The sequence below is a fragment of the Georgenia daeguensis genome, from assembly GCF_039537705.1.
Classification (GTDB): domain Bacteria; phylum Actinomycetota; class Actinomycetes; order Actinomycetales; family Actinomycetaceae; genus Georgenia; species Georgenia daeguensis.
In genome coordinates this window covers 1-375,493 of sequence record NZ_BAABBA010000002.1, presented here as the reverse complement: position 1 = coordinate 375,493, position 375,493 = coordinate 1, and the positions used below count along the sequence as shown (strand labels likewise).

The 375,493-nt window shown below is 73.6% G+C and carries 308 protein-coding genes, 7 tRNA genes, 1 other RNA gene and 2 riboswitches; of the genes, 205 read left to right on the top strand and 111 right to left on the bottom strand.

Annotated features, from left to right (window positions below):
* Positions 1–114: 114 nt before the first annotated feature.
* The 3 genes from ABD774_RS03360 to ABD774_RS03350 all read left to right on the top strand — a co-directional run bounded on the left by ABD774_RS03360 (position 115) and on the right by ABD774_RS03350 (position 2,183).
* Positions 115–1,341 carry a hypothetical protein gene (locus ABD774_RS03360; RefSeq protein ID WP_345037624.1) on the top strand — a complete coding sequence of 409 codons (1,227 nt, stop codon included), beginning with the start codon at positions 115–117 and terminating at the stop codon, positions 1,339–1,341.
* Positions 1,338–1,565, top strand: a complete 228-nt coding sequence (locus tag ABD774_RS03355) for a hypothetical protein (protein WP_345037621.1) — start codon at positions 1,338–1,340, stop codon at positions 1,563–1,565. The genes ABD774_RS03360 and ABD774_RS03355 overlap by 4 nt, the downstream gene beginning before the upstream one ends.
* A gap of 87 nt (positions 1,566–1,652) precedes the next feature.
* Positions 1,653–2,183: a hypothetical protein gene (locus ABD774_RS03350; RefSeq protein ID WP_345037619.1), complete on the top strand. Its 531-nt coding sequence runs from the start codon at positions 1,653–1,655 to the stop codon at positions 2,181–2,183.
* Positions 2,184–2,901: 718 nt separating this feature from the next.
* Here the strand turns inward: ABD774_RS03350 and ABD774_RS03345 are convergent.
* Positions 2,902–3,342, bottom strand: a complete 441-nt coding sequence (locus tag ABD774_RS03345) for a MarR family winged helix-turn-helix transcriptional regulator (RefSeq protein WP_345037617.1) — start codon at positions 3,340–3,342, stop codon at positions 2,902–2,904.
* A 462-nt stretch (positions 3,343–3,804) separates the two neighbouring features.
* Between ABD774_RS03345 and ABD774_RS03340 the strand changes: the two genes are divergently transcribed.
* On the top strand, positions 3,805–5,481 hold the full coding sequence (locus ABD774_RS03340; protein WP_345037615.1) for an FAD-binding protein: 1,677 nt from the start codon (positions 3,805–3,807) through the stop codon (positions 5,479–5,481).
* Positions 5,482–5,585: 104 nt separating this feature from the next.
* On the opposite strand, the gene ABD774_RS03335 is transcribed toward ABD774_RS03340, so the two are convergent.
* The gene (locus tag ABD774_RS03335) at positions 5,586–6,200 is read right to left on the bottom strand and encodes a dihydrofolate reductase family protein (protein WP_345037613.1); all 615 of its coding nucleotides are present in this window, start codon (positions 6,198–6,200) and stop codon (positions 5,586–5,588) included.
* Between the two features lie 239 nt (positions 6,201–6,439).
* Here ABD774_RS03335 and ABD774_RS03330 point away from each other — a divergent pair, with 239 nt between their 5' ends.
* Both ABD774_RS03330 and ABD774_RS03325 read left to right on the top strand, forming a co-directional pair.
* The gene (locus tag ABD774_RS03330) at positions 6,440–7,054 is read left to right on the top strand and encodes a recombinase family protein (protein WP_345037610.1); all 615 of its coding nucleotides are present in this window, start codon (positions 6,440–6,442) and stop codon (positions 7,052–7,054) included.
* A 354-nt stretch (positions 7,055–7,408) separates the two neighbouring features.
* On the top strand, positions 7,409–7,975 hold the full coding sequence (locus ABD774_RS03325; protein ID WP_345037608.1) for a dihydrofolate reductase family protein: 567 nt from the start codon (positions 7,409–7,411) through the stop codon (positions 7,973–7,975).
* Positions 7,976–8,022: 47 nt separating this feature from the next.
* On the opposite strand, the gene larC is transcribed toward ABD774_RS03325, so the two are convergent.
* The 3 genes from larC to ABD774_RS03310 all read right to left on the bottom strand — a co-directional run bounded on the left by larC (position 8,023) and on the right by ABD774_RS03310 (position 12,113).
* Positions 8,023–9,423: a nickel pincer cofactor biosynthesis protein LarC gene (gene larC / locus ABD774_RS03320; protein ID WP_486327253.1), complete on the bottom strand. Its 1,401-nt coding sequence runs from the start codon at positions 9,421–9,423 to the stop codon at positions 8,023–8,025.
* Between the two features lie 50 nt (positions 9,424–9,473).
* A complete protein-coding gene (locus tag ABD774_RS03315) occupies positions 9,474–10,778 on the bottom strand; it encodes a lactate racemase domain-containing protein (protein WP_345037606.1) in 1,305 nt (434 codons plus the stop codon).
* A gap of 99 nt (positions 10,779–10,877) precedes the next feature.
* Positions 10,878–12,113 carry an amidohydrolase gene (locus ABD774_RS03310; protein WP_345037603.1) on the bottom strand — a complete coding sequence of 412 codons (1,236 nt, stop codon included), beginning with the start codon at positions 12,111–12,113 and terminating at the stop codon, positions 10,878–10,880.
* A gap of 126 nt (positions 12,114–12,239) precedes the next feature.
* Between ABD774_RS03310 and ABD774_RS03305 the strand changes: the two genes are divergently transcribed.
* Positions 12,240–12,716, top strand: coding sequence for a hypothetical protein (locus ABD774_RS03305; protein ID WP_345037601.1), 477 nt, complete (start codon positions 12,240–12,242; stop codon positions 12,714–12,716).
* A gap of 48 nt (positions 12,717–12,764) precedes the next feature.
* Here the strand turns inward: ABD774_RS03305 and ABD774_RS03300 are convergent, their stop codons facing one another.
* Positions 12,765–14,240 carry a glutamate-cysteine ligase family protein gene (locus ABD774_RS03300; protein WP_345037599.1) on the bottom strand — a complete coding sequence of 492 codons (1,476 nt, stop codon included), beginning with the start codon at positions 14,238–14,240 and terminating at the stop codon, positions 12,765–12,767.
* Positions 14,241–14,437: 197 nt separating this feature from the next.
* Between ABD774_RS03300 and ABD774_RS03295 the strand changes: the two genes are divergently transcribed.
* Together ABD774_RS03295 and ABD774_RS03290 are read left to right on the top strand one after the other, a co-directional pair.
* Complete coding sequence (locus tag ABD774_RS03295; protein WP_345037597.1) at positions 14,438–16,336, top strand: metallophosphoesterase family protein; 1,899 nt, start codon at positions 14,438–14,440, stop codon at positions 16,334–16,336.
* A 56-nt stretch (positions 16,337–16,392) separates the two neighbouring features.
* Positions 16,393–17,109 (top strand): vitamin K epoxide reductase family protein, encoded by a 717-nt coding sequence (locus ABD774_RS03290; RefSeq protein WP_345037595.1) that lies wholly within the window; start codon positions 16,393–16,395, stop codon positions 17,107–17,109.
* A 20-nt stretch (positions 17,110–17,129) separates the two neighbouring features.
* Here the strand turns inward: ABD774_RS03290 and ABD774_RS03285 are convergent, their stop codons facing one another.
* From ABD774_RS03285 to ABD774_RS03265, 5 genes are all read right to left on the bottom strand, one after another.
* Positions 17,130–17,579, bottom strand: a complete 450-nt coding sequence (locus tag ABD774_RS03285; RefSeq protein ID WP_345037593.1) for an HIT family protein — start codon at positions 17,577–17,579, stop codon at positions 17,130–17,132.
* Positions 17,580–17,669: 90 nt separating this feature from the next.
* Positions 17,670–18,386 carry a nickel pincer cofactor biosynthesis protein LarB gene (gene larB, locus ABD774_RS03280; protein WP_486327260.1) on the bottom strand — a complete coding sequence of 239 codons (717 nt, stop codon included), beginning with the start codon at positions 18,384–18,386 and terminating at the stop codon, positions 17,670–17,672.
* Positions 18,387–18,408: 22 nt separating this feature from the next.
* Complete coding sequence (gene larE, locus ABD774_RS03275) at positions 18,409–19,260, bottom strand: ATP-dependent sacrificial sulfur transferase LarE (RefSeq protein WP_345037661.1); 852 nt, start codon at positions 19,258–19,260, stop codon at positions 18,409–18,411.
* Positions 19,261–19,343: 83 nt separating this feature from the next.
* Positions 19,344–21,134, bottom strand: coding sequence for a beta-glucuronidase (gene uidA / locus ABD774_RS03270; RefSeq protein WP_345037589.1), 1,791 nt, complete (start codon positions 21,132–21,134; stop codon positions 19,344–19,346).
* Positions 21,135–21,242: 108 nt separating this feature from the next.
* Positions 21,243–22,718 (bottom strand): glycoside-pentoside-hexuronide (GPH):cation symporter, encoded by a 1,476-nt coding sequence (locus ABD774_RS03265; protein ID WP_345037586.1) that lies wholly within the window; start codon positions 22,716–22,718, stop codon positions 21,243–21,245.
* A 306-nt stretch (positions 22,719–23,024) separates the two neighbouring features.
* On the opposite strand from ABD774_RS03265, the gene ABD774_RS03260 reads away from it, so the two are divergent.
* From ABD774_RS03260 to ABD774_RS03230, 7 genes are all read left to right on the top strand, one after another.
* Positions 23,025–24,140, top strand: coding sequence for a LacI family DNA-binding transcriptional regulator (locus ABD774_RS03260; RefSeq protein ID WP_345037584.1), 1,116 nt, complete (start codon positions 23,025–23,027; stop codon positions 24,138–24,140).
* An 89-nt stretch (positions 24,141–24,229) separates the two neighbouring features.
* Positions 24,230–25,654 (top strand): glucuronate isomerase, encoded by a 1,425-nt coding sequence (gene uxaC / locus ABD774_RS03255; RefSeq protein WP_345037582.1) that lies wholly within the window; start codon positions 24,230–24,232, stop codon positions 25,652–25,654.
* Positions 25,651–27,054 carry a mannitol dehydrogenase family protein gene (locus ABD774_RS03250; RefSeq protein WP_345037580.1) on the top strand — a complete coding sequence of 468 codons (1,404 nt, stop codon included), beginning with the start codon at positions 25,651–25,653 and terminating at the stop codon, positions 27,052–27,054. Before uxaC ends, ABD774_RS03250 begins: the two co-directional genes overlap by 4 nt.
* 320 nt (positions 27,055–27,374) lie before the next feature.
* Entirely contained in the window at positions 27,375–28,412 is a 1,038-nt protein-coding gene (locus ABD774_RS03245; RefSeq protein ID WP_345037578.1) for a TRAP transporter substrate-binding protein, read from the top strand.
* A 136-nt stretch (positions 28,413–28,548) separates the two neighbouring features.
* Entirely contained in the window at positions 28,549–29,163 is a 615-nt protein-coding gene (locus ABD774_RS03240; RefSeq protein WP_345037575.1) for a TRAP transporter small permease, read from the top strand.
* A gap of 7 nt (positions 29,164–29,170) precedes the next feature.
* The gene (locus ABD774_RS03235) at positions 29,171–30,481 is read left to right on the top strand and encodes a TRAP transporter large permease (protein WP_345037573.1); all 1,311 of its coding nucleotides are present in this window, start codon (positions 29,171–29,173) and stop codon (positions 30,479–30,481) included.
* Between the two features lie 125 nt (positions 30,482–30,606).
* Complete coding sequence (locus ABD774_RS03230; protein ID WP_345037570.1) at positions 30,607–31,065, top strand: MarR family winged helix-turn-helix transcriptional regulator; 459 nt, start codon at positions 30,607–30,609, stop codon at positions 31,063–31,065.
* A gap of 125 nt (positions 31,066–31,190) precedes the next feature.
* Here ABD774_RS03230 and ABD774_RS03225 read toward each other — a convergent pair whose 3' ends face one another.
* Positions 31,191–31,694, bottom strand: coding sequence for a Dps family protein (locus ABD774_RS03225; protein ID WP_345037568.1), 504 nt, complete (start codon positions 31,692–31,694; stop codon positions 31,191–31,193).
* 267 nt (positions 31,695–31,961) lie between these two features.
* On the opposite strand from ABD774_RS03225, the gene leuS reads away from it, so the two are divergent.
* The 8 genes from leuS to ABD774_RS03185 all read left to right on the top strand — a co-directional run bounded on the left by leuS (position 31,962) and on the right by ABD774_RS03185 (position 44,619).
* A complete protein-coding gene (gene leuS, locus ABD774_RS03220) occupies positions 31,962–34,919 on the top strand; it encodes a leucine--tRNA ligase (RefSeq protein WP_345037566.1) in 2,958 nt (985 codons plus the stop codon).
* A 135-nt stretch (positions 34,920–35,054) separates the two neighbouring features.
* Positions 35,055–36,068, top strand: a complete 1,014-nt coding sequence (locus tag ABD774_RS03215) for an aldose 1-epimerase (protein ID WP_345037563.1) — start codon at positions 35,055–35,057, stop codon at positions 36,066–36,068.
* Between the two features lie 104 nt (positions 36,069–36,172).
* Positions 36,173–37,069, top strand: a complete 897-nt coding sequence (locus ABD774_RS03210) for a DegV family protein (RefSeq protein ID WP_345037561.1) — start codon at positions 36,173–36,175, stop codon at positions 37,067–37,069.
* A gap of 198 nt (positions 37,070–37,267) precedes the next feature.
* Positions 37,268–38,146, top strand: a complete 879-nt coding sequence (locus ABD774_RS03205) for a ComEA family DNA-binding protein (RefSeq protein ID WP_345037559.1) — start codon at positions 37,268–37,270, stop codon at positions 38,144–38,146.
* Positions 38,143–40,695 carry a ComEC/Rec2 family competence protein gene (locus tag ABD774_RS03200; RefSeq protein WP_345037556.1) on the top strand — a complete coding sequence of 851 codons (2,553 nt, stop codon included), beginning with the start codon at positions 38,143–38,145 and terminating at the stop codon, positions 40,693–40,695. The genes ABD774_RS03205 and ABD774_RS03200 overlap by 4 nt, the downstream gene beginning before the upstream one ends.
* Before the next feature lie 110 nt (positions 40,696–40,805).
* Positions 40,806–41,810, top strand: coding sequence for a DNA polymerase III subunit delta (holA, locus tag ABD774_RS03195; protein WP_345037554.1), 1,005 nt, complete (start codon positions 40,806–40,808; stop codon positions 41,808–41,810).
* Positions 41,811–41,900: 90 nt separating this feature from the next.
* Positions 41,901–43,340 carry an MFS transporter gene (locus tag ABD774_RS03190; RefSeq protein ID WP_345037551.1) on the top strand — a complete coding sequence of 480 codons (1,440 nt, stop codon included), beginning with the start codon at positions 41,901–41,903 and terminating at the stop codon, positions 43,338–43,340.
* Positions 43,341–43,437: 97 nt separating this feature from the next.
* Positions 43,438–44,619, top strand: a complete 1,182-nt coding sequence (locus tag ABD774_RS03185) for a glycosyltransferase family 4 protein (protein ID WP_345037549.1) — start codon at positions 43,438–43,440, stop codon at positions 44,617–44,619.
* An 87-nt stretch (positions 44,620–44,706) separates the two neighbouring features.
* Here ABD774_RS03185 and rpsT read toward each other — a convergent pair whose 3' ends face one another.
* The 3 genes from rpsT to ABD774_RS03170 form a co-directional block, all read right to left on the bottom strand.
* The gene (gene rpsT / locus ABD774_RS03180) at positions 44,707–44,967 is read right to left on the bottom strand and encodes a 30S ribosomal protein S20 (RefSeq protein ID WP_248256153.1); all 261 of its coding nucleotides are present in this window, start codon (positions 44,965–44,967) and stop codon (positions 44,707–44,709) included.
* Positions 44,968–45,179: 212 nt separating this feature from the next.
* Entirely contained in the window at positions 45,180–45,788 is a 609-nt protein-coding gene (locus ABD774_RS03175) for a type II toxin-antitoxin system PemK/MazF family toxin (RefSeq protein WP_345037544.1), read from the bottom strand.
* 121 nt (positions 45,789–45,909) lie between these two features.
* On the bottom strand, positions 45,910–46,488 hold the full coding sequence (locus ABD774_RS03170; protein ID WP_345037542.1) for a hypothetical protein: 579 nt from the start codon (positions 46,486–46,488) through the stop codon (positions 45,910–45,912).
* Between the two features lie 220 nt (positions 46,489–46,708).
* On the opposite strand from ABD774_RS03170, the gene lepA reads away from it, so the two are divergent.
* The 4 genes from lepA (at position 46,709) to ABD774_RS03150 (ending at position 51,664) form a co-directional block, all read left to right on the top strand.
* Positions 46,709–48,568: a translation elongation factor 4 gene (lepA, locus tag ABD774_RS03165; RefSeq protein WP_345037539.1), complete on the top strand. Its 1,860-nt coding sequence runs from the start codon at positions 46,709–46,711 to the stop codon at positions 48,566–48,568.
* On the top strand, positions 48,568–49,227 hold the full coding sequence (locus tag ABD774_RS03160; protein ID WP_345037537.1) for an MOSC domain-containing protein: 660 nt from the start codon (positions 48,568–48,570) through the stop codon (positions 49,225–49,227). The genes lepA and ABD774_RS03160 overlap by 1 nt, the downstream gene beginning before the upstream one ends.
* 58 nt (positions 49,228–49,285) lie before the next feature.
* Complete coding sequence (gene hemW / locus ABD774_RS03155; RefSeq protein ID WP_345037534.1) at positions 49,286–50,566, top strand: radical SAM family heme chaperone HemW; 1,281 nt, start codon at positions 49,286–49,288, stop codon at positions 50,564–50,566.
* Between the two features lie 141 nt (positions 50,567–50,707).
* Positions 50,708–51,664, top strand: a complete 957-nt coding sequence (locus ABD774_RS03150) for a DUF2189 domain-containing protein (RefSeq protein ID WP_345037532.1) — start codon at positions 50,708–50,710, stop codon at positions 51,662–51,664.
* A gap of 15 nt (positions 51,665–51,679) precedes the next feature.
* On the opposite strand, the gene ABD774_RS03145 is transcribed toward ABD774_RS03150, so the two are convergent.
* Positions 51,680–52,573, bottom strand: coding sequence for a DUF3097 domain-containing protein (locus ABD774_RS03145; protein ID WP_345037530.1), 894 nt, complete (start codon positions 52,571–52,573; stop codon positions 51,680–51,682).
* A gap of 105 nt (positions 52,574–52,678) precedes the next feature.
* Between ABD774_RS03145 and hrcA the strand changes: the two genes are divergently transcribed.
* From hrcA to ABD774_RS03000, 29 genes are all read left to right on the top strand, one after another.
* Positions 52,679–53,698 (top strand): heat-inducible transcriptional repressor HrcA, encoded by a 1,020-nt coding sequence (gene hrcA / locus ABD774_RS03140; protein WP_345037528.1) that lies wholly within the window; start codon positions 52,679–52,681, stop codon positions 53,696–53,698.
* A 59-nt stretch (positions 53,699–53,757) separates the two neighbouring features.
* Positions 53,758–54,885, top strand: a complete 1,128-nt coding sequence (gene dnaJ, locus ABD774_RS03135) for a molecular chaperone DnaJ (RefSeq protein ID WP_345037526.1) — start codon at positions 53,758–53,760, stop codon at positions 54,883–54,885.
* 4 nt (positions 54,886–54,889) lie between these two features.
* A complete protein-coding gene (locus tag ABD774_RS03130) occupies positions 54,890–55,690 on the top strand; it encodes a 16S rRNA (uracil(1498)-N(3))-methyltransferase (protein ID WP_345037524.1) in 801 nt (266 codons plus the stop codon).
* A 99-nt stretch (positions 55,691–55,789) separates the two neighbouring features.
* Positions 55,790–56,854: a PhoH family protein gene (locus ABD774_RS03125; protein ID WP_345037522.1), complete on the top strand. Its 1,065-nt coding sequence runs from the start codon at positions 55,790–55,792 to the stop codon at positions 56,852–56,854.
* Positions 56,851–57,303 carry an rRNA maturation RNase YbeY gene (gene ybeY / locus ABD774_RS03120; RefSeq protein WP_098485052.1) on the top strand — a complete coding sequence of 151 codons (453 nt, stop codon included), beginning with the start codon at positions 56,851–56,853 and terminating at the stop codon, positions 57,301–57,303. The genes ABD774_RS03125 and ybeY overlap by 4 nt, the downstream gene beginning before the upstream one ends.
* Positions 57,304–57,323: 20 nt before the next feature.
* Positions 57,324–58,610: a hemolysin family protein gene (locus tag ABD774_RS03115; RefSeq protein WP_486327259.1), complete on the top strand. Its 1,287-nt coding sequence runs from the start codon at positions 57,324–57,326 to the stop codon at positions 58,608–58,610.
* Positions 58,607–59,587 (top strand): GTPase Era, encoded by a 981-nt coding sequence (era, locus tag ABD774_RS03110; protein WP_345037515.1) that lies wholly within the window; start codon positions 58,607–58,609, stop codon positions 59,585–59,587. Before ABD774_RS03115 ends, era begins: the two co-directional genes overlap by 4 nt.
* Before the next feature lie 93 nt (positions 59,588–59,680).
* Positions 59,681–61,195, top strand: coding sequence for an alpha/beta hydrolase family protein (locus ABD774_RS03105; RefSeq protein WP_345037513.1), 1,515 nt, complete (start codon positions 59,681–59,683; stop codon positions 61,193–61,195).
* An 88-nt stretch (positions 61,196–61,283) separates the two neighbouring features.
* Positions 61,284–62,129, top strand: coding sequence for a PP2C family protein-serine/threonine phosphatase (locus ABD774_RS03100; RefSeq protein ID WP_345037510.1), 846 nt, complete (start codon positions 61,284–61,286; stop codon positions 62,127–62,129).
* On the top strand, positions 62,126–63,796 hold the full coding sequence (locus ABD774_RS03095; RefSeq protein WP_345037508.1) for an FHA domain-containing protein: 1,671 nt from the start codon (positions 62,126–62,128) through the stop codon (positions 63,794–63,796). The genes ABD774_RS03100 and ABD774_RS03095 overlap by 4 nt, the downstream gene beginning before the upstream one ends.
* Positions 63,793–65,337: a serine/threonine-protein kinase gene (locus tag ABD774_RS03090; RefSeq protein ID WP_345037506.1), complete on the top strand. Its 1,545-nt coding sequence runs from the start codon at positions 63,793–63,795 to the stop codon at positions 65,335–65,337. Before ABD774_RS03095 ends, ABD774_RS03090 begins: the two co-directional genes overlap by 4 nt.
* Positions 65,338–65,385: 48 nt before the next feature.
* The gene (locus ABD774_RS03085) at positions 65,386–66,090 is read left to right on the top strand and encodes an FHA domain-containing protein (RefSeq protein WP_345037504.1); all 705 of its coding nucleotides are present in this window, start codon (positions 65,386–65,388) and stop codon (positions 66,088–66,090) included.
* A gap of 234 nt (positions 66,091–66,324) precedes the next feature.
* Positions 66,325–72,540: an Ig-like domain-containing protein gene (locus ABD774_RS03080; RefSeq protein ID WP_345037502.1), complete on the top strand. Its 6,216-nt coding sequence runs from the start codon at positions 66,325–66,327 to the stop codon at positions 72,538–72,540.
* Between the two features lie 106 nt (positions 72,541–72,646).
* Entirely contained in the window at positions 72,647–73,633 is a 987-nt protein-coding gene (locus ABD774_RS03075) for an AAA family ATPase (protein WP_345037658.1), read from the top strand.
* On the top strand, positions 73,630–74,937 hold the full coding sequence (locus tag ABD774_RS03070; protein WP_345037500.1) for a DUF58 domain-containing protein: 1,308 nt from the start codon (positions 73,630–73,632) through the stop codon (positions 74,935–74,937). Before ABD774_RS03075 ends, ABD774_RS03070 begins: the two co-directional genes overlap by 4 nt.
* Positions 74,934–77,258, top strand: coding sequence for a transglutaminase-like domain-containing protein (locus tag ABD774_RS03065; protein WP_345037498.1), 2,325 nt, complete (start codon positions 74,934–74,936; stop codon positions 77,256–77,258). Before ABD774_RS03070 ends, ABD774_RS03065 begins: the two co-directional genes overlap by 4 nt.
* Positions 77,259–77,260: 2 nt before the next feature.
* Positions 77,261–81,685, top strand: coding sequence for a type VII secretion EssC family protein (locus ABD774_RS03060; protein ID WP_345037496.1), 4,425 nt, complete (start codon positions 77,261–77,263; stop codon positions 81,683–81,685).
* Complete coding sequence (locus tag ABD774_RS03055) at positions 81,682–82,563, top strand: hypothetical protein (RefSeq protein WP_345037494.1); 882 nt, start codon at positions 81,682–81,684, stop codon at positions 82,561–82,563. The genes ABD774_RS03060 and ABD774_RS03055 overlap by 4 nt, the downstream gene beginning before the upstream one ends.
* A 172-nt stretch (positions 82,564–82,735) precedes the next feature.
* Complete coding sequence (locus ABD774_RS03050) at positions 82,736–83,026, top strand: WXG100 family type VII secretion target (protein ID WP_345037492.1); 291 nt, start codon at positions 82,736–82,738, stop codon at positions 83,024–83,026.
* A gap of 314 nt (positions 83,027–83,340) precedes the next feature.
* The gene (locus tag ABD774_RS03045; RefSeq protein WP_345037492.1) at positions 83,341–83,631 is read left to right on the top strand and encodes a WXG100 family type VII secretion target; all 291 of its coding nucleotides are present in this window, start codon (positions 83,341–83,343) and stop codon (positions 83,629–83,631) included.
* A 117-nt stretch (positions 83,632–83,748) separates the two neighbouring features.
* Positions 83,749–85,827, top strand: coding sequence for an FHA domain-containing protein (locus tag ABD774_RS03040; protein WP_345037490.1), 2,079 nt, complete (start codon positions 83,749–83,751; stop codon positions 85,825–85,827).
* Positions 85,824–86,132, top strand: coding sequence for a hypothetical protein (locus tag ABD774_RS03035; protein WP_345037488.1), 309 nt, complete (start codon positions 85,824–85,826; stop codon positions 86,130–86,132). The genes ABD774_RS03040 and ABD774_RS03035 overlap by 4 nt, the downstream gene beginning before the upstream one ends.
* On the top strand, positions 86,125–87,303 hold the full coding sequence (locus tag ABD774_RS03030; RefSeq protein WP_345037485.1) for a hypothetical protein: 1,179 nt from the start codon (positions 86,125–86,127) through the stop codon (positions 87,301–87,303). The genes ABD774_RS03035 and ABD774_RS03030 overlap by 8 nt, the downstream gene beginning before the upstream one ends.
* Before the next feature lie 5 nt (positions 87,304–87,308).
* Complete coding sequence (locus tag ABD774_RS03025; RefSeq protein WP_345037483.1) at positions 87,309–87,713, top strand: hypothetical protein; 405 nt, start codon at positions 87,309–87,311, stop codon at positions 87,711–87,713.
* The gene (locus tag ABD774_RS03020; protein ID WP_345037481.1) at positions 87,706–88,800 is read left to right on the top strand and encodes an FHA domain-containing protein; all 1,095 of its coding nucleotides are present in this window, start codon (positions 87,706–87,708) and stop codon (positions 88,798–88,800) included. The genes ABD774_RS03025 and ABD774_RS03020 overlap by 8 nt, the downstream gene beginning before the upstream one ends.
* Positions 88,801–88,958: 158 nt before the next feature.
* Positions 88,959–90,716, top strand: a complete 1,758-nt coding sequence (leuA, locus tag ABD774_RS03015) for a 2-isopropylmalate synthase (RefSeq protein WP_345037479.1) — start codon at positions 88,959–88,961, stop codon at positions 90,714–90,716.
* A 17-nt stretch (positions 90,717–90,733) separates the two neighbouring features.
* Positions 90,734–91,945: a hypothetical protein gene (locus ABD774_RS03010; protein ID WP_345037477.1), complete on the top strand. Its 1,212-nt coding sequence runs from the start codon at positions 90,734–90,736 to the stop codon at positions 91,943–91,945.
* A gap of 7 nt (positions 91,946–91,952) precedes the next feature.
* A complete protein-coding gene (gene recO / locus ABD774_RS03005) occupies positions 91,953–92,684 on the top strand; it encodes a DNA repair protein RecO (RefSeq protein ID WP_345037475.1) in 732 nt (243 codons plus the stop codon).
* Positions 92,681–93,469 carry an isoprenyl transferase gene (locus tag ABD774_RS03000; RefSeq protein ID WP_345037473.1) on the top strand — a complete coding sequence of 263 codons (789 nt, stop codon included), beginning with the start codon at positions 92,681–92,683 and terminating at the stop codon, positions 93,467–93,469. The genes recO and ABD774_RS03000 overlap by 4 nt, the downstream gene beginning before the upstream one ends.
* 57 nt (positions 93,470–93,526) lie before the next feature.
* Here the strand turns inward: ABD774_RS03000 and ABD774_RS02995 are convergent, their stop codons facing one another.
* Genes ABD774_RS02995 through ABD774_RS02975 form a run of 5 tightly spaced genes read right to left on the bottom strand, consistent with a single transcriptional unit; the run spans position 93,527 to position 97,207 of the window.
* Positions 93,527–94,114 (bottom strand): DedA family protein, encoded by a 588-nt coding sequence (locus ABD774_RS02995; RefSeq protein WP_345037471.1) that lies wholly within the window; start codon positions 94,112–94,114, stop codon positions 93,527–93,529.
* Complete coding sequence (locus ABD774_RS02990; protein ID WP_345037468.1) at positions 94,107–94,517, bottom strand: Fur family transcriptional regulator; 411 nt, start codon at positions 94,515–94,517, stop codon at positions 94,107–94,109. Before ABD774_RS02990 ends, ABD774_RS02995 begins: the two co-directional genes overlap by 8 nt.
* Position 94,518: 1 nt before the next feature.
* Positions 94,519–95,433: a metal ABC transporter permease gene (locus ABD774_RS02985; RefSeq protein ID WP_345037466.1), complete on the bottom strand. Its 915-nt coding sequence runs from the start codon at positions 95,431–95,433 to the stop codon at positions 94,519–94,521.
* Positions 95,433–96,236, bottom strand: a complete 804-nt coding sequence (locus ABD774_RS02980; RefSeq protein WP_345037464.1) for a metal ABC transporter ATP-binding protein — start codon at positions 96,234–96,236, stop codon at positions 95,433–95,435. Before ABD774_RS02980 ends, ABD774_RS02985 begins: the two co-directional genes overlap by 1 nt.
* The gene (locus ABD774_RS02975; RefSeq protein ID WP_345037462.1) at positions 96,233–97,207 is read right to left on the bottom strand and encodes a metal ABC transporter substrate-binding protein; all 975 of its coding nucleotides are present in this window, start codon (positions 97,205–97,207) and stop codon (positions 96,233–96,235) included. The genes ABD774_RS02980 and ABD774_RS02975 overlap by 4 nt, the downstream gene beginning before the upstream one ends.
* A 252-nt stretch (positions 97,208–97,459) precedes the next feature.
* Between ABD774_RS02975 and ABD774_RS02970 the strand changes: the two genes are divergently transcribed.
* From ABD774_RS02970 to dusB, 3 genes are all read left to right on the top strand, one after another.
* A complete protein-coding gene (locus tag ABD774_RS02970; RefSeq protein ID WP_248256119.1) occupies positions 97,460–98,845 on the top strand; it encodes a glycine--tRNA ligase in 1,386 nt (461 codons plus the stop codon).
* Between the two features lie 533 nt (positions 98,846–99,378).
* Entirely contained in the window at positions 99,379–100,632 is a 1,254-nt protein-coding gene (locus ABD774_RS02965) for a YibE/F family protein (RefSeq protein ID WP_345037460.1), read from the top strand.
* 122 nt (positions 100,633–100,754) lie between these two features.
* A complete protein-coding gene (gene dusB, locus ABD774_RS02960) occupies positions 100,755–101,909 on the top strand; it encodes a tRNA dihydrouridine synthase DusB (protein WP_425554446.1) in 1,155 nt (384 codons plus the stop codon).
* Positions 101,910–101,919: 10 nt separating this feature from the next.
* Here the strand turns inward: dusB and ABD774_RS02955 are convergent, their stop codons facing one another.
* Together ABD774_RS02955 and ABD774_RS02950 are read right to left on the bottom strand one after the other, a co-directional pair.
* The gene (locus ABD774_RS02955; protein WP_425554440.1) at positions 101,920–103,671 is read right to left on the bottom strand and encodes a glycoside hydrolase family 13 protein; all 1,752 of its coding nucleotides are present in this window, start codon (positions 103,669–103,671) and stop codon (positions 101,920–101,922) included.
* A gap of 399 nt (positions 103,672–104,070) precedes the next feature.
* Positions 104,071–105,087 carry a LacI family DNA-binding transcriptional regulator gene (locus tag ABD774_RS02950; RefSeq protein ID WP_345037455.1) on the bottom strand — a complete coding sequence of 339 codons (1,017 nt, stop codon included), beginning with the start codon at positions 105,085–105,087 and terminating at the stop codon, positions 104,071–104,073.
* 188 nt (positions 105,088–105,275) lie between these two features.
* On the opposite strand from ABD774_RS02950, the gene ABD774_RS02945 reads away from it, so the two are divergent.
* The 3 genes from ABD774_RS02945 (at position 105,276) to ABD774_RS02935 (ending at position 109,144) form a co-directional block, all read left to right on the top strand.
* Positions 105,276–106,520 carry a sugar ABC transporter substrate-binding protein gene (locus ABD774_RS02945; protein ID WP_345037453.1) on the top strand — a complete coding sequence of 415 codons (1,245 nt, stop codon included), beginning with the start codon at positions 105,276–105,278 and terminating at the stop codon, positions 106,518–106,520.
* Positions 106,521–106,638: 118 nt separating this feature from the next.
* On the top strand, positions 106,639–108,252 hold the full coding sequence (locus ABD774_RS02940; RefSeq protein WP_345037451.1) for an ABC transporter permease subunit: 1,614 nt from the start codon (positions 106,639–106,641) through the stop codon (positions 108,250–108,252).
* A 1-nt stretch (position 108,253) separates the two neighbouring features.
* Positions 108,254–109,144: a sugar ABC transporter permease gene (locus ABD774_RS02935; RefSeq protein WP_345037449.1), complete on the top strand. Its 891-nt coding sequence runs from the start codon at positions 108,254–108,256 to the stop codon at positions 109,142–109,144.
* Between the two features lie 13 nt (positions 109,145–109,157).
* On the opposite strand, the gene ABD774_RS02930 is transcribed toward ABD774_RS02935, so the two are convergent.
* Positions 109,158–110,366, bottom strand: a complete 1,209-nt coding sequence (locus tag ABD774_RS02930; protein ID WP_345037447.1) for an alpha-amylase family protein — start codon at positions 110,364–110,366, stop codon at positions 109,158–109,160.
* A gap of 56 nt (positions 110,367–110,422) precedes the next feature.
* On the opposite strand from ABD774_RS02930, the gene ABD774_RS02925 reads away from it, so the two are divergent.
* The 5 genes from ABD774_RS02925 to ABD774_RS02905 all read left to right on the top strand — a co-directional run bounded on the left by ABD774_RS02925 (position 110,423) and on the right by ABD774_RS02905 (position 118,612).
* Positions 110,423–111,751 carry a deoxyguanosinetriphosphate triphosphohydrolase gene (locus ABD774_RS02925; protein WP_345037444.1) on the top strand — a complete coding sequence of 443 codons (1,329 nt, stop codon included), beginning with the start codon at positions 110,423–110,425 and terminating at the stop codon, positions 111,749–111,751.
* A gap of 87 nt (positions 111,752–111,838) precedes the next feature.
* Positions 111,839–113,920: a DNA primase gene (gene dnaG / locus ABD774_RS02920; RefSeq protein ID WP_345037442.1), complete on the top strand. Its 2,082-nt coding sequence runs from the start codon at positions 111,839–111,841 to the stop codon at positions 113,918–113,920.
* A 108-nt stretch (positions 113,921–114,028) separates the two neighbouring features.
* A complete protein-coding gene (locus ABD774_RS02915) occupies positions 114,029–115,291 on the top strand; it encodes a hypothetical protein (RefSeq protein WP_345037440.1) in 1,263 nt (420 codons plus the stop codon).
* A gap of 10 nt (positions 115,292–115,301) precedes the next feature.
* Complete coding sequence (locus tag ABD774_RS02910) at positions 115,302–116,810, top strand: oligosaccharide flippase family protein (protein WP_345037437.1); 1,509 nt, start codon at positions 115,302–115,304, stop codon at positions 116,808–116,810.
* Positions 116,807–118,612 carry an aminoglycoside phosphotransferase family protein gene (locus ABD774_RS02905; protein ID WP_345037435.1) on the top strand — a complete coding sequence of 602 codons (1,806 nt, stop codon included), beginning with the start codon at positions 116,807–116,809 and terminating at the stop codon, positions 118,610–118,612. The genes ABD774_RS02910 and ABD774_RS02905 overlap by 4 nt, the downstream gene beginning before the upstream one ends.
* Here the strand turns inward: ABD774_RS02905 and ABD774_RS02900 are convergent.
* The gene (locus tag ABD774_RS02900) at positions 118,605–118,997 is read right to left on the bottom strand and encodes a hypothetical protein (protein WP_345037433.1); all 393 of its coding nucleotides are present in this window, start codon (positions 118,995–118,997) and stop codon (positions 118,605–118,607) included. The genes ABD774_RS02905 and ABD774_RS02900 overlap by 8 nt on opposite strands.
* Positions 118,994–120,919, bottom strand: coding sequence for a hypothetical protein (locus ABD774_RS02895; RefSeq protein WP_345037431.1), 1,926 nt, complete (start codon positions 120,917–120,919; stop codon positions 118,994–118,996). Before ABD774_RS02895 ends, ABD774_RS02900 begins: the two co-directional genes overlap by 4 nt.
* 280 nt (positions 120,920–121,199) lie before the next feature.
* Here ABD774_RS02895 and ABD774_RS02890 point away from each other — a divergent pair, with 280 nt between their 5' ends.
* Together ABD774_RS02890 and ABD774_RS02885 are read left to right on the top strand one after the other, a co-directional pair.
* Complete coding sequence (locus ABD774_RS02890; RefSeq protein WP_345037429.1) at positions 121,200–122,471, top strand: glycosyltransferase family 2 protein; 1,272 nt, start codon at positions 121,200–121,202, stop codon at positions 122,469–122,471.
* On the top strand, positions 122,468–123,280 hold the full coding sequence (locus ABD774_RS02885) for a polysaccharide deacetylase family protein (protein ID WP_345037426.1): 813 nt from the start codon (positions 122,468–122,470) through the stop codon (positions 123,278–123,280). Before ABD774_RS02890 ends, ABD774_RS02885 begins: the two co-directional genes overlap by 4 nt.
* Positions 123,281–123,283: 3 nt before the next feature.
* On the opposite strand, the gene ABD774_RS02880 is transcribed toward ABD774_RS02885, so the two are convergent.
* Entirely contained in the window at positions 123,284–124,558 is a 1,275-nt protein-coding gene (locus tag ABD774_RS02880; protein ID WP_345037424.1) for a pectate lyase family protein, read from the bottom strand.
* Complete coding sequence (locus ABD774_RS02875; RefSeq protein WP_345037422.1) at positions 124,555–125,988, bottom strand: glycosyltransferase family 2 protein; 1,434 nt, start codon at positions 125,986–125,988, stop codon at positions 124,555–124,557. Before ABD774_RS02875 ends, ABD774_RS02880 begins: the two co-directional genes overlap by 4 nt.
* Positions 125,989–126,260: 272 nt before the next feature.
* Between ABD774_RS02875 and ABD774_RS02870 the strand changes: the two genes are divergently transcribed.
* Positions 126,261–127,373 carry a GNAT family N-acetyltransferase gene (locus ABD774_RS02870; RefSeq protein WP_345037420.1) on the top strand — a complete coding sequence of 371 codons (1,113 nt, stop codon included), beginning with the start codon at positions 126,261–126,263 and terminating at the stop codon, positions 127,371–127,373.
* An 8-nt stretch (positions 127,374–127,381) separates the two neighbouring features.
* On the opposite strand, the gene ABD774_RS02865 is transcribed toward ABD774_RS02870, so the two are convergent.
* From ABD774_RS02865 to ABD774_RS02845, 5 genes are all read right to left on the bottom strand, one after another.
* Positions 127,382–129,598, bottom strand: coding sequence for a PKD domain-containing protein (locus tag ABD774_RS02865; RefSeq protein ID WP_345037417.1), 2,217 nt, complete (start codon positions 129,596–129,598; stop codon positions 127,382–127,384).
* Positions 129,595–130,590 carry a glycosyltransferase family 2 protein gene (locus tag ABD774_RS02860; RefSeq protein WP_345037415.1) on the bottom strand — a complete coding sequence of 332 codons (996 nt, stop codon included), beginning with the start codon at positions 130,588–130,590 and terminating at the stop codon, positions 129,595–129,597. The genes ABD774_RS02865 and ABD774_RS02860 overlap by 4 nt, the downstream gene beginning before the upstream one ends.
* Positions 130,587–131,597 (bottom strand): glycosyltransferase family 2 protein, encoded by a 1,011-nt coding sequence (locus ABD774_RS02855; RefSeq protein WP_345037413.1) that lies wholly within the window; start codon positions 131,595–131,597, stop codon positions 130,587–130,589. The genes ABD774_RS02860 and ABD774_RS02855 overlap by 4 nt, the downstream gene beginning before the upstream one ends.
* A 454-nt stretch (positions 131,598–132,051) precedes the next feature.
* A tRNA-Asn gene (locus ABD774_RS02850) sits at positions 132,052–132,124 on the bottom strand.
* A gap of 59 nt (positions 132,125–132,183) precedes the next feature.
* A complete protein-coding gene (locus ABD774_RS02845) occupies positions 132,184–132,693 on the bottom strand; it encodes a hypothetical protein (protein ID WP_345037411.1) in 510 nt (169 codons plus the stop codon).
* 67 nt (positions 132,694–132,760) lie between these two features.
* Between ABD774_RS02845 and ABD774_RS02840 the strand changes: the two genes are divergently transcribed.
* Positions 132,761–132,834: transfer RNA gene (locus tag ABD774_RS02840), tRNA-Ile, on the top strand.
* A gap of 347 nt (positions 132,835–133,181) precedes the next feature.
* Here the strand turns inward: ABD774_RS02840 and ABD774_RS02835 are convergent.
* From ABD774_RS02835 to ABD774_RS02805, 7 genes are all read right to left on the bottom strand, one after another.
* A complete protein-coding gene (locus ABD774_RS02835; RefSeq protein WP_345037408.1) occupies positions 133,182–133,670 on the bottom strand; it encodes a hypothetical protein in 489 nt (162 codons plus the stop codon).
* A gap of 44 nt (positions 133,671–133,714) precedes the next feature.
* Positions 133,715–134,374 (bottom strand): hypothetical protein, encoded by a 660-nt coding sequence (locus tag ABD774_RS02830; protein ID WP_345037407.1) that lies wholly within the window; start codon positions 134,372–134,374, stop codon positions 133,715–133,717.
* Entirely contained in the window at positions 134,371–134,568 is a 198-nt protein-coding gene (locus tag ABD774_RS02825; protein WP_345037404.1) for a hypothetical protein, read from the bottom strand. Before ABD774_RS02825 ends, ABD774_RS02830 begins: the two co-directional genes overlap by 4 nt.
* A complete protein-coding gene (locus tag ABD774_RS02820) occupies positions 134,565–134,951 on the bottom strand; it encodes a helix-turn-helix domain-containing protein (RefSeq protein ID WP_345037402.1) in 387 nt (128 codons plus the stop codon). Before ABD774_RS02820 ends, ABD774_RS02825 begins: the two co-directional genes overlap by 4 nt.
* A complete protein-coding gene (locus ABD774_RS02815; RefSeq protein ID WP_345037400.1) occupies positions 134,938–135,171 on the bottom strand; it encodes a hypothetical protein in 234 nt (77 codons plus the stop codon). The genes ABD774_RS02820 and ABD774_RS02815 overlap by 14 nt, the downstream gene beginning before the upstream one ends.
* A gap of 157 nt (positions 135,172–135,328) precedes the next feature.
* Complete coding sequence (locus ABD774_RS02810) at positions 135,329–136,246, bottom strand: hypothetical protein (protein WP_345037397.1); 918 nt, start codon at positions 136,244–136,246, stop codon at positions 135,329–135,331.
* 58 nt (positions 136,247–136,304) lie between these two features.
* Complete coding sequence (locus ABD774_RS02805; protein WP_345037395.1) at positions 136,305–136,604, bottom strand: helix-turn-helix transcriptional regulator; 300 nt, start codon at positions 136,602–136,604, stop codon at positions 136,305–136,307.
* Positions 136,605–136,806: 202 nt separating this feature from the next.
* Here ABD774_RS02805 and ABD774_RS02800 point away from each other — a divergent pair, with 202 nt between their 5' ends.
* The 5 genes from ABD774_RS02800 to ABD774_RS02780 all read left to right on the top strand — a co-directional run bounded on the left by ABD774_RS02800 (position 136,807) and on the right by ABD774_RS02780 (position 140,509).
* Complete coding sequence (locus tag ABD774_RS02800) at positions 136,807–137,388, top strand: helix-turn-helix domain-containing protein (RefSeq protein ID WP_345037393.1); 582 nt, start codon at positions 136,807–136,809, stop codon at positions 137,386–137,388.
* Entirely contained in the window at positions 137,375–138,550 is a 1,176-nt protein-coding gene (locus tag ABD774_RS02795) for a tyrosine-type recombinase/integrase (RefSeq protein ID WP_345037391.1), read from the top strand. The genes ABD774_RS02800 and ABD774_RS02795 overlap by 14 nt, the downstream gene beginning before the upstream one ends.
* 134 nt (positions 138,551–138,684) lie before the next feature.
* On the top strand, positions 138,685–139,338 hold the full coding sequence (locus tag ABD774_RS02790; protein ID WP_345037389.1) for an SGNH/GDSL hydrolase family protein: 654 nt from the start codon (positions 138,685–138,687) through the stop codon (positions 139,336–139,338).
* Positions 139,339–139,389: 51 nt separating this feature from the next.
* Positions 139,390–139,878 (top strand): peptide deformylase, encoded by a 489-nt coding sequence (def, locus tag ABD774_RS02785; protein WP_345037386.1) that lies wholly within the window; start codon positions 139,390–139,392, stop codon positions 139,876–139,878.
* Between the two features lie 130 nt (positions 139,879–140,008).
* On the top strand, positions 140,009–140,509 hold the full coding sequence (locus tag ABD774_RS02780) for a DUF3145 domain-containing protein (RefSeq protein WP_345037384.1): 501 nt from the start codon (positions 140,009–140,011) through the stop codon (positions 140,507–140,509).
* A gap of 68 nt (positions 140,510–140,577) precedes the next feature.
* Here the strand turns inward: ABD774_RS02780 and ABD774_RS02775 are convergent, their stop codons facing one another.
* From ABD774_RS02775 to ABD774_RS02745, 7 genes are all read right to left on the bottom strand, one after another.
* Entirely contained in the window at positions 140,578–143,193 is a 2,616-nt protein-coding gene (locus ABD774_RS02775; protein WP_345037382.1) for a DUF4153 domain-containing protein, read from the bottom strand.
* Positions 143,190–143,879, bottom strand: a complete 690-nt coding sequence (locus tag ABD774_RS02770; protein ID WP_345037380.1) for a response regulator — start codon at positions 143,877–143,879, stop codon at positions 143,190–143,192. The genes ABD774_RS02775 and ABD774_RS02770 overlap by 4 nt, the downstream gene beginning before the upstream one ends.
* Before the next feature lie 133 nt (positions 143,880–144,012).
* Positions 144,013–145,245 (bottom strand): beta-ketoacyl-[acyl-carrier-protein] synthase family protein, encoded by a 1,233-nt coding sequence (locus tag ABD774_RS02765; protein ID WP_345037377.1) that lies wholly within the window; start codon positions 145,243–145,245, stop codon positions 144,013–144,015.
* A 111-nt stretch (positions 145,246–145,356) separates the two neighbouring features.
* On the bottom strand, positions 145,357–145,608 hold the full coding sequence (locus ABD774_RS02760) for an acyl carrier protein (RefSeq protein ID WP_345037375.1): 252 nt from the start codon (positions 145,606–145,608) through the stop codon (positions 145,357–145,359).
* A gap of 90 nt (positions 145,609–145,698) precedes the next feature.
* Positions 145,699–146,715, bottom strand: coding sequence for a beta-ketoacyl-ACP synthase III (locus tag ABD774_RS02755; RefSeq protein ID WP_345037373.1), 1,017 nt, complete (start codon positions 146,713–146,715; stop codon positions 145,699–145,701).
* The gene (locus tag ABD774_RS02750; protein WP_345037370.1) at positions 146,712–147,638 is read right to left on the bottom strand and encodes an ACP S-malonyltransferase; all 927 of its coding nucleotides are present in this window, start codon (positions 147,636–147,638) and stop codon (positions 146,712–146,714) included. The genes ABD774_RS02755 and ABD774_RS02750 overlap by 4 nt, the downstream gene beginning before the upstream one ends.
* Positions 147,639–147,774: 136 nt before the next feature.
* Entirely contained in the window at positions 147,775–148,971 is a 1,197-nt protein-coding gene (locus ABD774_RS02745; RefSeq protein WP_345037368.1) for a PucR family transcriptional regulator, read from the bottom strand.
* Between the two features lie 207 nt (positions 148,972–149,178).
* On the opposite strand from ABD774_RS02745, the gene ABD774_RS02740 reads away from it, so the two are divergent.
* Together ABD774_RS02740 and ABD774_RS02735 are read left to right on the top strand one after the other, a co-directional pair.
* On the top strand, positions 149,179–149,859 hold the full coding sequence (locus ABD774_RS02740; protein ID WP_345037364.1) for a hypothetical protein: 681 nt from the start codon (positions 149,179–149,181) through the stop codon (positions 149,857–149,859).
* Positions 149,860–150,028: 169 nt separating this feature from the next.
* Entirely contained in the window at positions 150,029–150,427 is a 399-nt protein-coding gene (locus ABD774_RS02735) for a VOC family protein (protein ID WP_345037362.1), read from the top strand.
* 180 nt (positions 150,428–150,607) lie between these two features.
* Here ABD774_RS02735 and aceE read toward each other — a convergent pair whose 3' ends face one another.
* On the bottom strand, positions 150,608–153,352 hold the full coding sequence (aceE, locus tag ABD774_RS02730) for a pyruvate dehydrogenase (acetyl-transferring), homodimeric type (RefSeq protein WP_345037360.1): 2,745 nt from the start codon (positions 153,350–153,352) through the stop codon (positions 150,608–150,610).
* A 290-nt stretch (positions 153,353–153,642) separates the two neighbouring features.
* On the opposite strand from aceE, the gene ABD774_RS02725 reads away from it, so the two are divergent.
* The 6 genes from ABD774_RS02725 to ABD774_RS02700 all read left to right on the top strand — a co-directional run bounded on the left by ABD774_RS02725 (position 153,643) and on the right by ABD774_RS02700 (position 157,328).
* A complete protein-coding gene (locus tag ABD774_RS02725; RefSeq protein WP_345037358.1) occupies positions 153,643–154,065 on the top strand; it encodes a DUF3052 domain-containing protein in 423 nt (140 codons plus the stop codon).
* Complete coding sequence (locus ABD774_RS02720) at positions 154,066–154,530, top strand: redoxin domain-containing protein (RefSeq protein WP_345037356.1); 465 nt, start codon at positions 154,066–154,068, stop codon at positions 154,528–154,530.
* A gap of 125 nt (positions 154,531–154,655) precedes the next feature.
* Positions 154,656–154,732: transfer RNA gene (locus ABD774_RS02715), tRNA-Val, on the top strand.
* A 123-nt stretch (positions 154,733–154,855) separates the two neighbouring features.
* Positions 154,856–156,040 (top strand): Nif3-like dinuclear metal center hexameric protein, encoded by a 1,185-nt coding sequence (locus ABD774_RS02710; RefSeq protein ID WP_345037354.1) that lies wholly within the window; start codon positions 154,856–154,858, stop codon positions 156,038–156,040.
* On the top strand, positions 156,037–156,792 hold the full coding sequence (locus ABD774_RS02705) for a zinc ribbon domain-containing protein (protein WP_345037352.1): 756 nt from the start codon (positions 156,037–156,039) through the stop codon (positions 156,790–156,792). Before ABD774_RS02710 ends, ABD774_RS02705 begins: the two co-directional genes overlap by 4 nt.
* Complete coding sequence (locus ABD774_RS02700) at positions 156,789–157,328, top strand: GNAT family N-acetyltransferase (RefSeq protein WP_345037350.1); 540 nt, start codon at positions 156,789–156,791, stop codon at positions 157,326–157,328. Before ABD774_RS02705 ends, ABD774_RS02700 begins: the two co-directional genes overlap by 4 nt.
* 4 nt (positions 157,329–157,332) lie before the next feature.
* On the opposite strand, the gene ABD774_RS02695 is transcribed toward ABD774_RS02700, so the two are convergent.
* Positions 157,333–158,115, bottom strand: coding sequence for a YaaA family protein (locus ABD774_RS02695; RefSeq protein WP_345037349.1), 783 nt, complete (start codon positions 158,113–158,115; stop codon positions 157,333–157,335).
* Positions 158,116–158,316: 201 nt separating this feature from the next.
* Here ABD774_RS02695 and rnpB point away from each other — a divergent pair.
* Positions 158,317–158,701, top strand: an RNA gene (gene rnpB, locus ABD774_RS02690) — RNase P RNA component class A.
* 120 nt (positions 158,702–158,821) lie between these two features.
* Here rnpB and ABD774_RS02685 read toward each other — a convergent pair.
* The 5 genes from ABD774_RS02685 to map all read right to left on the bottom strand — a co-directional run bounded on the left by ABD774_RS02685 (position 158,822) and on the right by map (position 162,219).
* The gene (locus tag ABD774_RS02685; protein WP_345037347.1) at positions 158,822–159,253 is read right to left on the bottom strand and encodes a hypothetical protein; all 432 of its coding nucleotides are present in this window, start codon (positions 159,251–159,253) and stop codon (positions 158,822–158,824) included.
* An 89-nt stretch (positions 159,254–159,342) separates the two neighbouring features.
* A complete protein-coding gene (locus ABD774_RS02680; protein WP_345037345.1) occupies positions 159,343–159,555 on the bottom strand; it encodes a PspC domain-containing protein in 213 nt (70 codons plus the stop codon).
* Positions 159,556–159,716: 161 nt separating this feature from the next.
* Positions 159,717–160,508: an MBL fold metallo-hydrolase gene (locus ABD774_RS02675; protein ID WP_345037342.1), complete on the bottom strand. Its 792-nt coding sequence runs from the start codon at positions 160,506–160,508 to the stop codon at positions 159,717–159,719.
* 5 nt (positions 160,509–160,513) lie between these two features.
* Entirely contained in the window at positions 160,514–161,281 is a 768-nt protein-coding gene (ppgK, locus tag ABD774_RS02670) for a polyphosphate--glucose phosphotransferase (protein WP_345037339.1), read from the bottom strand.
* 65 nt (positions 161,282–161,346) lie between these two features.
* Complete coding sequence (map, locus tag ABD774_RS02665; RefSeq protein WP_345037337.1) at positions 161,347–162,219, bottom strand: type I methionyl aminopeptidase; 873 nt, start codon at positions 162,217–162,219, stop codon at positions 161,347–161,349.
* A gap of 43 nt (positions 162,220–162,262) precedes the next feature.
* Here map and ABD774_RS02660 point away from each other — a divergent pair, with 43 nt between their 5' ends.
* The gene (locus ABD774_RS02660) at positions 162,263–162,454 is read left to right on the top strand and encodes an SPOR domain-containing protein (protein WP_345037335.1); all 192 of its coding nucleotides are present in this window, start codon (positions 162,263–162,265) and stop codon (positions 162,452–162,454) included.
* 34 nt (positions 162,455–162,488) lie between these two features.
* Here ABD774_RS02660 and panB read toward each other — a convergent pair whose 3' ends face one another.
* Positions 162,489–163,382, bottom strand: coding sequence for a 3-methyl-2-oxobutanoate hydroxymethyltransferase (gene panB / locus ABD774_RS02655; protein WP_345037333.1), 894 nt, complete (start codon positions 163,380–163,382; stop codon positions 162,489–162,491).
* Positions 163,383–163,718: 336 nt separating this feature from the next.
* Here panB and glnA (ABD774_RS02650) point away from each other — a divergent pair, with 336 nt between their 5' ends.
* Positions 163,719–165,056, top strand: coding sequence for a type I glutamate--ammonia ligase (glnA, locus tag ABD774_RS02650; RefSeq protein ID WP_345037331.1), 1,338 nt, complete (start codon positions 163,719–163,721; stop codon positions 165,054–165,056).
* Between the two features lie 10 nt (positions 165,057–165,066).
* The gene (locus ABD774_RS02645; protein ID WP_345037329.1) at positions 165,067–168,114 is read left to right on the top strand and encodes a bifunctional [glutamine synthetase] adenylyltransferase/[glutamine synthetase]-adenylyl-L-tyrosine phosphorylase; all 3,048 of its coding nucleotides are present in this window, start codon (positions 165,067–165,069) and stop codon (positions 168,112–168,114) included.
* 187 nt (positions 168,115–168,301) lie between these two features.
* Here ABD774_RS02645 and ABD774_RS02640 read toward each other — a convergent pair whose 3' ends face one another.
* The 5 genes from ABD774_RS02640 to glnA (ABD774_RS02620) form a co-directional block, all read right to left on the bottom strand.
* Positions 168,302–170,353, bottom strand: a complete 2,052-nt coding sequence (locus ABD774_RS02640) for a PhoX family protein (RefSeq protein ID WP_345037327.1) — start codon at positions 170,351–170,353, stop codon at positions 168,302–168,304.
* A gap of 112 nt (positions 170,354–170,465) precedes the next feature.
* Positions 170,466–171,230, bottom strand: a complete 765-nt coding sequence (locus tag ABD774_RS02635) for an amino acid ABC transporter ATP-binding protein (protein ID WP_345037654.1) — start codon at positions 171,228–171,230, stop codon at positions 170,466–170,468.
* Positions 171,231–171,292: 62 nt separating this feature from the next.
* Complete coding sequence (locus ABD774_RS02630) at positions 171,293–172,279, bottom strand: amino acid ABC transporter permease (protein WP_345037325.1); 987 nt, start codon at positions 172,277–172,279, stop codon at positions 171,293–171,295.
* 2 nt (positions 172,280–172,281) lie between these two features.
* A complete protein-coding gene (locus ABD774_RS02625) occupies positions 172,282–173,199 on the bottom strand; it encodes an ABC transporter substrate-binding protein (RefSeq protein ID WP_345037323.1) in 918 nt (305 codons plus the stop codon).
* A 165-nt stretch (positions 173,200–173,364) separates the two neighbouring features.
* The gene (gene glnA / locus ABD774_RS02620) at positions 173,365–174,789 is read right to left on the bottom strand and encodes a type I glutamate--ammonia ligase (RefSeq protein WP_345037320.1); all 1,425 of its coding nucleotides are present in this window, start codon (positions 174,787–174,789) and stop codon (positions 173,365–173,367) included.
* Positions 174,790–174,998: 209 nt separating this feature from the next.
* Here glnA (ABD774_RS02620) and ABD774_RS02615 point away from each other — a divergent pair, with 209 nt between their 5' ends.
* Positions 174,999–175,355, top strand: coding sequence for an RDD family protein (locus ABD774_RS02615; protein ID WP_345037318.1), 357 nt, complete (start codon positions 174,999–175,001; stop codon positions 175,353–175,355).
* A gap of 160 nt (positions 175,356–175,515) precedes the next feature.
* On the opposite strand, the gene ABD774_RS02610 is transcribed toward ABD774_RS02615, so the two are convergent.
* From ABD774_RS02610 to lipB, 3 genes are all read right to left on the bottom strand, one after another.
* Positions 175,516–176,238, bottom strand: a complete 723-nt coding sequence (locus tag ABD774_RS02610; protein ID WP_345037316.1) for a DUF4191 domain-containing protein — start codon at positions 176,236–176,238, stop codon at positions 175,516–175,518.
* A 121-nt stretch (positions 176,239–176,359) separates the two neighbouring features.
* Entirely contained in the window at positions 176,360–177,358 is a 999-nt protein-coding gene (lipA, locus tag ABD774_RS02605; RefSeq protein ID WP_345037314.1) for a lipoyl synthase, read from the bottom strand.
* Between the two features lie 117 nt (positions 177,359–177,475).
* Positions 177,476–178,144 (bottom strand): lipoyl(octanoyl) transferase LipB, encoded by a 669-nt coding sequence (gene lipB, locus ABD774_RS02600; protein ID WP_345037313.1) that lies wholly within the window; start codon positions 178,142–178,144, stop codon positions 177,476–177,478.
* Between the two features lie 99 nt (positions 178,145–178,243).
* Between lipB and ABD774_RS02595 the strand changes: the two genes are divergently transcribed.
* Entirely contained in the window at positions 178,244–179,596 is a 1,353-nt protein-coding gene (locus ABD774_RS02595) for a protein kinase domain-containing protein (protein WP_345037311.1), read from the top strand.
* A 114-nt stretch (positions 179,597–179,710) separates the two neighbouring features.
* Here ABD774_RS02595 and ABD774_RS02590 read toward each other — a convergent pair whose 3' ends face one another.
* From ABD774_RS02590 to ABD774_RS02575, 4 genes are all read right to left on the bottom strand, one after another.
* Positions 179,711–180,682 carry a TIGR01777 family oxidoreductase gene (locus ABD774_RS02590; protein ID WP_345037309.1) on the bottom strand — a complete coding sequence of 324 codons (972 nt, stop codon included), beginning with the start codon at positions 180,680–180,682 and terminating at the stop codon, positions 179,711–179,713.
* A gap of 90 nt (positions 180,683–180,772) precedes the next feature.
* Complete coding sequence (gene sucB, locus ABD774_RS02585; RefSeq protein ID WP_345037307.1) at positions 180,773–182,605, bottom strand: 2-oxoglutarate dehydrogenase, E2 component, dihydrolipoamide succinyltransferase; 1,833 nt, start codon at positions 182,603–182,605, stop codon at positions 180,773–180,775.
* 24 nt (positions 182,606–182,629) lie between these two features.
* Positions 182,630–184,009, bottom strand: a complete 1,380-nt coding sequence (gene lpdA, locus ABD774_RS02580) for a dihydrolipoyl dehydrogenase (RefSeq protein WP_345037305.1) — start codon at positions 184,007–184,009, stop codon at positions 182,630–182,632.
* A gap of 177 nt (positions 184,010–184,186) precedes the next feature.
* On the bottom strand, positions 184,187–185,662 hold the full coding sequence (locus tag ABD774_RS02575) for a leucyl aminopeptidase (RefSeq protein ID WP_345037303.1): 1,476 nt from the start codon (positions 185,660–185,662) through the stop codon (positions 184,187–184,189).
* Between the two features lie 44 nt (positions 185,663–185,706).
* On the opposite strand from ABD774_RS02575, the gene ABD774_RS02570 reads away from it, so the two are divergent.
* From ABD774_RS02570 to ABD774_RS02560, 3 genes are read left to right on the top strand one after another with little or no spacing between them, the layout of a single operon-like run.
* Positions 185,707–186,060 (top strand): hypothetical protein, encoded by a 354-nt coding sequence (locus ABD774_RS02570; RefSeq protein ID WP_345037300.1) that lies wholly within the window; start codon positions 185,707–185,709, stop codon positions 186,058–186,060.
* 11 nt (positions 186,061–186,071) lie between these two features.
* The gene (locus ABD774_RS02565; RefSeq protein ID WP_345037297.1) at positions 186,072–186,563 is read left to right on the top strand and encodes a hypothetical protein; all 492 of its coding nucleotides are present in this window, start codon (positions 186,072–186,074) and stop codon (positions 186,561–186,563) included.
* 43 nt (positions 186,564–186,606) lie between these two features.
* Positions 186,607–187,638, top strand: a complete 1,032-nt coding sequence (locus tag ABD774_RS02560) for a quinone-dependent dihydroorotate dehydrogenase (protein WP_345037295.1) — start codon at positions 186,607–186,609, stop codon at positions 187,636–187,638.
* A gap of 49 nt (positions 187,639–187,687) precedes the next feature.
* Here the strand turns inward: ABD774_RS02560 and ABD774_RS02555 are convergent, their stop codons facing one another.
* Positions 187,688–188,698, bottom strand: a complete 1,011-nt coding sequence (locus ABD774_RS02555) for an aldo/keto reductase family protein (protein ID WP_345037292.1) — start codon at positions 188,696–188,698, stop codon at positions 187,688–187,690.
* Between the two features lie 105 nt (positions 188,699–188,803).
* Positions 188,804–189,382 carry a DUF3043 domain-containing protein gene (locus ABD774_RS02550; protein ID WP_345037290.1) on the bottom strand — a complete coding sequence of 193 codons (579 nt, stop codon included), beginning with the start codon at positions 189,380–189,382 and terminating at the stop codon, positions 188,804–188,806.
* Positions 189,383–189,461: 79 nt separating this feature from the next.
* Here ABD774_RS02550 and ABD774_RS02545 point away from each other — a divergent pair, with 79 nt between their 5' ends.
* The gene (locus ABD774_RS02545; RefSeq protein ID WP_345037287.1) at positions 189,462–190,814 is read left to right on the top strand and encodes a dipeptidase; all 1,353 of its coding nucleotides are present in this window, start codon (positions 189,462–189,464) and stop codon (positions 190,812–190,814) included.
* A 70-nt stretch (positions 190,815–190,884) separates the two neighbouring features.
* Here the strand turns inward: ABD774_RS02545 and ABD774_RS02540 are convergent, their stop codons facing one another.
* Positions 190,885–191,265, bottom strand: coding sequence for a DUF4333 domain-containing protein (locus ABD774_RS02540; RefSeq protein WP_345037285.1), 381 nt, complete (start codon positions 191,263–191,265; stop codon positions 190,885–190,887).
* A 211-nt stretch (positions 191,266–191,476) separates the two neighbouring features.
* Here ABD774_RS02540 and ABD774_RS02535 point away from each other — a divergent pair, with 211 nt between their 5' ends.
* The 6 genes from ABD774_RS02535 (at position 191,477) to ABD774_RS02510 (ending at position 197,788) form a co-directional block, all read left to right on the top strand.
* Complete coding sequence (locus ABD774_RS02535) at positions 191,477–192,727, top strand: glycerate kinase (RefSeq protein WP_345037283.1); 1,251 nt, start codon at positions 191,477–191,479, stop codon at positions 192,725–192,727.
* 145 nt (positions 192,728–192,872) lie between these two features.
* Complete coding sequence (erpA, locus tag ABD774_RS02530; protein ID WP_345037281.1) at positions 192,873–193,226, top strand: iron-sulfur cluster insertion protein ErpA; 354 nt, start codon at positions 192,873–192,875, stop codon at positions 193,224–193,226.
* A 147-nt stretch (positions 193,227–193,373) separates the two neighbouring features.
* A complete protein-coding gene (locus tag ABD774_RS02525) occupies positions 193,374–194,336 on the top strand; it encodes an FKBP-type peptidyl-prolyl cis-trans isomerase (protein ID WP_345037279.1) in 963 nt (320 codons plus the stop codon).
* A 328-nt stretch (positions 194,337–194,664) separates the two neighbouring features.
* Positions 194,665–195,573 carry a cytochrome c oxidase subunit II gene (gene coxB / locus ABD774_RS02520; RefSeq protein WP_345037276.1) on the top strand — a complete coding sequence of 303 codons (909 nt, stop codon included), beginning with the start codon at positions 194,665–194,667 and terminating at the stop codon, positions 195,571–195,573.
* Positions 195,573–197,348, top strand: coding sequence for an aa3-type cytochrome oxidase subunit I (gene ctaD, locus ABD774_RS02515; RefSeq protein WP_345037274.1), 1,776 nt, complete (start codon positions 195,573–195,575; stop codon positions 197,346–197,348). Before coxB ends, ctaD begins: the two co-directional genes overlap by 1 nt.
* Positions 197,345–197,788 carry a cytochrome c oxidase subunit 4 gene (locus ABD774_RS02510; RefSeq protein ID WP_425554436.1) on the top strand — a complete coding sequence of 148 codons (444 nt, stop codon included), beginning with the start codon at positions 197,345–197,347 and terminating at the stop codon, positions 197,786–197,788. The genes ctaD and ABD774_RS02510 overlap by 4 nt, the downstream gene beginning before the upstream one ends.
* 362 nt (positions 197,789–198,150) lie before the next feature.
* Here the strand turns inward: ABD774_RS02510 and ABD774_RS02505 are convergent, their stop codons facing one another.
* The 5 genes from ABD774_RS02505 to ctaE all read right to left on the bottom strand — a co-directional run bounded on the left by ABD774_RS02505 (position 198,151) and on the right by ctaE (position 203,454).
* Entirely contained in the window at positions 198,151–198,777 is a 627-nt protein-coding gene (locus ABD774_RS02505) for a superoxide dismutase (RefSeq protein WP_345037271.1), read from the bottom strand.
* Positions 198,778–199,156: 379 nt separating this feature from the next.
* Entirely contained in the window at positions 199,157–200,884 is a 1,728-nt protein-coding gene (gene qcrB / locus ABD774_RS02500) for a cytochrome bc1 complex cytochrome b subunit (protein WP_345037650.1), read from the bottom strand.
* 59 nt (positions 200,885–200,943) lie between these two features.
* Complete coding sequence (gene qcrA / locus ABD774_RS02495; RefSeq protein WP_345037269.1) at positions 200,944–201,999, bottom strand: cytochrome bc1 complex Rieske iron-sulfur subunit; 1,056 nt, start codon at positions 201,997–201,999, stop codon at positions 200,944–200,946.
* Positions 201,996–202,775, bottom strand: coding sequence for a cytochrome bc1 complex diheme cytochrome c subunit (gene qcrC / locus ABD774_RS02490; protein ID WP_345037266.1), 780 nt, complete (start codon positions 202,773–202,775; stop codon positions 201,996–201,998). The genes qcrA and qcrC overlap by 4 nt, the downstream gene beginning before the upstream one ends.
* 61 nt (positions 202,776–202,836) lie before the next feature.
* On the bottom strand, positions 202,837–203,454 hold the full coding sequence (gene ctaE, locus ABD774_RS02485) for an aa3-type cytochrome oxidase subunit III (RefSeq protein WP_248256044.1): 618 nt from the start codon (positions 203,452–203,454) through the stop codon (positions 202,837–202,839).
* Between the two features lie 435 nt (positions 203,455–203,889).
* Between ctaE and ABD774_RS02480 the strand changes: the two genes are divergently transcribed.
* Positions 203,890–204,327, top strand: coding sequence for a response regulator transcription factor (locus ABD774_RS02480; protein WP_345037262.1), 438 nt, complete (start codon positions 203,890–203,892; stop codon positions 204,325–204,327).
* Positions 204,324–205,406 carry an anthranilate phosphoribosyltransferase gene (gene trpD / locus ABD774_RS02475; protein WP_345037260.1) on the top strand — a complete coding sequence of 361 codons (1,083 nt, stop codon included), beginning with the start codon at positions 204,324–204,326 and terminating at the stop codon, positions 205,404–205,406. Before ABD774_RS02480 ends, trpD begins: the two co-directional genes overlap by 4 nt.
* A 124-nt stretch (positions 205,407–205,530) precedes the next feature.
* Here trpD and ABD774_RS02470 read toward each other — a convergent pair whose 3' ends face one another.
* The 3 genes from ABD774_RS02470 to ABD774_RS02460 form a co-directional block, all read right to left on the bottom strand.
* Positions 205,531–205,809, bottom strand: coding sequence for an Lrp/AsnC family transcriptional regulator (locus ABD774_RS02470; protein WP_345037257.1), 279 nt, complete (start codon positions 205,807–205,809; stop codon positions 205,531–205,533).
* A gap of 71 nt (positions 205,810–205,880) precedes the next feature.
* Complete coding sequence (locus ABD774_RS02465; protein ID WP_345037255.1) at positions 205,881–207,659, bottom strand: DEDD exonuclease domain-containing protein; 1,779 nt, start codon at positions 207,657–207,659, stop codon at positions 205,881–205,883.
* 151 nt (positions 207,660–207,810) lie between these two features.
* Entirely contained in the window at positions 207,811–209,649 is a 1,839-nt protein-coding gene (locus tag ABD774_RS02460) for an AMP-dependent synthetase/ligase (protein ID WP_345037252.1), read from the bottom strand.
* 128 nt (positions 209,650–209,777) lie between these two features.
* Between ABD774_RS02460 and ABD774_RS02455 the strand changes: the two genes are divergently transcribed.
* Positions 209,778–210,716, top strand: coding sequence for an ROK family glucokinase (locus ABD774_RS02455; RefSeq protein ID WP_345037250.1), 939 nt, complete (start codon positions 209,778–209,780; stop codon positions 210,714–210,716).
* A gap of 39 nt (positions 210,717–210,755) precedes the next feature.
* On the opposite strand, the gene ABD774_RS02450 is transcribed toward ABD774_RS02455, so the two are convergent.
* A complete protein-coding gene (locus ABD774_RS02450) occupies positions 210,756–211,250 on the bottom strand; it encodes a hypothetical protein (RefSeq protein WP_345037247.1) in 495 nt (164 codons plus the stop codon).
* Between the two features lie 23 nt (positions 211,251–211,273).
* On the opposite strand from ABD774_RS02450, the gene ABD774_RS02445 reads away from it, so the two are divergent.
* The 4 genes from ABD774_RS02445 (at position 211,274) to ABD774_RS02430 (ending at position 215,762) form a co-directional block, all read left to right on the top strand.
* Entirely contained in the window at positions 211,274–212,191 is a 918-nt protein-coding gene (locus tag ABD774_RS02445; RefSeq protein ID WP_345037245.1) for a 1-acyl-sn-glycerol-3-phosphate acyltransferase, read from the top strand.
* An 88-nt stretch (positions 212,192–212,279) separates the two neighbouring features.
* Positions 212,280–213,506: a pyrophosphate--fructose-6-phosphate 1-phosphotransferase gene (locus ABD774_RS02440; RefSeq protein ID WP_345037243.1), complete on the top strand. Its 1,227-nt coding sequence runs from the start codon at positions 212,280–212,282 to the stop codon at positions 213,504–213,506.
* A 230-nt stretch (positions 213,507–213,736) separates the two neighbouring features.
* Complete coding sequence (locus ABD774_RS02435) at positions 213,737–215,089, top strand: class II 3-deoxy-7-phosphoheptulonate synthase (protein ID WP_345037241.1); 1,353 nt, start codon at positions 213,737–213,739, stop codon at positions 215,087–215,089.
* 76 nt (positions 215,090–215,165) lie between these two features.
* Complete coding sequence (locus tag ABD774_RS02430; protein WP_486327258.1) at positions 215,166–215,762, top strand: molybdopterin-dependent oxidoreductase; 597 nt, start codon at positions 215,166–215,168, stop codon at positions 215,760–215,762.
* A gap of 59 nt (positions 215,763–215,821) precedes the next feature.
* Here ABD774_RS02430 and pknB read toward each other — a convergent pair whose 3' ends face one another.
* Both pknB and ABD774_RS02420 read right to left on the bottom strand, forming a co-directional pair.
* The gene (gene pknB / locus ABD774_RS02425) at positions 215,822–217,774 is read right to left on the bottom strand and encodes a Stk1 family PASTA domain-containing Ser/Thr kinase (RefSeq protein WP_345037236.1); all 1,953 of its coding nucleotides are present in this window, start codon (positions 217,772–217,774) and stop codon (positions 215,822–215,824) included.
* Positions 217,775–217,950: 176 nt separating this feature from the next.
* Positions 217,951–219,438 carry a LysM peptidoglycan-binding domain-containing protein gene (locus ABD774_RS02420; RefSeq protein ID WP_345037234.1) on the bottom strand — a complete coding sequence of 496 codons (1,488 nt, stop codon included), beginning with the start codon at positions 219,436–219,438 and terminating at the stop codon, positions 217,951–217,953.
* 176 nt (positions 219,439–219,614) lie between these two features.
* On the opposite strand from ABD774_RS02420, the gene ABD774_RS02415 reads away from it, so the two are divergent.
* On the top strand, positions 219,615–219,986 hold the full coding sequence (locus tag ABD774_RS02415) for an Rv2175c family DNA-binding protein (RefSeq protein ID WP_345037232.1): 372 nt from the start codon (positions 219,615–219,617) through the stop codon (positions 219,984–219,986).
* A gap of 67 nt (positions 219,987–220,053) precedes the next feature.
* On the opposite strand, the gene ABD774_RS02410 is transcribed toward ABD774_RS02415, so the two are convergent.
* A complete protein-coding gene (locus ABD774_RS02410; protein ID WP_345037230.1) occupies positions 220,054–221,142 on the bottom strand; it encodes a polyprenyl synthetase family protein in 1,089 nt (362 codons plus the stop codon).
* A gap of 171 nt (positions 221,143–221,313) precedes the next feature.
* On the opposite strand from ABD774_RS02410, the gene ABD774_RS02405 reads away from it, so the two are divergent.
* From ABD774_RS02405 to ABD774_RS02375, 7 genes are all read left to right on the top strand, one after another.
* The gene (locus tag ABD774_RS02405; RefSeq protein WP_345037227.1) at positions 221,314–222,468 is read left to right on the top strand and encodes a DUF4192 domain-containing protein; all 1,155 of its coding nucleotides are present in this window, start codon (positions 221,314–221,316) and stop codon (positions 222,466–222,468) included.
* 114 nt (positions 222,469–222,582) lie between these two features.
* On the top strand, positions 222,583–222,981 hold the full coding sequence (locus ABD774_RS02400) for a universal stress protein (protein WP_345037225.1): 399 nt from the start codon (positions 222,583–222,585) through the stop codon (positions 222,979–222,981).
* Positions 222,982–223,086: 105 nt separating this feature from the next.
* A riboswitch (glycine riboswitch) is annotated at positions 223,087–223,177 on the top strand.
* Positions 223,178–223,278, top strand: a riboswitch (glycine riboswitch). It abuts the riboswitch before it with no gap.
* A gap of 52 nt (positions 223,279–223,330) precedes the next feature.
* A complete protein-coding gene (gene gcvT, locus ABD774_RS02395) occupies positions 223,331–224,425 on the top strand; it encodes a glycine cleavage system aminomethyltransferase GcvT (protein ID WP_345037223.1) in 1,095 nt (364 codons plus the stop codon).
* 83 nt (positions 224,426–224,508) lie between these two features.
* Positions 224,509–224,892, top strand: coding sequence for a glycine cleavage system protein GcvH (gcvH, locus tag ABD774_RS02390; protein ID WP_345037221.1), 384 nt, complete (start codon positions 224,509–224,511; stop codon positions 224,890–224,892).
* Positions 224,889–227,795, top strand: coding sequence for an aminomethyl-transferring glycine dehydrogenase (gene gcvP, locus ABD774_RS02385; RefSeq protein ID WP_345037219.1), 2,907 nt, complete (start codon positions 224,889–224,891; stop codon positions 227,793–227,795). The genes gcvH and gcvP overlap by 4 nt, the downstream gene beginning before the upstream one ends.
* Positions 227,796–228,189: 394 nt before the next feature.
* Positions 228,190–229,467 (top strand): RNA polymerase sigma factor, encoded by a 1,278-nt coding sequence (locus ABD774_RS02380; protein ID WP_345037217.1) that lies wholly within the window; start codon positions 228,190–228,192, stop codon positions 229,465–229,467.
* A gap of 158 nt (positions 229,468–229,625) precedes the next feature.
* The gene (locus ABD774_RS02375) at positions 229,626–230,630 is read left to right on the top strand and encodes a GNAT family N-acetyltransferase (protein ID WP_345037214.1); all 1,005 of its coding nucleotides are present in this window, start codon (positions 229,626–229,628) and stop codon (positions 230,628–230,630) included.
* 236 nt (positions 230,631–230,866) lie between these two features.
* Here ABD774_RS02375 and ABD774_RS02370 read toward each other — a convergent pair whose 3' ends face one another.
* Entirely contained in the window at positions 230,867–231,115 is a 249-nt protein-coding gene (locus tag ABD774_RS02370; RefSeq protein WP_345037648.1) for a DUF7455 domain-containing protein, read from the bottom strand.
* Positions 231,116–231,245: 130 nt separating this feature from the next.
* Here ABD774_RS02370 and ABD774_RS02365 point away from each other — a divergent pair, with 130 nt between their 5' ends.
* The 3 genes from ABD774_RS02365 (at position 231,246) to ABD774_RS02355 (ending at position 235,665) form a co-directional block, all read left to right on the top strand.
* On the top strand, positions 231,246–233,378 hold the full coding sequence (locus ABD774_RS02365; RefSeq protein WP_345037212.1) for a DNA gyrase/topoisomerase IV subunit B: 2,133 nt from the start codon (positions 231,246–231,248) through the stop codon (positions 233,376–233,378).
* A 125-nt stretch (positions 233,379–233,503) separates the two neighbouring features.
* Positions 233,504–234,736, top strand: a complete 1,233-nt coding sequence (locus ABD774_RS02360; protein ID WP_345037209.1) for a GNAT family N-acetyltransferase — start codon at positions 233,504–233,506, stop codon at positions 234,734–234,736.
* Positions 234,733–235,665 carry a GNAT family N-acetyltransferase gene (locus ABD774_RS02355; RefSeq protein ID WP_345037207.1) on the top strand — a complete coding sequence of 311 codons (933 nt, stop codon included), beginning with the start codon at positions 234,733–234,735 and terminating at the stop codon, positions 235,663–235,665. The genes ABD774_RS02360 and ABD774_RS02355 overlap by 4 nt, the downstream gene beginning before the upstream one ends.
* Positions 235,666–235,824: 159 nt before the next feature.
* Here the strand turns inward: ABD774_RS02355 and ABD774_RS02350 are convergent, their stop codons facing one another.
* Positions 235,825–238,299 (bottom strand): DNA gyrase/topoisomerase IV subunit A, encoded by a 2,475-nt coding sequence (locus ABD774_RS02350; RefSeq protein ID WP_345037205.1) that lies wholly within the window; start codon positions 238,297–238,299, stop codon positions 235,825–235,827.
* A gap of 66 nt (positions 238,300–238,365) precedes the next feature.
* On the opposite strand from ABD774_RS02350, the gene ABD774_RS02345 reads away from it, so the two are divergent.
* The 4 genes from ABD774_RS02345 to ABD774_RS02330 are packed head-to-tail and all read left to right on the top strand — an operon-like array spanning position 238,366 to position 243,494.
* Entirely contained in the window at positions 238,366–241,119 is a 2,754-nt protein-coding gene (locus tag ABD774_RS02345; protein WP_345037203.1) for a GNAT family N-acetyltransferase, read from the top strand.
* Between the two features lie 4 nt (positions 241,120–241,123).
* Positions 241,124–241,699, top strand: coding sequence for a DUF5998 family protein (locus tag ABD774_RS02340; protein ID WP_345037200.1), 576 nt, complete (start codon positions 241,124–241,126; stop codon positions 241,697–241,699).
* Complete coding sequence (locus tag ABD774_RS02335) at positions 241,696–242,850, top strand: alkaline phosphatase family protein (RefSeq protein WP_345037198.1); 1,155 nt, start codon at positions 241,696–241,698, stop codon at positions 242,848–242,850. The genes ABD774_RS02340 and ABD774_RS02335 overlap by 4 nt, the downstream gene beginning before the upstream one ends.
* On the top strand, positions 242,850–243,494 hold the full coding sequence (locus tag ABD774_RS02330; protein WP_345037196.1) for a thymidine kinase: 645 nt from the start codon (positions 242,850–242,852) through the stop codon (positions 243,492–243,494). Before ABD774_RS02335 ends, ABD774_RS02330 begins: the two co-directional genes overlap by 1 nt.
* Positions 243,495–243,507: 13 nt before the next feature.
* On the opposite strand, the gene sepH is transcribed toward ABD774_RS02330, so the two are convergent.
* The gene (gene sepH, locus ABD774_RS02325; protein ID WP_345037194.1) at positions 243,508–244,671 is read right to left on the bottom strand and encodes a septation protein SepH; all 1,164 of its coding nucleotides are present in this window, start codon (positions 244,669–244,671) and stop codon (positions 243,508–243,510) included.
* Between the two features lie 151 nt (positions 244,672–244,822).
* On the opposite strand from sepH, the gene ABD774_RS02320 reads away from it, so the two are divergent.
* Positions 244,823–245,641 (top strand): inositol monophosphatase family protein, encoded by an 819-nt coding sequence (locus ABD774_RS02320; RefSeq protein ID WP_425554433.1) that lies wholly within the window; start codon positions 244,823–244,825, stop codon positions 245,639–245,641.
* Positions 245,642–245,857: 216 nt separating this feature from the next.
* Positions 245,858–246,157: a DUF4193 domain-containing protein gene (locus ABD774_RS02315; RefSeq protein WP_098482274.1), complete on the top strand. Its 300-nt coding sequence runs from the start codon at positions 245,858–245,860 to the stop codon at positions 246,155–246,157.
* Between the two features lie 13 nt (positions 246,158–246,170).
* Here the strand turns inward: ABD774_RS02315 and ABD774_RS02310 are convergent, their stop codons facing one another.
* Positions 246,171–246,665: a DUF3093 domain-containing protein gene (locus ABD774_RS02310; RefSeq protein WP_345037189.1), complete on the bottom strand. Its 495-nt coding sequence runs from the start codon at positions 246,663–246,665 to the stop codon at positions 246,171–246,173.
* Positions 246,666–246,852: 187 nt separating this feature from the next.
* On the opposite strand from ABD774_RS02310, the gene ABD774_RS02305 reads away from it, so the two are divergent.
* Genes ABD774_RS02305 through ABD774_RS02295 form a run of 3 tightly spaced genes read left to right on the top strand, consistent with a single transcriptional unit; the run spans position 246,853 to position 248,632 of the window.
* Positions 246,853–247,554, top strand: a complete 702-nt coding sequence (locus ABD774_RS02305) for a DUF3710 domain-containing protein (RefSeq protein WP_345037186.1) — start codon at positions 246,853–246,855, stop codon at positions 247,552–247,554.
* Positions 247,551–247,925, top strand: a complete 375-nt coding sequence (locus ABD774_RS02300) for an OB-fold nucleic acid binding domain-containing protein (RefSeq protein WP_345037184.1) — start codon at positions 247,551–247,553, stop codon at positions 247,923–247,925. The genes ABD774_RS02305 and ABD774_RS02300 overlap by 4 nt, the downstream gene beginning before the upstream one ends.
* Positions 247,922–248,632 (top strand): DUF3159 domain-containing protein, encoded by a 711-nt coding sequence (locus ABD774_RS02295; protein WP_345037182.1) that lies wholly within the window; start codon positions 247,922–247,924, stop codon positions 248,630–248,632. Before ABD774_RS02300 ends, ABD774_RS02295 begins: the two co-directional genes overlap by 4 nt.
* Here the strand turns inward: ABD774_RS02295 and ABD774_RS02290 are convergent.
* Both ABD774_RS02290 and ABD774_RS02285 read right to left on the bottom strand, forming a co-directional pair.
* Positions 248,550–249,266, bottom strand: a complete 717-nt coding sequence (locus ABD774_RS02290; protein ID WP_345037179.1) for a potassium channel family protein — start codon at positions 249,264–249,266, stop codon at positions 248,550–248,552. The two genes, ABD774_RS02295 and ABD774_RS02290, sit on opposite strands and share 83 nt — an antisense overlap.
* Positions 249,266–249,919, bottom strand: a complete 654-nt coding sequence (locus ABD774_RS02285; protein ID WP_345037643.1) for a potassium channel family protein — start codon at positions 249,917–249,919, stop codon at positions 249,266–249,268. The genes ABD774_RS02290 and ABD774_RS02285 overlap by 1 nt, the downstream gene beginning before the upstream one ends.
* Positions 249,920–249,992: 73 nt before the next feature.
* On the opposite strand from ABD774_RS02285, the gene ABD774_RS02280 reads away from it, so the two are divergent.
* The 4 genes from ABD774_RS02280 to ABD774_RS02265 all read left to right on the top strand — a co-directional run bounded on the left by ABD774_RS02280 (position 249,993) and on the right by ABD774_RS02265 (position 257,818).
* Complete coding sequence (locus ABD774_RS02280) at positions 249,993–251,972, top strand: APC family permease (RefSeq protein WP_345037177.1); 1,980 nt, start codon at positions 249,993–249,995, stop codon at positions 251,970–251,972.
* Positions 251,969–253,285 (top strand): class I SAM-dependent RNA methyltransferase, encoded by a 1,317-nt coding sequence (locus tag ABD774_RS02275; RefSeq protein WP_345037174.1) that lies wholly within the window; start codon positions 251,969–251,971, stop codon positions 253,283–253,285. Before ABD774_RS02280 ends, ABD774_RS02275 begins: the two co-directional genes overlap by 4 nt.
* Positions 253,286–253,441: 156 nt before the next feature.
* On the top strand, positions 253,442–256,252 hold the full coding sequence (locus ABD774_RS02270) for an aconitate hydratase (protein ID WP_345037172.1): 2,811 nt from the start codon (positions 253,442–253,444) through the stop codon (positions 256,250–256,252).
* Between the two features lie 243 nt (positions 256,253–256,495).
* Positions 256,496–257,818 carry a serpin family protein gene (locus ABD774_RS02265; protein WP_345037170.1) on the top strand — a complete coding sequence of 441 codons (1,323 nt, stop codon included), beginning with the start codon at positions 256,496–256,498 and terminating at the stop codon, positions 257,816–257,818.
* Positions 257,819–257,826: 8 nt separating this feature from the next.
* On the opposite strand, the gene ABD774_RS02260 is transcribed toward ABD774_RS02265, so the two are convergent.
* Entirely contained in the window at positions 257,827–259,875 is a 2,049-nt protein-coding gene (locus tag ABD774_RS02260) for a S9 family peptidase (protein WP_345037168.1), read from the bottom strand.
* Positions 259,876–260,005: 130 nt separating this feature from the next.
* Here ABD774_RS02260 and dxs point away from each other — a divergent pair, with 130 nt between their 5' ends.
* The 3 genes from dxs (at position 260,006) to pflA (ending at position 265,461) form a co-directional block, all read left to right on the top strand.
* The gene (dxs, locus tag ABD774_RS02255) at positions 260,006–261,919 is read left to right on the top strand and encodes a 1-deoxy-D-xylulose-5-phosphate synthase (RefSeq protein WP_345037166.1); all 1,914 of its coding nucleotides are present in this window, start codon (positions 260,006–260,008) and stop codon (positions 261,917–261,919) included.
* Positions 261,920–262,155: 236 nt separating this feature from the next.
* A complete protein-coding gene (gene pflB / locus ABD774_RS02250; protein ID WP_345037164.1) occupies positions 262,156–264,438 on the top strand; it encodes a formate C-acetyltransferase in 2,283 nt (760 codons plus the stop codon).
* A gap of 117 nt (positions 264,439–264,555) precedes the next feature.
* The gene (pflA, locus tag ABD774_RS02245; RefSeq protein WP_486327252.1) at positions 264,556–265,461 is read left to right on the top strand and encodes a pyruvate formate-lyase-activating protein; all 906 of its coding nucleotides are present in this window, start codon (positions 264,556–264,558) and stop codon (positions 265,459–265,461) included.
* Between the two features lie 25 nt (positions 265,462–265,486).
* Here pflA and ABD774_RS02240 read toward each other — a convergent pair whose 3' ends face one another.
* The 3 genes from ABD774_RS02240 to ABD774_RS02230 all read right to left on the bottom strand — a co-directional run bounded on the left by ABD774_RS02240 (position 265,487) and on the right by ABD774_RS02230 (position 269,659).
* Positions 265,487–267,619 (bottom strand): 3-hydroxyacyl-CoA dehydrogenase NAD-binding domain-containing protein, encoded by a 2,133-nt coding sequence (locus ABD774_RS02240; protein WP_345037162.1) that lies wholly within the window; start codon positions 267,617–267,619, stop codon positions 265,487–265,489.
* A gap of 89 nt (positions 267,620–267,708) precedes the next feature.
* On the bottom strand, positions 267,709–268,992 hold the full coding sequence (locus tag ABD774_RS02235) for an HRDC domain-containing protein (protein ID WP_345037159.1): 1,284 nt from the start codon (positions 268,990–268,992) through the stop codon (positions 267,709–267,711).
* Positions 268,993–269,074: 82 nt separating this feature from the next.
* The gene (locus ABD774_RS02230) at positions 269,075–269,659 is read right to left on the bottom strand and encodes a DUF3000 domain-containing protein (protein ID WP_345037157.1); all 585 of its coding nucleotides are present in this window, start codon (positions 269,657–269,659) and stop codon (positions 269,075–269,077) included.
* A gap of 101 nt (positions 269,660–269,760) precedes the next feature.
* Here ABD774_RS02230 and ABD774_RS02225 point away from each other — a divergent pair, with 101 nt between their 5' ends.
* From ABD774_RS02225 to ABD774_RS02185, 9 genes are all read left to right on the top strand, one after another.
* Positions 269,761–270,969 (top strand): carboxylate--amine ligase, encoded by a 1,209-nt coding sequence (locus tag ABD774_RS02225; RefSeq protein WP_345037155.1) that lies wholly within the window; start codon positions 269,761–269,763, stop codon positions 270,967–270,969.
* A gap of 192 nt (positions 270,970–271,161) precedes the next feature.
* A complete protein-coding gene (locus ABD774_RS02220; protein ID WP_345037153.1) occupies positions 271,162–272,127 on the top strand; it encodes a siderophore ABC transporter substrate-binding protein in 966 nt (321 codons plus the stop codon).
* Positions 272,128–272,273: 146 nt separating this feature from the next.
* Entirely contained in the window at positions 272,274–273,227 is a 954-nt protein-coding gene (locus tag ABD774_RS02215) for an ABC transporter permease (protein WP_486327257.1), read from the top strand.
* Complete coding sequence (locus tag ABD774_RS02210; RefSeq protein ID WP_345037148.1) at positions 273,217–274,212, top strand: iron chelate uptake ABC transporter family permease subunit; 996 nt, start codon at positions 273,217–273,219, stop codon at positions 274,210–274,212. The genes ABD774_RS02215 and ABD774_RS02210 overlap by 11 nt, the downstream gene beginning before the upstream one ends.
* Positions 274,209–274,967, top strand: coding sequence for an iron ABC transporter ATP-binding protein (locus ABD774_RS02205; RefSeq protein WP_345037146.1), 759 nt, complete (start codon positions 274,209–274,211; stop codon positions 274,965–274,967). The genes ABD774_RS02210 and ABD774_RS02205 overlap by 4 nt, the downstream gene beginning before the upstream one ends.
* A 145-nt stretch (positions 274,968–275,112) precedes the next feature.
* A complete protein-coding gene (locus ABD774_RS02200) occupies positions 275,113–276,735 on the top strand; it encodes a TIGR02677 family protein (RefSeq protein WP_345037145.1) in 1,623 nt (540 codons plus the stop codon).
* Positions 276,732–278,003: a TIGR02678 family protein gene (locus tag ABD774_RS02195; protein ID WP_345037143.1), complete on the top strand. Its 1,272-nt coding sequence runs from the start codon at positions 276,732–276,734 to the stop codon at positions 278,001–278,003. Before ABD774_RS02200 ends, ABD774_RS02195 begins: the two co-directional genes overlap by 4 nt.
* Positions 278,000–282,217: a TIGR02680 family protein gene (locus tag ABD774_RS02190; RefSeq protein WP_345037141.1), complete on the top strand. Its 4,218-nt coding sequence runs from the start codon at positions 278,000–278,002 to the stop codon at positions 282,215–282,217. Before ABD774_RS02195 ends, ABD774_RS02190 begins: the two co-directional genes overlap by 4 nt.
* A 79-nt stretch (positions 282,218–282,296) precedes the next feature.
* The gene (locus ABD774_RS02185; RefSeq protein WP_345037139.1) at positions 282,297–282,686 is read left to right on the top strand and encodes a DUF2399 domain-containing protein; all 390 of its coding nucleotides are present in this window, start codon (positions 282,297–282,299) and stop codon (positions 282,684–282,686) included.
* Positions 282,687–282,690: 4 nt separating this feature from the next.
* Here the strand turns inward: ABD774_RS02185 and treZ are convergent, their stop codons facing one another.
* The 3 genes from treZ to glgX are packed head-to-tail and all read right to left on the bottom strand — an operon-like array spanning position 282,691 to position 289,120.
* Positions 282,691–284,469, bottom strand: coding sequence for a malto-oligosyltrehalose trehalohydrolase (gene treZ / locus ABD774_RS02180; protein WP_345037136.1), 1,779 nt, complete (start codon positions 284,467–284,469; stop codon positions 282,691–282,693).
* Positions 284,466–287,003 carry a malto-oligosyltrehalose synthase gene (gene treY / locus ABD774_RS02175; protein ID WP_345037134.1) on the bottom strand — a complete coding sequence of 846 codons (2,538 nt, stop codon included), beginning with the start codon at positions 287,001–287,003 and terminating at the stop codon, positions 284,466–284,468. Before treY ends, treZ begins: the two co-directional genes overlap by 4 nt.
* A complete protein-coding gene (glgX, locus tag ABD774_RS02170) occupies positions 287,000–289,120 on the bottom strand; it encodes a glycogen debranching protein GlgX (protein ID WP_345037132.1) in 2,121 nt (706 codons plus the stop codon). The genes treY and glgX overlap by 4 nt, the downstream gene beginning before the upstream one ends.
* 233 nt (positions 289,121–289,353) lie before the next feature.
* Here glgX and ABD774_RS02165 point away from each other — a divergent pair, with 233 nt between their 5' ends.
* Positions 289,354–289,974 carry a hypothetical protein gene (locus ABD774_RS02165; protein ID WP_345037130.1) on the top strand — a complete coding sequence of 207 codons (621 nt, stop codon included), beginning with the start codon at positions 289,354–289,356 and terminating at the stop codon, positions 289,972–289,974.
* Positions 289,975–289,976: 2 nt separating this feature from the next.
* Here the strand turns inward: ABD774_RS02165 and ABD774_RS02160 are convergent, their stop codons facing one another.
* Positions 289,977–291,668: a SulP family inorganic anion transporter gene (locus tag ABD774_RS02160; RefSeq protein ID WP_486327256.1), complete on the bottom strand. Its 1,692-nt coding sequence runs from the start codon at positions 291,666–291,668 to the stop codon at positions 289,977–289,979.
* Positions 291,669–291,827: 159 nt separating this feature from the next.
* Here ABD774_RS02160 and ABD774_RS02155 point away from each other — a divergent pair, with 159 nt between their 5' ends.
* The 3 genes from ABD774_RS02155 (at position 291,828) to ABD774_RS02145 (ending at position 294,124) form a co-directional block, all read left to right on the top strand.
* Positions 291,828–292,514: a phosphatase PAP2 family protein gene (locus ABD774_RS02155; protein WP_345037125.1), complete on the top strand. Its 687-nt coding sequence runs from the start codon at positions 291,828–291,830 to the stop codon at positions 292,512–292,514.
* A 2-nt stretch (positions 292,515–292,516) separates the two neighbouring features.
* Positions 292,517–293,242 carry a phosphatase PAP2 family protein gene (locus tag ABD774_RS02150; protein WP_345037123.1) on the top strand — a complete coding sequence of 242 codons (726 nt, stop codon included), beginning with the start codon at positions 292,517–292,519 and terminating at the stop codon, positions 293,240–293,242.
* Positions 293,243–293,347: 105 nt separating this feature from the next.
* Complete coding sequence (locus tag ABD774_RS02145) at positions 293,348–294,124, top strand: DUF1206 domain-containing protein (protein WP_345037120.1); 777 nt, start codon at positions 293,348–293,350, stop codon at positions 294,122–294,124.
* A 68-nt stretch (positions 294,125–294,192) separates the two neighbouring features.
* Here ABD774_RS02145 and ABD774_RS02140 read toward each other — a convergent pair.
* From ABD774_RS02140 to ABD774_RS02130, 3 genes are all read right to left on the bottom strand, one after another.
* Positions 294,193–294,267 (bottom strand) — tRNA-Val (locus ABD774_RS02140).
* A gap of 18 nt (positions 294,268–294,285) precedes the next feature.
* Positions 294,286–294,356, bottom strand: a tRNA-Cys gene (locus ABD774_RS02135).
* Between the two features lie 33 nt (positions 294,357–294,389).
* A tRNA-Gly gene (locus ABD774_RS02130) sits at positions 294,390–294,462 on the bottom strand.
* 117 nt (positions 294,463–294,579) lie between these two features.
* Between ABD774_RS02130 and ABD774_RS02125 the strand changes: the two genes are divergently transcribed.
* Both ABD774_RS02125 and ABD774_RS02120 read left to right on the top strand, forming a co-directional pair.
* Entirely contained in the window at positions 294,580–295,425 is an 846-nt protein-coding gene (locus ABD774_RS02125; protein ID WP_345037118.1) for an aminotransferase class IV, read from the top strand.
* Positions 295,426–295,668: 243 nt separating this feature from the next.
* Positions 295,669–295,740, top strand: a tRNA-Val gene (locus tag ABD774_RS02120).
* Between the two features lie 135 nt (positions 295,741–295,875).
* Here ABD774_RS02120 and ABD774_RS02115 read toward each other — a convergent pair.
* The 3 genes from ABD774_RS02115 to ABD774_RS02105 are packed head-to-tail and all read right to left on the bottom strand — an operon-like array spanning position 295,876 to position 299,156.
* The gene (locus tag ABD774_RS02115) at positions 295,876–296,808 is read right to left on the bottom strand and encodes a carbohydrate ABC transporter permease (protein WP_345037116.1); all 933 of its coding nucleotides are present in this window, start codon (positions 296,806–296,808) and stop codon (positions 295,876–295,878) included.
* Positions 296,805–297,779 (bottom strand): carbohydrate ABC transporter permease, encoded by a 975-nt coding sequence (locus tag ABD774_RS02110; RefSeq protein ID WP_345037113.1) that lies wholly within the window; start codon positions 297,777–297,779, stop codon positions 296,805–296,807. The genes ABD774_RS02115 and ABD774_RS02110 overlap by 4 nt, the downstream gene beginning before the upstream one ends.
* A 60-nt stretch (positions 297,780–297,839) precedes the next feature.
* Positions 297,840–299,156, bottom strand: coding sequence for an ABC transporter substrate-binding protein (locus tag ABD774_RS02105; protein ID WP_345037111.1), 1,317 nt, complete (start codon positions 299,154–299,156; stop codon positions 297,840–297,842).
* A 424-nt stretch (positions 299,157–299,580) separates the two neighbouring features.
* Here ABD774_RS02105 and thrS point away from each other — a divergent pair, with 424 nt between their 5' ends.
* The 19 genes from thrS to ABD774_RS02010 all read left to right on the top strand — a co-directional run bounded on the left by thrS (position 299,581) and on the right by ABD774_RS02010 (position 319,809).
* On the top strand, positions 299,581–301,605 hold the full coding sequence (gene thrS, locus ABD774_RS02100; protein WP_345037109.1) for a threonine--tRNA ligase: 2,025 nt from the start codon (positions 299,581–299,583) through the stop codon (positions 301,603–301,605).
* Complete coding sequence (locus ABD774_RS02095; protein ID WP_345037106.1) at positions 301,602–302,186, top strand: HIT family protein; 585 nt, start codon at positions 301,602–301,604, stop codon at positions 302,184–302,186. Before thrS ends, ABD774_RS02095 begins: the two co-directional genes overlap by 4 nt.
* Entirely contained in the window at positions 302,187–302,837 is a 651-nt protein-coding gene (gene pgsA, locus ABD774_RS02090) for a phosphatidylinositol phosphate synthase (RefSeq protein ID WP_345037104.1), read from the top strand.
* On the top strand, positions 302,834–303,811 hold the full coding sequence (locus ABD774_RS02085) for a phosphatidylinositol mannoside acyltransferase (RefSeq protein ID WP_345037101.1): 978 nt from the start codon (positions 302,834–302,836) through the stop codon (positions 303,809–303,811). Before pgsA ends, ABD774_RS02085 begins: the two co-directional genes overlap by 4 nt.
* On the top strand, positions 303,811–305,001 hold the full coding sequence (locus tag ABD774_RS02080; protein ID WP_345037098.1) for a glycosyltransferase family 4 protein: 1,191 nt from the start codon (positions 303,811–303,813) through the stop codon (positions 304,999–305,001). The genes ABD774_RS02085 and ABD774_RS02080 overlap by 1 nt, the downstream gene beginning before the upstream one ends.
* The gene (locus tag ABD774_RS02075; RefSeq protein WP_345037096.1) at positions 304,992–305,603 is read left to right on the top strand and encodes a hypothetical protein; all 612 of its coding nucleotides are present in this window, start codon (positions 304,992–304,994) and stop codon (positions 305,601–305,603) included. Before ABD774_RS02080 ends, ABD774_RS02075 begins: the two co-directional genes overlap by 10 nt.
* Before the next feature lie 293 nt (positions 305,604–305,896).
* Positions 305,897–307,117 (top strand): PrsW family intramembrane metalloprotease, encoded by a 1,221-nt coding sequence (locus ABD774_RS02070; RefSeq protein ID WP_345037094.1) that lies wholly within the window; start codon positions 305,897–305,899, stop codon positions 307,115–307,117.
* A gap of 269 nt (positions 307,118–307,386) precedes the next feature.
* Positions 307,387–308,304, top strand: a complete 918-nt coding sequence (gene pdxS, locus ABD774_RS02065) for a pyridoxal 5'-phosphate synthase lyase subunit PdxS (protein WP_345037091.1) — start codon at positions 307,387–307,389, stop codon at positions 308,302–308,304.
* On the top strand, positions 308,301–308,855 hold the full coding sequence (locus tag ABD774_RS02060; protein ID WP_345037089.1) for an NUDIX hydrolase: 555 nt from the start codon (positions 308,301–308,303) through the stop codon (positions 308,853–308,855). Before pdxS ends, ABD774_RS02060 begins: the two co-directional genes overlap by 4 nt.
* 55 nt (positions 308,856–308,910) lie before the next feature.
* The gene (gene pdxT / locus ABD774_RS02055) at positions 308,911–309,603 is read left to right on the top strand and encodes a pyridoxal 5'-phosphate synthase glutaminase subunit PdxT (RefSeq protein ID WP_486327251.1); all 693 of its coding nucleotides are present in this window, start codon (positions 308,911–308,913) and stop codon (positions 309,601–309,603) included.
* A gap of 9 nt (positions 309,604–309,612) precedes the next feature.
* On the top strand, positions 309,613–310,374 hold the full coding sequence (locus ABD774_RS02050) for a YebC/PmpR family DNA-binding transcriptional regulator (RefSeq protein ID WP_248255972.1): 762 nt from the start codon (positions 309,613–309,615) through the stop codon (positions 310,372–310,374).
* A 105-nt stretch (positions 310,375–310,479) separates the two neighbouring features.
* The gene (gene ruvC / locus ABD774_RS02045; RefSeq protein WP_345037083.1) at positions 310,480–311,100 is read left to right on the top strand and encodes a crossover junction endodeoxyribonuclease RuvC; all 621 of its coding nucleotides are present in this window, start codon (positions 310,480–310,482) and stop codon (positions 311,098–311,100) included.
* An 80-nt stretch (positions 311,101–311,180) separates the two neighbouring features.
* On the top strand, positions 311,181–311,795 hold the full coding sequence (gene ruvA / locus ABD774_RS02040) for a Holliday junction branch migration protein RuvA (protein ID WP_345037081.1): 615 nt from the start codon (positions 311,181–311,183) through the stop codon (positions 311,793–311,795).
* Between the two features lie 13 nt (positions 311,796–311,808).
* Positions 311,809–312,810, top strand: coding sequence for a Holliday junction branch migration DNA helicase RuvB (gene ruvB / locus ABD774_RS02035; RefSeq protein ID WP_345037639.1), 1,002 nt, complete (start codon positions 311,809–311,811; stop codon positions 312,808–312,810).
* A gap of 215 nt (positions 312,811–313,025) precedes the next feature.
* Positions 313,026–313,505 (top strand): preprotein translocase subunit YajC, encoded by a 480-nt coding sequence (gene yajC, locus ABD774_RS02030; RefSeq protein WP_345037079.1) that lies wholly within the window; start codon positions 313,026–313,028, stop codon positions 313,503–313,505.
* A gap of 52 nt (positions 313,506–313,557) precedes the next feature.
* Positions 313,558–315,684: a protein translocase subunit SecD gene (gene secD / locus ABD774_RS02025; protein ID WP_345037076.1), complete on the top strand. Its 2,127-nt coding sequence runs from the start codon at positions 313,558–313,560 to the stop codon at positions 315,682–315,684.
* The gene (gene secF, locus ABD774_RS02020) at positions 315,684–316,799 is read left to right on the top strand and encodes a protein translocase subunit SecF (RefSeq protein WP_345037074.1); all 1,116 of its coding nucleotides are present in this window, start codon (positions 315,684–315,686) and stop codon (positions 316,797–316,799) included. Before secD ends, secF begins: the two co-directional genes overlap by 1 nt.
* Entirely contained in the window at positions 316,799–317,347 is a 549-nt protein-coding gene (locus tag ABD774_RS02015) for an adenine phosphoribosyltransferase (RefSeq protein ID WP_486327255.1), read from the top strand. The genes secF and ABD774_RS02015 overlap by 1 nt, the downstream gene beginning before the upstream one ends.
* 134 nt (positions 317,348–317,481) lie before the next feature.
* Positions 317,482–319,809: a RelA/SpoT family protein gene (locus tag ABD774_RS02010; protein WP_345037069.1), complete on the top strand. Its 2,328-nt coding sequence runs from the start codon at positions 317,482–317,484 to the stop codon at positions 319,807–319,809.
* Positions 319,810–320,030: 221 nt separating this feature from the next.
* On the opposite strand, the gene ABD774_RS02005 is transcribed toward ABD774_RS02010, so the two are convergent.
* The gene (locus tag ABD774_RS02005; protein ID WP_486327254.1) at positions 320,031–321,668 is read right to left on the bottom strand and encodes a DUF349 domain-containing protein; all 1,638 of its coding nucleotides are present in this window, start codon (positions 321,666–321,668) and stop codon (positions 320,031–320,033) included.
* A 701-nt stretch (positions 321,669–322,369) separates the two neighbouring features.
* On the opposite strand from ABD774_RS02005, the gene ABD774_RS02000 reads away from it, so the two are divergent.
* The 4 genes from ABD774_RS02000 (at position 322,370) to ABD774_RS01985 (ending at position 327,927) form a co-directional block, all read left to right on the top strand.
* Complete coding sequence (locus tag ABD774_RS02000) at positions 322,370–323,113, top strand: MBL fold metallo-hydrolase (protein ID WP_345037065.1); 744 nt, start codon at positions 322,370–322,372, stop codon at positions 323,111–323,113.
* Between the two features lie 79 nt (positions 323,114–323,192).
* Complete coding sequence (gene hisS, locus ABD774_RS01995) at positions 323,193–324,545, top strand: histidine--tRNA ligase (protein ID WP_345037063.1); 1,353 nt, start codon at positions 323,193–323,195, stop codon at positions 324,543–324,545.
* Positions 324,542–326,311, top strand: coding sequence for a dynamin family protein (locus tag ABD774_RS01990; RefSeq protein WP_345037061.1), 1,770 nt, complete (start codon positions 324,542–324,544; stop codon positions 326,309–326,311). The genes hisS and ABD774_RS01990 overlap by 4 nt, the downstream gene beginning before the upstream one ends.
* The gene (locus ABD774_RS01985; protein WP_345037059.1) at positions 326,308–327,927 is read left to right on the top strand and encodes a GTPase; all 1,620 of its coding nucleotides are present in this window, start codon (positions 326,308–326,310) and stop codon (positions 327,925–327,927) included. Before ABD774_RS01990 ends, ABD774_RS01985 begins: the two co-directional genes overlap by 4 nt.
* A gap of 171 nt (positions 327,928–328,098) precedes the next feature.
* On the opposite strand, the gene ABD774_RS01980 is transcribed toward ABD774_RS01985, so the two are convergent.
* From ABD774_RS01980 to ABD774_RS01960, 5 genes are all read right to left on the bottom strand, one after another.
* Positions 328,099–330,099 (bottom strand): DEAD/DEAH box helicase, encoded by a 2,001-nt coding sequence (locus tag ABD774_RS01980; RefSeq protein ID WP_345037057.1) that lies wholly within the window; start codon positions 330,097–330,099, stop codon positions 328,099–328,101.
* A 250-nt stretch (positions 330,100–330,349) separates the two neighbouring features.
* On the bottom strand, positions 330,350–332,314 hold the full coding sequence (locus ABD774_RS01975; protein ID WP_345037054.1) for a glycosyl hydrolase: 1,965 nt from the start codon (positions 332,312–332,314) through the stop codon (positions 330,350–330,352).
* A gap of 101 nt (positions 332,315–332,415) precedes the next feature.
* Positions 332,416–333,147 (bottom strand): HlyD family efflux transporter periplasmic adaptor subunit, encoded by a 732-nt coding sequence (locus tag ABD774_RS01970; RefSeq protein WP_345037052.1) that lies wholly within the window; start codon positions 333,145–333,147, stop codon positions 332,416–332,418.
* An 11-nt stretch (positions 333,148–333,158) separates the two neighbouring features.
* Positions 333,159–334,979: a glycosyltransferase family 2 protein gene (locus tag ABD774_RS01965; RefSeq protein WP_345037050.1), complete on the bottom strand. Its 1,821-nt coding sequence runs from the start codon at positions 334,977–334,979 to the stop codon at positions 333,159–333,161.
* Positions 334,980–335,391: 412 nt separating this feature from the next.
* The gene (locus ABD774_RS01960) at positions 335,392–336,822 is read right to left on the bottom strand and encodes an MFS transporter (RefSeq protein WP_345037048.1); all 1,431 of its coding nucleotides are present in this window, start codon (positions 336,820–336,822) and stop codon (positions 335,392–335,394) included.
* 223 nt (positions 336,823–337,045) lie between these two features.
* Here ABD774_RS01960 and aspS point away from each other — a divergent pair, with 223 nt between their 5' ends.
* The 4 genes from aspS to ABD774_RS01940 all read left to right on the top strand — a co-directional run bounded on the left by aspS (position 337,046) and on the right by ABD774_RS01940 (position 341,925).
* A complete protein-coding gene (gene aspS / locus ABD774_RS01955; protein ID WP_345037046.1) occupies positions 337,046–338,854 on the top strand; it encodes an aspartate--tRNA ligase in 1,809 nt (602 codons plus the stop codon).
* A gap of 53 nt (positions 338,855–338,907) precedes the next feature.
* Positions 338,908–339,765, top strand: a complete 858-nt coding sequence (locus ABD774_RS01950; protein ID WP_345037043.1) for a GNAT family N-acetyltransferase — start codon at positions 338,908–338,910, stop codon at positions 339,763–339,765.
* On the top strand, positions 339,762–341,216 hold the full coding sequence (locus ABD774_RS01945) for a glycoside hydrolase family 3 N-terminal domain-containing protein (protein WP_345037041.1): 1,455 nt from the start codon (positions 339,762–339,764) through the stop codon (positions 341,214–341,216). Before ABD774_RS01950 ends, ABD774_RS01945 begins: the two co-directional genes overlap by 4 nt.
* A gap of 88 nt (positions 341,217–341,304) precedes the next feature.
* On the top strand, positions 341,305–341,925 hold the full coding sequence (locus ABD774_RS01940; protein ID WP_345037637.1) for an L-threonylcarbamoyladenylate synthase: 621 nt from the start codon (positions 341,305–341,307) through the stop codon (positions 341,923–341,925).
* Positions 341,926–341,940: 15 nt separating this feature from the next.
* Here the strand turns inward: ABD774_RS01940 and ABD774_RS01935 are convergent, their stop codons facing one another.
* From ABD774_RS01935 to ABD774_RS01925, 3 genes are all read right to left on the bottom strand, one after another.
* Entirely contained in the window at positions 341,941–342,204 is a 264-nt protein-coding gene (locus tag ABD774_RS01935; RefSeq protein ID WP_345037039.1) for a hypothetical protein, read from the bottom strand.
* Positions 342,205–342,295: 91 nt separating this feature from the next.
* Positions 342,296–344,233, bottom strand: coding sequence for an FAD/NAD(P)-binding protein (locus ABD774_RS01930; protein ID WP_345037036.1), 1,938 nt, complete (start codon positions 344,231–344,233; stop codon positions 342,296–342,298).
* Between the two features lie 272 nt (positions 344,234–344,505).
* Positions 344,506–346,776 carry an MMPL family transporter gene (locus tag ABD774_RS01925; RefSeq protein ID WP_345037034.1) on the bottom strand — a complete coding sequence of 757 codons (2,271 nt, stop codon included), beginning with the start codon at positions 346,774–346,776 and terminating at the stop codon, positions 344,506–344,508.
* 229 nt (positions 346,777–347,005) lie between these two features.
* Here ABD774_RS01925 and ABD774_RS01920 point away from each other — a divergent pair, with 229 nt between their 5' ends.
* The 28 genes from ABD774_RS01920 to ABD774_RS01780 all read left to right on the top strand — a co-directional run.
* Positions 347,006–348,358: a replication-associated recombination protein A gene (locus ABD774_RS01920; RefSeq protein WP_345037031.1), complete on the top strand. Its 1,353-nt coding sequence runs from the start codon at positions 347,006–347,008 to the stop codon at positions 348,356–348,358.
* 133 nt (positions 348,359–348,491) lie between these two features.
* Positions 348,492–349,115 (top strand): 30S ribosomal protein S4, encoded by a 624-nt coding sequence (gene rpsD / locus ABD774_RS01915; protein WP_345037029.1) that lies wholly within the window; start codon positions 348,492–348,494, stop codon positions 349,113–349,115.
* A 149-nt stretch (positions 349,116–349,264) separates the two neighbouring features.
* Positions 349,265–349,621, top strand: a complete 357-nt coding sequence (locus ABD774_RS01910; protein ID WP_248255947.1) for a DUF948 domain-containing protein — start codon at positions 349,265–349,267, stop codon at positions 349,619–349,621.
* The gene (locus ABD774_RS01905) at positions 349,618–350,010 is read left to right on the top strand and encodes a hypothetical protein (protein WP_345037025.1); all 393 of its coding nucleotides are present in this window, start codon (positions 349,618–349,620) and stop codon (positions 350,008–350,010) included. The genes ABD774_RS01910 and ABD774_RS01905 overlap by 4 nt, the downstream gene beginning before the upstream one ends.
* Positions 350,011–350,122: 112 nt before the next feature.
* The gene (gene alaS / locus ABD774_RS01900) at positions 350,123–352,825 is read left to right on the top strand and encodes an alanine--tRNA ligase (RefSeq protein WP_345037023.1); all 2,703 of its coding nucleotides are present in this window, start codon (positions 350,123–350,125) and stop codon (positions 352,823–352,825) included.
* Complete coding sequence (gene ruvX / locus ABD774_RS01895) at positions 352,822–353,430, top strand: Holliday junction resolvase RuvX (RefSeq protein ID WP_345037021.1); 609 nt, start codon at positions 352,822–352,824, stop codon at positions 353,428–353,430. The genes alaS and ruvX overlap by 4 nt, the downstream gene beginning before the upstream one ends.
* Positions 353,427–354,590 (top strand): endolytic transglycosylase MltG, encoded by a 1,164-nt coding sequence (gene mltG, locus ABD774_RS01890; RefSeq protein ID WP_345037019.1) that lies wholly within the window; start codon positions 353,427–353,429, stop codon positions 354,588–354,590. The genes ruvX and mltG overlap by 4 nt, the downstream gene beginning before the upstream one ends.
* Before the next feature lie 237 nt (positions 354,591–354,827).
* A complete protein-coding gene (locus ABD774_RS01885; protein ID WP_345037016.1) occupies positions 354,828–355,799 on the top strand; it encodes a shikimate dehydrogenase in 972 nt (323 codons plus the stop codon).
* Positions 355,800–355,812: 13 nt separating this feature from the next.
* On the top strand, positions 355,813–356,625 hold the full coding sequence (locus ABD774_RS01880) for a prepilin peptidase (RefSeq protein ID WP_345037014.1): 813 nt from the start codon (positions 355,813–355,815) through the stop codon (positions 356,623–356,625).
* Positions 356,626–356,814: 189 nt separating this feature from the next.
* Positions 356,815–358,032 (top strand): chorismate synthase, encoded by a 1,218-nt coding sequence (gene aroC / locus ABD774_RS01875; protein ID WP_345037012.1) that lies wholly within the window; start codon positions 356,815–356,817, stop codon positions 358,030–358,032.
* Between the two features lie 184 nt (positions 358,033–358,216).
* On the top strand, positions 358,217–359,875 hold the full coding sequence (gene aroB, locus ABD774_RS01865; protein WP_486327250.1) for a 3-dehydroquinate synthase: 1,659 nt from the start codon (positions 358,217–358,219) through the stop codon (positions 359,873–359,875).
* Positions 359,876–360,059: 184 nt separating this feature from the next.
* A complete protein-coding gene (locus ABD774_RS01860) occupies positions 360,060–360,680 on the top strand; it encodes a shikimate kinase (RefSeq protein ID WP_345037010.1) in 621 nt (206 codons plus the stop codon).
* A gap of 282 nt (positions 360,681–360,962) precedes the next feature.
* Complete coding sequence (locus tag ABD774_RS01855; RefSeq protein ID WP_345037008.1) at positions 360,963–361,583, top strand: hypothetical protein; 621 nt, start codon at positions 360,963–360,965, stop codon at positions 361,581–361,583.
* Positions 361,580–361,957 carry a hypothetical protein gene (locus tag ABD774_RS01850; protein WP_345037006.1) on the top strand — a complete coding sequence of 126 codons (378 nt, stop codon included), beginning with the start codon at positions 361,580–361,582 and terminating at the stop codon, positions 361,955–361,957. The genes ABD774_RS01855 and ABD774_RS01850 overlap by 4 nt, the downstream gene beginning before the upstream one ends.
* Positions 361,958–362,038: 81 nt before the next feature.
* Positions 362,039–362,602: an elongation factor P gene (gene efp / locus ABD774_RS01845; protein WP_248255936.1), complete on the top strand. Its 564-nt coding sequence runs from the start codon at positions 362,039–362,041 to the stop codon at positions 362,600–362,602.
* Between the two features lie 94 nt (positions 362,603–362,696).
* The gene (gene nusB, locus ABD774_RS01840; protein ID WP_345037001.1) at positions 362,697–363,119 is read left to right on the top strand and encodes a transcription antitermination factor NusB; all 423 of its coding nucleotides are present in this window, start codon (positions 362,697–362,699) and stop codon (positions 363,117–363,119) included.
* A 230-nt stretch (positions 363,120–363,349) separates the two neighbouring features.
* Positions 363,350–363,832 (top strand): CinA family protein, encoded by a 483-nt coding sequence (locus tag ABD774_RS01835; RefSeq protein WP_345036999.1) that lies wholly within the window; start codon positions 363,350–363,352, stop codon positions 363,830–363,832.
* Between the two features lie 222 nt (positions 363,833–364,054).
* On the top strand, positions 364,055–364,624 hold the full coding sequence (gene pyrR, locus ABD774_RS01830; RefSeq protein WP_345037633.1) for a bifunctional pyr operon transcriptional regulator/uracil phosphoribosyltransferase PyrR: 570 nt from the start codon (positions 364,055–364,057) through the stop codon (positions 364,622–364,624).
* Positions 364,621–365,607, top strand: coding sequence for an aspartate carbamoyltransferase catalytic subunit (locus ABD774_RS01825; RefSeq protein WP_345036997.1), 987 nt, complete (start codon positions 364,621–364,623; stop codon positions 365,605–365,607). The genes pyrR and ABD774_RS01825 overlap by 4 nt, the downstream gene beginning before the upstream one ends.
* The gene (locus ABD774_RS01820) at positions 365,604–366,920 is read left to right on the top strand and encodes a dihydroorotase (protein WP_345036994.1); all 1,317 of its coding nucleotides are present in this window, start codon (positions 365,604–365,606) and stop codon (positions 366,918–366,920) included. The genes ABD774_RS01825 and ABD774_RS01820 overlap by 4 nt, the downstream gene beginning before the upstream one ends.
* Positions 366,917–368,215, top strand: coding sequence for a glutamine-hydrolyzing carbamoyl-phosphate synthase small subunit (gene carA, locus ABD774_RS01815; protein ID WP_345036992.1), 1,299 nt, complete (start codon positions 366,917–366,919; stop codon positions 368,213–368,215). The genes ABD774_RS01820 and carA overlap by 4 nt, the downstream gene beginning before the upstream one ends.
* Entirely contained in the window at positions 368,215–371,577 is a 3,363-nt protein-coding gene (carB, locus tag ABD774_RS01810; RefSeq protein ID WP_345036990.1) for a carbamoyl-phosphate synthase large subunit, read from the top strand. Before carA ends, carB begins: the two co-directional genes overlap by 1 nt.
* Positions 371,574–372,437, top strand: a complete 864-nt coding sequence (pyrF, locus tag ABD774_RS01805; RefSeq protein ID WP_345036987.1) for an orotidine-5'-phosphate decarboxylase — start codon at positions 371,574–371,576, stop codon at positions 372,435–372,437. Before carB ends, pyrF begins: the two co-directional genes overlap by 4 nt.
* Positions 372,438–372,655: 218 nt before the next feature.
* Complete coding sequence (mihF, locus tag ABD774_RS01800) at positions 372,656–372,967, top strand: integration host factor, actinobacterial type (protein ID WP_345036985.1); 312 nt, start codon at positions 372,656–372,658, stop codon at positions 372,965–372,967.
* Between the two features lie 129 nt (positions 372,968–373,096).
* Entirely contained in the window at positions 373,097–373,693 is a 597-nt protein-coding gene (gene gmk, locus ABD774_RS01795) for a guanylate kinase (protein ID WP_425554429.1), read from the top strand.
* An 85-nt stretch (positions 373,694–373,778) separates the two neighbouring features.
* Positions 373,779–374,042, top strand: a complete 264-nt coding sequence (gene rpoZ / locus ABD774_RS01790; RefSeq protein WP_345036983.1) for a DNA-directed RNA polymerase subunit omega — start codon at positions 373,779–373,781, stop codon at positions 374,040–374,042.
* 83 nt (positions 374,043–374,125) lie between these two features.
* Positions 374,126–375,352: a bifunctional phosphopantothenoylcysteine decarboxylase/phosphopantothenate--cysteine ligase CoaBC gene (gene coaBC / locus ABD774_RS01785; protein ID WP_345037628.1), complete on the top strand. Its 1,227-nt coding sequence runs from the start codon at positions 374,126–374,128 to the stop codon at positions 375,350–375,352.
* Positions 375,349–375,493: S-adenosylmethionine synthetase N-terminal domain-containing protein (locus ABD774_RS01780; RefSeq protein ID WP_345037626.1), on the top strand; the 145-nt coding region annotated here is incomplete at its 3' end. The genes coaBC and ABD774_RS01780, both read left to right, overlap by 4 nt.

Here is a 375,493-nt window from a genome sequence, read left to right as displayed (position 1 = left end):
GATTCCGCGCGACCCGCACGACGTCGTCGCGGAACTCCTTGGGGTATGGCTTAGGCACGGTGCACATCCTTCCAGTGGCACCCTGCGGCACCACAGATCAGATGTCACCTATCCGTGCAGCAGACCCTCGGCATCCCGGACAGGGAGGTGTGGGGTGTGGATGAGAACACCTTCGACCTCGACGAGGACCTCGCAGTCTCGGCACCGCACGACGTGTACGCGCTGATGGGGTACTGCGACAACAGGGACGACTCGCTGCAGGGCACATGGATCACCAAGTGGGACGTCGACCGGCTACGCGAGGGGCGACTCGACCCGGCCACCGGTGGGGGTGCCCCGGGCGGCACCGTCTTTGAAACCGACGGAATCTACGTCGCCGGAGGGTGGGACCCGGCCAGCGACCGCAGCGTCCTAACCCAGGTTCTCCCGACGAACCAGACCCAGCCGGGTGAGCCGGACTCCGGTATCCAGGTGAAGGCGTACGCCGCCGACGGGTCCGTTCTCGGAACCGCGTGGGCGCTGCGTCCGGACAGTGGCGCATCCGCGCACGGGGAAGGCGCTGACGTCCAGTCCGGCATCAAGTTCGCTGCCACGCTGGCTGTCGACCCGACCCAGGTCGCGAAGCTCGGCCTAGTCGTCCGCGGAAGCGAGGTGGACGCGTGGAGCGCCTCGGCGAACACCCCGGTCGTCGCGCAGCCGCGCGCCACGGTGAACCCGGACGGGTCAGTCAAGGTCTCCTGGGCCGCAACCGACGCCGACGCCGGCACGAATCTGCGGCACACGGTGTTCGTCTCCACCGATGGTGGAGCGCACTTTATCCCTGCCGCGATCGGGATCAAGACCCCCGACACGGTACTGCATGCCGGTGCACTGCCAGGCGGTGACCTGGTTATCCGCGTGGTGTCCTCCGACGGGATGCGATTCGCGGTGGCCGAAACCACCACTCGCACCCCGAACGCAACGCCCCACGTTGCGATCACCGCACCCGGGAACGAGCAGCGGTTCTCCGCAGCGCAGCGGATCACATTCAAGGCTGTGGCCAACGATCTGGAGGACGGCAACCTCGACGGCTCACGGGTGCTTTGGGCCAGCGATCGGCACGGGAACCTGGGCACCGGTGACGAGGTCGCCGCTCGCGCCGACCAACTTGCGGAAGGCTGGCACACCGTGACAGCTCGCGTGACCGACAGCGGAGGAGCAGAGGCAACCGCGACAGTTCGGATCTTCATCGCGCGCGTCCCGGGAGTCGATCCGCCGCCGGTGGAGAAGTACGGCTGGGCGGCTTCACCAGCCCGCTTCCTACCGATGGCGCAGTGCAGGCGGGTCGTACCATCCCGGTGAAGTTCGAGGTAACCGGTGAGGTGCCGTCAGAAAACTCTGTCGTGTCGGCGTCGTTCGTCCGGGATGGGGCAACGTACGCCATCACCCGCGACGCGGTGAAGGACGGCATCGGCAGCTACCACATCAACGTGGCCACGCCGAAGGCATGGGCCGGGTCCACGGGCACCTTCGAGGTGAGACTGACCGACGGGCAGGTGTTCACCACCACGGTGGCGTTCAGGTAGCAGGGACGGACCCGATGGTCCGGTCGACGCGCTGACCGGCGAACCGGACCATCGGGTCCATCAGCACGAACCGCAGTAGAGGGAGGCGTGATGCAGACGAAAATTCCGGGCACTCCTGCACGTGCGCGGGGCAGGAGTCCGCGCGTCGCTCGCAAAGCCCTCCTGGTAGCCGCGGCGACCCTGGTGTTGCTCGCCTGCAGTCCCTCGCCCGATGAGCCAGAGGCCGGTGAGCTCAGCGCCGTGGTCGTCTCGCGCAGTGACCATCCCATGCCGTTCGACGGCGGCACCGTCGACTCGTGGTCGCGCGTCATCGTCCTCACCCGCGACGAACTCCTAGCGGCGTTCGAGGCCACCTGGCCAGGGCGCGACGCACCGGACGATCACGACATCCCAAGAGTGGGCATAGAACTGAACGTTGATGACCTCCCGGCCGGCAGACTCGCCGAGGTCAACGAAGGCCGCTTCCGGGTCCCTTGGCCGGAGCCAGACCGCTACCTCTGCCTCGGCGACGAGTACCAGGGCGTCGTGACAACCGCTGGCTGCGTCCTGGTGGATGCGGAGGCTCCGGTGAAGGTGACGCTCGAAATCTCGATCGGCGGCTTCCGTCTTCGGACCTGACACGTCTAACTGGCCGGCGCACCCCTCTGAGTAGTGCACGCATCCACCCCGGAGTAGACAGTGTGTATCAACAAGACTCCGATCGGACGGTCGTGCGTTGCGTATGGGTGGCCCAGTTCTAGCTGGTCATCCAAGGCCCACGGCGCACCCTTGCCGCGTAGGTCAAAGGCCGCGTTCAGCCCGGGGCTATTCATTCTCCCGGCTGTCCCGATAACCGATCCCCTTGCGGGACAGCGGTCAGTTGGGCAACGGGCAGTCCTCCGGCCCGCCGGCCGTGACGCAGCCCGACCAGGGCCCTCACCGGCGATGGTGCGGCAGATCGTCGCGCTGCGGTGGCGTCACCGCCCGGGTGTCGTCGAGGTCGCCGGCCGCCGCACCGGCGGGTTTCGGATGTTGAGCAGCCGGCGGACCGAAGCCACTTGGACGTAGCGAGGAACTGACCTCGCTGGTTCTGGTTTCGTGGAGCCGCTATGAATTAGTGGGCGACGGGGACAGGCCGCGCCCTCGGCAACCGGCACGCCGCGGTAAACCACGAGTTCGGCCGCCCGCAAGCGGCACGAAAATTCAAGGCGGGGCACTCGCGTCACCGAACCGGACCAGCGAATCGCGCCGCTCAACCAAACTCCCCGGTCAGTACAATGAGCGAGCGCATGACGCACCGAACTACGGAACGAACTACCCCGGGCGCGTGGTCCTGGCGAGCGTCTCCGCGCCCGTCTCAGTGGGCGTTAATGATCTTCTGCGCATACTCAGCGGCAGCGTTGGCCAGGCGATGGGAGAGTCGTGTCCAGTCGCGCAGCTCCTCGCGGCTCCACCCCCTGGTCATTTCTCTCATCATCTCGTCTCCCGAGTGCAGGATCTGCGCGGCCAGGACGTCGCCGGCCGGGCTGAGGTCGACGAGGATCGAACGACCGTCACGGTCGACGGGTTCACGGGTCACCAGCCCGTGCGCCTCGGCCCGGCGCACGATCTTGCTCACGTTCGATCGCGTCATGCCGAGAGCGACGCCCAAGTGACTGGGGAGCTGTGCTCCGAACATCCCCAGATGACGAACGAGTGTCTGCACCCCCAGGTCCACGTCGGGAGCGACGTGGGCCGCGAGTGCGCGCTGGAACTGTGGAAGCGACCAGATGTACATCAACGCGCTGGTCGCGGCCAACGCCTCCACCCGGTACGGAAGAGATGTTGGCAGCCCCTGTGGCGCCGGCTTCGAGGTCGTTCGCGCTCTCCCCATCGGCCCAGTTTATCGAGCGCACCCCTCCGCTGATAGTGTCGGTGCGACACCGTAGTCCCGCCGTGTTGGTCGTGCTCGGTCCAGTCTGTACCAACCGAACGACACAAGAGAGGCACACAGATGGCACTGATGAATGGTCGAGTTGACTTCGCCACGGGAGCCGGTGCGGGCATCTAGCGAGCGCGCAACATCGCCACCCTGAAGGCAGGGCCAGGCCAGGGACCACACCGCCACGCTCGCGAGCCCCGCGGAACGCCATCAGAGCACCTCCGGGGAGGAGCGCACTCGGCAACCACCACGGCTCGGCCCCTGCTCTTCCCGCCGTCAAGCAATATCAACGCGTGGCATGACATGTCACGCATTCTTCAAAGGAGTGAGAGATACGCAATGGCGGACAATTCTTGGGACCACACCTACGACGTCGTCGTCGTAGGGAGCGGAACGGGTCTCTTTTCGTCGCTTCTATCCGCTAAGCAGGGACTGTCCACGGTCGTCGTCGAAAAGGACAAGCTCTACGGCGGATCGACGGCCCTCTCCGGCGGCGGAATGTGGATGCCGGGCAACCGCATCGTCGCCAAGTCCGGTGCTAAGGACACCCGCGGCCGGGCGGAGACCTACCTGCGCACCGTGGTCGGCGATGAGGCCCCCGAGGCGCGCTGGCAGACCCACCTGGACTACGCGGCGAAGACCGTCGACGCACTCCTCGCCAACACCGACCTCAACCTCATCCACATGAAGGAGTACGCCGACTACTTCTCCGACGAGCCAGGAGGCTCGTCCACCGGCCGCTCCGTCGAACCGGCACCCTTCAACCTCAACAAGCTCGGGGACGACCGGAAGCTGCTCCAGGCCAGCGGTATCGCCGCCCCCATCCCCATGCCCATCACCGGCGCCGACTTCAAGTGGATGAACCTCATGATGAAGCGGCCGGACAAGGCGAGCTGGCGCATCGCCCGCCGCGTCATCCAGGGCATCGGCGGCCTGGCCCTCCGCAAGGACTACGCAGCCGGCGGCCAGGCCCTCGCCGCCGCGCTCCTCGCCGGCGCCCGCAAGGCCGGAGTCCACCTCTGGAACTCCACCCCTCTGATCGACCTCATCCTCGACGGCGACAAGGTCATCGGCGTCGTCGTCGAGCGCAACGGCAAGCAGGAGAGGATCAGGGCGAACCGCGCCGTCATCCTCGCCGCCGGCGGCTTCGACCGCGATATCGACAAGCGCCACGAGTACCAGTCCCCGGCCATCGAGGCAGGCTGGCAGTTCGGCGTCAAGGGCAACGTCGGAGACACGATCGACCTGGCCAAGAAGCACGGACTCGATCTCACCCTGCTCGACAAGACCTGGTGGTTCCCGGGACTGCAGAGCCCCGACCCCGAGGGCCCCCCGATGATGGCGCTCGCCGAGCGCTCCCTCCCCGGCACCCTCATCGTCGACGGATCCGGCCACCGGTTCTTCAACGAGTCGACGGACTACATGCGGGCCGGCGAGGCGATCCTCGGTCTGGACGACGGCGAAGCTCCCCACCTACCGGCATGGCTCATCTTCGACGACAAGTTCGTCAAGTCGTACGTCATGGGCGGGGTCAAGATGCCGATGATGGGGATTCCGAAGGCGTGGTTCGACACTGGGATCGCGTTCAAGGCCGACACCATCGAGGAGCTCGGCAGGACGATCGGCGTCGGCGATCTCCCCGGCGGCGTGGCGAGGTTCAACGTGCTCGCCGCCCAGGGCCAGGACGACGACTTCGATCGCGGCAAGACTGCATACGACCGCTACTACGGCGACCCGACCAACACGCCCAACCCGAACCTGCGCCCACTGGCGAAGAAGGGCCCGTACTACGCGATGAAGGTCGTCCCCGGCGACCTGGGCACGTGCGGCGGGCTGCGCGCGGACGAGAAGGCCCGGGTCTACAAGACCGACGGCGGGAAGATGGCGAACCTCTACGCGATCGGCAATGCCGCAGGCAACGTCTTCGGCGGCGTCTACCCGGGACCGGGCGCCACGATCGGCCAGGGGATGACACTGGGCCACGCCGCGGTCGACGACATCCTCGCCAAGCAGTGATCAACTGAACGACCGCGTAGTTCACGAGGCGCGACCCACATCATCGCGGGTCGCGCCTCGTGGCCACCGCATGCGGATCCTCCATTGAGACGCCCGAAGGGCAATTACAGCTCAGCGCTACGCCTGCGGTAACGGATATGGGTAGCTAGCGGTGAGTGGAGCACCTCGACGGGCTCGAACCCGAAGGTCTCGACGCCGTCGAAGATGCCTTCGCCGCTGCCGAGTAGGACGGGTGCGATGTCGAGGGTGAGTTCGTCGATCATCCCGGCGTTGAGCGCTTGTCGAACTGTCGAAGCACCGCCAGCGATATCCACGCCGTTGCCGTCGGCCGTTTCCAGCGCCTGAGCGTAGGCGGCGTCAAAGCCCTCGGTGACGAAGTGGAAGGTGGTCCCGCCTTCCATCTCGATCGGTTCGCGGGCGTGATGAGTGAGCACGAAGACCGGTGCGTGGTAGGGCGGCTCGGATCCCCACCATCCCTCCCACGCCTCGTGCCACCCGCCGCGGATTGGCCCGAACATGTTTCGGCCCATGACGTAGGCGCCACGAGGGCGCATGAGCCATCCGTTGGCCTTTTTGTCGGCCTCGGTTGCACGTGGGTTGCCCATGTGCCAGCCGTGCAACTCGCCGCCGCGCTTGCCCAGCGGATTTTGCCGGCTCTGCTCGGGTCCGGCGACGAAGCCGTCGAGCGAGATCGACATGTGGCAGGTGGTGTCGGACATCAGCATCCCTCAGAAGCGGTTGGTGTCGCGCCGCGACTATTCGTACCACCACATCAGGACATCGGGGGGTGACGTCCCTATGAGTCTGCAGATAGCAACGCCGCATGCGGCTCGGCACCGGGTTCGTCGGCGCCTTGTGCTCACAGCACCGGAGGCGCTTGCTGAGACGTCGGGCGCTGCCCGATGCCCGAGCCGACCACAGCGTGTGGCTCGACCGGGTCCACCCTAGGAGATGCGCCATGAGCGCCCTGCTTGTCGGGTACGCCCGATGCTCCACCGATCAGCAAGACCTGACCGCCCAACGCGACGGGCTCCTGGCCCTCGGCGTGGAGGCGGAGCGGATCTACGTCGATCATGGTCTGACCGGCACCGACCGCGAACGGCCCGGACTTCGCGAGGCACTGGCCGCGTGCCGGGCTGGAGACACCTTGGTAGTCACCAAGCTCGAGCGACTGGCGCGGTCCCTTCCGGATGCGCGAGCAATTGCTGACGAGCTCACCGCCCGGCAGGTCAGCCTCAGCCTGGGCGGGTCGGTCTACGACCCTACCGACGCGGTCGGTCGACTGCTGTTCAACGTCCTCGCGATGGTGGCCGAGTTCGAGTCCGACCTGATCCGTCTCCGAACGCGCGAGGGCATGAAGGTCGCGAGGGCGAAGGGCCGGCTGCGCGGAAAGCAGCCCAAGCTCAACAGGAAGCAGGAGGCACACCTGGTGTCGCTGGTCCACAGCGGCGAGTACAGCACCCTTGAAGTCGCTGAACTCTTCGGCGTCGGCCGCTCCACCGTCTACCGCGCCATCGAACGGCAACGAATCGCGGCCGAGGCAAGGATCGCTGAGACGACATCGAGGCCCTGATCTGGGCACGGCGCCAGCAGTCCCGCCTTCAACCCCTCGACGCTGGCGCTCCCACTTTGTCAGTTCAGGACCGAGGGCGCGAATAGAACCCGACTCCCTCCAGCGAGGTCTGCCGAATTTCGACCGTCGCTGGCACGCGTCCAGAGCTGTCGCGGAGCGCGCGCCCGTTTCCCGCAGGGATCCTTCTTGGAGGACGTCGGCTGCTTCGCGGCAGGACCGCTCGCCGGGCGCGCCAGGATTGGTGTCGGTACAGAGCTGTTCTGCTGCTGGCAAGCTCGATGATCTCTCCGTCGAGCTCTTGCCGGTATCGCCGTGACAGTGCACCCTTTAGACCCCGTCCGGCCGGAGGCACCCATGGGCAAGTTGATCTACGCAGCCAACACCTCGCTGGACGGTTACCTCGAGGATGAGACCGGCTCCTTCGACTGGTCCGTGCCTGACGAGGAGGTGCACGCGTTCTGGAACGAGCACGAGCGACACATCGGCACCTCGCTCTACGGCCGCCGCATGTACGAGACGATGCGCGTCTGGGAGAGCGACGACTGGTTGACGACCGAACCGGCCGTCGTCCGCGAATACGCGGGGATCTGGCGCGACGCCGACAAAGTCGTCTACTCCTCGACGCTCGAAGAGGTGTCGACGGCGCGAACCAGGATCGAGCGGCACTTCGAGCCCGAGGCGGTACGCCAGCTCAAGGAAACCTCCGACTCCGACCTGAGCATTGGCGGCGCGGCCATCGCGGCCGAGGCGTTCCGCCACGGGCTTGTGGACGAGTGCGTGCTGCTCCTTGGCCCCGTGGTCGTGGGCGGCGGCAAGCCGGCGCTGCCCCGGGGCGTCCGACTGGACCTCGAGCTGCTGGACCACCGACGGTTCCGCAACGGTGTGATCTACCTACGCCACACCGTCCGAAGCGCTTCCTGAGACGGGTGACCGTCGCGCCGGGGCGACGGCGGTGCTCCTGTTTGCGGTCAGCGCGCCGGGGCCCCCGGCTCGAGGCCGGACTCCTGCGCGGCCCGGCGAGCACGGTCCAGCACGACCCGCTCGGGGAGGCCGAGGGCCGCTGCCGCGGCGGCGACGTCGTCGAACTCCGGGGTGGCCTGGCGGACGGTCGTCCCGTCGTGGGCGATCTTGATGCGCACACCCTGACCGTCCACGTCGACCTCGTGCCAGGTGCGCTCGAGCACCCGGCGGTGCAGGGGAGCGTGCTGACGCACCCCCAGCGTGGTGGTGTGGGCGAGGATGGCCGTGCTGACGGCGTCGGTGACCGCCCCGATCGGGCAGAGCGCGTGCAGCGTGTGGGCGGGGCGGCCCTTCTTCATCAGGATGGGGGAGAGCCAGGCATCCAGAGCCCCCGCCTCCAGCACCCGCGCGAGCACGCCTGGCCATAGGCGCGGATCGAGATCGTCGACGTTCGCCTCCAGCTGCACCACCTCCGCCGGCGTGCCGGGAACGCCCGCAGCGCCCGCGCCCGGGAGAGGGACGCTCGCCGCCTCGCCGACCAGCACGCGCACCACGTTCGGCCGACCCGGCAGGTCCTTGGTGCCCGCACCGACGCCGACGGCCGCCAGCGTCATGGCGGGCATCGGCCCGGCCGCTGACGCGAGAGCCCGGACGAGCGCGACGCCGGTCGGGGTGGCGAGCTCGCCGATCTGGCCCGCCGGCGCGGAGGTAGCCGCGTCAAGGTGTTCGTGCGAGTGTGCCGTGCCCTCGTGCTCGTGCTCGTGCGCGTGGGTGTGCTCATGCTGATGCGTCGGCGCACCGTGGTCGTGGTCGTGGTCGTGGTCGTGGTCGTGGTCGTGGTCGTGGTCGTGCGCGTGGCCGGGGCCGTGCGCGTGGGAGTGGCCATGGCCGGCTGCCGTGGAGGCCCCCGACACCACCGGCCAGCCGAGGGCGAGCTGCGCGACCGCGGGGACGGGCACGGGGATGTCACCGTGCGCGGCGCGGATCCGGCCCTCGCCCAGCGCGATCGCCGTCGCGGTGATCTCGCCGGCGTCCAGCAGCCGCAGCCCCTCGCACACGCCGACGACGTCGGCGATGGAGTCCAGGGCGCCGACCTCGTGGAAGTGCACGTCCTCGGGGCTCGTGCCGTGCACGTGGCCCTCGGCCTCGGCGAGGCGGGCGAACGCGGCGAGGGCTCGCTCGCGGGTGACGTCGTCGAGGGCCGCCTGCTCGAGCATCGTGCGGATCGTGGTCCACCGGCGGTGCGGCGGGTCGTCGACGAGCGGCTCGACGTCGACCTTGGTGGCGCGCTGCCCGCCCCGCGCCACCTCGGTCCGGGTCAGCCGGACCGAGCCGGGCACCACGGCGTCGACGGCGGCCTGGATCCGCCCCAGGTCCGCGCCGGCGTCGACGAGCGCGCCGAGGAGCATGTCCCCGGCGACGCCCGCGCTGACGTCCAGCCAGACCGGACGCCCGGCGCTCAGGACCTGTCCCGCAGACGGAAGAGGACCTCGCCGGCGTTGTGCACGACCATCACCTCGGGGTCGGCCTCCATGGCGTCGACGTCCACGTCGGCCGGGTCCATCCACCGCAGGCTGACCGCCTCGACCTCCTCGCGCGGGATGGAGGTCGCCAGCGTCACGGTGACGCGGTTGTGCTCCTCGCCCGTCTCGGCGTCGTAGGTGCCCTGCCCGCGCAGGTGGGTGGAGTGGGCGAGGTCGCCCCACGGGTGGTCCTTGAACCGGTCCCACTGCTTCACGTAGTAGTCGCGGTTGTGGTAGCCGATCTTCATCAGGCTCGGGTGCATCGCGGAGATCTGCGTGATGTGGGGGGCGTAGATGATCACCTCGCCGCCGTCGGCGACGATCGGCTCGATCTTGTACATGCCCTTGGCGCCGGTCCAGATGTCGTCGTACATCGTCGGCAGGATGGACAGCACCCGCTTGACGGGCTGCTCGAGGTAGGTGATGTGGCTGTCCGCCGCGATGTCGGCGGCAGCCTCCCACGCGGACTCGGTGGTCCCGACGCTGACGGAGTGCAGCCGGTCCGTCCCGGCCTCCGTGACGACGGCGACGCACAGCTTCTCGGACGGGATCCGGTCCGCCGCGGCGTTGATCAGGGCACGGACGGGCGTGATGCCGCGCGTGCCGATGATCTCGTAGGAGGAGATGAGGGCGCCGACCCAGTGCGACATGTCGATGACGTCGTGCCCGGACAGGCCGGGGAAGAAGTACTTGTTGCCGCCGGACATGCCGACCACCTCGTGCGGCAGCACGGGCCCGACCACCAGGGCCACGTCGTGCTCCACGACGGCGCGGTTGACGACCACGTGCATGGGCCGGTCGGTCAGCCGGCCGCCGGAGTACCGCGCGACCTCCTCGGCGGGGATGGTGCCGAGGTCGGCGAAGGTCTCCGGCTTCCACCACTCGTGGTTGACCGCCCGCCAGCCCGGGTAGGTCTCCTCGATGCGGCCCGGCTCGAAGCCGAGGTGCGCCGCGATCGCCTCCTCGCTCATGGCCGCGTGCGTGCCGAGGGCGATGACGACGGTGACCGTCGTGGCCCGGCCCGCGAGCGCCTCGTGGACGGAGCGCATCAGCAGCGGCATCGAGACGGCCCGGGTGCCGTCGGGGACGACCAGCGCGACGCTGCGCCCGTCGAGGTCCATCCGCGCGAGCGAGGCCAGGATGTGCTCGCGGACCTGCTCGTCCGTCAGGACCACGTCGGACCCGCCGATCGTGCTCGCCTGCTCCACCAGCTCCTGGGGTACCACCGTCGTCGAGGTCATGGGTAGACCTTCCTCCACCAGCGGGCCCCGCGGCAATCGCGACGCCCCCGCGACGGCAACAGGCGGCAACCGGTGGACGCCGGCCCGCCCGGCACCGACTCAGGCGAAGCGCTCGCCGCGCTCCCGCACGCCGTCCTGGTACGAGTACACCTCGGTTCCCTCGATGAAGACCCGTTCGGCCCGGGAGTAGACGTCCAGCGGGTCGCCGGACCAGACGACGACGTCGCCGTCGAGCCCCTCCCGCAGCGCCCCGACCCGGTCGTCCAGCCCGAGCATCGCGGCCGGGTTGAGGGTCAGGGCGCTGATGGCGACGTCGCGGTCGAGGCCGTCCTTGACGGCCAGGGAGGCCTGGTGGACCAGGTAGTGGATGGGCACCACGGGATGGTCGGTGGTGATCGCGACGCGCACGCCCGCCTCGGCGAGCCGGACCAGGTTGGCGATCGCCCGCTCGCGCAGCTCCACCTTGGAGCGCGAGGTGAGCATCGGCCCGAAGATGACCGGGACGTCCTTCTCCGCGAGCACGTCGGCGATCTTGGCGCCCTCGGTGCCGTGGTTGATCACGAGCCGGTACCCGAACTCCTCGGCCAGGCGCAGGGCGGTGGCGATGTCGTCGTGCCGGTGGGTGTGCTGGTCCCAGACGAGCTCGCCGTCGAGGACCCGCACCAGGGCCTCCATCCCGAGGTCCCGCTGATGAGGCTTGCGCTCGGCGACGGCATGGGCGCGCGCGGCCGCGTAGTCCTGCGCGGCCACGAACGCCTCCCGGATCACCTTGGCCACGCCGAGCCGGGTGGAGGGCATCTGCTTCTTCTCGGAGTACACCCGCTTCGGGTTCTCCCCGAGCGCGGACTTCACCGAGACCGCGGCCCTGATGATCTGCTCGTCGACCGTGCGGCCGCCCCAGGTCTTGATGGCCACGCTCTGCCCGCCGATCGGGTTGCCCGATCCCGGCTTGACGACGGCGGAGGTCACCCCGCCGACCAGCGCGTCGCGGAAGCCCTCGTCCTCGATGTCGATCGCGTCCAGGGCCCGCACCGCGGCCATGTTCGGTCCGGTCATCTCGTTCGTGTCGTCGCCGGCCCAGCCGACCCCCTCCTCGGCGACGCCCAGGTGCGCGTGCGCCTCGACGAAGCCGGGCAGCACCCAGCGCCCCGCGGCGTCGACGACGGGCACGCCGTCCGGGACGGCGACGTCCGTGCCGACGGCCGCGATGACGCCGTCGACCACGAGCACGGTGCCCCTCTCGAGCGGCTCGCCGTCCACGGGCACGACGTGCCCGCCGACGACGGCGACGCTTCCGCGAGGGCGGCGGGCGGGGGCAGGGCCGGTGCTGGTCATGGGCCCATCCTGGCCGACGCCCGCACCCGCGGCGACGTGGCGGATGCCGACAGGCGCGGCGCCGGGTGCCGGACGCAGGAACCTGGCAGGCTGATCACGTCAGTGGCGGCGCACCGAGGAGGAACCATGACTGAGCCCACCGGCCCGGAGATCCCCTCCCGCCGACCCGAGGAGCCTGCCCTCCCTGCGGACGACGCCACCCGCCCCGGGCGGGGGCTGCGCCGTCGCCGGGGCCGCGACGAGGCCGACCTCGCTCCCGGGGCCGGCGACACCGACCTGCCGGGCGAGGGACGGCGGGAGCCGGGGCGCGGCAACCCCGTGGCGTGGACCTCGCTGCTCGTCGCTGTCGTCCTGACGGTCTGGCAGGCGGTTTACGCGCTGAGCCTCGACCGGGTCTCCGCGACCGACCAGGACCTGTACACCTCGGTCTCGCTCTTCGTCACGCTCATCCTCGGCCTCGCCGCGGCGGTGCTGGGCCTGGTCGGCATCTCCCAGCGCCGCAGGCCGCGCTGGCCCGCGCTCGCGGGCCTCGCCGTGGGCCTGAACGCCTTCATCGTCGCCGCCTTCTCCTGGATCGGCGGACTCATGAACACCGGCGCCTGAGCGCGCCCGCTCAGGACTGGTGGACGTCCGGCGCCGGCGGGCGGCCGGTCAGGGGACCGGCCAGGTGTGGACCGGCTCGTTGCTGTGCATGTGCAGGACGTACTCCTTGAGCATGGCCTTCAGCGCGTCGGGGCGGTCCAGGCCGCGGGCCTCGAAGGCCTGCGTGGCGGCGACCTGCCAGGAGGCGCCGTTGGTGCGCAGCTTGGCGCGGCCCTCGATCACCCCGAGGTAGCGGTCCACGGCCTCGGTGGCCACCCCCAGGCGCTCCAGCCCCCGCTGCGCGGCGGGGAGCAGCGCGCGCAGCACCAGCTCGTCCCAGTCCACGGACCCGACGCCGGGCCAGTACAGCCGGGAATCGGCCCCGTGGCGGGCGGCTGTGTGGAAGTTCTCCCGCGCGGCCTCGAAGCTCATGCGAGACCAGATCGGGCGTTCGTCCAGGACCATGTCCACCGAGGCGCCGTAGAAGAACGCCGCGTTGGCCAGGACGTCCAGCACCGTGGGGCCCGAGGGGAGGATCCGGTTCTCCACCCGCAGGTGCGGCCGGCCGTCGGAGACGTCGTAGATCGGCCGGTTCCAGCGGTAGATCGTGCCGTTGTGCAGCCTCAGCTCCGAGAGCTGGGGCGTGCCGCCCGCCCGCAGCACCTCGAGCGGGTCCTCGTCCGACGTCTCTGGGATCAGCGCCGGGTAGTAGCGGACGTTCTCCTCGAACAGGTCGAAGATCGAGTTGATCCACCGGTCCCCGAACGGCACCAGCGGGCGCACCCCCTGGTTGCGCAGCTCCGGCGGCCGGGTGTCGGTGGCCTGCAGGAACAGCTCGATGCGCGACTCGGCCTGGAGCTGGTGGCCGAACACGTACGGCGAGTTGGCCCCGAGCGCGAGCTGCGGGCCCGCCAGCACCTGGGCGGCGTTCCAGTAGCGCGCGAAGGTGTTCGGGCGCACCTGCAGGTGGAACTGCGTGGACGTGCAGGCGGCCTCGACGGCGATCGTGTCGGCGGTCATCTGGAGGCGCTCGGCCCCGCGGATGTCGATGACCACATCCTCCCTGCGGGAGGTCAGCACCGCCTCGTCGAGCATCTGGTAGCGGGCGTTGGAGGAGAACCACGAGTGGCCGGGCTCGGGGGGCGGCAGCGTGGGCAGGATCCCGATCATGACGATGCCCGCGCCGAGGTCGCCGGCACGGTCCCGGGCGCGGTTGAGGTTCTTGCGCAGGGCGGACTCGAGCTGGAGCAGCGACTGTCCGTCGATGCGCCGCGGCTCCACGTTCAGCTCGATGTTGAAACGGCCGAGCTCGGTCTGGTAGCGCCAGTCGTCGATGTGCTGGAGCACCTCGGCGTTCTTCATGGACGGCATGAAGTCGGCGTCGACCAGGTTGAGCTCGATCTCCAGGCCCGTGCGCCACTCGTCCTGCGCGAAGGAGCCGCGGTCGAGCATCTCCTCGAGCGCGTCGAGGCAGCGCTGGACGGCGTGGCGGTACCTGGTGTGGTCGGCGCGGGTGTAGGCCTTCGCGCTGACGTCCTTGCCCATCGAGCCTCCTGCTCCCTGGTCTTTCCCCGGGCACGCCGGGCGTCTCGGGCCCGACCGGGCGTCTCGCGGACGCGCCGGGCACGGTCCCAGCATGCTGGGGGCGTGGAGACCGCGCACCCCGGGTCAACGCTGCCACCTCCGGGCCCGCCGGTGGTCCACTTGTGCGGGGGAGAGCGGGCGAGGACACAATGGCCGTGATGAGATCCGCAGGCGGCACCCGGCGTCGCTGGGAGTGGTGGCACCGCCAGACCCCCGCGACCCGCCAGACGATCCGCGGCCTGCTCGCGTTCCTCGTGACCGGTCTGCTCGCCGCGGCCCTGGGGGTGACGACCGCCAGCACGCACTCCTCGCTCGGCCCGCACGAGGCCGACTACCACGTCACGCTCGACCGGCAGGTCTCCCTCCAGATGGGCCCGTTGGGGGCGGTCATCATCGACTCCCCGCTGCCGTGGCCGCTCGGCGCGGAGGTGGTGGTCCGGGAGATCCCGACCGACCTGCAGACCTCCGGCTCGCCGCTGCCCGGCCTGCTCGCCGACCTCGAGGCGTACGGCCAGCTCTTCGGCCAGCCCGAGGCGGCCGTCGCCGACGCCGTGCGGGGGCTGGTCACCGACGCCCTCGGGCGCACCGCGGTCGCGTGGTCGCTGATGCTCGCGCTGCTCGCCGCCGGCCGGCTCGCCTCCCGCGGGCGGCTGCGCGACGAGCTCCGGGCCGCCCTGACCCGCCCTGGGGTCGCGGTGCTCAGCGGCGCCGTCGTCCTCGGCGGCGCGACCGCCGTCGTCCTCCCGCAGACGCGCCAGGAGACCCCCGCCGGCTACAGCCCCGCCGTGCTCGCGGGCACGCCGCTCGAGGGGGCGCGGATCACCGGGCGTCTGGCCGACGTCGTCGCGGTCTACGGCCAGACGGTGCGGTCCGCCTTCGAGGAGAACGAGGCGTTCTACGCCCTCGCGTCGGAGAACCTGGTCGCCGCGTACGAGGCCGAGGGCGAGGCTCCCCGCGGCCGGAGCCGCCAGTCCCCGGAGGGTGCGGAGGCGGCCGCAGGGGCGTCGCCGTCGGAGGGGACGACGGCGGCCGGCCCGTCGTCGGACTCCACGACGGCGGACCCCTCGACGGGGGACCGCGCGACGGGGGACCCCTCGACGGGGAACCGCGCGACGGCGGACGGCCCGACGTCGGGCGGGGAGCCGTCCGCCTCGGCCGCCACCGAGGAGCCCGAGCCGGACCCCGTCACGTTCCTGATGGTCTCGGACCTGCACTGCAACGTCGGCATGGCCTCGGTGATCGCGACGGCGATCGAGCAGACGGGGGCGGAGGTGCTCCTCGACGCCGGCGACACGGTGATGAGCGGGACCTCGGTCGAGTCCTACTGCGTGAACGCGTTCGCCCGCGCCGTGCCGGACGGGGTGCCGGTGGTCGTCTCGACCGGCAACCACGACTCCGTCACCACGGCGCAGCAGGAGCGTCAGGCGGGCTGGACCGTGCTCGGCGGCGAGGTGGTGGAGGTTGCCGGCGTGCGCATCCTCGGGGACACCGACCCGACACTGACGGCGGTGGGGTCGGGCACGCGGCAGGAACGCGACGAGACCGTGCCGGAGATGGAGCAGCGCCTCGCCGAGGTGGCCTGCGCCGCCGCCGAGAGCGGTGACCCCGTCGACATCCTGCTCGTCCACAACCCGCGTGCCGGGACGGCCACCCTCGACGCCGGCTGCGCGCCGCTGCAGCTCTCCGGGCACTGGCACCGCACGGTGGGGCCGGAGGTCGCCGGTGCCGGCACGCGCTACATCAGCACCTCGAGCGGCGGGGGAGCGGGCGGCGGCGCGACGGTGGGGCCGCTCACCGGGGAGGCCGAGCTGACGGTGCTGCGCGTCGACCGGGCCACCGGCGAGCCGATGGACTACCGGCGGATCCAGGTCGGCACCGACGCGGGCGTCCGGCTGGGTGCCTGGTACGAGTTCCCTCGCCCGGCGTCCGACGGCGGTGCCCCCGACGGCGGCGTGCCGGACGGCAGAGCTCCGGACGGCCGCGTCCCTGACGGTGGAGCACCGGACGGCGGCGGCAGCGGCGAGTCCGACGGCGGCACCGGCGAGCCCGGCGAGTGACGGCCCCTGGCAGCGTGCCGGGACCGCATACTGCTAGGGGAGAACAAGGAGGGCGCGTGAGCACCAGGAGCACGTCATCCCACGTGGAGGGCGCACGGTCGCCCGAGGACTACGACGATCTGAGCGACGAGGAGCTTCAGGCCGAGCTCGCGGTCCTCGACCGGGCACGGCCCAGCGCGCACCAGGCCGCCGGCGGGGCGCCGCGCGAGCTCGGCTGGGTGCTGACCGTGGGTGGGCTGCTCGGGCTCTGGGCCGCCGTCGAGCTGGTGCTCTCCGAGCTCAAGGTGGCGGCGGACCCCGATGCCGCGCTCGCCTGCGACTTCAACCCGTTGATCGGCTGCGGCAGCTTCATCACCACGTGGCAGGCGCACGCGCTCGGCATCCCCAACGCCGTCGTCGGCACGGTGGCGTTCGCGGCCTGCCTGACCGTCGGCGTGATGTTCCTGGCGGGGGTGCGGCCGGCCCGCTGGTTCTGGGGGGCGCTCGTGGCCGGCGCGACCGGTGCGATCGGCGCGGTCTTCTGGTTCCAGTACCAGGCCTTCTTCAGCATCCGGATGCTGTGCCCGTACTGCCTCGTGGTGTGGGTGGTGACGATCCCGATCTTCGTCAACGTCCTGGCCCGGGCGGCCCAGGCGGGGCACGTCCGGCTGCCCGACCGCCTGCGCCGCACCCTCGTGCAGGACCGCTGGGTGATCGTGGCCGTCTGGTACGTGCTCGTCGTGGCCGCGGCCGTCGCGATCTTCTGGGACCAGTGGGTGCTGGTGCTCGCTTGAGCCGGTAGTGGTGCCCGCCCTCAGGCCAGCGCGGCCGACCCGAGCCGGGCGGGGACGCGACCGCCGTGCCCGGCCTGACGGAGGGCTTCGCGCACCCGCTCGGCGGCGGCGTCGAGCTCCTCGGCGGGGACGTCGTGGCGGGCGTTGTCGAAGCGCAGCGACTGCTCGTCCCAGGCGGGCAGCACGTGCAGGTGCAGGTGCTCCACCTCGAAACCCGCGACGAGCACGGCGGCCCGCGGCGAGCCGAACGCCGCCTGCTGCGCCCGCCCGACCTCCTTGGCGACCACGGCGAGGTGGGCGACCAGCGCGTCGTCGGCGTCCGTGTACTGGCTGACCTCCGCGCGCGGGACCACGAGCATGTGCCCGTCGGTGATCGGGGCGATCGTCGAGAAGACGACGCTCACGTCGTCCGCCCACACGAAGCGTCCGGGGATCTGACCCTCGATGATCTGCGTGAACACGGTGCTCATGGGCTCATCCTGGCACGGCGACCGAGGGCCCGACCGGCGGGCGTGGCCCGGGGGCGACGAGCCCGGGCGCGGCCGTCGCGGCGGGGTGGATCAGTCGCGGCGCGGTGCGGCGATCTGCGCGGCCAGGTGGCCGCCGCCGTAGCCGTTGTCGATGTTCACCACGCCGACGCCGGGCGCGCACGCGTTGAGCATCGTCAGCAGCGGGGCGAGCCCCTCGAACGCGGCGCCGTAGCCGACCGAGGTGGGCACGGCCACCACCGGCGCGCTCACCAGGCCCGCGACGACCCCGGGCAGCGCGCCGTCCATGCCGGCCACCACGATCACGGCCGCAGCGGCGCGCAGGGTCTCGGTCCGGGCGAGGATCCGGTGCAGGCCGGCGACCCCGACGTCCACCACCAGCTCGGTGCGCCGGCCGAGGAACCGCGCGGTGAGCTCGGCCTCCCGGGCGACGGGCAGGTCCGAGGTGCCGGCGCAGGCCACGACGACGAGGCCGCCCGTCGGCTCGGGCGGGGTGGGCGGCCAGGCCAGCAGGCGCGCCTCGGGCTCGTGGAGCGCGTCCGGCAGGACGTCCAGGACGGCCTGGGCGCGCTCGGCGTCGGCGCGGGTGAACAGCGTGCGCGGGACGTCCGGGGCCGGGTCGCCGCCGTGGCGCTCGAGCAGCGCGGTGGCGATCGCGCGCAGGTGAGCCGGGGACTTCCCCTCGCAGAAGACGGCCTCGGGGTAGCCGCGCCGGCGGGCGCGGTCGTGGTCCAGCTCCGCGACGCCGTCGACGGCGAGGTCCCGTGCGGCGGCGGCGCCGTCGGCCACGCCGGTCAGCGGACCGGGAGCGTCAGCCACGATGACCCACCGCCAGCAGCGGCAGCGTGAACGCGCCCGACTGTATGCCGCGCAGGTCCACGACGACGTACCGGAAGCCGGCCGCGCGCACGCCCGCGTCCAGCGCGGTGCGGATCTCCTCCTCGCCGGCGCGGGCGATCTCCGCCGTCGGCAGCTCGATCCGCGCGATGTCGCCGTGGTGGCGCACCCGGCCGTCGGAGAAGCCCAGCTCGCGGAGCACCTCCTCGGCCCGCTCGACCTGGCGCAGCTTCTCGGGCGTGACCTCCTCGCCGTGCGGGATGCGCGAGGCGAGGCAGGGCGCGGCGGGCTTGTCGGCCACCGGCAGGCCGAGGGCCCGGGCCACGAGCCGGACCTGCGCCTTGGTCATCCCCACCACGGACAGCGGCCGCAGCACGCGGTGGTTCGTCGCCGCCCGGGACCCGGGGCGGTCGGGCCGCCGGGCGTCGTCGGCGTTCTCGCCGTAGGCGACCGCGGCCAGGCCGTGGGCGGCGACCACCTCGTCCGAGATGCGGGTGAAGAGCTCGTCCTTGCAGAAGAAGCAGCGGTCGACGCCGTTGCGGACGTAGTCCGGGTTCTCGCCCTCGTGGGTCTCGATCTCGACCACGCGGGCGCCGATGAACGCCGCGGTCTCGTGGGCCCGCGCCCGCTCCGAGCGCGCCAGCGACGGCGAGACGCCGAGGAGGGCGACGACGTTCCCGGCGCCCAGCGTGCGCACCGCGAGGGCGAGCAGCAGGGCGGAGTCCACCCCGCCGGAGTAGGCCACCCCGAGCGGGGCGGCGCCGCGCAGCTCCTCGCCGACGGCGTCGGCCAGGGCCAGCGGCTCGCCGCCCAGGACGGTCGTCATCCCCGCCACGTCGTTCTCCTTCTCCTCGGCTCCCGTCACTGTACGCACGGCCCGGGCGGCGCGCGTCGCCGCCCGGACCCGGCTCAGGACCGGCCGGTCCACCGCCGGCGGAGCAGGTGCGCGGCGGCCTTGGGACGGCGGTCACGGGTGAACGCGCCCTTCTTGTTCCCGTCCACCCGGACGATGCCGCGCGAAGTCTGGAAGTCGGCGAAGTTCCACACGTGCTCCCCGGCCATCGCCTCGACGCGGTCGAAGACCCGGTGGTACATGTCGAGCAGCTCCTCCTGGTACTCCTCGGACCACATGGACCCGGAGAGGTCGTGCAGGCCGGCGACCGTGTCGGCGCCGTACTCGGTCATGATGATCGGCTTGCCGTGCTCCTCCCACTGCCGCAGCTCGGCCTCGAGGTTGGCCTCGGCGGCGGCGAGGTCGGCGCTGTCGCTGTACCAGCCGTAGTAGCGGTTGATCATCACGACGTCGGAGTACTTCATGAGCCGGTCGACGTCGGCGGGGGAGTACATGACGTTGACGAACCCGATCGGCCGGTGCTGCTCGAGCTCGCGGGCCAGCTCGAAGAGCGGGCGGAAGTACTCCTCCGACTCCGGCGTGTGGGACTCCGGCTCGTTGGAGATGGACCACAGCACCACGCTCGGGTGGTTCTTGTCCCGGGCGAAGAGCTCGCGGATCGCCTGGGCGTGCACCTCGCGAGTGCGCTCGGAGACGGTGTCGGGGGAGAAGACCTGGTCGACCGTCATGCCGATCACCGCGCCCACCGCCGCGTTCATCCCGACGGCGGCGGTCTCGTCGATGACGACGATGCCGTGGGCGTCGGCGTAGTCGAGCACCTCCTCGGCGTACGGGTAGTGCGAGGTGCGGAAGGAGTTGGCGCCGATCCAGTCCAGCAGCTCGAAGTCGTGGACCATCTCGGCGTCGTCGTGGCCCTTGCCGCGGGTGTTGTGGTCCTCGTGCATGCCGAAGCCGCGGAAGTAGAACGGGCGCCCGTTGATCAGGAAGTCGGTGCCGCGCACCTCGACGGTGCGGATGCCTACCTTCTGGGTGTAGGTGTCCAGCAGCGCACCGTCAGCGCCCAGGACGTCGACGACGAGGTCGTACTGGTACCCGTCGCCCGGTGCCCACAGGTGGGCGTCCGGCACGGTCAGCGTGCCGGCGGGACCCTGCGCCGCCGTGACCTCGGCGCCGTCGGCGTCGAGCAGGCGGACCCGGACCGAGCCCTCGCCCTCCACGACCACGTCGTAGGTGACGGTGCCGGTCGGCCGCTCCGCCGTCGGCTCGCCCTCGATGCCCGGGACCACGGTGACGTCGGAGACGTAGGTGGTCGGCGTGGAGTAGAGCCACACCGGCCGGTGCAGGCCCGCGTAGTTGAAGAAGTCGTGCATGTACTTCTGGCGGGGGCCGTGCGCCGTCTCGACGACGACCCCGGGCGGGATGGACTCCCAGCTCAGCCGGTTGTCGACGACGGCGGTCACGCGCACGGTCTCGCCGGGGGTGACGTGCGCGGTGACGTCCGCCTCGAACGGGGTGTAGCCGCCCTCGTGGCTCATCACCTCGGTCTCGCCCACCCACACGGTGGCGCGGTGGGTGGCGGCGTCGAAGCGCAGGACGACCCGCTGGTCCGCCCAGCCGCGCGGCACGCGGACATCCGTCTGGTACCAGACGTCGCCGACATGGTCGTGCAGGTCCCGGCCGGGGACGATGTCGTTGTAGCTGGCCGGCACCGGCATGTCCCGTGCCCCGGCGAGCGGCGCCGCGAACCAGCGCTCCTCGCGGCCCACGCCCTCGGCGTCGGCGCGGAACCGCCACAGGCCGGTGAGCGAGCGACGGTCACGGGTGGCGGTGTCCTGGGGCCGGAGCATGGGGTGGTCCTTTCGGTGGAGCGGTCGGTCGTCTCGAGCTGGTGGTAAGGGTGGTGCGGCGGGTGCGCGAACGCCCCGCCCGGCGTGACCGGGCGGGGCGAGGCGGCACTAGCGGGTGCCGGCGGGCGGCAGCCCGTCGTCGTCGGTCCAGCCGGCGGCGGGAGCCGTGCCGGCGGTCCCGGCGAGCGCGGCGTGCCGCTCGGCGCGCCTCGCCTGGATCTGCGTCATGATCTCGGCGAAGCGGGCCTCGGTGAGGGGGTACCGGGACATGATCAGCAGGGCGATGAGGAAGAAGGTGGCGGGCAGGATCGCGACCGCGGCGGTCATGCCGTCGAGGACGGACTGCGGCTGGACGTCGAGGGCGCCGTCGTAGCCGATGAAGGCCAGGGCGTAGGAGGCGATGGCCGCGCCGACCGCCTGGCCGACCTTGCGGGTGAAGGAGAAGGCGGCGTAGGTCGCGCCCTCGGTGCGGATCCCGGTCTGCAGCTCGCCGTACTCGACGGTGTCCGCCTCGAGCGCCCAGGTCATCGTGTTGAGCAGCGCCATGCCGAAACCGATGAGGAACAGCGCGAAGAGGCTCAGCAGCAGGTTCGAGCTCAGGCCGAAGATCACGCCGCCGGTGATGGCGATGCCGCACGCTCCCATGAAGCCGGTCTTCTTGCCGAGCTTGCGGGTCACGCCGGGGCCGATCGGGCCGACGTAGAGGACCGCTCCGGTGGTGATGATGGTGACGACGGACGCCAGCCAGTTGCCGGCGCCGGCGTACTGCGCGAGGGCGTGGTTGGCGATGTAGATACCCATGGCGGAGACCACGTTCTGCCCGGTGAGGTAGAAGAACGAGGAGGCGCACAGGCGCAGCAGGGGCTTGTTCTGCCGGACGGTGCGCAGCGTGTCGCGCAGCGAGACCCTCTCGACCTCGCGGTAGACGGTCTCCTTCGAGGTCAGGAAGGTCGTCATGAACAGGGCCGTGCCGACCACCAGGAAGGCGATGGCCGTGATGAGGAAGGTGGTGGCGAGGTCCTCGGCGGCCTTGATCTGGGGAGCCAGGACGAGGGAGAGCAGCAGGATGGTGGCGCCGGAGCCGACCATGCGGGTGGAGGCCAGGCGGGAGCGGTCGACGGGGTTCTGGCTCATGGCGCCGGCCAGGGAGCCGAACGGGATGTTGACCATGGAGTACAGCAGGCCCATGAGGGCGTAGGAGACGACCGCCCAGACGAGCTTCATGTTGTAGCTGTCGACGGGGATCCAGAAGCACAGCAGGTTCGCGGCGAGCAGCGGCACGGAGTACCAGAGCAGGAACGGGCGGAACTTGCCCCACCGGGTCATCGTCCGGTCCACCATGCGGCCGGCGAAGATGTCCGCGAACGCGTCCCAGATCTTGACGAAGAGGAAGATGCTGCCCGCGTGCACCGGCGAGATGCCGACCACGTCGGTGTAGAAGATGAGCAGGAACAGGCCGGTCATCTGGAACGCGATGTTGCAGCCCGCGTCGCCGGCGCCGTAGCCGACGATCGTCCTGAACGACAGGTGCGGGGCCGCGGCGTCGCGGATGCTCTGTTGCTGAGCCGTCGCCGTGCTGGACATGTGGACTCCCTGGAGAGAGACGGTGCGTGACGCACGTTGTGTCACTCTCCCGCACGTGCCGGAGGTGGCGCACGGGAGGTGGCTTGTCGGGACTCATTCACGCACCACCCCGGACGTCGGCCAAAGTGGTTGCCGCTGGTTGCAGCGCGGATGCCGAAAGTTGCCACGTCGCCCGTCCTGCCTCCCCGTCATGTCAGCGGGCGCGTCGCGCGCCCGCAGGTATCCCGGTGTGACGCGCCGGGCAACGTTTTGCCACCAGTTGCCACATTTCCGTACGGTGGGCCCCTGCGACCCGGGAGGACGTCGGTGGACTCGAACGACACGGCTGGCCAGGGCGTGCCCGCGGACGCGGGCGACGCCGGCGACGGACCCTCCGTCGTCGACGCCGGGGACGCTTCTCCCGCCCCCGCCCCGGGCGCCTCCCGACGGCGCAGCTCGCCGACGATCTACGACGTGGCGCAGGCGGCCGGCGTCGCCCCGTTGACGGTCTCGCGGACCTTCTCGCGCCCGGGCCGGGTCAACGCGGAGACGGCGGACCGCATCCGCAAGGTGGCCGCCGAGCTCGGCTACCGCACCAACCCCATGGCGCGAGCGCTGGCCACGACCCACACGAACCTGCTCGCGCTGGTGGTCCCGGACATCACCAACCCGGTGTACTTCGAGATCATCAACGGCGTGCAGGACGAGGCCGCCGAGGCGGGCTACACGGTGCTGCTCGTGGACTCGCGGGAGTCGGACAAGCGCGAGCGCGAGGCGCTCGAGCGGGCCCTGCCGATCGTCGACGGCATCGTGCTGGGCACCTCGCGGATGTCCGACGCCTCCATCCGCATGATCGCCAAGCAGAAGCCGATGGTGGCCCTGAACCGGGCCGTGCGCGAGATCCCCTCCGTGGTGCCGGACAACGCCCGCGGCGTGCGCCGCGCGCTCGAGCACCTGGGCGAGCTGGGCCACGACCTCGTCACCTACCTCGCCGGGCCGGAGGCCTCCTGGGCCGACGGCATGCGGTGGCGCGGGCTGCGGGAGGCGTCGCTCGAGCTGTCGATGCACGTCCGCCGCATCGGCCCGCTGGCCCCGACGGTCGCCGGTGGCGTCGCCGGTGCCAAGGCCTGGTTGCAGGCGCCGACGACGGGCGTGATCGCCTACAACGACCTCGTCGCCATCGGTTTCATCCGCGCGGTCCAGGGCAGGGGCAAGCGGGTGCCGGAGGACGTCTCCGTGGTCGGTTATGACAACATCTTCGCCGCGGACCTGGTCTCGCCGGCGCTGACCACCGTGGCGACGCCGCGCCGGGCGCTGGGCGCGGCCGCGGTGCGCAACCTGGTCGCCCAGATCAAGGGAGCGCACCCCCGCGGGGGACCGCCCGTCGTCGTCCCCGTGAAGCTCGTCGAGCGCGAGAGCACGGGGCCGAACGCCCGCGCGTGACGGGCCGGGACGGTTTGCCGGACCGCACCGGTCCGGCAACTGGCGGCAACACGTTGCCGCCCGTGGCGTGGCGCCAGCACGATGGCGGCATGACCTCCACAGACGACGACGTCCTCCACGTCCATCCCGACCGTCTCCTTCCCGCGGACCCGGGCCTGCGCCCGATCGCCCGGGAGCTCTACGACGCGGTCAAGGACCTGCCGATCATCTCCCCGCACGGGCACGTGCCGCCGCAGTGGCTGGCCGACGACGTGCCCTTCGCGGACCCGACGTCGCTCCTCATCACGCCGGACCACTACATCAACCGGCTCCTGCACGCCAGCGGCGTCTCCCTGGCGGACCTCGGCGTGGGGCAGGAGAACTTCTCGGCCGAGCAGTCCCGCGCCGCCTTCCGCACCCTGTGCGAGAACTGGAAGATCTACCGCGGCACCCCGATGAAGTTCTGGTTCGAGTCCGAGCTGGCGGACGTCTTCGGCATCGAGCTGGCGCCGTCGGCGGCCACCGCCGACCGGATCTACGACCGGATCGCCGAGGCCATCGCCACGCCGGAGTTCCGGCCGCGCGCGCTGTACAAGACGTTCAACATCGAGTTCATCGCCACGACCGACGACCCGGCCGACGACCTGCGCCACCACCAGAAGCTGGCCGCGGACCCCACCTGGGACGGCAAGGTGGCTCCGACGTTCCGCCCGGACAAGTACCTCGAGCCCGCCACCCCGGCCTGGAACGGGCTGATCGACACGCTGGGCGAGGTCTCCGGCGTCGACACCGGCACGTACGCCGGCTGGGTCGCGGCCATGGAGAACCGGCGCGCCTTCTTCAAGGACAACGGCGCCGTGTCCTCGGACCACTCGCACAAGGACGCCCGCGCCGAGAAGCTCGACGACGCCGAGGCGGAGCGCCTGTACGCCAGGGCCCGCGTCGGGCAGATCACGCCGGAGGAGGGCGACGCGCTGCGCCGCGACTTCGTCTTCCAGCAGGCCCGCATGGCCTCCGAGGACGGGCTCGTGATGACGCTGCACCCCGCCGTGGTGCGCAACCACCACACCCCGACGCAGGAGACGTTCGGTGCCGACGTCGGCGCCGACATCCCGATGTCCGTGGAGTTCGCCCGCGCCCTCCAGCCGATGCTCTCGGCCTTCGGGACGGCCCCGAACTTCCAGCTCGTGCTGTTCACCATCGACGAGACCGTCTACTCCCGGGAGGTCGCCCCGCTCGCCGGCTTCTACCCGTCGGTGTACGTCGGCGCCCCGTGGTGGTTCATCGATGAGGCGGAGGCGATCAGGCGCTACCGCCGCGCCGTCACCGGCTCCGCCGGGTTCACCCGAACCTCCGGGTTCATCGACGACACCCGTGCGTTCCTGTCCATCCCGGCGCGCCACGACATGAACCGGCGGCTCGACTCGGGCTTCCTCGCCGAGCTCGTCGCGGACCACCGCCTGACCATGGACGAGGCGCTCGACACCGCCCACGACCTCGTCGTCACCCAGCCCCGGAAGGCCTTCAAGCTATGACCACCACGACCGTCCCCCGCCTCTCCCGCGAGCTGCACGGGCGCCCCGTGGCGCCGGTCCGCATCGTGCACCTGGGCCTGGGGAACTTCACCCGCGCGCACCAGGCCTGGTACACCGAGCACGCCCCCGACGCGGGGGAGTGGGGCATCGCCGCGTTCACCGGCCGCCGGCCCGACGCGGCCGAGGCGCTCGCGCCGCAGGACGGGCTGTACACGCTCATCACCCGCCAGGCCGACGGCGACACCTTCGAGGTCATCAGCTCCCTCTCCGCGGTGCACCCCGCGTCGGACACCGAGGCGTTCCTCGGCTACCTCCGCAGCCCGCAGACGGCCATCATCACCTCCACCGTCACCGAGGCCGGCTACATGCGAGGCGCCGACGGGCACCTCGCCGTCGGGGACCCCGCGGTCGCCGGCGACATCGAGGCGCTTCGCGCCGACGCCGAGGCGGCCGCCCGCACCACTCCCGGCAAGCTCGTCGGGGGGTTCCTCGCCCGCCGCGCGGCCGGCGCCGGCGCCATCACGGTCCTGCCGTGCGACAACCTCCCGGACAACGGCCCGACCTTCCGTGCCGTCGTCGAGGAGCTCGCCGAGCGCGTCGACCCCACCCTGCTGGACTGGATGCGGCAGAACGTCTCCTGGGCCACGTCGATGGTCGACCGGATCACCCCGGCCACCACGGAGGGCGAGCGGGCCGCCGTCGCCGAGTCCCAGGGCTACGACGACGCCTCGCCCGTGCCCACCGAGCCGTTCAGCGAGTGGGTCATCGCCGGCGACTTCCCCGCCGGCCGGCCGGCGTGGGAGAAGGCCGGCGCGGGGATCGTCGACGATGTCTACCCCTTCGAGCAGCGCAAGCTGTGGATGCTCAACGGCTCCCACTCGCTGATGGCCTACGCCGCCACGATCGTGGGGCACGAGACCGTCGCCGACGCGATCGCCGACCCCACGGTGCGCGGCTGGGTCGAGGACTGGTGGGACGTCGCGGGGAAGCACCTGCAGGTCGACGCCGAGGACGTGGCGCGCTACCGAGCGGCCCTTCTCGACCGCTACAACAACCCCCGGGTGCGGCACCTGCTGGCGCAGATCGCCGCCGACGGCTCGCAGAAGATCCCGGTGCGCATCCTCCCCGCCCTGCGCCTGGAGCGCGCCGCCGGGCGCCTGCCGGACGGGCCCGTTCGCGCCCTGGCCGCCTGGGTCCTGCACCTGCAGGGCCATGGCGCGCCCGTGAAGGACGCCCGCGAGTCCGACGTCGTCGCCGCCGCCCAGGGCACGGTCGCCGAGGCGACCAACGCTCTGCTGGGCCTGCTCGCCTCGGACATGGTGCCGGACGAGGACCTCGTGGCGGCCGTCGTCGCGAAGGCGGAGGAGATCCTGGCCCAGGTGGGCACCGCCAAGGGCTGACCCGGTCCCGACTGACCCGTCGGGCGGGCCGCGAGGCCGGGGTGCGCCGCTGCTGCGCGCACCCCGGCCTTTTCGCGCGTCCGCAGCTGGCGGGACGGCGCCGTTACCGCGCCGTGACGTCAGGATGCAAGGTTTGGCAACTCGTTGCCGCGTCGTTGCGGTATGTGACTGAATCAGCACGCAAATCCCCCCGTGCCCACGGCGGACTTCCCCCGACCCGGACCTCACCGACCGCGCAGAGGCGGACCGAGGACCGACGCGGTGAGCGATCACCGCACGCATGACCGACCGCTCATCGATGAGCAGATAGGAACGACACGATGCGTAAGAAGACTCTCTCCCTGGTGACGCTCACCGGCGTGACCGCGCTCGCCCTCGCCGCCTGCGGCGGCGGCGACGCGACCGAGGACGCCACGGCTGGCGGCGGCGGTGCGGCCGAGGGCGGCGCCACCATGCGCCTTGCCCTGAACCAGACCGAGGAGCACCCCTCCTACATCGCCCTGGACAACTTCGGTGAGCGCCTCTCCGAGGCCACCGACGGCCGCTGGGACGTCGACGTCTTCCCGAACGAGACCCTCGGCGCCCAGCAGGAGGCCCTGCAGCTCGTGTCCGACGGCAGCGTCGACATGGCGATCGTCTCCGGCACCCAGCTCGAGAACCTCAACGAGGACTTCCTCGTCTTCAACCTCCCCAAGGTCTTCGACGACGTCGAGCACCAGATGAGCGTCATCCACGACCCGGAGGTCACCGGCGACCTGTACACATCGCTCGAGGAGTCCAACAAGCTCACCGTGCTCGGCGGCTTCACGCAGGGCGCCCGCAGCATCTACACGACCTACGGCCCCGTCGAGACCCCGGCGGACCTGGCCGGCAAGAAGCTCCGCGTGCAGGAGTCCGACCTCCACATCGCCATGGCCGAGGCCATGGGCGCCTCCGCCACCCCGATGGCGTTCGGTGAGCTCTACACCGGTCTGCAGTCCGGCGTCGTCGACGCGGCGGAGAACAACGAGGTCTCGTACTGGACCCAGAAGCACTACGAGGTCGCCCCGAACTGGTCCTACACCAACCACCTGGTCGGCCTGGACTACCTGATCATCAACTCCGACCTGCTCGCCGGCATGTCCGAGGACGACCGCGCCATCTTCGACGAGGAGTGGAAGGCCACGTACGAGGAGCACACCGAGCTGTGGGCGACGGCGACGGAGGAGGCCATCACCAGCGCGAAGGACGGTGGCGCGACCTTCACCGAGGTCGACGAGGAGGCCTTCACGGCCGTCCTCGAGCCCCTCGCGGCCGAGTTCATTAAGACCGACACCCAGCAGGCGCTCTACGACGCGGCGCGCGCTGCGGCCAAGTGACCACGGGCGGCGGGGAGGCGCACCACGCAGCGGTGCGGCGCGCCTCCCCGTCGCTTCTCGCTGCCACTGCGAACGCAGGAGCGCGGCAGATGACAGCAGGTAGCAGCTCACGCTGCGCCGGACAGCGGAGGAACACATGAGTAGCAAGAGCGCGGTAGAACCCGGGGACGGCGAGGCCGTCGACCCCGGGCAGGGGGTGGCCGCCAGGCGGCGACCCACCGGGGGGCCGATCGTCGCGGGCCTCGAGGCAGTCAGGAAGTTGATCGACCGGATTCTCATCGTCGTCTGCGTCGTCATCTTCGCCGTGCTGGTGTTCGTGGTCTCGTGGCAGGTCTTCTCCCGGCAGGTCCTGAGCTCGCCGGCGTCCTGGACGGAGGAGTCGGCCCGTTACCTGTTCGTCGTCCTGGCCCTGCTCGGCGCGGCGCTGGTGTTCTCCGAGCGGGGGCACATCGCCGTCGAGGTCCTCGTCGCCAGGTTCAGCGAGCCGCTCCAGCGGGTCGTCGCCGTCTTCGTCGAGGCGATGATCATCTTCTTCGCCGTGTACGTCATGATCTTCGGCGGCTACGAAGTCGCGCTCAACGCGTGGAACCAGAACATCTCGACGATGCCCGTGACAGTCGGCCAGATCTACCTGGTCCTGCCGATCGCGGGCGCGTTGATCACCCTGTTCTCCGTCTCACACATCGTGGGCATGTTCGCCGGCACGGAAGAGCCGCTGCCGGACGTCGACGAGAACAACCAAGGAATCTGAGGCCGCCATGGAACCCGTGATTCTCGCAACCATCATCCTGCTCGGCGGCATGGTCCTCGGCATCGCGCTCAGCGTCCCGGTGGCGATCTCGATGGGGCTGCCGTCCGCCCTGGCCATCGTCGTCCTGCTCGGCTGGGACGGCGCAGCCCTCACCTCGGCCCAGCGCCTCTTCACCGGCAGCAACTCCTTCGCGCTCCTGGCGATCCCGTTCTTCATCCTCGCCGGCGGTCTGATGAACAACGGCGGGATCGCCACCCGACTGATCGATCTGGCCCTGGTCGTCGCCGGCCGCCTGCCGGCGTCGCTGGCCCAGACCACGGTCGTGGCCAACGCGATGTTCGGCGCCGTCTCCGGCGCCTCGGTCGCCTCTGCCGCCGCCGTCGGCTCCGTGCTCTCGCCGACGATGCGCAAGGCCGGCTACGACCCGCACTTCTCGTCCGCGGTCAACGCCGTCGCCTCGCCCGCGGGCATGCTGATCCCGCCGAGCAACACGTTCATCGTCTACTCGCTGGTGTCGAGCACCTCGATCGCCGCCCTGTTCATGGCGGGCGTCGGCCCGGGTCTGCTCTGGGCGCTGGTCTGCGTCGTCATGGTCGCGATCTACGCGCGCAAGCACCCGGAGCTGAAGGCCGCCACGCGCCCGACCGCCAAGCAGGCGGGGATCGTGTTCCTGCGTGCGATCCCGTCGCTGCTGATGATCGTGATCGTCATCGGCGGCATCCTCGCCGGCTACTTCACGGCGACGGAGTCCGCCGTCATCGCGGTGCTCTACTCGCTCGTCCTTGGGCTCCTCCAGCGGACCCTGCCGGTGCGTGAACTGCCCTCGATCGTCCTCGAGGCGGCCAAGACCACGGCGATCGTGATGCTGCTCATCGGGGTCTCAAGCATCCTCGCCTGGGTCCTGTCCTTCGCCCGGCTGCCGGAGCTCGTCGCGGACTCGCTCCTCGGCCTGACCGACAACAAGTTCCTCATCGTGGTCATCATCATGATCATCCTGCTGCTGGCGGGCACGGTGATGGACCCGACGCCGGCCATCCTGATCTTCACGCCGATCTTCCTGCCGGTTGTCACGGAGCTCGGGATCAGCCCGATCCACTTCGGCGCGATGATGGTCTTCAACATGTGCCTCGGAAACATCTCGCCGCCCGTGGGAAACAACCTCTTCGTGGCCGCGAGAGTGGCGAAGGTCCGGATCGAGCCCATGATCAACAAGGTCATGCCGTTCTTCTGGGCGCTCACCGCCGCGCTCTTCATCGTCGCGTTCGTCCCGCAGCTGTCCATGTGGCTGCCGACCGTGACAGGGCTCGTCAACCCGTAGGCGACCCGCAGAACAGCACCGGCGCCGGGCCGGCGGACGCTCCAGCAGCGTTCGCCGGCCCGGCGTTCGCCGTGGTGGGTGCCCTCCGGTCCTAGGATGACGAAAACGCATGGGGGAGGGGCGACGTGACGCGGGAGACCACGCACGGACCGGGTACGCGCGCGGCGGCCGAGGCATGGGAGTCGCTGTTCCGTGCCCAGTCCAACCTCATGCGCAGGTTCGAGTCGAACGGCGACTTCGCGCCGCTGCGGGCGCGGGAGTACGACGTGCTCTTCACCCTCAGCCGGGCCGACGGCAGCCGGCTGCGGCTCCGTGAGCTCAACGACGCGGTCTTCATCAGCCAGCCAAGCCTGAGCCGGATGGTGGAGCGCCTCGAGGCGCGTGGTCTCGTCGCGCGGGAGCCCGCGCCCGACGACGCCCGCGGGACCGTCGTCGTCCTCACCGAGGAGGGGCGGGCGATGCAGCGGCAGATCGGACGGCGGCACGTCCGCAGCATCGAGCGCCACGTCGGCGGGGCGCTCACGCCCGACGAGCTCGCCACGCTCACCGACCTGACGGCCAGACTGCGCCAGTACCGACCCTGACAGCCGCAGATCGACGAGCGGAGCCGGTCCGCCCGAGCTGGACGGTGCGCGCCACCGGCCCGGCTCGGGGACGGACGGCGTGACGGTGCCCGGCCACCCGCCGGGCACCGTCAGGCAGCGACGGCTCAGGCGCTCTTGCGAGCCTTCGTGCCGCTCGTGGCGGCGCCGGTGCTGCGCGCGTCCTCCGCGCTGGCGCGGAGCATCCAGGCCTGCTTCTCGAGCTTGGTCGCCACCCCGATGAGGAGGTCGGCGCTCAGGTGGTCCTTCTCCTCGAGGTCGTCCAGGTGGCCCTTGATGCGCTCGGAGGCGGCCATCAGGCGCTCCTCGAACAGGCGGACCACCTCGTCGGCAGGGAGCGGGCCGGCCTCGAGCTCGTCGAGGCCCGAGCTCTTCGCCACGGTGGCCGCCCGGGCGTCCGGGGTGCCGCCGACCGTGGCGAGCCGCTCGGCCACCTCGTCGGCCGCGAGGCGGGCCTCGGCGATGATCTCGTCCAGGTGCAGGTGCACCGAGCGGAAGTGGCGTCCGTGGATGTTCCAGTGGGCCTGCTTGCCCTGCAGCGAGAGGTCGACGAGGTCGACGAGAGCCTCCTGGAGGCTGGTCTCCTGGATCTTGAGCGGCTTGGGCGCCATGGTCGCGCTCCTTCCCGGCCTGCTCGGCCGACTGGTTTCGGGTGTTGCCGTCACCCTAGGGAGGCCCGCCCGCCCCCGCCCGTCGAGGGCGGGCACCCGGCCTGCGATAGCCTGTACCGCATGACGGCCGTGGTGCTCCTTACCCAGCCGCGCTGACACCAGCGGGTGCCCGCTCCGCCGGGCGCCGCACCAGCGCGGCTCACCTCCCTGCACGGGAGGTTTTCTTGTGTCAGGAGCCACCGCCACACCCGGGACGAGGAACGAACCATGAGCAAGCACGACGACGCCGCCACAGCGGCGGTCGAGGAGAAGACGTACGAGGCGCAGGACGCGACCGGCCACCGGTACACCGCCGAGCTCGCGAACGAGATCGAGCGGGCCTGGCAGGACCGCTGGGCCGAGCGCGGCACGTTCCACGCCGCGAACCCCTCGGGCGACCTGGCGGGCGAGAACGTCCCGGCCGAGAAGTTCTACCTCCTCGACATGTTCCCCTACCCCTCGGGCAAGGGCCTGCACGTCGGGCACCCGCTCGGCTACATCGCCACCGACGTCGTCGGCCGCTACCACCGCATGAAGGGCCGCAACGTCCTGCACGCCCTGGGCTACGACGCCTTCGGCCTGCCGGCCGAGCAGTACGCCGTCCAGACCGGCCAGCACCCTCGGGTCACCACCGAGGAGAACATCGCCAACATGCGGGTCCAGCTGCGCCGGCTGGGCCTCGCCCACGACGACCGCCGCACGTTCGCCACCACGGACCCCGAGTTCGTGCGGTGGACCCAGTGGATCTTCCTGCAGATCTTCAACTCCTTCTACGACGCCGACGCCCCGCGCCCCGACGGCGGCACCGGCCGGGCCCGCCCGATCGCAGAGCTGGAGGCCGAGCTGGCGGCCGGCACACGGCCCACCCCGGACGGGCGGCCGTGGGCGGACCTGTCCGCCGACGAGCGGCGCCGCGTCGTCGACGACCAGCGCCTGGCCTACATCTCCGAGGCGCCGGTGAACTGGTGCCCCGGCCTGGGCACCGTCCTGGCCAACGAGGAGGTCACCGCGGAGGGCCGCTCGGAGCGGGGCAACTACCCGGTGTTCAAGCGGAACCTGCGCCAGTGGATGCTGCGCATCACCGCCTACGCCGACCGGCTGGTCGACGACCTCGACACGATCGACTGGCCCGAGAAGGTGCGCTCGATGCAGCGCAACTGGATCGGCCGCTCGACCGGCGCGCACGTGGACTTCCGCGTCCCGGGCGTGGAGGAGCCACTCACCGTCTTCACCACCCGGCCCGACACGCTGTTCGGTGCGACGTTCATGGTGGTCTCCCCGGAGCACCCGCTGCTGGCGGACGGTGCGATCCCCGCGGCCTGGCCCGCAGGCACCAGGGACGCCTGGACCGGCGGCGCGGACACCCCGGCCGAGGCGGTGCGCGGGTACCAGCACGCCGCCGCCGCCAAGACCGACGCCGAGCGGCAGGACGCCGAGCGCACCAAGACCGGCGTCTTCACCGGCATCTACGCCACCAACCCGGTCAACGGCGCCCAGGTCCCGCTGTTCGTCGCCGACTACGTCCTGATGGGCTACGGCACCGGCGCGATCATGGCCGTCCCCGGCGGCGACGAGCGCGACTTCGAGTTCGCCCAGGCCTACGACCTGCCGGTGATCCACACCGTCCTGCCGCCCGAGGGGCACGAGGGCGCCTGGACCGGCGACGGCACGGTGGTGAACTCCGCGAGCGAGGAGCTCACCCTCGACGGCCTGGACGTGACGGACGCGAAGGCCGCGATGATCTCCTGGCTCGAGGCGAAGGGGGTCGGCCGCGGCGCCACCACGTACCGCCTGCGCGACTGGCTGTTCTCCCGCCAGCGCTACTGGGGCGAGCCGTTCCCGGTCGTCTACGACGCGGAGGGCCGCGTCCACGCCCTGCCCGAGTCCATGCTGCCGGTCGAGCTGCCCGAGGTCCCGGACTACTCCCCGCGCACCTTCGACCCCGACGACGCCACGTCCAGCCCCGAGCCGCCCCTGGGCCGCGTGCCAGAGTGGGTCGAGGTCGAGCTGGACCTCGGCGAGGGGCGCCGGACCTACTACCGCGACACCAACACCATGCCCAACTGGGCGGGGTCCTCGTGGTACGAGCTGCGCTACCTGGACCCGCGCAACAGCGAGGCCCTCGTCGACCCCGAGGTCGAGCGGTACTGGATGGGCCCGCGCCCGGCGACCACGGCGCCGGACGGCACCGCGGTGCCGGCGAACGTCTCCGGCGGGGCGGACCTGTACGTCGGCGGCGTCGAGCACGCCGTCCTGCACCTGCTCTACGCCCGGTTCTGGCACAAGGTGCTCCACGACCTGGGGCACATCTCCAGCTCCGAGCCCTTCCACAAGCTGTTCAACCAGGGCTACATCCAGGCCTACGCCTACGCCGACAACCGCGGCCAGTACGTCCCGGCCGAGGAGGTCGTGGAGGTCCCTGCCGCGGACGGCAGTGTTTCGTCGGAGCCCACCTACACGTGGAACGGCCAGGAGGTCTTCCGCGAGTACGGGAAGATGGGCAAGTCGCTGAAGAACATCGTCACCCCGGACGACATGTACGCCACCTACGGCGCCGACACGTTCCGGGTCTACGAGATGTCGATGGGGCCGCTGGCGGACTCCCGGCCCTGGGACACCCGGGCGGTCGTCGGCTCCCAGCGCTTCCTGCAGCGGCTGTGGCGCAACGTCGTCGACGAGCGCACGGGGGAGACCACGGTCGTGGACGACCCGGCCGACGAGGAGACGCGCCGCCTGGTGGCGCGCACCGCCCACGAGGTGGAGACCGAGATGTCGGCGATGCGGGTCAACACCGCCATCGCCCGCATGATCGTGCTGAACAACCACCTCACCTCGCTGGACCGCGTGCCGCGCGAGGCCGTCGAGCCCCTGGTGCTCATGCTGGCCCCGGTGGCCCCGCACATCGCCGAGGAGCTGTGGTCGCGCCTGGGCCACCCCGAGTCGCTGACCTACGAGCCGTTCCCGACGGCGGACCCGGCCCTGCTGGTGGAGGACACCGTCACGTGCGTGGTCCAGGTCGCGGGCAAGGTCCGCGACCGTCTCGAGGTGCCGGCGTCGATCGGCGAGGACGAGCTGCGCGAGCAGGCCCTCGCGTCCCCGGCGGTGCGACGCACCCTCGGCGACCGTGGCGTGCGCAAGGTGATCGTCCGCGCGCCGGGGCTGGTCAACATCGTCCCCGGCGCCTGACGCTCCGCCGCTCCGAGGCGCCACGCCCGGCCGGGCCGTCCGGCAGGTGAGCCGTTCGTGGACACCTCCGCGGACGGGGCGCCTCTTCCGTCACCCTGGACGCAGACGCAGCAGCCTCGACGATCAGGAGTGACGATGGAGATCACGACCGCCCGTGCGCGCATCGAGCGCGGCACCTTCGACGGGACAAGCACCTGGGTGCTCAACCACCCCGACGGCGCCCGTCTCGTGGTGGCGGAGACCGGGGCCACCGTGCTCTCGTGGCAGGCGCCGCGGGCCGACGGCGAGCTGGTCGAGCTGCTCGACGGCTACGCCTCCGCCGCCGAGCTCGCCGAGCAGGACGGCTACCGCAACGCCGTCCTGGTCCCGTGGTCGAACCGGCTGCGCGGCGGGCGGTACACGGTCGACGGCGTCGAGCACGCCGTCGCCACCGACGAGAACGGCGAGGCCCTCCACGGCCTGCTCACCGCCGCGCGCTTCGCCCGCGCGCAGGTCAGCGTGCGTGACTCGGACCTGGCGGTGCGGCTGGTGACCACCGTCGGCCCGGAGGACTACCCGGGCTACCCGTTCTCCCTCGACGTCGCCGTCTCCTACGCCCTGGGGATCGGGTCGGAGGGGGAGGCGCGGCTCGGCGTCGAGCTGACCGCGACCAACACGGGGCAGGCCCCGGCGCCCGTCGCCCTGGGCTGGCACCCGTACCTGCGCCTGCCCGGGCACACCACCATCGACGACCTGGAGATCGAGGTCCCCGCCCGCTCCCGCGTCCTGACCGACGACGCGAAGCTCCCGCTGGCAGGCGAGGCCGCGCTGGCCGGTGTCGCCTCTCCCGTGCGGCTGGCGCTGGCGGGCACCTCCCTCGACCAGGCGTTCACCGACCTCGTCCCCGACGACGACGGCGTGGTCGCCACCGTGCTCCGCTCGCCGCGCACGGGTGAGAGCCTCACTGTGGAGCAGGACCCGTTCGAGGCCCGGGTGGTGCACCTGTTCACCGGCGACACCCTGCACCGGGGCCCGCGTGCCTCGCTCGCCGTCGAGCCGTGCGGGTTCATGGCAGACGCGTTCAACCGCCCGGACGTCGCCGAGGCGCTGCTGCTCGCGCCCGGGGCGCAGCGTCAGCTCGTCAGCGACATCGTCTACCGCCGGAGCTGACCGCCTCGCGGGCGCGGCCGACGAGCGCTCCGGCCGGCCCCGGCCGGCACCGCCGCAGGCGCGGTGCGCGGCCCGCCGATCCGGACGGGCCTAGGGTGGACGGCATGGGGACGGGCGTCGCGGTGGTCACGGACTCGACGGCCAGCCTGCCACCGGAGGTCGCCGCTGAGCTCGGCATCACCGTGGTGCCCCTGCACGTCGTCGTCGACGGGCAGGACCGCCTCGACGACGCGCTGGGCTCCGCCGCCCTGGCCGCACAGCTGGCCCAGGGGGTGCGCGCCACCACCTCCCAGCCCTCGACGGCGGAGCTGGAGCGGACCTACCGGGCGGCGGCCGACGGCGGCGCGCGGGACGTCGTCGCGATCCACCTCTCGGCCGACCTCTCCGGGACGGTCGCCGGAGCGCGGCGGGCCGCCGCGTCGCTCGCGGGTGAGGGGGTCCGCGTGCACGTCGTCGACTCCCGCACCGTGGCGGCCGGGACCGGGCTCGCCGCGGTGGCCGCCGCCGAGGTTGCCCGTGACGGCGGGGGAGCGGCGCAGGTCGTGGCCGTCGCCCGGGAGACAGCGGCCAAGTCCACCGTGCTGTTCATGGTGGCCGACCTCGCCTTCCTCCAGCACGGCGGCCGGATGAGCCCCGGCGCGGCCCTCATGGGGACGGCGCTCGGCATCCGGCCGGTCCTGGGGGTCTCGGACGGGCGGATCGTCGTCGTCGAGACGGTCCGGGGCCGGGCCCGCGCCCGGCGGCGGGTGCTCGAGCGGGCCGTGCAGGCCGCCGGCGGCCCCGGGGCGCGCGTGCCTCACCCCCCGGCGCAACGGGTCCGCGTGGCGGTCCACCACTTCGGCGCCGCCGACGAGGCTATCGCCCTCGAGGAGGACCTCGCGGACGCCCTGGCCGGCACCGGTGCGCTCGTCGCCGGCGTGCTGCGCAGCGAGGTGACGGCCGTGGTCGGCGTCCACGCGGGGCCGGGGGTGCTCGGCGTCGTCGTCGCGCCGGCACTCTGAGCGATCACCCCCGGACTGCCGGGCGGGCGCTGAGCACGGCGTCCCGGCGCCAGGTCGGCGTCCCGAGGCCGACGGGTCACCGGAAGAAGGCCCGTCCCCCGCGCAGCGGTAGTGCACAGCCGCGCCGGACGCCGGAGGGTCCACAGCGGGCGGTGGCCGGCGGGCCGCCGGACCGGCGCCGGCTCGTACGGTCCTGGCGTGGAGGTTCGGCGGCGGGACCGTAACGCGCGGCTGCGCGCGCTGACGTCGGCGGCGTACACCGCCGCCGCGGGTCACCTCGAGGTCACCCCCGAGGACGACGTCGTCCCCGCCCGGCGCCGTTGGGCGCCCTCGGCCCGTTCCGCCGTCGTCGCCGGCGCCGTGGTGCTGGCGTGCGCCCTCGCGGTCGTGGTCGGTGCGTGGCTGGGCCGGCCGGGCGACGCGGTGCCACTCCCCCCGCCCTCCGGGGGCGCCGCGGGCGGCGGCGTAGAGCCCGGGGTGGTCGAGCCCGGCCACGGCGTGGAGCCCTCGGGCGACGGCGAGGCGACGCCGGCGGGCGGGGCGTCGGCACCGCCCGGGACCGGTGACCCGGCCGTGCCGACGGGCGCGGCGAGCCCGCCTGTGGTCGTCGTCCACGTCGCGGGCTCTGTCGCGGACCCCGGTGTGGTGGAGCTGCCGACGGGCGCGCGCGTCCGCGAGGCCGTCGACGCGGCCGGCGGCGCGACGGTTGAGGCCGACCTGGGGGCGGTGAACCTCGCGCGCGTCCTGGTCGACGGGGAGCAGGTCTACGTCCCGGTCGAGGGCGAGCGGCCGCCCGGGGCAGACGCCGGCGGGGGAGCCGCTGCGGCCGGCGCGGGTGCGGGGGTCTCGGGCACCGACGGCGCCGGGGCCGGTGCGCCGGCCGGTGCGCCCGTCAACCTCAACACCGCGACCGCCGCCGAGCTCGACTCGCTGCCCGGGGTCGGGCCGGCCATCGCCCAGCGCATCCTCGAGTGGCGCGACCTCAACGGCTCCTTCACCTCGGTCGACGACCTCGACGAGGTCTCCGGGATCGGCCCCGCCACCCTGGAGCGGCTCCGCCCCCTGGTGACGGTGTGACCGCCACCGTGACGGAGAGGTCCGCCGCCGCCGGGCTGAGACGGCCCGGCGTGCCCGCGCGTCGCCGGACACGGGCCCCGGAGAGCGAGGCGTCGCGACCGCCGGCGCCCCTGGACGCCCGGCTGGTGCCGGCGGCGGCCGGGGCCTGGGCCGCCGCGCACCTCGGAGTCACGCTTCCCGCGGCGACGTCCGGCCTCGTCGCCGGCGCGGTGCTGCTCGCCTGCGCCGTTCCCGCCGGCTACCTCGTGCGCGAGCGCCGTCGGCACCCCGCCGGGGCACGGCGGCGGCTCCACCGCGGCGTCGCCGCGGCCCCGCCGTCGGGCGCCGCGCTGCTGGCGCTGCTCGTCGTGGCCGCCGTGCTGGCGGCCACGGGCGCCCACGTCCACGCCCGCGGCGGCGGGCTGCTGGCGGACCTCGCCGGGCGAGGCGCGAGCGCGGTGGTGACCGCCCGGGTCGCCGCCGAGCCGCGGCCCATGGAGACCCGCGAGTGGGAGGCGGAGGGCAGGTTCCGGGTGGTCGCGGACGTGGTGGAGGTGTCCGGGCGTGGCGCCCGGTCCCTGGCACGGGCACCGGTGGTCGTGCTGGGACCGGCCCCCTGGGGCGACCTGACCCTCGGCGAGCAGGTGCGCGTCCGCGGGACGCTGGTCGCCACCGAGCCCGGTGACGACGCGGCCGCGCTGCTGATCACCTCCCGCGAGCCGGAGCGGCGTGGGCGGCCGCCGTGGCACCTGCGCGTCGTGAACCTCTTCCGAGAGGCCCTGCGCGCGGTGACGGCGGACCTCTCGCCGCAGGCGCGCGGGCTGGTGCCGGGCATCGCGGTGGGTGACGACCGCGAGCTTCCCGCGGATCTGCGCGCCGACATGCAGGCCGTCTCGCTCACCCACCTCACCGCGGTCTCCGGCGCCCACGTGGCGATCCTGCTGGGAGCGGTGCTGGGGGCGCTCGTGTGGCTCGCGCCGCCCTGGCGCACGGGGGCCGGCGCGCTCGCCCTCGTGGCGTTCGTGGCGCTGGTGCGCCCGGAGGCCAGCGTGCTGCGCTCCGCCGTCATGGGCGCGGTGGTCCTCGTCGCCCTCCTGCTGGGTCGCCCGGCGCGCGCCCTGCCCGCGCTGTGCGGCGCCGTCGTCGCCCTGGTGCTGGCCGATCCCTGGCTCGCGCGGTCCTACGGGTTCGTCCTCTCGGTGCTCGCCACCGCCGGGCTGGTGCTGCTCGCCCGCCCCTGGGCGCGATGGCTCACACACGTCCTCCCGCGCTGGCTCGCGACCGCGGTCGCGGTCCCGGCCGCGGCGCAGGCGGCGTGCGGTCCGGTGGTGGTGCTGCTGACCCCGGCCGTCTCGCCCTACGCGGTGCCCGCGAACATCCTCGCGGCGCCCGCTGTCCCGCCCGCCACGGTCCTGGGCGTGGGCGCCACCGTGCTTGCGCCCTGGTGGCCGGTCGGGGCCGAGGCGCTGGCGGTCGCCGCGTCCTGGTGCACGGCATGGATCGCCCAGGTCGCCCGCGCCCTGGCCGCCCTGCCCGGAGCCCAGGTGGCCTGGCCGGGCGGCACGGGCGGGGCGCTCGCCCTCGCGGGGGCCACGGCGGCGGGCGTCGCGGTCCTCGCGCGCGCCGGGCCGCGCCGAACGCGTCCCGCCGTGCCCGCCCTGGCGGTGCTGCTCGTGCTGCTGGTGCTGCCCGGCCCCCGCCAGGTGGTCGGCGCATGGCTTCCCGGCGGCCGCCCCCCGCCGGACTGGGTGGCCGTCCAGTGCGACGTCGGCCAGGGGGCCGCGTTCGTCGTCCGTTCGGGCCCTGGCGCGGCGGTGATGGTCGACGTCGGGCCCGCCGGCGGCGCGGCGGCGGACTGCCTCCGCGCCGCGGGCGTCCGGCGTCTCGACCTCCTCGTCCTCACCCACGCCCATGCCGACCACGTCGGCGGGCTCCCGGAGGTCCTGGCGGCGGTCGACGTGCAACGGGCGGTCCTCGGCCCCGGGTCGGACCCGGCAAACGCGGTCGGGGCGGTGCAGCGCCAGCTCGCCGCCGCCGGCATCCCGGTGGACCGTCCGGTCGCCGGCGGGCCGGGCGCCCGGGGCCGAGCCGGCGAGGTCGGCTGGGAGGTCCTCGGGCCCGCGCCCGACGCCGTCGCCGCGGGGACCGGCGAGGCGGCGGTCAACGACCTGTCGCTCGTGGTGCGCCTGGACGCCCCCGGCCTGCGGGTGCTGGCCCTCGGTGACGCCGAGCTGGACGGGCAGGCCCGCCTCGTGCGCCTCCTGCGGCGGTCGCCGGTCACGGTCCACGACGTCGTGGTGATGGCTCACCACGGCTCCCCGCGCCAGGACGAACGGCTGGCGGCGCTGCTCGCGCCGCGGCTGACCCTGGTGAGCGTCGGGGCGGACAACGACTACGGGCACCCGGCGCCGAGCGCCCTCGAGCTCTACGGGCGGTCCGGCCCGGTGCTGCGCACCGACGTGTGCGGAGCGGTGACGGTGGTCCGCACGGGCACTCCGGCGGGGCTGGGCACGCTCTCGTCCTGCCGGGCGGGCGGCGAGGGCAGCGGCGGTGAGGGCGGCGGACGGTAAGTGCGGCGCTCGTGCTGTCTGCAACAGTGCCATGCGCCGTCCCGCACGCGCGGTGCCGTGGCGGTGGATGGCGGACCGGGCGTGCGGGTGGGGCGTGGCAGGCTAGGGGAGTGCCACCCGCCCGCCGCAAGAGCGCCGCCCCCGCCCTCACCTGGGACCAGGTCGAGCTCGCGCCCGTCGTCCTGGTCCGCGGCACCGAAGGGCTCCTGGCCGACCGTGCCGTGGACCGCCTGCTCGAGCAGGCCCGGCAGGCGGACCCCGAGGTCGAGGTCACCCACCTCGAGGCGGCCGCGTACGAGCCCGGTCAGCTCGAGATGGTGGCCAGCCCGTCGCTGTTCGGCGAGCGCCGCTGCCTGGTGGTCGAGGGGGCGGAGGCGATGACGGACGCGTTCCTCGACGACGCCCTCGTCTACCTGCGCGCCGTGCCCGACGACGTCTGGCTCGTCGTGCGTCACAACGGCGGCGCCCGGGGCAAGAAGCTGCTGGACGCCATCGCCGCCGGCGGCCACCCCGTGGTGACCTGCGACCAGGTCAAACGGGACGGCGACAAGGCCGACTTCGTCCGGGCCGACTTCCGCCGTGCGCGCCGGCGCATCGAGCCCGACGCCGTCCAGGCGCTCGTCGAGGCCACCGGCGCCGATCTGCGCGAGCTCGGCGCCGCGACCAGTCAGCTTATCGCCGACACCACGGGCACCGTGACGACCGACGTGGTCCAGCGCTACTACGGCGGACGGGTGGAGGCGACCGGGTTCAAGGTCGCCGACGCTGCCGTGGCCGGGCAGGCCGGGGAGGCGGTCGCGCTCCTGCGCCACGCCGTCGCGACCGGCACGGGGCCGGTGCCGATCGTCGCCGCCCTGGCCGTCAAGCTGCGCACGCTCGCGAAGGTCGCCGCCACCCGGGGCCGTGCCGGCGTGTCCGTCGGGGAGCTCGGGCTCGCGCCCTGGCAGGTGGACCGGGCACGGCGCGAGCTGGGGGACTGGACCCCGGAGGGGCTGGCCACGGCCATCACGGCGGTCGCCGCCGCCGACGCCGAGGTCAAGGGACTCGGCCGCGACCCGGTGTTCGCCGTCGAGCGGGCCGTGCTCAAGGTCGCGGCCGCGCGCGGACGCCGCTGAGACGCCGCCGCCGAGACCAACGGCCGGCGCCCGAACGGCGCCGCTGAGACGCCCCTGAGGGGTACGTCGCCCGGCAACTACCGTTGGTGCGTGACCGCTCAGACGACCCGCACCCAGCGCCTCGACCGGCTGCCGTTCACGCGTCAGCACGGGCGACTGATCGTCGGCTCGGGCGTGGGCTGGGCGCTGGACGCCATGGACGTCGGCCTCATCTCCTTCGTCATGGCCGCTCTCGCCGTGCAGTGGGAGCTCGAGGACACCCAGCTGAGCCTGATCGGGTCGATCGGCTTCGTCGGCATGGCGCTCGGCGCATCGCTCGGCGGCCTGCTCGCCGACCGCATCGGGCGCCGGAACGTCTTCGCCCTGACGCTCCTGGTGTACGGGCTGGCCACCGGCGCGTCGGCTCTCGCCACCTCGGTGGCGGCCCTCGTGGTGCTGCGCCTCGTCGTCGGGCTCGGGCTCGGCGCGGAGCTCCCGGTCGCGTCCACGCTGGTGAGCGAGTACGCGCCCAGCCGCATCCGCGGCCGGCTCGTCGTCGTCCTGGAGGCCTTCTGGGCCGTGGGCTGGCTCGCGGCGGCCCTGATCGGCTACTTCGTGGTCTCCGACACCCAGGACGGCTGGCGGTGGGCCCTGGCCCTGGGCGCCGTGCCCGCGCTCTACGCGATCTACGTCCGCCGCAGCCTGCCCGAGTCCGTCCGGTTCCTGGAGGCCCGCGGACGTCACGCGGAGGCCGAGCAGGCCGTGCGCCGGTTCGAGGACTCGGACCCGCTGTTCGCCCGCACGACGGCGGAGCCCGCCGCGGTGCCGGACGCGGGAGCCTCGTCGGCGGCGGTCGCCGGCGCTGCCGTCGCGGCACCGGGGGGCGCGGCACCCCGGGTCGCGGGACCGGAGGCAGCACTGCCGGAGGCAGCGGCGCCGGAGGCCTCGCCGTCGCCCCGCGGGCTGTCCGTCATCTGGGGCCGGGCGCTGCGCACGCGCACCACCGGGCTGTGGCTGGTCTGGTTCTTCCTGAACTTCGCCTACTACGGGGCGTTCGTCTGGCTGCCGACGTTGCTCGTCGCCTCGGGGTTCGACCTCGTGAAGTCGTTCGAGTACACCGTCATCATCACGGCGGCCCAGCTCCCCGGGTACGCGGCCGCGGCGTACCTGATCGAGCGGTGGGGCCGCCGGCCGACCCTGGCCAGCTTCCTGGTCGGCGCCGCGGCGGCCTCCTACCTCTTCGCCGTCGCCTCCACGCCCGCCGGTGTGATCACCGCCGGTTGCCTCCTCTCGTTCTTCGCCCTCGGCGCCTGGGGCGCGCTCTACGCCGTCACGCCGGAGATGTACCCGACCCCTGTGCGCGGCAGCGGGGCCGGGTGGGCCGCCGGGTTCGGCCGGATCGCCTCGATCCTGGCTCCGCTCGCCGTGCCGGTCCTCAACCGCGGCGGCGAGATCTGGCTGGTGTTCACCGCGTTCGCGGTCGCGTTCCTCGTCGCGGCCGGCGGCGCGCTCCTCCTGGCCGAACGGCGGGGCCTCGCCCTCGAGGAGTGACGTCGCGGCGGTCGCGACCCCGAGCGTTCACCGGCCCGCCACCCGACACTCCACCGGCCGTCGCCAGGACGCCACCTGGGCGCGGGACCGTGTGGACGTGCGAGTTGCGATCGTCACCGAATCGTTCCTGCCCGCAGCCAACGGGGTGACCACCTCCGTGCTCCGGGTCCTCGACCACCTCGCCGCCCGCGGGCACGACGCCGTCGTCGTCTGCCCCGGGCCCGCTCCCCGCCGGTACGCCGGCTTCCCCGTGGTCCAGGCATCCTCGTTCAGCTACCGCGGCTTCCGGGCCGCCGTGCCGAGCCTCCAGCTCGTGAAGACGCTGGACTCCTTCGCCCCCGACGTCCTGCACGCCGCGTCGCCGTTCGGGCTCGGAGCGCAGGCCCTCGTCCTGGCGCGACGCCGGGGGGTGCCCACCGTCGCCGTGTTCCAGACCGACGTGGCCGGCTTCGCCCGCAAGCACGGGCTCAGCGCCACGGCCCCCGGCATCTGGCGATGGCTCCGCTACGTCCACGCCTGCGCGGACCTGACCCTGGCCCCGTCGAGCGCCTCGCTCGCCGACCTCGCAGCAGCGGGTGTCGAGCGGACCGAGTGGTGGGGCAGGGGCGTCGACGCCGAGACCTACCACCCGCGCCACCGCACCACGCCGGAGGGGGCGGCCCTGCGCCGGCGCCTCCTGGCCGGGGCGCCGGAGGGGGCCGTGCTCGTCGGCTACGTCGGGCGCCTGGCGCCGGAGAAGCGGGTCGAACGCCTGGCCGTCCTGAACGACGACCCTCGCGTGCGCCTGGTCGTCGTGGGGGACGGGCCGTCCCGTCCCGCTCTCGAACGACAGCTGCCCGGCGCCGCGTTCCTCGGACGCCTCGACGGCGCCGAGCTGGCCCGGGCCTACGCGGCCCTGGACGTCTTCGTCCACACCGGCACGCACGAGACGTTCGGCCAGACGCTCCAGGAGGCCATGGCCAGCGGCGTCACCGTCGTGGCCCCGGCGGCCGGGGGCCCGTTGGACGTGGTGGCCGAGGGGGACACCGGCTACCTCTACGCCCCCGAGGATGACCGGGCGCTGGCGGGCGCCGTGCGCGTGCTCGCCGCCGATCCCGCCATGCGCGCCCGGATGGGCGAGGCCGGCCGGCGGCGGGTGCTCCCGCGCTCCTGGGCCGCCCTGGGCGAGGCGCTCCTCGGGCACTACGCCACGGTGATCGACCGGGCCGAGGCCCGCGTCGCGCGCCAGGTCGCCGGCTTCGAGCGCCACCAGTACAGCGAGCGCCACCAGTACAGCTGACAGCGGGACGACGACGGCGCCGCCCCCCGAGGGGAGCGGCGCCGTCGTGGCTCAGCGAGCCGTGCGCTCAGAGCGCGGAGACCTGGCTCAGAGCGCGGAGATCTGCTTGGCCAGCTTCGCCTTGCGGTTGGCGGCCTGGTTGGCGTGGATGACGCCCTTGCTGGCGGCCTTGTCGAGCTTGCGGCCCGCCGTCTTCAGCGCGGTGGCCGCGGCGTCCTTGTCGCCGGCGGCGAGGGCCTCGCGGACCCGGCGCACGTGCGTCTTGAGCTCGGACTTCACGGCCTTGTTGCGCAGCCGCGCCTTCTCGTTGGTGAGGATGCGCTTCTTCTGGGACTTGATGTTCGCCACGTTAAGGGACTCTCTTCTGCGTTCGCCGGAGCGATCTGTCAACGGTCGTGAGGGATTCGCCGCGACCGGGACTGGGGCGTGGGGGTACCTCGTGGTTGGTCGTTGGCCGGGTCGCAGCCGACCGGGCGGCGACCCAAGCGAAAAGACTACCAGCCGGGCGCCCGGACGGGCGAGGCCACGCCGACGTGACCGAGGTCTCGCGCCGGCGGCCCTCAGCCGTGGTGCGCGCGGAGGGCGGCGGCGACCTGCTCGAAGCGGGCCCTGTCGAGGGAGCCGCCGTTGCGGCGCACCGCCATCGGCTCGACGAGCAGCAGCCGGTCCAGCCGGACCTCGCTCTCGCGCCCGCGGGAGTCCCAGTCGCCGGAGCCGACGTCGATCCAGCGCCGCCCGTACCAGGCCTCGTCGGCGGCGTCTCGGTCGTGGTCCTTGGAGGTCATCTGCGCGACGACGAGGCCGGCCCCCTCCCGTGCCAGGACGAGCACCGGCCGGTCCTTGCCGCGGCCCGGGTCGTCGTCGTAGGGCACCCACGTCCACACGACCTCGCCGGGGTCGGGCTGGTCGTCGTGCCGGGGGTCGTAGTCCAGCTCGGGCAGACCGAGCCGGGCGACGTCGTACACCACTGTCTCGCGTGAGGCCGCCTCGACCTGCTGCTCACCGGCGGACGCCCGCGGCGACGACGTCCCCCGTGGTCCGGCGTCACGGCGGGGACGGCGCGGCTGGCCGCGCGAGGGGTCGTCGGTGCGGCGGGATAGGTACTGCCGGGCCGCGTCGCCGGCCGCGCGGCCGGCGATCCGGATCGCCCTGCGGAGGATCGAGCTCATGGCGGCCCAGGCTACCGAGCGGCGGTGACGGCGCATCCCTGGGCCGTCCGGCCAAGCAGCGGCACCGGGGGACCGGCGGTGGCACCGGGGACCGGCGGTCGTCGGGAGGTGAGCAGCTGAGTCAGGAGGCGAGCAGCAGAACGGCCGTGACGACCGCCCCGAGCGTGCCCAGCGGGACCGCCGCCAGCGTGCCGAGCAGCGCGAGGATCGTCACGCGCAGGTCGTCGGCGAGGTAGGGCGCCCGGACCGTCCCCCCGGCCGCCACGAGGGCTGCCCGTTGGGCGGCCTCGACGCGCGGGAGGAAGCGGGCGGTGCGCACGGCTCCCTCGGCCATCGCTGCGTTGAGCGTCTCGACCTCGTCCTGGAGCGCGTAGCGGGAGGGGTCCCGGCCGTTCGAGTCGACCACGACCACTTCTCTGCTGCCCCCGACGAGCGTCTGACGGAGGTCGAGATCGTGCGTCTGAGCCTGCAGCCGGGCCCGGCGCACGGTGAGGACCAGTACGGGGAGCGCGAGGACGGCGGCGAGCCCGAACGGTATCCAGGCCGTCCAGCCCGATCCGTCGGTGCCGAGGAGGAGGCCGAGGAGTGCGAAGATCCCGACCGCCGTGGCCGCGGCGCTGAGCAGCAGGGCGCCGGGACGGCGCGCCACGCGCACGAGCGTCGGTACCACCTGGTTGAGCATGTCGCCGGCCGCCGTCATACGGCAAGCCTCGCACGACGGCGCAGCGCGGGGCCGCACGCTCACCCGTGGGCGAACACCGGGAACTTCTGGGTCGGTCCCGTCGTGGCGGACGGCTTCGTCGTGCCGGAGGGCTTCGTCGTGCCGGACCTTTTCGCCGTTCGGCCGGGCGCCGTGGGACCATATGGTCTGGTCCAGTCCCGCGCGCCCGCGCGCTCCGTCCGTCTCCCGAGGTAGCTGCGTGTCACCCATCCCCAGCCCGGCACAAGCCGCGCAGATCCGCCCGGCGGCGACCCCGCCCGAGCTGCTGCGGAACTTCTGCATCATCGCCCACATCGACCACGGCAAGTCGACGCTGGCGGACCGCATGCTGCAGCTGACCGGGGTGGTCGACGACCGCGCCATGCGGGCGCAGTACCTCGACCGGATGGACATCGAGCGCGAGCGCGGCATCACCATCAAGTCCCAGGCCGTGCGCATGCCGTGGGAGGTCGACGGCCAGCCGTACGCGCTGAACATGATCGACACGCCCGGCCACGTGGACTTCTCCTACGAGGTCAACCGGTCGCTGGCCGCCTGCGAGGGCGCGATCCTCCTCGTGGACGCAGCGCAGGGCATCGAGGCGCAGACCCTGGCGAACCTCTACATGGCCATGGAGAACGACCTCACGATCATCCCGGTCCTGAACAAGATCGACCTGCCCGCGGCGCAGCCCGAGAGGTACGCGGAGGAGCTCGCGAACCTCATCGGCGGCGACCCTGAGGACTGCCTGCGCGTCTCCGGCAAGACCGGGGCCGGCGTGCTGGACCTCCTCGACCGCATCGTGCAGGAGATCCCCGCGCCCGTCGGTAACGCCGACGCGCCGTCGCGCGCGATGATCTTCGACTCCGTCTACGACACCTACCGCGGCGTCGTGACCTACGTCCGCGTCATCGACGGTCAGCTCAGCCCCCGCGAGCGGATCCAGATGATGTCCACGCGGGCCACGCACGAGCTGCTCGAGATCGGTGTCATCTCGCCCGAGCCGACCCCGTCCGAGGGGCTCGGCGTCGGCGAGGTGGGGTACCTCATCACCGGCGTGAAGGACGTGCGCCAGTCCAAGGTCGGCGACACCGTCACCAACCTGTCCAAGCCGGCGGCCGAGGCCCTGGGCGGCTACCGCGAGCCCAAGCCCATGGTGTTCTCCGGGCTCTACCCCGTGGACGGCTCCGACTACCCGGTGCTGCGCGACGCCCTCGACAAGCTCAAGCTCAACGACGCCGCGCTGGTCTACGAGCCGGAGACCTCCGTCGCGCTCGGCTTCGGGTTCCGCTGCGGCTTCCTCGGGCTGCTGCACCTTGAGATCGTCCGGGAGCGCCTCGAGCGCGAGTTCGACCTCTCGCTCATCTCGACGGCGCCCAACGTCTCCTACGACGTCGTCACCGAGGACGGGACCGAGGTCCGCGTCACCAACCCCAGCGAGTTCCCCGAGGGCAAGATCACCTCGATCCGCGAGCCCGTCGTGCGCTCGACCATCCTCGCCCCCAGCGAGTTCGTCGGCGCGATCATGGAGCTGTGCCAGGCGCGGCGCGGCACGCTGCTCGGCATGGACTACCTGTCCGAGACCCGCGTCGAGCTGCGCTACACCCTGCCGCTGCAGGAGATCGTCGGGGACTTCTTCGACCAGCTGAAGTCCAAGACCCGCGGCTACGCCTCCCTGGACTACGAGCCCTCCGGCGACCAGGAGGCCGACCTCGTCAAGGTCGACATCCTCCTCAACCACGAGCACGTCGACGCGTTCTCCGCGATCGTCCACCGCGACAAGGCCTACTCCTACGGCGTGACCATGGCCGGCAAGCTCAAGGAGCTGATCCCGCGCCAGCAGTTCGAGGTCCCGATCCAGGCGGCCATCGGCGCGCGCGTGATCGCCCGCGAGACGATCCGGGCCCTGCGCAAGGACATGCTCGCCAAGTGCTACGGCGGTGACATCAGCCGTAAGCGCAAGCTGCTCGAGAAGCAGAAGGAGGGCAAGAAGCGCATGAAGAACATCGGCCGGGTGGAGGTCCCCCAGGAGGCGTTCATCGCCGCGCTGACCTCCGACGCGCCCACCGGCAAGAAGTAGTGGCCGGCGTCGTCAGCCACGTGTGCCGCGTGGCGGAGCTGCACCTGGACGGCGGGAGCGTCGGCGTCACGGCGATCGACAAGCGGCCCGCCGAGGGCCCGGTCCGGGTGGGGCGCTACGGCCTTCGCGGCGACGTGCAGGCCGACCGCAAGGACCACGGTGGCCTCGAGAAGGCGGTGTACGCCTACGACCAGGCCGAGGCCGACTGGTGGGCGGGCGAGCTCGGCGAGGACGTACCCGCCGGCCGGTTCGGCGAGAACCTGCGCGTGTCCGGCCTGCCGGTGGACGACGCCGAGATCGGGGAGCGGTGGCGCATCGGCGACACCCTCGAGGTCGAGGTGACCGGCCCCCGCACGCCGTGCGCGACGTTCGGGCGCTGGCTCGGCCAGGACGGCTGGGTCCGCCGGTTCACGCAGCGCGGGCGACCGGGCGCCTATCTCAGGGTGCTCGTCCCCGGTGAGGTCCGCGCGGGGGACACCGTCACGGTGACGCACCGACCCGGCCACGGCGTCACCGTCGCCGGCTGGTTCCCCGCGCAGGGGGTCGACGACGCCCGCACCCTTCTCTCCGCCGAGGGCGACGGCCAGATCGCCATGGCCGCCTACCTGCGCGAGCACGTCGCCCGGGTGGCTGCGCGCGCCGCCGTGCCCGCCGGCTGACGGCCGACCGCGGGAGCCGCGCACACGCGCGCTCCCCGAAGAGCGATGATTGGACCCCATGCCCCCCGCCCTGCCCGACGGCGAGACGCCGCCCGACGACGGCGCCCTGCCGGTCTCCAGCGCCCACGGCGCCGCCGCGCGCGACCTCGGCGTCTACCTGCACGTGCCGTTCTGCCGCGTGCGCTGCGGCTACTGCGACTTCAACACCTACACCAACGCCGAGCTCGGCGGCGGTGCGAGCGCGGCCAGCTACGCCACCACCGCCCTGCGGGAGATCGAGCTGGCGGCACGGGTGCTGTCCGACCCCACGCTCGCCGACGCCGGGCTCCCGGCGCGCGAGGTGTCGACGGTCTTCGTCGGCGGCGGGACCCCCACCATGCTTCCCGTCGCGGACCTCGCCAGGATGCTCGGCGCCGTGCGCGACACCTGGGGGCTCGCCCCGGGCGCGGAGGTGACGACGGAGGCGAACCCCGACTCGGTGGACGCCGCCTCCCTCGCCGCCCTCGCCGCGGCCGGCTTCACCCGGGTCTCCTTCGGGATGCAGTCGGCGGTGCGCTCGGTGCTCGAGACCCTCGACCGCACGCACGATCCCGCACGGCTGCCCGACGTCGTCCGGTGGGCTCGGGACGCCGGCCTCGAGGTGTCCGTGGACCTCATCTACGGCACCCCTGGCGAGTCCGTGGACAACTGGCGCACCAGCCTCGACACCGCCGTCGCCCTCGAGCCGGACCACGTCTCCGCCTACGCCCTGGTGGTCGAGCCGGGCACCAAGATGGGGGCCCAGGTCCGGCGCGGTGAGCTGCCGCTCCCGGACGACGACGACGCCGCGACCAAGTACGAGCTCGCCGACCGGGTTCTCTCGGAGGCGGGCTTCCGGTGGTACGAGGTCAGCAACTTCGCCCGGACCGACCCCGCCGACGTGCCGGGACGGCCGCCCCGCCACGCGAGCCGGCACAACCTCTCCTACTGGCGCGACCAGGACTGGTGGGGCGTCGGCCCCGGCGCGCACAGCCACGTGGGCAACGTGCGCTGGTGGAACGTCAAGCATCCGCGCACCTACGCGTTCCGCCTGGAGCAAAGCCTGAGCCCGGCCGCTGGCAGGGAGGTCCTCGACGACGCGACCCGCGAGCTCGAGAGGATCATGCTGGGCGTGCGCCTGGCCGACGGGCTCGAGCTCGAGCCGGGGACCGGACGGGTCCCGGAGCGCCTGCGCGGCACGGTTGCCGACCTGCTCCGCGAGGGGCTCGTCGACTTCGCCGCCGCGCGACGCGGCAGGGTGCAGCTCACGCTCCGGGGACGCCTGCTCGCCGACGCCGTGGTCCGTGCGCTGACCGACTGAGACACCCTGTCCGGCCGCCGGGTGAGGCGGGGCGTTCATCCGGCCGATCGGCCCTGGGGCCGTTGACGTGGCGCGCACGGGGCGGTTTGGTAGGGGGTGCCGGTCCATGGCAGCTTGCCCAGACCGAGAAGGAGCGCTCCCATGACGCAGACCCCACCTCCGGAGCGACCCGAGGACCCCCTGGTCCCGAGCCCGTCGGGGGAGCAGCCCCCCGCCTACGGTCAGCAGCCGTACGGCCAGCAGCCCCCGGCCTACGGTCAGCAGCCCCCCGCCTACGGTCAGCAGCCGTACGGTCAGCAGCCTGCGGCCTACGGTCAGCAGCCGTACGGCGAGCGACCCCCGTACGGTCAGCAGCCGCCCGCCTACGGGCAGCCCGCGTACGGCGGACCACCGGCGGCGCCCCAGGCCCAGGAGGCCTACGGGCAGCGGACGGCGTCGGTGGGCGAGGCGTTCCGCTACGCCTGGCAGGGCTTCAAGGCGAACGCCGGGCCGTGGATCGTCGCGGCCCTCGTCCTGCTCGTCGTCGGCGGCATCGGCTCGAGCATCGAGCAGACGATCCGCAACCAGAACCTCGGCACCAACCGCCTCGACCCGACGGCGACCTTCGCGTTCGACCCGGCGGCGTCGGCCGTCAACCTGCTCTTCACGATCATCAACTTCGCGATCACCGCGGGCCTGGTCTCCGCCGCGCTCCGGACGGTCGACGGCAGGCGGCTGGAGCTCGGGGACTTCTTCCGGGTGCCGAACTTCCTCCAGGCGTTGCTGGCCGCCGTCCTCATGGCGATCCTCACCGCGGTGGGGTTCGTCCTGCTGATCATCCCGGGCCTTATCGTGCTCGTCCTCGGGATGTTCTACCTCCAGTTCGCCATCGACCGCCGGTTCTCGGCCGTCGACGCGATCCGGTCGAGCTTCCGTCTGGTCAAGGACAACCTGGGCACCGCGCTCCTGCTGATCCTCGCGAGCATGGGGGTGGCCATCCTGGGCGCGATCGCGCTCGGCGTGGGCCTGCTCGTGGCGATCCCGATGATCACGATCGCCACGGTGTTCGTCTACCGCAGGCTCACGGGCGGGCCGGTCATGGTCCCGGGCAGCGCCTGAGCCGTGCCGGGCCGCTCAGGCGCCCTCGGGCACCGCGGTGACGAAGTCGATCAGCTCCTCCATCCGCCCCAGGAGGGCGGGGGAGAGGTCCTTGTAGTCGCGCACCCGGCCCAGGATGCGCTTCCAGCCGCGGGCGATGTCCGCCTGGTCGGCGTGCGGCCACCCCAGGGCCCGGAGCGTACCGACCTTGATGTCGGTCCCGCGTGGGACGTCGGGCCACGCACTGAGCCCCACCCGTTCCGGCCGGACGGCCTGCCACACGTCGACGTAGGGATGCCCGAGCACCAGGACGTGCTGCCCCGCCGGCCCGCCGGTCACCCTGGCGGCGATGCGCGACTCCTTCGAGCCCGGCACGAGGTGGTCCACCAGCACGCCGGCGCGGCGGGTGGGGCCCGGCCGGAAGTCACGCAGCACGGCCTCGAGGTTGTCGACGCCGTCGAGCATCTCGACGACGACGCCCTCGACCCGCAGGTCGTCGCCCCAGACCCGCTCCACCAGCTCGGCGTCGTGACGGCCCTCCACCCAGATCCGCGAGGCGCGGGCCACCCGGGCACGCTGGTTCTCGACGGCGAGCGAGCCGGACGCCGTCAGGCGGCGGCCGCCGGCCGTGGTGGGGCCCTGGCGCCGCGGTCCGGCGGCAGGCGGGGTGAGGGTGACGGGCCGGCCCTCCACCCAGAAGCCAGGTCCGAGCGGGAAGGCGCGCCGCCCGCCGTGCCGGTCCTCGAGCACCACGACGTGCATCCCGCCGGACTTCTCCACCCGGACCACCGCGCCCACGAAACCGGAGGTCACCTCCTCGACCACGAGGCCGGACTCGGCCGCCTGGTCCCGGCTGGTCGGCCGGTGCGCGAAGGATCCGCTGCGGTGCGGGTCGGCGGAGAGGACGTCGGAGCCGTAGCGGTCGTTCACCCCGGCAGGTTACGCAGTGTGGGCACCGCCACCGGTGCACCCCGGGGCGTGGCGCGTAGGATTAGCACTCAACGGTTGAGAGTGCTGAAGCGTGAGGAGGACGCAGTGAGCGAGGAGCGCCGCCTCGACGTGCTCCGGGCGATCGTCCAGGACTACGTCTCCACGAGGGAGCCGGTCGGTTCGCGCGTGCTGGTGGAGCGCCACGCGCTCGGGGTCTCGCCGGCCACGATCCGCAACGACATGGCCGCCCTGGAGGAGCACGGGCTCATCGTCCAGCCGCACACCTCGGCCGGCCGGGTGCCCACGGACAAGGGCTACCGCGTCTTCGTCGACCAGATCGGCGCCATCAAGCCCCTGTCCGCCGCCGAGAAGCGCGCGATCCAGGTGCTGCTCGACGACGCCGTCGACCTCGACGACGTCGTGGAGCGGACCGTCCGCCTGCTCGCCCAGCTCACCCACCAGGTGGCTGTGGTCCAGTACCCGTCCCTGCGGCGCTCCACCCTGCGCCACCTCGAGCTGGTGCCGCTCAGCCCCCAGCGCCTGCTCGTCGTGATCATCACCGACACCGGGCGCGTGGAGCAGCGGACCATCGAGACCGCCGCGGAGATCGACGCCGGCGTCACCGCGGAGCTCCGCGCCCGGCTGAACGTCATCTGCGCCGGCCGGCGGCTGCAGACCATCTCCCAGGAGCTCGCGGCGCTGCCCGCGCAGTTCGCCCCGGCCCACCGGCCGCTGGTCGAGGCCGTCAGCGCCCAGCTCACCGACACCCTGCGCCTCGACGCGGAGGAGCGCATCGTCATGGCCGGCACGGCGAACCTCGCGCGGGCGGATCTTGACTTCAGCCACACGATCAGCCCGGTGCTCGAGGCGCTCGAGGAGCAGGTGGTGCTGCTCAAGCTCTTCTCCGAGATGGAGGAGGACGCCGTCGCGGTCCGCATCGGTGCCGAGAACCACCACGAGGCGCTGGCCGAGGCGTCGATCGTGGCCAGCGTCTACGGTGGTGAGGAAGCGTCCGACGGCGTGGCGCGCCTCGGGGTGCTCGGCCCCACCCGCATGGACTACCCGGGGACCATGGCGGCCGTGCGCGCCGTGGCCCGCTACCTCTCCCGAATCCTCGCCGGGTAGCACCTCGCGGCCCCCGCCGCCCGCACGCAGACCGACATTCCCCAGCAGAGAGTGACGTGGTGAACGACTACTACGAGATCCTCGGTGTCTCCCGCCAGGCGAGCGGCGAGGAGATCAAGAAGGCCTACCGGAAGCTGGCCCGCAAGCTCCACCCCGACGTCGCGGGCCCCGAGGCGGCCGACGGGTTCAAGGACGTCACGCGTGCCTACGAGGTTCTCTCGAACCCCGAGAAGCGCCAGCTGTACGACATGGGCGGGGAGTCCGCCCTCGGCGGCGGCGGCGGGGCCGGCGCGGCCGGGTTCGGCGGCTTCCAGGACATCTTCGAGACCTTCTTCGGCGCCGCCGCCGGCGGCGCGCCGCGCGGCCCGGTGCCGCGCGGGCGCCGCGGCCAGGACGCCCTGGTCCGCCTCGACATCGAGCTCTCCGAGGCCGTCTTCGGCGCCACCCGCGAGCTGCAGGTGGACACCGCCGTCGTGTGCCCCACCTGCCACGGCTCGTGCTGCCGCCCCGGCACCTCCCCGCGCACCTGCGAGGTGTGCCACGGCCGCGGCTCCGTCCAGCGCGTCACCCGCTCCTTCCTCGGGCAGGTCATGGCCACGACGGCGTGCTCCGCGTGCCAGGGCCACGGCACCGTCATCCCGGACCCGTGCCAGGACTGCTCCGGCGAGGGCCGGGTGCGCACCCGCCAGACCATCCGCGTCGAGGTGCCGGCCGGCGTCGACTCCGGCACCCGGATCCGCATGACCGGACAGGGCGAGGTCGGCCCCGGCGGCGGCCCCGCCGGCGACCTCTACGTCGAGATCCGCGAGAAGGCCCACCCGCTGTTCGTGCGCCGCGGCGACGACCTCCACTGCACCCTCGCGCTGCCGATGACCGCCGCCGCCCTCGGCACGGTCACCACGCTCGACACCCTCGACGGCCCGCGCGAGATCGACATCGAGCCCGGCACCCAGCCGGAGCAGGTCTACACGCTGCGCGACCTTGGCGTCGGCCACCTCCACCGCGGCGGACGGGGCGACCTGCACGTGCACGTCGACGTCCAGGTCCCCACCCGGCTGGACGAGCGCCAGCGCGAGCTCCTCGCGGAGCTGGCCGCGCTGCGGGGCGAGGAGCAGCCCGAGTCGCGGCTCGCCGCCTCCGGCACAGGCGTCTTCTCCAAGCTGCGCGACAAGCTCGCCGGCCGCTGAGGCGATGACCACCGCGGTCTTCCACGCCGACGCCGACACGCTGGCGACGGCGGTGACGGGTGCCGTCGTCACGCTCCGCGGCGAGGAGGCCCGGCACGCCGCCACCGTCCGGCGCATGCGCGCCGGCGAGGCGGTCGAGCTCGTCGACGGCGCCGGACTGCGCGTCTCCGGGACGGTGGCGGCGGCCGCCAGGGACGAGCTCTCGGTAGCCGTCACAGCCGTGACCCGCGAGCCCGCGCCGGCCGTCCGCCTCGTGCTCGTCCAGGCCCTGGCCAAGGGCGGCCGGGACGAGCAGGCGGTCGAGACCGCCACCGAGCTCGGCGCCGACGGGCTCGTCCCCTGGCAGGCGTCCCGCTCCGTCTCAGTCTGGTCCGGACCGAAGGTGGAGAAGGGCCGACGGCGGTGGGAGGCCGTCGCCCTCGCCGCCGCCAAGCAGTCCCGGCGGTCCTGGGTGCCGTGGGTGCACGACCTCGTCGCCACCCGTGAGCTGGTGGCCGCCGTCGCCTCCGCCGTCGCCGCGGGCGGGGCGGTGCTCGTGCTGCACGAGCAGGCGGCCGTGCCGCTGTCGGCGGCCGTGCTGCCCGACCCGGGCCGGGTCAGCGCGGGCGGCGAGGCGGGACTGGCGCGCCCCACGGACGTCGCGGTCGTCGTCGGGCCCGAGGGCGGCATCACCGACGAGGAGGTGGCGGCCCTGGCCGCCGCCGGTGCGCAGCCCGTCCTCCTCGGCCCCCACGTGCTGCGCACGTCGACCGCCGGCCCGGCGGCCCTGGCGGTCCTGTCCCAGCGCCTCGGGCGCTGGGGCTGAGCGGCGGGCGGCCCGGACGATATCCTGCAACCGGCGAGGCACGACCGTGCGGCGCCGCGACCGATCCTCGAGGAGAGCCAGGGCCCAGCGCCCGTCACCATGTCGCAGAACCCCGAACCGGACGACACCGACGTTCCCGTCGGCCACGTCCAGCGCCAGGTCACCGTCCCCGAGTCCGTGCCGATGGTGGTCCTGCTCGGCCAGCGTGACGAGGTGCTCCGCGCCGTCGAGGGCGGATTTCCCGCCGTGGACGTGCACGCGCGCGGCAACGTGGTCACCCTGACCGGCCCGACCGGCGAGGTCTCCCTCGCGGAGCGGCTGGTCGAGGAGCTCGCGACCGTCGCCGCCGTCGGCCAGCCGCTCAGCGCCGACGCCGTCGGTCGCGCCATCACCATGCTGCGCGGCTCCGCCCTCGAGCGGCCCGCCGACGTGATGACCACCAACATCCTGTCCTCGCGGGGCCGGACCATCCGGCCCAAGACGATCGGCCAGAAGCGGTACGTCGACGCCATCGACAGCTCGACCATCGTCTTCGGCATCGGCCCGGCGGGCACCGGCAAGACCTACCTGGCCATGGCGAAGGCGGTCAACGCGCTGCAGTCCAAGCAGGTCAACCGGATCGTGCTGACCCGCCCCGCGGTCGAGGCGGGCGAGCGGCTCGGCTACCTCCCGGGCACGCTCAACGACAAGATCGACCCCTACCTGCGTCCGCTCTACGACGCCCTGCACGACATGCTGGACCCGGAGTCGATCCCGAAGCTCATGGCCGCCGGCACCATCGAGGTGGCCCCGCTGGCGTACATGCGCGGGCGCACGCTCAACGACGCGTTCATCATCCTCGACGAGGCCCAGAACACCTCGCCCGAGCAGATGAAGATGTTCCTCACCCGGCTCGGGTTCAACTCCCACGTGGTGGTCACCGGCGACGTCACGCAGGTCGACCTCCCGACGGGCACCCGCTCCGGCCTGCGCGTGGTCCAGGAGATCCTCGCCGACATCGAGGACGTGACGTTCTGCCGGCTGACCAGCGCCGACGTCGTCCGGCACCGCCTGGTCGGGGAGATCATCGACGCCTACGAGCGGTGGGACGCGACCGCACGGCCGCACGACGGCAAGGGCCGGCATCCCGGCGGCCGCCGCGAGAGTCACGGGGAGAGCCGATGAGCACCGAGGTCGCCAACGAGTCCGGCTACGAGGTCGACGGCGAGGAGTTCGCCGCGCTCGCCCGGTACGTGCTCGAGGAGATGCGCGTCCACCCCCAGGCGGAGCTGTCCATCATGTTCGTCACCACGGACGTGATGTCCGAGCTCCACGAGCGCTGGATGGACGAGCCGGGGCCCACCGACGTGCTGTCCTTCCCCATGGACGAGCTGCGTCCCGGACGGGCCGGCGAGGAGCCCGTGGAGGGCACGCTCGGCGACATCGTCCTGTGCCCCGAGGTCGCGGCCGAGCAGGCCCGCGCGGCCGGGCACTCCACGGTCGAGGAGCTCCTGCTCCTGACCACCCACGGCATCCTGCACCTGCTCGGCTACGACCACGCCGAGCCCGAGGAGGAGAAGGAGATGTTCGACCTCCAGCGCCGGCTCCTCCTCACCTTCCTCGCCGGACGCTAGGGGAGCGCGTGCAGGGCATGATCGAGCCGGTCCCCGAGGGGTGGCTGGTGGCGCTGGCCGTGGTGAGCCTCGCCGTCGCGGCGACGCTCAGCGCCGGGGAGGCCGCGCTCCAGCGCGTCACCCGCGCCGCCGTGTCGGACATGGCCGCCGACGGGCGGGGCCGGGCCGACGCCGTGGCGCGGCTCGTCGACCGCCGCCACGTCGCGCTGAGCGCCGTCGCCTTCGTGCGCGTCCTGGCGGACATGACGGCGGCGGTCTGCCTGACCCTCGCCGTCGCCGACCTGCTCGGCGTGTGGTGGCAGGTGCTCGTCGTCGCCGTCGGCGTCACCGCCTTCCTGCTCGCCATCGTCGTCGGTCTCAGCCCGCGCCGGCTGGGCCAGCGCAACCCGACCGGCGTGCTGTCCGCCCTCGCCCCGGTGATGAACCTCCTCGCCACCGTCGGCGGCCCGATCGCCCGCGTGGGCGGGGCCCTGTGGCCCGGGCCCGCGCGGACCGCGGGGGAGACCCGCGAGGAGCGCGAGGAGGACCTGCGCGACATGGTCGACCGGGTCAGCGAGTCCGAGCAGATCGAGGACGAGGAGCGCGAGCTGCTCCACTCGGTCTTCGAGCTCGGCCGCACCCTCACCAGGGAGGTGATGGTGCCCCGCACGGACATGGTCACCATCGACGCCGACGAGCCGCTCGGGCGGGCGATCACCCTGTTCACCCGCTCCGGGTACTCCCGGATCCCGGTGACCGGCGACTCCACCGACGACCTCCGCGGCATCCTCTACCTCAAGGACGTCATGCGGCGGGTCCACCGCCGCAACGACACCGAGGGCCTGACGGTCGCGGACGTCATGCGCGAGCCGACCTTCGTGCCCGAGACCAAGCTCGTCGACGACCTCATGCGCGAGATGCAGGCGGAGAGCGTGCACATCGCGATGGTGGTGGACGAGTACGGCGGCATCGCCGGCCTGGTGACGATCGAGGACCTCCTCGAGGAGCTGGTGGGCGAGATGGTCGACGAGCACGACCGCGCCGAGCCCGAGGTCGAGCACATCGGCGACGGGACCGTTCGGGTCCCGGCCCGCCTCCCCATCGACGAGCTCGGGGACCTCTTCGGCCTGGAGATCGACGACGACGACGTCGACTCCGCCGGGGGGCTGCTCGCCAAGGCCCTGGGCAAGGTGCCCCTCCCGGGGGCCGCCGTCGACGTCCTGGGCATCCACCTGGTGGCCGAGCGGGCGGAGGGACGACGACGCAGGGTCTCGACCCTGCTCGCCTCCCGGGCCGCCGAGGACCACGAGACACAGGAGCAGTCATGACCTTCCCCTCCGACGACGAGCTGACCGCGGGCCCCAACGCCCTCGAGGGCCTCATCCCCGCGGGCGGGTGGCCCGAGGACTTCCGCGCGGGCTTCGCGTGCATGGTGGGCAGGCCGAACGCCGGCAAGTCCACCCTCACCAACGCCCTGGTCGGGGAGAAGGTCGCGATCACGTCCGGCCGGCCGCAGACCACCCGGCACGTGGTCCGCGGTGTGGTGCACCGGGCGGACGGCCAGCTCGTGCTCGTCGACACCCCGGGGCTGCACCGGCCGCGCACGCTCCTCGGCCAGCGCCTCAACGACCTCGTGCGCGAGACGCTCTCCGAGGTCGACGCCATCGTCTTCTGCCTGCCCGCCGACGAGAAGATCGGGCCGGGCGACACCTTCATCGCCCGCGAGCTGAGCCAGCAGCGCACGCCGGTGGTCGCCGTCGCGACCAAGGCGGACAAGGTCTCCCGCGAGCGGCTCGCCGAGCACCTCCTCGCGATCGACAAGCTCGGCGAGTGGTCCACGATCGTGCCCGTCTCCGCGGTGCGGGACGAGCAGATCGACGTCCTCACCGACGTCCTGCTCCAGCACATGCCGGTCGGCCCGCCCCTGTACCCGGAGGGCGAGCTGACCGACGAGCCCGAGAACGTCATGATCGCCGAGCTCGTGCGCGAGGCCGCCCTGGAGGGCGTGCGCGACGAGCTGCCCCACTCCCTCGCCGTGCTCGTGGAGGAGATCACCGAGCGGCCGCGGGAGAAGAACGACCACCGGCCGCCGATGCTGGACGTCCACGTCAACCTCTACGTCGAGCGCTCCTCCCAGAAGGCGATCATCATCGGCAAGGGCGGGGCGCGGCTGCGGGAGGTCGGGACCCGGGCCCGCAAGGGCATCGAGGCGCTCCTGGGTGCCCGCGTCTACCTCGACCTGCACGTGCGCGTGGCCAAGGACTGGCAGCGCGACCCCAAGCTGCTCCAGCGGCTCGGCTTCTAGACGGGCGGGCCTCCGGACGGCCGGCGGCCGGTGTGGGCGGTGCCACCGCCGGGCCTCGCCGGTGGTCCGAGGAGGACGAACTACCCTGAGCCGGTGAGATACCGCAGGCTGGCCGCCAGCATCGTGCTGGTGCTCCTCCTCGGTCTGATCGGCTCCGTGGCCGGGCCGGGGTGGAACCCCCAGCCCCTCGAGCACACCCTCGTCCCGCAGACGGCGGACACCTCCATCGGCTCCGACGCCGTGACGGCCCCCATCGGGACCTACGAGGTCACCCGGCAGGTCGTCGAGGTGGTCGTGGACGACGGCGTGAGCGTGCAGGCCACGATCGCCGCGCCGGCGGGGGCGGACGGGCAGCGCCCCGGCATGGTGTTCATGCACGGCGCGGGCACCGCCACCCACGAGAACTTCGAGGAGATCACCACGGCCCTGGCCAGCGCCGGCGTGGTGACGATGGTGCCGGACAAGCGCGCCGACACCTACTCCACCCGCTCGCGCGACTACGTGGGGATGGCGGAGGACTACCTCGACTCCGTCGAGGTGCTGCGCGGGTGGCCCGGCGTGGACCCGGACATGGTCGGCGTCTACGGCGAGAGCGAGGGCGCGATGTCCGCCCCCATCGCGGCGGCCGCCGATCCGCGTGTCGCCTTCGTCGTCCTGGTCTCCGCCCCCGTCCTGCCCATCCGCGAGCAGGGCGCCTTCGCCGCGGACTCCTACCTGCGTGAGGGCGGCGTGCCCGACCGGCTGCTACGTGCCATCCCGCGACTGGTGGGAGGCACGTTCCCCGGCGGCGGGTTCGAGTACTTCGACTTCGACGTCTCGCCCTACCAGCAGCGCATGACCCAGCCCGTCCTCATGGTCTACGGCACCGGGGACGCCTCCATGCCGATCGTGCAGGGCGCGCAGATCGTCATGCAGGACCTGGAGACGGCGGGGAACGAGGACCTCACCCTCCGCTACTACGAGGGCGCCAACCACGGCATCAAGGTCGACGGCACGCTCGTGCCCGCCTTCCTCGACGATCTCGCCCGGTGGACCCTCGGGCTGCCCGAGACGGCCGGGGCGCCGCCCCGCATCGCCGGCGACGAGCCGGTCCAGGCCTTCCGGGCGGACGACGTCGACCGGCCGCGCTGGTACGCGACGGGCGACATGATCGTGGTCGTCTTCGTCGTCGGCCTGGGGCTCCTCGCCCTCGGCGGCCTGCTCGCCCTCGTCGGGCAGGTGCCGCGGCTGGCCGGGCGCCGGCCCAGCGCCACCGTGGCCCCGCTGGGCCGCTACACCGCAGGCCTGGCCATGGCGACCCTCGCCACGTGGGTGCTCTACGTCTCCTACCTCATGGGGGTGGCGAACCTGGCGCTGAACTACCAGCACGACGCCTTCCTCGTCCAGGCCGGCTGGCTCGCCGTGCAGCTGGTCGGCATCCTCGCCGCGGTCATGGTCGTGCTCACCGTCGCGGCCGCCCTCCGCTCGGCCCGCGGCCGCACGGTGCGGACCCACGGGGCGGGTCGGACCGGCGTCCTGGGGTGGGCCTGCGTGGCCTGCGTGCTCGCCGGCAGCCTCGTGCTGCTGGTCTCGGCGGCCTACTGGGGCGTCTACCCGGCGGTGCTGTGATCCTCGGCCGGCGCGGACGGTTTCGGGCACGGGCCGTCGGGCATGGCACCCTATGCGGTGGCAGACCGCACGCACGAGGGAGCGCACGTTGACGCAGTGGGGGGTGGCCACCGACGCCGGTGGCCGGCGGAGCGTCAACGAGGACGCCGCGTTCGCTCAGGAGCCGGTCTTCGTCGTCGCGGACGGGATGGGCGGTCACGCGCGCGGGGAGATGGCGAGCCAGGCCGTGGCCGACGCGTTCCGCGCCCTCGCCGCCCGTGGGTCGCGCCACATCAGCGCGGACGAGGTCGACGCCGTCGTCCGCCAGGCCGCCGCGGCGATCCGGCGCACCATGGAGGAGGAGACCGCCTCCGGGTGGGCGGAGACCGACGGGCGCGAGGCCGTCGCCGGCACCACCGTCGCCGGGGTCGTCCTGACCGAGCAGGACGGCGAGCCGTACTGGCTCGTCCTCAACGTCGGTGACTCGCGCGTGTACCGCTTCTCCGCGGGGCAGCTCCAGCAGGTCAGCGTGGACCACTCGCTCGTCCAGGAGATGGTCGACGCCGGCACGATCGACGCCGCCGACGCGCGCACCCACCCGCGCCGCAACGTCATCACGCGGGCGATCGGCACCGGGCCCGACGCCGAGGTGGACTTCTGGATGCTCCGCGTCCAGCCGGGCGAGCGGATCCTGCTGTGCACGGACGGGCTCGTCGGCGAGCTCGACGACGCGCAGATCGCCGAGATCCTCGCCACCGTCGCCAACCCCGCGCAGGCCGCACAGACCCTGGTGTGCCACGCGGTCACCGGAGGCGCCAGCGACAACGTGACGGTCGTCGTCGTCGACGCGCCCGACGAGGCGAGCGCGGCCGGGACCACGGCCCGCACGCCGGGCGCGGCCGACGAGGACGAGGACGAGGCCGGCACCACGCTGCCCGGGGAGAGCGGACGATGAGCGTGCACGAGTACCGCGCCGGCAGCTGGATCGCCATCGTGGGGGAGGGGGCCGTCGCGCTTCTGCACCCCGACATCGGGGCGCCCGCCGCGCGCGACCTGTGGCGCCTGACCCGTTCGGGCTCGCGACTGGGGACCTGGGTGGAGCACCTCGCCGGCCGCGGCATCCGCACCCTGCCCTCCTTCGCCATGGTCGAGGCCCACCCGTCCGGGCTCAGCGTCCTCGTGCGCGGCGAGCTCAGCGTGCAGGTGGGGGAGGAGCAGGTCAGCGGCGCCGGCTACACCACCTGGCGCGAGGCCGTCCTCCCCGGCGCAGCGGGCTTCACGATCACCGCCGCGGGCGCGGGCGCGGCCGGGGGCGAGGGCGCGGGCGCCGCGACGCCGCCCGACTGGCTGCCCGTCGGCGGCGGCATCGTGCTGGCCTCCGCGCTGCGCAGCCCGGTCGAGCGGGTCGACGCGCCGCAGGACAACCATGCCGGGCTCCAGCTGGCGCAGGAGCGCGACGAGGAGGAGGACCTCGAGGTCACCCTTATGCAGGCACCGGCGCTCGCCGCGGCCATCGGCCGCCCGGCGGACCCGGCGGCAGCCGGAGGAGTGGCGCCCGTCCCGCCCGCGCCAGCAGCTGCGCCCGTCCCGCCCGAGCCGCCGGCAGCACCCGTCTCGCCCGCGCCGGCAGCCGCGCCCGTCCCGCCCGCGCCAGCAGCTGCGCCCGCCGCGGTCTCGCCGCCGCCGGTGCCCGCAGCGCCCGTCCCGGCGGCGCCGCAGGCCGCGCAGGCCGACGGTGACCCCGCTGACGACGCCGAGTACGACCATCTGTTCTGGTCCACCGAGCAGCTCGCCGCCGAGGACGCGGAGCGTCAGGTCGCGGAGCTCGACGCGGCGCACGTCGTGGCACCCGAGGTGCCGGCAGACGGGTCCGCCGGTCAGGACGTCGAGGGGCGCGACGCCACGCGTCAGGACTCGAGGCCTCCTGACGCCGACGGTCCCGCGGACGGCGGCCGTTCCGCCAGACCCGCCACACCCACCCACGGGCTCGAGGCCACGCAGGTCCCGGAGGACGAGGACGAGCCGTTCGGCCCGCCCGTGACCGACCAGGTCCCCGGTGCCCCCGTCCACCCGGTGCAGTGGGAGCCGTCGGCCCCCGTGCCCGGGCCCGGGCTGATCTCGGAGGTGCCGTGGGCGCGGCCGGTGGACGACGGCGACCACGACGGCCACACGATCCTTCCCTCGCAGCTGACGAGCGTCCCGCGCCCGGACGTGCCGGCGCTGGGCACCGGCGGCGGGCACAACGGGGACGTGGCGCCCGAGGACGAGCCGGCCCTCGAGCTCCTGCTCTCCACCGGCCTGCGTGTCGAGGTCACCCGCCCGGTGCTCCTGGGCCGCGCCCCGGAGTCGGCTCGGTTCCGCGGCAGCGAGGTGCCGCGGCTGGTGACCGTCGCCAACCCCCAGCGGGACATCTCCGGCACCCACGTCGAGATCCGGCCGGCGGGCGACCACGTCGTCGTCACGGACATGAACTCGACCAACGGCACGGTCCTGGTGCTGCCGGGACAGCCCGCGTTCCGCCTGCACCCGGGTACGGGCGTGCCGGTGCCGCCCGGCGGGCAGATCGAGCTCGGGACCGGCGTGAGCATCACGGTCGTCCGGCACGGCGAGGAGGGCGAGTGAGCCGGCGCGCCCCCGCACAGCACCCCGACCTGCCCGGGTACACCTTCGAGAAGCTGCTCGGCTCGGGCGGTTTCGCCGACGTCTACCTCTACACGCAGCACATGCCGCACCGGAAGGTCGCGGTCAAGGTCCTCACCCGTGAGGCCACCGAGGGCCAGCCGCGGGAGCAGTTCATCGCCGAGGCGAACCTCATGGCCCGGCTCTCCGGGCACTCGTCGATCGTGGCCATCTACCACGCGGGCGAGGCCGCGGACGGCCGCCCGTACCTGGTCATGCAGTACTGCCCGCTGCCCAACCTCGCCGAGCGGCTCAAGGTCCGTCCGCTGGGCGTGGCCGAGGCCGTCGGAATCGGCGTCCGGCTCGCGGGCGCCGTGGAGACCGCCCACCGGGCCGGCATCGTGCACCGCGACATCAAGCCCGCGAACGTGCTCACCACCGAGTACGGCCGCCCCGCCCTGACCGACTTCGGCATCGCCGGGATGACGACGGCGACGGCGGACGAGTCCGCCGGGGTCTCCGTCCCCTGGGCGCCGCCGGAGTCCGTCGAGGGCCACGCCGCCGTCGGCGTCACGGGCGACGTGTACTCGCTGGCGGCGACGATCTACACCCTGCTCGCCGGCCATTCTCCCTTCACCAGGCCCGGCGGTCCGAACACCCGGCTCGACTACACCATGCGCATCCGCCGCGACCCGGTTCCGCCCATCGGGCGCGGCGACGTCCCGGCGACGCTGGAGAAGGTCCTGGCCAGGGGCATGGCCAAGCTGCCCGCGCACCGCTACGCCTCGGCGCTCGACCTCGGCCGCGCGCTGCAGGTCGTCGAGCAGGAGCTGCGCCTGCCGATGACCGACATCGAGGTGCCGGACACCTCCTGGCTCGGCGGTGGCCCGGGCGCCGCGCCCGCGCCCGACGGCGGGGACAACCGGACCGTGGTGCGCCAGGTCGTCGAGATCGACCCGCACCGTGCCGGCGGCGCCGCGGCCACCGGCCTTCCGCACCGGGACGCGGTCACCGGTCTGCGCGGCACCACCACCGGGGCGGACGACGGCTGGGACGAGGGCACCGAGGGCGCCACGCAGCTGCGGGGCGCGCGGCCCGCGGAGCCGGAGCCGGCCGAGGCGGAGCCGACGGCCCCCCGACGGAAGCTAGCCCTGGTCGGGGGCGGTGTGGCCCTGGCGCTCGTCGTGGTCGGCGGCATCCTCGGAGCCGGCGCGCTGCGCGGCGAACCCGAGGACGAGCCGACGACGCCCTCCGCGACCGCCATCCCCATCCCGGCCCAGGTGCCGTCGCCCACGGACCTCGCGGGCACGCGCGAGGGCGAGACGGTGACGTTCACGTGGGGGGTGCCCGCCGAGCTCGACGCGGAGGAGGGCGTCACCTTCACCTGGCAGCGCACCGAGCCGGGGGCCGACCCGCAGGTCCACCCGGCGCAGGAGCCGCAGGCCGTGGTCGAGGGGGCGCCCGGGCAGGTCTGCCTCTCGGTCAAGATCCGCCTCCCCAACGGCACGACGTCAACCCAGCCGGCACAGACGTGCGTGCAGTGACCGGCCGTACGAGCGGCGGGCTGGACCTGCGCGCAGTGAGGAGATGACATGGCGATGCAGCTGGAGTTCTGCGGGGAGTGGTTCCCGCTGGACCCGGACGACCCGTTCGTGATCGGGCGCGAGGGACCGCTCGAGATCGACGACAACCCCTACCTCCACCGCCGCTTCCTCGAGGTCACCCACCACGAGGGGCTGTGGTGGCTCGACAACGTGGGCTCGCGCCTGTCCGCCACGATCGCCGACCCCGAGGGCAACACCCAGGCCTGGCTCGCCCCCGGCGCCCGCCTGCCGGTGGTCTACGCCCGCACCGTCGTGCTCTTCACGGCCGGCCCGACGACGTACGAGCTCACCCTGGAGAACGACGACCCGACGTTCCTACCGACCCGGCCCGCGGAGGAGATGGAGATCGGCGAGACGACGATCGGCCCGGTCACCCTCACCGAGAGTCAGCACCTCCTGGTCCTCGCGCTGGCCGAACCCGTGCTCAACGGGCGGGGGTCGACGGCGAACATCCCCACCTCGGCCGAGGCGGCCGCGCGGCTGGGCTGGGCGCTGACCCGGTTCAACCGCAAGCTCGACAACGTCTGCGAGAAGCTGCACCGGCACGGCGTGCGCGGCCTGCGCGGCGGGCCCGGGAAGCTGGCGGTCAACCGCCGGGCACGGCTGGTCGAGCACGCGGTCGCCTCGCGCCTCGTCGTGCCGGAGCAGCTGTCGCTGCTGGACTCGGCGAAGGACATGGCCGAGGTCGACTGACCGAGTCCTCCGCACCGGTCCGGCGGCTTCTGCGGACCCGGTCCGACGGCGGTCGACGCGAGCAGGCGGCGAGCCAGACGGACGCGGGGTCCGGGGCCTCCCCAGGGCGGGGGACTGGGGAGTTCTCCCCGGACCCGGGCGCCCAGAATTCGGACGTTCCTGGGATAACATCGGCGCCGGGCCCAGTTCTGGGTCGTCCGTCCTAGGTTGGCCGTTTCCAGGGGGAAGACCGCGTTGCGAGGAAAGAAGGCGTCGCGCAGCGGTGAGACGACGGCGGGCACCACCGGGACCACCGCCGGCCGGAGCACCCGCGCCGTCGAGCGCAAGCGCCGCAACCGCCGCCGGATCGCCTCGGGGACCGTCCTGAGCCTGGTCGCCGGCACCGTGGTGGCGGCCAGCCTCCTCCACGACGGCGTCGCGACGGCGGACGTCGAGCTCAACGACGGCGGCGTGTGGGTCACCAACGGCTCCGAGCTCCTCGTCGGCCGCGTGAACTACCCGGTCCAGCAGCTCGACGGGTCCGTCACCTCGGCCAGCAACGAGATCGACGTGCTGCAGGAGGGCTCGACGGTCCTCGTCGCCGACTCCGGCGTCGACCTGCTCTCCTCCGTCGACCCCGCCACGGTCTCCACCGACGCCGGCGGCGTCACCCTCCCCGCCGACCACCAGGTGGGCCTGGGCGGCGGAGTGGTCGGCGTGCTCGACCTCGGGTCGGGGAACCTGCGCACCGCGCCCGCACACGCGACGGGAACCCTCGCCGACGAGGAGGCGCCTCCGCAGGCGTCGCTGGGGGCCAACGCCGAGCTTGCCGTGGGCAAGGACGGCACCGCCTACGGGCTGTCCACCACCGACTCCGTCGTCGTCACCGTCCCCCGGGGCACCGAGAAGCTCCAGGCCGAGGCGGCCGCCGCCACGGAGGCGGGGGAGACCGCCGAGCCGGTCGAGCTGGACGAGACCGGGATCGGGATCGACCCGGCCGACTTCTCCGACGCCGATACCCAGCTGACCGTCGTCGGCGAGACGCCCGTCGTCCTGACGCGCACCGCCGACGAGCGGCTCCTGCTCGGGCGCCCGGGCGCCGACCCCACGGACCTCACCGACCTGGGCCTCGACCTCAGCCAGGTCCGGCTCCAGCACCCGGGCGAGGACAGCGACGACGTCGTCCTCGCGAGCGCCGACGCCCTCGTCCGCGTCCCGCTGGACGGCGGCGACCCCGTCACGCTGCGTGCGCCCGCGGCCGGACGGCCCGCGGCGCCGGTGGTCGTGGCCGGCTGCGTCCACGCCGCGTGGGCCGGCGCCGAGAGCCACTACCTCCAGCAGTGCGGCCGCGCCGAGGCCGTCGAGGCGCCGGTGCCGACCACCGCCGGCCAGCCGCAGCTCGAGTTCCGCACCAACCGCGACCTCGTCGTGCTCAACGACACCCTCGCCGGCACGGTCTATCTCGTCAACGAGTCGATGACGATCGTGGAGAACTGGGACGACGTCACCCCTCCCGACGCCACGGACGAGCTTGAGGAGGAGTCCCAGCAGGACATCACCGACGAGATCCCGCTGGACCGCGAGGCCGAGAACCGCCCGCCGGTCGCCGAGGACGACAGGTTCGGCGTGCGCGCCGGCTCCACCACGATCATCGAGGTCCTCGCCAACGACACCGACCCCGACGGCGACCTGCTCGCGATCGGCGGGGTCGAGGGCTTCCCGGCCGGGCTGGGCGAGATCCGTGAGGTGCTCGGCGGTCGGGCGCTGCAGGTCTCGGCCCCGCCGGGAGCCACCGGGAGCGGCAGCTTCAGCTACACCGTCGACGACGGCCGCGGGGGAGAGGCGACCGCCTCCGTCGCCCTGCGGGTGGTCCCGGAGGCGGAGAACACCGCGCCCGAGCAGCTGCGCCCGATCCGCCTGACCGTGACCTCCGGCGCCACGGGCAGCGTCAACGTGCTGACCCACATGCGCGACGCAGACGGCGACGAGATGCTCGTGACCGGGGCGACCGCGCCGGCCGACGACGTCGTGCGGTTCACCCCGGACGGGGCCGTCGAGTTCGTCGACTCCGGCGTGACCACGGGCGCCAAGGCCGTGCCCGTGACGGTCTCCGACGGGCGCGAGAGCACAGAGGTCACCGTCGAGGTCGACGTCCGCGAGGAGGGCAACCTCCCGCCCGTGCCGGTCTTCGACTACTTCCGCGCCACCGCGGGCGAGGAGGTGGAGATCGAGCCGATCGTCAACGACACCGACCCCGACGGCGAGCCCCTTCGCCTCGCCGACGTGCGCACCCAGGGCGACGCGACGGTCGTGCCCGACTACGACGCCGGGTCCTTCCGCTTCACCGCCGAGACGGCCGGCTCCTACTACCTGACCTACGTCGTCGTCGACGACTCCGGCAAGGACGCCACGGGTCTGGTGCGGGTCGAGGTCACCGACCCCGCCGACGGCGCACCGGTGGCCGTGCAGGACACCGCCCTGCTCCCCGCGGGCGGCGCCGTGCTCGTGGACGTCCTCGCCAACGACGAGGACCCCTCGGGCCGGCTCCTCGCAGTCCAGCAGGTCACCGTCCCGCCGGAGTCCGGGCTCGTCGTCTCCGTCCTCGAGCACCGCATCCTCAAGATCAGCGCCCGCCAGGTGCCCTCGGAGCCGCTGCGCTTCGGCTACACCGTCTCCAACGGCGACTCCTCCGCCGAGGGGGAGGTCGTCGTCATGCCCGTCGCGACCGACTCCGCGCTCCAGCCGCCCGTGGCCGAGGCCGACACCGCGACCGTGCGCGCCGGGGACTTCGTGACGATCCCCGTGCTGCAGAACGACTCGCACCCCGCGGGCCTGGAGTTCGAGCTCGACGCCGAGCTCGCCGAGGCGCCCGACGCCGCCAAGGGTCACTTCTTCGTCTCGGGCGAGACCGTGCGCTTCCGCGCTCCCGCCCAGCCGCAGACCGTCAACGCCGTGTACCGCGTGGTCGACTCCGCCGGCAACGAGGCCTCCGCGCAGGTGACCGTCCACGTCCAGGCGGACGCCGAGCGCAACTCGGCCCCGCTGCCGCACCCCATCGAGACCCGCGCCTTCAGCGGCGAGCGCATCCGCATCCAGGTGCCCCTGTTCGGCATCGACCCCGACGGCGACTCCGTCCAGCTCCTCGGCACCGGCGAGGCGCCGCAGCTAGGCCGGATCGTCGAGGTCGGCCCCGGGTACCTCGACTACGAGGCCTACGGCCACCTGGACGGCACGGACCAGTTCACGTACACGGTGCGCGACCGGCTGGGCATGGTGGCCAGCGCCCCCGTGCGCATCGGCGTCGTCCCGCCCCCGCAGTCCAACCGCGCCCCCGACGCCCAGGACGACGCCGTCGAGGTCCGGCCCGGCCGCGAGGTCTCCGTCGACGTCCTGACGAACGACACCGACCCCGACGGCGACCCGCTCTACCTGCCCACCGGCGAGCTCGGCGTGCCGTTCGACCCGGTCGAGGGCGTCGACATCAGCGTCGAGAACGGCATGCTGAAGATCCTGAGCCCGGAGGAGCCGACGGTCTTCACCGTGGCCTACCGCGCCACGGACAACCGCGGCGGCCAGGACACCGGCCTGCTCGAGGTCAAGGTGTCCCCGGACGCCCCGCTGCTGCCGCCGCTGGCCCGGGACGACCTCGTGCAGGCCGCCGACATCATCGACCACGACTCCGTCACCGTCCCGGTCCTGGAGAACGACGAGGACCCGGACGGCACCGCGGAGGCCCTCCGGGTCACCGTCCCCGACGCGCCCGAGGGCGTGAGCGTCGTCGACAACCAGGTCCAGGCACCGGTCCGGCCCGACCGGCAGGTGATCACGTACCAGGTCCAGGACGTTGACGGGAACGTCGGTTTCGCGTTCGTCGACATCCCCGGCGTCGAGGACACCGGGCCGGTGCTGCGCACCGACGCCGAGCCCATCGAGGTCCTCACGGGCCAGACCGTCGAGATCCCGATCGCCGACTACGTCGTCTCCCCGAGCGGGAAGGACGTGCGGCTGACCGACGGCGCGTCCGTGACGGCGACGAACTCCAACGGCGCCTCGCCCGTGGTCGACGCCACCACGCTGAGCTACACCTCCGCGCCGGGCTACGCCGGTCCCGCGGCCCTCACCTTCGAGGTCACCGACGGCGCCAGCGCCGAGGACGGCCTGCGGTCCGTGCTCACGCTGCCGATCACCGTCCTGCCCGACGGCGGCAACACGCCGCCGACCTTCGCCGGCGGCTCCGTGGAGGTCTCGCCCGCCGAGGAGCCGGTGACCCTCAACCTGCGGAACCTCGTGCAGGACCCGGACACGGCCGACTTCAACCAGCTCGACTACCGGGTGGTCGACGCGGGGCCGGGCGTCGAGGCGAGCATCGACGGCACCTTCCTGTCCGTCTCCGCCCCCGCAGACACGCCCGCGGGCAGTCAGCACGAGATCGTCATCTCCGTGGCCGACCCGGTCAACGAGCCGGTCACCGGCACCGTCACGGCGACCGTCGTGCCCTCCACCCGGCCCCCGGCCGGCGTGCAGGACCGTGACCTGGGCACCGTCGACCAGGGCGAGACCCAGACCGTCGACGTCCTGGCCGGGGCGTACAACCCGTTCCCCGGCGAGCCGCTGACCGTCGTCGACGCCTACGCCGAGTCCGGGACCGCCGACGTCAGCTTCCGCGGCGGCCAGGTCACCGTCACCCCCGGCGCCGAGTTCGTCGGTCGAGCCGTCGTGCTGTTCGTCGTCGAGGACGCCACCGGCGACGCCCGGCGCCACGTCGAGGGACGCCTGACGATGAACGTCGTCGGGGTCCCCGAGCGCCCGACCCCGCCGCGCGTGGAGGACGTGCGCGACCGCACGGTCGTGCTCGCCTGGACGGCACCGGCCAACAACGGCTCACCCATCTCCGGCTACACGGTGGAGACCTCCGGCTCCACCACGCAGTGCGCGACCACGACCTGCACGATCTCGGGCCTGACCAACAACGTCGAGTACACCTTCACGGTGACGGCGACCAACGCCGTCGGCGACTCCGAGCCTTCGGGGGCCTCCGCCGTCGCCCGGCCCGACGTCAAGCCGGAGCGCCCGGCGCCCCCGGTGCTGGCCTTCGGCGACGGCGAGCTGGTCATCGAGTGGACGGCGCCGCCGACCTCCGGCTCGCCGGTGGAGTCCTACGACCTCATGATCTCCCCGGCCGTGGGCAGCGGACAGATTAACGTCACCGGCACGAGCCACACCTGGTCCGGACTGAAGAACGGCACGGCGTACCGGGTCCAGGTCCGGGCGCGGAACCAGGCGCCCGACCCCTCCGAGTGGTCCGGCTGGTCCGCCGCGGAGACGCCCGCGGGCGTCCCCGCCGTCCCCGCCGCCCCGCGCGTGCAGCGCGTCGACGACCCGGTCGCCCAGCAGATCACCGCGGCCTGGGAGGCCCCGGACGCCAACGGCGCCGCCGTCTCGGAGTACCGGGTCCAGATCTTCCGCGACGGCTCGCCGTTCCGGGACTTCACGACGGCGGGCACCTCCTTCCAGGAGGACGCCCCCGCCGGCTCCGACTACACCGTGACCGTGGCGGCCAAGAACAAGGCGGGCTGGTCGGAGACCTCCGCGACGTCCCAGCCGGTGCGCTCGTTCGCGCGACCCTCCGCGCCGGGCACGCCGACGGCCACCGCGACCGGCTCCGACGGCGTGGTGCAGCTGGAGTTCACGAACGCCCAGCCCAACGGCGACCCGGTCACCGGGTACCAGGTGTCCGTCAACGGCGGCGGCTGGCAGAGCCTGCCGGCAGATCGCAAGGTGACCGGCCTCAACGACGGGAGCAGCTACTCGTTCCGGGTCAGGGCGATGAACTCCTACGCCGGCGAGACCTCGGGCACGTCGAACACCGTCGTCCCCTACGGCCCCATGGGCAACCCGACCATGACCGCGTCGAACACCGGCGAGCGCGAGATCACCTTCCGGTGGAGCAGCCCGGACGGCAACGGTCGGGAGATCACGTCGACGCAGATCCGCTACCGCGTCAACCGTGGCGCCTGGTCGGGCTGGCAAAACGTCCCCGCCACCGGCTCCTCCACCCAGGGCGGCCAGTGGTCGACGGAGTACGAGGCCCAGTTCCAGGTGGTCCGGTCGGACGGTGTGACTCGCAGCGTCAACGCAACCGGACTGACGTACGACGAACCCAGGCCGGACCCGACGGTGCGCGTCGCCAAGGGCGCCCCCGTCAGTGCCTCCGACTGCTCGGCCAGCGCCTGCCGGTACGTCGCCGTGGACTACACCGACCTGCCGGGCGGCAGCTACAACGTCACCTTCCAGGTCGACGACGGTGGCTGGCGGAACATGGAGGCCAGCACCAACGGTCGGGCCTACACGTTCAAGGCCGGCAGCGGCAGGCTGCAGACCACCATGTACTACGGCTGGCCCGGCTACCGCACCCGGGTCATCGTCCAGGGCAACGGCTATGACCTCATGAGCCCCGTGTACACCTGGTAGGCCGCCCGCACCGGCGCCCCCCGACCCACGCCCACAGTCCAGCCCCTCCCCACGCCCCCACCCCGAAGGAACCCCTGTGACCGCCACGAGCACCTCCGCCCCCGTGATGACCCTGGAGCAGGCCACCTGGTTCGCCGGAACGTTCGACCGCATCGTCGAGAACGTGTCCCGGGCCGTGATCGGCAAGCAGAACGTCGTGCGCCTGGTGGTCACCACCCTGCTCTCCGGCGGCCACCTGCTGCTCGAGGACTACCCGGGCACCGGCAAGACGCAGCTCGCCCGGGCGCTCGGGCAGACCCTGCAGGCGAAGAGCAGCCGTATCCAGTTCACCCCGGACCTGCTGCCCTCGGACGTCACGGGCGTGTCGATCTTCGACCCGAAGACCCAGACCTTCGAGTTCCACCACGGCCCGATCTTCGCCAGCGTCGTCCTGGCCGACGAGATCAACCGCGCCTCGCCCAAGACGCAGTCCGCGCTGCTGGAGGTCATGGAGGAGGGGCGGGTCACCGTCGACGGCGTGCCCTACGACGTCGGCCGCCCGTTCATCGTCCTGGCCACGCAGAACCCGATCGAGCAGGCCGGCACGTACCGCCTGCCCGAGGCCCAGCTCGACCGCTTCCTGATGAAGACCTCCGTCGGCTACCCGGACCACTCCGCGACCGTGCAGATCCTGCACGGCGCCGCCCAGCGCGACCGCGCCGGCGCCCTCGAGCCGGTGATCACCGGCCAGGCCGTCTCGGACATGGTGGCGCTGGCCGACACCGTGCACGTGGACCCGGCGGTGCTCGAGTACGTCTCGCGGATCGTCGAGGAGACGCGCCGCGCCCCCGGCGTCGTCGTCGGCGTCTCCGTCCGCGGGGCCCTCGCGCTGGTGCGCGCGGCGAAGACCTGGGCCGCGGCCCACGGGCGCAACTACGTGGTGCCCGACGACGTCAAGGAGCTCGCCGAGCCCGTCCTGGCCCACCGCCTGGTGCTCGAGGCCGAGGCGGAGTTCGAGGGCGCCACCGCCGCGGACGCCCTGGCCGCCGTCCTCTCCGACGTCGTGCCCCCGGCCGTGCGCGCCCAGGCGCAGGAGCAGGCCTCCCGGCAGTGAGCACCGAGCGCAGCGCACGGACGGCGGGCAGCTCCGCCACCGCCCGGACGGCCGGCACCACCGCCCGCACCTCCCTGACCCAGCGGCTGAGCACCATCCCCGGGGTCCAGGGCGCCCTGGCGCGCACCCGCGCGCAGCGGCTCGCCACCGCCCGCGTGCTCCGCTGGGTCGGGGCGATCGGCTGGGTGGCCCTCGCCTCCGGCGTCGTGGCGTGGGTCGTGGGCCGCGGCCTCGGCTGGGTGGAGCTGTTCGTCGTCGGCGTCGTGCTCGTCACCGTCTTCCTGGCCGCGCTCGCCTTCACCCTGGGCCGCCAGCCGTACGCCGTGAGCCTGCGCCTCTCGGAGTCCCGCGTGGTGGTGGGGGAACGGGCCATGGCCGGGGTGGTCGTGCGCAACACCTCCGCCCATCACGTCCTGCCGGCCCGCATCGAGATGCCGGTGGGGCAGGCCGAGGTCGCCTTCGCCCTGCCCGGGCTCCCGCGGGGCGGGGAGCACGAGGAGCTCTTCGCCATCCCCACCGCCCGGCGGGCGGTCATCGCCGTCGGGCCGGTGCGCTCGGTGCGCGGGGACCCGCTCGGCCTGGTCCGCCGCTCCATGACCTGGACGGACGTGGAGGAGCTCTACGTCCACCCCCGCACCGTGCGCCTGGCGTCCACCGCCGCCGGGTTCCTCCACGACCTCGAGGGCGCGACCACCCGGGACATCACCAGCTCCGACCTGGCCTTCCACGCGCTGCGCGAGTACATCCCCGGCGACGACCGCCGCCACGTGCACTGGCGTTCCTCCGCGCGCACCGGGAAGCTCATGGTGCGCCAGTTCGAGGAGACCCGGCGCTCGCACGTCGTCGTGGCCCTGAGCCGGAACGTGGCCGACTACTACGACGACGAGGAGCTCGAGATCGCGGTCTCGAGCGCCGGGTCGCTCGGCCTGCAGGCCCTGGAGGAGGAGAAGGACCTCACCGTCCTCACCAGCCACGAGGTCCTGCCGGCGCTCTCACGCCGCCAGCTCCTCGACAACCTCACCCGGCTGGAGACCGGCACCGGACCCTCCGGCGTGGTGACCATGGCCCGCGCCGTCGCCCGCGACGTCGAGCACGCCTCCATGGCGATCCTCGTCTGCGGCTCCACCGTCTCGCCCCGGGACCTTCGCGCGGCGGGCGCCGTCCTGCCGGTCGGCGTGCGCGCCCTGGCGGTCCGGGTGGACCGCGACGCCGAGTCCGGCCTGTCCACCGTCGGCGTCGTCACCGTCGCGACCGTCCGGGCGCTCGACGAGCTGCCGCGCACGCTGCGGAAGGCGATGCGATGATCCCCGCCGTCAAGGAGGTGCTGGCGCGCCGCGGCGTGGACGTCGCCGTCCTCTCCTTCCTCGTGCTGGCCGCGCTCGTCCCGTTCCTGCCGGTGTTCGGCACCGCCCTGCTGGTCGCCGCCGTGCTCGGCGGGGTGCTGCTGGGGGCCGCGGTCGCCGTCGTCGGGGCCGCCCTGCGCTGGGGCGTGCTGCAGGTGCTGGCGGCCCTCGCCGTCGTTCTCGTCCTCCTCTCCGCCCTCGGGGCGCCGACGACGGCGCTGGCCGGGATCGTCCCGACGCCGGAGACGATCGGCGCGGTCGGGCGGGGCGTGGTGACGTCGTGGAAGGACATCGTCACCGTCCTGCCGCCGCTAGGCGGGAGCGGGAACCTGCTCACCGCGCCCTACCTCCTCGCGCTCGTCGCGACCTGCGTCTCCGTGACCGTGGCCGTGCGCACGCGCCGCCCGGTGTGGGCGCTGGTGCCGCCCGCGCTCGTGCTCGTCGTCGCCATCCTGCTGGGCACCGCGGACGTCACGACGTCGGTGCCGCTCGGCCTGCTCCTCGCCGCCGCCGGGCTGGTCTGGGCGAGCTGGCGCACCGGCCGGATGCACGCGGGGCGCCTGCCAGGTGTCGTGGCGCTGGTCGCCGTCGGCGCCGTCGTCGGCGGGGCGGCGGGGGTGCTCGCCGCGCCGGCCGACCGGTTCGTGCTGCGCGAGCGCATCGAGCCGCCGCCCGACCTGCACGACTACCCGAGCCCGCTCGCGGGCTTCCGCGAGTACGTCAAGGACCACCGCGAGGAGCCCGTCCTCACCGTCGAGGGCCTCCCCGCCGGGGCCCAGGTGCGCGTGGCGACCCTGGACGCCTACGACGGCACCGCCTGGGCCGTGGCCGACCCCGCCCAGTCCGGGTCCGGGGAGTACCTGCGCATCGGCGAGCGGATCGAGCCCGAGCCCACCGACGGCCTCCACGAGGTGAGCGTCACCGTGGGGGAGTACGCGGGCGTGTGGGTGCCCGTGCTGGGCACGCCGTACGACGTGGACTTCACCGGCGCCGGGGCCGAGGACCTCTCCCGTTCCTTCTTCTTCAACCGGTCCACCGGCACCGGGCTGACCACCGCCGGGCTCGCGGCGGGGGACACCTACGAGGTGCTCGCCGCGGTGCCGGAGCGGCCGACCAACACCGAGCTCGAGGGCGCGCCGCTCGCGGACGTCCCCCTCCCCGAGGTGACCGTCCCCGACGTCGTCACCACCGTGGCGGCCGCGCTGACGGCCGACGCCTCGACCAGCATCGCGCGCATCCAGGCGGTCGAGCAGGGGCTGCAGGCGGGGTACTTCTCGCACGGCTTGGAGGGGGAGACACCGTCCCTGCCCGGTCACGGGGCGGCCCGCCTGGACTCGCTCCTCGGCGGCGAGGACCCCATGGTGGGCGACGAGGAGCAGTACGCCGCCGCGATGGGCCTGATCCTGCGGTCGATGTCGATCCCCGCGCGGGTGGTCATGGGCTTCGAGGCCCCGGCGGCCGCCGACGGCGCGGTGGAGCTCACCGGCGACGACGTCACGGCATGGGTCGAGGTGCCCTTCGAGGGGCACGGCTGGGTGCCGTTCTACCCGACGCCGGACGAGGACCGGATCTGGCAGGAGGAGTCGCCGCTGCCGCAGAACCGGCCGCAGCCGCAGGTGCTCCAGCCTCCCCCGCCGGCCCAGGAGCCCCCGGACGCCCCGCCGTCGGACCGGCAGGACGTGGAGATCGACGACGAGGAGGAGAAAGAGGACGCCGTCTTCCCGGTCGCCCTGCTCGTCGCCGCGGCCGCCGTCGGGGTGCTGCTCCTGCTCCTCGCGCCGCTGCTGGTGATCCTCGCGGTCAAGCTGCGCCGTCGGCGGCGCCGCCGCACCCGGGGCACGCCCTCGGCACGGGTGGCCGGCGGCTGGGCGGAGATCGTCGACGCCGCCACCGACCTCGGGGTGGAGGTCTCCCGGACCGCCACCCGCTCCCAGGCCGCGGGGGAGATGGTCGCCGCGCTGGCCGCGCCGGGGGAGGCGACCCGCCGGCAGCGCCGGACGGCCCCGGTCGACGCCTCGGCCGCGCGCGCCACGGAGCTGGCGCGCCGCGCCGACGCCGGCACCTTCGGCCCGGCCGAGCCCGGCGAGGAGCACGTGACGACCTACTGGGGCGAGGTGGAGGCCACCCTCGCCCGGCTCCGCACCGCCGTCGGGCGGCGGCGCTGGTGGCGCTCGCGCGTCTCGACGCGGTCGCTCCGCCGGACCCGGCGCCGCGACCCGCGTACGACGGCGGCCGCACGAAACAGCGACAGCGCCGGCCCCGCGCCGCGCCGGAAGGACTGAGCATGCGGATCAAGCTGACCCTCCTGCGCACCAGCGCCGAGCCGGTCGACCTGGCGGTGACCGTGGACGGCACCGCCACCGTCGCCGACGTCGCGCGGAACCTGCACGAGACGGACCCGGTGTCGCCCGGGCTCAGCGAGCCGGAGATCGCCAACCTCACCCTGCGACGTCACGCCCGCAGCGGCGCGCCCGAGCACACCCGCCTGCTCGACCCCGACGCCCCGGCCGCCCAGACGGTTCGTCCCGGGACGGTCGTCTCGCTCGCCCAGGCGACGCAGCGGTTCGAGCGCCGCGACCCCCAGGCGCCGCCCGTCGCCCGCATCACCGTCGTGGAGGGGCCCGAGACCGGGCGGGTGGTCGACGTGCCCGAGGGCACCACCATCATCGGGCGCGGCAAGGGGTGCGACGTGCGCCTGGCCGACGCGACCGTCTCCAAGGAGCACGCGCGCCTGTCGGTCACGGACGTCATCGAGATCGCCGACCTCCGCTCGGCCAACGGCCTGCTCATGGGCGACGGTCAGGTCCAGCGCGCCGTGCTGCTCCCGCAGGACACGGTGAGCCTGGGCGACACGACCATCCGCATCGAGCGCATCGCCGCCTCCCGGCACGCCCGGCCCGACACCGCGGTCGTGGAGTTCAACCGGTCCCCGCGCCTGGCGCCGGTGTTCGCCGGCGAGGAGGTGGAGGCGCCCAAGCCGCCCGCACCGCAGAAGCCGGCGAAGTTCCCGATCGTCATCCTGCTCGTGCCGCTCATCATGGTGCCGATATTCCTGATGATGGGGCGCAACCCCATGATGCTGGCCTTCATGGCGATGATGCCGCTGATGGTGATCGGCACGTACATCGACCAGCGCATGACGAACCGGCGCAACTTCCGGGCCGAGGTCGAGCAGTTCGAGAAGACCATCGCCTCGGTACGCGCGGACCTGGAGGAGCGGCGGACGACCGAGCGCGCCATGCGCCTGGCCGAGCACCCCTCGGCCGCGGAGCTGCACCGGGCCGTGATGACCCTCGAGCCGCTGCTCTGGACCCGGCGTCCCGAGCACGACGCCTTCCTCACGCTCCGGCTCGGGGTCGGCACGATGCCCTCGCGCACCGAGGTCAAGGTGCCCAACCGGGGCAACACGCTGGACGAGTTCTGGGACCAGGTCACCGCGCTGAAGAGCGACATGCTCATGGTCGACGGCGTACCCGTCACCGCCGACCTGCGCGAGTGCGGGGCCGTCGGCCTCGCCGGGCCCCGGCACGTGCTCGACGACGCCGCCCGCGCCGTCCTCGGCCAGCTGGTCGCGATGCACTCGCCCGCCGAGCTCGTCCTCACCGTCGCCACCTCGGCCGCCAGCGCCGCCCGCTGGGACTGGACGAAGTGGCTGCCGCACGTGGGTTCCGTCCACTCCCCGCTCGACGGTCCGCACATCGGGTCGCACCAGGCCGGCGTGCTCCAGCTCGTCTCCAAGCTCGAGGGGCTCGTCGACGACCGGCTCGCCACGCGCGGGGCACGCGAGAGCATGCACCTGCCGATCGTGGTGCTGCTCGTGGAGGACGACGCGCCGATCGAGCGCGGCCGCCTCGTGCGCCTCGCCGAGGAGGGCCCCGCGGCGGGCGTGCACGTCATCTGGTGCGCCGGCGCGGTCGAGCGCCTCCCCGCCGTCTGCCGCACCTTCGTCGCCGTGACCTCCACCACCGAGTCCGGCGCCGCCGGCTACGTCCGGTCCGGCACCGCCGTCACGCCGATGGCCTGCGAGACGCTCTCCGAGGGGGACGTCGCGGCCCTGGCCACCCACCTCGCCGCCGTCACCGACGCCGGCGCGCCGGTCGACGACGCCTCCGACCTGCCGGGGCGGGTCTCCTACCTCGCGCTCGTCGGCCCCGAGGTGGCCCAGGGCGCCCAGGGCATCCTCGAGCGCTGGCAGGAGAACGGTTCCCTGATCCCGCGCGACGGCAGCCCGCCCCAGCGCCGCCGCCACGACGCGAACCTGCGCGCGCTCATCGGTCAGGGCGCGACCGAGGCGTTCACCCTCGACCTGCGGACCCAGGGTCCCCACGCCCTGGTCGGCGGGACGACCGGTGCGGGCAAGTCGGAGTTCCTGCAGTCGTGGGTGCTCGGCATGGCGACGGCCCACAGCCCCGACCGGGTCACGTTCCTGTTCGTCGACTACAAGGGCGGCTCCGCCTTCGCGGACTGCGTCAAGCTCCCGCACTCGGTCGGGCTGGTCACGGACCTCTCGCCGCACCTCGTGCGGCGCGCGCTGACCTCCCTGCGCGCCGAGCTGCACCACCGCGAGCACCTGCTGAACCGCAAGGGCGCGAAGGACCTCATCACGCTGGAGCGCACCGGCGACCCGGAGGCGCCGCCGAGCCTGATCATCATCGTCGACGAGTTCGCGGCCCTGGCCACCGAGGTCCCGGAGTTCGTGGACGGGGTCGTCGACGTCGCACAGCGCGGCCGGTCGCTCGGCCTGCACCTGGTCCTCGCGACCCAGCGGCCCGCCGGCGTCATCAAGGACAACCTCCGCGCCAACACGAACCTGCGCGTGGCGCTGCGCATGGCCGACGAGAACGACTCCTCCGACGTCCTGGGCCTGCCGATGGCGGCCCACTTCGACCCGGGCACCCCCGGCCGCGGCGCGGCCCGCACCGGTCCGGGCCGGATCACCCTGTTCCAGGCCGGGTACGCGGGCGGACGCACCACCGACGCCGCGCCCAAGGCGCAGGTCGACGTCGAGACGCTCGCCATGGGCGCCGGGGTCCGGTGGGAGCGGCCGGAGCGGCCCGAGGAGGAGCGCGCCGCCGACCGCCGCGAGGAGGGGCCCACGGACATCGCGCGCATCGTCGGCTCGGTGCGTGCGGCCGCCGACGCCGCCGGCGTGCCGGCGCCGCGCAAGCCCTGGCTGCCCACACTCACCGAGGTCCAGGACCTCTCTGCCCTGCGGCCGCGCACCGACTCGGCGCTCGTCCTCGGCGTCGTCGACGACCCGGCGCACCAGCGCCAGGTCACCACGTACTACCGGCCCGACACCGACGGCAACATCGTCTTCTACGGGGCCGGCGGCGCCGGTAAGTCGACGGCGCTGCGCACCCTCGCCGTCGGCGCCGGGATCACACCGAAGGGCGGACCGGTCCACGTCTACGGGCTCGACTTCTCCTCCGGCGGCCTCGCACCGCTGGAGGCGCTGCCTCACGTGGGCGCGATCATCGACGGTGACGACGCCGAGCGCCTCCAGCGCCTGCTCGGCATGCTGCGCGACCTCGTGGAGGAGCGCTCCGTGCGCTACGCCGAGGCCCGTGCCGGAAGCATCGAGGAGTACCGCGACATCACCGGCCGGGCCGACGAGCCGCGGATCCTGCTGCTCGTGGACGGCTACGCCGCGTTCCGTGCCGAGTGGGAGACGGTGATCGGCCTGGCGCCCTGGTACCAGCTGTTCCTCCAGCTGCTCGTCGACGGCCGCTCCGCCGGCGTGCACGTCGCCGTCACGGCCGACCGCCCCGGCGCCATCCCCACCTCCGTGACCGGCTCGCTGCCCCGGCGCGTGATCATGCGCATGGCTGACGAGAACGCCTACCAGCAGCTCGGCGCGCCCAAGGACGTCCTCGACCCCGGCTCCGTGCCCGGGCGCGCGATCACCCCCTCCGGCCTGGAGATGCAGATCGCGGTGCTCGGTGGCACCTCAAGCCTGGCCGAGCAGGTGCGGGCGATCGAGAAGCTCGCGGGCACCCTGCGCCGGACCGGCACGCAGGAGGCGCCGCCGGTGCGGCGGCTGCCCGAGGTCGTGCCGTCGGAGGACATGCCGGTCCACGTCGGCGGACTGCCGGTGCTCGGCGTCGCGGACGACACGCTGGCCCCGATCGGGTTCGAGCCCGTGGGGACGTTCCTTCTCGCCGGTCCGGCGGAGTCGGGTCGGACGAACGCGCTGCGCTGGCTCGCCCACGCCCTCGCCGAGGCGGAGCCGGCCACGCGATTCGTCTACCTGGGGGCACGGCGCTCGGTCCTCGCCGGCCAGGACCTCTGGGAGCGCACCGCCACCGGCGCGGCCGACGTCGCCGACCTCGCCAAGGAGATGCTGCCGCTGTTCGCCGCACCGCCGGACCGCGGCCAGCCCGGCGTCGTGCTCGTGATCGAGAACCTCTCGGACTTCCTCTCCAGCCCCGCGGAGAAGCCCGTCACGGAGCTCATCCAGAACGTCAAGCGCAACGAGCACCTCGTCATCGCCGACGGCGAGACCTCCACCTGGGGATCGTCCTGGCCACTGCTGGCGGAGGTGCGCAACGGCCGCCGGGGCCTGGCGCTGCAGCCGGAGTCCGTGGAGGGCGACTCGCTCTTCCGCACCTCGTTCCCGCGGGTGCAGCGCAAGGAGTTCCCGCCCGGGCGTGGCATGTACGTGGCCAAGGGCAAGGTGCGCAAGGTGCAGCTCCCGCTGCTCGGATGACCGCCGTCGACGGCGCGGTGCGCCGTCGCACCACACCGGTGCGGCAGTTCCAGGTCGTCGGGCTCGTGCACGGTGCCCTGTTCGCGTGGACGGGTCTGTACGTGCATGCACCTCGCCACTACACGGGCGGGCTCGAGAGGGTGCTCGCGGGGCTGGGCGGCGGCGGCTTCGGGGACCGGTTCTACTCCGTGGTTGTCGCGGTCCTCGCCTGGGGTCACGTCCCTGTGGTGTACCTGCTCGCCCTGTGGGGTGTCGTGCTCGCGCTGGGGTCGATCCGCGGGCGCGCGGGCGCGGGTTACGACCCTGGGCGCATCCCGACGGTGCTCCTCTTCTGGGGATCGTTGACGATCGCGGGCACGATCAGAGGGATCGCGGGAACGACCGCCGGCGCGCACTCCTTCATGGGCAGCGAGTACTACGGCGTCGCGTTCGGAGGCTTCTGGGTGTGGCTCACCGTCGCGCTGACGGCGACCGTCGTGGCGGCAGTGCGGGCGATACGCGGGATTCCTTCCCCGGACGCAGCCTCGTGGCGCCACACGCGAGCGGCGCGCACGGTGGCACGGCGGTCGCAGCGCCGGACGAGCGCAGGTCGTCCGCAGCGGCGGCCCTACTCCGACCTGGCGCTCCTGGCACGGACGGGGCACGCCGACGAGCTGACCCAGGACGAGCGTGACGTCGTCGGTGCCGGCGCGGGGGGCTCCGCCGTCGCGGCCCTGCTCCTCGGGATCTTCGGGCTGGGGCCGGCCGGCCTCGTCCCCGCCATCCGTGCGGTCCGCCGCGGGGGCCCAGCCTCCTGGGTCGCCCGGACCGGCCTGCTGCTGTGCGCGGCGAGCACGGCGATCATCGTCGTCGCCCTCCTCCTTGCCGCTCTCGGCTGACCGGCGCGCAGGGCGCCGTGCCGGTGGAGTTCTCCCCGTGGCTGGGGGGCGCGAGGGGAGTTGTCCCCATGGGTGGTGGGCGACAGGGGGTGTTTCGGACCGGTAGGAATGTTCTCAGCGGATCTCGTCGGCTGGCGGCGGGACCTCGATCCCAGAGGGGGAGTGACGCACGGTGTCGAACATCAACGTCTCCTACGACGAGATGCAGCGTGAGGCCAACAACCTGGTCACCGCCAAGGACCAGATCATCGCGGACCTGAACCGTCTGCAGGCGCAGATCCAGGGCCTGGTGGAGTCCGGGTTCGTCACGGACCAGGCGTCGGTGCGGTTCAACGAGTCCTACCAGCAGTTCACCACGGGGGCGCAGTCCACGATCGAGGGGCTGCAGGACCTCTCGCAGTACCTGACCAACGCCGCGCAGGCGCTGGCCGACACGGACTCGCAGCTGGCCGCGGGCATCTGACCGGCGGGCCGGGGAGACGACCCGGCAACCAAGCGGGCGCACTGCCCGCGCCGCGCACGACGCACCAGCCGGCCGGGGGCCGGGCGGACCAGGTGGCACGCAGGGGGAGCCACGCGGACCGCCGCCCCGGCCGGCTGTCGTCATGGTCGGGGGAAGCCTGTGGGCGGGGAGTTCTCCCCGTGGCTCGGGGGCCCGAGGGGAGTTGTCCCCATGGGTGGTGGGCGACAGGGGGTGTTTCGGACCGGTAGGAATGTTCTCAGCGGATCTCGTCGGCTGGCGGCGGGACCTCGATCCCAGAGGGGGAGTGACGCACGGTGTCGAACATCAACGTCTCCTACGACGAGATGCAGCGTGAGGCCAACAACCTGGTCACCGCCAAGGACCAGATCATCGCGGACCTGAACCGTCTGCAGGCGCAGATCCAGGGCCTGGTGGAGTCCGGGTTCGTCACGGACCAGGCGTCGGTGCGGTTCAACGAGTCCTACCAGCAGTTCACCACGGGGGCGCAGTCCACGATCGAGGGGCTGCAGGACCTCTCGCAGTACCTGACCAACGCCGCGCAGGCGCTGGCCGACACGGACTCGCAGCTGGCCGCGGGCATCTGACCGGCCGGCCGGGGAGACACCCGGTCACCAGCGGGCACGGGCGCACCGCCCGTGCCCGCCGTCGTACTCGCACCATCAGGGGAAACGCACATGCCGAGGGGAGAAGAGGTGCCGTTCGTGCCGTCCGTCGCACGCGCCTACCTGTCCACGGCGGCGGTGGCCGACCCGCTCTCCCCGAACGACACGCTCGCGCCGCTGCGGCGTGAGGCGCTCGACGTGCTCGGCCGGGCCTACGCCTCCCGCGGCCGGCTGGGCGCCGGCGCGCTCGCCTGGTCACTCGGCCTGGCCGCCGCCCTCCTCGGAGCGGTGGCGACAGGTCGTTGGCAGACGGCGGACGGCGCCGCCGCGTGGCTGACGGCAGGCGCCGCGCTCCTGGGGCTGACCGCCGCCGCGCTGGGCGTGCTGGTCGTGCGCGCCGGCAGCGTGCTCTCCCGCGCGGTGGCGGCCTGGCTGGCCACGCCCACGCGCAGCGGCCGCACCCGGGACGCGGCCCGGCCGCACCGGGCGATCGCGACCCGGGCGACGCTCGGCTTCGCCGCCGCTGCGCTCCTGCTCGTCATCGTCGCCCTTCTGGTCCGTGAGCTGGTCCTCCCGCCCGCCGGGTCGGCGCTCGCGGCGCTGGACGTCACGACCGAGAGGGCGGCCAGCACGACGTGGGGAACCGAGCTGCCCATCCTGCTCGCACTCGCCGCGGCCGCCCTCGTCACGGCGACCGCCGCCGCGAGCCTGCTCTCCGGCGTCAACCGGATCCACTCGGCGGCCTGGCAGCCCACGCCCGCGCCTGCCCCGTCGCGGAACTCCGGGGACGGACCGGCCGAAAACCGGCAGACTGTCGTCATGCTTCTCGTGCCCGGACCGGCCAGGAACTTCCTCGACCCGGCGGACTACCGGCGGGACTGGACCACCTTCGGCTCGATGATGATCCGGCGCCAGGCGGCGCTGCGCACCCTGGTGCCGGCCTTCGCCGACCTCGGCCGCCTCGGTGCGGGCGTGCTCGGCTGGCTGGCGGCCCTGCTCGGCGCCACGCTCCTGCGCGCGAGCGCCGGAGGTGGCTCCGCGTTCGGACTGACCGGCGTTGCCGCCGGGGCCCTCGGGGCGGCGCTGGCGGTGGTGGGGCTCGCGCTCGGGGTCGTCGTGCTGGCCGCGGGCTCGCGGCTGGCGCGCGGTGTGGCCCTGTGGGCGCTGATGCCGCTGCTGATCCGCGAGGACGGTGCACGTCGCGCGGCCGGTTCCGGCAACGTGGGTCGGCCGGCGCGCGGTCCCCAGGACGAGGCGGCGAGCCTGGGCGCACGTCCACTGACCGCCGTCGTGGCCGCCCTCGTGGCGGTCGCCTGGACGGTGGAGCTCGTGCGGGACCTGCTCGACCTCCTTGCCCCCTTCGCCACCGGGTCGGACCTCGGGGTCCTGCTGGCGTCCGCCCTCGGGGCCGGGGTGTCCTGGACCGCCGCGGCCGCCACCTGGCGGGGCTGGCGCCGGGTGCGCGGCGCGCTCGTCGGCAGGACCACGCCGGCCCAGGAGGCCGCGGCCCTGCGCGAGCTGCACGGCAGGACCAGGCAGACGCCCGCCGCGCCCGTCTCGTCGCACGCCCCGGGAGCCGTAACCGGCCCGGCGGTCTCCGCGCCGCCCGGCAGCCCACGACCGGCGTGGATGGCCGCTCCGGGTGCCGGTTCCGAGCCGCAGGCCTCGACGCCCGACGCGATCCCGTCCCGCCCGTCCGTCGGCGCCCCGCCGGCCGAGGGCGCTCCGCCGATCGTCGGCGTCGCGCCGACCGTGGACGCCGCGCCGATCGTCGGCGCCGCGCCGGCCGAGCTCGCGGTGCCGCGGCCGCACCGGTCGGAGGTGGCCCAGGTGCGGGTCGGCGGCCGGCTGCTCGAGCCCGGGACGACACTCGTCGGCCGGGCCCCGGCGGCGCGTGCGGGGGAGCGCGTCGACCACACGCTCGCCGTCGAGGACCCCACCATGTCCAAGACCCACCTCGCCGTGCGGGTGTCCCGTGCGGGCGTCTGGGTCACCGACCGGGCGTCGACCAACGGCACCACCGTCGTCACCGACCGTGGCGAGGAGCGGCTCGGTGCCTGGCAGGAGACCAAGGTGCCAGCCGGTTCACGCGTCCGCGCCGGCGCCACCGTCCTCGCCGTCGCCGGCGAGGAGACCGACAACGAGATCGAGAGCACCGTGCTGAGGGGAAACTCATGACCGACCTTGTCGTCGACGAGGGCTATCTGTCCTCGACCGAGTCCGACCTGAACAACTTGAGCAGCGAGCTCCAGAGCCTGTGCAACGAGCTGCGGGGGTCCGACGCGCTCGTCGTCGGGGCCGCGCCGCTCTTCGACGAGCTCCACGAGTTCGCGGGGTCCTGGGCCGACGCCATCGAGGACCTCGACGAGTACGCGACGGAGGCGGCGGGATACATCCGCAAGGTACGGGAGGCCTTCGGGCAGATCGACCTCGCGCTGGCCGAGTCCCTGACCACGCAGGAGCTGGAGCGTCAGGATGGGTAACTACGTCACGTACGAGCAGCGGAACCTGCCCCACATCGGCTGGGACCCGTGCCCGGGATCGCCCGGTGGCACCCGCGACCTGGCGACGATGCTCGCCACCTTCTCGGCGCGCGCCGGCGAGATGGCCGCGTTCATCGACGGCGCCGGGGACGACTACCGCGCCTGGAGCGGCGAGTCCTCCCGCAAGTTCCAGGCGGCCATGGTCGAGTTCCCGCCGAAGCTGCACGAGACGGTGCGCGCGCTGGAGGCGGCGGAGTCCGCGCTGACCGGCTGGGCCGGCGAGCTGGCGGAGTTCCAGACCCGGAGCGCCCTCCTCGACACCCAGCTCGGCGAGTGGCGCGAGATCCACCGGGTCGAGTCGAGCAAGACCTACCTGACGGTCCCCGGCGAGCCGGTGAACTTCGGCCGGAGCTACGAGGGTGGCTCGCCCTGGGAGGCCGCCCGGCTGCAGGTGGAGCGCCTGGAGGCGCAGGTCGAGGCGATCCACGCCGAGTACCTGGACCGCGCGCGGTACTACGGCGGTCTGCTGAACGAGGCCGGCGACATGGTCTGGTCGCACGGCTGGTGGGCGACGTTCACCTCCCACGTGGACGACCTCGGCGACTGGCTGGAGGACTCCTGGGCGGGTGACTTCGCCCGGTGGGCGGCACCCGTGCTGGGCGTCGTCTCGGAGTGGGGGGCCAACCTCGCGCTCCTGTCGACCGTCGCGGCCGGCGTCGCGTTCCTCATCCCCGGCGCCCAGGTGGCGGTGCCGTTCCTCCTCGGCGCCGCCGGTATCTTCGGCGGGCTCGCGCTGGCCGCGGACACGGGCCTCGCCATCGGCGGCCAGGGCGGCTGGGACGCCGTCGGGCTCGGCGTGGTGACCCTCGGCCTCGGCAAGGGCGTGGCCGCCGCCACCCGCCGGGTGGTCAACACCTACCGCGGGGCGCGGGCGGACCAGCTCGTGCGCGTCGGCAACCACTCCTACGCGCCCTCGATGTTCACGGCCACCGAGATGACCACCGAGGAGGTCGTCTGGCGCAGCATCCGCATGAAGGGCAACCAGGCCGTGTGGGCCATCGACGGCACCGGCGCCTACGATCGCTTCAACGCCTGGGGCGAGCAGGACCCGTGGGACCTGCCGCGCGGCGCCGCCTACCTCGAGGACAAGGACGGAGAGCTGGTCAAGTGACGTCGGTGCCCCGAAGCACGGCGGAGATCGACCGGTCGAGCGTCCAGACGTTCCGCCGGGACGCGCGCGCTCTCTACGTCGACCACTCGGTCGGCAGCACGGTCCTGAAGCTCTTCCTGACCCACGCGCTGTGCGCGGCGGGCCTGCTGCTGGTCGGGCTCGGTCTCGCGGCGGCCGCCGACGGCGTCGAGGGCTGGCCCTGGGTCCTGCTTGCCGGCCTGGCCCTCGCCGGCCTCACGCTGTGGCGAAGCGTGCGGGCGTTCCGCCGCGCCGCCGCGGTGCGCCGGGAGGTGGCCGCCCTGGCCGCCGACTTCGAGCGCGGCGCTGCGGACGGCGCGGTGCCCTGGGCCCCGCGGGACTGGCAGCAGGGCGCGCTTCCGCCGCTGCACGAGGACCTCGTCCGTGGCTGACCGGCTGCGCGCCCGGCACGACCGCTGGGACGTGGTCCTCACGGTTCCCGCCGACGCCGGATCGCTCGGGCTCCACGAGGACGAGGCCCATGCCCTCGACTCGTTCCGCACGGCCGTCGCCGCCGCCGTCGGCACGGAGCTGCCCGCGAGAGCGCGCGACGCGCTGGACGAGGCGTTCCGCGCCGCCCGGTCGAGCGCGGGAGAGCAGGGCGTGCTGTGGTCCGGGTTCGTCGCCGCCGCGGTGCCGGCTGCGGTGCCCGCTCCCGAGGGCGAGCCCGGTCCCGACGGCGAGCCCGCCCCCGGCGGCGACGCCCCGGCCGCGACGAGCCGCCCGGTGGTCGTCCTGCTCGAGATCCGGCTCGCCCCGCTGGGGCAGTTCCCGTCCGGGTCTCCCGTCACACCCGCGGCCGTCCTCGCGCGCGGGCTCAGGCAGCTCTACGGCGACGACGCACGCACGCACCTGGTGACCTACGACGGCGAGCCGGCCGTCGCCGTCGTCCGGACCCAGCAGGTGGCGACCACCGGGATGACGCTCGGCGGCCGGGGCGTCCCGGCCGGCTCGACGCCCGTGGAGATGCTCCGGGCCGAGGTCCACCGGCCCTTCCCTGCCGACGGCGCCCTGGTGGCGGTGGTGGCCACGACGTGGCTCCCGGAGTGCCTGGACGACGCCGTCGTGCTGGCCGGGACGCTGGCGCGAGGCGTGCGCCTGCGGGACCTGACCCGTCCCACGATGGGTGTCCGGGTCGCCGACGGCCGCGCGCTCGACCGCGGTCGGACGCTGGTCGGCCGCCAGCCCGAGGCCGACGGCACGAGCGGGCCGGTCCACGCCGTCCTCGCGCTCGACGACCGCACCGTCTCCCGCAGCCACTGCGTGGTCGACCTGCGCGCGGACAGCGTCCTCGTCCGCGACCTCGACTCCTCCAACGGCACCGTGGTCGAACGGCCGGACGGGACGACGGCGCCCTGCCCGCCGGGCGAGGTCGTCGAGGTCCTCGCCGGGTCTCGCCTCCGGCTGGGGGCCCAGGTGCTGGAGGTCGAGCGTGCCGGCCCGTCCTCAGATCCTGAGACGTCCGGGGGAGGGAAGTGACGACGGCCGCGCGGGCGCGCTAGGGTCGCTGCGTGCGCATGGCTCACCGCGGGCAGCACCTGCTGCTCCTTCCGTGCCGCGACGAGGCCAACTAAGGCCGGCTCCTCGTCGCGGCGGTCGTCGTGCCCGGCCATGACGCACAGCGACGAGGAAGACAGATGAAGACCCAGCACCACATCGACGCCCAGCGCCCCTCCGCGATGCCGGTGGCGAAGTACCGGCCGTTCGTCCAGGCCAACCCGGTCGACCTGCCGGACCGGACCTGGCCGACGAGGCGCACCACCCGGGCCCCGCGGTGGCTCTCCACCGACCTGCGCGACGGCAACCAGGCGCTCATCGAGCCGATGAACCCCGAGCGCAAGCGCCAGATGTTCGACCTCCTGGTCCGGATGGGCTACAAGGAGATCGAGATCGGCTTCCCGGCCGCCTCCCAGACGGACTTCGACTTCGTCCGGTCCCTGGTCGAGTCCGGCGCCGTCCCCGAGGACGTCACCGTCTCGGTCCTGACGCAGTCCCGTCCCGAGCTCATCCACCGCACGATCGACTCGCTCGTCGGCCTGCCGCGGGCCAACGTGCACCTGTACAACGCGACCGCGCCGGTCTTCCGCGACGTCGTCTTCCGCAACGACAAGGAGGCCACCCGCGAGCTTGCGGCCTCCGGCACGCGCGAGGTCGTGGCCTACGCCGAGAAGGTCCTCGGCGAGGACACCGTCTTCGGCTACCAGTACTCCCCGGAGATCTTCGTCGACACAGAGCTCGACTACGCCCTCGAGGTCTGCGAGGCCGTGATGGACGTCTGGCAGCCGGAGGACGGCCGCGAGATCATCCTGAACCTGCCGGCCACAGTGGAGCGTGCCACGCCCAACGTCTACGCCGACCAGATCGAGTGGATGAGCCGGCACCTGAGCCGCCGCGAGCACATCGCGCTGTCCGTCCACCCGCACAACGACCGCGGCACCGGGGTGGCCGCGGCCGAGCTCGGTCTGCTCGCGGGCGCCGACCGGGTCGAGGGCTGCCTGTTCGGGCAGGGGGAGCGCACCGGCAACGTCGACCTCGTCACCCTCGGGCTGAACCTGTTCAGCCAGGGCATCGACCCGATGATCGACTTCTCGAACATCGACGAGGTGCGCCGCACCGTCGAGGCCTGCACCCAGATGGACGTCCACCCCCGCCACCCCTACGGCGGCGACCTCGTCTACACCTCCTTCTCCGGCTCCCACCAGGACGCCATCAAGAAGGGCTTCGAGGTGCGCGCGGCGAAGGTGGCCGCCGCGGGCGGCGACGAGAACGCCGTCGTCTGGGAGCTGCCGTACCTGCCGATCGACCCCAAGGACGTCGGGCGCTCCTACGAGGCCGTAGTCCGGGTCAACTCCCAGTCCGGCAAGGGTGGCGTGGCCTACCTGCTCTCCTCCACCCGGCACCTCGACCTGCCGCGCCGGCTCCAGATCGAGCTGTCCGGGATCGTCCAGAAGCACACCGACGCCTACGGCGGGGAGATCGACGCCGAGAAGCTCTGGTCGATCTTCGCCGACGAGTACCTCCCGCACACCGCAGCCATGGGCCTGGAGCCGTGGGGCCGCTTCTCGCTCGAGGGCACCACGGTCACGACCGCTGGCGAGGGCAAGGACGCGGTGCTGACCGTCACGCTCGTCGACCGCGGCGAGCAGCGGGTGGTCGCGGCCACCGGCAACGGCCCCATCGACGCGTTCGTCAACGCGCTCGGCGAGATCGGCGTCGACGTCCACGTCCTCGACTACGCCGAGCACGCGCTCTCGGAGGGCGGGGACGCCACCGCCGCGTCGTACGTGGAGTGCGAGGTCGGCGGTCAGGTCCTCTGGGGCGTCGGCATCGACCCGTCGACCATGACCGCGTCCTTCAAGGCGATCGTCTCGGCCGTCAACCGCGCCGCGCGCTGACGGGACGGCCTGGCGGGATGAGCCGGAGCAGGTACGTCCGCGACTGGCGCCTCCCGCCGGGCTGGCGGCCGCAGCGCGACGCCGGCGTGTTCGGCGACGGCGGTGCGCCCCTCTTCGCCGACCCCTGGGACGTCCTCGAGCCGCCGGGCGGCGAGGTCACCGTCGCGGTCCTCGATCCGACGGCGGCCCCGGACCCGGCCCCGGCGGACCCGGCCGCCCCGGCCGCGGCGGTCCCGGCGCCGGCGGTCGGGGCGCACCGGCGCCCTCCCACGCTCCTGGTGGAGCGGCGCGGCCTGACCCGGCCCACCGGCAAGGCACGTGGGCGTCTCGAGAGCCCCCCGCCCGTCGAGCCCGGGCAGCCGGTCACGCCCGGCCACCGGACCGTCAGCAGCCCGCACGGGCCGGTGGCACTGCTCTCCACCCGGCCGTGGGCCGGCACCGGCCCGGACGTGCGGGTCGTCGCCGTCGTCGTCCCGAAGTGGTCCCGCGACGCCGTCGTCCTGACCCTCACCTGGGACGACGAGTCCGGCATGGCGGAGCTCGAGCGGCTCGCCGAGCGGCTCGTGCAGGATCTGGAGATCGTCGTCGAGGCTCCCGGTGAGCACCCCCGGAGACCGGGGACGCGCGGGGGCAGCCGGCGGCCGGCTGCGGCCGGGGCCCGGGCCGGCGAGGTGTTCCCGCCCGCGGACTGGGTCGGGACCCGCCTCGGCGGCACCCCGGGGGCGCTCGCCGGGAAGCTGACCGCGCTGGTCCTGCGGGTGTTCGGCACGCGGACGTTCGGCCGTGCCACCGCCGCCGCGTGGGCCGGGCTCGTCGTGGTGCTGGCGGCCTTCGCGCTCACGAACGGCTCACTCCGCACCCTGCTTCTCCTGCCGGGGGTGCTGGTCGCCGTCCTCCTGCCCGTGCTGCTCGCCTGGCGGAGCTGGACGGTGGTCCACGGGGTGATGACGGACGGTCGCGGGTGGAGCTCCCCGCTGCCTGACAGCGGGCAGGCGTCCGGGCTGCTGCACTACCTGGTGGCCGCGGCGCTCCTCGGTGCGATCGCGCTCGGGCCCACGATCGGCAGCGGGGCGGCGCCGTGGTACCTGACCGTCGCGGCGTGGGTCGACGTCGTCGCCCACACGATCCTTCTCGTGCTGGAGGCCGGGCGCGGCCTGGCGCCGCGAGCGGGTGCCTGGTGGGAGGCTCGCCGCGCGCGGTCCGGCGCCCCGCGGGACGACCTGGGATGATGGGGCGGTGAAGCTCTACCGGGACGAGGCTGTGGTGCTGCGCACCCACAAGCTCGGTGAGGCCGACCGGATCATCACCCTGCTCACCCGCGAGCACGGCCGGGTGCGCGCCGTCGCCAAGGGCGTGCGGCGCACCTCGAGCAAGTTCGGGGCGCGCCTCGAGCCGTTCGGCGTCATCGACGTGCAGCTGCACCTGGGCCGCAACCTCGACACGATCACCCAGGTGGAGACCATCGCCCCGTACGGGCGGTCCCTCGGCGCCGACTACTCGCTGTACACCACGGCCACCGCGATGGCGGAGACGGCGGGCCGGCTGACCGAGATCGAGCGAGAGCCGGCCCCGCAGCAGTACCTGCTCCTGATCGGGGCCCTGCACGCGCTCGCCACCCGGCGCCACGCGCCATCGCTCGTGCTCGACTCCTACCTGCTGCGCTCACTCTCCGTGGCCGGCTGGGCGCCGAGCTGCTACGACTGCGCCCGCTGCGGCGCCGACGGCCCGCACCGGGCCTTCAACGCCGCCGCGGGCGGGGCGGTGTGCGACGGCTGCCGGCCCCCCGGCTCCGCCTCGCCGGCCCGCGAGACCATGTCCCTGCTCGGCGCGCTGCTCTCGGGGGAGTGGGACGACGCCGACGCCTCCGACACCCGGCACCGGAAGGAGGCCTCCGGCCTCGTGGCGTCGTACCTGCAGTGGCACCTCGAGCGTCAGCTGCGCTCCCTCCGCCTGGTCGAGCGCGCATGACCCGGTCGGCCCCCGTCCCACCCCCGCCGCACCACTCCGGCGAGGTGGCTCCGCGCATGGACCCGCGCTTCGTCCCGAGGCACGTCGCCGTCGTCATGGACGGCAACGGCCGCTGGGCCAACGCGCGCGGGCTGCCCCGGGTCGAGGGGCACAAGGCCGGCGAGGCGGCGCTGCTCGAGGTCGTCGCCGGAGCGATCGAGCTGGGCGTCACGCACGTCTCCGCCTACGCGTTCTCCACCGAGAACTGGAAGCGCTCGCCCGAGGAGGTGCGTTTCCTCATGGGCTTCAACCGGGAGGTCCTCCACCGGCGCCGCGACCAGATGGACGAGTGGGGCGTGCGGGTGCGCTGGGCCGGGCGACGGCCGCGGCTGTGGCGGTCCGTGATCGCCGAGCTGGAGCGGGCGGAGGAGCAGACCCGCGACAACACCGTGTGCACCCTGACGATGTGCGTGAACTACGGCGGGCGGGCCGAGATCGCCGACGCCGCGGCCGCCATCGCCCGCGAGGTCGCCGAGGGCCGGCTGGACCCGGCCCGGGTCACGGAGCGCACGGTCGCGAAGTACCTGGACGAGCCCGAGCTCCCCGACGTCGACATGTTCCTGCGCACCGGCGGCGAGCAGCGCACGTCCAACTTCATGCTCTGGCAGTCGGCCTACGCGGAGATGGTCTTCATCGACGACGCGTGGCCCGACGTCGACCGTCGCACCCTGTGGCGGGCGGTCGAGACCTACGCGCGGCGGGACCGTCGCTACGGCGGCGCGGTGGACCGCCCCGCGACGGACTAACGGCTCGGCGCGCCGGTCGGGGGCCGACCGCTGCGCCGTCCGCGCCGGAGGTCCCGGTCAGCGGTCGAGGTGCGGGGAGCGGGCGGTGGCGTCGTCGGGGTCGAGCTCCTCGTCCCCGTCCCGGTCAGCAGCCACGAGCAGCACGCTCGCGGCCCGGCGCTCCTTGCGCCGGTGCATGGCAAAGGTGGCGAGGAGGACGACGACGACGGCCACCAGCGCCCCCAGCGCCAGCGGCGAGCCGGCCGCGGCGGCCAGCGCCGCCTCCCACACCGCCCAGCCGATCGTCGAGTAGATGGCCGCCCACGCCAGGGCGCCGGGGACCTGCGCGAGCGAGTAGCGCGGCCAGGTGATGCGCAGGACGCCCGCGGCCACCTGGATCATCGACTGGAAGCCCACCGTCAGGTAGGACAGCGGCACCGCGAGCAGCCCCCACCGGCGGATCGCGGTGATCCCGCGGTCGACGCCGCCGCCCTCCAGCCAGTCGTGGACGCGGCGGCGCCACCCGGCCGCCGGATGCGTCCGGCGCAGGGTCTGTTCCGTGACCACCCGGCCGGCCCAGTACATGGCCTGACCCCGCACGGTGGCCCCGAGGTAGAGGAACCCGAAGGTGAGCCAGAAGGGCCAGGAGGCGAGGAACTCAGGCACGTGGGCCCTCCGCGTACTCCCGTGCGGCGCACCCGGCGCACGTGCCGAAGAGCTCGGCCGTGTGGTCCACGTCCACGAAGCCGTTGTCCTGGGCGACCTTCGCGGCCCAGCGCTCGACGGTGGCGCCCTCGATCTCCACCGTCCGGCCGCACTCCTTGCACACCAGGTGGTGGTGGTGGGTCTGCCGGGCGCACCGGCGGTAGAGGGTCTCGCCGTCGTCGATGCGGAGCACGTCCACCTGGCCGGCCTCGGCGAGGGACTGCAGGGTGCGGTACACGGTGGCGAGGCCGACGGCGCTGCCGTCCGCCCGCAACATCTCGTGCAGCTGCTGCGCGCTGCGGAAGTCCTCGGTGCGTCCGAGGAGCTCGCTGACCGCGGAGCGCTGCTTGGTCATCCGCAACATCTCACACCCCCTCGCGGACCTCGACGTCGTCCTCGACGTCCAGGTGCGGGTCACGGTGCGCTGCCGGTCGGCCGAACAACGGACGCACGACCGAGACCACGGCGTACAGCCCGATCGCCAGGACGACGATGGTCGCGCCCGGCGAGAGCGGGTGCAGGTAGGTGATCGTCAGGCCGACCACGCTGACCAGCGCGCCGATCACCATCGCGGTGGTCATCGTGGAGCGGAACGAACGCGCGAACAGCTGGGCGACCGCGACCGGGACGATCATCAGCGCCGAGACGAGCAGCACGCCGACCACACGCATCGACACCGAGACGGTCAGGGCGGCCATCACCGCGAGGAGGACGTTCAGCGCCCGGACCGGCAGGCCCGTGGCCCGGGCGAACTCCTCGTCGTGGCACAGCGCGAACAGGGCGGGACGCAGGCCGAGCCCGAAGCCCAGCAGGACCGCCGCCAGCACCACCGTGAGCCAGACGTCGAGCGTGCTGACCGACGCGATCGAGCCGAACAGGTACCCGTTGAGGTTCGCCGTGGTGCCACCCGCGAGGCCGATGAGCAGGACGCCGCCCGCGATGCCGCCGTAGAAGAGCAGCGCGAGGGCGACGTCGCCGCTCGTCTTGCCGCGCTCGCGCACCACCTCGATGAGGACGGCGCCCACGACGGACGCGACGACGGCGCCGGGGACGGCGAGGACGTCGCGGTCGGTCAGGCCCGCGGCGCTGCCGGCGAGCCAGCCCATCGCGACCCCGGTGAGCGCCACGTGGCCGATCCCGTCCCCGAGCAGGGCCAGGCGGCGCTGGACGAGGTAGGTGCCCATGACCGGGGCGGCCACGCCGACCAGGACGGCGACGACCAGGGCGCGCTGCATGAGCGGGCTCGCGAGGAGCTCGCCCAGGGTGGTGAGGAGGTCCATCACAGCTCCACGGTCAGGTCGGGGGCGTGGTGCACCGGCGCGGCGCCGCCCTCGTGGGCGTGCTCGTGCTCGTGCGCCGGGTCGTCGTGCCCGGCCGCCGGGCGGGGCGGCTGGCCGTCGTGGATCACGCGGCCGTGGCGCAGGACGACGCAGCGCTCGACCAGGGGGCCGAGCTCGCCCAGCTCGTGCAGCACGACCAGGACGGTCGTGCCGGCGTCGTGCAGGGCGGTGATGGTGCGGGCCAGCGCCTCCTTGGACTCGCGGTCGATGCCGGCGAGCGGCTCGTCGAGCACGAGGAGGTCCGGCCGGCGCACCAGCGCCCGGGCGATGAGGACCCGCTGCTGCTGGCCGCCAGAGAAGACCTGGACGCTGTCCCGGGCGCGGTCGGCGAGGCCCACCTGGGCCAGGGCGTCCATCGCGCGGGCGTGCCCGGCGCGCCCGATCCGGAACCGGCGCCCGTCGAGCAGGCCGGAGCTGACCACCTCGAGCGCGGTGGCCGGAACTCCCGCGGTGGCGGTGACGCGCTGAGGCACGTAGCCGACGCGCGACCACGGGACCGTGCGGGCCTGAGTGGTGACGTCCTGTCCGTAGAGCTGCACGCGCCCGCGGGTGACCGGCACCACGCCCACGAGCGACTTGACCAGCGTCGACTTGCCGGAGCCGTTCGCGCCAAGCAGGGCGACCGTCTCGCCGTCGCGGATCGTCAGGTCGATCCCGCGCAGCACGGTGGAGGCGCCCAGGACCACGGTGAGGTCCTCGGCCCGCACCGGTGGTGCGCCGCGCGAACGGTCGGGGCCGCTCACGCGCACCCCAGCGCGGTGCGCAGCGCCTCGAGGTTGGCGCGCATGACGTCCGGGTAGTCCCGCGACGCGTCCACCTGGCTCTCCAGCGGGTCGAGCACCGCAACCTCGACGCCGAGGTCCGCCGCGAGGGACTCGGCGACGGCAGGGTTGACGAGGTTCTCGGTGAAGATGGTGGTGACGTTCTTGTCCTCCACGACCTTGCCGATCTCGGCCAGGCGGGCGGGGGAGGGCTCGGCCTCCGGGTCCAGGCCCGAGATGCCCACCTGCTCGAGGTCGTAGGCCTCCGCGAGGTACCCGTACGCCTCGTGCGCGACGACGATCGTACGGGTCTCGCACTGCGCGAGTCCGGCCTGCAGCTCCTCGTCGAGGGAGGCCAGCTCGGTGCCCAGGCGCTCGGCGTTCGCGGCGTACTCGCCGGCGTTGTCCGGGTCGGCGGCGGCGAGCTCGTCGGCCACCGCGGTCGCGACGGCGGCGAGCCGGTTCGGGTCCAGCCAGAAGTGCGGGTCGCCGTCCTCGTGGGCGTGGCCGGCGTGGTCGTCGGCAGCCGCGCCGTCCGACGTCGCCTCGTCCTCGTGACCGACTTCCTCGTGGCCGTCGTCCTCGGTGTGCACGCCGGCGGCCTCGGAGACGTCGAGGGCGTGGGCGGGGGAGGTGACCGCGAGAGCGTCGTCGAGGGCGGCCTGGAAGCCCGCGAGGTAGACGACCGTGGCGTCGTCGAGCTTCGCGACCGCAGCGGGGGAGAGCTCGAGGTCGTGCGGGTCGACACCGGCGGGGGTGATCGACGCGACGGTGACGTGCTCGCCGCCGACCTGCTCGGCCACGTACTGCAACGGGTACAGCGCCGCCAGGACCTCCGTGCCACCGTCGCCCGGCGCGGCGCCCGCCGCCGTGCCGCCGCCACCGTCCGAGCAGGCGGCGAGCGGGAGGGCGAGGGCGGCGAGCAGGGCGCCGCCGCGGACGAGAGAGTTCATGAGGATGATTCTCAATGAAATTGAGAACGGGTGTCAACTTCCCCGGCGGTGAGGTCGCTCTCGCCCGTCGCACGGACGGCCCGGCGGTCGCGGTGCCGCGGGAAGGGGCGCGGCGAGCGGCTCGGGAGGATGCGCCGGTACCTCGCCGACATGGGTAGGTTGGTCCCGCACGGAGGGAGCCTCAGCGCATCCCGCCGCCGCCGCCCGCGCCAGCCAGGTGCGGGTCACCGATCAAGCAGGAGAGTTCACCCCGTGGCCACACCCTCGCGCCTGGACAACGTCATCAACCTCGCCAAGCGGCGCGGCTTCGTCTACCCCTCCGGGGAGATCTACGGCGGCACCCGCTCCGCGTGGGACTACGGTCCGCTCGGCGTGGAGCTGAAGGAGAACATCAAGCGCCAGTGGTGGCGCGCGATGGTCACCTCCCGCGACGACGTCGTCGGCCTCGACTCCTCCGTCATCCTGCCGCGTCAGGTCTGGGTGGCCTCCGGCCACGTCGGGGTCTTCACCGACCCGCTCACCGAGTGCCTGAGCTGCCACAAGCGCTTCCGCGCGGACCAGATGGAGGAGGAGTACGAGGAGAAGAAGGGCCGCGCGCCCGAGAACGGCCTCGCCGACATCGCCTGCCCCAACTGCGGCACGCGCGGGCAGTGGACCGAGCCGCGCGACTTCAACATGATGCTCAAGACCTACCTCGGCCCCGTCGAGGACGAGTCGGGCCTGCACTACCTGCGGCCGGAGACGGCGCAGGGCATCTTCGTGAACTTCAACAACGTCATGACCTCGGCCCGGAAGAAGCCGCCGTTCGGCATCGGCCAGATCGGCAAGTCGTTCCGCAACGAGATCACGCCGGGCAACTTCATCTTCCGTACGCGCGAGTTCGAGCAGATGGAGATGGAGTTCTTCGTCGAGCCGGGCACGGACGAGGACTGGCACCAGTACTGGATCGACGCCCGCACCGACTGGTACACGGGCCTGGGCATCTCCCGGGAGAACCTGCGCCACTTCGAGCACCCGCAGGAGAAGCTCTCGCACTACTCCAAGCGCACGGTCGACATCGAGTACCGCTTCGGCTTCCAGGGCAGCGAGTGGGGCGAGCTCGAGGGCATCGCCAACCGCACGGACTTCGACCTCTCCACCCACGCCGAGCACTCGGGGCAGGACCTGTCCTACTTCGACCAGGCGAAGAACGAGCGCTGGGTGCCCTACGTCATCGAGCCGGCCGCGGGCCTGACCCGGTCGCTCATGGCCTTCCTCGCCGAGGCCTACACCGAGGACGAGGCCCCCAACACCAAGGGCGGCGTGGACAAGCGCACGGTGCTCAAGCTCGACCCGCGCCTCGCCCCGGTCAAGGCCGCGGTGCTGCCGCTCTCCCGCAACGAGCAGCTCTCGCCGGTCGCCCGCGACCTCGCCGCGGAGCTGCGCGGCTACTGGAACGTGGACTTCGACGACGCCGGCGCCGTGGGCCGCCGCTACCGGCGCCAGGACGAGGTCGGCACGCCGTACTGCATCACGGTGGACTTCGACTCCCTCGAGGACCAGGCCGTCACGGTGCGTGAGCGCGACACGATGGCCCAGGAGCGCATCTCGCTGGACAAGGTGCGCGGCTACCTCGCGGAGCGGCTGCCCGGCTGCTGAGGCCATCCCGCCGTCGTCGTCGGCCGTGGCGAGGGGGTCTCCCCACGCCACGGCCGACGCGCTGACGGCCTCATGCCGTCGCGAGTGGCCGCGACCACGGCCCCCGCGCCTCATGCCGTCGCGAGTGGCCGCGACCACGGCCCCCGCGCCTCATGCCGTCGCGAGTCGCCGCGACCACGGCCCCCGCGCCTCATGCCGTCGCGAGTCGCCGCGACCACGGCCCCCGCGCCTCATGCCGTCGCGAGTGGCCGCGACCACGGGCCCCCGAGGTCGAGGAATTGGTTCAAGATTCGGTTCCCTAGAACCAATCGCTCGACCTCGATGATGGTCGGCGTGGTTCCCGACCCGGGATGGTCGGCGTGGTTCCGGACCCGGGATGGTCGGCGTGGTTCCGGACCCGGGATGGTCGGCGTGGTTCCGGACCCGGGATGGTCGGCGTGGTTCCGGACCCGGGATGGTCGGCGTGGTTCCGGACCGGGGACGTCACGGCGCGTCCTGCCCGCCGTGCGCGGCCGTGGCGGTGAGCATGGAGCGTGCCCCACTCACACTCCCATCTGCCTGCCGGCGCCGAGAACGCCTCCCTCGCTCCTGCCGAGGCGCGCCGCGCGCGCTGGATCCTGACGGCGCTCGTGGTCCCGCTGCTGGTAGGGACCGTCGTCGCGCTCGTGGCGATGTGGCCGCGCGGCGAGACGCCGATCGGGTCCGTCCCGCTGGCGGGCACCGGGATGACCATCGAGGCGGGCACCGTCGTCGAGGTCGTGGACGCCACGGCACCCGGGGCGACGACGGACGGCCAGGTCCGGGTCGAGCTCTCGAGCGGGAGCAACGCCGGCCAGGTCGCCCCCGTCCAGGTGCCGCCGGAGATCATGGCCAACGGCATGGAGGTCGGCGACCGGGTGCGGCTGATGTTCAGCCCCTCCGCGATGGGGACCGGCAGCCCCTACGTGTTCTGGGACTTCGAGCGCACGGCACCCGTGGGCTGGCTGGCCCTGCTCTACGCCGTCGTCGTCCTGGCGGTCGCGCGCTGGCGCGGCCTCGCCGCGATGGTGGGCCTGGCGGGGTCGCTCGGCGTGATCGTGGTCTTCGTCATCCCGGCGATCATGCTTGGTCAGCCGCCGCTGCTCGTGGCCCTGGTGGGCTCGTCGGCGATGATGTTCCTCTCGCTGTACCTGGCCCACGGCGTCTCCATCCGGACCACGACGGCGCTGCTCGGCACCTTCGTCGGGCTCGGCATCACCGTGGCCCTGGCGGCGTGGGGCACGCGCTCCGCCAACCTCACCGGGACGAGCTCCGAGCAGTCCCTCATCCTGCTCGGGACGTTCCCGAACCTCTCGCTGACCGATCTGCTGCTGTGCGGCATGGTCATCGCCGGCCTCGGCGCGCTCAACGACGTCACGATCACCCAGGCGTCGGCGGTGTGGGAGCTGCACGCAGCAAACCCTGCCGTTCCGCGCCGGCGCCTTTTCACCCGGGGCATGCGCATCGGCCGCGACCACATCGCCTCGACGGTCTACACCCTCGCCTTCGCCTACGTCGGCACCGCACTGCCGGTGCTCATGGCCGCCGCCCTCATGGACCGCGCGGCCCTCGACACCCTCATGGCCGGCGAGATCGCCGAGGAGGTCGTACGAACCCTCGTGTCCTCGATCGGCCTGGTGCTCGCGATCCCCGTCACCACGGGCATCGCCGCCGCCCTGGTGCGCACGAGCAGGCCGGGGACCCGCAGCCGGCCGCACGAGGACGAGCTCGGGCGGTCCGCGGAGGTCTCCGCCGCGGCGGCCCGCTGAGGGGCGCGCGGCATCTCACACCGCCGCGGGCTGACCGGTTTGCCACCACCAGGGACAATGGCGCGGTGAGCGCGCTGCAGATCGGACCCGTCACCGTGGGGAGCCCCGTCGTCCTGGCCCCCATGGCCGGCGTGACGAACCCGCCCTTCCGCAAGCTGTGCCGCGAGGCGGCCCTCGAGGCCCTGCCGGCCGACGCCCCCGCGGCGGTCCCCGGCGCACACGCCCCCGCCGGGCTGTACGTCACCGAGATGATCACCTCGCGCGCGCTCGTCGAGCGCACGCCCGAGACGATGCGCATGATCACCCCCGACCCGGAGGAGCCGGTCCGGTCGGTCCAGCTCTACGGGGTGGACCCGGCCACCATCGCCGCCGCGGTGCGCATCCTCGTCGCCGAGGACCGTGCGGACCACGTCGACCTCAACTTCGGGTGCCCGGTCCCCAAGGTCACCCGCAAGGGCGGCGGTGGGGCCCTTCCGTGGAAGCGCGACCTCTTCGAGGCCATCGTCACCGGCGCCGTCCAGGCGGCCCGCGAGGCCTCTGCCGCGCGCGACCGCGAGGTCCCCGTGACCGTCAAGATGCGCATGGGCATCGACGACGAGCACTTCACCTACCTCGACGCCGGCCGGATCGCCGAGCGCGCCGGCATCGCCTCCGTCGCGCTCCACGCCCGAACCGTGGCGCAGTACTACTCCGGGCAGGCCCGCTGGGAGGCGGTCGCCCGCCTCAAGGAGGCCGTGACGACCATCCCGGTGCTGGGCAACGGCGACATCTGGTCCGCCGAGGACGCCGCGGAGATGATGCGTCAGACCGGCTGCGACGGCGTGGTCGTGGGTCGCGGCTGCCAGGGCCGCCCGTGGCTGTTCACCGACCTCGTGGCCGCCGCGCATGGCTCCGACCGCCGCGTCACCCCGGGCCTGCGCGAGGTCGCCGCCGTCATCCGCCGCCACGCCGAGCTGATGGTCGAGCACTTCGGCGAGGAGGACCGGGCGCTGCGGGAGATGCGCAAGCACATGTCCTGGTACCTCAAGGGGTACGTGGTCGGCGGCGAGGCCCGGCACGCGCTCGGTCTCGTCTCCTCCCTCGCCGAGCTGGACGAGCGGCTGGCCGTGCTGGACCTCGACCAGCCCTACCCGGGCGAGGCCGCCGAGGGGCCCCGCGGGCGCGCGGGAAGCCCGAAGCAGCCGCACCTGCCCGAGGGCTGGCTCGCCAGCCGCGACGTCGACGAGGAGCTCCGGGCGGTGCTCGCCCAGGCGGAGCTCTCCGTCTCCGGCGGCTGACGAGCCGCGCTCAGCGCCTCGCCCAGACCGTGGCGTCCTGCGGGACGGTCACCGCTGCGCCGTCGTCCGCCGTCGGGGCGGAGGCGGCGACAACCTCCCAGCCGGCCGGCAGCCGCACAGGCGCCTCGCCGAGGTTGGTCAGCACCAGGACGTCGGGGCGGCCGGGCGCGGCGTTGACGAACGCGACGACGTCGTCCGACCCGGCGTGGTCCTCGTGCCAGGCGAGGGAGCCGAGACCCAGCCCGAGCTCGCGCCGCTTCCGAAGCGCCGCGCGGTAGAGCTCCAGCGTCGAGGTCGGCTCGCTCTCCTGGGCGTCGACGGCGTACGCGTCCCAGCCCGCGGGCTGCGGCAGCCAGGACAGCCCGGCCGAGGAGAAGCCGAACGACGGCGCGCCCGCCTCCCAGGGCAGCGGCACCCGGCAGCCGTCGCGGCCCTTCTCGGCGCCGTGGGTCCGGAAGAACGCCGGGTCCTCGCGGGCGTCGTCGGGCAGTGTGGTGTGCTCCGGCAGGCCGAGCTCCTCGCCCTGGTAGAGGTACGCCGACCCCGGCAGACCCAGCATCAGCAGGGTCGCCGCGCGGGCGCGCCGCAGCCCGAGGGCCGGGTCGGGCTGGACGTCCCCGGCGCCGATGCCGTTGGGGCCCTTGCCGGTCTCGGGCAGGCCGAGGCGGGAGGCGTGGCGCACGACGTCGTGGTTGGAGAGCACCCAGGTGGTCGGTGCGGCGACGGCGTCGTTGACGCGGTAGGACTCCTCGACGCAGCTGCGAAGCCGGGCGGCGGACCAGGGGGAGACGAGGAAGGCGAAGTTGAACGCCTGGTGCATCTCGTCCTCGCGCACGTACCGGGCGAGGCGCTCGAGCGGGTCCACCCATGCCTCGGCCACGAGGATGCGCTCGCCCGGGTACTCCTCGAGCACGCGCCGCCAGGAGCGGTAGATCTCGTGCACACCGTCCTGGTCGAACATCGGCGGGTGGGCGCGGTGGCGCCCGCCCTCCTCCGCACCCGCCACCATCTCCACGTGGCCGCCCCAGTCCGGCAGGCCGGCGGCCTTGACGAGGCCGTGGGCGACGTCGACGCGGAAGCCGTCCACCCCCCGGTCCAGCCAGAAGCGCAGGACCGACTCCATCTCGTCGTGGACCTCGGGGTTCTCCCAGTTGAGGTCGGGCTGGCTCGAGTCGAACAGGTGCAGGTACCACTGGCCGTCCCGCTCCCACGGGCTGCCCGCGGCGTCGTCGCGGTCGCAGACCCGGGTCCAGGCCGCGCCGCCGAAGATGGACTCCCAGTTGTTCGGCGGCTCCTCGCCCACCTCGCCGCCCCCCTCGCGGAAGACGTACCGGGCCCGCTCCGGGCTGGCGGGCCCCGCCTCGAGCGCCGCGCGGAACCACGCGTGCTCGTCCGAGGTGTGGTTGGGCACGAGGTCGACGATGACCCGCAGGCCCAGGTCGTGGGCGCGCGCGAGCAGCGCGTCGGCGTCCGCGAGGGTGCCGAAGCGCGGGTCGACGTCGCGGTAGTCGGAGACGTCGTAGCCGCCGTCGTTCTGGGGCGAGCGGTAGAAGGGCGAGAGCCAGAGGGCGTCGACGCCGAGGGCGGCCAGGTGGTCCAGCCGGGCCGTGATGCCGGGAAGGTCGCCCATCCCGTCGCCGTTCCCGTCCGCGAAGGACCGCGGGTAGACCTGGTAGATCACCGCATGACGCCACCACGCCTCGTCCCGGCCGGGTTCCGGGGTGTGCACGGTCAGGGAACGGGTGGGGGTACGGACGGTCACTTCTCTCCTACGTCGATCTGGTCTGGTCGGGGGCGGGGACGTGTTGTCGGCAGCGGGTTCGTCGGCCTGGGCCGCCCCGGACCACGGTCCGCGAGCGCGGCCCGGTGCCGGCGTCGGCCGGTCGTGCCGCACAAGCCTCGCCCGGTCCGGCTGGACGGGCCTCGGACGGCCGGGCGCACCGGCCACCTGCCGCGAGGCGCGCCGGTCGGACGCGCCGCTCGGCAGGCCCGGCCGGCGGGAAGCCGTCCGCCAGGGTCGCACGAGCCGGGGCTCGCACGCACATCGGCCGGGCGGCTCGCCGCCGGCTCGGGCCGACGTCGGCCGGGGCGGCTCGTCGTGGCTCGTACGGGCATAGTCCGGGCGGATCCTGACGCTGGCGACGGGGCGACGACGCCGGACTCAGTAGGCCGGGGGCGCGGCGTCGGTGGAGCCGCGGACGATCAGCTCGGGGACGAAGATCAGCTCGCCCCGGGGCACCTGCGACCCGCCGATCTCCGCCACCAGCGTGGTGACCGCCGCCTGGCACATGGCGGCGACCGGCTGGCGGATCGTGGTCAGCGGCGGGTGCGTGAAGGGGATGAGGGGGGAGTCGTCGTACCCGATGACGGAGAGGTCCGCGGGGACCTGCCGCCCGTTCGACCGGGCGGCCCGCACGACGCCGAGGGCCATGAGGTCGGACCCGCAGATGATCGCGGTGCAGCCGGCCTCGATCAGCTCGGTGCCCGCCGCCACCCCGCCCTCGACGGTGAACAGGGTCGTCACGACGCTGGGCCGGGGCTCGTCGACGTACTCGGCCATGGCCTCCTCGAAGCCCACGCGCTTGCGGTGGGCCGGCACGAAGCGTTCCGGGCCGATCGCCAGGCCGATCTTGCGGTGCCCCTGGGAGACCAGGTGACGGACGGCCAGCTCCATGCTGCCGCGGTCGTCGGTGGAGAAGGACGGGGCGTCGATCGCCGGGTTGTGCCCGTTGAGGAGCACGAACGGCAGACCGCGCTCGCGCAGTCGCTGGTAGCGCGCCGGGTCGGCGCTCGTGTCCGCGTGCAGGCCCGAGACGAAGACGATGCCGTCGACGCCGTGCTCGAGGAGCATCTCGACGTACTGGTCCTCGGTGGTGCCGCCGGGGGACTGGGTGCACAGCAAAGGCGTCAGGCCCATGGTCGAGAGCACTGACTCCACCGCCTGGGCGAAGGCCGGGAAGACGGGGTTGGACAGCTCGGGCACGATGAGGCCGACGAGCCCGGCCGAGCGGGCGCTCAGCTTGTCCGGGCGCTCGTAGCCGAGCATGTCGAGGGCGGCCAGGACGGCCCGGCGCGTCTCTCCGGCGACGCCGGGCTTGTCGTTGAGCACCCGGGACACGGTGGCGGTGCTGACGCCGGCCTGCTCGGCGACGTCGGTCAGTCTGGTGCGCCCTTGCATGGCAGACCCGGCTTTCTCCTACGTGCACGCGGCGATGCGCGCATTGACGATGAAACTGTTGTCTGAAAGTTACTGCAAGAAGTTGCAATCGCGCTACTTCCCGGTCTACTGTCCACTCATCCGGACCGGTTCCGTCGGCGACGGGCCACCCGCGACTGAATATTCCATCAATCTCACAGGAGACGAAGATGCGACGGAGCATCACCCTTGCGGCAGCGGTCGGGATGACCCTGACCCTGGCCGCGTGCGGCGGCGGAAGCCCTGAGGCGGACACCACCGCCGAGCCCGCGGCGGGCGAGACCTCTGCGGCCGCCGGCGACAGCGGGACGCTCACCATCTGGGTCGACGAGACGCGCCAGGCCGCCGTCGAGGCCGCCGCCGCGGCGTTCGAGGAGGAGACCGGCGCCACCGTCGAGACCGTCCTGAAGAACTTCGAGGACATCCGCGCGGACTTCCTCGCCCAGGTCCCCACGGGCGAGGGCCCGGACATCACGGTCGGCGCGCACGACTGGCTCGGCGAGATGACCGCCAACGGCGTCGTCGCCCCCATCGAGCTGGGTGACAAGGCCGGCGAGTTCGAGACCGTCGCGGTCGAGGCCTTCACGCAGGACGGCCAGGTCTACGGCCTGCCCTACGCGGTCGAGAACATCGGACTCATCCGCAACACCGCGCTCGCCGCCGAGGCGCCCGCCACCTGGGACGACGCCGTCGCCGCCGGCCAGGCCGCCGGCACGAAGTACCCGATCCTCCTCCAGCTGGGCGAGGAGGGCGACCCGTACACCATGTACCCGATGCAGACCTCCTTCGGTGCGCCGGTGTTCGTGCAGAACGAGGACGGCTCCTACGCCCCCGAGCTCGCGCTCGGCGGGGAGAACGGCAACGCCTTCGCCGAGTGGCTGGCCGCGCAGGGCGAGGCGGGCACGCTGGACACCGCCATCACCTACGACATCGCGGTGGAGGCCTTCGCGAACGGCGAGTCGCCCTTCATCATCGGCGGACCGTGGATGGTCGCCAGCTTCGAGGGCCTGGACCTCGCGGTCGACCCGATCCCGAGCGCCGGCGGCGAGCCCGCCCAGCCGTTCGCGGGCGTCCAGGGGTTCTACGTCAACGCGCAGAGCGACAACGCCCTGCTCGCCAACGACTTCCTCGTCAACTTCATGTCCACCGAGGAGGCCCAGCTCGCCCTCTACGAGGCGGGTGACCGTCCCCCGGCTCTGATCGCCGCCGCCGACACCGCCTCTTCCGACCCGGTCACCGCCGGGTTCCGCGAGGTCGGCACCGACGCGGTGCCCATGCCCTCCATCCCGGAGATGGGCTCCGTCTGGGCCTTCTGGGGCGTCACCGAGGCCGCGATCGTCAACGGTTCCCAGGAGCCGGTGGCGGCCTGGGAGAAGATGGTCGCCGACATCCAGGGCGCGCTCGACGCCGCCTGAACCACCCCCGGGCGGGTGCGCGGCTCCGGCCGCGCACCCGCCCGGACCGCTCCAACCCCCGGGGTCGACGACGAACCCCACGAACGGTCAGGCAACGACAGCCTGACGGAGGTCCCTCATGAGCGCCCGCACCGACGTGGAGCGACAGGCCCAGGACGCACGGCGGCCTCTGCCGCCGGCCCCGCGCACCTCGCACGCCCGAACCTTCACCCGTGGCTTCCTCGCCAAGGTGGTGCTGATGGCGCTGGTCAACGCCTTCGGCGTGTACGTGATCCTGGCCGCCTGGGCCGCCGAGTCCTACGGCGTCATGGGCGTGATGATCGCGCTCGTCCTCGCCGCCGACTACGTGTACTTCTCGAGGCGCACCCTGCCGATGAAGTACCTGCTTCCCGGGCTGGCGTTCCTGCTCCTGTACCAGGTCTTCGTCGTCGGCTACACCGGGTACGTGGCGCTCACGAACTACGGGGACGGCCACAACTCCACCAAGGAGGACGCCGTCGAGGCCCTCCTCATCCAGAACGAGCGGCGCGTCGAGGGGTCGGCCGCATACCCGCTCGCCGTGCTCGACGACGGCGGCGAGCTGGCCTTCGCGATCGTCGACGACGGCGAGGTGCGCGTCGGCCGCGCCGAGACGCCGCTGGAGACGGTGGGGGACGCCGTCGTCTCCGACGGGACCGTCACCGAGGTCCCCGGCTACGAGGTGCTCCCGCGCCAGCAGGTGCTCGAGCGTCAGGCCGAGGTCACGGCGCTGCGGGTGCCGGTGTCCGAGGACCCCGCGGACGGCTCGGTCCGCACCCAGGACGCCCGCAACGGCTACGTCTTCGTCTCGACCCTGACGTACGACGAGGGCGCCGACACCATGACGGACACCCTCACCGGGACGGTCTACACCCCCAACGACGACGGCATGTTCGAGGCGCCCGACGGCACCACCCTGCCCGTGGGCTGGAAGGTCTTCGTCGGCCTCGAGAACTTCGCCACCGCGTTCGGCGACGCGCGCTACTCCGGGCCGTTCCTCCAGGTCCTGGCGTGGACCCTCGCCTTCGCGGTGCTGTCCGTGGTCACCACGTTCCTGCTCGGGCTCTTCCTCGCGATGGTCTTCAACGACGAGCGCGTGCGGGGCCGCAAGATCTACCGCACGCTGCTGATCCTGCCCTACGCCTTCCCGGGATTCCTCGCCGCCCTGCTGTGGTCCGGGCTCCTCAACCGCCGCTTCGGCTTCATCAACTCGGTGCTGCTCGGCGGGGCGGAGATCCCGTGGCTCACCGACCCGTGGCTGGCGAAGCTGTCCGTGCTGGGGGTGAACCTGTGGCTGGGGTTCCCGTACATGTTCCTCATCTGCACCGGCGCCCTGCAGTCGATCCCGAAGGACGTGCTCGAGGCCGCCAAGATCGACGGCGCCGGCCGCTTCCGCACCTGGCGCTCCGTGATCATGCCGCTGCTCATGGTCTCCACCGCACCGCTGCTGATCTCCTCCTTCGCCTTCAACTTCAACAACTTCAACCTGATCTACATGCTCACCGGCGGCGGGCCACGCATGGCGGACGCCTCCGTCCCCATCGGCCACACCGACATCCTGATCTCGATGGTGTACTCGATCTCCGGCCTGGACGGCACCGCTGCCAAGGACTACGGCCTGGCCAGCGCCCTGTCGATCGTGATCTTCCTGATCGTGGCGACCATCTCGGTGATCAGCTTCCGCCGCACCCGCTCGCTCGAGGAGATCAACTGACATGGCCACCTCAACTGTCCCCACGGCGGCGCCGGTCAACCGGGTGAGCCGCAGGCGCTGGTTCAGCGAGGTCGGCTGGCGGCACGTCGTCGGCGTCGTCGCCGTCGTCTACGCGGCGTTCCCGATCGTCTACGTCATCTCCGCCTCGCTCAACGCGGGCGGCACCCTCACCGGCTCGAACGATCTCTTCAGCGAGGTCAGCGGCGCCAACTACGCCGAGCTGAACGGCACGTACTTCTGGACCTGGGCGCGCAACACCCTCTTCATCGGCACCGTCACCGCCGTCGGCACGGTCCTCATGGGTGCGGCGGCGGCGTACGCGTTCTCGCGGTTCCGGTTCACCGGTCGGCGGGTTGGCCTCATGGCGCTGCTCGTGATCCAGATGTTCCCGCAGATCCTCGCGTTCGTCGCGATCTTCCTCCTGCTGCTGGGGCTGCGGAACGTCGTGCCGGTCCTCGGCCTGAACAGCCAGATCGGGCTGATCTGCGTGTACCTCGGCGGCGCGCTCGGGGTGAACACGTTCCTGATGTACGGGTTCTTCAACACCGTCCCGCGCGAGCTGGACGAGGCGGCGAAGATCGACGGCGCCTCGCACGCCCAGATCTACTGGACGATCATCCTGCGGCTCGTCGCGCCGATCCTGGCGGTGGTCGGCCTGCTGTCCTTCATCAGCACGTTCTCCGACTTCGTCATCGCGCGGGTGATCCTGCAGTCGGAGCAGAACTGGACCCTCGCGGTCGGTCTGTACGGCTGGGTGTCCTCGCTGCTGGACGCCAACTGGGGCCTCTTCGCCGCCGGCGCGGTGATCAGCGCCGTACCCGTGCTGGTGCTGTTCCTCTTCCTGCAGCGCTACATCGTCGGCGGCCTGACGGCGGGCGCGGTCAAGGGCTGACCCGCCGCTGCCGTCAGGCGAGCGAGATCCACACGGTCGTGTCCGGCGGCAGGTTGACGACGCCGTCCCGCGCGCCGAGCAGCTCGTCGCTGGCGTGCAGGATCTCCCGCTCGACAGGCACGAGCACGTCGCGCTCGGACAGGTTCGTCAGCACCAGCACCTCCCGGTTGAGGAAGGCCAGGGTCTCGGGTCCGGGTGCGTCGTCGACCCAGGCCAGCGGACCGGTGCCGAGCGACAGCTCTCGGCGCAGCCGGAGCGCCTGCCGGTACCGCTCGAAGGCCGACCCGGGCACCCCGCGCTGCTCGTCCGCCAGGCGGGCCACCTCGGCGATGGTCCCGGCAGGGTCGTCGGGCCGTGGCGCGAGGCCGACCGCCTCGCCCTGGGGGACGTACGTGGTGCCCGGCAGGGCGGCCATCAGCAGGGTCGCGGCACGGCGCCGCCGGCCCGCCGCCTCGGGGTCGAGACCCCACGAGGGGGCGGAGGCGTGGGTCAGGTCGGTCAGGGTCCAGCCGGCCGGGGCGCCGACGGCGTCGCGCTGCAGGTAGGAGTCGGAGATCGTGGCGCGCAGCGGGGCGGCCTCCCACGGCGTCACGGCGAGCCGGTCGTCGCGGGTGACGTGCAGCCAGTCCTCGTGGAGGTGCTCGGCCAGCGCCTCCGGCTCCCGGGCGGTGACCGCACCGGTCAGCACGGCGTCCGCGTCCGCGACGAGGGCGTGGAGCGCGCCGAGGTCGATACCCGCGTGGCCGTGCTCGCCGGCCCCGAGGCTGACGCCGAGGTCGATGCCGTCGACGCCGTGGGCGACCCAGGCGGACGCCCGGGCGAGGTGCCAGCCGTCACGGTCCGCCCCGCCCTCGTCGGTCCCCATGAAGGAGACGATCACGCGGATGCCGCGCTGGTGCGCGCGGCGGAGGAAGTCCTCCACGACGTCCCGCGCGGCCGGGTCGTCGGGAGAGACCGCGGGGACGCGGATCAGCAGGGCGTTCGCCCCCAGTCGCGCGACGTGGGAGACGCCGGCCGACATCGCGGCGAGCGCGTCGAGGTCCGCCGTCCCGAGCACCTGGTAGACCACGGCCTGCTGCCACCAGGGCTGGCTGCCGCGGGCGCCGCGGTGCACGAGCGTGGTGGTGGTGACCTCGCCGAGCCTGTCGAGGGCCCGCTCGCGCTGCTCCTCCGCCGGAGCCAGCTCGCCCATGCCCGCGTCGTCCATGTGGGTGTCGGTCACCCGCCCATTGTGGCTCACGAGCGCCGACGGCACCGTTCGTCCCGTAGGCTCGCCGCGTGCCCGATCCCTTCGTCCCCGACCGCTCCCCGGGGGCCCGCGAGGCCACGCGCCGCGCGGGTGAGCCCGAGGCGTACACGGGGCACGACCGCGAGCGGTGGTGGAGCGAGGCCCCCAAGAACCCCCGCAGGACGGCGTTCGAGCGCGACCGCGCCCGCGTGCTCCACTCCTCGGCGCTGCGTCGTCTCGGCGCCAAGACGCAGGTGCTCGGCCCCTCGAGCGACGACTTCGTCCGCACCCGCCTGACCCACTCGCTCGAGGTGGCGCAGGTGGGTCGCGAGCTCGGCAAGGTGCTCGGCTGCGACCCGGACGTCGTCGACACCGCCTGCCTCTCCCACGACCTCGGGCACCCGCCGTTCGGCCACAACGGCGAGCGCGCCCTGCACGAGGTGGCCGCCGGCATCGGCGGCTTCGAGGGCAACGCCCAGACCCTCCGGCTGCTCTCCCGCCTCGAGCCGAAGGTCTTCGCCGACGACGGAACCGGCGTGGGCCTCAACCTCACGCGAGCCAGCCTGGACGCCGCCACCAAGTACCCCTGGCAGGCCGGGGACGGGCCACGACGGCCCGACGGCTCCACCACCCGAAAGTTCGGCGTCTACCCCGACGACGAGCCGGTCTTCACGTGGCTGCGGCAGGGGGCGCCCGAGCGGCACCGGTGCCTCGAGGCGCAGGTGATGGACCTCGCCGACGACATCTCCTACTCGGTGCACGACGTCGAGGACGCCATCGTGGGGGGCCGGGTCGACCTGGCCGGCCTGCGCACCGCGGGGGAGCAGGACCGGGTGGTGGCCCAGGTGCGGGACTGGTACGACCCGCCGGTGGGCGACGACATGCTGGGCGCCGCCCTCGAGCGGCTGATCAGCCACCCCATCTGGGTGCAGTCCTACGACGGCTCCCGGCGCGACCTGGCCCGGCTCAAGGACCTGACCAGCCAGCTCATCGGGCGGTTCTGCGCCGCCGCCGAGGACGCCACCCGCGAGCGGTACGGCCCCGGCCCGCTCACCCGGTACGACGCCGACCTGATCGTGCCGGACGAGACGCTCGCCGAGATCGTCGTCCTCAAGGGCGTCGCGGCGCTGTACGTGATGGCGCCGCGCGAGCACGAGCCGCTGTACCTGGCGCAGCGCACGGTGCTGTTCGACCTCGTCGACGTGCTCGCCGAGAGCGGCCCGCAGCACCTCGAGTCCCCGTTCGCGGCCGACTGGCGCGAGGCGGGCGACGACGCCGCCCGGCTTCGCGTGGTCATCGACCAGGTCGCCTCGCTCACGGACACCTCCGCGCAGCAGTGGCACGCCCGGCTCTGCGGCATGCTCTCCTCGGTGTACTAGAGCCGGCCGTCCACAGGCACCGGGCCGTGCGCGGACCTCCCCGGGGCGCGGACCGGGAACCGGACGCCGGGTGCCTACACTGGCGTCATGGCAGGCCTGATCCGGCGCGAGGACATCGCGGCAGTTCGCGAACGTGCTCGGATCGACGAGGTCGTCGGCACCTACGTGACCCTCAAGCCCGCCGGTGTCGGCTCGATGAAGGGCCTGTGCCCGTTACACGACGAGCGCACACCCTCCTTCCACGTGCGGCCCCAGCTGGGGCTGTGGCACTGCTTCGGCTGCGACGAGGGCGGCGACGTCATCTCCTTCGTCCAGAAGATCGACCACCTGCCGTTCGCGGAGGCCGTGGAGCACCTCGCCGCCAAGGTGGGCGTCCAGCTGCGCTACGAGGACGGGGACGGCCACGCCCGCCCTCGCGAGGAGCCCGGGCGCCGGCAGCGACTCATCGAGGCGCACCGCGTGGCCGAGGAGTACTTCGCCGGGCAGCTCGACTCGCCCGGCGCCGCCCCCGCGCGGCAGTTCCTCGCCGAGCGCGGCTTCGACCGGCAGGCCGCCGCGACGTTCGGCGTCGGGTACGCCCCGCAGGGGTGGGACAACATGCTCCGGCACCTGCGCGGCCGCGGGTTCACCGAGGCCGAGCTCACCGCCTCCGGCCTCGTCTCCCAGGGCAACCGGGGGGTCTACGACCGCTTCCGCGGCCGCCTCGTCTGGCCCATCCGGGACATCACCGGCGAGACGGTCGGCTTCGGCGCCCGCCGGCTGCTCGAGGAGGACCAGGGCCCGAAGTACCTCAACACCCCCGAGACCGCCATCTACAAGAAGTCCCACGTCCTCTACGGCCTCGACCTCGCCAAGCGGGCCATCGCCAAGGAGCGCAAGGTCGTCGTCGTCGAGGGGTACACCGACGTCATGGCCGCCCACCTGGCGGGGGTGGGCACCGCCGTCGCCACGTGCGGGACCGCGTTCGGGACTGACCACATCCGCATCGTGCGCCGGCTGCTCGGCGACTCCGTCGACTCCGCCACAGGGGTCATCTTCTCCTCCGGCGCCACCTACGGCGGCGAGGTCATCTTCACCTTCGACGGCGACTCCGCCGGGCAGAAGGCCGCCCTGCGCGCCTTCGAGGAGGACCAGCGCTTCGCGTCCCAGACCTTCGTGGCCGTCGGGCCCGACGGGCTGGACCCGTGCGACCTGCGGCTCCAGCGCGGCGACGCCGCGGTGCGCGACCTCGTCGCGGCCCGTCAGCCGCTGTTCGCGTTCGCCATCCGCTCCGTGCTCGCCCAGCTGGACCTGGCCACGGCGGAGGGCCGGGTCGCCGCCCTGCGCGCCGCGGCCCCGGTGGTCGCCGGGATCCGGGACCGGGCGCTGCGCTCGGAGTACGCCCGCTCGCTGGCCGGCTGGCTGGGCATGGACGAGGTGGCGGTGCGCCGGGCGGTGCAGGCGGCGGAACGCTCGGGCCGGGGCGGGCCGGGCGGGGACGAGCCGTCCGGGCGTGCGGGCGACGGCCGGTCCGGATGGACCAGACCCGAGGGCGGCGGCAGGCCCGACGGCGGGAGCCGGTTCGAGGGCGGTGGCCGGTACGGCGGCGGCAGGTTCGACGGCGGCCCTGCCGCGCAGGCAGGCGGCCGTCCCGACGGCGGCGGCCCGCGGGCCTTCCGTGAGGATCCGGTGGCCCAGCTCGAGCGTCAGGTCCTCGAGGTGGTCCTGCAGCTCCCGCAGCACGCCCTGGGTGCCGGCTTCGACGCGCTGGCGCCGGACACCTTCACCGTGCCCGCCTACCGCGGCGTCCACGACGCGATCCGCGCCGCGGGCGGGACGACGGCCTACGGCCAGGAGGTCGAACGGCTCACCGCCCAGGGCGCGGGCGGGGACGTGGCCGGGCACGCCGCGGCCCGGTGGGCCGAGCAGGTCCGCGAGAACGCGGTCGGGCCGGTGGCGGGCGTCATCACCGAGCTCGCCGTCGCGCCGCTGCCGGAGGACCGGCCGGAGTCGCTGGCCGGGTACGCCCAGGGGGTGCTCGTCGCCCTCATCCGCATGGGCCTGACCCGGGAGATCGCCGACGTCAAGGGCAGGCTGCAGCGCACCGACCCCGCGGACCCGGGCTACGGGCAGATCTTCGCCGACCTCATGGAGCTGGAGAACCGGCGCCGCTCGCTCAGCCGCGAGTGAGGGCCGCGCGGCACCGGTGAGACGGGGGGCCGATCGCCCCTGGGAGGCGCGAGCGCCGCGCTACCGTGATCGGCACGCTCAGTCGCGCCCTCAGCGAGGAGACACCGCATGGCCACGGCACTCGAGGAACCCGCACGGCGCCCGCCCGCGGCCGGCGGCGCCGCGGTCGAGGCGCTCGACGCGCTGGAGGCGGCCGGCGTCGCCCTCGCGGTGCTGCGCGGAGCGCCCGGACGGCCCGGCGGCGACGTCGACGTGCTGGTCGCGCCGGCCGACGAACAGCGGGCCCGGCGGCTCCTGGCCCGGCACGGGTGGCTGGCCGCCCCGGCGGCGGGGCACGGCACGCACCGGTTCTACGTCCGCTACGACGAGGCGTCAGGAACCTGGCACGAGCTGGACGTCGTCACCCGCCTCGATCTCGGCCCCTCCCAGGCCTACCGCACCGAGCTCGCCGGGCCGTGCCTCGCACGGCGTGAGCGCACCGGGGACGGTCCGGCCCGCCTGCACCCCCAGGACGACTTCTGGCTGCGGTTCCTCCACCTGGCCCTCAAGGGTCCAGAGGCGGCGCCGCGGCTCGGGGCCCCGCCGCCCGGTCCTCCGGAGGGGCCGGCGGCGCGGCACGTCGCCCGGCTGCTGCCCGGCGGCGAGGACGGGCTCGAGACCGTCCTGGAGGCCAGCCGGCAGGTGGACTGGGAACGGGTGCGCACGGCGCAGCGCGAGCTGCGCTCGGCGTGGCGTCGGGCGGAGGGACCGGCGGTGGCCGCGCGGCACGCGGTGAGCTGGGTGAGGCGACGCACCGCCCCCGCGCCCGGGGTGTCGCTCGCGCTGCTCGGGCTGGACGGCGCCGGCAAGTCCACCGTGGCCGCGCGCCTGCTCGCGGACGTTCCGTGGCCCACCGTGTCGCTGTACCTGGGGGTCTGGCGCGAGTCCGCCGCCGACCACGCGCTGCGCCACGTCCTCGGCGCCCGGCTCCTCCTGCGCCTGGGCCGGCTGACCACGACCGCGCTGCGCGCGCGCTACCACCGTGCCCTGGGACGCGTCGTGCTCCTGGACCGGCACGTGATCGACGCCGTGCTCCCGTCGCCCGATCTGGACTGGAAGGGCCGGGTGACGGCCGCCCTGGTCCTGCGCACCGCGCCCGACCCCGACCGGCTCGTCTTCCTCGACGCGCCCGCCGAGGTGGTGTTCGCGAGAAAGGGTGAGCTCACGCCGGACGAGCTCGAGCGTCGCCGGGCGTACTACCGCTCGCTCGACGGGCGGTTCCCCCAGCTCGTCACGGTCGACGCCACCCAGCCTCTCGAGCAGGTGGTCCGGGAGGTCAACGCCCTGCTCTGGTCGGACCTGCAGCGGCTGGTCGGCCACGAGCGGCGATGAGGTGCCCCGGGTGGTGACGGCCGCCGGGACCGGCGGGCAGGTCCGCGGGTCGAGCGTCCTCCTCGTCGGCCAGGTGCTCGCCCTCGCGGTCGGCTTCCTCGTGCAGGTGCTCACCGTCAGGAACCTGACGAAGGAGGACTACGGCGCGTTCGCGTGGGCGCTGTCCGTGGTGCTGCTGGCGCAGTCGCTCCTGCCCCTGGGGCTCGACCGCGCCAACGCCCGCTTCCTGGCGCTCTACGACGAGCGCCGCGACTACCCGCGGCTCTTCGGGTTCATGGCGGTGGAGGCGGTCGTCATCCTCGGCCTCGGGACCGCCGCGGTGGCTGCGACGTGGGCGCTGACGGGACCGATCGGCGCCGTCGCCCCGTCGCAGCAGGCGGTGGCGCTGCTCGCCGTGCTCATCGTCCTGGCGCCGGTGCAGGCGGTCGACATCGTCGTCGTCGAGATGTTCGCCGTCTTCGCCTCGCCCTGGTCCGTCTTCCTGCGGCGCTACGTTCTCGAGCCGCTGCTGCGGCTGGCCGTGGTGGTGCTCCTGGTGACGGGCGACCGCGGCCCCACCTTCCTCGCCGCAGGCTACGTCGCGGCGGCCGCCGTCGGGCTCGCGCTCTACCTCGTCCTGCTGCGCCGGATGTTCCGCCGCATCGGCCTGGCCTCTCACTTCCGACCCCGCGAGCTGGTCCTGCCGTGGCGCGAGGTCGCCGGCTTCTGCGGCCCGATGCTGCTCACGACGCTGGTCGCCGTGGCCACCACCGAGCTCGCCGCCGTGGTGCTCGGGCAGAGCGCCGGCCCCGAAGAGGTCGCGACCTTCCGCGCCGTCCAGCCCTTCGCGGCGCTGAACCTGGTGGCCCTCTACGCGTTCACCACCCTGTTCACGCCGGCGCTGTCCCGGCTCGCGGCCCGGCGGGCGGGGGAGGAGATGGCGGGCCTGTACTGGCAGTCCGCGCTCTGGGTCGCCGTGCTGACGTTCCCGGTCGTGGCGGTGACGACGGCGTTCGCCGGCCCGTTCATCGCCTTCGTCCTCGGGGAGCGGTACGCCACCTCGGCGAGCGTGCTCGTCATCCTCTCGGCCGGCTACTACCTCAACGCCGCCCTCGGCTTCAACGGCCTCACCGTGCAGATCCTCGGCAGGAGCCGGTGGGTCCTGCTCACGAGCGTGGTCACCCTGGTGTGCGCCGGGATCGCGGTAGCCGTCCTCGCCCCGCGGTACGAGGCGGTCGGCGCGGCGGTGGCGGTGCTCCTGACCCTCGTGGTGCACAACGTGCTCAAGCAGGCGGGCCTCGCGGGACTGGGTATCGGCGTGTGGAACCGGCAGCACGCCACGGTGCTCGCCTCCCTGTTCGCGGTCGTGCTCGCGCTGGCCGCGCTGGGCGCGCTGCTCGACCTCAGCCTGTGGGTGGCGCTGCCGCTGGTGGCTCTCGTCTGGCTGGTGGTGCTCCGGCAGACCCGTGGCGTCCTCCGCCTCGCCGACGCGTTCCCGGAGGTCCGCAAGGTGCCCGTCCTGCGCAGGCTGCTCGGATGAGCGGCGACGCCCCGATGACCGGCCTGGCGCCGCTCATGCTCTGGCCGACGGCGGACTGGCGGTTCCTCCTGCCCGAGCCGGTCGACCGTGTCGGGTTCGTCGGGCCGCCCGCTCCCGGGGAGATCGAGGTGCTGCTCGAGGCCGGCGTCCGGGTCGTGAGTCTGACGGGCGCCGCGCTCGGCCCCGGGCGCGGGCCGTCCGACGGTCCGGGTGCGGCGGGTGACGCGGCCGGGTCGTCCGGGCCGGCGGTGCCCGGCTCCTGCGGGCAGGCGGCGGCCGCGTCGTCCGACCTGGACGTGGTGGTGGTGTCCGAGGACCGGGCCGACGCCCTGGACCTCGCGGCGGCTGCCCTGCGGCCCGACGGCTGGATCCTCCTGCGTGTGGGGCGGGGCGCCCACGACCCGGCCTGGCCATCGCTGCGGGCGCGGGCCGGCGCCGGTACGCTCGCCGGACCCGTTGCGCGTCCGCTCGCCGGTCTGCTCGCCGTCACGCGCGGCGCGGCCGGCACCTGGACGCGGCGGGCACGGGCCGCGGGGCTGGAGGTGGCAGCCTGCTACTGGCACGCGCCCGACGCGCGCCGGTGCTCCTACGTCGTGGCGCTGGACGGGCGCACCGCCGTCGACGCCGTGCTGCGCCGTCACCAGGGTGTCCGGTTCGGGGCCGCGAAGTCGCTGGTGGCACGGGCGCTGAACCGGACGGGGCTCGCGCACCTCCTCGCCCGGCACGTCACCATCGTCACCCGGGCCGGTGACGGGACTCCCGCGCGACGGCGCCCCCCACCGGACGGGGTGCGCAGCGGGCCCTCCGTCCTGCCCGAAGCCGTCGAGGCGCGCCTCGGCGGCGCCGCGAGGTTCCTCGTCACACCGTGGTTCGAGGCCTCGCGCCACGTCGTGTGCCTCTACCTCGACCCCGCCACCGCCGTCCCGGTCGCCGTGGCGAAGCTCCCGCGGCGACCGTGGGACGTGGGCGGGATCCGCCACGAGGCAGGCGTGCTGCGCGACCTCGCACGGCGGACCGACGCCCTGGCCGGACGCGCCCCGGCGGTGCGGGACCTCGTGCTCGAGGGGCGCCCGTACCTGCTGGAGTCGGCCGTGGTGGGTGCGGCCGTCGGGCCCGAGGCGGTCCGCTCGACACCCCGCGAGACGATCGAGCAGGCGCTCGGGCTGCTCGCCGCCATGCCGACCACCGGCACGACCGGCCAGGACCCCACGTGGTTCGCCCGCCTCGTCGAGCAGCCGCTGACCGACGTCGCCGCCAACGTCGCGCTCGCGGGCGTCCCGCGCCTGGTGGACGAGACTCTCGCGCACCTCGAGGCGCTGCGTGGAGCCGACCTGCCCCTGGTCTTCGAGCACGGCGACCTCGGCCACCCCAACCTCGTGCTCGGCGCGCACGGCCTCGGTGCCGTCGACTGGGAGCGCGCGGAGCCGTACGGGCTCCCGGGCCACGACCTGTGCTTCTTCCTCCAGTACGCGGCGGAGTCGCTGCACGGCACGTTCGAACGGCCAGGCCAGCTACGCGCGTTCGACGACGCGTTCACCGGCCCCCGGGCGTGGGCCCGTCCGTGGCTGCAGCGCTACGCCCGTGAGCGCGGGCTGGACGACTCGTGGTGGCCGGCGCTGATCCTGGCGACCTGGGCACGCTCCTCGGCCGGACTGCTGCGCAGGCTCGGGCCGGGAGGACCGCGGTCGCCGGAGGCGTCGACGCCGGTCTCGGACGGCGGGCTGGCGGCGGCGTTCGAGGCGGACCGCGACCTGGCGCTGTGGCGGCACGCCGTCGACCGGTTCGGGCGGCTGCTCACCTGAGCGGAGCGCGCCCCGTCGCCGGTCTGCTCGCCCGGTGCCTCCGGGCCTGCACCGCAGTCGCCGCGAGGGCGGCAAGCGTGAGGGCGAGGAGCGCGACGTCCGTGTCCCACGCCCGGGCGAAGCTCATCGCGGTGCTCACCAGAACACCGATCGCGAGGCTGAGGGGCACCGCGACGACGAGCTCGGACAGAACGTCGTCGAACCGTACGAAGCCGGTCACCGCGAGACCCGGGCCCAGGACGAGGAAGACGAGCACGGCGACCGGCCGTGCGGGCCCCCCGGCTCCCGCCGCGGCCAGGACGTCCGCCAGGGCCCCGGCCACGAGGGCGGCCGCGACGACGAACCGGCGGTCCCGTCGCAGCACGTCCACCACTCGGCCGATCACGGCTCCACCACCCTCTGGAGCCGGTAGATGCGTGCGTCCGGCCCCGAGTACACGACCTCGAAGAGCGGGGACGAGGCCAGGACGGCCTCGAGCGAGTCGACCTGCTCCGGCGTCGCCAGCCGGTACAGGTCCGCGTAGTCGGCCTGGCTCGAGCTCAGGACGAAGTAGGCGTCCGCCTCGGGCACGTCGCGGACCTCCATGGAGAAGCGGGTGTACGCCTCCAGGATCCGCACCAGGCGTGGCACGTCCGCGGCCGTGAAGGTGTGGTTGCGGTACCGGGGCTCCTCGACCAGCAGGCTGTTGGTCTGGAACCGGCCGTAGTTGCCCTCCAGCCGGGAGGGGAAGTTGCCCACCATCAGCATCATGAGGGAGGCGTCGGGCACGTTGTCGTAGAACCAGGTGGACGCGGCGACCTCGTCGGCGCGTATCCGGTTGACCTTCTCCAGGCCGTAGCCGGCCACCACCAGGCCGCAGGCCAGGACCAGGAGCAGGAGCGGTGTCACGACCGCGCGCCCCCAGGCCGTGACCCCGGCGACGCTGCGCGTCGAAAGGGCGGCGAGCGCGACCCCCGCGAGCAGCGCGACCCACGGCAGGGAGAAGAGGTAGACACGGAAGAGCATCTCGCCGCCGTAGGACACGGCGACGATGAAGACCAGCGGCGCCAGCGCGAGGCCGACCACCGTCCAGTCCCGGTGCCCCGCGCGGAGACGGAGCACCAGGCCCACGGTGCCCAGCAGCCAGACAAGACCGCTGAGCACGCGGGAGACGATCGCGACCCGCACCTGCCCGGGGGCGGTCGTCAGGTCCGAGAGCCCCTCACTGATGGCCTCGTCCGGACGCTGTCCCACGTCGCCGACCAGGCCGGAGTTGGCCAGGAGGAAATCGCCCGCGACGAGCCCGAACCACGCCACCACCATCGCCGCCATGACGAGCGGCAACCACCAGGGCCGCCGCCTCGCGACCACGACGACGACCACGACCGCCGCGAGGATGAGCAGCGGGCTGAGCTGGTGGGAGGCCACGACGGCCCCGAAGAGGATGAGCAGGACCGCGACCACGAGACGGGCGCGTCCGTCCCACACCCGCGCCGGGGGGCGTGCCGGCGGCTGCGGCGTGCGGTCGGCGCCGGGCAGCCGTGCGGCGAGGCCGCTCAGGCCGTCGCCGAGCCTGCCCGTCCGCCGGTGCAGGGCGGGTCCGGCACGGGCGGGGAGGTAAGCGAGGGCGAGGGCGACGATCGCGAGGTATAGCGCGAAGCCCAGCGCCTGCGGCGCCAGGTAGTCCTGGCCGACCCAGCTGCCGCAGAGGAATACCCACACCGCCATCCACCGGGCGGCGCCGTCGCCCACCAGGCACCGGTAGGCCGCCAGCAGCAGGAACACCCAGAGCAGGTTGAAGAACACCGGGGCCCAGGCCGCGTAGCCGACGGAGCTGGGGAGGCCGGAGGCCTCCCGGAACAGCGCGTTGAGGAGGAAGAAGCCGGGCCAGTTGTTGTAGGCGTCGATCGTGCGATCCACCGTGCCGTACCGGCTGACCAGGTCCACCACGCCGAGGTGCTTGTAGACGTAGGCGAAGCGCGGGACGTCGTAGACGACGGGCACCGTGCCGTGCAGGACGAGCACGAGCAGGCCGACATGGACGGCGTGCCAGCCGGTGCCAGCCCGGCGGCGCACGCACACGAAGAAGCTCACGCTGAGCAGCGCGAGCGCGATGAAGAACGTCACCGGGAGCACGGACACGAGACCCGTGTCTGCGATGGCGTCGACGTCGATCCGACCGATCGAGACGTACCAGAGCATCAGGACTGCCGCGCACAGGCCACCGAGGACCGCACGAAGGAGCAGTCGTCGGGAGGCGGGGCTCGGCGGCTGGGTGCCGGGTTGCGGGGGAGGTGCCCCCTTCTCGGCAAGCAGTTCGAACGTCACAGGCTCCGCGCCCTTCCGTACGGCGAGCGTGCGGACCGCGCCGGGCCGGCCGCGTGCCTGCCCGGCGCGCGACCGTGCCCGCCGCAGCCAGCGGCAGAGATCCAGTATCGGTCCTCCGGTGCGGCCTGCACGGGGATTCGCGCAGCGGATCGGTGCCGGAAACCCCGGTCGTGCCGGAGACGGATTCGTAGACTCGGACGACCGGGCGGCGCCCGGCGAGGCGCCGGGCCGATCTTGCCGCGGCCGCGCCTGACCGGGGCGCACCGCCGACGGAGGTGACATGGAAGAGCTCGACTGGGTCCCCGTCCGGGTGGGGGAGATCGACATCCTTGCGACCGCACAGATGCCGCAGCCTGTGGAGGGCCCCGGGCCCGTCCTGGTCCTGGTCCGCGTGCACAGCCGGCCGGTGGACGTCGTCAGCCTCGACCTCGGCCCGGGGGAGACCGTGGAGGACCACCGGGGCCGGCTGCTGGCGCGCCACGCCGAGGCGGTGGCCCGGCACGTGGCCCGGTTCGGCTGCGACGGGCCGTCCCCGGACGGCGAGCCGTCGTGCGTGCGGCAGCGGCGGGAGCGGCTCTCCGCCGCGCCGCCGGTCTCCGTCGTCGTCGCGACGCACGACCGGCCCGACCTGCTGCGCCGGTGCCTCGACTCCCTGCTGGACCAGGACCACCCGGCGCTGGAGATCGTCGTCGTCGACAACGCCAGGTCGACGGACGCCACGGAGCGGATGGTCGCCGCCGAGTTCGCCGGCCGGTCCGTGCGGTACGTCCGGGAGGACGTCGCCGGGCTCGCCCGCGCCCACAACGCCGGCCTGGCGCACGTCTCCGGGAGCGTCGTCGCGATCACCGACGACGACGTCGTCGCGGACCGTTACTGGACCGCGGCGCTGTGCGAGGCGTTCGCCGACGAGGGCGCGGGCTGCGTCACCGGCCTCATCCTTCCCGCGGAGCTGAGGACCCGCGCGCAGTCCTGGGTCGAGCAGTACGGGGGGTTCGCGCGCGGCTTCGAGCGCCGCGTCTACTCCCTGGACCGGCCGCCGGCGGGAGACCCGCTCTTCCCGTTCTCGCCGGGGCGTCTGGGCTCGGGCGCGAACATGGCTTTCGACCGCGCACTGCTCGAGCGGGTCGGGGGTTTCGACCCGGCGCTCGGGGCGGGGACGAAGGCCCGCGGCGGGGACGACCTCGCAGCATTCACCCGGACGCTCCTCGAGGGCGAGACGCTGGTCTACCAGCCCGACGCCGTCGTCCATCACCACCACCACAGCGACTACGCGGCGCTGCGGCGGATGGCCCAGGGGTACGGCGTCGGCCTGGGGGCCTACCTCGCTTCCATGATCGCGGCACACCCGGGGGTCGCGGCAGACCTCCTGCGGCGGGTGCCTGCCGGGGTCCTGCACCTCATCAGCCCGCGGTCCGAGAAGAACCGCAACATCCGCGCGGACTACCCGCGCCAGCTCGTCCGCGACGAGCGGCTCGGTCTCCTGCGTGGGCCCGTCAGCTACGTGGCGAGCCGCCGGAGTGTCTCCGCGGCCGATCGGGCGGCCCGGGCGTGAGCACCGACGGGTCAGCACCTCCCGTCCCCGTCCTGCTCTACCACGGGGTCGGCGAGGACACCTCGGGACCCCTCGGGCCCTACACGCTGCCGCTGCCTATGTTTCGCGACCACATGTCCTGGATCGCGGACCAGGGGTACACCACCCTGACGGTCAGGCAGCTCACCGAGCTGCGGGCCGGGCGGCGCACCCTGCCGCCGCGTCCCCTGGTGATCACGTTCGACGACGGCCTCGCAGACTTCTTCGACCACGCGCTGCCGGTGCTCCGGTCGTTCGGGCACGCAAGCACGATGTTCGTCACCACCGCCGCGACGTGGTCGACGGCGCCCCGCACCCTGGGGGGACGCCTCGCCATGTCCGCGAACCAGATCGCCGAGGCGGCCGCCGCAGGTGTGGAGATGGGCGGCCACGGGCACGAGCACTCTCAGCTGGACCTCCTGCCCGCCGCGCGGGTCCGCGCCGAGCTTCACCGGTGCAGGGACCGCCTCGAGCAGATCGTCGGGACCGCGGTGGTCTCCTTCGCCTACCCGCACGGCTACCACCGGGCCACCACCCGGCGCCTCGTGCGCGAGGCCGGCTTCACCTCGGCGTGCGCCGTGCGCAACAGGATCAGCCACCTCGACGATGATCTCTTCGCCCTCGCGCGGATCATGCTGACGTCCGGGCAGGGTGTGAGCTTCCTGGAGCGGGGGCTCGGCGGCGCTCTGCCGCGGGCCGGGCGGGGCGGACGCGTGCGTGCGGCCGCCTGGCGGGCGGCCCGGCTCGTCCGGACGCGTGGACGTCCTGAGGTGCGGGTCGAGCGCCTCTAGCCGCTACGGCCGCTTGCCGTCCCCCGTGACGACCACGTTCATCCCGGCCGCGGTCACGCCTTCGCCCCCCACGCTGCTGGTCGCGTTGTGCCGGGCGATGCCGATGATCTGGCAGTCCCGCGAGCCGGCTCCCACGAAGAAGCCGTGACGTTGGCTGGCGGTCCCGCCCTCACGCCTGTCGAAGGACTGGCACCCGACGATCTGGACCGCCTCGCTGAACGGCAGGTGAAAGCCGTCGAAGCGGTTGTTGACCTCGCTGTCCGGGCCGGGGTGCGCCTCGGGCCGGCTGTTGGAGTCGGCGTGGCAGCCGGTCAGGGTGTTCGGGCCGGTCGAGACGAGGAACCCGTGCCGGGCGTTGTCCTGCGCCTCGCACGCAGTGAGGAGGTTCCGCACGCCGTCGACGTTGAACCCGTTGCGGCGGGAGTACCAGCTCTTGCAGTCCGAGAATCGGTTGTTCGCTCCCACGACCCGAAAACCGTCGCCGGAGGCGGCGCCGGACTCCGACTGCACCACGAGGGCGTCGTAGGCCTCCACGAGGAAACCCTCGGCCGGGTGGGTGCCGCCCGCCCCGTACACCCGGACGCGGCTCACGATGCCCGAGCGGTTGGTCCCACCGGTGAGGTGGACGCCGACGGACGCGGTGTCGACCACGTGGACGTCGTCGACGACGAAGGTCGGGTCGGGACCGCCGGGCCGGTCGTTCGGGTAGCTGTCGAGCTCGTACAGCAGGCCCTTGCAGGTGGCCTCGTCCTTGTTGCCGTCGACGGTCAGGTGCCGCAGGGCGGTGCGGTGGGTGACGCCGTCGGCGAGCTCGACGACGGCCCCGGGCGTGCCGCCCCGGCCGTCGGGCCACGTGCCGGTCGCCCGGAGCACCGTGGCCCGTCCGGAGCCCACCAGGGCGACGAGGCTGCGTAGGCGGACCGCGCCCGAGATCGCGAACCGCCCGGGGGAGAGCAGGACGGTTCCCCCCGCGCTGCCGCAGGAGGTGATCGCGTCGTTGATCTCCTCCTGATCGTCCTTGCCGTCACAGCGGTAGTCGGCGATCTTGCGCACGGCGTCGGACGCGTCCGACGCGGCCACGAGAGGGATCGGGGCGCGGGGCCCGCCGCTGGCGGACGCGGCGGTGTACTGCGTCGCCACCGCGGATCCTCCGACCCCCGCCACGCCCGCGGCGAGGGCGACGACGACGTCCCGGCGGGTGAGCCGTCCGCGTCGCCGACCGGCGGGGGCGGGGACGGCGGCGTCAGGGGGAGGAGTCTGCGCCCCGTCGCGGTTCACCGCAGATCCCCCGACAGGGCCCCGGGAAGCCCGCCTGCCGCGGCCGGGTCGCGCAGGACCGGAACGGGCTCGACCGCGCTGCCTGCCTGGGCGGACCCGGCGGTCCGGCCGCGCAGGAGATCCACCCGGCTGCGCAGGTAGGCGAGCGGCCCGTAGAGGTACCCGGCGCGCTCGAGCCAGCGGAGCTGAGCGGGGTACTGGCCAACGCCGGCCTCCGACCCGCCGCGGTGGGAGGCCAGCAGGGCCGCCGGCAGGATGCGCGGCACCCGCCGGGCGAGGTCCACGGCCACCCGCCGGTCCGCGAGCGCCCACTTCGTGAGCAGGGCGGTGAACCCGGCCGAGTAGGTGAAGACCTGCCAGTACAGGTCGGCGAAGTCGGCCCGGTGCTCGTGACGGACCGTTGCCGCGGGCTCGTAGGCGATGCGGTCGCCGCTCAGCACGACCGCGAGGAAGAGGTCGAGGTCCTCTGCCCCGAAGACGGCCGTACCCGGACCAATCGTGACGTCGAAGCCGCCGCGGGCGAGGAAGTCCTCACGGCGGAAGGCCACGTTGTTCGACGCGCCGAACACGCCCGCCGTGTACGGGTACAGGAGGGTGTCCCCACGGTGCTCGTCGCGGTCGTAGAGCCGCGGCCGCAGCCCGAGGCCCATCCCTCCGTACGCCTCGAAGGCCTGCGCCGCCGGCGTCTCCAGGGACCCGGCGAGCGTCAGACCGGTCACGCAGACGATGCTCGGGTCGTCCGCGAACCCGGCGACGAGGGCGGCCACCCACAGCTCGTCCACGAGGGCGTCGTCGTCGGTGAAGGCGACGATCTCGCCCCGGGCCAGCCGGGCTCCCACGTTGCGCGCGTGCGAGGCGCCTGCGCGGTCCAGCCGCACGTAGCGCACACGGGCGTCATTGCCGAACCGCTCGTGGACGGTGGCCCGCGTCGAGTCATCTGCCGGGGCGTTGTCCACCACCAGGACCTCGAGGTCGGGATACCGCACGGCCAGCACGGAGTCCAGGCAGGTGGCGAGCAGGCCCGCCCTGTTCCGGGTGGGGATCACCACGGAGACAGCGGGCCGCGGCGTGGTCGGCAGGAGCGCCTCGAGGCACCGGTGCCGCGCCGCGCCGGCGGGGGGTTCCTGCCCTGGCCGGTCGATCCCGTCGCGCCTCAGGTGGTCCTCGAGCACGCCGTCGCCGCGGTCGAGCACCCGCTGCTCGACGTCCCTGGTGGTCACAGGACCGTCTCCCAGGTCGAGGTCGATCTCGGCGACGGGCTGACCGTGGAGGCGTGCGAGGACGCGGGCGTCGGTCCAGCCGTCCGCGTCGAGGACGACCCGCGGCGCGGAGAGCTCGACGTCGGCCACCCGCGTCCGCCGCCGAGCGGCAGGTGCGGGGGGCGGGACGCTGAGGACCAGGCGCCGCAGCAATGCGTCACGGTGTGTCAACACATCTCCCTGGACGTGCGAGCGGGGCCTGAGCATAACGTCGGCGGGCGCTCGAGCGGTGCCGCTTGGACCGGCGCCGTCTCCGCCGGTTCGGCCGGCCGGTCCAGCGGGACGGGCGACGGCGGTCGCTCCCGTCGGCCGGGCCGAAGGGGCACGGGACGGGACGGGGCTGGGCTAGATTCGAAGCCCCCGGGCCGACGGCGCCCGGACCAGCCGCCGGCCGCGCCCGGACGCGCGAGGACGCGCGCGGCCATCCCGAGAGTCAGGTCAGCATGCCGGTGGACATCGTCCGTCCCGACGAGCTCGCGGACGCCGACGTCGCGAGGTGGACGGCGGTGCAGGCGAGCAGCCCCGCCCTCGACAGCCCGTTCTTGAGCCCGCAGTTCGCGGCAGCGGTGGCCAGGGTGCGCGACCGGACGCGGGTCGCGGTGCTGACCGACTCGGCGGGCGAGGTCGGGTACCTGCCGTTCGAGCGAGCCCGGCTCGGCCGCGGCGCGGCTCTGGCGAAGGGACTGTCCGACGTCCAGGGGCTCGTCGCGCGCGAGACGCTCGACGTCGACCTGGCCTCGGTCATGCGCGCGGGCGGGCTGCGCGTGCTCGAGTTCGACCACCTCCTCGCGGCCCAGGAGCCCTGGCTGCGGACCGGGCACGCGCGGTACGTCAGGGAGGTCTCGCCCGCCCTGGACCTCTCCGGCGGCTACGAGGCCTACGTCCGCGACAAGCAGTCGTCGTCGAAGTCGCTCTTCCAGACGAACGCGCGCAAGCGCCGGAAGCTGGCGCGCGAGCACGGCGACGTCCGGCTGGTCTTCGACGTCCGGGACCATGCCCTGCTCGACCAGGTGCTGACCTGGAAGTCCGACCAGTACCGCAGGACGGGACGGAGGGACCGATTTGCCGACCCCGCCAACCGGGTCCTCGTGCACGACCTGCTCGACGTGCGCGACCCCGACTTCGGTGCGCCCCTCACGGTCCTCTACGCGGGCGATGCCGTGGTGGCGGCCCACCTGGGCCTGCAGTCCCGCCGGACCGTGGCGTGGTGGTTCCCTGTCTACGACCCGCGGTTCGGGCCCTACTCGCCCGGGCTCCTGCTCTGCCTGGAGCTGGCGGAGGCGATGGCCGAGCACGGCGCGGACGTCCTGGACCTCGGGAAGGGCGACGAGCCGTACAAGGACCGGCTGAGCAACGCCGGGATCGCCCTCGTGAGCGGGGCGGTCGCGCGCGACCGTGTGAGCCACGCGGCGCACACGGCCCGGCACTGGCCGGCGGAGCGGCTGACGGCCGTGGTGCTCGGGTCCGCCCGGCTGCGGAGGCTCGCCCGGAAGGCCCTCATCCGGGCGGGCAGCGTCCGCGAACGGATCGCCGCCCGCCCGGGGGACAGCCGGTAGCCACGGCCTCACGACGGCGGTGCAGGCCGCAGGGCGGTCATCCATCCGGCGATCGAGCGTCCCTGGTTGATGGTCCAGGTCTGTGCGCCGCTGGAGCCGGCCGCAGGGGCGAGCGACTGGGCGTGCTCCGCCGTCTTCCCCCCGCCGCTCTCCCACGCCTCCGTCCAGCCCGCCGGGGGCGTGGTGGCCGGGGTGGCGCCGTCCGCGCCGATCCCTCCGACGAGCATCGCGCCGGCGACGGTGGTGGTCACGGCGGGGACCGTGACGGACTTCGCCGAGGTCGAGTGGTTCACCGCCGTCGCGACGGTGGTGTCGAGCGGGTGCGAGGTGTCCACGCCCGTGTAGCGGCTCATGCCGCCACCCCACTTCTGCGACGTGGACAACGTCCAGGTCCAGCTCGCGACGGCGTCGTCCGCGGCGGTGACCACCCGGTAGTAGGCGACCACCGTGCTGCTGTTCGACGGTCTGAGCGCCGAGGGGAGGATCGGCGTCCATCCTGCCGGGACGGTCACCCCCGGCAGATTGTCGGCGGTGAAGCCCGCCACGAGGACGTCCCCTGCGCTCGTGCCCGTCGGCTTCGACAGCGTGACCGACTGGGTCGCGCTGCTCTGGGCCTTGAAGGTCGAGCCGCCGAAGGCGATTTCGTCGTTGCCGGTGGGGGGCGCCGCCTCCACGGTGACGGTCTCGTTCCCGGACGCGCTCTGCCCGCTGGCCGTGGTCACGGTCAGGGTGACCGTGTACACGCCGGGCTCCTGGTAGGTGTGGCGCGGGTTCTGGGCCGTCGACGTCGCCCCGTCGCCGAAGTCCCAGGCGAAGGAGGTGGGGGCGCCGGTCGAGCTGTCCGTGAACTGCACGTCCAGCGGTGCGGTGCCGCTGCTCGGGGTGGCCGTGAACCGCACGGTGGGGCTGGTCCCGCCGAGCGGGACGTCGGCGTGCCAGTAGCGGCTCGTGGAGTCGTTGCCCGCGAGCACGACGAGCCCGGTGGTGGAGGTGACGTTCTGCTTCGTCCCCGTCGCGTCGTTCATGTTGGGCGAGTCCGCGTCACGGATGACGGGCGTGCCGCGTCCGGCCGGGAAGGACACCTGGTCGAGCGGGGATGACTTGACGTAGATGCTCCCTGCTGCGCCGGAGAACGGGCACCCGCTGTCGGTCGGGGCCGTCGCGAAGACGTGGAGCATGCGGCTGGTCGAGTCGATGGCGAGCATCGGCCGGGTGTGGCAGTCGGCGACGGTCCCGTAGACGTGGCGCTCCCAGTTCCCGCTGCCGGTGTTGAGGGCGAGGACCTCGACCTGCGACGCGGTCGGGCCGTCGTCGTCGTGACCGGTCTTGACGACGGCGAACAGGTGACCGAGGTCGTCTCCCTCGAGCTGGCGGAGATTGATGTGGTCGTCGGCGAAGCGCGGGTCGGAGGCCGCCACCCTGGTGGTCCACGTGGCACGGTCGTCGCCGTCGCGGTGCGTCGCGACGTAGACGGTGGACCGTGTCTGGTTGCTCCACATCAGGCCGACCCGGTTGTTGCCGAATGCGGCGAGCGCGGAGATGTCGTCCGCGCTGAGGTTGTTCGCGTCGGCGTCCGGGAGCGTGAACGGCGTGCCCCAGACGCTGTCGGACGTCGTGGTCGAGTTGACGTAGACCTTCTGGGCCTGGGTCCAGGTGGCCCACAGCGTGCCCTGGGAGTCGCGGTCGAGCGTGAGGGACTCGCTGGAGACGTTGTTGATGGGGACCGGGAACCCGGGATCGAGCGTGTAGGTCTTCGTGCCGGAGGCGTAGGAGAAGCGGTACAGCCGTGCGGGCTGTCCGGTGGTGTTCGCCGTCGACGAGCTCGCCCGGACGGCCGAGGCCACGTACAGCTTGCCGCCCGACCAGAGGACGTCGGCGCGGGTGCCCGGGCGGTCGTCGAGCCGGGTACCGGTGTCCACCCACGTCTGTGCGGACCGGTCGAGCCGGAAGATGTGGAACGTCCTGCTCGTGGTGTCGAACATGTCGGCCCACCACGTGCCGTCGTTGAACCAGAGCTTGGACTGCGGCTTGTCGGCAGTGGGTGCACCCCCGGAGCCGTTGTACGCCGGACCCTGGTACCCGATGTCGCCCGTGTCGGCGATGGCCGGCGGCGCCGCTGCGAGCGCCCACAGCAGGAGAGCGGCGAGCAGGGCAGCGAGGGCGTTGCGCGGACGCGACCCGACCGTGCGAGTCGCTCCGGCTCGGGTGTCGGCCTTGGCTCTCATGATGCTCCCTCGGTGGAGGCGGTGATGACGGTGCGGGGGTGCAAGCTTCCCCGCGTGTACCCGGCGGCAGCGCTCGCGAGCCCGGCGGCCATCGCCGCGACCCGCGCCAGGCGGTGCACATCCCGACGTCCCCGCACTGCGGCGAGCTCCCGGACGACGCCGGAGGTCAGCGTGCGTCCGACGTACCCGCGTTCGCTCTGGAGGGCCGCGTCGGCGCCGGTCAGACGGGCCACCCGGGCCTTGGAGACGCCCTCCGACCAGCAGCGGCTCAGGAGGTATCGCACGTTGGTGCGCGACGCCGGCACGTGATGCTCGACGACGGCAGACGGGTCGTGCAGGATGCGGCCTTCGGGCCAGCGGCGGCGCGCGCGGATCGAGAGCTCGGTCTCCTCACAGCCCACGGGCAGCGCGCCGACGCGGCCCACCGTGACGTCGAAGCCGCCCACCGTCTCGAAGACGGTCCTGCGGAAGGACATCGCCGCACCGATGGGGTTGCGCACCTCGGCCAGCGACGTCGGCTGACCGCGGTAGGAGCACCCGACGACCCAGTCGAACTCCGCCGGGTACCAGGCCGGGCGTCCCAGCGCCCAGCGGGCCCTGACCTGCCCGCCCACCGCGAGCACGCCCGGGTCGTCGTAGTGCCGCACCATTCGTTCGAGCCAGTCGGGCGCGGCCTCCGCGTCGTCGTCGAGGAAGGCCACGACGTCTCCGGCGGAGGCGGACACGCCGGTGTTCCGCGCGCCGGAGAGCCCCTTGGCACCGGCGTTGTGCAGGACGACGACATCGGGGAGAGCGGCACGTGCCCGGCGCAGGAGCGAGTCGTTGTGGTCGACGACGAGGATGATCTCCTCAGCGGGGCGGGTCTGGGATGTCAAGGATTTGACGGCGCGCTGCGTCAAGGGCCACCGCTCGTCCTTGTACGCGCAGACCACCGCGGACACGGCGAGGTGCTCGGGAGGCGCTCCGGGCTGCGCCCCGGTCCGCTCCGTCATGGCCTCGCGGGCTCGTCGGCGGGGACGACTGTCTTGACGGCCAGGGTGACAGACGTCGTCACCTCCGTCTGGGTCGTCACCTCGGTCTGTGTCGCCACCACCGCGAGCGTGACCTCGGCCTCCGAGCTCCGGCGCCGGTGGAGGGAGTCCACGACCAACGGAGGACGCCGGCGAAGGCGCTCGCGGGCGAGGGTGCGGAACACCCGCCCGCCGTCCCTGAACGTGTTGAGGTTGGAGACCCCGTTCCGGCGCTGGAGCTCCATGCTCGGCACCTCGGCGATGCGCAGGCGAGCCTTGACCGCGTGGAGAATCAGCTCCGTCTCGATCTCGAAGCCGTGGGCCGTGAGCTGGAGCAGGGGAAGGACGTCCCGCCGGAACGCCACGAAGCCGTAGCACAGGTCGCTGAACGGGACGGCGAACATGGTGTTCACCGCGGTGACGAGGCAACGATTCCCCCAGCTTCGCAGCCGGGTGATGTCCGTCGAGCCGGCCTCGGGGAGGTACCTCGAGCCCTTCACGAACTGGTAGCCGTCGGCGAGCGCGGTGACGAAGTCGTCGATCTCGCCCGGGTGCATGCTCCCGTCCGCGTCCATCATGACGATGTAGTCGCCCGTCGCGGCGTCGAAGCCGGTGCGCAACGCCATGCCCTTGCCACGCCCGCGCTGCTGGACCACGCGGATGTCGGGACGGCACCGGCGTGCGACGGCGACCGTCTCGTCCGTGGAGTAACCGTCGACGAGGATCACCTCGTGCACGGAGGCGGGGATCCGCTCGAGCACCCAGGGCAGGTTCTCCGCCTCGTTGAGCGCGGGAATGATCAGCGTGACGGAGGCAGGCGGCGCGGCGCGATTGGCGGCGGGGGAGTTGTCGGGCGCGACGAGCAGTGCCGTCTCCAGCGGGTGGGAGTCAGCGATCGCGGCGAGGGTGCCCTCGTACGTCTCCTTCGGGAGGGGCTTCAGCGACTGGGATCGGCGGTGGTCGGGTCGGACCGTGGGGGAGGAACTCACGGGACGGAACCCCTTTCCTGACGTCGGGTCGGCGAGGCCGACTCGTTCTCCTGTCCGCCGCCACCGCCGTTCGGGCGGTGCAGGCCCCGGCGCCTGCGCGGGCCTCGGCCACGTCCCGGCGCTCGCGGCGTCAGGTTCGTGGAGAGGCGCGCCCGGGGAGCAGGTGACTGGCGGACTGGTCGGATGTTCAGTTGGTCGCACCGTCTCCAGGGTGGGAAGGCACTCCCGGTGCGTCGTCGTCCTGTTCGTTCTTCTGGAGATCGACCAAGTAGACAGGAGGCCTGGGTGGAAACACCGCGCACCTTCTGGATGAACGGCTCATTTCTGCCAGCCCTCACCCTGGGGGTGACCAGAAGCGGACGACCAGCGCCCAACGCGGCGGCTGGCAGCACGTGGACGCCGACCCGCCAACGAAACAAGGCCCGGAACCTCTTGGGGTTCCGGGCCTTTTCTGCTCCCGCGACTGGACTCGAACCAGTAACCGTCCGATTAACAGTCGGATGCTCTGCCAATTGAGCTACGCGGGATCGCGAGATGAGACTTTAGCAAAGAACCGAGGGCGCTCCTGACCACGGGAGGGCGGTGCTCATGTGGGAAGGCCCACAGCTGCGCGTGCCCGGCGCTCCAGGTCGTCGATCAGCTGGCGCTCGGCGTCGTCCCCCCGTAACGGCCCCTGCGCGGTCAGCTGCGAGAGGAGACCGCCGGACTCGTCGCGGCGGATGCTGACACGGACGAACGCGCCGCCGGGGGTGTCCATGCTCTCCGTGTGCACCACGGAGGACTGGACCCGCTCGCGCAGCACCGAGGTGAAGTGATCGACCTCGTCACTGGTGGGGCGAAGCACGAGCGGCACGGTGGCGCCGTCCACCCACGTCACCGTGAACTCGCGGGCCTCGCCGTCCCACCGGCCGTGCTCGACCGTGTGCCACGGGTACCGGCCGCTGACGCCGGCGGCCTCGGCCAGCACGAGCGCCCGCGTCGTCACGACCGCCCACCTGCCGTCGGTGAGCTCCGCCCAGGCGAGCGGGTCGTCGGAACGGTCCAGGCGGGTGCTGACCTCGCGGGGCAGCTTGGCGGGGCGGCGGCCAAGAATCATGATGGACACGGTAACCGTCCGTACACCGGTACGCTGGACGGCGTCGTGGCGCCGGACCGCCACGCGCGCCCCTGTAGCTCAGCCGGTCAGAGCAGCGGACTCATAATCCGTCGGTCGCGGGTTCAAGCCCCGCCGGGGGCACCCTAGTCAGGACAACGGTTTGGCCCGGTATCTCGCCGAAAGGTCGGGGTCCGGGCCTTACCTATGTCCGTTGGCTGACGTTGGCTGTATCGGGTCGTTTTCGGGCCTCGTGCGGACTATCTGCGGACCGAGCGCGGACCGCTCGAGGGGCACCACAGCGGCCTAATCCCGCGCGTCTGAGGACAAGCGAGAGGCCCCGCCGGTTCCCGCCTGCGGGGCCTCTCTGTGAGGGTCTCGGGGTTTCCAGGCCCGGGACCCTCTGCCAACCTCCCCGCACCCGGCGATGAGGTACCGGGCGGGGGTTGGTTAGCGCCTGCCGTTCCCGTCGGCAGGGGTCTACGTGTTGCCTAGTCGAGGTCCTCGACGTAGGCGGCGCGGGCGGCGGTGCGCTCGGCGTGCGTGGTCTCGCGGCGGCGGTTGACGACGTCGGCGAGCACGTCGCTGAACACGGTCTGGAGGTCGGCGATACCGCCTCCGTAGAGGTGGGTGCCGAGGTCGACGTCGTCCTCGATGCCGAGGCGGCGGGCGGCGTCGCGCACGGTGCGGGCCTTGTCGGCGGCGTCGGTGCGCTCGGTTGCGTAGTCGATGAGGGCGGCGAAGAACGGCGTAGCGAGCGCCGCGTCGGTCAGGCGGGCGCGGGCCTCGGCGAGCTCGTCGCTCACGCGCTGCGCGTCCCACGTGTCGACCGTCGCACGGTCGTACTCGTCCAGGCGGGCGCGGCGCTTGCGGGTCTCCTCCGCCTCGATCGCGGCGAGGTCGGCGGCGGCTGCCTCGGCGGCGGCCTGGGCCTTGGCGGCGCGGGCGGCGGCCTCGGCCTTGCGGGTGAAGATGCTCATGATGGTGTCTCGCTTTCGGTTGGTGGTGCGGGGACGTGCGGGGGTCATCGGGAGGTCCGGCGCTGGTGGTTCAGCCGCCACAGCTCGTAGGCGGTCTGCCCTTCCTCGCTTCTGCGCTGCTCGTGGCTCAGGGCGGCCCACCGGGCGCCGAACGCGGCCGGGGTGAGGGACAGGGGCAGGAGGGCGGCCAGAGAGCCCGTGGCGGGCCTCTGGCGGGCGAGGACGACGCGGGCGCCCTCGACGGCGGGAATGTCGACCAGGGCGGCACCGGAGAGGATGCGCGGGTACTTCTTCCCGGCGTTCGTCTCGTAGGGCTGTAGCTCGGCGGAGATGTTGACCAGGCGCCCGCCCTCGACGTCGTCGCGCAGGCGCTTGCGGGCGTCGGCGGTGCCGGCGAGGCGGGCCGTCGCGGTGAGCCACGGGACCTCGGCGCCGCCTGCGGACGGGTCCGGGCCGGTGCCCATGCTGACGGTCTCGAGCCAGCCGACGACGCTGTCGACGCTGTAGGAGTGATCCACGCGCAGGGGCGGGGTGAACACGGGGCGGAGCTCGGCGAAGCGGGCGGCGAGGTCGCCGAGGTCCCGCGCGGTGATCTTCACGTTGCCGTTGAAGGTGCCGGGCTTGAGCACGCGCAGGTGCAGGAGGTCGGCGTCGTGCGCGTCGAGGCGGACGGCGCGGGTACGGGTGGGGGTCATGGTGCTCATCGGTTCGTGCCCTTTCGGATCTCGTCCTCGATGTCTGCGAGGCGGCTTGCTTGCTCGGGGGTGAGGGTCATGCGGCCGGCGTCTATCTCGTTGGCGGCCCACAGCAGGAAGGCGCGGTCGTCCATCTCGCCGGGGTGCTGATGCCTCGGCACGCGACGGGCGAGGCGGGTGAGTCGGGCGGCGTGTCTGTTCACGATGGGTCTCCTCCGATTCCTAGGTGTGTCTCGAGGGCGGCGAGGCGGTGCTCGACGTCGACGGCCTCGCGGTAGCGGAGGGCCTCGCCGAGTAGTCCGAGGGCGGCGCGGGCACGGACCGGCTCGGACGCGGCGCCCGTCATGAGCTGCCTGAGCACGGTCACGGCCTCCGTCGCGGCGGTTGCGAGTCGGTCGGCGGCGTCGCGGTAGATGCCGGCGCGGGCCTCGGCCACGGCGGCGGTGAAACCGGGCGCGTTGGCGTAGCGGCGCACGGTGCGTTCGCTGAGGCCGCTGTCGCGGGCTATCTCGGCGTAGGTGTGCCCACGGGCGACGCCAAGGGCGACAGCCTGCGAGCGGGCCTCGGCGCGGTCATTCGCGGCCATTGGTGGCCACCGCCTCGAGGTCGTCGGCGATGAGGACGGCGGCGTCCGCGACGCGCCAGAGTGCGGCGGCGACGTCGGGTAGGGGTGTGTCGCGCGTGTCGAGGGCGAGCTTGGCGCCGAGGGCGTCGCCGATCACGTCGAGGACGCGTGCGCCGTACCCGGTCGCGTCGCGGCGGCTGAGCTGCACCAGGCGGCGGCCGTCGGCGGGCGGGGTGGTCATCGTGGGGTGTCCTCTCGGCGGAGCCAGGGGCGGCAGGTGAGGCAGGGTCGCGCGGCGTCGCGGTCGATCCATCCGCCGTCGCAGGTGTGGGGCGGGTCGGCCGGCAGGACGGAGAGTCCGAGGTCCGAGGGGTCTCGCTCGAGGCCCGGGAGGGTGATCACGATGACCGCCGCACGCTGGCGAGCTCCACGACGTTGCTGTCGTCGGAGGCCGACGTGATCACTTGCACGCCGGGGTCCCGGGTGATCGCTGCCAGGGCCAGGGCGAGCTGTTCCGGGTCGGCCGCCGTGAGGGTGAGCGTGACCATGGTGGTGGTCCCTTCGGTGTCGGGGGTCCCATAGACCTGTGCGGGGGTCCCAGCGGATGCGTCCCGTGGGGTCCCATAGACCTGGGCGGGGTGTCCCATAGACCGGGTTTCCCGGTACAGGTATGCGTCGGCCATGACGTCGGCGGTCGGGAGCTGGTACAGCCCGGCGCGACGCTTGCCCTCCGCGCCCCCGCGACCGGGGACCTCGAGGCGGAGGATGCCCCGGTCATCGAGTGCGGCGAGGGTGGTGCGCACGGTCCGTTCGCCCAGGCCGGTGGCCTCGCTGACCGCTCGTCGGGGCATGGCGGGCCGGGTGGTGCCGTTGCGCTCGGCGACGTCGCACGCGGCGATGAGGACCATGCGCTCGTGGTCGTCGAGGTCGGCGTCCGCGTCGCCGGCCCATCCTCGGACGGCGGCGACGTGGGCGAGGACGGTCTCCCGGGTGAACGATGCCGGGGCATCCTTGAGCCACCTCGCGGCGGCGTCCCAGGCGCTGCGGAGGGTCTTCTCCCGGGCGGCGGGACTCTTGACCTTGTCGCGGCCCGCCCTGATGCTCGCCTGTCGTCCGAGGGCGCTCTTGGCGTCCGTGACGATCGCGGCCCACTCCGCGTAGGTGTGTCCCCGCTGCTGCGAGCTGGCGGCGGTCTTGACGAGTGCGGCCCACACCGCCCGATCACCCTTGGCCCGGAGGTCGGCCGGTGGCACGCCGTCGCGGATGAGGTCGACCATGCGACCGGGCAGGGCGCTGCGCGTCGTCGTGGTGGTCATGACCTTCACCGCCTTTCGTGCCTCGGGGAGGGGCTAGAGGACTGCTAGTCCGTCGGTCTCAGGCGGTCCGCTTGCGCGTCGTCGCAGGTCGGGGGCTCGCCGGGGTCATGCCGGCGCGGCTGGCAGGGCCGCTGGTCCGCAATGGGTCCGCATCCGGTCGCGCGGCGTCCTCCTCGGCGGCGAGATGCTCGAGCCACGACTCGACGTCGGCGCGGGCGTAGCGGACCTGCCGTCCGAGCCTGAGTCCGCGCGGTCCTCTGCCGACGTGGCGCCAGTAGCGCAACGTCGACTCGGGCATGTCGAGCTCTGCGGCTAGCGCGGCGGTGCTGAGCCACGGGCTGTCGGTGGTGCCAGGCATCGTGTCCTCCCTCGGTCGGTGCCGTTGGATCGGCTGAGACACACGCTGTCATCGTTGACTGCGATTGTGCTAGCACCTATGCTGCGATTACGGAAGCATCTACCGAGAGGGATCGTCCGAAATGCCAGCAGAGAGAACCGGCGAGGGCCGGGCAGGCGCGTTCCCGGACCCGTTGCCCGAGGCGGTCCCGGCGTCGGAGTACGTGCGCCGCAACCTGCCCGCGCTGCGCGAGGCGGCAGGACTGACGCAACGGGTCCTCGCAACCGAGCTCGCCGAGCTCGGCTATCCGCTCCCGGCGAGCACGGTCGCCAAGGTCGAGAACGGCACGCGCCGCGCGAGCCTCGATGACGTGGTGGCGCTGGCGGCGGCGCTGGACGTCTCGCCGTTGCGGCTGATGCTGCCGCCCGAGCGGGACGACAGCGAGTCACCGAAGGGCGAGCGCGGCCCGCGCCTCGCGGTCACGCCAAGCGAGAGCGTCAGCGGCCACGACGCGTGGTCGTGGGCAGAGCAGTCGATCCCGTGGTGGCTCGCCGAGCAGCCGGACCCGAGCGGACGGCGCTACGCGGCGTGGCAGTCGCGTCGGCTGATGTACCGCGAGGACGACGTCGACCCGTTCCCGCACGCCGTCGACGCGGACGGCGGGGCGCTGCGGCAACTGCGAGCCGAGGTCGAAACGCTGCGGCGGGGCGACTACGGGCGCGTGCTCGCCGAGCTGCGCGAAATACGGCGCGACGTCGGTCGCGCACTGGCACCGAACCGAGGAGACAGACATGGCAAGCGGTAGCGTCGCCAAGCGCCAGGACGGGCGCTGGCGGGCAAGGTACAGAGGCCCGGACGGGCGCGAGCGGGCACGGCACTTCGACCGCAAGACGGACGCGCAACGGTGGCTCGCTGCCGAGACGGCAAAGATGGGGCGCGGCGAGTGGACCGACCCGACGTCGGGCAAGGTCACGGTGGGCGAGTACGGCGCCGAGTGGCTCGCATCCAAGGTGCGGTTGAAGCACAGCACCCGGACGTCCTACGAAAGCCTGTTGCGCTACCACGTGGCACCGACATGGGGACGGGTGCCGCTGTCGAGCGTGCGGCACGAGGACGTCGCGGCATGGGTACAGCGGTTGCACGGGTCGGGCCTCTCGGCGTCGCGGACCCGTCAGGCGTGGATCGTGCTCTCGCAGGTGCTGGACATGGCTGTGCGGTCCCGGCGCATCCCGCACAACCCGGCGCGGGGCGTCGAGCTGCCGAGCCTGCCCAAGCGGACCGAGCGGCCGGCGCGGATGCTCACCGGCGGGCAGGTGTGGGCGCTCGCCGACGCGGTCGGGGAGCGGCACGCGCTCGAGGTGCTCATCCTCGCGTGGTGCGGGCTGCGGTTCGGAGAGCTCGCCGCGCTGCGGGTCTCCGAGGTCGACGTCCTGCGGCGAGAGATGCACGTCAACCGCACGTTGTCCGAGGTCGGCGGCGTGCTGATCGAGGGCACGCCCAAGACGGACAGCAGCGTCCGCCGCGTGCCGGTCCCGCCGTGGCTCATGGACATGCTGGCGCCGACGCTCGCAGGCAGGGGCGGCGAGGATCGGGCGCTGACGGCGCCGGACGGCGGAGACCTGCGGCTCGGCAACTGGCGGACGCGGGTATTCGATCCCGCCGTGCGGGCGGTCGGGATCGCGGCTCAGGACGGCGGCGACGTGTTCCGGCCCCACGATCTGCGGCACACGTGCGCCTCGCTCCACATTCAGGCGGGCACGCCACCCAAGGTGCTGTCCGAGATGCTCGGGCACGCGTCGGTCTCGATCACGCTGGACCGCTACGGGCACCTGTACCCCGGCGACGTTCACCAGTACGTCGACCGCCTCGGCGAGGCCGCTCTCGTGGCTCGTGCGGACTTTTTGCGGACTAGGGACGCCGTCGGGGTGGTCCCGCTGGTCCGAGATGAGGTCGCGCAAGCGGTCTGACCTGCGGTGATGCTCTCCCGAGCGGTCCGGCCGACGGTGCATGAGGAGAGGACTCATAATCCGTCGGTCGCGGGTTCAAGCCCCGCCGGGGGCACCGTCCGCCGTGCGAAGTCCCGGATCCTGCGAGGCGGGAGGTGACCGAGGTGCGCGTCGCGGCCGTGGTGCTCGCCCTCGTGGCGGCTCTCCTCCCCGCGAGCTGCTCGGGCCGGCCGGACCCGGCCCCGGACGCCGCGACCTCCCAGGCCGGCGCCGTCCGGCTCGCCGTCGTCGGCGACTCGATCACCGAGGCCGACAGCCCCGACTTCGACGCCGGGCGGCTCGGCCCGCAGTCGTGGGTCCACCACGCGGTGGGCGACGGTGTCGTCCTCGCCGGCGGGTGGGCCCGGTGGGGTGCGACGACGGCGCAGATGGCGGCCGCGGTCGAGCCCGTCGAGGCAGACGTCCTCGTCATCGTCGCCGGCACCAACGACGTCGGCTCCGGCGAGCCGGCCGAGTGCACGCGCGACAATCTCCGCCGCGTCGCCGAGGTCGTCGGCGCGCAACGCGTCGTGCTCTCCGCCGTCCCGCCGATCGATGCGGCGCCGCACCTGGCCACCGAGCTCAACGTCGAGCTCGAGGACCTCGCCGCGGAGGAGCGGTGGGAGTGGGTGGACGCACCGGCCGGCCTGCGCCAGGGCGGCCGGTTCGCGGAGGGCATGGCCTCGGACGGCCTGCACCCCACCGAGGCGGGCGCCCGGGTTCTCGGCGAGGCGATCCGCGAGGTCGTGCTCGACGGCGGCGGTCAGTGACGGGCGCGGGCGGTTAGGGACCACCGGGCCCGGCGTGAAACGATACGCAGCATGGCGATGCGTGAGATCCGAGTCGTCGGTGACCCCGTGCTGCGCACCCCGTGCGAGCCGGTCACCGACATCGATGCCCGAGTCCGCTCCCTCGTGGAGGACCTCCTCGAGACCGTCGACGAGGACGGCCGGGCCGGCCTGGCGGCCAACCAGATCGGGGTGAACCTCCGCGCCTTCTCCTGGAACATCGACGACGAGATCGGCTACGTGCTCAACCCGCGCATCGTGGAGCTCTCCGAGGACGAGTTCCAGGACGGGGACGAGGGCTGCCTCTCGGTCCCCGGGCTGTGGTTCCCGACCAAGCGCGCCTGGTACGCCCGCGTCGAGGGCATGGACCTGGACGGCCGGCCCGTCGTCGTCGAGGGCGAGGAGCTCATGGCGCGCTGCCTCCAGCACGAGGTGGACCACCTCGACGGCATGCTCTACCTCGACCGGCTCGAGCGGAGCGTGCGCAAGAAGGCGATGAAGGCGGTCCGCGAGCAGCTGTGACCCGTGGGGTGTGGCGCGTCGCACCGGTTTCGGGCATGATGGGGCCTGTTCGCCGCGCGAACATGTCACGCCTGGTCAGGCGAGAGGTCGTTGGGGAAGACGTACCTCGAACAGACCAGGAGGAGTCGACATGAGTGGTGCCTTCACCCGCGGCGTCATTTTCGTGCACTCTGCGCCCCGTGCGCTGTGCCCGCACATCGAGTGGGCCGCGGGGACGGTGCTCGACACCCGCGTGTCGCTCGAGTGGACGCCCCAGCCCGCTGCGCCCGGCATGTTCCGTGCCGAGCACTCCTGGGTGGGGCCGGTGGGAACCGGTGCACGCCTCGCCTCCGCCCTGCGCGGCTGGACGCACCTGCGCTACGAGATCACCGAGGAGGCGAGCCCGGGCTGCGACGGCGGACGCTGGTCGCACACCCCCGAGCTCGGGATCTTCCACGCCCAGACGGACGCGCACGGCAACGTCGTCGTCCCGGAGGACCGTGTCCGCGCGGCGCTGGTCCACGCCGCCGACCCCGCGCGACTGCGCCACGAGCTCGACCTCGCCCTGGGCCAGGCGTGGGACGACGAGCTCGAGCCCTTCCGCTACGCCGGGGCCGGTGCGCCGGTCCGCTGGCTGCACCGGGTGGGCTAGACCGACCACGACGACGGCGCCGCCTCACCGGGGAAGGGAGGCGGCGCCGTCGTCGTTCGCCCGCCCGCTCAGGGACAGCCGGTCCGGTCCGCGCCCCCGGCCGGCGTCAGCCCGGCGGCACGCTCCCGTCCCAGGTTCCACGAGAGCAGATCGCCGGTGCGCGCGCCGTCCGGGACCCCGACGGCGCAGCGGGCGAGGCTGGCCGGCAGGCCCTCGACGATGGCGGGGGTGGCGTCCGGACCGAGCGTGGCCAGGTAGTGCGTGTCGATCTTCCCGGTCTCCTCGTAGCGCTCGATGTTCTGCCGCGCGACCCAGGCCTCGGGGTTGGCCAGGCCGATGGCCAGCAGGAACGCGGCGCCGGAGGCGAGCGCGGCGCGCGGCAGCCACGCGGCCGACCAGCGCCAGCCCGCCACCATGACGAGCACCACCACGAGCCCCAGCCAGAGCTCGAAGGCGTCCACCAGCACCCGCAGCACCGTGTAGCCGAACGCCTGCTGGTACACCGACATCCGGAAGAGGGCCGAAGCCACCACCACCAGGGTCAGGAGGCACAGCGCACCGAGCACGAGCCGGAGCAGCAGACGGTCGCGCGGGGTGGCGCGCGGGGCCTTCCGCACGGCGACGGCCACCGTGGCCAGGGTGAGCGCGGTCGCCACCGTGAGCTGGCCGAAGCCCTGGTGGACGTAGTCGGCGTAGCTCAGCCCCGTGACGCGGCGGACGTAGTCGTGGCCGCCCCACGTCGCGGACGCCTGCGCCGTCACGAAGGCGGCGAGGACGACGACGACGCCGCCCACCGGGACCAGCCACTCCCACGGGCGCGCCACGGGGCGCGGCTCCGGCAGGCCGAGGCGCTCGACCCGCGGCGGGTTGAGCGCGACGTAGCAGCCGGTCAGCACCACCCCGGCGACGACGACGAGCACGAAGGACCGGAGGATCAGCGAGTCCCAGGCGAGGTCGGGCATCAGCGCCGCGACCCAGGACCCGAAGATCGCGTCGCCCGAGGCGAAGAGGCCGCCGAAGACCACCAGGGCCGCGAGGGAGACGGCGGCGGTGCGGAGCACGGGCCACAGCAGGCGGTGGCTGCTCGTCGCCGTGAGCGTGCGGCCCAGCAGCGGGAGGCCGCGGACCGCCGCGAGCACCCACGCCGCCGCGGCGGCCACCATCGGCACGAGCCTGCGGGCGCCGGTGAGCGCCGTGGTGACCAGCACCGCGGCCACCAGCATGCCGAGGACCGCGAGCCACTCGGCCGCGCGCAGCACGACCAGCGAGCCCAGCCCCAGGCACAGAAAGGCCGAGAAGAGGGTCCAGGGCCGCGCACGGCGGACGGAGCTGCGCAGCACGAGGGCCCCGCCCAGCAGGAGCACGAGCAGCAGCCCCAGGCCGAGCGGCCGCTCGGGCAGCACGGCAGCGGCGAACGTCCCGACGGCCAGCGCACCGAAGAGCTGCAGCGGGGCGGTCCTCGGTCCCTCCTCGGGCCACAGCACACCGAAGATCGACTCCGTGAGTGTGGTGCGCGCCGCTCGGGCACCGTCGCCCGCCGGCAGCGGGCGGGGCAGCGGGCGGGGCAGCGGCTGGGGCAGCGGGTCGGGCAGCGGCGGCCGCGCGGGCGGGCCGGGCACGGCGGGGGAGGCGGGTGCGGTCATGGTGGGCTCCTCGGGATCGGCGGTGGCCGGGGGTTGCGGGTCGCGCGGGAGGACGACCCGGACCCGGGCACCGCGGCCGTCGGCGAGCGGCGGCAGCGCGGCGATGGAGCCGCCGTGCAGCTCGCAGATCCAGCGCGCGATCGCGAGACCGAGCCCGGTGCCGCCGCCCTCGTCGGCCGTCCAGTAGCGACTGAAGACCTGCTGCGCGCGCTCGGGCGGGATGCCGGGCCCGTCGTCGTCGACCTCGAGGAACCACTCGCCGGCCGGCTGCTCGCCGGCGCGCACGGCGACCTCGCCGCCGGCGGGGGAGTGCCGCGCCGCGTTGTCCAGCAGGTTGACGACGACCTGGGCCAGCCGCGCGGCGTCGCCCCGGACGACCAGGCCGGGGCTGACCGTGGTGACGAACCGGACGTCGCGGGCGATGCGGGCCTCGGCGACGGCGCTGTCCACGAGATCCGCGACGACCACCGGGCCGAGGGCGAGGGTCGTGGCGCCGCCGTCGAGGCGGCTGAGGTCGAGCAGGTCCGCCACCAGGTCGCTGAGCCGCTCGGACTGGGCCAGCGCGCTGCCCAGCGCCGCGTCGTCGGGGCGGACGACGCCGTCGACGAGGTTCTCCAGCAGAGCCCGCTGCGCCGCGAGCGGCGTGCGCAGCTCGTGGGAGACGGTGGCGACCAGCTCGCGGCGCTGCTGGTCCGCGGTGGCGAGGTCGACCGCCATCGTGTTGAACGCCCGGGCCAGCGTGCCCACCTCGTCCGCGGAGGTCGCGGTGACACGCGTCGAGTAGTCGCCCGTCGCCATCCGCGCGGCGGCGTGGGTCATCTCGCGCAGCGGGGACGTCATGCCCCGGGCGAGCCACTGGGTGACGGCCAGGGCGGCGGCCACGGTGACCGGCACGGTGAGCCACGGCGGCACGCCGGCGCGGTCGCCGATCTCCGAGACCAGCGCCGCGGCCACGATGCTCAGCCCGACGAGCACGCCGAACTTGACCTTGACGGAGCCGATGCCGTCCAGCGGGCGGTCCCGCCGGGGGGCCACGGTCACGCCTCGACGGCGTAGCCGACGCCGTGGACCGTGCGGACCCGGGCGGCGCCGATCTTCGCGCGCAGCGCCTTGACGTGGCTGTCCAGGGTGCGGGTGCCCCGGGCGTCCGCCCAGCCCCACACCTCGCTCATGAGCTCCTCGCGGCTGCGGACGGTCCCCGGGGCGGTGGCCAGGGCGACGAGCAGGTCGAACTCCAGCGGCGTCAGGTGCACCGGCTCGCCGTCGACGCTGACGCGCCGCCCGGCCCGGTCGACGGCGAGGTCCCCGACGACGAGGCGGGGCACCGAGGTCCCGGCCAGCTCGTGGGCCCGGTCGACGCGGCGCAGGAGCGCGCGGATCCGCGCGACCACCTCGCGCAGCCGGAACGGCTTGGTCACGTAGTCGTCCGCGCCGACGCCCAGGCCCACCAGCAGATCCGTCTCGTCGACGCGTGCGGTGAGCATGAGCACGGGCACCGGGCGCGTCGCCTGCACCCGCCGGCATACCTCGAGCCCGTCGAAGCCCGGCAGCATCACGTCGAGGACCACCAGGGCGGGCCGGTGCTCCGCGTGGGCGGCCACGGCGCCGGGCCCGTCGTAGGCCTGGACCACCCGGAAGCCCTCGGCCACCAGCCGGTCGGTCAGGGCCTGGTTGATGGTCGGGTCGTCCTCGACCACGAGCAGGGTCCGTGCGGCGTCCTCGGTCATGCCCCGAGCCTAGGAGCGGCCCGCGGGAGGTCCTGCCCGCGCCGTGTGGAGGTTGTGTGAAGAGTTCCGCAGGCAGGACGGACGACGGCGCCCTCTCCCGGGCGGGAGGGGGCGCCGTCGGGCGGGAGTCCGGTCAGGCTGAGGTGACCACCAGGGCCACGTTGTGCCCGCCGAAGCCGAACGCGTTGTTCACGGCCGCGATCTGCCCGTCGGGCAGCGCGCGCGGGGTGTCGCGCACCAGGTCGATGGTGATGTCGTCCTGGAGGTTGGCGACGTTGATGGTCGGCGGGGCCTGCCGCTCGCGCACGGCGAGGACCGTGAGCACGGTCTCCAGCGCGCCCGCCCCGCCGAGCAGGTGCCCGGTCATGGACTTCGTGGCGGAGACGGCGGTGGCGTCGCCGACGACGCGGCCGATCGCCGCGGCCTCGACGCCGTCGCCGGCCGGGGTGGAGGTGGCGTGCGCGTTGACGTGGACCACGTCCTCGGCCTCGAGCCCGGCGTCCGCCAGGGCGATGCGCATCGCCCGCTCCTGCCCGGCGCCCGTGGGGTCCGGCGGGGCGATGTCGAAGGCGTCGGCGCTCATGCCGACCCCGGCGAGCACGGCGTGCACGCGCGCACCGCGGGCGGCGGCGTGCTCGGCGGACTCGAGGACCACGATGCCCGCACCCTCGCCCATGACGAAGCCGTCCCGGTCGACGTCGTACGGGCGCGAGGCGCCCGCCGGGTCGTCGTTGCGGGTGGACAGCGCCTGCATCTTGGCGAAGGCGGCGAGGGGGAGCGGGTGGATGGCGGCCTCGGTGCCGCCGGCGATGACGACGTCGGCCCGGCCGCTGCGGATCATCTCCGCGCCGTGGGCGATGGCCTCGGCGCCGGAGGCGCAGGCGGAGATGGGGGCGTGCGCGCCGGCCTTCGCACCGAACTTCACGGAGATGTTCGCGGCGGGGGAGTTGGCCATGAGCATGGGCACGGTCAGCGGCATGACCCGCCGGGCGCCCTTCTCCTTGACGACGTCCCAGGCGTCCAGGATCGTCCACACGCCGCCGATGCCGGAGCCGACGACGGCGCCGAGGCGCTCACCGTCGACCTCCGGGCTGCCGGCGTCCTCCCAGGCCTCGCGGGCCGCGACGAGCGCGTACTGGGCGGAGGGGTCCATGCGCCGCACCTCGGGGCGGGGCAGCACGGTGTCGGCCGGGACGGCGAGGGTGCCGGCGAAGTTCACGGGGATCTCGTACCGCTCGGCCCAGTCGTTCTCCAGCGTGCGCACGCCCGACTTGCCGGCCAGGACCATGTCCCAGGTGGTGGCCACGTCCCCGCCGAGGGGGTTCGTGGTGCCCAGACCGGTGATGACGACGGTGGGCTGTGCCATGCGTTGCTCCAGAGGCTCGGTGGGGGCCGCCCGGGAGGGCGGGGGACGGGGGGTCAGCAGGGGCGAGGTGCGGCGCGGGGGTGCACCGGCCGGTGCACCCCCGGGCGGACCTCAGGCCTGCTGGGCGCTGTTGATGTAGTTGACGGCGTCCTGGACGGTCTTGAGGTTGCCGACCTCCTCGTCCGGGATGCGCACGTCGAACTTCTCCTCGGCCAGCGTCGCGATGGTCATCATCGAGAGCGAGTCGACGTCGAGGTCGTCGGTGAAGGACTTCTCGGCGGTGACGGACTCGGTCGGCAGGCCGGTCTCCTCGTTGACGATCTCGGCCAGGCCGGCAAGGATCTCCTGCTCGCTGTAAGCCATGGGGTGCTCCGTTTCGTTGGTTGCTGCTGATTTGTCGGTTGACAGTCTGAAGGGGGTGGCCACCCGCCCGCCAGGCGGGCGCGCGGGGGGTCAGGGCAGGACGACGACCTGCGCGGCGTAGGCCAGGCCCGCGCCGAAGCCGATCTGCAGGGCGATGTCCCCGCTCTTGGCCTGCCCCTCGCGGAGGAGGCGCTCGGTGGCGAGCGGGATGGACGCGGCCGAGGTGTTGCCGGTCTCCGCGATGTCACGGGCCACCACGACGTCCTCGCGCAGCCCGAGCTTCTTGACCATGTGGTCGATGATCCGCATGTTCGCCTGGTGGGGGAGGAACACGTCGATGTCCTCCGGCCGCAGCCCGGCGGCCTCGATGGCCTGCTCGGCGACCGGGGTCATCTGGAACACCGCCCACTTGTAGACGGACGGGCCCTCCTGGCGCAGCGTGGGCCACTCCACGTCGTCGCCGGGCTCCGCGTTGCGGTAGTCGAGCCAGGAGTGGGTCTGGCGGATCATCGTCGCCGCGGAGCCGTCCGAGCCCCACACGGTGCGGCCGATGCCCGGCTCCTCGGAGGGGCCGACGACGGCGGCGCCCGCGCCGTCACCGAGGAGGAAGCTGATGGAGCGGTCGGTCGGGTCGATGAAGTCCGACATCTTCTCGACGCCGATCACCAGCACGTGCCGGGCGGTGCCGGCGCGCACGAGCGCGTCGGCCTGGGCGATGCCGTAGGCGTAGCCCGCGCAGGCGGCGGAGATGTCGTAGGCGGGTGCGGGCGTCGCCCCGATGCGGTCCGCGATGACGGCGGCGAGGGACGGCGTCTGCTCGAACCACGTCACGGTGGAGACCAGGACGGTGTCGACGTCCGAGCCCTCGAGCCCGGCGGCGGCCAGCGCCTCGCGGGCGGCCGCCTCGGCGAGGTCGGCGACGGTGACGTCGGCGCCCGCCCGGCGCCGGGACACGATGCCCGTGCGCTGGCGGATCCACTCGTCGGAGGAGTTGATGGGACCGACGATGTCGTCGTTGACGACGACGTTCTCGCCCCGCACGCCACCCACCCCCAGGATGCGGGCGTGCTGGACGGGCTGCGCGGCGCGCAGGGTCGGTCGGGTCATCGGTTTCCTCCGTGGCGGGTCATCAGGTCGCGTGCGGCGGGCAGGTCCCCGGGGCTCTTCACGGCCACGGTCTCCACCCCCGGCAGCGTACGTCGTGCGAGTCCGGTGAGGACGCCGCCGGGGCACAGCTCGACCACGCCGGTCACCCCCAGCGCGAGCAGCTGCTCGCAGCACAGGTCCCAGCGGACCGGGTTGGCGACCTGCGTCACCAGGCGCTCGAGGGTCTCGGCGCCCGAGGTGACGACGGCGCCGTCGGCGTTGGACAGCAGGGTCAGGCGAGGGTCGGCCGGGGCGAGGGAGGCCGCGGCGTCGCGCACGCGCTCGACGGCGGGGGCCATGTGCTCGGTGTGGAACGCACCGGCCACCTGCAGCGGGATGACGCGGGCGCGGGCGGGCGGGTCGGCGGCCAGCGCGTCAAGCTGCTCGGTGGTGCCGGCGGCGACCACCTGGCCGCCGCCGTTGACGTTGGCCGCGGTCAGCCCGTGGCGGGCGAGCGCCTCGGTCACCTCCTCCGGCTTCCCGCCGACGACGGCGGTCATCCCGGTCGGGCGCGCGGCGGCGGCGTCGGCCATGGCCCGGCCGCGCTCACGCACGAGGACGAGGGCCTGCTCGTCGGTGAGGACCCCGGCGACGGCGACGGCGGCCAGCTCGCCGACCGAGTGGCCGGCCGTGACGTCGGCCTCGGGCACGTCCTCGAGCGCCAGGGCGTGGAGGCTGAGCAGGGAGGCGGCGACGATGAGCGGCTGCGCGACGCGGGTGTCGCGAATGGTGTCCGCGTCCGCGGTGGTGCCCAGGCTCAGCAGGTCGAGCTCGGTGACCTCGGCGTAGCGCTCGAGCCGCTGCCGCAGCTCCGGCACCTCGAGCCAGGGAGCGAGCATGCCGGGGGTCTGGGCGCCCTGACCGGGGCAGAGGAGGGCTAGCACCGTCCAACCATGCCAACCGCGCCCGGGCTGCCCGCGCCTACGACGCCTACGAAGTCGAAACGGACCTGTTGTCGATTCCCTACAAACGCGTGGCGCAGGTCACGGCGCGTCCCGGCGTGCCGGGCGGCGGCCCGGGTCACAGCAGCCCGCTGTGCCGGGAGCCGCTCTGCGCGAGGCGCCCGACCGCCAGCGCCACCTGCAGGACGAAGCCCTCGCGCGCGTCGGTGGGGTCCCAGCCGACGACCTGCCCGATGCGGCGCAGCCGGTAGCGCACGGTGTTGGGGTGGACGTACAGCGCGCGGGCGGCGCCCTCGAGCGAACGGCCCTGGGCGAGATACTCCTCCAGGGTCTGCACGAGCGGTCCGCCCGCGGCCACGAGCGGCCGGTAGAGCTCCTCCACGAGCGTGCGCCGCGCGAGCGGGTCGCCGTTGAGCATCCGTTCGGGCAGCAGCTCGTCGGCGGGCACGGGCCGGGGTGCCCCGGGCCAGGCGTGGACCGCGATCAGCCCGGCGAGGGCGGCGCGGGCGGAGCGCCCGGCGTCGCCGACCTCGCGCACCTCCGGGCCGAGGACCACCGGGCCGGGTCCGAAGCGGGGAAGCAGGGACGCGGCCGCGGCGCGCAGGTCGCCGTCGCCGCCGAGCACGACGACGACCCGGTCGCCCTGGATGCCGACCAGGGCGTCCTGGGCGGCGCGCCGGCACGCGCGGCGCAGGTCGGCGGTGCGTCGCTCGTCCATCTCCGCGGGCGCCTGGCCCACCACCACCAGCGTGCCGCCACGGCCCGACCAGCCGAGCGCCGAGATGCGTGCGCGCAGGGACTCGTCGCCCCCGCGCACGAGGGAGTCGACGACCAGCGCCTCCAGGCGCGCGTCCCAGGCGCCGCGGGTCTCCGCCGCGCGGGCGTAGACCTCGGCGGCGGAGAAGGCCACCTCGCGCGAGTACAGGAGCACGGCGTCGCGCAGGTCCCGCTGCTGGCCGGGCTCGGCGAGCTGGACGGCGTTGTCCTCCACCACCTCCACGACGATGCGAACGAGCTGGAGGGTGTGCTGCAGCGAGATCGAGCGGGTCAGCTCGGGCGGGGCGGCGCGGAAGATCTCCTGCGCGTTGTACGTGCCGGCCTGCGGCTCCTCGTACCAGGTGATGAAGGCGGCGATGCCCGCCTGGGCGACGAGCCCGATCCAGGAACGGTCCTCCGCGGCCAGCTGGCGGTACCAGTCCAGCTCCGCGTCGAGCCTCCTGAGCGCCGCGGACGTGAGCATGTCGGTCCCGCCGCGCAGCCTCCGGACGACGTCGGAGCTGCCGACCTCGCGCCCGGCGCGCTCGCTCGTGGTCATGGGGGCGAGCATAGGGCAGGGACGCGCCACGCTTGTCGGATGCCTACAAAGCGCGGCGCGGGCCGCCGAGCCATCCGTGCCCGCCCGGGAAACCGGGGGCGGGGTGCCGCTCCCGGGCGGCGTCGGGCGCCTACCGGGCGGGCACCGGCGCGCCCGTCGCCGGACGATCACCCGGCGGCCCCGGGGTCCACCGGATAAGGTCGGAGCATGTCGCTGATCGCACGCCTGCGCGCCATGCTCAAGCGGAAGACGCCGGTCAACCGGGTCGGTGCCCGCCGCCCGTCCGCCGTCGCCCGCTCCGCCGACGCTCCACGTGAGGACGCGCTGCGCGCGAAGCTCATCGAGGACCCCAACGACATCGAGGCCTTCAAGGGCCTCGCGGAGATGGTGCGTCGTCGCGCCGCGGGCGCCGCCCCGGCCGACCCGCTCACCGCCGACCACCAGCCCGCCGACCGCGACCGGGCCGCCGACCTCGCGGTCTGGTCGCTCGCCGAGGAGATCGCCGGGAACCCCCGCTCCTGGTACGCGCTCGTCGAGCTCGCCCGGCTCTCGCTCGCCGACGACCACGAGGGCGCGATGCGCCGGCTGGCCGGCGCCTGCGAGCGCGAGCACACCGGCGTCGCGGTGGCCGAGTCGGTGCGGATGCTGCGCGAGGCGGACCTGCCCGGCGAGGCGCTCGGCCTCGGCGTCGGGCACTGGTCGCCGCGCGAGCACGTGGTCGACGCCGGCGTGCAGGTGGTCCGTGCGGCGCTCGAGGCGCGCCGGCCGTCCGAGGCTCGTCGTCACCTCGAGGCCCTCGCCCAGGCCGCGGACACCGAGGCGGCCGCCCGTGCGGTCGCCACCCTCGAGCCCGAGGTCGCGGCCGCCGAGGCGGCCACCAACGCCTGACGCACACACGCAGGGCACCACCCGCTTGGTGAGGAGTCAGCAGCTCGCCCCACCAGACTCCTCGCACACCCGGTGGGACGTCACGCACTCATGACGTCTCATCGGGTTGGTCAGGTTCGACGGGACGAGCGACGTGCGGCCGCAGCCGCGCGAAACTACTCTGCGCTGCATGCCGCTCGATCACCTCGGCATCAACATCCCTGACGTCGCGTCCGCGCGCGAGTACTACGACGCACTGATGCCGCTGGTGGGGTTCGAACCCTTCCTCTCCGGGGAGGACTGGTGCTCCTACGCCCCGTCCAGCGGGCAGGGGACCCAGATCTTCTTCTACACCGCCCAGGACGACGGGGCGTACTCCCGGCACCGGCCGGGTCTGCAACATCTGTGCTTCCTCGTCGACTCCCGGAGTGACGTCGAGGCTGCACACAGGTGGGCACGGGATCGGGGCGACGAGGTCCTGCACGAGCCGCGGACCTTCCCGGAGTACCACCCGGATCATTACGCCATGTACTGGCTCGACCCCCACGGCTTCAAGCTCGAGGTCGTGTCCTTCGAGCACGTGGACTGATCGCGACGCTGCTCGGCGCCGTCCTCCGCGGGTCGGCGACCTCTCGCCGCCCGTGCGAGAGACGATGCCGGCCGGGCGGGAAGTTGGCGACGTCCGCCCGGGATCGGTCGGGGACGGAGGACGACGACGGGCCCCGTCGACCTGGTGGTCGGCGGGGCCCGTCAGTCGTTCAGGCGCCGGTCAGGCGTCGCCGCCCGCGGTGCCGGACTCGCCGGCGTGGACGTTGAACAGGTCGTACTTCTCGATGGCCTGACGCGGGACGTCACGGTCGATCTCGCCGCGGTCCGCGAGGGCCTGAAGCGTCCGCACCGTCATCGAGTGGGCGTCGATGAACAGCTGACGCCGTGCGGCCGGGCGGGTGTCGGAGTAGCCGAACCCGTCCGCGCCGAGCGTGTAGTACTCGCCCGGCACCCACTGCCGGATGGAGTCCTGGACCTGGTGCTCGTAGTCGCTGGTGGCCACGTAGGGGCCGCCGGCGTCGCGAAGCCTGCTGGTGACGTAGGCCTCGCGGCGCTCCTCCTGCGGGTGCAGGAAGTTGTGCTTGTCCGCCTCGAGACCGTCGCGCCGCAGCTCGTACCAGCTCGTCACCGACCACACGCCGGCCCGCACGCCCCAGTCGTTCGCGAGGAGCTCGCGGGCGTGCAGCGCCCACGGCACCCCGACGCCCGAGGCGAGCAGCTGGGCCCGCGGGCCGTCACCCTCGGGCTCGGCGATGCGGTAGATGCCCCGGAGGATGCCCTCGACGTCGACGTTCTCCGGCTCGGCCGGCTGGACCATCGGCTCGTTGTACACCGTGAGGTAGTACATGACGTTCTGGTCGCGAGAGTCCTCGCCGTACATCCGCTGCAGACCGTCACGCACGATGTGGCGGATCTCGTAGGCGTACGCCGGGTCGTAGTGCACCATGGCCGGGTTGGTCGAGGCCAGCACGGGGGAGTGCCCGTCCATGTGCTGGGTGCCCTCGCCCGCCAGGGTGGTCTTGCCTGCGGTCGCTCCGATGATGAAGCCGCGGGCCAGCTGGTCGCCGGCGGCCCAGAACTGGTCGCCGGTCCGCTGGAACCCGAACATCGAGTAGAAGATGTAGACGGGGATCATCGGCTCGCCGTGGACGGCGTAGCTCGTCCCGACCACCTGCATGGCCGCGGCCGAGCCACCCTCGTTGATGCCGGTGTGGAGGATCTGCCCCTGCTCGGACTCCTTGTAGCTGAGCATGAGGTCCTGGTCCACGGACGTGTAGTTCTGGCCGTGGGTGTTGAAGATCTTCGCGGTCGGGAAGATCGCGTCGAGGCCGAAGGTGCGTGCCTCGTCGGGGATGATCGGCACGATCCGCTTGCCGATCTCCTTGTCCTTCATCAGCTCCTTGAGGAGGCGGACGAAGGCCATCGTCGTGGCGATCTCCTGGTGCCCGGAGCCCTTGGCGAGGATCTCGTAGGGCTTGGCGTCCGGGAGGGTCAGGGTCTTCGACGTCGTCGGCCGCTCGGGCACGAACCCGCCGAGGGCCTTACGGCGCTCGAGCATGTACTGCAGCGCCTCGTCGGACTCCTCGGGCCGGTAGTACGGCGCGTTGTAGGGGTCCTCGAGCTCCTCGTCCGAGATGGGGATGCGAAGGGCGTCACGGAGCATCTTCAGGTCCGTGGTCTTCATCTTCTTCATCTGGTGGGTGGAGTTGCGGCCCGCGAAGCTCGGGCCGAGCCCGTAACCCTTCACCGTGTGGGCCAGGACGACGGTCGGCTGGCCGGTGTGCTCGGTCGCGGCCTTGTAGGCGGCGTAGATCTTGCGGTAGTCGTGGCCGCCCCGCTTGAGCGCCCAGATCTCGTCGTCCGTCATGTTCTTGACGAGCTCCTTGGTGCGCGGGTCGCGACCGAAGAAGTGCTCGCGCACGTAGGCGCCGTCGTTGGCCTTGTACGTCTGGTAGTCCCCGTCAAGGGTGTTGTTCATGAGGTTGACGAGGGCGCGGTCCTTGTCGGCGTTGAGCAGGGCGTCCCACTCGCGGCCCCAGATGACCTTGACGACGTTCCAGCCGGCCCCGCGGAACTGGGCCTCGAGCTCCTGGATGATCTTGCCGTTGCCGCGCACCGGGCCGTCGAGGCGCTGCAGGTTGCAGTTGACCACGAAGGTGAGGTTGTCGAGGTTCTGCTGGGCCGCGAGCTGCAGCATGCCGCGCGACTCCGGCTCGTCCATCTCGCCGTCGCCGAGGAACGCCCACACGTGCTGCTGGGACGTGTCCTTGATGCCGCGCTCGTGCAGGTAGCGGTTGACCCACGCCTGGTAGATGGCCTGGGCGGGGCCCAGTCCCATGGAGACGGTCGGGAACTCCCAGAAGTCCGGCATGCGGCGCGGGTGGGGGTAGGACGGCAGCCCACGGCTGCCCTCCGGGTGGGAGTACTCCTGGCGGAACCCGTCCAGGTCCGCCTCGGTGAGGCGGCCCTCGAGGAAGGCGCGGGCGTAGTTGCCGGGGGAGGCGTGGCCCTGGAAGAAGACCTGGTCGCCGCCGCCCGGGTGCTGCTTGCCGCGGAAGAAGTGGTTCAGCCCGACCTCGTACAGCGTCGCCACGGAGGCGTAGGAGGAGATGTGCCCGCCGACGGAGACGCCGGGGCGCTGCGCGCGCGTGACCATCACCGCGGCGTTCCAGCGGATCCAGCCGCGGTACTTGCGCTCCACCGCCTCGTCACCGGGGAAGTACGGCTCCTCGTGGACGCCGATGGTGTTGACGTACGGGGTGTTGATCGGGTTCGGGACGGCGACCGAACGCTCCCGCGCCCGCTGCAGCAGGTTGAGCAGGATGTACCGCGCGCGGGGGCCCCCACGCTCGTCGATCAGTCCGTCCAGCGACTCCAGCCACTCCTGGGTCTCCTCGGTGTCGATGTCCTTCACCTGGCTGAGGAGTCCCTTGATCAGCGGCGAGGACTCGTCTCGTGAACTCACGCGTTCCCTCTTTCGTTGGGCGTCGACGGTGACGACGCGGGGATGTGCCACACCTTCGTTCAGGGTAGGACCATTGTCTTACCTTGACCGGGGTCAAGGCGAACCTTGGGTCTGGGCGGACGTGTGACACTGCTGACACACGCGCCCACGAAGCCACGCGCGCGGTAGGTGCGCCGTCCTGCGGGCTTGCGCGAGGGCCGCGCACTACGGTGGGCTTGACCACACCACCCGCGCACGCGGGTCGGGAGCACAGGCCGCGACGCGGCCGGACGGAAAGGTAAGGACCCAACGTGGCAGTCAGCACGGGCGCGGGAGCCGGCAGCAAGTTCGGCTTCACCACCGGGCAGGTGATCCAGGAGTTCCTCTACGACGACGACGCCGACCCCGCCGTCCGTGAGGCCGTCGAGGAGGCCACCGGTACCGAGCTGGTCGACGAGGAGTACGGCGACGTCTGCGACGGCACCCTCATCTGGTGGCGCGAGGACGACGGTGGGCAGGAGGAGCTGACCGACCTGCTCGTCGACGCTCAGGCGAACCTCGACAACGGCGGCCTGATCTGGGTTCTCACGCCCAAGCCGGGTCGTCCGGGGCACGTGCGGCCGGCGGACATCGAGGAGGCCGCGCGCACCGCGGGGATGCTCGCCACCTCGGCGACGTCCGCGGGCGAGGGCTGGTCGGGCATCCGGATCGCCGCGCGCACCCGGGGCCGCTGAGTGGCGCAGCCGCTCGCCGGCGACGTCGCCCCCGACTTCGAGCTGCCGGACACCCACGGCACCCCGGTCCGCCTGAGCGCCCTGCGGGGCGGCCCGGTGGTCGTGGTGTTCTTCCCGTTCGTCTTCTCCCGCGTCTGCACCTCTGAGCTGGGTGAGCTGCGGGACAACCTCCCGGAGCTGACCGCCGGGGGCGCGCGGGTGCTCGCGATCTCGACGGACGCGATGTTCGCCCAGCGCGCCTGGGCGGAGTCCGAGGAGTTCGGCTTCGACCTGCTCTCCGACTTCTGGCCGCACGGCTCGACGGCGCGCGCGTACGGCGTCCTCGACGAGGGCAGCGGGCACGCGCTGCGCGGCAGCTTCCTCGTCGACGCCGAGGGGGTCGTGCGCTGGTCGGTCGTGAACCCTCGCGGCCAGGCCCGTCAGCTCGGCGACTACCTCGCGGCCCTCGCCGGCGTCGGTAGCTGAGGGGACGGCGCAGCCCTCGGCCGGCGAGGGCCCGCGCAGCCCTCGGCAGCCGAGGACCCGCACCGGTGCGGTGCACGGGCGACCGCCCGCTCTGCTCTAGGCTGTGGCGGGCGCCTCGGCGCCAGGGGCCTGTAGCTCAGTTGGTCAGAGCGCCGCGCTTACACCGCGGAGGTCGTCGGTTCGAGACCGGCCGGGCCCACCAGCACGTCCCCACGACCGGACCTGCTGCCGTCCCCCCAAAGGCGCGCGCGCCGTGGCCGGGCCTACCTCACGACCGCGATGCGGCGGGTGAGGAGGTCGCGGGCGGCCGCTAGGCTCCTCAGGCATGCCGGACCTCACCCTCGCCGACGTCGTCGACCTCCTCGAGCGGCACTACCCGCCGGGAACGGCCGAGGACTGGGACGCCGTCGGGCTCGTGGTGGGCGACCCGGCCGCGCCCGTGCGGACGGTCGTGCTCGCCGTCGACCCGACCGAGGAAGTCGCCGCGGAGGCGCTGGCCCTGGGCGCCGACCTGCTCGTCACGCACCACCCGCTGTATCTGCGCGGAACCTCGTCCGTAGCGGCGACGACGCCCAAGGGCCGGGTGGTCCACGCCCTCGCGACCGGGGGCTGCGCCCTGTACACCGCGCACACCAACGCCGACGCGGCGGCCGACGGCGTCGCCCAGGCGCTGGCCGACCTGCTCGGCCTGCAGGGGACGACCCCGATCGACCCGCTGCCCGGCGACCGGCTCGATACGCTCGTGACCTTCGTCCCGCGGCAGGCGACGACGGCGGTGCTGGACGCCCTCGCCGACGCCGGCGCCGGCCGGCTCGGGGACTACGAGCGCGCCGCGTTCACCTCGCCCGGGACGGGCACCTTCCGGCCCCTGCCCGGGGCGACCCCGACGGTCGGCGCCGTCGGGGACGTGGAGGAGGTGGCCGAGGACCGGCTCGAGATCGTGCTGCCCCGGCACCGGCGCGAGGCCGTCCTCACCGCGCTGCGCCGTGCCCACCCGTACGAGGAGCCCGCCTTCACGCTGGTCGCGCAGGCCACCGCCGGCGCCAGCACGGGCACCGGCCGGATCGGCCGGCTGGCGACGCCGACGACGCTGCGGGCCTTCGCCGAACGGGTCGCGCAGGTCCTTCCCCCGACGGCGCAGGGCATCCGCGTGGGCGGGGACCTCGACGCCCAGGTGTCCACGGTCGCCGTGTGCGGCGGCGCCGGGGACTCCCTGCTCGGCCGGGTCCGGGCCCTGGGCGCCGACGTGTACCTGACGGCGGACCTGCGCCACCACCCCGCGTCGGAGCACCTCGCCGGCGGCCGCCCGTACCTCGTGGACGCGACGCACTGGGCGAGCGAGTGGCCGTGGCTGCCGCGCGCCGCCGAGGTGCTCCGGCGCGGCGCCGCCGCCGGCGGCACTAGGTTGGACGTGTACGTCTCCACGCTCGTCACCGACCCGTGGGACCTGCACCTGGCACAACAGCACAGCAGCGAGCCCGGCTCGTCGACCGAAGGAGCACGCCCGTGACCACCGCCCCACCGCAGGAACAGCGACGGCTGCTCGACCTCCAGGCGCTCGACACGCGCCTGGCCAAGCTCGCCCACCAGCGCCGCACCCTGCCGGTCCTCTCCACCCTCGCCCAGCTCGAGGGCCGCGGTGAGGATCTCCACCGGGCACAGGTCGAGGCGAAGACTCTCGCCGCGGACACCCGCCGCGAGCTGACCAAGGCCGAGGCCGACGTCGAGCAGGTCCGCGCCCGCGCCGCCCGCCACCAGGCCACCCTCGATTCCGGCAAGGGACTCTCCCGCGAGCTCGTGGCCCTGCAGACCGAGCTCGCGCAGCTGGCCGACCGCCAGAGCGTCCTCGAGGAGATCGAGCTGGAGGTCATGGAACGCATGGAGGCGGCCGAGGCCCGGGTGAGCGAGCTCGACCTGCAGGAGCGGGCGATCGCCGCCGACGTCGAGAGGGCGACCGCCGAGCGCGACGCCGCATGGGCCGAGATCGACGCGGAGGTCTCGAGGACCCGCGCCGAGCGCGACCAGACGGCGGCCCAGATCGATCCCGAGCTGCTCGACCTCTACGAGTACGCCCGGTCCCGCACCGGGGGGCTCGGCGTCGTGGCGCTGCGGGGTCATCGCACCGAGGGCGCCCAGGTGGACTTCTCCCTCAGCGAGCTCGCTGCCATCGACGCCGCCGGCCCGGACGAGGTCATCGTCTCCGAGGAGCACGGCTACGTCCTCGTCCGCCTGGACGAGAACGGCGCCTCCGGCCGCGCGTGACGACCGCGAGGCTGGTCGGCACGGTGGACATCCGGCCGCTCCTGCCGGGCGACGGGGCCGCGCTCGCCCGCGCTTACGCCAGCAACCGCGAGCACCTGGCGCCCTGGGAGCCGCTCCGGCCGGAGAGCTGGTTCACCGAGCGGGGCCAGGAGGAGAACGTCGCCCGGCTCGTCGACGAGCGCGCCGCCGGCAGGGCGCTGCCCTGGGTGCTGCTCGACGGCGACCGGGTGGTCGGGGGCATGACCGTCAGCGGCATCGTGCGCGGGCCGTTCCTCAGCGGGAACCTGGGCTACTGGGTCGACGGCACCGTCACGCGCCGGGGCATCGCCACGGCCGCCGTGGCCCACGTGCTGGACGCGTGCGCCCGGGAGGGGCTGCACCGCGTGCAGGCGGGCACCCTGGTGCACAACGCCGCGTCCCAGACGGTGCTGCTCCGCAACGGGTTCGCCCGGATCGGCCTCGCGCCCCGTTACCTCCTTATCGCCGGACGGTGGCAGGACCACGTCCTGTACCAGCGCCTCCTCGGCGACGACTGAGGGCCTACGGCCGCTCGACCAGGGTGAGGGTGCGCCTGCCGCCGGAGGCAGGGGCCAGCTCGACGGCCTGCACCGTGCCGTCCGCCCGGAGCTCCTCGGCAGCACCTGCCAGCTCCTCCGCGGTGCGCGGGGGTCGCCCCGTCCGGGTCAGCAGGTGATGGGTCAGGAGCCCGCGCGCGTGCTTGGCGTTGTGGGACACCACCTGGCGGCGCCCGTTCTGCTCGCGCACCACCTGGACGAGCACGTGCTCAGCCGCGCGGGGTGGTCGCCATGCGGCGGCGTACGCGGCCGAGCGGCAGTCCACCACGACGTCACCCGACGCCTGCTCGTCCAGTACCCCGCCGAGCCGGTCGCGCCAGAACGCGCCGAGGCGGCCGGTGCCCGGCAGGTCGGCGCCCATGGACAACCGGTAGGCGGGCACCCGGTCGCCGGGAGCGAGCACGCCCCACAGGCCCGAGAAGATGCGCACGCTCTGCCCGGCCCGCCGGCGAGCGGTTCCCGTGAGCTCGGGCAGCCGGGCGGCCGCGTACAGCACCCCGCTGTAGACGCGCGCCGCGGGGGCGGCGTGGGCGGTGCGCAGCGCCGTGTTGCGGCGTACCTCGGCGGCGACCCCTGCGCCGACCCCGAGCAGCTCAGGTGCGTCGGGCCGGGCGGAGACGGCGGCCAGCTCGTCGAGCAGCCGCTCCCGCGCGTCGGTCAGCGTCGGGCCGGACAGGGTGGACAGGTCGACCGGCGCGCCGCGGCTCGGCGCGGACTTGCCCTCGGAGGGCGGGAGGAGCAGAAGCACCCGCGGATGCTAGCCCGGCGTGCACCCGCGCGGCGGCGCCGCCCGTCCGCCGGGACGCGGTGCCCCCCGCGTCCCCCGGCCCGCATCCCACGGCCCCGCGGGCGACGGCCGCGCGGGCGACGGCCTCGCGGGCGGCCGTCCCGCAGCGCACGTCCGGCGGCGCCGGCAGGTCGCCGTCGGCCGGTATGCTGGAGGCGCGGATGAGTCGGCCAGGCGGTCGCGTCGCACCGGTCTCGGCCGGTGTGCCGAGGAACGTCCGGGCTCCGTAGGGCAGGGTGGTGGGTAACACCCACCCGGGGTGACCCGCGGGACAGTGCCACAGAAAGCAGACCGCCTCCCTGGTCCGCCAGGGAGGTAAGGGTGAAACGGTGGTGTAAGAGACCACCAGCACGGCGGGTGACCGTCGTGGCTCGGTAAACCCCACCCGGAGCAAGACCAGACAGCAGGCGTTCGAGGGCGGCCCGCCCGAGCCTGCGGGTAGGTCGCTGGAGGCGTGCGGCAACGCACGTCGTAGATGGATGGCCGCCACCGCGGTGCCGGCGACGGCGCCGCGGGACAGAACCCGGCGTACCGGCCGACTCATCCGCCCCTCCGGGCCAGCCGGGCCGCCCTCAGGAAGACCTGCGGGTCGCGCGCGAGCGGCGCCCGGGCCTGCTGCCAGCGGGCGGTGTCCTTCGGTGCCTCAGCGGGCGACGGCGGTCGGTGCTCAGCGGACGACGGCGATCCACAGCGACTCGTCCTCGGCCAGCTCCGCGGCGGTGTAGCTGTAGACGTGCTCGCGGCTCGGGAAGTCCGGGTGACGCAGCGTCAGGGTGTACGTCTCGGCCTCGGGCAGGCTCTCGAAGGTGATCGTCCAGGAGCAGCCACGCTCGGAGGACGCCGCGGGATCGGTCACCGTCGCGGTCGCGATAATCTGGCCGGCGCCGTCCGCCAGCTCCACCTCGGTGCCGTCGAAGAAGGTCTCGAGATAGGTCTCCGGGTCGCACTCCGCGCCCTTGCGGGTCGAGGCGTCGGACAGGACGACCTCGAGGGACTGCGGTGCTTCCGCGGCACGGGGCATGGCCGTGGTGGCCAGGACGGTGAGGCCCGCTGCGGCGATGACCGTGACCGCGCCCCAGCGCAGGTGTCGATTGAACATCGGCCCTCCCTCCGTGCCTCAGAACGCTTCCGAGGATACCGGAGCGAGGGCGTCTGACCGCTGTGCGTTCGGCCACGGCGCGGCGTGCGTCAGTACTCGTTCGGCATGAGGATCCACAGGATGAAGTAGACGAGGAACTGGCTGCCCGGCAGCACCATGAGCAGCAGGACGAAGAGCAGCCGGGCCACCCACGGGCTGAGCCCGAAGCGTCGCCCGAGCCCGGCGCAGACGCCGGCGATCACTCGGGTGCCGCGGGGTCGGACGAGGCCGGTGCGGCCCACGGACTGGCGGATGTCGGTCATGACGGGTCCTTTCGATGTCGTCACGACAACGATCCCGCAGGGCGGCTGGCGGCACATCGGGGGCGGACCCTGATCCTGACCCTGGTGCGGCCCGGGTCCGGGTCGGGGGCGGGCGCCGGGGGCGGCGCGGCCGGGACGGGGCGTCGGGGTCCCCGACGGGATCAGTGCGGGCGGACCGCCGCCGCCTGACGGTCGTGCTCGGCCCGCACCCAGGGGTCGGCCAGCCGAGCGTCCTGCTCCGGACCGACGCCCCGCCCCGCGGCGAGGGCCTCGAGGTAGCGCCGGTCCGCGGTGAGCCTGGCGAGCGCGCCCGTCCTGCCCGTCGGGTGCCCGTGCCCGGGAACGAGCGCCCGGACCTCCGGCCCGGCCAGCACCGCGGCCAGACGGTCCAGGCCGGCGGCGTAGTCCGCGAGCGGGTCCGCGGCCTCGAGGTCCAGGAGGGGCACCTCCAGGTCGGAGAGCATGTCGCCGGCAACGAGAACCCCGCGAGCCACCAGGGCGGCGTGCCCCGGCGCGTGCGCCTCGTGGCGGACCACCCGTGCGGGCGGGCCCTCCCACGGCAGGTGCGTGTCGCCGTCGGGAAGCGCGGTGAGCTCGCCCGGCCAGGCCGGCCCGGGTGCGTCGTCCCCGGCCTCGGCCCGCAGCTCCGCGGCCTGGCGGCGTGCGGAGTCGGCGGCGCGGCGCGTCGCCCAGCGGGGCGCCTCACCGAGCGAGGGGTGCCAGAGCAGGTGGTCCCAGTGCGGGTGGGTGGAGAACGCGGCGACGGCGTGCAGGCCGCGGCCGGCGAGGGCGGCGGCCAGCCCGGCAAGCTCGACCGGGGTGAGCGCGGGATCGACCAGCAGGCAGCCGCCGGGCCCGCCGCCCACGACGACGGTGGAGGTGGTGGTGTACCGCTCCGCCGTTGCCACGAGGACGCCGGCGGCGACCTCGTCGAGCCGGCGGGCCGGGGGCACCGGGCTCAGCGGTACCCGTGCGCGGCGAGGTGGGCGGCACCCACGATGCCGGCGGTGTTGCGCAGGGCTGCGGGCACGAGCGGGGCGGTGGTGCGCAGCAGCGGGAGGAACTTCTGGTGCTTCTTGCTCACCCCGCCGCCGACGACGATGAGGTCGGGGGAGAACAGCATCTCCACCGTCTCGTAGAAGCGCTGAAGGCGCCCGGCCCACTCCTCCCAGCTCAGGCCCTCGTTCTCCTTCACCGAGGACGCGGCGCGGTCCTCGGCGTCCTGCCCGTCGATCTCCAGGTGGCCGAGCTCGGTGTTGGGTACCAGCGTGCCGTCGACGATCAGGGCCGAGCCGATGCCGGTGCCGAGCGTGGTCACGAGGACGACGCCGGGCACGCCCTTCGCAGCGCCGAACATCACCTCGGCGACGCCGGCGGCGTCGGCGTCGTTGACGCCCACGACCGGGCGCCCGACGGCCTCGCTCATCAGCGCGGGGACGTCCACGCCCTTCCACGACTTGTGGAGGTTGGCGATGAAGGGCACCACGCCGTGCTTGATCGGCGCAGGGAACGTCAGCCCGATCGGCGTGGTGGCCGGGACGTCGAACGCGGACACCAGCTCGGCCACCGTGGCGGCCACGGCGAGCGGCTTGGAGGGGTTCGGCGTCGGGATGCGGACCCGCTCGGCGGCGAGCTCGCCCGTGACGAGGTCGACCGGTGCTCCCTTGATGCCGGAGCCGCCGATGTCGATGCCGAAGCCGAGGGCGGGCGCTGCGGGCTGGGTCATGGTGCTCCTTGGTTCTCGGTGCTCGGCCCGGGTCGGCGGAGCGTCTGATGGGTGGGTGCGGCCGGTCAGGGGACGGTGAGCACCTCGGCGCCGTCCTCGGTCACCACGATGGTGTGCTCCCACTGCGCGGTGCGGGCGCGGTCCTTGGTCAGGACCGTCCACCCGTCGTCCCACTGCTCCCACTCGATGTCGCCGAGGGTGAGCATCGGCTCGATGGTGAAGACCATGCCGGGCACCATGACGTCGTCGTAGCGGGGCGCCGAGTCGTAGTGCGGGATCACCAGGCCGGAGTGGAACGCCTCGCCGACGCCGTGCCCGGTGAAGTCGCGGACCACCCCGTAGTCGAAGCGCCGCGCGTAGGACTCGATCACCCGGCCGATGACGTTGACCGCCCGCCCCGGGCGGACGGCCTTGATGCCCCGCTCCATGGCGGTCCTCGTCCGCTCGACGAGCAGGTGCGACTCCTCGTCCACCTCGCCGACCTCGAACATCGCGTTGAGGTCGCCGTGCACGCCGTCGAGGTAGGCCGTGATGTCCACGTTGAGGATGTCGCCCTCCTCCAGGACCGTGGAGTCCGGGATGCCGTGGCAGATGACCTCGTTGACCGAGGTGCACAGGGACTTGGGGAAGCCCATGTACTCCAGCGTGGACGGGTACGCGCCGTGGTCGGTCAGGAACTCGTGGCCGATGCGGTCGAGCTCGTCCGTGGTCACGCCGGGGGCGACGTGCCGGCCGACCTCCTCCATCGCGCGGGCGGCGAGCCGGGACGCGCGGCGGATGCGCTCGACGGTCTCGGGGGTCTTCACGTCGGAGGCGGTGATGCGCTCGGGACCGGTGCGGCCGACGTACTCCGGGCGGGGGATCGACGCCGGGACGGTGCGGAGCGGGGAGACGGTTCCCCTGGTCAGGGTGCCCCGTGGGGCGCGGTCGGCGAGCATGGTGGCAGTGTACGGACCACCCGTCTTCACCCCTGGAGGAGAGATGACCACCGAGCCGCGCGAGTTCTACTACAACCTGTCGACCGGCGAGGTCGAGGAGGGCAAGGTGCACGGCGCGACGAACCGCATGGGCCCCTACGCGAGCGCGGAGGAGGCGGCCCAGGCGCTCGCACGCGCCGAGGTCCGCAACGAGAAGTGGGCCGAGGAGGACGAGGCCTGGGAGGACGAGCAGTGAGCCGGGGGCAGGCGGAGAGGCCGGCCCCCGCGCCTCAGGACTCGTACGCGTGGTCCGCCGACGGGAAGGTCCGCTCCCGCACGGCCTGCGCGTAGGCGCCGGCGGCGGCAGAGAGCTCCCGGCCCACCTCGCCGAAGCGCCGGGCGAAGCGCGGTGACCAGTCGGTCATGCCCGCCATGTCGGTCCACACCAGCACCTGACCATCCACCTCGGAGCCCGCTCCGATGCCGATGGTCGGCACGGGGAGGACCTCGGTGACGCGGGCGGCCAGCGGGGCGGGGACCATCTCCAGCACGACGGCGACCGCGCCGGCGTCGGCCAGCGCGAGCGCGTCCCCGACGAGCCGGTCGGCCGCCTCGTTCCCGCGGCCCTGCACGCGCTTGCCGCCGAGGATGTTCTCCGCCTGCGGGGTGAAGCCCAGGTGCCCGATTACCGGGATGCCCGACCGAGTGAGCAGGCGGACGTGCTCGGCGAGGTGCTCCCCGCCCTCGAACTTCACGGCGTGGGCGCCGGCCTCCTTGAGCATCCGCACCGCCGTGGCCAGGCACTGGGCCGGCGAGGCCTCGTAGGAGCCGAACGGCAGGTCCGCCACCACCAGCGCCCGCCGTGCCGTGCGCGCGACCGCCCGGACCGCGGGAATCATGTCGTCGACCGTCACCGGGATCGTGCTCGGGTGGGCGTGCATGTTGTCGCCGATGGAGTCGCCCACCAGCAGCATGTCGATGCCTGCCTCGTCGAAGATCCGGGCGGTGACGGCGTCGTACGCCGTGAGCATCGTCAGCCGCTCGCCGCGTTCCTTGGCCTGGCGCAGGTGGTGCACCCGCACCCGGCGGGGGGCGTGCCCCGCGGCGGGCGCGGTGCCCGGCGCGGCGTTCTGGGCGGACGCGCCGGCGGTGGGCGACGGCTCGGGTGGGACGCTGGTAGTCATCTGTTCTCCTGGTCGGCGGCGCGGGGGCGCGGGGCGGTCGGTGGCCGTCCGCCGTCGCCGGTCCGCGGTGACATGCGCTCACCCTATTGCCGACGGCGGTCGGCGTGGGCGACGCTCCGTCCCCTCGCCGCGCGACCGGCTCCCGGCGCGGCGGACCGCTGGCCGGCGCACCGGTCGCAGCCCGCGGTCGCGGGTGATCGGGCGGCCGGGACGACGGGGCCGGGCACCGGCGCGGTGCACCGGCCTGGGTGCGCCATGATGGGACAGTGCGGTGGCCTCGCCGCACGCCGCCGACCGCCGGCGGCGCGGACGCCGACGCATTCAGGGAGCCGAGAGATGGACAAGCAGCAGGAGTACGTCCTCCGGGCGATCGAGGAGCGGGACGTCCGCTTCATCCGCCTGTGGTTCACCGACGTCCTCGGCACGCTCAAGTCCGTCGCCATCGCACCGGCGGAGCTCGAGGGCGCCTTCGCGGAGGGCATCGGCTTCGACGGCTCGTCCATCGAGGGCCTCTCGCGCGTGTACGAGTCCGACATGCTGGCCAAGCCGGACCCGTCCACCTTCCAGGTGCTGCCCTGGCGCGGCGACGAGAACGGCGTGGCGCGGATGTTCTGCGACGTGCTGACCCCGACGGGCGAGCCCGCGCGCTCCGACCCGCGCGGCGTGCTGAAGCGGGCGATGAACAAGGCGGCCGAGGCCGGCTTCACCTTCTACATCCACCCCGAGATCGAGTTCTACCTCTTCCAGAACGTCACCTCGCCGCAGGACCCGTTGATCCCGATCGACACCGGGGGCTACTTCGACCACGTGGCGCGGGGCACGGCGCACGACTTCCGTCGGGACGCGATCACGACGCTGGAGTCCATGGGCATCTCGGTGGAGTTCTCCCACCACGAGGCGGGCCCGGGCCAGAACGAGATCGACCTGCGCTACGCCGACGCCCTGAGCATGGCGGACAACATCCAGACCTTCCGCACGGTCATCAAGGAGGTGGCGCTGCGCCAGGACGTGCTGGCCACCTTCATGCCCAAGCCGCTCGTGAACGCGCCCGGCTCCGGCATGCACGTGCACATGTCGCTGTTCGAGGGCGACCACAACGCGTTCCACGACCCGGCGGGGGAGTTCCAGCTCTCCGCAACCGCCCGCTCGTTCATCGCCGGGCTGCTCCGCCACGCCTCCGAGATCACGGCCGTGTGCAACCAGCACGTCAACTCCTACAAGCGGCTGTGGGGCGGGGACGAGGCGCCCGCGCACGTCTCCTGGGGGCACAACAACCGCTCCGCCCTGGTCCGCGTGCCGATGTACAAGCCGGAGAAGGGCGGCTCGGCACGCGTGGAGTACCGGGCGCTGGACTCGGCCGCGAACCCGTACCTTGCGTTCGCGGTGCTCCTCAACGCCGGGCTGAAGGGCGTCGAGGAGGGCTACGAGCTGCCCGAGGGGGCGGCCGAGGACGTCGCGGCGATGAGCCAGGCCGAGCGCAAGGCCCTGGGCATCCGCTCCCTGCCGGCGTCCCTGCGCGAGGCGGTCGAGATCATGGAGTCCTCCGAGCTGGTCGCCGAGACCCTGGGCGAGGACGCCTTCGAGTTCTTCCTCCGCAACAAGCGCACCGAGTGGCAGGAGTACCGCAACCAGGTCACCCCCTACGAGCTGCAGCGGTTCATCCCGGCCCTGTGAGGGCAGCGCCATGACACGGCCGGTCTCGCGGACCACGACGCTGCGCCGGCTCGGGTTCGCCGAGCCGGCCACGGCCGCCGAGCGCCTGGACGTCGAGGTGCTCGCGCCCTACCTCGCCGCCGCCGACGCCCAGGGAGTGCCGCTGCCCGAGGCGCTCGGGCGGGTCGCCGACCCCGACCATGCCCTGCTCACGCTCCTGCGGCTGGCCGAGTCCGCCGCCGGCACCGAGCACGAGCAGCAGCTCGCCGCGATCCTGGCCGACGACGCACCCGGCCGCCGTCGTCTCCTCGCCGTCCTCGGCGCCTCGGCCGCGCTGGGCGACGCCCTGGTGGCCCGGCCCGGCGCGGTGGCCCTGCTCGCCGAGCGACCTGGCGAGCGCCCGGTCCTGGACCTGGCACCCGAGGACGAGCGGGAGCGCGCGCTGCGCGCGGTCGGCGCCGACCCGGACGCGGCCGTCCCCGTGGCCACGGTGACCGGCGAGCAGGGCGTTGCGACGCTGCGTCGCACCTACCGCCGTCGGCTCCTCGAGATCGCCGCCGCGGACCTGACCAGCCCCGACCCGCTCGACGCCTTCCCCAAGGTTTCCGCGTCGATCGCCGACATCGTGGCCGGCGCGCTCGACGCCGCCCTCGCGGTCGTGCGCGCCGACCTGCCCGGGGGAGCGACCGGCGTGCGCCTGGCCGTGCTCGGGATGGGCAAGACCGGGGGCCGGGAGCTCAACTACATCTCCGACGTCGACGTCATCTACGTGGTCGAGCCGGCCGACGGCCTGCCCGAGCCGGAGGCGGTCCGGCTCGGCGCCAGGCTGGCCACGGCGCTGGCCCGGGCGGTCTCGGCCGTCGGGCCCGAGCCGGCCCTGTGGCCGCTCGACGCGAACCTGCGGCCCGAGGGGAAGGACGGGCCGCTCGTCCGCACCCTCGCCTCGCACCTGGCCTACTACGAGCGGTGGGCCAAGACGTGGGAGTTCCAGGCGCTGCTCAAGGCCCGGCCGATCGCGGGGGACCTGGCGCTCGGCAGGGACTACTGCGACGCGCTGGCCCCGATGGTGTGGACGGCCGTCGAGCGGGAGAACTTCGTCGAGGACTCCCAGGCGATGCGGCGGCGGGTGGAGGAGAACATGCCCGCCGCCGAGGCCGACCGCCAGCTCAAGCTCGGCCGCGGCGGACTGCGCGACGTGGAGTTCACCGTCCAGCTCCTCCAGCTCGTCCACGGCCGCACGGACGAGGCGATCCGGTCGGGCACCACGCTCGAGGGGCTCGCCCAGCTGGCCGGCCGCGGCTACGTCGCCCGCGACGACGCCGCGCTGCTGGACCGGCACTACCGGTTCCTGCGGGTCCTCGAGCACCGCATGCAGCTGCACAAGCTCAGGCGCACGCACGTGGTGCCGACGGCGGAGGAGGAGCTGCGCCGCCTCGGCCGCGGCATGGGCGTGGACGGCGTGGACGGCGCCGCCACGCTCGAGCAGCGTCTGCGGCAGGTGCGCCGGGAGGTCCGCCACCTGCACGAGGAGATCTTCTACCGCCCGCTGCTGCCCGCCACCGCGCGGCTGAGCGCCGACGACGTCTCCCTCGCCCCGGCGGCGGCGCGCGCCCGGCTGTCCGCGATCGGCTACCACGACCCCGACGGCGCCATCCGCCACATCGCGGCGCTGACCGAGGGCATCTCCCGCTCGGCGGCGATCCAGCGCCATCTCCTGCCGGTGATGCTGGGCTGGTTCGCCCAGGGGCCCCAGCCCGACTACGGGCTGCTGGCCTTCCGCAAGCTCTCGGAGACCATGGGGACCACGCACTGGTACCTCAAGCTGCTGCGCGACTCCGGCGGCGCCGCGCGTCGGCTGGCTCGGCTGCTCTCGACCAGCCGCTACGTCGCGGACGCGCTCGCCCGGCTGCCCGAGGCCGTCGCGTGGCTCGACGACGACGAGGAGCTGGCGCCGCGCACGATCGAGGCCCTCGCGGCCGAGCTCGCCGCCCTGCAGGACCGGCGCACCGACCCGGTCGGGCGGGTCATGGCCGCGCGGTACCTGCGCCGCCGCGGGCTCCTGCGTGCGGCGATCGGGGACGTGCTCGGCCTGGGTGACCACACGCGGTCCGTCCGGATGATCACCAACGCCGCCGACATCGCGGTCCGGGGGGCGTTGCGGGTGGCGGTGGACCAGGCCCTGGCGGACGCCGGCCTCGACGAGGCGCCCTCGCGCTACCTCGTGGTCGCGATGGGCCGGCTCGGTGGCCGGGAGATGGGGTACGCCTCCGACGCGGACGTGCTGTTCGTCCACGAGCCGCTGCCGGGCGCGGACCCGGAGCTCGCGTCCCGCACGGCCGTCGCGGTCGCCACGGGCGTGCGGCAGCTGCTGGGGCAGACCGGCGCCGAACCGCCGCTCGACGTCGACGCGGACCTGCGGCCCGAGGGGCGCAACGGCCCGCTGACCCGCACCCTGGCCGCCTACGCGGAGTACTACGAGCGCTGGGTGGAGCCCTGGGAGCGCCAGGCGCTGCTGCGGGCCCGCCCGGTGGCCGGCGACCCCGACCTCGGCCGGCGCTTCGAGGCCCTCGTGGACCCGCTGCGCTACCCCCGGGGCGGGCTCGCCGAGGCGGAGGTCCGGGAGCTGCGCCGCATCAAGGCCCGCGTCGAGTCCGAACGGATGCCCCGCGGGGTGCCGCCCAACCGGCACCTCAAGCTGGGACGCGGCGGGCTCAGCGACGTCGAGTGGACCGTGCAGCTGCTCCAGCTCCGGCACGCCGGCGAGGTGCCCGAGCTGCGCACCACCAGCACGCTCGACGCCCTCGGCGCCCTGCACGAGGCAGGGATCGTCCCGGCCGAGGCGGCGGGGCGGCTCCACGACGCGTGGCTGCTCGCCTCCCGGCTGCGAGACGCGATCGTGCTCGGCACCGGGCGCGCCACCGGGCAGCGGGCGGACGTGCTGCCGCACGAGCCGCCCGAGCTCGAGGTGGTCGCGCGGCTCCTCGGGTTCGAGCCCGGGCGGCGTCTCGACCTGGAGGAGCACTGGCTGCGCACGTCGCGCCGGGCTCGCGCCGTCGTCGAGGAGCTCTTCTACGACTGAGGTGCGGGCGACCGGGCTCGCGGAGCGACACGCCCCGGTGTCAGACTGCCGATGTGGTCGCTCCTGGCGACCACATCGGCAACCTCGGCCGACGGGTCGGCGGGTAACCCCGGCCGACGGGTCGGCGGGCAACCTCGGCCGACGGGTCGGCGGGCAACCCCGGCCGACGGGTCGGCTCGGCCGGGCCTCAGGCGCTGCCGATCTCCCTCCCGTCGGCCCGCCACGCCACGACGACCGACGGCCGGGGCACGCCGCCGTCCGGCCAGTGCGAGAGCGGGTTCTCGAAGGTCGACCCCTCCTCCTCGCCCGGGTGCTGGACGTGGACGAGCACGCGGTGGTCCTCCACCCACGGCCCGCAGGTCTCCGCGCCGACCGGCACGGTGAGGAACTGCTTGACCTGCCCGCGGTACGGGCCCTCCAGCGCGACGCCGAAGAGGCCGTCGTTGGAGCCGAGCTGGTTGCCGTCGGTCGCGATCCACAGGTTGCCGTGGCTGTCGAAGGTGACGTTGTCCGGGCAGGAGATCGGGGAGACCTGGCTCTTGTCGTACCCGTCGAAGTACGTGGCCGGGTCCGCCGGGTCGCCGCACACGAGGAGGATCCGCCACGCGAAGGTGGTGGAGGCGGCGTCGTCGTCGCTCTCGCGGAGCTCGATGACGTGGCCGTGCTTGTTCTCCACCCGCGGGTTGGCCTCGTCCGGTCCGGCGTAGCCGGGCAGGCCGCGGTTGGTGTTGTTGGTCAGGGCCATGTACACCCGGCCGGTCTGCGGGTGCGGCTCCACGTCCTCCGGGCGGTCCATCTTGGTGGCGCCGACGGCGTCGCCCGCCTGGCGTGCGAAGGTCAGCACCTCGACGCCGCTCATGCCCTCGACGTGCGACTCCGCCTCGCCGTCGGCGGAGGTAGCGAGCGGGATCCACTCGCCGGAGCCGTCGAACTCCCCGTCGGCGGGCAGCGTGCCGGTCCCGGTGATCTCCCCCGGCGAGTCGCCGGTGAAGCGGGCGACGTACAGGGTGCCGTTGTCGAGCAGCGTGGCGTTGTGGTCGTCGTCACCCTTCCGGTAGCGGTCCCGGGAGACGAACTTGTAGACGTACTCGAACCGCTCGTCGTCGCCCATGTACGCCGCCGCGCGGCCGTCCGCGGTGAGCCGGATCGTGGCCCCCTCGTGCTTGAAGCGTCCCAGCGCCGTGCGCTTGCGGGGCGTGGAGTCCGGGTCGAACGGGTTGATCTCGCAGATCCAGCCGAAGCGGTTGGGCTCGTTGGGCTGCGCGGCGACGTCGAAGCGGTCGTCGTAGCGTTCCCACTTGCGGTCGCTGGGCCCTTCGTTGACCCCGTACCGGCGCAGCCGCTCCGCAGCCACCGCCTCCGTGACGGTCTCCGCGTTGGCGAAGTACTGGTGGAAGTTCTCCTCGCCGGTCAGCCACGTGTCCCAGGGCGTCAGGCCGCCGGCGCAGTTGTTGAGGGTGCCCAGGACGGTGCGGCCCTCCGGGTCGTCCTTGGTGGTCACCAGGTCCTCCCCGGCGACCGGGCCGGACAGCTCGAACTCCGAGCGCATGGTGAAGCGGCGGTTCAGGCGGTGGCCGACCACGGCGTCGAGGCCGCCGGAGCGCCTCCCGCGGCGCTCCGCGGTCAGCGCGACCACGCTCAGGCTGTGCGCCGCCCAGGCCACCTCGACCTGCTCGCGGGTCGGGTTCTCGGGGTCGTAGCCCGGGAACATGAGCTCCTCGTTGGTGTACTCGTGGTTCGCCACGAGCAGGAAGTTCCCGCGACCGCGCCGCGGGAGCAGGCCGAGATAGTCGCAGTTGTAGCCGAACTGACGCTCCTGGGCCTCGGCTGTCTGGTGGAGGGGGTCGAACTCGGGTGCGTCGTCGAACAGGGGGTCGCCCCAGCGCAGGACCACCTCGTGCAGGTACCCCGGCGGCACGACCACCGCGTCCGTGGTGTTGGGTGCCACGGGGCTGAACTTCAGGCCCGGTGCGCCGTCGCCCACGGGGTGGGCCGCCGCGGGCGTCCCGGTGCCCGCGCCGACCGCGCCGACGAGGCCGAGGACGGCGCCGGCCTGCAGGACGGTCCGCCGGGACACGACCTGGGACATGACGTCGCCGAAGTACTCGTTCGACGAGGTGTTGGGGGCGTCGTGGAAGCAGGCGTTCCCGCAGCGGTACCGGCACGTCATCGCCGACCTGCCGCCCGGGTGGGCGGGCAGGAGCGGCAGGAGCCGGCGCTGCGGCGTGGTCAGGCTCATCAGGTCTCCCTCGCGTCGTTGCGGGAAGGCACGCCCGGGCGGCGCGCGCCTCGTCAGGCCATGGTGCCGTCGGCGGGCGCGTCTGCCCAGACCGAGACCGGGGTGAAGCCGCTCAGAGGACCCTCGAGAGGAACTCCCGGGTGCGCTCCTGCCGGGGGGCGTCCAGGACGGCGCTCGGGTCGCCCTGCTCGACGATCACGCCGCCGTCCATGAAGACCAGGTGGTCACCGACCTCGCGGGCGAACCCGATCTCGTGGGTCACGACCATCATGGTCATGCCGTCGGCGGCGAGGCCCTGCATGACGCCCAGCACCTCACCGACCAGCTCGGGGTCCAGGGCCGACGTCGGTTCGTCGAAGAGCATCAGCTCGGGGTCCATGGCCAGCGCGCGGGCGATCGCCACCCGCTGCTGCTGGCCGCCGGAGAGCTGGGCCGGGTAGTGCCCGGTCCGGTCGGCGAGGCCCACCCGGTCCAGGAGCTCCTCCGCGCGCCGGCGTGCGGCGCCCCTGCTCAGCCCCTTGACCTGCACCGGCGCCTCCATGACGTTCTCGAGCGCCGTCATGTGCGGGAAGAGGTTGAACCGCTGGAACACCATGCCGATGCGCGAGCGCTGGGCGGCGATCGCCTGGGGATGCAACCGGTGCAGCTCGCTGGAACCGTTCCTGACCTTCTCGGCGTAGCCCATGAGCTCGCCGTCGACCTCGATGCGCCCGGCGTCGATCTGCTCCAGCTCGTTGACGCACCTCAGCAGAGTCGACTTGCCGGAGCCAGAGGGTCCCACGACGACGCACACCGAGCCGCGCGGCACCGTCAGGTCCACGCCGCGCAGCACGTGGAGGTCGCCGAAGAACTTGTGCACGCCGGCGATGCGGACCATCGGTGCCGCGGCGGTCCGCCCCTCGGCGGGCTGGGAGGTGAGGGCCGTCGTCGTCGCGTCGGTCATGGCGTGTACTCCAGGAAGGGGTCGTCCTTGGTGGTGCCGGCGGCGAGGATCGCCTGCTGCTTGCGCCCGAGCGCCCTCCTCCGTCCACCGGCCGGGCCGCGGCCGGTGGCGGGCGCGCCGTCGAAGCCGCGGCCGTAGTACTGCTCGAGGTAGTGCTGGCCGACCATGAGCACCGAGGTGATCACCAGGTACCAGATGGCGGCGACCATGAGCAGCGGGATGGGCAGGAAGATCCTGTTGCCGATCGCGTTCGTCGCGAAGGTCAGATCGAGCGTGAAGGGCACCGCGAGCACGAGCGAGGTGGTCTTGAGCATGGAGATCGTCTCGTTGCCGGTGGGCGGCACGATGACGCGCATGGCCTGGGGGAGCACCACCCGGCGCAGGATGGTGGACTCCTTCATGCCGAGCGCACGCGCCGCCTCCGCCTGGCCGGGGTCCACGCCGCCGAGCCCGGAGCGGAAGATCTCCGACAGGTACGCCGCCTCGTTCAGCGCCAGCCCGATCAGGGCCGCCCACGCCGCGGAGAAGACGTCGTTGGTGTCGAAGACGACGAACTCGGGCCCGAACGGGATCCCCAGGCTGAGCCGCGGGTACAGCACGCCGACCAGGCCCCAGAAGACCAGCTGCGTGTAGACGGGGGTGCCCCGGAAGAACCAGATGTACAGCCAGGACACCCAGCGCATCACCGGGTTGTCCGAGCGGCGCATGATGGCCAGCGTGAGGGCGAGCGCCACGGCCAGGACCATCGACCCGGCCGTCAGCAGGAGCGTCCAGCCCACGCCCCGGACGACGTTGACGTCGCGGAGGTAGAGCCAGACCACGTCCCAGCGGAAGTTCGGGTTCGTGACGAGGGTGTTGACCACCATCGCCGCCAGGACGGCGACGACGACGGCCGAGACCACCCGGCCCGGCCGCCGGACCGGGTGGGCGCGGATGAGGTCGGGCACGCTCTCGCCCGTCCGCTCGGCGGTGGTGAGGGCCATGCTCAGACCGCCGGGTTCAGCTCGGCGGTCTCCAGCGCGCCGCTGACGCCCCAGGTGTCGAGGATGTCCGCCCAGACGCCGTCGTCCATGAGGTGCTGCATCGCGGCCTGGAGGGCGGCGGTGAGCTCGGCGTCGTCCTTGGCGACGGCGATGCCCTGCGGGGCGGCGTCGGTGACCTCGCCGAGCTGCTCGATCTGCCCGCCGGTCTGGAGCGCGGCGTACTGCCCCACCGGGGAGTCGGCGTACATCACGTCGATCTTCCCGCCGACGAGGTTGGTGGTGACGTCGGCCTGGGAGCTGTACCGCAGCACCTCGATGGGCTCGGACCCGGCGTCGGTGCACGCGGCCGAGAGCACGTCGGCGTCCTCGTCCTGGATGGTGCCGGTCTGCACACCCATGGTGGTGCCGCACAGGTCGGCGGGGTCCAGGTCCTTCGGGTTGCCCGCCTGGACGGAGAAGGTCGAGCCGGCCGAGATGTAGGCGATCATGTTGACCTGCTCGAGCCGCTCGGCGTTGATGGACATCGAGGCGATGCCGGCGTCGTACTGGGTGCCGATGGCCGGGATGATCGAGGCGAACTCGGCGTGGCTGACCTCCACCTCGGCGCCGAGCACCCGCCCGAGCGCCTTGGCCAGGTCGACGTCGTAGCCGGTGGGGGTCTGGCCGTCCGGGCCGCCGAGGAACTCCGCCGGGGCGTACTGGAGGTTGTCGCCGACCGTCAGCGTCCCGTCGAAGTCCGCGGGGAGCATCGCGGCGATCTCGTCCACCTTCTCGACCGTGGACACGTCGTAGCTCGGCTCGGTGGCCGCCGCCGTCGTCTCCCCGGCCTCCGGCGCGGTCGCCTCGGAGGCGTTGGTGCACGCGGCGAGCACGAGGGTGCTGGCGACGGCGAGGGCGGGCAGGGCGGACTGGCGACGCATGGCAGGCTCCGGTGACGTTCTCGACGGGGACCTGACCACGATATATCCACGAACATGCATGACTATGCACGCGGTGGTGTGGGGTCGCGCACAGTGGCCGACGTGAGACGGCCGGGGGCCGGCGCCTTCCGGCACCGGCCCCCGGCCGTGAAGCTCAGCGACCTGTCACAGGTCGTAGTAGAGCTCGAACTCGTGCGGGTGCGGCCGCAGGCGCAGCGGGTCGATCTCGTTGGTGCGCTTGTAGTCGATCCAGGTCTCGATGAGGTCCCGGGTGAAGACGTCACCCTCGGTGAGGTAGTCGTGGTCGGCCTCGAGGGCCTCGAGCGCCTTGGGCAGGGAGTCGGGCAGCTGCTCGATCTGCGCGTGCTCCTCGGGCGGGAGCTCGTAGAGGTCCTTGTCGATCGGGTCCGCCGGCTCGATCCGGTTCTTGATGCCGTCGATCCCCGCCATGAGCATCGCGGAGAACGCGAGGTAGGGGTTGGACGAGGGGTCCGGCACGCGGTACTCGACGCGCTTGGCCTTGGGGGAGGAGCCGGTCACCGGGATGCGGATGCAGGCGGAGCGGTTGCGCGCGGAGTACACGAGGTTCACCGGGGCCTCGAAGCCGGGCACGAGGCGGTGGTAGGAGTTCACCGTCGGGTTGGTGAACGCCAGCAGCGAGGGGGCGTGGCGGAGCAGGCCGCCGATGTACCAGCGGGCGATGTCCGACAGGCCGCCGTAGCCGCGCTCGTCGAAGAACAGCGGCTTGCCGTCCTTCCAGAGCGACTGGTGGGAGTGCATGCCCGAGCCGTTGTCGCCGAACAGCGGCTTGGGCATGAAGGTGGCGGACTTGCCCGCCTGCCACGCCGAGTTCTTGATGATGTACTTGAACTTCATCACGTCGTCCGCCGCGGCCCGGAGGGTGTCGAAGCGGTAGTTGATCTCCTGCTGGCCGGCGGTGCCCACCTCGTGGTGCGCGCGCTCGACGTCGAGGCCGACCTCCTGCAGGACGCGGACCATCTCGTCGCGCAGGTCAGCCATCTGGTCGTTGGGGGAGACCGGGAAGTAGCCGCCCTTGTAGCGGGTCTTGTACCCGAGGTTGGCGCCGTCCTCGTCACGGCCGGTGTTCCAGGCGGCCTCGGCGGAGTCGAGGTAGTAGAAGCTCGAGTGCTGCGTCGTCTGGAAACGCACGTCGTCGAAGATGTAGAACTCCGCCTCGGCGCCGAAGTAGACGGTGTCGGCGATGCCGGTGCTCTTCAGGTAGGCCTCGGCCTTGGACGCGATGTTGCGCGGGTCGCGGGAGTACGCCTCGTCGGTGAACGGGTCGACGATGGAGAAGTTGACCACCAGGGTCTTCTGCTTGCGGTACGGGTCGACGAACGCCGAGGTCACGTCAGGCACGAGCTTCATGTCGGACTCGTGGATCGCCTGGAAGCCACGGATGGAGGACCCGTCGAACATCAGGCCGTCGGTGAACGCGTCCTCGTTGAACGCCTCGACGGGGATGTTGAAGTGCTGCATGACGCCCGGCAGGTCGCAGAAGCGGACGTCGACGAACTTGACGTCCTGCTCCTTCGTGAAGGCGATGGCCTCCTCGGCGTTTGAGAACATCCGTTGGCTCCTTGAGGGGTAGGGCTGGGGGAGTCCGCCGCGATCGTCGATCCCGGGGAACGGTTGTGAAACTAGCCTGCGGCAGTTTCTCGTGTGTCACCTGAATGTGTCCGGCATGTTACGCGGGGCGGCGTGACGATGACGCTCGTCACACCGGCCGCCCGTCCGGCTGCGCGGGGCGACGGACGGCGCCCGGATACCCTGCAGTGGTGCCAGATCCTCAGTTCCCGCCCGTCGCCGGCCTGGGGCGCCGCATCCTCGGCCTCGCCATCGACTGGGCCCTCGCCTCAGCGATCAGCGCGGGCTTCTTCGGCTACGACGAGATGGCCACACTGGGAATCTTCGCCCTCATGACGTGGATCATGGTCGCCACGCTCAGCGCCACCGTCGGCCACGTGATCGCGGGCCTGGCGATCCGTACCCCGGGCCGCGGTCCTGCGGGCCCGGTCCGCGCGCTGGTGCGCACCGTGCTGCTCTGCCTGGTGATTCCCGCCGTCGTGTGGGGCAAGGACGGCCGCGGCCTGCACGACATCGCCGCGGGCACGGTCGTCACCCGCATCCGCTGAGCCCTGCGCTCGTGACGTCCCAGCGGCATCCGCTGACGCGTCGCGCCCCGGAGACGACGACTGCCCGCCGGTAACCTGACGGCTCGGCGGGCAGCTGACGTTCGGCGAGGACCTGACGGCTCGGCGAGACCTGACGCCTCGCGAGGCGTGGCGGGGCGGCTCAGCGGCCGCGCATGCCCTTGCGGTCGGGCCGTGCCTTCATCGGGTCGACGCCCTTCGGGATGGGCATCTTGGTGCTGCCGAGGGCCTGGAGGCGCCTGGCCACCTGTGCCACCTCGGCGGTGGTGAGCGTCTTCTTGAAGCCCTGCACGGTCTTGGTGAGCTTGCCGATGGGGACCTGGCCGCTCTCGTTGCCGTACTGGACCAGGTGGACGGGGACGTTCGGCGCCACGCGGGAGACCTTCCGGCGCTCGTCCTCGAGCATGCGGGTCACGCGGTGCGAGGGGCCCTCCGAGACGAGCACGATGCCGGGGCGGCCGACCATCCGGTAGACCAGGTCCTGATGACGCGGGTTGACCGCAACCGGCTGCTCCTCGATGTTCCAGCCCCGGCGGATCTGGCCGAGGACTGCCCCGGCGGCGCCGGGGCGCCCGTCGATCTGGGAGTAGCTGGCCTTCCGCGTCTGGGTGGCGAGCAGGACCATCATGAGCATCAGGGCCAGCAGCAGGCCGAAGAACGCCATGTAGACCGGGTGGCCCCAGGCGAAGCCGATGGCGAGCGAGACGCCCATGACCAGCACGAAGACACCGATCAGCAGCCAGGTGACCGACGGGTTGACCTGCCGCGTGAGCCGGTAGGCGTCCCGGATGTTGTGGTACCAGCGCTGCTTCTTCTCCGTGGGGGCGGCGGAGGCGCTCGCGCCCTCGTTCTTCTTGCGGGCCATGATCGCCAAGGATACCGGGCCGCGGGGGGACCGCGGACCGACCCGCGGCCGGTGCCGACATCCCTGGCCGGCCGTGACCCCGCTGGACGGCGGTCCGGCCAGCGGGGCCGCCACGGGCACCTCAGCGCACCAGCGCGGCCGCCTCCTGGCGGGACGTCGTCGGCTCCGTCAGGTGCGTCAGCGCGGGCGGCACCTCCAGGCCCTTCTTCGTCATGGCGCGACCCCACAGGCGGCCGGCACGGTAGCTCGAGCGCACCATGGGACCGGCCATGACCCCGAGGAAACCGATCTCCTCGGCGATCTCGGAGAGCTCGACGAACTCCGCGGGCTTGACCCAGCGCTCCACGGGGTGGTGGCGCACGGACGGGCGCAGGTACTGGTTGATCGTGAGCAGGTCCGTGCCGGCGTCGCGCAGCTGCTGCATGGCGTCGACGACCTCGTCGAAGGTCTCGCCCATGCCGAGCATGAGGTTGGACTTGGTGACGAAGCCGTCCTCGGCGGCAGCGGCGATCACCCGCAGCGAGCGCTCGTAACGGAAGCCCGGACGGATGCGGCGGAAGATGCGCGGCACCGTCTCGAGGTTGTGGGCGAGCACCTCGGGCCGGGAGGAGAAGACCTCGGCGAGCTGGTCAGCCTTCGCGTCGAAGTCGGGGATGAGGAGCTCGACGCCCGTGCCGGGGTTGAGCGCGTGGATCTGCCGGACAGTCTCGGCGTAGAGCCAGGCGCCGCCGTCGTCGAGATCGTCACGGGCGACGCCGGTGATCGTGGAGTACCTCAGGCCCATCTGCTGGACCGAGCGGGCCACCTTGAGCGGCTCAGTGCGGTCGAGGGCGGAGGGCTTGCCCGTGTGGATCTGGCAGAAGTCGCAGCGGCGGGTGCACTCGGAGCCGCCGATGAGGAAGGTGGCCTCGCGGTCCTCCCAGCACTCGAAGATGTTGGGGCAGCCCGCCTCCTCGCAGACCGTGTGCAGGCCGCCGCCGTGCACGAGCTGCTTGAGCTCGCGGTACTCCGGGCCCATGACGGCCTTCGTCTTGATCCACTCGGGCTTGCGCTCGATGGGCGTCTCGGCGTTGCGCGCCTCCACACGAAGCATGCGTCGGCCCTCGGGGGCGATCGTCACGGTGGGAACCCCGTTCTGCTCGCTGATGGTGTGTGTTCGATAGTACGTGGCCGGGCCCGCGGGGGACCGGGCGGTCGACGGGGTGGTGGTCGGGTCCGCCGAGGCGGCCGCAGCCGCTCAGGAGCGTGCGGCGAGGGCGGTCCCGCCGGCGGTGAGCGGCGTGAGGGCACGGACCAGCTCGTGCCCGAGGTCGTCGACGACGTCCAGCGGTGTGACGGTGCGGCCGGTCTCCGCCGTGAGTGACGTGACGTCGGCGTCCTCGATGCCGCAGGGCACGATCGGGGCGTAGGCCGACAGGTCAGGATCGGCGTTCAGCGCGATGCCGTGCATCGTCACACCGCGGGCGACCCGGACGCCGACGGCGCAGAGCTTCCTGTCCCGGCCGCGCTCGTCGGCCAGCACCCACACGCCGGAGCGGCCGTCGACGCGCGCGGTCGCGACGCCGTGGTGCGCCGCGACCTCGATCACCGCCCCCTCGAGGGCGCGCACGTAGGCGACGACGTCGACCGGCTCGGCGAGGCGGACGATGGGGTAGGCCACGAGCTGGCCGGGACCGTGCCAGGTGATGCGGCCGCCCCGGTCGACGTCGACGACCTCGGTGCCGTCGGTGGGGCGGTCGCCCCGGCCGGTGCGCCTGCCGGCGGTGTAGACGTCGGCGTGCTCGAGCAGCAGCACGGTGCCGGGACGCTCCCCGGCGACGACCTGGGCGTGGATGCGGCGCTGCAGGTCCCACGCCCAGCGGTAGTCCACCAGTTCAGAGCCGAGGCGCACGCGTTCGAGCTGCACCCCCACGATCCTAGTCCGCGCTCTCCACAGGCCAGGTCCGCCGCCTCAAGGCTGTGGAGGACGCGGGCGGAGGTGTGGACCTCGTGCTTTCGTCCAGCCATGCCCGTCCTGCGCCGCCCGTCCCGCCCCGCCGACGTCCCCTCGGTGCCCGGGTACCGCCTGGAGACACCCGTGGGGTTCGGGGCGGGCGGGGCGGTGTGGGCCGCGCGCGACCCGGCGGGCCGGACGGTGGCGGTCGCGTTCGTGAGCCTGCCGCCGGGGGAGCGCGGTGCAGCCACGTTGCGGCGCCTGGGCGCCCTGCGGTCCACGGCGAACCCGCACCTGCCCAGGGTGCTTGACGTCGTGGGCGTCGACCCGGGCCGGTGCGCGCTGGTCTGCGAGATGGTCGACGGTCCGACGCTGGCGACGGTCCGGGCAGCCCGCGGCGATCTGCCGCCGGGCGCGGCGGCGACCCTCCTGGGCGCGCTGGCGTCCGCGCTCGCCCACCTGCACGACCACGGTGTCGTCCACGGCGACGTCGCCCCGACGAACGTCGTGCTCACCGCCGGAGGCGTTCCCGTGCTGGTGGACCTCGCCGGAGACGTCTCCCACGAGCGCGGCACGCCGGGCTTCGTCGCTCCCGAACGACGCCGCGGTGCCCCGGCGAGCACCGCCGCCGACGTCTGGGCGCTGGCGCGTGTGGTCGGCTGGGCCGCGGCCCAGGTAGACGGCGCGGACGTGCTCGCCGCGGCACTCGCGCCCGACCCGGCACTGCGGCCCGCAGCCAGGGACCTCGCCCGGTGCGCAGAGTCCCTGTCACCTCCGGCCGCGATCGAGCTGCCCTCCGGCGCGGACCTCGCGCAGGCCCGGCTCCGGTCGGGGCAGGCCGCCACCGAGGTCGCCGCCCTTCGCCGCCCGCGCGGCCGCCATCGCCGCACCCGCCGGTTGCCGGGCGCGCAGGTGGCGCTCGCCCTCGCCGCCCTCATGCTCGGCCTGACCCTCGCGCACACCGTCACCGGCGCCCGCTCGCCATCACCGAGGCCTCTGGCACCCGCTGAGGCCTCCGCCGTGGTCCGGGAGCTCGTCGGCGAGCGGGACGAGGCGTTGCGGCGGGGCGAGACCGAGACGCTCGCCCAGCTCACGGTGCCGGGGTCACCCGCCGCGCGCGAGGACGCGGCGCTGGTGGAGCGTCTGCGGGCGGCGGGGGTGCGGGCCGACACGCTGAGCACCACGGTCCAGGAGGTCGTGCTCGTCGAGGCGACGGGCGAGCCGGGACCACGCGCGGTCGTGGAGGTGGTCGTGCGGCAGGAGGAGTACCTCCTGGTGCCGGCCGCCGGGTCGTCAGGTGGGACGTTGCAGGACGGCGGTCAGGCGGTGCCCGCCCAGGATCCGCGATGCGTCCGGATGGTGCTCATGGGCCCGGCACCGTGGCGGCTGGCCGAGACTGCGCGCTGTTCTCGCGCTCCTGCGTGAGCCGTGCCGCGGGGCGCGCGCGCCTGCCTGAGCCGTGTCCCCCGCGCCTGCCCACGCGGCGTCTCACGGCGCTGCGCCTGCGAGAGGCCGCGGGATCTTCCCGCGGACATCGCGTCAGCGGCGGCCGTGACGGTCGCGGTCGGCCACCCAGGGTGCGGCCGCGGCGAGGTCCGGGTGGCTGAAGGTGAAGCCGTCGTCGAGCAGGGCGCGCGGCTCCACCCGACGGGAGGCGGCGAGGAAGTCGGCGAAGTCCCGCCCGGCGAGGGCGAGCGCCCAGCGGGGGGCGTGCACCACCGCGGGCCGGCGCATCGCAGAGGCCAGGGCGTCGACCAGCTCGCCCTGCCTGGCGGTGCCCGGCGCGGAGAGATTGACCGGGCCGGTGAGGGTCGAGTCCATCAGGTGCAGCTGGGCGCGCACGTGGTCGGCCAGGGTGATCCACGGGAACCACTGACGGCCGCCGGCGATCGGGCCGCCGAGCCCGAGACGGATGAGCCGGGTCAGCGGCGCGATGGCCCCGCCCGAGGGGGCCAGGGCGGGGGAGGTCCGCAGGAGGACCACGTCCGCTCCGGCGTCGGCCGCGGGCGTCGTCGCGGCCTCCCAGCGCCGGCAGACCTCTGCCAGGAACCCGTCGCCCGGCCGGCCGGCCTCGGTGAGAAGCTGCTCCCCACGGTCGCCGTAGAAGTCCGTGCCGCTCGCCTGGAGGAACCGCACGGGCCGGCGGCCGCGGGACACCGCATGGGCGACCGACTCGGCGAGCACCCGGGCGCCGTCGACCCGGGAGCGGAGGATCTCCTCCTTGTAGGCGGACGTCCACGGCAGCCGGCCCAGGGACGCGCCGCCGAGATTGACGACGACGTCCACGCCCGTGAGGGCCGTCGGCTCCAGCGTGCCGTCGGCCGGATCCCAGCGGATCTCCTCCGGGCCACGCGGCTCCCGCCGGACCAGCCGGCGGACGCTGTCCCCACGGCGCCGGAGGTGCCGGACGAGGTGGTGGCCCAGGAAGCCGGAGGCGCCGGCGACGAGCACGGTGCGCGACTGTGCTGCGCGCGGTACGGCGGGAGCGGTGTGCACCGCGGCGGAGGCCATGCGCGCAACGCTAACTGTGGCCGGGGACATACGACAGCGGGGCCCCGCACCGGTACCGGTGCGGGACCCCGCCGTGCTCGCGTCAGCGCGTCACAGACCGACCTCGGCGTCGAAGGCGCCCTCCTCGAGGCGCGCCTTGACGGTGGAGAGGAAACGGCCGGCGTCGGCGCCGTCGACCAGGCGGTGGTCGTAGGTCAGCGACAGGTAAATGATCGAGCGGATCCCGATGGTGTCGTTGCCCTCGGCGTCCTTGACCACTGCGGGCCGCTTGACGATCGTCCCCACACCGAGGATGGCGACCTCGGGCTGGTTGATGATCGGCGTGTCGATCAGCAGGCCGGCCGAGCCGGTGTTGGTGATCGTGAACGTCGAGCCCGAGAGCTCGTCCGGGGTGACCTTGCTGTCGCGGGTACGGGCCGCCAGGTCGTTGATCCGCTTGGCGATGCCACCGATGGTCAGGTCGCCCGCGTCCTTGATGACGGGGACCAGCAGGCCGCGCGGGGTGTCGACCGCGATACCGATGTGCTCGGCGCCGTGGTAGATCACCTGGTCGCCGTCGATCGTCGCGTTGAGCTTCGGGTGCGACTTGAGCGCCTCGGTGGCGGCCTTGACGAAGAACGGCAGGAAGGTCAGCTTCGTGCCCTCCGCCGCCTGGAACGCGGACTTGGCGCGCGCCCGCAGGGTGGCGATACGAGTGACGTCGACCTCCATGACCGAGGTGAGCTGGGCGGAGGTGTCCAGCGACTCGCGCATGCGCTTGGAGATGACCTTGCGCAGGCGAGACATCTTCTCGGTGGTCCCGCGCAGCGGGGAGACCTCGACGGGCGCCGTGGTCCTGGCGGGCGCGGCCGGGGCCGCAGCGGCCGGCGCGGCGGACGCAGCCTTCTCGGCGGCGGCCTTCTCGGCGGCCGCCTCGACGTCCTGCTTGCGGATGCGGCCACCGACGCCGGTGCCCTCGACCGTTCCGAGGTCGACGCCCAGGTCCCCGGCCAGCTTGCGCACGAGCGGGGTGATGTACGCGGTGCCGGCGGCGGCCGCGGCCCGGGGCGCCTCGCGGCGGGTCTCGGGCTTGGGCGCCTCCTGCGCGGCCGCGGGCTGCTGCAGCGGCTCTTCGGGCTTCGCGGCACCTGTCCGCGGCTGCTCCTTGGGGGCTTCTGCCTCGGGCTCCTCGGCCTTCGGCTCCTCGGCCTTGGGCGCCTCCTTGGGCTCCTCCTTGGGGGCCTCGGCCTGGGGGGCCGCGGCTCCGGCCGCGCCGACGATCGCGAGGTCGGTGCCGACCTCGACCGTCTCGTCCTCCTGGACGAGGATCTTCACGACCGTTCCGGCGACGGGGGAGGGGACCTCGGTGTCGACCTTGTCGGTGGAGACCTCGAGCAGGGGCTCGTCGACCTCGACCGTGTCGCCCTCCGCCTTGAGCCAGCGGGTGACGGTGCCCTCGGTGACCGACTCGCCCAGCGCGGGCATCTTCACGGCCTCGCCGGAGGCCTCGCCGCCGCCGGACGGGGCGCCGCCGGACGGGGCGGAGGCGGTGGCCTCCTCCTTCGCCTGCTCGGCCGGCTTGGACTCCTCGGCGGCGGGCTGCGCGGCCTCGACCTCCTCGGCGGCGGGCTGGGCGCCCGCTGCCGGGGCGGTGTCGGGCTCCCCGCTCGTCCCGGTCTCCTCGGGGGCCGCCTCGCCGCCGCCGGAGCCGTCGCCGATCACGGCGAGCTCGGTGCCGACCTCGACGGTCTCGTCCTCCTCCACGAGGATCTTCTCGACGGTTCCCGCGACGGGGGAGGGAACCTCGGTGTCGACCTTATCGGTGGAGACCTCGAGCAGCGGCTCGTCGACCTCGACCGTGTCCCCGACCGCCTTGAGCCACCGCGTGACGGTGCCCTCGGTGACGGACTCGCCCAGCGCGGGCATCTTCACGGACTCAGACATGTCCTGAAATCTCCTTCGATCGGGTCAGTTGTGCGCGTGCAGCGGCTTGCCGGCCAGGGCCAGAGCGGCCTCGCCCAGTGCCTCGTCCTGCGTCGGGTGGGCGTGGATGAGGGCGGCGACGTCCTCGGGGTAGGCCTCCCAGTTGACGATGAGCTGGCCCTCGCCGATGAGCTCGCCCAGGTGGGCGCCGAGCATGTGGACACCGACGATCGGGCCGTCCTTCTCGCGCACGAGCTTGACGAAACCGGTCGTCTGGAGGATCTGGGACTTGCCGTTGCCGCCGAGGTTGTACTCCAGCGCCTGGACGTTCTCGGCGCCGTACGTCTCCTTGGCCTCGGCCTCGGTGAGACCGACCGAGGCGACGTTCGGCTCGCAGTAGGTCACGCGCGGGATGCCGGACTCGACGATCGGCGCGGGGTTCAGCCCCGCGATCTCCTCGGCCACGAAGATGCCCTGCTGGAAGCCGCGGTGGGCCAGCTGCAGGCCGGGCACGATGTCGCCGACGGCGTAGACGTTGCCGACGCCCGTGTGGAGGCGCTCGTTGGTGAGCACGAACCCGCGCTCCATCGGGATGCCGTTCTCCTCGTAGCCGAGGTTGGCGGTGGCCGGACCACGGCCGACGGCGACCAGGAGCAGCTCGGCCTCGAAGGTCTTGCCGTCCTGCGTGGTGACCTTCACGCCGTCGTCGGTCTGCTCGACGCCGGAGAACATCGTCTTGGTGTGGAAGGCGATCTTGCGCTTGCGGAAGGCGCGCTCGAGGCCCTTGGAGAGGGCGACGTCCTCGTTGGGCACGAGGTTGGGCAGGCCCTCGATGATCGTGACCTCGGTGCCGAAGGAGTTCCACACCGAGGCGAACTCCACGCCGATCACGCCGCCGCCGAGGACGATCGCGCTCTTGGGGATGAAGTCCAGCTCGAGCGCCTGCTCCGACGTCAGGACGCGACCACCGATCTCGAGGCCCGGGAGGGACTTCGAGTACGAGCCCGAGGCGAGGACGACGTGCTTGCCCTTGTACCGCGTGCCGTCGACCTCGACGGTGTCCTGCGAGACGAGCTTGCCCCAGCCGTTGATCAGGTCGACCTTGCGGGAGGAGACCAGACCCTGCAGACCCTTGAACAGGCGGTTGACGATGCCCTCCTTGAAGGAGTTCACGCCGCCCATGTCGATGCCCTCGAGCGAGCTCTTGACGCCCACGCCCGCGCTCTCGCGGATGGTGTCGGCCACCTCGGCGGAGTGCAGCAGCGCCTTCGTGGGGATGCACCCTCGGTGCAGGCAGGTGCCGCCGAGCTTGTCGGCCTCGATGAGCGCCACCTTCATGTCGAGCTCGGCGGCCCGCAGCGCCGCCGCGTAGCCTCCGCTCCCGGCTCCCAGGATGACGATGTCGTACTCCTGCGTATCAGCCACGTACCTCTCCTTGAGCGCGCGCAATGACCCTGGCTGGGTCAGGTTCGCGGCCATTGTTTCACCCAAACCGCGTCCAGGCCCATTCGTCCCCGGCCGCGAGCCCCGCCGCCGGCGGGTGCTGTCCGTCACACCGGCCGGTGCGCCGCGCGCCGGTGACCCGGCGCCAGCGCCTCACCCTCAGCGCTCCGCGGCCGCCTCGAGCACGGAGAGCAGCGTGCGCAGCCCCATCCCCGTGCCGCCCTTGGGCGTGTAGCCGTACGGGGTGCCCTCGTTGTAGGCGGGGCCGGCGACGTCGAGGTGGGCCCACGGGACGTCACCGACGAACTCCTTGAGGAACAGCCCGGCGACGAGCATGCCGCCGTACCGGTCGCCCATGTTGGCGAGGTCCGCGACGGGCGACCTCAGCGACTCGCGCAGCTCGGTGGGCAGCGGCATCGGCCAGAACTGCTCGCCGGCGGACCCGGCGGCCGCCACGATCTCCTCGCGGGCGGCGTCGGTCCCCATGACGGCGCCGACGCGGCTGCCGAGGGCGACCATCTGGGCTCCGGTGAGCGTGGCGATGTCGATGATGACGTCCGGGCTCTCCTCACGTGCCGCGGCGAGGGCGTCGGCCATCACGAGCCGGCCCTCGGCGTCGGTGTTGAGCACCTCCACCGTGGTGCCGTCGCGCATGGTGACGACGTCGGAGGGGCGCTGGGCGCCGCCGCCGGGCATGTTCTCCGCCAGAGCGAGCCAGCCGGTGACCTTCACGGGCAGGTCGAGGGCGGCCGCGGCGAGCACGGTGTGCAGGACGGTGGCGGCGCCGGCCATGTCGTCCTTCATGTTCTCCATGCCCTTCGCGGGCTTGAGGGAGAGGCCGCCGGAGTCGAACGTGATGCCCTTGCCGACGAGGGCGTAGTGGGCCCGGGCGCGGGCGGGCGCGTGGACGACCTTGACGAGGCGGGGCGGCCGGGCGGAGCCCTGCCCGACGCCGACGAGACCGCCGTAGCCGCCGGCGGCGAGCTGCTCCTCGTCGAGGACGCTGACCTTGACGTGGCTGCCCTTGGCGGCCGCCCGCGCCTCCTCCGCGAAGGACTCCGGGTACAGGTGCCGCGGTGAGGCGTTGACCAGGTCCCGCGCCCCGCGCACGCCGTCGGCCACCGCCTGGGCCCGGGCGAGCGCCGCACGGACCTCCTTCTGCCGCGCGGCCGCGGTGGCGAGCTCGATCCGGGCCACGGGGGCAGGGTCGGAGGTCTTGTAGTGGTCGAACCGGTAGGCGCCGAGCAGGGCACCCTCGGCGACCGCGCCGACCTGGTCGGCGCGGTCGGCCGGCAGCGCGAGCACGACGTCCGCGGACCCGGCTAGCGAGCGCACCGCGGCCCCGGCCGCACGGCGCAGCGCCTCGAGGCCGACCTCGCCGTCCGTGACCTTGCCCACGCCCGTGAGCACGACGACGGTCGCGGCGAGCTGCTCTCCGGCGGGCACGCGGACCACCTCGTCCGCCTTGCCGCTCACCCCGAGGGCGGGCAGCAGGTCCGCCAGCGCGGCGAGGCTCTTCCGCGGGAGCCCGGCGGGCAGGAGGCGGGGGCCGTCGTCGTCCTGGGCGACGGCGAGAACGATCGCGTCGGCGCTGGTGCGGGCAGGATCCTTGGTGCTGAGCTTCAGGTCGGTCACCTCCCGAATGCTAGCCCGGCCCCCGGGGGCGGTAATCTCCCGGGGTGCTCCTCACCGTCCTGCTCACCTCCGTCCTGGCCGGCGCCCTCGGCCTGTGGGCGGCGTGGTACGCGGTGCGCGGCCGTCCGGTGCTGTTCAAGCAGCTGGTGGGCGGCGCCGCGGTCGAGCTGGCGCTGCTGGCCCAGACGGTCGTCGCGCTGGTGGCCGGCGCCGGCGGGCACGGGCCCGAGGAGCCGTGGACCTTCTGGGGGTACCTGATCACCGCCCTGTTCCTGCTGCCGGTCGCCGCCGTCTGGGCGATGACCGACCGCACGCGGACCAGCTCGGTGGCGCTGCTCGTGGTGTGCGTCGCGATCCTGGCGATGCAGGCCCGGGTCTGGCAGCTATGGACGGCGTGAAAGAGGACGGCATGAGCAGGAGCGACGAGCAGGCGCCGGTGGCCAGCCACGGACGCGAGCACGTGGTCACGACGTCGGCGGAGGACACGCGCCGGCCCGCCTACGGGTTCGGGCGGGTCCTGATCCTCGTGTACGGGATCTTCGCCGTCGCCGCGACCGCCCGCGCCGGCGTGCAGCTGATCACCAAGGCTCACGAGGCCCCGCTGGCCTACACCCTCTCCGCCGTCGCCGGCCTGGTGTACGTGCTCGCCACGGTCGCGCTGGGCCACAACGGGCGCCGCATGCGCCGCGCCGGCTGGATCGCAGTGGTGTTCGAGCTCGTCGGCGTCGCCACCGTCGGCACGCTGAGCCTGGTGCGCCCGGAGCTCTTCCCGGACGACACGGTGTGGTCCGGGTTCGGCAGCGGCTACGGCTACGTGCCGGCCGTCCTCCCGCTGCTGGGGATCGCCTGGCTGTGGCACTCCAGCCCGGCCCGCATCGCCGCCCGCGCCGAGCAACGCTGACCCCCTCCGGGGGCGTCGGCACCCACGCCGGTAGGCTCGCGGCGTGTATCCCCTCCTCTTCCGCACGCTGGCGGTCCGCGTCGATCCAGAGCGGGCGCACCTGCTCGCGATGCGCCTCATCCGGACGGTCTCGCGGGTCCCGGTGCTCTCCGGCGCGGTGCGCGTCACGCTCGGACGGCGCCCCGCCGTCCCGGTGCCCGGCGCGGCCGACGGCGGACCGTTCGTCAGGCCCGTCGCGGGCGTACTGGGTCTCGCGGCAGGCATGGACAAGGACGCCGACACCGTGCTCGGCATGGACATGCTCGGCTTCGGGTTCGTCGAGGTCGGCACGGTTACGGCGCTCCCGCAGCCCGGGAACGAGCGCCCGCGCCTGTGGCGCCACGTGGAGCTGCGGGCCCTGCGCAACCGGATGGGCTTCAACAACCGCGGGGCTGCGGCGGCCGGTGAGGAGCTGCGGCGGCTGCGCGCCACCCGGCGGGGCCGCTCCGTCGTCGTCGGCGCGAACATCGGGAAGAGCAAGGTCACCCCGCTGACGGAGGCGGTTGCCGACTACGTGACGAGCGCCCGCCAGGTCGCCCGGTGGGCCGACTACCTCGTGGTCAACGTCTCCTCGCCCAACACGCCGGGGCTGCGCGACCTGCAGGCCGTCGACTCGCTTCGGCCCATCCTCGCGGCGGTGCGCGCCGCGGCCGACGAGTCGGCCGGGCGCGCGGTCCCGCTGTTCGTCAAGATCGCCCCGGACCTGAGCGACGAGGACGTCGACGCCGTCGCGGACCTCGTGCTCGAGCTCGACCTCGCGGGTGTCGTGGCGACCAACACCACCGTCGCCCACGACCTCGGCCCGGGCGGGCTCTCGGGCGCGCCGCTGCAGGAGCGTTCGCGCGCCGTCGTCGCCCGCCTGCGGCGCCGGCTGGGGGAGGGGGCGACGATCATCGGCGTCGGCGGCATCGCGTCCGAGTCCGACGCCCGCGCGATGATCGACGCCGGCGCGGACCTGCTCCAGGCCTACAGCGCGTTCGTCTACGAGGGGCCGGCCTGGCCGGGGCGGATCAACCGGGCCCTCGCCCACCGCTGAGGGGGGCGCGCGCCCGGCGCCCGTGCCGGTGCTGGCGGCTGCGGCGCGGTCAGGGCCGCCCGTGCGGCGCGTTCTCCCAGGTCAGAGCGGGGTCGCGGACGACGGCGTCGCCGAGGATGTCGTCGATGCGCGTCATCACCTCCTCGGGGATCCGCACCCCCGAGGCGCTCACGTTCTCCGCCACCTGCTCGGGGCGGGACGCGCCGATGATCGCGGCGGCGACGTTGCCGTGCTGCAGCACCCAGGCCACGGCCAGCTGCGCCATGGTGAGGCCCAGGTCCTCGGCCACGGGCCGGAGCTCCTGGACCCGGTTCAGGAGGTCCTCGTCGAGGAAGCGCTTGATCGTCGAGGCGCCGCCCTTCTTGTCCCGGGCCCGCGAACCCTTGGGCAGCTCCCCGCCGGGGGCGTACTTGCCGCTGAGCACCCCCTGGGCGACCGGGGAGAAGACGATCTGCGAGATCCCGAGGTCCTCCGACGTCGGGATCACCTGCTCCTCGATCACCCGCCAGAGCATCGAGTACTGCGGCTGGTTGGAGATGACCTGGAAGCCCAGGTCGGTGGAGAAGTCGTGCGCGAAACGGATCTGCTCCGCGGTCCACTCCGAGACCCCGATGTACAGCGCCTTGCCCTGGCGCACGACGTCCGCGAAGGCCTGCATGGTCTCCTCGATCGGCGTGGCGACGTCGTAGCGGTGCGCCTGGTAGACGTCGACATAGTCGGTGCCCAGCCGCCGCAGCGAGGCGTTCACCGACTCCATGATGTGCTTGCGCGAGAGCCCGGAGTCGTTCGGGCCCTTCGGTCCGGTGGGCCAGTAGACCTTCGTGAGGATCTCGAGCGACTCCCGGCGCTGCCCCTTCAGGGCCTTGCCGAGGACCTTCTCGGCCTTGCCGTTGGCGTAGGCGTCAGCGGTGTCGAACGTGGTGATACCCGCGTCCAGGGCGGCGCGCACGCACGCCAGGGCCGTGTCCTGGTCCACCTGGGAGCCGTGGGTGAGCCAGTTGCCGTAGACGATCTCGGAGATCTTCAGGCCGGAGCGGCCGAGGTGGACGTGGTTGACCATGACCCGATCGTAGGGACCGGCGCGCGCCGTCCGCGCGGCGACGGACGCCCCCGGTCCGCTCCGGCGGGACCCGCAGCGAGGCTCAGGCGGGACCCGCAGCGAGGCTCAGGCGGGGTACTCGCCGCGTCCGACCTGCGGCTTCGGCTGGCGCATCCGGCGGAAGTAGAAGCTGCGCCCGAACGCGTAAAACCCGGTCCATGGCGGGACCTGGTCGGCACCGAACTTGTTGCGCAGCCGGCGCTTGAGGAGCTGGACCATGATCAGGGAGTCCACGATCGCCACGAGCAGCACCCCGTACATGGCGAGCACCAGCGCGTTCGCCAGCTGGGGATAGCGCCCGGCGAACATCATCGCGACGATCATCAGCAGCGCCAGCGGCATGAAGAACTCCGCGATCGACCAGCGGGCGTCGACGTAGTCGCGGGCGTACCGGCGCACGGGCCCCTTGTCGCGCAGCGGGAGGTAGCGCTCGTCGCCGGTGGCCATGGCCTGGCGCTGCTTGAGGTACGCCTCGTTGCGCTTCTCGCGCGCGATCCGCTTGGCCTCCTTGCGGTCGTCCGGCACGAGCGGGCGCTTGTTGCGCGACTCGGCCTCCCTGCGCGTGGGCGTGGGGCGGCCCTTGCCGTTGGTGGTCTCCACGGGCTGCGGCTCAGGCTCGACGGGGGTGCTCTTGCGTCCGATCACCCCAGCAGGGTAGTCGAGCGCGCCCCCCTGCCGCGGCGTCCCGCCGGGGGCCGGACGCGTGGGCACTACGCTCGCTCGGGTGACCTCCGTCGACGAACTCGCCCGCCGCACCCACGAGGCCTTCGGCCAGATCCGCTCCGACCTCGAGGCGCTGGTCCGCATCCCCAGCGTCTCCGCCCCCGCCTTCGACCAGGCTCACGTCCGCGCCAGCGCCGAGGCCGTCGCCGCGCTGCTGCGCGACGCCGGCATGCCGCAGGTCGACGTCCTCGAGGTGGAGCTGCCCGACGGACGCCCCGCCGTCCTCGCCCACCGTCCCGGTCCCGACGGCGCACCCACCGTGCTCCTCTACGCCCACCACGACGTCCAGCCCCCGGGGGAGGCGGCCGGCTGGGGGAGCGACCCGTTCGAGCCGACCCTGCGCGGCGACCGGCTCTACGGGCGCGGCGCCGCCGACGACAAGGCCGGGATCATGGCCCACGTCGGGGCCCTGCGCGTCCTCGGCGACGAGCTCGGGGTCGGGGTGACCGTCTTCGTCGAGGGCGAGGAGGAGATCGGCTCGCCGACCTTCACGCCGTTCCTGCGCGCCTACCGGGCCCGGCTCGAGGCCGACGTCATCGTCGTCGCCGACTCCAGCAACTGGCAGGTGGGCGTCCCGGCGCTGACCACGTCCCTGCGCGGCCTCGTCGACTGCGAGGTCGAGGTGCGGGTGCTCGGCCACGCCGTCCACTCGGGGATGTTCGGCGGCCCGGTCCTCGACGCCGTCACGCTCATGTCCCGCCTCGTCGCCACCCTGCACGACGACCACGGCGACGTCGCGGTGGCGGGGCTCGTCTCGCGACCCGAGGCCGCCGTGGAGTACCCGGAGGACCAGTTCCGCGCCGACGCCGCCGTCGTGGACGGCTACCGCCTCGCCGGGACGGGGCCGCTCGCGGCCCGGATGTGGACCCGGCCCGCGATCTCGGTCATCGGTGTCGACGCCACGTCCGTGGCGCACGCGTCCAACACCATCGCCCCGGTCTGCCGGGCGAAGCTGTCCATGCGCATCGCTCCCGGGCAGGACCCCGCCGAGGCCGAGCGGCTCCTGCACGACCACCTCCTGGCCCACGCCCCCTTCGGCGCCCAGGTCACCGTCACCCCGGGCGAGCGGGGGCAGGCCTTCGACGCCACGGAGGACACCGAGGAGATGCGCACCGCGCGCTGGGCGTTCGCCCAGGCGTGGGGGCGTGAGCCCGTCGACATCGGCGTGGGCGGGTCGATCCCGTTCATCGCCGAGCTCCAGGAGGTCTTCCCCGGGGCGAAGATCCTCGTCACGGGGGTCGAGGACCCGGACTCGCGCGCGCACAGCGAGGACGAGTCCGTCCACCTGGGGGAGCTGGAGAAGGTCGTGCTCGCCGAGGCGCTGCTGCTGGGACGCCTGGCCGGCCGCGTCTGACTGGCGGGTCGCGCCGGCCGCCACCGGCCGCCACCGGCCGCCGCGTTCGGCGGCTCGCCCCGCGGGCCGCTCAGCCGGTGCCGGTGGGCTCGGTCGACGTCGCCGGGCCCTCGCTGCCCTCTGGAGCGTCGGCGACGGCGACGTCGAAGTCCACCTGCCCCGTCTCGGTGTCGACCGCCGTCACCGTCGCGGTGACGGGGTAGATCGTCTCCGGGTCCGCCTCGGTGGTGAGGTCGCACACGACCTCGGCGCCGACCTCGGCCTCGAGCTCCTCGGCGCACGCGACGACCGGCCGGACCCCGACCTCCTCCTGGAGCGCGTCGGCGATCTGCTCCGCCACGACCTCGGGCGCGAGCGGCTCCACCGTCCGCGAGCCCGAGCAGCCGGCGAGCACGAGGGCGCCCAGCACCGGGAGGACCCACGCGGGAGCCGTCCGCGCCGCCTTCGTCATCGTCCGCCCTCTCGCCCGGTTCACTGCGCAGATGCTGCCACAACGGCGGCTTTCCGGCCCTCCGGAGCCGTTATGGCCCGCCGGCCGGGAGGACCATGGCGGTCCCGGTGGGCCCACGCCCCGCGGGCCGCCATAGAAGGCGGGCGGCAGTCGTCCCGGCCGTGGTCTGCGGTCGGCGTCCCGGCCGTGCGGCTGCTGGGATGATGGCGCCGTGCGCATCCTCATCGCCCCCGACCGCTTCTCCGGCACCGCCACGGCCGTCCAGGCCGCGCACGCGCTGGCGGCCGGCTGGGCGCAGGGCGCCCCGGACGACACCGTGAGCGAGCTGCCGCTCTCCGACGGCTCCGCCGGGCTCCTCGACGTCGTCGCCGACGCGCGTGGGGGGCGTCTCGTCCCCGTGCCGGCCTCCGGCCCGCTCGGGTCCGCCGTGGCGGCCGCCGTGCTGCACGTGCCGGGCTCCGCGGGCGGCACCGTCTACGTCGAGGCCGACCAGGTCCTTGGCACGCACCTCGTCCGGTCCCACGAGCGTGCCGAGGCGGCGCGCCGGGGGACCAGCGCCGGCCTGGGCACTCTGCTGGCCGCGGCCCTGGCCACCGGGGCCCGCCGCGTCGTCGTGGGTCTCCCGGCCACCGCCGCGGTCCACGACGGCGGGGCCGGCCTCCTCCACGCTCTCGCCACGGCCGCCGGGGCCGCGCCGGGGGAGTCCGCCGCGCCGCTGAACGCCGGGGCGGCGGGGCTCGGTGCGCTGGGGCCGGACGTCGCGGCCCTGCTCGGCCCCGCGCGCGAGGCTCTCGCCGGCCACGACGTGGTGCTCGCCGTCGCCGACGACCTGCCCCTGCTCGGCCTGCACGGCGCCGGAGCGGTGCTCGGGCAGGACCCCGCGATCGGACCGGCTCTCGCGCAGGAGCTCGAGCGGGCGCTGGGGCACGCCACCGACCTGCTTGAGCGGCACGCCGTCACGCTGCCCACCCGCACCCTGCTCACCGTCGCCGGCGCGTCACCCGCGGCGGGCCGCGCCGCACGCCAGGAGGGGAGCGGGGCCGCCGGGGGCAGCGCCTTCCTGCTGCGCCTCCTGGGGGCCCGGGCCCTGCCCGGGGCAGAGGTGGTCGCCGACGCGGTCGGGCTCCGCGGGGCCGTGGGGGAGGCCGACCTGGTGGTGACGGGCGGGCGCGTCCTGGACGCCCGCAGCCTCACCGAGTCGGTGGTCGCCACCGTCGCCCGCGCCTCCCTGCACCACGCCCTGCCGGTGGTCGTGGTCGCGGAGGAGGTTCGCACCAGCCGCCGCGAGGTCGCCCCGCTCGCCATCAGCGGGACGTACGAGGTGCACGACGGCGGCCGCCGGCGCACGGGCGGCGCGCCCACGCCGGCCGGTGCCCACGCGGACGAGGACGGCGCCCCCACCGACCTGCCCGCGGCGCTCGTGGCCCGCGCGGCGCGGCTGGCGCGCACCTGGTCCGCCTGAGCGGGCCGCCGAGCCGTTCCTCCTCGCCGTCGGGACGAGGGTCCGTGCGCTCCGGGCCCGGGAGGACGTACGCTGCTGGGGGAACAACGCGGCGGACGACGCCGTTGGCGTTGGAGGAAGACGTCCCGAGGAAGCGGAGATACCCATGAGCGAGACCACCGAGAAGGTCACCACCCACGGCGTGGAGCTGACCGACGTCGCGGCGAACAAGGTTCGCACGCTGCTGGAGCAGGAGGGACGCGACGACCTTCGCCTGCGCGTGGCGGTGCAGCCCGGCGGGTGCTCCGGCCTGATCTACCAGCTCTACTTCGACGAGCGCATGCTCGACGGCGACGCGGTGCGCGACTTCGGCGGCGTCGAGGTCATCGTCGACCGCATGAGTGTGCCCTACCTCGAGGGCGCCACGATCGACTTCGCGGACACCATCGAGAAGCAGGGCTTCACGATCGACAACCCGAACGCGACCGGGTCCTGCGCCTGCGGGGACTCGTTCCACTGATCGACCCGGCGAGCACCGCTCGCCTGCGCGGCCCCGCGCCGGAGCGACCGGCACGGGGCCGTCGCGCTGCCCGGGGAAGTGTCCCCGGGGGCCGCCGCACGGCGGGGGCCCACCTACCGCCCGACCCAACCGTCCTGGAGAGATCTCTTGCGCCGTCGCCCCACCGTCCTGACCACTCTCGCGCTCGCCGCGGCCCTGACCCTCGCCTCGTGCGGGAGCAGCGAGGAGAACCCCGGCGGTGACGCCTCTGCCTCCGCAACCGCCTCCGCCGAGGCCACGCCGGCCGGCACCGAGCTGCCCGCGGTCGAGGGGGCGTTCGGCGAGGCCCCGACGATCGAGTTCCCCGGCTCCGGCGCGCCGGCCGAGCTCCAGTCCGAGGTTCTCCAGGAGGGCGACGGCGCCGAGGTCGGGGCCGACGACTTCGTCGTCGCGAACTACGTGGGGCAGGTCTGGGACGGCGAGGTCTTCGACAGCTCCTTCGAGCGCGGCGCGCCGGCGGGCTTCAGCCTCAACGGTGTGATCCAGGGCTGGAAGCAGGGGCTGACCGGCAAGCACGTGGGGGACCGCGTCCTCCTTTCGATCCCGGCCGAGCTCGGTTACCCCGAGGGCACGCCCGACGGGTCCGTGAAGCCGGGGGACACCCTCGTCTTCGTCGTCGACGTCGTCGACGCCTTCGCCCCCGACGTCAAGGGCCAGGCTGACGCCGCCCCTGTCGAGCCCGCACCGGACCTGCCCGTCACCGTCGAGGGCGGTCTCGGCGAGGAGGCCTCGATCTCCGTCAAGGAGGGCAGCCCCGAGCCGACGGAGCCCGCCGCCACCGTCATCGCGACCGGCACCGGCGAGCCCGTGCCCTCGGCGGCCGGGTCGACCGTGCTCGTGCAGTTCGGCGAGACGCTGTGGGACAACAGCCAGCAGAACTCCACGTGGGCCACGTCGGGCGTGACCTCGGTCACCATGGGCACCGGGAGCATCTTCGACATGCTCGCCGACGTGCCGGCCGGCTCCCGGGTCGTCCTGCAGATCCCGGGCAGCGCGGCGGCGGAGGGCGCCGAGGCGCAGCCGTCCCTGGCCGCCGTCGTCGACATCATCGACGTGGTTCCCGCGGGCTGACACCGCACGCACGACGGCCCGGCCGCCCCCTCCACGGGGCGGCCGGGCCGTCGTCGTCCGGGGGTGCGGATCGGCTCGGGACGAACCGGACGAAACGGCGTCGCGGATGCTGACGCGCCGACAGAACGCGGCAGCCACACCGCGGTCGGTGGGCGTTCCGGGGCCGGTTTCATGGATAAGGTAGGCGCGGAGGACGAAGGTCCCGTGCCCGCCCGCGCCCACACGGCGCCGGACCGGGGCACCGTCGGTCTCCCGCTCCACTCAGCACCGCGTCGGAAGGTCAGATCCCGTGCGTACCACGTCCAGGCACCAGGGCCGTAGCCCTGTTGTGCGCAGCATCGCCCTCGCGGGGTTGGTCGCCGTCACGGCGGCCGCCTGTGCACCGGCGGATCAGTTCCCCAGCGAGCCGGGCAAGGGCGTCGACGTCGGCTTCCTCCCGAGCGAGCGGGGCCTGACCGACAGGACCACCGGTCTGATCGACCTGTGGAACGGGTCGTGGATCGCCGCCCTCGCCGTCGGCGTGCTGGTGTGGGGCCTGACCATCTGGTGCATCGTCGCGTACCGCAAGCGCAAGAACGACGACCGCCTGCCGGTCCAGCTGCGCTACCACGTGCCGCTCGAGCTGATGTACACCGTGGTCCCGATCCTCATGATCGGCACGCTCTTCTTCTTCTCCAGCCGGGTCACGGCCGACTTCCAGGACGTCACGCCCGCCACGCAGGCGGCCGGCACCGACTCCGCGAGCGGCGAGATCCGCGACGACGCACAGGAGTCCGACCTCGAGATCGAGGTCTACGGCAAGCAGTGGAGCTGGGACTTCAACTACCTGACCGACGACGTCTACTACTCGGGGGACCGGGTCTCGCTGAACGGCGAGGAGGGCGTCGAGGAGACGCTCCCGACCCTGTACCTGCCGGTGGACGAGACGGTGACCTTCACCGTGAAGTCCCGCGACGTGGCCCACGCGTTCTGGATCCCCGCGTTCCTGTACAAGGTGGACCTCATCCCGGGCCGGACCAACACGTTCCAGGTGACCCCCCAGCAGGAGGGCGTCTTCTCCGGCAAGTGCGCCGAGCTCTGCGGCGAGTTCCACTCCGAGATGCTCTTCAACGTCGAGGTCGTCGACCGTGAGACCTACGACGCCAAGATGGCCGAGCTGCGTGACGCCGGCCAGACGGGCCGGCTCGGTGACGAGCTGAACCGCCAGTACCTCGTCGCGCAGGAGGACCAGAACTGATGGCGACCATCACCACCACCCGGCCCGACTATGTCCCCGGCCTGCGCCCGCAGCGGCAGAGCCTCGGACGGACGGTCATCAGCTGGGTGACGTCGACCGATCACAAGACGATCGGCTACATGTACATCGCCTCGGCGTTCGTGTTCTTCATGATCGGCGGCGTGCTCGCGCTGCTGATCCGTGCGGAGCTTTTCGAGCCGGGGATGCTGCTGCAGTCGAAGGAGCAGTACAACCAGCTCTTCACGATGCACGGCACGATCATGATGTTCCTGTTCGCGACGCCGCTGTTCACGGCGTTCGGCAACATCCTCGTGCCGGTCCAGATCGGTGCGCCGGACGTCGCCTACCCCCGCCTGAACATGTTCTCCTTCTGGCTGTTCAGCTTCGGCGGTCTGGTGACCATTGCCGGCTTCCTCACCCCGAAGGGAGCGGCCAGCTTCGGCTGGACGGCGTACACGCCGCTGTCCAACGCCACCTTCTCCCCGGGCCTGGGCGGGGACCTGTGGGTCCTCGGCCTGGCGATGACCGGTTTCGGCACGATCTTCGGCTCCGTCAACTTCATCGCCACGATCATCACGATGAGGGCCCCCGGCATGACGATGTTCCGGATGCCGATCTTCACCTGGAACATCCTCATCACCTCGATCCTGGCGCTGATGGCGTTCCCGGTGCTGGCCGCCGCCCTGTTCGGCCTGGCCGCTGACCGCATCCTCGGCGCGCAGATCTTCAACCCGGAGGCAGGCGGAGCGCTGCTGTGGCAGCACCTCTTCTGGTTCTTCGGCCACCCGGAGGTCTACATCATCGCGCTGCCGTTCTTCGGCATCGTCTCCGAGGTCATCCCGGTCTTCTCCCGCAAGCCCATCTTCGGGTACAAGGGCCTCGTCTTCGCCACCGTCGCCATCGCCGCCCTCTCCGTGACCGTGTGGGCGCACCACATGTTCACCACCGGCGGCGTGATGCTGGAGTTCTTCTCCCTGATGACGATGCTCATCGCGGTGCCCACCGGCGTGAAGTTCTTCAACTGGATCGGGACGATGTGGCGGGGGAAGCTCAGCTTCGAGACCCCGATGCTGTACTCCCTCGGCTTCCTGGTCACGTTCCTCTTCGGCGGCCTGACGGGCATCATCCTGTCCAGCCCGGCGATGGACTTCCAGGTCCACGACACCTACTTCGTGGTCGCCCACTTCCACTACGTCGTCTTCGGCACCGTGGTCTTCGCGATGTACGCCGGCTTCTTCTTCTGGTGGCCGAAGTGGACCGGGCGGATGCTCGACGAGAAGCTCGGCAAGATCCAGTTCTGGATCCTGTTCATCGGCTTCCACACCACGTTCCTCGTCCAGCACTGGCTCGGGGTCCAGGGCATGCCGCGCCGCTACGCCGACTACATGCCCGAGGACGGGTTCACGCTGTACAACCAGATCTCCACCGTCGGTGCCGTGCTGATCGCCGTCTCGACCCTGCCGTTCCTCTGGAACGTCTACATCACCCAGCGTGGGCCGCGGACCGTGTTCGTCGACGACCCGTGGGGCTTCGGCAACTCCCTCGAGTGGGCCACCGCCTCCCCGTTCCCCCGGCACAACTTCACCTCGCTGCCGCGGATCCGGTCGGAGCGCCCGGCCTTCGACCTCCACCACCCGGAGGTGGCCGCGATGGACCACCCCGAGCCCAACCGTGACCTCCTGGACTCGCTGTACGCGAGCCCTGAGGTCGCCGGCCGCGAACGCGTCATCACCGAGCGTTCGGTCCGCAACGACCAGGAAGGGACGCAGCGATGAGCCACCACGACGACGACCACGTGCCCGAGCAGGTCAAGCCCATGCGGGTGGAGGCCTGGCTCTTCAGTGCCGGGGTGCTCTTCTTCGTCCCGGTCGGGATCCTCTACGGGTTCGTGGCGGACTGGGAGCCGGTCGGCGTGGTCGGCTTCTTCCTCCTCGGGGCGATGTTCGCCCTCGCCGGCGGCTACATGTGGCTGACCGCGCGGCGGGTCGACCCGCGGCCGGAGGACAACCCGACGGCGGACATCGAGGACCGCGCGGGCGAGGTCGGCGTGTTCGCCCCGCACAGCTGGTGGCCGCTCGTGCTCGGCATCGCCGCGACGCTGGCGTTCGCCGGTCTGGCCCTCGGCTGGTGGATGGTCGGGATCGGCATCGTCGTCGGCCTGGTCGGACTCGTCGGCCAGCTCTTCGAGTTCTCCCGCGGCCAGCACGCGCACTGAGAATCTCCACCCGAGTGCCCCGGACCCCCGCGGTCCGGGGCACTCGTGCATCCTGGCTCGACCACCGTGGGCCTGGGTCAGGGTCTGGCGCCGTGCGTCCGTGCGTCCGTGCGTCCGTGCGTCCGTGCGTCCGTGCGTCCGTGCGTCCGTGCGTCCGTGCGTCCGTGCGTCCGTGCGTCCGTGCCTCCCGGGCCCGGCGCCTCTGCCGGCCTGCCGAACCGCACGTCCGGAACCTAGTCCCGCCCCAGGTGCCAGGGCGTCGAAAAGGCCCCCAGGAGCGTTCCTGGGGGCCTTCCGCGGCCGGCGCCTGGTCCCGGGTCGGCCGGGAGTCACAGGGCCCGTAGCCGGCGCGGTGAGCCGTGTCAGGCGGAGACGATGAGGCCCTTCGACTGAGCCGTCGCGGTCGCCAGGCGGGCGGCCACGTCCTGCCAGTTCACGATGTTCCAGAACGCCTTGACGTAGTCGGCCTTGACGTTGAGGTAGTCGAGGTAGAAGGCGTGCTCCCACATGTCCAGCATGAGCAGCGGGATGACGCCGACCGGCACGTTGCCCTGCTGGTCGAAGAGCTGGAAGATCACGAGCTTGCCCGAGACGGAGTCGTACGCGAGCACGGACCAGCCGGAGCCCTGGATGCCCGTGGCGTTGGCGCTGAAGTGGCCGACGAACCCGTCGAACGTGCCGAAGGAGTCCTTGATCGCCTCGGCGAGCTCACCCTCGGGCTGGCCGCCGCCCTCGGGGGAGAGGTTCTTCCAGAAGATCGAGTGGTTCGTGTGACCGCCGAGGTTGAACGCGAGGTTCTTCTCGAGCAGGTTCACCGCGGCGAAGTCGCCCTTCTCACGAGCCTCGGCCATCTTCTCCAGCGCGGTGTTGGCACCATCCACGTACGTCTTGTGGTGCTTGTCGTGGTGCAGCTCCATGATCTTGCCGCTGATGTGCGGCTCGAGGGCGCTGTAGTCGTACGGAAGGTCGGGCAGCGTGTAGACGGCCATGGATGTCCTCCTGTGCTCTTGCGGCACCCGTGCGGCGCCGCGCTGGTGTTTGGTTCCGGGTCGCCCCGGTCACATGGTCCAACCTATTCGCTCGCGCGTTGTTCCCGCCCGTCCACCAGGTGGACGCACGGCGTCCGTTTGGAGACGGACACGGACGCTCCGACCACCGCCCCGGGGTCCAACCACAGCCGCAGATACGACGCGCGAGCCTCGCTGCCACCGGTCAGGCCGTCACCACCGGAACAGACCGCCTGCACCGGGAGCGACCTGCGTAGGGAGTCGCCTGCACGGAGAGCCGCCTGCACCGCGGCCCTTGCGCCGGGGAACGCCGACGGCGGCCGGCCCCCGCAGGGACCGGCCGCCGTCGTGAATGCGGGTTCTAGCGCCGCTCTGAGCGTGCCAGCGTGGCCACCGAGCCACCCGCCGCGCTCTCGGCGTCGCCGCTGCCGTGAGTCGTCGAGGGGAAGTGGTCGAGCGCGACGGCGCCGCCGCGGATGCCCTCGGCGTGATGCCCGGTCTCCTCGAGCTCGCCGTGGTGGCCTGCGGCCGCCAGCTCCGCCGGGGTCACGGGCTCGATGCGGTCCTCGTAGAAGAACCGGGACAGCTTGTGCCGGAAGGAGTCCGCCCGGTAACCGGGGCGAGCAACACCGTTGCGGTCGGTCGCCGGCTCGATCTCGATCGGACGCTTCGCCTCGTGGGCGACGAGGATCCAGCGCTCGTGGTCCGTGAGCGGCTTGTGCACCTCCATGAACGCCCCGTTGGGCATCTGGACGACGCGACCGGTCTCGTGGCCGTGCAGGGCGAGCTCGCGGTCCCGGCGCTGCAGGCCGAGGCAGATCCGCTTGGTCACGACGAACAGCACCACCGGCAGCACGAAGAACAGGATGCGGAACGCCCACGTGATGTCGTTGATGGAGAGGTGGAAGTGCGTCGCCATCAGGTCGTTCGACCCCGCGAGGACGAGGATGACGAACGCGCTGAGCCAGGCCACGCCGAGGGCGGTGCGGACCGGGACGTTGCGCGGCCGGTCGAGCACGTGGTGCTCGCGGACGTCCTTCGTGGCGGCCGCCTCGAGGAACGGGTAGATGGCCATGAACGTGAACAGCAGACCGGGGATGACCACGCCGGGGATGAGGATGTTCAGGGACAGCGTGTAGCCGCCGATCACGACCTCCCAGCCCGGCATCAGCCGAAGGCCGCCCTCGAGGAACAGCATGTACCAGTCAGGCTGGGCGCCCGCCGAGACGGGGGAGGGGTCGTAGGGCCCGTAGTTCCACACGTTGTTGATCGCGATCAGCGCGCCCATGAGGGCGATGAAGCCGAACACGATGAAGAAGTAGCCGGCCATCTTGGCGACGTAGACCGGGAAGGCGGGATAGCCGACCACGTTGTTGTCGGTGCGCCCGACGCCGGGGTACTGGGTGTGCTTGTGCACAACCATGAGGATCAGGTGCACGGTCACCAGGGCGATGATCAGGCCCGGGATGAGCAGGATGTGCACCGTGAACAGGCGCGGGACAATGTCCGTGCCCGGGAACTCTCCGCCGAAGAGCCCGTAACTCGCGTAGGAGCCGATGATCGGGATCGCCTTGGCCACGCCGTCGGCGATGCGCAGACCGTTGCCGGACAGCACGTCGTCGGGCAGCGAGTAGCCGGAGAAGCCGGCGAGCAGGCCCAGGATCAGCATGGTGAAACCGACGAGCCAGTTGATCTCGCGGGGTTTGCGGAACGCGCCGGTGAAGAAGATGCGCATCATGTGCGTGACGATCGCCGCCATGAAGATCAGCGCGGCCCAGTGGTGCATCTGCCGCATGAGCAGACCACCCTTGACCTCGAAGGACATGTAGACCGTCGAGGCGTAGGCCGCGGACATCTCCATCCCCTGGTGGGACACCGGGAGGGCGTCCTCAGGGTAGGTGGTGTGCGTCATGGACGGCTCGAAGAACATCGTCATGAACAGACCCGTGAGGATCAGCACGACGAAGCTCCACAGCGCGATCTCGCCGAGCAGGAAGGACCAGTGCTCGGGGAAGATCTTCCGGGAGATGAAGCGGACGGCCTTGCCGACGCCGACGCGCGAGTCGAGAAGGTCTGCGGTGCCCCGCATCGCCTTCGAGGGCTGGTACTCGCCCGACGGCTGGGCCGTGGGCGTGGAGGCGGAGATGCTCACTTCAGGCGCTCCCAGTAGCTCGGGCCGACCGGCTCGTTGAAGTCGCTGCGGGCGACGAGGTAACCCTCGTCGTCGACGGCGATAGGCAGCTGCGGCAGGGGCCGCTTGGCCGGGCCGAAGACGACCTTGGCCTGGTCGGTGATGTCGAAGGTCGACTGGTGGCACGGGCACAGCAGGTGGTGGGTCTGCTGCTCGTAGAGCGCCACCGGGCAACCCACGTGGGTGCAGATCTTCGAGTAGGCGACGATGCCGTCGTAGGACCAGTCCTGACGGTCGGCGGGCTCCTTGAGGATCGTGGGGTCGAGGCGCACCAGGAGGACGACGGCCTTGGCCTTCTCCTCGTAGAAATGCTCCGCCTCGTTGAGGCCGTGGGGGATGACGTGGAAGACCGAGCCGATGGTGACGTCGGCGGCCTTGATGGGGGTGTCGGTCGGGTCGATCGCGAGCCGGCGTCCCAGGGACCCGTCGGGCAGCTGCCCGGAGAACTCCTCCGGGGTCTCGCCCCACAGGGTGTGACGGAACTTGCTGACGTTCCAGTCCCCGCCGAGGTTCCCCACGAGCGGGACGAGGAACGGGAGCGGCGCGAGGGCCGCGGCGCCCGCGACGGCGCCCTTGAGGACGGGACGCCGGCCGATGCCGGAGTCCTCCACACCGTGCTGCATCATGTCGGCGGCGACCTGGCGGGTCTCCGCGTCCGAGCGCTGGGGGTGGCGCTCCTCGATGTACTCGACGTTCGACATGAGCGTCTTGGCCCAGTAGATGGCGCCGACGCCGATGCCGAGCATGCCCACGCCCAGGCCGAGGCCCAGGATGAGGTTGGAGAGCCGCACGCTGCCGAGGGTGGAGTCGAGCGGGATGACGAAGTAGGCGACGACCGCCACGACGGAGGCCAGGGCGGAGATCGCGAAGATCAGCGCGACCTGGCGCTCCGCCCGCTTGGCGGCGCGGGGGTCGAGGTCCGCGAGGCGTCCGCGGTGCTCCGGCAGGCCGGGGTTCTCGAACCGCTCGGGCTGCTGCGCCGCAGGCGGCGCGACTTGCTGGTCAGTGCTCACGAGGACTTCGCTCCGATCCACACGGCGGCCGCGATGAGCCCGCCGATTCCCACGATCCAGACCCACAGGCCCTCGGCCACCGGGCCGAGCGAGCCGAGGGTGATGCCGCCCACGGAGGTCTCGCGCTGCTCCATGAGGTAGGCGATGATGTCCTGCTTGCCCTGGGGGTCGATGTTCGCCTCGTTGAAGACGGGCATGGACTGCGGGCCCGTGAGCATCGCCTCGTAGATCTCGGTGGGGGTCGAGTCGTAGAGGGCGGGGGCGTACTTGCCCTCGCTCAGGGCGCCGCCGGCGCCGACGGCGTTGTGGCACATGGCGCAGTTGGTGCGGAAGAGCGCCAGCCCGTTGGCGGGGTCTCCGCCGGCGGGGTCGACCTGCTCGGCGGTCGGGATCTGCGGGCCCGGGGCCAGGGAGGCGACGTAGGCCGCAACCTGGCTGATCTGCTCGGCGTCGAACTGGGGCGGCTTGACCTCGGCCTGGGGCGAGTTGTTGGCCATGGGCATGCGCCCGGTCGCCATCTGGAAGTCCACCGACGCGGCGCCGACCCCGATGAGCGACGGCGCGATGTCCGTGCCTTCCGCGTCGAGGCCGTGGCAGGTGGAGCAGTTGGCCTCGAACAGCGCCTTGCCGGCCTCCACGTCCTGCGCGTTGCCGGTGGCGGCGGTCGCAGGCTTGGGGGCCAGCACGGCATACAGCGCGCCGGTCAGGATCAGGGCGAGCAGCACGAGGACGGCCGGTGCGTACCGGTTCCTCCTGCTGGCGGCGAGTGCCTTCACGATGGGACGTCCTCGTTCGGGTCGAAGTGAATAGCTGGCAATAGGGCTGAGATAAGGGGAACTACTGGACGAGCGCGTAGTCGAGCACGTAGATGACGAAGAACAGACCGATCCACACGACGTCGACGAAGTGCCAGTAGTACGAGGTCACGACCGCGCGGCCGGCCTCGAGGTGACCGAACCGGCGCGCTGCGAACGAGCTGGCGAGGACGTAGAGGAAGGCGATGAGGCCGCCGATCACGTGCAGGGCGTGGAAGCCCGTCGTGATGTAGAAGACCGAGCCGTACGTGCTGTTGGAGATCGTCAGGCCGTGCTGGATGAGCTCGGCGTACTCCGTGACCTGGCCGGCGACGAAGACGGCACCCATGAGGAACGTCAGGGTGTACCACTCCTGCATCCCCCAGCGGGCGACGTTCAGGAGGGAGCCGGTCCGCCGCGCCTGGAAGCGCTCCGCCGCGAACACGCCCATCTGGCACGTCACCGAGCTGAGCACCAGGATCGTGGTGTTGCCCAGGGCGAAGGGGAAGTTGAGCACGCTGGAGTGCTCGGCCCACGCCTCGGGACCGGCCACGGACCGGTGCGTGAAGTACATGGCGAAAAGGCCCGCGAAGAACATCAGCTCGCTGGACAGCCAGACCATGACGCCGACGGAGAGCGTGTTCGGCCTGGTGACTGCCACGGGGGCAGAGCTTCGGGCAGCAGTAGTTGACGACACGCTGTCATTATGGCGCAGATCGGGGCGGTTCTGGCCACCTGCCCGATGCGCGAGTCTCGCCGCGGAGGCCCTTCGAGCGTAGTTCCGCGGAAAGGTCGACCTCACCCGACCTTGGTCCCGGCACGCCGGTGGTCCGGTCCGCGCGGAATGTCCGGATCCGCGGCCCGGGCGGGCCGGGGTGGGGGAGCGAGCGGACGACCCTCACGCGGCGGCTGCCCGCCCCTGTCACTTCGGTTCTGACAGGGTGCCGACGGTGCCGAGCCGCGGACGGTTCCCGTGGGGAGAGGGCCCCGGCACTAGCATGAGGGCGAGGGTGGGCGACCCGTGTCGCCGGGACCCTGATGACGAGAACCCACCGGGGCGGCTGCGAGCCGTCCCACACCTGCCTGGAGGACGACGATGACCAGCACCGAGATCGGCCACGCGGCTGCGGCGACCGAGCCGGAGACCGTCGACCTGCTGATCTACAGCGACGACGTCGACACACGACGGGCGGTCATCGAGGCCGTCGGCCGGCGTCCCGGCAAGGGGCTGCCCCTGGTGCGTTGGACGGAGTCGGCCACCCACGCCGGCGTCGTCAAGAAGGTGGAGGAGGGCAGCTTCGCCCTCCTGGTGCTCGACGGCGAGGCCGCCAAGGTCGGTGGCATGGGGATCTCGCGCCAGCTCAAGAACGAGATCTTCGAGTGCCCGCCGATCCTCATCCTCACGGCCAGGCCCCAGGACCAGTGGCTGGCCACGTGGGCCGACGCCGACGCCGTCGTCTCCGCCCCGCTCGACCCCATCGCCCTCCAGGAGGCGGTGGCCGGACTGCTGCGCGCCGGGCGGCGCGAGCAGTGAGCGCGGAGCTCACCGGGACCGACGCCGAGGCCGCGCCCAGCTGGCCGGATCTCATCGCCCGGCTCGTCGCCCGGCAGAACCTCACCGCGGCGCAGACCGGGTGGGCGATGGACCAGGTCATGACGGGCCAGACCACGCCCGCCGTGCTCGCGGGGTTCCTCATCGGTCTGGCGACCAAGGGTGAGACCGTCGACGAGCTGCGCGGCCTCGCCGACACGATGCTCGCGCACGCCGAGCCGATCGACGTCCCGGGCGCGGACGTGGTCGACATCGTGGGCACCGGCGGCGACCGGCTGCACACGGTGAACATCTCCACCATGGCCTCGCTCGTCATCGCGGCCGCCGGGGTCGGTGTGGTGAAGCACGGGAACCGTGCCTCCAGCTCGTCCTCCGGCTCCGCGGACGTGCTCGAGGCCCTCGGCGTGGACCTGAACCTGCCGATCCCCAGGGTGGAGCAGGTCTTCCGCGAGCTGCGTATCACGTTCTGCTTCGCGAACCTCTTCCACCCGTCCATGCGGCACGCGGCCACCACCCGGCGCGAGCTGGGCGTCGGCACCGCCTTCAACGTGCTCGGGCCGCTGACCAACCCCGCACGGCCCCGGGCGGGGGCGATCGGGGTCTCCAACGCCGCCACCGCACCGCTCGTGGCTGGCGTGCTGGCGAGCCGGGGCACGGACGCGCTGGTCTTCCGCGGGCAGAACGGGCTGGACGAGCTCAGCGCCACGGTCCTGAACGAGGTGTGGGAGGTCCGGGACGGGCAGGTCGTGGAGCACACTCTCGACGCGGTCGCCGAGCTCGGGCTGGCTCCGGCCACCGTTGCCGACCTGCGCGGCCGGGACGCCCAGTACAACGCGAGCGTCGCCCGCCGGGTGCTCGCGGGCGAGCCCGGACCCGTGCGTGAGGCCGTCCTGCTCAACGCCGCGGGGGCGCTCGTGGCGCACGGCTCGTTGGCCGGGACCGAGCCCGGCGCCGGCACGCTGGTCGAGCGGCTGCGGGCGGGCCTGGAGCACGCCGCGCGCGCGGTCGACTCCGGGGCCGCCGCCGACCTCCTCGACCGGTGGGTCCAGCTCACGCGCTGACGTGGCCGCGGCACTCAACCGCTGCCGCCGCTGACGACGACGCGCCCGTTCCCGCGACTCGCGGGTACGGGCGCGTTGCTGCTGCCGAGGCCGACGGCACCGGTGCAGGCGTCCGGGGACTGCGTCAGTCCAGCCCGATGTGGAAGGCCTGCTCCAGGTCGTGGCGCGAGTAGGCCTGGAACGCGATGTAGGTCTGCGTGCGGATCACTCCCTCGACCTTGCTGAGCTTGTCCGCGATGACGGAGGCGAGGTCCTCGTGCTCGCGGACGCGGGCCAGGGCGATCAGGTCGATGTCACCGGTCACCGAGTACACCTCGCTGATGCCATCGAGCTCGGCCACCTCCTGGGCGACCTCGGGGATCCGGGCGGCGTCGGCGTCGATGAGCACGATGGCGGTCAGCATGGTGGGCTCCTAGCGGGTGGCGTGGGGGCCGCCCGCGCGCAGCGCGCGCGGGCGGACCGGGACGGTCCCCATCATCCTCTGCCCGGGACCTGGTGTCTCGCAGCGCCGCGCACGGGGCACGCGAGCGGGACGGGCCCCTCCTCGAGGCTGACCAGGCGCACGCCCGTCTGCTCGAGCCAGCGGGCGACGAGCTCGGTCTCCTCCACCGGCGCCGCGCCGCACGCGGTCGCCGGGGCGGGGACGGCCTCGCCCCCGGTCGTCAGGGAGCCCACCACGGCCATGGGGTCCGTGCCTCTCGGGCTGACGGCGCTGCCGGCGAGGCGCCCGTACCGGACCAGGACGATCTCCCAGCCGCCCTCGTCACGGCGGCGGGCGGCCACGATCTCCGGCGTCGTGACGAGCGGCCGCAGCCGCTCGGCGCGGCGCGCTCCCTGCAGGAGCGACGCGAGACGGTCGCGCTGGGTGCCCGCCTCCTCGTAGCGCTGCTGCGCGGCGAGGGCGGCGATCTTCGCGCGCAGCGCCTGCACGGCGGCGTCCACGTCGGCGCGCAGCGCCCGCCGCGCCGACGAGATCGACACGGCGTACTCCGTGCGGTCCTGGCCGCCCACGCACGGCGCGCCGCAGCGCGACATCTCCGCCAGCACGCAGGAGCTGGCGCCCGGGCGCGCGGTCACCGGGAGCTTGGGCGTGCACCGGCGCACGGTGGAGATCTCCTGGAGCGCCTCCATCGCCGCCTCGGCCGCGCTGCGGGAGCTGAACGGGCCCAGGGCCTCGCCCATGACCGTCGCCGGGAGGCGCCGCACGACGCTCAGGCGCGGGAAGGGCTCGTCGGTCAGCCGGAGCCAGGGTCGGCGGTCGGGGCGCCGGGACCGCCGGTTGTACGGCGGGTCCAGCTCGGCGATGAGGCGCAGCTCGCGCACCTGCGCCTCGAGCACGGTCGCGCACGGCACGGGGCGCACCGCGACCGCGATGTCGAGCATCTCCCCGATCCGGGCACGCTTCTCGGCGGCCGTGAAGTACTGGCGCACCCGTCGGCGCAGGTTCACCGCCGTCCCCACGTAGAGCACCTCGCCGTTGGGGCCGAGGAACTGGTAGACGCCCGGGGACTCCGGGAGGCCGTCCGCCATCGAGGACTTGCGGCGCCGTCGCTGGGGGACCGGGTCGGTGGCCGTGCGCAGGTCCTCCAGGTGGGTCACGCCGAGCGGCGCCATCCGTCCCAGGAGCGCGTGGAGCACGTCGACGGTCGCGCGGGCGTCGTGCAGCGCGCGGTGGTCTGGGGTGACCGCAGTCGAGAAGAGCGCGGCCAGGGTGGAGAGCTTGTGGTTGGGCGCCTCGTCCCGCGTGACCACCCGCCGGGCGAGCGCGACCGTGTCGAGCACCTGAGGGTGCGGCCACGCCAGACCCATGCGCTCCGTGGCGTGCCGCAGGAACCCGACGTCGAAACGGGCGTTGTGCGCCACGAGCACCGTGCCGGCGCCGAACCCGGCGAACTCCAGGAACGAGGGGAGCGCCTCCCCGATCCGCGGTGCCTGGACGACCATCGCGTTGGTGATGCCGGTCAGCACGGTGATCATCGGCGGGATCGCGAGGCCCGGGTTCACGAGGGTCTGGAACTCGCCGAGGACCTCACCGCCGCGCACCTTCACGGCACCGATCTCGGTGATCTCCGCGGTCGCCGGCGAGCCGCCGGTGGTCTCGAGGTCGACCACCACGAAGGTCACCTCGTGCAGCGGTGTGCCGATCTCGTCCAGGCCGAGCTGGACGGGTGCACCGGTGCCGTCCGCGGCGCGGGTGGCGTCGTCGAGGGGGAGACGTCGACCCGGTGGGACGTCCAGCAGGGCGGTGGGCATGGCCGTCACGCTACGTCCGGCCACTGACACGCCGGCCGCGACCCGCCGCGCCGGGCCCGTCCCCTCGGGAAAAGACTGGCCCGCCCCCGGCGAAGGGGACGGGCCCGCCCCCGCGAAGGGGACGGGCCCGCGGCAGGCCGGAGCGGCGCCGTCAGGCGGACGCGGCCCCGGCGGCCCGGGTGGCGGCCGCGCTGGCGTAGAACTCGTCGACGGTGCCGGCGAACTCGCTCAGGACGACGTTGCGCTTCACCTTGAGCGAGGGCGTGAGGTAGCCGTTGTCGACCGTGAAGTCGACGTCGAGGACGTGGAAGGCCCGGATCTGCTCGGCGCGGGAGACCTTGGTGTTCGCCCGGTCGACCGCCATCTGCAGGTGCTCGCGCACGAACGCGTCACGTGCGGCCTCCTGGACCGTCAACGGCTCCTTGCCGTGGTTGCTCAGCCAGCCCGGCAGCATCTCGGCGTCGAGGGTGATGAGGGCACCGATGAACGGACGCTGGTCGCCGACGACGACGCACTGGGACACGAGCGGGTGGGCGCGGATGGCGTCCTCCAGCGGCGCCGGCGCGACGTTCTTGCCGGCGGCGGTGACGATGATCTCCTTCTTGCGACCCGTGATCCGCAGGTAGCCGTCCTCGTCCATGGAGCCGATGTCGCCGGTGTGGAACCACCCGTCCACGAGCGCCTCCGCCGTCGCCTCCGGGTTGTTGTGGTAGCCGCGGAAGACCGGGATGCCCTTGGCGAGGATCTCGCCGTCGGGGGAGATCCGGATCGAGGTGCCGGGCATGGGCGGGCCGACCGTGCCGATCTTGATCTTCTCGGGACGGACCACGTTGGTCGGCGCCGTCGTCTCTGTCAGGCCGTAGCCCTCGAGCACGACAAGCCCGACGCCCCGGTAGAAGTGGCCGAGCCGCTCGCCCAGCGGCGCCCCGCCGGAGACGGCGTACTGGGCCTGCCCGCCGAGGGCAGCCCGGATCTTGGACAGCACGAGCTTGTCGGCCACCCGGTGCTGCGCCCTGAGGGCCGCCGAGGGACCGCCCGGGGTGTCGAGCGCACGGGAGTAGCTGATGGCCACCTTCGCCGACCAGCGGAAGATCTTCGTCTTCAGGCCGCCGCCCGTGCGCTGCTCGACGCCGTTGTAGACCTTCTCCCACACGCGCGGCACGGACAGGATGAAGGTGGGCCGGAAGGTCGCGAAGTCGGCGACCGCCTGCTTGGTGTCCGGCGTGTGGCCCAGCGGCTTCCCGGCCAGGAGGACGAGGACCTCGACGAACCGCGCGAAGACGTGGGCGAGGGGGATGAAGAGGAGCGAGCGGGCGTTCGGGGGCTGGAGCACGACGGCGAGGGCGTCGATCGCCTCGAGGGAGAGCTCGACGAAGTTGCCGTGGGTGAGCTCGGCACCCTTCGGGCGTCCGGTCGTGCCGGAGGTGTAGATGATGGTGGCGAGGTCGGCCAGCCCGACCGCCGCGCGCCGGGCGGCGAGCTCGTCGTCGGGCACGTCACGGCCGAGCTCGGCGAGGGTGTCCAGGGCGCCGTCGTCGATCTGCCAGACGTCGCGCAGCACGGGCAGCCCGCCGTCGACGTCTCGCGCCTGCTCCACGGTCGCCGCGTTGTCCGCGTTCTCGACGACGGCGACCACGCACGCCGCGTCCGAGAGGATCCACTGCGCCTGCTCGGGCGAGCTCGTCTCGTACACGGGCACGGGCACCGCACCGGCGTGCCAGGCGGCGAGGTCGACGAGCGTCCACTCGAGCCGGGTGCGGGACATGATGGCGACCCGGTCGCCGAGCCCCACCCCGGCCGCGATCAGGCCCTTGGCGATCTCCTCGACGCGCGCGAGGGTCCAGGTGGCGTCGTAGCGCACCCACTCCTCGCCGACCTTCTGCTCGTAGAGCACCTGGCCCGGGCGTTCGCGGGCGTGGTCGACCAGGTAGTCGGTGATGCTGCGCGAGGGGTCGACCTCGACGCGGCGGGGGGTGGTGAACTCGTCCATGCTGTCTCCGTCGGCAGGGGTGGCGTTGGCTCACACTATCGGCCGGCGGGCCGGTGCGGCGTGGCTCTCGACCCGAACACGCCGGGACCGCAAGGATGCCGCTCACGAGCGAAGAGAGATGAGGCGAGATGCTGACCATCGGTGTCGACATCGGCGGGACCAAGATCGCGGCCGGGGTCGTCGACGAGGAGGGCCGGGTGCTGGCCGCGGACAGGTTCCCGACCGACCCGACCGACCCGACCGCCATCGAGAACGCGGTCGTCGCGGCCGTGGCGCAGCTGCGCCAGGGCCGGGACGTGGGCGGGGTCGGGGTGGCCGCCGCCGGTTACATCAGCCCGCGGCGCGACGGCGTGGTCTTCGCGCCGAACATCGCCTGGCGCGACTACCCGCTGCGCGACCGGCTCGCGCGCGGCGTCGACCTGCCCATCGTCATCGAGAACGACGCCAACGCCGCCGGCTGGGCGGAGTTCCGGTTCGGCAGCGGCCGCGCCGTCGAGAACATGGTGATGCTCACGGTGGGGACCGGGCTGGGCGGGGCGATCATCGCCGACGGCCACCTGCTGCGCGGGGCGTTCGGGGCGGCGGGTGAGATCGGCCACATGGAGATGGTCCCGCACGGCCACTACTGCGGCTGCGGTCATGAGGGCTGCTGGGAGATGTACGCCTCCGGCCGGGCCCTGGCCCGGGCGGCGCGCAACGCCGCCGTGGCGTACCCCGACCGGGCCGGCGCGCTCGTCGCGGCGGCCGGCGGGCCGGGGCAGAAGATCAAGGGCACGCACGTCACCGAGGCGGCGGCCGCCGGCGACGAGCTGTCGGTCGAGCTGCTCGCGAACCTCGGCGAGTGGCTGGGGGCGGGCATCGCGGACCTGGCCGCGATCGTCGACCCCGAGCTCGCCGTCGTCGGCGGTGGCGTGGTCGCGGCCGGCGACCTCCTTCTCGAGCCCGCTCGCGAGTCCTTCCGCCGCAACCTCACCGCGCGCGGGTTCCGCGGCGAGCTGCGGATCGAGGCCGCGACGCTCGGCAACGAGGCGGGGATGATCGGCGCGGCGGACCTGGCCCGGTACTGACGCCGCCGGCGCCGGGACCGGGCCCGCCCGACGGCGTCGTCAGACGACGGCGCCGTCGCCGGGGCCGCGGTCCTCGGGCCGGGCCGGCATCCGCCACAGCAGCAGGCCGACCCCACCGAGCAGCGCGACCGCCAGCAACGCCATGACCCAGCTCGGCACCGAGGGGTCGAGGACGAACAGCAGCAGGCCGACCACGAGCGAGCCGATCGTCGCCACCCAGCCCAGGGTGAGCGCGGGATCGGCGTGGGTGAGCGGCTCCGGCTCGGGCGGGACGAACCCGTCGATCCCGGAGGAGGGGTCCTCGTCGTCCTCCCGCCCCGGCCCCGGCTCGTAGTCCCGCGGTCCCGGGGCGGCGGCCGGCCGGGGCGCCAGCGGCGGCTCCGGCGGGACCGCCGTCGAGGGGCTCAGCTCGTCCTCGGACGGGACGTGAAGCTCGCCCAGGTCGGCCGTCAGCTCCGCCCAGCGCGCGGCGACGGTCGCGTCGTCGAGCGGCTCCTCGCCGTCGGGAACGCCGTCACGAGTGGGTCCGGCCATGACATGCACTCTAGAGTGAGTCCGTGTTCTACCGGCTGATGAAGGCGACCCTCGGGACGATCCTGCGGGTCTTCTACCAGCCATGGATCCGTGGGGTGGAGAACATCCCCGGCTCGGGCCCGGCGATCCTCGCCTCGAACCACCTCGCGGTCATCGACTCGTTCTTCCTGCCGCTGATGATCCCGCGGGAGGTCGTCTTCCTGGGCAAGCAGGACTACTTCACGGGCAAGGGCCTCAAGGGGCGATTCGTCGCCGCGTTCATGCGCGGGGTGGGGACCATCCCGGTGGACCGCGCCGGCGGCAAGGCGTCCGAGGCCGCGCTGCTGACGGGTCTGCGACGGCTGCGGGAGGGCGGCCTGTTCGGCATCTACCCCGAGGGCACCCGCAGTCCCGACGGGCGCCTGTACCGCGGCAAGACCGGCGTGGCACGGCTGGCGCTGGAGTCCGGTGCGCCGGTGGTGCCGGTCGCCATGATCGGCACCAACATCGCCCAGCCGATCGGCAAGCGGATCCCCAAGATGCACCGGATCGGGGTCGTCGTCGGCCGTCCGCTGGACTTCTCGCGCTACCGCGGCCTGGAGAACGACCGCTTCGTGCTCCGCGCCATCACCGACGAGATCATGTACGAGCTCATGCGGCTGTCGGGCCAGGAGTACGTCGACGTCTACGCCGCCACCGTGAAGAACCGGTTGGCGGCGGCGAAGAAGGACGCGGGGCGCCCCGACGTCGCCGAGGGTGCCGTCGGCGCACCGGGCGGTCGCCCCGTGCCGGCCACGGAGGTGCCGACGCCCACGCCCGAGGACGGCGGCATCCCCGCGGTCGAGGGCGAACCCGCCCCGTCCGGCGACGGCGGAGCAGCCGTGCACGCCGCCGTGACGCCCTCGCCGGGCGCTGCCGCGCCGGGCCGGGCGTCCCGCGAGGCGGGCAGCCCGCGCGCCTAGGATGACCGGGGGCCGCGGCACGACGCCGTGGGCCCGGCCGTGCGCCCGTCGGCGGCGGCTCCTGTACCAGCACTACGGAAGGTTCCCGATGTCGGTCCGTCGCGTCGCCCTGCTCACCGCCGGTGGGTTCGCCCCCTGCCTGTCCTCCGCCGTCGGCGGGCTGATCGAGCGCTACACGGAGATCTCGCCCGAGGTGGAGATCGTCGCCTACCAGAACGGTTACCACGGCCTGCTGACCGGCACCAAGGTGGTCGTGGACGACGAGGCCCGCCGGCACGCCGGGGTCCTGCACCGCTTCGGCGGCAGCCCCATCGGCAACTCGCGCGTCAAGCTCACCAACGCGAAGGACCTCGTCAAGCGCGGCCTGGTCAAGGAGGGGCAGAACCCCCTGGAGGTCGCGGCGGAGCAGCTGCGCGCCGACGGTATCGACGTGCTGCACACCATCGGCGGCGACGACACCAACACCACGGCCGCCGACCTCGCCGCCTACCTCGAGGACAACGGCTACCACCTCACGGTGGTCGGGCTGCCCAAGACGATCGACAACGACATCGTCCCGATCCGGCAGTCCCTCGGCGCCTGGACGGCGGCCGAGGAGGCCAGCGAGTTCGCGCAGAACATCATCGGCGAGCACCGCGTGAGCCCGCGCATGCTCATCGTCCACGAGGTCATGGGCCGGCACTGCGGCTGGCTCACCGCCGCCGCCGCGCGTTCCTACCGCACCTGGCTCGACACGCAGGAGTGGGTGCCCAGCATCGGCCTGAGCCGCGAGCGGTGGGACATCCACGCCGTCTTCCTGCCCGAGACGAAGATCGACATCGAGGGCGAGGCCCGCCGCCTGCGCGGGGTGATGGACGAGCTCGGCAACGTGAACATCTTCCTCTCCGAGGGGGCCGGCGTGCCGGAGATCGTCGCCGAGCTCGAGGCCAAGGGCGAGGAGGTCGAGCGCGACCCCTTCGGCCACGTCAAGCTGGACACGATCAACCCGGGCGCCTGGTTCGCCAAGCAGTTCGCCGAGCTCATCGGCGCCGAGAAGGTCATGGTGCAGAAGAGCGGGTACTTCTCGCGGTCCTCGCGCGCGAACGCCGAGGACCTGCGCCTCATCAAGTCGATGGTGGACCTCGCCGTCGAGTGCGCCCTCAAGGGCGAGTCGGGCGTCATCGGCCACGACGAGGAGGACGGCGACCGGCTCAAGGCCGTCCCGTTCCCGCGCATCGCCGGGGGCAAGGCCTTCGACATCGACCAGGACTGGTTCCGCGAGCTCATGGCCGGCATCGGCCAGAGCGTCGAGGCGGCCGCGCCCGCAGCGCACTGACCCGCCGGCGGTCCGTCGGGCGCCGGCTCGGTCTCACCGCCGGTGCCCGGCGCCGCCGAGGATCGAGCACCCCGCACCGCCGTCGAGCGCAGCGACACCACGAGCGCTGCAGGTTCGCCTGCAGCGCTCGTGGTGTCGAGGGCGCGGTCGCGGGCCGCGGGGCACGGCCCGCGGCGGCCGGTCCGTGGACGCCGTCCGTCTCAGCCCTCGGCGCCGCCTATCCTGTCCGGGTGAGTATCGAGGCGACACCGGAGGTCCTGAGCGGCCTCCAGCACTGGCGCGAGCTCCCCGCCGCGCAGCAGCCCCAGTGGCCGGACGAGGGTGAGCTGGCCCGGGTGACCACCGAGCTGCGTGAGTTCCCGCCGCTGGTCTTCGCCGGCGAGGCGGACAGCCTGCGCGAGAAGCTGGCGATGGCGGCGCGCGGCGAGGCGTTCCTGCTCCAGGGCGGAGACTGCGCGGAGACGTTCGCGGAGTCCACCGCGGACCGGATCCGGAACAAGATCCAGACGATCCTGCAGATGGCCGCCGTCCTCACCTACGGCGCCAGCCTCCCGGTCATCAAGATGGGCCGCATGGCCGGTCAGTACGCCAAGCCGCGCAGCTCGGACCAGGAGACGCGGGACGGGACCACCCTGCCGGCCTACCGCGGCGACGCCGTCAACGGCCACCCCTTCACCGAGGCGGACCGCACGCCGGACCCGCGGCGCCTGCTCGGCGCCTACCAGCGTTCGGCGACGACGATCAACCTCATCCGCGCCTTCACCAACGGCGGCTTCGCCGACCTGCGCCTGGTGCACCAGTGGAACCGCGGCTTCACCGCCAACCCCGCCTACGCGCGCTACGAGGTGCTGGCCGCGGAGATCGACCGGGCGATGCGGTTCATGCGTGCGGCGGGCGTCGACTTCGAGGCGCTGCGCACCGTGGACTTCTACACCTCCCACGAGGCGCTGCTCCTGGAGTACGAGGCGGCCATGACCCGCATCGACTCGCGCACGGGCGACCCGTACAACACCTCCGCGCACTTCCTGTGGATCGGCGAGCGCACCCGTCAGCTCGACGGCGCCCACGTCGACCTGCTCTCGAGGGTCCGCAACCCGATCGGGGTCAAGCTCGGCCCGACGACGACGGCGGACGACGCCCTGGCACTCATGGACAGGCTCACCCCCGACGGCGAGCCGGGCCGGCTCACCTTCATCACGCGCATGGGCGCCGGCAAGATCCGCGACGTCCTGCCCGGGCTGGTCGAGCGGGTCACCGCCGACGGGCGCCCCGTGACGTGGGTGTGCGACCCGATGCACGGCAACACCATCACGTCCCCGTCCGGGTACAAGACCCGCGAGCTGGCGACCGTCCTGGACGAGGTGCACGGCTTCTTCGAGGTGCACCAGGCGCTCGGGACCGTGCCGGGCGGGCTGCACGTGGAGCTCACCGGCGACGACGTCACCGAGGTGCTCGGAGGCAGCGAGGAGGTCGACGAGGCCGCCCTCGCGCGCCGCTACGAGACTCTGGTCGACCCGCGCCTGAACCACCAGCAGTCGCTGGAGATGGCGTTCGACGTCGCAGAGATGCTGCGGGGCTACTAGACGGCGCACAACGGAGAGGACCGCGGGGGGAACGGTGGAGCACGACGGGGTGCAGGAGCACGCCATGGGCGCGGGCATGGCGGACCTGCCGCGCCTGCCCGCCGACCGGTTCCTGCCCCCGGGGCAGCGGCTGGTCGCCGAGGCGCCCGTCATGCACTACGGGCCCGTGCCGCGCCGTCGTCCGGAGCGCTGGCGGCTCACGGTGGGGGGCGCGACGGCGGACGGCGCGGAGCACGCGCTGACGTATCAGCAGGTGCTGGCGCTGGCGCCCCTCGAGGTCACCGCGGACCTGCACTGCGCCACCGGCTGGTCCTCGGTGGACGAGCGCTGGTCCGGGGTCGCGGCCCGCGGCGTCGTCGAGCTGGCACCGCCGCGCGAGGACGTCGAGCACGTCCTGGTGTTCGCCGAGTACGGCTACGCGGCGACGGTGCGCCTGGAGGACCTGGTCTCGCCCCGCGCCGTGCTGGCCACCCACCACGGCGGCGAGCCGCTCAGCGACGAGCGCGGCGGCCCGCTGCGGCTGATCCTTCCCCACCTGTACTCCTGGAAGGGGCCCAAGTGGCTCCGGGGCTGGAACTACCTCACCGAGGTCGAGCGCGGGTTCTGGGAGTCCCGCGGCTACCACCTGCGCGGGGACGCGTGGCGCGAGGAGCGGTACTCGCACGAGGAGTGAGACCCGCGGTGCCGGACGGTCCGCCGGACGGCACGCCCGCGTGGGCGGCAGCCGCTGCGTCAGACCACGGTGAGCGTGATGACGCTGCCGCGGGGGAGCATGGCCCCGGGCTCCGGGTCCTGCGCCCGCACCGTGCCGAAGAACCCGCCGAGCACCTCCTCGACCGCGACCTCGAACCCCGCCGCCGCCAGGGCGGACCGCGCCTCGCCGACCTGGCGGCCGACGACGTCGGGAACCGCGAAGAGCTCCGGGCCGAGGGACACGCGCAGGTCCACGGAGTCGCCGCGGTACAGCTGGGCCGAGCCGGCCGGCGGCGCCTGGGCGATGACCGCCCCCGCCGGCACGGTGTCGGAGTGCTCCTCGGTCACCTCGCCGGCCGCGAGGCCCGCCGACTCCAGCGCGGCGACGGCCTCCGCGCGCGCCAGGCCGGTGACGTCCGGCAGCTCGACCGGCTCACGGCCGGCGGAGACCACAAGGTCGATCGGGGTGTCGTGCGCGACCTGCTCGGCGGCCTCGGGGGAGGAGGAGATGACGGTGCCGGCCGGAACGCTGCCGTGGTACTGCTCGGTCGTGCTGCCGACCGGGAGACCCTCCGCCTCGACCGCCTCCGCGGCGGCGGCCGCCTCGAGGCCGGCGACGTCGGGCACGGTGAGCATGAGGATGCCGAGCGAGACTGACAGGCGCACCCGGCCGTCCTTGTGGACCTCGGCGCCAGGGCCGGGATCGGTGGAGATCACCCTCCCCGCCTCGACGTCGTCGTGATGGCTGCGGCTCACCACCGGCTCCAGGCCGGCGTCGCGGACCCGGGCGACGGCCGCGTCCTCCTCCAGGCCCACGACCTCGGGGGTCGCGACGGTGGCGCCGGGCCCGACCTGGAACCACCACAGGGCACCGGCACCCGTGACGAGCAGCAGCGCGAGCACCAGGGCCAGCACGCGCGGCCAGGCCCGCCGTCGCCGGGCGGGGCGCGCGGGGGCGGGCTCCTCGCGCCGGATGGCCCCGATAGGAAGTGCGATGGTCCCGTTCGGCTCGTGGAGCTCGGTCGCGGTGGTCGGGTGGCCGTCCGACGGCGGGGCGTCGGCGCGCGAGCTGCCCGGGGAGGGCTGCGGTGCGGCCGGGACGGCGGCGGCGCGACCGGTGCCCGCGCGGCGGGCCAGGGTGGCCCCGTCCAGGGCGTGGGTGCACCGTCGCACGAGGGCGAGCGCCGCCCCGCCGTCCTCCGGCCGCTCGTCGAGCTCGCGTGCCGTGAGGGCGGCGACGAGCTCGTCGACCTCCTTCGGCAGCCAGGGGACGAGGGCGGACGGCGCGGGGACACGACCGTTGACGTGCTGGAACGCGACCTGGATCGGCGCCTCGCCGGCGAACGGCTGGCGCCCGGTGACCAGCTCGTAGAGCAGGACGCCCACGGCGTACACGTCCGCGCGCGGGTCGGCCCGTCCGGCGGTGACGATCTCGGGCGCGAGGTAGGCCACCGTGCCGAGGACCGTGCCGGTGCTCGCCGCGGTGGCCTCCGTGACGGCGCGCGCGAGACCGAAGTCGGCCACCTTCGCACGTCCGTCGAGGGTCAGGAGGACGTTCTCGGGCTTGATGTCCCGGTGCACCAGTCCGGCGCGGTGGGCGCAGGCGAGCGCGTCCAGCACCTGACCGGTGAGCGCGAGCGCCTCGCCCAGCGGCAGCGCCCCCCGCTCGCGGAGCACCGTGCGCAGGTTCGGGCCCTCGACGAACTCCATCGTCAGGTAGCTTGCCTCGCCGGCCAGGCCCTGGTCGTGGACCGAGACGATGCCCGGGTGCGCGAGCCGGGCCGCCGCCTGCGCCTCCCGGCGGAACCGGGCGACGAAGTCCGGGCTCTCCGCCAGGTGCGCGTGCATCACCTTGACCGCGACGGTGCGGTCGAGCCGACGGTCGGTGGCCCGGTAGACGGTCGCCATCCCGCCGCGCGCGACGCGTGCGGTCACCTCGTACCGGTCGTCGACCAGGTGGCCGATCATCGGGTCGAGAGTCGTGGCGTCCACGTCGCGAGCGTAACCGCCGCACCACGCCGCCAGCGTGCGGCATGCCGAAGGTCACACAGCTCCGTCGTGGCCTCCCGGCAGGGAGCGGCGTCGGGCGGGGACAGGGCCGACACGGTGCGCCGGCCGGACATGACGACGGCCGGGCCCCGTGGCCCGGCCGTCGTCATGAGCGGATCTCAGAACCGGTTCATGTGCGCCTTGACGGCCGCGACGTACATCTTAGTGTCCGCGAACATGCCGTTGCGCTTGACCGAGGCCGCGCCCTGGTAGTAGCCGGCGATGCCGGTCTCGAGGTCCGGCGCGGTGCGCTGGAGCTGACGGATGATCGCCACGCCGGCCACCACGTTGTCGTAGGGGTCGAGCAGGTTCAGCCGGCGGCCGACGAGGTCGGAGGCCCACTCGCCGGAGGACGGGATGACCTGCATCGTCCCGATGGCGTTGGCGGGGGAGACCGAGGCGTGGTTGAACCCCGACTCCTGGTAGGCGTGGGCCTGGGCGAGCGCGGGGTCGACGCCCATCTGCCGTGCCACCTGGGCCACCGTGGCCTGCATCTGCGCGCGCGAGGGCACGCCGGTGGCCAGCAGCGTGGCCTTGTTGGCGTTGGCGGAGGCGACGGTGGCGTCCGGGTAGGTGCGCCCGAGGAAGCTGTTCGGCACCAGCGGCGTGGTGGCCGGCGCGGCGGGCGTGGCGGCCGTGCCCGGGACCTTGAGCTTCTGCCCGACGTAGATGAGCCCGCGGGCGTCGAGCTTGTTGGTCTGGACGACGGCGGAGACGGTGGTGCCCCACTGCTTCGCCAGCACGGAGACGGTGTCGCCCGCCCGGACGGTGTAGGTGCCGGAGGTCGTGGCCGGCGCCGGGGCGCTCGAGGGAGCGGCGCCGGCGGCGCCCGAGACCACGAGCTTCTGGCCGGCGTAGATGAGGCCCGACGGGCGGAGGTTGTTCGCCGCGATGATGGCGCGGACGGTCGTGCCGTACTTCTTGGCCAGGCCCGAGACGGTCTCGCCGGCGCGCACGGTGTGCGTCCCGCCGGTCGTGACGGCCGGCGTGGTCCGGGTGGGCACGGAGGTCGCCGTCGGGGCGGCGGAGGCGGGGAGCGAGGCCGTGCCGGAGACGGCGAGCTTCTGGCCGACGTAGATGCGGTGCGCCGAGTCGAGCTTGTTGGCCTGGACGAGGGCGGCGACCGTGGTGCCGTACCGCTGGGCCAGGACGGAGAGCGTGTCGCCGGCCGTCACGGTGTGGGTGACGGCGGGGCGCGCGGCCGCGCGCGAGGCCGCCGTGGTCGCCGGCCGGGCGTCGGAGGCCGAGGCGGCGGAGGGGATCTTGAGCATCTGGCCGACGCGGATGAGCGCACGGGAGTCGAGGTTGTTCGCCCGCACGATCGCACTGACGGAGGAGCCGGTGCGGGCGGCGATGTGGGAGACCGTGTCACCGGCCTGGACCCGGTAGGTCATGGTCGGTGTGGCCGCGGGCGCCTGCGGTGCGAGGGCGGTGGCGCCGAGGGTGGCGCTGTGCAGGCTGGCGGGCGGCTGGGCGGGCGCGGCCTGGGCCGTCGCGGCGGGGACGGCGACGCCCACGGCGGTCGTCGCGGCCAGGGCCAGACCGATACCGGCCCGTCCCGCCTGGGTGCGGGCAGTGGTCCGAGAGCTGTTCTCGACCTTCGACATCGATCCTCCAACGGGGTCGTGCACAGGGGGCCGGCTCAGAGACACGACCGCTCGTGTAACGGACGTGACTCGTGTTGTCGGTGATACCAACGTGACTAATGAAACCAGTGTGACAGTAGCGACTGTAGGTGCGTGTCGACAACCGATTGTCCGAAACGGTCCTCTAAGATTCCTCCGTGACCGACGCGCCCGAGGACCCCACCCGCTGGTACTCCCTGCCCGAGGTGGCGGAAATGCTCGGTCTCCGCCTCCGCGACGTCCGCTCCCTGCTGCGGGAGCACCGTCTGCTCGCGGTGCCGCACGGGCCGAACGGCGCCCGCTCGGTGCCCGGTGAGCTGCTGCTGGGGCCCGACGACGTCGACGGCCCGGGGCCGCTGCCCGCGCTGCGCGGCACGCTGATCCTGCTCGCTGACGCCGGCTACGACGCCGAGGAGTCCTTCCGCTGGCTCTTCACGCCGCACGCCGAGCTCGAGGCGACGCCGATCGCCGCGCTGCGCGCCCGGCGCACCCACGCGGTGCGGCGGGTCGCCCAGACGCTCGCCTTCTGACGGGCGGCCGGGACGCGCGTCCCGGCCCGGCGGCAGCGACGCAGCGCCGCGGACCGGACCGCCCGGATCAGGCGGCGCGGCGGGTGAGCGCCGCCGCGAGCTCCCGCAGCAGGGCGTCGGCCCGCCGCGGCAACGCCGCCGTAGCCAGGGCGACCAGACCGGCCTGGTAACGCGCCTCGATCATGCGCTCGTGCTCCTCCACCGCACCGGTCGCACGCATGACCCGCTGAAGGGCGGCCACGTCGTCGCCGGTGAGGTCCGCCGCGCCCACCCGGTCCCGGAGCAACGCGCGGTCGTCCGCGCCCGCCCGGCGCACGGTCATCGCGAGCAGGGCCGTGCGCTTGCCCTCGCGCAGGTCGTCGCCCGCCGGTTTGCCGGTTGTCGACGGGTCGCCGAAGACGCCCAGCTCGTCGTCACGGAGCTGGAACGCCTCGCCCAGCGGCAGCCCGACGGCGGACAGCGCGGCGAGCAGATCGTCGTCCGCACCCGCGAGCGCGGCACCCACCAGCAGCGGGTGCTCCACCGAGTACCGCGCCGACTTGTGCCGGACCACCTGCAGGGCCCGCGCCAGCGCAGCGTCGCCGTCGTCCTCCCACGGCTGGGCCTGGGACCGGACGTCCAGGTACTGGCCGAGGGCCACCTCGGCGGTCATCGCGTCGTAGGTCCGCCGCGCCCGGCCCCCGGCCGCGGGTCCGACCGCCGCCTGCGCCTCGTCCATCTCCATGGACGACAGCGACAGCAGGAGGTCGCCGAGAACGATGGCGGACGCCTGACCGTAGTCGTCGGCGTCGCCGAGCCAGTCCCGCTCGGCGTGCTCGAGGGCGAACCTGCGGTGCGCTGAGGGCATGCCGCGCCGGGTCTGCGAGGCGTCCATGACGTCGTCGTGCACGAGTGCGGCACCCTGGAAGAGCTCGAGCGCGCTGCCCGCGAGGACCACGGGCCCCCCCAGCGAGGCGTCCGGGGCGGCCGCGGCCCAGCCCGCCCCGCACAGCAGCGCCCGGAGCCGCTTGCCGCCACCGAGCAGGGACCTGGCGGGCGCCAGGAAGTCGGTCAGCGGCGCGCCCACGTGCGCGAGGTGCGCGGTGCGGTCGTCCAGGGCGGTGAGGACCCGCTCGGCGACGGCCTCGCGGAGGTCGGACAGGGCGGTGCTGTGCATGACCCGACCCTATGCGCCCCGCGACCCCCACCGTCCACATCGCAGACCCTGACCCGTCCACAGCGCGGCGCGTCCGTCCACCCGACCGCCGCTGTGCACAGCCGGCGGCGGCCGCGGCGTCCGTGCACAGGCGCGGCGCGGGCACCAGGAGTTCCGCGGCTGGATGGACCCATGACCACCACAGAGACCATCCGACTGTCCCAGCCCCGCGACCTCATCGCCCTCATCCCGTACCGGCTGGGCTTCCACCCCGCCGAGTCCGCCGTTCTCGTGGCCGTGAGCGTCACCCCGGACGGCCGGAAGGAGGTCGGCCTGGTGGCGCGCATGGACCTCGCCGACCTCGCGTCCCCGCTCAGCGGCGGCGAGGCGGCGGCGGTCCTGGCTGGCCACGTCGCCGCCCAGCAGCCCGAGGACCTCCACCTCGTCCTGTACACGAAGGAGGAGGACGACCGGGTGCTCCACGACGTCGTGGACCATCTCGCCGACGCCCTGGACGAGGCCCTGTGGCCGCTGGCGCCCGATCTCGACCCGTGGCGGGTGGGGCCGCGTGGCTGGGGCCATCTCGACACCTGCGACTGCTGCCCGCCGGCCGGCCATCCGCTCGAGCTGCTGACCGCGTCCCCGGCGGCGGCGGCGATGGTGACGGCGGGACGCGCCGCTGCGGGGGACCGGTCGCAGCTCGCGGTCGTGCGCACCCGCGACGGCGACGCGCTGGCCACCGCCTTCGCAGCTGCCGAGGCGGAGCGCGAGCGACTCCGCGAGGTGCGCCGGGCCTGCGGCGGCGCACCGCTCGTGCGCGGCGCCGCGTTCGGCGTCCCCGGTGCCCGGCCCGCCCGCGACCAGGAGCCGCTGCGGCGCTGGCGGGAGCAGGGCGCCCGGTTGTGGGACGCCGCGGTCGCGACCGGTCCGGGTCAACGGTCGCGCACGGCCCCCGAGGTGCTGGGCCGGCTGCTCGTCGTGCTCGGCGACAAGGTCGTGAGGGACGCCGTGGTGGCCGCCACGATGGAGGCGGCCGAGGGGCGCACGGGCGACTACCTCGATCCCGGGACGGTGGTCCGGGCCTTCGAGACCGAGGTGGCGCCGGACGCCGAGATGGTCGGCCGGGCGACGGCGCTCGCCCAGACCGTGGCCGCCCATGCCGAGCCCGGTGGGGGCGGCCCGGCCCTGGGTGCTCTGGCGTACCTGGCCTGGTGGGGCAACGAGGGGGCCCGCGCCGACGTGGTCGCGCGGCAGGCGCTGCAGGAGGAGCCGGGCCACCGCCTGGCGGAGCTGGTGGTGGCGGCGCTGGAGGCGGGTATGCCGCCGGCGTGGGTGCGGACACCGTGACGGTGTCGCCGTCCGTGCCCGCCGTGCGTGAGGTGCTCGTGACCGCGGTGTTTCGGGTAACGTCCCGGGCACGGTCCACGGGGCCGCCCGGCAGGCGGCAGGAACGGAGCAGGCATGACGATCGTCGTGGGGTACGTGACCACGCAGGAGGGAGCGGCGGCGCTGGACGCCGCCGTGGCGGAGGCGCGACGGCGCGACTCCCGGCTCATCGTGGTGCTCGCGCGTCGCTCGCGCGGCGACGACCCGTCGCTGCTGGAGGCCGAGGCCGACGCCGTGCGTGACCTGCTCGACGACGCGGACATCGCCTACGACATCCGCCAGCTCCGGCGGTCCGACGACGTCGCGCAGTCCCTCGTCGCCACGGCGGAGGAGGTCGAGGCGGAGCTGATCGTCATCGGGCTGCGCCGCCGCTCCCCGGTGGGCAAGCTCGTGCTCGGGTCGAACGCGCAGCGCATCCTGCTCGACGCCCCCTGCCCCGTGCTGGCCGTCAAGCCCGTCCCCGCCGCGTCCTGACCGCGGCGCGGCCGCGACCGCGTTCCCGGCACCGCCGGTGGTAGCGTGCACCCCGCGCGGCGGGTGATCCTCCGACGCCACCCAGAACTGGATATCGGGCCGTCAGCAGTCGGCACGGGAGAGCCGTCGCCCCCGCGACGCACCGAAGGAGCAACCGCCCCGGCAATCTCTCAGGTCCCCGCACCGTGTCGATCAGGCCACTCTGGAAAGAAGTCCACGCGTCCACGGGCTCACCCATGGTGAAAGGGCCGCCGTCCGGCGCCCGAAACTCTCAGGTACCAGCACAGAGGGGGAGCCGATCGACGTGCGCGCCCGCGCACGCGTCCGACGACCCGACGGAGCTCCCCGCATGACCACCGACCTCCTGCGCACCCCGCTCTACGCCGTGCACCGCGACGCCGGCGCCGCGATGACCCCGTTCGCCGGCTGGGAGATGCCCCTGCGCTACACCTCCGACCTCGCCGAGCACGCCGCGGTCCGCGAGCGCGCCGGCCTGTTCGACCTCTCGCACATGGCGCAGATCGAGGTGTCCGGACCGGGGGCCGCGGACGCGCTGGACCACGCGCTGGTCTCCCGCAGCTCCACCCTCGCCGTCGGCAGGGCGCGCTACACGATGATGGTCGCCCCGGACGGCGGCGTGGTCGACGACCTCATCGTCTACCGCCTGGCGGAGACCGAGTTCCTGGTCGTCGCCAACGCAGCCAACCGGACCGTGGTGCTGGACGAGCTCACCGTGCGGTCCGGCGCCGACGTGCACGTCGCCGACCGCACCGAGGCCCGGGCGCTGGTGGCGCTGCAGGGCCCGGTCTCGACCGAGGTGCTCGCGGGACTCACCGACACGGATCTGGCCGCCCTGAGGTACTACGCCTCGGTCCGCGCCGAGGTCGCCGGCGTCCCCGTGCTGCTCGCCCGCACCGGCTACACCGGCGAGGTCGGTTTCGAGCTGTCCGTGCCCGCCGCCTCCGCCGTGCCGCTGTGGTCGGCGCTGCTCGAGGCCGGTGCCGGGTCGGGCGTCGTGCCGTGCGGGCTCGCCTGCCGGGACACGCTGCGGCTCGAGGCGGGCATGCCCCTGTACGGGCACGAGCTCAGCCGCGACGTCACGCCCTACGAGGCGAACCTGGGCCGGGTGGTCGACCTCGAGCACGACTTCGTCGGCAAGGACGCCCTCGCCGACCGGGCTCAGCACCCCAGCGGGACGGTGCTCGTGGGGCTCGCCGGCGAGGGCCGCCGCGCCGCCCGCGCCGGCAGCACCGTGCTCGACGGCGACGGCGCGATCGGCGCCGTCACCTCCGGCGTCCTGTCGCCGACCCTGGGCCACCCCGTCGCGATGGCGCTCGTCGACCGCGACAGGGCCGCCGTGGGCACCCGCCTCGAGGTGGACGTGCGCGGCAGGCGCCAGCCCGTGACCGTGGTCGACCTGCCCTTCTACCGCCGCCCTCGCTGACCGCGACGGCCCGCCCTCGCGGCGAGAGCCGCAGCACCCAGACCCCACACCCTGCCAGGCAAGTCCCACCGAATGGAGCGACCGTGAGCTACCCCGACGACCGCCAGTACACCGCCGACCACGAGTGGATCGCCGTCGACGGCGACACCGCACGGGTGGGCATCACCGCCTACGCGGCCGAGGCGCTGGGCGACGTGGTCTACCTCGACCTGCCGGAGGTGGGCTCGACCCTGACGGCGGGGGAGACGTGCGGCGAGATCGAGTCCACCAAGTCGGTCTCCGACCTCATCGCCCCGGCCGACGGCGAGGTGACCTCGGTCAACCAGGAGGCCGTCGACGCCCCCGAGACCGTCAACGCCGACCCGTACGAGCAGGGCTGGCTGTACACCCTGCGCGTGACCGAGCTGCCGGAGAACCTGCTGGACGCCGCCGGGTACGGCGCGCTGGTCGAGGGGCAGGGCGCGTGAGGGAGTTCTCCGACCGCCACATCGGGACGGACGCCGCCGCCCAGGAGCAGATGCTCGCCGCCGTCGGTGTGCCCACGCTCGAGGAGCTCGTCTCCGCCGCCGTCCCCGACTCGATCCAGGACGGGTCGGCGCCCGCCGGCCTGCCCGGGGCCGCCTCCGAGCACGAGGTGCTCGCCCGCCTGCGCGGGATCGCGGCGCGCAACACCGTGCGCACCTCGATGATCGGGCAGGGCTACTACGACACGCTGACGCCGCCGGTCATCCAGCGCAACGTCCTGGAGAACCCCGCCTGGTACACCGCCTACACCCCGTACCAGCCGGAGATCTCCCAGGGTCGCCTCGAGGCGCTGCTGAACTTCCAGACCGTGGTCACTGACCTCACCGGGCTGGACGTCGCCGGGGCGTCGATGCTCGACGAGGCCACCGCCGCCGCCGAGGCGATGCTCCTCGCGCGGCGTGCGACCAAGCACAAGGGCGACCGCTTCGTCGTCGACGCCGACACCTTTGCCCAGACCCGTGCGGTGCTCGAGACCCGGGCCGCCCCGCTGGGCATCGAGCTCGTCGTCGCGGACCTCGGCGAGGGCCTGGACGGGACGGATCTCGACGGCGTCTTCGGCGTCCTCGTCCAGCTGCCGGGAGCGTCGGGCCGGGTCCTGGCCCGGTCCGTGCTCGAGCGCGCGGTGGGTGCGGCGCACGACGCCGGCGCGGTGGTGATCATGGCCGCCGACCTGCTGGCGGCGACGCTGGTCACCCCGGCCGGCGAGCTGGGCGCGGACATCGCGGTCGGCTCGACCCAGCGCTTCGGGGTGCCGCTGGGCTTCGGCGGGCCCCACGCGGGGTACCTCAGCGTGCGCAAGGGCCTGGAGCGTCAGCTCCCCGGCCGCCTCGTCGGCGTCTCCCGCGACGTCGACGGCGCACCCGCGCTCCGGCTCGCGCTGCAGACCCGCGAGCAGCACATCCGCCGCGAGAAGGCCACCTCCAACATCTGCACCGCCCAGGTGCTGCTGGCCGTCATGGCTTCCATGTACGCCGTCTACCACGGGCCCGACGGCCTCCGGGAGATCGCCGAGGCAGTGCACACCCGCACCCGGGCCCTGGCGGCCGGGCTGCGGCAGGCCGGCGTGCGGCTGAGCCACGAGCACTACTTCGACACCCTCGAGCTCGTGGTGCCCGGCCGGGCCGACGCCGTGCGCCGGGCCGCGCTGGAGGAGAACATCACCGTCTGGGTGCAGGACGCCGACCGGGTGCGCGTCTCCGTCGACGAGGCCACCGGCGACGAGGACGTGGCCGCGCTCGCCGCGGCTGTCGCGCGCGCCGCGGACGCGGCCGCCGACGGTGCCGTGGACCCCGTCGGGCCGGGGGGCCCTCGGGCTTCGGCGGCGGTGGCGGAGTCGGTGGAGGTCGCGCTGCCCGCGGACATGACCCGCACGAGCGAGTACCTGACCCATCCGGTGTTCTCCACGTACCGCACCGAGACGGCGATGATGCGCTACCTGCGCCGGCTCTCGGACAAGGACTACGCCCTCGACCGGGGCATGATCCCGCTCGGCTCGTGCACGATGAAGCTCAACGCCGCCGCGGAGATGGCGGCGATCAGCTGGCCCGGGTTCGCCCGCATCCACCCGTTCGCCCCCGCCGAGGACGTGGCCGGCTACCTGCAGCTGATCCACGACCTGGAGGGCTGGCTCGCCGCCGCCACCGGCTACGACGCCGTCAGCCTCCAGCCCAACGCCGGCTCGCAGGGCGAGCTTGCCGGGCTGCTGGCCATCAAGGGCTACCACGAGTCCCGGGGGGAGACGGCACGCGACGTGTGCCTCATCCCGGCCTCGGCGCACGGCACCAACGCGGCCTCCGCGGTCCTGGCGGGGATGCGCGTGGTGGTCGTGGCCACCGACGAGGGCGGCAACGTCGACCTGGCGGACCTGCGCGCCAAGGTCGAGGAGCACGCCGAGCGGCTGGCCTGCATCATGATCACCTACCCCTCCACCCACGGCGTTTACGAGGAGCAGGTCCGCGAGGTCTGCGAGGCGGTGCACGCCGCCGGCGGTCAGGTCTACATCGACGGGGCGAACCTCAACGCGCTCGTCGGGCACGCGCGGCCGGGCGTCTTCGGGGGCGACGTCTCGCACCTGAACCTGCACAAGACCTTCTGCATCCCGCACGGCGGCGGTGGCCCCGGCGTCGGTCCGGTGGCCGCGCGGGCCCACCTGGCGCCGTTCCTGCCCGGGCACCCGCTCGCCCAGGACGGCGAGAGGCGCTCCGGCGCCGTCTCGGCCGCGCCGTACGGCTCGCCCTCGATCCTGCCGATCAGCTGGGCGTACGTGGCGCTCATGGGTGGGGAAGGGCTGCGGCGCGCGACCGGCGCGGCGGTCCTGGCCGCGAACTACGTCGCCGCACGACTCGAGGACCACTACCCGGTGCTCTACCGCGGCGAGAGCGGGCACGTGGCGCACGAGTGCATCCTCGACCTGCGGCCGCTGCGTGCGGCCACCGGCATCACCGTCGACGACGTCGCCAAGCGGCTGATCGACTACGGCTTCCACGCGCCCACCATGAGCTTCCCGGTGGCCGGGACCCTCATGGTCGAGCCGACGGAGAGTGAGGACCTCGCGGAGCTCGACCGGTTCTGCGCGGCGATGGTCGCGATCCACGCAGAGGCGCAGCAGGTGGGGTCCGGGGCCTGGCCGCGGGAGGACAACCCGCTGGTCAACGCCCCGCACACGGCGGAGATGCTGACGGGGGAGTGGGACCACCCCTACACCCGCGCGGAGGCCGTGTACCCCCTGCCCTCGCTGGTGGAGGGGAAGTACTGGCCGCCCGTGCGGCGCGTGGACGGTGCCTACGGCGACCGGCACCTGGTGTGCGCGTGCCAGCCGGTCGAGGCGTACGGGACGGTCTCCTGACCCGTGCCTGACGGACGAGGCCCGCGCGCTCCGGCGTGCGGGCCTCGTCACGTCCGCGAGAGGGCGCGGCCGTCCGGGCACGTGGGGTGGGGGGATCGTGCTGCTACAGGCGTGGTGGTGCCTTGGTGAGCGTCCGGGCACGTGGTGGTGCGGGCGGCTGCGCCCAGGTGCGTGGTGGTGCCGAGACCGGGGTGGTGGTGCCGAGACCGTGCCGGGCATAGAAGGACGCGCTCCGGCGTTGACGTGAGGTGACGAGCAGCAGCGCTCGCCGGGATCAGGTGTTACCACGACCGCGTTCCGGGTGCCGGGCGGGCCACCTGAGGCTATAATTATAGGGTTGCGACGGTCTGAACGGATCGATCGTCGGCCCCCGCACCCCGCCGAAAGGTATTTCGTGACGTCCTCCTCTGCCTCCAAGACCACCTCCGCCCCCGCGGACCAGCCCACTGAGGCCTCGGTGGAGCAGGCTGCGCACGCCCCCGAGGCCCCGGCGCGGAAGACGGCGACGTCGAAGGCGCCCGCGCGCACGACCAAGGCCACGGCCAAGAAGGCGCCGGCCGCCGCGAAGCCTGCCGCCGCGAAGGCGAGCTCGCGCACCAAGAACGGCGCCCTGAAGGCCGTGCCGGACGTCGAGGACCCCCAGACCCCCGACAAGGACGAGGACGAGGCGGCCGCCGAGGCCGCCGCCGGCGAGACCGGCTTCGTCGTCTCGGACGCCGACGACGACGACGCGCCGGTCCAGCAGGTCGTCACGGCCGGGGCCACCGCGGACCCGGTGAAGGACTACCTCAAGCAGATCGGCAAGGTCGCGCTCCTCAACGCCGAGCAGGAGGTCGAGCTCGCCAAGCGCATCGAGGCCGGCCTGTTCGCCGAGGAGAAGCTGGCGACCGAGGCCGACAGCCTCGCGCCCAAGCTCCGCCGCGAGCTGCAGTGGATCGCCAACGACGGGCACCTGGCCAAGAACCACCTGCTCGAGGCCAACCTGCGCCTCGTGGTCTCCCTCGCCAAGCGCTACACGGGCCGCGGCATGCTGTTCCTGGACCTCATCCAGGAGGGCAACCTCGGTCTGATCCGCGCGGTGGAGAAGTTCGACTACACCAAGGGCTACAAGTTCTCCACCTACGCCACGTGGTGGATCCGCCAGGCCATCACCCGCGCCATGGCCGACCAGGCCCGCACCATCCGCATCCCGGTGCACATGGTCGAGGTCATCAACAAGCTGGCCCGCGTCCAGCGGCAGATGCTCCAGGACCTGGGCCGCGAGCCCACCCCGGAGGAGCTGGCCAAGGAGCTGGACATGACGCCCGAGAAGGTCGTCGAGGTCCAGAAGTACGGGCGCGAGCCGATCTCCCTGCACACCCCGCTCGGCGAGGACGGCGACAGCGAGTTCGGCGACCTCATCGAGGACTCGGAGGCGGTCGTGCCGGCCGACGCGGTGAGCTTCACCCTCCTGCAGGAGCAGCTCCACGCGGTCCTCGACACCCTGTCCGAGCGCGAGGCCGGCGTGGTGTCGATGCGGTTCGGCCTCACCGACGGGCAGCCGAAGACGCTCGACGAGATCGGCAAGGTCTATGGCGTCACCCGCGAGCGGATCCGCCAGATCGAGTCCAAGACCATGTCCAAGCTGCGCCACCCCAGCCGGTCCCAGGTCCTGCGCGACTACCTGGACTGACAGCGACACCCCCGGGGCCCGCACCGTCGTCCGACGGTGCGGGCCTCGGGCGTTCCCGGGAAAGCGCGTGCGCGATCATGACGTTCCTGCTCGATGTGCGCCGTCGCGGCCGGATATTGCCGTGAGCGGTCCGTGCCCGCGCGCCTAGGGTTCCGTCCATGACGACGACGCCGCCTCTCGCCCCGCCGCGCACGACCGGGCTCACGTGGCGCCCCCTGACCGTCGAGGACGTGCCGGCCTGGCACGGCCTCGTGCGCGCCGTCGAGGACTTCGACGACACCGCCGAGCGGAACACTCCCGACGACCTCGTCGACGCGCTGACCGACGGCAGCTGGAAGGACCCCGCCGCCGACACGGTGGTCGCCCTCGACGCGGACGGGGTCCCCCGGGCGTTCGGCGTCGTCGAGGTCCGCCCCGGGGACACCCGCAGCGTGCGGGCCTTCTGCTGGGGCGGGGTCCATCCGGGGTGGCGGGGTCGCGGCGTGGGCCGCGAGCTCCTGCGCTGGCAGGAGGAACGAGCCCGGCAGAAGACGGCCGCGGCCCGGCGAGACCTGCCCGCGTTCGCCCGGGTGCACACGGACGAGCACGTCACCGCTGCGCGCCGCCTCCTGGAACGCGCCGGCTTCCACGCCGAACGCTGGTTCGTGGACATGAGCAGGCCTCTCGACGGCGACCACCCCGTGCCCGAGGTCTCGCTCGACCCCGACCTGCGGCTGGTCCCGCTCGACGCGGTCGACGTCGAGGCCGTGCGGCTCGCCCACAACGAGGCGTTCGCCGGTCACTGGGGCAGCGAGCCACGTTCGGAGGAGGACTGGCGCCGCTCCGTCGTCGGATCCCGCTACCTCCGGGCCGACTGGAGCTTCGTCGTCCTCGACGGCGAGGAGGTCGCCGGGTACACGGTGGCGTCGGCCTACGAGCAGGACTGGGAGGTGCAGGGGTACACCTGCGGCTGGACGGACCTGCTCGGCGTGCGTCCGGCGTGGCGCCGCAGAGGCATCGCGCCGGCGCTGCTCGCCGCGTCGATGCGGGCCTTCGCGCGGTCGGGGATGGAGCGGGCCGACCTCGGCGTCGACACCGAGAACGGGAGCGGGGCGCTGGCGCTGTACACGCGCCTCGGGTACCGCCCGGACCGCAGGGGCATCGCGTACACGAAGGAGCTCTGACCGGCCCTCGCGGGCCTGACCAGCTACCACCTGCGCCAGCTCGTCAAGCGCGGTGCCGGCCCTACCGGGTCCGGCGCGCAGCACCGGGCCACCCGCCGCACGCGACGAGCGCACGGGCGCCGGCAGGGGCGCGAGCCCGCCGAGGCCCGCGCACCCCGCGTGTCCGCGCCCTCGGCCCATGAACGACGCGACGGCCGCCACCCGGTGGGTGACGGCCGTCGTGACGGGGGGTTCGGTCAGCTGACCGAGGTGCCCTCCTCGGCGTGGAGCCGGGCGGTCTCGTCGTGGATCTGCGTGGCGACCTTGCGCAGCGCCTCCTGGTGCTTGCGGGCGTGGTGGGCGCAGAAGAGCAGCTCACCGGTCGCCATCTGCACGCGCACGTAGGCCTGCGCGCCGCAGGCGTCGCAGCGGTCCTGAGCGGTCAGGGCGGGGATGTCGGTCGTTGCTGTCACACCAACATGTAACCATTCGGCGGCCAGATCCATCCCGCGGTGGTGCGGCGGTTCGCTCCCGGCGTAGCCGTTTGTGGCCGTCGCCACGCGACGCGCCGTGATCCGGCGCACGACTCGCGGGTCGGTGCACCGACCCGCGCCGCGGGAAACCTAGGATCGACGGGTGTCCACCGCCATCGCCACCGGATCCAGCTACACGGCTCGTCACCTCTCCGTGCTCGAGGGGCTCGAGGCCGTGCGCAAGCGACCCGGCATGTACATCGGGTCCACGGACTCCCGCGGGCTCATGCACTGCCTGTGGGAGATCATCGACAACGCGGTCGACGAGGCGCTCGAGGGCCACGCGAGCAAGATCGACATCATCCTGTACCCGGACAGCTCGGTGGAGGTGCGCGACGACGGTCGCGGGATCCCCGTCGACACGGTGGAGTCCCTCGGGCTGAGCGGCGTCGAGGTGGTCTTCACCAAGCTCCACGCCGGCGGAAAGTTCGGCGGCGGCTCGTACGCCGCCTCGGGCGGTCTGCACGGCGTGGGCGCCTCGGTCGTCAACGCGTTGTCCGCGCGGCTGGACGTCGAGGTCGACCGCGGCGGGAAGACCCACCGCATGACCTTCCACCGCGGCGAGCCCGGGGTCTACGACGACCGCAAGGGCGTCTCGCCCGAGTCGCCGTTCGAGCCCTTCACCGACGCCTCCGAGCTGACCGTGAGCGGCAAGGTCAAGCGCGGCGTGACCGGCACCCGGGTGCGGTACTGGGCCGACCGGCAGATCTTCCCCGTGTCCGCCGAGTTCTCCTACGAGGACCTCATCGAGCGCGCCCGGCAGACCTCGTTCCTGGTCCCCGGGCTGACGCTCACCGTGCGCGACGAGCGCCGTCGCCCCGGCACGCCGGGGGAGGACGGCCCGGTGGAGGAGGTCTTCCGGCACGACGGCGGGGTCGTCGACTTCGCCGACTTCCTCGCCACCGACACCTCCGTCACCGACACCTGGCGGCTGCAGGGCGAGGGCACCTTCTCCGAGACGGTCCAGCAGCTCGACGGCAAGGGGCACCTGCGGCCGGTCGAGGTGCAGCGGCGCTGCGAGGTCGAGATCGCGCTGCGCTGGGGCATCGGCTACGACACCACCGTGCGCTCCTTCGTCAACATCATCGCCACGCCCAAGGGCGGGACGCACCTGACCGGCTTCGAGCAGGGGCTGCTCAAGACCCTGCGCAAGCAGATAGAGACCAACGCCCGCCGGCTGAAGGTCACGGCCCGCGACGGGAAGGTCGAGAAGGACGACGTCCTGGCCGGCGTCACCGCCGTCGTCACGGTCCGCGTCCCCGAGCCGCAGTTCGAGGGGCAGACCAAGGAGGTCCTGGGCACGGCGCCGGTCCGGGCGATCGTCGCCAAGGTCGTCGAGACCGAGCTGACCGCGCTGCTGACCTCCCCGAAGCGGCACGAGAAGACACAGGCCGCCGCGCTGCTGGAGAAGGTCGTCGGCGAGATGCGTGCACGCGTGTCGGCGCGCCTCCAGAAGGAGATCTCCCGGCGCAAGAACGCCCTGGAGTCCTCCACGCTGCCCGCGAAGCTGGCCGACTGCCGCAGCGACGACATCGAGCGCTCCGAGCTGTTCATCGTCGAGGGGGACAGCGCGCTCGGCACCGCCAAGCTGGCCCGCTCCAGCGACTTCCAGGCGTTGCTGCCCATCCGCGGGAAGATCCTCAACGTCCAGAAGGCCTCGCCCGGGGACATCCTGAAGAACGCGGAGGTCGCCTCGATCATCCAGGTGATCGGGGCCGGGTCCGGCCGCACGTTCGACCTCGACGCGATCCGCTACGGCAAGATCGTGCTGATGACGGACGCCGACGTCGACGGCGCCCACATCCGGACCCTGCTGCTGACGCTCTTCTTCCGGTACATGCGCCCCCTGGTGGAGGCCGGGCGCGTCTACGCCGCCGTGCCGCCGCTGCACCGCGTCGAGATCGCCGGCTCGGGCGGGAAGAAGGGCGAGGTGATCTACACCTACGCCGAGGCGGAGCTGACGAACCTGCTGAAGAAGCTCGAGCGCACCGGCAAGCGGTACAAGGAGCCGATCCAGCGCTACAAGGGCCTGGGGGAGATGGACGCCCACCAGCTCGCCGAGACCACCATGGACCCGTCCCGGCGCACCCTGCGCCGCATCTCCATGGCGGACGAGGCGGCCCTCGTCGAGGCGGAGCGCGTGTTCGAGCTCCTCATGGGTAACGAGGTCGCCCCGCGCAAGGACTTCATCGTGGCGGGGGCGAACCACATCTCCGCGGACCGCATCGACGCCTGACGGCGACGGGCCCGGCCTGCCGACGGCAGCGGGCCAGCCGGCGCGACGGGCGGAGCCTCGCCCGGGGTGAACGAAGTCACCCGCCGCCTCCGGGTCGCGAAAGTGTCGCTCGGTAGGATCGGGCCATGTCCTCTCCCGCGAGCTCCCGGGTCCCGCTGTCCGAACGACTGCGCGCTCCAGAGGTGGCCGAGGTCCCAGGGCCGCACCACGGCCTGACCTGGCGCCACCTCGGTGCGGCGGACTCCGACGCCGTGCTCGACCTCGTGGCGCGCTGCGCCGTGGTGGACAAGCCGCTCGCGGCGCCGGGCCCCCTGCAGGTGGCCGACGCCTTCGACCCCGCCCACACCCAGGTCCGGGACTCGCTGGGTGGGTTCTCCTCCGACGGCGAGCTCCAGGCGATGGCGGTGGTCTACCTGCCTCCGGGGGACACGGACATCCTGCGCGCCTTCATCACCGCCACCATCGCCCCGAGCTGGCGCGGCCGCGGGATCGGCCGCGCCCTGCTCGACTGGCAGGACGCCCGGGCGCGGCAGCTGCTGGCGCAGGACGGCCGGGACCTGCCCGCCCGGATCGGCGCCTACGTCGACGAGCACCTGACCGACCGCCGTCGTCTCTACGTCGCCGCCGGTTTCAGCCCCAAGCGGGTGTTCCAGGAGATGCGGCGCCCCGTGAGCGCCCCGGTGCCCGACGCACCCCTGGCGGCGGGTCTCCGGATGGTGGACTGGACGCCCGACCTCGACGACGAGGTCCGGCACACCCACAACGAGGCCTTCGCCGACCACTGGGGCTCGCAGCCCCTCACGCCGGAGTCGTGGCGCCGCGTGCTGCGCGAGCTCGAGCCGCGCTGGTCCAAGATCGCCCTGGCCCGCACGGCCGACGGCGCCGAGGAGGTCGCGGGGTACGCGCTGACCTCCCGACACGAGCACGCCTGGGCCACCCTGGGCTTCTCGGAGGGCTACACCGAGTTCGTCGGCGTCCGGCGCGCCTACCGTGGCCGCGGCGTCGCCCGGAGCCTCCTGGCGGGCGTCATCAGGGCGCTCGCCGCGGACGGCATCGAGTCCGCGGGTCTCGACGTCGACACGATCAACCCTCCGGCGCCCACGGCTTCTACGAGCGCCTCGGCTACCAGCGCCAGGGCGCCCAGATCCTCTACACGATCGAGATATGACGCACACCCTGCCCCGGGACGTGGATCCCGGACGGGTCAGGACGTAGGGTCACGCTCGTGCCAGCCCCCCTCACCGAACCCGGCGACGCCGTGCGCCCGCCCGCGCAGGCGCCGCTGGCCGTGCGTGCGCAGGCGCCGTCCGAGCTGGCGCCGCCCCCGGACGCCGCCGGGGCGACGTGGCGGCCCGTGACGGCCGACGACGGCGCCGCCCTGGTCTCGCTCGTGACCCGGATCGAGAGCGTGGACAACCCGCCCTACCGCACCTCCCCGGAGGAGGTGCTGGAGTACTTCGACGCCAGCCACGACTGGAGCGCCCTCGGCGCGTGGGACGACGCGCAGCGGCTCGTGGCGTTCGGGTTCGTGCGGGTGCGGCGCGGCGACAGCACGCTGGTGCGGGCCTTCTGCTCCGGCGGCGTCGCGCCCGACCGTCGCGGCGAGGGCCTCGGCGGGGCCCTGCTCGACTGGCAGACCGGCCGCGCACGCCAGATGCTCGCCGAGTCCGGGCGGGACGCGCCGGGCCGCATCGTCGTGCACGTGGACGACGACATGGAGACCCTGGCCCGACAGCTGCGCCGCCGCGGTTTCGAGCCGCGCCGGTGGTACTCCCAGCTGCGCCGGGACCTCTCGCTGCCGATCCCGGACGTCCGGCTCGACCGCCCGCTCTCCGTGGAGCCGTGGTCGCCGGAGCTCGACGACGCCGTGCGCCGCGCGCACAACAAGGCGTTCGGCGAGCAGTGGGGCTCGCAGCCGCACACGCCGGAGACGTGGGCCCAGGAGTGGTCCCACCACGCGCCGTCGTGGAGCTTCGTGGCGCTGGACCGCTCGAGCGACCGCACCCAGGTGGCGGGCTACCTGATGTCGAGTCGCTACGAGCAGGACTGGCCCGCGCTGGGCTGGACCGAGGGGTACACCGAGATCCTCGGCGTGCTGCCCGACTGGCGCGGCCGGCACGTGGCCACGGCGTTGCTGACCCGTGCGATGCGCGCCTACGCCGACGACGGCATGCAGTACGCCGGTCTCGACGTCGACGCGGACAACCCGACCGGCGCCGACGTGCTGTTCATGAACCTCGGGTACGAGCGCACGCGCGGCTCGGCGATGTACACCGTCGAGATCTGACGGCCGCCCCTTCGTCTCGACCGGCCGCGAGAATGCCCTAGCTGCTCGTTTCCGGCTGGGAACGGGCAGTTAGGGCATTCTCGGCACATCGGGCACGGCCGACGGCGTGCCCGGCCGGGCGACCCGCTCTCGACGGCGTGCCCGGCCGGGCGGCGCGCGTCAGCCGATCGCGGCGACCGGGGCCGGCAGGGCCTGGCCGGAGCCGTCGCGCCGCTCGTCCGCCGCCGGCAGCGTCACCGACTGGCCGCCCGAGCCCACGGCGCGCGCCGGCTCGGGGCCCGCCCACGCGAGCTGCAGGACGTCCTCGCCCCGCAGGAAGCGGTGCGCACGGACCCCGCCGGTGGCCCGGCCCTTGGCCGGGTAGCGGTCGAGCGGGGTGACCTTCGCGCTGCCCGGCACGGTGCCGGGCAGCGCTCCGGCCGTGCCGGCGATCGTGACGACGACGGAGCCGGAGACGTCCTCCGCCGCGACGACCGCCAGGTGGACGAGGCTGGCGCCGTCCGCCAGGCGCATCCCGGCCACGCCGCGGCCCGTCCGCCCCTGCGCACGCACCGCGGCGGCGTCGAAGCGCAGCAGGTGCGCGTCGGAGGAGATGAGGACGAGCTTGTCCTCCTCGCCGGCGTGCCCGCAGCCGACAACCCGGTCGCCCTCCTGCAGGGTGATCACCTGCCAGCTGTCCCGGTTCCCCGGCCGGTCGCCGGTGACCCGCTTGATGACGCCCTGGGCGGTGGCGAGCACGAGCGGAGCGGCGTCGTCGTCGAGGCGCGCGAGCCCCACGGCCTCCTCGTCCCTCTCCAGGGTGAGGAGCTCGGTCAGCGGGACGCCGCCGGACAGGCTCGGCGCGGCGCCGCTGGGCGGCAGGCCGGGAGCGTCGAGGACGTCGAGGCGGACCACCCGCCCGGTGGAGGTGACCACGCCCACCTGGCCGCGCGTGGTGGCGGGCACGGCATGCGCGAGGGCGTCGTGAGACGAGCGGGGCCCCGAACGCAGGGGGGCGTCGCCGTCGGCCGTGCGGGCCAGCAGCCCGGTGCCCGAGAGGAGCACCCAGCACGGGGCGTCCGCGATCTCCAGCGGCGTGCCGGAGCCGCGCCCGGCGCCGCCCCGGGCGGCGGGGCCTGCGGCGGCCTGGGTGGCGGGGCCGCCGGCGTGCTCGAGGAGCACGGTGCGCCGCGGCGTGCCGAACTCACGGGCGACGGTGGCCAGCTCGTCGGAGACGACCTCGCGCAGACGGGAGTCGGAGTCGAGGATCTCGCGCAGCTCGGCCATCTGGCGGGCCAGGTCGTCGCGCTCGGCCTCGAGCTCGAGCCGGGAGAACTTGGTCAGACGGCGCAGCCGCAGGGCCAGGATGTAGTCGGCCTGGGCCTCGTCCAGGTCGAACACGGCCATCAGGCGTGCGCGGGCGGCCTCGGCGTCGTCGGAGGAGCGGATGACCGCGATGACCTCGTCGATGTCGGCGATCGCGACGAGCAGGCCGGCGACGAGGTGGGCGCGCTCGGTGGCGCGGGCCAGGCGGTGCGCGGTGCGCCGGCGCACCACGTCCAGCCGGTGGCCGACGTAGACCTCGATCAGCTCGCGCAGGCCGAGCGTGCGCGGCTGGCCGTCCACCAGGGCGACGTTGTTGATGCCGAAGGACTCCTCCATCGGCGTGTGCCGGTAGAGCTGCTCCAGCACCGCCTCGGGGTTGAACGTGTTCTTCACCTCGATGACCAGGCGCAGCCCGTGGTGGCGGTCGGTGAGGTTCTGCACGTTCGTGATGCCCTGGAGCTTGCGGGCGTTGACGGCCTCCTTGATCTTCTCGATCACCCGCTCCGCGCCCACCATGTACGGCAGCTCGGTGACGACGATGCCCTTCTTGCGCGCCGTGATGTTCTCCACGCGCGCCGTCGCCCGGGTGCGGAAGCTGCCGCGGCCGGTGGCGTAGGCCTCCCGCACGCCCTCCAGGCCGATGATCTTGCCGCCCTCGGGCAGGTCCGGGCCGGGGACGAACCGCATGAGGTCCTCGAGCGTGGCGTCCGGCCGCGCGATGAGGTGGCGCGCTGCGGCCACGACCTCGACGAGGTTGTGCGGCGGCATGTTCGTCGCCATGCCGACCGCGATGCCTGTCGCGCCGTTGACCAGGACGTTCGGGATCGCCGAGGGCAGCACCGAGGGCTGGGTGAGCTGGTTGTCGTAGTTCGGGACGAAGTCGACGGTGTCCTCGCCCAGGTCCGCCGTCATCGCCAGCGCGGCGGGGGCGAGGCGGGCCTCGGTGTACCGGGAGGCGGCGGGGCCGTCGTCCAGGGAGCCGAAGTTCCCGTGCCCGTCCACCAGCGGCAGCCGCAGCGCGAACGGCTGCGCCAGGCGGACCATCGCGTCGTAGATGGCGCTGTCCCCGTGCGGGTGGAGCTTGCCCATCACCTCGCCGACCACGCGCGCCGACTTCACGTGGCCGCGGTCGGGGCGCAGCCCCATCTGGTCCATCTGGAAGAGGATGCGGCGCTGGACCGGCTTGAGGCCGTCACGGGCGTCCGGCAGCGCGCGGGAGTAGATGACGGAGTACGCGTACTCCAGGAACGAGCCCTGCATCTCGGCGGAGACGTCGATGTCGACGATCTTCTCCGGTGGCATGGGGGCTTCGGGGGTCTTGCGAGGCATGGGGTCGATTGTCCCCGATCGGCGGGCCGATGCCGCGCAGCGCCACGGCCTGGCTAGGCTCGGGCCATGGAGGACGCGCCCTACCCCGCGGAGTGGGAGGCGGACGTGGTGCTGCGCGACGGCGCCGCCATGCACATCCGGCCCATCCGGCCCGACGACGCGGACGCCCTGCAGCGCATGCACCTGGCGCAGTCCGCGCAGTCGGTGTACTTCCGGTTCTTCGCGCCCATGGCGCGACTCAGCGACAAGGACCTGCACCGCTTCACGCACGTCGACCACCACTCGCGCGTCGCCCTCGTCCTGACCGAGGGGGAGGAGATCCGCGCCGTCGGCCGCTTCGACGTGGTCGACCCCGGGACGGCGGAGGTCGCGTTCTACGTGGCCGACACCGAGCAGGGGCGCGGCCTCGGCTCCGTCCTGCTCGAGCACCTGGCGGCCGCCGGGCGGGAGCGCGGCGTCCACACCTTCGTCGCCGACGTCCTGCCCGGCAACGCCAAGATGATCCGCGTCTTCTCCGACGCCGGCTACGACGTCCGCCAGCAGATGGACGACGGCGTCGTGTCGGTCTCGTTCGACATCGAGGAGACGGAGCGGTCCTGGCGGGTGATGGCCGAGCGCGAGCGTCACGCCGAGGCGCTGAGCATGCGCACGGTTCTGGCCGCCACCTCGCTCGTGCTGGTACGCCTGGGCCCGGACGGCGGCGAGGGCGACGTCCTGGCGTCCGCGGCGGCCCGCTCCCTGCTGGTGGGCGGCTTCCGCGGTCCCGTCCATCTCGTCGGCCTCGACGCCGCCGGCGGCACGGCAGGCGCCGCCGGGCTGGTGCGTCGGTACCGGGACCTCGGTGCCGTCGAGGGGCCGGTGGAGCTCGCGGTCGTCGCCGGACCGTCGGAGGACGTCGTCGACGCCGTCCCGGCGCTGGCCGCGCTCGGCGTGCGCGCCCTGGTGGTCCTCTCGCACGGCTTCGGCGAGGAGGGCCCGGCGGGCATGCACCGGCAGCGGCGGCTGCTGCGCCGCACCCGGGAGGCCGGGATGCGCGTGGTCGGTCCGGCCAGCTACGGCGTGGTCGGCAACGGCGAGGCCGGCCGGTACAACGCCTCCCTGTGGACCGAGAGTCCCGGGCCCGAGCCCGGCACCCCGGGACCGCTCGCCGCGGCCTCCGCGACCCGGGGCGTCGGGCTGTTCTGCCAGTCGGCGGCGGCGGCGCTCGCGCTGCGCTCCACCGCGGCGCGGCGACGCCTGCCCGTGTCAAGCTTCCTGTCCTCGGGCCTGCGCGTGGACGTCTCCGGCAACGACACCATGCAGTTCTGGTCCGCGCACGAGCCCACCGCCGTCGGCGCCGTCTACCTGGAGTCCATCGGGAACCCGCGCAAGTTCTCCCGGATCGCGCGCCGCCTCTCGGTGACCACCCCGCTGGTCGCCGTCGTCTCCGGGCAGACCGGGCAGGCGACGCCCCCCGGGCACGCGGTGCGCACCTCGACCCAGCCCCAGCGCGTGCTCACCGAGATGCTGCGCCAGGCGGGCGTGGTCCGCGCCCGCACGCAGCGGGAGATGCTCGACGTCGCCGGGCTGCTCCTGGCCCAGCCGCTGCCCGCCGGGCCGCGCACCGCCGTCGTCTCCTCCTCGGCCTCCCTCGCCGCCCTCGTGGCCGACGTCGCCGCCGCCCAGGGCCTGGAGGTGGCCGGTCGTCCGGTCACGCTCGAACCGCTGGCCGGCCCGGCCGCCTACGAGGCGGCCCTTTCCGCCCTGCGCGGGCGCGACGACTGGGACGCCGTCGTCATCGCGCTCGCCCCGCCGCTGGGCCGCACCGACCCGGGCGTGGCCGCCGCGATCGCCCGCGCCGCGGCCCAGGACCCCCGCACCTGGGTGGCCAGCGCCCACGGCCTGCACGGCCTGACGGAGGAGCTGACCGCCGACGGCGCCTGCGTGCCGTCGATGACCACGGTCGAGGACGCCGTCGGCGCGCTGGCGGGGGCGGTCCGCCACGCCGCCTGGCGCGAGCACGCCGGCGACCCCCTCGTGGACCCGCCCGGCATCGACCCCGTGGCCGCGCGCGAGGTGCTGGCCGAGACGCTCGAGTCGCTCCCGCCCGGGCGCCGCGAGCGGCTCGACCAGGAGACCGCGGCCCGGCTGCTCGCGTGCTACGGCATCGAGGTGCTGCGCTCGACCCCCGTCACGGACGCCGACGCGGCCGTCGAGGCCGCCGGACGCATCGGGTGGCCGGTCGCCCTGAAGACCACCGACGAGGTGCTGCGCCACCGCACCGACCTGGGCGGGGTGCGCCTGGACCTGACCGACGCCGACGCGCTGCGTGAGGCCGTGGCGCTCATGGGCGCGCGGACCAGGGAGGTGCTCGGCCGCGCCTCCTCCTTCGAGGTCCAGGCCATGGCACCGCCGGGCGTGGCGTGCGTGGTGCGGGGCGCCGAGGACGACCTCTACGGCCCGGTGGTCTCCTTCGGCCTGGGCGGCGACGCCACGGAGCTGCTCGGGGACGTCTCCCACCGCATCACGCCGCTGACCGCGTCCGACGTCTCGGACATGGTGCGCTCGGTCCGGGCGGCCCCGCGGCTGCTGGGGCACCGTGGCCTGCCGGTCGTCGACGTCGCCGCCCTGGAGGACGTGATCGCGCGGGTCTCGACGCTCACCGACGACCTGACCGAGGTGGTGGACGTGACCCTCAACCCGGTGATCGTGGGCGAGCGGGGCGCCCGGATCACGTCCTTCTCGGTGGAGGTCGCCCACCCGGTGCGCCAGGACGCGGGGCGACGCGCGCTGCCGATCCCGCCGGAGGAGGGCGAGGAGCGCGCCGGGGTGGGAGAATGAGCCGGTGCTGACCAACCTCGCCAAGCAGCTGCGTGCCGATCTGGACCACGCCGGCTACTACCCGGACGTCGTCGCGGGCGCGATCGACCTCGCGCTGGCGGACGAGCCCGTCACCTCCTTCCTCGTCCACCCGGAGACGACCTTCGACGAGACCGAGGTCTTCCGGCACCTCACCGCCCTCGTCCTCACACCGACCCGGCTGGTCGTCGCGCACGTCGACGACGCACCGGGCCCCGACGGGCGCCCGTCCGCGCTGGCCACCACGGACTCGGTCGCGCTGCGCGAGGTCCGTTCCGTCTCGCTGACCCACGGCGTGAGCGAGCCGGCCCGCTCGCGCGGCATGCAGGTCCAGGAGCTGACCGTGGCCGTGAGCTGGGGCACGGCGCAGACGCTCGACCTGGCGCCCGCCAGCTGCGGTGACCCGGACTGCGAGGCGGACCACGGGTACACGGGCAGCGTCACGCCGGAGGGTGTGGAGGTCCGCGTGAGCGCCCACGCCGAGGGCTCCGACGCGCTCAAGGGCGCCCTGGCCTTCGCGCGCGCCCTCTCGGCCGCCACCGCCGGGGGCCCGCGGGCGTGACGGGGGAGAACCACGCGCCGCAGGTGCGCGCCGTGCTCTCGGGCGCGCTCGACGCCGTCGGGCTGGCCACCGCCTCCGCGGGCCGCACCAGCGCCGAGGACCGCGCCGACCTGGGTCTGCCGACGGCGCCGAAGACCTGCGTGGTGCTCGTCGACGGCCTGGGGATGACGATGCTCACCGAGCGCGGCGGTCACGCCCCGTTCCTGCGCTCCCACCTGGCCGACGCCCTGACGCTGCGCAGCACGTTCCCCTCCACCACGGCGTCCGCGGTCACCGCCGTGGGCACCGGTGAGCTGCCGGGCGTCACCGGCATGCTGGGCTACTCCGTGCGCGACCCCGCCGACGGCGGCGTGCTGAACCTCATCAGGTGGGACGACACGTCGGTGCGCCCGCGCGAGTGGCAGCGCCACGACACCCTCGTCGAGCAGATCGACCGCCGGCGGGCCGCCGGCGAGGAGCTGCCCGGAGTCGTGAGCGTCGGCCCGGCGCGCTTCGTCGGCTCCGGCCTGACCGAGTGCGCCCTGCGCGGCATGCGCCACGCGACCGCGGAGTCCCTCGCCGACCGCGTCGACGTCACGGTGGCCCAGCTGCGCCGCCCCGACGTGGCGGCGGTGTACCTGTACTGGGGAGATGTCGACCACGTCGGCCACACCTACGGGTGGGGGTCGTGGCAGTGGGGCGAGGAGGTCACCGCCCTCGACGGCGAGCTGCGCCGCCTGGCCCGGTCGCTGCCCGCCGGCACCCTGCTCCTCGTCACCGCGGACCACGGGATGGTGGACGTCGCCGCGCGCACCGACGTCGCCGCCACGCCCGCCCTCGCGCAGGACGTCGAGCTCGTCGCCGGCGAGCCCCGGACCAACCACGTCTACACGGCTCCCGGCGCCGCGCCCGCCGTGGCCGAGCGCTGGCGGGAGGTGCTCGGCGAGACGGCCTGGGTGGTCGAGCGCGACGAGCTCGTGGCCACCGGCCTGCTCGGACCCGTGACACCCGAGCGCCTCGACGCCGTCGGTGACGTCGTCGCCGTCATGCGGGGCCGCGACGTCGTGGTCGACTCCCGCACCCAGCCCGCCAGCTCCATCGGGCTGATCGGGGTGCACGGCGCGCTGACCGAGGCGGAGATGGCGGTCCCGCTCATCAGGACGGTGGTCTAGTGGCCCAGCTCGTGTTCTTCTCCGGCACGATGGACTCCGGCAAGTCCACGCTCGCCCTGCAGATGGACCACAACCACGCCGCCCGGGGCCGCGAGGGCCTGATCTTCTCGCGTAACGACCGCGCCGGCGCCGCGGTCCTCTCCTCCCGCCTGGGCCTGGCGGTGCCCGCGGAGGAGGTCACCGACGCCACCGACTTCTGGGACGAGGTGGTCCGCAGGCGGGTGCACGGCGGGCGGGTCGACTACCTCATCTGCGACGAGGTGCAGTTCTACTCGCGCGAGCAGGTGGAGCAGCTCGCCCGGCTCGTCGACGAGATGGACGTGGACGTCTTCGGGTTCGGCATCACCACCGACTTCCGCACCCACCTCTTCCCCGGGTCGGCGCGCATGCTCGAGCTGGCGGACCGCGTGGAGCGGCTCCAGGTCGAGGCGCTGTGCTGGTGCGGCGCCCGCGCCACCCACAACGCGCGCACGGTCAACGGGATCATGGTGACCGAGGGCGAGCAGGTCGTCGTCGGCGACACCGACCGGGTCGAGGACGTGGGCTACGAGGTGCTCTGCCGCCGCCACCACGTCCGCCGCGTCACCGCAGCGTCCGTGCACGCCGCGAGCCTGAGCCCCGAGACGCTCCCGCTGGGGGAGTAGGGAGGAGCGGCGGCTACTCCGGGCGGGCGCCGAAGACGATCTCGTCCCAGCTCGGGACGCTGCGCCGGTTCGACGAGCGGCGCGACCTGCGTCGCTCCGCCGGGCGCGCCGCCTTCCCGCCCGGCTCCGCCGCGCGAGTCTCGGGCTGGGGGGCCCGGGCGCCGGTCTCGGCCCCGTCCTGCGCGCGCTGCGCCGTCGGAGCCCCGTCCTCCGTGGGGGCCGGCAGGGCGGGCGTCGTCCCGGGACCGTCCTCCGGCGGGACGCCACGCTCGCGGCGCGGCAGGGCCAGGACGTGCGCGTCGGTGGCCTCCTCGGGCCGGGACGCCGCGGGGTGGGCGCCGCCGCCCCATGCCTCTTCGTCCGTGCCGTCCTCGCCCTCGACCTCGGGCTGCAGCTCGACGCGGGTGCCGCGGTGGGCGGCCAGCTCGGCGAGGAGGGACTCCGTCCCGGCACCCGCCGCCGGGGTGGCGGCGGAGGGCGCCCCGAAGGGGGCGGGGTCGGGCGAGGCGGCCGAGACCGGGCTGTGCCCCGGCGGGCCGTCGGCCTCGACGTCGAAGACGCGGCTGCGCGCGCCGACCGGGTTCAGGTGCCGCCGCGGGTGCGCCGACGTGCCGATCTCCGTCTCGGAGAGCCAGCGGGCCTCGTCGTCCACCGCGTGCAGCGTGCGCGCGGCCAGGTCGACCTCCCAGCGCGCCTCCCGCTCGCGGTCGCCCGCGACGAAGACGGCCAGCACCTCCCATGCCTGGCCCGGGCGGCGGACCGCGTCCCACTCGAGCGTGCGGGTGTCGACGCCGCGGGCCGCCAGGCGGTCCAGCACGAGGTCGCCGAGCCGCGGGGCGTCGGACTCGTGACCGACCCGCTGGTTCTGCGCCTGCTGGACGACCCACGTGCGCTCGGCGACGACGGGCCCCTCGTAGCGGCGCACCCGCTCCTCGTCCAGCCCGGAGCGCTCCGCCACCTCGGCCACCGACGCCCCGGCGCGGATCAGCGCCTGGATGTCCTTGGGCCGCAGCGGCTCGCCGGTGTCCGCGGGCAGGTCGCCCAGCTTGGGGCGGTCCCGGCGCACGGCGGCACGGAGGGCGTCGTCGATAGGTACCTGGTACCGACGTCCGTCCTCGTCCGTGAGGGTGAGGTGCTCACCGTCACCGTGCAGCCCGAGCAGTTCGAGCTCAACCATGGGTCCTCCTCGAGGTTTCTCCCCCCGAGGGTGCCACCTGTGGGCGCCGCTACCGCGGATTGGTGGCGGTGTGTTCCGTTCGTGACAATGGCTCGCGGCGGCCCGTCCGGGACGTCCGTGCGAGCACCACCAGGCCCAGGAGGGCGCAGACGTGACAGATCCCACGAGCACCGGACCCGCGGCCCTCATGGCCCTGAGCGAGGAGCTCGCCCGCGCGGCCGGCGACCACGTGCGGGCCCGCACCGGCGACCACGGCGGCGTCGCCCGCACGAAGTCCTCCGCCGTGGACGTCGTCACCGCCGTCGACGAGGAGGTCGAGGTGCTGCTGCGCGAGCGGATCGCCGCGGCGCGCCCCGACGACGGCGTGCTGGGCGAGGAGGAGGGTGTCTCCGCCGGGACCTCGGGCCTGACCTGGGTCGTCGACCCCGTCGACGGGACCGTGAACTTCCTCTACGGCATCCCCGCCTACGCGGTCTCCGTGGCGGTCGTCTCCGGCGGCGCCGACCCGCTCACGTGGACCCTGCAGGCCGGGTGCGTCCACGCCGTCGCCGGCGGGACCACCTGGACCGCGGGGCGTGGGCTCGGCGCCTGGCGCGACGGCGAGCGGCTCGGCCCGCGGTCCGCGCCGCCCCTCGCCGAGGCGCTCGTGGGCACCGGCTTCGGCTACACCGTCGAGGAGCGCACCCGCGAGGCCGCGGTCGTCGCCAGGCTGCTGCCCGACGTGCGGGACATCCGCCGGATCGGCTCGGCGGCGATCGACCTGTGCCTCGTCGCCGACGGGCGCCTCGACGCGTACTACGAGAGCGGCCTGAACCCCTGGGACATGGCCGCGGGCTCGCTCGTGGTGGCCGAGGCGGGCGGCGTCGTCCAGGGTCTCGACGGCGGACCCGCCTCGGCGGCCATGACGGTCGCCGGCCCCGGGGCGCTCGTGGACGAGCTCGCCGCGGCGCTTCGCCGCGCGGGCGCCTGAGGCGCGGGACGCCCGCGCGACGACGCGGGCGGCGGACCTGTGAAGTCTGTCACCGGGGCCCCCAGAACCGCCGGATCCCCTGTGCGGAAACGCCCCTCGTGGTGCACAATCCGGTGACCCCGGGAACAAACGTGCCGACTGGGCGTTACCCGGGGTACGTGGCCGCATCGGCCGACGACCCACCCACGAAACGAAGAACCGGAGCGTGACGCCGAGATGGCGACCGACTACGACGCACCGCGCAAGAACGAAGAGGACCTCTCGGAGGACTCGATCGAGGAGCTGAAGGCTCGTCGCGCGGAGAAGAACTCCCCGTCCGTGGACGAGGACGAGGCCGAGGCCGCGGAGGGCTTCGAGCTCCCCGGCGCGGACCTCTCCGGCGAGGAGCTCTCGGTCCGCGTGCTCCCGCGCCAGGCTGACGAGTTCACCTGCGCCAAGTGCTTCCTGGTGCACCACCGCAGCCAGCTGGCCTACGAGGACAAGGGGCAGCTGGTCTGCTCCGAGTGCGCCGCCTGACCCGAACGACCGATCAGCGCCGGTCCAGCGCAGCGAGAAGCTGCCTGGGCCGGCGTGTGCACACCAGCCAGTAGGGCGTGGTGTCCCGCTCGTCCGCCACCGGCAGCCGCACCGCCGACCGGATCCACGAACGGTGGCAGACCCAGGCGCGCGCGTTCGCCCCCGGCCCCATCGCCTCGTGCAGCTCGCCCGCGTCGAGCGCCTCGCCGGGGCCCAGCGCCTCCACGGGGATCACCGCCCGTCCCGCCCGCAGCCTCGGCGCCCCGGGCGCCCCGCCGTCGGCCGGGTCGCCGCCGGTGACCACCTCCACCACCGGGGCCGTGAGCACGAGGAGTGCGGAGAGCCCCGCCGCGGCGACGACGCCGCCCACGAGGGCCGCCACCGGCCCCCACAGCGACAGGGCGAGCGCGGCCGCACCACCCAGCAGCAGCGAGATCAGGTGCACGCTCGCCGGCGGGGCCAGCCGCTCGCGGAACAGGGGGGTCGTCGCGGTCGGGGTCTTCTCCACACCCTCACTCTGCCAGGACCGCGGCCCGTGACAGGACCAGGGACGTCACGCCGGTGCCGTCCGGGGCGGACGTCCGCGCCGGGCCCGGGACGGCCGCTGCACGCGCCTGCGCGCCCCGGGTACAGTCGACACGCGCCCGTCGGCCGTGCCGACGGGTCCGACAGCTTTCGAGGAGACGCTGACGAAGATGAGTCTGTTCTCGCGCCGCAGGCGCGACACCCCGACCGACGCCGGGACCGACGAGACGCAGGCCGCCCCCGAGGCCGTGGCGGAGAGCGCGGAACGCGGACCGCACGACGTCGAGGCCGTCCCCGGGCTCGGCTCCCGCCTGGACCTGGGCGCGCTGCGGATCCCTGCCCGCGCGGGCATGCAGCTGCGGCTCGAGGTCGAGAAGAAGTCGCGCAACGTCGTCGCGGTCACGCTCGGGCTGAACGGCTCGGCGATGCAGCTCCAGGTGTTCGCGGCGCCCCGCACCCTGGGCATCTGGGACGAGCTGCGGGAGGAGATCACCGGCTCCGTCGGCAAGCAGGGCGGCACCGCCGAGGAGGTCGAGGGCCCGTTCGGCACCGAGCTGCTGGCCCGCCTGCCCGTGAAGACGCCGGAGGGCGGCACCGGCCACCGGCCCGCGCGCTTCGTCGGCGTCGACGGACCGCGCTGGTTCCTGCGCGCGGTGGTGACCGGCAAGGCCGCCGTGGACGCGGAGGCGGCCGCCGAGCTGGAGGACGTGCTCGCGGACGTGGTCGTGGTGCGCGGGCAGGAGGCGCGCGCGCCGCGCGACGTGCTGCTCCTGCACGCTCCCGGTCAGGTGCCCGCCGCCCCGGCGGCCACGACGACGGAGCCGGGGCTCGACCCGCTGCGGCGCGGCCCGGAGATCACGGAGGTCCGGTGACCCCGCGCGTCGCCGACGCGCTCCACGGCCTGGTCGCCTCGCGGCGCGAGCTCGAGGCGGACGAGGAGCGCCGGATCAGCCACGTGCCGGGAGCGACCCCCGTGGCCGAGATCGTCCCGCGGCGCCGCGCGGTGGTGGCCGGGACCGTCACCGCGCTGACCTACCGGCCACGCTCGCAGACGCCGGCGCTGTCGGCCCGCCTCTCCGACGGCACCGGCACGGTCGAGCTGATCTTCCTCGGCCGCCACGACATCCCCGGCATCACCCCCGGGCGGCGCCTCGTGGCCGAGGGAATGGTGTACGACGACCACGGGAGACCAGCCATGTTCAACCCCGGCTACCGGCTGCTGCCCAGGGCGGTCTCCGCGTGAGCGTCCCGCCCGGAGATCCCGGCGAGGAGCGCACCGAGCACGACCTGGAGGAGAACGTCGCCGAGGCCGCCAGGGGCTCCGCGATGCGCCAGCTCGTGGGGGAGGACTTCTCCCTCGCCGAGACCATCGGCGGGGTCCGGGGACTCGTCGAGTCCATGGCCCCGGGCCTGGTCTTCGTCGCCGTCTTCATCGCCACCGGTGAGCTCGTCCCGCCGCTGGTCGCCTCGCTCGCCGTCGCCGTCGTCGCCATGGTCCTGCGGCTCGTCGCCAGGACCCCCCTGACGCAGGCCGCCGGCGGGCTCGTCGGCGTCGTCGTCGGCGTGGTCTGGGCGTGGCGCACCGGCGAGGCGCAGGACTACTTCGCCTTCGGCCTGTGGACGAACGGCGCGTACGCCGTGGTCCTCACCGGGGCGCTGCTCGCGGGCTGGCCCGTCGTCGGCGTCGTGGTGTCCCTGCTCAGGGGGCAGGACTTCTCCTGGCGCACCGACCCGGCGCAGCGCGCGCGACTGGTCCGCTACCGGGTCGCCACCTGGCTGTGGGTCGGGATGTTCCTGCTCCGCCTGGCCGTGCAGATCCCGCTGTTCCTCCAGGCGGAGGTGGCCTGGCTGGGCACCGCGCGGCTGGTCATGGGGCTTCCGCTGTGGGGCCTGACGCTGTGGGCGACGTGGGTGCTGGTGCGGGAGCCAGCATCTGCTGCAGACCGCTGAGCTGGTCCTCCGCGAAGGCGGACACCACGAGCAGGAGCTCGTCGCCCGCCTCCAGCGTGTCGTCCCCGCCGGGAGCGATCGGCCGGTCCTCGCGGATGATCGCGGCCAGCACCGTGTCCGGCGGCCACATCACCTGACCCACCCGGCGGCCCACCACGGGCGAGTCCGCCGGCAGCGTGATCTCGTGCATGCTGGCGCCCGACTGGTGGAACCGGAAGATGCGCACGAGGTCCCCGACCGAGACGGCCTCCTCCACCAGCGAGGTCATGATCCGCGGGGTGGACACCTGGACGTCGACGCCCCAGGCGTCGTCGAACATCCACTCGTTCTTCGGGTTGTTCACGCGGGCGACGGTCCGGGGCACGCCGAACTCCGTCTTCGCCAGCAGGGAGACGACGAGGTTGACCTTGTCGTCCCCGGTCGCGGCGACGACGACGTCGCTGTCCTCCACCCGCGCCTCCGCCAGCGCGCTGGGCTCGCAGGCGTCCGCGAGCAGCCAGTCCGCCTCGGCGACGGAGGCCACCCGCATGGCGGCGGGGTTGCGGTCCACGAGCGTGACCTCGTGGCCGTGGCCGAGCAGCTCTCGGGCGATGGACCGGCCGACCGAGCCGGCTCCGGCGATGACGACGCGCATCAGTCCTCCTCCCGTCCGGGCGGTCCGGCGAGCACGCGCTGGGCGGGCCCGACCCGGTCCGTGGCCACCATGAGGTGCACCACGTCGTTCTCCTGCAGAACGGTGTGCGGCTCGGGGACCATGCCGCGCCCTAGCCGCGTGACGTACGCCACCCGCGCCCCGGTGCGCTCCTCGACGCGCTCGATCTCCCGCCCGACCCACCCGACGTGGACGTCGCAGCGCACGAGGCTCACGGAGGAGGACGGGTCCTGGTACTCGGACACCGCACCGAGGGGCAGCATGCGCCGCAGCACCTGGTCCGCGGTCCAGCGCACCGTCGCCACCGTCGGGATGCCGAGGCGCTGGTAGACCTCCGCGCGGCGCGGGTCGTAGATCCGGGCGACGACGTTGCCGACCCCGAAGACCTCGCGCGCGACGCGGGCGGCGATGATGTTGGAGTTGTCGCCGTTGGACACGGCGGCGAAGGCGTGCGCATCCTCGATGCCGGCCTGCGCCAGGGCGTCACGGTCGAATCCGAGCCCGGTGACGCGCCGCCCGGCGAAGTGGGAGGGCAGCCGGCGGAAGGCGTCGGGATTCTGGTCGACCACCGCCACCGAGTGGCCGTTGTCCTCGAGCTGCTCGGCCAGGGTCGCCCCGACCCGCCCGCAGCCCATGATCACGAAGTGCACGGCGCTGACGCTACCGCCGCGCGGCGACGGGGCCTACCCGGGCCTAGCATGGGGCCTCGTGCCAGATGTCGGAGGAGCGTTCAAGCGGGTGCTGGTCGGGCGCCCGATGCGCAGCGACCGGTTGAGCGTGGCGAAGCTGCCCAAGCGGTACGCCCTGCCGGTCTTCGCCGCGGACGCGTGGTCATCCGTGGCGTACGCGCCCGACGAGATCCTCCTGACCCTGTCCCTCGCCGGCCTCGCGGCGCTCACCCTCTCGCCGTGGGTCGGGCTCGCCGTCGTCGTCGTGATGCTGACGGTCGTCTCCTCCTACCGCCAGACCGTGCGCGCCTACCCGAGCGGGGGCGGCGACTACGAGGTGGCGACGACGAACCTCGGCCCGCGGGCCGGGCTGACGGTGGCGAGCGCCCTTCTCGTCGACTACGTCCTCACCGTCGCGGTGTCGATCTCCTCGGCGGTGCAGTACCTCGCCACCGCGGTGCCCGCCACGGCTGAGCACCGCACCGGTTTCGCGGTCGCACTGGTCGCCGTCCTGGCGATGCTGAACCTGCGCGGGGTGCGCGAGTCCGGCCGCGCGATCGCCGTCCCGGGCTACCTGTTCCTGGGCTCCATCGGCCTCCTGGCCGTCGTCGGGCTCGTCCAGAACGCCGTCGGGGTCCTGCAGCCCGCGGCGTCGGCGTCGCTCGAGCTCGCGCCCGTGCCGCCCTACGAGCAGGGGCTCGTCGGGCTGGCCGGTCTGTTCCTGGTGCTGCGTGCGTTCTCCTCCGGCGCGGCCGCGCTCACGGGCGTGGAGGCCATCAGCAACGGGGTCCCCGCCTTCCAGAAGCCACGGTCGAGGAACGCCGCCACCACCCTGCTGCTTCTCGGGCTGATCGGCGCGACCATGCTGATGTCGATCCTGCTCCTCGCCCGGGCCGCGAACGTGCGCTTCGCGCAGGACCCCGCGGACCAGCTGCTGCGGGACGGCGTGCCGGTGGGCGAGGACTACGTCCAGGACCCGGTCATCGGCCAGCTCGCGGCGACCGTCTTCCACGACGTCCCCGTGCTCTTCGTGCTGGTGACCGCGGTCACGGGCTTCGTCCTCGTGCTCGCCGCCAACACCGCGTTCAACGGCTTCCCGGTGCTCGGGTCGATCCTGGGCCGCGACGGCTTCCTCCCGCGCCAGCTGCACACCCGCGGCGACCGGCTCGTCTTCTCCAACGGCATCCTCGCCCTCGCGGTCGCGGCGGCGCTGCTGATCGTCCTGTTCGACGCCGAGGTCACCCGGCTGATCCAGCTGTACATCGTCGGCGTGTTCATCTCCTTCACCGTCAGCCAGACCGGCATGGTGCGGCACTGGACCCGCCACCTGAGGGTCGAGACGGACCCGCGGGCCCGCGGGGCGATGCGCCGTTCCCGCCTGGTCAACTCCTTCGGCCTCGTCCTGACCAGCGCCGTCCTCGTCATCGTCCTGGTCACCAAGTTCACCCACGGCGCCTGGATCGCCCTGCTGCTCATGGCGGTGCTCTACGTCACGATGAACGCGGTGCGCCGGCACTACGACTCGGTGGCGGTCAAGCTGGCGGTCCCCGACGTGCGCGAGGCGAAGGCGCTGCCCGCGCGCGTGCACGGGATCGTGCTGCTCTCCAAGCTGCACCAGCCCGCCATGCGCGCGATCGCCTACGCCCGCGCCACCCGCCCGTCCACGCTCGAGGCGGTGACGGTCAACGTCTCGCCGGAGGAGACCGAGGCGCTGCGGCGGGCGTGGGAGGAGGCCGAGATACCGGTGCCGCTGACGGTGCTGGACTCCCCGTTCCGCGAGGTGACCCGGCCCGTGGTCGAGCACGTGCGGTCCGTGCGCCGGGCCTCCCCGCGCGACCTCGTCGTCGTCTTCGTGCCGGAGTACGTGGTGAGCCACTGGTGGGAGCAGCTGCTGCACAACCAGAGCGCGTTGCGGCTCAAGAGCCGGCTGCTCTTCACCCCCGGCGTCGTCATGGCGTCGGTGCCGTTCCAGGTCGACGTGGTCGACCACCTCGAGAGCAGACCGGGAGAACCCGTATGACCCACCAGCCCGACCGCCCCGCCGACCGGACCGACGAGACGGCGGCGGAGGAGGAGCGGCCGGTCGTCGAGGTCGGTGCCCCGGCCCACGGCGGCCACTGCGTCGCCCGGCTCGACGGGCGCGTCGTCTTCGTCCGCCACACGCTGCCGGGGGAGCGGGTGCGGATCGCGGTGACGGACCGGCGCTCCCGCTTCTGGCGCGCCGACGCCGTCGAGGTGCTCGAGCCCTCGCCCGACCGTGTGCCGTCGGTCTGGCCGGAGGCCGGCCCCGGCGGGGTGGGGGGCGGCGAGCTCGCCCACGTCGCGCTGCCCGCGCAGCGGGAGTGGAAGAGCCAGGTGCTCGCCGAGACGCTCCGCCGGATCGGCGGCCAGCAGGTCGCCGACGACGTCGCGGCCCTGACCGGGCCCGCCGGCCCCCGCGTCGTGGGCCTGCCCGGCGACGACGAGCGGGGCGGCCTCGGGACCCGCACCCGCATCGAGCTCACGGTGGCCAGGGACGGGCGGGCGGGCATGCACCGTTTCCGCAGCCACGACGTCCTCCCGCTCACGCAGCTGCCGCTCGCCGACCGGGCGATCGTCGAGCTCGGGCTCCTCGGTACCGACTCGCCCTGGCGGCGCACCTGGCACCCGGGATCCCGGGTGGAGGCCGTGGCACCGAGCGAGGGCGAGCCGCTCGTGCTGGTCGACGGCGAGCCGGCCACCCCCGGCCGGCGCCGGGGCAAGGGCCCGGCCCGCCGCTCGGTGCGCGAGGTCGTGCCCTCGCCGGTGGGAGAGCTGCACTACCGGGTCTCCGGCTCCGGGTTCTGGCAGGTCCACCGGCGGGCGCCCGAGGCGCTGGTGCGTGCGGTGCTCGCCGCGGCCGCGCTCGAGCCGGGACAGTCCGTGCTCGAGCTCTACTCCGGGGCGGGGCTCCTCACGCTCCCGCTGGCCCGCGCCGTCGGGGAGGACGGGCGTGTCGTCACGCTCGAGGGATCCGCCTCGGCGGTCCGGGACGCCCGGCGCAACCTGCACGACCACCCCAACGTGGCCCTCGGGACCGGCCTGGTCGAGCCCGGGACCGTGGCCGAGGGCGGGCAGGGCTGCGACGTCGTCGTGCTCGACCCGCCGCGCGCGGGGGCCGGCGCCGGGGTCGTGGAGGCGATCACCGCGCTGTCGCCGGCGCGGATCGTCCACGTCGCCTGCGACCCCGCGGCGCTGGCGCGGGACCTGGCCGCCGCACGGGCGGGCGGCTACGTCGTCGTCGGCCTCGAGGGGCTCGACCTCTTCCCGCACACCCACCACTTCGAGATGGTCGCCACGCTCGAGCGGCGCTGACGGAGCCGGGCGTGTCGGTGGACACACCCGGCCCCGAGCAACTATCTTGATATCGAGATATCCGCGGTGCGGACGCCGTGGGACCATGTCCCGTGGACGGCCACGGTGGCCTCACGCCACCCCGCCGCGCACGCCAGCACGAGCCGAGGAGCAGATGTGAGTACCGACAGCTTCAAGTCCAGGGGAACGCTCGACGTCGGCGGGGAGAGCTACGAGATCTTCCGGCTCGCCGCGGTCGAGGGGCTGGAGCGCCTCCCGTACAGCCTCAAGATCCTCGCCGAGAACCTGCTGCGCACGGAGGACGGCAAGAACGTCACCGCCGACCACGTCCGCGCGCTGGCCGAGTGGGACGCGACCGCCGAGCCCAGCACCGAGATCCAGTTCACCCCGGCCCGCGTGGTCATGCAGGACTTCACCGGCGTCCCCTGCGTCGTCGACCTCGCCACCATGCGTGAGGCCGTCGCCGAGCTCGGCGGCAACCCCGAGCAGATCAACCCCCTCGCGCCGGCCGAGCTCGTCATCGACCACTCCGTCGTGATCGACGTCTTCGGCCGCGAGGACGCCTTCGAGCGCAACGTCGAGTTCGAGTACGGCCGCAACAAGGAGCGCTACCAGTTCCTGCGCTGGGGCCAGACGGCCTTCGACGATTTCAAGGTCGTCCCGCCCGGCACCGGCATCGTCCACCAGGTCAACATCGAGTACCTCGCTCGCGTCACCATGACGCGGGAGGTCGACGGCGTCCTGCAGGCCTACCCCGACACCTGCGTCGGGACCGACTCCCACACCACGATGGTCAACGGTCTCGGGGTGCTCGGCTGGGGCGTCGGCGGCATCGAGGCCGAGGCCGCCATGCTGGGCCAGCCCGTGTCGATGCTCATCCCGCGGGTCGTGGGCTTCAAGCTCTCCGGCTCCATCCCGCCCGGGGCCACCGCCACCGACGTCGTGCTGACGATCACCGAGATGCTGCGCAAGCACGGCGTGGTCGGCAAGTTCGTCGAGTTCTACGGCCAGGGCGTGGCCGAGGTCCCGCTGGCCAACCGCGCCACGATCGGCAACATGAGCCCGGAGTTCGGCTCCACCGCCGCGATCTTCCCGATCGACCAGGTCACCATCGACTACCTGCGGCTCACCGGCCGCTCCGACGCCCAGGTCGCGCTGGTCGAGGCCTACGCCAAGGAGCAGGGCCTGTGGCACGACGCCTCCAAGGAGCCGGTCTTCTCCGAGTACCTCGAGCTCGACCTCTCCACCGTGGTGCCCTCCATCGCGGGCCCGAAGCGTCCGCAGGACCGCATCGCGCTCTCCGAGGCCAAGGGCTCCTTCGCCGACGTGCTGCCCAACTACGTCGGTGAGCACGAGGCGATCCACGAGACGAGCCTCGACGAGTCCATCGAGGAGACCTTCCCCGCCTCCGACCCGATCGCGGCCGGCGCCACCAACGGCGACCAGGACGGCACGGCGCCCGCGCCGCACGAGCACGCCACCCGCCGCACCCACAAGCGGGTGTCGCTGACGATGGAGGACGGGACGCAGACGGAGCTCGACCACGGCGCGGTCGTCATCTCCTCGATCACCTCCTGCACCAACACCTCCAACCCCTCGGTGATGCTCGCCGCCGGGCTGCTCGCGAAGAACGCCGTGGAGCGGGGCCTGCAGGTCAAGCCGTGGGTCAAGACCTCCATGGCGCCGGGCTCGAAGGTCGTCTCGGACTACTACGACAAGGCCGGCCTCTGGCCCTACCTGGAGGAGCTCGGGTACCACCTGGTCGGCTACGGCTGCACCACCTGCATCGGCAACTCGGGCCCGCTCCCGGAGGAGGTCTCGGCCGCCGTGAACGAGAACGACCTCGCCGTCGCCTCGGTGCTCTCCGGCAACCGCAACTTCGAGGGCCGCATCAACCCCGACGTGAAGATGAACTACCTGGCGTCCCCGCCGCTGGTCATCGCCTACGGCCTCGCCGGCACCATGGACTTCGACTTCGAGAACGAGCCCCTGGGCCAGGACAAGGACGGACGGGACGTCTACCTCAAGGACATCTGGCCCTCGGCGGCGGACGTGGACTCCACGATCGCGACCTCGATCGACCGCGAGATGTTCACCAAGGACTACGCCGACGTCTTCGCCGGCGACGAGCGGTGGCGCTCGCTGGAGACCCCCGAGGGCGACACCTTCGCCTGGCAGGAGGACTCCACCTACGTGCGCAAGCCCCCGTACTTCGAGGGCATGACCGCCGAGCCGCAGCCCGTGCAGGACATCGCGGGCGCCCGGGTCCTGGCCAAGCTGGGCGACTCCGTCACCACGGACCACATCTCCCCGGCCGGCTCCATCAAGCCGGACAGCCCGGCGGGCAGGTACCTGGCCGAGCACGGGGTGGCCCGCAGGGACTTCAACTCCTACGGCTCGCGCCGCGGGAACCACGAGGTCATGATCCGCGGCACCTTCGCCAACATCCGGCTGCGCAACCAGCTCCTGGACGGTGTCGAGGGCGGGTTCACGAAGAACTTCCTGACCGGCGAGCAGGAGACGATCTTCGACGCGTCGACGGCGTACCAGGAGGCGGGCGTGCCGCTGGTGATCCTGGGCGGCAAGGAGTACGGCTCCGGCTCGTCCCGCGACTGGGCCGCCAAGGGCACCGCCCTGCTGGGCGTCAAGGCCGTCATCACCGAGAGCTTCGAGCGGATCCACCGCTCGAACCTCATCGGCATGGGTGTCCTGCCGCTGCAGTTCCCGGCCGGACAGAACGCCGAGTCGCTCGGTCTGGACGGCACCGAGACCTTCGACATCGCCGGCGTCACCGCGCTGAACGAGGGCACCACGCCCAGGACCGTCCGGGTCACCGCGACCAAGGACGGCGGCGAGAAGGTCGAGTTCGACGCGGTCGTGCGCATCGACACGCCCGGCGAGGCGGACTACTTCCGCAACGGCGGCATCCTGCAGTACGTCCTGCGCTCCCTCGTCAAGGCCGCCTGACCACCGTCACGCACGACGGCGGAGGTCCGCCGCGAAGGCCCCGTCCCGCTCCGGGACGGGGCCTTCGCCCGTCCGGCTCCGTCCGTTCGCCACCGCCCGGTCCCGGTCCGTTCGCCACCGCCCGGTCCCGGTCCGTTCGCCACCGCCCGGTCCCGGTCCGTTCGCCACCGTCCCGCTCGCCGAGACCCGATCGTGACCCGGTGACCGCACCCCCGCGGCAGGGCCCGCCGTACGCTCGATCACATGGCACGACGCCGCCGTCGGAACGCCACGGCCGCCCCCGGGGGCGCCCGCAACAACGCCCGCAAGGGCCCCGTCTCGCTCGTCGCCGCCGTCGGCACCACGGCCGGGCTGGCCGCCTGCGGGGCCGGGAGCACAGGGCTCGAGGTGCGGTCCGACGTCGACCACGAGGTCGTGACCGTCGAGGCGACCGCGGCCGTTCCGGACGCGGTGAACGCCACCACCGCCCTCGGCGCGACCCTGGTGGCCGCGGGGGATGCGACGGAGAACCGCGTGGTCTCGCCGGCCTCGGTGGCGGTCGCGCTGGCCATGCTGGCCGAGGGCGCCCGGGGGCAGAGCGCGACCGTGCTCGACGGCGTGCTGGGGGCCGCGGGGGAGGAGCGCACGGACGCCTACAACGCCCTCCAGGCCGCGGTCCTCGAGTACGACGGCGACCCGGGGAGCGTGGACGGGGACGACCTGCCGGAACGCCCCCTGCTCCACCTCGCCAACGCCGTCGTCGTCGACGAGGACCGTGACGTCGAGCGGGAGTACCTCGACCGGCTCGCGCGTGGGTACGGCGCCGGGCTGCGCGTCGCCGACCTCTCGGACGCCTCGGGCAAACGGGTGCTGGACGCCTGGGTCCGTGAGCACACCGGCGGCCGCATCCGGTCCTCGGCGATCCAGCCCGACCCGAACCTCGTGCTCGTCCTGCAGAACGCGGTGCTGCTCGCGGCCCGGTGGCAGGACCCCTTCGCCGCGGAGGTGACCTCGGACCTGCCGTTCACCCTCGTCAGCGGCCAGGAGGTCCCGGTCCCGACGATGACGCAGCGGCTGCTCGCGGCCTATGCGGAGCTGCGGGGCGCCCAGGCGGTGCGGCTGCCCTACACCGAGGGGTTCGCCATGGACGTGGTCCTCCCGCCGGAGGGGGCGGGGCCCAGCCTGTCCGCGGAGGACTGGTACCAGCTCGGCGAGGCGCTCTCCGGCCCGGTCGCGACCGACGTCCTGCTGCACCTGCCGACGGTCGACGTCAAGACCTCGGCCGACCTCGTGCCGCCGCTGCGCGATCTCGGCCTGGGCGTCCTGTTCAGCTACCCGGAGGCGGACCTGACCGGCATCGCGCCCGACCTCTTCGTCGGCGCCGTGGCGCACCAGGCCACGCTGACCGTGGACGAGGAGGGGACGGTGGCCGCCGCCACGACCGAGGTCGGGGTGACGGCCGGCTCAGCGCCCGATCCGGCGGAGCCGGTGGTGATGACCGTGGACCGGCCGTTCGCGGTGCGGATCGTGCACCTCGAGACCGGCTGGCCCATGTTCATGGGCGCGATCGCCGACCCACGCGGGTGAGGACCGGCTCAGCCGGCGGTGCTCTCCAGGTTCTCCAGCGCGAGGCGCGGGACGTCACCCGCGGGCTCGAAGCCCCAGACCTGCCCGAAGAAGCTGAGCTCCGCCAGGGCTGCCGCCTCGATGTTCTCCGCGCGCCGGAAACCGTGGCCCTCGCCCTCGAACATCACCACGGCGACCGGAAGCCCCTTGGCCCGAACGGCGTCGGCCATCTGCTCGGCCTGGTTGGGCGGCACGACCTTGTCCTCGGTGCCCTGGAGGAGCACGATCGGCGCGGACAGCGCGTCGGTGTGGTGCACGGGCGACCGGTCCCGGTAGGTCTGCGCCGCCTCGGGGTGGGGACCGACGAGCCCGAACGGGTAGTGCGACTCGAACTTGTGCGTGTCGCGTGCCAGCGCCTCGAGGTCGCCGATGCCGTAGCGGCTCGCGCCGGCGGTGAAGGTGTCCGTGAAGGTCAGGGCGGCGAGGGTGGTGAACCCGCCGGCGCTGCCGCCGCGGATGCCCAGCCGCCTGCCGTCGACCAGGCCCGCGTCCGCGAGGTGCCGTGCCCCGCTCTCGCAGTCCGCGACGTCGACGATGCCCCACCGGCCGTCCAGCCGCTCCCGGTAGGCGCGGCCGTAGCCGGTAGAGCCGCCGTAGTTGACGTCGAGCACGGCGAAGCCGCGGGTCGTCCAGAACTGCACGGCGAGCGAGAAGGTCGCCCGGGCGGCGGAGGTCGGACCGCCGTGGGTCATCACCATCAGCGGCGGCAGCTCGCCGTCCGGAGCACGGAAGCGCGAGGACGTCGGCGGGTAGAAGAACCCGTGCGCCTCGGCGCCGTCGGGGGCGGTCCAGGACAGGGCACGAGCGACCGAGACGTCGCCGTCGTCGAGGGTGGTCTCGCTGCTGCGGCGCAGGACGGTCGCGGGCGCGTCGGCGCGCCGGCCCACCTCGAGCACGGCCGGCGGCCGCGAGGCGGAGGCCGCGACGACGACGGCACGCCCCTCGGCGGCCGCCACCTCCTGCGGCTCCCAGCCGGCGGACCACTCCTCGAGCTCGCCGTTGGCCAGCCGCACCGAACCGAGGTGCCAGCGGGCGTCGCGCGTCCACGCGCAGAGCAGGTGCTCGTCGTCGAGCACGGCGACCGTGCGCGGCCCGAAGCGCCACTGCGGCCCGGTGAACTCCATCTCGGCGGGGTGCAGCGCCCGGGTCCGGCGCTCCTGGCCGTGGCCGAGGCCCTCGGTCCGGTAGAGGTTCCACCAGCCCGTCCGGTCGTCGACGTGAACGAGATCGCCGGCGGGCGTCCACACCGGCTGTGCGACGCTCACGTCGTCCCCGCCGGCCACCACCTGCTCCGCCGCGGACGCGCCGTCGGCCGTGAGCTCGGCCACACGGAGCACGGAGCTGGTCCACGGCATGTGCGGGTGGTCCCACGAGACCCAGGCGAGGTGGGCGCCGTCGGGGCTGAGCGCCGGGGAGGCGACGAAGTCGGTGCCGGTGGCGACGACCGACACCGCGGACGGCTCGTCGGCGGCCGAGCCGTCGAGCGGCACCCGGACCAGCTCGTTGACGGGCTCCGCGCCGTGGGCGGCAGGCCCGTGGTCCTCGCGCACGACGTAGACGGTCTCGCGCTCAAGGTCGATGACCGGGTCCGCGAAGCGCCAGGGACCCGCCGGGGTGAGCGGGACGGCCTCGGGGGAGTCGGTGCCGGAGGCGTGGCGGGCCCGCCCGCCACCCACGCCCAGGCGGTAGAGGCGCCCGTCGCCCGCGTGCGAGAGGACGATCACGCCGCTGCGCACGGCGTAGGCGCCCCCGCCGTACTCGTGCACCCGGGAGCGCACGTCGACGGGCTCGCCGCCGGGCAGCGTGGCGACGACGTCCGCGACCGTGCCGTCGGCCCGGCGGCGCACCAGGGCGCTGCGGCCGGCTTCCTCGGGACGCTCCTCGAGCCAGTACACGTCCGCGCCGTCCACCGCCGGCAGGCTCAGGCCCACCGTGCGCTCGGTCAGCGTGCGGGCGCCCACCGGCGACTCCCAGGTCCCGTACGGGGCCACGGTGCGCCCGGCGTCGTCGTCGATCATGGGCGTCACCCTACGGGTTGCGGACAGCGGCGGCTCGGTGGTGCCCGGGCGCGCGACCTCGCTCCTTCGGCCCTACGGTTCTACAGTGGTGGGTCGGCGTGCGCACGGGCGCGCCCGAGGAAGGAGCACCATGAGCCACCTGGAGCGTATCCGGCGCCCCGCCGACCTACGCCGGCTGAGCGCCGCCGAGCTCGAGGTGCTCGCCAAGGAGATCCGTGACTTCCTCGTCGCCTCCGTCTCGCGCACGGGCGGGCACCTGGGCCCCAACCTCGGCGTCGTCGAGCTGACGATCGCGATCCACCGCGTCTTCGACTCCCCGGCCGAGCACGTCGTCTTCGACACCGGGCACCAGGCCTACGTGCACAAGCTCCTCACCGGCCGCCAGGACTTCTCCGAGCTGCGTCAGCGCGGCGGCGTCTCCGGGTACCCGTCCCGGGCGGAGTCCGACCACGACGTGGTGGAGAACTCGCACGCCTCCACCGCGCTGAGCTGGGCCGACGGCATCGCCAAGGCCAACCAGCTGCGGGGCCTGGGGGACCGCTCCGTCGTCGCCGTCATCGGCGACGGCGCGCTGACCGGCGGCATGGCGTGGGAGGCCCTGAACAACATCGCGGACGGGCAGGACCGCTCCCTGGTCATCGTGGTCAACGACAACGGCCGCTCCTACGCGCCGACCATCGGCGGCCTCGCGCACCACCTCGACGCCCTGCGCACCACGCCGAGCTACGAGCGGGTGCTCGGGTGGGGCAAGCGCACCCTGCACCGCACCGGCGTGCCCGGCCGCGTGGCCTACGACGCCCTGCACGGCATGAAGAAGGGGCTCAAGGACGTCATCGCCCCCCAGGGCCTGTTCGAGGGGCTCGGGATCAAGTACATCGGCCCGGTCGACGGGCACGACATCGACGCCATGGAGACGGCGCTGTCGCGGGCGAAGTCCTTCGGCGGCCCGGTGATCGTCCATGCGATCACCGAGAAGGGGCGCGGCTACACGCCGGCCGAGACCGACGTCGCGGACCGCTTCCACGCCGTCGGGGTCATCCACCCCGAGACCGGGCTGCCCGTGGCCCCGTCCCGGTTCGGCTGGACCTCGGTCTTCGCCGGGGAGATCGTGGAGATCGGGCGACGGCGCAGCGACGTCGTCGCGCTCACCGCGGCGATGCTCGCCCCGGTCGGGCTCGCCCCCTTCGCGGAGGAGTTCCCCGACCGCGTCTTCGACGTCGGCATCGCCGAGCAGCACGCGGTCACCTCCGCCGCGGGCATGGCCTACGCCGGCCTGCACCCCGTCGTCGCCCTGTACGCCACGTTCCTCAACCGCGGTTTCGACCAGGTGCTCATGGACGTCGCCCTGCACCGGGCGGGCGTGACGTTCGTGCTGGACCGCGCCGGCCTGACCGGGGACGACGGCGCCTCCCACAACGGCATGTGGGACATCGCCATGCTCCGCACGGTCCCCGGGCTGCGCCTCGCGGCGCCCCGGGACGAGGCCACGCTGCGCGCCGAGCTGCGCGAGGCCGTCGCCGTGGAGGACGCCCCGACCGTGCTGCGCTACCCCAAGGGCGCGCTGCCGCAGGCGCTGCCCGCCGTGGGCCGCCAGGGGAGCGTGGACGTCCTCGCCCGTCACGGCGGGGTCCCGCGGGTCCTCGTCGTCGGCGTGGGCGTCATGGCCCACACGGCCGTCGAGGTCGGCGCCGCCCTGGACGCCCAGGGGATCGGCTCGACGGTCGTCGACCCGCGGTGGGCGCTGCCGGTCAGCGACGACCTGCTCGTCCTGGCGCGCCAGCACGACCTGGTGGTCACGATCGAGGACGGTCTCGCCACCAACGGCGTCGGCTCCGCCCTGCGCGACGCGCTGGCCGCGGCGGGCACCGACGTCCCGGTCCGCAGCCACGGCGTCCCGCAGGCCTTCCTCGACCACGCGTCCCGCGCGCAGCTCGTCGAGCAGTTCCACCTGCGGGGCCAGGACATCGCCCGGGAGGCCGCCTCCGCGGTCGCCGGCCTGGCCGCTTCGGCCGAGGTCCGGTCCGTGGAGCGCCCGGCCGGCTGAGCGCCTCCTCTGACCGCGCTCCGAGTTGTGGGGACCGCCGTCCGAGCCGAGGACCGCCATCCGGTCGGCGGTCCTCGGCGCAGACGGCTGTCCTCGGCGCTGCGCCCGCCACCACGGGTTGTGAGCAGGCCCATACACGGGTGCGGTCGTAGGTCCCACCTGTCCGATCCGCCCGGTTCATAGCGTGGTTGTCGAGGGGCCGCAAGGGTTGTCGGCCCGCACGAGGAGGCAGGAACATGGCCACCACGACCGTCAGCCACACGGGGGCGTCCGAGGTACCCGGCGTACCCGCAGCGGAGCCCTGGCGGGGCTTCGCCGACGGGCCCTGGCGCAGCGCGATCGACGTCCGGGACTTCATCCAGCGCAACTACACCCCGTACACCGGTGACGCCGGCTTCCTGGCCGGGCCCACCGCGCGCACCACCCACATCTGGGACGTCCTGTCCACGATGTTCCCCGAGGAGCGCGCCAAGGGCGTCTACGACGTCGACCCGAAGACCCCCGCCGGCATCACCGCCCACGCGCCGGGCTACATCGACCGCAAGGATGAGCTGATCGTCGGCCTGCAGACCGACGCCCCGCTCAAGCGGGCGATCATGCCCTACGGCGGCTGGCGCATGGTGGAGACCTCGCTGAAGACCTACGGCTACGAGGTGGACCCGGTGGTGAAGGAGATCTTCACCAGGTACCGCAAGACCCACAACGCCGGCGTCTTCGACGTCTACCCGCCCGACGTGCGCAAGGCCCGCAGCGCCCACATCATCACCGGCCTGCCCGACGCCTACGGCCGCGGCCGCATCATCGGCGACTACCGCCGGGTGGCGCTCTACGGCGTCGACGCGCTCATCGCCGGCAAGAAGGCCGAGCGGGCCGAGCTCGACGCCCAGCGCTCCGTCGAGGACGTCATCCGCGACCGCGAGGAGAACTCCGAGCAGATCCGCGCGCTCGGCGAGCTCAAGGAGATGGCCGCCTCCTACGGCTACGACATCTCCCGCCCGGCCGCCACGGCCCGCGAGGCGATCCAGTGGCTCTACTTCGCCTACCTCGGCGCCGTCAAGGAGCAGAACGGCGCCGCCATGTCGCTCGGCCGCACCTCGACCTTCCTCGACGTCTACGTCCAGCGCGACCTCGCCGACGGCGTGCTCACCGAGTCCGAGGCGCAGGAGCTGATCGACGACTTCGTCATCAAGCTGCGCATCGTGCGCTTCCTGCGCACCCCGGAGTACGACGAGCTGTTCTCCGGCGACCCCACCTGGGTCACCGAGTCCATCGGTGGCATGGGGCAGGACGGGCGCACGCTGGTGACGAAGAACTCCTTCCGCATGCTCCAGACCCTGTACAACCTGGGCCCGGCCCCCGAGCCGAACCTCACGGTGCTGTGGAGCGAGCAGCTGCCGGAGGGGTTCAAGAAGTTCTGCGCGCAGGTCTCCATCGACACCTCCGCCATCCAGTACGAGTCCGACGCCCAGATCAGCGCCGCGTGGGGCGACGACTCCGCCATCGCGTGCTGCGTCTCGCCGATGGCGGTGGGCAAGCAGATGCAGTTCTTCGGCGCCCGGGTCAACCTCGCCAAGGCCCTGCTGTACGCCGTCAACGGCGGCCGGGACGAGAACAGCGGCAAGCAGGTCGGTCCCGTGACCGAGCCGGTCACCGGCGACGTCCTCGACTACGACGACGTCCTGGGCCGCTACGACGCGCTGCTGGACTGGCTGGCCGCCACCTACGTGGACGCCCTGAACTGCATCCACTACATGCACGACAAGTACGCCTACGAGCGCCTCGAGATGGCGCTGCACGACAAGGACGTGCTGCGGACCATGGCCTGCGGCATCGCCGGGCTCTCCGTCGCGGCGGACTCCCTCTCCGCGATCCGCTACGCCACCGTGCGTCCCGTGCGCAACGAGGACGGCCTCGTCGTCGACTACGTCACCGAGGGCGACTTCCCGATGTTCGGCAACGACGACGACCGCGTGGACTCCATCGCGGTGACGCTCGTCGAGCGGTTCATGGCCAAGATCCGGGCCCTGCCCACCTACCGCGACGCCCTGCACACCCAGTCGGTGCTGACGATCACCTCGAACGTGGTCTACGGCAAGCACACGGGCAACACCCCGGACGGGCGCCGCTCCGGCGAGCCGTTCGCGCCCGGCGCCAACCCGATGAACGGCCGCGACACCCACGGGATGCTCGCCTCCGCCCTCTCGGTGGCCAAGCTGCCCTACGACGAGGCGCAGGACGGAATCTCGCTGACCAACACGGTCGTCCCGTCGGGCCTGGGCCGCACCGCCGAGGAGCAGGCCACCAACCTCGTGGGCCTCCTCGACGCGTACACCGGATCGCAGGGCTACCACATGAACGTCAACGTCCTGAACCGGGACACCCTCTACGACGCCATGGAGAACCCCGAGAAGTACCCGCAGCTGACCATCCGGGTCTCCGGCTACGCCGTGAACTTCGTGCGGCTGACGCGCGAGCAGCAGCTCGACGTCATCTCCCGCACCTTCCACGGCACGCTCTGACCGGTGGCTCCCCGCCCGGGGAGACCACGGGCGGGGAGCCACCACCGCACCACCGGCCCGACCACGCACCACCGGCCCGACCACGCACCACCGGCCCGCCACCCACCTGGAGGAACGATGACCGCCACCCTCGGCGAGCACGCCGCCGGCGTCGTCGCGCCCGACGGCATCAACGGCTTCTACGAGCCGGTGCCGGAGGACAACGTCCCCCGCCTGCGCCGGGCGGCGGGTACCGCCGGGATCGACGTCGCCGCGGAGATGACCCACGCCGAGCACGTCGCGGCCGTGCGGGCCGGCGAGATCGGCTCCATGCACTCCTGGGAGCTGGTCACCGCGGTGGACGGGCCCGGCACGCGGCTCACGGTCTTCCTCGCCGGCTGCCCGCTGCGCTGCCTCTACTGCCACAACCCCGACACGCTGAAGATGAAGGACGGCGAGCCGGTCGCCGTCGACACGCTGCTGGCGCGGGTGCGCCGGTACCTGCCGGTCTTCCGCGCCACCGGCGGCGGGCTGACCGTCTCCGGCGGCGAGCCCCTCATGCAGCCGGCGTTCCTGGGCCGCCTGCTTCGCGGCGCCAAGGAGATGGGGGTGCACACCACCATCGACACCTCCGGCCTCCTCGGCACCCACGCCTCGGACGCCCTGCTCGACGACGTCGACCTGGTTCTGCTCGACATCAAGTCCGGGCTGCCCGGGACGTACCGGCGCGCCACGGGCCGCGACCTGGCCCCGACGCTCGACTTCTCCCGCCGCCTCGCCGAGCGGGGCAACGCGATGTGGATCCGGTTCGTCCTCGTGCCGGGGCTGACCGACGCGCCCGAGAACGTCGCGGCCGTGGCGGACCACGTCGCCACGCTGCCCACCGTGCAGCGGGTCGAGGTCCTGCCGTTCCACCAGATGGGGCGCGACAAGTGGGACCGGCTCGGCATGGCCTACGAGCTCGACGGCACCCCCGCGCCCGACACCGCGCTGGTGGAGCGGGTGCGCGAGCAGTTCCGCGAGCGGGGGCTCACGGTCTACTGAGCTCCGGCGGCGCCCCGACGGCCCGTCAGCGAGCGTTCCGCGGCAGGCTCGCCACGCCCGGCTCGTGGAACCGTGACCCCGTGACGGCCTCGGCCGCGCCGGTCCGGTCCAGGTACGGGGTGATCCCGCCGAGGTGCAGCGGCCAGCCCGCGCCCAGGATCATCGCGAGGTCGACGTCCTGCGCGTCCCGGGCGACGCCCTCGGCGAGCAGCAGCGCCGTCTCCTCCGCCAGGGCACGCCGGACCCGGTCGAGCAGCCCGTCCGGGCCCAGGGGCCGTGCCGTCCGGCGGGAGCCGAACAGCTCGCCCACCGAGAGGTCCGCCGGGGACGTCGCGCTCGGCCGGCCCTCGCCCAGGACCAGGCTGCGCCCGGACTCGACGACGGCGGCCAGGCCCGGCGACTCCGGGTAGCGCTCCCCGAGGTCGTGGCGCAGCGAGACGAGCACGTGCTGGGCGACCGCCGGCCCCACGAGCTGGAGGAGCTGGAACGGCCCCATCGGCAGGCCCATGGGACGCAGGGCCGCGTCGGCGTCACGGACCGACGTGCCCTCCTCGAGGGCCCCGAGCACCTCGCCGAGAAGGCGGATCAGCAGGCGGTTGACGACGAAGCCGGGCGCGTCGGCGACGGCGACCCCGGTCTTGCGGCAGGCCTGCGCGACGGCGAACGCGGTGGCGTACGTCGTCTCGTCCGTGCGCGCGGCCCGCACGACCTCCACGAGGGGCATCACCGCGACGGGGTTGAAGAAGTGCAGCCCGACCACCCGCTCGGGGTGGCGCAGATGCTCCGCCATCGTCGTGACGGACAGCGCGGAGGTGTTCGTCGCCAGCACGGTGGTCGGTGCGACGACGCCCTCGAGCTCGGCGAGGACGCGCTGCTTGACCTCCATCTCCTCGAAGACGGCCTCGATCACGAGGTCCGCGCCGGCGAGGTCGGCCAGGTCGGACGTGGCCCGCAGCAGGGGGCGCAGCCGCCCGGCGTCCTCCTCCGGCAGGCCGCCCTTGGCGACCTCCCGGTCGATCTGGGCGTGGACCGCCGCCAGGCCCTTCTGGGCGCGGTCGTCGTCGAGGTCACGCATGGTCACCGGCACCTTCAGCGACCGGGCGAGCAGCAGCGCCAGCTGGCCGGCCATCAGCCCGGCGCCGGCGATCCCGACGGACCGGACGCCCCGCGGCGCCACGTCCACGGGGCGCCCGGCCGGGTTCTTCGCGCGCCGGGTCAGCAGGTCGAACGCGTACAGCCCGGCGCGCAGCTGGTCGCTCATCACCAGGTCCACGAGCGCGTCGTCCTCGAGCGCGAAGGCCTCGGCGCGCGCCAGCGTGCGGGCCGTCGCGACGGTCTCGAGCGCGCGCAGCGCCGCGGGCGCACCACCGGCGGCGCGGGCCTCGGCGAGCGGGCGGCGCGCCTCGACCGCCGTCGCCCACCCTTCCTCGGACAGCTGCCCCCGCCGGGTCGGGGTGACCTCCCCGGCGACGACGGAGCGCAGCCACGCGAGCGCGGGCGCCAGCGGGTCGGCAGGACCGTCGGCCCCGGGCAGCACGACGTCGAGGATGCCGGCGCGCAGGGCGTCGGCTGGCCGGAGCGTGCGGTTGCCCCGCGCGGGGTTGTCCACGATGACGGTCAGCGCCGCGTCGGGCCCGATCAGCCGCGGCAGCGTGGTGCAGCCGCCCCAGCCGGGCAGGAGGCCGAGGTGGGTCTCCGGCAGGCCGATCGCCCGCACCGACGGGTCGGACGCGCGGTAGTCGCACGCCAGCGCCAGCTCGAGGCCGCCGCCGAGAGCCGCGCCGTTGAGGTACGCCAGCGTGGGCACCGGCAGGTCGGCAAGGGCGCCCACCACGCGGTGGCCCGCCTCCGCCAGCTCCCGGACCTCGGCGGCCGCCGCGGCCGTGCGGATCAGATGAAGATCGGCACCGGCGAGGAAGGTGCGCCCCGTCCCGGTGAGGACGACGGCGCGGATCTCGCCCCCACGGGCCCGCCGGTCGGCGTCGTCCACGGCCCGCTGGAGGTGCGCGAGCCCGGCCGGGCCGAGCGTGCAGGGGCGATCGCCGCCGTCCTCGGGCGCCAGGGTGAGAACGAGGACGACCCCGAGGTCGGGGACCGCGACGTCCGCGGCCCGCACGACGGTGACGCGCTCGGTGTACGAGGGGGAGGTGGTGGTCACGGGATCTCCAGATAGACGGCACTGTCGGTATCGGGTACTGCTGCAGACCCTATCCGAGAGGACCGGTCCGGTGAGCCGGGCCTGTGCCGTCAGGCGGTCCGGAGCGCCTTGGTGAGCGGCTCGGCCACCTGTGCCACCTGCCACGGGCGGGCACCGAGCGCGCTGAGCCGGTCGGTCACCTGCCCGATGCTCGGCCGTGGCTTCACCTCCCACGCGAGCTGGCGCTGGACGGCGGGGGAGAGGAGGTTCTCCTGGGGGAGGCGCAGCTGCTCCGCGAGCGCGCGCACGCTGGTGCGCACGGCGTCGAGGCGGACCGCGGCGTCGGGGTTCTTGTCCGGCCAGGAGCGCGGGGCGGGCAGCTGCCCGGGCACCGGCGCGGCGCGCCGGGCGGGCAGCTCGGACTCGGGCAGCGCGAGCGCACGCGCGACCGCCGCGAACCAGTACGGCGCGTGCCGGCGGGTCCCCTTGCCGGAGAACTCCTTCAGGCGGGTGAGCTCCTCCAGGGACCGCGGCTTCGCCAGGGCCGCCGCGACGATGGCGGTTGCGGGCAGCACGCGGCCGGGCGCGCGGTCGCGCCGGCGGGCGAGCTCCTCCCGCGCCTCCCACAGCTCGCGGGCGACCGCGAGGCCACGCAGGTCGCGCACCGCCTGGAGCCCGGAGGTCCGGCGCCACGGGTCCACCCGGGGGGCGGCCGGGGCCGCGGTGCGCACGTGCTCGAACTCCTCCAGCGCCCAGCCGAGCTTGCCGGCCTCCTCGAGCTGCTCGGTCAGGACGGCGCGCAGCTCGACGAGGAGCTCGACGTCGAGGGCCGCGTAGCGCAGCCAGGACTCCGGCAGCGGCCGCGTGGACCAGTCGGCGGCCGAGTGCTCCTTGGCCAGGGCGTAGCCGAGGTTCTCCGCGACGACGGCGGCGAGCCCGACGTGGGCCCGGCCGAGGAGGCGGGAGGCGAGCTCGGTGTCGAAGAGCGCGGCCGGGCTGAGCCCGAGCTCGCGCAGGCACGGCAGGTCCTGGTCGGCCGCGTGCAGCACCCACTCGGTGGGGTTGACGACGGCGGCGAGCTCGCCGAGGTCGGGCAGCGTGGTGGGGTCGAGCAGGACGGTGCCCGCGCCGGGGCGGCGCAGCTGGACCAGGTAGGCGCTCTGCCCGTACCGGAAGCCGGAGGCGCGCTCGGCGTCCACCGCGAGGGGGCCGCCTGCGGCCGCCAGCCGCGCCGTCGTCTCGGCCAGCGCCTCCGGCGTCGCGGTGACGGGGGGCACGCCCTCGGCGGGCTCGGTCAGCGGCACGGTCGCGGGCGCCTCCGCCGTCGCCGCACCGTCCTCGCCGGTGGAGATCCCGGTGACGAGGTGATCGCTGGCGTCGATGGTGGCAGGCACGGCCTCAACGGTACGACGGCGCGGGCGTTGTGCGCCCGCGGCGCGCGAGGGGCGGGCCGGCGCGGTCGTCACGCGGCGACGCTCAGTGACGGCGGTTGAGCGAGGTGACGTTCTCCGGCAGCGGCTCGAGACCGGCCGCCTGGCAGGTCAGTGCGGCCCAGGCCTTCAGGTGCGGGCCCAGGTCCGGCGTCGTCGGCGTCCAGGAGGCGCGGACCTCGATCTCGACCTCGCCGCCCCGCAGCTCCAGGCCGCCGAAGGTCTCCGACAGCACCCGGGTCACCGTGCCGGAGAGATGGTGGTAGCCCGCCCCGGCGTCGGTCAGGGCGTCGGTGAGCCAGGTCCAGCCGACCTCGCCCAGCAGCGGGTCGGCGCCGAGCTCTGCCTCGAGCCGCGCCTTGGCCAGCACGATGACGCGGAAGGTGCCGTGCCAGGCCTCCTGGCCGGCGGGGTCGTGGAGGACGACGAATCGGCCGTGCCCGAGCAGGGCGTCGGGGTCCATGGTGCGGGGGGCGGCGTTGACCTCGCCGGTCAGCGCGAGGGCGTACGGCGCGATCCGGGTCGGTGCCGGGACCTCCTCGAGGTGCAGCTCCGGACGCATCCGATGACCCCGCAGGCTCAGCAGCGCGGTCTCGAAGTCGGGCGGTGCCACCGCCTCGTCACCGGTCACGTCCTCAGGCTAGGCCGCCGCGCGCGGTCCCGGGGGCAGGCCGCGCCCGACTCGCCGGGCGGCACTATGCTCGCCGGGTCCGCACACCCTTTGGAGAAGCTTTGGCCGAGCGTGGCACCCCCGTCCGTCCCATCATCCTCGGCGGTGACATCGGCGCCTACGCCACCGCCCGCACCTTTCACGAGACGTACGGGGTGCGGTCCGTCGTGCTCGCCGGCGTGGCGACGTGGGCGGTGACCGGGTCGGTCGCCGTCGACCACCGCGTCGTGACCGGCCTGTCCGACCCCGACCTGCTCGTCGCGGCCGTCCGCGACGTCGCCGCGGAGGAGCCGGGGACGACCCACCTCGTCCTGGGCAGCGCGGACTGGCTCGTCGACGCCCTCGTGACCCACCGTGACCGGCTCCCCGGTGTGGTCGTGCCCTACGCCGGGCCCGATGCCATGGCGCAGGTGACGGACAAGGGCACCTTCACGTCCCTGTGCGAGCAGCTCGGCATCCCGGTGCCCGCGACGGTGGTCCTGCGGGCGGCGGACGGCCCGGCCGCCGCGGCCGGGCTCACCTTCCCGGTGGTCGTCAAGGCGGCCTCGACGACGGCGTACCATGCCGTGGACTTCGTCGGGAAGAAGAAGGTCGACCGTGCCGACGACGTCGCCGAGCTCGGGCAGGTGCTGGCGCGGATCGCCGCGGGGGGCTTCGGCGGGGACCTCCTGGTCCAGGAGCTCGTGCCGGGCGGCGACGCCGAGATGGCTGCCGTGAACCTGTTCTTCGACGCCGACGGGGTGTGGCGCTTCGCCCAGTTCGGCCGGGTGCTGCTCGAGGAGCACACCCCCGGAGCCCTCGGAAACTCGGTGGCCCAGGTGACGGGCGTCAACGCCGAGGCGGTGGAGCAGGCCCGCCGGCTGCTCGAGCACGTGGGGTGGAGGGGCTTCGCCAACGTCGACCTCAAGCGCGACCCGCGCGACGGCGTCTACCGCTTCCTGGAGGTCAACCCGCGGGTGGGGCGCAGCGGCTACGCGGTGACCGCCTCCGGTCACGACATCTCGCGCATGTACGTCGACGCCTTCGTGGACGGCCGGCCCGCCGAGCCGTTGGTGAGCTCCGCCGAGCACCTCTTCCACGTGGTGCCGCTGCCCCTGGTACGCCGGTACGTCAGCCGCGAGAACTCCGCGCTGGTGCGCCGGCTGGCCCGGGCCGGGCGGGCGACGAACCCGCTGATGTACCGCGCCGAGCGGAACCCGCGACGCTGGGCGAACATCGCCGCCGCCCAGCTCAACCAGTTCCGGAAGTTCGCCCGGTACTACCCCCGCTGAGCGACGGAGGCTCACACCCCCGGGGACGGCGGTGCGCGGTCACGCCCGTGAGCGGCGCGGCACCTGAAGCGGTGCGTCCGGCTCACGGTCGGCCCACCCGCTCGCCAGTCCGGTGCGATTAACGGAACGGGACTGTTACGTATATCTGGGTTAGGGTGGCCTTCGTTAGGTAACCCTTCCTCAGGAGAACACGTGAGCAGCACCTCGCGCCGGGCCGTCGTGGCCGCCGGCACCCTCGCCCTGGCCACCGCCCTCGCGGCATGCTCCGCGTCCAGCGCCGACGACGCGGCCGGCGACGCCAGCGGTGACGCCGGCACCGTCACCGTGGAGCACGCGCAGGGCAGCACCGAGGTCCCGGCCGACCCGCAGCGCGTGGTGGTCTTCGACATGGGCGTCCTCGACACTCTCGACACGCTCGGCGTGGACGTGGTGGGCCTGCCCAAGGCGAACGTGCCCTCCTTCCTCGACGAGTACTCCTCCGACGAGTACACCGACGTCGGCACCCTGCAGGAGCCGGACTACGAGGCGCTCGCCCGCCTCGACCCGGATCTCGTGATCGTCGGCTTCCGCTCCGCGGCCGCCTACCCCGAGCTGTCCGAGAGCTTCCCGACCGTCGACGCGACCTTCGAGTGGAGCGGCGACTACCTCGCGAACTTCGGCGAGAGCGCCACGATGCTCGGCGAGATCTTCGGCAAGGAGGCGGAGGTCGAGTCCGCCCTGGCGGACATCGACGCCAAGGTCGAGGAGATCCGCCCCGTGGGTGAGGCGGCCGGCTCCGGGATGGTGCTGATGACCTCCGGCGGCGAGGTCACCCTCAACGGGGCCGACTCCCGCTTCGGCCTCATCTACTCCGAGCTCGGTGTGACGGAGGCCGAGACCGGCGTCGAGGCCGCCGACCACGGCGAGGCCATCTCCTTCGAGCTGATCCGGGACACGAACCCGGACTGGATGTTCGTCGTCGACCGCGACGCTGCCATCGGCGAGGCCAGCGGGCAGGCGGCCGAGCAGGTCCTGGACAACGAGCTGGTCACCTCCACCACGGCCTGGCAGCAGGACCAGGTCGTCTACCTCGACGGCGAGCGCTGGTACGTCGTCATGCACGGCCTGAGCAACGTGCCCGCGATGCTGGACGAGGTCGGGACGGCGCTGGCCCGGTGACGACGGCGGACCCGCGGCACGGGCGGGGGGCCGCCACCGCGACGGCTGCCCGCCCGGGCCCGCACCCCTTCGCCGCACCCCCCGATCACGGCACCGGCGGGGCCGACCCGGGCCACCGCCCGGGCGTCCTCAGGCAGCGCCTCGCCCTGCTCGGCGGCCTCGCCGTGGTCCTGGCACTGGCGGGCGTCTCCCTGTTCGTGGGGGTCTCCGACCTCTCCGTCGGCGACGTCCTGTCCGGGGACCTCGACGAGGCGCAGCGCCAGACTCTGCTCGCCTCCCGGGTGCCGCGCACGGTCTCGATCCTGCTCGCGGGCTCCGCGATGGCGATCGTCGGCCTCGTCATGCAGCTGCTGGTGCGCAACAAGTTCGTCGAGCCCTCCACCGCCGGCACGACCGAGTCCGCCGGGCTCGGTCTGCTCGTCGTCACCCTCCTGGCCCCCGGCATGCCGCTGGTGGGGAAGATGGGCGTGGCCGCGGTGTTCGCCCTCGCCGGCACCGCCCTGTTCCTGACGATCCTGCGGCGCATCCAGCTGCGCTCGGTCGTCGTGGTCCCGCTGGTCGGCATGATGCTCGCGGGCGTCGTCGGGGCGCTCTCCACCTTCCTCGCCTACCGCAACGACCTGCTGCACACGCTGTCGAGCTGGATGACCGGCGACTTCTCCGGCGTGGTGCGTGGCCGCTACGAGATGCTCTGGATCGTCGCGGGCTGCGCCGTGATCGCCTACCTCGCGGCCAACCGTTTCACCGTGGCGGGCCTGGGCGAGGAGTTCACCACCAACCTCGGCCTGAACTACCGCCGGGTCCTCGCCCTCGGGCTCGCGATCGTCGCCGTGACCAGCGCCGTCGTCGTGGTCGTCGTGGGTGGGCTGCCGTTCCTCGGGCTGGTGGTGCCCAACGTCGTCTCCCTCGCGATGGGCGACTACCTGCGCCGGTCGCTGCCCTGGGTCGCGCTGCTGGGGGCCGGGTTCGTGCTCGTCTGCGACATCGTCGGCCGCGTGGTCATCCACCCCGCCGAGGTGCCCATCGGGATCGTCGTGGGCGTCGTCGGCGCGGCGCTCTTCCTCTACCTGCTGCTGCGGAGGCCCTCCGGTGCTCGCTGACCCCTCCACGACGACCGCGCCCGCCGGGCAGGGGGTGCCCCGGCCCGGGCTGCGCCTGGCGCTGCTGAGCGCCGGGGCCGTCGTCGTCGTCCTCGGGTTCCTCGTGGTCGGTGCGCTCGACGCCCTCGCCCTGCTGGTCCCCATGCGGGCCGAACGGCTGGCGACCATGGTGCTGGTCGCCGTCGCGATCGCCGTCTCCACGGTGCTGTTCCAGACGGTCACGGAGAACCGGATCCTCACGCCGTCGATCATGGGTTTCGACGCGCTGTACGCGCTGATCCAGACAGCCGCGGTCTTCTTCCTCGGGGCGACGACGGTCAACGGGCTGGCACCGCCGCTGCGCTTCGCCGTCGAGGTCGCCGCGATGCTGGTCTTCTCGTTCCTGATCTTCCGCTGGGTCTTCGGCGGGGCGCGGCGCAGCCTGTACCTCGTCGTCCTCGTCGGGATCGTCTTCGGGGTGCTGTTCCGCTCCCTCGCCACGTTCATGCAGCGCGTCATCGACCCGAACGAGTACCTCATCGTCCAGGACCGCCTGTTCGCCTCGTTCAACGCGGTCGACCCGCTGCTGCTCGCCGTGTGCACGGTGGTCGTGGCGGCCGCGTCGGCCTGGGTGTGGAGCCGACGGCGTGAGCTCGACGTGCTGGCGCTGGGCCGGGCGCACGCGGTCACGCTGGGCCTGGACCACCACCGCAGCACGATGGCCGTGCTGGTGGTGTGCGCACTGCTCGTCTCCGTCTCCACCGCCCTGGTCGGCCCCATCACGTTCTTCGGGCTGCTGGTGGCCAACCTCGCCTACCTGGTGGCCGGCACCCATCGCCACGCCTACGTGCTGCCCGCGGCGTCGCTGCTCGCCGTCATCACGCTCGTGGGCGGCCAGACCATCCTCGAGCACCTGTTCGGCCTGGACACGGTGCTCAGCGTCATCGTCGAGTTCGTCGGAGGAATCGTGTTCATCATGCTGCTCGTGCGGGGAGGACGTCGATGATCGTCACGGAGAACCTGACCAAGCGCTACGGCTCCACCGTCGTCGTCGACGGTGTCGACCTCACCCTCACCCCGGGCGGGGTCACCTCCATCATCGGCGCCAACGGCGCGGGAAAGTCGACCGTGCTGTCGATGATCTCGCGGCTGCTCGAGATGGACGGCGGCACCGTGAGCATCGACGGGCTCGACGTCTCACGCACCCCCAGCGAGGAGCTGGCCAGGCGCATGTCCATCCTGCGCCAGGACAACCACCTCGCCGTGCGGCTGACCGTCCAGGACCTCGTCGCGTTCGGCCGGTACCCGCACTCCAGGGGGCGGCTGACCATCGAGGACCGCCGGCACATCGCCGCGGCCATGGAGTACCTCGACCTGGGCCCGTACGCCTCCCGCTACCTCGACGAGCTCTCGGGCGGCCAGCGCCAGCGCGCGTTCGTCGCCATGGTGCTGTGCCAGGACACCGACTACGTGCTCCTCGACGAGCCGCTCAACAACCTCGACATGAAGCACTCCGTGGCGATGATGAAGCTGCTGCGGCGCACCGCGGACGAGCTCGGCAAGACGGTCGTCCTGGTCGTGCACGACATCAACTTCGCCTCCTGCTACTCCGACCACATCGTCGCGATGAAGGACGGCCGCGTGCTCTGCCAGGGCGGTGCCGAGGAGGTCATCACCACCGAGAAGCTGCGCGCCATCTACGACATGGACGTGGCGGTCGAGATCGTGGGCGGGCGCCGCATCGGCGTCTACTACGACTGAGCGCGCCGGCGGCGCACTCATCCCGTCGCCGGCGCCTCGCTCCCGCCTGGGCGCGGCGCACCTCACTCCGGCACGCGCGCGGCATCGACCCGTTCGGGACGAGGCCGGCGACTAAGGTGGACCGTCGCTGCGGCGAGGAAGGGACGTGCGAGTGAGTGCTGGGGTGGGCCGCGGCGTGCCGGACGGTGGTCCGGTCGAGACGGAGGACGGCGGGCGGACCGAGGCGGCGGCGCGGCTGAATCTCTTCCGCTACCTCACCGCCGACCTGGCGGTCGAGTACCGCGCCATCATGACGCTGTTCACGTCGACGTTGCTCTCCGACCTCTCCGCCGCCGAGGTCGGCGACGGGCTCGCCGAACGGGGGATCGTCCTCTCCGTCGACGACGTCACCACGCGGTGTGAGCAGCTCGAGCGCTGGGGGAACCTGGTGCGCGGCATCCGGGACGCGCGGGTCGCCACAGTCCAGGACTACGTGCGCTCCCGCGCCCGGTACCAGGCGTCCAAGCTCGGCGTCCGCGTGCACCGGGACGCGGAGGCCGTCCTCGCCGCCGGGGACGGCGCCCGGGAGGTCGCCCGCGAGCTGCTCGGCGCCACGGCGGAGACCCTGGACCGCATCGTCGCCCGCATGCAGGCGGCCACCGACGCGCGTCCGGTGGACGCCGAGGCGCTCTCGGGCGACGTGACGACGGTGTTCAACAACCAGCGGCTCTTCTCCGACAGCGTCCGGGACTTCTACGCGTACGTGAACACCGTGCTGACCCGCTACGACCTCGGGGGCGAGGAGTACCAGCAGTTCAAGCGGCTGCTGCTCGACTACATCGACCTGCTCACCGCCGACGTCGCCCGCCACGCCCCGGTCGTCGCCCGCCGCTTCACCGCTCTCGAGCCGCTCCTCGACGGGGTGCTCGCGGCCCTGGCCGCGCTGCCGACGCTGGCCGACGCGAGCACGGAGCGGCTGCCCGGCCGCACACAGGAGGACTGGGACCAGGTGCGCGGCTGGTACACCGGGGCCGACGGGCGCTCCGGCCCGGAGACGCTCCGTCTCGCCGCCGACCAGGCCCTGGGCCAGCTCCTCGCGAACACCAAGCGGATGCTGGCGTCCGCCGGCACCGGGGTGAGCCGGCGCGCCGACCTGCTCAAGCTGGCCCGGTGGTTCGACGACGCCGACGCCGACGAGGCGCACCGGCTCTACGCCGCCGCCTTCGGTGCCTACCCGGCCCGCCACCTGCTCGGCGGCCCCGAGGAGCCCGACGCCCGGGACGGCGCGACCACCTCCTGGTGGGCGGCGACCCCCGTGGAGGTCCCGCTGAGCCTGCGGGAGCGCGGCGACCGCGGCGCCCGGGGCCGTACCGCCTCGGTCCCCGACCCCGGACTCGACCGGGTCCGCCTGCTGACGGAGGCCCAGGGCGAGGCCGACGCCCGTGCCGCCGCCGTCGGTGAGCTCGTGGCTGCCGGCCGTCTCGACGGCGCCGAGGTCAGTCCTGCCGCACTGAGCCTGCTGCTGGGCCAGCTCACCCGGCTGCTCGCCCGGCACCCGCAGCTCGAGGGGGCGGCCCGGGCGACGGACACGGACCTCGGGCTGACCCTCGCCGCGGCGTCCGACCCGGCCGCGTCGACGACGGTGCGTACCGTCGACGGCGATCTCACGATCCACGGGCTCGTCCTGGAGGTCGCCGCCGCCGGCGCCCGGGACGCCGGCACCACCGCCCCGGGCGCCTCAGCGGCCCGGAACGGCACCCCGCGCGAGCCGGCGGAGGCGTTCGCGTGAGCGCCCACGGCACCGCCGAGCACGACGCCGCCGAACGGCGGGAGGCTGCCCGGGCCCTGCTGCGGCACCCGGTCCTGACGAAGGCCCGCCACGGGGAGGAGTTCGCGCTCGTCCGCCGGCACGCCCCGGCGCTGCGCAAGATGTTCCCCGCGGTCCTGGGCTACCCCCTCGTCGTGGAGTCCTCGTTCGCCCGGCTCGTCAAGGACGCCCCGAGCGCCGACGCCCCGCCGCGGCCCGCCCAGCGCCGGGGCGGGCAGCCGTTCGCGCCGCGCACCTACGCCTACCTCGCCCTCGTGTGCGCGGCGCTGCTCCAGACGGGCGGCCGGGAGCAGGTGCTCCTCGGCACCCTCGTCGAGCAGGTGCGCGCCGACGCCGCGGTGGCGGGCATCGTCGTCGACGACTCGCTGACCGACCGGCGCCATCTCGTGCAGGCGATCGCGCTGCTCCTCGACCGCGGCGTGCTCAGCGAGACCGACGGCTCCGTGAGCGCCTGGGGCGACCGCCAGGAGGAGGCCCTGCTCGACGTCAACCGGACGCTGCTCACGCACGTGCTGGCCCGCCCGCTCGGTGACGTCGCCGGCCCGGAGGAGCTCGTGGCACGCGGGGAGCGTGCCGGCGCCGAGCAGCCCCGCAGGGCCTTGCGCCGAAGGCTGGTGGAGAACCCCCTCGTGCGCCGGGAGGACCTCAGCGCCGAGGAGCAGCACGTCCTCTCCCGGGAGCGCGCCGACCTGGGCCGTACGCTCGCCGAGCACTTCGGGCTGACGCTGGAGGTCCGTCAGGAGGGGGCGCTCGCCTACGACGTCGACGGTGAGCTCACCGACATCGCCTTCCCCGGCCAGGGCACCGTCGCGCACGTCGCCCTCCTGCTGGTCAACGCGCTCGTCGACGACCTCGACGGCGGCCCGGGCGTGCTCGCCGAGATCGACGGCCGGACGGTACCCGGCCTGCTCGCTCCATGGGCCGCGGTGTCGGACGCCGTGGACCTGCTGGTGGAGCAGTACGGCAACACGTTCGCCGAGGCGTTCGCCAACGACCCGCGTCACCTGCAGGAAGAGGTCGTCGCCCGGCTCGAGGACGTCGGGCTCGCCCGGCGCGCACCGGCCGGCCTGGTGCTGCACCCGGCCTGCGCCCGCTACCAGCCCGAGCCCAACCGCGTCCCGCGGCGCACGGCTCCCGCCGGGGCACGTGACGTCGGCGTCGCCGGCGCGCCCGACGCCGCCCCGCCCGAGACGCAGCCGAGCCTGTTCCCGCTCCAGGAGGACCGATGACCGCCACCACCTCGACACCGGCTCCGGCCGTCCCGGACGGTGCCGCCGACACCGCCCCGGACGGCCAGGTCAGGCACCACCCGCACCGGTGGCGCCTGCACCGTGCCGGCATCGTCAACGTCTGGCACTACTGGGACGAGACGTTCGAGTTCTCCGGCGGGCGGATGGTGCTGCGCGGCACGAACGGCTCGGGCAAGAGCCGCGCCCTGGAGATGCTCCTGCCCTTCGTCCTCGACGCCGACCGGCGGCGCATGGACTCCACCGGGTCCGGCAAGGTGCGCCTCGACGAGCTGATGAAGGTCGGCGCGGAGGGACAGGGCAACCGCCTCGGCTACCTGTGGGTCGAGCTCGTCCGCGACGGCGGGACGGCGCCCGAGCACCTCACCCTCGGCGCGCTGGTGCGCTGGTCGGCGAGCTCCGGCGACGCGCGGGTCTGGTACTTCACCACCCCGCTGCGCGTGGGCCACGACCTGGAGCTCCTCGACGCCGCACGGCAGCCGATGGCCCGCGACCGTCTCGCCGAGCTCGTCGGCGCAGACCGCCTCACCGAGAACCCGGAGACCCACCGCGAGCGGGTCCGCAGCACCGTCTTCGGCCTGACCGGGCCCGGCGCGCGCGAACGCTACGACGGTCTCCTCCAGCTCATCCGCACGCTCCGCTCGCCCGACGTCGGCAACCGCATCGAGGAGGGCAACCTGCCGCGCATCCTCTCGGACGCGCTGCCGCCGCTGTCCGAGGAGACGCTCAACGACGCCGGGGGCCGGCTCGACGACCTGTCCGAGTCCCGCGAGTCCCAGCGCCGGCTCGCCGCCGCCCACGAGCACGTCAGCACCTTCCTCGGCACCTACGGCCGGTACGCCGCCACGGAGCTGCGGACCACCGCGGACCGGGCGGCCCGCACCGCGGACGAGGCGCGGACCGCCGCCGAGGCCGCCGCCACCGCCGCGGACACGCGGGACCAGCTCGCCGCCCGGACGGTCGAGGCACGCACGGCCGTGGAACGCCTGGAGACCCGGGACGGCGAGCTCGCCGCCACCGTCGAGGGCCTGAGGTCGTCCGAGGCGTACCGCGCCGGCCAGGACCTCGCCCAGCGCGACCGCCACGTCCGGACGCTCGCCCAGCGGGCGAAGGACAGGCTCGAGACCGCCGACGGCGCACGCCGGGCCGAGAGCGAGGCCGTCGACGCCGTCGACGCGCTCGCCGCGGAGGTCGTCGAGGCCGCCCGTGAGACCGCGAGCGTCCTCGACGAGGCCAGGGCCGGGCTCCGCGGCGCCCATCTGGCGACGACCGCCCTGCCCGGCCCCCTGGAGGCCGGCGTCGAGACCGTGGGCGGCACCGTGGAACCGGTGCGGACCCGGCTCGAGGGCGAGCCGCAGCCCCGGCAGCGGCCGGCGGCCCAGCACCTCCTGCTCACGCCGGCCGACCTCGAGGACGCCGCCGCGCGCGCCCACGAGGTCGCCTCCGCCGCGCAGGCGCGAGCCGGCGAGGCGGGAAACCGGCTCCAGGGTGCCGTCGAGCTCGCCCGCGCCCGGACCGATGCGGACCACGCCGACGCGGCCGCCGGAGAGGCGGAGGAGCGCCGGGCCGCGGACGAGACAGCGGCCGCCGGGCGCAGCCAGGACCGCGACGACGTCGCCCGCGCGCTTGCGGGCGCGTGGCGGCAGTGGGTCGCCCAGGACACCACCGCCCAGCTGCTCGGCGAGGTGGACTGGCCCGCCACCGCCGTCGGGCCACTCCTGCTCGACGCCGACCTGCTCACCGGCGACGTCCGGGCCGCCGAGGCCGGGGCCGAGGACCCGCACGGTCTCCGGCTCGACGAGCTCGACCGGGTGGCCACCGAGGCGGCCGAGCCCGCCCGCGACCGGCTCGCGCGCACCGGTGCGGGTCTCGACGCCGCGGAGCAGGCCGACGTGGCCCGGCGCGAGGAGCTGGCGCACGAGCAGCGGGGGCTGCTCGCCGCGCAGGACCCCGAGCCGCCCGCCGCCCCCTGGGTGAGGGCACTGCCCGAGGGGGCCGAGCCGCTGTGGCGTGCCGTGGACTTCGCGGACGGCCTGAGCGACACCGACAAGGCGGGGCTCGAGGCGGCGCTGCTCTCCGCCGGCCTGCTCGGCGCCGGGCTGAGCGCCGACGGCACGCTGGTGGCCGAGGACGGCCAGACGTTGCTCACCCCGGCCGCCCCGCCCGCTCAGCACCCGCTCCGGGCCGCCCTCGTGCCAGACCCCGCCGCCGGTGTGCCGGCGGCCGCCGTGTCCGCCGTCCTCGCGCGCGTCGGCCTGGGCCGCGACAGTCACACCACCTGGGTCGACGTGGACGGCTCCTGGGGCAACGGGCCGCTGCGCGGTCGGCACCGCACGGACGCCGCCCGGCACATCGGTGCCGCGGCCCGCGCCGCGGCCCGTGCCGCCCGCCTCGCGCAGATCGACGACGAGCTGGCCGCCCTCGACCTGCGGGAGGCCGACCGGGCCGCCGCCCGCGACCGGCTCGCTGCCGCCCGCGCCGCCCTGACCGCACACGTCCGGACCGCCCCCACCGGCGCCGCGCTCGCCGACGCCCGCACCCTCGCCGTCGCGGCGGCACGCCAGGCGGCGCGCAGCCGCGCCGAGGCGGCCCGGCTCACCGAGCGCGCCCGCGAGCTGCGTGCCGCATGGAAGGCCCAGGAGGCAACCCATCGGCAGCTGTGCGACCGGCACGGCCTGCCGCACGACGCCGACGGGCTGCGCGGGGTACGTGACACCGCGCGGGCCGCCCAGGAGGCGTGCCGGGCCGGCGCTGCCGCGCTGACCGCACTCGCCCGGCGCCGGGACCGGCACGCCGAGGAGGTGGCGCGACTGGCCGGGCACCGGGAACGCCGCGCCGAGGCAGAGCTCCGTGCCGAGGAGGCCTGGGACGAGTGGCACCGCGAGGCGGCCGAGGTCGAGGCGCTGACCGAGAGCCTCGGGCAGGAGGCAGGTGAGGTCCACCGGCGGCTGGCCGCGACCGAGGAGGAGCAGCGGCACGTCGGCCGTGAGCTGCGCGACGCGCGGGTCGGCGCCCAGAGGCTCGGCGAGAAGGAGGCCGTGGCGCGCCGGGACGCCGAGACCGCTGCGGAGGCCGCAGCCGCGGCGGGGGCTCAGCTCACCGGCGCGGTGGAGAGGTTGCGCCGGCAGGTGGCTCTGCCGGGTGTGGTGGCGGCGGCCGGTGGCGGGGAGCTGGACCTGCCGGTCGACGGACCGGTCACGCCGGAGAGCGTCCGAGCCGCCGCCGACGCGGTGCGGTCCGCCGTCGCCGGGAGCGGCACCGCGGATCTCAACGCCCTGCTGCGCGCCCGGCAGAAGCTCGAGGCCGAGCTGCAGGGCGGCTTCGACGTCGTGCCGACCGTCGCCGAGGACGTCCACCTCGTCGAGCTGGTCGACAGCGCCGGCCGGCGCCCGGTGGCGGAGGCTGCCGCCGACCTGGGCGCGCGCGTCGAGCGGGCGCGCGAGGCCCTGACCAACCGGGAGCACGAGGTCTTCACCAACTTCGTCGTCGGCGGGGTGGGGGAGGAGCTGCGCCGGCGCCTGGCACAGTCCGAGCAGCTCGTGACGGCGATGAACGAGAGCCTGCGCAGCATCAGCACCAGCCACGGCATCGGGGTGCGGCTGGCGTGGGTGCTGGACGCGCCCGAAGGCAGCCGGGTCCACCGCATCAAGGAGCTCGTTCGGACAGCCGCGCCCGTGCGGCCGGGCGAACGCACCGAGGAGCTGATCGGTCTGCTGCGCGAGCAGGTGGACGAGCAGTTCGCCCTCGACGAGACGGCCGGTTACGCCCACCACCTCAAGAGCGCCCTCGACTACCGCGACTGGCACCAGATGCGGGTGACCATCCTCGGCCCGGGCGCGAACGACCGGCGCGAGCTCCGGGGGAGGGCCAAGCTGTCCCAGGGGGAGACGCGGTTCGTCTCCTACGTGACCCTCTTCGCCGCGGCGGACGCGTACCTCTCGGGCCTGGGCGAGACGGCACTGCGCCTGGTGCTCCTCGACGACGCCTTCGCCAAGGTCGACGACCCGACCATCGGTGAGCTCATGGGCCTGCTGGTACGCCTCGACCTCGACTTCTGCATGACGGCGCACAACCTGTGGGTCACCTACCCCCAGGTCCCGTGCGCCGACGAGTACGAGATCCTCCGCGCGGAGGGCACCGCCGCCGTCGCCGTCCACACCCACTGGGACGGCCGCAACCGGCACCTGACGGTATGAGCTGCCCCGGTCCGGGGCACGCCGCGGTGCTGCCTCCCGCGCTGCGCGCGTATCTCGGTGACCCGTCTCTCGACCGGTTGTGGCACGCAGTGCGCACGCACGCGCCGGAGTACCCGGTGCGCTGCTGTGCACCGCGGGCAACCCGCCGCTCGTGGCCGTCCGGGTCGTCGAAGCACTTATCACCGCCAGCGCGGACGTGCGCTACCACGGCGACTTCGACGTCGCCGGCCTGGCGATGGCGCCAAGGCTCTTCGCCCGCGGCGTGCGCCCCTGGCGCTTCGGCGCGGAGGACTACCTCTCGGTGCTCGGTCATATCGACGAGCGTGTGCGGTTCCCGCTCAGCGGCCCGGTACCCGCCACCCCGTGGGACCCTCGGCTCGCGACGGCGATGACCACGCACGGGGCTGCGATCCACGAGGAGTCGCAGCTCGGCGGCCTGCTCGCCGATCTGAGGGCCCCTGGAGTCTGAGCCGTCAGGCGGTCCGCACCACCGCGACGCCGGGCCCCTGCAGCGTGAGCGACGTGCCGTCGTGCGTCAGCCCCGCCTCGCCCCACGAGAGCAGGACCTGGGGCGAGCCGGCGTCGGCCGTGGACAGCGGCACGGTGGTGGCGCCGTCGGCGAGGTTGACCACGACGTCGATCCCGCCCCGCGCGAGCACCAGCCAGCTCTCGTCGTCGGCCACCCGCACCGCCGTCCTGGTGCGGTCGCCGGAGGCGATGTCCGGCTCCTCGTGGCGCAGACGCACCAGCTCCCGGTAGAACTCGAGCAGCCGGTCGTGGCCCGGGCGGGCCGGCTCGTCCCAGTCGAGCCGGGACGCCTCGACCGTCGCGGTGGCCTGCGGGTCCGGCACCTCGATGTCGTGCCCGTACAGCTCGGCCCAGCCGTGGGTGCCGAACTCCCGCGCCCGCCCCTCCTGGACGGCCCGGGCCAGCTCGGGCTCCTCATGGTCGGTGAAGTACTGGAACGGCGTGGTCGCCCCCCACTCCTCGCCCATGAACAGCATCGGCGTGCCGGGCCCCAGCAGCACGACCGCGGCGCTGGCGGCGAGCTGGCCGGGGGAGAGGGTACGGCTCGGCCGGTCGCCGAGGGCGCGGTTGCCCACCTGGTCGTGGTCCTGGGAGAACACGACGAACCGGCGCCCGTCGGTCTCGGGCGGGACGGGCGCGCCCCAGACCTTGCCCCGGAAGGTGGAGTACTCCCCGGCGTGGACGAACACCTCGGTGAGGGCCTTGGCGAGCGTGGCGGCGGCGCCGAAGTCGGCGTAGTAGCCCTGCCGCTCCCCGGTGAGGAGCGCGTGGAGGGCGTGATGGAGGTCGTCGTCCCACTGGGCCGTCATCCCCAGCCCGCCCTGGGCCGTGGGGGTGACCATCCGCGCGTCGTTGAGGTCGGACTCGGCGACGAGCGAGAGCGGCCGGACCACCTCCGCCTCGAGCTCGGCGACGGCGTCCGCGAGCTCGGCCAGCAGATGGCGAGGGGAGTCGTCCACGAGCGCGTGCACCGCGTCGAGCCGCAGCGCGTCGACGTGGAAGTCCCGCAGCCACCGCAGCGCGTTGCCGACGATGTACGCGCGGACCTCCGCCGCGTCGTCGCCGTCGAGGTTGACGGCCGAGCCCCAGGGCGTCTGGTGCCGCTCGGTGAAGTAGGGCCCGTAGGCGCCGAGGTAGTTCCCCGAGGGGCCGAGGTGGTTGTAGACGACGTCGAGGCACACGGCGATGCCGCGGGCGTGGGCCGCGTCGACGAAGCGCTGCAGCGCCGCGGGGCCGCCGTAGGGGTCGTGCACCGCGTACAGCGCGACGCCGTCGTAGCCCCAGCCGTGGACGCCGGGGAACGCGGCGACCGGCATGAGCTCGACCATGTCCACGCCGAGGGCGGCGAGGTGGTCGAGCCGCCCCGCTGCGGCGTCCAGGGTGCCCTCCGGGGTGAAGGTGCCCACGTGGAGCTCGTAGACGACGGCGCCGAGCACCGACCGGCCCGCCCAGCCGCCGTCGGACCAGTCGTGCGCGCCGGCGTCGAAGGTCCGCGAGGGGCCGTGGACCCCGTGGGGCTGCCACGGGCTGCGCGGGTCTGGCATGGCCGGGCCGCCGTCGAGCGAGAAGGCGTAGTCGGTACCGGGCGGCACCGTCGAGGGGGCGCCCCACCAGCCGCCCTCCTCGAGGGTCATGGGGAGGCGCGAGGGCTCCCCGCTGCCGGGGAGGATCAGGTCGACGGCGGACGCGGCCTGCGCCCAGACCCTCAGCTTCTCGGTGGTCATGCGCGCTCCAGGAGGGCGACGGGGTAGGTGGCCAGAAGGTCGCCGAGGCGGGCCGGACCGCCGTAGGTGGCAGAGGTCAGCACGTCGCGCCACGTCCCGTCCGGCAGGACGACGGTCGCGTCCGCGTGGGCGCGGGCCGGGGCGGAGTCACCGACGAGGCGCGTGGCCACCGCCACCACCCGCGGGCCCGAGGGGTCCGTGCGGGCCAGGGCGACGGCGTGGCCCGTCGTGGTCGGCAGCGGCTCGTAGCCCGCCTCGGCACCGACGAAGGCCTCCGGGTGCGCCCGGCGCAGCCGCAGCGCCGCAGCGGTGAGCAGCAGCTTCTCCTCGTCCAGCCCCGACGGCGCCCGGCCCGAGTCCAGCTCGGACAGGGTGGCCGCGAGGGCGGCGAGGTCCACCGGGCGGCGGTTGTCCGGGTCGACCAGGGAGGTCTGGGTGATCTCCGAGCCCTGGTAGACGTCCGCGACGCCGGGGACGGCGAGCTGGAGGAGCTTCGTGCCGAGCACGCTCCGCCGGACGGCCGGCCCTGTGCGCTCCACCCAGGCGGTGAAGCCGGCGACCACGTCCGGGTGCTCGAGCAGGGCGGCCGCGTACCGGTTCATCGCCGCCTCGCGCGCCTCGTCCGGCGCGGTCCACGTGGTCCAGGACTTCTGCTCGCGAGCCGCCTTGAGCAGGTAGGCCTGCAGCCGCTCGGCGGAGATCGGGCCGTCCTCGGTCCACGTGCCGGCGAGGGTCTGCCAGAGCAGGTTCTCCGTGCGCCCGTCCAGGTCCGCCGGGCGCAGGTCCGCCGTCGCCGCGCGCAGACCGCGGACCAGCTCGGCCCAGGCGTCGGCGTGACTGGCGAGGACGCCGATGCGGGAGCGGACGTCCTCGCCACGCTTGGTGTCGTGCGTGGACCCGGCCGTCATGGTGGCCGGCCAGGCGGTCACCGTGCGCTCGGCCCAGCCGTGCAGCTCGTCGGGGTCGATGCCGAACCGGTCCGGCGCGCCGCCCACCTCGCACAGGCTCAGCAGGTGCGTCCACCGGTAGTAGGCGGTGTCCTCCACGCCCTTGGCCATGACGGCCCCGCACACCTGCGGAAAGCGGACCATGAGCTCGGCGCGGCGGCCCTCGTGGGTCCGGCCGGCGCTGCCGACCTCGCGGCCCAGCAGGAGGTCGACGACCACGTCGAGGGTGTCGTGCCGGTCGGGCTCGAGGTGCGCCCGGGCCACCTCGGCGGCCTCGTGGAAGAGTCGCTCGGCGGCGCCGGGGGCGTCCTCCCCGGGCACGACGTAGGCGCGGTAGCGAGGGAAGGCGACGACCAGCTCGACGACGCAGTCCAGCAGGGAGCGGTAGGTGTGGTCGCGCAGGCGGATGTCGTCGTGGCAGATGTCCGCCAGCAGCCGGGCGAGCCGGTCGGTCTCCGCGTACAGGGAGGTGGAGACGATCTGCCGCTTCGCCGTCTCGATCATCGCGGGCAGGTTCGCCGGGTCGCCGGTGAGCTCCTGCATGAGTCCGGCGAGCGGCACTGCCCCGGCCGGGTCCACCTGCAGCGCGTGCAGCCGCCAGGCGGCGTCGTAGCCGGTGGTGCCGGCCACGGGCCAGTCCTCGGGCAGCTCCTCGTCGCCCTCGAGGATCTTCTCGGCGGCCACCCAGGCCCCGCCCGTCGCCTCGTGCAGCCGGCGCAGGTAGCCGCGCGGGTCCGCCAGACCGTCCGGGTGATCGATGCGGAACGCGTCGATCACGCCGGCGTCGAACAGCTCGAGCAGGAGGGCGTGCGTCGCCTCGAAGACCTGCGCGTCCTCCACCCGCACGGCGGCGAGCGTGCCCACGTCGAAGAAGCGCCGGTAGTTCAGCTCCTCGTCCGCGACACGCCAGTACGCCAGCCGGTAGTGCTGCCGCTCCACGAGCTCGGCCAGCGGCAGCTGCTCGGTCTCCGGCCGGACCGGGAAGACGTGGTCGTAGTAGCGCAGGACGGCCTGCTCGCCGGCGTCGGGCTCGGTGGGGACGACCAGGCGGTCCAGGACGAGCTCGCCCGAGGCCAGGACGTCGCCGATGCGCGAGCCCAGCACCGGCATGAGGAGCCCGTCGCCGTCCTCGAGGTCGACGTCGAACCAGGCGGCGTAGGGGGAGGCCGCGCCCAGCCGCAGCAGGGACCACAGGGCACGGTTGTGCCACACCGGCGTGGGCACCGCCATGTGGTTCGGGACCACGTCGACGACGACGCCCATGCCGCGGGCGTGGGCGGCGGCGGCGAGCCGCTCCAGGCCAGCGCGCCCGCCCATGACCTCGCTGATGCGGCTGTGGTCGACCACGTCGTAGCCGTGCGTGGAGCCGGGCGCCGCCTGGAGCACGGGGGAGAGGTAGAGGTCCGTCACGCCCAGCGCGTCCAGGTAGGGCAGCGCGGCCTCGGCGTCGGCGAACGTCAGGTCCGGCCCGAGCTGGAGCCGGTAGGTGCTCACGGGCAGACGGCGGCCCGGTCCCGGGAGGTGGGCGCCGGCCGGCCCGGGGTGGTGCGCGGCGGCGGGGTCCGTGTCGTGGCGGGCCTCGCTCACTCGCCCGCCTCCTCGGAGGTGAGCAGGACGACGACGCCGCGGCCCTCGACGGTCAGCCTCGCACCGGGCTCGTGCTCGTCGCCGACCGTCTCCGTGGCGGTCGTGTCCAGCGCGATGGCCCAGCGTGCGCCGTAGTCGGGTCCCGGGAGCTCGAACTCGATCGGCTCGGCGGCGGCGTTGAGCAGCGCGAGGACGGAGTCGCCCACGATGCGCTCGCCCCGCCCGTCCGGCTCGGGGATGGCCTGCCCGTTGAGGAAGAGCATCACGGACTTGGCGAACCAGGTGTCCCAGTCCTCGTCGCCCATGTGCTCGGCGCCGGGGGTGAACCACTCGATGTCGCCGATCTCGGACTCGCCGCCGTGGGAGGGGGCGCCGGCGAAGAAGCGGCGCCGGCGCAGCACGGGCTGGTCCTTGCGCAGGGCGATGACCCTGCGCGTGAACTCGAGCAGGGCGGTGCGCTCGTCGTCCAGCTCCCAGCTGACCCACGAGAGCTCGTTGTCCTGGCAGTAGGTGTTGTTGTTGCCCTCCTGCGTGCGGCCCAGCTCGTCGCCGTGGGCGATCATCGGCACGCCCTGGCTCAGCAGCAGAGTCGCGAGGAAGTTGCGCTGCTGGCGGGCCCGCAGGGTGTTGACCGCCGGGTCGTCGGTGGGTCCCTCGACCCCGCAGTTCCACGACCGGTTGTGCGACTCGCCGTCCGCGCCGCCCTCGCCGTTGGCCTCGTTGTGCTTCTCGTTGTAGGAGACGAGGTCGCGCAGGGTGAAGCCGTCGTGGGCGGTGACGAAGTTGATCGAGGCCACCGGGCGGCGCCCGGTGTGCTCGTAGAGGTCCGCCGAGCCGGTGATGCGGCTGGCGAACTCGCCCAGGGTCGACGGCTCGCCGCGCCAGAAGTCCCGGACGGTGTCCCGGTACTTGCCGTTCCACTCCGTCCACAGCGGGGGGAAGCCACCCACCTGGTAGCCGCCCTCGCCGACGTCCCACGGCTCGGCGATGAGCTTGACCTGGTTGATCACCGGGTCCTGCTGGATGATGTCGAAGAACGCGGAGAGGCGGTCCACGGCGTGCAGCTCGCGCGCCAGGGTCGAGGCCAGGTCGAACCGGAACCCGTCGACGTGCATCTCCTCGATCCAGTACCGCAGCGAGTCCATGATCATCTGCAGCGTGTGGGGCGAGCGCATCAGCAGCGAGTTGCCGGTGCCCGTGGTGTCGAAGTAGTGCGCCTCGTCGCCCTCGACCAGCCGGTAGTACGAGCGGTTGTCGATGCCCCGGAAGGACAGCGTGGGGCCGAGATGGTTGCCCTCGGCCGTGTGGTTGTAGACCACGTCGAGGATGACCTCGATACCGGCCTCGTGCAGGGCCTTGACCATGGTCTTGAACTCGTCGACCTGCTCGCCGCGCGTGCCGTAGGCCGCGTAGCCGTTGTGCGGGGCGAAGAACCCGATGGAGTTGTAGCCCCAGTAGTTGCTCAGGCCCTTCTCCTGCAGGTGCGGGTCGTTGACGAACTGGTGCACCGGCATGAGCTCGATCGCCGTGACCCCCAGGTCCACGAGGTGCTGGATCACCGCGGGATGGGCCATGCCCGCGTACGTCCCGCGCAGCTCCTCGGGCACGTCCGGGTGCAGCTGCGTCAGGCCCTTGACGTGGGCCTCGTAGATGACGGTGTCGTGGTACTCGAGGTTCGGCGGGCGGTCGTAGCCCCAGTCGAAGAACGGGTTGATGACCACCGAGACCATGGTGTGGCCGGCCGAGTCCTCCTCGCACCGCTCCTCCGGGTCGTCGAACCGGTAGGAGTACAGCGACTGGTCGCCGTCGATCTGGCCGTCGATCGCCTTGGCGTACGGGTCGAGCAGCAGCTTGGACGGGTCGCACCGGTGGCCGTTCGCCGGGTCGTAGGGCCCGTGGACGCGGTAGCCGTAACGCTGGCCGGGGCGCACGGTGGGGATGTAGGCGTGCCAGACGTGCGCGTCGACCTCGGTGAGCTCGACGCACTCCTCGTTCCCGTCGTCGTCGAGCAGGCACAGGTCGACGCGCTCGGCGACGGAGGAGAAGAGGGCGAAGTTGGTGCCGGAACCGTCGAAGGTGGCACCCAGCGGGTAGGGGCGGCCGGGCCAGATCTGCATGGGGTTTACCTTGGCATGCCCGCGGGCGCCCGGCTCTCCGGCAGCCCCGCGCGAGCCGGTGTCGTGACGTTGCTCACGCCGGAGGGCCGGAGCAGGGCCCCGCGCCGGCCGGGGTGGCTGCACCGTGGACGCAGGAGGCCGGCGCACGTGCGCGGTCGCCGTGGGCGGCCGTGGAAGGATCGCGACGACGGCGGCGCGGTCGGCGCCGCGCACGAGGCGCGGAGGTGGCGGCCATGCCGGTCCTGGAGATCATCGGCTGGCTGGGCTCTGCCGTGGTGGTCTGGTCGATGATGCAGCAGCGGATCCTCCGGCTGCGGTTCATCAACCTCGTCGGCTGCCTGCTGCAGATCCTCTACAACGGCGTCCTCGGCGTGTGGCCCGTGGTGGTGCTCAACGTGGTCCTGGCCGCGATCCAGGTGGTCAACCTGTACCGGTTGCTCGGGTCCCGCCACTCCGAGGAGGCCTACGAGGTGCTGCGCGTCGACCCGGCGGGGGAGTACCTCCACCACCTCCTCACCAGGCACCGCGCGGACATCGAGCGGTTCACGCCCGGCTTCCGGGGCCCCGTCCCGGGCGGTGCGGCCTACCTCATCGTCAAGGGCGACGAGACCGTCGGGTACGTCCTGCTGCACGACGCGGGCGACGGCGTCGCGCAGATCGACCTGGACCACGTGGTGGAGAGGTACCGCGACTTCACGCCGGGCGAGTTCGTCTTCAACGCCAGCGACATCCTGCTCGAGGACGGCTACCGCCGCGTGCGCACCGCGCCCGGGGTCAAGGAGCCCTACTACGGGCGAATCGGGTTCACGCAGGTGGGTCCGGCCTACGAGCTGGACCTCGCGCACTCCCGGTAGGCCTACGAGCTGGACCTCGCCCACTCCCGGTAGGCCTCGACCGCCGTCGGCAGGGTGGCGTAGAAGCGGTCCCGGCCGAGCGAGTCCACGAGGCCGTAGGCCTCCAGCTCGGCGAAGAGGTCCTGCTTCACCCGTGCCATCGCGACGACGACACCCTGTTCCGCCAGCTCTGCCCGAAGGGCCTCGAGGGCGTCCAGCGCCGTGAGGTCGACCTCCACGTTGGCCTCGGCGTTGAGGACGAACCAGCGCACCGGGTCGGTCTGGACCTCGACCGCGCCCAGCGCCCGCCGCCGAAAGTTCTCCGCGTTGGCGAAGAAGAGCGGGGAGTCGTAGCGGTAGACGACCAGGCCGGGGATCGTCCTCGCCTCGGGGTAGTCGTCGACGTCGTGCATGCCGGCCAGCCCCGGCACCTGACCCAGCACGGCGTCGTGCGGACGCCCGACCCGCAGCAGCATCTCGACGAAGGAGAGTGTCACGGCCAGCAGGACGCCCGGGAGGATCCCCAGGATGACCACGGCGACGAGGGTGGCCAGCGCGAGGGCGAGCTCGGCACGCCGGAAGGAGGCGAGCTTGCGGAAGCCGGGGACGTCGACCAGCTGGAGCGCGGCGAAGACGATGAGCGCGCCGAGCGCGGCCATCGGGAACTGCGCGAGCAGCGGGCGGCCGAGGGCGAGCACGCCGAGGACGGTGACCACGGCGACGAGGGAGTACATCTGTGTCCGGGCGCCCGACGCCGTGCCGATGGCGGTTCGCGACCCGGAGGAGGAGACCGGGAAGCCGTGCACCAGTCCGGCTGCGACGTTCACGGCGCCCAGGGCGAGGAGCTCCTGGTCGGGGTCGATCCGGTAGCCGCCCTTGGCCGCGAAGGCCCGGGCGGTGAGCACGTTGTCGGTGAAGCCGACGATCAGGACGCCCAGCGCCGCCGGGACCAGCGACCCGACGTCGGTGAGGTCGACCGCCGGCAGCCCGGGCGTCGGCACGGCCGCGGGGATGGGCCCGACGACGGCGAGGTCCGCCGCCCGTCCGCCGGCGAGCGCGACGACGGCCGTCGCCGCCAGGACCACCAGGATGGGACCGGGTGCGCGCGGGGCGAGGCGCCTGAGCACCAGCAGCGCGAGGAGCGTGGCGCCGGCGAGCGCCGTGGTCGCCGGGTCGATGTCGCCGAGGCCGCGCAGGAACGCGAGGACCTGCTCGGCGAAGGTGCCGTCGGGGACGCTCACCCCGGTGACCTTCTCCAGCTGCCCGCTGATCATGAGAGCGGCCACCCCCGCCATGTACCCGATGAGGACGGGCCGGGAGACGACGGCGGAGACGACTCCCAGCCGCGCCAGACGGGCGACGAGCGCCAGGACGCCGACGACGAGCGCCAGTGCGGCGGCGAGTGCCGCGTACCGTGCGGGGTCGCCGCCGGCGAGCGGACCCACGACGAGGGCGACCATCAGCGCCGTCGTCGACTCGGGGCCGACCGAGAGCTGGCGGGACGAGCCGAGCAGGGCGTAGATCGCGAGCGAAGGCAGGATGGTCCAGAGCCCGACGGCGGGCGGGAGCCCCGCCAGCGTGCCGTACGCCATGACCTGCGGCACGAGGTAGGCGGTGACGGTCACGCCCGCGACGACGTCGCCGCGCCACCACGCACGCCGGTAGCTGCGCAGCACCGTCAGACCCGGTGTCAGGCTCTCCGACCGGCCTGCCATGCGCACGTCTCCGTCCGTCACGGGGCGACCTCGGCGGCGCTCCCGCGGCCCCACGCTAGTCCTGCCGGGGCCCGCCGACCGGGCAGTCGACCCAGGGCTCGCCGGCGCGTGAGCGCCATCCGGCGGGCGGAGAGGCGGCGCCGGGCCTAGCCTTCCGCCGTGGCCGTCGTCGTCCCGTCCCGAGCACGCAGGATCCTGCGCGCCGTCGTGGTCGCGGCCACGCTGACGGTGCCCGTGGCGGTGCTGGCCTACCTGGTCCGGGTGCAGGCCGGTCCGGTCGTGGACCTCGACCAGTCCGCCGTCCGGGTGGGCACCGACCTGACCCGGGAGCAGCCCGTGGTCCGGGCCCTGCTCCTCACCTGGCAGACCGCGTTCCAGGCGCGCTGGGTGAACCTTGCCGTGACCCTCCTGTGCCTGTGGGTGTGGCGCCGGCACGGCCTGCGCACCCGTGCCCTGTGGGCATTCGTCACCCTCATGCTGACCTGGGGCCTGAACCTGGTCGTCAAGACCGGCGTCCAGCGCGCCCGGCCGGTGGTCGACGAGGCGGTCGCCTACGCGCCCGGCTTCAGCTTCCCCTCCGGTCACGCCATGAACACCGCCGCGGCGGGCCTCGTCGTCACCGCGCTCGTCTGGCCCCTGCTGGGGCCGCGCGCCCGGGTGGCCGTGCCGCTGGTCGCCGGCCTGCTCGTGGTGCTCACCGGGATCGACCGGGTGCTGCTCGGGGTGCACTACCCGTCCGACGTCGTGGCGGGCGTGGTGCTGGGGTTCGCAGTCGCCGGCGGCTCGTACCTCGGCTACGTGGGGTGGAGCCCCGTCCATCCCACCGATCTGCCGGCAAGGAGCTGACCATGGGCTTCCTCCACCGGTGGGAGCGCGACCCGAGCCGGCCGACCGTGAGGGCGGCCCTCTCCGACCTCGGCCGCCGGGCGCTCCTTCCCGTCGTGCCGCTGTGGGCGATGATCGTGGGCACCGGCTTCCTCATCGTCGGCCCGCTGCACTCCCTCCCGGAGGAGGGGGCGGTCAACGAGGCGCTGGTCTCCGAGCGCACGCCGGTGCTCGACGCGGTCACGTCCGTGCTGTCCAACATCGGCGCGACGCTCTTCATCATCAGCGCCTGCCTGGTGGCCATCGGCGTGCTGTGGTGGCGGACCGGGCAGTGGTGGCTGGCGATCGTGCCCGGCATCGCCGTCGCTCTCCAGGCGCTGGTGTTCATCACTTCCTCGGCCCTGGTGGGACGGGAACGCCCGGACGTGGAGCCGCTCGACATCGCCCCGCCCACCTCGTCCTACCCGAGCGGGCACACGGGCGCCTCCACCGCGTTCTACCTGACCATGGCGATGCTCGCGCAACGTATCCGCCGGCCCGCGCTGCGCCGGACGGCGACGATCGCCTGCGTGCTCGTCCCGCTGCTGGTGGCCACGGCCCGGCTCTACCGGGGGATGCACAGCCCGACCGACGTCGTCGTCGGGTTCCTCAACGGGATCGCGTGCGCCCTGATCGCCTGGCACTACCTCCGCCGCGACCGGCGGTCGCAGCGCGCGGCCAGCCCCTCGGCCGAGGTGGCGGCCGGCTGAGTCACGGGGCCGGCGGCCGGCGCCCCGGCCCGATCCCCGAGCTGGGGCGCACCCCAGGAGCTCCGCCGACGCGCGCCGCGCCCGCGGCGGTGCCACAGTTTGTCCATGGATGCGACGCTGCGTGGAACTGCGGCACAGGCGGGCGACCACCGGGCGCTGGAGACGGGTGCCCGGCTGGGGTACGCCGCGAGCGGCGTGCTCCACCTGCTCATCGCGTGGATCGCGCTGCAGGTGGCGTGGGGCCAGACAGGGGAGTCGGCCGACCAGACCGGCGCGATGCAGCAGCTCGCGGGCAACCCCCTCGGTGCGGTGCTGCTCTGGGTGCTCGCGGTGGGCTTCGCTCTGCTCGCCGTCTGGCAGGTCGCCGAGGCGATCGCCCGGTCCGACACCGGCACCCGCCTCAAGAGCGCGGGCAAGGCCGTCCTCTACCTGGCGCTGGCCTGGACGGCCGTCTCCGTGGTGCGGGGCTCGTCCTCGGGTTCGGGGCAGACGGAGAGCACCACCGCCACGCTCATGGCGCAGCCGTTCGGCCGTGCGCTCGTGGCGCTGGTCGGCCTGGGCGTCATCGCCGTCGCCGTCTATCACGTGATCAAGGGGTGGAAGAAGAAGTTCCTCGAGGACCTGCGTGAGCACCCCGGTCCGTGGGTGGTCAGGGCCGGGCGGATCGGCTACATCGCCAAGGGCGTCGCGCTCGGCGTCGTCGGCGCCCTGTTCGTGGCAGCCGCCGCCACTGCCGACTCCGAGCGGGCCTCAGGTCTCGACGGCGCGCTGCGTTCCCTCCAGCAGCTGCCGTTCGGCAAGGCGCTGCTCACCGCGGTGGCGCTCGGCCTCGCCGCCTACGGCGTCTACTCCTTCGGCCGAGCGCGGCACGCCAAGGTCTGAGCCGTCGGCACACCGTTCGGCCGAACGAAGAAGGGGCAGTCCGGATGTCTCCGGACTGCCCCTTCCTGTGGTGGGCGATACTGGGATCGAACCAGTGACCTCTTCCGTGTCAGGGAAGCGCGCTACCGCTGCGCCAATCGCCCAGGTCGTGCACTGCAGAGAGGTGGCGACGGGATTCGAACCCGTGTATACGGCTTTGCAGGCCGCTGCCTCGCCTCTCGGCCACGCCACCCTGAGGGATGCCCACCGGGTGGTGGTGCCTCCGAGCGGATGACGGGACTCGAACCCGCGACCCTCACCTTGGCAAGGTGATGCTCTACCAACTGAGCCACATCCGCGTGTGCCATCCGGCTCGTTTCCGATCCGGTGGAACGTCCAGAACTTTAACCACCGCGCCGGGGAAAGTCCAAACCACGAGGTGGTGAAATCCTGGTGATCAGTGACACAGTGCGTCCATGACACCCGAGAACCGCGTGATCGTCTGGTTCGGTGGCCGCCTGCGCGGACACGCCGAGCCGCTGGTGCTTGCCACCGACCACGGGCTCACGGTAGGTGACGGCGTCTTCGAGGCCTGCGAGCTGCTCGGCGGCCGGCCCTTCGCCCTGACCCGGCACCTCGAGCGGCTCGAGCGCTCCGCCGCCGGGCTGGGCCTGCCCCTGCCGGACCGGGACGTCGTCCGGGCGGCGGTCGCCGAGGTGGCCGAGGCGTGGGGCGAGTCGCTCGCCCGGGTGCGGATCCTGTGGACGGCAGGTCCGGGGCCCCTGGGCTCGGACGCGGCGTGGGGGCCGGGGACGCTTGTGGTCGCCGCTGCGGCCGTCTCCGCGCCGCGTGCCGCGTCGGTGGCCGTCGTGCCGTTCGTCCGGAACGAGCGCTCGGCCATCGCGGGGCTCAAGACCACCTCCTACGCCGAGAACGTGCGAGCCCTCGCGTGGGCGCACGAGCGCGGCGCCGACGAGGCCGTCTTCGGGAACACCCGGGACGAGCTGTGCGAGGGCACGGGCACGAACGTCTTCGTCGAGGCTGACGGTGCGCTGCTCACCCCGCCGCTCGACTCGGGCTGCCTGGCCGGGGTGACTCGCGCCCTCGTCATCGAGTGGGCGCGCGAGGCCGGCGTCGAGGTGCGCGAGCAGGGCCTGCCGCTCGGGATCGTCCACGAGGCCGAGCACCTGGCGCTGACCTCCTCCACGCGCGGTGTGGTCCCCGTGGTGGCCGTGGACGGGCGCGAGCTCCGGCCCGGGCCGCTCACGCAGCAGGTGGCGGAGATCTACGCCCGGCGGCACGTCGAGACACCGGACCCGTAGAGACACCGGACCGTAGAGCGACGGCGTCGCCGCGTGGCGGGAGGCGCACGGCATCTACCGCACGACGGTGACCGCACGGCATCTACCGCACGACCGTGACCGGACGGCGCGACACGGCGCACGGGCGGGGTGTGGCCTTCCTCTCAGCCCGTTCGGGGCCCACCGGTTTCACGATCCGGCGTCGAATTCGCTACGATCACATCTCGCAACGGACGCGCCGGCCCCGGCGGGCGCGACGGACGCGGGCGATTGGCTCAGTGGTAGAGCGCCTCGTTCACACCGAGGAGGTCACTGGTTCGAACCCAGTATCGCCCACCGCAGGAGGCCCCGCGCCGGCTCACGAGCCGGCCCGGGGCCTTCGCCGTTCCCGGCCCCTCGCGTCCACCCGCTCCCGGCACCGTCCGCGGTCGCCCCGTGAGGGAAGCGCACCCGCCGGCGGCACGGCTGGGGTCACCCCTTCACCGCACCGCCCGTGATGCCGCGGACGAAGTACCGCTGGAGCGCGAAGAACACGACGATGGGGATCACCATCGAGACGAACGCCGCCGCAGTCACGAACTGCCAGTTGCCGCCGAAGTTCGTGGTCAGGTTCGCCAGGGTCACCGAGAGCGGGTGGTTGGCCGGGACGGGACCGAGGTAGACGAGGGCGACGAGCAGGTCGTTCCACACCCAGAGGAACTGGAAGATCACCAGCGAGGCGAGCACCGGCACGCTCATGGGCAGGACGAGGCGGAAGAAGATCGTCGCGTGCCCGGCGCCGTCGATCTCCGCGGCCTCGAAGAGCTCGCGGGGCAGGCCGCCGATGTAGTTGCGCAGCAGGTAGACGGCGAAGGGCAGGCCGTACCCGGTGTGCGCCAGCCACACCGCGAGGATCGTCCCGCTGAGGTCGTACCCGCCGATGCTCGCGTCACGGAACAGGGTGAGGACCGGGATGAGCGTGACCTGGAGGGGCACGACGAGGAGCCCGACGACCACGACGAAGATGACGTTGCGGCCGGGGAAGGTCATCCACGCGAACGCGTACGCGGCGAAGGCCGCGATCATCACGACGAGCACGGTCGCCGGGACGGTGATGAGCAGGCTGTTGAGGAAGGAGTCCCAGAATCCCGCCCGGTTGAGCACGTAGTCGTAGTTGGCGAAGGTGAACCCCCACGGCGGGACGAGCGCCGTCCACCACCCCGACCGGTTGGTCGCCTCGGCGGTGCGGAACGAGGCGACGAAGAGCCCGACGGCGGGGATCGCCCACAGCACCATGATCAGGAGAAGGACCAGGTGCAGGACCGCGCCGCCCGCCCCGCGCCGGCCGGCCCGCTCCCGCCTTGCCGGCTCACGCGCCGGGGGCAGGTCCGCGCCCACGGTCACGGGGGCCTGTGCCTGCGTCATCGGACCTCCTCCTGCTGCCTGAACCGCTTGACGTTGAGCACCATGACCGGCACCGTCGCCAGCAGGAGCACCACGGCGACCGCCGCGGCCCGTGCCGGCTGGCCGTTGGCGAAGAGCTCCTTGTACATCGTGTTCGCGATGACGTCGGTGCTGAAGTTGCCGTTCGTCATGACGTAGACGATGTCGAAGGTCTTGATCGCGAAGATGACGACCGTCGTCGTCACCACCGCGATCGTGGGGGCCAGCAGCGGCAGGACGACGTAGCGGAAGACCTCCCGCTCGTTCGCGCCGTCGATGCGTGCCGCCTCGAGCAGCTCGGGGCTGATGCCCTTCAGACCCGCGGAGAGGATGACCATCGCCAGGCCGGTGAGCATCCACACCCCGACGAGGATCAGCATGAGGTTGTTCCACGGGGCGGTGCTCAACCACCCCACCCGCGGCCCGCCGGCGAGGTCGAGGGCGGCGTTGAGCGTTCCCGTCCGGGGGTTGATGTCGTACATGAGCCGCCAGATCACCCCGGCGGCCACGAAGCTGATGGCCATCGGCAGGAACACCACCGACTTCACCACTACCTCGTACCTCACGCGGTCGACGAGGACGGCGATGAGCAGGCCGAGCCCGACGACGAGGAGCGGCAGCAGCACCGCCCACAGCACGTTGTTGCGCAGCGCGTTGAGGGTGTCGCTGCGGGTGAAGAACCACTGGTAGTTCTCCAGGCCGGCGAAGGCGTCCCCGCGCCGGTTCTGGAAGCTGCGGTAGATCGTCGCCAGGGTCGGGTAGACGAGGAAGACGCCGAGGAACGCGAGCGCCGGGGCCAGCCACAGCCACGGCCTGATCGCGGCGGAGACCCGCCGGGGCAGCCGCGAGATGACGGCCTCGACGAGCACGACGTAGGCGACGAGGGCGGCCGGGACCCCCAGGACGACGACGAGCGCCAGGGCGAGCCGGTTCTCGAACAGGTCGACGAGCACACGGACCTCCTCACGTCGGCCGGGCCGCGCACCGACGGCGGTGGGGGCCCGGCGGGCCGGTCACTCGCCGTAGGCGTCGGCCTGGGTCTCGTCGAGCTGGGACAGGATGGAGTCGAGGTCTCCGGGGTTCTGGGCGAAGGTGACCATGGCGCGGTTGAAGGCGTCCGTCATGGCGGCCGGCATGTTGTCGGAACCGTCGAAGCGGAACGTCTCGGCGTTCTGGAGGATCTCGGCCGACCGCCGCGACGTCTCGTCCGGGTAGGCGTCGAGCGCGACGCCGGAGTTGGCGGAGATGAACCCGCCGCGCTCGACCCAGATCTGCTGGGCCTCCGGGGTCAGCAGGTACTGCACGAGCGAGCGGGCCGCCGGCGTGTCGTTGAACATGCCGATGAGGTCGCCGCCGCCCACGACGCCGCCGGAGAACTCGGGGTCGATGTCGGGGAACGGGAAGAAGTCGAACTGGTCGGCGGTGGCGCCGGCCTCGTTGACGAAGAAGTCGGTGATGAAGGACGCCTGGTGGTGCAGCAGGCACCCGGGCGGGTCCTCGAAGATCGGGTTGGCCGAGCTGCCGAAGGCGGTGTTGACGATGTAGTCCGAACCGCCGTAGGAGCTCTCGAGCGCCCCGCCGAAGGTCTCGAACGCGCTCCTGATCTCGTCCGAGCTCCACTTCAGCTCGCCGCTGACCCACTGGTCGTAGACGTCGGGTCCCGCCTGCCGCAGGACGATGTCCTCGATCCAGTCGGTGCCGGGCCAGCCGGACGTGGCGCCGGACTCCAGCCCGATGCACCACGTCTTCGTCTCGCCCGAGGCCGTCGAGCCCGCCTCGGACGTGAGGTCGTCCCAGGTCGCCGGCGGTTCCGCCGTCCAGACGCCGGTGTTGTAGAAGATCAGGCCCTTGACCGCCGCCTTGGTGAAGACGCCGACGAGGGCGTCGTCCTCCGCCCTGCCGAGGTCGGCGAACCCGGACGGCGTCGCCTGCTCGTAGCTGTCGACGTCGACGAAGTCCAGCGGCTGCAGCGCGCCCTGGTCGTACCACTCCTGCATCGGGCCAGGGCCGGGGAGACCGGCGACGTCGGGCAGGTTGCCGGAGGCGATGCCCGTGGTCAGTTGCTGGCTCAGGTCGCGGGTGCCCGTGTACTCGACCTTCGCCCCGGTCTCCTCCTCCCACGGGGCGACCATGGCCAGGAAGGAGTCCTGCTCGTCGCCCGACCACGAGCCGATGAAGCTCACAGTCTCGCCGCTGATGTCCTCCGACGCGCCGGTGCCGGTGCCGCCGCCCCCTCCTTCTCCGCCGTCGTCACCGCCGCCGCACGCGGCAAGAACGAGCGCGGCCGCGGCGGCGCAGACGCCGGCGGCCCGTGACCTCTGGATGCTCATGTCTCTCCTCGTGTCCACCCGCGGCCGGGGTGCCGCCGGGGGTTCCTGCGGGTTGCCGCGCCACGGCACGGGGACCGTCGTCCGGGCGGTCGGGGTGCGGTTGTGGCGGGCCGGTGGCCGGCCGCGGGCGAGCGTTGCGCGACGTTCCCGGCGTCCTCGCCGGTTCGTGGCCTCTCACGCGGCGCCTCCCAGTGGACGGCCGCGGGATCGCGCCACTGGGCGGCCGCTCCAGGCGGTCACCCGCACGGTCCACGCCGACCGGTCGGTGACCCTCATGCTCGTCCGGGTGATGAGACGTGTCAATGACTGTGGAGACACGATCGGGTCACGGTCGCCCGCAGCCCTGCCGCCGCAGTGTGCGGCGCCCGCATCGCACGTCGGTACGATCAGGTGGTCCTGACCGCACCTGCGAGGAGCTAGCCCGGTGACCATCGACCACTTCCTGACCATCGACGGCGTCGAGCAGACGGTCACCGGCCATGCCACGGGGACCGAGCTCTTCGCCGACCGGCGTGACGTCGTCGCCCTGGACGTGGACGGGGAGCTCAAGGACCTCGAGACCGAGCTGGCCGACCTGCCCGCCGGCGCCAGGGTGGAGCCGGTGACCATCGGCAGCCCCGCCGGCCTGTCGATCCTGCGCCACTCCGCCGCGCACGTCCTCGCCCAGGCCGTCCAGCAGGTCAACCCCGACGCCAAGCTCGGCATCGGCCCCCCCATCGAGAACGGGTTCTACTACGACTTCGACGTCGAGACCCCCTTCACCCCGGAGGACCTCAAGGCGCTCGAGAAGGTCATGGGCCGCATCGTCAAGGAGGGGCAGACCTTCCGCCGTCGGGTCGTCACCGAGGACGAGGCACGTGCCGAGCTTGCCGGCGAGCCGTACAAGCTCGAGCTCATCGGCCTCAAGGGGCCCGGCGGCTCCGCCGAGGGCGAGGTGGCCGAGGGAGCGTCCGTCGAGGTCGGCGGCGGCGAGCTGACGATCTACGACAACGTCCGGCGCGGGGGAGAGGTCGCCTGGAAGGACCTGTGCCGCGGCCCCCACCTGCCCTCGACCAAGCTCATCGGCAACGGTTTCCAGCTCATGCGCAGCGCCGCCGCCTACTGGCGCGGCAGCGAGAAGAACCCCCAGCTGCAGCGCGTCTACGGCACCGCCTGGCCGAGCAAGGACGAGCTCAAGGCCTACACCGAGCGCCTCGCCGAGGCCGAGCGCCGCGACCACCGCCGCCTGGGCGCCGAGCTCGACCTGTTCTCCTTCCCGGACGAGATCGGCTCCGGCCTGCCGGTGTTCCACCCCAAGGGCGCGATGATCCGGATGGAGATGGAGGAGTACTCCCGCCGCCGCCACGTCGAGGCCGGCTACTCCTTCGTCAACACCCCGCACATCACCAAGGCGCAGCTCTTCGAGACCTCGAAGCACCTGGAGTGGTACGCCGACGGCATGTACCCCCCGATGCACCTCGACGAGGTGCGCGACGCCGAGGGCAACGTCACCAAGCAGGGCCAGGACTACTACCTCAAGCCCATGAACTGCCCGATGCACAACCTCGTGTTCAACTCGCGAGGCCGCTCCTACCGCGAGCTGCCGCTGCGCCTGTTCGAGTTCGGCAGCGTCTACCGGTACGAGAAGTCCGGGGTGGTGCACGGCCTCACCCGCGCCCGCGGGTTCACCCAGGACGACGCCCACATCTACTGCACCCGCGAGCAGATGAAGGACGAGCTCTCGAGCCTGCTGACCTTCGTTCTCGACCTGCTCAAGGACTACGGGCTGGAGGAGTTCTACCTCGAGCTGTCCACCCGCGACCCGGAGAAGTCCGTGGGCGACGAGGCCACCTGGGAGGAGGCGACCCGGACCCTCGAGGAGGTCGCCACCGCGTCCGGGCTCGAGCTGGTGCCCGACCCGGGCGGCGCCGCGTTCTACGGGCCGAAGATCTCCGTGCAGGCCAAGGACGCCATCGGCCGCACCTGGCAGCTCTCCACGATACAGCTCGACTTCTTCGAGCCGGAGCTCTTCGAGCTCGAGTACACCGCCCCGGACGGGACCCGGCAGCGCCCGGTCATGATCCACCGTGCGCTCTTCGGCTCCATCGAGCGGTTCTTCGGCGTGCTCCTCGAGCACTACGCCGGGGCCTTCCCCGCGTGGCTCGCCCCGGTGCAGGTGGTCGGCGTCCCGGTGGCCGACGTGTTCGACGACTACCTGCGCGGCGTCCTGGACCAGCTGCGCGCCCGCGGTGTCCGTGTCGAGCTGGACACGTCCGACGACCGCTTCGGCAAGAAGATCCGCAACGCCGCCAAGGAGAAGGTGCCCTTCGTGCTCATCGCGGGCGGTGAGGACGTCGAGGCGGGCGCCGTCTCGTTCCGGTACCGCGACGGCTCGCAGCGCAACCAGGTCCCGGTGGCGGACGCGATCGAGGAGATCGTCGGGAAGATCGCGGCACGGGAGCAGGTGTGACCTCAGGAGACCAGGACTCCCGCCGGGCCGAGCGCGCCGGTGACCACCCCGGCGTCCCCGACGCGTTCGAGCGGCTGTGGACGCCTCACCGGATGGTCTACGTCGGCGGGCAGGACAAGCCCGAGGACGACGGCGAGGCGGCCTGCCCCTTCTGCCGCACCCCGTCGCGCAGCGACGAGGACGGGCTGGTGGTCCACCGCGGCGCCAGCGCGTACGTGGTGCTCAACCTCTACCCGTACAACCCGGGTCACCTCCTGGTGTGCCCCTACCGCCACGTCGCCGACCTCACCGAGCTCACCGACGACGAGCGCGACGAGGTCGGTGCCCTCACGGCGACCGCGATGCGGGTGGTCCGTGGGGTCTCCGCGCCGGACGGCTTCAACCTCGGCATGAACCAGGGCGCCGTGGCCGGTGCCGGGATCGCCGCCCACCTGCACCAGCATGTGGTGCCCCGGTGGAACGGCGACTCCAACTTCCTTCCCGTGGTCGCCCGCACCAAGGCCCTGCCCCAGGTCCTGGGCGAGACCCGCGACCTGCTCGCCGCGGCGTGGGCGGCGGCCACCGCACCGGAGGGGATCTAGTTGCTGAGCACCAACGCGCGCGGGTTCGCGCGCGCCGTCTTCGGCCCGGCCGCCCGGCTGCTGGTCCGGCTCGGGGTCAGCCCCGACGCGGTGACCGTCACCGGCACGGTCCTCACCGCGACGGCGGCCCTGACCCTCCTGCCCGCCGGGCACCTCACGGCCGGGGCGCTGGTGCTCGGGGCGCTCGTGGTCGCGGACAACCTCGACGGGCAGATGGCCCGCCTGGCCGGCACCGAGTCCCGGTGGGGCGCCTTCCTCGACTCCACGATGGACCGCTTCGCCGACGCCGCGATCTTCGCCGGCGTGGGCGTCTGGGCGCTCCGGCACCTCGACGGCGCGCTGGGCAACCTCACCGCCGGGCTGGCGCTCGTGTGCCTGGTGCTGGGCAGCGTGGTCCCCTACGCCAAGGCCCGGGCCGAGTCCCTCGGCATGACCGCGAACGTCGGTCTCGCCGAGCGGGCCGACCGCATCGTCGTCGTCCTCGCCGCCGTGCTGCTGGCCGGGCTCGGCCTGCCCACCCAGGTGCTCACGGTCGCGCTCGCGCTCCTCGCGCTCGCCAGCGCGTACACCGTCTTCCAGCGCATGCGCACGGTCTACGTCCAGGCGCGGGGCCCGCACACCGCCGGGACCGGCGCGGAGGACGCCAGGTGAGGGTCGACGTCGCCAAGGTCTTCTCCCTTGCCAGCTCCGGTGTCGAGCACCTGCCCGAACCGGTCGCCCGCGCGCTGTTCTCCCTCGTCGCCGACGTCGTCTGGGCGCTCCGCGCCGGCGGCGTCGACCAGCTCGAGCGCAACCTCGCCCGCGTGCGCCCGGGCCTCGACCGGCGCGCCCTGCGGCGGCTCTCCCGCCAGGGGATGCGGGCCTACCTGCGCTACTACTGCGAGGCGTTCCAGCTCCCGCGGCTCACCGACGACCAGGTCCGCGCCCGGGTGCGCGTGACCGGCGACGGCGCCGTGCGCCAGGCCCTGGCCGAGGGCCGGTCGGTGGTCTGCGCCCTCGGTCACCTCGGCAACTGGGACCTCGCCGGGGCCTGGGGCGCGAAGAACCTGGGACCCGTCGTCACGGTCGCCGAGCACCTGGAGCCCGAGGAGGTCTTCCAGGGGTTCCTGGACTTCCGCACCGGGCTCGGCATGACGATCATCCCGTTCGACAAGGGCAGCGGCGTCTTCCGCCAGCTGATCCGCCACGCCCGGACCTCCGCGAGCATGGTGCCGCTGCTCGCCGACCGGGACCTGACCGCCACCGGCGTCGAGGTCGACCTCCTCGGCCACCGGGCCCGCGTCGCGCCCGGGCCGGCCGCGCTGGCCCTGGCCACGGGGCTGCCGCTCCACCCGACGATGATCCGTCACGAGCGGCTCACCGGGACCCGCCGCCGTGCCGCCGGGTCCCGCTGGGGGATCGTCATCGAGTTCCTCCCGCCGGTGGACCGGGCCGCGGACGACGGCGGGGCCGACGTCGCCACCCTCACGCAGCGGTGGGTCGACGCACTCGGCGCCCGCATCCGCGAGCACCCCGCCGACTGGCACATGCTCCAGCCGGTGTTCCTCGCCGACCTCGACCCCGACCGCCTCGCGCGGGCGTCCGCCAGTGCCGGCCCCGAGGGCACGGCGGGGGAGGACGGCTGATGCGCGTCGGCATCGTCTGCCCGTACTCCTTCGACGCGCCGGGCGGGGTCCAGTTCCACGTCCGCGACCTCGCCGAGGAGCTCATCCGGCTCGGCCACCACGTCAGCGTGCTCGCCCCCGCCGAGGAGTCCACGCCGGTCCCCGACTACGTCGTCCCGAGCGGGAAGACCGTGGCCATCCCGTACAACGGCTCGGTGGCGCGACTGAACTTCGGCCCCGTGGTCGGCGCCCGCGTCCGGCGCTGGGTGGAGGAGGGCGACTTCGACCTGCTGCACATCCACGAGCCGTTCCTGCCGTCGCTGAGCATGCTCGCGCTCTGGGCCGCGGACGGGCCCGTCGTCGGGACGTTCCACACCTCGATGGAACGCTCACGCGGTCTGCAGGCGATCTCGCCGGTCGTCGTGCCGATGCTCGAGAAGATCAGCGGGCGCATCGCGGTCTCCGCCGAGGCGCGCCGCACGCTGGTCCAGCACCTCGGCGGCGACGCGGTCATCGTGCCCAACGGCGTCTACGTCGACCGGTTCGCGACGGCGCCGCAGGATCCCCGATGGGTCGGTACGGAGGAGCGCCCGACCGTGGCGTTCCTGGGGCGCCTCGACGAGCCCCGCAAGGGCCTGCCGATCCTCGCCGACGCCGTCGGCCCCGTGCTGGCCGAGGTCCCGGGCGCACGGTTCCTCGTCGCCGGGCGGGGCGAGGCGTCCGCCGAGCGGGCGCAGCTCGCCCGCTTCGGTGACTCGGTGACCTTCCTCGGCGGCGTGAGCGACGAGGAGAAGGCGAGCCTGTTCGCCTCGGTGGACGTCTACGTCGCGCCGCAGACCGGCGGCGAGAGCTTCGGGATCGTCCTGGTCGAGGCGATGAGCGGTGGTGCGCTGACCGTGGCCGCCGACATCCCCGCCTTCCAGGCGGTGCTCGAGGACGGTGCGGTCGGCCGGCTCTTCCACCGCGGGGACTCCACCAGCCTCGCCCGCACGCTCGTGGAGGTCCTGACCCACCGCGACGACGGCCGGCCGCTGCGCGAGCGCGCCGCGACGGCGGTGCGCCGCTACGACTGGTCGACCGTGACCAGCCAGGTGCTCGCCGTCTACGACATGGTCCTGTCCACGGCGCACGCCCGCGTGCGGGAGGACCCACGTTCGCGGACCATGTTCGGCCGGCTGCGCGCCGCGGCGACGGAGCTGCCGTGGGCCTGACCGAGTGGGTGCTCGTGGCCGTCGCGGTGCTGGCGGTCGTCCTGGTCGTGCTCTGGCGCCAGGCGGTGCGCGTGGACCGGCTCCACCGCACCGTGCTGCGCTCGCGTGCCACCCTCGAGGCTCAGCTCGCCCGCCGTGCCGCCGCGGCCATCGAGCTGGCGGCGTCCGGGGCGCTGGACCCCGCCGAGGCGATGATCGTCTCCGACGTCGCGCTGCGGGCGAGCGACGCCGCCCCGGTGGACCTGGTGCCCGACGGGCTCGCGGGCAGCCCCGAGACGGGTCCGCTCGCCGGGGTGGACGACAGCCCCGGTGCCGGTACGAACCGCGGCCTGCTCGAGAGCGAGCTGAGCCGGACGCTGCGCGCGGTTCTCGGCCCGCGTTCGGAACGTGACGAGCTCGCCGCAGACCCGCGGGCGGCCGGCGTCATGACGCAGCTGCACCAGTCCTGGTACCGGCTCCAGCTCGCCCGGCGCTTCCACAACTCCCACGTCGAGCAGGTGCGGCGCCTGCGGGCCGACGCCGTGGTGCGCGTGTTCCACCTGGCCGGCCGGGCGCCGCTCCCCGAGCCGTTCGACATGGACGACGAGCTCCCCGGGGACTGACCCGGCGCGCACCCGTTCGGCTCGTCGCGGCCCGGAAGATCGCATACGCCGGTCGGTGCTCTTAGCCAACCCGTTTCGGTGCGTGCTCGGTCCTTCGGTGCGTGCTGCGGCGGGCACCGGAAGCACGAACGCGCACCGAAAACGGTCGGTGCTGTTCGCCAACCCGTTTCGGTGCGTGCTCGGTCCTTCGGTGCGTGCTGCGGCGGGCACCGGAAGCACGAACGCGCACGGAACGCCCGGCAGCGTGCGGCCGACCGGGCTGCTACGACCCCGGACCCCCTAGGCTGTCGCCCATGTCGTCGAGCGGTCCGTCCCCCTTCGCGCCCGGCGGTCCGGGCGGCCGCGGCGACCAGAGACCGGGGTACGGCCCGGCGCCCGCGCCGGGTCAGCACGCACCGCAGCTCCCGCCGGCCCCGCACTGGCCGCAGCCGGCCCGGCGCCGCACCGCCACCCTGGTCGTCGAGATCATCGGCATCGCGCTGGGCCTCGTCGGGGCCGTGTGGCTGCTCGCCGTCATCCTCGGGCAGGGCGGCGGCGTCGGCGCGACCGTGCTGGCCGGCTTCCTGGCCCTCCTCCCGCTGGTCGGGGTGCTGGCCGCGGTCGCCTGGGTGGACCGCTGGGAGCCGGAGCCGCGCTGGCTCCTCCTCGCCGCGCTCCTGTGGGGCGTCGGCGTCTCGACGGCCGTTTCCCTGATCCTCAACGAGGCCTTCGCGTTCTACGTCATGGGCGCCACCGGCAGCTCGCTCGCCGCGTCGGTGCTGGGCACAGTGGTGGGCGCGCCCCTGGTCGAGGAGACGGCGAAGGGGCTGGGCGTCCTGCTGATCTTCCTGCTGCGGCGCCGCTACTTCGACGGTCCGGTGGACGGCATCGTCTACGCCGCCGTCGTCGCGGCGGGGTTCGCCTTCACCGAGAACATCCTGTACTTCGTCCAGTACAGCGACGTCCTCACCGAGGTGTTCGTGGCGCGGGCCGTCCAGTCGCCCTTCGCGCACGTGACTTTCACGGCCGTCATCGGGATCGCCCTCGGCTTCGCCTCGAGGTCGGCCAACCGTCACTCGTGGCTGTGGCTGTTCCCGGTGGGCTGGCTGGGCGCGATGATGCTCCACGCGGTGTGGAACGGGTCCGCGGCCCTGGCGCTCTACGACGTGCTGTACTGGCTCTTCCAGGTCCCGCTGTTCGCCGCGGGCATCGTCCTGGTGGTCTGGCTGCGCAACGACGAGAAGGCGACGATCGGCCATCGGCTCTCCGAGTACGCCGCCGCCGGCTGGTTCGCGCCGTACGAGATCCAGATGCTCACCTCGATGAGCGGGCGCCGGGCCGCCCGGCGCTGGGCGGCCTCGCGCGGCGCCGGCGCCGGCGCCGCGATGAAGGACTTCCAGCGCGCGGCCACCACGCTCGCCTTCACGCGGCAGCGCGCCCTCAGCGGCCGGTACGACCTGCGCACGCACGTGGACGAGCGCGAGCTCCTGGACGCCGTGGTGCGGGCGCGGGCGGGTTACCTGGCCGCCGCCTGAGCCGTCACCGCCGGCGTGGGGCCGTCGGGCCGTGCCCTCGTCGTCGCCGACGGCGGGAGGCCGTCGGGCCGTGCCCTCATCGTCGCCGACGGCGGGAGGCCGTCGGACCCTGCCGGCGCCCACTTCGCCGGCGGGTGGGCTGGGCGGGACGCGGGGTGTCGTCGGGGCGGTCCCAGCAGATGGAGCCCCGGCCGGGGTGCCGCGCCGGCGCGACTAGACTGAGCCCCGGGTCTGCCCCACGACCCTTCCCCGCATCTACCGAGGTCAACGTGTCAGAGAACGAGTTCGCCAACGACGCCCGCACCGCGCAGCAGGGCACCGCCCGGGTCAAGCGCGGCATGGCGGAGATGCTCAAGGGCGGCGTCATCATGGACGTCGTCACCCCCGAGCAGGCGAAGATCGCCGAGGACGCCGGCGCCGTGGCCGTGATGGCCCTCGAGCGCGTCCCGGCCGACATCCGCGCCCAGGGCGGGGTCTCCCGCATGAGCGACCCGGACATGATCGACGGCATCATCGAGGCCGTCTCGATCCCCGTGATGGCCAAGGCCCGCATCGGCCACTTCGTGGAGGCGCAGGTCCTCCAGGCCCTCGGCGTCGACTACGTCGACGAGTCCGAGGTGCTCACCCCGGCCGACTACGCCCACCACATCGACAAGTGGCAGTTCACGGTCCCGTTCGTGTGCGGGGCGACCAACCTCGGCGAGGCGCTCCGCCGCATCACCGAGGGTGCGGCGATGATCCGGTCCAAGGGCGAGGCCGGCACGGGCGACGTCTCCAACGCCACCACCCACATGCGCCAGATCCGCGACGAGATCCGCCGCCTGCAGAACCTGCCCGAGGACGAGCTGTACCTCGCCGCCAAGGAGTTGCAGGCACCGTACGACCTCGTCAAGGAGGTCGCGGAGGCGGGCAAGCTGCCCGTCGTCCTCTTCACGGCCGGCGGGATTGCGACCCCGGCCGACGCGGCGATGATGATGCAGCTTGGCGCCGAGGGCGTGTTCGTCGGCTCGGGCATCTTCAAGTCCGGCAACCCCGCCCAGCGGGCGGCCGCCATCGTCAAGGCGACGACGTTCTACGACGACCCCGCCGTGATCGCCGACGTCTCGCGAGGCCTCGGCGAGGCCATGGTGGGCCTCAACGTCGACGACATCCCGGTTCCGCACCGCCTCGCCGAGCGCGGCTGGTGACGGAACCGCTCACCTACGGCCTCGGCCCCGAGTGGGAGCCGGGACCCGACGGTGTGCCGTTCCGCCGGGCCGCCCGGGTGATCCTCCTCGACGACGACGACCGCGTGCTCCTGGTGCGCGGCCACGACGCCGGGGAGGTCACCCGCACCTGGTGGTTCACGGTGGGCGGCGGGCTGGACGCGGGGGAGAGCGCGCACGACGGCGCCGTCCGCGAGGTCCGCGAGGAGACCGGCCTCTCGGTGGCCCACGACGCGCTGGTGGGGCCGGTGCTCACGCGCAGCGCACTCTTCGACTTCGCCCGGGTCACCTGCCGCCAGGACGAGGAGTTCTTCCTCGCGCGTGTCGACTCCGCGGACGCCGTCACCGACGCGGGGTGGACCCTCCTCGAGCGGGACGTCCTCGACGAGATGCGCTGGTGGGAGCTCGACGAGCTGGAGTCGGCCGTCGCGGCCGGCACCGTGGTCTACCCCCTCGCGCTGCCCACCCTGGTCCGCCGTCTCCTGGACGGCTGGGACGGCTCCGTCGAGCACCTGGACGAGTCCTCCCTCTGACCGCCCAGCCCGACGGGGTCGGGGTGGGGTGGCACAGGCACTAGACTTGCCCGCCGTGACATCCCGCCCCACCGTCGGCGTGCTCGCCCTGCAGGGCGACGTGCGCGAGCACCTCGCTGCGCTGGTCTCGGCCGGCGCGGACGCCGTGCCGGTCCGCCGCCCCGCCGAGCTCGCGGCCGTCGACGCCCTCGTCCTCCCCGGCGGGGAGTCGACGACGATGGACAAGCTGCTGCGCGCCTTCGACCTGTTCGGCCCGGTGCGCGAGCGCATCGCGGCGGGCATGCCGGTCTTCGGATCCTGCGCCGGGATGATCCTCCTGGCCGATCGCGTCCTGGACCGGCCGGCGGACCAGCAGACGCTGGGCGGGATCGACATGACCGTGCGGCGCAACGCCTTCGGTAGGCAGGTGGACTCCTTCGAGCAGCCACTGCGCGCCCCCCGGCTCGAGGGCGGGGAAGGGCCGCTGCACGCCGTCTTCATCCGCGCGCCCTGGGTGGAGGAGGTCGGCCCGGGCGTGGAGGTCCTCGCGACCACCGTCGCCCCGGCCCACGCTCCCGCCGGCCCACGCCACGACGTCGCCGACGACGAGGCGCACGAGCGCACCGGTAGGATCGTCGCAGTCCGCCACGGCAGGCTGCTCGCGACCGCCTTCCACCCCGAGATCGGTGAGGACGCGCGGGTGCACCGGTTCTTCGTCAACATGGTCCGCGAGGACGCCGTGGCCGCCACGCAGCAGTCGAGCACCTGAGGAGCACACATGTCCGGTCACTCCAAGTGGGCCACCACCAAGCACAAGAAGGCGGCCATCGACGCGAAGCGCGGCAAGCTCTTCGCGCGCATGATCAAGAACATCGAGGTGGCCGCCCGCACCGGCGGCGGCGACCCGGCCGGCAACCCCACCCTCTTCGACGCCATCCAGAAGGCCAAGAAGTCCTCCGTCCCCGCGGACAACATCGACCGCGCCGTCAAGCGCGGCTCCGGCGCGGAGACCGGCGGCGCCGACTACGAGACGATCATGTACGAGGGCTACGCCCCCGGCGGCGTCGCCGTCCTGGTCGAGTGCCTCACGGACAACCGCAACCGCGCGGCCTCCGACGTCCGGGTCGCCTTCACCCGCAACGGCGGCAACCTCGCCGACCCGGGTTCGGTGTCCTACCTGTTCAACCGGCGCGGCGTCGTCATCGTCCCCAAGTCCGACGGCCTGACCGAGGACGACGTCCTCTCGGCCGTGCTGGACGCCGGGGCCGAGGAGGTCAACGACCTGGGTGAGTCCTTCGAGATCCTCAGCGAGGCGTCCGACGTCGTGGCCGTCCGCACGGCCCTGCAGGAGGCCGGCCTGGACTACGACTCCGCCGAGGCGCAGTTCGTCCCGTCCATGGAGGTCGACGTCGACGTCGACGGGGCGCGCAAGGTCCTGCGCCTCATCGACGCCCTGGAGGACAGCGACGACGTGCAGAACGTCTTCGCGAACTTCAACGCCTCCGACGAGGTCATGGCCGCCCTCGACGAGGAGGACTGACCCCGTCCGGCACCCGCGGTCCGGCCCGGCGGCGTGACCGACGCCGCCGCGCCGCTCGGCGGGCCGGTGCGCCCGCGTGCGGGTGGCCGGTGCGAGAGTAGGACCGTGCGCATCCTCGGAGTCGACCCCGGACTGACCCGCTGCGGGCTCGGTGTCGTGGAGACGACCGGGAGCGGGCGGCGGGTGCGTCTCGTGGACGTCGGCGTCGTGCGGACACCTGCCGAGCTCTCGCCGCACCTGCGGCTGCTCGAGGTCGCCGAGGAGATCGACCGGTGGCTCGAACGGCACCGGCCCGACGTGGTCGCCGTCGAGCGCGTCTTCGCCCAGGCCAACGTCCGCAGCATCACCGGCACCTCGCAGGTGGCCGGGGTGGCGATGCTGGCCGCCGCGCGGGCCCGCCTCCCGCTGGCCCTGCACACCCCGAGCGAGGTCAAGGCGGCGGTGACCGGGAACGGCCGCGCCGAGAAGCCCCAGGTGCAGGAGATGGTCCGGCGGATCCTGAGCCTGACGGAGAAGCCGCGCCCCGCGGACGCCGCGGACGCGCTCGCCCTCGCGATCTGCCACGCCTGGCGCGGCGGGGGCGCGGGCAGCGCGGTGCGCGCGCAGTACGGCGGCGCCGACACGCTGCCCCGCGCGGTCGGCCCCGGCCTCACCCCGGCTCAGCGCCTCTGGGCGGAGGCGGAGCGCTCGGCGCGCCGGGCCGGGGCTGTCGCACCCAAGGGGTAGTTTGGACCGCAGTCGTACAAGTGTTCACGGCCGGTGACGGCCGCGAGGGTCCGCGTTAACGCGGCCGAGGAAGGAACCGGATGATCGCCTCAGTGACCGGGACGGTCGAGGCCGTCGGCCTGGACCACGCCGTCGTGGCCGTCGGCGGTGTCGGCATGCTCGTCCAGGCGACGCCGACGACGCTGGCGGGCCTGACGGTCGGGCGCGACGCGAGGCTCGCCACGTCGCTCGTGGTGCGGGAGGACTCGCTGACCCTTTTCGGCTTCGCCGACGACGACGAGCGAAGCGTCTTCGAGACGCTCCAGACCGTCTCGGGCGTGGGGCCGCGGCTCGCGCTGGCGATGCTGGCGGTACACACCCCCGACGGGCTGCGGCGCGCCGTCGCGGGGGAGGACCTCGCCGCCCTGCAGCGGGTCCCCGGCATCGGCCGCAAGGGCGCCCAGCGCATCGTCCTCGAGATCGGCGACAAGCTCGGCGCGCCCGGCGACGGCGTCGGCCCGGGGACGGCACCGCCCGAGGCTTCCGCGGGGACGCAGGCGCCCGAGGTGGTCGATGCCCTGGTCCAGCTCGGCTGGAGCGAGAAGGTCGCCGCCGCCGCCGTCGAGTCCGTGACGGGCGCGGAGCAGCCGCCGGCCGACGTGCCGGGGATCCTGCGCGCCGCGCTGCAGCACCTCGGCGGTCACGCCCGTGTCTGAGGACCAGGAGGTCATGGACGCCGGCGCCGACGACATCGAGCGCGCCGCAGAGGCGGCCCTGCGGCCGCGCCGGCTGGCGGACTTCGTCGGCCAGGAGGTGGTGCGCGACCAGCTCTCGCTGGTGCTCGACGCCGCCAAGGCGCGCAGCACGCCGCCGGACCACGTGCTGCTGTCCGGCCCGCCCGGCCTGGGCAAGACCACCCTCGCGATGATCATCGCCTCCGAGGTCGAGGGGGCGCTGCGCCTGACGTCCGGGCCGGCGATCCAGCACGCCGGGGACCTCGCCGCGATCCTGTCCTCGCTCCAGGAGCACGACGTGCTCTTCATCGACGAGATCCACCGGCTCGCCCGGCCCGTGGAGGAGATGCTCTACCTGGCCATGGAGGACTACCGGGTCGACGTCATCGTCGGCAAGGGTCCCGGGGCGACGTCGATCCCGCTCTCCCTCCCGCCCTTCACCGTGGTCGGGGCGACGACCAGGGCCGGTCTGCTGCCCGCGCCGCTGCGCGACCGGTTCGGGTTCACCGGGCACCTGGACTTCTACACGCCCGAGGAGCTCGAGCGGGTGCTGCACCGCAGCGCCGGCCTCCTCGGGGCGACGCTGCACGACGACGCCGCGCGCGAGCTCGCCTCGCGCTCCCGCGGCACCCCGCGGATCGCCAACCGGCTGCTGCGCCGGGTGCAGGACTTCGCGCAGGTGCGCGGCACCGGGCTGCTCGACCTGGCCGCCGCGCACGGCGCCCTGGACGTGTTCGAGGTGGACCGCCTCGGCCTGGACCGGCTCGACCGGGCCGTGCTGCAGGCGCTGTGCACCCGGTTCGGCGGGGGCCCCGTGGGCCTGACGACGCTGGCCGTGACCGTGGGGGAGGAGCCCGAGACCGTCGAGACGGTCGCCGAGCCGTTCCTGGTGCGCGAGGGTCTCGTGGTGCGGACCCCGCGCGGGCGGATGGCCACCGCCGCGGCGTACGAGCACCTGGGGCTCGAGCGCCCCGGCGACGGCACGCTGTTCGGCTGAGCACGCGCCGTCTTGTTCGTCCGAGCGCGCGCCATCCTGTTCGGCTGAGCGCGCCACACGGGCCGGCCGAGCGCGCGCCATCCTGTTCGGCTGAGCGCGCGCCACGCGGGCCGGCCGAGCGCGCCACGCGGGCCGGACGCTGGTACCAGCACTCCCGGCGGTGCGCCTAGACTCGTGTGGTTACCGCCCCCGACCGTGACCGGAGCTCAAACCCGATGGACCCCACAATCATCATCTTCCTCGCCCTCATGATCGGCATGATGTGGTTCGTCACGAGCCGCGGGAAGAAGCAGGCGGCCGCTCAGCGCGAGATGCTGAACAACGCCGTCGTGCCCGGTGCGTCCGTGATGACGATCGGCGGGTTCTTCGGTCGTGTGGTCGACATCGACGGTGACGTGGTCACTCTCGAGAGCCCCTCCGGTATCGAGACGATCTGGCTCAAGAGCGCCATCAAGGAGGTCAAGGAGCCTCCGTTCGCCGTCGTCGACGAGGACGTGGCGGAGGGCGGCTCCTCCGCGCTCGTCTCCGAGGGCTCCTCCGCCGTCGTGCCCGACGACGCCTCCTCGCTCGACGCGGGGACCCCCGGCCCGGAGCGCGAGTTCCGCCCGGGCGGCCCCGAGGTCGACGGCACCGGGCGGCTCGCCCGCGAGGACGAGGGCGGCGAGCCGGGCACCGGCACCACGCCCCGCGTCTGACCGGCCCCACACCGAGCGCGCCCCGGCGCGCCCTGCACGAGAGAAGACACCGGTGGCGCAACGCCAGAAGAGAGAACGCCCCCGCCGCACGCTCGGCCTCCTGGCGGTTCTCCTCATCGCCCTGTTCGGGTCGCTGATCGCGGGCTCGAGGCTGACCGAGGACGCGTCCCTGACGCCGAAGCTGGCCCTCGACCTGGAGGGCGGCACGCAGCTGATCCTCACGCCCAAGACCACCGACAACTCGGAGGTCACGCAGGAGGACGTGCAGCAGGCGATCGCCATCATCCGCCAGCGCGTGGACGCCTCGGGCGTGGCGGAGGCCGAGATCACGAGCCAGGGCGGCTCCAACATCGTCGTCGCGCTGCCGGGAGACCCCGACCAGGAGACCCTCGACCTCGTGCGCCGCTCCGCGCAGCTGCGGTTCCGGCCGGTGCTGACGGTCGCCGGCCCCGGCACCATCGACCCGGCCGCGCTCGAGGAGGCCTCGGAGACGCCGACCGACGGCGCGACCGAGGAGCCGAGCGCGGAGGCGTCGGAGGAGCCGACGACGCCGCCGACGCAGCAGGAGATCGACGCCGCGGCGCTGAAGGCCTCGGACACCGACGGCGACGGCAAGCTCTCGACCGAGCCGGCGGCCGAGCCCGCCAACACCTCGGACCTGAACTGGATCACCGAGCAGGTCAGCTACGACTTCTACACGCTCGACTGCACGGACCCGAAGAACCTCGTCGGCGGCGTGCAGGACGACCCGGCGGCGCCGCTCGTCTCGTGCTCCGAGGACGGCAGCGCGAAGTTCATCCTGGGCCCGACGTCGCTCGAGGGCACGAACATCGAGTCGGCGTCCTCCGGCATGGGCGTGAACAGCCAGGGCGGCGCGACCGGCGAGTGGGTGGTCTCGCTCGAGATGGACCGCGAGGGCACCGAGACCTTCGGCGAGTTCAGCGAGCGGCTGCTCAGCCTGCAGCCGCCGCAGAACCAGTTCGCGATCGTGCTCGACGGCCTGGTCATCTCCAACGCGACCATGCAGAACGCGATCTACGACGGCCGCGCGCAGATCTCCGGCTCGTTCACCTCGGAGACCGCCGCCAACCTGGCCAACCAGCTCAACTTCGGTTCGCTGCCGCTGAACTTCGAGGTGCAGTCGCAGGACGAGATCTCCGCGACCCTGGGCTCCGAGCAGCTCTCCAAGGGCATCCTCGCCGGTCTGATCGGGGCAGGGCTGGTCGTGCTCTACATGCTCTGGCAGTACCGCGGCCTCGGCCTGCTCTCCGTCGCGAGCCTCGTGCTCGCCGGCGTGATCACCTACGGGGTCATCGCCCTGATGTCCTGGCTGGTCGGCTACCGGCTGTCGTTGCCCGGTGTCGTCGGCCTGATCGTCGCGGTGGGCATCACGGCGGACTCGTTCATCGTCTACTTCGAGCGCATCCGCGACGAGGTCCGCGAGGGCCGCACCCTCGCGGCCGCCGTCGAGCACGCGTGGCCCCGCGCCCGGCGCACCGTGCTCGCCTCCGACGCCGTGAACTTCACCGCCGCGGCGGTGCTCTACTTCCTCGCCGTCGGCGGGGTCCAGGGCTTCGCCTTCACGCTCGGCCTGACCACCCTCGTCGACGTGGTCGTGGTGTTCCTGTTCACCCACCCGGTCATGCTGCTGCTCGTCCGCACGAAGTTCTTCGGGCAGGGGCACCGGCTCTCCGGGCTCTCGCCGGAGAGCCTCGGTGCGACGTCGGCGACCTACCGCGGGCGGGGCCAGTTCCGGGCCCCGTCGCCGGCCGCCACGGTGGCCGCCGACGGCGAGCGGGAGCTCGTCGGTGCGGGCGTCGGCTCCTCCGCGGCCGAGACACGTTCGGCCTCGCCCGCCCCGCGCGGCCGCGCCGGCTCTGCCCGGTCCGGCGCAGCAGCGTCCACCGGCGCCTCGGCCGGTACGGGCACCCCTGCCGACGCCTCGGCCGGCACGTCCGCCGAGCCGGCGCCCACGCCCTCGCTCCCCGCCCCACGTGTGGACGAGAGCGGCCGTCGCCTGACCATCGCGGAGCGCCGTGCGGCTGAGCGCGCCGAGGCCCGCCGGCTCGCCGAGCAGAACGGCGCCCCCCGTCCCGAGGCCCCGCGTGACGGCGACACCGCCGGGGACGATCCGGCCGGAGAAGATACCGACCCCTCGACCACCGGAGGTGAGCGGTGATGACGTCGTTCTCCCAGATCGGCAACGAGCTCTACACCGGCCGTCGTTCCATCGACTTCATCGGCCGGCGCAAGCTCTGGTTCACCGTCGCCGCCCTGCTGATGGTCGCCTCGGTCCTCGTGCTCGCCGTCAGGGGCATCAACCCCGGCATCGAGTTCCGCGGCGGCTCCCAGTTCACCGTCTCCGGCGCGTCCACGACCAGCCAGGAGCCCGCCAACCAGGTCCTCGCGGACCTGGGGGCCGGTGAGCCGCCTCGCGTCTCCGCCGTCGGCAGCGACTCCGTGCGCGTGCAGACCGAGCGCCTCACCAACGACGAGACCACCGAGGTGCAGGGCGCCCTGGCGGAGGCGTACGACGTCCCGCCGGAGAACGTCGCCGCCACGTTCGTCGGCCCCAGCTGGGGTGCCGACGTCACCGGCAAGGCCCTGCAGGGCCTGCTGATCTTCCTCGTGATCATCACCGTCGGGATGTCGCTGTACTTCCGGACCTGGACCATGGCGCTCGGCGCCGTGGGGGCGCTGCTGCACGACCTGGTGGTCACGGTGGGCGTGTACGCCGCCGTCGGCTTCGAGGTGACGCCCGCGTCGGTGATCGGGTTCCTCACGATCCTCGGCTACTCGCTCTACGACACGGTCGTCGTCTTCGACAAGGTCCGGGAGAACAACGCCGACCTGTACACGCAGGACAAGCGCACCTACGCCGAGGGTTCCAACCTCGCCGTGAACCAGACGTTGGTGCGCTCGATCAACACCTCCGTGACGGGGCTCCTGCCGGTCGCCGCGATCCTGTTCGTCGGTGCGTTCCTGCTCGGCGCCGGGACCCTGCGCGACATCGCGCTGGCGCTCTTCGTCGGCATGCTGCTCTCCTCGCTGTCCTCGGTCTTCCTCGCCGCACCCCTTGAGGTCGCGCTGCGCGAGCGGAACGAGGCGGTGGTCAAGCACACGAAGATGGTGCTGGACCGCCGCGAGCGGCGGCGCGCCGCCGCAGGCGAGAGCGGCGACGGCGGGGCCGTCGACCTCGGCGCCCGCACGGAGGACCTCACCGGCGTCGGTATCGTCGCCGGGCACCACCTCGGCAACGCGGCCCAGCCGCGCCGCCGCAAGAAGGGACGATGATGACAGCACCCGCGCCGAGCTTCCCGGCGGAGCTGACCGACCTCGTGCGCGAGCACGTGCGCGAGATCCCCGACTTCCCCGCACCAGGCGTGCTCTTCCGCGACATCACGCCCCTCCTGGCGGACGGTTCCGCGTTCGAGGGGCTCGTCCGGGGCCTCGCGGAGAAGTACCGGGGCCGGGTCGACGCCGTCGCGGGGCTCGAGTCGCGCGGCTTCATCCTGGCGGCGCCGCTGGCCATCGAGCTGGGCGTCGGCATGATCACCGTCCGCAAGGCGGGGCGCCTGCCCGGGCCCGTGATCGGCGTGGACTACGCGCTGGAGTACGGCACCGCCCGCATGGAGCTGCGCCCCGAGACCATCCAGGATGGCCAGCGCGTCCTCGTCATCGACGACGTCCTCGCCACCGGCGGCACCGGGGCGGCCGCGATCGAGCTGGTCGAGCGCAGCGGCGGCGAGGTCGTCGCCCTCGCGATGCTTCTCGAGCTCGCCGCCCTCGGCGGCCGGCGCAAGCTCGACGGCTACCGTGTGGACTCCGTCCTCGTCTACTGAGCGGCCCGAGGTCCGGCGGCGCGGACGTTCGGACGCCCGACCCGCACCTCCGCCGTCGCGGGGGTCGGTGGCGCCCCGTCCGCCCGCAGGGGACCGATGCGTGCGGGCGCCCGGGTTCGCCGTAGGATCGACCAATGGCAGGTGATCGGGTCCCGGCTTCGGGCGAGGGGAGCGGCACCGACACGGTGGTGCCCGGTTCCCGCGTGCGGTCGCGCCTGGTCTGGCTGGGCTCACGCGGGCACTCCAACCCGCCCGCCATCGAGCCGCTGCTCAGGGCCGTCCGCGCCAACCATCCCAAGGCGGACACCCAGCTGATCGTCCGCGCGTACGAGGTGGCCGAGAAGGCGCACCGCGGGCAGATGCGCAAGAGCGGCGACCCGTACATCACCCACCCGGTCGCCGTCGCGACGATCCTCGCCGAGCTCGGCATGACGCCGTCGACGCTCGCAGCCGCGCTGCTGCACGACACGGTCGAGGACACCGGCTACCCGCTCTCGCAGCTGCGGGCGGAGTTCGGTGACGAGATCGCCCTGCTCGTCGACGGCGTCACGAAGCTCGACAAGGTGACCTACGGCGACGCCGCGCAGGCCGAGACGGTGCGCAAGATGGTCGTGGCGATGGCCAAGGACATCCGTGTCCTGGTCATCAAGCTCGCCGACCGGCTGCACAACGCCCGCACCTGGAAGTACGTACCCGCGGCGTCCGCCGAGAAGAAGGCGCGCGAGACGCTGGAGATCTACGCGCCGCTGGCCCACCGGCTCGGCATGAACACCATCAAGTGGGAGCTCGAGGATCTCTCCTTCGCCACGCTGTACCCCAAGGTGTACGAGGAGATCGTCCACCTGGTGGCCGAGCGGGCCCCGGCCCGCGACGAGTACCTGGGCGCGGTCCGCCTGCAGATCGAGGACGACCTGCGCACCGCGAAGATCCGGGGGGTCGTCACCGGCCGGCCCAAGCACTACTACTCGATCTACCAGAAGATGATCGTCCGCGGCCGCGACTTCGACGACATCTTCGACCTCGTCGGCGTGCGGGTCCTCGTGGACACCGTGCGCGACTGCTACGCCGCCCTCGGCGCGATGCACGCCCGCTGGACCCCCCTGCCCGGGCGGTTCAAGGACTACATCGCGATGCCGAAGTTCAACCTCTACCAGTCGCTGCACACCACGGTCGTGGGCCCGGGCGGCAGGCCGGTGGAGATCCAGATCCGCACGCACGACATGCACCGGCGTGCGGAGTACGGCGTGGCGGCGCACTGGAAGTACAAGGAGAACCCCAACGCCAAGGGCGCCAAGGTCGACGGCGCGCCCGGCACCGAGGAGATGGGCTGGCTGCGCCAGCTCGTCGACTGGCAGCGCGAGACGGCGGACCCGGGGGAGTTCCTCGACTCGCTGCGCTTCGAGATGTCCGGTGCGCAGGTCTACGTCTTCACGCCCAAGGGCGACGTGCTCGCCCTGCCCGCCGGCGCCACGCCGGTGGACTTCGCCTACGCCGTGCACACCGAGGTCGGCCACCGCACCGTGGGCGCGCGCGTCAACGGCAAGCTGGTTCCGCTCGACTCGCCGCTGGAGAACGGCGACACGATCGAGATCTTCACCTCGAAGGCCGAGGGCTCCGGACCCAGCCAGGACTGGCTGGCGTTCGTCAAGAGCCCCCGGGCGCGCAACAAGATCAAGGCCTGGTTCACCAAGGAGCGCCGCGAGGAGGCCATCGAGGCCGGCAAGAACCAGCTCAGCAAGGCGATGCGCAAGCAGAACCTGCCGATCCAGCGGCTGATGAGCCACGACTCCCTCTCCGCGCTGGCCACCGAGATGCGCTACGCCGACGTCTCCGCCCTGTACGCGGCGATCGGCGAGAACCACATCTCGGCGAGCAACGTCGTCCACCGGCTCGTGCAGTCGATGGGCGGCGAGTCCGGCGCCGAGGAGACCCTCGCCGAGGCGACCATGCCCGGCGAGCACCGCCCGCGCGCGCGGGCGGGCGACACGAGCGTCGTCGTCGAGGGCATGTCCGACACGGACATCTGGGTCAAGCTGGCCCGCTGCTGCACCCCGGTGCCCGGCGACCCCATCGTCGGGTTCATCACCCGCGGGTCCGGCGTGTCCGTGCACCGCGCCGACTGCGGCAACCTCGAGGGGCTGCGGTCGCAGCCCGAGCGGATGGTCGGTGTCAGCTGGGCCAAGAGCGCCCAGAGCTCGTTCCTGGTGCAGATCCAGGTCGAGGCGCTCGACCGCAACGCGCTGCTGTCGGACGTCACGCGCGTGCTGTCGGACAACCACGTCAACATTCTGTCGGCATCGGTCAGCACCTCACGGGACCGCGTGGCGCTGAGCAAGTTCGTCTTCGAGATGGCCGAGCCCTCCCACCTCGGTCACGTGCTCGCCGCGGTGCGGAAGATCGACGGCGTCTTCGACGCCTACCGCGTGACCGGCACGCGCAGCACCCGCACCCCGGCGCCGTAAGCCCCAGCCGTTGAGCCGTTGAGCCGTTGAGCCGTTGAGCCGTTGAGCCGTTGAGCCGCTGAGCGGTTGAGCCGCTGAGTAGCTGCGCCGTAGGCCCCGACCGCTGCGCCGCGGAGTCGGCGGTGCCCGACGGCCCCGGCGCCGAGCGCGGCCACCACGGACAGCACGACGCCCACGCACCCGTCGGGTGCATGGGCGTGCGGCCGGTCGCGCGGGTCTGCTCAGCCCTGCGCGGCCCGCTGGATCTGGTCGAGCCAGGCGCGGCGCGCCTCGAGGGCGGCCTCGGCCTCGGCGACCTGCTTCTCGTCGCCGCCGGCACGGGCCTGCTCCAGGTCCGCCTCCAGCTGCTCGATGGCGGAGTGCAGCTGGGCCGCCGCCCCCTCGGCCCGCGCACGGGTCTCGGGGTTCGAGCGCTCCCACTCGGCCTGCTCGGCGTCGCGCACCGCCTGCTCGACGGCGCGCATCCGCGCCTCCACGCGCTGGACGTCCGCCCGCGGAACCTTGCCGGCCTCGTCCCACTGGTCCTGGATCGGGCGCAGGGCAGCGCGCGCCGTCCGCGGGTCGCTCACGGGCAGCAGCGCCTCAGCCTGCTCGAGCAGGGCGAGCTTGACCTTGAGGTTCTCGCCGTACTCGGCGTCGACCTCCGCGTTCTGCGCGCTGCGGGCATCGAAGAACCGCTGCTGCGCGGCGCGGAACCGCGCCCACAGTGCGTCGTCGTCCTTGCGCGAGGCGCGACCGGCCGCCTTCCACTCGTCCATGAGCTCGCGGTAGGCGGAGGCCGTGCGGCCCCAGTCGGTGGAGGTCGAGAGCTCCTCCGCGCGGGCGATGAGCTTCTCCTTCGCCTCCTTCACCGCCCCCTGGGAGGCGTCGAGGTCGGAGAAGTACTGCCGGCGGTGGCGGTCGAAGGCCGTCCGGGCGTGGGAGAAGCGCTTCCAGAGCTTGTCCTCCGTGGACCGGTCCAGCCGGGGGCCGTTCCGCTGGGCGTCCTTCCACTCGTCGAGCAGGTCGCGGAGCCGCTGGCCCGACTGCTTCCACTGGGTGCGGGCCGGGTCCTGCTCGGCGATCTGCTCCGCCTTCTCCACGATCGCCGTCCGCTCGGCGACAGCCTTCGCCCGGGCGGCCTCGCGTTCCGCCGCGGCCTCCTGGCGGCGCTCCTCGGCGACGCCGCGCAGACGCTCGAGCCGTGCGCGCAGGCCGTCGATGTCACCGACGGCGGCGGGCGCCTCGAGCGCCTCGGTGAGCGTCGTCAGGGTCTGCTCGATCTCCTTGGGCGCGAGCTGCGGCAGGCGCGCCTCGAAGAGGGCCACCTGGGCCTGGAGGTCGAGGAAACGCCGGACGTAGAAGCCGAGCGCCTCCTCGGTGTCGGCACCCGTGTACTGACCGACCGAACGCTCGCCGCTGGCCTCCCGGACCCACACCGTGCCGTCGTCGTCGACGCGACCCCAGGCTGCCGCCTCCGCGGCGTCCCGCGGGTCCACAGGGGGCGTGACGGCGGGCTGCGCCGCGACCGGCACCACGGCTGCGGGGGACGGCACCGGGCGGGGGAGCGGACGTGGGCGCGGTCCCGGAGCGGGGCGCGGCGTGGGCGCCGCAGACGCCCCACCGGTCTCCGCGGCAGTATCTGCGGGCGTCGGGGTCTGGGCGTCGGCCTCGGGCGCCGCGGTCTCGACGTCGGGCGTCGGGGTCTGGGCGTCGGTCTCGGGCGCCGCGGTCTCGACGTCGGGCGTCGGGGTCTGGGCGTCGGTCTCGGGCGCCGCGGTCTCGACGTCGGGCGTCGCGGTCTGGGCGTCGGGCGTCGCGGTCTCGAGGTCGGGAGCCTGGGTCTGCACCTCGGCGCTCACGCCCTCCTCCTGGACCACGACGTCGCCCTCGACCGCTGCTTCCGCGGGACGGTCCTCGGTCACGCCCGCCGGCTCGGCGCCGGACGACGGCGCCTGCTCCCCACCCGAGGTCGGGTGCGCGGGGCCCTGCGCCGTCGGCACGCCGTTGCTGTCGGCGGCGGGCACGTCGGCGTCGGTGGTGCCGAGCGCCGCCGGCACACGGTCGTTGGCGGTCGGAGGTGCAGCGTCGTCGGCGGTTCCGAGCGCCACCGGCACGCCGTCGCTGACGGCGGGCGGGACCGCGGCCTCCTCGGCGACCGGGGCCGACTCGCCCCGGAGATTCGGGGCTGCCCCGACCACCGGCGCGGCCGTGCTGTCGCCAGCGGGGTCGGCCTGGGGCCGGACGTCTCCTGCGGATGACACCTGGTGGGGGGTGGGCTCCGGGCTGTCGCTCCGGGTCGGCTGGTCGGTCACGGGTCGCTCCTTTGGATGACGGGGTAGGCGTCTGCCACACCGTTCTCGGTCCTTCCCCGGCACCGCGGCGCCGGGCTCGCCCACGCGGCACACCTTGACGGGTGCGGGTTCCCGGGAAGGACTGGTCCGACACGGGCGCGTGACGCGGCTCTCAGTCTAGGGACCTGCGCAACCCCAGGGGACCACGGCGGGCCCGCATGCTCGACGGACGGTCCTTCGGCGGCGCGGCCGCCGACGCGGCAGCGCCCTCCGGATAGCCTGTGGCCATGTTGCTCCTGAGGACCACCACGACCGTGCTGGAGGCCCACTGCTACGTGGTGGCGCCCCACGACGGCGCCGAGGCGCTCGTCGTCGACCCGGGCGCGGGAGCCGCGCCCGAGGTCCGGCACCTCCTGGCCGAGCACGGTCTGCGGGTGGGTGCGGTGGCGCTCACGCACGGCCACGCCGACCACCTCTGGGACGCGGCCGCCGTCGCGGGATCGGCTCCGGTCTACGTGGCCCCGCCCGACGACTACCGCCTCGAGGACCCCGCTGCCGCCCTCGGCGAGCCGCTCGCCACGCTGTTCACCGAGCTCGCCGGCGAGCCCTGGCACCGACCCGCCGACGTGCGCCCGTTCCCCTCGGAGCTCCTCTCCGGCGGCGGTGCCGAGATCGTCCCGGGCGTGGCTCTCCGGGCGGTCCCCGCGCCCGGCCACACCGCCGGTTCCACCGTCCTGCTGGTGAGCGGCTCCCCGGTGACCCCCGGCGTGCTCCCTGCAGGGTCCGACGTGCACGCCGACGCCACCGGCCGCTACCTCTTCGCCCTGTGCGGGGACGTCATCTTCGCCGGCTCGGTCGGGCGGACGGACCTGCCCGGCGGCGACGAGCGCGAGATGATCTCCACGCTGCGCACCCTCGCCGCCTCCCTGCCCCCGACCACCGTTCTGCTTCCCGGCCACGGACCCGCGACGGTCCTCTCCCGCGAGCTGGCCACGAACGCGCACGTGCGCGCCGCCGTCTCGGCCCGCTGAGGGCGGGGCGGCGAACCCGACCTGTCCGTGCGGCGGGCCGAATCGCACCTGAAGCCGCCGGGGTGGAAAGATCGGCGCCATGGTTCGTCCGTCTTCACTGTCCGGTTTTCCCGAGTGGCTCCCCGACGGGCGCGTCGTCGAGCAGCATGTGCTCGACGCGCTGCGCCGCACCTTCGAGCTCCATGGGTTCGCCGGGATCGAGACGCGCGCCGTCGAGCCGCTCGCCCAGCTGCTGCGCAAGGGCGAGACCTCCAAGGAGGTCTACCTGCTCCGCCGCCTGCAGGAGGAGGGCGAGCAGGACACCGCCGACGCCGACAAGCAGCTCGGCCTGCACTTCGACCTGACGGTGCCCTTCGCGCGCTGGGTGCTCGAGAACGCCGGCCAGCTCGCGTTCCCGTTCAAGCGCTACCAGATCCAGAAGGTCTGGCGCGGCGAGCGGCCGCAGGACGGCCGCTTCCGGGAGTTCACCCAGGCGGACATCGACGTGGTCGGCGCCGACACCCTGCCGTTCCACTACGAGGTCGAGCTGCCGCTCGTCATGGCCGAGGCCCTCGCCGCCCTGCCCATCCCGCCCGTGCGCATCAGCGTGAACAACCGCAAGGTCGCACAGGGCTTCTACGAGGCCATCGGCCTCGAGGACGTCGAGGGCGCCCTCCGGGTGATCGACAAGCTCGACAAGATCGGCCCGGAGGGCGTCGCCCGGGGGCTCATCGACGAGGCCGGCGCCACGCCGGACCAGGCCGCGCAGGCGCTCGAGCTGGCCTCGATCAGCGGCACCGACGCCTCGGTGGCGGACCAGGTGCTCGCCCTCGGCGCCCGCTCCGAGCTCCTCGACACGGGGCTCCAGGAGCTGGTCACCCTGCTGGAGGCGGCCCGGGAGCTCTCGCCGGGCACCGTCGTCGCCGACCTGAAGATCGCCCGTGGCCTCGACTACTACACCGGCTCCGTCTACGAGACCACGCTCGTCGGTCACGAGAACCTGGGCTCGATCTGCTCCGGCGGCCGCTACGACTCCCTCGCCTCTGACGGGAAGCGGACCTTCCCGGGCGTGGGGCTGTCCATCGGCGTCTCCCGCCTGCTCGCCCGCGTTCTCTCCGACGGCCTGGCGGAGCCCACGCGCGCCGTGCCGACCGCGGTGCTGGTCGCGGTGACGGACGAGGAGCACCGGCGCACCAGCGACCGGGTCGCCAAGGCCCTGCGCGCCCGCGGCATCCCCGCCGACGTCGCCCCGACCGCCGCGAAGTTCGGCAAGCAGATCCGCTACGCCGACCGCCGCAGCATCCCGTTCGTCTGGTTCCCGGGGGAGGACGGCGACGAGGTCAAGGACATCCGTTCCGGCGACCAGGCTCCCGCCGACGCCGGCAGCTGGGAGCCGCCGGCCGAGGACCGCTGGCCCCGGGTCGTCGACAGTCAGGGCGCGGGGGTGCGATGACCGTCCCGCTGCCCTCGGGCACGGGCGACGCCGCCCGTGCGGTGCTCGGCGCGCTCGGGGAGCTGCGCCGCGTGCTCGAGGAGGTGACCCTCCCGCTCGACATCGAGGACGCGGCGATGTCCCGCGCGGACCGCCAGGAGGTCCTCGACCAGCTGTCCGACTACGTGATCCCGCGCTACGAGCAGCTCGAGGCGCCGCTGCTCGCCGTCGTCGGCGGTTCCACGGGAGCGGGGAAGTCCACGCTCGTCAACGCGCTGCTGCGCGAGCACGTCACCAGCGCCTCGGCCATCCGCCCCACCACCCGCCGGCCGCTCCTGGTCCACCATCCCGACGACGCGGCCTGGTTCGCCGACGACCGGATCTTCCCCGGCCTCGCCCGGCTCACCGTGGCCCCCGGCTCGCCGCCGACCCCGGCCGTCACCGAGGACGGCGGCGTCCACCGCGAGCTGGAGCTGCGCGCCTCCCCGGCGCTGCCGCGCGGCCTCGCCCTGCTCGACGCCCCGGACATCGACTCGGTGGTCACGGAGAACCGCCAGCTCGCCAACCAGCTCCTGGCGGCCGCCGACCTGTGGGTCTTCGTCACCACGGCCGCCCGGTACGGCGACGCCATCCCCTGGGCGCTCCTCACCGAGGCGGCTGACCGCCGGATCGTCGTCGCCGTCGTCCTGGACCGTGTCCCGCACGGGGTGAGCGCGGAGGTGCGGCAGGACCTCGCCGCCCGCCTCGACGAGGAGGGGCTCGGCCGGGCACCGCTGTTCGTGATCAGCGAGACGACGATGGGCGAGGACGGGTTGCTGCCCGCGGACGACGTCGCCGCGCTGCAGGGCTGGCTGCACGGGATCGCCGCCGACGCCGGGTCGCGGGCCTCCGTGGCCCGCCAGACCCTCGGCGGGGCCGTGGACGCCGCGCTCGCCCGCGCGTCCCTCGTCGCCGAGGGCGCCCAGCACCAGACGCAGACGCTGGTGCGCCTGGCCGGCCACGTGGACGAGGCCTACGCCCAGGCGCACCACCGCATCATGTCCGCCACCGCCGACGGCGCCATGCTGCGCGGGGAGGTGCTGGCCCGGTGGCAGGAGTTCGTCGGCACCGGCGACTTCTTCCGCTCCGTGGAGGCGCAGGTGGGCCGGGTCCGCGACCGGATCGGGAACTTCTTCCGCGGTCGCCCCGCGCCGACCGAGCAGGTCGAGGTCGCCATCGAGACGGGCCTGCAGACCCTGCTGGTCGCGGAGGCCGAGCGCGCCGCCGCCGAGGTGGACCACCTGTGGCGCCGCGAGCCGGGCGCCCGCGGGGTCCTCGCCGCCGCGACCGCCGCCCTGCCCAGCGAGGAACGCCTCGTCGACGACGCCGCCGCCGAGGTGCGCGGCTGGCAGGACGACCTCCTCGGCATGGTCCGGCGCGAGGGCGCGGACAAGCGGCTGACCGCCCGCATGCTGTCCTTCGGAGTCAACGGGTTGGGGATCGCCCTGATGGTCGTGATGTTCGCCTCGACGGCAGGCCTGACCGGCGCGGAGATCGCGATCGCCGGAGGGACCGCCGTCGTCGCCCAGAAGCTGCTCGAGGCCGTCTTCGGCGACGACGCCGTGCGGAAGATGGCCGCCGCGGCCCGCCAGGACCTCCACGCGCGGGCCGGCGCCCTCCTCGCCGAGCAGGCCGACACCTACCGGCACGCGCTCTCGGAGCTGGGCATCGACGCCGGCGCGACCGAGCGGATCGGCGGGGCCATCACCGCCGTGCGGGCCGCGCGCCGGGCGGAGGCGGGCCTGTGAGCCTCCTGCGCCGCCGCCGGGCGGACCCGGTCGCGAGCCTGCCCGAGGACCTCGACAGGCTGCGGGAGGCGGCCGAGGCCGCCGCAGGCCATCTTCCGGCGGCCGCCCTCGAGCGGGCGCAGTCCCTCGTCCAGCGGGCCGCCCAGCGTCAGAACCTCGCCACCGGGCGGACCGTCGTCGCCCTCCTCGGGGCGACCGGGTCCGGGAAGTCCACGCTGTTCAACGCGCTCGTCGGCCGGGAGGTGGCCAGGGCCGCCGCCCGCCGGCCCACCACCATGCGACCGCTGGCGGCGGTGTGGGGCGAGGACGACGCAGGCGAGCTCCTCGACTGGCTCGACGTGCCCGAGCGCACCCGGGCCGCCGGGCCCGGCGAGCTCGACGGGCTCGTGCTGCTCGACCTGCCGGACATCGACTCCACCGCCCGGGAGCACCGCCGCATCGCGGGGCGCATGGCCGGCACGGTGGACGTGCTGGTGTGGGTGCTGGACCCGCAGAAGTACGCCGACGCCGTCGTCCACCGCGACTACCTCGCCCCGATGGCAGCCCACGCGGACGTGACCCTCGTGGTGCTCAACCAGGTGGACACCCTCGCACCGGGGGAGCGCGACGGCGTGCTGCGCGACCTGGCCGGGATCCTCGCCCGGGACGGGCTCACCGGCGTGGAGGTGCTGCCCGTCTCCGCGCGCACCGGCGAGGGCGTCGGCGAGCTGCGCAGCCGGATCACCACCGTCGCGGCCACCACCCGCGCCGCCCGGCTGCGCCTGGCCGCCGACGTGCGCACCAGCGCCGCCGAGCTGGCACGCGCCGCCGAGATCGAGGGCGACGGCGCACCCGTCGAGGTCGGGGACCGGGCCGCGGCCCGCCTCTGCGCCGCCGCGGCCCAGGCGGCGGGCGTCGACGCCGTCCGCGAGGCGGTGCGGGGCTCGTACGTCCGGGCCGCCCGGGCCCGGGTGGGCTGGCCGCCGGTGCGCTGGCTCTCCCGCCTGCGGCCCGACCCGATGCGCCGCCTGCACCTGGACACCGCCCGCGACGACGGCTCACTGACCCGGACCTCGCTGCCGGGACCGACGCCGGTCCAGGAGGCCGCGGTGCGGTCGGCCGCCCACGCGCTCGTCTCCACCTCGACGACGCAGCTGCCGGGCCCGTGGCGCGACGACGTGCTCCAGGACGTCGAGGCGCGCATCCCCGGGCTCGTCGACTCCCTCGACCAGCGCATCGCCGGCGCCGAGCTCGAGCAGGCCCGCCGGCCCGCCTGGTGGGGCGCCCTGGGCGTCCTGCAGTGGCTGTTCCTGGCGGCCGCCGTCGTCGGCGCGGGGTGGCTGGGCGTCCTCGCCGGGATGGCCTACCTGCGGCTCCCGGAGCCGGTCACCCCGATGGCCGGTCCCGTCCCGTGGCCGACCACGCTGCTGGTGGGCGGACTGCTCGCCGGCCTGGTGCTGGCGCTGGTCGGCTCGGTCCTGGCCAGGCTCGGCGCGCGCCGGCGGGCCAGACGGGTGGACCAGCGGCTACGGGCCCTGGTGGACGAGACGGTGCGGGCGCAGATCGTCGCGCCGCTGGAGGAGCAGCTCGGCGAGTTCGTCGCCTTCCGCCGGACGGTTACCGCGCTGGCCGGGTAGGAGGACCCGCCCGTCGGGTAGGAGTACCCGCCCGGGCGGGCCGCGCACGCCGGCTCGGTCCGAGGCGTCGCCGCGGGCAGCAGCCCCCGGACAGACGACGAGGTCGCCGATCCGGTCGCGGGCAGCGACCAGATCGGCGACCTCGTCAGTGGTGCGGTGTCGGGCGGACGCTCAGTACGAGCGTCGGCCCGCCGGCCGCGAGGACCGGTACGGGCGCTCCGCGTGGTGCTCGCCGGCACCCGAGGGGTGACGCTTGGCGGTGCGCAGCGGCTTGCGCTCGGCGCCCCGGCGGTCGCCGGCGCCGCGCGGCCCCTCGTCCGGCCGGATGCGCAGCGGACGCCCGGCCACCCGCGCCGCGCCGATCCGGCGCGTGGTCTCGGGGGTCATCTCGCCGCTGATCTCCACCAGGGAGAAGCTGGGGAAGATGTCGATCTTGCCCAGGTCGGAGCCGCGCAGCCCACCCTCGCCGGTGATCGCGCCGACGATGGCACCCGGCTGAACGCCGTCCTTGTGCCCGACCTCGACCCGGTAGCGGGTGCCCGCCACGCGGGGGCGGCGCCCGCCGCGCTCGGCGGAGCCCCGGGAGTCGCGCGGGGCGAAGCCCTCGTCGAAGTGGGCGGCGACGAACGCGCCGTCCTCGTCGACCTGCTCCTCGCGCCGGACGCGCGGGCGGTGCTCGCCGTCCTCCGTGTCACGGTGGCGCGGGCCGTCGTCGCCGACGGCGAGGGCGACCAGGGTGGCGGCGAGCTCGAGCAGGTCGCCTCCGGTCTCCTCGAGGTGGGCGTTGATCGCCTCGCGGTACATGTCGAGGCGGCCGGCCTCCTGACGCGCGGTGACCTGGGTGAAGAGCTGCTTGGCCTTGTGGGCGGAGACGTCCGCGGGGGTCGGGATCGCCACCTCTTCGAGGGAGGACCCGGTCGCCTTCTCGATCTGGTGGAGGCGGCCGCGCTCGCGCGGGGTGAGGAAGGTCAGCGCGGTGCCGGTCCGGCCGGCGCGCCCGGTGCGGCCGATGCGGTGGACGTAGGCGTCGTTCTCGCGCGGCACGTCGAAGTTGACCACGAGGCCGATGCGCTCGACGTCCAGCCCGCGGGCGGCGACGTCGGTGGCCACGAGGACGTCGAGGCCGCCGGAGCGGAGGCGCTCGACGAGCTTCTCGCGCTCCTTCTGCGCCACGTCGCCGGAGAGGCCGGCGGCGGAGATGCCCCGCGCCGACAGCTCGATCGTGACGTCCTCGACCGTGCCCTTGGTGCGCACGAACACGATGGCGGCGTCGGCCTCGGTGGTGGCCAGGACCCGGGCGAGCGCGCCGGTCTTGTGCTTGAACGGCACGACGGCGTAGGTCTGGCGGACGGTCGCGACGGTCGACGCCGGTCGCGTGACGGCGACCCGGACCGGGTCGGTGAGGTGCGTGGCGGCGACGCGCTTGATGGCGGCCGGCATGGTGGCCGAGAACAGCGCGGTGCGGCGCTCGGCCGGCACGTGGGAGGCAATCTGCTCGACGTCCTCGGCGAAGCCCATGCGGAGCATCTCGTCCGCCTCGTCGAGGACGAGGAAGCGCACGCCGCCGAGCTTGAGGCTGCCGCGCTCGATGAGGTCCATGACCCGCCCGGGCGTGCCGACGACGACCTGGGCGCCGTCCTTGAGGGCCCGCAGCTGCGGCACGTAGCTGGACCCGCCATAGACGGGGAGCACGGTGAGGTTCCTCGTGCGGTGCGCGAAGGAGGCGACGGCGTCGGCCACCTGCATCGCGAGCTCGCGGGTGGGCGTCAGCACGAGAGCCTGGACGGAGCGCTCGGCGGGGTCGACCGCCTCGAGCAGCGGGAGACCGAACGCAGCGGTCTTGCCCGTGCCCGTCTGGGCGATGCCGACGACGTCGCGGCCGGAGAGCAGCACCGGGATGGCCTCGGCCTGGATGTCGGTCGGCGTCGTGAAGCCGAGGTCCTCGACGGCGGCGAGGAGGTCGGCCGGCAGTCCGAGGTCGGCGAAGGTGCGCGTCGGCTCGGCGGTCTCGACGGCGGCGGGCGCCTCGTCCGCTGCGGGCGCGCCGGCCACGAGGGCCTCCACCTCAACGACAGGCGCGTCGGCCTCGGCGTCGGCGACGGGCGCGTCGGCGGTCAGCTCGTTGGGCGCGAAGCCGTCCTCGTCGGGACGTGCGTGGGCGTGGTCGGTCACAGGGGTGGTCAAATGAAACCCGTCTCACGAGGCGGAGTGTGGGTGTCGACGCCAGGACGGCGAAGCACCGTTCCGCTCGTGTGAGGCCCGGACGAGATGCGAACTTCCGCTGGGGCCTGGGCGGTGACGTGCACTCCAGGAGCCCCCAGCGTATCGGCCCGGGGCCCGAAACGGCAGGTCAGGCTCCCGTGACCTCACGCACAGGGAGCGTGCGGCGCCTGTCGACCCCTCGGTCCTGGCCGAGGACGAGTCAGTCCTGGCCGAGGACGAACGCCGTCAGGTAGGACATCGAGTTGCCGTTGTCGACCTGCTCCGCTGGGAGCCGCTCGAGCATCGCGGCGGCCCGGTCCGGGTCCGTCAGCGCCTGGGCCATGATCACGTAGTCGACCAGCGGACGCCCCGCCGGGTTGCCGTCGGGGACGGCCGCCTCGACCATCGCCTGCACCGCCTCGGGCTCCTGCGCGAGGTAGGCGGCATGGGTCGGGCTCATCGGGATGAGCTGGATGCCGACGACGGCGGAGGGGTCGGCGTCGAAGAACGTCGCGAAGTCCCGCTTGCCCTGCCAGTTGATACCCACGCTGCTGTGCCCGAACGCCGCGGGCAGCTCGGGCGCGACCCAGTACTCCAGGGCGGTCGCGGTCTCGTTCGCGAGCATCCAGCGGGCCTGCTCGGCCATGGCGGCGTCGCCCGAGGCGTCCGCCCACAGGGCGAGGCCGGCCCACGCGTTGACGGCCTCGGAGGACGACTCCTGGTTGTTGCCGTCCCCGAAGGGTGCCGTGCCGGACGCCCAGGAGTGGCCCCACCAGTCGTCGAACGCGCGCCGCTGCGGGAACGACCCGGTCTGCTCGGGCGCCGCGATGTCGTGGGCGACGGCGTCCGCGACCGGGCGGTACCGCTCCGCGAGCGCCGGGTCCTCGGCGGCGAGCACGCCGAGCGCGTACAGCATGTGCCCGTAGTGGAAGTGGTGGTCGTTGAACTCGTCCGACCCGTACGACGGCTCCATGCCGACGAGGCCCTTCAGGGTGTCGTCGTAGGCGAAGCAGCGCTCCGCGCGCGTGGCGCACCCCTCGGGGTCGAACCACTTGTCGAGCTCGCCCACCATCTGCTCCTTGACCGCCGCCGCCTCGTCGGTCAGGCCGAGACCGGTCGCCAGCTGGTAGAGCTGGCTCGCGCGCTGGAGCTGCTTGCCCGCGTAGTAGCTGTCGTCCGCGTCGAACGCCACGGCGGCCACGTCGGCGCGCAGCTGCTCGCTCACCCGGGCCCGCTCGGCGTCGTCGAGGTTGCCGAGGTCGAGCGCCGGCACGGGCTCACCGGCCGGGACGGAGAACGTCGCCTCGCTCCCGGTGGCGAGCGCCAGGTCGCCGTGCACGGACGGGACGGTGGCGGCGAGGGGCTCGCCGTCGGTCGTCGTCCCCTGGTGCGGCAGCGAGGCGACCACGGTCGGCGCGCCGCCCGTGTCGTAGGTGAGGGTGGTGGTCGCCCGGCCGTCCTCGACGGCGTAGGCGACGTCGGTGCCCGCGAGCGGGACCGCCCCGGCGAGCAGGGACGCGCGGTCGGACTCGGAGGCCCCGGCGGGCTCGGCGAAGACGACGAGCGAGCCGCCCTCGGCGAGGTCGAGGGCGGTCCCGGTGAGCGCGCCGTCGGTGACGAAGCGGTAGGTGATCCCGCCGACCTCGGCGCTCGCGCCGCCCTCGGCGGCGACCGTCGAGGCAGGGAGCTCGATCGAGTGGGCGGCGGCGGCCGTGTACGCGACGTACGGCCAGCCCTCGGCGACCGTGACCCGGCCCGTGGTCTGCCCGTCCTGCCGGTAGGCGAACGTGCCGGAGAGCTCGTCGACCCGCTCGAGCACGTAGTCGTCGGCCGGCAGGCCCAGCTGGACGTGGTCCGGGTGGGCACCCATGAGGATGCCCGCGGACGCCTGCGGCTGGGGGAAGCCGAGCCCGAGACCGTCGGCCCGGAGCCGCACGCTCAGCGTCCCGGTGAACACCGGCCGGTCCGCCGGCGCGAACACCGCCGGCGCGAGCCATGAGTTGGTCGGCGGCAGCACGCCGTCGGCGACGGCGATCTCGCCGTCGAAGGGGCCGGACGTCGTCGGCAGGTTCGCGGCGGTGGCGTCGACCGCCGGAGCGGTGGTGGGCTCCTCGGTCGAGGCGCCGCCGTCGGCGGGCTGGGTGCAGCCGGCGAGGACGACGACGGAGGCGAGCAGGGTGGTCACGCGGCGGACGGTCACGGAGCTCCAGAGGTGATGGTGTGCGGGCGTGGGCGGGAGTCGGACTCGGCGCGGAAACGCCGCCCTGGTGGTGGTGCCGCCGGGCGTCAGATGGTGGCGCCGCTGGGCGTGATGAGCTCGGCGAGCTGCCGGGCGGCCCACGAGCCGAAGCCCTCGGCGTCGTCCAGCTTGACCTGGGCGGTGACGGGCGCGCCGTTGGTGAACGTCCCGGCCGTGGCCAGCTCGGGGCTGCGGCCCCGGACGACGGCGAGCGAGTCGCCGTCCTCGGTCTCCTCGAACTGGACCTCGTAGACCTCGGTGGCGACCTCGGTGCTGTCGGGCAGCCTGGCCGTCATGGGCGAGCCGGCGGGGAGGCGCGCGAAGTCCGCGGCGGTCATCGGCACCTTGGCCTTGACGCGCGTGGTGCCCTCCACCTCGATCGCGGCGATCTGGGTGTTGGCGGTCACGAAGGAGCCGACGGCGTGCTCGGTGCTGCCGACGACGCCGTCCGCCGTGGCGGTGAAGACGATGACGTCGTCGCCGTCGACGCGGTAGCCGAGCCCCTCCTCGGGGAAGCCGGTCTCGAGGGACTGCTCGAGGCCAGGGCTCTGCACCCGGGCGATCTCCTCGCCCGCGCTGACGCGGTCTCCGGCGCTGACCTCGAGCGACTGGATGTGGCCGGCGAACGGCGTGCCGACCCTGGAGACGTCGGTCTCGACGGTCGCCTCGACGGCGTCGATGGTGTGCGCGCGGCCGTAGGTGTAGACGAGTCCGAGCCCACCGAGCCCGAGGATGACGGCGGCACCAAGGATGAGGGAGACGAAGCGGCGGAAGTTCACGGGGAGACCTCTCAGGCGGCGTGGGCCGGGGCGGCGACGTGGGCGGGCGGGGTGGGACGCTGGGCACGGCGCAGGGCGAGGGCCTCGCGGACCGCGATCCCGAGGAAGACGGCCAGCGCGACGGCGTTGACCGTGTTCCACACGAGCGCCAGCGTGATGGTCGAGCTCCACTCCGCCTTCCAGAAGCCGACGACGGACGTCACGACGAGCGCCAGGAACATGAGCATCTGGGGGACGATGTAGTTGAACGGTGACGCCGCCTGCCCGGCGCGGCCGGTGACGTGCCAGGCACGGTCGCGGCCGAGGAGGGCGCTGACCATCGCGCGGATGTACATCGGGAAGGACACCGTGGACAGCAGCAGCGTCTCCCAGCGGAACGAGCCGATGGTGTACGTCGCCACGACGATCTGCATGAGGTAGAAGCCCGAGTAGTACAGGGCCCACTCCCACAGCGGCAGATCGGTGGCGATCGGCGTCAGGTCGAGGAAGATCTGCAGGGGCGGCAGCAGCAGCAGCGCGAACGTGACCAGGCCCCCGAGGTAGAACCCGGCGGTGCCGAAGTACTGGAGGCGCTGGTCCACGGACAGCCGCCGGTTGGTCAGCGGGTTGGCGCGGAAGAGGATCTCGAAGGCGCCGGTGGCCCACCGCGTCTGCTGCTTGGTGTAGGCCTCGATGTTCTCCGGGGTGTCGCCGACGGCGAGCACGGTGGGGATGTAGACCGATCGCCAGCCCAGCTCGTGGAGCTTCATCGAGGTCCACACGTCCTCGGACTTCGACGCGGTGTACATGCCACCGATCTCCGCGATCGCCTCCCGGGAGAACACGACGTTCGTGCCCACGCAGAAGGCCGAGTTGAAGCGGTTCTTGCCGGGCTGGATGAGGGAGTAGAAGACCGTCTGCAGGTAGCCGGCGCCGCGGGTGATGAAGTTGTGGATGTTGCCGTAGACCTGCGGGGTCTGGACGAACGCCACCTTCTCCTGCGCGAAGAACGGGATGGTCTCGACCAGGAGGTCGGGGGAGGGGACGAAGTCGGCGTCGAGGATGACGAAGTAGTCGCCCGTCGTCCTGCTGAGGGCGTGGTTGATGTTGCCGGCCTTCGCGCCCGCGTTGTCAGGGCGCGTGAGGTAGTTGACGCCGAGCTCGGCGGCGAGCGCCTCCACCTCGGGGGACCGGCCGTCGTCGAGGATCCACGTCTCGTGCTTGCCGCGCACGGCCCGCGCCGCGGTGGCGGTGGCCCGGATGGTCTCGACGGGTTCGCCGTAGGTGGTGATGAAGACGTCGACGGTGACCGGGACGCCGTCGAGCTGCATCTGGTCCGTGGCGAGCGGGGCGTTGAGGTCCCAGTCGACCGGGACGAAGAGGTTCCGGCTCGCCTCGTTGAAGGTGAAGTCGCGCGGGTTGTGCGTGGAGGAGAGCTGCGTCCACAGCGAGATGAGGACCTGCCCCATCATGATCGACTCGCAGCCGATGACGATGAGCCAGGGGAGCAGGTCACCGGAGTTCTCGGGCCGCAGCAGGAACGAGGCGTAGAGCAGCACGCCGATCGTGGCGAGCAGGACCAGCATCGTCAGCGACGGCGACTCCAGGTTCCGCTGCCCCTGTCCGACTCCCCGCAGGCGCGCCTCCCAGTCACGGCGCTCGGGCGAGGCCACCTCGAGGCTGGCGAGCTGCTCCGCGCGGTCGCGCTCGCGCAGCACGCGGCGCGGGAGCACGGGCGTGGTCGCGCGGTCGGTGCGCCGGGGCCCGAGGGCGTCGTGGTCGACCGGCCGCCAGGCTGGCCCGCGGCCGTGGTCGGCAGAGGTCCGTCTCGGTGTGTTCGTCTTCTGGGGCATGCATTCCTCACGTGCTCGCCCGGCGCGGTGTGCGGGGGCCAGCGGTCGACCGTAAGTAACAGAACGGTCACGTCCAACCCGAAACCATGAGGTGCTGACTACACCCGCAGCCGTCCGGAATTGGTGCGAGATCGCGGGCGGAGGTGGCGGCGCGAGACGTGCGCCCAGGCCAGGGCGCATATCGGCCGGAGCCGTACGTCTGAGCGACCGCCGAGCACCGGACGGGCGCCGCGTGAGGAGTCTCACCAGCGTCCGGCAAGCTCCCCGCGACGCGGGCGGCGGCGGACGCGGTCTCCCCAGCGAGGCGAGGGCCGCTTCGGGGGAGGCCGCTACCCGGGAGAGGTCGCCTCCGGGAGGGCGCTCGGCCTCCGGCGGAGCACCTCGGATCCGCCCAGTCCACGGCGGGGGCCGCTCAGCCCCGCTGCACGTGCGCCGCGCGAGCGCCGGCCCCCACGGCGAGCAGCGCCAGGCTCCCGGCCAGCACCAGGCCGGCCAGGTAGCCGCCGGTCCCGCCGGTCCCGACGAGCGCGGTGAACAGCGCGCCGGCGAGGGCGAGTCCGAGCGCGGCGCCCAGGCCGTCGGAGATCTGGAGCGACGAGCTGACGTTGCCGTGCTCGGCCCGCGGAGTGGCCTGCAGGGCGAGGACGGACAGGGCGGGGAACACCAGCCCCATGCCGCCACCCGCCACGGTCCAGCCGACCACGGCCCACCAGGTCCCCGCACCGGGCAGCGCGGCCGCGGCCGCCACGAAAGTCCCCGCGGCGAGCAGGAGCGGACCGAGCCGGAGCAGCACCGCACGCCGGCCCGGTCCGTGGACCCTTCCCTGCACGGCCGAACCCGCCGCCCAGGTGAGCGAGCTGACGGTCAGCACGAGACCTGCCTCGCGGGCGGACCAGTCGTGCACACGGACGAGGAGAAGGGGCAGGAACGTCTCGGCGCTGACGAAGGCGGCGTGGAGGAGTCCGCGGCACGCCACCGCCGAGGGCACCCCGAGGCGCAGCCTCAGCGTGCCGGCAGGGAGCAGGAGCGGGACCGTCACGGCGAGGCCGGCCAGACCGGCCAGTCCGAGGACGACCCCCGCTGTGCCGCCGTCGGACCCGGCCACCTGGAGCGCGGCGGCGGCCAGCCCCGTGCCCGTGGCCGCCAGGAGCACGGCGCGGGTGCGTCGCCGTGCCGAGGCGTCCGGGCGACCCCGACGGGTGGGCGGGACGTGCCGGAGGAGCGGCAGCAGCACGGTGAAGGCCGCAAGGGTGAGCACGGGGACCGCGAGGAAGACCCACCGCCAGCTCGCGGCGTCCGCGACCGTGCCCGCGATCGCGGGGCCGACCAGGCCGGGAACCACCCAGGCGGCGGCGAACGCGGCGAAGAACCGGGGCTGGCGGGCGGCGGGGACCATCGACCCCACCAGCACGTACAGCGGGACCATCAGCAGCCCGGCCCCGAAGCCCTGGACGGCGCGTCCGACGGCGAGGAGCGCCATCGTCGGCGCCAGGCCGGCCGCCACGAGGCCTGCGCAGAACAGGAGGACACCCGCGAGGAGCGAGCCGCGCGGACCGCGGGCGTCGGACCACGCTCCGCTGACCGCCGTGGCCACGAGCTGGGCCGCGAGCGGAGCGCCGGCGGCGACTGCGTAGAGGTGCAGTCCGCCGAGGTCCTCCACGACCACCGGCATGACCGTCGCCACCGCGAGCGCCTCGAACGCGGCGAGGGTGATGAGGGTGACCGAGGCGACCAGGAGCAGCCGGACCACCTGCGGTTGCTGCTCGACCTCGGCAGGGGCGGTCCGGGCCGCTGCGCCGCCGGAGGACGCGGCCGCCACGTCGGGGCTGTCCTGGGCGCTCACGACCTAGATCATCGTCGACGACGGCACGCCGCGGCCATCGGACAGCGCCCCGCCCCGCCGCCCCCGACCGATCAGCCTGTCCCGTGCCGCCCGGGCAGGGCCGAGCGGGCGGGGCCGAGCGGGCGGGGCCTGGCCCGGCGGGGCCAACCGGATCGGCGGGCAACTAGGATCGACCACGCGCCCGCCCGTCTCGCGGTGCGCGTCGTCGATCGGAAGGACCCCTGTGCTCCGCACACACACCGCCGGCTCCCTGCGCGCCGGTGACATCGGACAGACCGTCACCCTCACCGGATGGGTGGACCGCCGGCGCGACCACGGCGGGGTCGCCTTCATCGACCTGCGCGACGCCTCCGGGATCTCACAGGTGGTCATCCGGGACGAGGACGTCGCGCACGAGCTGCGCGCGGAGTTCGTCCTCCAGGTGACCGGCGAGGTCTCCGCGCGGCCCGAGGGCAACGCGAACCCGAACCTCCCGACGGGCGAGATCGAGGTCATCGCGAACGACGTCGTCGTCCTCAACGCCGCGGCGCCCCTGCCGTTCCAGGTGTCCGAGCACGCGGAGGACGCCGGCCAGGTCGGCGAGGAGGCGCGCCTGAAGTACCGCTACCTCGACCTGCGCCGCAAGGCCCCCGCCCACGCGCTGCGCCTGCGCGCGAAGGTCAACCAGGCCGCGCGTCGGGTGCTGGACGAGCAGGACTTCGTCGAGATCGAGACGCCGACCCTGACCCGGTCCACCCCCGAGGGCGCGCGCGACTTCCTCGTGCCGGCCCGCCTGTCGCCGGGGAGCTGGTACGCCCTCCCGCAGTCGCCGCAGCTGTTCAAGCAGCTGCTCATGGTCGCCGGCATGGAGCGCTACTACCAGATCGCCCGCTGCTACCGCGACGAGGACTTCCGGGCCGACCGCCAGCCCGAGTTCACCCAGCTCGACGTCGAGATGAGCTTCGTGGACCAGGACGACGTCATCGCCGTCGCCGAGGAGGTCCTGGCCGAGCTCTGGAAGCTCATCGACCACGAGATCCCGCGCCCGATCGCCCGCATGACGTACCACGAGGCGATGGAGAAGTACGGCACGGACAAGCCGGACCTGCGCTTCGGCCTGGAGCTGACCGACCTGACGGAGTTCTTCAGGGACACCCCCTTCCGGGTGTTCCAGAACCCGTACGTGGGCGCCGTGGTCATGCCCGGCGGCGCCTCCCAGCCGCGCCGCACGTTCGACGCGTGGCAGGAGTGGGCCAAGCAGCGCGGCGCCAAGGGCCTCGCATACGTGACCGTCGGCGAGGACGGCACCCTCGGGGGCCCGGTCGCCAAGAACATCTCCGACGCCGAGCGCGAGGGCCTGGCCGCCGCCGTCGGCGCGAAGCCGGGTGACTGCGTCTTCTTCGCCGCCGGCCGCGCCTCGGACGCCCGCGCCCTGCTCGGAGCGGCCCGCCTGGAGATCGGCCGCCGTGTGGGCCTGATCGACGAGGACGCGTGGTCCTTCGTGTGGGTCGTCGACGCCCCCCTGTTCAAGCCCACGGGGGAGGACGACGACGTCGCCCTCGGCCACAGCGCGTGGACGGCGGTCCACCACGCCTTCACCTCCCCGACGCCGGAGTGGATCGACCGCTTCGAGGAGTCCCCGGGCGAGGCGCTCGCCTACGCGTACGACATCGTGTGCAACGGCAACGAGATCGGCGGCGGGTCGATCCGTATCCACAGCCGCGACGTCCAGGAGCGCGTGTTCGCGGTCATGGGCATCGGCGAGGCCGAGGCGCAGGAGAAGTTCGGCTTCCTCCTCGACGCGTTCAAGTTCGGCGCCCCGCCGCATGGCGGCATCGCCTTCGGCTGGGACCGCATCGTCTCGCTGCTCACGCACTCCGACTCGATCCGCGACGTCATCGCCTTCCCGAAGTCGGGCGGCGGTTACGACCCGCTGACGCAGGCGCCCGCGCCGATCACCGCGCAGCAGCGCAAGGAGGCCGGGGTGGACGCGCGTCCCAAGCAGGACGAGGCACAGGGCAGCGCGGTGAAGCAGGCCGCGCCCGCACGGTGACCCACGTCCGTGAACCGGGTGCGGCGGCTCCGGCCGCCGCACCCGGCCCGGCAATGCCCGGCCCGGCAGTGCCCGGCCCGGCAGTGCCCGGCCCGGCAGTGCCCGGCCCGGCAGTGCCCGGCCCGGCAGTGCCCGGCCCCGCAGCGCCCGGCCCGGCACGCTCGTCGGCGGGCGCCCCGCCCGCGGGCGACTGGCCGTTCCTCCGTGCGAACGCCCACCGCTGGGTGCCGCTCGAGCGCTGGGAGGACCACGGCGCCGCCGCGGTGCTGCTGCCCCGCGGGTCCGGGCGCTCGCTGGTCGGCGTGGGGGAGCCGGCGCACCTGGCGGACCTCCTCGCCGGCGGTCCGCTCCGTGGCGCCCGGCTCTCCGCCGACGTCGAGCACGTCATGCTCACGCGCGGCACCTGGCCGCACCTGCCCGGCAGTGCTCGCGGGGCGCTCGAACCCGGCCGGCCGTGGGACTGGCTCGTCGCGGACGTCGCGCCGCGCACGATGCTCGGCGAGGAGCGCGTCGGCGAGCTGTCCGGTCCGGACCGGCTCGACCGGGTCTACGCCTGCCTCGACGCGGGCTATCCCGAGCGTGGCAGGCGGCCCCACGACGAGGAGCTGACCTGGTGGGGCTTCGCCGGTGACGACGGCGAGCTCGCCGGGGTCGCGGGCGCCGACGTCCCGCCGGTGCACGCCAGGGCCGGCGGCGCCGGCGTGCACCTCGAGGCCGTCACGGTGCTCCCGACCCGGCGCCGCAGCGGGGTCGCGGCCGCCATGACCGCGGCGCTGACCCGGTGGGGCCTCGGCGTCGGCCCGCTCGTGCACCTGGGCATCTGGGCCGACAACGACGCCGCACGCCACCTCTACACCTCGCTGGGGTTCACGGTCGGGCATCGCGTCGAGAACCTGCGGGTCGTGGCATGAGCTGGCGCAGCGCACCCGCCGCCCAGACCGGGAACCCGACCGGACACCGGACTGCTCGACGGACCGGGCAGCCGACCGGGCACCCGGCCGAGCCCCCGACCGGGCACCCGGCCGAGCCCCCGACCGGGCGACGGACCGGGCGACGGACCGGGCACCCGACCGGGCGCCGCCAGGTTCTCGTCGGAACGGTCGCCCTCGCCGCAGCCGCCCTGTGCGCCGCCTGCACCTCGTCCGTGCCCGCCTCGGGTCCGGCCCCGGCCGTGACGCCCGCCCCGACGTCGGCCCCGTCCCCGACGGCGCCACCCGAGCCCGAGAACCCGTGGGGGCCCACAGCGGCCGAGGTCGCCCTCGCGACCGCCGACGCGGCCGAGCTGAGCGACGAGGAGGTGGCCGGGCAGGTGATCGTCGGGCGCCTGCACGGCACCGACCCCGCCACCGCCGAGCAGCTCGTCATGGACCTGCACCTGGCCGGCGTGATGATCACCGGCGCCTCCGTGGCGTCCCTCGAGCAGGTCCGGAGCCTCGGCGCCGGTGTGCAGGACGCCGTCGCCGCCTCCGGCCGCGACTGGCCCGCCATCGTGAGCACCGACAACGAGGGCGGCCTCGTCCAGCGCATGTCCGGGGCGGTCGGGCCGTGGACGTCGTTCCCGTCCTTCGCCGTGGCCGGGGAGGTGGCGGCGGCCGGGGAGCCCTGGCTCGTCCGCGACGCGCACACCGCGATGGCGCGCGAGCTGCGCGCCTCCGGCGTGACCGTCAACTGGGCGCCCGTCGCGGACGTCACGGTGCCCGGGCAGGACGTCACCATCGGCTCCCGGGCTGCGGGGTCGGACCCCGCCACGGTGGGTGCCGCCGTCGTCCCGGCGGTCCGCGGGCTCCTGGCGGGCGGGATCCTGCCCGCGGTCAAGCACTTCCCGGGCCACGGGTCCCTGACCACCGACTCCCACCTCGCCCTGCCGGTCCACGAGGCCGGGGCCGGGCACCTCGCCGCCACCGAGCTGCCGCCGTTCGCCGAGGCGGTCGAGGCCGGTGTGCCGATGGTCATGGTGGCGCACGTCGACGTCCCCGCCTGGGACCCCGGGGTCCCTGCGTCGCTGTCCCCGGAGGCGTACCGCGTGCTGCGCGAGGAGCTCGAGTTCGCCGGGGTGACGGTGACCGACAGCCTCGGCATGGGGGCCCTGGCCCAGATCGGCGACCCGGGCGAGGTCGCCGTCGCTGCGCTGCGGGCTGGCGCCGACCTGCTGCTCAACCCCGCGGACAACGCCGTCGCCCACGCCGGGGTCGTCGCCGCGCTCCGGGACGGCACGCTCGAACGTGCCAGGGTCGACGAGGCCGCGGGCCGGGTCATCGCGATGATGCGGCACCAGTCCGAGCTCGCCGAGGCCGCCGGGCCGCCGGGGGCGGTCGGCGACGGCGCCGCGGCGGCCGAGGCCCTGGTGGCCGCCGCGTACTGACGCAGGTTCCGCTCGCCGCCGCTTGCTGACGTGGGTTCCGCTCGCCGTCTCGGTGGCCGCGGGCGCCGTCACCCGCTTCAATGTGCGGATGGCCCGCTACCTCGAGATCCACCCGCAGGACCCCCAGCCGCGACTGGTCGCCCAGGCGGTCGAGGTGGTGCGCCGCGGCGGGCTGATCGCCTACCCCACGGACTCCGGGTACGCCGTCGGCTGCGCCCTGGGGAACAAGGAAGGGCTGGACCGGATCAAGCTGATGCGCCGCCTCGACGACAAGCACCACTTCACGCTCGTGTGCCGGGACTTCGCCCAGCTCGGCCAGTTCGTCATCGTCGACAACGCGGTGTTCCGGCTCATCAAGTCGGCGACCCCGGGCCCGTACACCTTCATCCTCCGCGGCACGCAGGAGGTTCCGCGCCGCCTGCTCCACCCGAAGAAGCACACGGTCGGGGTGCGCATCCCCGACCACCGCACCACGCAGGCCCTGCTCGCGGAGCTGGGCGAGCCGCTGCTCTCCAGCACGCTGATCCTGCCCGGGCAGGAGACGCCGATGACGGAGGGCTGGATGGTCAAGGAGGAGCTCGAGGGTCTGCTCGACGTGATCGTGGACTCCGACGTCGACTCGTCCGAGCCGACCACGGTGGTGGACCTGACGTCGGGCACGCCCGAGGTCCTGCGCACCGGCGCGGGGGACCCCTCACGCTTCGCCTGACCCGACGGCGCGCGTTCAGCCCTCGTCCGGGCCGGCGGACAGCCGGTCCGGGGCGACCGGCTCACGTGCCGGGGCCTCGAGCTGCTGCTCGAACCACAGCGCCTGGGCGGCGAGGAGCATCGCCACCAGCAGGAAGGCGTGCGCCAGGGGACCCGGGTCACCGTCGGCGAGCGCCCGGACGGCCACGAGCGCGGCGAGCACGGACAGCAGCGCGAGCGCGCGGACGAGGCGTCTGCGGCTCCGGCGCGCGTGCCGTCCTGGTGTGACGTCGTCGTCCATCTCTCCCGTCCGCGTTGCGCACGAGTGTGGTGAACGCCGACCGTACCCGCCGGGGCCCCGGGGCGCCGGTCGAAACCGGGTCGCCGCCGCCTCAGCCCACCGGCACGCGCGGCCGGACGAGCTCGAGGGCGTGCGCCGCGGCCCGGTCGGCGCCGGCGAGGAGGGGCGACGGCGTGCCCGGGGTCGCCCCGATCGCCGAGCCCGGCTGGACGTCGCCCGCCGGGATGCCGAGCACCACGACGCGTTCGTCGGCGACGCCGGCCGCGTCCAGCAGCAGGTAGCGGTCCGCGCTGACGTCCAGGGACCGCGTCGTCACCGACCCACCGTCCGGTGCCCGGCGCGTGTGCAGGCGGGCGCGGCCGGAGTCGAGCAGGCTGCGCAGCAGGGGGTCGTGGGTGATGTCGACATGGCCCTTGGACATGCGCGTCTCGGCGAACGCCCGCGCGCCGTGCACGCGGCCCCGGACGGCGGAGCGCGCGACGAACGCGCCGCCCTCGACGGTGACGGTCATCTCCTCGCCGACGAGCTCGACGACGCCGGCCTCCACCAGCGCCAGGAGCTGCGCCGTCCGCTCGGGCGGCGGGCCGGAGGCGAGCGCCAGCCCGAGGGCGTCGAACCAGCCCTGGACGTCGGTCGCGACCGACCGGGCGTCGATCGCTCCGGCGCTCACCAGCCGGCCCACCTGCACACGCAGGGCGGCAAACGCACGGTTGACCGCCGCGCGAGGGCTGAGCAACGGACTGGTGATCGAGTCCAGCTCGGCGGCCCGCCAGCGCTCGACCCAGGCGTCCCACTCCGCACCGTCGGGCCGGACGACGTCCGGCCGGTCGAGGCGGGTGACGTCGATCCACCACTCGGGGTCGGCGAGCTCCTGGACCACACCGTTGAGGTCCTCCAGCGGCACCCCGGTGAGCCGGTCGACGAGCTCGCCGGTGCTCGCGGCACGGACCGCGGAGGGGCGTCGCTCGAGCAGGGTCGCCAGGTGCGCGAGGACCAGCTCGCGGGCGAGCTGGGGCCAGAGGTCTGCGGCGAAGTCCTGGCCGGGCACGCGGGCCGCCTCGTCGAACCAGTCCGGGGTGGCGATCCTGGGGAGGTAACGCGGCGGGAGGGCGCCGTAGAACGACTTGCTGCGGTACGGCAGGCCGCGGCGCGACCCGACGAGCAGGTGCGGCTCCCGGCCGGACGGGACGTACGTCAGGTCGAACGGCGTCGCCCCGGCCACGAACCGTCCTCCGCGCCCGGCGGTGAGCTGGGCGACGACGTCGAAGAAGTTGGCCCCGAGGCCGGCGACCAGCACGTGCTCGCCCTCGGGCAGGACGGACCAGTCCCGCTCGGCCGGCATGCCGGGTTCCACGTAGACCAGCCCGTGCTCGGCGGCGGCGTCGGCGAGGGCCTGGGTCCGGGCGGACCGCCGGCCCTGGACCATGCCCTGCGCCAGCACCACGACCCTGCCCCGAAGGGTCCGGCCGTCGGCGAGGCGCACCACCCGGGAGGGCCCCTCGGCGGCGACGTCGACGACGGTCCCCACGACCTCGGTGACCTGCACCCGGCCGCGGGCGACGACGGCGGCCAGCTGCTCACGGAAGTAGACACCCTGCAGGCGGCGGGTGGGGTAGGACCACGGACGCAGGTCGCGCAGCTCCTCGGCCACCCAGGCCGGCCGGTCCGCGGGCGCCTCCGGCGAGGCCGCCCAGGCGACGAGGTCCGGGCCGGGCGTGACGGGACCGTCCATCGGGGTCGAGTCGTCGGGGTAGACGGTGGTGTGCGCGGCGTAGGTGTTGTTCAGGAAGTGCGGCGTCTGGTCGGTGCGCCACGTGGCGCCCGCGCCGACCTCCACCGCGTCCACCAGGGCGACGCGCAGCGGGTCGGGCCCCTCGTGCCGGGCCGTGAGCCGTTCGACCACCGAGACGCCGCGCGGCCCCCCGCCGACCACGACGACGTCATGCACGTCCGCACCGCCCTGCGCACCCGCGCCGTCGGGGGAGGTGTGGGTGTGCTGCTGCCCGACCAGGTCGGTGCTCAGGCTCATCGGTGCTTCCGCTCGCTGGGTGTGGCTGGGGTGAGACCGACAGGGCCGGCACGTTCCACCCTCGTGGCCCTCCCCGGGCCCGCACAAAGCGCCCCGGGCGGGATCTCACCATGAGGACAGCGCACGTCCGCCGTCGGCGGGCGCGTCAGGGCACCGGGCGACGCGCGTCGTAGGCCAGGAAGCCCCGCTGCCACCGGGCGAGCGCGACGACGGCGAGCACCGAGGCGGCCCCGCCCGGGGCGTTGACCCGCAGTCGGGTCAGGACCGGCAGGTCAGTGGACGATCCTGAACTTCTCGTAGACCCGCCGCATCGGCGCGGGCGCCCACCAGTTCCACCGGCCCAGGAGGGTCATGGTGGCGGGCACGAGCAGCATCCGCACGAGCGTGGCGTCGACGAGCACGGTCACGGCCAGCGCGACGCCCGCCTGCTTGATGACGATGAGCTCGCCGGTGATGAACCCGGCGAAGACCGCGACCATGATCAGCGCGGCGGAGGTGATGATGCGGCCCGAGCGCTGCAGGCCCCGCTCGACGGCCTCGTCGTTGGTGCTGCCCGCGTCCCAGTACTCCTTGATGCGCGAGAGCAGGAAGACCTCGTAGTCCATGGCCAGGCCGAAGCCGAAGGCCACGGCGATCGCCACCACGTAGGACTCCAGGCCCTCGACCGGGGTGAAGCCGAGCAGGCCGGTGAGGTGCCCGCCCTGGAAGATCCACACGGTCACGCCGAGGGAGGCCGCCAGCGAGAGGAGGTTGACCACCAGGGCCTTGAGCGGGACGAGCACCGAGCCGGTCATGAGGAAGAGCAGGACGAAGATCGCGAGGACGACGACGGCGCCGGCCACCGGGAGCCCCTCGACCAGGGAGTCGTTGAAGTCCAGCTGGGTCGCCGCCTGACCGGTCACGAATGTGTCGTAGCCCGGGTCCAGCGCCCGGACCTCCTTCACGGCCGCCGTCGCCTCGTCGCCCGCGGCGTCGTCGACGTCGAGGAAGACCGGCAGCACGGTGTGGTCGCCGGAGGCGGCTGGCTCGCCGACGATCTCGACGGCGGCGACGGCGGAGACGTCCTCGCGCAGCTGGGCCACCTCGCCCGGTGCTGCGTCCGCCACCACGACGATCTCGGGCGTGCGCGAGCCGGGGTAGTCCTCCGCGAGGGCCGCGATGTAGTCGCGCTGGTCGGAGTCCTCCGGCAGCAGCTCGGTGGTCGCGCTGCGCATCGACAGTCCCAGCACGGGGGAGGCGAGCACCACCAGGACCGCCAGCGAGCCGAGCATGAACGCCCAGGGGTGGGCGTGCACGCGGCGGGCCAGGCGGGAGAACATGCCGTCGCGCGGCGCGACGTCGCCCAACCCGCGCACGAGGACCCGCAGGCCGGGGACGCGGGAGAGGACCGAGGGCTTGCGCATGCGGTCGCCGAGCAGCAGCAGGATCGCGGGGACGAGCGTCACGGCGCACGCGACGGCCAGCAGCACCGACGCGATTCCGGCGACGGCGATCGCCTTGAGCACCTCGGGGCGCATCAGCAGCAGGCCGGCGATCGAGAACGCGACCGTCAGGGCGGAGAAGACGACCGTCCGCCCCGCGGTCGCCACGGTCGTGCGGACCGCCTCGATGAGCACGGGGTCGTGCCCCGGCCGCCGGCGGCGCCGCGCCCTGACCGCCGTCGGGAGGGCGGCGGGCTCGACGTCGCCGAGCCGGTGCAGCTCCTCGCGGTAGCGCGAGACGACCAGCAGGCCGTAGTCGATCGACAGCGCCATGCTCATGACGGTGATGACGTTGACCACGAAGGAGTCGACGTCCACCGAGTAGGTGAGCGCCAGGAGGATCCCGAGGCCGCCGACGATGGAGACGACGGCGCCGACGATCGGCAGGCCGGCGGCGAGGAACCCGCCGAACACCACCACCATGATGAGCAGGGCCAGCGGGATGGCGAACGCCTCGCCGCTGACCAGGTCCTCCTGGACCTGCTCGACGATCGAGTCGGCGATCAGCGGGGTGGAGCTGACGATGCCCTCCGCGCCGGGCGCGACGTCCGCCAGGTCGCCGGGCACCTGACGGAGCCGCTCGACGACGGCGTCGTGCGCGCTCTCCTCGGCGCCGTCGTCGAGCGCCTCCTCGAGCACCACCGCCATGAGGAAGCCGTCCCGGTCGGCCGAGACGAGCCCGGCGGCGGCGGGGTTCGCCAGCCCCTGGGGCAGGACGAACGGGTCGACCACGGAGGCGACGCCGTCGATCTCGGCCAGGTCCGCCCGTGCCGGGTCGAGCGCCGCCGTCAGCTCCGGGACCGCCGCCTGGTCGGTGAGGTCGGCGCCCCGGACGACGAGGGAGATCTGCGGCCCGCCCTCACCCTCCTCGTCGAGGATCTCCTGGGCGCGCGCGCTCTCCGAGCCGGGAACGACCGGGGCGCCGGTCTGCAGCCGTTCGAAGAGACCCTGGCCGGCGAACCCGGTCAGCGCCGCGACGCCGGAGAAGAGGGCGAGCACGACCCAGCCGACGATGACGGTGCGCGGGTGCCGGGTCACAAGCCGGCCGATCAGGGCGAACACACCGTCCAGTTTCCCATCCCGCGGCGCTCCTCCGGCACGAGGGCGCCGCGCCGGCCCGCGACCCCGTCCGGCGAGGAGGGCGCCGCGCCAGCCTGCGACCCCGTCCGGCGAGGAGGGCGCCGCGCCGAGCCGCGACTCCGACCGGCGAGCCGGGCGGAGCCGCACCCGACCGCCGTCGAGAGCCGGGCGGTGGGGAGGACCACCGCGACGGCCCGACTAGCCTGGACCGGTGGATCTCTTCGAGGCGGCCGGAGCCGACGACGCGGGCGTGCCCGCCGTCCGGCAGGGTGCGCCGCTCGCCGTGCGCATGCGCCCGGCCACCCTGGACGAGGTGCTCGGGCAGGACCACCTCCTCGAGCCGGGCTCGCCGCTGCGCCGCCTGGTGGAGCCGGTCCCGGAGGGACGACGGCGGATCGCGCCGTCGTCCGTGGTGCTGTGGGGCCCGCCGGGCACCGGCAAGACCACCCTCGCCTACCTCGTCGCGCACGGCTCGGGCCGGCGCTTCACCGAGCTGTCCGCCGTCACGGCCGGCGTGAAGGACGTCCGCGGCGTCGTCGAGGACGCCCGGCGCCGCCTCGTCACCTCGGGGGAGGAGACCGTCCTCTTCATCGACGAGGTCCACCGCTTCTCCAAGACCCAGCAGGACGCCCTGCTGCCGTCCGTGGAGAACCGGTGGGTCACCCTGGTGGCCGCCACCACGGAGAACCCCAGCTTCTCGGTCATCTCGCCGCTGCTGTCCCGCTCGCTCCTGCTCACGCTGCGCCCGCTCGCGGAGGAGCACGTGCGCTCCCTGGTCGCACGGGCGCTGACCGACGAGCGCGGGCTCGGCGGCGCCCTCACGCTCGACGACGACGCCGCCGACCACCTCGTCCGCCTCGCCGGCGCGGACGCCCGCAAGGCGCTCACGATCCTCGAGGCCGCCGCTGGGTCCGCGGAGGCGGCCGGCGAGGAAGCGATCACCCTGGAGTCGGTCGAGCGGGCCATCGACGTCGCCGCCGTGCGTTACGACCGGGCCGGCGACCAGCACTACGACGTCATCTCCGCCTTCATCAAGTCCATGCGGGGCTCCGACGTCGACGCGGCCCTGCACTACCTGGCCCGGATGGTCGTGGCGGGGGAGGACCCGCGGTTCATCGCGCGGCGCATCGTCATCGCCGCGGCGGAGGACGTCGGGATGGCGGACCCGTCCGCCTTGCAGACGGCGGTGGCCGCCGCGCAGGCCGTGTCGCTCATCGGGATGCCGGAGGCGCGGATCATCCTCGCCGAGGCGGTCGTGCACGTGGCGACCGCGCCCAAGTCCAACGCCGCGTACAAGGCGGTCGACGCCGCCATCGCCGACGTGCGCGCGGGCAAGGTCGCGCCCGTCCCGGCGCACCTGCGCGACGCCCACTACGCCGGGGCCGAGGGCCACGGCCACGGGCTCGGCTACGTCTACTCACACGACCAGCCGCACGGCATCGCGGCGCAGCAGTACGCCCCCGACGACCTGGTCGACGCCCGCTACTACCGCCCCACCGGTCACGGTCACGAGCGCGAGATCACAGCGCGCCTGGAGCGCATCAGGCAGCTGCTCGGCCGGTAGATGCTAGGCTTTTCCGGTTGCCCGCGCTCTGGTGCGGGCGCTCCCCTGGGGTCATGGCCATCGGGTCGACCCCGCGCCGGGCGGCAACCGCCGTCGCCGGTGTGACGTCACAACGACAGGAAGTCAACAAGACATGGCAGTGAGCCGCACGCGCCGTCAGGTGCGCCTTTCCCGCGCCCTGGGCATCGCCCTGACCCCCAAGGCCGTCAAGTACTTCGAGAAGCGGCCGTACGGCCCCGGTGAGCACGGCCGCGCCCGTCGCCGCACCGAGTCCGACTACGCCGTCCGTCTCAAGGAGAAGCAGCGTCTCCGCGCGCAGTACGGCATCCGCGAGGCACAGCTCCAGCGCGTCTTCGAGGAGGCCCGCCGCGAGCAGTTCCTGACCGGTGAGTCCCTCGTCGAGCTGCTCGAGATGCGCCTCGACGCGCTCGTCCTGCGCTCGGGCTTCGCCCGTACCATCGCCCAGGCCCGCCAGGCCGTCGTGCACCGCCACATCCTCGTGGACGGCAAGCTCGTCGACCGCCCCTCCTTCCGCGTCAAGCCCGGCCAGGTCATCCAGGTCAAGCCGAAGTCCCAGGCCACCGTGCCGTTCCAGGTCGCCGCTGCCGGCGCCCACCGCGACGTGCTGCCCAACGTGCCGGCCTACCTCGACGTCCAGGTCGAGAAGCTGCGCGCCGAGCTGGTCCGCCGCCCGAAGCGCGCCGAGGTCCCCGTGACCTGCAACGAGCAGCTGGTCGTCGAGTACTACTCGCGCTGACCTGATCTCGTCCCACCGCTGCGCCCCGGGCAGCCGGCTCACCACGCCGGTTCCCGGGGCGTCGCCGTGAAGAGGGTAGATTCCTCCAGGCGGCGTCGGCCCAGGTGGGGCCGCACGCCGGGTCTGACCCTCGTCCTCAAGGAGCCCTTATGTCCGTCGGTGACATCGCCGGCCTGATCGCTGCGATCGCGTTCGTGGCGCTGGTGATCTTCCTCGCCGTGCCCCTGCTCAAGCTCGGCAAGGTCCTCGACGAGGCCCGCGGCACCGTCCGGCAGCTCACCGAGCACACCCTCCCCGCGATCGACGAGGCCGCCCAGACGATCCGGGCGACCAACGGTCAGCTCGAGAAGGTCGACACCATCACCACCTCGGCCGCGCAGGTCACCGAGGACGTCTCCGCGCTCACCACGCTGGTCTCGGCCACCGTCGGCGGGCCGCTCATCAAGCTGTCCGCGTTCTCCTACGCCGTCCGCAGCGTCCTGGGCGGGAAGGGACGGGAGCGATGAACCCCAGGGTGCTCCTCGGCGTCGGCCTTCTCGGCGTCACGCTCGCCGGCACCGCGATCCTGCTCGCCGCGGGCCGTGCGCCGTCGGTCCTGGACCGTCTGCGCGCCCTGCCCGAGGACTTCGCCGCCGCCTACCGGCAGCGTGAGGCCGAGCTGCGCGCCGCCCTCATCCCCGACGATGACGCCGTCGCGGCCGCCCGGGCAGACGTCGTCGCCCGCCGGTCCACCGGCCGTGGCTTCGGCGCGGTCCCGGCCGGCACCCACGCCGCTCCGGCCGGCGCCCACGCCGCTCCGGCCGGCACCCACGCCGCTCCGGCCGGCACCCACGCTGGCCCGACGGGCGCCGTCAGCCCGGCCGACGCCGGGGACGACCTGCCCTACGCGTTCTGAGCCGGCGTCGTCGCCTCCGACCCCCCGGCGGACCACCGCCACCCGCGGTGACCTCCGGCTCCGACCGGCAACCTGCCGCCACCCGCCACCCGCCCCACTGACCCGAGGAAACATGCGCACCGCCGAGATCCGCACCCGCTGGCTGGACTACTTCGCCAAGAACGACCACCAGGTCGTGCCGAGCGCGTCGCTGGTCTCGCCGGACCCCTCGATCCTGTTCACGATCGCCGGCATGGTGCCCTTCATCCCCTACATCGTGGGCACGGAGAAGGCGCCGTGGCCGCGGGCCGCCAGCGTGCAGAAGTGCATCCGCACCAACGACATCGAGAACGTCGGCAAGACCACCCGCCACGGCACCTTCTTCCAGATGTGCGGCAACTTCTCGTTCGGGGACTACTTCAAGCAGGGCGCCATCGACTACGCCTGGGAGCTGCTGACCGGCTCGCAGGACGACGGCGGCTACGGCCTCGACGGCGACCGCCTCTGGGTGACGATCTGGGACCAGGACGCCGAGGCCCGTGACGCCCTGGCCAAGGTCGGCGTCGACCCGGCCCACATCGTGCGCCTGCCGCGCGAGGAGAACTTCTGGGACACCGGCCAGCCCGGGCCCGCGGGCCCGTGCGCCGAGTTCCACTACGACCGCGGCCCCAAGTACGGTCCCGACGCCGAGGGCGGCACCGTCGACCCGGGCGGCGACCGCTACCTCGAGGTGTGGAACCTGGTCTTCGACCAGTACCTGCGCGGGGAGGGCCGGGGCAAGGACTACCCGCTCCTCGGCGAGCTCGAGAGCAAGGCCATCGACACCGGCCTCGGCCTCGAGCGCGTGGCGTACCTGCTCCAGGGCAAGGAGAACATGTACGAGATCGACGAGGTCTTCCCCGTCATCTCGGCCGCCGAGCAGCTCTCCGGCAAGACCTACACCCTCGGCGCGAACAGCCAGGCCCCCGACGACGTGCGCCTGCGCGTGGTGGCCGACCACGTGCGCTCCGCGCTGATGCTCATCGGCGACGGCGTCCGCCCCGCGAACGACGGCCGCGGCTACGTCCTGCGCCGGCTGATCCGCCGCGCGGTCCGCTCCATGCGTCTGCTCGGCGTCGACGAGCCGAGCCTGCCCTCCCTGCTGCCCGTCTCCAGGGACGCGATGAAGGCGTCCTACCCCAACATCGAGGCCGACTTCGACCGGATCTCCCAGGTCGCCTACGAGGAGGAGGAGGCGTTCCGCCGCACCCTCGTCTCGGGCACCACGATCCTGGACACCGCCGTCGCCAAGGCGAAGCAGGCCTCGACCAAGGCGCCGGTCCTCGGCGGCAGGGAGGCGTTCACCCTCCACGACACCTACGGCTTCCCGATCGACCTCACCCTCGAGATGGCGGCCGAGCACGGCGTGAGCGTGGACGAGGCCGGCTTCCGCGAGCTGATGGACGAGCAGCGCCAGCGCGCCCGCGCCGACGCGCTCGCCAAGAAGACCGGCCACGTCGACACCTCGCTCTACGCGGACCTGCAGGAGCGCCTCGGCGGCCCGGTGCAGTTCCTCGGCTACACCGACGCGACGGCGGAGGCCCGCCTCGTCGGCCTGCTCGTCGACGGCCGGCCCGCCCCGACCGCCGCGGCGCCGGCGGACGTCGAGATCGTCCTGGACCGCACCCCGTTCTACGCCGAGGCGGGCGGGCAGCTCGCGGACCAGGGCACCATTGCATTCGAGGGCGGGGCGATCGTCGACGTCGCGGACGTCCAGGCGCCCATCAAGGGCCTCTCGGTCCACCGCGGCCGCCTCACCGAGGGCACGCTGACCCTCGACGAGAAGGGCGTGGCGGCGATCGACACCGCGCGCCGCAAGGCCATCGCGCGCGCCCACACCGCCACCCACATGGTGCACAAGGCGCTGCACGAGCACCTCGGCGACCAGGCCACCCAGGCGGGCTCGGAGAACGCCCCGTCCCGGCTCCGGTTCGACTTCCGGCACGGCTCGGCCGTTCCCGGCGACGTGCTGAACGAGATCGAGGAGCGGGTCAACACCCAGCTCGCGGAGAACCTCGAGGTCACCGACGCCATCATGGACATCGACGAGGCCCGCGCCGCCGGCGCGATGGCGCTCTTCGGCGAGAAGTACGGCCGGCGGGTGCGCGTCGTCTCCATCGGCGGCGACTGGTCCAAGGAGCTCTGCGGTGGCACCCACGTCTCCGCCACCGGTGCGCTCGGCCTCGTCACCCTGCTGGGCGAGGCGTCCATCGGTTCGGGCGTGCGGCGCGTGGACGCCCTCGTCGGGGCCGGCGCCTACGGCTTCCAGGCCAAGGAGCACGCGCTCGTCAGCCAGGTCACGGGGATCGTCGGCGGCCGTCCGGACGAGCTGCCCGAGCGGGTCGACGCGCTCATGAACCGGCTCAAGGCCGCGGAGAAGGAGCTGGCGGCCCTCCGCCAGGGCCAGCTCCTCGCCGCCGCCGGCCGGGTCGCCGACGCCGCGGAGGCGGTCGGTCCCACCCGCGTCGTGACCCACGACGCCGGTGAGGTCGCCTCGGCGGACGACCTGCGTACCCTCGCCCTCGACGTGCGGGCCCGGCTGGGCGACTCCGCCCCCGCCGTCGTCGCGGTCGGCGGGGTGGCCAAGGGCAGGCCCGCCGTGGTCGTCGCCACGAACCCCACCGCCCGCGAGGCGGGGGTGCGGGCCGGCGCCCTCGTGAAGATCGCCGCGACCACTCTCGGCGGCGGCGGAGGCGGCAAGGACGACGTCGCCCAGGGCGGCGGGACCGACGCGGCCGCTCTCGGGAAGGCGCTGGACGCGGTCCGGGGCGAGGTCGCGACCCTGGTGGGCGCATGACCGACGCACCGACGACGGGCGGGACGCCCGCGCCGGACGGGTTCGATCCGGCCCGGGCCGTGCCGCCCGGCGCCGAGACAGCCGGCGCTCAGCCTGCCGGGGACGTCACGCCGGCCCTGCGCCGCGGCGTGCGCCTCGGGATCGACGTCGGCACGGTCCGCGTCGGGGTGGCCCGGTGCGACGCCGCGGGCATCCTCGCGCTCCCCGTCCGCACCGTCGCCCGCCGCAAGGACGGTGGCGACGTCGGTGAGATCGCCGACCTCGTGCGCGAGCACGAGGCGATGGAGGTGCTGGTGGGCCTGCCGCGCAGCCTGTCCGGCGCCGAGGGGAAGTCGGCTCAGGCGGCTCGCGGGTACGCTGTGCGGGTCGCGGCGGCCGTCGACCCCGTCCCGGTACGGCTGGTCGACGAAAGGCTGACCACCGTCAGCGCCCACCAGGCGCTGCACGCCTCCGGCCGGCCCGGCCGGCGGCACCGTGAGGTGGTCGACCAGGTCGCCGCGGTGATGATCGTGGAACAGGCCCTCGAGATCGAGAGACGCTCCGGGACGCCTGCCGGCGAGGTTGTCCGCCCGCAGGCACCGGCGAAGGACGGAGAGCACGGGTGAACGACCTCTTCCAGGGCGCGCAGGTGCAGGAGGAGCACGTCGAGCCCCGCCGGGAGCGGCGGGAGCACCGCCGCGCCCGCGAGGCCCGGCGTCGCCAGCGGCGACGTCGTTCGCTGATCGTCATGACGATCGCCGTCGTGCTGGTCGCCGCCCTCTCGGTCTGGGCGTTCCCGAAGGTGCGCGACGCCATCGCCGACCGCCCGACGACGGCGGCCGAGGACTTCCCGGGGCCCGGGCAGGGCGAGGTCGAGGTCGTGATCCCCTCCGGCGCCTCCGGCGCAGAGATCGGCGCGATCCTCCAGGAGGCCGGCGTGGTGGCCTCCCAGCGCGCCTTCACCGGCGCGTTCGGCGAGAACGTCAACGCCTCGCGCATCCAGCCCGGGACCTACACCCTCCTCAAGGAGATGGCGGCTGCCGACGCCGTCGTCGCCCTTCTGGACCCGGCCAACAAGGCCGAGGTCACCATCACGGTGCCCGAGGGTTTCCACGCCGACCACGTCTACGAGCGCATCGCCAACGTCGCCCAGATCCCCATCGAGGAGGTCGAGGCGGCGGCGGCCGACCCGGCGGCCATCGGTCTGCCCGCAGAGGCGGGCGGCAAGCCGGAGGGGTGGCTCGCCGCGGCGACCTACTCCTTCCAGCCCAGCGACGACGCGGCGGCGATCCTGTCGACCATGGTCAAGCAGACGGTCTCCCGGCTGGACGAGCGCGGAGTGCCCGCCGACCAGCGCCAGGCCGTCCTGACCAAGGCCTCCATCGTCGAGCGCGAGGTGAACCTGCCGGAGTACTACGGGCACGTCGCCCGGGTCATCGAGAACCGGCTGGCCGACGACGGCGAGGTCAACGGGCGCCTGCAGATGGACTCCACTGTGCTCTACGGCCTCGGCAAGGTCGGCGGCGTGCCCACGCAGGCCGATCTCGACAAGGACACCCCGTACAACACCTACCTGCATCCGGGGCTGCCGCCGACGGCGATCGGTGCGCCCGGCGCCGCAGCGATCGACGCGGTGCTCAAGCCGCCGGCCGGCGACTGGCTCTACTTCGCCACGGTCAACCTCGACACGGGGGAGACGAAGTTCGCCGCCACGCTCGAGGAGCACAACGCCAACGTGGCCGAGCTGCGCAAGTGGCTCGAGGAGAACCCGCAGTCTGACGGCTGACCCCTGACGCTGTCACCCCGTGCCACGGGCGCGTGAGCCGGGCCGACCGGCGTCGCCCGTCCCTCTTCCCGCGCCGCACCTGTGCCGGGCCGCTGCAGCAGCGGCCCGGCACAGCTGCGGCGCGGAGCGTGCCTGTCGTACGGCGGATCGCCCTGTCCGCGGCTGTGGACCGGGCCGCCGCCGGCGCGCGTGCTGCTGGTAGACCTGTGCCGTCAGCAGTCGCGAGGAGGGACGCACATGTCGGTGGTGGGGCAGGATCTGCGGGCTGGGGGGGTCGAGCGGCGCGCCGCGGTGCTGGGGCACCCCGTGCGGCACTCGCTGTCACCGACGCTGCACCGCGCAGCGTACGCCCAGCTGGGTCTGACCGGCTGGGCCTACGGGCTGCAGGACGTCACGGCCGGTGAGCTCCCCGCTGTCCTGGAGCAGCTCGACGGGACGTGGGGCGGCCTGTCCCTGACCATGCCGCTCAAGCAGGCGGTCATCCCGCTGCTGGACGTCGTCGATCCGCTCGCGGAGGTGACCGGGGCGGTGAACACGCTGGTGGTCCAGCCCGGCCGGAACGGGGAGACGGGCCCGTTGGTGGGGTTCAACACCGACGTCCAGGGCATCGTCGCGGCCCTGCGCGAGGTGGCTCCGCCCGACTGGCGCCCGCAACGGCCGGTGGTCCTCGGTGCGCGGGCGACCGCCTCGTCCGCCCTGGCGGCGTTCGGCGAGCTGGGCGTCACCAGCACAACGCTCGTGGCCCGGTCGGTGGCGGGTCCGGGTTCCGCCGCGGCCGCCGCCCACCGCATGGGGGTCAGCACGACGCACCGTTCCTGGACGTCCGCCGAGGTCGCTGCGGAGGCGCTGCTCGCCTCGGACGTGGTGGTCTCCTCCGTGCCCTCCGGGGTGGCCGACGACGTGGCCGCGGCCCTGGCCAACAGGCTGGACGGCAGCGCGGACGCCCTCGCCGGGGCGGTCCTGCTGGACGTCGTGTACGACCCCTGGCCGACGCCGCTCGCCGCCGCGTGGCGCGCGGCGGGCGGTGCCGTCGCGCCGGGGTGGGCGATGCTGCTGCACCAGGCGGAGGCGCAGGTGCGCCTGTTCACCGGCCGAACGCCGGACGTCTCCGTCATGCGGGCGTCCCTGCTGGCCGAGCTCGACCGGCGCCACGCAGGTCACCAGGTGGCCGACTCGCCAGCCGTCTTCGACCTCCCTGCCCGTGCGTGAGGAAGAGGTGGCCGTGAGTGAGGACGACCCGGCGGCCACGGCCGGCGGCCGAGCCACCGGGTCCCCGGCTGCGACCTCGGGCGGCCGGGACACCACGCCACCGGCCGATGTGACCCCGGTGCCGCGCGACGCGGCCACGGTCCCGGCTGACGTGATCCCGGTGCCGGGCGACGTGGCCCAGGTCGACGCGGCCCCGGTCCCGGGCCAGGTGGCCTCGGGGCCAGCCTCCACGTCCCTTCCCGAGGACGACGACTCCCGCGCGGGTCTGCCCCCAGGCGTCCGCGGTCCGACGTTCATGGTCGCCGGGGTCGTCGGCGCGGGTGCCGTGGCCGGGCTGGCCGGCCAGCACTGGGCGGTCGTCGCCGGGGGAGCGGGCCTGGCCGCGCTGGCCGTGGTGCTCACCGTGATCGACGTGCGGACCCACCGCCTCCCGGACCGGCTCGTCGGGCCCGGCGTCTGCTGGCTGCTCCTGACGCTCACGCTCGCGGCCGCCGTCACGGGGCAACCGGGCACGCTCGGTCGGGCCGTCCTGGCCGGGCTCGCGTCCGCGACCGGCTACCTGCTGCTCGGGCTCGCCCGCGCCGGGGGTCTCGGCCTGGGGGACGTCAAGCTGGGCGGGCTCCTCGGGCTGTGGCTCGGGTGGTTCGGCTGGTCCGCCGTCCTCGCCGGTCCCGTGGTCGCCTTCGTCCTCGGTGGCATCTTCGCGTCGGGGCTGCTGCTCGTCGGCAGGGCCGGCCGGAAGTCGGCCTTCGCCTTCGGTCCCTGGATGCTGCTCGGTGCGGCCGCGGCGACAGCCGGGGCCCTCGCGGACGCCCTGCCTTACTGAGGGACCGGCGACGGTCGCCCGGCCCGCCGCCCCGGCCTGCCGTACCGCCCGGCCCGCCGTACCGCCCGGCCCGCCGCGCCGGCCTGCCTTACCGGCCTGCCGTCATGCCCGGGCGTCGCGGCGATCCGCACGGGTCCCGGCGTGGACGCGGCTGCGGCCCGCTCGCCGTGCCGTGGCAGGATCGGCCCCATGCTCAGATGGTTGACGGCAGGAGAGTCCCACGGTCCCGCGCTCGTCGGCGTGCTCGAGGGACTGCCCGCGGGCGTGCAGGTGACCACCGAGGACATCCGGCAGGCCCTCGCCCGCCGACGTCTCGGTCACGGGCGCGGCGCGCGCATGAAGTTCGAGCAGGACGAGGTGCGCATCCTCGGCGGCGTCCGGCACGGCGTGAGCATGGGCGGCCCCGTCGCCGTCGAGATCGGCAACAGCGAGTGGCCCAAGTGGGAGACGGTCATGTCCGCGGACCCGGTCCCGCCGGAGTCGCTCCTGGTGGACGCCGGCACCGGTGACGAGCGGGAGGTCGCCCGCAACCGGCCGCTCACGCGCCCCCGCCCCGGGCACGCCGATCTTGTCGGGATGCAGAAGTACGACCTGCGCGACGCACGCCCGGTCCTCGAGCGGGCCAGCGCCCGCGAGACCGCCGCCCGGGTGGCGCTGGGCACGCTCGCCGCCGCCCTGCTCGAGCAGGTCGCCGGAGTCCGGCTCGTCTCCCACGTCGTCGCCATCGGTCCCGTCGCGGTTCCCGACAACGCTCCCGTGCCCGGCCCGGACGACGTCGCGGCCCTCGACGCCGACCCCGTGCGCTGCTTCGACGCGGCGTCGTCGTCCGCCATGGTCGCCGAGATCGACCAGTGCCAGAAGGACGGCGACACCCTGGGCGGCGTCGTCGAGGTTCTCGCCTACGGCGTACCGCCGGGGCTGGGCTCGCACGTGTCGGGCGACCGCCGCCTCGACTCACGCCTGGCCGGCGCGGTCATGGGCATCCAGGCCGTGAAGGGCGTGGAGATCGGCGACGGGTTCCGCACTGCCGCCCGGCGGGGCTCCGCCGCTCACGACGAGATCGTGCCGGGGCCCGGCGACCGGCTGCGGCGCGCCACCAACCGCGCCGGCGGCACCGAGGGCGGCATGAGCAACGGCGAGGTCGTGCGGGTGCGCGCCGCCATGAAGCCGATCTCCACGGTGCCGCGGGCCCTCGCCACGGTCGACATCACGACCGGCGAGCCGGCGAAGGCCATCCACCAGCGGTCCGACGTCTGCGCGGTACCCCCGGCCGCCGTCGTCGCCGAGGCGATGGTCGCTCTCGTGCTGGCGCAGGCGCTCCTGGAGAAGGTGGGCGGGGACTCGGTCACCGAGTCCGCCCGCAACCTGCGCGGCTACCTGGAGGCCATCCCCGAGCACCTGCGCTGACCTGCGGCCACGCGGGTACAGGAGCTCCGGTGACGCGCGGCCACGCGAGCCCCGGACACCTGCGGTGACCCGCGAGTGCTCTCGCCGATCGAGCCTCCGCGGATCGTCGGGATGCGCCGTGGCCGCGCGTCTGGACGGTGAGACCTCGACATCTGAGGCGACGCCCCGGCGGTAGCGTGACCGCGTGACCACCTCCCGTCCCCGTCTCGTCCTCGTCGGGCTGCCCGGAGCAGGCAAGACCACCGTCGGTGGCCTCCTCGCACGGGCCCTGGCTGTGGACTTCGTCGACTCCGACCAGCTCGTCGAGCGTGCCGCAGGCACCACCGTGCCCGAGGTCTTCCGTACCCAGGGCGAGGCCCGGTTCCGTGAGCTCGAGCACGAGGCAGTCGCACGAGCCCTCAGCGAGCACGACGGCGTCCTCGCGCTGGGCGGCGGAGCGGTTCTCCACCCGGGGACGCAGGAAGCCCTGCGCGGGCACACGGTGGTCCTCCTCGACGTGGTTCCCGAGCGCGCGCTGGCACGCGTCGCGCTCTCCGGCGAGCGTCCGCTCCTTGCCGACGACCCGGCGGGAACGTTCGCGGCTCTGCGTCATGACCGTCTGCCGGTCTACGAGCGGGTCGCGACCGTGACGGTGAGCACGAGCGACCGGCGCCCGCAGGACGTGGCCGCCGAGGTCCTGCGCGCGGTCGCGCAGACCGACGGTTCCCCGGTCCCGGACGAGGCCCTGCAGCGCCTGGGTACGCCGTCCGGCGCGCCGTCCGGGTCGGTGGCCCCCACGCGCATCCCGGTCGCCGGTCCCTCCAGCTACGACGTCGTCGTCGGGCGCCACCTGGACGACGAGGTGGTCCGCCTCACGGACGGGGCCTCCCGGGCGCTCGTGCTCCACGCACGGGCCACCGAGCATCTCGCCCGCCGTCTGGCCGACGCGCTCGGCGCCAACGGCGTCGACGCGCTGCTGCGCGCCCTGCCCGACGCGGAGGACGCCAAGACCCTCGACGTCCTCGCCAGCTGCTGGGAGCTACTCGGCGAGCAGCGGTTCGGCCGCGAGGACGTCGTCGTCGCCGTCGGGGGAGGGGCGACGACGGACGTGGCGGGTTTCGTCGCGGCCACCTGGCTGCGCGGTGTCCGCCTGGTCAACGTGCCGACGACGCTGCTCGGCATGGTCGATGCCGCCGTCGGCGGGAAGACGGGCATCAACACCGCCCACGGCAAGAACCTCGTCGGGTCCTTCCACCTGCCGGCCGGCGTGGTGTGCGACCTCGACTCACTCTCCACCCTGCCCGCCGCCGACCTGCGGGCCGGGCTCGCCGAGGTCGTCAAGTGCGGCTTCATCGCCGACGAGCGGATCCTGAGGCTCGTCGAGGCCGACGGCGGCCTGGGGGCGCAGGACCCGCGGTCGGACGTCCTGCGCGAGCTGGTCGAGCGGGCCGTGGCCGTCAAGGCGCGCGTGGTGGGGGACGACCTCCGCGAGGCCGGGCTGCGGGAGATCCTCAACTACGGCCACACCTTCGGGCACGCGATCGAGCGCACCGAGGGCTACCGGTGGCGGCACGGTGACGCGGTCGCCGTCGGCATGGTCTTCGCGGCCGAGCTCGCCCGGGCCGCGGGAGTGCTCGCCGACAGCGTCGTCGCCAGGCATCGCGCGGTCCTGGGCCTGCTCGAGCTGCCGACGACGTATGCCGCCGGCCGGTGGGCCGAGCTCTACGAGGCGATGACCCACGACAAGAAGGTCCGCGGCAACGCGCTGCGGTTCGTCGTGCTCGAGGACGTCGCCCGGACCACCATGCTGCGCGCCCCGGCGCCGGAGCAGCTGGAGGCGGCCTACGCGGCGGTGCAGGGCTGACAGGCGTGATCCCGCTGGAGCCAGGGATCGAGGCAGCCGGCTTCGCGTCGGACGACGCCGGAGGACGGACGCGTGCGGCAGCCGCTGGTCTGCCGGTCGGTCGGACACCGGTTCGCCGGGAGGCCCGACGCCCGACGGCAGCGCGCCGGTCGGCCGGACGCCCGCGAACGGATACGGTGATCCGGTGAGCGGCTCCTCCACACCCGACGCCCCCGCGGGCGACGCCTCCTCCACCCCCGACGCCTCCTCCACCGGCCCCGCGCCCTCGTCCGCAGCACCTCGCCGGGAGCCGTTCTCCGGTGCTCCCCGGGTCGTGCTCGTGGGCCCGCCCGGAGCCGGGAAGTCCACCGTCGGTGCGATGGTGGCCGACCGGCTCGGCGTCCCGTTCGTCGACACCGACGACCTCGTGGCCGAGCGCGGCGGCGCCCCGGTCGGTGACCTGATGATCGATCTCGGCGAGAACGGCTTCCGGGCGCTCGAGCGTGAGGTCGTCGTCGACGCCCTCGGAACCGGCGGCGTCCTGGCTCTGGGCAGCGGCGCCGTCGAGTACGCCGTGCCGCTCCTGGAGCGCTACGTCGACAGCGGCGGCACGGTCGTGCTCCTGGACGTGTCCATGTCGGCCGGCGTCCCGCGCGTCGGCCTGAACGCCCCGCGTTCGGTCGCGCTCGGTAGCGCCCGGGCCCAGTTCGCGGCGATGGCGGCCGCGCGGCGGCCCGTGTACGAGCGCGTGGCGCGCACGGTCGTCGACACGTCATCGTTGTCCGTGGCCGAGGTGGCCGAGCGAGTGCTCGCCGCTGTCGGCTGACCTGTTTCGGTTCGGCCGGCCTGCCGGCCGCTCTTGTTTCGTTCGCCCGGCCCGTCGGCCGCTCTCGTTCGTTCGCCCGGCCCGTCGGCCCGGCCGCTCTCCTTCGTTCGCCCGGCCCGTCGGCCGCTCTCGAGGGACTCGGTCAGATCGACATCTCGTCCTTCGCCGCATGCTAGGCACCGTGAGCCATCCCGATCGGTGCGCCCGACGGCGGCTGCCTTGATCTGGCCAGGTCAAGCCTGAACCCTTGATGTGACCAGATCAAGGCGCTAGCCTGGATGCATGTTCGTGGTGACCGCAGATCAGCACGCCAGCAAGCGCCGCGGAGACATGGTCGAGACCCTCCTCGCCGAGCTGGGCTCCTGGCAGGCCCGGCACCGGCGCGACGTCGCCCTGCCGCTCGAGCGCACCGTCGGGGACGAGGTCCAGACTGTGCTCACCACCGCCGAGACCGCCCTGGACCTCGCGCTTCATCTCATCCGCCTGGGGGACTGGGCCGTGGGCATCGGCGCGGGCGCGGTGCACGAGCCGCTCGCGGCGACGTCGCGAGCCAGCTCCGGACCCGCGTTCGTCCACGCCCGCACCGCGGTCGAGCGTGCGCGCGGTCGCGCAGAACCGGTGCCTGTCGTCGTCACCGGTGACGATCCCGAGGCCGCCGACGACGCGTCCGGGCTGGTCCAGCTGCTCGCCGCCGTCGTGCAACGGCGCTCCGCCGCCGGCTGGGAGGTGGCCGACCTCCTCGGCCCCGGCGTCCGGCAGAAGGACGTCGCCGCCACGCTCGGCATATCCGAGCAGGCCGTCAGCCAACGGGTACGGTCAGCACTGCTGGAGGAAGAACGCCGCGTCCGTCCGCTGGCAGCCAGGCTGCTGCGACGCGCAGCGGGGGAGAAGGGGGAGGCGTGAGTTCCACCACCGCGACGGTCGTGGCGGTGCTTGCCGCCCTCGTGGTCTCGGTCCTGCTCGGACGGGTGCTCGTCTGGGCGGTGCTCAAGCGCGTCGAGCCCGGGCCGGCGGTACCGGGCGTCCTCCGCGGAGGCGCATGGATCGGCATGCTGGAGCGTCTCGCGATCACCGGATCGGTGCTCGCAGGGTTCCCCGAGGCGGTCGCCGTCGTCCTGGCGGTCAAGGGCCTCGGCCGGTACCCGGAGCTGCGGGAGGCCCATCCCGACCGCCGGAGCCCGGCCGCCGAGCGCTTCATCATCGGCACGCTGGCGAGCTACTCCTGGGCGGGGCTCTGCGGCGTCGTCGGCATCCTGGTGCTCGGCAAGGTATCCTGACGGGCGCTGCGCGGCCCGGCGGAGCCAACCGCCACCGGCCGCTGCTCCCGACAGAACCCGACATACGAGGACGGCCCCCGCATGGCTTCGACCAACGACCTGAAGAACGGTCTGGTGCTCAACATCGACGGACAGCTGTGGTCCGTCGTCGAGTTCCAGCACGTCAAGCCCGGCAAGGGGCCGGCCTTCGTCCGGACCAAGCTCAAGAACGTCCTGTCCGGCAAGACCATCGACAAGACCTTCAACGCCGGCGTCAAGGTCGAGACCGCCACGGTGGACCGCCGCGACATGCAGTACCTGTACAAGGACGGCACCGACTTCGTCTTCATGGACTCGGCCACCTACGAGCAGATCCCGATCTCGGAGGAGACCGTCGGCGACACCGCCCGGTTCCTCAAGGAGAACCAGGACGCGATCGTCGCGATGCACGACGGCCAGGTCCTCTTCGTCGAGCTGCCGGCCTCCGTCGTCATGGAGATCACCTACACCGAGCCCGGCCTGCAGGGCGACCGCTCCTCCGCGGGGACCAAGCCGGCGACCATCGAGACCGGCTACGAGATCCAGGTCCCGCTGTTCCTCGAGACCGGCACCAAGGTGAAGGTCGACACGCGCTCCGGGGACTACCTCGGCCGCGTCACCGACTGACGATCGCACCAGCCGGAGGCGGCCGGTCCCGCAGCTGATCGCGGGACCGGCCGCCCGGCGTGCCCGACACCACTGGACAGAGAAGAGGACCCTCGTGGCCGCACGCACCAAGGCCCGCCGACGGGCGCTGGACGTCCTGTTCGAGGCCGACCAGAAGGGCATCGAGTCCAGTGACGAGCTGCTCGCGCTGCTCGAGCAGCGGATGCACGTCACCGTCGCGCAGGGGCCGTTCCCGCAGTACGCCGTCGAGATCGTCGAGGGCGTCGTCGCCCACCGCGCCGAGATCGACGAGCTCCTGAGCACCTACTCCCAGGGCTGGACGTTGGACCGGATGCCCACGGTCGACCGGTGCATCCTGCGCCTGGGCGCCTGGGAGCTGCTGTTCAACGAGGACGTCCCCGACGCCGTCGCCGTCGACGAGGCGGTCCACCTCGCGGCCGAGCTCTCCACGGACGACTCGCCCACCTTCGTCAACGGCCTGCTCGGACGCCTCCTCGAGCTGAAGCCCACCCTCTAGACCGGCGGCCGGCCCGCGCCCGGGTCGCCGCGCGGCTCAGGGCCGGCGGCCGCAGCCCGAGTCCGGCTGGCGCAGCCCGAGTCCGGCTGGCGCAGCCCGAGCCCGGCTGGCGCAGCCCGAGCCCGGCTGGCGCAGCCCGAGCCCGGCGGCCGGAGCACGAGCCCATCACCTCCCGACCGGCAGTCGCGCCCGACGTGCCGCCGGCCGCGTCACCCGTCAGGATCGAGAGCATGACTGACGGCATCATCGACGGCGCGCAGCCCCTCCTCGACGAGATCGCCTCCCGGCTCGACGGCGACGGCCGGACGGTGGCGGTCGCCGAGTCCCTCACGGCCGGGAAGATCGCCTCCCACCTCGGGGCGGCGCAGGACGCCTCCACGTGGTTCGCGGGTGGCGTCGTCGCCTACACGAACGAGACGAAGTACTCCGTGCTCAACGTCGACCGCGGCCCGGTCGTCACGGCCACGTGCGCAGGGCAGATGGCCGACGGCGTGGCGGAGCTCCTCGCCGCCGACGTGGCCGTCGCCGTGACCGGCGTCGGCGGACCGGGCCCCGAGGAGGGCAAGGAGGCCGGCACCGTCTACGTCGGCGGACGCGCCGGTGCCCGGAGCCTCACGGCGGAGCTGCACCTTGACGGCGGGCCGACCGAGGTGGTGGAGGCGACGACGCTGCACGCGCTGCGCATGCTGGTCGACCTCGTCCGAGGCAGCTGAGCGGGGACACCCGGCGCGCAGAGCAGTGGGGGGCGCGCCGGGCAGGGCGTCGCTGACGGAGGCGCTGCGCACCTCGGGCGGGCGCAGCTGAGGGACGCGTCACACCCCGTCCCACCAGGCGTGCAGGCGGCGGCGCCCGCCATCGAGCGAGGTAGCATCGCCGCGTCCGACATCCTTTAAGGCCCGTCCCGTGAGGCGGGGAAGGAGGTCCTCGTGGCCACCATGCCCACGAGCGCCGGCGCAGAGCGCACGGTGCTCACCGAATCCGACATCTCGCGTTCCCTCGTCCGCATCGCGCACGAGATCCTGGAGCGCAACCACGGCAGCGACGGCGTCGTCCTGCTGGGGATCCCGACCCGGGGGGTGCCGCTCGCCGAGCGGATCGCCCGCCGGATCAACGAGACGGAGGACGCCTCCGTCCCCGTCGGCGCGCTCGACATCACCATGTACCGCGACGACCTGCGCGGCCAGCCGACCCGGACCCTGGGCCGCACCACCCTTCCTGCCGCGGGCATCGACGACCAGGTCGTGGTGCTCGTCGACGACGTCCTGTACTCCGGCCGCACGATCCGCGCCGCCCTCGACGCTCTCAACGACCTCGGCCGGCCCGCCGCGGTCCAGCTCGCGGTCCTGGTCGACCGGGGGCACCGGCAGCTGCCCATCCGCGCCGACTTCGTCGGAAAGAACCTGCCCACCTCCCGCGCGGAGCGCGTGCGCGTCCAGCTCTCGGAGACCGACGGCGTCGCCGACGCCGTGACCATCTCCACCCCGGCCGCGGAGGTCGTCCGATGAGGCACCTGCTCTCGGCCGCCGACCTCAGCCTGGACGAGGCGGTCCTCATCCTCGACACCGCCGAGGCGATGGCCGCGACGCAGGGCCGGACGATCAAGAAGCTGCCCACCCTGCGCGGCCGCACGGTCGTGAACCTCTTCTTCGAGGACTCCACCCGCACGCGGATCTCCTTCGAGGCCGCGGCCAAGCGCCTGAGCGCGGACGTCATCAACTTCTCCGCGAAGGGCTCCTCGGTCTCCAAGGGCGAGTCGCTCAAGGACACTGCGCTGACGCTCCAGGCGATGGGCATCGACGGCGTCGTCATCCGCCACCACGACTCGGGCGCGCCGCACCGCCTCGCCCACGCGGGCTGGATCGACGTCCCGGTGCTCAACGCGGGCGACGGCACCCACCAACACCCCACCCAGGCGCTGCTGGACGCGTTCACCCTGCGCCGCCACCTCACCACCGGCCAGGACGCGCCGGCGCCGGAGGGGTCCTCCCTGGAGGGCGCCTCGGTCGTGATCGTGGGAGACGTGCTCCACTCGCGCGTCGCCCGCTCGAACGTCCAGCTCCTGCACACCCTGGGCGCGACGGTGACGATCGTGGCCCCGCCCACGCTGCTCCCGGTGGGCATGGAGTCCTGGCCGTGCCGGATCAGCTACGACCTCGACTCAGCCCTCTCCGAGGCGCGGCCGGACGCGGTGATGATGCTCCGCGTCCAGCGCGAGCGCATGTCCTCGGCGGGCGGCGGGTTCTTCCCGTCCCCCCAGGAGTACCACCGCCGCTACGGCCTCGACGGCGCGCGTCTGCGCCGGCTGCCCGAACGCGCGATCGTGATGCACCCCGGGCCGATGAACCGTGGCCTGGAGATCAGCGCCGACGCCGCCGACTCCCCGCGCTCCACCATCGTCCAGCAGGTCGCCAACGGCGTCTCCGTGCGCATGGCCGTGCTCTACCTTCTCCTCGCCGGCGGCGAGGAGACCTCCGGAGGGATCTCATGACCGACTACCTGCTCCGCGCGGCCCGCCCCCTGGGCGGCGACCCCACGGACCTGCTCCTGCGCGACGGCGTCATCGCCGCGACCGGTGCCGACGCCGCCCGCGAGGCCGGGCCGGACGCGGTCACGGTCGACGCCGACGGGCTCGTCGCCCTGCCCGGCCTGGTGGACCTCCACACCCATCTGCGTGAGCCCGGCCGTGAGGACACCGAGACCGTCTTCACGGGCACCCGGGCCGCCGCGGCGGGCGGGTTCACCGCCGTCCACGCCATGGCGAACACGACCCCGGTCGCGGACACCGCCGGCGTCGTGGAGCAGGTCTGGAACCTTGGCCGCGAGGCCGGCTGGGTCGACGTCCACCCCGTCGGCGCCGTTTCCGTGGGGCTGCAGGGCGAGATGCTCGCCGAGCTCGGCGCGATGGCCACCTCGGCCGCCCGGGTGCGGGTCTTCTCCGACGACGGCAGGTGCGTCTCGGACCCGGTCCTGATGCGCCGCGCGCTGGAGTACGTCAAGGCCTTCGACGGCGTCATCGCCCAGCACGCCCAGGAGCCGCGGCTGACCGAGGGCGCCCAGATGCACGAGGGCGCGGTCTCCGCCGAGCTCGGGCTGGCGGGCTGGCCGGCGGTCGCGGAGGAGTCGATCATCGCGCGCGACGTGCTGCTCGCCGAGCACGTGGGCTCCCGGCTGCACGTGTGCCACCTGTCCACGGCCGGCAGCGTCGACATCGTGCGGTGGGCGAAGGCCCGGGGAATCGACGTGACGGCCGAGGTCACCCCGCACCACCTCATCCTCACCGACGAGCTGGCGCGGTCCTACGACCCGCGCTTCAAGGTCAACCCCCCGCTGCGCACCGCCGAGGACGTCGAGGCCGTGCGGGCCGGGCTCGAGGACGGGACCATCGACATCGTGGCCACCGACCACGCCCCTCACGCCGTCGAGGACAAGGACTGCGAGTGGCCCGCCGGTGCGTTCGGCATGACGGGCCTGGAGACGGCGCTGCCCGTGGTGATCGAGACCATGGTCGAGACCGGGCGCCTGAGCTGGTCCGACGTGGCGCGCGTCATGTCGGTGACTCCGGCCCGCATCGGCCGGGTCCAGGACCACGGCCGCCCCGTCGCCGTCGGAGAGCCCGCCAACCTCACGCTGGTGGACCCGACGGTCCGGCGGGTGGTCGACCCCGCGGCCCAGGCCACCCGCAGCAACAACAGCCCGTTCGCCGGCACCGAGCTGCCCGGCCAGATCATGGCGACGTTCCTCCGGGGACGCGCCACCGTGCTCGACGGCGCCCCCGTGGCGCGAGAGGAGGTCGGCGCATGAGCGCCCCCACCAACCAATCCGGTGCCCACGGCGGTCCGGCCGCCCAGAACCCCGCGACCGACGCCCGGTCTGCCCGCGCGCCCCGCGGCGCCCTGCGCGAGCCCGCCCTGATCGTCCTCGAGGACGGTTTCGTCCTGCGCGGCAGCGCCTACGCCGCGACCGGCCGCACGGTGGGCGAGATCGTCTTCTCCACCGGGATGACCGGCTACCAGGAGACCCTCACGGACCCCTCCTACCACCGGCAGATCGTCGTCATGACCGCCCCGCACGTGGGCAACACGGGTGTCAACGACGAGGACCCGGAGTCGTCCCGCATCTGGGTGGCCGGCTACGTCGTGCGCGACGCCGCCCGCCGGGCCTCGAGCTGGCGCTCCGTGCGCGAGCTCGAGGACGAGCTGGCCGACCAGGGCGTCGTCGGCATCTGCGACGTCGACACCCGCGCCCTGACCCGCCACCTGCGCGAGCGCGGGGTCATGCGCGCCGGCATCTTCTCCGGCGACGCCCTGCCCGCCGGTGCCGCGAGCATGGGCGAGCAGGCCGTCGAGGTGCTCCTCGACGTCGTCCGCGAGTCCCCGCACATGGCCGGTGCCGACCTGGCGCGCGAGGTCAGCACCGAGGAGGCCTACGTCGTCGACCCGACGGGGGAGCACGCCGGCCAGGAGCCGGTGGCCACGGTCGTCGCCGTCGACCTCGGCATCAAGTCGCGGACCCCCGAGCAGCTCGCCGCCCGCGGCGTGCGTGTCCACGTGGTCCCGCAGTCGACGTCGCTCTCCGCCGTGCTCGCGCTCGAGCCGGACGGGGTGTTCTTCTCCAACGGGCCCGGCGACCCTGGCGCGGCCACCCACGAGGTCGAGCTGCTCCGCGGCGTGCTCGATGCCAAGCTGCCGTTCTTCGGCATCTGCTTCGGCAACCAGCTCCTCGGCCGCGCCCTCGGCTACGGGACCTACAAGCTCGAGTACGGCCACCGCGGCGTCAACCAGCCGGTCCTCGACCGCGCCACGGGACGGGTGGAGATCACCGCTCACAACCACGGCTTCGCCGTCGACGCCCCGATCGGGGAGGCCTCCGTCGCCCCGTTCGACGGCGGCCGCTACGGCCGTGTCGAGGTCTCCCACGTCGGCCTCAACGACAACGTGGTCGAGGGCCTGCGCGCCCTGGACATCCCGGCCTTCTCGGTGCAGTACCACCCCGAGGCGGCCGCCGGCCCGCACGACGCCGAGCACCTCTTCGACCGGTTCGTCGCCCTCATGCGCGAACGCTCCACCACCACCACCACCGAAGGCGAGGCCCGCTGATGCCCCGGCGCACCGACATCTCGTCCGTCATGGTCATCGGCTCCGGGCCGATCGTCATCGGCCAGGCGGCCGAGTTCGACTACTCCGGCACGCAGGCCGTGCGGGTGCTGCGCGAGGAGGGCCTGCGCGTCATCCTCGTCAACTCCAACCCCGCCACGATCATGACGGATCCCGAGCTGGCCGACGCGACCTACGTCGAGCCGATCACCCCCGAGGTCGTCGCCACGATCATCGCCAAGGAGCGGCCCGACGCCCTGCTGCCCACCCTCGGCGGGCAGACCGCGCTCAACACCGCCATCGCCCTCGCCGAGAACGGCGTGCTCGAGGAGTACGGCGTCGAGCTCATCGGCGCCTCGATCGACGCCATCCACCTCGCCGAGGACCGTGAGAAGTTCAAGGGCGTCGTCGAGCGCTGCGGGGCCGAGAGCGCCCGCTCCGCCATCGCCCACACCCTCGAGGAGGCCCACGAGATCGCCGCCGAGCTCGGCTACCCGCTCGTCGTGCGCCCGTCCTTCACCATGGGCGGCCTCGGCTCCGGCTTCGCGCACACCCCCGAGGACCTCAACCGGATCGCGGGCGCGGGCCTGCACTACTCGCCCACCACCGAGGTGCTCCTGGAGGAGTCGATCCTGGGGTGGAAGGAGTACGAGCTGGAGCTGATGCGCGACAAGGCGGACAACGTCGTCGTGGTCTGCTCGATCGAGAACGTCGACCCCGTCGGTGTGCACACCGGCGACTCCATCACGGTCGCGCCCGCCCTGACCCTGACCGACCGCGAGTTCCAGAAGCTCCGGGACGTCGGGATCGCGATCATCCGCGAGGTCGGCGTCGACACCGGCGGCTGCAACGTCCAGTTCGCCGTCGAGCCGACGACCGGGCGCGTCGTGGTCATCGAGATGAACCCGCGCGTCTCGCGCTCCTCGGCCCTGGCGTCGAAGGCCACGGGCTTCCCGATCGCGAAGATCGCCGCCCGCCTCGCCGTCGGGTACACGCTCGACGAGATCCCGAACGACATCACGGGCTCCACCCCGGCGAGCTTCGAGCCCACGCTGGACTACGTCGTCGTCAAGGTCCCCCGGTTCGCGTTCGAGAAGTTCCCGGCCGCCGACCCGACGCTGACCACCACGATGAAGTCCGTCGGCGAGGCCATGGCGCTCGGGCGGAACTTCACGGAGGCGCTGCAGAAGGCGCTGCGGTCCATCGACAAGAAGGGCACGACGTTCCACTGGGACGGCCCCGCCCCGGACGCCGCGCAGACCGCGGCGCTCCTGGAGTCGGTGCGCACGCCGACCGAGCACCGCCTCGTCGAAGTCCAGCAGGCCATCCGCGGCGGCGCGACCGTCGAGCAGCTCTACGAGGCGACGGCGATCGACCCGTGGTTCCTCGACCAGCTCCTCCTCATCGAGGAGGTCGCCGGGCAGGTCCGCACCGCCCCCGCACTCACCGAGGACGTGCTGCGCCTGGCCAAGCGGAACGGTTTCTCCGACCTCCAGATCGGGCGCCTGCGCGGCCTGGGGGAGGAGGCGGTGCGCGAGGTGCGCCACGCCTACGGCCTGCGCCCGGTGTACAAGACGGTGGACACCTGCGCCGCCGAGTTCGCCGCCCGGACGCCCTACCACTACTCCGCCTACGACCTGGAGACGGAGGTCGCCCCGCGCGAGCGCGAGGCGGTGATCATCCTGGGCTCGGGACCCAACCGGATCGGCCAGGGCATCGAGTTCGACTACTCGTGCGTGCACGCCACCCTCGCGCTGGCGGAGAAGTACGAGACCGTCATGGTCAACTGCAACCCCGAGACCGTCTCGACGGACTACGACATCTCCGACCGGCTCTACTTCGAGCCGCTGACGTTCGAGGACGTCCTGGAGGTCTACCACGCCGAGCTGGCCGCAGGCCCGGTCGCGGGCATGGTGGTCCAGCTGGGCGGGCAGACCCCGCTGTCGCTGGCCCAGCGCCTGGCGGACGCCGGCGTGCCGATCCTGGGCACGTCGCCCGAGTCCATCGACCTGGCCGAGGACCGCGGGGCCTTCGGGGCCGTCCTGGGCCGCGCGGGCCTCCCCGCGCCAGCTTTCGGGACGGCGACCTCTGCCGACCAGGCCCTGCAGGTCGCCGGCCGCATCGGCTACCCGGTCCTCGTCCGCCCGAGCTACGTGCTCGGCGGGCGCGGGATGGAGATCGTCTACGACGAGCCCGGCCTGCGGGACTACCTCGCGCGCACCTCGGACGGCAAGGGCTCCGAGGCGTCGCGCCGCGCGGCCCCGCTGCTGATCGACCGGTTCCTCGACGACGCCATCGAGATCGACGTCGACGCGCTCTTCGACGGCACCGACCTGTTCCTCGGCGGGGTCATGGAGCACATCGAGGAGGCCGGCATCCACTCCGGCGACTCGGCGTGCGTGCTGCCGCCGGTGACCCTGTCGGCCGCCGAGCTCGAGCGGATCCGCCGCTCGACGCAGGCCATCGCCGAGGGCGTGGGCGTGCGCGGCCTGCTCAACATCCAGTTCGCGCTGGTCTCGGACGTGCTGTACGTCATCGAGGCCAACCCGCGCGCCTCGCGGACCGTGCCGTTCGTCGCCAAGGCCACCGGCGTGCCGCTGGCCAAGGCTGCGGCGTTGATCATGGCGGGGGAGTCGATCGCCGAGCTGCGCGCGCGGGGCTTCCTGCCAGAGCAGGACGGCGGCGTACTCGACCTCGACGCGCCCATGGCGGTCAAGGAGGCGGTGCTGCCGTTCAAGCGGTTCGCCACCGGGGCCGGGTCCATCGTGGACACGCTGCTCGGCCCCGAGATGCGCTCGACCGGCGAGGTGATGGGCTTCGACGTCGACTTCCCGACGGCGTTCGCCAAGTCCCAGTCCGCCGCCTACGGCGGCCTGCCCACCACGGGGCGGGTGTTCGTCTCCGTCGCCGACCGCGACAAGCGCTCGATCATCTTCCCGGTGACCCGCCTCGTCGAGCTCGGCTTCGAGGTCCTGGCGACGGCGGGCACCGCGGGGGTGCTGCGCCGCTACGGCGTGCGCGCCACGGTGGTGCGCAAGGCCTCGCAGGGACGGGGCCCGCAGGGCGAGCCGACGATCATCGACCTCATCACCGAGGGCGAGATCGACATGGTCATCAACACCCCGAGCGGCCAGGGCGCCCGCGCCGACGGCTACGAGATCCGCGCGGCGACCACGGCCGCGGACAAGCCGATCATCACCACCGTCCAGGAGTTCGGCGCCGCCGTGCAGGCGATCGAGGCGGTGACCGCCGGCCCGTTCGCGGTCCGCAGCCTCCAGGGTCACGACGCCGACCGCGCCGCTCGCCGCGAGCCCGCGCCGGCCCGGCTGGCGGGGTCGGCCCGGGTGGCCGGGGCCGTGGGATGACCGTCGACGGCGGCGCGGTCGTCCCGTTCGGCGACCGGCTCGCGGCGGCCATGGACGTGCACGGTCCGGTGTGCGTGGGCATCGACCCGCACCCCGGCCTGCTGGAGTCCTGGGGTCTCTCCGACGACGCCGCGGGCCTGCGTGCCTTCGCGCTCCGTGTGGTCGAGGCCCTCGGAGGGCGGGTCGCGGCGCTCAAGCCGCAGTCGGCGTTCTTCGAGCGGCACGGCTCGGCCGGCGTCGCCGCCCTCGAGGAGGTGCTCGCCGCGGCCCGGGACGCCGGCACGCTCACCGTCCTCGACGTCAAGCGCGGCGACATCGGCTCGACGATGGCCGGCTACGCGGAGGCCTACCTCCGTGACGGCGGCCCCCTCGCGGCCGACGCGGTGACGCTCTCGCCCTACCTCGGCTTCGGCTCGCTCCGCCCCGCCCTCGACCTCGCGCGGCGGACCGGGCGGGGCGTGTTCGTGCTGGCGCTGACGTCGAACCCCGAGGGGGCCGGGGTGCAGCACGCCCGTACGCCCGCCGGCTCGGTGGCGGGGGAGATGGTCGACGGCGCCCGCACCGAGAACGCCGTCGCGCCGGGTGAGCGTCTGGGCTCGGTGGGCCTCGTGGTCGGGGCGACCGTCGGGTCCGCCGTCGCGGACCTGGGGCTCGACCTCGCCTCCGTGCGCGGTCCGCTGCTCGCGCCAGGCGTGGGTGCCCAGGGTGCCGGCGCCGCCGAGCTCGCCGAGGTGTTCGGCCCCGCCCGGCACCAGGTGCTCGCCAGCACGTCTCGCGGCGTGCTCGGCGCCGGGCCGGACGGCCTCGTCGACGCGCTCGCCCGCGCCGTCGACCAGGCGCGCGAGGCGCTCGGGCGCTGAGGACTGCGGGCTGCCCGGGGCTCGCAGGTCCGAACCTGCGTGCGGGCTGGCCGGGACCGCCTGGGTGCCGCGCCCTCGAGAGGCGCGTCCGTGGCGGTCCCGGGCCAGCCCGGCGCACAGTTGAGCCCGTCGTCGTCCCGCTCCGCCGTTGCCCACCTCCGGACCGACCGCTAACGTCCAGACATCGCACCATCCGTGGACTGACGAGGTGACCGATCGTGGCACTGCCGCCCCTGACCCCCGAGCAGCGCGCCGACGCCCTGGCGAAGGCCGCCGCCGCCCGTGCCACGCGCGCGGAGGTGAAGAACAAGCTCAAGTACTCGCAGGTCAGCCTCTCCGAGGTGCTGGAGGCCGCGAAGAAGGACGAGGCGCTCGGCAAGCTCAAGGTGGTCTCGCTGCTCGAGTCGCTGCCCGGCATCGGCAAGGCGACCGCCCGGTCGCTGATGGCGGAGATCGGCATCTCCGAGGCACGGCGCGTACGCGGTCTGGGGCCGCACCAGAGCGCCGCCCTCGTCGAGCGCTTCGGGTGACGCCCGCCCGTACCGCCCCGTGCGGCATGCCCCGAGCACGTCGCCGTCCGGCGCGGGCGTGAGGGCCCTCACCACCGGAGAAGCCCGCTGCGCCCGGGCTCGCCCGCTCGCACCTGGCAGGATGGCGGGATGACCGACGTCGTCCCCCCGATGGACTCTCCGCACGCCCGCCTCACCGTCCTGTCCGGACCGACCGCCGTGGGCAAGGGGACGATCATGGCGGAGATGCGCCGCCGCGCACCCGACGTCTGGATCTCCGTCTCCGCCACCACCCGCGCCCCGCGCCCGGGGGAGGTCGACGGCGTCCACTACTACTTCCTCACGCCGGAACGCTTCGAGGAGCTCATCCGTAACGGCCAGATGCTCGAGTGGGCGCTGGTTCACGGCGCCAACCGCTACGGCACGCCGCGGGGACCGGTCGAGCGCGAGCTCGCCGCCGGCCGGCCGGTCTTCCTCGAGCTCGACCTTCAGGGCGCGCGCCAGGTGCGCGAGGCGATGCCGGACGCCCGCTTCGTCTTCCTCGCCCCGCCTACCTGGGACGAGCTCGTGCGGCGTCTTGTCGGGCGTGGCACCGAGACCCCGGAGGAGCGCGAGCGCCGCCTCGCCACCGCCCGCGAGGAGCTCGCAGCGGTCGACGAGTTCGACCACGTCGTCGTCAACGACGACGTGGAACGCGCCACGGACGAGCTGCTCACCCTCATGGGCGTCACCGAGCGGGTAGACTAGATCGCTGTATGCGTGCGGGACGTCCCGCGCGGGCCCTCCCGGTCCGCCCGCGGCCCCGCGAAACCGAGCCTGGAGAAGGTCACCCATGTACGGAACCGTCGCCGCCCCCGAGGGCATCACCGACCCGCCGATCGACGAGCTGCTCGAGAAGGTCGACTCCAAGTACGCCCTGGTGATCTACGCCGCCAAGCGCGCGCGCCAGATCAACACGTACAACGCGCAGCTCCAGGAGGGCCTCCTCGAGTTCGTCGGCCCGCTCGTGCCGGCCGCGCAGGAGGACAAGCCGCTCTCCATCGCGATGCGCGAGGTCAACGAGGGCATGCTGACCCTCACCCGCATCGAGGACTGAGCACCTACCTCGCTCACTGAGGCAGAATCGCTGGCATGACCAGCACACAGGAACGCGCCGCCACGACATCGTCGGGCGGCGCGTTGCGCATCGTCCTCGGGGTCACCGGCGGCATCGCCGCCTACAAGGCGGCCCTGGTTCTCCGGCTCCTTCGTGAGGCCGGCCACCGCGTCCGGGTCGTGCCCACGGAGGCCGCGCTGCGCATGGTCGGGCGTCCCACGTGGGAGGCGCTCTCCGGCGAGCCGGTTCGCACCGGCGTCTTCGACGACGCCGAGCACGTCGACCACGTCGCCCTCGGTCGCAGCGCCGACCTGGTGATCGTCGCGCCCACGACGGCGAACCTCCTCGCCAAGGCGGCGGCCGGGCTGGCCGACGACCTGCTCTCGACGACACTGCTCACCGCCACCTGCCCCGTCCTGCTCGCCCCGGCGATGCACACGGAGATGTGGCTCCACGCCGCTACCCAGGCGAACGTCGCGACGCTGCGAGGCCGCGGCGTGCACGTCCTCGACCCGGACTCGGGCCGTCTCACCGGCGCCGACTCCGGCCCGGGCCGGCTCCCCGAGCCGGCCGCGATCGTCAGCGCCGCCCTCGCCCTCGTCTCTCCCGCCCTCGACGACCTCGCGGGCCGCTCCGTCGTCGTCTCCGCGGGCGGCACACGAGAGCCGATCGACCCCGTCCGCTTCCTCGGCAACCGGTCGTCGGGCCGCCAGGGCGTCGACCTCGCCCTCGCCGCCGCCCGCCGCGGCGCCACGGTGACCCTGGTCGCCGCCAACGTCGACGACGGGCTGGTGCCGGACCATCCAGCCATCGCGGTGCGGCGCGTGGAGACCACACTCGAGCTGCGCGACGCGGTCCGGGACGCCGGGGCCGCCGCCGACGTCGTCGTCATGGCGGCCGCCGTCGCCGACTTCCGCCCGGCGACGACGACGACGCACAAGATCAAGAAGACGTCGTCCGGTCCCGCGCCGATCGAGCTGGAGACGAACCCCGACATCCTCGCCGAGCTGGCCGCCGACAGGCTGCGCGGGGGGCAGGTCGTCGTCGGCTTCGCCGCCGAGACGGGCGACGCGACCGGTGACGTGCTCGCCCACGGGCGGGAGAAGGCGCGCCGCAAGGGGGCTGACCTGCTCGCCGTGAACGAGGTCGGTGCCGACCGCGGGTTCGGCGACGTCCCCAACGAGGTGACGATTCTCGACGCCGACGGTTCCGTCGTCGGGCGGGGGAGCGGGACCAAGTCTCAGGTGGCGGACGCGGTGTGGGACGCGGTCGCGGCCCGCCTGCGCGCTGCCACTACGATCGAGCGGTGACTTCTTCCGTCTTCCGTCAGTTCACGTCCGAGTCGGTGACCGAGGGGCATCCGGACAAGGTGTGTGACCGGATCTCGGACACGATCCTGGACGCGATCCTGGAGCAGGACCCGGTGGCGCGGGTGGCGGTGGAGACGGTGG

Excerpts from the sequence above, each read along its gene's own strand:
- ABD774_RS03340 (WP_345037615.1), top strand. The coding sequence starts at position 3,805 with ATGGCGGACAATTCTTGGGACCACACCTACGACGTCGTCGTCGTAGGG.
- ABD774_RS03335 (WP_345037613.1), bottom strand. The coding sequence starts at position 6,200 with ATGTCCGACACCACCTGCCACATGTCGATCTCGCTCGACGGCTTCGTC.
- ABD774_RS03330 (WP_345037610.1), top strand. The coding sequence starts at position 6,440 with ATGAGCGCCCTGCTTGTCGGGTACGCCCGATGCTCCACCGATCAGCAA.
- ABD774_RS03325 (WP_345037608.1), top strand. The coding sequence starts at position 7,409 with ATGGGCAAGTTGATCTACGCAGCCAACACCTCGCTGGACGGTTACCTC.
- larC (WP_486327253.1), bottom strand. The coding sequence starts at position 9,423 with ATGCTCCTCGGCGCGCTCGTCGACGCCGGCGCGGACCTGGGGCGGATC.
- ABD774_RS03315 (WP_345037606.1), bottom strand. The coding sequence starts at position 10,778 with ATGACCTCGACGACGGTGGTACCCCAGGAGCTGGTGGAGCAGGCGAGC.
- ABD774_RS03310 (WP_345037603.1), bottom strand. The coding sequence starts at position 12,113 with ATGACCAGCACCGGCCCTGCCCCCGCCCGCCGCCCTCGCGGAAGCGTC.
- ABD774_RS03305 (WP_345037601.1), top strand. The coding sequence starts at position 12,240 with ATGACTGAGCCCACCGGCCCGGAGATCCCCTCCCGCCGACCCGAGGAG.
- ABD774_RS03300 (WP_345037599.1), bottom strand. The coding sequence starts at position 14,240 with ATGGGCAAGGACGTCAGCGCGAAGGCCTACACCCGCGCCGACCACACC.
- ABD774_RS03295 (WP_345037597.1), top strand. The coding sequence starts at position 14,438 with ATGAGATCCGCAGGCGGCACCCGGCGTCGCTGGGAGTGGTGGCACCGC.
- ABD774_RS03285 (WP_345037593.1), bottom strand. The coding sequence starts at position 17,579 with ATGAGCACCGTGTTCACGCAGATCATCGAGGGTCAGATCCCCGGACGC.
- larE (WP_345037661.1), bottom strand. The coding sequence starts at position 19,260 with ATGACGACCGTCCTGGGCGGCGAGCCGCTGGCCCTGGCCGACGCCGTC.
- uidA (WP_345037589.1), bottom strand. The coding sequence starts at position 21,134 with ATGCTCCGGCCCCAGGACACCGCCACCCGTGACCGTCGCTCGCTCACC.
- ABD774_RS03265 (WP_345037586.1), bottom strand. The coding sequence starts at position 22,718 with ATGTCCAGCACGGCGACGGCTCAGCAACAGAGCATCCGCGACGCCGCG.
- uxaC (WP_345037582.1), top strand. The coding sequence starts at position 24,230 with ATGACCTCCACAGACGACGACGTCCTCCACGTCCATCCCGACCGTCTC.
- ABD774_RS03250 (WP_345037580.1), top strand. The coding sequence starts at position 25,651 with ATGACCACCACGACCGTCCCCCGCCTCTCCCGCGAGCTGCACGGGCGC.
- ABD774_RS03245 (WP_345037578.1), top strand. The coding sequence starts at position 27,375 with ATGCGTAAGAAGACTCTCTCCCTGGTGACGCTCACCGGCGTGACCGCG.
- ABD774_RS03240 (WP_345037575.1), top strand. The coding sequence starts at position 28,549 with ATGAGTAGCAAGAGCGCGGTAGAACCCGGGGACGGCGAGGCCGTCGAC.
- ABD774_RS03235 (WP_345037573.1), top strand. The coding sequence starts at position 29,171 with ATGGAACCCGTGATTCTCGCAACCATCATCCTGCTCGGCGGCATGGTC.
- ABD774_RS03225 (WP_345037568.1), bottom strand. The coding sequence starts at position 31,694 with ATGGCGCCCAAGCCGCTCAAGATCCAGGAGACCAGCCTCCAGGAGGCT.
- leuS (WP_345037566.1), top strand. The coding sequence starts at position 31,962 with ATGAGCAAGCACGACGACGCCGCCACAGCGGCGGTCGAGGAGAAGACG.
- ABD774_RS03215 (WP_345037563.1), top strand. The coding sequence starts at position 35,055 with ATGGAGATCACGACCGCCCGTGCGCGCATCGAGCGCGGCACCTTCGAC.
- ABD774_RS03210 (WP_345037561.1), top strand. The coding sequence starts at position 36,173 with ATGGGGACGGGCGTCGCGGTGGTCACGGACTCGACGGCCAGCCTGCCA.
- ABD774_RS03175 (WP_345037544.1), bottom strand. The coding sequence starts at position 45,788 with ATGAGCTCGATCCTCCGCAGGGCGATCCGGATCGCCGGCCGCGCGGCC.
- ABD774_RS03170 (WP_345037542.1), bottom strand. The coding sequence starts at position 46,488 with ATGACGGCGGCCGGCGACATGCTCAACCAGGTGGTACCGACGCTCGTG.
- hemW (WP_345037534.1), top strand. The coding sequence starts at position 49,286 with ATGCCCCCCGCCCTGCCCGACGGCGAGACGCCGCCCGACGACGGCGCC.
- ABD774_RS03150 (WP_345037532.1), top strand. The coding sequence starts at position 50,708 with ATGACGCAGACCCCACCTCCGGAGCGACCCGAGGACCCCCTGGTCCCG.
- ABD774_RS03130 (WP_345037524.1), top strand. The coding sequence starts at position 54,890 with ATGACCACCGCGGTCTTCCACGCCGACGCCGACACGCTGGCGACGGCG.
- ABD774_RS03125 (WP_345037522.1), top strand. The coding sequence starts at position 55,790 with ATGTCGCAGAACCCCGAACCGGACGACACCGACGTTCCCGTCGGCCAC.
- ybeY (WP_098485052.1), top strand. The coding sequence starts at position 56,851 with ATGAGCACCGAGGTCGCCAACGAGTCCGGCTACGAGGTCGACGGCGAG.
- era (WP_345037515.1), top strand. The coding sequence starts at position 58,607 with ATGACCTTCCCCTCCGACGACGAGCTGACCGCGGGCCCCAACGCCCTC.
- ABD774_RS03095 (WP_345037508.1), top strand. The coding sequence starts at position 62,126 with ATGAGCGTGCACGAGTACCGCGCCGGCAGCTGGATCGCCATCGTGGGG.
- ABD774_RS03085 (WP_345037504.1), top strand. The coding sequence starts at position 65,386 with ATGGCGATGCAGCTGGAGTTCTGCGGGGAGTGGTTCCCGCTGGACCCG.
- ABD774_RS03075 (WP_345037658.1), top strand. The coding sequence starts at position 72,647 with ATGACCCTGGAGCAGGCCACCTGGTTCGCCGGAACGTTCGACCGCATC.
- ABD774_RS03065 (WP_345037498.1), top strand. The coding sequence starts at position 74,934 with ATGATCCCCGCCGTCAAGGAGGTGCTGGCGCGCCGCGGCGTGGACGTC.
- ABD774_RS03060 (WP_345037496.1), top strand. The coding sequence starts at position 77,261 with ATGCGGATCAAGCTGACCCTCCTGCGCACCAGCGCCGAGCCGGTCGAC.
- ABD774_RS03055 (WP_345037494.1), top strand. The coding sequence starts at position 81,682 with ATGACCGCCGTCGACGGCGCGGTGCGCCGTCGCACCACACCGGTGCGG.
- ABD774_RS03035 (WP_345037488.1), top strand. The coding sequence starts at position 85,824 with ATGACCGACCTTGTCGTCGACGAGGGCTATCTGTCCTCGACCGAGTCC.
- ABD774_RS03030 (WP_345037485.1), top strand. The coding sequence starts at position 86,125 with ATGGGTAACTACGTCACGTACGAGCAGCGGAACCTGCCCCACATCGGC.
- leuA (WP_345037479.1), top strand. The coding sequence starts at position 88,959 with ATGAAGACCCAGCACCACATCGACGCCCAGCGCCCCTCCGCGATGCCG.
- ABD774_RS03010 (WP_345037477.1), top strand. The coding sequence starts at position 90,734 with ATGAGCCGGAGCAGGTACGTCCGCGACTGGCGCCTCCCGCCGGGCTGG.
- ABD774_RS03000 (WP_345037473.1), top strand. The coding sequence starts at position 92,681 with ATGACCCGGTCGGCCCCCGTCCCACCCCCGCCGCACCACTCCGGCGAG.
- ABD774_RS02990 (WP_345037468.1), bottom strand. The coding sequence starts at position 94,517 with ATGTTGCGGATGACCAAGCAGCGCTCCGCGGTCAGCGAGCTCCTCGGA.
- ABD774_RS02985 (WP_345037466.1), bottom strand. The coding sequence starts at position 95,433 with ATGGACCTCCTCACCACCCTGGGCGAGCTCCTCGCGAGCCCGCTCATG.
- ABD774_RS02975 (WP_345037462.1), bottom strand. The coding sequence starts at position 97,207 with ATGAACTCTCTCGTCCGCGGCGGCGCCCTGCTCGCCGCCCTCGCCCTC.
- dusB (WP_425554446.1), top strand. The coding sequence starts at position 100,755 with ATGGCCGGCGTGACGAACCCGCCCTTCCGCAAGCTGTGCCGCGAGGCG.
- ABD774_RS02950 (WP_345037455.1), bottom strand. The coding sequence starts at position 105,087 with ATGCAAGGGCGCACCAGACTGACCGACGTCGCCGAGCAGGCCGGCGTC.
- ABD774_RS02945 (WP_345037453.1), top strand. The coding sequence starts at position 105,276 with ATGCGACGGAGCATCACCCTTGCGGCAGCGGTCGGGATGACCCTGACC.
- ABD774_RS02940 (WP_345037451.1), top strand. The coding sequence starts at position 106,639 with ATGAGCGCCCGCACCGACGTGGAGCGACAGGCCCAGGACGCACGGCGG.
- ABD774_RS02935 (WP_345037449.1), top strand. The coding sequence starts at position 108,254 with ATGGCCACCTCAACTGTCCCCACGGCGGCGCCGGTCAACCGGGTGAGC.
- dnaG (WP_345037442.1), top strand. The coding sequence starts at position 111,839 with ATGGCAGGCCTGATCCGGCGCGAGGACATCGCGGCAGTTCGCGAACGT.
- ABD774_RS02915 (WP_345037440.1), top strand. The coding sequence starts at position 114,029 with ATGGCCACGGCACTCGAGGAACCCGCACGGCGCCCGCCCGCGGCCGGC.
- ABD774_RS02905 (WP_345037435.1), top strand. The coding sequence starts at position 116,807 with ATGAGCGGCGACGCCCCGATGACCGGCCTGGCGCCGCTCATGCTCTGG.
- ABD774_RS02890 (WP_345037429.1), top strand. The coding sequence starts at position 121,200 with ATGGAAGAGCTCGACTGGGTCCCCGTCCGGGTGGGGGAGATCGACATC.
- ABD774_RS02870 (WP_345037420.1), top strand. The coding sequence starts at position 126,261 with ATGCCGGTGGACATCGTCCGTCCCGACGAGCTCGCGGACGCCGACGTC.
- ABD774_RS02865 (WP_345037417.1), bottom strand. The coding sequence starts at position 129,598 with ATGAGAGCCAAGGCCGACACCCGAGCCGGAGCGACTCGCACGGTCGGG.
- ABD774_RS02860 (WP_345037415.1), bottom strand. The coding sequence starts at position 130,590 with ATGACGGAGCGGACCGGGGCGCAGCCCGGAGCGCCTCCCGAGCACCTC.
- ABD774_RS02845 (WP_345037411.1), bottom strand. The coding sequence starts at position 132,693 with ATGATTCTTGGCCGCCGCCCCGCCAAGCTGCCCCGCGAGGTCAGCACC.
- ABD774_RS02835 (WP_345037408.1), bottom strand. The coding sequence starts at position 133,670 with ATGAGCATCTTCACCCGCAAGGCCGAGGCCGCCGCCCGCGCCGCCAAG.
- ABD774_RS02830 (WP_345037407.1), bottom strand. The coding sequence starts at position 134,374 with ATGAGCACCATGACCCCCACCCGTACCCGCGCCGTCCGCCTCGACGCG.
- ABD774_RS02820 (WP_345037402.1), bottom strand. The coding sequence starts at position 134,951 with ATGGCCGCGAATGACCGCGCCGAGGCCCGCTCGCAGGCTGTCGCCCTT.
- ABD774_RS02815 (WP_345037400.1), bottom strand. The coding sequence starts at position 135,171 with ATGACCACCCCGCCCGCCGACGGCCGCCGCCTGGTGCAGCTCAGCCGC.
- ABD774_RS02810 (WP_345037397.1), bottom strand. The coding sequence starts at position 136,246 with ATGACCACCACGACGACGCGCAGCGCCCTGCCCGGTCGCATGGTCGAC.
- ABD774_RS02805 (WP_345037395.1), bottom strand. The coding sequence starts at position 136,604 with ATGCCTGGCACCACCGACAGCCCGTGGCTCAGCACCGCCGCGCTAGCC.
- ABD774_RS02795 (WP_345037391.1), top strand. The coding sequence starts at position 137,375 with ATGGCAAGCGGTAGCGTCGCCAAGCGCCAGGACGGGCGCTGGCGGGCA.
- def (WP_345037386.1), top strand. The coding sequence starts at position 139,390 with ATGGCGATGCGTGAGATCCGAGTCGTCGGTGACCCCGTGCTGCGCACC.
- ABD774_RS02780 (WP_345037384.1), top strand. The coding sequence starts at position 140,009 with ATGAGTGGTGCCTTCACCCGCGGCGTCATTTTCGTGCACTCTGCGCCC.
- ABD774_RS02770 (WP_345037380.1), bottom strand. The coding sequence starts at position 143,879 with ATGACCGAGGACGCCGCACGGACCCTGCTCGTGGTCGAGGACGACCCG.
- ABD774_RS02765 (WP_345037377.1), bottom strand. The coding sequence starts at position 145,245 with ATGGCACAGCCCACCGTCGTCATCACCGGTCTGGGCACCACGAACCCC.
- ABD774_RS02760 (WP_345037375.1), bottom strand. The coding sequence starts at position 145,608 with ATGGCTTACAGCGAGCAGGAGATCCTTGCCGGCCTGGCCGAGATCGTC.
- ABD774_RS02755 (WP_345037373.1), bottom strand. The coding sequence starts at position 146,715 with ATGACCCGACCGACCCTGCGCGCCGCGCAGCCCGTCCAGCACGCCCGC.
- ABD774_RS02745 (WP_345037368.1), bottom strand. The coding sequence starts at position 148,971 with ATGACCACGAGCGAGCGCGCCGGGCGCGAGGTCGGCAGCTCCGACGTC.
- ABD774_RS02740 (WP_345037364.1), top strand. The coding sequence starts at position 149,179 with ATGTCGCTGATCGCACGCCTGCGCGCCATGCTCAAGCGGAAGACGCCG.
- ABD774_RS02735 (WP_345037362.1), top strand. The coding sequence starts at position 150,029 with ATGCCGCTCGATCACCTCGGCATCAACATCCCTGACGTCGCGTCCGCG.
- ABD774_RS02710 (WP_345037354.1), top strand. The coding sequence starts at position 154,856 with ATGCCGGACCTCACCCTCGCCGACGTCGTCGACCTCCTCGAGCGGCAC.
- ABD774_RS02685 (WP_345037347.1), bottom strand. The coding sequence starts at position 159,253 with ATGTTCAATCGACACCTGCGCTGGGGCGCGGTCACGGTCATCGCCGCA.
- ABD774_RS02680 (WP_345037345.1), bottom strand. The coding sequence starts at position 159,555 with ATGACCGACATCCGCCAGTCCGTGGGCCGCACCGGCCTCGTCCGACCC.
- ppgK (WP_345037339.1), bottom strand. The coding sequence starts at position 161,281 with ATGACCCAGCCCGCAGCGCCCGCCCTCGGCTTCGGCATCGACATCGGC.
- map (WP_345037337.1), bottom strand. The coding sequence starts at position 162,219 with ATGCTCGCCGACCGCGCCCCACGGGGCACCCTGACCAGGGGAACCGTC.
- ABD774_RS02660 (WP_345037335.1), top strand. The coding sequence starts at position 162,263 with ATGACCACCGAGCCGCGCGAGTTCTACTACAACCTGTCGACCGGCGAG.
- panB (WP_345037333.1), bottom strand. The coding sequence starts at position 163,382 with ATGACTACCAGCGTCCCACCCGAGCCGTCGCCCACCGCCGGCGCGTCC.
- glnA (WP_345037331.1), top strand. The coding sequence starts at position 163,719 with ATGGACAAGCAGCAGGAGTACGTCCTCCGGGCGATCGAGGAGCGGGAC.
- ABD774_RS02645 (WP_345037329.1), top strand. The coding sequence starts at position 165,067 with ATGACACGGCCGGTCTCGCGGACCACGACGCTGCGCCGGCTCGGGTTC.
- ABD774_RS02640 (WP_345037327.1), bottom strand. The coding sequence starts at position 170,353 with ATGAGCCTGACCACGCCGCAGCGCCGGCTCCTGCCGCTCCTGCCCGCC.
- ABD774_RS02635 (WP_345037654.1), bottom strand. The coding sequence starts at position 171,230 with ATGGTCCGCATCGCCGGCGTGCACAAGTTCTTCGGCGACCTCCACGTG.
- ABD774_RS02630 (WP_345037325.1), bottom strand. The coding sequence starts at position 172,279 with ATGGCCCTCACCACCGCCGAGCGGACGGGCGAGAGCGTGCCCGACCTC.
- ABD774_RS02625 (WP_345037323.1), bottom strand. The coding sequence starts at position 173,199 with ATGCGTCGCCAGTCCGCCCTGCCCGCCCTCGCCGTCGCCAGCACCCTC.
- glnA (WP_345037320.1), bottom strand. The coding sequence starts at position 174,789 with ATGTTCTCAAACGCCGAGGAGGCCATCGCCTTCACGAAGGAGCAGGAC.
- ABD774_RS02610 (WP_345037316.1), bottom strand. The coding sequence starts at position 176,238 with ATGGCCCGCAAGAAGAACGAGGGCGCGAGCGCCTCCGCCGCCCCCACG.
- ABD774_RS02595 (WP_345037311.1), top strand. The coding sequence starts at position 178,244 with ATGCCCGTCCTGCGCCGCCCGTCCCGCCCCGCCGACGTCCCCTCGGTG.
- ABD774_RS02590 (WP_345037309.1), bottom strand. The coding sequence starts at position 180,682 with ATGGCCTCCGCCGCGGTGCACACCGCTCCCGCCGTACCGCGCGCAGCA.
- sucB (WP_345037307.1), bottom strand. The coding sequence starts at position 182,605 with ATGTCTGAGTCCGTGAAGATGCCCGCGCTGGGCGAGTCCGTCACCGAG.
- ABD774_RS02565 (WP_345037297.1), top strand. The coding sequence starts at position 186,072 with ATGAGCAGGAGCGACGAGCAGGCGCCGGTGGCCAGCCACGGACGCGAG.
- ABD774_RS02555 (WP_345037292.1), bottom strand. The coding sequence starts at position 188,698 with ATGGTCAACCACGTCCACCTCGGCCGCTCCGGCCTGAAGATCTCCGAG.
- ABD774_RS02540 (WP_345037285.1), bottom strand. The coding sequence starts at position 191,265 with ATGACGAAGGCGGCGCGGACGGCTCCCGCGTGGGTCCTCCCGGTGCTG.
- erpA (WP_345037281.1), top strand. The coding sequence starts at position 192,873 with ATGAGCGAGACCACCGAGAAGGTCACCACCCACGGCGTGGAGCTGACC.
- ctaD (WP_345037274.1), top strand. The coding sequence starts at position 195,573 with ATGGCGACCATCACCACCACCCGGCCCGACTATGTCCCCGGCCTGCGC.
- ABD774_RS02510 (WP_425554436.1), top strand. The coding sequence starts at position 197,345 with ATGAGCCACCACGACGACGACCACGTGCCCGAGCAGGTCAAGCCCATG.
- ABD774_RS02505 (WP_345037271.1), bottom strand. The coding sequence starts at position 198,777 with ATGGCCGTCTACACGCTGCCCGACCTTCCGTACGACTACAGCGCCCTC.
- qcrB (WP_345037650.1), bottom strand. The coding sequence starts at position 200,884 with ATGCGGGGCACCGCAGACCTTCTCGACTCGCGCGTCGGCGTCGGCAAG.
- ABD774_RS02480 (WP_345037262.1), top strand. The coding sequence starts at position 203,890 with ATGACCAGCACCGAGATCGGCCACGCGGCTGCGGCGACCGAGCCGGAG.
- ABD774_RS02470 (WP_345037257.1), bottom strand. The coding sequence starts at position 205,809 with ATGCTGACCGCCATCGTGCTCATCGACGCCGACGCCGCCCGGATCCCC.
- ABD774_RS02465 (WP_345037255.1), bottom strand. The coding sequence starts at position 207,659 with ATGCCCACCGCCCTGCTGGACGTCCCACCGGGTCGACGTCTCCCCCTC.
- ABD774_RS02460 (WP_345037252.1), bottom strand. The coding sequence starts at position 209,649 with ATGGACGAGTTCACCACCCCCCGCCGCGTCGAGGTCGACCCCTCGCGC.
- ABD774_RS02455 (WP_345037250.1), top strand. The coding sequence starts at position 209,778 with ATGCTGACCATCGGTGTCGACATCGGCGGGACCAAGATCGCGGCCGGG.
- ABD774_RS02450 (WP_345037247.1), bottom strand. The coding sequence starts at position 211,250 with ATGGCCGGACCCACTCGTGACGGCGTTCCCGACGGCGAGGAGCCGCTC.
- ABD774_RS02440 (WP_345037243.1), top strand. The coding sequence starts at position 212,280 with ATGTCGGTCCGTCGCGTCGCCCTGCTCACCGCCGGTGGGTTCGCCCCC.
- ABD774_RS02430 (WP_486327258.1), top strand. The coding sequence starts at position 215,166 with ATGGCGGACCTGCCGCGCCTGCCCGCCGACCGGTTCCTGCCCCCGGGG.
- ABD774_RS02420 (WP_345037234.1), bottom strand. The coding sequence starts at position 219,438 with ATGTCGAAGGTCGAGAACAGCTCTCGGACCACTGCCCGCACCCAGGCG.
- ABD774_RS02410 (WP_345037230.1), bottom strand. The coding sequence starts at position 221,142 with ATGCACAGCACCGCCCTGTCCGACCTCCGCGAGGCCGTCGCCGAGCGG.
- ABD774_RS02405 (WP_345037227.1), top strand. The coding sequence starts at position 221,314 with ATGACCACCACAGAGACCATCCGACTGTCCCAGCCCCGCGACCTCATC.
- ABD774_RS02400 (WP_345037225.1), top strand. The coding sequence starts at position 222,583 with ATGACGATCGTCGTGGGGTACGTGACCACGCAGGAGGGAGCGGCGGCG.
- gcvT (WP_345037223.1), top strand. The coding sequence starts at position 223,331 with ATGACCACCGACCTCCTGCGCACCCCGCTCTACGCCGTGCACCGCGAC.
- ABD774_RS02375 (WP_345037214.1), top strand. The coding sequence starts at position 229,626 with ATGACGACGACGCCGCCTCTCGCCCCGCCGCGCACGACCGGGCTCACG.
- ABD774_RS02370 (WP_345037648.1), bottom strand. The coding sequence starts at position 231,115 with ATGGATCTGGCCGCCGAATGGTTACATGTTGGTGTGACAGCAACGACC.
- ABD774_RS02360 (WP_345037209.1), top strand. The coding sequence starts at position 233,504 with ATGTCCTCTCCCGCGAGCTCCCGGGTCCCGCTGTCCGAACGACTGCGC.
- ABD774_RS02350 (WP_345037205.1), bottom strand. The coding sequence starts at position 238,299 with ATGCCTCGCAAGACCCCCGAAGCCCCCATGCCACCGGAGAAGATCGTC.
- ABD774_RS02345 (WP_345037203.1), top strand. The coding sequence starts at position 238,366 with ATGGAGGACGCGCCCTACCCCGCGGAGTGGGAGGCGGACGTGGTGCTG.
- sepH (WP_345037194.1), bottom strand. The coding sequence starts at position 244,671 with ATGGTTGAGCTCGAACTGCTCGGGCTGCACGGTGACGGTGAGCACCTC.
- ABD774_RS02315 (WP_098482274.1), top strand. The coding sequence starts at position 245,858 with ATGGCGACCGACTACGACGCACCGCGCAAGAACGAAGAGGACCTCTCG.
- ABD774_RS02305 (WP_345037186.1), top strand. The coding sequence starts at position 246,853 with ATGAGTCTGTTCTCGCGCCGCAGGCGCGACACCCCGACCGACGCCGGG.
- ABD774_RS02290 (WP_345037179.1), bottom strand. The coding sequence starts at position 249,266 with ATGCGCGTCGTCATCGCCGGAGCCGGCTCGGTCGGCCGGTCCATCGCC.
- ABD774_RS02285 (WP_345037643.1), bottom strand. The coding sequence starts at position 249,919 with ATGGGCTGCGGGCGGGTCGGGGCGACCCTGGCCGAGCAGCTCGAGGAC.
- ABD774_RS02275 (WP_345037174.1), top strand. The coding sequence starts at position 251,969 with ATGACCCACCAGCCCGACCGCCCCGCCGACCGGACCGACGAGACGGCG.
- ABD774_RS02265 (WP_345037170.1), top strand. The coding sequence starts at position 256,496 with ATGGCACGACGCCGCCGTCGGAACGCCACGGCCGCCCCCGGGGGCGCC.
- ABD774_RS02260 (WP_345037168.1), bottom strand. The coding sequence starts at position 259,875 with ATGATCGACGACGACGCCGGGCGCACCGTGGCCCCGTACGGGACCTGG.
- dxs (WP_345037166.1), top strand. The coding sequence starts at position 260,006 with ATGAGCCACCTGGAGCGTATCCGGCGCCCCGCCGACCTACGCCGGCTG.
- pflB (WP_345037164.1), top strand. The coding sequence starts at position 262,156 with ATGGCCACCACGACCGTCAGCCACACGGGGGCGTCCGAGGTACCCGGC.
- pflA (WP_486327252.1), top strand. The coding sequence starts at position 264,556 with ATGACCGCCACCCTCGGCGAGCACGCCGCCGGCGTCGTCGCGCCCGAC.
- ABD774_RS02205 (WP_345037146.1), top strand. The coding sequence starts at position 274,209 with ATGATCGTCACGGAGAACCTGACCAAGCGCTACGGCTCCACCGTCGTC.
- ABD774_RS02190 (WP_345037141.1), top strand. The coding sequence starts at position 278,000 with ATGACCGCCACCACCTCGACACCGGCTCCGGCCGTCCCGGACGGTGCC.
- treZ (WP_345037136.1), bottom strand. The coding sequence starts at position 284,469 with ATGACCACCGAGAAGCTGAGGGTCTGGGCGCAGGCCGCGTCCGCCGTC.
- glgX (WP_345037132.1), bottom strand. The coding sequence starts at position 289,120 with ATGCAGATCTGGCCCGGCCGCCCCTACCCGCTGGGTGCCACCTTCGAC.
- ABD774_RS02165 (WP_345037130.1), top strand. The coding sequence starts at position 289,354 with ATGCCGGTCCTGGAGATCATCGGCTGGCTGGGCTCTGCCGTGGTGGTC.
- ABD774_RS02160 (WP_486327256.1), bottom strand. The coding sequence starts at position 291,668 with ATGGCAGGCCGGTCGGAGAGCCTGACACCGGGTCTGACGGTGCTGCGC.
- ABD774_RS02150 (WP_345037123.1), top strand. The coding sequence starts at position 292,517 with ATGGGCTTCCTCCACCGGTGGGAGCGCGACCCGAGCCGGCCGACCGTG.
- ABD774_RS02145 (WP_345037120.1), top strand. The coding sequence starts at position 293,348 with ATGGATGCGACGCTGCGTGGAACTGCGGCACAGGCGGGCGACCACCGG.
- ABD774_RS02125 (WP_345037118.1), top strand. The coding sequence starts at position 294,580 with ATGACACCCGAGAACCGCGTGATCGTCTGGTTCGGTGGCCGCCTGCGC.
- ABD774_RS02115 (WP_345037116.1), bottom strand. The coding sequence starts at position 296,808 with ATGACGCAGGCACAGGCCCCCGTGACCGTGGGCGCGGACCTGCCCCCG.
- ABD774_RS02105 (WP_345037111.1), bottom strand. The coding sequence starts at position 299,156 with ATGAGCATCCAGAGGTCACGGGCCGCCGGCGTCTGCGCCGCCGCGGCC.
- ABD774_RS02080 (WP_345037098.1), top strand. The coding sequence starts at position 303,811 with ATGCGCGTCGGCATCGTCTGCCCGTACTCCTTCGACGCGCCGGGCGGG.
- ABD774_RS02070 (WP_345037094.1), top strand. The coding sequence starts at position 305,897 with ATGTCGTCGAGCGGTCCGTCCCCCTTCGCGCCCGGCGGTCCGGGCGGC.
- ABD774_RS02050 (WP_248255972.1), top strand. The coding sequence starts at position 309,613 with ATGTCCGGTCACTCCAAGTGGGCCACCACCAAGCACAAGAAGGCGGCC.
- ruvA (WP_345037081.1), top strand. The coding sequence starts at position 311,181 with ATGATCGCCTCAGTGACCGGGACGGTCGAGGCCGTCGGCCTGGACCAC.
- ruvB (WP_345037639.1), top strand. The coding sequence starts at position 311,809 with ATGGACGCCGGCGCCGACGACATCGAGCGCGCCGCAGAGGCGGCCCTG.
- yajC (WP_345037079.1), top strand. The coding sequence starts at position 313,026 with ATGGACCCCACAATCATCATCTTCCTCGCCCTCATGATCGGCATGATG.
- secF (WP_345037074.1), top strand. The coding sequence starts at position 315,684 with ATGACGTCGTTCTCCCAGATCGGCAACGAGCTCTACACCGGCCGTCGT.
- ABD774_RS02015 (WP_486327255.1), top strand. The coding sequence starts at position 316,799 with ATGACAGCACCCGCGCCGAGCTTCCCGGCGGAGCTGACCGACCTCGTG.
- ABD774_RS02010 (WP_345037069.1), top strand. The coding sequence starts at position 317,482 with ATGGCAGGTGATCGGGTCCCGGCTTCGGGCGAGGGGAGCGGCACCGAC.
- ABD774_RS02000 (WP_345037065.1), top strand. The coding sequence starts at position 322,370 with ATGTTGCTCCTGAGGACCACCACGACCGTGCTGGAGGCCCACTGCTAC.
- hisS (WP_345037063.1), top strand. The coding sequence starts at position 323,193 with ATGGTTCGTCCGTCTTCACTGTCCGGTTTTCCCGAGTGGCTCCCCGAC.
- ABD774_RS01990 (WP_345037061.1), top strand. The coding sequence starts at position 324,542 with ATGACCGTCCCGCTGCCCTCGGGCACGGGCGACGCCGCCCGTGCGGTG.
- ABD774_RS01965 (WP_345037050.1), bottom strand. The coding sequence starts at position 334,979 with ATGCCCCAGAAGACGAACACACCGAGACGGACCTCTGCCGACCACGGC.
- ABD774_RS01950 (WP_345037043.1), top strand. The coding sequence starts at position 338,908 with ATGCCCGGCCCGGCAGTGCCCGGCCCGGCAGTGCCCGGCCCGGCAGTG.
- ABD774_RS01945 (WP_345037041.1), top strand. The coding sequence starts at position 339,762 with ATGAGCTGGCGCAGCGCACCCGCCGCCCAGACCGGGAACCCGACCGGA.
- ABD774_RS01940 (WP_345037637.1), top strand. The coding sequence starts at position 341,305 with ATGGCCCGCTACCTCGAGATCCACCCGCAGGACCCCCAGCCGCGACTG.
- ABD774_RS01935 (WP_345037039.1), bottom strand. The coding sequence starts at position 342,204 with ATGGACGACGACGTCACACCAGGACGGCACGCGCGCCGGAGCCGCAGA.
- ABD774_RS01930 (WP_345037036.1), bottom strand. The coding sequence starts at position 344,233 with ATGAGCCTGAGCACCGACCTGGTCGGGCAGCAGCACACCCACACCTCC.
- rpsD (WP_345037029.1), top strand. The coding sequence starts at position 348,492 with ATGGCAGTGAGCCGCACGCGCCGTCAGGTGCGCCTTTCCCGCGCCCTG.
- ABD774_RS01910 (WP_248255947.1), top strand. The coding sequence starts at position 349,265 with ATGTCCGTCGGTGACATCGCCGGCCTGATCGCTGCGATCGCGTTCGTG.
- ABD774_RS01905 (WP_345037025.1), top strand. The coding sequence starts at position 349,618 with ATGAACCCCAGGGTGCTCCTCGGCGTCGGCCTTCTCGGCGTCACGCTC.
- alaS (WP_345037023.1), top strand. The coding sequence starts at position 350,123 with ATGCGCACCGCCGAGATCCGCACCCGCTGGCTGGACTACTTCGCCAAG.
- ruvX (WP_345037021.1), top strand. The coding sequence starts at position 352,822 with ATGACCGACGCACCGACGACGGGCGGGACGCCCGCGCCGGACGGGTTC.
- ABD774_RS01885 (WP_345037016.1), top strand. The coding sequence starts at position 354,828 with ATGTCGGTGGTGGGGCAGGATCTGCGGGCTGGGGGGGTCGAGCGGCGC.
- aroC (WP_345037012.1), top strand. The coding sequence starts at position 356,815 with ATGCTCAGATGGTTGACGGCAGGAGAGTCCCACGGTCCCGCGCTCGTC.
- ABD774_RS01855 (WP_345037008.1), top strand. The coding sequence starts at position 360,963 with ATGTTCGTGGTGACCGCAGATCAGCACGCCAGCAAGCGCCGCGGAGAC.
- efp (WP_248255936.1), top strand. The coding sequence starts at position 362,039 with ATGGCTTCGACCAACGACCTGAAGAACGGTCTGGTGCTCAACATCGAC.
- ABD774_RS01835 (WP_345036999.1), top strand. The coding sequence starts at position 363,350 with ATGACTGACGGCATCATCGACGGCGCGCAGCCCCTCCTCGACGAGATC.
- pyrR (WP_345037633.1), top strand. The coding sequence starts at position 364,055 with ATGCCCACGAGCGCCGGCGCAGAGCGCACGGTGCTCACCGAATCCGAC.
- ABD774_RS01825 (WP_345036997.1), top strand. The coding sequence starts at position 364,621 with ATGAGGCACCTGCTCTCGGCCGCCGACCTCAGCCTGGACGAGGCGGTC.
- ABD774_RS01820 (WP_345036994.1), top strand. The coding sequence starts at position 365,604 with ATGACCGACTACCTGCTCCGCGCGGCCCGCCCCCTGGGCGGCGACCCC.
- carA (WP_345036992.1), top strand. The coding sequence starts at position 366,917 with ATGAGCGCCCCCACCAACCAATCCGGTGCCCACGGCGGTCCGGCCGCC.
- carB (WP_345036990.1), top strand. The coding sequence starts at position 368,215 with ATGCCCCGGCGCACCGACATCTCGTCCGTCATGGTCATCGGCTCCGGG.
- pyrF (WP_345036987.1), top strand. The coding sequence starts at position 371,574 with ATGACCGTCGACGGCGGCGCGGTCGTCCCGTTCGGCGACCGGCTCGCG.
- gmk (WP_425554429.1), top strand. The coding sequence starts at position 373,097 with ATGACCGACGTCGTCCCCCCGATGGACTCTCCGCACGCCCGCCTCACC.
- rpoZ (WP_345036983.1), top strand. The coding sequence starts at position 373,779 with ATGTACGGAACCGTCGCCGCCCCCGAGGGCATCACCGACCCGCCGATC.